Below are 387,376 nucleotides of genomic sequence, written 5' to 3'. Positions count from 1 at the left end.
GGGGGGCAGCGACCCGCGCAGCGGTGGAGCGTGGGGGCATCAGACCCTCTCGAAGATCGCGGCGATGCCCTGGCCGCCGCCGATGCACATCGTCACCAGCGCGTAGCGGCCGCCGATGCGCTGCAGCTCGTGCACGGCCTTGACCGTGATGAGCGCGCCGGTGGCGCCGATGGGGTGGCCGAGCGAGATGCCCGAGCCGTTGGGGTTGACCTTGGCCGGGTCCAGACCCAGCTCGCGCGTGACGGCGCAGGCCTGGGCGGCGAAGGCCTCATTGGCCTCGATCACGTCGAGGTCGGCCGCGCTCAGGCCGGTTTTCTTCAGCACGGCCTTCGTGGCCGAGATTGGGCCCACGCCCATGATCTTCGGGTCGAGCGCGGTGTGGGCATAGCCCACGAGACGGGCCAGGGGCTTGGCGCCGCGCGCCTTCACCTGCTCGCCGCTCATCAGCACCACAGCCGCTGCCGCGTCGTTGATGCCGGAGGCGTTGCCGGCGGTCACGGTGCCGTTCTCCTTGAGGAACACGGGCTTGAGCTTGGCGAAATCGCCCAGCTGGGCGCCGCTGCGGAAATGCTCGTCGGTGGCCCAGGCGACGTCGCCCTTTTTGCTCTTGAGGACGACCGGCACCAGCTGGTCCTTGAACCGGCCTTCGGCGGTGGCGCGCTCGGCGCGGTTGTGGCTTTCCACGGCCAGCGCGTCCTGCATCTCGCGGGTGATGCCGTACTGGGCCGCCACGTTTTCCGCGGTGACGCCCATGTGGATGTGGTGGAAGGGGTCGTGCAGGGCGCCGATCATCATGTCGACCATCTTGGTGTCGCCCATGCGGGCGCCCCAGCGCATGTTCAGGCTGGCAAACGGCGCGCGGCTCATGTTTTCGGCGCCGCCGCCGATGGCGACCTCGCAGTCGCCGAGCAGGATCGATTGGCTGGCCGTGACGATGGCCTGCAGGCCGGAGCCGCACAGGCGGTTCACGTTGAGTGCCGGCGTGCCTTCGGCGCAGCCGCCCTGGATGGCGGCCACGCGGGAGAGGTACATGTCCTTGGGTTCGGTGTTGACCACGTGGCCAAACACGACATGGCCCACGTCCTGTCCGCTGGTGTTGGCGCGCGCCAGCGCTTCTTTCACCACCAGGGCGCCCAGCTCGGTGGGCGGGATGTCTTTCAGGCTGCCGCCAAAGGTGCCGATGGCGGTGCGCACGGCGCTGACGACGAAAACTTCACGGGTCATGGGATCAACTCCAGGAGGGATGGCGGGGGCCGGAACAGGATTTGCCATCCTACCCGGTGGCGGTCAGGGATTCCCCCGCGCGAGCACCCGCAGACGCCCGTCGGATGCGCCGGGCCGGGTGACAAACAGCTCGCCCATGGCGGGTGTTTCGCCGGTCAGTGCGGTGATGTTGACCTGGTGGGTGACCAGCATCCAGTTGGCCGGCGCGCGCACGCCAGCCACGGCCTGGAGCACGGCGCTGGTCTGGCTGTCGCGGTCACCGGTCTGGAAGAAGGAGTTCAGCGGGGCCCACACCGTGTGCCGGCCGAACGCGAGGTCGGCGGTGTCGGTGCAACGGCACCAAGCGCTGCTGCGGACCTCGGACAGCGTCACGCCAGCGCGCTCGAAGGCTTTGCCCACGCGACGTGCCTGGGCGCGCCCTTCGTCGCTCAGGCGGCGCTGCGAGCTGCACTGGTCGAGCCGAAAGCCCGGGGGGTCGCCGATGCCCGGTTCGGTGAGCGCATGGCGCATCAGCACCACGCAGCCGCCTTCGCGCAGGAGGCGCCAGAAGGGGCTGTCGTCGGGCGTGGCCAGGGCGCGGCCGGCGCTCCAGGCGAGGCCGGCGGCGAGCAGGTGGCGGCGGTGCAGGGCGGGCATGGTGTTGAGCGGTTGGGCGTTGGAGGCCATGAGGGCGGGGGAGGGTCAGGCGTCGCGCACGTCGGCCACCGGCTCCTGCCCGAAGTCGGGCCGGTCGAGCCATGCCAGCACCTGCCGGGCGGCGGTCTCGGGCGTGGTGAGCAGGCCCTGGGTCTGGAGTTGCACGAAGCGCGCGTGGTCGGGAAAGCGCCGGGGGTCGCCCGCGCGCAGCTGCACCTGCATGTCGGTGTCGATCACGCCGGGCGCCAGCGAGACGAGGCGCGCGCCGTGGGGCCGGGCCGCTTCGTCGAGTGCGGCGCAGCGGGTGAAGTGGTCGAGGCCGGCCTTGGCCGCGGCGTACGGCGCCTGCGCCGCCATGGCGCGCCGGCCGAGGCCGGACGACACGTTGAGCACCCGCCGCGGCCCGCGCCACCCGCTGTCGACCCAGGCGCCGGTGGCGCGCAGGAAGGCCGCGGTCAGGGCCATCGGGGCTTCCAGGCCCACGCGCAGGGCGCGGCTGAGGTCGTCGGCCGGGCACTCGGCCAGCGGCACCGCCGGCGCGAGCACGCCGGCGTTGTTGATCAGGGTGGCGCTGGCCACGGTGGCGGGGTCGAGCGCGGCGAGCCAGTCGTGCAGCCGCTGGGCGACCGGCGCGGGCTCGGCAAGGTCCACGGCCCAGGCGTCGACCAGCGCGCCCGCGGCGGCCGGCGGTGCGACGCCCTGGCGCGACAGGCACAGCAGGCGCAAGTCCGCCGCTTGCGCCATCAGCGCGTGGGCCATGGCGAGACCGAGGCCGCGGGAGGCCCCGGTGAGCACAACGCAGCGGCGGCGGTCGGTCATGGCGGTTTCCTGATTCGGGGCCTTCAAAAAGGGCAGGGGCTGGTGAAGCGCATCGGCTCACCGCCGAGCGGGTGCGGCACCGTCAGTTCGCCCGCGTGCAGCCACAGCCGCGGGGCCAGCGCCTGCTGGGCGCTGTCGGCGTACAGCGGGTCGCCGGCGATCGGGTGGCCGATGGCCTGGAGGTGCACGCGCAACTGATGGGTTCGTCCGGTCACGGGTTCGAGTTCTACCCGCGTGACCAATCCCGCGCACCCCGCCGGGACATCGCCCGGCGCGAGCCGCCAGCGGGTCAGGCTGGGCTTGCCGTGCGTGGCGTGGACGATGCTGCGCGGCCGGTTGAGCCAGTCGATCATCAGCGGCAGGTCGATGGTGTTCCAGCCGTTGTCCGGCAGCGGATTCGCCAGCCGCCCGGCCACCAGCGCCTCGTAGCGCTTGTGCGTCTGGCGGCGCTCGAAGGCGCGGCTGAGGGCGCGCTGCGCATCCAGTCCGCGCGCCATGACCACCACGCCGGAGGTGGCCATGTCCAGGCGGTGGACGACGAGCGCGTCCGGCCAGCGGGCTTGCGCGCGGGCGCTGAGGCAATCCTGCTTGTCGGGACCGCGCCCCGGCACGGCCAGCAGGCCGGCGGGCTTGTCCAGCGCGATCAGGTGATCGTCGGCGTGCAGGACCGTCAGCGCGTCGGCGGGCGCCGCCGGGGCCGGTGGGCGGGTCACGGCGCGCCGCCGCCCAGCACCCGCGCCAGCTCGTCGGCGTCCACCGCGCGGGCGGCGCCGAAGCCGGCGATGTGGCGCCCGGCCACGGGCCGCAGCCGGACGAAGCGGAAGTCACCCAGCCCGGTCATGAAGGCGGCCTCGGGGAAGCGCGCGGTGTAGGCGGCGCGCGCCGCGGCTTCGTCGGCGCTGCCGGTGGCCGGTGTGGCGGCGTCCACCGCGAGGCTCACGCGGGCCAGCGCATGCACCGGCTCGCCCGCGACCTCGCCCTCGCCGATCAGCAGGGCGGCGCGTGGCGCGGCCGCGAGCTGCGCGGTGTGGGCCGACAGCGCGCTGAGGTGGACCACCAGCGTGGCGCTGGCGGCGTCGATGGCGTAGGGCACCTGCGACACGGCCGGGTCGCCGGCGGCGTCGCGCGTGGCCAGCGCCGCCACACGCCGGCGGTGCAGCAGGTCGCGCAACAGGGCGCTCTGGCGCGGCAGGTGCGTGGCCGCGGCAGCGGGGGAAGGCGGGGGGTCGGTCGGGCGGTCGTCGGCCATGGCGCGATGCTACGCCGGGCGCACCGGCGGCGGGGTCATGGGGGAAACCGGACAATCGCCCCCATGCTGCTGCTTGCCCCCATGGAAGGACTGCTCGACGCCACGCTGCGCGATGTGCTCACGCGCACCGGCGGCGTGGACCGCTGCACCAGCGAATTCATCCGCATCACCAACACCCTGCTGCCCGAGCGGGCGTTCACCCGCGTCGTGCCGGAGCTGCTGCGCGGCGGGCGCACCCGCGCGGGCGTGCCGGTGCGGCCGCAGCTGCTCGGCTCCGATCCGGCCTGTCTGGCCGACAACGCCGCGCGCCTGGCCGGCTTCAACCCGCCCGGCATCGACCTCAACTTCGGCTGCCCGGCCAAGACGGTGAACAACAGCCGGGGCGGCGCGGTGCTGCTGGATGAGCCCGAGCTGGTCGGCCGCATCGTGGCGGCGGTGCGCCGTGCGGTGCCGGCGCACATCCCGGTGTCGGCCAAGATGCGGCTGGGCTACCACGACGACCGCGTGGCCGAGGACAACGCGCTGGCGATTGCCGAGGCTGGCGCCAGCGAGCTGGTGATCCACGCCCGCACCAAGGCCCACGCTTACCGGCCACCGGCGTTCTGGGAGCGCATCGCCGAGGTCCGCGCGGTGTTGCCCGCTGCCGGCCCGGTGGTGATCGCGAACGGCGAGATCTGGTCGGTGGACGACGCGCGGCGTTGTCGCGCCATCAGCGGCTGCGAGCACCTCATGGTCGGGCGCGGCCAGATCAACGACCCGGGTCTGGCGCGCGAGATCGCCGGTGGCCCGCCCGTGGGCTGGCAAGAGGTGCGGCCGCTGTTCGCTCCCTTCTGGGCCCAGGTGAGCGCGCGCGTCGAGCGGCGCCACCGCGCCGGGCGCCTGAAGCAGTGGCTCAACTACCTGCGCCACCGCCACCCCGAGGCCCAGGCCGCGTTCGACACCCTGCGGCTGACGCACGACCCGGCGGTCATCGAGGCGTGGATCGGCGGCCCGGCTGCCGCCGTGGCGCCTGCAGAAACCGCGCCGGCGTGGTAACTTCCCGCTCCCCCGCCCCGCCTCCTTCGCCCCGCTGCCCGAGAACGACCGGTATGACCTCCCTGCAACAACGGCTGGACGCCCTGGGCGCCGATCGCCTGCGCGGCATGCGCCGCGGGCTTGAGAAAGAAAGCCTGCGCGCGCGCCCCGACGGGCAGCTCGCCCTCACGCCGCACCCGGTGGGCCTGGGCAGCGCACTCACCCACCCGCACATCACCACCGACTACAGCGAGTCGCAGCTCGAACTCATCACCGGCGTGCACGCCAGCGTCGCCGCCTGCCTGGCCGAACTCACCGAGGTGCACCAGTACACCGTGCGCACGCTGCGCGCGCAGGGCGGGGCGGCGGGCGAGGAAATGCTCTGGGCCTCCAGCATGCCCTGCGGCCTGCCCACGGACGAGACGATCCCGCTGGGCCGCTACGGCAGCAGCAACGTCGGCCGCGCCAAGAGCGTCTACCGCATGGGCCTGGGCCACCGCTACGGCCGGCGCATGCAGACCATCTCCGGCATCCACTACAACTGGTCGCTGCCCGGGGTGGACAACGACGGTTACTTCGCGCTGATCCGCAACTTCCGCCGCCACGCCTTCCTGCTGCTCACGCTGTTTGGCGCCTCGCCGGCGGTCTGCTCCAGCTTTGTCGAAGGCCGGCAGCACGCGCTGCAACCGCTGGGCGAACGCGGCACGCTGCACATGCCCCACGGCACCTCGCTGCGCATGGGGCGGCTGGGCTACCAGAGCGAGGCGCAAGCCACGCTCGCCGTGAGCTACAACGGCCTGGAGGGCTACGCCGCTTCGCTGCACGACGCGCTCACGCGCCCGTGGCCCGCCTACGAGGCGGTCGGCATCCGCAACCCCGGGGGCGACTACAACCAGCTCGCCACCACGCTGTTGCAGATCGAAAACGAGTTCTACGGCACGATCCGCCCCAAGCGCGTGATCTACCCCGGCGAGCGCCCGCTGCATGCCCTGCGCGAGCGCGGTGTCGAATACATCGAGGTTCGCCTGATGGACCTCAACCCGTTCGAGCCGATCGGCATTGGCGCGACCACGCTGCGCTTCCTCGACGTGTTCCTGCTCCACTGCCTGCTCGCCGACAGCCCGCCGGACACGCCGGCCGAAATCCGCGAACTCGGCGAGAACCAGCACCTCACCGCCGCGCGCGGCCGCGAGCCCGGCCTGGCCCTGAGCCGCGGAGGCGAGCGCGTGCCGCTGCTGGGCTGGGGGTTGTCGCTGGTGGATGAATTGCTGCCGATCGCCGAGCGGCTGGACGCGCTCGACGGCACCGACGAACACACCCGCGCCGTGGCGCAGGCCCGCGAAGCGCTGCAAGCGCCCGACACGCTGCCCTCGGCCCGGGTGTTGCGGGCGCTGGAGCGCCACGACCAGTGCTTCATCGATTTCGGTCGCGCCCAGTCGGCCGAAATCCACCGCCAGCTGCTCGCCTTGCCCTGGAGCGCCAAGCAGCAGGCGCGCTTTGAAGCGATGGCCGCGCAATCGATCGAAGACCAGAAAGCCATCGAGGCCAACGACTCGCTGCCCTTCGAGATCTACCGGCAGGAATACACCTCGCCGGCGCGGCTCGGCCGCCCGCGCCTGAGTCCCACATCGCCGGTCACGGCCTGATTCCGGGGCCGCCGAGCACCACCTCCGCCGACGCCGCGCAGGCCACGCAGGGCAGCACCGCGCCGGCGGCTTTTTCCTCCGGCAGCAGGCCCGGCCATTCCACCGTGTGGCGCACCGCGCCCGCTTCCAGCCAGCCCAGGCAGGTGCGGCACGTGCCGTTGCGGCACGATGCCGGCCAGGCCTCGCCCGCGGCATGCAACGCGGCCAACAGCGTGTGACCGGACGCCACCGGCAGCCGCCGGCCGTCGCCCGCCCGCACGAGCCACGCCACCCCGGAGGGATCACCGACGGGGTTTGAGGGATGACCGACGTACCCCGGGGCGCACACGACCGTGCGGTCCGTCACGCTGCTCATTTCTTGGGCATTTCAAACAAAGCCGTGGCGCGACAAGCACTTGCGCGCGCCGTACAGCACTTGCCCACGCTTATTCACACCTTTGTCCCCATTTCCCGGGGACAACTGGGGTGCAAAGCCCAGGCTGTTCGACCGATCGGCCCGGTGGATCGCCTCCGGTCAGGCCTCGCCGCCAAACTTCTTGATCAGGTTGGCGATGTACTTGTCCACCAGCTTCTCGAACTCGGACTCCACCACCGGGGCCACCACCATCTTCATCAGGCCCGGCAGCGGCACGTCCACCGTGCCCTCGATGGCCAGCTCGATGGCGGTGGACTTGGCGCCGCCCGTGATCTTCCAGTGGCCGCCCACCAGCGCGTTGCCTTCGCCCTTGACCGGCGTCCACTTCACGGTCCCGGCCTTCTTGGCCGCGTCCCACTGGCTGGTGTATTTGCTGGCGTACACCGTCTGGATGTTCACCTGCGCGGTGCCCACCTTCTCCATCTCCCAGCGGTACACGCCCTTGCCCAGGTCGGTCAGTCGCTCGACCTTGGGGAAGTGGGACACCGAGGTCGGTACGTCCGACAGCACCGCAAACACGTCCTCGGCCTTGGCCTTGACGTTGAACTCATAGCCCAAGTCGATCTTCACGGTGATGGTCATGGCTGCCTTTCCTGCAGGGGATCGTTGAATCGGTGCGGGCCATTCTAGGCAGCGGCGCGGTGCCCCGCGCCACGGGCTTACACCAAGGTCAGATCTCCACCTGATCGCCCGCCCGCCGCGCCGGCAAGGCACAATCCCGCCTCCCTGCGGTCGCCCGGCCGCGCCCTCACCGTCCCTCCCGCGCCAGCCCCGTCCCCATGAGCATCCAGTGGTTCCCCGGTCACATGCACCTCACGCGCCAGGCGATCGCCGAGCGCGTGAAGGCCATCGACGTGGTGATCGAGATGCTCGACGCGCGTCTGCCCGGCTCCAGCGCCAACCCGCTGCTGGCCGCGCTCACCGGCCGCAAACCCACGCTGAAGGTGCTCAACAAGCAGGACATGGCCGACCCGGTGCGCACCGAGGCCTGGCTCGCCCACTACCGCGCCCAGCCAGGCACCCGCGCCATCCCGCTTGACGCCAGCCACACCGCGCCAGCGCGCGCGCTGGTGACCGAATGCCGCGCGCTCGCGCCGCAGCGCGGCGGCATGGCCAAGCCGCTGCGTGTGTTGATCTGCGGCATCCCCAACGTGGGCAAGAGCACGCTCATCAACACCCTGATCGGCAAGCGCGCCGCCAAGACCGGCGATGAGGCCGGCGTCACGCGCAACGAGCAGCGCGTCGTGCTGGCCGACGACTGCTACCTCTACGACACGCCCGGCGTGCTGTGGCCGCGCATCGTGGTGCCCGAAAGCGGCACGCTGCTGGCCGCCAGCGGCGCCGTGGGCCGCAATGCCTACGACGACGAGACGGTGGCGCTCGACCTGCTCGACCTGCTGAAGGTGGAGTACCCGGCGGTGCTGGAGGCGCGCTACGCCTTTGGTCTGGCGCCCGAGGCCCTGGCCAGCGCGCCGGCCGACGCGCTGCTCGATCACATCGGTCGCCAGCGCGGCGCGCTGGTCGCCGGCGGGCGCGTGAACCCCACCAAGGCCGCCGAACTCGTGATCGCCGACGTGCGTCAGGGCCACCTGGGCCGCCTCACGCTGGAGACGCCCGCGCAGTTCAGCCGCTGGCTGAAGGCCGGCGAGGCCGCCGACGCCGAGCGGCAGCGCCTCAAAAAGGAGCGGCTGGCCGAGCGCGGCAAGGCGCCGCCGCGCGGCCCGCGCCCGCCGCGATCCGGTCCCCGCCGTCCCTGAGCGCTGTCCCCCCGGCGCCGGGGCTTGATCCGCGTCAAGGCGCGTCGGGCGAGGCCGCGCATCATGCGGGCATGAGCGCTGTGGACCGCATCCTCCTCATCGAAGGCCATCCCGATGGCGACCCCGCCCGACTCAACCGGGCGCTGGCCGACGCCTACGCCGCCGGCGCCGACGCCTCAAGCATCGCGGTGCGCCGCGTGCAGCTCGCCTCGCTCGACATCCCGCTGCTGCGCACCGCCGACGACTGGCACCACGGCCACGTGCCGCCCGCGCTCGCGCCGGTGCAGGACGACCTGCGCTGGGCGCAGCACGTGGTGCTGTTTTTTCCGCTCTGGATGGGCGACATGCCCGCGCTGGTCAAGGCCTTCATCGAGCAGGTGGCACGGCCCGACTTCGCGCAGGGCCCGGACGGACCGACCCCCTTCGGCCGCAAGCCGCTGTCGGGCCGCTCCGCGCGCGTGGTCGTGACCATGGGCATGCCGGCGCTGGTGTACCGCTGGTTCTACCGGGCCCACAGCGTGCGCGCGCTGGAACGCAACGTGCTGGGCTTCATCGGCTTTGCGCCGGTCCACGAGACGCTGATTGGCCGCGTGGACGATCTCGGCGAGCGCGGCGTGGCCCGCTGGTGCGACCAGCTGCGGCGGCTCGGCGCGGCCGGCGCCTGAGCCGCCGGCGAGGACGCGCCTCAGCGATTGAGGATCACGCTGGCGATCACCCCGGTGGCCACCGCCACCAGCAGCAGGTCACCGCCGTCCAGCTGCACCCAGCGGTGGCCGCGCGGCGGCGCGACGAGCTGCGGGTGGCGGCGGTGGTCGACGATGACGTGGCGCTCGTGGATCACGTGGCGCGGCAGTACGTCGCCGCGGCGCCAGTGCGCGGCGGGGTGATGCCCGGGATGGCCGCCGTAGACCGGGTGGCGCCCATAGACCGGGGGGTGGTCATGCCCGGGGTGGGTGCGGTAGGCGGGGTGGCCGTGGTAGCCCCACGGCCCGCGGTAACCCCGGTCGTCCCAGCCGCGGTGGTCGGCCCGGCCGTCGTGCGGCCGCAGGTCGCGCCGCGCGGGGTGGGGGTGCCAGTCGCGCGGACCGGCGTGCGAATCTCGGTGCCAGCGGTCGCTCCAGCCCGCAGCGTCGCGGCGGTCGCGGCGGTGGTCGTCGTCGGCCCACGCGGGCACGCTGCCCAGGAGCGCGGCGGCCAGGGTAACGGCGGGCGCGAGGGCGTTGGACAGGGATCGGGTCATGCCAGTCTCCGGCGGTGATGGGAGCTTCATGCTCCGGTCGCCGTGTATCGGGCCGGTGAAGCGCGCGCGTGGGCCAGGCAAACCGCGTTGCCGGTCGCAGCGGCAGAATGCGCGGCAGCCCGTTGCCGAGCCGTTTGCAACGCGCCCATCCCGCGACCGCATGTGCACCAATTTCACCCCCGCCACGCCGCGCGACCTGATCGCGCTCGGGCTGGCCGAGCGGCCCGAGGCGCTGCCCGCGCCGGGCTGGGCGGCCGAGGCCTGGCCCGGCACGCCGGTGCCCTTCGCGCTGGCGGGGGAGGGCGGGGCGCCACGGTGGCGGCTGGGGCGTTTCGGTCTGGTGCCGCGCTGGGCGCGCGACGGGCAGCAGGCCCGAGAGCTCGCGCGCGGGACGCTCAACGCCCGCCGCGAGACGGTGGCCGAGAAGCCGAGCTTTCGCGCACCGTGGCGCGAAGCGCGCTTCGCGCTGGTGCCGATGCGCGACTGGTTCGAGCCCTGCTGGGAAGAAGCCGAGCGCCACGGCGGCCGCTCGGTGCGCTGGCGCATCGCCGCGGCCGACGGCGCACCCCTGGCCGTGGCGGGCCTGCACGAGTCCTGGACCGATCCTGCCAGCGGCGAGATCGTCCACAGCGTGAGCCTGCTCACCCTCAACGCCGACGGCCACGAGCTGCTGGGCCGCATGCACCGCCCCGGCGACGAGAAACGCACGCTGGCCGTGCTCCCGCGCAGCGACTGGCTCGCGTGGCTCGGCGCCACGCCCGCCACCGCGCCGGACTTCCTGCGCCGCCCGCCGCCCGGCGCGCTGGTGGGCGAACCCGCGCCGCTGCGGCCGCTGGCACCGCCGCCGGACCAGGGCGCGCTGTTCTGACCGGCACGCCGAGCGGGACCGGGTCGCCGCCGCTCAGTCCCGCCGCCGCCAGACCAGCAGCCGGTTGTTCGCCGGCATCGCGTGGCGCGCGGCCAGGTGCAGGCCGTGCTCGGCGGCGGCGGCTTCCAGCGCCTCGCGGCGGCGCAGGCCCCAGGCCGGGTCGCGGGCGCGCAGCTCGGCGTCGAAACGCCGGTTGCCCTCGGCGGTGGGCACGTCGTCCTCCAGCACCGGGCCGTAGGTGACAAGCGCACCGCTCGGCGCGAGCACGCCGGCAGCCAGCGACATCAGCGCCGGCGCGCAGGCCCAGGGCGCGATGTGCAGCAGGTTGGCGGCGTACACCAGGTCCCACGGCGCCCCGTCGCGGGCCGCGGGCCAGGGCGGGGCGAGCAGATCCAGCACGCGCGGCGGCGCCACGCGGTCCAGCCCGGCGCGCGCGGCGCGTTCGCGCACCGCGGCGAACCCGGCGTCGCCCGCGTCGGTGGGCTGCCAGTGCCAGCCGGGCAGGCCGGCGGCGAAGGCCACCGCGTGCTGCCCCGTGCCGCAGGCGATCTCCAGCGCCCGCCCCTCGGCCGGCAGCAGGGTGCGCAGCACCGCCAGGATCGGCCCGCGGTTGCGCGCGGCGGCGGCGCTGAAGGGCAGGTCGGGGTGGTCGGGTGCGTCGGGGTGGGTGGTGTTCATGGGGTGGCCGGGCGGCGCGTGGGGCGGCCGTTACAGTCGGCCGATGACCGCCGATTGTGAAACCCCCACCGCACCCGACGCCCGCCACGCCGTGCGGCGCCTGCGCGATGCGCGCGTGGCCGCCAGCACGCGCCCCTACCTCGGCCGCGGCGGCGCGCCGGGCCGCTGCGATCGCTGCCGCCTGTTCGCGGGCCAGTGTGTGTGCGCGCTCACGCCCGAGCCCGCCGACACCCGCGCCGGCGTTTGCCTTTTCATGGGCAGCCTGGAATCGTTCAAGCCCAGCAACACCGGCTGGCTGATCGCCGACGCGGTGGCCGACACCTGGGCCTTCGGCTGGTCGCGCACCGAACCCGACCCGGCCGCGCTGGCGCTGCTGGCCGACCCGGCCTGGGCGCCGGTGGTGGTCTTTCCCACCGAGTTCGCCGCGCCCGCCCGGGCGGTGGATGCGTGGCCCCCGGCCGAGCCCGCGCCCGACCCGGCGGGCCGGCGCCCGCTGTTTGTCTTGCTCGACGGCACCTGGTCCGAGGCGCGCAAGATGTTCAACAAGAGTCCCTACCTCGACGCCTTGCCCGTGTTGGGCCTGCACCCGGATCACCCCTCGGCCTACCGCCTGCGCCGCGCGCGCCGCGAAGGCCATCTGTGCACCGCCGAGGTCGCCGCGCTCTGCCTCGCCCAGGCTGGCGACGAACGCGCGGCCCACACCCTGGCCGCCTGGCTCGACGTGTTCACCCACCACTACCTGCGCGGCAAACAGTGTCAGCGTCCCGACCTCGACAGCCCCGCCCACGCGCGGCTGGGCGCGCTGCGCGGCGCCGCGGACGCGCCATGACCCCGCGCGGTGTGTTGCTGACCGGGTTCGACGCCTTTGGCGGCGCCGACCGCAACCCCAGCGAGCTCGCCGCCCGCGCGCTGCACGGCCGCACCATCGCCGGCCACCGCGTGCGCGCGGTCGTGTTGCCCACGGCGTTTGCCGCCGCACCGGCCGCGCTCGCCGCCGCGCTCGCGCGGCCCGGTCCGCCGCCGGCGCTTGTGCTGTGCGTCGGGCAGGCCGGCGGCCGCGCCGCCATCGGCCTGGAGCGCGTGGCCATCAACCTCGCCGACGCCCCCATCCCCGACAACGCCGGCCATCGCCCGCAAGACGCGCCCCTGCGCCCCGACGGCCCGGCCGCGCACCTCTGTCGCCTGCCCCTGAAAGCCATGCGCGCCGCGCTCGACCGCGCCGGCCTGCCCGCCGAGCTGTCGCTGAGCGCCGGCAGCTTCGTCTGCAACGCGGTGTTCTACGAGTTGCTGCACCGGCTGGCCACCGACCCGCGCCTGCGCGCCACCCGCGGCGGTTTCATCCATGTGCCGTGGCTGCCCGGTCAGGGCGAGCCGTCGCTGCCGCTGGACGCGCTGGTGCGCGGCCTGCGGGTGGCGGTGGCGGCGGCGCTTGGCCCCGCGGGCGAGCCCGCGGAGGGTGGCGCCCTCCACTGAACGCGACCGGTCGCGCCGTGGGTGACGCCCAGGTGGCAGGGCGAGACGCCCCCGCTGCGGCACATTGCGTGACGAGGCCGCCCCCCTGTTTCCTTCGTTGTCCTGTCCATGCTGTCCGCCTTCCTGCAGGGCCTTGCCCTGAGCTTCGGTCTGATCGTGGCCATCGGCGCGCAGAACGCCTTTGTCCTGCGCCAGGGACTGCGCCGCGAACACGTGGGCAGCGTCGTGCTGTTTTGCGCGGTGGCCGACGCGGTCTTGATCGCCGCCGGGGTGTTGGGCATGGCGCAGGCCGTGGGCGAGCGGCCCGGGCTGGCGCGGGCGCTGGCGGTGGCCGGGGCGGTGTTCCTGGCGGTGTATGGCTGGCGGGCACTGCAGCGCGCCCGGCGGGGCGGCACGCTGGCGGCCAGCGACGGCGCGGGCGGCCTGACCCGCGGCGCCGCGCTCGCCCAGGCCGCCGCCTTCACCCTGCTCAACCCCCACGTCTACCTCGACACCGTGCTGCTGGTCGGCTCCATCGGCGCGCAACAGGCGGCCGACCTGCGCCCGGCCTTCATCGCCGGCGCCAGCGCCGCCAGCCTGACGTGGTTCACCGCCCTGGGGCTGGGCGCGCGATGGCTCGCCCCCTGGTTTGCCCGCCCCCGCGCCTGGCAGGTGCTCGACGCCCTCATCGCCGCGACGATGTGGGTGCTGGCCGGGCTGTTGCTGCGCCATGCGCTGGGGTGAGGCGCCCTCCGACGCTTTTGGCCTCACTAATTCACGCGACGCGGACTTCCCGCATCGGCGGAGTACGAAATACGTGTCAACATCCGAGGGTTGTTTCAAGACGTATTTGGCGGGTGAAAAACGATTTCGATTCAGGCGAGGGGGCGGTCCGGCCGGATGAGGCGGCGGCCGCGGGCGCGCTCACACCGGCGCAGGTCGGCATGCTCTTCGACGGCCTTGCGGGACCGACCGGCGTTCATGTGGAGCAGCTGGTGTTCCACGCGGACGACGAGCGCCCGGACCCGGCGCGGACCGCCGCCCGGTGGTCGGCATTGGCCGAGCGACACCCGGCCCTGCGCAGCGTGTGCCGCTGGCGCGGGCGGGAGGTGCCCCGGCTGGAGGTGTTGGCGGCCGTGGCCGTGCGGCCGGAGGTGGAAGCCCATCCCCCCCTGTCGGGCCCCGCGCGCGCGCAAACGCTGGCCCACTTCCTGCGCCGCGACCGGGCGCGCAGCATCGAGCTGGAAAGCGGGCCGACCTGGCGTTTGACGCTGCTGGTGTGGGGCGATCGGGCCCATACGCTGGTCTGGACGTTTCACCGCCTGTTTCTGGACGGCCCCAGCCACGCGGCCCTGTTCCTCGCGTTTCTGGCGGACGAACCCGCGCCCGACGCCGACGCGGCACCCGCCCCCTCGCAAGACGACCACACCCGCGCCGTGGCGGCGCAGCGCGACGACCCGGCCTTCGCCGAGGCGGCGCGCCGCCACTGTCGCGCGCTGCTCGGCGCCGACGGCGGGCCGCCGCCCCTCGGCTGGGCCGACGCCTGGCCGCCCGGGCCGGCGTCCGGCTGGGCCGTCTCGACCGAGTCCGCCGCGGACGCACCGCCGGCGCTGATTCGCGGCGGTGTTCCGGCCGACACGCTGGCCCGGCTGCACGCCCTGTGCGCCGCGGCTGGCGTCACGCTCAGCGCCGCGGTGCATGCCGCCTGGGGCCTGGCGCTGGCGCGCTGGTCCGGGCGGGCCGACGTGGTGTTCGGCGCCGTGCGCTCGGGCCGCCACCTGCTGCCCGGCGCCGACCGAACCGTCGGCTGCCTGATCAACATCGTGCCCCTGCGCGTATCGGTGGGCCCCGGGCTGGCGCTGGGTGAGCTGCTGCGGCAGGTGCGCCATACGATCCAGGGGCTGCGGCCCTTCGAACACGTGGCGCTGGCCGACGTTCGCCGCTGGTGCGATCTCAACGCCACCGCCGAACTCACCGACGCCACCCTGCTGTTCGAGCCGGCCCCGCTGACGCAGCGCCTGCGCGATCGGCTCGGGCCCCACCGGCGGGTCGAGCTGCACGAGCAGACGCCTGCGGCGCTCTCGCTCATGGCTTACGTGGACGACGGCCTGGACCTGCGGCTGGAGCACGACCCGCAGCGCGTGGACGCCTTGGTCGCCCCGCGGCTGCTGGCGTCGGTGGCGCGCTTGCTGGCGGCGATGGCCGACGCCACGCCGGCCACGCCGCTCGCCGCCCTCGGCGCCCTCGACGACCGCGACCGCGCCACGCTGGCCCGCTGGTCCACTCCCGACGCCGCCCCCGACGCCACGCCCGCGTGCGTGCTCGCGCTCATCGAGCGCCAGGCCCGCGCCACGCCGCAGGCGCCCGCGCTGCGCTGCGCGGCCAGCGGCGCGGCCCTCACCCGCGAAGCGCTCGACCGCGCCGCCCACCGCCTGTCGACCGCGCTGACCGCGCGCGGTGTCGGGCCCGGCGACGTGGTGGCGCTGTGCCTGCCCCGGGGCCCGGGCTTTGTCAGCGCCCTGCTCGCGGTGATGAAAAGTGGCGCGGCCTGGCTGCCGATCGACCCGCGTTACCCGGCCGCACTGGCGCGCCACATGCTGACCGACAGCCGGGCCCGGCTGGTCATCACCGAGCCGTCTCCGCCGGCCGCCCTCGCGGGCGTGGCCAGCGTGGCCTACGACACGCTGCTCGCCGAGGCCGACCCCGCGCCCGCCACTGCCGCGCCCACAGCCTTGTCGCACCCGCTCGACCGACCCGCCTACGTCATCTACACCTCCGGCTCCACCGGCCAGCCCAAGGGCGTCGTCGTGTCGCACCGCGCGCTGGCCGGTCATGCCCGCGCCGTGGTCCAGGCCTACGGCCTGGGCGAGCGCGACCGCGTGCTGCAGTTCGCCAGCCTGAGCTTCGACGTGTCGATCGAAGAAATCCTGCCCACGCTGGCGGCCGGGGCCGAACTCGTGCTGCGCGACGACGCGGCGGCCGAGTCGGTGTCCGGCTTTCTGCGGCTGGTGCGCGAGCAGGGCATCACCGTCCTGAACCTGCCCACCGCCTTCTGGCACACCTGCGCCGAGCAGATGCACCTCGGCGCCCAGCGCCTGCCGGACGCGGTGCGCCTGCTGGTCGTCGGCGGCGAGAAGGCCTCGCGCCGCGAGCTCGACCTCTGGCGCCGCAGCCACCCCGGCCTGCGCTGGGTCAACGCCTACGGCCCCACCGAAGCCACCATTTCCTGCACCGCCTTCGACCTGCCGGCCCAGGCCCCCCTGCCTCCTGGCCCGGATGTCCCGATCGGCCGGCCGCTGGGCCACGCCCGAATCGCCGTGCTGGCGCCCGACGGCTCGCTCGCGCCGCCCGGCGCCCGCGGCGCGCTCTGCCTCGGCGGCCCCGGCCTGGCCGACGGCTACCTCGGCCTGCCGGACCTGACCGCCGAGCGCTTCCCCCCGGCCCACGGCCCCGCCATCGACCCGCTGCTCGCGGCCTGGGGCTGGACGCGCCTGTACCGCACCGGCGACGACGCTCGCTGGGACGACGCCGGCCAGCTGCGCTTCCTCGGCCGCCAGGACCGCGAGGTCAAGGTCCGCGGCTTCCGCGTCGATCTGCGCGCCGTGGAACACGCGCTGGAGCGCCTGCCGTCCGTGGCCGAGGCCCTCGTGCAGCTCGACCGGCCCGGCGAGCCCGCCGCCCGGCTGGTCGCCTGGGTGCTGCCCGCGCCCGGCGAACATCCCAGCCCCCGCGCCCTCGAAGCCGAGCTCGCGCGCGCCCTGCCCGCGCACATGCGCCCCGCCATCCGGCTCGTCAGCGCCTGGCCCACCACGCCCGGCGGCAAGATCGACCCCGCCCAGCTTCCGGCCCACGCGCCCGAGCGCGCCATCGACGCCGTATCCGATGCTGCACCCAACGCCGGTAGCGCCGATTCCACCTCGGCCGACGTGCGCCGCCTGGCCGCCGTGTTCGCCCGCGTGCTCCGGCGCGACCACGTCGCGCCCGACGACTCGTTCTTCGACCTCGGTGGTCACTCCCTGCTTGCCCTGAGCCTCATGGCCCGCATCGAGGCCGAGTTCGGCCTGCCGGTCCCCATCGGCCTGCTCAAGACCCACCCCACGCCTGCCTGCCTGCTGGCCGCCCTGCGCGCCGCGCCGTCCGGCCAGCGCCCGCGCCACCTCGTGCCCCTGCAGGCCGACGGCGCCGGCGTGCCGCTGTACGCCATCCACGGACTCGGCCAGCGCGAGCGGCTGTACCGGCCCCTGGCCCGCGCCCTGGGGACCGATCGGCCGGTGTTCGGCCTCACCGTGGGTTACGAGGATCTGGCGAACGATGTGCCCAGTGTCGAAGCCCTCGCCGCCCTCTACCTTCACGACATCCAGGCCCACCGGCCCACCGGACCCATCGCGCTCGCGGGGCTCTCACACAGCGGCTACGTTGCGTTTGAACTCGCTCAGCAACTCACCCGCGCCGGCCGACACGTCACCCACCTGATCCTCTTCGATTCCCAAGGCCCCGGCGGGCGGCCCGCGCTGCGAGGACTCGGCGCCCGCCTGCAGGCCCATGCCGGGCGTCTGCGTGAGCGAGGCCCGGCCTACCTGCTGGAGCGCGCGGTGCGCCGCCTCATTGATCGCGGCGGCGTCGCCGGCCGCCTCGGCTTTTTGCTCGCCCGCGCGCTGGACGACACGGCCCGGCTGGAGTTTGACCACCCGGCCGACGTGCAGTTCATCCACCGGCTGGACGCCGCCGTGGCCGCCTACCGCCCCCCGCCCTACGCCGGCCCGGTGACCATCTTCTACCCCCAGGACGATGCCTTCCTCGACCGCCCCGCCGCCGTGCGCAATGCGCTCGGCTGGCGCGAGGTCTGCACCGGCCCGCTCGACGTGATTGCCGTGCCCGGCGAACACGTCTCCATGCTCAGCGAACCCCACGTCGCCGCCATCGCGGCGCATCTGCGCGGGCAGGGCGGGCGGGCTGAGCCCGGCCGGTAACGCGCTCCGTCCCCCGACCGCCCAGCCCGCCCGCGCGCCGCTGACGCGCCCGAGGGACAACCCGCCTCGACCAACGCGGGCCAAACCCGGCATGATGGCCGCTCAGGGAAGGCTTCACCACACACGCATGGCCACATTGATTCCGGCGCTGGGCAGCTGCGTCTCGCGCATGACCCCCGGCGAACGCCGCACCGCCGAGCGGCTTGAGCAAAAACTCGACGCGGACTACCTGCTCTGGTACGACGTGCCCGTCGGCCCCCGCCACCAGCACCCCGACTTCGTCGTCATGCACCCGCGCCGGGGCATCCTGATCCTGGAGGTCAAAGACTTCCGGCTCTCCAGCCTGATCCGCGCCGACAAACAGACCTGGGACATCCACGGCGACCTCGGCCCCAAGACCATCCCCAACCCGCTGGAGCAGGCCCGGGCCTACGCGCACCAGGTGGTCAACGCGCTGGAGCGCGACCCCCAACTCGTGCAGCCCGGCGGCCGCCACCAGGGCAAGCTGGCCTTTCCGTGGAGCTACGGCGTCGTGTTGCCCAACATCACCCGTGCGCAGTTCGACAAGGCCGAACTCGGCCAGGCCATCGAGCCGCACCGCGTGGTGTGTCAGGACGAGATGCTGGAATCCGTCGAGCCCGAGGCGCTGCAGAGCCGGCTGTGGGACATGTTTCCCTTCATGATGGGGGGCGTCATGTCGCTGCCCCAGATGGACCGCGTGCGCTGGATCCTGTTTCCCGAGGTGCGCGTGGCCGCGCAGGACGCGCTCTTTGACGACACCGACGACACCGCGCCGCTGCCCAGCATCATGCGTGTGATGGACCTGCAGCAGGAGCAGCTCGCCCGCAGCCTCGGCGACGGCCACCGCGTGATCCACGGCGTGGCCGGCTCGGGCAAGACCATGCTGCTCGGCTACCGCGCCGAACACCTCGCCAAGGCCGTCCACGCCACGGACGCCGCCGCCCGCAAACCCATCCTCATCCTTTGCTACAACGAGCCGCTGGCCCGCCAGCTCGCCCGCGTGATGGCCGCCAAAGGCATCGCCGACCGCGTGCACGCCGTGCACTTCCACAAGTGGTGTCGCGACCAGCTCATCGCCTACGGCCAGACCCTGCCCCCGGCCCACCTGCCCGTGGGCGAGAAGATGGCCGACATGGTCCAGCGCGTCATCACCGGCGTCGACCGCCGGCAGATCCCCAGCGGCCAGTACCGGGCCGTGCTCATTGACGAAGGCCACGACTTCGCGCCCGAGTGGCTGCGGCTGGTCGTGCAGATGGTCGACCCCGACACCAACAGCCTGCTCGTGCTCTACGACGACGCACAAAGCATCTACGAACGCACCCAGAAGAAAAACTTCAGCTTCAAGAGCGTGGGCATTCAGGCGCAGGGGCGCACCACCATCCTCAATATCAACTACCGCAACACGCGGCAGATCCTGCAAACCGCCAGCCTGGTCGCGGCCGATCTGTTGACCGCCGAAGACAAGGACGACGACGGCGTGCCCCTGCTCAAGCCCGTGAGCTGCGGGCGCGACGGCGAGGCGCCGCTCATCGTGCGCCTGCCCACCCTGCGCGAAGAAGCCCAGGCCGTGGCCACCCTGCTCGCCGACGCCCACCGCCAAGGCCACGCCTGGGCCGACATGGCCATCCTTTGCCGCCACTGGAGCGAGATGGACCTGTGCGCCAGCATCCTCGCCCAGCGCGGCCTGCCCCACCAGGTCCGCAAAAAAGCCGGCCAGTTCGACCCCGCGCACGACAGCATCAAGGTCATGACCCTGCACGTCAGCAAAGGGCTGGAGTTCCCAGTGGTGGCGCTGGTCGGCGCCGGCCAGATGCCCGCGCCGGGCGAAGACGAGCGCGAGGAAGCGCGGCTGTTCTACGTGGGGGCCACGCGGGCGACGCAGCGGTTGGTGATTGGGGCGAGTGGGGGCGGGCGGTTCGCTGCGCGCCTGTAGGCAGTCGACAAGGCTTGTCCCAGTTGCAGTTGCGGAGAGTAATGGTCTGATTGCGGTGTTTTCCTTTTATAGTGTTTTTTGGAGTTACTGTGAATTTGATAAACTACTATGGCGATTTGGTAGGGCGACAAGGTGCAATTGTTGCGGGATTGAATTCGAATCCGAAGTCTCTTGAAGCCTTTACTGCTGCTCATAACTATCTGACGGATTACGAGTCGCTGAGGGTGGCAATAGATGACCGTCCCGAGAAGGAGGTTGCTGATGTGGCCTTGAAGGAGTATCAGTTTTCCCTTTTGGCCCTTGCTTCAGGACAGTACAGGTATGCGTTTGGTGGGCTTAGACTATTTTTTGAGTTGATGCTTTCTGTGGTTAGATTTTCTGCTCATGAAATAGATCTCAGAATGTGGTTGCGTGACTCAAAAGATATAAATTGGGATTCTCTGAAGAATTTGGATTCGGGTGTTTTTTCGGTGAATTTCGTGCGAGCCTTTAATCCGGCATTTGCTGAATTTGGAAGGCAATTTTCTGCGATATCTGAGTCGGTTTATCGAGAGTGCTCGGAGTACGTTCACGGTAACGCAGGGACTCATGATCTGTTACCCAGTGAGATCGCTTTCGATGAGAGCGCTCATTTGGCTTGGTGTGATAAATCTGCGGTAATGCGGCAGGCGATTGTTTTTGCATTTGCTGCGCGCTACCTCAACTATGTGAATCCAGAAGGGATGAGGAGAATGGAGTCTGTTATTGTTGACGTGGTTGGGTATCTGTCGCCAGTTCAGTTGGTATACGGAAAATCTTGTGAGGCTTGAAGAAAATGGCAGATTTTTTCTTTCGAACAGAGGACATTCGGCCGGATGAAGTTTTGACCTACTTTGTGGAGACTACTAAAGATAGGCAAATTGTTGATGAGTTAAAAGGCAGAAATCCTGTAATTCTGGTCGGTAGTCGTGGCGTAGGGAAGTCCTTTCTTTTGCGTGTTGCTCAAAAGGAGTTGATGGACTCTTTGGGAGTGGATCGTGTTTTTCCCGTCTATATCAGCTTCGTGCGAAGCTCGTTGCTTCAATCTTCCGATCCAGACCAATTTAAAAATTGGATGCTTGCGCGCATCTGTTCGTCAGTAATCAGAGGTCTGGAGAAGGCGGGTCTTCTGGGTAGTCTTCCCAAGAGTATTGGCCTACTGGTTGGAGCTGGGACTACTTCACTAGGTGGCCAGACCAAAGTCGAAGAAATTGCTGAAGCTTATGAGGCTTCTTGGAAGTCGCCGCAGGTTGACGTCAATTCAACGGGTCTGCCTACTATGGACGACTTTAAGGATGCATTGGAGGATCTTGCCGATACTCTAAATATTTCGCGATTCGCTTTGTTTTTTGATGAAGCGGCTCATATATTCTTGCCCGAACAGCAACGGCAGTTTTTCACATTGTTTAGGGATTTGCGATCCCATTGCATTACCTGCAATGCGGCGGTATACCCTGGAGTGACGGCTTTTGGCGAGACGTTCCAGCCGGTTCACGATGCCACTATGCTGACAGTTGATCGTGACGTTCTTTCTCCCGACTATGTCGAGAATATGAGGGAGATTGTTCAGAAGCAGGCTGATAGTGCACTGCTAGTTCAAATCGCTCAGAATGGAAAGAATTTTTCAATACTTGCGTACGCTTCTACTGGTAATCCTCGATTGTTGCTCAAGACAATCGCTCGATGCCCGAAGATAAATTCGCAGCAGGTAAACGAAACTATTCGGGATTTTTACCGTACTGAGATATGGTCGGAGCATTCAACGCTCTCTGAAAAGTATAGTGGTCACAAGTCGCTCATTGATTGGGGGCGTGAATTCATTGAGAGTCAAGTTCTTCCGGAGCTAAGGCTGAAGAATGAGCAATATTTGAGTTCGGATAAGGCTACCACAGCATTTTTCTGGATTCACAGGGATGCTCCTGAGGCTATAAAAGAGGCGCTGAGAGTTCTTGCTTATACAGGTGTGGTGGTTGAGCATGCAGTGGGAATTAAGGCTAGTCGGGCGGAAATTGGTCAGCGTTACCTAGTTAATCTTGGTTGTCTTTTTGCACTTGAGGTTACGCCGACGAGTACAGCATTTGAAATATCAAAGGAACTGACGCCTAAACGTATGACAGAATATGGCGCAAATCACTCAGCCTTCAAGAGATTGACGGATCAGGCTGCCATGAGTGCAAATCACAGCATAGCCCTAGCACTGACGGCTCAGCTTGACAGACCTGCCTCGGTTTTGGACTTGACCCCGTGGCAGTTGGAGAAGTTAGGTGAGCTAAAGCTGCTGACTGTGCGCGATGTGTTGAATGCTTCTGAAGAGAAGCTAAAGGAGGCAAATTACGTAGGAGATGTGCGAGCAAGGCGAATGCGAAATGCGGCGGTGGGCGCTGTTCTAGAGTATTTGTCTGGCTAGGATTCTAAAGACTAAATTGTTCTGGTATAAAAAAACCGGCAATCCTAGATGGAGGCCGGTTTTTTTTGAGATGGTCTATTTACTATTTCCCCCAACTATCCTTCAACCCCGTCACCCTGTTGAACACCACTTTCCCGCCCACGCCATGGTCCGTGCGGTCGGCCACAAAGTAGCCGTGGCGCTCAAACTGGAATTTCTGGTCCGGCTTTGCGGCGGCCAGTGACGGTTCCACGACCGCCGTCACCACCTTCAGGCTGTCGGGGTTCAGCGCGTCCAGGAAGTTCTTGCCGCCGGCGTCGGGGTGGGGATCGTTAAAGAGGCGGTCGTAGAGGCGGACTTCGGCGCTCACGCCGTCGGCGGCGCCGACCCAGGTGATGGCGGCTTTGGCCTTGACGCTGTCGGCGCCGGGGGTGCCGCTCTTGGTGCCGGGGATGACCTTGGCGTGGACTTCGGTCACGCGGCCGGTGGCGTCTTTGGCGCAGCCGGTGCATTCGATGACGTAGCCGCCTTTGAGGCGCACCACATTGCCCGGGAACAGTCGCTTGTAGCCTTTGGGCGGCACTTCTTCAAAGTCTTCGCGTTCGATCCACACGTCCTTGCCGATCTTGAACACTCGGTCGGGCGGCGCTGCTTGTCCTTCGGCGATCGCGCTGTGGGGCAGGGCGGGCTGGGTGCAGTCTTCGGTGTAGCCGTCGGAGCCGAAGACCTCGGCCCAGTTGGTGAGCACGAGCTTGACCGGGTCGAGCACGGCCATGCCGCGGTGGGCTTTGTTTTCGAGGTCTTCGCGCAGGCAGCCTTCGAGCACGCTGTAGTCGATCCAGCTGTCGCTTTTGCTCACGCCGATGCGCTCGGCAAACAGCTGGATGGCTTCGGGGGTGTAGCCGCGGCGGCGCAGGCCGACGATGGTGGGCATGCGGGGGTCGTCCCAGCCGCTGACCTTGCCTTCGTTCACCAGCTGGGCGAGCTTGCGTTTGCTGGTGATCACATACGTGAGGTTGAGGCGGGCGAATTCGTACTGGCGCGGGGGCGGGGCGCTGATGAGGCCGCCTTCGGTGAGGCGCTCCATGAGCCAGTCGTAGAAGGGGCGCTGGTCTTCGAATTCGAGGGTGCAGATGCTGTGGGTGATCTGTTCGAGCGCGTCTTCGATGGGGTGGGCGAAGGTGTACATCGGGTAGATGCACCAGGTGTCGCCGGTGTTGTGGTGGGTGGCGCGGCGGATGCGGTAGAGGGCCGGGTCGCGCAGGTTGATGTTGGGCGAGGCCATGTCGATCTTGGCGCGCAACACGGCGGCGCCGTCGGGCAGCTCGCCGGCGCGCATCTGGCGGAAGCGGGCGAGGTTGTCGGCGGGGGTGCGGGTGCGGAAGGGGCTGTCGACGCCGGGTTTGCCGAAGTCGCCGCGGTTGGCGCGCATCTGCTCGGCGCTTTGTTCGTCCACGTAGGCGTGGCCGGCCTCGATGAGGTACTCGGCGGCGCGGTACATGAAGTCGAAGTAGTTGCTGGCGTAGTAGAGGTGGGTCTGGGGCTGGCCGTGAAAGTGGCTGTCCCAGGAGAAGCCGAGCCAACGCACGGCGTCAAGGATGGCGTCGACGTATTCCTGTTCTTCTTTTTCGGGGTTGGTGTCGTCGAAGCGCATGTGGCACACGCCACCGTAGTCGCGGGCGAGGCCGAAGTTCAGGCAGATGCTCTTGGCGTGGCCGACGTGGAGGTAGCCGTTGGGCTCGGGGGGGAAGCGGGTGCGGATCTTGGCGGGGTCGGGCTGGCCGGCGGCGTGGTGGGCGGCGTCGCCGGGGCTGCCGGCCCAGCGGCGGGCGGCGTGGGTGCCTTGGGCCAGGTCGGTCTCGATGATCTGGCGCAGGAAGTTGGAGGCTTTGGCCTCGCCCTCGGCGGGGGCGGCGGCGTGGGGGGTGGGGGCGTTCATGCCGGGATTCTAGGGACGCCACGGTCCCCGCGCTGCCGGCGCTGGCGTCCGGGCCGCGGCGCGCCGGCCGGCCGCGGCGTTGCGCCCCGCGCTCAGATTTCGCCGAGGGTGATCAGCATGAGCAGGTCGGGCTGGGCGAGTTCGTCGAGGGCGGCGTCGGCCCGGTGTTGCCACACGGCGCCCAGCGCGAGGGCGAGGGCCAGCGCGCCGATGGCGAGGCGGGCGCGCCAGGGCCGGCGCGGCGCGGTGGGCGCGCCGCCGGCGGGCGCCGTCTGCCAGGCGAGTTCGGCGGCGTGGCGCTGGGCCCACTGGGCCATCACGCGGTCTTGCAGCGCCTCGCTGGGCGGGGCGGCGTCGGGGCGGTGAAGGCTGTCGCGCAGGGCGCGGCGCAGGGGGGCGTCGGCGGGGTCGGCGGCGGTGGGGCGCGGGTCGTGGGGCGTGGTCATGGCGGGCCTCGGCGGATCAGAGATCGGCGGGTCAGAGCTCGGCGGGTGACAGGGCGGCGCGCAGGCTGCGCTTGGCGCGGTGGAGCAGCTGGTGGGCGGCGTTGGCGTCGATGTCGAGCGCGCGGCCGATGGCGGCGGCGTCGGCGTCGGCGTAGGCCCAAAGGGCGAGGGCAAGGCGCTGGCGCGCGGGCAGGCGGCCGAGGGCGGCGTGCAGCGCGGTGTGCAGGCTGGCGGTGTCGAGCCGGTCGGCGGCGTGGGCGTCGGGCCCGGCGGGCTGGGCGCCGTCCTGCAGGGCGGTGAGCTCGTCGGGCGCCACGGCCAGCTCGCGCTGGCGGGCCAGCTGGCTGCGGCAGCGGTTGAGGACGATGGTGTGGAAGTAGGTGCCGATCTGGGCGGAGGTCTGGTCGGCCGGGGTGGCGCTCCACAGGCGCAGGAAGCTTTCCTGCACGGTGTCTTCCGCGTCTTCGTGGCGGCCCAGCACCTGCCGCGCCAGCGCCAGGGCCGGGGGCGTGAGGCGGGCGACGAGGGCGCGGGCGCTGGCCGGGTCGCCGCCGGTGGCGGCGCGCCACAGGGCCCAGCCTTCGGCGGTGTCGGCCGCGGTGTCGCCGCCCGTGCCGGCGGTGCGGGCGCCCAGCGCCCGGCGGGCACGGTCGATCAGGCCGGCCACGGCCCACAGCAGGCCGGCGGCGCCGGGCGCGGGCCGGGCCGCGGGCGGAAGGAGCAGGGTGGCGTTCATCGCAGCGGCAGTTTCTCGCGCAGGGCGGCGCGTTCTTCGGGGGTCATTTTCTCCAGCAGCTCGCGGCGCTGGCGCAGCAGTTCGCGCCGTTCGGCGGGGCTCATGGCCTGCACCTGCTCGCGCCGCTGGGCGGCGAGGGCCTGGCGCTGCTCGGGCGTGAGCCGCTCCCAGCGGGCGCGGGCGTCGCCGATGAGGGCCTGGCGCTGGTCCGGCGGCAGGGTTTCGAGGCGCTCGCGCAGGGCGCGGCGGAAGGCCTGGCGGTCTTCGGGGCTGGCGTTTTTCAGCTGTCGATGGATCGCGTCGCGGCGCTCGGCCTGCTCGGCGGGGGTGAGGCGCTGCCAGGCCTGGGGGTCGGGAACGGCGGGCACGACCGGCGGCGGGCCGGCCTGGGCGGCGGCGGCGCCGGCCAGGCCAAGCAGCGCGGCGCCGAGCAGCGCCCGCACGCCGGCAAAGCCGCGGCCAGGGCGGCCGGGGCGGGCGGGTGGGAGGACGGGCTGGGGCATGGCGGGGGTGAAAGGGTCGGGAAGGATCGGCGAGGGTCGGGAAAGATCGGCAAGGGGGCGCCCGAAAAGGCGCTGGACCATGCTGAAACCCGGCGCGCGCCGATCTCTTACGCGGCGGGCGGCAAACCCGGCCGCGGCGCCGGGGTTTGGGGTGGCGGCGCGTAAGCCGGTGGCGCTGGCGGCGGTTTCAGCGTTAACCCCGCCACGGACCGGCCAGCGCGCCGACCCTCCGGGCGGGGCGGCGGCGGGATGGGCCCGCCGCTGGACACACCCCTTCTGGAGGATTCGCCATGGCTTCGTCTTCGTTCACCGCGCCCCGCGCCACCGCCGCCCGCCTGGGCCTGAGCCTGTTGCTGGCCCTCGGCGCCGCCGCCGCCCACGCCGAAGGCGGCGCCGGCTGGGCCGACGCGCAGGCCGACCGCGTGGACGCGCGGCAGGACCGTCAGGCCGACCGCATCCGCGACGGCGTGGCCTCGGGCGAACTCACCCGCCGAGAAACGGCCCACCTGGTTCACCAGCAGCGCCACATCAACCGCCTGGAGCGCCGCACCGAGGCCGACGGCCACGTGACCCGCCGCGAGGCCGTGCGTGTGGAACAAGCGCAAGACCGCGCCAGCCGCCGCATCGCCCACGCCAAGCACGACGGGCAGGTGCGGCCCCGCGCTCGCTGAGGCGGCGCAGCGGGCGCCACCCCGTCCCGGCCCGCTGGGGCTCCTCAGCGCGTGGCCGGGGTGTCGGCCGTGAGGGGCGGTTCGGCCTCGCCGCCCGCGTCCGGCTGCCAGCCGGCGCCGCCCGGGCGGGCGCGCTGGCGGCGCAGGTCTTCCTGCATCTGGCGCTCGAACTGCTCGCGCGCCTGCCGCACGCGGCGGATCAGGTCGTCGTCGTTGGCCTGGATCGGCCCGGCCTGGCGCAGGAAGCCTTCTGAATAGCGGCGGAAGTCGTCGGCCATCTGCCGCGCGTGGAAGGGGTCGACGTCGAGCGCCTCCAGCGTGGCGCGGCCGCTGCGCAGCGAGCTTTCAAAGAGCTCGCGCTGCACGTGGTGCACGCCGGCGTCGAGGAGCAGGGTGCGGGCGTGCACCGCGTCGCGCGCCCGCGCGACCACGCGCGCCTGCGGCCACCGCTCGCGCACCGTGTGCACCACCCGGTCGGCCTGCGCCGGGTCGTCGATGGCCACCACCACCACCCGCGCCTGCGCCGCGCCGGCCGCGGTCAGCAGGTCGGGCTGGGTGGCGTCGCCGAAATACACCTCGAAGCCGAAGCGCCGCGCGCTGTCCACCGTGTCGGCGTCGTGGTCGATGACGGTGGGCTTGATGCCGGCGGCCAGCAGCAGGCGGGCCACGATCTGCCCGTAGCGGCCGAAGCCGGCCAGCAGCACGGGGCTGTGCGCGTCTTCGCCGATGGCGTCGGCCGCGCGCGCGCTGGCGCGGTCGGCGCGGCACCAGCGGTCAAACAGCAGCAGCAGGACCGGCGTGGTCGCCATCGACAGCGCGGCGATCAGCGTGAGCAGGTCGGCGTCGGCCGCGGGCATGGCACCGCTGGTGCGCGCCGCCGCCAGCACCACAAACGCAAACTCCCCCACCTGCGACAGCACGATCGCCAGCAGCAGCCGCGGCTGGCCGCGCAGGCCCAGCGGGCGGCCCAGCAGCCACAGCCCCAGCGCCTTGAGCGCGACCACCGCCAGCAGCCCCCCGACCACGCTCAGCGGCGCGCTGGCCAGCAGGCCGAGCTGCATGCTCATGCCCACCGCGATGAAGAACAGGCCCAGCAGCAGCCCCTTGAAGGGCAGCAGGTCGTTCTCCAGCGCGTGGCGGTAGGGCGAACTGGCCAGCAGCACGCCGGCGATGAACGCGCCCAGCCCCATCGACAGGCCGACCGCGTGCATCAGCGCGGCCACGCCCAGCACCAGCAGCAGCGCCAGCGCGGTGAACAGCTCGCGCACCGGCAGCCGCGCCACGAAGCGCATGGCGGGGTAGGCCACATACCGCCCGGCCAGCACCACGCCGGCCACCGCGCCCACCTGCAGCCACCACGGGCTGGCCGGTGCGGTGTCGCCGCCAGCGCCGGCCGCCCCCGCCGCGCCCGCCACGCCCAGCGCGGCGGCCAGCCCCAGCAGCGGAATGGCGGCGATGTCCTGGAACAGCAGCATCGAGAAGCCGTGGCGCCCCTCGGGCAGGGCCATCAGGTGGCGCTCCTGCAGGATGTTGACGGCGATCGCCGTGCTCGACAGCGCCAGCGCGAGCGCGCCGATCAGCGTGGCCTGCCAGCTCCAGCCCAGCAGCAGGCCCAGCGGCGCCAGCAGCGCCGCGCACAGCAGCATCTGCGCCGTGCCGCCGCCAAACACCGCGGCGCGCATCGCCCACAGGCGCTGCGGCTCCAGCTCCAGGCCGATCACAAAGAGCATCAGCACCACGCCGAGCTCGGACGTGTGGAGGATCGCCGCCGGGTCCGACACCAGCCCCAGCCCGACCGGGCCGATCGCCACGCCGGCCGCCAGATAGCCCAGCACCGAGCCCAGCCCCAGCCGCACCGCCAGCGGCACGACCAGCAGCGCCACCGCGAGAAAAAGGATGGCCTGGTTCATGCCGCGGCCTCCTCGGCGCCGAGTCCCAGCGCGGCCTGGTGGCCGCGGGCGAGCCCGGCCAGCGCCGCGCAGCGCGCGCGCAGCGTGTCGTCGTCTTGGGCGTGTCCGCCGTGGGCCACGAACGGCGGCAGCCAGTGCATGCCGCAGAAGCGTGCCACGTGTTCCACCGGCGCCACGAATTCGGCAAACGGCCGGCCGTGGGCGCCGCCGGGCTGGTAGGCGCCGGGTGTGCCGCCGGCGCTGGCCACCCACCACGCGGTCTTGCCCGCCAGCGCGCGCGCGGGCGCGCCGCCGGCGCCGTGGCCGTAGGCCCAGCCGTGGGCCAGCACGGTGTCAAACCAGTGTTTCAGCAGCCCCGGCACGCTGTACCAGTAGACCGGCGCGAGCCAGACGATCAGCCGCGCCTCAGCGAGGGCGTCTTGCTCGGCGGCGACGTCGATGTCGAAGTCGGGGTAGCGGTCGTAGAGCGGGTGCCAGCGCGCGCCGGGCAGCGCGGCGAGCGTGCGGCCGAGGGCGGCGGTCACGCGTGAGTCGCGCGGGCGCGGGTGGGCGTGGAGGATGAGGGTGTGGGCCATGCCGCAGCGTAGCGCAGGCGGGCCTTGGGCCTTTTCGCTCCGCAACGCATCTCGCAAAAACAGGGTGAACAGGCCCAAGAACTGGTGGGCCGGGTACCGGGGCGACGCCCGGACCCGGCCCGATGCCGGCCGGCGCCGCTACCCGGCCCGGCCGTGGCGCGGTGTGAGCCCGGTCAGAAGCTCAGGTTGATTTGCAGCACCGCCGTGGTGCCGCTGGTTTCGTTGCCCACGATCAGCAGCGGGCGGCCGTTGGGCGAGGCGCTGGCCGGAATGAAGGCCAGGCCTTCGGGGCCGCGGTCGCTGGTGTTGTCCAGCACGCCGCTGACGCGCGGGTTGAAGTAGGTCACGAAGGTCGGCGCGGCCGGGTTGGTCACGTCGTACACCATGATGCCGCCCACGCGCTCCAGGCCGATGAAGGCGAAGGTCTTGGCGCCGAAGCTGGCGACCACCACGCCCTCGGGCTCCGGGCCTTTGCTGGGGCTGCGGCTGTCGAGCGTGTCGTTGTCGTTGCTGGCGTTGAAATTCGCGTTGGGCAGGGCGGTGGTGCGGCGCTCGAAGTCGTCGCCCGAGTCGTACACCCGGGCCAGCGTGTCGGCGCGCCAGACGCTGAAGGAGCGGGCGCCGTAGCTGTAGAGCTCGGTGCACAGGCCGGCGCCGTTCTTGCCGGTGAGGTTGCCGTTGGGCGCGGTGGTCACGCGCAGGCGGCCGAGGTTGCTGTCGAGCACCTGGTTGGCCGCGTCGGTGAACACGGTCGGGTCCAGGCCCAGCGGGCAGTGGGCGCGCACGCGCACCTCCTCGTTGAAGCCCGGCCAGTCGGCGCGGGCGTCGCCCTCGTTGGCGGTGATCAGGTAGGTCTGGCCGCCCACGGCGTAGCTGGCGATGGCGTCGGGCAGGTACAGGCCTTTGACCGGCACCGTCTGGATGCGCACGGCGGGCGTGCCGGTGTTGGTGTTCAGGCCGCCGTCTTCGTCGCTCACGTCCATGCCCATGCCGGCGAGGCTGTGGTCCTTGGTGCCGAGGGAGCGGATGGCGGTGACGCTGGCGTTGGCGATGTCCACCGTGGCCACGGCGTTGTTCTCCTGCAGCACCACATAGGCGGTGCGGCTGTCGGCGCTGACGGTGATGTATTCGGGCTCGAGGTCTTGCGACACGCTCGCGCCCGGGCCGTAGATGCGCACGCCCGCGGCCTGCAGCACGGCCTGCTGGCCGTCGTAGGCGGCGAAGCCGGCGGTGCGCACGGTGCGGGTGAGGCTGGTGGCGGTGGGGCTGAGGCCGCTGACCGCGATCACGCTGACCGAACCGACCGGGTCGGTCGCCAGGGAGGGCGTGGTGTAGCTGCTGGGCTCGCCCTCGTTGGCCACCAGCAGGTGGCTGCCGTCGGGCGTGAAGGTGAGCATGTCGGGCAGCGCGCCCACGGTGTCGGTGTGCAGCACGGCCAGGTCGCTGGCGCGCACCCAGGCCACCAGGCCGGGGTCGGTCTTCGGGGCGGCTTCCACCGCCAGCGCGACGATGCCGTTGTACACGGCCACGCTGTTGACTGCGCCGAGGTTGGCGCCCAGGCTGGCGGCGGTGATGGTTGTGATGAACACGGGGCTGGCCGGGTTGGCCAGGCTCAGCACGTCGACCGAGGCGTTGGCGCCGTTGACCACGAAGAGCCGGCGGCTGATCGGGTCGTAGGCGGGGATCTCGGCGGAGGAGGTGCCGCCGGCGTGGGCATAGCCGCCGATCTTGGCGAGGGTCAGGCCGGTGGGCGTGGTGGCGGCGGGTGCGGCGGGCGCCGCGGCGTCGCCACCGCCGCCGCAGGCGGCGAGCAGGGTCAGGGACGTGAGCAGGGTGAGGGCGAGGCGCATGGGGGGTGGGGTATGTGAAACAACCCCCGGGTTGTCGCCGGTCGCCGTGACGCCGCGATGGCGGGCGCGTGACGGCGGCGTGACAGGCCGTCCGGTCGCCGCTCAACCGCCCGTCCGCCGCCCCTCAGCGGTACCTCAGCCGCCGGTCAGCCGCAGACAGCCGCCGCCGACCGGCCCTCACTGCCCGAACCGCGGCCCGTCGCGCAGGAAATCCGCCTCCGCAGGCGTGTCCGGTCGACCCAGCACCGCGTTGCGGTGGGGGAAGCGGCCGAAGCGGGCCACGATGTCGTGGTGCAGCCGGGCGAAGCGGGCGTGGTCGGCCAGCGCGTCGGGCGGTGCCGGCGGCGGCGCCTCGGTCGCCAGCGCCTCGAAGGCCTGCACGCCCAGCGCCTGCAGCCCCAGGTCCTCGGCGTGCATCAGCGGCATCAGGAGAAAGACGCGCCCCACCGGCGGGAGGCGGCGGTCGTCGCCGGCGGCCAGCGCCGCCCGGGTTTCGGCCTGTGCCGCGGCGTCGCCGGCGAAGGCGCGGGCGGTGCGGCGGAACAGGTTGCGGGGCAACTGGTCCAGCAGCAGCACCCGGGCCAGCCGCCCGGCCGGCGTGGCGGACCAGTCGGTGAGGCCGCCCGCCAGGGCCGCCTCCACCGCGGCGCCGAAGTCGGCCCGCAGGGCGTTGTCCAGGGCGGGCGTGCTGTTGAACCAGAGGTCGCGCCGCGGGACGCTGGGCCAGCCGAGCCGCAGGCCGTCGCCGAACCAGGTGTCGAGCAGGGTCCGGGCGGTGGGGTGGAGCGCCGAGGGCGCCGGGTCGGGAGGCAGCAGCGGGTGGGCCATGGTTTACGCCTGGATACGAATTTGACGCGGCGTGTGCGGCGCTGGACCCTGGATTGTTCTGTAATCGCGCCATCGACGTCCGGTTGGGCGTTTCAAGGAGCTGTTCATGTTTTCGTCCTTCCACCTCGCCCGCCACGGCCGCCTCGCGCTGGTGGCAGCGCTGGCCGCTGGCGCCGCGGGCCTGGCCCAGGCCCGCGACAACATCTATTGGTCGATCGGCGTGCATTCGCCCGGGGTGAGCGTGGGCGTGGCCAACGCGGCGCCGGTCGTGAGTTACCCGCGCTATGCCTATCCCAGCTACGGCTACCCGGTCTACGGCGCGCAGCCGGTGGTCGTGGTGCCGCGCCCGGTGGTGGTGCATCCGGCGCCGGTGTACTACGTGGGCCAGCCGCAGTACGTCTACAAGGAGCGCAAGCACCACCGCAAGTGGCGCAAGCACCACCGCCACGACCACGACTGGGACGACTGACCGTTTCCGACGTCCGGTTTCTTCAGGGACTTTGTCGAGGCCGCCTTCGGGCGGCTTTTTTTCGGCCGGCGCGGGCCTCAGAGCGCCCGGAACAGGTGCTCATGGAGCCGGCTCACCGCCAGCCGCTCGGCGCGGTCGCGCAACGCCAGGCTGAGCTTGCCGTTTTCCTGGCGCGTGACCGAGGCGATGGCCGAGGCGCGTACCGCGGTGCCGCGGTGGATTTGCCAGAAGGTGGTGGGGTCCAGGCGTGGCAGCAGGTCCTTGAGCGGCGTGCGCACCAGCCACTCGCCCTCGTGGGTGACGACCCGCACGTACTTGTCCGCCGCTTCCAGGTAGACCACGCTGTCCACCGGCACCAGGTGGGTGGTGGCGCCCACGCTGGCCGTGAGGAAGCGCAGCGGCGGTTCGGGCGAGGCGCCCGTGCCGCGGGCAGCCGGGTTCTCCAGCAGCCCGCGCAGCTGGGCGACGGCGGCGTCGAGCGACGCGGTGGGCGGCACGTCGCGCAGCGCCAGCAGCGCCTGCAGCCGCTGCACCGTGCGCGCCAGCCGCTCGGGCTGCACCGGCTTGAGCAGGTAGTCGACCGCCTGCGCTTCAAAGGCTTGCACCGCGTACTGGTCGTACGCGGTGACGAACACGATCGCCGGAAACGGCGTGTCGCCCGGCCAGTCGTCGGCCAGCTCGGCCGCCGCGTCCAGCCCGGTCTGGCCGGGCATGCGGATGTCGAGAAACAGCACCTGCGGCCGTCGGGCCAGCGCCTGGGTGACCGCCGCCGCGCCGTGGCCCACGACGGCAACGATCTCCAGCGCCGGCCAGGCCCGCGCCAGCTCGGCCTGCAGCGCGGCGGCCAGCAGCGGTTCGTCCTCGGCGATCAGGGCGGTGGCTTTCATGGCTGGAGGGGCAGGGTGAGGGTGATGCGTGTGCCTTGTCCGGCCGCGCTGGCCCAGTCGACACGGCCGCGCTCGCCAAAGGCGGTCTGCAGGCGCTCGCGCACCTGGCTGAGGCCAAACCCGGCGGGCGGCGGGCCGTCGCAGCCCAGCCCGGTGTCTTCCACGCGCAGGTGCAGCACATCACCTTCCGCCCACGCGCTGACCACGATCTCGCCGCCGTCCACGCTGGGCTCCAGGCCGTGGCGCAGGGCGTTTTCCACCAGCGGCTGCAGCAGCAGCGGCGGGACCGGATGCGGGGCGAGCGCGGGCGGCAGCTCCAGCCGCGCGCGCAGCCGCGGGCCCATGCGCACCGCCATGAGTTCAAGGTAGTCGCGCAGCCGCTGAAACTCCAGCGCCAGCGTGTGGGGCGTCTGGTCGTCGCTGCGCGAGGCGCGCAGCGTGGCGCGCAGGTAGTCGTTGAGCCGGTCCACCATGGCCACCGCCCGGTCGGGCTCGCGCGGGATCAGCGCCCGCAGGTTGGCCAGTGTGTTGAACAGCATGTGCGGCTCCAGCTGGCTTTCCAGCAGCTTCAGGCGGGTTTCGGTGGCCAGCCGCTCCAGCGCCTGCGCCTTCTCCCGGTGGTAAAAGAAAAACAGGAAGCCCGCGCTGATGCCCACCGACCACAGCAGGAAGGCCCAGAAGCGCTGGGGCGAACTCAGCAACAGGGCCCAGGTCGAGCGCCCGCTGTAGGCGTCGCCCACCGCGGCACCGGCCGCGTAGCCCACCCCCACGGCCAGGGCGAGGTAGGCCACCGAGCGGCCGTTGAAGGTCCAGTAATACGGGCCGTCGGCGCGCAGCCAGCCGCGCAGCGCGATGCGCACCGGGTCGGTCAGCGCCCAGATGCAGGTGCTGATGGCGTAGCTGTAGACGAGCGAGGCGCCCAGGCCGTGTGCCGTGGGGCTCAGCAGGTACTGCAGCCCGGCGATCACCGCAGCCACCCCCCACACGATCAGCGCCCGGCGCTGCACGCCGGCGCGGCTGTCGGCGGGCAGCCAGCTCAGCCACGTCGGACCCGTCGAATGCGTCATGGGCGAACCACCGAATGGAGGAGAGCGAGGAAGGACGAACGATTCTGGCACGCCGCTGCCGGCGGGCTGCGGCGGCTCACCGGCGCTGGCGCCCTCACCGCTCGCGCAGCCGGCGGCGTTCGGCCTCGAGCAGGCGCTGGAACAGGCCGTCGCCCGCCGGGGCCAGTGCCACGACCGCCCCGTGGGCCAACAGGCCGATTACCCAGCCGCCGGTGGGCAGACCGAGCCAGCCCGCGCGGTGACCGGCGAGCCACAAGCCGGCGTTGACGAGCGCAAACACGGCGGCGTGGGCCAGCCAGCCCAGGTGCAGGCCGGCGCGGCGCCGGGCCTGCCGCTCCAGCGCGGGTGGCAGGGCCGCCTCGATCGGGGCGGGACGGGCGGGGCGGGGTGTGGGGTGATCAAACGACATGGCGATGGCTCGAAACAGGTGGACAGGGGCGAGCGGTGGACACGGATCAGGCCAGCCCGAGCCACTGGCCCCAGACCAGTTGACCGAGCAGCCGCTGGGGCATCAGCGTGAAGCCCCCGGCGATCAGGCAGGCGCTCACGTAGAGGGACACCATGGTGTAGCGGTGGGTGGTGAACTCGCCGCGAGCCAGCGCCAGAAAAGCCACGACCAGGCTGCCCAGCACCACGGGAATCAGCAGGTGGATGGGGCTGAAGCCGGCGAGGTTGGGCAGGTTGCTGCTGCGGATGAACAGGGCGGAGACCGCGGTGGCCAGCATGAGCGTGACCCAGGCGTAGCCGGCGGCGCGGTGCAAGCGGGTGCGGGCGGCGCCACGGCGGCGGGCCCAGAGCGCCACGGGGCCGACGATGACGGCGCCCAGGGCGGCGGCGGTGTGGATGGCGATGACGGGGGTGAAGCTCATGGCGGGTCTCCGGGTGGGGCGTGGCCGCACTGTGATGCGCCGCCCGGGCGCAGGCCAGGCCCGTGCGACGGATCGGCGCCCACGCGCCGCGAAACGCGGCCCGGACGGCGCGAAACGCGCCGGTCCGGTGGCCGCTTCACCGGCCAGACACCGCCCCCTCGCCGGCCGGATACCGGCCCGATACCCCGGCGCCACGAAGGCGACACCCCCCGTTCCTACAATCCGCGCCATGACGACAACACGATGGGCGCTGCTGGTGGCGGTGCTGGCCGCGGCGGCAGCGGGCGGCTGGTGGTTCAGCCAGCGCGAGGCGGGCGCTGCCGCGGCGCTGCGCACCGGCACGATCGAACGCGGCAAGCTGCAGGCCACGGTGTCGGCCACGGGCGCGGTCAACCCGGTCAAGCAGGTGTCGGTGGGCAGCCAGATTTCGGGCCAGGTGCGTGAGGTCTATGTGGACTTCAACAGCGAGGTCAAGGCCGGTCAGCTGATCGCCGAGATCGACGCCCAGACCTTTGAATACCGGTTGCGCTCGGCCTCGGCCGATCTGGACGCGGCCCAGGCCGCGGTGGCGATCGCGCAGGCCAACGCCGCCTCGGCGCGGGCCAATGTGTCGCGCGCGCAGACCGAGCTGGCCGAGGCCCGCCGGGCGCACGAGCGCAACCTCAGCCTGGTGGCGCAGGGATTCATCGCCCAGAGCGAGGCCGACCGCACCCGCGCGGCCCTGGCCGCATCCGAAGAAGGCCTCAAGGCGGTGCAGGCGCTGCAGGGCGTGAGCGAGGCGCAGATCCGCAGCGCGCAGGCCAACGTCAAGCAGCGCGAGGCGGCGGTGGCGCAGGCGCGGGTCGATCTCTCGCGCACCCGCATCACGTCCCCGGTGGACGGCATCGTCATCAAGCGCACCATCGAGCGCGGCCAGACCGTGGCGGCCAGCCTGCAGGCGCCGGAACTGTTTGTGATTGCCCAGAATCTGTCGGACATGCAGGTGGACGCCAGCATCGACGAGGCCGACGTCGGCCGCATCCGGCCCGGCCAGAAGGTGAGCTTCACCGTGGACGCGTTCCCCGGCCGCAGCTTCGACGGCGAGGTCAAGCAGGTGCGCAAGGCGGCGACCAACGTGTCGAACGTCGTCACCTACGTGGCGGTGGTGAGCTTCGCCAACACCAACAGCCGCCTGCTGCCGGGCATGACGGCCAATGTGCGCATCGTCACCGAGTCGCGCGACAACGTGCTGAAGGTGCCGAACGCGGCCCTGCGCGTGCGCCTGCCCGACGCCAGCGAGCCCGGCGCCATGCCTGTGGCCGGCGCTGCGCGGGGCAGCGCACCGCGCGGGTCGCGGCTGTACGTGCTGGACGACCAGGACCAGCCGCTGGCGGTGGCCGTGACGCCGGGCGTGAGCGACGGCAGCTTCACCGAGGTCACGCCGAAGCCCGACGCCCCGGGCGCGGACCGCGTGGTCGAAGGGGCCCGCATCGTGACCGGCGCGCCGTCCGCCGGGCCATCGGCCGCCGCCCGCGCGCGCGCCGGCGCGGCCCCGCGCCTGCCGTTTTGAGGGAGCCGCCGTGGCGCTGATCGAGGTCCGCGACCTGCACAAGACCTACGGCAGCGGCGACTCGGCCGTGCGGGCGCTCGACGGCGTGACGCTGGACATCGAGGCTGGCTCGTTTGTGGCGATCATGGGCGCCTCGGGCTCGGGCAAGAGCACGCTGCTCAACGTGCTGGGTTGCCTCGACCGGCCCGACACCGGGCAGTACCGGCTCGCCGGCGAAGCCGTGGACTCGCTGGCGCCGGATGCGCTGGCGCAGGTGCGCAACCGCCGGCTGGGCTTTGTGTTCCAGCAGTTCAACCTGCTGCCGCGCACCAGCGCGCTGGAAAACGTGGAGCTGCCGCTGGTGTACGCCGGCGTGGCCGCTCCTGAGCGCCGCGAGCGGGCCGCCGAGGCCCTGACCCGTGTGGGGTTGGCGGACCGCGCCCACCACACGCCGGCCCAGCTCTCCGGGGGCCAGCAGCAGCGCGTGGCCATCGCGCGGGCGCTGGTCAACCGGCCTTCCCTGATCCTGGCCGACGAGCCCACGGGCGCGCTCGACACCCGCACCAGCGAGGACATCATGCGGCTGCTGGCCGAACTCAACGCGCAGGGCATCACCATCGTGATGGTCACCCACGAGAACGACATCGCCGATTGGGCGCAGCGCCGGCTGGTGTTCCGCGACGGACGCCTGACGGAAGACCGCGCGCAGACGCCGCGGCGGCCGGTGGTCGCGGAGGCCGGCGCGTGAACACGCTCACCGCCATCCGCAGCGCGTGGCGCGGGCTCAAGGCCAACGCGCTGCGCTCGGCGCTCACCATGCTGGGCATCATCATCGGCGTGGCCGCGGTGATCACCATGATTGCGGTGGGCAGCGGCGCGACCCAGCGCGTGCAGGAGCAGATGAAGTCGCTCGGCTCCAACGTGATGCTGGTGATGCCGGGCAGCCTGTCGTCGGCCGGGGTGCGTCAGGGCGCGCAGACGCGCAGCCGCTTCACCGAGGAGGACGCCGAGGCCATCGCGCTGGAGATTCCCGAGGTGCAGGCGACCGCGCCCGGCTCGCGCACCATGGCGCAGGCCGTGGCCCAGAACGCCAACTGGAACACCGCGATTTTTGGCACCACCAACGACTTCCTGGAGGTGCGCGAGTGGTCGCTGGCCAGCGGACGGCTGTTCGAGCCGGCCGAGCAGAGCGGCTCGGCCAAGGTGGTGTGGCTGGGGCAGACCGTGGCCCGGGAACTGTTCGGCGACCAGGACCCGATCGATCAGGTCATCCGGGTGCGTGGCGTGCCGTTCAAGGTGATCGGCGTGCTGGCGCGCAAGGGGCAGAATGCGTCTGGCCAGGACCAGGACGACATCGTCATCATGCCGATGTCCACCTTCCGCAACCGCATCTGGAACGCGGGCGGCAACGTGCGGCGCATCTGGAGCATCCACGTCAAGGTGCGCGAGGGCCAGGACATGAAGGCGGTCGAACAGAGCGTCAAAGACCTGTTGCGTCAGCGCCTGCGCGTGTCCGACGACGGCGACGACACCTTCTCGGTGAACAACCTGTCGGAGATCCTGCAGGCGCAGGAAGCGGCCAGCCGGGCGATGACGCTGCTGCTGGCGGCAGTGGCCGGCGTGAGCCTGTTGGTGGGTGGCATCGGGATCATGAACATCATGCTGGTCAGCGTGACCGAGCGCACCCGCGAGATCGGGCTGCGCATGGCGGTGGGGGCCCGCGGCCGCGACATCCGGGCGCAGTTCCTCATCGAGGCCGTCACGCTCAGCCTGATCGGTGGGGCGATCGGCATCGCCTTGGGCGCTGGCGCCACGGCCGCCATGGCGTTTTTCTCGGGCTGGCAGGTGTACATGAGCGCCAACGCGGTGCTGCTGGCCGCCGGTTTTGCGGCGCTGGTCGGCGTGTTCTTTGGCTGGTACCCGGCGCAACGCGCGGCCGGGCTGCTGCCGATCCAGGCCTTGCGCCACGAATAAGCCGCCCGCGGGCGGGTACGATCCGGCGTCCGCACCAACCAGTCATCCCATGGATCTCCTGCTGTTGCTCAAGGCCGCCGTGATGGGCGTGGTCGAGGGCCTGACCGAATTCCTGCCGGTGTCCTCCACCGGCCACCTCATCCTCGCCGCCGCCCTGCTCAACCTCTCGGGCGAGAAGATCAAGGTCTTCGAGGTCGTGATCCAGACCGGCGCGATCATGGCCATCATCTCCTTCTACCTGGAGAAGCTGTGGTCCACGCTGGTCGGCCTGCCGCGCGAGCGGGTGGCGCAGCGCTTCGCCACGAACGTGCTGATCGGCTTCTTTCCGGCGGCCTTTCTGGGTTTCCTGTTCATCGGCGTGATCAAGGGCGTGCTGTTCAACCCGATCGTGGTGGCCACGAGCTTCATCGTCGGCGGCCTCGTGATCCTGTGGGCCGAGGCGCTGCAAAAGCGCGGCATCCCGCCCCGCATCGACAGCGTGGACGACATGCGCTGGACCGACGCGCTGAAGGTCGGCCTGGTGCAGTGCATCGCGCTGATCCCCGGCGTGAGCCGCTCCGGGGCCACGATCATCGGCGCGATGCTGCTGGGCTTCAGCCGGCGGGCGGCCACCGAATACAGCTTCTTCCTCGCCATCCCGGTGCTGGTGGGCGCGGCGGTGTACGACCTCTACAAGCACCGCCATCTGCTGGAGGTCGCCGACATCCCCTTCTTCGCGGTGGGCCTGATCACCGCCTGGCTGTCGGCCTGGGTGTGCGTGCGCTGGCTGCTGCGTTTCGTCAGCACCCACACGTTTGTGCCGTTCGCCTGGTACCGCATCGTGTTTGGCGGGCTGATCCTGCTGACCGCCGGCCTGGGCTGGATCGACTGGACGCCCTGACCGGGGACCCATCGCCGGGTCGCCGCCGGCCCGTGGCCTGTCAGCCGGCGGGTTGCAGGGTGAAACGGAAGGTCGCGCCCTGCCCGGGGGCGGCCTCGGCGTGGATCTCGCCACCGTGGCGCTGCACGATGCGGCGCACCGTGGCCAGGCCGATACCCAGCCCGGCGAACTCGCCCGGGCGGTGCAGCCGCTGGAAGGGCTGAAACAGCTTGGCCGCGCGGGTCATGTCAAAGCCCGCGCCGTCGTCGCTCACCACGAATTCCCGCCGTCCGCCGTTTTCGCGCTGGCCCACGCGGATGTGGGCCTCGTCGCGCTGGGCGGTGTACTTCCACGCGTTGTGCAGCAGGTTCTGCAGCAGGGCCTCGACCAGGGCCGGATCGGCCAGCGCCGTCAGCCCCGGCTGCACGCTCCACGCCACCCGCCGCTGGGGCTCGGCCGCGGCCAGCTCGCGCAGCAGGCGCGTGGCCACCGCGCTCAGGTCCACGGGTTCGCGGGCGACATCGCCGTGGGAAAACTGGGAGAGGTGCAGGAGGCCATCGATCAGGGCGCCCATCTTGCTGCTGGCGTCCATGATGCGCTGCAGGTGCGCGTCGCTGGCCGCGTCCAGCCCCGGGTTGTCTTCGCGCAGGGCGGCCGCGAAGCCATTGATGATGCGCAGCGGGGAGCGCAGGTCGTGGGCCACGGCGTAGGAGTAGCTTTCGAGCTCGGCGTAGGCGTCGCGCAGCGCTTGCGTGCGCTCGGCGATGCGCTGCTCCAGCGAGGCGTTGAGCTGCCGGATCTGGAGTTCGCCCTGCTTGCGGGCGGTGATGTCGTGGGTCACGCCGATGGCGCGCAACGCGTGGCCGCGGGCGTCGCGCTCGAACTCGGCGCGCACCGACACCCAGCGCATCTCGCCGCCGATGTTCATGCGGTAGTCGATGTTGTAGGGCGTGTTGCGCTTGATCGAATCGATCCAGGCCGCCTCGACCCGGGCGCGGTCGTCGGGGTGGGTGAGGGCGGTCATCTCGTCGGCACTCATGTCGTCCCTGGGCAAGCCCAGCACGCGGTGCGAGCCCGACAGGGTCATGAAGCGCAGCGCCTTGAGATCGGCTTGCCAGCTGGAGAGGCCGGCGAGCTGGTGCGCCTGGTTGAGCAGGCGTTCGGTGTCGAGCAGGCGCTGTTCGGTGGTCTTGCGGGCGCTGATGTCCTGCACCACCGCGATCAGGTAGTCCGGCGCGCCGGCCGCGTCGCGGATCAGCGCCACCGTCACCTGCACCCACACGGTATGGCCGGCCTTGTGCAGGTAGCGCTTCTCCATCGCGTAGTGGTCGATCTCGCCGGCCAGCGCGCGGCGCAGCTGGTCTTCGTCGAGTGGCAGGTCATCCGGGTGGGTGAAGTCGCGGTAGGTCAGGCCGCCCATCAGCTCGTCCGGCGTGTGGCCGATGATGGCGGCGTAGGCTCGGTTGACGCGGATCCAGCGTCCGTCGAGCTGGGTGTGGGCCATGCCGGCGCCGCTGTGTTCGAAGGTGTCGAGCAGCTGGCGGTCGCTGCGCTGAATGCGCGCTTGCGCCAGGCGCAGGCTGCGGTGCTGCCGCTGCAGCAGCGCAATGGCGCCCACGACCACCAGCTGCGTGATCACGTGCCACAGGTTCAGCCACAGGGCCGCGACCGGGTTGTTGATGGCGGGCGCAAAGAACGGCTGCACCAGCAGGAAGTTGACGATGATCACGCCGAGGAACGTGCTCAGCACGCCGGCCCGGAAGCCGCCGTACAGCGCCGACAGCGCAGCGGCCAGACCGAGGGTGATGAAGCGCCCGCCGGTGGTGGGCGGTGCGATCAGCACGCGCAGCCACACGGCCAGCAGCGTCAGGCCCACGGCCACCAACAGCCGCACCCAGAGCGGGTGGCGCACCGGGTCCCAGCGCAGCAGCAGCTCGCCCAGCCGGGTCAGGGCCTGGCGCCAGGGAAGGCGTGATCGGGCGGAGGCTGAGTCGGACATGGGTGATGCGGCAGCATACTCCCCCACCCCCGGGTCCCGGGTGTGCCCGGGACCGCAGGTGGGGAATCGCCCTCAGGCGGCGAGGGCGCGCAGCAGCCCGTCGAGGGCGCCGGCCGTTTCGTGGGGGCGTTCCATCGGGAACAGGTGGCTGCCCTCGATCATGACCAGGCGCTCGGGGTGCTCGCGTCCGACCAGCCGGTGGGTCATCGCCATGCCGACCTGCCGCATTTCCTGCGACTGGGTGCCGCCGATGAAGCCCACCGGACAGCGCAGCGGATGGCGTCGCAGCAGGCGGTCGAGGTTGTGGGGCAGGGTGTTGTAGATGGCGGTTTCCACGTCGCGCGAAAAGGTGAGCAGCCGCTGGCGGCCCTGCGGGGTTTCGGCGTCGTGGGTGCCGTGGGCGATGTAGTCGGCCAGGCACTGCGGGTCCCAGCGCGCGAAGGCGCGTTTATGCTGGAAATGGGCCAGCGCCTCGTCCGCACTGGCCCAGCGGTCGCGCCGCCGGCGGCTGACCCGGCCGGGCGACACCGAGCCCACCAGCTGCGTGCGCTTGATCAGCTCCAGCGTGCGCGCGCGCCAGCCGCCCAGCACCGGCGAGTCGATCAACACCACGCCGCGCACGCCGTGGCCGCCCAGCCCGGGGTGGCGCGCTGCACACATCAGGCTCAGAAACCCGCCCAGCGAATGGCCCACCAGCCAGGCCGGTTCGCCCGCCTCGGCGATCAGCGGCGCGGCGAAATCGGCCAGCTGCTGCACGAGGTGGGGCCAGTTGCTGGTGACGGGGTATCGCGGGTCGTGGCCGAACCGCTCGACCGCCCGCACGGTGTGGCCGCGCGCACGCAGCGAGCGGAACATCGCCTGGTAGGTCCCGGCGGGAAAGCTGTTGGCGTGGGAAAAAACGATCACGGGTCGGACGGGGGCGCGGCTCAGATGAGCTTCTCGCGCGCGTTGGTGATCTTTTTCAGCGGCTGGCTTCGGCTGGCCACGCCGAGCAGCGGGACATCGGTCGGGCTGCCGTCCCAGGTGGGGTGTTCGATGCTGTCGAACACCTCGCGCAGCTTCTGGCCCCAGGTGTTGCGCACCATGCGGAAGTAGGGGTTGTTGTCGTCGATGCAGGTGATGCGGTCGCAGCGCAGGGCGCCGGCTTCGTACACCGCGAGGTCCAGCGGGAGACCGACCGAGAGGTTGGACTTGAGCGTGGAATCCATGGACACCAGCGCGCACTTGGCCGCTTCGTCCAGCGGCGTGTCGGGCGTGATCACACGGTCGAGCACCGGCTTGCCGTACTTGGACTCCCCGATCTGGAAGAACGGCGTCTCGGATGTGGCCTCGATGAAGTTGCCGGCCGAATAGACCTGAAACAGGCGCATGCCCTCGCCACCAATCTGGCCGCCGAAGATCATGGAGACGTTGAAGTCGACCCCGGCGCGCTTGAGCGATTCGCCGTCGCGCTCGTACACGTGGCGCACCGCGGCCCCGAGCACGCGCGCGGCGTCGAACATGCTGCGTGCGTTCCAGATGGTGATCGGCTCGCCGCCCTCGTGGTCGTCGAGTTGCTCGACCTGCAGGATTTCCCGCACCGACTGGGAGATGCTCAGGTTGCCGGCCGACAGCAGGCACATGAAGCGCTCGCCCGGCTTCTCGTAGACGATCATCTTGCGGAAGGTGCTGATCTGGTCGAGCCCGGCGTTGGTGCGCGAGTCGGAAAGGAACACCATTCCGGCGTTGAGTTTGACGGCGACGCAGTAGGTCATGGTGGTGTGGGGTGTGAGGGGGTGGGAGATCAGCCGGCCGCCAGCTTTTTGAGCTGGTACAGCCGGTCGAGCGCGTCGCGCGGGGTGAGGGTGTCGGGGTCGATGGCGGCCAGCGCCTGCTCCAGCGCGCTGGGCTCCGCGGCGGGCGCGGGCGGCGGCGGGGCGAACAGGTCGACCTGCGTGTGCTGCGCCTGGCTCTGGGCTTCCAGCGCCGCCAGCGTGTGGCGCGCCTGCTGCACCACACCGGACGGCACGCCCGCCAGCCGCGCCACCTGCAGGCCGTAGCTGCGGCTGGCCGGTCCGGGCTCCAGCCGGTGCAGGAACACGATGCCGGCTTTGCCGCCTTCGGCCGCGCTCACGTGCATGTTGACCGCGCCGTGGTGGTCCGCCGGGAAGGCGGTGAGTTCGAAATAGTGGGTGGCGAACAGGCAGAAGCAGCGCGACTTGTCGTGCAGGTGCGCGGCGATGCCGGCGGCCAGCGCCAGACCGTCGAAGGTGGAGGTGCCGCGGCCGATTTCGTCCATGAGCACGAGGCTGGCCGGCGTCGCCGCGTGCAGGATCTGCGCCGCTTCGGTCATCTCGACCATGAAGGTCGACTGGGCGTTGGCCAGGTCGTCGGCCGCGCCGATGCGGGTGTGGATGGCGTCGATCGGCCCCAGGCGGCAGGCTTGCGCCGGCACGCAGCTGCCGATGCTGGCCAGCAGCACGATGATCGCCACCTGCCGCATGTAGGTGCTCTTGCCGCCCATGTTGGGCCCGGTGATCACCTGCATGCGGGCCTTGGGGCCGAGCACGGTGTCGTTGGCGATGAAGGCCCCGCTGCTGGTTTCGTTCAGCCGCGCCTCGACCACCGGGTGGCGGCCGCCGCGGATGTCGATGCAGGGCTCGGGCACGAAGTGGGGAGCGGTCCAGCCCAGCGTCAGGGCACGTTCGGTGAGCGCGCCCAGCGCGTCCAGCGCGGCCATCGCGCGGGCGAGGGCGGTCAGCGCCGGCACATGGGCCTGCAGTCTGTCGAGGAGCTGCTCGTACAGCCACTTCTCGCGCGCCAGCGCGCGCTCCTGCGCGGACAGGGCCTTGTCCTCGAAGGCCTTGAGTTCGGGTGTGATGAAGCGCTCGGCGTTCTTCAGGGTTTGCCGGCGGCGGTAGTCCTCTGGCACCCGGTCCAGCTGGCCTTGGGTGACCTCGATGTAGAAGCCGTGGACCTTGTTGAACTGCACGCGCAGGTTGCCGATGCCGGTGCGGGCCCGCTCGCGGGTTTCCAGGTCGAGCAGGAAATCGTCGCAATGGGTCTGGATGGCGCGCAGTTCGTCGAGTTCGGTGTCGAAGCCGTGGTTGATGACACCGCCGTCGCGCACCAGCGCCGCGGGCTCGGGCAGCAGCGCGCGCGCGAGCATGTCGGCCAGCGCCGGCGGCGGCACGAGCGCCGCACTCAGCGCGTCCAGTAACGGCGCGCGCCCGGCCAGCGGCGCGAGCCGTGCGGCCAGGGCTTCGGCGCGGTGCAGCGTCTGCCCGAGTCCGACCAGCTCGCGCGGCTTGACCTGGCGCAGCGCGAGCCGCGCGGTGATGCGTTCGACGTCGCTGGCGCCCTTGAGCGATTCGCGCACGCCGGCCCACGCCCCGTCGCGCAGGACGGCGATGGCCTCCAGCCGGGCGCGCGCTTCGCTGCGGTCGCGCCGCGGCTCCAGCAGCCACTGGCGCAGCGTGCGGCTGCCCATGCCGGTGCAGCAGGTGTCGAGCAGGCTGAACAAGGTCGGGCTGGCCTCGCCGCGCAGGGTCTGCACCAGTTCGAGGTTGCGGCGCGTGTTCAGCGGCAGGTCGATGCGGTCATCGCGGCGCGCCACGCTCAGGCTGCGCACATGGGTCAGCGCCCGGCCCTGGGTGTGTTCGGCGTGGGCCAGCAGGGCCGCGGCGGCGGCGTGCGCATCGGTCAGCGCGTGGGCGTCCCAGGCCGCGAGGCTGGCGGCCTGCAGCTGCTCCAGCAGCTTGCGCTCGCCCAGCGCGGCGTCGAAGGTCCAGGCCGGCCGCACCACGGCCACCAGCCGCCCGCCGCCGGCCAGCGGCTGGCCCGCCAGCTGCTGCACGGTGCGCTCGAAGGCCGGGGACACCTCGGCGCTGTAGAGCAGCTCGCCGGGGCCGATGCGGGCCACCCAGTCGGCCAGTTCGTCGGTCGCGCACTGGGCGAGGTGCACGATGCCCTGCGTGACCGAGAGCCAGGCCAGGCCGCAGCCGGTGCGTGCACCGGCGTGCACCGCCATCAGCACGGCTTCGGATTTTTCGGGCAGCAGTTCCGCGTCGGTCAGCGTGCCGGGTGTCACCACCCGCACCACCTGCCGCTCGACCGGTCCCTTGGCCGTCGCCACGTCACCGACCTGCTCGCAGATGGCCACCGATTCACCCAGCCGGATCAGGCGGGCGAGGTAGGTGTCGACCGAGTGGAACGGCACGCCAGCCATCACCACCGGCTGACCGGCGGATTGCCCCCGCTGGGTGAGCGTGATGTCGAGCAGCCGCGCGGCTTTTTCCGCGTCCGCCCAGAACAGCTCGTAGAAATCGCCCATGCGGTAGAACACCAGCGTGTCCGGGTACCCGGCCTTGATGGCCAGGTACTGCTGCATCATGGGGGTGTGCCGGTCGAGGGCCGCGGGCTCGGGTGCTCGCTCGGTCGAGGTGGGGTGGGGCGGGGTCATGGTAAGGCCGCGCCGGGCGGGGCGCCGGTGAGCCGCGAAGTGTAGGGGATGCGTGGGGGCAGGGCGGGTGGCGCTTGCGGCACAATGCCACGAAACCCTACTGGGTATGACGCCCTTGCCGCTTCCTTCCCGCACCGACGTTGCCCACGACGCCGTGTTCCACGGCGCTCCCCTGCCCATGGCCGTCACGCGCCTGTCGGACGGGTGCCTGCTGGACGTGAACGAGGCCTGGCTGCGCCTCACCCACCGGCGGCGCGACGAGGTGATTGGCCGCACGACGCTGGAGCTTGGCCACTGGTCCGACGAGGCCGCACGGCAGGCGTTTCTGGCGCGCGTGCCCCGCAGCGACGACCGCCAGCGGCTCACGGTGCGCCCGGGCGAGCCACGCTGGGTGCGCATGCACACCTCGCTGGTGGGTGAGGACCGGCTGCTGACCGTCATCACCGACTCCACGGCCGAGCACGAAACCGGCGACGCGCTGCAGCGCGCCAACGTGGCGCTGGAGCAGCGGGTCGAACTGCATGGCGCCATCGAAGAACTGGCCCAGGTCGGGCATTGGACGAACGCGCCCAGCGATCAGGCGGTGATCTGGTCGCCGGGCCTGTACGCAATCACGGGTCTCGAGGCGGGTCCGCAGATTCTTCGCAAGGACGGCCGGTCGGGCATCCATCCGGACGACCTGCCCGCGTGGCTGGCCGCGCGCGAGGCCTGCGACGGCCGCGTGGTGGAGTTTCGCTGGCAGCGGCCGGACGGCAGCCTCCGCTGGATGCGCACCCGCATCAGCCGCACGCTGGTGGCCGGCAATCCGCAAACGGATTTCGGCATCGTGCAGGACATCACGGCCGAGCGCGAAGCGCGCGAAGCGCTGTCGCGTCAGCTGGAGTTGTTCCAGGCGCTCGCCGCGCGCATGCCGGGCCTGATCTACGTGGCGGTGCTCACGCCCCAGGGCCGCAGCGAGATCCGGTACGTCAACGACAAGGTCGAGGAGATGCTGGAGCTCACGGCCGAGGAACTGCGCGCGGACGCCCGGCTGCTGTTTGAGCGGGTTCACCCGGACGACCGGCCGGCGGTGCGCGAATCGCTGGCGATCTCCGCCCGGGACCTCACGGTGTGGCGGCAGATCTACCGGGCCGTGCTCCCTGCCAAGGGCGTGCGCTGGTACCAGGTGGAGGGCGCGCCGCAGCGCGAGCCCGACGGATCGGTCGTGTGGCACGGGTTCACCGCCGACGTGACCGAGCGCCTGCGCGCCGAGCAGCGCCTGCAGCGGCAGCACCGGCTGCTGGAGGCGGTGCGGCGCGCCCAGGCCGTGTTCATCGAGGCCGACGACAAGCGCCGTGCCTTTGGCGATCTGCTCGCGGCCTTCGTCGACCTCACCGGCAGCGAAAACGGCTTCATCGGGGAGGTGCTGTACGACGAGGAGGGCCAGCCGTACCTGCGCACCCACGCCATGAGCGACGTGGCCTGGGACGCCACATCGCGCTCGCTGTTTGACCAGCACCGCGAGGCCGCGCTGGACTTCCGCAACCTCGACACGCTGTTCGGCCACGCGTTGCGCAGCGGCGAGGTCGTGTTCAGCGCCGGGCCCGATGCCGACACCCGCGCGGGCGGCACACCCGACGGCCACCCGATCCTGCGCCGCTTTTTGGGCATCCCGATCGGCGGCAGCGACCGGCTGGTTGCCATGGTCGGTCTGGCCAACGCGGCCGAGCCGTACAGCCCGGCGGACGTGGAGTTCCTGCAGCCGTTGCTGGGCGCGGTCCGGCAAATGGTGCTGGCGTGGCGTGGTCACGCCGAACGGCGGCGCACCCGGGAAGCGCTGCAGGCGACCACCACGCTGCTGGAAAACAAGACCCGCGCCCTGCAAGCCACGCTCGACAGCATGAGCCAGGGCCTGCTGCAGGTGGATGCGCTGGGGCGCGTGGCCGGCTACAACCAGCGCCTGCTGGAGTTGCTCGCGCTGCCCGCCGGCTTGATGGCCAGCCGCCCCACCTACGAGGCGGTGTTGCGCTTCCAGCTCGAACGCGCCGATTTCGGGCCCGACGCCGTGTGGGTGCAGCCCGAAGCGAGGCCGTACACCCAGCTGGACCAGACCGGCGCGCCCGACCATTACTGGCGCCGCACGCGCGACGGTCGCACGCTGGAAGTCCACACCTTTCACCTCGACGGCGGTGGGTTCGTGCGCACCTTCTCCGACGTCACGTCCTACATCCAGACCCAGGAAGCCCTGCGCGCCGAACGCCAGCGTCTGGCCTGGATTCTGGAAGCCACCCGCCCCGGTGTGTGGGAGACCAACCTCACCGAGCGCACGCTCACGGTGGACGAGCGCTGGGCGGAAATCGTGGGCTACACGCTGGATGAATTGCGTCCCGTGGGCCGCCACACCTGGGAGAGGCTGGTCCACCCCGACGACCTGCGCCGCGCCACCGCGATCCGCGACCGCCATGTCGCCGGCGAACTGCCTTATTACGAGTGCGACGTGCGCATGCGCCACAAGGCCGGCCATTGGGTGTGGGTCAACTCCCGCGGCCGGGTTCACCAGCGCGACGATGAGGACCGCGCGGTCTACATGTCCGGCACGCACCTGGACATCAGCGACCGCGTCGCCGCGCAGGAGCAGATCCGCGCGCTCAACGCCAGCCTGGAGCAGCGGGTGCGCGAGCGCACGGCCGAGCTGGAGCGCTCCATGCGCGACATGGAGGCGATCTCCTACTCCATCGCCCACGACCTGCGCGCGCCACTGCGGTCGGTCAATGGCTTCGCGGCGATCGTCCAGGAGGAAGAAGCGGAGCGCCTGAGTCCGGTGGGCCAGGACATGTTTGGCCGCATTGAGCGCGCCTCGCGCCACATGGGGCAGATGCTCACCGACATGCTGGAACTGCTGCGCGTGGTGCGCGTGGCGCTGGAGCCTGTGCCGGTGGACATGGACGCGGTGACCCGCGCCGCGCTGGAACCGCTGGGGGCGCTGACCGCACAGGCCCAGGTCGAGTTGCATCCGCTGCCGCCGGCGCTGGGTGACGCGGCGCTGCTGCGTCAGGTGATGGGCAACCTGCTCGACAACGCGCTCAAGTACGCCCGTCCCGACGCCGCGCCGCGCGTGTGGGTGGGCTTCGACGAGGCGGCCGACGCGTACTACGTGCGCGACGACGGCGTGGGCTTCGACATGGCCCACGCCGGCAAGCTGTTCGGCCTGTTCCAGCGCCTGCACGCCGGCAGCACCGTGCCGGGCATGGGCGTGGGGCTGGCGATCGTGGCGCGCATCATCGAGCGCCACAGCGGCCGCATCTGGGCCGTATCGGCGCCCCAGGCAGGCGCCACCTTCTGGTTTCGCCTGCCGCGGCCCTGATCAGAACGGCGCGTCGCCGTCCGGGCGCGCGTGGGCGCCCGTGGGATCGGTGGCGGGCGGCGGGCTGCCCTCGGAACCCTCATCGCCGTCGGCCGCCGCTTCGCGGCGGGCGTTCGCGCGCGCTTGCCGCACCGCGGCCTTGTCGCCGGCGCTGGCGAACTTGCTGTACTTGCCCGTCAGGCCGACCAGCTGGCCGTAGATGCGCGGGTTGGCGGCCAGGCATTCCTTCTGTTCCAGAAAGTCGGACTCGCCGGTGAAGTTGCCGATCAGCCCGCCGGCTTCCGTCACCAGCAGCGAGCCGGCGGCCACGTCCCAGGGCGACAGCCCCATTTCGAAGAAACCGTCGCTGAAACCAGCGGCCACGTAGGCCAGGTCCAGCGCGGCCGAGCCCGGTCGGCGCAGGCCGGCGCATTTGGGCATCACGTCACCGAGCATCTGCAGGTAGGTCTGGAAGGCGTCGCCCGGCCGGAACGGAAAGCCGGTGGACAGCAGGCAGTCCCGCAACACGGTGCGCTTGGCCACGCGGATGCGGCGGTCGTTGAGGTAGGCGCCGCGACCGCGCGTGGCGCAGAACAGGTCGTTGCGGGTCGGGTCGTAAATGACGGCCTGTTCGATCCGGTCCTTGACCATGAGCGCGATGCTCACGCAGTACACCGGGAAGCCGTGGATGAAATTGGTGGTGCCGTCCAGCGGATCGATGATCCAGACGTGGTCCTTGTCGCGGCCTTTGCCGTCCTGCCGGCCGGATTCCTCGGCCCAGATGCCGTGGTCGGGGTAGGCGGTGCGCAGCGTCTCGATGATCGCGGCCTCGGCCGCGTGGTCGACTTCGGTCACGAAGTCGTTGGTCTGCTTGAGCGAGACGCGGACCGATTCGACATCAAGCGCGGCGCGGTTGATCACGGCACCGGCGGTGCGGGCGGCCTTGATGGCCACGTTGAGCATGGGATGGAGGGTGGACGGCATGAATTGTCGGCCCGGCATGGGGCCGGGCGGGAAGAGCGGGGGAGGGACGGCGACAGCGCCCGGCGATGCGGGCGGCGACAATGACGGCGATTTTACCCACGCGCCATGAAAACCCGCTTCGTTCTGATCGAGACCAGCCACGCCGGCAACGTGGGCGGCGCCGCCCGCGCCCTGAAAGTCATGGGCTTTGATGAACTGGTGCTGGTGGCGCCGCGCTGGCCCAACGTGCTGCGCCGCGAGGAAACCATCCAGCGCGCCAGCGGCGCCACCGATGTGCTGGCCCGCGCGCGGGTGGTGGACACGCTGGACGAGGCGCTCGACGGCATGACCCACCTGTGCGCCACCGCGATGACGCCGCGGGACTTTGGCCCGCCGACCCGCGCCCCGCGCGAGCACTTCGCGGCGCTGCTGGCGGAGGGCTCCCCGCCGGCCGGCGTGGCCTTCCTGTTTGGCAGCGAGCGGTTCGGCATGCGCAACGAGGACGTCTACCGCTGCCACGCGGCGCTGTCGATCCCCACCGCGCCGGGCTACGGGTCGCTCAACCTCGCCGCGGCGGTGCAGCTGATCGCCTACGACTGGCGGCAGGCGCTGGGGGGATTTGACGCGCCCGCTCGGCCCGAGCCATCGCCCGTGGCCGACGCGGCGGCCGTCGCCGGCCTGCTGGCCCATTGGGAGTCGGCCTTGGTGGCGGTGGACTTCCTCGACCCGGCGGCGCCGAAAAAGCTGCTGCCGCGCCTGCAGCAACTCATCAACCGAGCGCAACCCACGCCCGAAGAAGTCCACATCCTGCGCGGTGTTGCCCGGGCCATGGAGCAGACCGCCGCGCGGGCAAAACGCTAGACTGACTCCATGTTTGCCCGCCTGCGTTCCGACATCCAGTGCATTCTTGAGCGCGACCCGGCCGCGCGCAGCGCCTTTGAGGTGCTGACCTGCTACCCCGGTCTGCACGCGGTCGTGCTCCACCGCCCCGCCCACTGGTGCTGGACCCACGGTCTGCGCTGGCTGGGCCGTTTCATTTCCCACCTCAACCGCTTTTTCACCGGCATCGAAATCCACCCGGGCGCGGTGATTGGCGAGCGGGTGTTCTTCGACCATGCGATGGGCACGGTGGTCGGCGAAACCGCTGTCATCGGCGACGGCTGCACCATCTACCAGGGCGTCACACTGGGTGGCACCTCGCTCTACAAGGGCACCAAGCGCCACCCGACGCTGGGTCGGGATGTGGTGGTGAGTGCGGGCGCCAAGGTGCTGGGCGGTTTCGAGGTGGGCGACGGCGCCAAGATCGGCAGCAACGCGGTGGTGATCAAGCCGGTGCCCGCCGGCGCCACGGCGGTCGGCATCCCGGCGCGCATCATTCCCAGCAAGACCGGCGCCAGCGCCGACGTCACCGAAGACAGCCGGCCAAAATTCAGCGCCTACGGCATCACGCAGGAAGACGACCCGTTGTCGCAGGCCATGCGCGGCCTGATCGACAACGCCGCCAGCCAGGAGCAGCAAATCGCGCTTCTCTGGCAGGCGATCGAGAAACTGGCCGAGGCCCGCGAGCGCGACTGCGTGCCCCAGGAAGCCAAGAAACAGGAGTGCTTCGAGGCGGAGAAGCTGAACCAGCTCGTGGGTAAGTGAGCCCGCCCGCCCGGCGGGCGGAGGCGATCAGTGGTGGTGGCCGTGCGCGCCGTGGGCGTGGCCGTGTTGCACTTCTTCCGGCGTGGCCGCGCGCACGTCCAGCACCTTCAGCGCGAAGGTCAGGGACTGCCCCGCCAGCGGGTGGTTGCCGTCGAGCATGACGGTGTCGCCTTTGATCTTGGTGACGGTGAACACCTGCTGCCGGCCCTGGTCGTCGGTGCCTTCGAGCTGGCCACCCACCTTCACGCCGGGCGGGAAGTTCTTCTTCGGAATCGAGGTGACCAGGCTCTCGTCGCGCTCGCCGAAGGCGTCGGCTGGGGCGAGGGTGATGGTGGCGGCGTAGCCCGCCGACTGGCCTTCCAGCGCCGCCTCAATGCCGGGCAGGGTGTTGCCGTAGCCGCCGTGCAGGTAGGAGCGCGGCGTCTTGCCGTCCTCCAGCAGGGTACCGCGGGCGTCGCTGGCGCGGAAGGTGAGGGTGACGACGGTGTCTTTGGTGATATTCATGGTGGGGCCTTGGGGTCAGCGCGGCGGGCGCTGCGCGGTTTTGGGACGGAAGGCGCGGCACACCTCGTCGCGGGTTTCCAGATAGGGGCCGCCGATCAGGTCGACGCAGTACGGCACGGCCGCGAAGATGCCGTTGACGCGCGGGCTGCCGTCCGGGTTTTTCAGGCCCTCCAGGGTCTCGGCAATGGCTTTGGGCTGGCCGGGCAGGTTGATGATCAGGCTGCGGTCGCGGATCACCGCCACCTGACGCGACAGGATGGCCGTGGGCACAAACGCCAGACTGATCTGGCGCATCTGCTCACCGAAGCCGGGCATTTCCTTGTGGGCGACGGCCAGCGTGGCTTCGGGCGTCACGTCGCGCGGGGCCGGTCCGGTGCCGCCGGTGGTCAGCACCAGCGAGCAGCCGGCGTCAACCAGCTCGATGAGCGTGGCGCTGATGCGGTCCTGCTCGTCGGGGATCAGTCGCGCGTCGAAGGTGATCGGGTTGAGCAGCGCGCGGGTGAGCCAGTCCTGCAGCGCGGGCAGGCCCTTGTCTTCGTAAACGCCGCTGCTGGCGCGGTCGCTGATGGAGACGATGCCGATGCGCACCGGATCGGCGGCGGTGGGGATGTCACTCATGGGCGGGGGTGTCGGTGGGTTCGTCATCCGCGCGCGAGAGCGCGGTCTTGACGGTCTGGAAGATGTCGCGGTAGGCGCGGCCGTGGCGCTGCGCTTCGCCCGGGCGCTCGGCGCCTTCGGTGGCCTGGGCGTCTTTGCGTGCCTGGCGGATGAGCGCGCGCAAGGCTTGCGCGTCGGTCTGTGGGTCGAGCACCAGCCAGCGGGTCAGGGCGTCGTCGCTGGCGATCAGGTCGTCGCGCCAGCGCTCGGCCTGGTGCAGCCGGAGCGTTTCGGCAGCCGAGGGCTTGCGCTGCTCTTCCAGCGCGGCTTCGACCGCCGCCACGGCGTCGGGCGGCAGGCGGCGCATGAGCTTGCCGATGTATTGCATCTGGCGCCGCCGACCCTCGAAGTTCGTGATGCGCCGGGCTTCGGCGAGCGCGTCAACCAGCTTTTCCTCGAGCGTCAGGCGCGCCATCAGGTCGCTGCGCAGCGTGAGCAGCGCCTCGCCCAGCGCCTGCAGGTGGTCGCTGTGCTTCTTGAGATCGGTCTTGCTCTGGTCGACCGAGCCCTTGAGCTCGCGCTTGAGTTCCTGGTCGAGTTCGCTGCCGGCGGCGACGAATCGGCCACGGACGAAATAGCCTTTGGCGGGTTTGCGGGGCATGGGGGTAGGGGGCACTGCGCCGTCGGCAGCGCGGGGGAGGGGTGCCCCGTATGATAGCGGCCGCCATGACAAACGCCCCGTCCGACCGCCCGCTGCCCGGCTTCCAGTACAGCCGCTCCCAGTTCGAAGAACTGGTGGACCTCGCCCTCGACCACGCCCGCCGGCTCGGCGCCGCGGACGCCGCTGCCGAGGTGTCCGAGGGCGCCGGACTGAGCGTCTCGGTGCGCAAAGGTGAGCTGGAGAACGTGGAGCGCAACCGCGACAAGTCGCTGGGCGTGACGGTGTACCTCGGCCAGCGCCGCGGCAACGCGTCAACTTCCGATTTCTCGGCCGCCGCCGTGCGGCAGACGGTGCAGGCGGCGTATGACATCGCCCGCTTCACCGCCGAAGACCCCGTGGCCGGCCTGCCCGACCCGCAGGACGTGAGTGCGGAGCATCCCGATCTGGACCTGTTCCACCCGTGGGCCATCGATTCCGCGCAAGCCGCCGAACTGGCGCTGGCCTGCGAAGCCGCGGCCCGGTCCACCAGCCGGCAGATCACCAACAGCGAGGGGGCGAGCGTGTCGGCCCAGCAGTCGCATTTCTTCGCCGCCCACCTGCGCGGCGGCGAACGTGGCCGACCGGGCGTGTTCAGCGGTGGTTACGCCAGTTCCCGCCACAGCCTGTCGGTCGCGCCGATCGCCGGCAAGGGCGCGCGCATGCAGCGCGACTACTGGTACAGCAGCCAGCGCGCCCCGCAGGATCTCGCCTCGCCCGACGCGGTGGGCCGCTACGCCGCGCAGCGGGCGCTGGCCCGCCTGGGCGCGCGCAAGATTCCGACCACCGAATGCCCGGTGCTGTTCGAGTCGCCCATGGCCGCCGGGCTGCTGGGCGCCTACGTGCAGGCCACCAGTGGCGGCGCGCTGTACCGCAAGACAACCTTCCTCGCCGACAGCCTGGGCCAGCGCGCGCTCGCCGATCACCTCGACATCGACGAAGACCCGCACGAGCGCGGCGGCAAGGCCAGCGCGCCGTTTGACGACGAAGGTGTGCGCACGCGCGCGCGCCGCGTGGTCGAGGGTGGCGTGGTGCAGGGCTATTTCCTCTCCACCTACTCCGCCCGCAAGCTGGGCATGCGCACCACCGGCAACGCCGGCGGCTCGCACAACCTGCGCCTGACCAGCCGGCGCACCCAGCCCGGCGACGACCTCGACGCGATGATCCGCCGCCTCGGCCGCGGTCTGCTGGTCACCGAGTTGATGGGCCAGGGCGTGAACTACGTGACCGGCGACTACTCGCGCGGCGCGGCCGGCTACTGGGTGGAAAACGGGCAGATTGCCTACCCGGTGCAGGAAATCACCATCGCCGGCAACCTGCGTGACATGCTGCTCGGCATCGAAGCGGTGGGCGCCGACGCCTACACGTTTGGTGGCAAGACGGTGGGCTCCGTGCTGGTCAACCGCCTGAAGGTGGCGGGCAGCTGAGCCGCCCGCCGGCCATTCACTGCTTGCGCTGCACGAACAGGTTGCGGCGCGCGTCTTCCGGGTAGGCAAACGTCACCGCGCCGTTGCGCACCCGGCCCATCACCAACTGGTTGCTCGTGACCGCGTCCTTGTCGTTCAGCGTGAACGGCTTCTCGTAGGTCGCGACCACGCCGTAGTAGGTGCGCGGGATGTTTTCCAGCGCGGCCTTCACCGCCGGCCCGCTGAACTTGCCGTCGCGGATGGCGAACAGCGCGTAGGTCAGCAGGTACACCGTGTCGTAGGCCTGGGCGGCCGCCATCGGCACGGAGATCCGCTGGTTGTACTTGCGCGCGTAGGCCGCCAGGAAGGCCGCCCGCCGTTCGTTGCTGGGTTCCGCGATGAAGGTCTGCGCCATCAACGCGCCCTCGGCCGCCGCGCCCGCGCCCCGGATGAAGAAGGGGAACGACAACGGCCAGGCCCCGACCTGCGGCACGTCCCACTTCAGATCACGCCGGCCGTTGGCGATGGCCGCGTTCTCCGGGCCCACCGTGTAGCTGAACACCACGTTCGCACCCGCCTCGCGCGCCGCGGTCAGCTGTTCACGCAGGTCCTTCACGCCAAGGTCGAAGCGCGCCACGTACACCGGCTTGAGGTTGCGATCGGCCAGCGCCTGCTCCACGTCCTTCAGGCCGGCAGCGCCGTAGCCGGTGTTGTCGGCAAACACCGCCACGCGCGTCCAGCCGCGCTTGACCAGGTCGTCCACCACGAACGGCGCCTGGATCGCGTCGCGCGCCGACGTGCGGAAGATGTAGCTGTCCGGCGCCGGGAACTTTGCCGTGACTGGTGTGCCCGTGGCGCAGGGCACGATCAACGGCGATTTGGCGTTCTGGAACACGTCCAGCGCCTTCATCGCCACCCCGGTGTTGCAGAAACCGATGGTCGCGATCACGCCTTCCTGCATCAGCTCCTGCGACGCCTTCAGGCCCACGTCCGGGTTGCCCTGGTCGTCCTTGATCACCAGCGTCAGCGGACGGCCCAGATAGCCGCCGACCGCATTGATCTCGTCCACGGCGATCTGCACGCCGTGCAGCATGGGCGTGCCGAAATCCGACGACGGCCCGCTCAACGGACCGATCAGGCCGATCTTCAGCGGCGCGGGCGAGGTTTGGGCGCTGGCGGTGGCAGCCACGGTGGCCGCCAGCAGCCAGGCGGCGGCGCGGGGCCAGCGAAGGGAGCGGGTGAGCAGGCGCAACAAGGCAGTCTCCTGAGGTCGCGAAAACCGCGACTCTCGCGACGCCGACACCCGCCCGCAACCCGGTTTTCCCTAGGAAAACCGGGATACGGTCAGGGGGTATTCCGCCCGGCGCTCTCAGACCACCGTTCAGCCGGCCAGCGCGGCTTTCACCGCCGCCGACACCTGGGCCATGTCGGCCTTACCGGCCAGGCGCGCCTTGACCGCGCCCATGACCTTGCCCATGTCGCCGGGGCCGGAGGCGCCCAGCTCGGCAACGATGGCGCGGACCTCGGCGGCCACTTCCTCGGCCGACAGCCGCTGCGGCAGGTAGGCCTGCAGCACCGCCATTTCGGCGGCCTCCTTGGCGGCGAGATCGGCCCGGCCGCCTTGCTCGAACGCGGCGATGGAGTCCTTGCGCTGTTTGACCATCTTGTCGATCACGGCGATCACGGCCGTATCGTCGAGCTCAACGCGCTCGTCCACTTCCTTCTGTTTGATGGCGGCGGTCAGCAAACGGATCGTGCCCAGGCGTTCGCTGTCCTTGGCGCGCATGGCGGCTTTCATGTCGTCGGTGATGCGGGCTTTGAGGGTCATGGTGGTGTGCCGGTGGGGAGGGGGGATCGGGGCATGAAAAAACCCGCTGGAGCGTCCTCGAGCGGGTTCTTTCGGGTCGGCCGCGCGAGCGGCCGCGAGGCTCAGTACAGCTTCTTGGGCAGCTGCATGCTGCGCACGCGCTTGTAGTGGCGCTTGACGGCGGCGGCCTTCTTGCGCTTGCGCTCGGCGGTGGGCTTCTCGTAGAACTCGCGGGCGCGCAGTTCGGTCAGCAGGCCGAGCTTTTCGATGGTGCGCTTGAAGCGGCGCAGGGCAACGTCGAAGGGCTCGTTGTCCTTAACACGGATGGTGGTCATTGGCGAAAGATTTCCCAGAGTGCGCGGTGAGCGGATGGTCGGGAAGATCGGGCCCGGCCTTCATCGCCGCAAATGTGTCCCGTCATTAACTAGTATTGGCCGACGGGAATTTGCCAGCAAAGCCTGCAATTATAGCCATCCCGGGCGGTTGCGCCACCCCGCCGTCACAGGGCCTGCGCGGCGGCGTGGGCCGAGGCCCAGGCCCACTGGAAGTTGTAGCCGCCCAGCCAGCCGGTGATGTCCACCACCTCGCCGATGAAAAACAGCCCCGGCTGGCGCGATTCCATCGTCTGCTGGGACAGTTCGCGCGTGTCGATGCCGCCGCGGGTGACCTCGGCCTTGCGGTAACCCTCGGTGCCGGTGGGCACCAGCGACCAGCGCGCCAGGCTGTCCGCCAGCCGGGCCAGCGCCTTGTCGGGTGTTTCCATGACGGGCCGCTGCCAGTCGGCCTCGGCGGCCGTCCAGACGTCGGCGAGGCGGGCGGGCAGCCAGGCGGCGAGCTCGTTGGGCAGGCGCTTGCGCGAGCGCAGTTTGGCCTCGCGCAGGGCCGCGCCCAGCTCATGTTCCGGGCAGAGATTCAGTCGGATCGCCTCGCCGGGGTTCCAGTAGCTGGAGATCTGCAGCACCGCGGGGCCCGAGAGCCCCCGGTGGGTGAACAGCAGGTCTTCGTGGAAGGCCATGCGCTGCTTTTTCTCGCCGGTCTCGATCGCCACCGGCAGCGCCAGACCGGCCAGCGCCGCGTACGGCGCCCAGCCGCCCGCATCGAAGCTCAGGGGCACCAGGGCCGGGCGCGGCTCGATGGTGCGCAGGCCAAACTGGTGCGCGAGTTTCCAGCCGAAGTCGGTGGCGCCGATCTGGGGAATGGACAGGCCGCCGGTGGCGACCACCACGCGCGGGGTCCGCACCTCGCCGCGGTCGGTGTCCAGCGCGTAGCCGCCGTCGCCCGCCGTGCGCACGGCGCGCACCGCGCAGGGCTGCCAGCGCGTCACGCCGCCGGCGTCGCACTCGGCCAGCAGCACCCGGATCAGGTCATCGGCCGACCGGTCGCAGAAGAGCTGGCCCTTGTGCTTTTCGTGAAACGGCACACCGTGGCGCTGGAGCAGGGCGGTGAAGTCGGCCGGCGTGTAGCGCGACAGCGCGGAGCGGCAGAAGGCCGGGTTCTCGCCCACGAAGTGGCGGTGCGGAGCGCGCACGTCGAGGTCGCGGTTGGTGAAATTGGCGCGGCCGCCGCCGGAGATGCGGATTTTTTCCGCCACCTTGGGGCTGTGGTCGATGAGCAGCACGCGTCGGCCGCGCTGGCCGGCGATGCCGGCGCAGAACAGGCCGGCGGCGCCGGCGCCGATGATCACGGCGTCGAAGGAGTCGGACATGGCGGGCAGTGTAGCCAGCCCGGCCGCGGCGCTGGCTCAGGCGGCGTGTTTGCTGCGCTCGGCCAGTTCGGCGGCCTTGCGCGACAGGCTGTCGATTTCCCCGGTGATGTCGGTCAGCACGTTGGCCACCACCGCGAACTCGCGCCCGTGCTGGCCTGCGCGGGCCGCGACCACCTGCGCGTTGAAGCTCACGACCTTGGCTTCGCGCGAGACAGTCTGGATGTCGTTCACGATGCCGACCAGTTCTTTCATGATCGCTTCGGACTGCGCGCGCGTGACCTGATCGAAGGCGCTGGTGGCGGTGTTGAGCGCCTGCAGCACCGGGTCGGTGAGGGCGACCAGCGCGCCCAGCGCGCCATCGACGCGCGGACTCTGGGCGGCGATCAGGTCGTGCACCGCCTGCAGGCGGTCGATGAAGTCCTGCACCACGGCGGCCACGCCGCCCGCACCGTGGTAGGTCGCCTGCACCTGTCGCGCGGCGGCGGGCTCGAGGTGCGCGGCGGTGGCGAGCAGGTGCTGCTGGCTTTCGCGGAACACGGTGAGGCTGTGCACCGCCGCGGCCAGCAGGCCTTCGCGGCCCTGCGCGGCCAGCAGGGTCTGCAGGATCAGCCGCTGGGAGAGCATGCGCTGGCGGGCCGCCAGGTTCACCAGCGACAGACCGGCCAGGTGGGCCGGGGCGGTGTGGGGGGCGTGGGCGGCGGTGTTCATGCCGCCGTCAAGCAAGGGCCGGGCCAGCGAGCGGCCGGCGCGGCCTCAGGCAGCGGCGCGGGGTGGGGCGACCTTGAAACCGGCCATGCCATCGGCCCTGGGATCGGCCCCAGCAGGCGCCGCGGCGGGGCCCGTCAGCGCGGCAAGCCCTTGCAGCACATGGCCCACCACGATCACCGCGGGGCTGCCCAGGCCTTCTCGGGCCAGACAGGCTGTGAGGTCGCCGAGGGTGGACACCGCGTGGCGCTGCTGGGGCAGGGTGGCGTGCTGGATGACGGCCAGCGGCGTGTCGGCGGGCAGGCCTTGCAGCAGGCCGTCGCGGATGGCGGCGGCCCCACTCACGCCCATGTAGATGACCAGCGTGAGCCGCGCGTCGCGCGCGCTGCGGGCCAGCGCGGGCCAGTCGGTGCCGTCGTCGCCGGGTTTGGCGTGGCCGGTGACCAGCACCACGCCGTGGGCGTGGTCGCGGTGGGTGAGGGGCACGCCCAGCGAACTCAGCCCGGCCAGGCCGGCGGTGATGCCGTTGACCACCTGGGTGCGGATGCCCTGCGCCTGCAGGTGTTCCACCTCCTCGCCGCCGCGGCCGAAGATGAAGGGGTCGCCGCCCTTGAGCCGCACCACGACCTCGCCTTCGCGCGCGGCCATCACCATCAGCTTCTCGATGAAGGCCTGCGGCGTGCTCTTGCAACCGCCGCGCTTGCCGACATGCACGATGCGCGCCCCGGGCCTGGCGTGGGCCAGCACGCCGTCACCCACCAGGTCATCCACCAGCAACACCGTGGCCGAGCCGATGGCCCGCACCGCCTTGAGCGTGAGCAGCTCGGGATCGCCGGGGCCGGCGCCGACGAGGGTGACGGTGCCGGGCGCGAAATCGTCCGGGGTTTCAGGCGTGGGCTGGGGCTGCATGGGTCAGTTCTCGCAAGATGTGTTCCACCTGCGCGGCGATCGGGGCGGGCATCGGGCGTTCGCCCGAGAGCACGGCCCGGATCCAGGCGGCGGTCGCGTCCGCGTCCGGCGCGGGCAGGTCGGGCAACTGGGTCAGCGGGCCGTCCTGCGCGGCCTGGACTTCATGGCTGGCGCCGTCGCGGAAGGCCAGCATGCGTGGCGTGCGTCGTGCGTCCGCCACGGGTTCGCCTTCGGTGCCGCGCAGCAGCAGTGCGTGCGTGCCGGTGAGGGCGAAGGTGGCGGCCATGCTGGTGGCGTATTCGGGGTGGGTGTAGCTGCCCACGACGAGGGCCGGGCCCTCGCAGGGATTGAGCAGTTTCACCAGGCTGTGGCCCGGGTTGCGCAGGCCGACCACCCGGCGCACGTCCAGCAGCCGCTGCAGGCCGCCCAGCAGCGCACCGGTCGGCAGGAACACCGCCTCGCCAGGGGCCACCGCCCGCGGCGCTGCCAGCGCCGGGTGACCCAGCGCGTCGAACACGGTCTCGCTGGTGATGCGCGCGTCCTCGGTGGCGCAGCCATGCACGAGCACCGCCGCGCCCCGGCGCGCCAGCGCCAGCGCCAGCAGCGGCGTGAGGTTGGGCAACTTGCGCGCGCCGTTGTAGCTGGGCAGCACCACCACCGGCGCGGCGCCGCGCGGCACCGGCCGCAGGCGCGCGCGGGTGGCGTCGAGGAAGCCCGCCATTTCGGCGGGCGTTTCGCCCTTGATGCGCATGGCCAGGCAGAAGCCGCCGAGGGCCAGGTCGGACACCGCCCCGTCGAGCACCCGGCCCATCAGATCGGCGGCCTGCGCCCGGTCGAGCGCGCGGGCGCCGTCTTTGCCACGGCCGATCTCCTTGATGTAGCGCGCGATGGGGTCGGGAGCGGTCATGCCCGGGATTGTCCGGCACGGCTCATGACTTCGGGTCATAAGCTGATGGCCGCGCCACGCCCATGGCGGCGGCGGTCAGGCCGCGGCGGGCGCGGCCTCGCGCACCAGCCGTTGCAGCTCGGGCACGCAGCTGCCGCAGCCGGTGCCGCAGGACAGGCGGGCTTGCAGGGCCGCCAGCCGCGCGTCGTCGGGGCCATCGAGCGTGGCCAGGGTGGCGCGGATGGCGGTGTCGGTGACGCCGAAGCAGCCGCAGACCGGCCGGCCCCGCGCGGCCTGGGGCAGCGGCGCGTCGGCACCGGGCATGAGCAGGCGCTGGCCGTGGGCGGTGGTCGCGTCGCCGCTTTCCAGCAGCGGCTTGAGCCAGGCCTCGGCCCGCGTGTCGCCGGCGAGCAGGCAGGCCCGCAGGGGCCGGCCGTCGGCCGCGTCGTCGCGGGCCACCACGCGGCGGTGGCCGCGCGTGGCGTCGTCGTAGCGCAGCGCGGCCCCGCCGATGCCGAGCAGCGTCTCCAGGCGATCGAGCAGCGCGGCCGGTGGCGGCGCGTCGGCCGCGGCGCGAAACAACACGCCCGTGCGTCCGGCGCCGTGGGCTTCGGTCAGCGGTGTCGCGTCGGCGAAGGGCACGGCGCTGGCGAAGGCGAACTCGCCCATCAGGTCGCGCAGGGCGCGCCTCACCGCGAGGGCCTGGTCGTCGTCCAGCCAGGCGAGGGCGAGCAGCGTCCACGGGAGCGCAGCCTTCTCCACCCGCACCGCGGCGTGCTTGAGCTCGGGCTGTTTGGAGCGCGGGCAGTGGGCGGACGTGGTGAGTGCGTTCACGCCCGCGAGCACGCTCCCGTCCGCCGCGCGGCCGCTGAGCACCTCGCTGCCCCAATGCATGGCCATGAAGGCTTGCGTGAGGCCCACGCTGTCGCTCGGCTGCACCGGCACCACCACGCTCCCGCGCTTGCTGGTCACACGCACCAGGTCGCCCGCCGCCAAGCCGTGGCGGGCCATGTCCTGAGGGTGCAGTTCGATGCAGGGTTCGGGCACGTGACCGAACAGGCGCCCGAGCGTGCCGGTCCGCGTCATGCCGTGCCACTGGTCGCGCAGTCGCCCGGTGGTCATGGAGAACGGGAAGCGCGACTCGCGCGCTTCGGCCAGCGGCACGTAGGGCAGCGCGGCGAAGCGGGCCCGGCCGTCGTCGGTGGCGAAGTGGAAGTCGGTGTAGAGCCGTTCGCGGCCGCGGGCCGAGCCGGCCGGCCATGGCCAGCTCTGCGGCCCCTCGCGCTCCAGCTGGGCGTAGCTCAGGCCGGTGATGTCGAGATCGCGCCCGGCCGTGGTGGCGCGGTGCTCGTTCCAGACCGACTCGGGCGTGTCGTAGGGCAGCAGGTCGGGCGTGTCGGGTTGCAACCGGGCCTGCAGGCGCCGGCCGAGGTCTCGGGCGATCACCCAGTCGTGGCGCGCCTCGCCGGGCGGCGCGATCGCGGGCCGCACGCGGCTGATGCGCCGCTCGCTGTTGGTCACGGTGCCGTCCTTCTCGCCCCAGGTGGTGGCGGGCAGCAGCAGGTGGGCGTGGTCGCAGGTGGCGGCGGTGGCGAAGGCTTCCTGCACGACGACCAGCTCGGCGCGCTCGAGCGCGCGGCGCACGGTGCGCTGGTCGGGCATGGACTGGGCCGGGTTGGTGCAGGCGATCCACAGCGCCTTGACCGCCCCGTCGGCCGCGGCCTCGAACAGCTCCACCGCGGTCAGCCCCGGCGTGGCCGGCACGCTCGGCACCCCCCAGAACGCCGCCACCTCGGCGCGGTGCGCCGGGTTGGCCAGGTCGCGGTGGGCGCTGAGCAGGTTGGCCAGGCCACCCACTTCGCGGCCGCCCATGGCGTTGGGCTGGCCGGTCAGACTGAACGGTCCCGCACCGGCGCGGCCGATCTGGGCGGTGGCCAGGTGCAGGTTGATGAGGTTGGCGTTTTTCGCCGTGCCGCTGCTGCTCTGGTTGAGGCCCTGGCAGTACAGGCTCAGGGTGGTGCCCCGCTGCGCGGGCGGGTGGTCGCCGCCGAGCGCGAACCAGCGGGCGGCGGTGATGAGGTCGGCTTCGCGCAGGCCGCAGGTGGCGGCGACGCGGGCGGGGGTGGCGTCGCGCACCAGCGCCTTGAGTTCGTCAAAGCCGGTGGTGTGCTGCGCGATCCAGGCGGGGTCGGTCCAGCCTTCCCAGAGCATCAGGTGCAGCATGCCGTGGAACAGCATCACGTCGGTGCCCGGTTGCAGCGGCAGGTAGAGGTCGGCCAGGCCGGCGGTGTCGGTGCGTCGCGGGTCGGCCACGATCACCTTCATGCCGGGGCGGGCGCGCCGCGCGTCTTCGATGCGGCGGAACAGCACCGGGTGGGCGTAGGCCGCGTTGCTGCCGATGATGAACAGGCAGTCGGCGTGGTTGACGTCGTCGTAGCAGGCCGGCGGCGCGTCGGCGCCGAGGGTGAGCTTGTAGCCGGCCACCGCGCTGCTCATGCACAGGCGCGAGTTGGTGTCGATGTTGTTCGTGCCCAGCAGGCCTTTGGCCAGCTTGTTGAAGACGTAGTAGTCCTCGGTGAGCAGCTGGCCGCTGACGTAGAAGCCCAGCGCGTCGGGCCCGTCCTCGCGCGCGATGCGGGCCATCGTGTCGGCCGCGCGGTCCAGCGCAGCCTCCCAGCCGATCGGCGCAAACGGCTGGTCGCGGCGCTCGCGCCATTGCGGTGTGAGCAGCCGGGCCTGGCGCATCACCGCCGGTGCGGCGGTGAGGTGCAGGGTCTGACCCTTGGTGCACAGGCGCCCCGCGTTGGCCGGGTGCTCGGGATCGCCGCGCACGCCGGTGATGCGCCCGCCGCGGGTGTCGATCAGGACGCCGCAACCCACGCCGCAGTACGGGCAGGTGGAGCGCACGGTGCGCGGCGTGTCCTCGGTCGTGGCGGTCATGCCGGCTCAGGTCGGGTCACGCTGTCTGGGGCCGCCGGCGGGCCGGGCCGGCCAGTGGGCGGGTGAGGTCGGTGGCCAGACTGGCCAGTTCCTCGGCGTCCAGCGAGACCACGCCGTCCTCGACCTTCACCGCAAAGCGCGGCGTGCAGCCCTCGTCGGGCGCCTGCGCGCAGCCGGTGTCCAGGCCAATGGTCCAGTTGTGCAGCGGGCAGGCCACGCGTTCGCCAAAGACGATGCCCTGGCTCAGGGGACCGCCTTTGTGCGGGCAGCGGTCGAGCAGGGCGAACACCTCGTCCTGCGCGTTGCGGAACACGGCCACGTCCAGCCCGGCCGGGCGGCTCACGCAGCGCGAGCCGAGGCGGGGGATGTCGTCGACACGGCAGATGGTTTTCCAGGTGGGCATAGTGGCCTCCAACAAGTCAGCCCGGCAGGGGTTCGAACTGGCGCGGATCGACGGCCGCCTTCTGCAGCTCGAACCACGGATCGGGTTCGCCGTCGAGCGCGAACTGCAGCTGCTCCCACAGCGCCCGGCGGCCCGCCGCGTCTTCCACGATGCGTCGGCGGACGTGGTCGATCCCCACGCGCTGCACGTAATGCACCGTGCGCTCCAGGTACCAGCCTTCCAGCCGGTAGAGCTGCATGAAGGCGCCGGTGTATTCCATGACTTCCTCGGCCGTCTTGAGCTTCACGAGAAACTGGGCGACCTCGGTCTTGATGCCGCCGTTGCCGGCGATGAACATTTCCCAGCCGGAGTCCACGCCCACAATGCCCACGTCCTTGATGCCGGCCTCGGCGCAGTTGCGCGGGCAGCCGCTCACCGCGAACTTCACCTTGTGCGGTGCGTACATCCGCCACATTGCGCGCTCCAGGTCTTTGCCCATCTGCGTGCTGTCCTGCGTGCCCATGCGACACCACTCGCTGCCCACGCAGGTCTTCACCGTGCGCAGCGCCTTGGCGTAGGCGTGGCCGCTGGGCATGCCGATGTCGCGCCACACGTGCACCAGGTCTTCCTTCTTCACGCCCAGCAGGTCGATGCGCTGTCCGCCGGTGACCTTGACGGTGGGGATCTGGTACTTGTCCACCACATCGGCGATGCGTCGCAACTCGGCGGCGCTGGTCTCGCCGCCCCACATGCGCGGCACCACGCTGTAGGTGCCGTCCTTCTGGATGTTGGCGTGCATGCGCTCGTTGATGAAGCGGCTCTGCGGGTCGTCCTTGGCCTCTTTCGGCCAGGTGCTGATGAGGTAGTAGTTGACGGCCGGGCGGCAGGTCGCGCAGCCGTCGGGCGTGCGCCAGCCCAGACCGGCGAACACCTCGGCGCGGGTGAGCCAGTGGTGCTCGCGGATGGCGTCGCGCACGGCCTGATGACCGTGGTCGGTGCAGCCGCAGACCGCCTTGGTCTTGGGGGTCGCGGAGTAATCGCCGCCGGCGGTGAACATCAGGATCTGTTCGACCAGCCCGGTGCAGGAGCCGCAGCTCGCGCTGGCCTTGGTGTGCTTGCGCACTTCATCGAGCGTGAACAGGCCCTTGTCCTTGATGGCGCGGCAGATCGCGCCCTTGGTCACGCCGTTGCAGCCGCACACCTCGTCGCCGTCGGCCATGGCCGCGGCCTTCTGGTGCCCCTGGTGTCCCACGTCCCCGATGTTGGATTCGCCAAACATCAGGCGGTCGCGGATGTCACCGATCGGCCGGGCGTCGCGCAGCAGCTTGAAGTACCAGCTTCCGTCCACCGTGTCGCCGTAGAGGCACGCGCCGACCAGCCGGTCGCCCTTGATGACGAGCTTTTTGTACACGCCGGCCGCCGCATCGCTCATCACGATGGTCTCGCAGCCCTCGCCACCCATGAAATCCCCGGCGGAGAAGAGGTCGATGCCGGTGACCTTGAGCTTGGTCGAGGTGAGCGAGCCCGTGTAGCGGGCGATGCCGAACTCGGCCAGGTGGTTGGCCAGCACCTTGCCCTGCTCAAACAGCGGAGCCACCAGCCCGTAGGCCACACCGCGGTGCGCCGCGCATTCGCCGACCGCGTAGATGCGCGGGTCGGTGGTGGTCTGCAGGGTGTCGTTGACCACCACGCCGCGCTGCACATGCAGCCCGGCGCGCTCGGCCAGCGCCGTGTTCGGGCGGATGCCCACGGCCATCACCACCAGGTCGGCCGGCGTCTCGCGGCCATCCTTGAAGCGCACCGCGCCGACCCGTGCGCCATCGGCCGCCGGCAGCAGCGACTCGGTCTGGGCGCCGATCAGGAATTTCAGGCCGCGCGCCTCCAGCGCGCGCTGCAGCAGCCCGCCGGCGGCTTCGTCGAGCTGGCGCTCCATCAGCCAGGGCGCGACGTGCACCACGGTTACTTCCATGCCGCGCCGCGCCAGCCCGTTGGCCGCCTCCAGCCCGAGCAGCCCGCCGCCGATCACCACCGCGTGGCGGTGGCGGGCGGCGGCGTCGATCATGGCCTGCGTGTCGGCGATGTCCCGGTAGGCGATCACGCCAGCAAGCTCTCGGCCAGGCACCGGCAACATGAAGGGGTTGGACCCGGTGGCCAGGATCAGGCGGTCGTAGGCCGCCTCCACCACCGCGCCCTGCGCGTCCTGTGCCCGCACCACGCGGCGCACCCGGTCGATGTCGGTGACGGTGTGGCCGGCGTGCAGCGTGATGCCGTGGTCGCGGTACCACGCCCAGTCGTTGAGCACGATCTGCTCCAGCGTCTGCTCGCCCGCCAGCACCGGCGACAGCAGGATGCGGTTGTAGTTCGGGTGGGGCTCGGCGCCGAAGACGGTGATGTCGTACAGGTCGGGCGCCAGTTTGAGCAGCTCTTCGAGCGCGCGCACGCCAGCCATGCCGTTGCCGACCATCACCAGCTTCATCCGCGCCTTGGGGTTCACTCGCATGTCCATGGAAATCTCCAGTGCCTCGCACGGGGCGGGCGCGGCGTGACGCGCTCCGCCCGGGCCGGGCTGTGTCGTCAGGCCGCCTTCTCCACGTGCCCCTGGCGCGTGTAGAGGAAATCGATCACCGCCTTGCGGGCGGCCTGGTAGCGCGGCTCGTCTGCCAGCGCCACCCGGTCGCGCGGGCGCGGCAGGTCAACCGACAGCACCTCGCCGATGGTGGCGGCCGGGCCGTTGGTCATCATCACGATGCGGTCGGACAGCAGCACCGCCTCATCCACGTCGTGCGTGACCATCACCACCGTGGCCTGGGTGCTGGCCACGATGTCGAGCAGCTCGTCCTGCAGCTTGGCGCGGGTCAGCGCATCCAGCGCGCCGAACGGCTCGTCCATCAACAGGACCTGCGGCTCCATGCTCAGCGCCCGCGCGATGCCCACGCGCTGCTTCATGCCGCCAGAGATTTCGCCGGGGCGCTTGGCCGCGGCGTGGGTCAGGCCCACCAGCGCCAGCGCGGCCTGGGTGCGCTCGCGCAGCGCCGCGCGGTTTTCGCGCTCGCCGAAGACGCGTTCGACCGCGAGGTAGACGTTCTCGAAGCAGGTCAGCCAGGGCAGCAGCGAGTGGTTCTGGAACACCACCGCGCGCTCCGGGCCCGGCCCGGCGATCTCGCGGCCGGCGCACAGCAACACGCCTTCGGTGGGCCGGGTGAGGCCGGCGATCAGGTTGAGCAGGGTGCTCTTGCCGCAGCCCGAGTGGCCGATCAGGGTGACGAACTCGCCCTGCTGCACGGTCAGGGAAATGTCGCGCAGCGCCGGGAAGTTGCCGCGTTTGGTGCGGAAGGTCTGTGCGACCCGGTCGATCTGGATGTAGGGCGCGCTCATGCCTTGACCTCCTCGTAGGTGAACAGGCTGGCGAGCTTGACCAGCGCCAGTTCCAGCAGCAGACCCACCAGGCCGATCACGACGATGGCGATGATGATGCTGGCCACGTTCAGGTTGTTCCACTCGTCCCAGACCCAGAAGCCGATGCCCACGCCGCCGGTCAGCATTTCGGCCGCCACGATCACCAGCCAGGCCGTGCCCACCGCCAGCCGCACGCCGGTCAGCAGGTAGGGCAGCACCGCCGGGAAGAGGATGCGCGTGAACACCTTCCACTCGCTCAGGTTGAGCACGCGCGCCACGTTGAGGTAGTCCTGCGGCACGCGCTGCACGCCCACCGCGGTGTTGATGATCATGGGCCAGATGGAGCAGATGAAGATGGTCCAGATGGCCGCCGGGTTGGCCCCCTTGAACACCAGCAGGCCGATGGGCAGCCAGGCCAGGGGCGAGACCGGCCGCAGCAGGCTGATCAGCGGGTTGAACATGCGGCTCAGGAAATCGAACCGGCCGATCGCGAAGCCCAGCGGAATGCCCACCAGCGCCGCCAGCCCAAAGCCGGTGGCGACGCGCTGCAGCGAGGACAGCACGTTCCAGCCCACGCCCTGGTCGTTCGGGCCGGCCTGATAGAACGGGTCGGCAAAGATGTCGAGCGCGTGGACCCAGGTGGCTTGCGGCGTGGGGATGCCGCTGGCGCCGTTGCCGGCGATCAGCGACCAGACCACCACCAGCAGGCCCAGGCCCAGCAGCGGTGGCAGACCCACGCGCCAGAACCAGCCGGCGCGTTCGCGCCAGGGCAGGGCGGTGGCCGCGGTGTCCAGCGTGGCGCGCGCGACCGTCGGAGCAGCCGCCACCGTGGCGGGGCCGCCGGGCGTCGGGGGAGAGGCGGCGGTGGGCGCGGACGCGGGCGCGTCCAGCGGGGCGTGAAAAACGGCGCTGACCATGATGGCGGCTCCCGCTCAGGCCGACGCGGCTTTGATCTTGAACCCGTCGGCGTACTTGGCCGGGTCCTTGCCGTCCCACACCACGCCGTCCATGAACTTGGCGCTGCGCAGGTCCGATTTCGGCAGCGGCGTCTTGGTGGCGGCGGCGGCCTGCTTGTAGATGTCGATGCGGTTCACGGCCTTGGCCACGGCCAGGTAGTCGGGGTGCGACTTCAGCAGGCCCCAGCGCTTGTGCTGCGTGAGGAACCACATGCCGTCGGACAGGTAGGGATAGTTGACCAGCCCGTCGTTGTAGAACTTCATGTGGTTCGGGTCGTCCCAGGTCTTGCCCAGACCGTTCTGGTAACGGCCCAGGATGCGCTGGTTGATCGCGTCCACGCTGGTGTTCACGTACGCCCGCTGCGCGATCGTCTCGGCCATGCGGTTCTTGTTGACCAGCCCGGCGTCGATCCACTTGCCGGCCTCCAGGATCGCCGCGGTCACGGCGCGCGCCGTGTTGGGGTGCTTCTGCACGAACTCGGCGGTGGTGCCCAGCACCTTTTCCGGGTGGTCTTTCCAGATGTCCTGCGTGGTGTTGGCGGTGATGCCAATGCCGTCCATGATGGCGCGGTGGTTCCAGGGTTCGCCCACACAGAAGCCGTCCATGTTGCCCACGCGCATGTTGGCCACCATCTGCGGCGGCGGCACGACGATGGCCCGCGCGTCCTTGAACGGATCAATGCCCGCGGCGGCCAGCCAGTAGTAGATGTACATGGCGTGGGTGCCGGTGGGAAAGGTCTGGGCGAAGGTGTATTCGCGCTTCTCGGTCGCCATCAGCTTGGCCAGCGACGGCCCGTCCACCGCGCCTTTCTCGGCCAGCTTTTTCGACAGCGTGATGGCCTGGCCGTTGTGGTTGAGGTTCATCAGCACGGCCATATCCTTGCGCGGGCCGGCGGTGCCGAGCTGCAGGCCGTAGATCAGGCCGTACAGCACGTGGGCCATGTCCAGCTCGCCGTTGACCAGCTTGTCGCGCACGCCAGCCCAGCTCGCCTCCTTGGTCGGCACGATCTTCACGCCGTACTTTTTGTCCAGACCGAGTTCGGCGGCCATCACCACGCTGGCGCAGTCGGTCAGCGGGATGAAGCCGATCTTGACCTCGGTTTTCTCCGGCGCATCCGAGCCGTTGGCCCACACCGGCTGGTGGCCGAGACTGGCGAACAGCGCGGCGCCGCCCAGGGCAGCACCGTGCTGCAGGAACTGGCGGCGCGACGGCGCGGCGGCGGCGTCCGCGGTGGTCGCCACAGGCGCGGCGGTGGCGAGGGGGGCGTTGGCGGGTTGCTCGACGGACATGGCGCACTCCTGGTGGATGAAAAAACGGACCGCGAAAAACACAACGGCGCCCACCTCCGGCCGCGCGCCAGCGCGGGAGAGATGGACGCCGTTGTCCGGGGGGTCGGGGGAGACCGGGGGGCGCCACCGCCGTTGGCAGCGCCCTTTGGCTTTCTCTAAGCAGATCGCGTGCCAGGTGTCGCTCAGGCGTCCCGCCCGAGGCAAGTCCTTGATTTCATTGAAATCCTGTCGAATACGCGCGGCCCCGGATGCCGCCCCGATGTGGTGCGCGCGGGGGTTCGGTGCCCTGGGGCCGGCGCGCGGAGCACCGTTCTTGTGCGGCGCAGCATGGGTTCAGCGCGGACCGGGCGTGAGCACGTCGGCCATCGCCAGCACCGCTTCGGCCACGTCGATGAGCCGCCGGTTCTGGTTCATGGCCATCTGGCGCAGCGTCTTGTGGGCGTCGGCCTCGCTCAGGCCGCGGTGGGCCATGAGCAGGCCCTTGGCGCGTTCGATCAGCTTGCGTTCGTTGAGGCTGGCCCGCACCGCCGCCAGCTCCTCGCCCATGGCCTGCAGGCGCCGCGCCTGGTCTTGCGCGAGCGCCAGCACGGAATCCTGCAGCGGGCCGCCGCGGCCGGCGTTGTCCACGCCGTCCGGCGCCGGCGCGTCGCGGAAGAAGGACAGCGGGTCGGCCGGCGGTGTGCCGGTCGCGGCCAGTCGCTCGTAGCTCAGGGCCTCGTCGTTCACCGCGGCCAGGCGCGCGGCGCAGGCGGCGCGCAGCGCGCCGGCCAGCCGCGCTTCCACCGTGCGCATGCGGTCCATGCGCTGGCTGCAGGTCTCGAACCAGGCCGGACTCAGTTCGGCGTCCAGCGGCGCACCGCCCCCGGCCGTGGCCAGCAGGCGCCGCAGGCGCTCCAGCCGCGCCAGCGGCGCGCCCGATTCCGCCTGCGCCCACACCGCGCGGGTTTCCTCGTCCGCGAACGCGCCGAAGGCTTCCAGGGAGCGCTCCTGGCTGTCGATCAGGTGCAGCAGGCGCTGCTGACCGACCGGGTCGGCGCGCCCGCTGGCGAACAGCGCCGATCCGGCGGCGCGCTCCTGTCCGGCGAATTCCTTGCCCTGCATGAAGTGGAACAAGGCCACCAGCCGCCGTGAAAGGTCCGGGTCGCTGGCGCTGTCCGCCGCCTCAAACACCACCGCGAGCAGGGCGGCGATCACCCGGCTGAACGCTGCGGTGGCCGCGGGCGGGTCCAGCGCCAGCGCCTGCACCTGGGCGCGCAGCGGGCGCAGCGCGTCCAGGCCCTGCAGCGCCAGCGCCAGCCGGCTGAACAGCCGCGCACCGTGGGGACCGCTCAGGCCCGCGGTGTCGAGCCGCTGCACGTGGGCCCGCCAGGCCGCTTCCGAGGCGTCGTTGTCGGCCAGCTGCGCCAGACGGGCATCGCCGCCGCGCCCACCGCCGGAGCCGAGCCACAGGTTGGACAGGCCCCGTTCGCGCTGCAGCCCGTGGATCAGCTGGGCGGCCAGGTCCGCGCCTTCGCTGGTGAGCGCCAGCTCACGCAGGCCGTCGATCTCGCAGCGCTTGGCCGCAAGCAGGAAGTGCAGGGCGGTTGTCATCCCCGCGCCAGCTTGCAACATCCATGCCGCCCGTACACTTCGCGCCCATGCGCATCCTGGGCATCGAATCTTCCTGCGACGAAACGGGCGTGGCCCTGGTCGATGCCACCGGCACCGCCACGCCGCGCCTGCTCGGTCACGCGCTGCACAGCCAGATCGACATGCACCAGGCCTACGGCGGCGTGGTGCCTGAGCTGGCCAGCCGCGACCACATCCGCCGCGTCCTGCCGCTGACCGACGCCGTGCTGGCCCAGGCCGGGCTGCCGCTGTCGGCGGTGGACGCGATCGCCGTGACCCGCGGCCCCGGGCTCGCCGGTGCGCTGCTGGTGGGAGCGGGCGTCGCCAGCGCGCTGGGCGTGGCGCTGGGCCGGCCGGTGCTCGGCATCCACCACCTCGAGGGCCACTTGCTGTCGCCGTTCCTCAGCGCCGACCCGCCGCAGTTTCCGTTCGTCGCCCTGCTGGTGTCCGGCGGCCACACGCAGCTCATGCGCGTGGACGGTGTGGGTCGCTACAGCCTGCTGGGCGAAACCATCGATGACGCCGCCGGCGAAGCGTTCGACAAGTCGGCCAAGCTGCTTGGTCTCGGTTACCCCGGCGGCCCGGCGCTGGCCCGGCTGGCCGAGCAGGGCAACCCGGTCGCTTTCGCCTTCCCCCGCCCGCTGCTGCACAGCGGCGACCTCGATTTTTCGTTCGCCGGCCTGAAGACCGCGGTGCTCACGCAGGTGCGCCGGCTGGCCCATGCCGCGCCGGAAGGCCCCGCCACCAGCCGCCTGGCCGATCCGCTCACGCCCGCGCAGCGCGCCGACGTCGCGGCCAGCGCCCAGGCGGCCATCGTCGATGTGCTGGTGAAGAAGTCGCTGGCCGCGCTCAAGGCCACCGGACTCGCCCGGCTCGTGGTGGCCGGGGGTGTGGGCGCCAACCGCCGCCTGCGCGAGCAGCTCGACACCGCTTGCGCCGCCCGGCGCGTGCGGGTGCATTACCCCGAGTTGCACCTGTGCACCGACAACGGCGCCATGATTGCGCTGGCCGCCGGGCTGCGCGCCCAGGCCGGCCTGCTCGACGCCACGCTGGCCGCCCCCCCGGACGGCCGCTTTGACGTGAAGCCCCGCTGGCCCCTGGCCGAGCTGGACGCCTGATTCCCTTCCTCTTGTGTTGCCGATGACCCACGCGTTTTCCCCGCGCCGCCGCACGCTCGTGCGCGGTCTGCCGCTGCTCGCCGCCGCCACGCTCGCCGCCCCCGGCCTGCGCGCCCAATCCACGCCGCCCGCGCCGGTGCGCATCGGCCTGATCGAAGGGCTCTCCGGCCCCGCGGCCAACGCCGGTGAGGCGGTGCTGCGCAATCTGGTGTGGGCCGCCGAGCGGGTCAACGCCCGCGGCGGCGTCAACGTGGACGGCGCCGTGCGGCCGCTGGCCATCGAGCGGCTCGACAGCAAGGGCCAGGCCGAGGAGGCGCTGTCGGCGCTGCGCAGCGCCATCGACCGCGGCATCACCGTGGTCGCCCAAGGCAATTCGTCGGCCGTGGCCAGTGCGCTGGTGGAGGCGATCGAGAAGCACAACACCCGGGAGCCGCAGCGCCGCGTCCTGCTGCTCAACTACGCCGCCGTCGACCCGGCGCTGACCAACGAACGTTGCAGTCCCTGGCATTTCCGCTTCGACGCCCACGCCGACATGCGCCTGGCCGCGCTCTTGTCGGTGCTGCAGGCGGACCGCTCGGTGGACAAGCTCTACCTGATCGGTCAGGACTACAGCTTCGGCCAGCATGTCCTGCGCGAGGCGCGGCGCCGTGTCGGCGAGCTGCGGCCGGACATCGCCATCGTGGGCCAGGAGCTGCATCCGCTCGCCCGCGTGAAAGACTTCCTGCCTTATGCCGCCAAGATCCAGGCCAGCGGCGCGCAGGCCGTGCTCACCGGCAACTGGGGCAACGATCTCACGCTGCTGGTCAAGGCCGCACGCGACGCCGGCTACCGCGGCCGCTTCTACACCTTCTACGGCAACGCCCTCGGCGCGCCGGCCGCCATCGGCGAGGCCGGGGTCGGGCAGGTGCTGGCCGTGGCCGAGTGGTTCCCCAACGCGCCCGGCGAGGCCTCCGCCGCGCTGGTGCGCGCCTTCCGCGAGCGCTTTCCCAGCCCGGCCGACGACTACATCCACCTGCGCATGCAGCTCATGGTGGAGGCGCTGGCGGCCGCGCTGGGCCGCGCCGGCACGGCCGAGGCGGGCGCGGTGGCCCGGCATCTGGCGCAGGCCGACGTGTCGCTGGCTGGCCAGCGCGGCCGCATGCGGGGCGCCGACCAGCAGTTCCAGCAGCCGCTCATGGTGGCCGTGATGGACCGACAGGGCGCGCCCGGCGTGCCCTTCGACGTCGAGGGCTCGGGTTTTGGCTTTCGCGTCGTGCGCACCCTCACGCCCGAGCAGGCCACGCTGCCCCACGCCTGCACCATGCGGCCATGGAACTGATCCACCGGGAGACGGCGATGCGACAGGTTGTGGCGGCGCTGGAAGCGTCTCGGATTCGCGAGGTGGCCAACGAGGGTCTGGGCCGCGACGGCGTGCTGCGGTTCTGGTTCGGCGAGAGCGACGAGGTCACGCCCGAGCCCGTCCGCGCGGCAGCCATCGCCTCGCTTCAGGCCGGCGAGACCTTCTACGCCCACAACCTCGGCCTGCCCGAGCTGCGCGCCGCGCTGGGCGACTACACCGACGCGCTCCACCCGGGCCCGGGCGGGGCGGGTTGGGCGGCGCGGATCGCCGTCACGTCCGGCGGTGTCAACGGGTTGATGCTGGCCGTGCAGGCCCTGGTGGACGCCGGCGATGAGGTCGTGGTGGTCACGCCCGCATGGCCCAACCTGGAGGCGCAGCCGCGCATCCTGGGCGCGCGCGTCCAGACGCTGTCGCTCACCGTGCGCGACGCCGCCTGGACGCTGGACCTCGACGCGCTGCGCGCTGCGGTCACCCCCGCCGCACGCCTCCTCATCGTCAATGCCCCGAGCAACCCCACTGGCTGGGTGCTCACCCGCGAGGAACAGCGCGCCATCCTCGACCACTGCCGCGCCACCGGCACCTGGATCCTCGCCGACGAGGTCTACGAACGCCTGTACTTCGGCGATCCGGCGCCCGGCGCTCCGCTGTGTGCGCCCAGTTTTCTCGACATCGCCCAGCCCGACGACCGGGTCATCGTCGCCCACAGCTTCTCGAAAAGCTTCCTCATGACCGGTTGGCGGCTGGGCTGGCTGGTGCTGCCGCCCGGCCTCATGGACGCGGTCGGCAAGCTCATCGAGTTCAACACCTCGTGTGCGCCCGTGTTCGTGCAGCGCGGCGCGCTCGCGGCGCTGGCACACGCGGCGGCCATCACCCCCGGCTTCGTGGCCCGGCTGCGCGCCGGCCGCGACACGCTGCTGCCGCTGCTGCGCGACACGCCCGGCGTCGAGGTGGCCACGCCGCAGGGCGGGATGTACGCCTTTTTCCGGCTCGGTGGCCATGCCGACTGCCTCGAGACCGCCAAACGCCTCGTTCGCGAGGCAGGCCTTGGCCTGGCGCCCGGCAGCGCTTTCGCGCCCGAGGCCACCGGCTGGTTGCGCTGGTGTTTTGCCAGCCGCGACACCGACCGGCTGGTGGAGGGCGCCGCGCGCCTGCGCGGCTGGCTGGCCCACACCCGGCGCTAGCCGATCCCGGTGCGCTGCGCTACAATGCGCGGTTGCTGGCCGTTTGGTCCGGCAGCCTCACGCCCGGGGCGGCTCACCCTGCGCCGGGACGCACGTCACAAGGAAAATTTCATGATCGCCCAATCCGTCAAGGCCGAAGTCATTGCGGCCAACGCCCGCGCCGCCAACGACACCGGCAGCCCCGAAGTCCAGGTCGCCATCCTGACCGCTCGCATCAACGAGCTGACCCCCCACTTCAAGACCCACGCCAAAGACCACCACGGCCGTCGCGGCCTGCTGCGTCTGGTGAGCCGCCGCCGCAAGCTGCTGGACTACCTCAAGTCCAAGGACGCTGACCGCTACGTGGCCCTGATCCAGAAACTCGGCCTGCGCAAGTAAGCCGCCGCGGGTGCGCCACACCGGAAAACGCCTGAGTTGGTTCGCTGGCTCGGGCGATTTTTGTTTGGCGCCCCCGCAAGGTCCCGCATACCCCGGAAAACGACCCGACAGAGCGAAGCTGTGTCATTCCAAGCGCCCGCCCCCTGGACGGGCACCTGGAATGGCATCGTGTTCTGAACGGCGCATCCGGAAACCCGCCGCCCCGAGCGGCATCTCCAGGAGACTCCCATGAGCCTGTTCAACAAAGTCACCAAGACCTTCCAGTGGGGCCAGCACACGGTCCGCATGGAAACCGGCGAAATTGCCCGCCAGTCCACCGGCGCCGTGCTGCTGGACATGGACGGCACCGTCGTGCTCGCCACCGTGGTGGCCCGCAAGGAAGCCAAGGCCGGTCAGGACTTCTTTCCGCTGACCGTCGACTACATCGAGAAAACCTACGCCGCCGGCAAGATTCCTGGCAGCTTCTTCAAGCGCGAAGGCCGCCCCAGTGAGCTGGAAACGCTGACCAGCCGCCTGATCGACCGCCCGATCCGCCCGCTGTTCCCCGAAGGCTTCTTCAACGAAGTCCAGGTGGTGATCCACACCCTGTCGCTCAACCCCGAAGTGGACGCCGACATCGCCGCGATGATCGCCACGTCCGCCGCGCTGTCGGTGTCCGGCATTCCGTTCAACGGCCCGATTGGCGCCGCACGCGTGGGCTACATCAACGGCCAGTACGTGCTGAACCCGGGCCAGACGGAGCGCAAGGGCTCGCAGATGGATCTCGTGGTCGCCGGCACGGCCGCCGCCGTGCTGATGGTGGAGTCCGAGGCCGACCAGCTGTCGGAAGAGGTCATGCTCGGCGCGGTGGTGTTCGGCCACGACCAAGGCAAGATCGCCATCGACGCGATCAACGAGCTGGTGCGCGAAGCCGGCAAGCCCGAGTGGGACTGGCAGCCTCCGGCCAAGGACGAGGCCCTGATCGCCAAGGTCGAAGCCCTCGGCAAGGCGAAGCTGGAAGCCGCCTACCAGATCCGCAACAAGCAGGCCCGCACCCAGGCCTGCCGCGAGGCGTACGCCGCCGTGATGGATGGCCTGAAGGCCGACGGCGTGGCCTTTGATGGCGTGGCGGTGGAAGGGCTGCTGTTCGAGATCGAAGCCAAGATCGTCCGCGGCCAGATCATCGCCGGCGAGCCGCGCATCGACGGCCGCGACACGCGCACCGTGCGCCCGATCGAGATCCGCAACGGTGTGCTGCCGCGCACCCATGGCTCGGCGCTGTTCACCCGCGGCGAAACCCAGGCACTGGTGATCGCCACGCTGGGCACCGACCGCGACGCTCAGAAGATCGATGCGCTGGCCGGCGAGTACGACGACCGCTTCATGCTCCACTACAACATGCCGCCCTTCGCCACCGGCGAAACCGGCCGTGTGGGCTCGCCCAAGCGCCGCGAGATTGGCCACGGCCGCCTGGCCAAGCGTGCGCTTGTGGCTGCGCTGCCGACCAAGGAAGAGTTTCCGTACACCATCCGCGTGGTCTCCGAGATCACCGAGTCCAACGGTTCGTCGTCGATGGCCTCCGTGTGCGGCGGCTGCCTGGCGCTGATGGACGCCGGCGTGCCGATGAAGGCCCACGTGGCCGGCATCGCCATGGGCCTGATCAAGGATGGCAACCGTTTCGCGGTGCTGACCGACATCCTGGGTGACGAAGATCACCTCGGCGATATGGACTTCAAGGTGGCCGGCACCACCAATGGCGTGACCGCCCTCCAGATGGACATCAAGATCCAGGGCATCACCAAGGAAATCATGCAGGTCGCGCTGGCGCAGGCCAAGGAAGCGCGCATGCACATCCTGGGCAAGATGCAGGAAGCGATGGGCGAGGCCAAGACCGAGCTCAGCAGCTTCGCGCCCCGTCTGTACACGATGAAGATCAACCCCGAGAAGATCCGCGATGTGATCGGCAAGGGCGGCGCCACCATCCGCGCGCTGACCGAAGAAACCGGCACGCAGATCGACATCGGCGAAGACGGCACCATCACCATCGCCTCCACCGACGGCGATCGCGCCGAAGAGGCCAAGCGCCGCATCGCCGAGATCACGGCCGAGGTCGAAGTGGGCAAGGTCTATGAAGGCCCGGTCACCAAGATCCTCGATTTCGGCGCGCTGATCAATCTGCTCCCCGGCAAGGACGGTCTGCTGCACATCAGCCAGATCGCCCATGAGCGGGTGGAAAAGGTGACCGATTACCTGCAGGAAGGTCAGATCGTGAAGGTCAAGGTGCTCGAGACCGACGAGAAAGGCCGCGTGAAGCTGTCGATGAAGGCGCTGATCGACCGCAACAGCGATCGCGGCAGCCACGCTGCCGAGGCCCAGCAGCAACAGCAGCAGTAAGTCGCACAGGAAAGGCACCCAGCCCATGCCGTCCTCGATGCCCGTCGTGGAAATCGCCGCCTTTGGCGGCCCCGAGGTGTTGCGCCTGGCCGAGCGGCCGGTGCCGTCGCCCGGCGCTGGCGAGGTGCTGATCCGCGTGAGCGCGTCGGGCGTGAACCGGCCCGATGTGTTGCAGCGCACCGGCAATTACCCGGTCCCGCCCGGCGCCTCCGACATCCCCGGGCTGGAAGTCGCGGGCGTGATCGAGGCCGGCGACGCGGCGACCCTGAAGGCGGCTGGTCTGGCCGTCGGGGACCGCGTCTGCGCGCTGGTGGCCGGTGGCGGCTACGCGCGCTGGTGCGTGGCGCCGGTGGGGCAGTGCCTGCCGGTGCCCGCGGACCTGGACGACGTGGCCGCGGCGTCGCTGCCGGAGACGTTCTTCACCGTGTGGAGCAACGTTTTCGACCGCGGTCGCCTGCAGCCCGGCGAGACGTTCCTGGTGCAAGGTGGCACGAGCGGCATCGGTGTGACGGCGATCCAGATGGCCAAGGCGTTTGGTGCGACCGTCATCGCCACCGGCGGTAGCGACGACAAGTGCGCCGCCTGCCGCGAGCTGGGCGCCGACCACGCGATCAACTACCGCACGCAGGATTTCTCCGCCGTGGCGCGGGAGCTGACCGGCGGTCGCGGGGTTGATGTGATCCTCGACATGGTGGCCGGCGACTACGTGGCCCGCGAGGTGGAGTGTCTGGCCGAGGATGGTCGTCTGGTCATCATCGCCGTTCAGGGTGGCGTGGCCTCGACCTTCAACGCCGGGCTGGTGTTGCGCCGCCGGCTCACGATCACCGGCTCCACCCTGCGACCCCGGCCGGTGGCCTTCAAGGCCGCCATCGCCGCGTCGCTGCGCGAACACGTCTGGCCCCTGCTGGCCGATGGCCGCATCCGCCCCGTGATCCATCGTGTGTTCTCGCCCGGCCAGGCTGCCGAGGCCCACGCCCTGATGGAGTCCAACCGGCATATTGGCAAGCTGATGCTCCGCTGGGACTGAGCGAGACCAAGACCGCATTCACGCCAACCATGAAGAAACTGATTGCCGGCAACTGGAAGATGAACGGCGGCCTGACGGCCAACGAGACACTGCTGCGCGCGCTGCGGGAGGGTCTGACCACGCCGCCCTCGGCCGCGGTGGCGGTGTGCGCCCCCGCGCCTTACCTGGCGCAACTCCAGGGCTTGCTGGCCGGAACCTCGCTGCAGTGGGGCGCGCAAGACGTCTCGGCCCACGAGCAGGGCGCGTACACCGGCGAGGTGTCTGCCGCCATGCTGCGCGATTTCGGCTGCCGTTACGCCATCGTCGGCCACTCGGAACGCCGCCAATACCACGGCGAAACCGACGCCACCGTGGCCCAGAAGGCCCAGCGCGCCCTGGCGGCTGGCATCACGCCGATCGTGTGCGTGGGCGAGACCCTGGCCGAGCGGGAAGCCGGGCAGACCGAGGCGGTGGTCAAGCGGCAACTCGCCGCCGTGATCCATGCCGTGGCCCACTGCACCAGCGAAATCGTCGTGGCGTACGAGCCCGTCTGGGCCATCGGGACCGGCAAGACCGCCAGTCCCGAGCAGGCGCAGCAGGTGCACGCCGTGTTGCGTGCCCAGATCGCCGCAGCCACGCCCCACCCCGACCGCGTCCCGCTGCTCTACGGCGGGAGCATGAACGCCGCCAACGCCGCCAGCCTGCTGGCCCAGCCCGACATCAACGGCGGCCTGATTGGTGGTGCCTCGCTCAAGGCGCCCGACTTCCTCCAGATCATCGCGGCCGCTGCCTGAGCCGCCGCCCTTTGCTTCACGCACCCAAGCCATGAACATCGTTCTGACCCTCCTGCTCGCTGTCCAAATCCTGTCCGCGCTGGGCATGATCGGCCTCATCCTTGTGCAACACGGCAAAGGCGCCGACGCCGGCGCCGCCTTTGGCGGCGGCGGTGCCGGTTCCGCCAGCCTGTTCGGGGCAAGCGGCGGGGCCAACTTCCTGTCGCGCAGCACGGCCGTGCTCGCCACGATCTTCCTGGCCTGCACGCTGGGCCTGGCGTATTTCGGCAACCTGCGTGCGGCCGCGCCGGCCTCGTCGGGCAGCGTGCTGGAGACCGTCACCCCGGCCGTGCCAGCCGATCCGGCGCAGCAGATTCCGGGTGGCACCGCCGCGCCGGCCACGCCCGCGGCGCCGGCATCCGGCCCCGCCCAGATCCCTGGCAAGTGACCGAACGCACCGATCCGGTGCAGCCCCCCGCGGGCGGTGTGCAAAAAGCCGTGCACCTCGCCCGAAACCGGGGGTAAATCAGGGTAAACTCTACGGGTTGTCAGGAACGCGAAGACTCCACGCGTCACACTGACAAGCAGACCCAGCCGACGTGGTGAAATTGGTAGACACGCTATCTTGAGGGGGTAGTGGCGAAAGCTGTGCGAGTTCGAGTCTCGCCGTCGGCACCAGATCCATGACAGCGCGGCCCGTGCGGGCCGCGCCAGCCGAACCGATCACCATGAGCCTCGACCAGTACCTGCCCGTCCTCCTGTTCATCCTGGTGGGCATTGCAGTCGGGGTGATTCCCCAGGTGCTCGGTTACATCCTCGGTCCCAATCTGCCGGACGCCGAGAAGAACTCCCCCTACGAATGCGGCTTCGAGGCCTTTGAAGACGCGCGCATGAAGTTCGACGTGCGCTATTACCTCGTCGCCATCCTCTTCATCCTGTTCGATCTCGAAATCGCGTTCCTCATCCCTTGGGCGGTGGCGTTCACCGACATCGGCATGACCGGTTTCCTGGCTGGCGTGGTGTTTCTCGCGATCCTCACCGTGGGGTTCGCCTACGAGTGGAAAAAAGGCGCCCTCGACTGGGAATGAGTTCGGCCCCGGTTCGGGCCGCCGCAGCGGAGTGATCCATGATTGAAGGTGTGTTCAAGGAAGGCTTTGTCACCACGAGCTATGACGCGGTGGTGAACTGGGCCAAGACCGGTTCGCTGTGGCCGATGACCTTTGGTCTGGCCTGCTGCGCCGTGGAAATGATGCACGCGGCCGCGGCCCGCTACGACATCGGCCGTTTCGGTTCCGAAGTGTTTCGCGCCAGTCCGCGCCAGTCCGACTTGATGATCGTGGCCGGTACGCTGTGCAACAAGATGGCCCCGGCTTTGCGCAAGGTGTACGACCAGATGGCCGAACCGCGCTGGGTGTTGTCTATGGGCTCGTGCGCCAACGGCGGTGGTTACTACCACTACAGCTACTCCGTGGTCCGCGGCTGCGACCGCATCGTGCCGGTGGATGTCTATGTGCCTGGCTGTCCGCCGACCGCCGAGGCCCTGCTGTACGGAATCATCCAGCTGCAGCAGAAGATCCGACGCACCCAGACGATCGCCCGCGCGTGACCGCGCCGTCCGCCCACCTGCTGCGAGCCCGCCCATGTCCGACCTGACCCCCACTCCCGTAGCCGTGGCGCCCGAGGCGCTGCGCTCCCTGCTGGCCGATCTGTTGGGCGATCGCGCCCGCGACGTGGTCGTTGCCCGCGGCGAGGTGACGGTCACCGTGGCCGCGGCCGATTACCTTGCCGTCATGCAGACGCTGCGCGATGCGCCCGGGGCGGCCTTTGAGCAGCTCGTCGATCTGTGCGGACTGGATTACGTCCAGTACGGTGACGGTCGCTGGGAGGGAGCCCGGTTTGCCGTGGTCGCCCACCTGCTGTCCGTGTCGTTGAACCAGCGGGTGCGTGTGCGGGCTTTCTGCGCCGACGATGACTTTCCGGTGATGCCTTCAGTGACGGAACTCTGGTCGAGCGCGAACTGGTATGAGCGCGAAGCCTTTGACCTGTTCGGCATCGTGTTCGAAGGTCACACCGACCTGCGCCGCATCCTCACCGACTACGGCTTCATCGGCCATCCCTTCCGCAAGGACTTCCCGCTTTCCGGTCACGTCGAGATGCGCTACGACGCCGAGCGTCAGCGCGTCATTTACGAGCCGGTCAGCATCGAGCCCCGCGAGATCACCCCCCGGGTGATCCGCGAAGACCACTACGGCGGCCTGCACTGACCCCCGCGCGAGGCACACCGACATGGCAGAAATCAAAAACTACACCCTGAACTTCGGCCCTCAGCACCCAGCCGCCCACGGCGTGCTGCGTCTGGTGCTTGAGCTCGATGGCGAAGTGGTGCAGCGCGCAGACCCGCACATTGGCCTGCTGCACCGTGCCACGGAAAAGCTCGCCGAGCACAAGACCTACATCCAGTCGCTGCCGTACATGGACCGGCTGGACTATGTGTCGATGATGTGCAACGAGCACGCCTACTGCCTGGCCATCGAGAAACTGCTGGGCATAGAGGTGCCGGTCCGCGCCCAGTACATCCGCGTGATGTTCAGCGAGATCACCCGCCTGCTCAACCACCTCATGTGGCTGGGCTCCCACGGCAACGATTGCGGCAGCTCCACGATCCTGATCTACGCCTTCCGCGAACGCGAAGACCTCTTCGACATGTACGAAGCGGTCTCCGGAGCCCGCATGCACGCGGCCTACTTCCGTCCGGGCGGCGTGTACCGCGATCTGCCGGACAGCATGCCGCAGTACCAGGCCAGCAAGATCCGCAACCAGCGCGCGATCGACGAACTGAACCAGAACCGCCAGGGCTCGCTGCTCGACTTCATCGACGACTTCACGAAGCGTTTCCCGACCTACCTCGACGAATACCACACGCTGCTGACCGACAACCGCATCTGGAAGCAGCGCACCGTGGGTATCGGCGTCGTCACGCCGGAGCGCGCACTCAGCCTGGGCATGACCGGGCCGATGTTGCGCGGCTCGGGTATCGCGTGGGACCTTCGCAAGAAGCAGCCCTACGACGTGTACGACCGGCTGCAGTTCGACATCCCCGTCGGCAAAACCGGCGACACCTACGATCGCTACCTCGTCCGCATGGAGGAGATGAAGCAGTCCAACCGGATCATCAAGCAGTGCGTTGACTGGCTGCGCGCCAACCCCGGGCCGGTGATCACCGACAACCACAAGGTGGCAGCGCCCGCGCGCGAGGCGATGAAGTCGAACATGGAAGAGCTGATCCACCACTTCAAGCTCTTTACCGAAGGCTTCCACGTGCCCGAGGGCGAGGCCTACGCCGCGGTCGAACATCCCAAGGGAGAGTTCGGCATCTACCTGGTCAGCGACGGCGCCAACAAGCCTTACCGCCTGAAGATCCGTGCGCCGGGTTTTGCACACCTCGCCTCGCTCGACGAGATGGCGCGCGGCCACATGCTCGCCGACGCCGTGGCCATCATCGGCACCATGGACATCGTTTTCGGGGAGATCGACCGATGAGCACGCCCATCACCTTCTCGGCGGCCACCCTGGTTCGCTTCGACCGCGAGGTGGCCAAGTACCCGCCCGAACAGCGCATCTCGGCTGTGATGGCCTGCCTGTCCATCATCCAGCAGGAACAGGGCTGGGTCAGCGCCGAGGCCGAGGCCGCGCTGGCGGCGTACCTGGGTGTCGAGCCGATCGCGGTGCACGAGGTCACGACCTTCTACAACATGTACAACCAGCGGCCGGTGGGCAAGTTCAAGCTCAACGTCTGCACCAACCTGCCTTGCCAGTTGCGCGACGGTCAGAAAGCCCTGCACCACCTGGAAAAGAAACTGGGCATCGCCATGGGCGAGACCACCGCCGACGGCCTGTTCACGCTGCAGCAGAGCGAATGCCTGGGCGCCTGCGCCGACTCGCCGGTCATGCTGGTCAATGACCGCCACATGTGCAGCTTCATGAGCCAGGACAAGCTCGACCAGCTGATCGACGGCCTGCGGGCCGCGGAGGGCCACGCCGGATGAACGCGCAACAGATCATCGAGCAATTCAGCGCCACGGGTGTTCAGACCTGTTTCCACGGCCGTCACATCAACCCGCAGATCTACGCCGGGCTGGATGGCAAGAACTGGTTCCTGAAGGACTACGAGGCGCGCGGCGGCTACCAGGCGCTGCGCAAGATCCTGGGCCAGGATGGCGGCGAAGGGCTGACGCCCGACCAGGTGATCGCCACGGTCAAAGAATCGGCCCTGCGCGGACGCGGTGGCGCCGGTTTCCCGACCGGCCTGAAGTGGAGCTTCATGCCGCGCCAGTTCCCGGGCCAGAAGTACCTCGTCTGCAACTCCGATGAGGGCGAGCCGGGCACCTGCAAGGACCGCGACATCCTCATGTACAACCCGCACATCGTCATCGAAGGCATGGCGATCGCGGCGTACGCGATGGGCATTTCCGTGGGCTACAACTACATCCACGGCGAGATCTTCCAGGTCTACGAGCGTTTCGAGGCCGCGCTGGAAGAGGCGCGGGCCGCCGGCCTGCTCGGCGACCGCATCCTGGGCAGCGCCTTCAGCTTTCAGCTGCACGCGTTCCATGGCTTCGGCGCCTACATCTGCGGTGAAGAGACCGCGTTGCTGGAGTCGCTCGAAGGCAAGAAGGGCCAGCCCCGCTTCAAGCCGCCGTTTCCGGCCAGCTTCGGCCTTTACGGCAAGCCGACCACCATCAACAACACCGAGACCTTCGCGGCGGTGCCGTGGATCATCCGGCACGGCGGGCAGGCGTATCTGGAGTGCGGCAAGCCCAACAACGGCGGCACGAAGATCTTCTCGGTCAGCGGCGACGTGGAAATGCCCGGCAACTACGAGATCCCGCTCGGCACGCCGTTCAGCAAGCTGCTGGAGCTTGCCGGTGGTGTGCGCAAGGGGCGCTCGCTCAAGGCCGTGATCCCTGGCGGGTCCTCGGCCCCGGTTCTGCCGGCGCACATCATGATGGACTGCACGATGGACTACGACTCCATCGCCAAGGCCGGCTCCATGCTGGGTTCCGGCGCGGTGATCGTCATGGACGACAGCCGCGACATGGTCAGCTCGCTCAAGCGGCTGTCCTACTTCTACATGCACGAGAGCTGCGGCCAGTGCACGCCCTGTCGCGAAGGCACGGGTTGGCTGTGGCGCATGGTCGACCGCATCGACCGCGGCCAGGGCCGCCCCGAGGACATGGCGCTGCTGGACAACGTGGCCGAGAACATCATGGGCCGCACCATCTGCGCCCTCGGCGATGCCGCCGCGATGCCGGTGCGCGCCATGATCAAGCACTTCCGCCACGAGTTCGAGGCCAAGATCGCCGCGGCCCAGTCGGCGCCGGCCTCGGCCTCCTGAACACCGGAACACGGACCCCGTTATGGTTGAAATCGAACTCGACGGCCAGAAGGTCGAGGTGCCCCCGGGCAGCATGGTGATGCATGCGGCCGAAAAAGCCGGCACCTACATCCCCCACTTCTGCTACCACAAGAAGCTGTCCATCGCGGCCAACTGCCGCATGTGCCTCGTGGACGTGGAGAAGGCGCCCAAGCCCATGCCCGCGTGCGCCACGCCCGTGACGCAGGGCATGATTGTCCGCACGCAAAGCGACAAGGCGGTCAAGGCCCAGAAGTCGGTGATGGAGTTTCTGCTCATCAACCACCCGCTGGACTGCCCGATCTGCGACCAGGGTGGTGAATGCCAGCTGCAGGATCTCGCGGTGGGCTACGGCGGTTCCGGCTCGCGCTACCAGGAAGAAAAGCGCGTGGTGTTCCACAAGGATGTCGGTCCGCTGATCTCCATGGAGGAAATGAGCCGGTGCATCCACTGCACCCGCTGCGTGCGCTTCGGCCAGGAAATCGCCGGCGTGATGGAGCTGGGCATGAGCCATCGCGGCGAACACGCCGAGATTGAAACCTTTGTCGGCCAGTCGGTGGATTCCGAGCTGTCGGGCAACATGATCGACATCTGCCCGGTTGGCGCGCTGACCAGCAAGCCCTTCCGCTACAGCGCCCGCACCTGGGAGTTGTCGCGCCGCAAGAGCGTGAGTCCGCACGACAGCACCGGCGCCAACCTGATCGTGCAGGTGAAGAACCACCGCGTGATGCGGGTTGTGCCGCTTGAAAACGAGGCGGTCAATGAATGCTGGATCGCTGACCGCGACCGCTTCAGCTACGAGGCCCTGAACGGTCCCGATCGCCTCACCGAACCGATGCTCAAGCAGGGCGGCGAGTGGAAAACGGTCGATTGGCAGACCGCGCTGGAGTACGTGGCCAACGGCCTGCAGCAGATCCGCAGCAACCACGGCGCTGCATCGATTGGCCTGCTGGCCAGTCCGCACAGCACCGTCGAGGAACTCGCCCTGGCCGGCGCGCTGGTGCGTGGCCTGGGCAGTGAAAACATCGACACCCGCTTGCGCGCCGCCGACGGGGGCAACGCTGCACCGGCGGGGCAGGCCCGGTGGCTGGGCCGACCGATCGCCGAGCTGTCCACGCTGCAGCGGGTGCTGGTCGTGGGCTCGAACCTGCGCAAGGACCACCCGCTGTTCGCGCAGCGCATCCGTCAGGCTGTGCGCCACGGTGCGCAGGTCAGCGCGCTGGTCGACGCCGCGCCCGCGTGGGCCATGGCGGTGAAGCACACCCTGCTCAGCGACAGCCGCCAGTGGGTGACCGCGCTCGCTGGCGTGGCCGCTGCGGTGGCGGAGGCCCGTGGCGTGGCGGCTCCGGTCTCGGTCACGGCCGACGAAGCGCAGCGCGCCATCGCCCAATCCCTGTTGGGCGGCGAACAGAAGGCCGTGCTGCTCGGCAACGCGGCCGCCCACCACGCCCGCGCATCCAGCTTGCTGGCACTCGCCCAGTTCATCGGAACCCACACCGGCGCGACCGTCGGCTACCTCACCGAAGCGGCCAACACGGTCGGCGCCCAGCTGGTGCGCGCGCTGCCGGGCAACGGCGGCCTCGATGCCTCGCGCATGCTCGCCGGCGGTCTGAAGGCGGCCGTGTTGCTGAACGTGGAAGCCGAGGACACCGGCGCCGGTCTGCAGGGCCTGACCAGCGCGGACATGGTTGTCACGCTCAGTCCTTTCAAGACCAACCTGGACGTGAGCGATGTGCTCCTGCCGATCGCTCCGTTCTCCGAGACGTCCGGTTCGTTTGTCAACGCCGAGGGCCGACTGCAGAGCTTCCACGCGGTCGTCCGCCCCCTGGGCGAAACCCGGCCGGCGTGGAAGGTGCTGCGCGTGCTGGGCAACCTGCTGGGTCTCCCTGGTTTTGACGCCGACGGCACGCCCGCCGTGCTCGCCGCCGCCCTCCCGGGCGTGGCGGTCGGCGCGTGCGTCGATGCCGCGCGCCTGAACAACACCACCTCGGCCGCGGTGGATCTCGCGCCCGCGCCGTCGTCGCCGTGCACTGCCGCCATCTACCAGCTCGACGGTCTGGTCCGCCGTGCACCGGCCCTGCAACTCACCGCGGACGCCCGCGCCACCGCCGGAGCCAGCGCATGATCGACGCGATGTACAACGGCGGCCTCGGTCTCATCGCCGCCCCCTGGTGGACCACCGCCGCCTGGCCGGTGATCTGGAACCTGCTGAAGATCGTGGCCGTGCTGGCACCCCTGATGGGCGCGGTGGCTTATCTCACCCTGTGGGAGCGCAAGCTGCTGGGCTGGATGCAGGTGCGTCACGGCCCCAACCGCGTGGGCCCTTTTGGCCTGCTGCAGCCGATCGCTGACGCCCTCAAGCTGCTGACCAAAGAACTGATCCGCCCCAGCGCCGCCAGCAATGGCCTGTTCCGCCTCGGGCCGATCATGGCCATCATGCCGGCGCTGGCCGCGTGGGTGGCCATTCCCTTTGGTCCCGAGACCGTGCTGGCGAACGTCAACGCGGGCCTGCTGGTGATCCTCGCGATTACCTCGATCGAGGTCTATGGCGTGATCATCGCCGGCTGGGCCTCGAACTCGAAATACGCCTTCCTGGGTGCCTTGCGCGCTTCGGCCCAGATGGTGAGTTACGAAATCGCGATCGGTTTCTGCTTCCTCATCGTGGTGATGACCGCCGGCAGTCTCAACCTCGCCGAAATCGTGGCTTCGCAGGGCCGTGGCATGGCGGCCGAAGAAGGTCTGAACTTCCTGTCCTGGAACTGGTTGCCGCTGCTGCCGGTGTTCATCGTCTACCTGATCTCCGGCGTTGCCGAGACCAACCGCCATCCCTTCGACGTGGTCGAGGGCGAGGCCGAGATCGTGGCCGGTCACATGGTCGAGTACTCGGGCATGGGCTTTGCCATCTTCTTCCTGGCCGAATACGCCAGCATGTGGCTGGTGTCGATCCTGGCGGTGCTCATGTTCCTCGGGGGCTGGCTGCCGCCCATCGACAGTGCGCTGTTCAACGCGATCCCGGGCTGGATCTGGCTGGGCCTGAAGACCTTCTTTGTCGTGTCCCTGTTCATCTGGATTCGGGCCACCTTCCCGCGGTTCCGCTACGACCAGATCATGCGGCTGGGCTGGAAGATTTTTATCCCCGTCACGCTCGTGTGGCTGCTGCTGGTCGGCGCCCTGATGCAGACGCCCTGGAACATCTGGAAGTAAGCCCCGGCGGAGAGCACCCCCATGTCGACCACCGTTGCCCAACCGGCCGTTGTTGCCCCTTTTTCGCTGCGCGATTTCTTCAAGAGCTTTTTGCTCGTGGAACTGTTCAAGGGCATGGCCCTGACCGGTCGCTACGCCTTTGCCCGCAAAGTGACTGTGCAGTTCCCGGAAGAAAAAACGCCCCTGTCGCCGCGCTTCCGCGGCCTGCACGCCCTGCGCCGTTACGAGAACGGTGAGGAGCGGTGCATCGCCTGCAAGCTGTGCGAGGCGGTGTGCCCGGCGATGGCCATCACCATCGAGAGCGACGTGCGCGACGACGGCACCCGGCGCACCACCCGCTACGACATCGATCTCACCAAGTGCATCTTCTGCGGCTTCTGCGAAGAAAGCTGCCCGGTGGACTCGATCGTCGAGACCCACATCTTCGAATACCACGGCGAAAAGCGCGGCGATCTCTACTTCACGAAAGAGATGCTGCTGGCCGTGGGCGACCGCTACGAACCCCAGATCGCCGCCGCCAAAGCGGCCGACGCGCCCTACCGCTGACCGGGCGGGCGTGATGGGCGCGTTGCGTTCACCGAGCCCGCGCTCCCGACCCGATCCACGCTGAACGCCCAACGCCGATTCCCTCCATGGACTTCCAGACCGGCTTCTTTTATCTGTTCGCGGCGGTGCTGCTGTTTGCCGCCTACCGCGTCGTCACCGCGCGCAACCCGGTGCACGCGGTGCTCTACCTCATGCTTGCCTTCTCGCAAGCCTCAGCCCTCTGGCTGCTTCTCAAGGCCGAGTTTCTGGGCATCACGCTGGTCCTGGTGTACCTCGGCGCGGTGATGGTGCTGTTCCTCTTCGTTGTGATGATGCTTGACATCAACATGGACGGACTGCGGCAGGGTTTTTGGAAGCACTTTCCGCTGGCGGCCTTGCTCGGTGGTGTGGTGGCGGCCGAACTGATCGCCGTGCTGTGGGCGGGCTTTCCCACCATCGCCACCGGCGCGGCCGTGGCGCCGGCACCTGTGTCCAACACCCACGCCCTCGGCGTGCTGCTCTACACCGAGTACCTCTACCCGATCCAGGTGGCGGCGGTGATTTTGCTGGTGGCCATGGTTGCTGCCATCGCGCTGACGCTGCGCCAGCGCAAAGACAGCAAAGCCATCAATCCCGGTGATCAGGTCAAGGTCCGCGCCAGCGACCGTCTGGTGGTGGTGCCGATGGCTGCCACTGCCCGTACCGCTCCCGACACCACGCCGGCCGAGGAGGGCAAGGCATGAGCTCCACACTGACTCTGGGCCATTTCCTGGCGGTGGGCGCCGTGCTGTTCGCCATTTCGGTGGTGGGCATCTTCCTCAACCGCAAGAACCTGATCGTGCTGCTGATGGCCATCGAACTGATGCTGCTGGCGGTCAACATGAATTTCGTGGCCTTCTCGCACTTTCTGGGCGACATGCATGGCCAGGTGTTCGTCTTCTTCATCCTGACCGTCGCTGCGGCCGAGTCCGCCATCGGTCTGGCCATCCTGGTCCTGCTGTTCCGCAACCGCGCTTCGATCAGCGTGGAGGAACTCAACCGCCTCAAGGGCTGACGCCCCGGCCCGGCACGCACAGGCACATCCATGAGCAACACCCTTTCCGCAAGCACCCTGCTGGCCGTGCCCCTGGCGCCGCTGGTGGGCTCGGCCGTCGCCGGCATCCTGGGCACCGCCTTCGGTGGCAACGTGATTGGCCGGCGCGCCTCGCACACCGCCACCATCCTTGGCGTGCTGGTCGCCTTTGTCCTGTCGGCCATGACGCTGTGGGACGTGATGCACGGCGCCCGCTTCAACCAGACCATCTACGAATGGATGGTGGTGGGTGGCCTCAAGATGGAAATCGGCTTTCTGGTCGATGGCCTGACCGCGATGATGATGGTCGTGGTGACCTTCGTTTCGCTGATGGTCCACCTGTACACCATCGGCTACATGGAAGAAGACGCCGGCTACAACCGCTTCTTCGCCTACATCTCGCTCTTCACTTTCTCGATGCTCATGCTGGTCATGAGCAACAACCTGCTGCAGCTGTTCTTCGGCTGGGAGGCGGTGGGGCTGGTGTCGTACCTGCTGATCGGTTTCTGGTTCAACAAGCCCACGGCGATCTTCGCCAACATGAAGGCCTTCCTGGTCAACCGCGTGGGCGACTTCGGCTTCATCCTGGGCATTGGCCTGATCGTGGCCTACACCGGCAGCCTGAACTACACCGAGATCTTTGCCAAGACCGGCGAGATCGCCACGTTGACCTTCCCCGGCACCGACTGGCTGCTGGTCACCGTGATCTGCATCTGCCTGTTCATCGGCGCGATGGGCAAGAGTGCGCAGTTCCCGCTGCACGTCTGGCTGCCCGACTCGATGGAGGGTCCCACGCCGATCTCCGCGCTGATCCACGCGGCCACGATGGTGACCGCCGGCATCTTCATGGTGGCGCGGATGTCGCCGGTGTTTGAACTGTCCGACGCGGCGCTGAACTTCATCATCGTGATCGGTGCCATCACCGCCTTGTTCATGGGCTTCCTCGGCATCATCCAGAACGACATCAAGCGGGTGGTGGCTTATTCCACGCTGTCCCAGCTCGGCTACATGACCGTGGCGCTCGGTGCCTCGGCCTACTCGGTGGCCGTCTTCCACCTGATGACCCACGCCTTCTTCAAGGCGCTGCTGTTCCTGGCCGCGGGCTCGGTGATCATGGGCATGCACCACAACCAGGACATCCGATGGATGGGCGGCGTGCGCAAGTACATGCCGATCACCTGGATCACGTCCCTGCTGGGCACGCTGGCCCTGATCGGCACGCCGCTGTTTTCGGGCTTCTACTCGAAGGACTCCATCATCGAGACGGCCCACTTCAGCAACCTGCCGGGCTCCGGGTTTGCCTACTTCGCCGTGCTCGCCGGGGTGTTCGTCACCTCGTTCTATTCGTTCCGCCTGTACTTCCTGGTCTTCCACGGCAAGGAGCGCTACGACCAGAACCCGGACGCGCACCACGACGATCACCACGACGACCATGGCCATGGCGGCTCGCCCCATGAATCGCCGTGGGTTGTCACGGTCCCGCTGGTGTTGCTGGCCATCCCGTCGGTGTTCATCGGCTACCTCACCATCGAGCCGCTGGTATTTGGCGAGTTCTTCCGCGACGCCATCACGATCAACGCCGCGGCCCACCCGGCGATGACCCGCTTCGCCGAGATCTTCCACGGCCCGCTGGCCATGGTGGGTCACGCGTTCAGCACCCCGCCGCTGTACCTCGCCGCCGCCGGCGCGATCGCCGCTTGGTACATGTATCTGGTGAACCCGGCCGTGCCGGCCGCCATGGGCCGTGCGCTCAAGCCGCTGGTCACCGTGCTGGAGAACAAGTACTACCTCGACTGGTTCAACGAGAACGTGCTGGCCCGTGGCGCACGGGGCCTGGGCATTGGACTTTGGAAGGGCGGTGACCGCGGCGTCATCGAGGGGGGCGTGGTCAACGCCAGCTGGAAGATCGTGGGTCTCGTGGCGGGCTTGGTCCGCCGTGTGCAGACCGGCTACCTGTACCACTACGCGCTGATGATGCTGGTGGGCGTGTTGCTGTTCATGACCTACTTTGTCTGGCTGGCCCGGTAAGCCCTGACACACACACGAGGAAGAACAACACCATGGGTTTGCTGAGCCTTGCCATCTGGACGCCCATCTTTTTCGGCGTCATCCTGCTCGCGTTCGGTCGCGACGATCAGGCCCCGGCGGTGCGCTGGATCGCGCTGGTCGGTGCTGTGGCCGGTCTGGCCGTCACGGTGCCGGTGTACACCGGCTTTGAGGTCGGCAGCGCCGCGATGCAGCTCGTGGAGAAGGCGGTCTGGATTGAGCGATTCAACATCCACTACCACCTGGGCGTCGACGGCATTTCCCTGTGGCTGGTGCTGCTCACCGCGTTCATCACGGTGATCGTGGTGATTGCCGGCTGGGAGGTCATCACCGAGCGCGTCAACCAGTACATGGGCGCGTTCCTCATCCTCTCCGGCCTGATGATCGGTGTATTCACCGCGCAGGACGCGATGCTGTTCTACGTGTTCTTCGAGGCCACGCTGATCCCGATGTACCTGATCATCGGCATCTGGGGCGGCCCGAACAAAATCTACGCCGCCTTCAAGTTCTTCCTCTACACCCTGCTGGGTTCGCTGCTGATGCTGGTGGCGCTCATCGTGCTGTACATGAAGGCCGGCGGCAGTTTTGCGCTCACCGACTGGTACAAGCTGCCGCTCGACGCCAGCACGCAGACGCTGCTGTTCTTCGCGTTTTTCGCGGCCTTTGCGGTGAAGGTGCCGATGTGGCCGGTGCACACCTGGCTGCCCGACGTGCACGTCGAAGCGCCCACGGGCGGCTCCGCCGTGCTGGCCGCGATCATGCTCAAGCTGGGCGCCTACGGCTTCCTGCGCTTCTCGCTGCCGATCCTGCCCGATGCGTCGCACGAATGGGCGGGGCTGATGATCGGCCTGTCGCTGGTGGCCGTGATCTACGTGGGTCTGGTGGCCATGGTCCAGCAGGACATGAAGAAACTGGTGGCCTACTCGTCGGTCGCCCACATGGGCTTTGTGACCCTCGGCTTCTTCGTGTTCAGCGACCTCGGGGTTTCCGGCGCGATCGTGCAGATGATTTCGCACGGCTTCGTGTCCGCCGCCATGTTCCTGTCGATCGGTGTGCTGTACGACCGGGTGCACTCGCGCGACATCGCGGCCTACGGCGGTGTGGTCAACACGATGCCCCGCTTCGCCGCGTTTGCCCTGCTGTTCACCATGGCCAACTGCGGCCTGCCCGGGACGGCTGGCTTCGTTGGCGAGTGGATGGTGATCCTGGCGGCGGTGAAGGCCAATTTCTGGGTGGGTTTGCTGGCGGCGTCGGCGCTGATCTTCGGGGCGGCCTATTCGCTCTGGATGTTCAAGCGGGTCTACCTCGGCGCACCGGGCAACGACGATGTCAAGGCCCTGACCGATCTCAACGCGCGGGAGTTCTTCGTCATGGCGCTGCTGGCGATCATGGTGATTTACATGGGCGTGCACCCCAAGCCCTTCACCGACGTGATGGACCCCGCCGTGACCGAGCTGCTGCGCCACGTGGCCGTGTCCAAGTTGCCCAATTGAGCCCCGCCGGCCGACGCACACACACAGAAGGTTCCCATGATTGACAAGCTCAGCTGGATCGCGGCGTATCCGGAAATCCTGTTGCTGGTGATGGCCTGCGTGATTGCGCTGGTCGACCTCACCGTGAAGAGTCCCCTGCGCGGCGCCACGCACGCGCTCACCCTGCTCACCCTCGGCGTGGTGGCGGTGCTGCTCGGCATGGCCGGGTCCAGCGGGCAGGCGATCACCGGCTTTGGCGGCATGATCGTCTCCGACCCGATGGGCAACTGGCTCAAGTGCTTTGCCGCGGTAGCCATGATGGTGACGCTGGTGTACGGGCGCGTCTACGCCGGGGCCCGCGACATGCTCCGCGGCGGTGAACTGCACATCCTCGCCATGTTCGCGCTGCTGGGCATCTTCGTGATGATCTCCGGCCACAACTTCCTGGTGATCTACCTGGGCCTCGAGCTGCTGACCCTGTCGAGCTACGCGCTGGTGGCCTTGCGGCGCGACGACCTCGCGGCCACCGAAGCCGCCATGAAGTACTTTGTGCTGGGCGCGCTGGCCAGCGGTTTCCTGCTGTACGGCCTGTCGATGGTCTACGGCGCCACTGGCTCCCTGCAGGTGGTCGAGGTGCTGCAGGCCATGGCGGGCGGTGAGGCCACGCTCAAGGGGTCGCAGCAGGTTCTGGTGCTGGGTCTGGTGTTCACGGTCGCCGGCCTGGCCTTCAAGCTGGGCGCGGCGCCTTTCCACCTGTGGGTGCCCGACGTGTACCACGGCGCGCCGACTGTCGTGACCCTGATCGTGGGCGGCGCACCCAAGCTCGCTGCGTTTGCCATCGTGATCCGCCTGCTGGTCGAAGGCATGGCACCGCTGGCCATCGACTGGCAGCAAATGCTCGGCGTGATGGCGGTGATGTCGCTGCTGGTGGGCAACCTGGCGGCCATCGCTCAGACCAACGTCAAGCGCATGCTGGCCTTCTCCACCATCGCGCAGATGGGTTTCATGCTGCTCGGCCTGATGGCAGGCGTTGTCCCCGGTGACACCAGCAACATGGCCAACGCGTACGGATCGGCCATGTTCTACGTCGTGACCTACGTGCTCACCACCCTGGGTACCTTCGGCGTGATCATCCTGCTCTCCCGCGCCGGCTTTGAATCCGACGAGATCAGCGACCTGGCCGGTCTGAACCAGCGCAGCCCGCTGATGGCGGGGATCATGGCCGTGTGCATGTTCTCGCTGGCCGGCATACCGCCGCTGGTGGGCTTCTACGCGAAGCTGGCTGTGCTGCAGGCGCTGCTGGCGGTGGGTGGCGGCTTCTATGTCGGGCTGGCCGTCTTTGCCGTGCTGATGTCGCTGATTGGCGCCTTCTATTACCTGCGCCTGGTCAAGGTCATGTACTTCGACGCCCCCACGCAGACCGCGCCGATCGAAGCGCCCGCGGACGCGCGGGCGGTGCTCGGCATCAATGCGGCGCTGGTGCTGGTCCTCGGCATCGTGCCGGGCGGGCTGATGGCGCTGTGCGCCCAGGCCGTCGCGGGCCTCGCCGGCTGACCGCCGCGCGGGAACCGCCGGTCTCTGCCGCGCTCAGAGCAGCACCATGGACACCTCTTCCTCGATCGCGTTGGTGCTGCTGGCCGCCTTGCTGGCGGCCAACCTGCCGTTTCTCAACGACCGCTGGCTGGCGGTGATTCCCCGCGGCAGCGCCAAGCCGCTGTGGGGCCGTCTCGCCGAACTGGTGTTCTGGTACGCCGTGGTGGGCGGGCTGGGCTTCGCGCTGGAAAAACACGCCGGGCAAATCCACCCGCAAGGCTGGGAGTTCTACGTCACCACCGCCTCGCTCTTCCTCACGCTGGCGTTCCCGGGCTTCGTGTACCGCTACCTGTTCAAGCGCCGCGGCGCTTGACCTGCCACGATGAACCCCGACGCCGATCACCTGCGTGAGACACGGCTGTCGCGCGAGGAGCTGCTCCGCGGTCACTTCCTGCACGTGGTGCGAGATACCGTGCGCCTGCCGGACGGCCAGGATGCCACGCGTGAGTTCGTCTTGCACCCCGGCGCGGTGATGGTGATCGGGCTGCTGGACGACGGCCGCGTCGTGCTCGAGCGGCAGTACCGCCACCCGATGCAGGCCGTGATGGTCGAGTTTCCGGCCGGCAAGCTCGACCCGGGCGAGGGCAGCCTGGCCTGTGCGGTGCGGGAATTGCGCGAAGAGACGGGTTACCGCGCGACTGCCTGGGCCTTCGCCGGCCGCCTGGCACCGACCATTGCGTACTCCGACGAGGTGATCGACATCTGGTTCGCCCGCGGTCTGAGCGCGGGCGAACGCGCGCTCGACGCCGGTGAGTTCCTGGACGTGTTCAGCGCATCGCCCGACGAGCTCATGGCGATGTGCCGCGATGGCCGGGTGATCGATTGCAAGACGCTGGTGGGCGCGCTGTGGCTGCAGAACGTTCTCGCCGGCACGTGGGTTCTCGACTGGCGGGATAATCCGGCGCCATGAAGGTGCTCAACCTGCAATGCGCGCACCAGCACGTGTTCGAAGGCTGGTTCGCTTCCGAGGACGATTTCAACGACCAGCAGTCGCGTGGCCTGGTTACCTGCCCGCTCTGTGGCGACGCCGGCGTGCGCAAGATGCTCTCGGCGCCTCGCCTGAACCTGCGCACCGCGCGTGGTGACAGCCCGGCCCCCGCGGTGGGCGACGCGCGCGAGGTGGCGGTAAGCAACCATCCCGCCCACGCCGAACTGGCCGAACTGCAGGCGCGCATGCTGCGCGCCATGCGGGAGATCGTCGCCCAGACCGAAGACGTCGGCGAACGTTTCGCCGAGCAAGCCCGTGCCATGCACCACGGCGATATCGAACACCGCAACATCCGCGGCCGCACCACCGCCGAGGAGGCCGTGGCCTTGCTCGAAGAAGGTGTCGAGGTGCTGCCGCTGCCCATGCTCCCCGCCCTCAAGGACATGCAGTAGGGGGCGGCGCAGGGGGGTGTCAGGGATACAGCCCGCGCAGGTCGCGCGCGTGGAGGATGCGGCGGCAGGCGACGATGAAGGTGGCGGTACGCAGGCTGACGTTCTTGTCTTGCGCGACCTGCCACACGGCGGCGAAGGCCTCGGTCATGATCTTCACCAGCCGGGCGTTGATCTCCTCTTCGCTCCAGAAGAAGCTGGAGAAGTCCTGCACCCACTCGAAGTAGCTCACCGTCACGCCGCCGGCGTTGGCGATCACGTCGGGCAGCACCAGCACGCCGCGTTCTTGCAGGATGTCGTCGGCCTGGGGGGTGGTCGGGCCGTTGGCGCCCTCGATCACCAGCCGCGCGGTGATGCGCCCGGCGTTGGCTTCCGTGATCTGGCCCTCGAGCGCGGCGGGGATGAGGATGTCGCAGGGCACATCCCAGAAGGTGTCGGGCGCCATGACTTCGGCGTGCGCGAAGCCCGCCACCGACCCGTGGGCTGCCACGTGGGCCAGCAGCGCGGGCACGTCCAGCCCGGCCTCGCGGTAGATCGTGCCGCCGTGGTCCTGCACGGCCACCACGCGCGCGCCGGCCTCGGCAAACAGCTTGCCCGCGACGCCGCCGACGTTGCCGAAGCCTTGCACCGCCACCCGCGCGCCCCGCAGCTCCAGCCCGATGCGGCGCGCCGCTTCGCTGCCCACGGTGAACACGCCGCGCCCGGTCGCTTCGCGGCGGCCGAGCGAGCCGCCGAGGTCGACCGGTTTGCCGGTGACCACGCCGGTGGCGGTGGCACCCTCGTTCATCGAGTAGGTGTCCATCATCCAGGCCATCACCTGCTCGTTGGTGTTGACGTCGGGCGCGGGGATGTCCTTGCTCGGGCCGATGATGATCCCGATCTCGCTGGTGTAGCGGCGGGTCACGCGCTCGAGCTCACCGCGCGACAGCTGGCGCGGATCGACGCGGATGCCGCCCTTGGCGCCGCCATAAGGCACGTTGACCGCCGCGTTCTTGATCGACATCCACGCGGACAGGGCCATCACCTCCGACAACGTCACGTCCTGGTGGAAGCGCACGCCGCCCTTGCCCGGGCCGCGGCTGGTGTTGTGCTGCACGCGGTAGCCCTCGAAGTGGGCCACGGTGCCGTTGTCCAGGTGGATCGGCACATCCACGATGAGCGTGCGCTTCGGGCGTTTGAGGGTGTCGATCCAGCGCGCCAGCGGGCCGAGGTGCGGGGCGACGCGGTCGACCTGTTGCAGGTAGGTGCCCCACGGGCCAAGGTGCTGGGGGTCGAGGTAGGAGGGCAGGGCCTGGGTGAAGGCCGCGGGTGCCGTGGAGGGGTGCATGGTGGTGCTCCGCAGGGGGTGCGACGCCGGGTTGGCGACTGCGGCGCACTGTAGGCGTGGGCCTCGCCGCTGTCCAAGGCCGCTTGCCAATCAGGCCATGCGCGAAACGCATAACCTCCTGGGCCGCTCACGCCCCGAACTGCAGCGCCGCCAGGCCCGCGTACACCCCACCGCGCGCCACCAGCTCGGCGTGGGTGCCCTGCTCGACCAGGCGCCCGTGGTCCAGCACCAGGATGCGGTCGGCGCGCTGCACCGTGGCCAGGCGGTGGGCGATGACCAGCGTGGTGCGGTCGCGCATGGCCGCGTCCAGCGCGGCCTGCACCATGCGCTCGCTCTGCGCGTCCAGGGCGCTGGTGGCCTCGTCGAGCAGCAGCAGCGGCGGGTTTTTGAGCATCGCCCGGGCGATGGCGATGCGCTGGCGCTGGCCGCCCGACAGGCGCACGCCGCGCTCACCCAGGAAGGTGTCGTAGCCCTGTGGCAGCGCCTGGATGAACTCGTCGGCGAAGGCCGCCCGCGCGGCGGCGCGCACGTCGTCGTCGCTGGCGTCCGGACGGCCGTAGCGGATGTTGTCCAGCGCGCTGCCGGAGAAGATGACCGGGTCCTGCGGCACCACGCCGATGCGCGAGCGCAGGTCGTCCAGCGCCATCGCGGCCAGCGGCACGCCGTCGAGCACGATCTCGCCGGCGTCCGGGTCGTGGAAACGCAGCAGCAGTGACAGCACGGTGCTCTTGCCCGCGCCACTCGGCCCCACGAGCGCCACCGTCTCGCCCGGTCGGAGTTCGACGCTGAGGTCGCTCAGCGCGGCCTGCGCGGGGCGCGACGGGTAGCGGAAGGTCACGCCGCGCAAAGCGACCGTGCTGCCGCCGCGCGGCCAGGGCGCTGACCGCGGGACGGCCGGCGACTGGACCGGCGAGGTCGTGGCCAGCAGCTCGACGAGGCGCTCGCTCGCGCCGGCGGCCCGCAGCAGGTCGCCGTACACCTCGCCCAGCACCGCCACCGCGCCGGCCAGGATGATGATGTAGACCACCGTCTGGCCCAGGTGGCCGGCGCTGATGGTGCCCGCCAGCACGGCCTGGGTGCCCTGATAGAGGCCCCAGAGCAGCAGCGCCGCGGTAGCGATGATGACGAAGGCCACCAGCGCGGCGCGCGCCCGCGTGCGCCGCACGGCGGTGCGGAAGGCCTGGTCGGTGGCGCGGTCGAAGCGCTCGCCCTCCCGTGCCTCGGCGGTGTAGCTCTGCACCACCGGGATCGCGTTGAGCACCTCGGCGGCGATCGCGCTGGCGTCGGCCACGCGGTCCTGGCTGGCGCGCGACAGGCGCCGCACCCGCCGCCCGAACCACATGCTCGGCACCACCACCAGCAGCAGGATCAGCGCCACCTGCAGCATCACCGTGGGGTTGGTCCACACCAGCATCACCAGCGCGCCCAGGCCCATGACCGCGTTGCGCAGCCCCAGCGACAGCGACGAGCCCACCACGGTCTGCACCAGCGTGGTGTCGGTCGTCAGGCGCGACAGCACCTCGCCGGTCTGGGTGGTTTCAAAAAACGCGGGGCTCTGGCGCAGCACGTGACCGTACACCGCGTTGCGCAGGTCGGCCGTGATGCGCTCGCCCAGCCAGCTCACGAGGTAGAAGCGCGCCGCCGAGAACACCCCGAGCGCCACCGCCACCCCGAACAGCTGCAGAAAGTGCCCGCGCAGGGCCAGCGCGGTCTGGGCCCGGTCGGGGCCGGTGAGGCCGCCGTCGATCAGGCCGCGCAACGCCACCGGAAACAGCAGCGTGGCCGCGGCGGCGAGCGTGAGAAACAGCAGCGCCAGCGCGATCTGGGCCCGGTAGGGCCGCAGGAACGGCAGCAGGCGGGAGAGCGAGCGTGGGTGGGTGGCGGCGGGGCGGGCGGTGTCCGGGGGTGGCATGGACCCATTGTCGCCGGCCGCGCGTTTTCACCGACTTGCCGATTTAGCAGTACACGATTGAAATGGTGACTGTTGAAATTCATCCGTTTTAATCATGTGCAATTCACAAGCACGCAACCCGGAGGAGAAGCCCATGTTCCGCACCCGCCTGACGTCCGCCGCCGCCCTGACCGGCCTGCTGCTCGCCGCCGCTTCCTGGTCCGCGCACGCCGCCGGCCCGACCTGCACCGCCGCCGCGGCCGAGAAAAAGCTGTCCGGCGCGGCCAAGACCTCGTTCCTGAAGAAGTGCGAGAAGGACGCTGGCGCCAGCTGCGATGCGCAGGCTGCGGAGAAAAAGCTCGCCGGCGCGGCCAAGACGAGTTTCACCAAGAAGTGCGTGAAGGACGCGGTCGGCGCTGCCTCCTGAGGCGCCGGCGTCGTCAGAGCACCAGCCGCGCGGCGTAGCCGGTCATCTCCAGGTAGCCGCGCCCGACGCGGCGGCCGGCAGCGTCGTGGAGGTCCGACAGGCCTTCCCAGTACACCGTGCCGGTGCTGGCGCGGCTGTCGAGTTCCTGCGCGTCCACCAACGCCTGCACGCGGTGCTCGCCCGCGGGCGTCTGCAGCCGCCAGACCACCGGATAGCGCGCGCCGGTTTTGGGGCTGACCCAGACGCGCTCCGGCGTGAAGCGGACCTCGTGCGGCCCGAAGGCGCGCGCGCCCAGCGGGTCGCCACCCGCGCTGGCCGGGCGGAAGGAGCCGCCGGCCCACAGGGCGCTGCCGTCGGCGCGCCGCAGGCGGAAGGCGGTGAGCGCGCCGCCGTCGTCGAGGTTCATGCCGACCCAGTCCCAGCCGACCGCCTCGGGGTGCAGGATCGCCTCGCTCCACTCGTGGTCGAGCCAGGCGGTGCCGCGCACCCGCCAGCGCCGCTCGCGCAGGCGCAGCGTGCCGTCGACGGCGAGCTGCGGGTGGGTGACGTAGAAGCTGGCCTGCGCGGGATCGGGGCCTTTGCGTGAGAAGCCGCGCTCGCCCTGCAGCAGCCAGGTCTGCACGGGCGCGGCGCGCAGCGCGATGCCCAGGCTGTCGCCCTCGATGCGGGTGTCGTAGAGGCCGTCCGGGCCGCGGCGGATGTGCCAGTCGCGCAGGGTGACGTCGGTGTCGGCTTCGGCGGCGTACACGCCCTGACCGGCCACGGGCGGCGGCTCGCCGTTCCAGCGCGCCAGGCGCTCGTCGTGGTGCAGTGCGGCGCCGGCGACGTCGGTGATGGCGGCGTGGGCGAACAGCAGGTGGCGCGCGGCGAGCCGGCCGGGCAGGCGCTGCGCCGGGTCGACGCGGCTGCGGAAGAACGTGACCTGAAAGCCCAGCAGCGCGCCGCGCTCGTCCTGCGCCTGCCCGGTGAGGTACCACCATTCGGTGCGCGCGTGGTTGTGGGTGCCGTGGTCGCGCGGAAACACGAGCGGTCGCGGCCGCAGCGGCGCGCCCACGGCCTCGTCGGCCGCGCGCGCGGCGGGCATCCCCAGGCCGGCGGCACCCCACGCGCCGGCGGCGGCGAGCAGCAGCGGGCGACGGCCGATGAGCGGGGCAGGGGGGGCGGTCCGGGCGTGGGGCGGGAGGCGGTTCATCGGCGGCTCCAGCGGTTGGGGGGTCACCAGTCCTGTCGCACCGCCTGCACCGCGTCGCGGCCGGCGGCGGCGCGGCCCGCGAGCCAGGCGGTCAGGGTGCCGGCCACCACCACGGCCAGCGCCAGCGCGGCCAGCCGGGCGGTGGGCAACACCAGGTCCATCGTCCAGTGAAAACTCTGCGGGTTGACCACGTGCACCAGCACCACCGCCACCGCCAGCCCGAGCGCCACGCCGGCCAGCGCGCCCAGCGCCGTCCAGGCCAGGCCTTCGAGCGCCACCACGCCCAGAATCTGCCGCCGCGTGAGCCCGAGGTGGGCCAGCAGCCCAAACTCGCGCTGGCGCGCCAGCACCTGCGCGCTGAAGCTCGCCGCCACGCCGAACAGCCCGATGGCGATCGCCACCGCCTGCAGCCACACCGTGACCGCGAAGCTGCGGTCGAAGATGCGCAGCGAGATGGCCCGGATCTGCGCCGAGGACGCGATCTCCAGCAGGTCCTGCGCGCCCTGCTGCGCCGCCAGCGCGCGCAGCGCGGCGCGCACGGCGTCTTCGTCGGCGCCGTCCGCGAGGTGCAGCGCCAGGTCGTTGACGCGGGTGTCACCGCTCAGGCGGCGGTAGTCCGCCGCGTCGATGGCCACGCTGCCGTGCTGGCGCGCGTAGTCGCGCCACACACCCGCCACCACCACCGTCGCACCGCGCGCGGCGGGCGTGTCGAAGGCCTGCGCCACCAGCGGCAGCGGCTGCCCCGGCCGCGCGCCGTAGAGGTCCACCATGGCTTCGCTCACATACACCGCCACCGCGCCGGGCGGCACGGCCACCGGCCGACCCACCAGCGGCAGCGCCACCCCCGACGCACCGCCGTCCAGCGGCCGCGCCACCAGCGCCACCGGCGGGCGGCCCGGATCGGCCAGCAGCGGCACCACCCGCACCGCGTCCACCCGCGCCACGCCCGGCAGCGCCGCGACCGCCGCCACCACCGAGGGCGGCAGCGTCTGCCCGTCGGTGCCCGCGGTGCTCGCGCGCACATACAGCGGTGCCGGCAGCACCGCGTCGAGCCATTGCGTCACCGAGTCGCGGAAGCTCGCCACCATCACCGTCAGCGCCACCGACAGCGCCAGGCTCGCCACCACGCCGCTGGTGGCCACGGCCGCCGTTTCGCGCACCCGCCGCGAGCGCTCCACCGCCAGCAGCGGCACCGCCCACGGCCCCAGCCGCGGCGCCAGCCGGTCCAGCGCCAGCCCGGCCAGCGCCGGCAGCGCCGCGATCCCGCCCAACAGCAGCAGCGCCACCGAGACATAGGCCGCCAGCGGCACGCCGCCCACCGGCGGCAGCAGCGCCAGCAGCGCACCCGCCGCGAGCAGCGCCAGCGCCCGCCACGGCCGGCCGCCCGCGCGGTGCTGCAACAGGCCCAGCCCCTTGAGCGCCTGCGCCGGCGCCAGCCCGGCCGCGGCGCGCGCCGGCCACCAGCCGCCCACCACGGCCGCCACCACACCCAGCCCGCCGTACACCAGCGCCGCGCCCCACGACCAGCGCAGCGGCGGCGACACCCCGGCGAAATAACCGCCGCCCAGATCGCCGCCGAGCAGCCGCAGCGCCAGCGCCGCCAGCCCGCTGCCCAGCGCCACACCCAGGCCCGCGCCCAGCGCGCCCAGCAGCGCCGACTCCAGCAGCACCAGCCGCTGCCGCTCGGGCGCGCCCAGCCCCAACACGCCCAGCAGCGCCAGCTGCGGCGTGCGCCGCGCCACCGACAGCGACAGCACCGAAAACACCAGGAACGCCCCGGTGAACAGCGCCACCAGCGCCAGCACCGTCAGATTCACCCGGTAGGCGCGCGACAGGTTGCTCACCCGCTCGGTCGCCTGCGCCGGCCGCTGCAGGTCCAGCGCCGCCGGGTCGCCCAGCGCCGCGCGCAGGCCCGCCGGGTCGGCCCCGGGCGCCAGCCGCAGGTCGATGCGGCTGAGCTCACCCGCACGACCGGCCAGCGCCTGCAGCGCCGCCACGTCCATCACCAGCAGCGGCCCGCCCGGCGCGGCCACGTGCCCGGCCCGGCGCACCGGCACCCAGCGCAGCCCCGCCTGCACCCGCCAGTCGCCGGCCTCGCCCAGCGCCTGCAGCGCTGCCGGGTTCGCAAACACCGTGTCGGGCGCGAACAGGTCGAGCCGGCCTGCGCCGTCCGCCAGCCGCGGCTGCAGCGCCGGTGCCAGCGCGCCCACGGTCAGCGCATCCACGCCCACCAGCCGCACCGCCACCCGCTGCCCGCCCGGCCCCTCGGCCTGCGCCGCCACTTCGAGCACCGGGCTGGCACTGCGCACCACCGGCAGCGCCGCCACGCGCGCCAGCCAGGCGTCGTCCAGCGCGCCGCGGCGCCCGCGCAGCTCGGCGTCGGGCTGCCCGTTGACCGCGCTCACCGCGCTGCCGAACTCGGCCAGCGCCGAGGCGTTGATCAGGTGCACGGCCAGCCCGAGCGCCACGCCCAGCGTGACCGCCAGCACCGCCGCGCCGGTGCGCCACGGGTGCTGGCGCCATTCGCGCGCGCTGAAGGTGCGGATCAGGGACCACATCCCCGCGAGCTTACGGCCGCGCCGCGCTGTGGTTGAATACGCCCGCCCATGCCCCTGCGCGCCGGCGCGGTGCTCCCACTGCCTCGGCCAGCGCCGTCCTGCCACCGCCGCTCCGTTCGCTCCACCCGCCATGCAACGACGCCCCCTGCTGGCCGCCGCCGCCTTGTCGGCCGTGACCGCTCCCTTCGCCGCCCCCGGTGCCGCCCGCGCCCAGGCGCGACCGACCCTGCGGGCGCTGGTGCACGACTCCTTCGAGCTGCCCCCGCCGCTGCTGCAGCGCTTTGAGGCCGAGGCCGGCGTGACGCTGCAGGTCATCAAGGGGGGCGACGCCGGCGAGGTGGCGAACAAGCTGATCCTCAGCCGCGAGCGGCCGATCGCCGACGTGGTGTTCGGCATCGACAACGCCTTGCTGCCGCGCGTGGCCGGGGCCGGCGTGATCGATGCCTACGACGGGCCCGCGGCCCAGCGGGCGGCGCTCGCGCCGCTGGGGGAGGGCGTGGTGCCGGTGACGCTGGGCTATGTGGCGCTCAACCTCGACCGCGCCTGGTTCGCCCGCGAGCGGCTGGCCCCGCCCGCCTCGCTGGAGGAACTCACCCAGCCGAGCTGGCGCGCCCGCCTGGTGGCGCCCAACCCCGCCACCTCCAGCCCGGGCCAGGCCTTCCTGCAGGCCACCATCGCCCACTTCGGCGAGGACGCCGCGTTCGACTGGTGGGGACGCCTGCGCGCCAACGGCCTGAAGGTGGTGAAGGGCTGGAGCGAGGCCTACTACACCGAGTTCACCCGCAACGGCGGCACGCGCCCGCTCGTGGTGAGCTACGCCAGCAGCCCGGCCGCCGAGGTGTTCTACGCCAAGGAGGCGCCGGCCGACTCTCCCACCGCCAGCCTGTTCCTGCCCGGGGGCGTGTTCCGGCAGGTGGAGGGCGTCGCGCTGGTCAAGGGCGCGCCGGCGGCGGCGCGGCCGGCGGCCGGGCGTTTCATCGAATTTCTCCGCAGCTCGGCGGTGCAGGAGGCGCTGCAGACCACGATGTGGATGTACCCGGTGGAGCCGGGTGTGGCCCGTGTGCCGGTGATGCAGCGCCACGCGCCCGAACCGCGCCGCTTCGACAACCCGCCGCCCGCGCTGGCCGCGGCGCGCGCGCGCGACTGGCTCACGCGCTGGACGCGCGTCGTGCTGCGCTGAGGCGCGTCCTCGCACCGGCCCCGCCGCCGTCCACCGATGTCTGCCGCTGGCCTGATCCCCCGCGTCTGGCTGGCCGTACCGCTGCTGTTTCTGGCGGCGGTGGCCGTCGCGCCGGCCTGGCGCTTGCTGGCCGAGGGCGCGTCGGCGGGCGACGCGGCGTGGCTGGGGGTGTGGGCCGACCCCTTCTGGCGCGGGCGGCTGCTGTGGTCGCTGGCGCAGGCGGCGGTGACCGTGGTGCTGGCGCTGGCACTGGGTGTGCCGGTGGCCTGGGTGCTGGCGCGGCGCGCATTCCCCGGGCGCGCGCTGGCCCTGCGGCTGCTGATGCTCCCGTTTGTGGTGCCCACGCTGGTGGCGGCGATCGGCGTGCTGGCGCTGTGGGGGCCGCGCGGCTGGCCCGGCGCCTGGTTGGCCGAGGCCGGCCTGCCGCTGGATGAGACGCCGTGGCTGCTGCTCTACGGCAACCTGTTTTTCAACCTGTGTCTGGTGGTGCGCGCGGGCGTGGAGGCGCTGGAGCGGGTCGACGGCCACCGCGTGGCGGCCGCGCGCACGCTGGGTGCCTCGCCGTGGCGGGCGTTCTGGCGCGTGGAGTGGCCGGCGATCGCGCCGTGGCTGGCGTCGGCCGCGTGTCTGGTGTTTCTGTATTGCTACGCCGGCTTCGGGCTGGCGCTGGTGCTGGGTGGGCCGCGGTGGGCGACGGTGGAGGTGGAGATCTACACGCTGGTGGCCCACGAGCTGGCGCTGGGCCCGGCGAGCGCGCTGGCGGCCTGGAGCCTGGCGATCGGCGCGGCCGTGGCGCTGGGCCATGCGCTGCTGGAGCGGCGGCTGGGCGTGCCGGCGCGCTGGCAGCCGGTGCCGCGCGCGCGCCCGGCCGGCGCGGCGCAGTGGCTGGGCGTGGGGCTGGCGATGGCGGTGCTGGCCCTGGTCTGCGGCGCGCCGCTGCTGGCGATCGCGTGGCGTGCGGCGGTGGCGCTGGCCGGCGGCGCCGCGGCCTCGCTGGCGGGCGATCCGCAGGTCTGGCTGGCGCTGGGCAACACGCTGCGCTTCTCCGCGCTGGCGCTGGCGCTGGCCACCGCCCTGGGCCTGCTGCACGCGCTGGCGGCCCACGGCCTGGCCCGCGGCGGCAGCGCCGTGCGCGCGCTGGCCTACCTGCCGTTCGTGCTGTCGCCGGTCACGGTCGCGTTCGGCCTGCTGCTGCTGGCGCCCGGCTGGACGGCCAGCCTGAGCCTGCTCGTGGCGGCCTACGCGTTGCTGGCCTACCCGTTTGTGGCCCAGTCGCTGGGCGCTGCCCTCGACGCGCTGCCGGCGCACTGGGCACAGGCCGCCGCCACGCTGGGCGCGCCGCCGCGGCGCGTGCTGCGGCGCGTGGTGCTGCCGCTGCTGGCGCCGGCCCTGCGGCGCGGCATGGCCTTCGCCGCCGCCACCGCGCTGGGCGAATTCGCGGTGTCGCTGTTCCTGTCCCGGCCGGAATGGGTCACCCTCACCACCCTGATCCACCAGCGCCTGGGCCGGCCGGGCGCCGGGTCGCTGGACGAGGCCTTCGCGCTGGCGGCGCTGCTGATGCTGCTCGCGCTGGCCGCGTTCCTGCTCATCGACGGCCCGCGCCGCGCGACCCGCCACGCCTCCCACCACGCCTCCATCGCCTCTGCCCATGCTCGACCTGCATGACATTCACCACCGCTGGCAGGACCAGCCCCTGCTGGACGGCGTGAGCCTGCGCGTGGGGGCCGGTGAGACCGTGGCCCTGCTGGGGGCGTCCGGCAGCGGCAAGAGCACGCTGCTCAAGATCGCCGCGGGGCTCGAAGCGCCGCAGGCCGGCCGCGTGTGCTGGGACGGGCAGGACATCACCGGCGTGCCGCCCCACCGCCGCGGCTTTGCGCTGATCTTTCAGGACTTCGCGCTGTTCCCGCACCTCGACGTGCGCGACAACGTGGCCTTCGGGCTGGTGGAGCAGGGCATGGCGCGGTCTGCGGCCCGCGCGCAGGCCGTGGCGCTGCTGGCGCGTTTCGGGCTGGCCGGTCAGGCCAGCGCCCGGGTGTGGACGCTCTCCGGCGGCGAGCAGCAGCGCGTGGCGCTGGCCCGCGCGCTGATCACGCGCCCGCGCCTGCTGCTGCTCGACGAGCCGTTCTCCGCGCTCGACGCCGACCGCCGAGCCGATCTGCGCGAGGAGTTTGGCCGGCGCGTGCGCGAGGCCGGCATGGCTGCGTTGCTGGTCACGCACGACGAGGCCGAGGCCCGCGCCATGGCGCAGCGCGCGTGGCGGCTGGCGGGCGGCGTGCTGCACGCCTTGTGGTGACACCGCCGCGCGGCAGAATCCGGGCGTCCTCTTTCTTTCGGCCGATTGGCCGACAACCCGCCCGCCGCAAGGAGCCCCGCATGGCCTGGTCGTCCAAAGCCCACCCCGACTTTTTCCTCAGCACCACGACGCCGCCCGGCATCGACGCCTCGCAGTACCTGGGCATCGTCAATGGCGAAGCCATCATCGGTGCCAACATCTTCCGCGACCTGTTCTCCGCGGTCCGCGACATCGTGGGCGGCCGCGCTGGCGGTTACGAGCGCGCGCTGGCCGGCGCGCGGGACGCGGCGCTGGGCGAGATGCTGCAGGCCGCGCGCGAGCTGGGCGCCAATGGCGTGATCGGCATCGATTTCGACTACGAGGTGCTCGGCGAGACCAACGGGATGATGATGGTCGCCGTCAGCGGCACCGCGATCCGCCGCTGAGGCGCCCCGCCGCGCCTTCTCGCGCTTTCTCGCGCGGTGTCGCGCGGCTTCAGCCGCCGCGCAGCGCGCGCAGCAGGCGCTGGCCGGCGCGTCCGTCGGTCGTCAGGCCGAGCCGGGCCTGCTCCACGCGCACCGCCGCGCGCGTACGTTCGCCCAGCAGGCCGTCGATCGCGCCGATGTCGTGGCCGCGCGCGGCCAGCAGGGTTTGCAGCTCGCGCCGCTCGGCGCGCGACAGGCCGGGGTCGTCGGTGGGCCAGGGCGTGGCGAAGGCGCCACCGCCGCGCAGCCGGTCGGCCAGGTGGGCGATCGCCAGACCGTAGCTTTCCGCGGCGTTGTAGCTGAAGAGCGCGTCGAAATTGCGGCTCACCAGAAAGGCCGGGCCCTGCGGACCTGCGGGGGTCATGAGCCCGAGCGACAACTCGTCAGGGATCGGCTGGCCATCCACCCGTTGCAGGCCGCGCGCGCGCCAGTCGCTGCCCGGGCGTTTGGTGCGGCGGCCTTCGCCGGCGGTGGAAAAGCCGGCCGGCAAGCGCACCTCGAAGCCCCACGGCACGCCAGGGCGCCAGCCGGCGCGCTGCAGGAAGTTCGCGGTCGAGGCCAGCGCGTCGGCCGTGCTGTCGAACAGGTCGGCGCGGCCGTCGCCGTCGAAGTCCACCGCCAGCCGCTCGAAGGTGCTCGGCATGAACTGCGTGTGGCCGAAGGCGCCGGCCCAGGAGCCGTTGAAGCGTTCGGCCGGGAAGTGGCCGGCCTGCACGATGCGCAGCGCGGCGAAGAACTCGGTGCGGAAGTAGGCCTGGCGTCGGCCTTCGCACGACAGCGTGGCCAGCGAGCGCAGGATCGGCAGGCCGCCCAGGCCTTGCCCGAAATTGCTCTCCACGCCCCACACCGCCACCACCGTGGCCGGGTCCACGCCGTGGCGCTGCTCGACCGCGCGCAGCACCTCGGCCTGCGCGGCCAGCCGCGCCTGCCCGTCGGCCACGCGCTCGTCGTCCACCAGCGCGGCCAGGTAGTCCCAGACCGGGATGCGGAACTCGGGCTGGAAGTTGAGCCGCTCGATCACCACCGGGTCCGACAGCAGGCCGGCGGTGTGGCGGCGCCAGGTGTCGGCGTTGACGCCGGCGGCCGCGGCCGCGGGACGCAGGTCGGCCATGCAGGCGGTCAGCGGCGCGCCGGTGGGCGGCGCGGACGCTGCGGTGGGGGCCTGGGCGGCCACGAGGGGCGCGGTCAGCAGGCCGGCGAGCAGCGCGCACAGGCGACGGGGGGTGGTGGGAGGGATCGTGCGGGACATACCAGGAGGAGGCGACGGGGCGCGGAAAGTTCGGCGGAATCGATGAGGGCGCGGTGGCGGCCACGCCGTGGCAGGCCTGTGGGGCGGGCCCGCGGGGCGCGGGGACCGACCGCGCTCAGGCCAGCCAGGTGCTGCCGTGCTCCGGAACCATGGCGCGCCAGCCGAGTTCGCGCTCGATGCGCGCGCGCAGGGTGTCGGAGGCGGCCAGTTCGCCGTGGGTGACGAACACCCGGCGCGGCGGCTGGGGGAGGCGGCGCAGCCAGGCCAGCAGCTGGTTGGCGTCGGCGTGGGCGGAGGCCGAGCCGAGCTGGACCACCTCGGCGCGCACCGGCCAGTCCTGCCCGAAGATGCGCAGCGTGGGCTGGCCCTCGGCGAGTCGGGCGCCGCGGGTGCCGGGCGCCTGGTAGCCGGTGAGCACCACCATGTGGCGGTGGTCGCTCAGGTACTGCGTGAGGTGGTGCAGCACGCGACCGCCGGTGGCCATGCCGCTGGCGGCGAGGATGACTTTGGGGCCGTGCTGATGGGCGATGGCTTTGGACTGCTCCACGCTGGTCACCAGCCGCGCGGCGCGGGCCATGTCCCGGTTCTGCGCGGCGCTGAGCCGGTGGTCGCCGAGGTGGTGTTCGAACAGGGCGGTGGTGTCCACCGCCATCGGGCTGTCGAGGTAGACGGGCAGGGCGTGCGGCAAGGCACCCGCGGCCTTGAGCTGCGCGATCGCCAGCAGCACCGCCTGCGCGCGCCCCACAGCGAACACCGGCACGACGGCGGTGCCACCGCGGGCGGCCACCCGCGACAGCGCCGGCCCCAACTCGGCCATCACGTCGCCCTCCGGGTGGGTGCGGTCGCCATAGGTCGATTCGCACACCACCACGTCGGCTGCCGGCGGGTCCTCGGGCGCGCGCATGAGCGCGTCGTCGGGTCGGCCGAGATCGCCCGAGAACAGCAGGCGCTGGCCGCCCACCTCAATCAGCACGCTGGCCGCCCCCAGGATGTGGCCGGCGCCGAAGAAGCGCACCGTCCAGCCGGGCAAGGGTTCGCAGGCCTCGTGCCAGTGGGCCGCGCGCAGGTGCTTGAGGCTGTCGCGCGCGTCTTGCTCGGTGTAGAGGGGCAGGGCTGGCTGGTGCCGGCTGAAGCCCTTGCGGTTGGCGTAGGCGGCGTCTTCTTCCTGAAGGTGGCCGCTGTCGGGCAACAGAATCTGGCAGAGATCGCGCGTGGCGGCGGTGCACCACACCTTGCCGCGGAAGCCCTCCTTCACCAGCAAGGGCAGGTAGCCGCTGTGATCGATGTGCGCGTGCGTCAACACCACCGCGCCGATCTGCCCCGGGACCACCGGCAGCGGGTCCCGGTTGCGCAGCCGCAGCGGCTTGAAGCCCTGGAACAGACCGCAGTCGACCAGCAGGCGCTGGCCGTCGTGCTCGACCAGGTACTTGGAGCCGGTCACCGTGCCGGTGCCGCCGAGGAATCGAATGTGTACGCCCATGCGAGTCATCTTAGCCCCGCCCGGGGCGGCTCAGGCGAAGGCCGCGTTGAGCCAGATCATGAACACGAAGCCCCCCATCAGCGTCGCGCTGGCCGCGCCCTCGAACCCGTGCCGGTGGGTCTCGGGGATGATCTCGTGGCTCACGACGAACAGCATCGCCCCGGCCGCCAGCGCCAGTCCCAGCGGGTAGAAGGCCGGCAGGCTGCCCAGCACCGCCACCCCCACCAGCGCACCCAGCGGTTCGGCCAGCCCGGTGAGCGCGGCCACGCCCCACGCCGAAGCCGTGCCCAGCCCCAGCGTTCGCAGCGCCATCGCCACGATCAGGCCTTCGGGCATGTTCTGCAGCGCGATCGCCATCGCCACGGCCGCCCCGTCGTGGACCTCGCCACCCGACGCCGGCGCGGCGTAGGCCGCGCCCACCGCCAGACCTTCGGGCAGGTTGTGGATCATCAGCGCCAGCACCATCAGCCAGGCGCGCGAGAGACCCGGCGCGGCCGCGGCGCGGCGCTGCGCGTGCCCGTTGGCGGCCGGTGGCAGCACCGCGTGCTCATGGGGCAGCGCGCGGTCGATGGCCAGCATCAGGCCCATGCCCAGCGCGAGCCCCAGCCCGGTGAGCAGGGCGGCCCGGCCACCCGCGCCGACCAGCGCGACGCTCGCCTCCAGCGCGGGCAACAGCAGCGAGAACACCGCCGCTGCCAGCATCACGCCGGCCGAAAACGCGAGAAACGCCGACTCCTGCCGCTTGCTCAGCCGCCGCACCACGGCCACCGGCAGCGCGCCCACCGCCGTGGCCAGCGCCGCCAGCAGCGAGGCCTGCACCCCAGCGACCATCGCGCTGCCGCCGGGCTGGGCCAGCCACCAGCCACGCGTGGGCGCCCACCAGGTCGACACCGCCGCCACCCCCGCCATCACCAGCGCGCCCGCGCCAAGCGCCAGCAAAGCGCGCGTCGGCGCGCCGGCCGGCGTCAGGCCGTGGGCGCCGGCGTCGTGGTCAGCAATGCCGGGAATCGGGTGGGTGAGGGCGGTCATCGAAGCCTCCGGGTAGGGGGAGAAGGCCTCGATTTTGTCGAAAACTATCGATAGTTAGAAATCGATGTTTTTTATGAATCGGATAGGTCCGGTCACAGCGCCGGACGTCCCGCGGCGGGCGGTCGCCCGCGCGCCGCGGGTCCGCCGGCTTTCCTCACGAGAAAAAGTCCTTCGCCTTCTCAAACCAGCCCTTGTCGTTGGGGCTGTGCTTGTGGCCGCCCTTCTTGAAGGACTCGTCGAGTTCCTTCAGCAGCTTGCGCTGGTGCTCGGTCAGCTTCACCGGGGTCTCCACCGCCACATGGCAGTACAGGTCGCCGGGGTAGCTGCTGCGCACGCCCTTGATGCCTTTGCCGCGCAGGCGGAAGGTCTTGCCGCTCTGGGTGCCTTCGGGCAGGTCGATGGTGGCCTTGCCCTGCAGCGTGGGGACATCGATCTCGCCGCCGAGGGCCGCGGTCGTCATGCTCACCGGCACCTGGCAGTGCAGGTCGTCGCCGTCGCGTTCGAAGATGTCGTGCTTGCGCAGGCGGATCTCGATGTAGAGGTCGCCGGCCGGGCCGCCGTTCTGGCCGGGTTCGCCGTTGCCGGTGGAGCGGATGCGCTGGCCGTCGTCGATGCCGGCCGGGATCTTGATCTCCAGCGTCTTCTGCTTCTTGATCTTGCCCTGGCCGTTGCAGGCGGTGCAGGGCTCGGGAATGATCTTGCCCTTGCCTACGCAGGTCGGGCAGGTTTGCTGCACGCTGAAGAAGCCCTGGCGCATCTGCACCACACCCGCTCCATGGCAGGTGCCGCAGGTCTTGGCGCTGGTGCCCGGCTTGGCGCCGGTTCCGTGGCACGTGTCGCAGTCGTCCCAGCTGGGAATGCGGATCTGCGTTTCCTTGCCCTGGGCGGCTTCCTCCAGCGTGATCTCCATCGCATACGACAGGTCGGCGCCGCGGTACACCTGCCGCCCGCCGCGCCCGCTGCGGGCGCCCCCGAAGATGTCACCGAAGATGTCGCCGAAGGCGTCCGAGAAGCCGCCGAAGCCCTCCGGCCCGCCCGGCCCGCCGCGCATGTTGGGGTCCACGCCGGCGTGGCCGTACTGGTCGTAGGCCGCTTTCTTTTGCGGGTCCGACAGCATTTCGTAGGCTTCCTTGACCTCCTTGAATTTCTCCTCGGCGGTCTTGGCGGCTTCGCCCTGATTGCGGTCGGGGTGGAACTTCATGGCGAGCTTGCGGTACGCCTTCTTGATCTCCTCGTCGGAGGCGTTCTTGGGCACACCCAGCACGTCGTAAAAGTCGCGTTTGGCCATGGGAGTCTGTCAATCGGTGTTCGGTGGAGCACGAACGCCGCGGCGGGTTGCCCCGGCGCGGCGGTGAGGGTGGGGCGGTCCGGGCCGCTCAGCCCTTCTTCACTTCCTTCACTTCGGCGTCGACGATGTCGTCGTTCTTGCCGCCGGCGGCGCTGGGCTGCTCAGCGGCGCCAGCCCCACCGGCCGAGGCCGCCGCGGCTTCGGCCTGCGAGGCAGCGTACACCTTCTCGCCCAGTTTCTGGCTGGCGGTCATCAGCGCCTCGGTCTTGGCCTCAATGGCGGCCTTGTCGTCGCCTTTGACCGCCTCGTCCAGCGCCTTGAGCGCGTCTTCGATGGCCGATTTCTCGCCGCCGTCGAGCTTGTCGCCGTGCTCGCCCAGGCTTTTCTTCACGCTGTGCGCCATGGCCTCGGCCTGGTTGCGGGCCTGGACCAGCTCGACCTTCTTCTTGTCTTCGGCGGCGTTGAGCTCGGCGTCCTTCACCATCTTCTGGATCTCGTCCTCCGACAGGCCCGAGTTCGCCTTGATGGTGATCTTGTTTTCCTTGCCGGTGCCCTTGTCCTTGGCGCTGACGTGCAGGATGCCGTTGGCGTCGATGTCGAAGGTCACCTCAATCTGCGGCATGCCGCGCGGCGCGGCCGGGATGCCTTCCAGGTTGAACTCGCCGAGCAGCTTGTTGCCGGCCGCCACCTCGCGCTCGCCCTGGAACACCTTGATCGTCACCGCCGGCTGGTTGTCGTCGGCGGTGGAGAACACCTGCGAGAACTTCGTCGGGATGGTGGTGTTCTTCTGGATCATCTTGGTCATCACGCCGCCCATGGTCTCGATGCCCAGCGACAGCGGGGTCACGTCGAGCAGCAGCACGTCGGTGCGGTCACCGCTGAGCACCTGGCCCTGGATCGCGGCGCCCACGGCCACGGCTTCGTCCGGGTTGACGTCCTTGCGCGGCTCCTTGCCGAAGAACTCCTTGACCTTCTCCTGCACCTTGGGCATGCGGGTCATGCCACCGACCAGGATCACATCGTGGATGTCGCCCACCGCGACGCCAGCGTCCTTGATGGCGGTGCGGCAGGGCGCGATGGTGCGCTCGATCAGGTCTTCCACCAGCGCTTCCAGCTTCGCGCGGGTGAGCTTGATGTTGAGGTGCTTGGGGCCCGAGGCGTCGGCCGTGATGTAGGGCAGGTTGATGTCGGTCGCGGCCGAGGACGACAGCTCGATCTTGGCCTTTTCGGCCGCTTCCTTCAGGCGCTGCAGGGCCAGCACGTCCTTGCTCAGGTCAACGCCCTGATCCTTCTTGAACTCGCTGATGATGTGGTCGATGATGCGCTGGTCAAAGTCTTCGCCGCCCAGGAAGGTGTCGCCGTTGGTGGACAGCACCTCGAACTGCATCTCGCCGTCCACGTCGGCGATCTCGATGATCGACACGTCAAAGGTGCCGCCGCCCAGGTCGTACACGGCAATCTTGCGATCGCCCTTCTCGCTCTTGTCCAGGCCGAACGCCAACGCCGCGGCGGTGGGCTCGTTGATGATGCGCTTGACCTCCAGGCCCGCGATGCGGCCGGCGTCCTTGGTGGCCTGGCGCTGGGCGTCGTTGAAATAGGCCGGCACGGTGATCACGGCCTCGGTGACCGGCTCGCCCAGGTAGTCCTCGGCGGTTTTCTTCATCTTGCGCAGCACCTCGGCGCTCACCTGCGGGGGCGCCATCTTCTTGCCGCGCACCTCGACCCAGGCGTCGCCGTTGTCGGCGGCCGTGATGGCGTAGGGCATCAGGTCGATGTCCTTCTGCACTTCCTTCTCGGTGAACTTGCGGCCGATCAGGCGCTTCACCGCGTACAGCGTGTTCTTCGGGTTGGTGACCGCCTGGCGCTTGGCCGGCGCGCCGACCAGGATCTCACCGTCTTCCTGGTACGCAATGATCGACGGCGTGGTGCGGGCCCCCTCGCTGTTTTCGATCACCTTGGTGTTGTTGCCCTCCATGATCGCCACGCACGAGTTGGTGGTGCCGAGGTCGATGCCGATGATGCGTCCCATGTTCTGACTCCGTGAGGAAAGAGGAATGTGTGAAAAACGATGTGGGGAAGGTGTGGATAACCGGTGGGCTTTTCAAGGCCGCGGGGCGCTCACTTCGGCGCTGCCACGGTGACCAGCGCCGGGCGCAGCACGCGCTCGGCAATCAGGTAGCCTTTCTGGAGCACGGTCACCACGGTGTTGGCTTCCTGGTCGGCCGGCACCATGCTGATGGCCTGGTGCTGGTGAGGGTCGAAGCGCGTGCCGGCCGGCGGCGCAATGGCCACCACCTTGTGGCGCTCCAGGGCGCTGCGCAGCTGCTTGAGCGTGGCCTCAGACCCTTCGCGCAGCTGCTCGCGCGTGGCGTCGGTGATGGCCAGGCCAGCTTCCAGGCTGTCGGCCACGGCCAGCAGGCTCTCGGCGAAGCTCTCCACGGCGAACTTGCGCGCCTTGCTGACCTCGTCGTCGGCGCGGCGGCGGGCGTTTTCTGCCTCGGCCTTGGCGCGCAGGAACTGGTCGGCCAGGTCGGTGTTCTGGGCCTTCAGCGTGGCGATCTCGGCCTGCAGGCGGGCGAGGTCGTCGTGGGCCTGGACGGCGGCCGCGGCTTCGGCTTCCTCGGGGGGCAGGGCGTGGGCGGGGTTCTCGGGCGTGGCGCTCATGGTGTCTGGGGTGGATTCGTCGGACCGGTCGGTGCGGGGCGCCGCCGGGTTGCGCGGCACTTGGGGCGGCCGGCGGTGGTTTCAAGGGGGTGACAGCAAAAAAAGCCGGCGCGGGGCACCATCGGGCGTTTTTACCCCCGCAAGACCCCATGAAACTCTTTCGCCACGGCGCCCCCGGCGCCGAACGACCCGGCCTGGTGGACGCCGACGGCATCCTGCGCGACCTCGCCGGCATCACCGCCGACATCGGACCGGCCACGCTGGGCCCGGATTCTATGGCCCGGCTGGCCGCGCTGGACGCCCGGCGCCTGCCCGAGGTGCCGGCCGGCACCCGCCTCGGCCCGTGCGTGGGCGGCGTGGGCAACGTGATCGGCATCGGCCTGAACTACGCCGACCACGCTGCCGAGGCCGGTCTGAAGCCACCCGGCCAGCCCATCGTGTTCAACAAGCACAACGGCGCCATCAGCGGCCCGAACGACGATCTCTGGCTGCCGCCGGGCTCGCACAAACTCGACTGGGAGGTGGAGCTGGGCATCGTGATCGGTCGGCGCACCTTCCAGATCGCCGAGGCCGACGCGATGAAACACGTGGCGGGCTTCTGCCTGGTCAACGACGTGTCCGAACGCGCCTGGCAGATGGAGATGGAAGGCCAGTGGACCAAGGGCAAGGGTTACCCCACGCACTGCCCGATCGGCCCGTGGCTGGTCACGCCCGACGAACTCGGTGACCCGCAGGACGTGGACCTGTGGCTGGACGTGAACGGCCAGCCGCGCCAGCGCGGCAACACGCGCACCATGATCTTCAGCGTGGCCCACATCGTGAGTTACCTCAGCCGCTTCATGGCGCTGATGCCGGGCGACGTGATTCCCACGGGCACGCCGCCGGGCGTGGGCATGGGTCAGAAGCCGCCGGTCTACCTGAAGGCCGGGGATGTGGTGACGCTGGGCGGGCGGGGATTGGGCGAACAGCGCCAGCGGGTGGTTGCCGCGCCCTGACGGCGCTCAGCGCGCCGTGGTGCGCGCGGGCGCCGCCCGGCGGCTGGAGCGCGCCTGGGCCTGGTGCCAGCGGCCGGCAAAGCTGCGCACCTCGCCGAGCCGGCGCACGAGATCCGCGCCCTGGGCGGTGAGGCAGTAGCCGTGGCCGGTGTGGTCGAGCAGGCGGGCCGCGCGCAGCTCTTTCAGGCGGGTGTTCAGGGTGTTGGGCGTGACGCCGCCCACGCTGTCCTGCAGCAGGCGGAAGGTCTGCGGGTGACCGTCCGCGAGGGCCCAGATGACGCGCAGCGCATAGCGGGCCTCCAGCAGCTCGAACAGCTGGGCGATCGCTTCGGTCTCCTTGCGCATGCCGGTCTCCTGATGGGCCTCGCGGGCCTCTGTGAACGGCGGAACTGTAGCCGGGCGCGCCGCCTGCTACCAGATGGCTAGCACGGTGCGCTGCAGCAATGTGGCGCGGAGGCCATGCTCGGGATTTCCCCGGATTGCCTGAGCGGGCTTTGGGGTCATGCCCGTTCGTACACCTTGCGCAGCAGCGTGATCAGCGTGCGTTGCTGTGCCGCGGTGAGGCCGCGGCTGGCGTGGTCTTCGAGCTGGGTGGCCACGGCGCAGGCGTCGCGGTAGAGCCGCTGGCCGGCGGCGCTCAGGTGCAGTCCCTGCGCACGGCCGTCGTCGGGGTGTGGTTTGCGCAGCACCAGCTGGCGTTCGTGGAGCGATCGGATGATGCCCACGAGGTTGGGCGGCAGGATGTCCAGCGCGCTGCAGATCTGCCGGGAGGTCACGCCCGGGTTTTCGGCAATCACCGACAGCACCGAAAAATCCACCGGCCGCAGCCCGAACGGCGCCATGCGGTCCAGAAACACGCCCACGATGGACAGCGAGGCGCGCCGCGCGTGGTAGCCCAGCAGCGATTGCAGGAAGTCCGTGGTCACCGTGGCGTCCGCCGCACCCGGGGTGGCGGGGGTAGCGCCATCGGGCGAGCCGGCGGGGGCGATTCGGCGCGGCATCAGCTGCACAGGGCCCGGATGTCCGCCGGGATGGGAATGGCCTTGATGCGGTCCGGGTCGTCGGGGTGGCGGATGCAGAAGGCGCGCGTTTCGCGGCCCTCGCACAGCACCGTGTCGCCGCGGCGCACCACGTGCTCCTGGATCAGCACCTTCTCGCGCCATTCCGCCACGCGCGTGTGCACCTGCAGTCGCTGGCCGTAGGTGGCGGGCTGCAGGAAGCGGGTGTGGATCTCCAGCAGCGGCGTGCCGATGATGCCGGTGGTCTTGACCAGTTCGCGCCACGGCGGCACGCCGCAGCGCACGAAAAAGTTCAGCGAGGACGCGTCCATCCACTTGCTGAAGTTGGGGAAGAAAACGATGCCGGCGGGGTCGCAGTCGCCGAACATCACCTCCACCTCATAGATCACGGTTTTGCTCATGGGCCGCGATTCTCAGCGCGGCGCCATGCGCAGGGCGCCGTCGAGGCGGATCACCTCGCCGTTGAGGTGGGTGTTGGTCACGATGTGGGCCGCCAGCGCGGCGAACTCCTCCGGTTTGCCCAGCCGCGACGGGAAGGGGATGCTGGCGGCCAGCGACTGCTGCACCGGCTCGGGCAGCGTGCGCATGAGCGGCGTGGAGAACAGGCCGGGCGCGATCGTGCAGACGCGGATGCCGTGTTGCGCCAGATCGCGCGCCATGGGCAGCGTCATGCCGACCAGCGCGCCCTTGGAGGCGCTGTAGGCCTGCTGGCCGACCTGGCCGTCGAAGGCGGCCACGCTGGCGGTGAACAGCATCACGCCGCGTTCGCCGTATTCCAGCGGGGGCAGTGCCGCGCAGGCGGCGGCAAACAGGCGGCTGGCGTTGTAGGTGCCGATGAGGTTGACGCGCACCACGCGGTCGAAATCCTCCAGCGGCGCGGCGCTGCCGTCCTTCTGCACCACGCGCTTGGCGGTGCCGATGCCGGCGATGTTCATGAGGATGCGCGCTGGCCCGAGCGCCGCGGTGGCGGCGTCGAGCGCCGCCTGCAGGCGGGCGGTGTCGGTGATGTCGGTGGCCAGCCCGATGGCACGGCCGGCGCCGTGCGCGGTCACGATGTCGGCGGCCACGCGCTCGGCCGCGGCCGCGTTGACGTCGAGCACGGCCACGCGCGCGCCCAGGCGGGCCAGCTCGCGGGCGGTGGCCTCGCCCAGGCCCGAGCCGCCGCCGGTGACGAGGGCGGTTTGTCCGTCGATCTGCATGCGATGTCTCCTGTGGGTGGGTGGTGGGTTCAGGCCGAGGGCGCGAGGGTGTGCGGCAGCCGGCCTTCGTGCAGCGCGTCCACCAGCGCGGCGCGGTGGGTCAGCACCGCGCGCTGGTTGATCGATCCTTTGTCGGTCACTTCGCCGCGGTCGAGCGACGGCGGTTCGGCCAGCAGGGCCAGGCGGGCCACGCGACTGGCGCTGCCCGTGGCGCTGGCCGCCAGACCGTCGACCACGCGCTGGAAGTGCGTCTGCACCGCGGGATGGGCAATCACGTCGGCCAGCGGTGCCTCGGGCGGCAGGTCGGTCAGCCCGCGCAGCGCGGGCGTGGGAAACAGCAGGGCGCCCACCTCGTGGCGGTTCAGGCCGGTGATGACGGCATCCTGAACGTAGGGCGCGCCGGCGGCGATCAGCCGCCCGCGCAGCGGCCCCACGCTGACGAAGGTGCCGGTGGCGAGCTTGAAGTCCTCGGCGATGCGACCGTCAAAGCGCAGGCCGCGGTGGATGTCGGTCGGGTCGATCCAGGTCACCGCGTCGCCGGTGCGGAAGAAGCCTTCGTCGTCAAACGCCTCGGCGGTCTCGGCGGGCATGCGCCAGTAGCCGGGCGTGATGTTGGGCCCGCGGTAGCGCACCTCGGTCTTGTCGCCCGTGGGCACGAGCTTGAGCTCCAGCCCGGGCGTGGGCAGCCCGAGGTCGCCCGCGCGCACGTCGGGGCTGGTCACGAAGATGCCGAACGGACCCGACTCGGTCATGCCCAGCCCGGAGGTCATGACGATGCGTTCGCCGACCTCGCGTTCGGCGCTGGCGAACAGGCTGTCCCACACCGGCTGGGCCAGCGCCGCGCCCGCGTAGAAGAACATGCGCACCCGCGACAGCAGCGTGCGCCGCAGGGCGTCGTCCGTGGTCATCGCGCGGGCGATCGCCTCGAAGCCGGTGGGTACGTTGAAGTACAGCGTGGGCGCGATCTCGCGCAGGTTTCGCAGGGTCTCGCCGATCAGCGCGGGGGTAGGTTTGCCGTCGTCGATGTAGAGGGTGCCGCCGTGGTACAGCACCATGCCCACGTTGTGGTTGCCGCCAAAGGTGTGGTTCCACGGCAGCCAGTCGACCAGCACCAGCGGGCCTTCGGCGAGGACCGGCATCGAGGCGGTCATCTGCGCCTGGTTGGCGCACCACAGTCGGTGGGTGTTGATGACCGCCTTGGGCATCTTGGTCGAGCCCGAGGTGAACAGGAACTTGGCGATCGTGTCCGGGCCGGTGGCCTGCATCGCGGCGTCCACGGCCGGCGTGGCTTCGGTGGCCAGCAGGTCGGCGAAGGGCGTCACCGCACGCCCCTCCAGCGCGCCCGCGGTGGCCACGATCTCCGCGTCCGCGGGCACGGTGGCGCTGAGCGCGCGGCCATAGCGCGCGGTATCGGCCGCAAACACCAGGCCCGGCGTGAGCGTGCGCAGCGCATGGCGCAGCTTGTCAAAGTCCTGGCTGACCAGCGAATAGGCCGGGGACAGCGGACACCAGGGCACCCCGGCGTACAGGCAGCCCAGCGACAGCAGCGCGTGTTCGAGGTCGTTCTCGCTGAGGATCAATACCGGTCGCTCGGCGTTCAGACCGCGGTCGAGCAGCGCCTGGCCGATGCGCCGCGCCGCGTCCAGCGCCTGCGCGAAGCTCACGTGGTGCCAGTCGCCCCGGCTGCCATCGGGCAAGGCGGCGCGCCGGGCGAACAAGGTCTGGTCGGGGCGTGCCCGCGCCCAGTGGATCAGGCGGTCGGTGAGACGGTCTGGCCAGCGGGGGGCGGGCGCGTCCGCGCTGAGGTAGGACACGCCGGCGTCGCCGGCGCGCAGCACGCCGCGGGTGACGCCGAAGGGCAGGGGGCGGTAGCGGGCGGTGGTGCTCATGGACGCTCCGGGAGGGCGGGTGGGTGCACGGCGCTCAGCCGCGCGACACCTTGGCGGCTTTGCCGTCGAGGAAGGCGCGCACGCGCGCCTTGGCCTCGGGCGCCGACTGGGCGATGGCGGAGATCAGCGCTTCGGTGAACAGGCCGTGGTCGGCCGGCTGCTCGGCAATGCGCGGCAGCGCGTGCAGCAGGGCGTAGTTCGTCATCGGGGCGTTGGTGGCGATGCGGGTCGCCAGCGCGAGGGCTTTGTCGAGCGCCTGGCCCGCCGGTTCCACGTACTGCGACAGACCCAGGCGCTCGCCCTCGTCGGCGGGAATCACACGGCCGGTGAGCATCATGTCCAGCATGCGCGCCGCGCCGATGAGCTTGGGCACCCGCACCGAGCCGCCGCCGCCGACGAAGATGCCGCGCGTGCCTTCAGGCAGCGCATAGAAGGCGCTCGCGTCGGCCACGCGGATGTGGCAGGCGCTGGCCAGTTCCAGCCCGCCGCCCACCACCGCGCCGTGCAGCGCGGCGACCACCGGCACCGGGCCCTTTTCCACCGCGTCGAGCGCGGTGTGCCACAGGCGCGAATGCATCACCCCCTCGGCCGCGTCGCGTTCGCTCAGCTCGGACAGGTCCAGCCCGGCGCAGAAGTGCTCACCCGCGCCGTGAATCACCGCGGCGCGCACGCTGGACGGCAGGTTCTGGAAGGTGTCGCGCAGCGCGATCACCAGCGCGTCGTTCAGCGCGTTTCGTTTCGACGGTCGGTTGAGCGTGATGACCGCAAGCTCCTGCGCATCGCCGCGCAGCGCGATCTGGAGATCCGGGTGTTGGGGGAGGGAAGCCATGGTGTCGGGTGGGTTGGTTCGCTTGTGGATGGCGGGCATTATTGTTATAAACAATAACCAAATCAACCGAAGCATCCGACCGGAAGCCCCCGTGTTTACCCTGAGGAGACACCGACCGTGGACCACCAGAACCTGATCGCCATCGACATCCACACCCACGCCGAGGTGAGCTGCTGGAACCCGTTTGACAACTACGGCGAGGAATACGACCGCGCGGCCGACAAGTACTTCGGCAGCAACCGCCGGCCGACCATCGCCGAGACGGTGGCCTATTACCGCGAGCGCAAGATCGGGCTGGTGATGTTCACGGTGGACAGCGAGTCGCAACTGGGGCGTCGCCGCATCCCGAACGAAGAAATCGCGCAGGCCGCGCGCGAGAACAGCGACATGATGATCGCCTTCGCCAGCATCGATCCGCACAAAGGCAAGATGGGGGCGCGCGAGGCCGAGCGGCTGATCCGGGAGGAGGGGGTGCGGGGCTTCAAGTTCCACCCGACCGTGCAGGGCTACCACCCCTACGACAAGATGGCGTGGCCGATTTACGAGGTCATCAACGCCCACAAGCTGCCGGCCATCTTTCACACCGGCCACAGCGGCATCGGCAGCGGCATGCGCTGCGGCGGCGGGCTGCGGCTCGAGTACAGCAACCCGATCCACCTCGATGACGTGGCCATCGATTTCCCCGACATGCAGATCGTCATGGCCCACCCGAGCTGGCCCTGGCAGGATGAGGCGCTGAGCGTGGCCACGCACAAGCCCAATGTGTGGATTGACCTCAGCGGCTGGAGCCCGAAGTACTTTCCCAAGCAGTTGATCCAGTACGCCAACACGCTGCTGAAGGACCGGGTCCTGTTCGGCAGCGATTACCCGCTCATCACGCCGGAGCGCTGGATGAAGGACGCCGAGGTCGCGGGCTTCAAGCCCGAGGTGATGCCCGGCATCCTGAAGGACAACGCGGTCCGTCTCCTGGGACTGTGACGGTCGCCGCGATGCTCAAGGCGTTTCACACGCTGGCCGACATCGAGGCCCTGGAGCGGCGCCCGCTCGCCGAGGTGGCGCCGCGGCGCACGCCCTACGCGCTGATCCGCGCCGCCGCCGAGCGCTTCCCGGAGCGTGAGGCCTTCACCTTTCTGCCCGACGCCGACCTCGACCGGGCGCCGCGTCGGGTGACGTACCGTGAGCTGCTGGCGTCCATCCACCGCGCGGCCAACGCCTTCCGGGCGCTGGGCGTGGGACCGGACGACAGCGTGGCGCTGCTGGCACCCAACACGCCCGAGGCCCATGCGGTGCTGTGGGGCGCCCAGCTCGCCGGCCGGGTATGCCCCATCAACACCTTGCTGCAGCCCGACCACATCGCTGGCCTGCTGCGGGCCGCGCGGGCGCGGGTGCTGGTGGCGCTCGGACCCAACCCGGAGCAGGCGGTCTGGCCGACCGCCCTGGCCGCTCATGCAATGCACGACGGCACGCTGGTGCCGATCGTGGTGGACGGCGCGGAAGTGCCGGACCGGCCCTCCCTGCAGGCGTTGATGGCAGCCCAACCGGACGAACTCACCTTTGAGCCGGACCTGGACCCCGATCGCGTGGTGGCCCTGTTCCACACCGGCGGGACCACCGGCGCGCCGAAGCTCGCGCAACACACCGCGGGCAACGAGGCCCACACCGCCTGGTTCGCCCACGCCTTCTACGATTGCGACGAACACAGCGTCGAGGTCAACGGCTTTCCGCTGTTCCACGTGGCCGGTGCCTTTGTCTATGGCCTGGCGCTGCTGGCGGTGGGCGCGCGGCAGGTGCTGCCCACGCTCAGTGGCATGCGCCACGCCGCCTTCGTGCGCGCCTACTGGCGCTTCTGCGCGCGCGAGCGCGTGACCCACCTCGCTTGTGTGCCCACGGTGCTCTCGAGCCTGTTGGCTGTGCCGGTGGATGCGGACATCTCGACGGTGCGGGCGGCCTACACCGGTGGCTCGCCGCTGCCGGCCGAGCTGGCGCAGCGCTTCGAGGCGGCCACGGGCATTCCGGTGCGCAACATCCTGGGCATGACCGAGTGCGCCGGGCTGGTGAGCATCGAGCCGTTGCACGCGCCGCGGACGCCCGGCAGCGCCGGCTGGCGGCTGCCGTACACCGAGGTGCGTGCGGTGCGCTGGCGGGACGGAGCGGCCGCGCTCAGCGAATCGCTGCCGGCGGGCGAGACGGGCGTGGTCGTGCTGCGGGGCCCGCACATCAGCCCCGGCTATCTCGATGCGGCCCGCAACGCGGGCATGTTTGAGGACGGCTGGCTGATCTCCGGCGATCTGGGGCACCTCGACGCCGCCGGCCGCGTGCACCTGACCGGGCGCGCCAAGGACGTCATCATCCGCGGCTCGCACAACATCGACCCTGGCTTGGTGGAAGACGCCTTCCTGGCCCATCCCGCCGTGGCGCAATGCGCCGTGGTGGCCGAGCCCGATGACCACAGCGGGGAGATTCCCGCCGCCTTCGTCGTGTTGCGACCGGGGCACGCCATCGCTGCGGCCGACTTGCTCGCGGCCGTCGTCCCGACGGTCTACGAGCGACCAGCCTGTCCGAAACGGGTGGTGGTGGTCGAGTCCCTGCCGCTGACCGCGATCGGCAAGGTGTTCAAGCCGGCGCTGCGCTGGCGTGCCACCGAGCTGCGGCTCGCCGAGCTGGCGGCCTCGCTGGCGCCGGGCCGGTCGGTGTCGGTGCAGGCGGGCGAGCATGGCGGGCGCCTGCAGGCCGAGGTCCGCGTCGCGGGCAGCGACCCGGCGGCCGATGCGTCGCTGCCAGACCGCTTGCGCGCGGCGATGGGCGCCATGGCGGTGGTGGTCGCGGTAAATACCGGCGCCTGAATCGCCGCCGTCCGCGGCCGCCTCACCCGCCGCCTCGGCCGGCGCCTCACCAGCCGCCGGTGGCCAGCCAGCGATCCACGTCCGGCAGCCGGTCCACGCCCCAGAAGGGCTCGCCGTCCACCACCACCGTGGGCGAGCCGAACACGCCGGCCCGCAGGCCCTCGTCCACCAGCGCGCGCAGCAGCGCCGCGGCTTCATCGCCGCCGGCCGCGTCGGCGATGTCGGCACCGACCACCGGCGCCAGCGACGCGGGCGTGGACAGGTCCTGGCCCGCGCCCCACACCGCGCCGTAGATCGCGTGCACCACGCCCGCCAGCGCCGCCGGCCGGTGGGCCCGCACCCAGGCCGCGGCGCGCGCGGCGGGCAGCGGGTTCATCATCGGGTCGCGCGGCTGGCGCGCCATCGGCATGCCCAGCGCGCGCTGGTGCCGGCGCACGTCGCGCTCCACATAGTCGCCCTTCAGCGGCGTGTCCAGCAAGGGCTTGAGTCCCATCACCTTCATCACCGACACGCCCAGCAGCATCGGCCGCCAGTCCACCGCGCGGCCGTGGCGGGCGGCGATGGCCTCGATCTGCCGCGACGCGAAGTAGCCGTAGGGCGAGATGAAGTCGAAGTGAAAGACCAGGGGCGCGGCGGCCGCGGCCGGCCGTGGCGGCGTCGGTGGGGTGGGGGAGTGGTCGGTGGCCATGTGCGCGAGACTACGCCACCCGCCGAGGCGCGACCGTCGCGATGGTTTCATCGCATAACGGCATATCTGAAAGACTGTCATCGCACTGGCGTTGGATGGGCGCCGGCGGCACAGTGCCGATGGCCCCACAACCCCCAGGAGACACCATGACCGCCATCCGCCGCCGCGCCGCCCTCTGGGCACTGGGCGCGATCACCGCCGCCGCGATCGCCACGCCGGCCGCCGCGCAGACCGTCACGCTGCGGCTGCACCAGTTCCTGCCCGGCCAGGCCACCATCCCGTCCAAGGCGCTGGTGCCGTGGGCACAGAAGGTGGAGGCCGAATCGGGTGGCCGGCTGAAGATCCAGCTGTTCCACGCCATGCAGCTCGGTGGCGCGCCGCCGCAGCTGTTCGACCAGGCCCGCGATGGCGTGGTCGACATCATCTGGACCGTGCTCGGCTACACGCCAGGCCGCTTCAACAAGACCGAGGTGTTTGAGCTGCCGTTCATGAGCGGCAACGCCGAGCAGTCCTCGCGCGCCATCCAGGAGTACGTCGAGAAGTTCGCCGCCGACGAATTCAAGGACGTCAAGCTGATCGCGGTGCACACCCATGGCCCCGGCCTGTTCCACACCAAGCAGCCGGTGCAGGGTCTGGAGAGCCTGCGCGGCATGAAGATCCGCGGCGGCTCGCGGATCATCAACAACATGCTGGTCAAGCTCGGCGCCACGCCGGTCGGCATGCCGGTGCCGGCCGTGACGGACGCGCTGTCCAAAGGCACGATTGACGGCACGACGATCCCGTGGGAAGTCACGCCCTCGCTGAAAGTGACCGAGCTGGTGAAGAACCACACCACCTTCGCCGGCGCGGAAGGCCTGTACACCCAGACCTTCGGCTTCGTGATGAACAAGGCCAGCTACGACAAGCTGCCGCCGGACCTGAAGGCCGTGATCGACAAGAACTCCGGCATCGAGACCGCCGCGATGTTTGGCCGCGCGATGGATGAGGGCGACAAGGCCGGCCGCGCCATCGCCGAGAAGGCGGGCAACCGCATCGTCACGCTGGAGCCGGCCGAAGTGCAGCGCTGGCGCCGCACCGCCGGCACGGTGGAGACCGACTGGATCGCCGAGGTGAAGGGCAAGGGCATCGACGGCGCCCAGCTCGCCAGCGAAGCCCGCGCGCTGATCGCCAAGCACAAGAAGTGACGCTCGGGCCTTGGCCCGCCGCATTGCCGGGATAATCCCGCTCGCCCGGCCCCGCCGGGCGACAGTCGACGTCCTGCCGACGGTCCGCTGTCTGGTGTCCCGCCTGCTGTCATCTGCACCTACAACCGCGTCTTTCGAGCCAGGGCGGCGCTGCAAATCCTCGCGATGCCTGCGGGTATCGCTTCGGTTGGCGCCTCGCCCTGACCCGACATCCCTCGGTTTTCTTTGTGCAGGTACCAGCGGGACAGGACACCAGCGCAGCGCCACCCGTCGGCTTTTTTTCAGGGGCTCCGCCTTGAAACTGCTTTCCTTCCTGGCGCAGGCCTGCGCGGTGCTGGCCGGCCTGTTGCTCACGGTCATCACGCTGGTGACCTGCGCCAGCCTGATCGGCCGCAACACCACCGGCTGGACCCTGCTGGGTGACTACGAGTTGACCGCGGTCACCGCCGGCGCGGCGGTGGCGCTGTTCCTGCCGTGGTGCCAATGGCGCCGCGAGCACATCATCGTGGACTTCTTCACCGCGCGGATGCCAGGCGGCGTCAACGCCTGGCTCGACCGCTTCGGCGCCCTGTGCCTGGCGGCGGTGATGGCCCTGCTCACCTGGCGCACCGCTGTCGGCGGCCTGAGCGCCAAGGCCTCGCAGACCACGACCATGATGCTCGGCTTCCCGGAGTGGGTGGTGTACGCGGCCATGGTGCCGCCGCTGGCGCTGACCGGCGTGATCGCGCTGGTGCAGGCGTTGGGCCTGGCGAAGGAGGCCGCATGAGCGCGCTGCAGATGGCGGGCGTGATCTTCGCCTGCATGCTGGTGTTGATGGTGGTGCGCGTGCCGATCGCCATTTCGATGTTTGTCGCCGGCTGCGTGGGCTACATCGCGCAGGTGGGGCTGCCGCCATTCCTCAACAACCTCAATGGCCTGGCCTACGCGCGGTTCGCCAGCTACGACCTGTCGGTCATCCCGCTGTTCATCCTGATGGGCAATTTCGCCACGCAGGGCGGCATCTCCAAGGCCCTGTTCCAGTTCGCCAGCGTGGTGATGTCGCGCTTCAAGGGCGGGCTGGCCATGGCCGCGGTGATGGCCAGCGCGGCGTTTGGCGCCATCTGCGGCTCGTCCATCGCCACCGCCGCGACCATCACCCAGGTCGCCTTGCCCGAGATGAAGCGCCACGGGTACTCCGGCCGCCTGTCCACCGGCACGCTGGCCGCCGGCGGCACGCTGGGCATCCTGATTCCGCCCTCGGTGCCGCTGGTGATCTACGCGATCCTGACCGAGCAGAACATCGCCAAGCTGTTCGCCGCCGCGACCATCCCCGGCGTCATCGCAATGCTGGGCTACATGATCGCCATCGCGGTGTATGTGCGCCTCGTGCCGGGCCACGCGCCGGACCACGGCGACGACGACCACCCGCGCCTGACCACCGAAGCCCTGTGGGGCGTGTTGCCGATCGCGGCCATCTTCCTGCTGGTGTTCGGCGGCATCTACGGCGGCCTGTTCACGCCGACCGAGGGCGCCAGCGTCGGCGCGGCGGCGACTTTCGTGGCCGCGCTGCTCAAGCGCGAGCTCACGCTGGCCAAGATCCGCCACTGCTTCGTCTCCACCGCCGCCAGCAGCGCGATGATCTTCCTGATCTTCATCGGCGCCGACCTGATGAACGCCGCGCTGGCGCTCACGCAGGTGCCGGCGCAGCTGGCCGCCATCGTGCAGGGCTGGGACGTGCCGCCGACGATGGTGGTGGCGGGCATCCTGCTGTTCTACGTGGTGCTGGGCGCGGTGATGGACGAGCTCTCCATGATCCTGCTGACCATCCCGATCTTCTTCCCGGTCATCATGGGCCTGGACTTCGGCCTGCCGCCCGAGTCGGTGGCCATCTGGTTTGGCGTGATGGTGCTGATGACGGTGGGCTTTGGCCTGCTGGCGCCGCCGGTGGGGCTCAATGTGTACGTGGTCAACGGCATGGCCAAGGATGTGCCGATCGCCGAGAGCTACAAGGGCGTGATGCCCTTCCTGGCGAGCGACGTGGTGCGCACGGCCCTGTTGCTGGCCTTCCCGGCCATCTCGCTCTGGCTGGTGCAGTTTGTCGGATGAGGGGACGTCGATGAGCGGATCGCTGGCCGGGGACGTTGCGCCCACCGTGGCCCTGGTGGGCTACGGCGAGGTCGGCCGGATTTTCGCCGCGGGGCTGCGCGAGGCGGGCGTGGCCACGATCGCGGCCTGGGACCTCCGTTTCGTCGATCCGGCACGGTGCGATGAGGCGCTGGCCCACGCGGCCGAGGCCGGCGTGATCGCGTGCGACGGTCCGCAGGCGCTGCTCGCGCAGCGCCCGGGCCTGGTGATCTCCGCCGTCACCGCCAGCCAGACGCTGGCCGTCATCGGCGACCTGCTCCCGCACCTGGGACCGGGCGTGACGGTCCTCGACCTCAACTCGGCGTCGCCCGGCACCAAGGAGCAGGCCGGCGCCCAGGTGCACGCGACCGGCGCGCGTTATGTGGAGGCGGGCGTGATGACCTCGGTGCCACCGCATGGCATCCGCGTGCCGATGCTGCTCGGCGGACCGCACGCGGCCGCGCTGGCGCCCACCCTGGCCGCCTGGGGCATGAGCGTGCGCGTGGCCAGCGAGCGCCTGGGCGTGGCCAGCGCGACCAAGATGTGCCGCAGCGTGATGATCAAGGGCCTGGAGGCCCTCGTGCTGGAGAGCTACGCCACCGCGCGGCGCTACGGCGTGGAGGACGCGATGATCGCCACGCTGCAGGAGACCTTCCCGGGCATCGACTGGGAGCGCCAGGGCAGCTACTTCTTTAGCCGCGTGGCGCAGCACGGCCGTCGCCGCGCGGAGGAGATGCGCGAGGTGGCCCACACGGTGGCCGAGGCCGGCTTCGAGCCTTGGCTGGCGCGCGCCATCGCGGCCAAGCACGACTGGATGGCCGATCAGGGCGCCGCGGGCCGCTTCGATGACCTGCCCTCGGCACCCGGCTGGCGCGACTGGGCCGACCGCTTGCCGCGGGAGGCGGGCGACGAGCGTGGCGCCGGCAACAGCGGCGACCCCGGCGGCGGTCTCAGTCGGTCTTGAGCAGCGCGCCCAGCGTGTCCCGGATCAGGGCGAGCGCGGTCTGCTGCGTGAGTGTGGCCGGGCGCACCGAGCTGGTCGCCAGGCTCAGGCGGGTGCGCAGCGGCGGGTCGGTGGGCCGCAGGCGGTAGGCCGAGGGTCGGATCGAACTCGCCACCGCCTGACGGGACAGCAGCGCCGCGCCCGCGCCGTCGGCCACCAGCTCCAGAATCGCCGACACGCCGTCGATCTCCAGCGCCACGCGCGGGCGGCAGCCCACGTTGGCCATCTCGGTTTCCACCTGCATACGGATCGCGTTGGGCCGGCTGGGGATCACCAGCGGCATCTCGGCCACCTCGCGCAGCGGCACCGGCGCGGCCGGCGGGTCTTCCGGCAGGCCGGGAGGTCGGGGCTGCACGAGCCACAGGGCCTCTTCACCCAGCGGGTCGATGTCGATCTCCGGGATCGGCTGCGCGTTGTACAGCACCGCCACGTCCAGCCGGCCGGTCACCAGCCATTCCTGCATCGTGGCCGACAGGCCCTCGCTGATCGACAGGCTGGCCTGCGGCAGGCGCTGGCGGAAGGCGCGCGTGAGCGGCACCGCCAGCACCTTGGCCAGGCTCGGCGGCAGGCCGATGGCCACCCGGCCGGCCAGCGCGCCGCGCACGCGGCCCAGCTCCTCGCGCGCCCGGTCCACCTGGTGCAGGATGCCGCGCCCGTGTTCGAGCAGCAGCTTGCCGGCTTCGGTGGGCGTGGCGCCGCGGCCGTTGCGCACGAGCAGCGTCTGGCGCAGTTCCACCTCGAGCAGGCGGACCTGACGCGACAGCGCGGGCTGCGCCACGTCGAGGGCGATGGCGGCGCGGGTGAAGCTGCCGAGCTCGGCCACGCGCACAAAATATTCGAGTTGCTTGAGGTCCATGGCGGTGGGTGAAGTCACCATCATAGTTATCTGCTTTTGTTCTAGCTGCTAGCCCGGTCAGCGGCTTTGCCATCGCCGGGGGCCTGACCACAATGCCGGGCGAGACATTCACACCCATGCCAGATACCCCACGCGCCGTGCGCGGCATTTCCTCCATGGCCACCCGCGCTTTGCTGGCCGAGCTGTGCGCCGAGTTCACGGCGCGCACCGGCGTGGCGGTGGCGATCGAATCGGTGGGTGGCGTGGACGCGGCGCGCCGCGTCGCGCAGGGCGAGCGGTTCGACGTGGTGGTGCTCGCGTCCGATGCGATCGACCGCCTGCTGGCCGCGGGTCACCTGGTGGCCCCGCGGGTGGACGTGGTGCGCTCGCCGGTGGCCGTGGCCGTGCCGGCAGGCCGCGATGCGCCGGCGATCAGCGACCGGGACGCGCTGCTGGCGGCGCTGCGCGCGGCCCCGCGCATCGGTGTGTCCACCGGCCCGAGCGGCGTGACCTTGTTGCAGCGGCTGGCCGACTGGGGCCTCGACCGGCTGGTCGCTGAGCGCTGCGTGCAGGCGCCGCCGGGCGTCCCGGTGGCCACGCTGCTGGCGCGCGGGGACGTGGACCTCGGCTTTCAGCAGCTCAGCGAAATGCTCGGCGCCCCGGGCATCCGCATCCTGGGCCCGCTGCCCGACGACGTGGCCATCGTCACCACCTTCAGTGCCGCCGCGCCCGCGCCGGTCGGCCCCGACGTCGACGCGCTGCTGCGCTTTTTCACCGACCCCCAGACCGCGGCGGCCAAGCGACGCCACGGCATGTCGCCGGCCTGAGACCGGCCCCCGGAGCCCCCATGTCCCTCATCATCGATTGCCACGGCCACTACACCACCGCGCCGAAGGCGCTGGAGACCTGGCGCAACGCCCAGATCGCGGGCATCAAGGACCCTTCGGTCATGCCGAAAGCGGCCGACCTGCAGATCAGCGACGACGAGCTGCGCGAGTCGATCGAGACCAACCAGCTGCGCCTGATGAAGGAGCGGGGCAGCGACATCACGCTGTTCAGCCCGCGCGCCAGCTTCATGGCCCACCACATCGGCGACTTCCAGGTTTCCAGCACCTGGGCGGCCATCTGCAACGAGCTTTGCTACCGCGTCTCCACACTGTTTCCTGAGCATTTCGTGCCGGTGGCGATGCTGCCGCAGAGCCCGGGTGTGGACCCCGCCACCTGCATCCCCGAGCTCGAGAAGTGCGTGCGCGAATACGGCGCGGTCGGCATCAACCTCAACCCCGACCCCTCCGGCGGCCACTGGACCAGCCCTCCCCTGACCGACCGCCACTGGTACCCCATCTACGAAAAAATGGTGGAGCACGACCTGCCGGCGATGATCCACGTGAGCACGAGCTGCAACGCCTGCTTCCACACCACCGGCGCCCATTACCTCAATGCCGACACCACGGCCTTCATGCAGCTGGTGCAGGGCGACCTGTTCAAGGACTTTCCGACGCTGAAGTTCCTGATCCCGCACGGCGGCGGCGCCGTGCCCTACCACTGGGGCCGCTTCCGCGGTCTGGCGCAGGAAATGAAGAAGCCGCTGCTCACCGAGCACGTGTTGAACAACGTGTACTTCGACACCTGCGTGTACCACCAGCCGGGCATCGACCTGCTCAACACCGTGATCCCGGTGAAGAACGTGCTGTTCGCCTCCGAGATGATCGGCGCCGTGCGCGGCATCGACCCGACCACCGGCCACTACTACGACGACACCAAACGCTACATCGAGGCATCAACCCTTCTGAGCCCCGACGACAAGCACGCGATCTACGAGGCCAACGCGCGGCGCGTGTTCACCCGGCTCGATGCCCGTCTCAAGGCCGCCGGCCGCTGATTTTCTGGAGGAACCCGCCATGTACGAACTCGGCGTCGTGTACCGCAACATCCCCCGCGCCGACCGCACAGTGGCCGACGCCATGGCCATGCTGGGCTCGGCCACCGTGCATGAAGCCATGGGCCGTGTCGGTCTCCTCAAGCCCTACATGCGGCCGATCTACCCCGGTGCGCAGGTCAGCGGCACCGCGGTCACGGTGCTGCTGCACCCCGGGGACAACTGGATGATGCACGTGGTGGCCGAGCAGATCCGCCCCGGTGACATCGTGGTGGCGGCCATCACCGCCGAGTGCACCGACGGTTACTTCGGCGACCTGCTGGCCACGAGTTTCCAGGCCCGCGGTGCACGCGCGCTGGTCATCGACGCCGGTGTGCGCGACGTGCGCACGCTGCAGGAGATGGGCTTCCCGGTCTGGAGCAAGTGCATCAGCAGCAAAGGCACCATCAAGGCCACCCTCGGCTCGGTGAACATCCCCGTGGTGTGCGCCGGTATGTGGGTTCGCCCCGGCGATGTGATCGTGGCCGACGACGATGGCGTGGTCTGCGTGCCGCACGAGCGGGCCGCCGACACGCTGGCCGCTGCGCGCAAGCGCGAGTCCCTGGAAGCTGACAAGCGCGCCCAGCTGGCCAGCGGCGTGCTGGGGCTGGACATGTACAAGATGCGCGAACCCCTGGCCGCGGCCGGGCTGAAGTATCTGGATTGAGCTCCGCCGCGCAGTGCGCGACCCCCTTCCAGGGGGCAATATCTGCGGTCCGGCGGAGCCGGTTCCGCGGTGTTCCCAGACCGATACACCTCACGCGAAGGATGTTGTGAATGACCAAACCGACCACGGGCGATTTCACCAAGACCCCGGGCTGGCTGGACTGGTACCAGGGCCCGAGCCGGCCGCGCTTCAGCCTGCCCGCGGGGAGCGTCGACGCGCACTGCCACGTGTTTGGTCCCGGGGCCGAGTTCCCCTACGCCCCCGAGCGCAAGTACACGCCCTGCGACGCCAGCAAAGCCCAGCTGTTTGCCCTGCGCGACCACCTCGGGTTCGCGCGCAACGTGATCGTGCAAGCCACCTGCCACGGCGCCGACAACCGCGCGCTGGTCGATGCCTGCCGTGCGTCCGGTGGGCGGGCGCGAGGCGTGGCGACGGTGCGCCGCAGCGTCAGCGACACCGAGTTGCAGGCCCTGCACGACGCGGGTGTGCGCGGCGTGCGATTCAACTTCGTCAAGCGGCTGGTGGACTTCACCCCCAAGGACGAACTCATGGAGATCGCCGCCCGCATCAAGGCCTGGGGCTGGCACGTGGTGATCTATTTCGAGGCACAGGACCTGCCGGAGCTGTGGGACTTTTTCACCGCCTTGCCCACCACGGTGGTCGTCGACCACATGGGTCGCCCGGACGTGGGCAAACCCCTGGACGGCCCTGAGTTCGCGCTGTTCCTGCGCTTCATGCGCGAGCACGAAAACGTCTGGAGCAAGGTGAGCTGCCCCGAACGCCTGTCCGTCAGCGGGCCGCGGGCCCTTCACGGCGAACAGGCCGCCTACCGCGATGTGGTGCCATTCGCGCGCCGGGTCGTCGAGACCTTCCCCGACCGCGTGTTGTGGGGCACCGACTGGCCGCACCCGAACCTCAAGGACCACATGCCCGACGACGGCCTGCTGGTCGATTTCATCCCCCACATTGCGCCGACGGCAGAGCTGCAGCAGAAGCTGCTGGTGGCGAACCCGATGCGCCTCTATTGGCCCGAGGAATGCTGACTCCCACGCTCCACCGCTGCGCGGGTCGCTGCCCCCCGCGAGGGCGCGAATCGCCTTGGGGCGGCCCAGCGGCCGAACAAGGATTCCCCTCCTGCGCCACCGCTGCGCGGGTCGCTGCCCCCCCAAGGGGGTGCGAATCGCCTTGGGGCGGCCCAGCGGCGATTCATGCTTCAGCAAGGAGTACCCATGGCGCTCGATAAACCCTACCGGGATGTGCCCGGCACCACCATCTTCGATGCCGAGCAAAGCCGCCGGGGCTACTGGCTCAACCAGTTCTGCATGAGCCTGATGAAGGCGGCGAACCGCGAACGCTTCAAGAAGGACGAGCGCGCCTACCTCGACGAGTGGGCGATGACCGAGGAGCAGAAGCAGGCAGTGCTCGCGCGCGACCTGAACCGCTGCATCGCCCTGGGCGGCAACATCTACTTCCTCGCCAAGATCGGCGCCACCGACGGCAAGAGTTTCCAGCAGATGGCGGGCTCCATGACCGGCATGACCGAAGAGGAGTACCGACAGATGATGATCCGCGGTGGCCGTTCGGTCGAGGGCAATCGATACATCGGCGAGGACGGTGACGCGCAGGCGCACCGCCAGCCCCAAGGCTCGGGAAGGACCGCCTGACATGGCCCGCATTACCGCATCCGTCTACACCTCCCACGTACCCGCCATCGGCGCCGCGCTCGACCTGGGCAAGACCGGCGAGCCCTACTGGCAGCCGGTGTTCGGCGGTTACGAGTTTTCCAAGCAATGGATGAAGGACCACCGGCCCGACGTGGTGTTCCTCGTCTACAACGACCACGCCACCGCCTTCAGCCTGGACCTGATTCCCACCTTCGCCATCGGCACGGCCGCGCAGTATCAGCCGGCCGACGAGGGCTGGGGGCCGCGGCCGGTGCCGGTGGTTCAGGGCCATCCCGAGCTGGCGTCGCACATCGCGCAGAGCGTCATTCAGCAGGACTTTGACCTGACCATCGTCAACAAGATGGACGTGGACCACGGTCTGACGGTGCCGCTCTCGCTGATGTGCGGCCCGCAGGATCCGCAGAAGGGGGCATGGCCCTGCCCGGTGATCCCCTTCGCGGTCAACGTGGTGCAGTACCCGGTGCCCAGCGGGCGCCGCTGTTTCCAGCTCGGTCAGGCAATCCGCCGGGCCGTGGAAAGCTACGACGAGGACCTGAATGTCCACATCTGGGGCACCGGCGGCATGAGCCACCAGCTCCAGGGCCCGCGCGCCGGCCTCATCAACCGCGACTTTGACAACCGCTTCCTCGATTTGCTGGAAAGCGACCCCGCGGCGGCCGCCGCGATCCCGCACATCGATTACGTGCGCGAGGCCGGCAGCGAAGGCATCGAGCTGGTGATGTGGCTGATCGCCCGCGGTGCCATGGCCGACGTGGCCGGTGGACCGCGGCCGCGGGTGGCGCACCGCTTCTACCATGTGCCGGCGTCCAACACCGCCGTCGGCCACCTCATCCTGGAAGATCATTGACCACCCCCGCCGCGCTTCGCGCGACCCCCTCGCGCATCGAGCTTTGGAGACACTGACATGAGCAATACGAAGACCATCAAGGTCGCACTCGCGGGCGCCGGCGCCTTTGGTGTCAAGCACCTGGACGGCATCAAGAACATCGACGGTGTCGAGGTGATTTCCCTGATCGGCCGGGAACTCGACAAGACGAAGGAGGTTGCGGCGAAGTACGGTATCGGCCACGTCACCACCGAGCTTGCGCAATCGCTCGCCCTCCCTGGGCTCGACGCGGTGATCCTGTGCACGCCCACGCAGATGCACGCCGAGCAGAGCATCGCCTGCCTGAAGGCCGGCAAGCATGTGCAGGTGGAGATTCCGCTGGCCGACAGCCTGGCGGGCGCGCAGGCCGTGGTGGATCTGCAGAAGCAGACCGGCCTGGTGGCCATGTGCGGCCACACGCGGCGCTTCAACCCCAGCCACCAGTACGTGCACAGGAAGATCCAGGCGGGTGAGTTCAACATCCAGCAGATGGATGTGCAGACCTACTTCTTCCGCCGCACCAACACCAACGCGCTGGGCCAGCCGCGCAGCTGGACCGACCACCTGCTGTGGCACCACGCCGCGCACACGGTGGACCTGTTCGCCTACCAGGCCAACAGCCCGATCGTGCAGGCCAACGCCATCCAGGGCCCGATCCACCCGGTGCTGGGCATCGCCATGGACATGAGCATCCAGCTCAAGGCCGCCAACGGGGCCATCTGCACGCTCTCGCTCTCGTTCAACAACGACGGCCCGCTGGGCACCTTCTTCCGCTACATCGGCGACACGGCGACCTACATCGCCCGCTACGACGACCTGTTCACCGGCAAGGACGAGAAGATCGATGTGTCGAAGGTCGACGTGAGCATGAACGGCATCGAGCTGCAGGATCGCGAATTCTTCGCCGCCATCCGCGAGGGCCGCGAGCCCAACGCCAGCGTGGCGCGCGTGTTCGATTGCTACCGCGTGCTGCACGAGCTGGAACTCAAGCTCAACGCGCAGGGCTGATCGCATGCAGCAACGCGCGCTGGGCCTCTTCTCGGTCTCGGCCATCGGCCTGGGCTGCATGAACATCTGCCACGCCTACGGACCGCCGGTGTCCGAGGCGCAGGCCGAGCGCTTGCTGCTCACCGCGCTGGACGAGGGCATCACCCATTTCGACACCGCCGCGCTGTACGGCTTTGGGGCGAGCGAGACCACGCTGGGCCGCGTGCTGTCGCCCCACCGCCACCGCTTCACGCTGGCCAGCAAGTGCGGCATGCAGGGGGTGGATACCCAGGGTGACGGGAAGCTCGTGCGCGTGATTGATGGCCGCCCGGCCACGCTGCGCGCCACCTGCGAGGCGGCGCTGCAGCGCCTGCGCACCGACGTCATCGATCTGTACTACCTGCACCGCTGGGACAAGCAGGTACCGATCGAGGAAAGCGTGGGCGCGCTGGGGGACCTGGTGCGCGCCGGCAAGATCCGCGCCGTTGGCCTCAGCGAGGTGTCCGCCGCCACCCTGCGCCGAGCCCACGCCGAGCACCCGATCGCCGCGCTGCAGACCGAGTACTCCCTGTGGACCCGCAACCCCGAACTCGGTGTGTTGGACACCTGCCGCGAGCTGGGCGTGGCCTTCGTGGCTTTCAGCCCGGTCGGGCGCGGTTTCCTCGCCACCGACGTGGACGCGGACGCCCTCGACGCCAAGGACATCCGCCGCACCATGCCACGCTTCGCCCCCACCGCGCTGGCCGCCAACCGGCGCTGGCTGCCCGCCTACCGCGCGCTCGCGCAGGAGGCCGGCTGCACGCCCGCGCAACTCGCGATCGCCTGGCTTCTCCACCGCGCGCCGCACATCCTGCCCATCCCGGGGACCACCCAGGTCGACCACCTGCGCGAGAACAACGCCGCCGATGGCGTGGCGCTGTCGCCCAGCGTGATGGCGCGGCTCGATCGGCTCATCAACCCCTCCACCGTGGTCGGCGACCGCTACAACGAACAGGCCAACCGCGAAGTGGACACCGAGCCGCTGCCGGCCGCCTGACCCCGTCCGGCAGCGGCCCCGGCGCGGCTGGCCGTCAGGCCGACGTGATCTTCAGGCCCACGATGCCGGACACGATCAGCGCCACGCAGGCCAGCCGCGCCACCGTCGCCGGCTCGCCAAACAGCACGATGCCCAGTGTCACCGTACCCACCGCGCCAATCCCCGTCCACACCGCGTAGGCCGTGCCCACCGGCAGCGTGCGCATGGCCAGGCCCAGCAGCACCACGCTGACCACCATCGCCGTGACCGTGCCCACCGATGGCCACCACCGCGTGAACCCCTCGGTGTACTTCAGCCCGATCGCCCACGCCACCTCAAACAACCCCGCCACGAACAACAACACCCAGCTCATGCACCACCCTCCCAAAGCCCCCGATTGAAACCGCGCGTCCTGGTGAGCGCGCGCTGTGGCGCGGCAACCACCCATGATGCGCGGGGGTACTGGGCAGCGAGGTCGTGGGTCGTGCGGCACGCGCTCTTCAGCCAGCAAGGCGGACTGGGCCGCGTGCACCCGCTGTTTGGCGAACAATTGCCGCAGGTCAGGACTACAGCTTCAGCTCCCCCCAGCACGACCGCGGTCGTGCCTGGGGGGAGCGCTGCGCGAACAGCCGCATCGAGAGGACGGACGCGCAGGGGCGGACGTTGAAAGAGTGGCAGGCGACGGAGGCGGGTTCGTGATTCGCGAACAGCGAATATAAATGCAGTATGCAGATCGCATACATTCGGTCGATAGTTGGTTGAAAATCCAATGAAGCCATGGCATATTCCATATGCATATTGCGTATGGAGTCCAGTGTGAGCAGTTCTGGCATCAAATCGCGGCTGAGCCACGCCCAGTGGACGCTGAAGCCGCAAGACCTCGCGGTGGCCTTCAAGCTGGTCTGCCTCAAGGGGCAGCGCTTGCCTTACGCGGCCTTGGCCGAGGCCCTGCACCTGTCGCCTTTTGAGGCCCACGCTTGCATGGCGCGCCTGTCGGCGTCGCGGCTGCTGACCGAGGTGAATGGTGTGCCCTGTCTGGTGATGCCCGCCTTCCGGCCTTTGGTGCTTCAAGGGGCGGTGTACTTTTTCCCGCCGGTGCGGGGGGAGGTCACGGTGGGTTTTCCCACGGCGCAGGGGGTGGAGCCGCTGAGGTCCAAGGTGATGTTTTCGGACGAGTTGCCGCCCGTGTGGCCGCACGCCGAAGGCACGACGCGCGGCACGACCCTGCTGCCGCTGTACCCCAAGCTGCCCTTGGCGGCGCAGTTGGACCCGGCGTTTTACGAACTGCTGGCGCTGTTTGATGCCCTGCGCATCGGGCAGGCGCGTGAGCGCGAGCTGGTGCGCGGCATGCTGGAGGAGCGATTGAAGTGAGCAACCCCAATCTGGCCATCCTGGAGCTGGTGGCCAGCGCCCTGGGCCCGGTGTGCGAGGACGTGGTATTTGTAGGTGGCTGCGCGGCGGGCCTGTTGCTCACGCAAGTGCGCCCGGACCGCATCCGCATCACCGAAGACGTGGACATCATTGCCGAGGCGCTCACGGCCCGCGACTATCACGCCATCGAAGATCAGGTCCGTGCGCGTGGCTTCAGCAACGACACGCGCCCGGGCGCGCCCATCTGTCGCTGGGTGTACGGCTCTGTCACGGTGGACGTGATGCCCACGGTGCCGGACATCCTGGGGTTTGCCAACCGCTGGTATCCGTTGGCGGTAGAGACCGCCTCCACGGTCGTGCTGGCCTCAGGATTGAACATCCGCCTCATCAGCGCGCCGGTCTTCATCGCCACCAAGCTGGAAGCATTCCACGACCGGGGCCGCAACGCCGATGGACAGCTCGACTATCTGGGCAGCCACGATCTGGAGGACATCATCACCGTGGTGGACCGACGCCCTGAGCTATTGTCTGAGTGCGCCGAGGCGCCAGAAGAACTGCGGGTGTATCTGGCCCAGGCCTTCAGCCATTTGTTGGCCGACGCGGACTTCAACACCTCGCTGGCCGGGCATCTACCGGGCGATGCGTCCAGCCAAGGGCGCTTGCAAAAACTGCGCGATGCGTTGCGCACGCTTTCGAAGCTGAAGACATGAACACCCACCCTCGTTCAGAAACTCTGGAATCACTGCAACGTGCTGCGCGATGACGGCATGAGCGATGGCGATTGCGTGGACGAAGCAGCTGTGGATCCACGACCTTCGGACCAACCAGCACTTCACGCTCAAGACCAATCCGCTCAAGCGCGAGCACTTGGCCGAATTCGTTGAGCTGGACCAGGAGGGCCAGCGGCACCTGCGCCAGGCCACCTCGTCGGCAAACAATCCGGACGGCCGCTGTCGCGTTTACTCCTGCGACGAACTCGTCACACGCGACAAACACAAAGGGAGCCGAGGCTCCCTTTGTTTGCTTCTGTCGGACTGCGCGACTTACAGCGAGTCGATGAAGCTGCGCAGCTTGTCGCTGCGGCTGGGGTGCTTGAGCTTGCGCACGGCTTTGCTCTCGATCTGGCGGATCCGCTCGCGGGTCACGTCGAACTGCTTGCCCACTTCTTCCAGCGTGTGGTCGGTGGACATTTCGATGCCGAAGCGCATGCGCAGGACCTTGGCTTCGCGCGGGGTCAGGCTGTCGAGGATTTCCTTGACCACCTCGCGCAGGCCGGCCTGCATGGCGGCTTCGATCGGCGCGGTGTTGGTCTGGTCCTCGATGAAGTCGCCCAGGTGCGAGTCGTCGTCGTCGCCGATGGGGGTTTCCATCGAGATCGGCTCCTTGGCGATCTTCATGATCTTGCGGATCTTGTCCTCCGGCATGTCCATCTTCTCGGCGAGGATGGAGGCGTCGGGTTCGAAGCCGAACTCCTGCAGGTGCTGACGGCTGATCCGGTTCATCTTGTTGATCGTCTCGATCATGTGCACCGGGATGCGGATGGTGCGCGCCTGGTCGGCGATCGAGCGGGTGATGGCCTGGCGGATCCACCAGGTGGCGTAGGTCGAAAACTTGTAGCCGCGGCGGTATTCGAACTTGTCCACCGCCTTCATCAGACCGATGTTGCCTTCCTGGATCAGATCCAGGAACTGCAGGCCGCGGTTGGTGTACTTCTTGGCGATCGAGATGACCAGACGCAGGTTGGCCTCGATCATCTCCTTCTTGGCGTCGCGGGACGATGCCTCGCCGTTGTTCATCCGCTTGTGGATGTCCTTGAGGTGGTCGATGGGCACGACCACGCTGTTCTGGATGTCGATCAGACCGCGCTGGAGCTCCTGCACCGGCGGAATGTTGCGCTCCAGCACCGTGCTCCAGGGCTTGCCAGCGGCGGCCTGCTTCTCCACCCACTTCAGGTTGAGCAGGTTGGGCGGGAAGTCCTTGATGAAGGTCTCCTGCGGCATGCCGCACTTGTCCACGATGATGCGGCGCAGCTCGCGCTCCTTCTTGCGCACCTCGTCGACCTGGCTGCGCAGCGTGCTGCAGAGCTTCTCGATGGCCTTGGCGGTGAAGCGGATGGTCATCAGCTTCTCGGTGATCGCCTGCTGCGTCTTGATGTAGCTCGGGCCGCCGTAGCCTTCCTTGTCGTAGATCTTGTGCAGCTTCTCGAACAGGGAGCGCATGGCGTCGAAACGCTCCAGCGCTTCGCGCTTGAGTTCTTCGAGCTTGCGCGTCAGCGCCTTGGAGCCGCCCTTGCCGTCGTCGTCGTCCGACTCGTCGTAATCGTCGAAGTCTTCCTCGGCCACGTAGTCGTCGGCTTCATCGGCGTCGGCAAAGCCATCCACCACCGTGGAGATCACCACTTTGCCTTCGCGGATCTCTTCGGCCATGGCCAGGATCTCGGCGATGGTGGCGGGGCTCTCGCTGATGGCGGCCATCATGTCGTTGAGGCCGGCCTCGATGCGCTTGGCGATTTCGATCTCGCCCTCGCGGGTGAGCAGTTCCACCGTGCCCATTTCGCGCATGTACATGCGCACGGGGTCGGTGGTGCGGCCGAATTCGCTGTCCACGGTGGACAGCGCGGCTTCGGCTTCCTCTTCCGCTTCCTCTTCGGTGGCGGCGGTGGGGCCGGTGTTGTTCAGCAGCAGGGTTTCGGCGTCGGGCGTCTGCTCGTAGACGGCCACGCCCATGTCGTTGAGCAGCGAGACCACGACTTCCAGGGTCTCGGCTTCGACCAGCTTGTCGGGCAGGTGGTCGTTGATTTCGCCGTGCGTGAGGTAGCCGCGGGTCTTGCCGAGCTTGATCAGGGTCTTGAGGCGCTCGCGGCGGGCCCGGGCTTCCTCTTCGGACAGGACGGTTTCGTCCAGCCCGAATTCCTTCATCAGCGCGCGCTCCTTGGCCTTGCTGATCTTCATGCGCAGCGGCTTGGCCTTTTCGGCCGGCTGCGATTCGTCGGTGGTTTCCTCCGGCAGCTCTTCCGCGAGATCCTCTTCGATATCGCTCAGATCGGCGTCGTCGAGGTCGGCTTCTTCCTTGGCCGCGGCCTTGGGTTTGCGGCCGCGCTTGGCCGCCGGTTTCTCAGCGGCGGGGGCTTCGGCTTTGGCGGGACGGCCGGCTTTTTTCTTGGGCGCGGGTTCGGCGTCGGTCAGGGTGTCGTCGAGTTCCTCGGCCTTGGTCTTCTTGGCGGTCTTGGCCGGGGCGGCCTTGTCGGCTTTCACGGCCGCTTTCGCGGGGGTCTTCGTCGTCACTGCGGGGGCTTTCTTGGCGGGGGCCGCCGGGGCCGCTTTTGCGGAGGCCTTCTGGGCGGACTTGGGGCTGGCAGCGGCGGGCGTACTGGACTTCTTCGTGGGCATGAAAACCTCAGCAAACGTCAATGGAGACCGGCGAAACAGACCACAAACGCCAGATGGGGCCGCGCGGGGCGGACTCAACCGGGGGATTTGTGAAACACAAGGGCCGCGATTCGCCGGGAAACGCGGCCCTGCAAGCTGGGTGGGCGAACATTTGGTGTGCAGTCCTTGCGGGGTGCCGCCGGGCCCTAGGGGCGCCGGGGTGGCCAGGCGGGTGCGCCATGTAGCCCCAAGAGGGGGCCGGGCCGGAACCGGAGGTGCTGCTGTCGCGCTTGCGGTGCAAGCCGTGGATTATACCGGCGCGGCCCCGATCTGGTGTTCCAGGGCCTTGCGCTGGGCTTGCAGTTCGGCGTAGCGACGCCGGGCCGCGGGGTCATGCGCCGCTTCGGCGATGGCCTCGCTTTCCAGGGCCTTGAGGCGGTCAATCCGCAGCCGCAGCATGACGCCGCCGAGTTCTTCGTGGTCGTCTTCCGCCCCCGGGGTCAGGGCGAGTGTGTCGACCGCCTGCACCGCGGCCGCCTCGTGCGCGTGGCCGCGCAAGGCCTCACGCAGGGCGGCCCAGGCTTGCGGGCCGTGTTCGTGGATCTGGGCCTCCAGCCAGGCCAGCAGCGGGCCGTGCGGCGCGGGCAGCGCGGCAAGCAGGTGGTGGTCGTCGGCCGAGAGCGCGTCCCAGGCGCGCGGGTTGCCCAGCAGCAGGCCCAGCACCCGGTCCTCGCGGCTCACCACGCCGCGGCGCAGGGGCGCCGGACGGGCCCGCCACGCATGGCGGGGGGCGTTGCCGGAGTCGCCGCGCGCGCGCTCCGGGCGCGGCTCGCTGTCGGCCGGCCGGGGTCGGCGGGCGGCGCCCGGGCCGGCTGCCGCGGCGCCCCACAGGCGCTGCAGGTCCAGCGCGTCCAGCGCCGCCCGCTCGGCGATCTCGCCCAGCAGCTGGGCCTTGAGCGCGCCGTCGGGCAGGGCGGTCCACAAGCCACGGGCCTGGCTGGCCATGCGGGCGCGGCCTTCGGCGGTCGCCAGGTCGCAGTCCGCCGCGGCCGCTTCCAGCAGGAAGCGCGACAGCGGCACGGCCTCCTTCACCCGTTCGGCAAAGGCGTCGGTGCCGTGCTCGCGGATGTAGCTGTCGGGATCGTGTTCGGCGGGCAGGAACAGGAAGGCCACCCGGCGCGTGTCGGTGGCCAGCGGGAGCGCGGCGTCGAGCGCTTTGCGGGCGGCGCGCCGGCCGGCGGCGTCGCCGTCGAAGCTGAAGACGACCGCGTCGGTGAAACGGAACAGCTTCTGCACGTGGTCGGGCGTGCAGGCGGTGCCCAGCGTGGCCACCGCGTTGGCAAAGCCCAACTGGGCGAGGGCAACGACGTCCATGTAGCCCTCGGTCACCAGGGCGTAGCCGAGCTGACGGATGGCCGTGCGGGCCTCGAACAGGCCGTACAGCTCGCGGCCCTTGCTGAACACCGGCGTCTCGGGCGAATTGAGGTACTTGGGTTCGCCCTTGTCCAGCACGCGCCCGCCGAAGCCGATGCACTCGCCCTTGACGTTGCGGATCGGGAACATGATGCGGTCGCGGAAGCGGTCGTAGCGCTTGGCCTCGCCGCTGGCGCCTTTCTCATCGGCGTGCTCAATGACGAGGCCCGACTCCACCAGCAGCGGGTCGGCGTAGTCGGGGAACACGCTGGCGAGATGCCGCCAGCCCTCGGGGGCGTAGCCCAGACCGAACACCTTGGCGATCTGGCCCGAGAGGCCGCGGCCCTTCAGGTACCCGACCGCCCGCGCCGCCCCTTTCAGGTCCTTCTGGTAGGCGCGCGCGGCTTTTTCGAGCACATCGGTCAGCGTGGCCTGCTTTTCCCGCTGGCGCGCGGCGCGCTCGCGGTCCTGTGGCGATGCCTCGTCCTCGGGCACGCTCAAGCCGGTCTGCTGGGCCAGTTCCTTGACCGCTTCCACGAAGTTCATGCCGGCGTGTTCCATCAGGAAACCGATGGCATTCCCGTTGGCGCCGCAGCCGAAGCAGTGATAGAACTGTTTCGACGGACTAACGCTGAATGAGGGCGATTTTTCGCCGTGGAAGGGGCACAGGCCCATGAGGTTGGCCCCGCCCTTCTTCAGGGGCACGTAGCGGCCGACCACGTCGACGATGTCGACGCGGCCGAGCAACTCCTGGATGAACGATTGCGGGATGGCCACCGGCCTATTCTCGCCCAGCACCTCCTCGCACCGTGCCGTCCGCGCCATGAACACCCCGGAGACATCCTGCATGACCCACCATTTCGATCAGGACCTGCCGCGCAACGCGGCCAATTTCGCGCCGCTGTCGCCCCTCATGTTTCTGGAGCGCACCGCCGAGGTCTATCCCGACCGGCTCGCCATCGTGCACGGCCCGCTGCGCCAGACCTGGGGCCAGACGCTGGAGCGCTGCCGCCGGCTGGCCAGCGCGCTGCGGGCGGCGGGGATCGGCAAAAACGACACGGTGGCGGTGATGCTGCCCAACACGCCGCCGATGGTGGAGGCGCATTTCGGCGTGCCGATGGCTGGCGCGGTGCTCAACGCGTTGAACACCCGGCTGGACGCCGAGACGATTGCGTTCATGCTGGACCACGGCGAAGCCCGGGTGGTGATCGTCGATCCCGAGTTCGCGCCGGTGATGGCGCGCGCGCTGGCGCTGCGCCAGCGCCAGGAGCCGGTGCTGGTGATCGATGTGCACGATCCGCTGTTCACCGGGCCGGCGCAGCCGATCGGCAGCGTGGATTACGAGCGCTTTCTCGCCGGCGGCGACCCGCAGGCGCCGGCCGTGTGGCCCGAGGACGAGTGGGACGCGATCGCGCTCAACTACACCAGCGGCACGACCGGCAACCCCAAGGGCGTGGTCTACCACCACCGCGGCGCGGCCATCAACGCGATCTCCAACGTGCTGGAGTGGGACATGCCCAAGCACGCGGTCTACCTCTGGACACTGCCGATGTTCCACTGCAACGGCTGGTGTTTCCCCTGGACCGTGGCGGCGCGCGCCGGCGTGAATGTGTGCCTGCGCCGGGTGGAGGCGCAGGCGATCTTTGACGCGATGCGCGAGCATGGCGTGACCCACTACTGCGGTGCGCCCATCGTGCACGGGCTGCTGGTGAATGCGCCGGAAGCGATGAAGGCGGGCCTGCCGTCCGGCATCCGGGCCATGGTGGCGGGCGCGGCGCCACCGGCGTCGATGATCGAAGGCATGGAGCAGATGGGTTTTGACCTGACCCATGTGTACGGGCTCACCGAGGTCTACGGGCCGGCCACGGTCTGTGCCAAGCACGAGGCCTGGGATGCCCTGGACATCGGTGAGCGCGCGCGGCTCAACGCCCGCCAGGGCGTGCGCTATCACCTGCAGCGCGACGTGCGCGTGCTCGACCCGCAGACGATGAAGCCGGTGCCGGCCGACGGTCAGACCATGGGCGAGATCATGTTCAAGGGCAACATCGCCATGAAGGGCTACCTGAAGAACCCGAAGGCGACGCAGGAGGCGTTTGCCGGCGGCTGGTTCCACAGCGGGGACCTGGCCGTGCAGTACCCCGACGGCTACTTCAAGATCAAGGACCGCAGCAAGGACATCATCATCAGCGGCGGCGAAAACATCTCCTCGATCGAGGTGGAGGATGTGCTCTACCGCCACCCGGACGTGCTGGCCGCCGCGGTGGTGGCCAAGCCCGACGCCCGGTGGGGCGAGACGCCGTGTGCCTTTGTGGAACTCAAGGCCGGCGCGCAGACCACACCCGAGGCCATCGTGGCGCACTGCCGGCAACACCTGGCGGGCTTCAAGGTGCCGCGCGCGGTGGTGTTCGGCGAACTGCCCAAGACCAGCACCGGCAAGATCCAGAAGTTCGAGCTGCGCCAGCGCGCGGGCTCGGCCGCCGCCATCGACGTCTGATGAATCCGCGCGGGCGCTCAGTCGCCCGCGACGACGCCTTCGCGGCGCGGGTCGGCGCCGCCCAGCCACACACCGTCGCGCCGCACCAGCGCCTGCGCGCCGCTGGTCATGTCGGTGGCTTGCACCGCGTGGCCCCGCGCGCGCAGCGCGGTGGCGGTGGCCTCGGGAAATCGGCCGGTTTCCAGCAGCAGCGGGCCGCCGGTGGAGCCGGCGTTGGGCAGGTCGAGCGCGGCTTGCGGGGTGAGTCCCCAGGCCCACACGCCGAGCAGCGCCTTGGCGGTGTAGTGAATGATCAACGCGCCGCCGGGGCTGCCGGCGGTCATGAGGAGCTCGCCGGTGCGGCCGTCGAACACCAGCGTCGGCGACATCGATGAGCGTGGCCGTTTGCCAGGCTGCACGCGGTTGGCCACGGGCCGGCCGGCGGCGTCGCGGGGCGTGAAGCTGAAGTCGGTGAGCTGGTTGTTGAGGAGGAATCCGCCGGGGCGCGCCGGGTCGGTGCTGACGAAACGGCGGCTGCCGAACGCGGCTTCGATGGTGGTGGTCATGGCCACGGCGTGGCCGCGGGCGTCGACCACGCTGAGGTGGCTGGTGCCGAACTCCGGCTGGTCGGGCATGGGGGCGTGGGCCAGCGGCGCGTCAACGGGTTGGCCGGGCTGGCCGGCTGGCGCGGTGTCGGCGCGGCGCGGGCCGATCCGCGCGGCGCGGGCCGTCAGGTAGTCCGGCGCCAGCAGGCTGGACCAGTCGCCAGCCGGCGCTGCCACAAAGGCCGGGTCGGCCACGTGCGCCGCGCGGTCGGCGAACGCGAGGCGCGAGGCCTCCTGGTAGGCGTGGAGCCAGTCGGCGGTGGGCACGCGGCCGTCCAGCGGCGGCACCGCGGCCAGCGGCGTGCGGGCCAGCAGGCCCAGGATCTGGCCGATGGCCAGCGCGCCCGAGCTGGGCGGCGGGAAGCCGCACACCCGCAGTGGTCGCGCGGCGGGCGTCCAGTCGTGGCACAGCGGCTCGCGCACCAACGGTTGGTAGGCGCGCAGATCCTCCAGTCGCAGGCCGCCGGGGTGGGGCGGGCGCTGCGCGGCCGCCACGATCGCTTGGGCGATGGGACCGTCGCGCAGCGCCGCCGCGCCGTCGCGCACCACCGCGCGCAGGACGGCGGCGAGTTCGGGATTGCGCAGGCGATGACCCACCGGGTGGGGCTGGCCGTCGGGTTGGTAGAAGTGGGCGCGGGCGAGCGGGTCGTCGCGCAGCGCCGGGTCGGCGGCGAGCAGGGCATGAAGCCGCGGGCTGACAGGAAATCCGGCCTCCGCCAGCGTGATCGCGGGCGCCAGCAGCCGGGGCCAGGGCAGGGTGCCGTGGGCGCGGTGGGCTTGTTCCAGCATCGCCACCACACCCGGCACGCCCACCGCCCGGCCGCTGGTCATGGCGGCAGCGAAGGGCAGGGGCTGGCCGGCGTCGTCGAGCCACAGCGACTCCGTGGCTGCGGCGGGCGCGGTCTCGCGCCCGTCGTAGGCGCGCACCCGCTGCCCGTCCCAGTGAAGGAGGAAAGCCCCGCCGCCGATCCCGCTGGACTGCGGCTCCACGAGCGCCAGCACCATCTGCGCCGCGATCGCCGCGTCCAGCGCGCTGCCGCCATCGCGCAGCACCTGCGCCCCGGCCTCCGCGGCCAGCGGGTGGGCGGCCGCCACGGCCTGGCGCGTGTGGCGCCAGCCAGGCTTGGCGGTCAGGCCGGAGGCGGCCTCGGGCGGTGGGGGGAGGGCGGTCGTGTCGCGGGGCGCCACCCGCTGGGCGCAGGCCGCCAGCAGCAGTGCCGACCCGAGCGCCGACCCCAGGGTGAGGTAGCGCGCCAGCCGCGACGCCCCGCGGGATGGGGGGCGCGAAACCCAGGCGGAGCAAGGCGGGGAGCGACGGCCGGTCATGCGCGCCACTCTACCCCGCTCGGACTCACTTCGGGGCGAGGCGGATGGCGCCGTCGAGGCGGATCACCTCGCCATTGAGCATGTCGTTTTCGATGATGTGCTTGACCAGGCGCGCGTAGTCCTGGGGCGTGCCCAGGCGGCTGGGGAAGGGCACGCTGGCGGCCAGCGCGTCCTGCACTTCCTGCGGCATGCCGAAGAGCATGGGCGTGCCGAAGATGCCGGGGGCGATGGTCATGTTGCGGATGCCGTTGCGGGCGAGGTCGCGCGCGATCGGCAGCGTCATGCCGACCACGCCGCCTTTGGAGGCGGCGTAGGCCGCCTGCCCGATCTGGCCGTCGTACGCGGCCACGCTGGCGGTGCTGATCATCACGCCGCGCTCGCCGGTGGCTTCCGGCGCGTTTTTGCACATCGCCTCGGCCGCCAGGCGGATCATGTTGAAGCTGCCCACCAGGTTGACCATGATGGTCTTGGTGTAAACCGCCAGCGAGTGAGCGCCGTTTTTACCGACGGTCTTTTCCGCCGGTGCGATGCCGGCGCAGTTCACCAGGCCCATGAGTTTGCCCAGCGACACCGCTTTGGCCACCACGGCCTGCCCGTCGGCTTCACTGCTGACGTCGCACTTCACAAACGCCCCGCCGATCTCGCGGGCCACCGCCTCGCCCTTGTCGGCCTGCATGTCGGCGATCACGACGGTACCGCCGTGTGCGGCCAGCAGCCGCGCCGTGCCTTCGCCCAGACCGGACGCGCCGCCGGTGACGATGAAAACCTTGCCTTGAATGTCCATGGAGTGCTCCTCGGGTCGGCGCCCGGTGGGTTGACGTTGACGTAAACGTCAATTATGGCCCCGCGCGGCCAGCCGGCCAAGCGCCACCGACGCTGCGGCGTCACGGCACCGACACGCCACTGTCACGCCACCGTCGTACCGTCGCCCGGTCCCATCCAGCTTCCTGCCGCCATGACCACCACCAGCGACGACCTGATGCGCCGCCTCCACCAGGACCTCATCGACAGCCTCGACGAAGAGCTGGAGATGGAAATCGACGACGAGGACGGCGCTGGCACCGATGCCCGGCGTCACTACTTCCGCGAACTGGTGCGGCTGCAGGCCGAGCTGGTCAAGCTGCAGGACTGGGTCGTCGCCACCGGCCACAAGGTCGTGGTCATTTTTGAGGGCCGCGACGCGGCGGGCAAGGGCGGGGTGATCAAGCGCATCACCCAGCGCCTGAACCCGCGGGTGTGCCGCGTGGTGGCGCTGCCGGCGCCCAACGACCGCGAGCGCACGCAGTGGTACTTCCAGCGCTACATCACCCACCTGCCCGCGGGCGGCGAGATCGTGCTGTTCGACCGAAGCTGGTACAACCGCGCCGGCGTCGAGCGGGTCATGGGCTTTTGCACCGACGAGCAGGTCGAGGCCTTTTTCGGCACCGTGCCCGAGTTCGAGAAGATGCTCGTTCGCGCCGGCATTCAGCTGGTGAAGTACTGGTTCTCCATCAGCGATGAAGAGCAGGAGGCGCGCTTCCTGGGGCGCATCCATGATCCGCTCAAGCAGTGGAAGCTCAGCCCCATGGATCTGGAGAGCCGCCGCCGGTGGGAGCTCTACACCAAGGCCAAGGAAGAGATGCTCGCGCGCACCCACACGCCCGAGTCACCGTGGTGGGTGGTGCCCGCCGACGACAAGAAAAAGGCCCGTCTTAACTGCATCCACCACCTGCTGTCACTCATCCCGTACCACGAGGTGGAGCGACCCGCGATCACCCTGCCCGAGCGCATCCGCCACGAAGGCTACCGGCGCCACCAGGTGCCGGGCGAAATCTACGTCCCGCAGGTGTATTGATAGAGCCACCCCCGCCGCGCGGCGCGCGCCCCCCTCCAGGGGACGGCGCCAGCGGCCCGGCGAAGCCGGATTCCCCGCGCCCTCGATGGGCGCGCGGGGGATCCGGCTGCTTGCGTTCAGCACACCGCGGAACTGGCTCCGCCAGGCCGCTGGTGTGGTCCCCCCTCGAAGCGCCGCCGGCGCGCCACGGAGGGGGGAAGCCGCGTCAGCGGCGCAGGGGGGTGTTCACTTGAACCCGACGCGGTCAAGCATCTGCTGCACTTTGGTCAGGTTTTTGGCCACCGAGGCGAGCGGCACGTTCTCGACCTTGAAGTTGTCGCCGCCCATCGCCTTGAGGGCCGGGTTGTCGACCTTCACGCCTTTGGCGGCGGCGAACTCGTTGTTGCCGTTGGCGAAATAGTCCTGCGCGAACGGGCTGGCCAGGTATTCCATGAACTGGATGGCGGCGTCGCGGTTCTTGGCGTGCTTGGCCACGGCCGCGCCGGCGATGTTGACGTGTGTGCCGCTGGTGCCTTGGTTGGGGAACACGACGCGCACCTTGTCCACCACCGAGCGGTCTTCCGGTTTGGTCGACTTCATCAGACGGGCCAGGTAGTAGGTGTTGGTGATCGCCACGGCGCACTCGCCCGAGGCGACCGCGCGGATCTGGTCGGTGTCGCCGCCCTTGGGCGCCCGCGCCATGTTGTCGACGATGCCCTTCAGCCAGGCCTCGCCCTTCTGGTCGCCGATGCGCTCGATCACCGTGGCGAACAGCGACAGGTTGTACGGATGCGAGCCGGAGCGGGTGCAGATCGTGCCCTTGAGCTTGGGGTCGGCCAGTTGCTCGTAGGTGGCGACGTCGGCGGCCTTCACGCGGGTGGGGTCGTACACGATCACGCGCGCCCGCGTGGAAAAGCCGGTCCAGGTCACGCCGTCGGCGGTCGGGGCGGCACGCAGGTTGGCCGGGATGGCGGCGTCGAGCTTGGCCGACTTGATCGGCTGGAACAGGCCTTGCGCGTCGGCGGCGGCCATGCGCGCGGCGTCGACCAGCAGCACGATGTCGGCCGGCGAAGCCGCACCCTCGGCGCGCAGGCGCGCCACAATCCCGGCGTCGTCCGCGTCCACCCGGTTGATCTTGATGCCGGTGGTGCGGGTGAAGGTGTCGTACATCACCTCGTCCGTCTGGTAATGGCGGGCGGAATACACGTTGAGCACCTTGTCCTGCGCCGAAGCGGTGAAGGCGGTGGCGGCCAGCGCGGCGGCCAGCAGGGGAGCGAAGCGAAAACGCATGGAAAGTCCTTGAGGGATGACAACGGAAGCGGTGGGTCGGCGGGGTGTCGAACCTCGGCGACAATGATCATGATGTTAACACTAACGCGAATTGTTCTCAATAAAATCCCGATTCGGCGATCGGCTTTGGGGGGGGTGCTGCTCGCCGCGCTGGTGCTGACGGGCTGCTCGACCGTGCCGCTGGGGGAGCCGTTGCCCCCGGCGGTGCCCCCGGCGGTGCCCCCGGCGGTGCCCCCGGTGGTCGCCCCCCCGCCGGTGGCGGCGCCCGCCATGCGGCCACCGCGGCTGGGCTTGGCCTTGGGCGGCGGTGCCGCGCGCGGCTTCGCCCACGTGGGCGTGATCCAGGTGCTGGAGCAGGCGGGCATTCGCCCGGATCTGGTGGTCGGCACGTCGGCCGGCAGCCTGGTCGCTGCGCTGTACGCCAGCGGGCGCTCCGGCGCCGAACTGGAGAAAGCCGCGCTGGCCATGGAGGAGGCGACGCTGACCGACTGGAGCCTGCCGTTGCTGGGGCGCGGCATGCTGCGCGGCGAAGCGCTCTCGCGATACGTCCGGCGGGCGGTGGACGCGCGCCTGATCGAGCAGATGACGCTGCCGCTGGGTGTCCTGGCCACCGATCTGGCCACGGGCCAGGGCGTGTTGTTCCAGCGTGGCGACACCGCCACCGCGGTGCGCGCGTCCAGCGCGGTGCCCGGTGTGTTCGCGCCGGTGCCGATCGCCGGGCGCGAATACGTCGACGGCGGGCTGGTGGCGCCGGTGCCGGTGCGCCAGGCGCGGGAGATGGGGGCTGAAGTGGTGCTGGCGGTGGACATCTCCACCGCGCCGGAAGGCCAGTCGGCCGACAACACCGTCGGCTTGCTGTTGCAGACCTTCGCCATCATGGGCCAGACCATCAACCGCCACGAACTCGCCGCGGCCGACGTGGTGGTGCGACCGGCGCTCAAGGGCGTGGGCAGCGCCGACTTCGCCGCCCGCCAGCGCAGCATCGAAGCCGGTCGTACCGCGATGCGCGCGGCCCTGCCGGCCCTGCAGGCCGAGCTGGCGCGCGGTCGGCGGGCCAGTCCGTGAGGCCATAAAAAAAGCCCTCCGCGGGGAGGGCTTGAAGGGTCCGATGAAACGGAATGTCGAAAAGGACCCGAGGAGACAACCGAAAGATAAGGGCGCGGGGCCGTGGTTCAAGTGTCCGGGCGATCCAGCGGTGGCAATCGCCCGAACAGCGGCCCGTCGGCCGGCCAGATCAGCGCTTCTTGGCGGCGGTGGTCTTGGCGGCGGTGACGGCGGAGGCGGTCACGCTGTTGAAATTGGCTTCGGCCATTTCGGTGGCCTGCTTCACGGCCTTCTGCACCGACTCCATGGCGTTGCTGGCGGCGGACACGGCGCTCTTCATCACGGCCACGGCGGCTTCGGAGCCGGCGGGGGCGTTCTTGGCGGCGTTGTCGACGACGGCCAGGATCTTCTTCTGGGTGTCGGCGGCGGTGGCTTCGGCGGCCTTGCTGAACTCGGCGCCGGTGCCCGAGGCGATGTCGTAGAGGTGGCGGCTGTAGGCCACGGTCTTCTCAGCGATGGGCTGCATCAGGCTGGCCTGCAGGGCGAGCAGTTCCTGGACGTCCTTGACGCTCATCAGGGCCTGGGTGTTCTGGGCGGTCTCGCTCAGGGCGGCCTTGGTGGCTTGCACGTTCAGGTCCACCAGCTTTTCCACGCCTTCGAAGGCCTTGTGGGTCAGGCCGAAGAGGGTTTCCAGGTGGGCTTTCTGGGCGGCAACGATTTGTTCGGCGGTCAGCATTTCAAACTCCTTGAGGGTGGGTGACAGGACAGTTTGTTGAGGGCTGCGTGGGCCGAGCCGAAGGTCCCGGCCGCCTATGCTGCGCTGCAACATAGCCCGAATTATAGGGATCGACCGGCGCGGCGCAAGCGTTTTTTGCTGCATTGCAACAATCTGGGGCGAAGCCCCTAAATCCGGGGTGCAGCGCCCCGGATTCATCCCCCCGACACAATCGCCGGGTGCTCGCTTTCTACGCCGACCATTTCGTTCTGCCGCTGCCACCCGGACACCGTTTTCCCATGGCCAAGTACGCCCGGCTGCGCGAGCGGCTGGCGGCCGAGCTTCCGCAGATCGTGATGCACGAGGCGCTGCCGGCCACCGACGGCGAGCTGGCTCTGGTGCACACCCCGGACTACATCGACGCCATCGCCCACGGCACGCTCGACCCCGCCCGGCAGCGCGAGATTGGCTTCCCCTGGAGCCCGGCCATGGCCGAACGGGCGCGCCGGTCCGTGGGTGCGACCCTGCAGGCCGCCCGCGCGGTGATGCAGGACGGCGGTCTGGCCGGCAACCTCGCCGGCGGCACCCACCATGCCTACGCCGACAAGGGCGGCGGGTTTTGTGTGTTCAACGACTTCGCCGTGGCGGCGCGACTGATGCAGGCCGAGCACGCGCGCGGCCGCCGCGGCGTGGCGCCCTTGCGCGTGGCGATCGTCGATCTGGACGTGCACCAGGGCAACGGCACCGCCCGCGTGTTCGCGCGGGACGACAGCGTGTTCACCCTGTCGATGCACGGCGCCAAGAACTTCCCCTTCCGCAAGGAGCCGAGCGATCTGGACGTCGAGTTGCCCGATGGCTGCGGCGATGACGACTACCTCGCCGCGCTCGACCAGGCGCTGGATGAGCTCGACCGCCGCTTCCAGCCGGGCCTCGTGCTTTACCTGGCCGGCGCGGACCCCCACGAGGGCGACCGGCTGGGGCGCCTGCGGCTGAGCTACGACGGCCTCGAGGCGCGCGACCGGCGTGTCATGGACTGGGCCTGGCGGCACCGGGTGCCGCTGGTGCTGGCCATGGGCGGCGGCTACGGCCACGACCTGGAGACCACCGTGCAGGTTCAGGTCAATACGTGGCGGGTGGCGTGCGAGCACCAGCGTCGCTGGGCGGCGTGGGCCGCCCGCACCGATACTCCCCCGGTGAGACAGGCCCAGCGCTGAGCCGCTGGCACAATCGCGCGCCATGAGCGCCAGCCAGCCCCCCCGCCCGCAGCCCCGGCCGCGCGACCACTACCGCGCCTGGCGCGACATCGGCACGCGCTGGGCCGACAACGACGTGTACGGCCACGTGAACAACGTCGTGTACTACAGCTGGTTCGACACGGCGGTGAACGCCCACCTGATCGAAGCCGGTGCGCTGGACATCCATGAGAGCCCGGTGATCGGTCTGGTGATCGAGACGCAGTGCAACTATTTCGCGTCACTGGCTTTTCCGCAAACCGTGCAGGCGGGTCTGCGCGTGGCGCACCTGGGGCGTTCCAGTGTGCGTTACGAGGTCGGCCTGTTTGCCGCGGGCGAGCCGCTGAGCGCGGCCGCCGGCCACTTCGTGCACGTTTACGTCGACCGCCACACGCGGCGCCCGGTTCCGCTGCCTGACGCCCTCAAAACCACCCTGGAGACCCTGCGATGACCGCTCCCGCCCCCGCCTTGCTCAACCCGCCGCTGGACGGCGCCAGCGTCGACGCCGCCATCACCAGCCGGCTGTCCGCCCGCGCCTTCCTGCCCACGGCCGTGCCGCGCGCCACCATCGAGCACATCCTGCGCGTGGCCAGCCGCGCGCCGTCGGGCACCAACACCCAGCCGTGGAAGGTCTACGTGCTGCAGGGCGCCAGCCGCGACGCGCTGGTGGACATGGTGTGCGCCGCGCACGACGCGCTGCGCGCCGATCCCTCGCTGGCCGCCGAGTACCGCGAGGAATACGACTACTACCCGGAGAAATGGGTCAGCCCCTACATCGACCGCCGCCGCGAGAACGGCTGGGGCCTGTACGGGCTGCTGGGCATCGGCAAGGGCGACAAAGACAAGATGCACGCGCAGCACCAGCGCAATTTCCGCTTCTTTGATGCGCCGGTCGGCCTGATGTTCACGCTGGGCAAGGTGATGGGCCGCGGCTCGCTGGTGGACTACGGCATGTTTTTGCAGAACATCATGATCGCCGCCCGCGCCCAGGGCCTGCACACCTGCCCGCAGGCGGCGTGGAACGGCTTTGCCAAGATCATCCTGCCCCACCTGGGCGCCGGGCCGGACGAGATGCTGGTGTGTGGCATGGCACTCGGCGTGGCCGATCCCGAGGCGCCGGTCAACGGCTTTCACACCCCGCGCGAGAGCGTCGAATCCTTCACCACCTGGCTCTGAGCCCAACCCGATCCCCCGTTGCTTTCTAACCCGGAGAACCCCATGACCATGACCACCACGCCCAGCGGGCTGCAGTTTGAAGACACCGTCGTCGGCCAGGGCGACACCGCCCAGGCGGGCCGCCCCGTGCAGGTCCATTACACCGGTTGGCTTTTCAACGATGGCCAGCAGGGCTCAAAGTTCGACTCGAGCAAAGACCGCGGCCGTCCGTTCGAGTTCCCGCTGGGCGCCGGTCATGTGATCGCCGGCTGGGACGAGGGCGTGCAGGGCATGCGTGTGGGCGGCACCCGCCGCCTGGTGATCCCGCCGCACCTGGGCTACGGCGCGCGCGGCGCCGGCGGCGTGATTCCGCCCAACGCGACCCTGCTGTTCGAGGTGGACCTGCTCGCCGTCTGAGCGCGCAGTTCGGAGGAGACGTCATGCAATACAACAAATGGGCCGCGGCCGCGCTGGTCGCCGCAGCCACCCTGTGGCCCGGTGTCGCTGCCGCTGCCGACATCGACGGCAGCCAGCTGTCCCTGCTCTGGGGTGTGCCGTTCGCCGGCGTGCTGCTGTCGATCGCGCTGCTGCCGCTGCTCGCGCCGATCTTCTGGCACCACCACTTCGGCAAGGTGTCGGCCGCCTGGGCGCTTGCTTTCCTGATCCCCTTTGCCGTGACCTTCGGTCCTTCCGCCGCTGGCGTGGCGATGGTCCACGCGGCGCTGGCCGAGTACATCCCGTTCATCATCCTGCTCACCGCGCTGTTCACCGTGGCGGGCGGCATCTTCGTGCGCGGCAACCTGCACGGCAGCCCCGGTCTGAACACCGGCATCCTGGCGATCGGCGCGGTGCTGGCCAGCTTCATGGGCACCACCGGCGCCTCGATGCTGCTGATCCGCCCGCTGATCCGCGCGAACGACAACCGCAAGCACCAGGTGCACGTGGTCGTGTTCTTCATCTTCATCGTCTCGAATGCCGGTGGCGCACTCACCCCGCTGGGCGATCCGCCGCTGTTCCTCGGCTTCCTCAAAGGCGTGGCCTTCAGCTGGACGATCGTGCACCTGTGGGCGCAGACGCTGTTCCTGATCGGCGTGCTGCTCGCGCTGTTCTATGCGATCGACTGGTACTACTACCACAAGCGGGAGGAAATCCGCCCGGTCGATCCGACGCCCGACAGCCCCCGACTGGGTTTTGATGGCGCCGCCAACTTCGGCCTTCTGGGCGTGGTGGTCTCGCTGGTGCTGATCAGCGGTGTGTGGAAGTCGCCGGTCAGTTTCAACATCGCGGGCACCGAGGTCGGCTTGCCCGGGCTGGTGCGGGACATCGGTCTGATCATCGTGACCCTGGTGTCGCTCAAGATCACGCCGGCCAGCGCCCACGAGAGCAACCAGTTCAACTGGGCGCCGATGCAGGAAGTCGCCAAGCTGTTCGCCGCGATCTTCCTGACCATCATCCCCGTCATCGCCATGCTCAAGGCCGGCGCCAACGGTCCGTTCAGCGCCGTCGTCTCCGCGGTCACCAACGCCGACGGCACGCCGAACCCGGCCATGTACTTCTGGGCCACCGGGGCCCTGAGCTCCTTCCTCGACAACGCGCCGACCTACCTGGTGTTTTTCAACACCGCCGGCGGCGATCCGCAGGTGCTGATGACCGCGCTGGCGCCCACGCTGGTGGCCATCTCCGCGGGGGCGGTGTTCATGGGTGCCAATACCTACATCGGCAACGCGCCCAACCTGATGGTCAAGGCCATCGCCGAGGACCGTGGCGTGAAAATGCCGAGCTTTTTCGGCTACATGCTGTGGTCGGTGGGCATCCTGGTGCCGCTCTTTGCGGTGATGACCCTGATCTGGTTCGCCTGACCGAGACCGACCCGCTGCCCCTTATCTGGAGACTTGTCCCATGGCCCAGCGCCCCGCCATTTTTGTCAGCCGCCGCGTGTTCCCGGAGGTGATCGAGCACCTGTCCCGTCACGTCGACGTCGACCACAACGACAGCGACGAGGTCCTGTCCCGCGACGCGCTGATCGCGCGGTTGCAGGGCAAGGTCGGGGCGATGACCACGGGCAGCGAGCGCATCGATGGTGCGGTGGCGGCGGCTTGTCCGCAGCTGCGCATCGTGGCCAACATCGCTGTGGGCTACAACAACTTCGACGTGCCCGCGCTCAGCGCCGCCGGCGTGGTGGCGACGAACACGCCCGACGTGCTCACCGAAACCACGGCCGACTTCGGCTTTGCGCTGATCATGGCCACCGCGCGACGTCTCACCGAGAGCGAGCATTTCCTGCGCGCCGGGCGCTGGAACAAGTGGAGCCTGGACATGTTCGCCGGTGCCGAGGTGCACGGCAGCACGCTCGGCATCCTCGGCATGGGCCGGATCGGACAGGCCATCGCCCGCCGCGGCGCCCACGGGTTTGGCATGAACGTGATCTATCACAACCGCTCCCGCCTGGACGCGGCCACCGAGGCCGAGTGCCGGGCTCGCTACGTGGACAAGGCCACGCTGCTGCGCGAGTCGGATCACCTCATCCTCGTGCTGCCCTACAGCGCCGAGAGCCACCACGCGATCGGTGCGGCCGAGCTTGCGCAGATGAAGCCCAGCGCCACGCTGATCAACGTGGCACGCGGAGGCATCGTCGACGATGCCGCGCTGGCCGCGGCGCTCAAGGAGCGCCGCATCGCGGCTGCGGGGCTGGACGTGTTTGAGGGCGAACCGGCGGTCCATCCCGATCTGCTGACCGTGCCCAACGTGGTGCTCACACCGCACATCGCCAGCGCCACCATCGCCACCCGCCGTGCGATGGCGATGCTCGCCGCCAACAACGTCATCGATTACCTCACCACCGGCCAGCCGCGCACGCCGCTGAACGCCGACATCATCGGTCGGGGCGCCCGGCCGTGACCGGTGGCGCGCTGCCGGTCGCGCTGGCGCTGATCGGGCTGCTGGCGCTTGCTGCCGTCGGGCTGTTGGTGGTCCTGCTGCGCCGGCCGGCCGGTCCCGACGAGGCGGAACTGGCGCACCGCCAGGCCCTGCTCGCGCAGCTTCAGCAGCTGGCGCAAAGCCAGCAGACCCTGCAGCTGGGCGCGCAGCAGCTCGCCCAGCGGCTGGACCACGTGGAGGGGGAGCTGCGCCGCGAGGTGGCCGACAACGCCCGCGCCGCGCGGCAGGAGCAGGCGCAGAGCCTGAACCGCTTCCAGGAGTCGCTCACGGCCCAGTCCGCCGAGACCACGCGCACGCAAAACGCCCAGCTCGACGGCTTCGCGCAGCAACTCGTGTTGTTGCGCGGCGCGTTGGGCGACACCCTGGCCCGACAGCTTCAGGACATGAGCGAGGCCAACGCCCGCCGTCTGGCGGAGATCCGCACCACCCTGGACGCCCAGCTCGCCCAGCTGCAGGCCGGCAACGCCGCCAAGCTCGACGAGATGCGCGCCGTGGTGGATGAGAAGCTGCAGGCGACGCTGCAGGCACGGCTCGGCGAGAGCTTCCGGCAGGTGGCCGAGCGGCTGGAGCAGGTGCACAAGGGCCTGGGCGAGATGCAGACGCTGGCCCAGGGTGTGGGCGACCTCAAGCACCTGCTCACCAACGTCAAGACCCGTGGCATGTTCGGCGAGGCCCAGCTCGCGGCGCTGCTGGAGCAGGTGTTCGCGCCCGACCAGTACGGTACGCAGGTCGTGACGCGGCCCGGCAGCCGCAACCCGGTGGATTTCGCGATCAAGTTGCCCGGCCGCGGCGACGACGGCGCGCCTTGCTGGCTTCCCATCGACGCCAAGTTCCCGAACGAGGACTACGAGCGCCTGCTGGATGCCCAGCAGCGCGCCGACGCCGAAGCCGCCGAGTTGGCGGGCCGCGCGCTGGAGCAGCGGATCCGCCTGGAAGCGCGGTCCATGGCCGACAAATACCTCGAGCCCCCGCACACCACCGACTTCGCCATCCTGTTCCTGCCCACCGAAGGCCTGTACGCCGAGGTGCTGCGCCGGCCGGGCCTGATGGAAGCGCTCCAGCGCGAACACCGCGTCACGCTCGCCGGCCCCACCACGCTGATGGCCATGCTCAACTCGCTGCAGATGGGTTTTCGCACGCTCGCGCTGGAGAAGCGCAGCAGCGAGGTCTGGCAGGTGCTGGGCGCGGTGAAGACCGAGTTCGGCAAGTTCGGTGACGTGCTGGCCAAGGTGAAAAGCCAGACACAGACCGTGCTCAACACGCTCGACCAGGCCGAGGTCCGCAGCCGCGCCATGGGCCGGGCGCTCAAGGGCGTGGAGGCGCTGCCCGCCGACCAGGCCCAGCGCCTGCTCCCGCCCGACGGCGGCGCCGCCGGCGAGTCCGACGCTTGAGCCCCGGCCTGCGCGGTCGGCTGACGCGGCTCGTCGCCGCGCAAGTCAGCCTGCACGCGGCCATGGCCGGCCTGCGTCTGGCCGCGCCGCTGCTGGCTTTGCGCGAAGGCCACAGCGCGCTGGCGGTGGGGGTGCTGATGGCGCTCTTCGCGCTGTCGCAGGTGTTTCTGGCGCTTCCCGCCGGCCGTTTCACCGACCGCCACGGCTTGCACCGGCCGATGCGGCTGGCCGTCGCGGTGGCGTTGACCGGCGGCACCCTCGCGGTGATCTGGCCGGTGTACCTCGTCCTGTGCGCGGCGGCCTTGTGTGCCGGAGCGGCCAGCGGCTTGTCGCTCATCGCGCTGCAGCGCTACGTCGGCACCCTGGCCGACGGGCCGGCCGGGCTGCGACAGGTGTTCAGCGCGATGTCCACCGGACCGGCGATCGCCAACGTGGTGGGCCCGTTTCTGGCCGGGCTGGTGATCGACCTCGCGGGCTTTCGCGCCGCCTTCTTCGCGCTGGCCTGCCTGCCGCCGCTGGCCTTGCTCGCGCTGCGCACCGTGCCCGAGGCACCGCCGCGACCAGCCCCGGACACCGGGACGCGCCGGGCCTCGCGCGAGCTGCTCGCCCTGCCGGGCTTCCGGCGCCTGCTCGTGGTGAACTGGCTGCTGTCGTCCTGCTGGGATGTGCACACCTTTGTCGTGCCCTTGCTCGGCCATGAGCGCGGCATCAGCGCCACGGCGATCGGCAGTGTGCTGGCGGCCTTTGCGGTGGCGGCCACGGTCGTGCGGCTGGCGCTGCCCGTGATCGCGGCGCGCTTGCACGAGACCCGCGTCATCGCGGTGGCCATGGCCGCGACCGCGGCGATCCTGCTGGTCTACCCGTGGATGCCGGGAGCGCTGGCCATGGGCGTGGCCTCGGCGCTGCTGGGCTTCGCGCTGGGCAGTGTGCAGCCGATGATCATGAGCACGCTGCACCAGATCACGCCGGCCAGCCGCCACGGCGAGGCCATCGGCCTGCGCGCCATGGCCATCAACGCCTCCAGCGTGGCGATGCCCTTGCTGTTCGGCAGCGCGGGCGCGGTCGTCGGGGCGTCGGCGGTGTTCTGGGTGGCCGGCGCGCTGGTGGGCGGCGGGGTGCCGCTGGTGCGTGGCCTGCGCGCCGGGCTTGCAAAAGCCTGACAGCCCCTCAAAAAAATCCGGTGTCGCGGGAACTCGGGGTCGGGCGAGCGAATCGGGCATGCTTGTGTCTGCGCTGCGGGCCCTCTCGCGCCGCGCCGGCGACCACCCAACGCCCGAAGAACGACGCCGCAGAACGCCGATCCTCCGCATGGCCCACCCCGCCCACCCCGACACCGACGCCGGCCTCTCGCTGGCCGCGCGCTGCGCCTTCACGGCGCTGCCGGTGCTGGCGCTGGCGGTGCTGGTCGGTCTGCTGCTGACGCACGAGCTGCCCTGGCGCTGGCACGCGGCGTGGGTGCCCTCGCTGGGCGTGGACTGGTCGTTCCGGGTCGATGGCCTGTCGGTGCTGATGCTGCTGATGATCACCGGCGTGGGGTCGGCGGTGTTCGTCTACGCCGGTGGTTACCTCGCCGGTCACCCGCAGCAACACCGGCTGTATGTGCTGCTGGCGCTGTTCATGGTGGCCATGATTGGCTGCGTGACCGCGGACAACCTGTTCGTGCTGTTCCTGTTCTGGGAGATGACCAGCCTGACTTCCTTCATGCTGGTCGGCTTCAACCACGCGCAGGCCTCGAGCCGGCAGTCGGCCCAGCAGGCGCTGCTGGTCACCGGCACCGGCGGCCTCGCGCTGCTGGCGGGCTTCATCCTGCTGGCTCAGGCCATGGGCACCGCGCAGCTCAGCGACATCATCGCCCGCCTGCCCGGCACCGCCCAGACCCCGGCACTCACGGCCGCGCTCGTGCTGATCCTGATCGGCGCGTTCACCAAGAGCGCGCAGTTTCCCTTCCACTTCTGGCTGCCCAACGCCATGGCCGCGCCCACCCCGGTGTCGGCGTACCTGCACTCGGCCACCATGGTCAAGCTCGGCGTGTACCTGCTCGCCCGGCTGGACCCGGGGTTTGGCGACTGGCCGCTCTGGGCCTGGGCCCTGAAGGGCGCGGGCAGCATCACCGCCGCGTGGGGCATGGCGCTGGCCTTGCGCGAGCGCGACCTCAAGCGCATCCTGGCCTGGTCTACCGTGGCCACGCTCGGCACCCTGGTCACGCTGGTGGGCCTGCGCGGCGAGGGCGCCACGGTGGCGGTGGGTGCGCTGCTGCTGGCGCACGCGCTGTACAAGGCGCCGTTGTTCTTCGTGGCCGGCAACATCGACCACGGCACCGGCACCCGTGTCATCGACCGTCTGGGCAACCTGCGCCACGCCATGCCGTGGACGGCCGCGGCCGCGCTGCTGGCCGGGGCCTCGATGGCGGGCATGCCGCTGTCCTTCGGCTACATCGCCAAGGACGTGATCGTGGCGGCGAAAAGCAGCGGCGACGTCGCCGCCTTTGCCGAGGTGGCCAACACCATTTTCGGCGCCATCGCGGTGGCCGTGGCCGGCGTGGCGGCGATCCGCGTGTTCTGGCGCCACCCCGGCACCAATGAGACGCCGCCGGACGCCCACGAAGGCGGCCCCGCGCTGGTGGGCCCGCCGCTCGTGCTGGCCAGCATCGGCGTGGTGCTGGGGCTGTTCCCCTTCTTCATCGAGGACCTGCTGGCCGGCGCATCCACGGCCATGACGCCGGCCGACGTGACCGTGGTGTTGCAGCTCACGCCCTCGTTCGGCCCCGCGCTGGGCTCGCTGGCGATCACGCTGGCGATCGGCGCGGTGATTTACGCCTTGTGGGACCCGCTGCACCGCCAGTTCGAGCGCGCCGGGCCGTTCCTGCGGCGCGTGGCGATGGCGTCGATCTACGAGCGCTCGCTCGAGGCGCTCCCCTGGCTCGCGGCCCGAACCACCCGCGCGCTGCAGCACGGTCGCCTGCCGGCGTATGGCGTGGGCTTGCTGGGCAGCGTGACGCTGGCGCTGGCGGCGCTGCTGCTGGCCGGCGCGGGCGCGTGGTCGTGGCCGGCGTGGACGGCGCCGAGTGCCGGCGTCTGGGGCGCGGGCGCGCTGGTGATGGCCGGTGCGGTGCTCGCGCTGGGCGCCCGTGACCGGCTGGTGCTCCTGCTGACCGCGGGCCTGGTCGGCTTCGGCAGCGGCGTCTTCTTCCTCTTCCTCGGTGCCCCCGACGTGGCCTACACGCAGTTCGTGGTCGAAGCCATCCTGGTGATCGTGGTGGCCAGTGTCCTGATGCAATTGCGCCGCCGCGGTCTGGGCCGCGGGCGCCGCGAGGGCTTCCGGCCGCTGGCCGCGCTGGTGGCCGTCGCTTTCGGCACGGTCTGTGCCGTCATGCTGCTGCTGGTCAGCGCGGCTCCGCTGGACACGGCGCTCACCGACTACTTCGCCGCGGTCAGCGTGCCCGAGGCCTTCGGCCGCAACGTGGTCAACGTGATCCTGGTCGACTTCCGCGCGCTCGACACGCTCGGTGAAATCAGCGTCGTGATGCTGTCGTTCCTGGCGGCCTGGGGCTTGCTGGCCGCGGCCCGCGGCCGGCGTCGCCCCGCGGGCGGGGAGGGCGCATGACGCGCGGTCCCCTGGTCATCCTGGTGGTGCTGGCGCGGCCGCTGTACGCGCTGATCCTGCTGGCGTCGCTGTGGGTGCTGCTGCGCGGCCACAACGAGCCCGGCGGCGGGTTCATTGGCGGGCTGGTGGCGGTGAGTGCGTCGGTGCTGTGGGCGGTGGCCCACGGCAGCGCGGCGGCCAGCCGGCGTTTGCCGCTGCGCGACCCGGTGCGGCTGGCGGCGCTGGGCGTGCTGCTGGGGGCGGCGTCCGGCGTGCCGGCGCTCACGGCCGGTCAACCGTTCCTCACCCACTGGTGGTTCAGCCTGCCGCTGGGCTTCACCGAACTCAAGCTGTCGACCGTGATGCTGTTTGACCTCGGCGTGTACCTCGCCGTGTGGGGCGCGCTGGCCGGTTATGCGCTGGCGCTGCTGGGGCTCGACGAGCCGGGCGACGCCGGCGGGGAGGGCGCGCCATGATCCTGTGGCTGGCCCTCACGGTGGGCGTGACCATCGCCGCGGGCACCTACCTGGCTTTGTCGCGCGATGTGTTCCGGTGCGTCATCGGCCTGAGCCTGATGGGCGCGGGCGTCAACCTCGCGCTGTTTGCCTCGGGGCGCATCGGCTCCGCGCAGCCGGCGGTCGTGGCGCTGGGCGAGACCGCGCTCGGTGAGGCCGCCAACGCGCTGCCGCAGGCGCTCGTGCTCACCGCCATCGTGATCGGCTTTGCCTTGTTGTGCTTCGCGCTGGCGCTGGTGCTGCGCCTCGTGCAGCGCGCCGGCACCGACGATGCCCTCGCGCTGCGCCAGGCCGAGCCGCACCCCGACGACCCGGTCAAACCGCCCGTGGCCGATCCGCGCCACGAGCCGCTGCATCCGCCGGCCGCGCCCGACGCGCTGGAGACTCTCCGATGAGCGCGCTCGCCGCCTCCCCGGTGCTGGTGCCGCTGGCCACGGTCGCGGTCACGGCCCTGGCCGCGCGCCACCCGCGCCTGCAGGCCGCGCTCAGCGGCTTGGGGGGCGTGTTGTTGCTGCTCTGCGCGCTGGCGCTGGTGGATCAGGCCCATGGCGCGGCCACCCTGGCCACCGCCTTCGGCGACTGGGCGGCACCGTTTGGGATCGAGTTCCGCATCGACCGCACCGGTGCGTCCTTGCTGCTGATCAGCGCGCTGATGGGCGTGGCCACGCTCCTGTTCCTGGCCAGCGACGCGGACACCTCACCGCAACCCCCGTTGCTCCTGCCGCTGGTGCACGGCCTGCTGGCGGGGGTGGGCGGTGCGTTTGCCACGGCCGACCTGTTCAACCTCTACGTCTGGTTCGAGGTCATGCTGATGGGCGCGCTGGGCCTGTTCGTGCTCGGCGGGCGCACCGATCAGCTCGACGCGGCCTTCAAGTACCTGGTGCTCAACCTGATGGGGACCTTGCTGCTGCTGTTCGCTGTGGGCATGGTCTATGCGGCCACCGGCCACCTGAACTACGAGGCCCTCGCCGCAGCGGCCGGCGCGCTGCCGCCCGCGCTGGGCACGCTGCTGGTGGGCGCGCTGCTGCTGGCCTTCCTGGTGAAGGCGGGGGCCTTCCCGCTGTTCGCGTGGTTGCCCGCCTCGTACCACACGCTGCCTGCGCCGGTGCTGGCGCTGTTCGCCGGCTTGTTGACCAAGGTTGGGGTGTACGCGGTGTTGCGCACCACCGGCGACGTGTTCGCCGACGCCACGGGCCCGCTGCTGCGCGAGGCCCTGGGCTGGATCGCCGCCGCCACCATGCTGCTGGGCGTGCTGGGTGCGGCGTACCACTGGGACATGCGGCGCATCCTGGCCTTTCACATCATCAGCCAGATCGGCTACATCCTGCTGGCCATCGCCCTGGGCGGTGACGCGGGCCACGCCGCCACGCTGTTCTACACGCTGCACCACATCGTCGTGAAGGCCAACCTGTTCCTGATCGCGGCGCTCATCTGGCGCGCCACCGGCAGCTACGACCTGCGCCGCATTGGCGGCCTGTACGAGGCGCGGCCAGCACTGGCGCTGCTGTTCCTGGTGCCCGCGCTGTCGCTGGTGGGTATTCCGCCGCTCTCGGGCTTCTGGGCCAAGCTGCTGGTGTTGCAGGAGGCGCTGGCGCAGGAGCGTTTCGCGTGGGTGGCGATCGCGTTGGCGGTCAGCGTGCTCACGCTGTATTCGATGATGAAAATCTGGATGCAGGCGTTCTGGAAGCCGCACCCCGACGCCGCCTGGCGGCCCCAGCCCGGGGCGCGGGTCGCGGCGGCGTGGGTGGTCACGCTGGCGCTGGCCGCGATCACGCTGGCCATCGGCCTGAACCCGCAGGCCCTGATCGGCTTTGCCGAGGCCGCTGCCCGGGAACTCGGAGGTGCCCGATGAAGCGCTTGGCCGCCGCCCTGCGCCTGGCCGCTCGCTTCGTCCGCGCGCTGCTGGTGTCTGGCTGGCAGACGGTGGTGGCGATCGCGCGGGCCAGCGGCACCGGCGGTCCCGCGCCGACCCCGGTGTTCCTGCGCGTGCGCTTTGCGCCGATGAGCGAGGCCGGCGCGGCGCTGCTGGGTTGCATGGTGTCGCTCACGCCGGGCACGACCACGCTGGACATCGACATGCGCGTGCACGAACTGCTGCTCCACGTGCTCGACGGCGCCGATCCCGCGGCCGTGGTGCAAGGCATCCGCGATGACTTCGAGCCCGACCTGATCACCCTCTTCGGGAGGTCGTCATGAGCGTCGTGAGCAGCGTGGTGGGATGGGCCGTGGCCGGGCTGGTCGTGATCGCGTTGCTGGCGCTGGCCCTGGCCACGGTGCGATTGCTCCGCGGGCCCACCGCGGCCGACCGGGTGGTGGCGCTGGACATTTTCCTGGCGGCGGCGGTGGTGCTGTGCCTGGCCGCGTCGCTGGCCACGGCGCGTACCGTGTTCCTGGATGTCGCCATCGGTCTGGCGCTTGTCGGTTTTGTCGGCACCGTGGGCTGGGCGCGCCTGGTCGAACGCGGAGCCGAGGGAGAGGATCGCTGATGGACGTGCTGGCGCTGGTGTTTCTTGCCGCGGGCGCGCTGCTGCTGCTCATCGCCGCCTGGGGCGTGATCGCGTTGCCCGACGCGCTGGCCCGTCAGCACGCGGCCACCAAGGCCGGCACGCTGGCCGTGGCCTTCGTCGGCATCGGCGCGGCGCTGCTGGTGCCGGACGGCGGGTGGTGGTGGCGGCTCGCGCTGATCGTCGGTTTCCTGCTGGTCACACTGCCGCTGGCGTCGCACCTGCTCGCGCGCGCGGCGGTGCGGGAATCCGCCGCCCACCGCGCCGCGATCGACGGCGCGCCGGTGCTCAGCACGCGCGGCTCCGACGCCGGCTGACGGCGGGGGCGCTGCGTCGCGCGACCGCCCTCAGGCCGCGGGCAACCCGTAGAAGCGCACGATGGCCTCCCAGGCCGTCTGCGGGTCATCGACAAACTGGAACAGGTCGAGGTCTTCGGGCGAGATCGCGCCTTCTTCCACCAGCACGTTGAAGTCGATCAGCCGCTTCCAGTAGGCCGTGCCGAACAGCAGGATCGGCACCGGCTTGGCCTTCTTGCACTGCACGAGGGTGATCACCTCGAACAGCTCATCGAGCGTGCCGAAGCCGCCGGGGAAGGCCAGCAGCGCCTTCGCCCGCATCATGAAATGCATCTTGCGCAGCGCGAAGTAGTGGAACTTGAAGCTCAGCTCGGGCGAGATGTAGGGGTTGGCCGATTGCTCGTGCGGCAGGGCGATGTTCAGACCGACGTTGAGCGCGCCTTCGTCGGCCGCGCCGCGGTTGGCCGCTTCCATGATCCCCGGGCCGCCGCCGGTGCAGATGTAGAGCCGGTCGGCCTCGGGGCAGCGGGCGCTGTAGCGCGCGACCAGACGCGCGAAGGCGCGCGCGTGGTCGTAGTACGGGGCGTTGCGCACCAGCGCGCGCGCGCGGGCGATCGCGCGGGCGTCGCCGCTGGCCTCGGCTTGCGCCAGGGCGGCCTCGGCCTCGGCCGGTTCGCGAAACCGGGCCGAGCCGAAGACGACGATGGTGTTTTCGATGCCGAGGTCGTGCTGGGCGAGGTCGGGCTTGAGCATCTCCAGCTGGAACCGGATCCCTCGCGTTTCCCGGCGCAGCAGGAACTCGGGGTCGGCGAAGGCGAGCCGGTAGGCATCGGCCTGCAGCGGATTGCCGTTGGTGGCGTGGGCCTGCAGTTCGGCCCACGCGTCGGCCAGTCGGCGCTGGCTGATTTCCTGTTGTTCCATCCCATGATTCCCAAATGCCCGGCGCGTGGGCGCCGGAAAAAACAAAGGCTCCCGCGGGAGCCTTCAGAACGGGCCGGGTCCGCGAACGGACTCAGACGCGCTTGCGGTACTCGCCGGTGCGGGTGTCGATCTCGATCTTGTCGCCCTGGCTGACGAACAGCGGCACCGGCACTTCGAACCCGGTGGCGATCTTGGCCGGCTTGAGCACCTTGCCCGAGGTGTCGCCCTTGACGGCGGGCTCGGTCCAGGTGATTTCGCGCACGACGCTGGTCGGCAGCTCGACCGAAATGGCCTTGCCGTCGTAGAACACCACCTCGACGGCCATGCCGTCTTCGAGGTAGTTCAGCGCGTCGCCCATGTTCTCGGCTTCCACCTCGTACTGGTTGTAGTCGGCGTCCATGAACACGTACATCGGGTCGGCGAAGTAGGAGTAGGTGCACTCCTTGTGGTCCAGGATGATCTGGTCCATCTTGTCGTCGGCCTTGAACACGACTTCGGTGCCGATGTTGCCGAGCAGGCCCTTGAGTTTCATGCGCACGGTGGCGGCGCCGCGGCCGCCGCGGGCGTACTCGGTGCGCAGCACGATCATCGGGTCCTTGCCGTGCATGATCACGTTGCCGGCGCGGATTTCTTGGGCGATTTTCATAAGAGGTTCCGGGGGAGTTGGCGGCGCGGCCGCCCCGGTGCGGGGTTCGGGCGCCAGGCTGCTGGTCGCAAAGCCTTGAATTTTATCGCTTTTCGGCGACGAGCCCGAGCAGCTGGCTGACCAGGTCGGGCTGTGCGAGCAGGCGCTGGCGGGCGGCCTGCGCCACCTCGGCCCAGGCACTGAGGCGGTCGGGCGTCGGCCAGACCGCCGGGATCGCGGTGATTCCGTTCCACGCGCGGTGCAGGTCGCGCCAGTCCGGCGGGGCGTCGAGCCAGCGCAGGAAGGCATCGAGCTTGGCGTGGTGGGCGTCGTCGTGTTGCGGGTAGATGTGCCACACAAACGGTTTTCCGGCCCACAGCGCCCGCACCAGCGAGTCCTCGCCGCGCACGAAATTCACATCGCAGGCCCACAGCAGGTGGTCGAAGTCGGTCTGCGTGAGCCAGGGAAGGGCCCGGGTGCGCGCCGGCGGCGGGTGGGGCAGGGCTTCAAGCGCGCGCGCCGCCCGCCCCGGGGTGATGGCCCAGGCCGTTCCGGACCCCGGGTCGTGGGCCTCGGCGTGTTCGGCGCTGGTCACGAGGCTGGCCAGGCCCGGCGGCTCGTAGCAAAAGAGGCTGGCCAGCGGGCCGTCCGGCAGCTCCAGCCGGCGCCGAAAGGTTGGCGCGTCAAACGCCGCTTGGCGCGGCATCAGGTCGGGTTCGCGCAGCAGTCCGCCGGTGCGCGCCGTGAAGCCGGGGTAGAAAAAGGTCTTGACCAGACCCCGGCCCGGGCCGTGCATCACCGGCGAGGGCAGGCGGTGCGCCCGTTCGACGAAGGCTTCGGCGCTGAGGTATTCCAGGTTGATCCACACCGGATCGGGCGCGGTCCGCGCGGCGCGCGCGGCCACAAAGGCTTCGGGCAGTTCGCAGCCAAAGGCCTCGACCCAGACGTCACCCGGCGCGTCGGCCGCGGGCAGCGGGTCGGCGGTCCAGGGACGGACCTGCACCCCCGGCGCGCCCTGTGGCGCCATCCAGGTCAGGGCGGCGGCGTCGTCGATCCACAGACGCACGCGCTGGCCGCGCGCCGCCAGCTGGCTCGACAGGCGCCAGCACACGCCCACGTCGCCGTGGTTGTCGATGACGCGGCAGAACACATCCCACAGCAGCGGGGGCAGGACGTCGGGGCTGGACATGCCCCGATCTTGCCGCAGCCGGGCGCGGGTCCGTTCGGGCGCCGCCACAATACGGGCCCATGTCCGAGGTGCATTCCGATCAACTGCTGGCCGAGGTGGCCGCGCTGCCGGCGCTGCCCGGCGTCTACCGCTATTTCGACGCGGCCGGACAGCTGCTGTATGTGGGCAAGGCGCGCAACCTCAAGAAGCGGGTCTCGAGCTACTTCCAGAAGGACCACGGGGGCACGCGCATCGGCCACATGGTGGGCAAGATCGTGCGGCTGGAGACGACGGTCGTGCGCAGCGAGGCCGAAGCCCTGCTGCTTGAAAACAACCTGATCAAGACGCTCAACCCGCGGTTCAACATCCTGTTCCGCGACGACAAGAGCTACCCGTACCTCAAGATCACCGGCACCCGCGAGACCTTCCGCACCGCGGCGCGCATGCCGGTACCGTCGGTGGCCTTTCCGCGGATGGCGTACTACCGCGGCGCGGTCGACCGGCGCCACAGCTACTACGGCCCGTACCCCAGCGCGTGGGCGGTGAAGGAATCGATCACGCTGCTGCAAAAGGTGTTTCGCCTGCGCACCTGCGAAGACACGGTGTTTGCCAACCGCACGCGGCCTTGCCTGCTCTACCAGATCAAGCGCTGCAGCGGGCCCTGCGTGGACCTGATCGACCAGGAGGACTACGCCCGCGACGTGCGAGACGCCGAGCGCTTTCTGCGGGGCGAAACCCAGGCGGTGCTCGACGCGCTGGAGCAGCGCATGCTGCAGCACGCCGAGCGGCTGGAGTTCGAGCAGGCGGCGGAGATCCGCAACCAGATGACGGCGCTGTCGCGGGTGCTGCACCAGCAGACGATGGACACCGCGAGCGACAAGGACGTGGACATCCTCGCGGTGAAGGTGCAGGGCGGCCGCGCGTGCGTGAACCTGGCCATGGTGCGCGGCGGGCGCCACCTGGGCGACCGGCCCTACTTTCCGGCGCATGTCGACGATGCCGCGGCCATGGAGGACCTGTGGGCCGCCGAGGGCGAGGGGGGCGACGGGCCTGCCGAGGTGACGGACGTCACCGACCCGGCCGAGCGCACCGCGCGGCGCGTGCTGGAGGCGTTCATTGCCCAGCACTACCTGGGCGCCGCGCCGCCGCACGTGCTGGTCACGAGCCACCCGGTGGACAAAGCGCTCGTGGCCGCGCTGGGCGAGGCCGCGGGCAGTCGGGTGGCCGCGGTCCACCAGCCGCGCGAGCACCGCCGGATCTGGCTGGAGATGGCGCAGAAGAACGCCGACATCGCGCTGGCGCGCCTGCTGGCGGAGGAAGGCAGCCAGCAGGCGCGCACCCGCGCGCTCGCCGAAGTGCTCCATCTCTCTGATGACGCGCTGGAGACGCTGCGCATCGAATGTTTCGACATCTCCCACACCGCCGGCGAATCCACCCAGGCCTCGTGCGTGGTGTTCGAGGACCACAAGATGCAGAGCGCCCAGTACCGGCGCTACAAGATCGACGGCATCACGCCCGGCGACGATTACGCGGCGATGCGACAGGTGCTCACCCGGCGCTACGGCAAGCTCGTCCAGGCCATCCGCGCCGCCGACGGCGACGCGGTGGCGGAGCCGCTGGCTGGCGAGGACAACGAGGCGCTGGCGGCCGACGAACCCACGCCCGAAACCGCGGCAGAACCCACGCCGGATCGCGCGCTGCCCGGCGGGCCTCGCCTGCCGGACATCGTGCTGATCGACGGCGGCAAGGGGCAGGTCGGCGTGGCCCGCGAGGTGTTCACGCAGCTGGGCATCAGCCTGTCGCTGATCGTCGGCGTGGAGAAAGGCGAGGGCCGCAAGGTCGGCCTGGAGGAACTGGTGTTTGCCGATGGGCGGCCGAAGGTCTACCTTGGTCACGATTCCGCGGCGCTGATGCTGGTTGCCCAGATCCGTGACGAAGCCCACCGCTTCGCCATCACCGGCATGCGCGCCCAGCGCGCCAAGGTGCGCACCGGTGGCAGCCAGCTGGAGGACATTCCGGGCGTGGGTCCGAAGAAGCGGGCGCGGCTGCTGCAGCGCTTCGGCGGCGTGCGCGGCGTGGCCGCGGCCAGCGTGGAAGACCTGGCCACGGTGGAGGGCATCTCGGCCGACCTGGCCGACGCGATCTACCGCGCGCTGCACTGAGCCGGCGATCCCGCCGGCGCGTGTCGCGCGCGGGTCGGCCGATACACCCCGGGGGCACCGCATAATCGGCCCATGTTCTTCAACCTGCCGACGCTGCTGACCTGGGCCCGGATCGTGGCCATTCCACTCATCGTGGCGGTGTTCTATTGGGACGGCCTGACGCCGGCCCAGCAGAACCAGGTGGCGACGGTGATGTTCGTGGTGTTCGCCCTGACCGACTGGGCCGACGGGTACCTGGCGCGGCGGATGAATCTCACTTCCGCGTTCGGCGCCTTCCTCGATCCGGTGGCCGACAAGTTCCTGGTCTGCGCCAGCCTGCTGGTGCTCGTGCACATGGACCGGGCCGACGTGTTCGTGGCGCTGATCATCATCGGCCGCGAAATCGCCATCTCTTCCCTGCGCGAGTGGATGGCCACGATCGGTGCGACGCGCAGCGTGGCGGTCCACATGATCGGCAAGGTCAAGACCACCGTGCAGATGGTGGCCATTCCCTTCCTGCTGTACCACGACCGCCTGTTCGGTGTGATCGACACCCACCGCTGGGGCACCTGGCTTATCTGGATCGCCGCGGTGCTCACGGTGTGGTCCATGGTCTATTACCTGCAGAAGGCGCTGCCGGAAATCCGCGCCCGCTCGCGCTGACCCGGCTCCCACCGACATGGGTTCTTCGTCCGACAACGGCTGGCTGCGTGCCATGCCGGCGGTCTTCGTGCTGATCTGGAGCACCGGCTTCATCGTCGCGCGCTACGGCATGCCGCATGCGCCGCCGCTGTCCTTCCTGGCGGTGCGCTACGCGCTGTCCATCCTGTGTTTTTTGCCGTGGATCCTGTGGGCGGGCGTGCGCTGGCCGACCAGCCGCACGCAATGGTTGCATCTGGCGGTCGTCGGCGCGCTGATGCACGCCGGTTACCTGGGGGGCGTGTGGGCGGCGGTGAAAGCCGGCATGGGTTCGGGCCTGTCCGCGCTCATCGTGGGCCTGCAGCCGGTGCTCACGGCCATCTGGCTCAGTGCCTTCGGCGGCGTGGCCGCGCGCGTGTCACGGCTGCAGTGGCTGGGTCTGCTGCTTGGTCTGGCCGGGTTGGTGCTGGTCGTTTGGCGCAAGCTGGTCGACGGGTCGCCCGGCGACCAGGCCTCGCCGCTGAACCTGGGCTTTGCCGTCATAGCGCTGCTGTCGATCACGGCCGGCACGCTCTACCAGAAGCGCTTCGTCGCGGCGTGCGACGTGCGCACGGCGAACACGGTGCAGCTGCTGGCGGCGTTGGTGGTCACCCTGCCGCTGGCCTGGCTGGAGGCTGAGCCGATGCGCTGGAATGCCGAGCTGGCCGGCGCCATGGCGTGGTCGGTGCTGGGGCTCACGCTCGGCGGCAGTTCGCTGCTGTACCTCTTGATCCAGCGGGGTGCAGCTGCCAGTGTGACCAGCCTGATGTACCTCGTGCCGCCGTGCACGGCGGCCCTGGCTTGGTTGCTGTTTGGCGAGCCGGTCACACCGCTCACGCTCGCCGGCACCGCGCTCACCGCCCTGGGCGTGGGCCTGGTGGTGCGCGCGGGCCGGTGAGCGGCCCGGGACTCACTTCTTCGCCGGTGCGGCAGGCTGACGACTCGACTGTCCCGCAGGCGCGAAGGCTTCGAGCCAATGGGACTCGCTGTCGGGCTCGGGCAGCGGCACCTCGAAGGCCCGGTAACCTTTATCCTCACCGACGTACGTGACCTTGCCCACTTCGGGCAGCAGCTTCTCGACGGCGGTGTTGGCCTTCGCATGCTGGCCCACCAGCAGCCGAGCGCCGCGGTTGCGTGCCCACGCGCACGCCCAGTGCACACCCCACAAGCCCAACCGCTTCTTCCGCTCAGACGGGATGACGCTGGTGCCCACCTCGGCCCACAGCACGGTGGAGCCCGCTGGCGCCTGCAGCTCGATTTGAAGCAACAGCGTGATGGCGTGTGTCTTGGGATCGCGCAGGGCGTAGAACGAGTGGGTCTTCATGCGGCGGAGGTATTCCATGACCTCCTTGGCATTGCCCGAAATGAAGCGCCGGCTGCGGTCCTCGTCGCTCAACGCCTGGATGTGGGCCTCGACATCCGCCCAGTCCGCCTCGCTCGCGATCGGGTGCATCGGGCCCGGGGGTGGCATGGCGGGCAACGTGGCGGGCGCGGCGTGGCCCTCGACGAGGAAGCTGTCGATGTTGCGTTTGGCCATGTCGTCCAGTCGTTTCCACATGCCTGCAAACGTCTTCTCCAGGTCGGCCTGGTTGGGCACGGAGATCCGCCGAATCGGCGCGGGAATCACGGTCGGCTTCGTCAGATCGGTCGCCAGCGACCAGCCGAAGGCCAGCGCCAGGAATGAGAAAGCGTCGCGCTGCACCAGCTTGGTCTTCGGGTCCTTGTAACGACCGGCCTTGCGCATCAGATCAACCACCGCGTAGTCGGTGTCGACCAGAACCCCGGCCCGGTACATGGCGTCCGCCACGTCCGCCAGGTCCATCGCCGCGGAGTAGCCCAGGCCGTCGGTGCAGGGGGCCTTGCTGGCCAGCAGGGCCACCCAGGTGAAGCGACCGCAGTTGTTGGTCGCTTCGCCTGGCACAAAGGGACCTTCAGCGCCCGGGGGATGGGTCTTGGGGTGCAGCGCGAATTGCCGTTCCGCCATCAGGAAGCGCGCTTGCTGGAGGGAGAGCTTGAGTTTTCCCGCCTTGATTTCCTGCGCCAGGGCCGGCAGCGTGGTGCTCGGGTCCACGCCGTAGTGAAAGGCGTCCAGGCCAATCTGCGAAGCCGACTGGTTCGCGCATTGCAAGACGAAGGCCTCGACGCCCTCGAAGTCGCGGATCGGCACGATCGTGCCGCTCGGTGGCCCGGTCTTGGCCAGGGACTGCAGGATCGGCAGCTTGTCCTTGGTGATGTGGGGAAGCTTGTACTTGGTGCGCACGGCGTTGGTCAGCTGCAGCGTGTTGTAGCTGGCGGAGACGCTGCCGATCGTGTCCACGGCGAGGCCGTCGAGCATGGCCGTCTTGCCGTCGGTCTTGTTGATGGACTCGTGATGCGCCACGCACACCCGGCCATCACCGGCGAAAAAGATCGCCGACACGTGGGTGATCGGTCCATAGGTCTCGCGGTGGTACAGCACGGCCGCAGCACCCGCCGGGTTGGCCTTCAGCGTCTTGCCCAGTTCGGTGAAGAACGACACCCCCCAGGCGTGGTAAAGCTTGTCGGAGAAGATCGCCCCGAAGATCGAGTCGTCATTCACCAGGTCGCCTGCCAGGCGGCTGAAGACGGCATCGTCAAGACCGGCGGCCTTCGCGAAATCGGCGTAGTGGGGCTGCTGGCGACCCAGCGCTTGGGCTGCCTGCACCGCCTTGTGGGCATCCGACGCGACCGTGATCTCCTCATCCCACTCTTCGCCGAGCCAGGAGGGCTCGATTTTGGTGATCGTGGCCGGTGAGTCGGTGGGCGGGCTTTTCCCTTTGACGGGCGCTGCCGCGGCGGTGCTGATCGCGGGCTTGGAGCCGGGTGTCGCTGGCCACTTCGGGCGGGCGGGCATGCTGCGGAATCGCGCATACCCTTTGTCGTCCTTGTGGAAGTAGGCGCTAATCACGGCCGCGAGATCCTGCGGTTGGCGAACGAGGCTGAGGTCCTGCTTGAGTCGCAGCACCGCCTCGTTGCCGGGCGCCTGGTACTCGGCAATCGCCTCCAGGCAGCGAATGATGTAGTCGCAGCAGTTGGGATGGCCGGGCGGCGGGGCGCCGGTGCTCAGATACTGCATCCACTCAGCCTCGGTCCACAGCCAGAACGGCGGCGAACCTTCGGCGCCTTTGAGCGAGTAGACCGCTGGTTGCTGCTCCATGGCTTTGAACAGCGCCAGCATCGAACCTTCGTCGAGGGTGCCGATGTCGATGGTGAACGCCTCCTTGCCGCCGGCGTAGGGCTCGCTCCAGGGCGCCGCAGTCAGGTCGAGGTTCAGGTAGTCGGTGCCGAATGATCCAGTCACTGGCCAGCCCCGTTGCACCGTGAGGGACTTCTTGTCGGGCGCATGGCCGAGACTCCCGGGTTGCCCGGCCTGGACCGTCTCGAGCATCTGCATCACTTGCGTCCAGAACGCGGGCGACAGCCCGCCTTTCAGTTTCCCGACCTGCTGGATCTCCGCCGCATTCAGCTCGCCATGGATGTGGCCTGGCACGACGGTGTATTCCTGAGAAAACAGGTAATTTGAGGGAACCTTCCTGAACAGGGTGGGGTTGACGACAAACGATATTTCGCGGACCTGCTGAGCGGGCCTCACGGCCCAGGCCGGGCGTGTCTTGGGAACCAGCGGTTTGGCGATCGATGGGCTACCCGGCTTGCTGGTGCGGAAGCCGGCGGCGGCGCGCGATGTCATGAACATGGCGACCTCCTCAATGGGAACCTGTGGGCAGGACAGCAAGCGCCACGGTGACCGCTTGCCCCATGACCTTGATGACATCGTCGACCTTGGTGGCGGCGGTGTATGGCCACTGGGTGCGGTAGACCACCGAGCCGGTGTCCGGCCAGCGGGCGTAGCAGCCCATGCCATCGGCCTGGCTGGGTATGGCGGCGTTGTATTCCAGCAGGGCACGATCCACGTTCAGGGCATTGGCGCCCACGTCCACCAGCACGATCAGGGTGTCGGGGGCGTGGTCCTCGTCGAACACGACGGCCACCGAGTGGCCGGCCATTTCGAAGGAGTTGACCGAGTCGGTGGGCTTTGCGTCCTTGGCGCCGAGGGCCTTGTAGAGCGCGCCCATGAGGGTCTCGTAGTCTTGTTTTTTCATGGAAGTTCCTAGTGCGGGGGATCACCCGGATTGGGTGAAACCAGTCTAGGAACCGCGGCTTGCGGCAGCCATCGGCCGCGCGCCGCAGGGCGTCGCGCCGGTCAGCCGGGCAGGAGCCGATCGCGACCCCAGGGCTGACCCCGGAAGGTCTTCTGCAGGTGTTGCCTCAGCAGGTCCAGCCGCCTCGGTACGCTGGCGCGCCACGGAGCGATCCAGTGCACATCGGCGTCGCGCTGGCTCCAGTCGGGCAGCACCCGCACCAGCGCGCCGCTGGCCAGCGCCGGTCCGATGTCCCACAGGCTGCGCAACATGATTCCGTGGCCAGCGAGACACCAGTCGCGCACCAGCTCGCCCGCATTGCTGCTGAGCGGTCCGCCGATCGTGACCCGGTGGCTGTCGCGCTCCCCGCTGCGCTGCAGGGACCAGTGGTGGTCTGGCACGGCGTCGCGCGTCGTGTTCTCGCTCACCCGCAGGCAGGGGTGCTGCGCCAGGTCGTCGAGCGTCTGGGGCGTTCCATGGGCCGCGAGGTAGTCCGGCGACGCCACCAGCACGCGCTCGTTGGGCGCCAGCCGCCGGGATACCCATTCGCCGGCGCGCCGCGACGGCGCGCTCCACAACCAGATGGCCGCGTCGTAGCCCTCCGCCGCAAGATCGGGCAGTCGTTCGGTGAGCTGGAGGTGAATCGTCACGGCCGGGTGCCTTTGTTGGAACGCCGCCACCGCCGGCCCCACCCAATGGCGTCCGAAACCCAAGGTGGCGACCAGCCGAATCGGCCCCGTGGCCTCCGCGCGGCGCTCGCGCAATTCGCTGGCCAGGGCCTGAAAACCCTGCAACAGGTCGGTGGCGCGGCGCACCACCGTCTCCCCCTCCGCCGTGGCCGCCACACGGCGCGTCGTCCGCTGGAACAACCGCAACCCGAGGGCGGTTTCCAGCAGCGCCAGCCGCCGCGTCACCGCCGAGGGCGTCACCCCCAGCGCGGCCGCTGCCTTGGCCAGGCTGCCGTGGCGGTGGATCGCCACCACCAACTCCAGATCGGCGCGCTCCATTGTTTCTCTCCAATCAACAATCAGTTGTCCCATTATTGATTGAATGGCCGCTACGCTATGGCCTGAATCGTTGCCTTGTCCCAGGCCTTACCCCAGGAGCTTTTCATGACGACCCACCGCATCGCGGTCATCGCCGGCGACGGCATCGGCACCGAGGTGATGCCCGAGGGCCTGCGCGTGCTCGACGCCGCCGCCCGCCGCTTCGGCATTGCCCTGCAGTTCGATCACTTCGACTTCAGCAGCTGCGCGTATTACGAGAAACACGGCCAGATGCTGCCGGCCAACTGGAAGGAGCTGATCGGTGGCCACGACGCGATCTACTTCGGCGCCGTCGGCTGGCCGGCCAAGGTGCCCGACCACGTGTCGCTGTGGGGATCGTTGCTGATGTTCCGGCGCGAGTTCGACCAGTACATCAATCTGCGTCCGGCCCGGCTGATGCCCGGTGTGGTGGCGCCGGTCGTGCGACGAGATGGGTCTGCGCGCCAACCCGGGGAGATCGACATGGTGATCGTGCGCGAAAACACCGAGGGCGAGTACAGCAGCATCGGGGGCCGGATGTACGCCGGCACGCCGCGCGAGATCGTCATGCAGGAGACGGTGATGTCGCGCCACGGCGTGGACCGGGTGTTGCGCTACGCCTTTGAAGTCGCGCGTTCGCGGCCCAAGAAGCACCTCACCAGCGCCACCAAGAGCAACGGCATCGCCATCACGATGCCGTATTGGGACGAGCGCGTCGAGGCCATGGCGCTGGAGTACCCGGACGTCACCGTCGACAAGTTCCACATCGACATCCTGACCGCCCACTTCGTGCAGCGACCGGATTTCTTCGATGTCGTCGTCGGCTCCAACCTGTTTGGCGACATCCTGTCCGACCTGGGTCCGGCCTGCACCGGCACCATCGGCATTGCGCCCAGCGCCAACCTCAACCCGACCCGTGAGTTCCCGTCGCTCTTTGAGCCGGTGCACGGTTCGGCGCCCGACATCGCGGGCCAGGGAATCGCGAACCCGATCGGCCAGATCTGGTGTGGCGCGATGATGCTGGACTTTCTGGGCCACCGCGCGGCGCACGATGCCATCCTGGCCGCCATCGAGGCCGTCTTGCAACCCGGCAGCGGTGCGCCGCGCACGCGCGACCTCGGCGGTCAAGCGGGCACCGCCGACGTTGGTCGCGCCATCGCGCAGGTCGTCGGCGCATGACGCCCCGGCGGTGGGGTGCTGGCCGGGGATTGGGTCTAGAATCCGCCCTTCGCGCCGGCCGCCGCCGGACCGGCCCCGCCGCTTCTCTGTCGCGGCGCCGCCCCGTCCGGACCCGCCAGCCAGTCGCGCGAAGCCATCCAACCACTTCCAACTGAGGGGCTCTTCGTGAACAAAACCGAACTCGTCGAACACATCGCCAAGCACGCCGACATTTCCAAGGCCGCTGCCACGCGCGCCCTCGACAGCACCATCGCCGCCATCCGCACCACCCTGAAGAAGGGCGGCACCGTGTCGCTGGTCGGCTTCGGCTCGTTCGCCGTGACCAAGCGTCCCGCCCGCAAGGGTCGCAACCCGCGCACCGGCGCCGAGATTAAAATCAAGTCGGCCAAGGTGCCCAAGTTCCGCCCGGGCAAGGCGCTGAAAGACGCACTGAACTGACGCGCTGAACTGACACGCTGTTGCACACCGTTTCGGTGGGGTGCTTAGCTCAGTCGGTAGAGCGGCGCCCTTACAAGGCGTAGGTCGGCGGTTCGACCCCGTCAGCACCCACCAAGCACCAGAAGGCGAACCCGGGTTCGCCTTTTTTCTTGTGCGTCGTTCCGCGAGGGCGACGCGCACCGTTTGAACCGAGTCAGGGTTTTCGCATGTTCGATTCCATCCGCAACCACAAGAAGTTCTTCATGGGCATCTTGCTGGTCCTGATCATTCCGTCGTTCGTGCTGGTCGGCGTGGAGGGCTACTCGCGGTTCAACGAAGGCGGCAGCGAGGTGGCCAGCGTCAACGGGCGCGGGATCAAGCAAGTGGAGTGGGACCAGGCGCACCAGGAAGAATCCCAGCGCCTGCGCCAGGCCATGCCGCAGATCGACCCCAAGCTGCTCGACAGCCCCGAAGCCCGCTACGCCACGCTGGAGCGTCTGGTGCGCGAGCGTGTGCTGGCCGCTGCCGCGCAGAAGGACAACCTCTACACGAGCGATGCCCGGCTGGCCCGCGATCTGCAGCAGAACGAAACCATCGCCACCTTCCGCAAGCCCGACGGCACCCTGGACGTGGAGGGCTACCGGCAGCTGCTGGCCCGTCAGGGCCTCACGCCCGAGACGTTCGAAAACAGCGTGCGCGCTGATCTGTCGCAGCGGCAGGTGGTCGGCGGTGTCACCGCGTCGGCCATTGCGCCACTGGCGATCGCCAAGCCGTCGGTCAATGCCTTCTTTGAGCAGCGCGAGGTGCGGGTGCTGGCCGTGCCGGCCGCCTCGTTTGCGGCGCGCGTGAAGCCGACCGACGCCGACATCGAAGCCTTCTACAACGCCAACGGCGCGCTCTTCCAGGCGCCCGAGCAGGTGGACATCGAGTACCTGGTGCTGGACGCGGCTGCGCTGGAGAAGTCGGTGGTGATCAACGAAGCCGACCTCAAGGCGTACTACGAACAGAATGCCGCCCGCCTCTCCGGCGCCGAAGAGCGCCGAGCGCGTCACATCCTGCTCAGCGTCGCCCCCAACGCCAGTCCGGCGGACAAGGAGGCGGTCAAGCAGAAGGCGCAGGCTTTGCTCGAGCAGCTGCGCCGGGAACCGCAGCGTTTCGCCGACATCGCCCGCGCCGAGTCCCAGGACCCGGGTTCGGCGGCCAATGGCGGTGACCTGGACTTCTTTGGTCGCGGCGCCATGGTGAAGCCGTTCGAGGATGTGGTGTTTTCGCTCAAGAAGGACGCGATCTCCGACCTGGTCGAAACCGAGTTCGGCTTCCACATCATTCAGCTCACCGACATCAAGGCCCCGCCCGTGCGCAGCTTTGCCGAATTGCGCCCGCAGCTCGAAGCCGACCTGCGCAAGCAGCAGGCCCAGCGCCAATTCGCTGAAGCCGCCGACGTGTTCAGCAACACGGTGTACGAGCAGGCGGACAGCCTGCAGCCCGCGGCCGACAAGCTCAAGCTGACGGTGCAGACCGCCCAGGCCCTGCCGCGCAGTGGCGGCGCCGGTGTGCTCGGCAACCCGCGGCTGCTGGAGGCGTTGTTTGCCAACGAGTCGATCACCAGCAAGCGCAACATCGCCGCAGTGGAAACCGCCTCCAGCCAGCTGGTGTCGGCCCGCGTGGTGCAACACCTGCCGGCTCGCACGCTGCCGCTCGCCGAGGTCCGCGAAGCGGTCACCCAGCGGTTGATCGCCTCCCGCGCGGCCGAACTGGCCCGCGAAGAAGGCGAGAAGCAACGCACCGCCTGGCAAGGTGGGCAGGTGCCCGCCGGCGCCACGCCGGTGCAGACGCTTTCGCGCGCCAGCGCGCGCAGCCTGCCGCCGGCGCTGGTGCAGGCCGCGCTCAGCGCCGATCCGGCCAAGCTGCCGGCCATCATCGGTGTGCCGCTGGGCGATCAGGGCTACGCGGTGGTGGAAATTGCCAAGGTGCTCCCGGCGGTGGAGCGCCCGGCCGACCTCGCCAAGGAGGATGCGCGTGAGTACGCTCGGGCGTGGTCCGATGCCGAAGCCCGGGCGTTTTACGAAGAACTGAAGACCCGCTTCAAGGTGAAGATCAAGGTGCCGCGCCCGCAGGGTGCTGCCGCGATCGGCGGCTGAGGCGGTACCGGATCGCGCTATAATGCGCGGCTTGCGGTGGCTGTAGCTCAGTTGGTAGAGTCCAGGATTGTGATTCCTGTTGTCGTGGGTTCGAGTCCCATCAGCCACCCCACCGAATGCCCCCCGAAGCCCGCCCGCGCGGGCTTTTTTGCGTCCCGTTGCCGCCCCTGCCGGCCGAGCCACCGATGACCCACCGCGAGCGGCCGACCCTGTACCGTGACTGTGCGGTGGCTTTGCTCACCCGGCACCACAAACGCGCGCTGCTGGCGCCGCCGCTGGAGGCGGCCACGGGCTGTGTGGTGACGGCCACCGACGCCTACGACACCGATCTGTTGGGGAGCTTCAGCCGCACCGTCGAACGTCTCGACAGCCCCCTGCACGCCGCGCGCCGCAAGGCTTGCATCGGCGCGTCGCTGCTCGGTGCCGACGTGGGCCTGGCCAGCGAGGGTTCCTTCGGGCCCGACCCCGTGGGCGGGTTGATGCCGTGGAACGTCGAACTGGTGGTGTGGGTGGACGTGGCCCGGGGGTGGGAGGTGGTCGGCATGGCCCAGGGGCCGGCGCGTCACCAGCAGGCTCGCCTCTCGACGGTGGAGGACTTGCGCGCCTGGGCCGTCGGTGCGGACTTCCCGGCGCACGGGCTGATGCTGCGCCCCGATCGCGACGACGATCCCCGCGTGGTGTCGGGCATCCTCACCTGGCCGGCGCTGGAGGCTGCGTTTGCCCGGTGCGCGGCGCACAGCGATGGCGGCGTCGTGGTGGTGGAGCACGACCTGCGCGCCTTTGCCAATCCGACCCGGCAGCGCCTGATCCGCGCCGCGGCAGACGATCTCGCGGCCCGCTTGTCCCGTGCGTGCCCGGCGTGCGGCGCGCCGGGGTGGTCGGTGGTGGGCCGCACGCCGGGGCTGCCCTGCGGGGGGTGCGGGCGGCCGACCCGCGCGCCCCGGTTGGAGCGCTGGCGATGCGCGGCGTGCGGCCATGCCGAGGAGACCCCGGTCGCCGGGCCGGACTGGGCTGATCCCTCCCGCTGCGACGCCTGCAACCCCTGAGTCTTTTGGGAACCGATGGCCCCGCGCGGCCGTCCGGCGCTCCGATCCCTTGAGCGCCGCGTGGGGACTTGTGTGACGGATTGCCTCAACTTGGTGCATTGTGTGCCGATGAGACCATCAACTCGGCGTTGATGTTCGCCGCGTCACCGATCCATGCCATTGGCCTCGCTTTTCTCCCGCCTTCGTCGTCCGACCACGCCGGACGGCGTGGCAGCGAGCGGTCTGCCGACCGATCCCGCGGTCTGGAGCCCCCAGGCAGAGGCACTCGCGCTCTCGCGCGCCGCCACCGCCACCTCGGCCCAGCTCCTGGCCACCGACGCTGCGCCCCTGGAGATCGTGCAGCACTACTGCGACGCGCTGGTCGCAGCATCGTCGCACCTGGTGCTCGCGTGGTGCTGGTTCGGAGAGCGCGACGCCCCCACGATTCGACCGCTGGTGAGCGCGGGGCGGGCGGCGGCGTGGGCGCAGCGCATGGCGATCCCGCGCAACTGGCTCACCCGCCAGGGCCCCGCCCGGCGCTGCCTATCGTCAGGCCAGAGCGAGACGGCGCTGATCTCCCGCTATGCCGTCTGGGGGCCGTGGCGCCGGCTGGCCAGCGAGTTTCCGGTGGCGTCCGTGCGCTGCATCGCGCTGGGCGCACCCGACGACGACCGGGGCGGCATCCTGGTGGTATACGCCGACCAGCGCGACTACTTCGATCAGGTGGGTGGCTTCTTCGATGAAATCGGGGCCCTGTTTGGCTCGGTGTTGTCGAGCCGTGAAGCCGCCCGCGCGGCCGACCTGCGGTACACGCGCCGGCTGGAACTGGCCAGCGAGACGAGCGGCCTGGGCGTATGGGAGCTCGACCTGGCGCGCCGCACGCTCGAAGCCGATCCGCGGGTTCTGGCGATGTTCGATCTGCCGGTCTTGCCGCCTCGCGACCTCACCAGCGCGGTCTGGGCCGCGATTCACCCCGACGACCTGAGCGCGGTGAAGGCGGCTTTCGACCGCACGATGGCCGGTCCCGACCCGCTGCACGCCGAGTTCCGCGTGCTGACCCCGGGCGGGCAGCAGCGGCATGTGCTGTGCCGCGCCACACTCCTGCGCGACGCGCTGGGCCGTCCGCGCAGCCTGGTGGGCGTGTATCTCGATGTCACCGATCGGCGCGAGGACGAGGAGCGGCTGCGGCGCGCGCGCGATGCGGCTGAAGCGGCGAGCCGGGCCAAGAGCGATTTCCTCGCCACCATGAGCCACGAGATCCGCACGCCCCTCAACGGGATCCTGGGCATGAGCGAGCTGGCCTGGCAGATGGCGCGTGACCCGGCGCAGCGGGAGTGCCTGCAGACCGTGCGCGACTCGGGCCAGGTGCTGCTCACCGTGATCAACGACATCCTGGACTTCTCCAAGGTCGAAGCGGGCCGGATGGACATCGAGGCGGTGGCCGTGGACCTGGAGCCGCTGGTGCGCGAAGCGCTGCGCGCGGTGCAGCCCGCGGCCGACAAAAAGGGCTTGTCCCTGGTGTCGCGGGTCGATCCTGCGTTGCCGCCGCGGGTGGTCGGCGATCCGGTGCGGCTGCGCCAGATCCTCCTCAACCTGCTCGGCAATGCGGTCAAGTTCACGCCGGGCGGGGCGGTGCGGGTGACGTTGGCGTTGGTCCCGGGCGCGCAGCCCCCGCGCTGGCGCCTGAGTGTCAAGGACACCGGCATCGGCATCGCACCGGAGGTGCAGCAGCACATCTTCGATCCCTTCAGCCAGGCCGACACCAGCACGACGCGTCGGTTCGGCGGCACCGGGCTGGGCCTGTCGATCTGCAAGCGCCTGGCGGAGCTCATGGGCGGGCGCATCGCGGTCTCCAGCGTGCTGGGCGAAGGCGCCACGTTCACCGTCGAGCTGCCTTTGCAGGCCGCGGCCGCGGCGCCCGCGACCGCGCCGGAGGCGTTCCGGGCGACCCAGCCGCCGCCGGGCCTGGACATCCTGGTGGTGGATGACCACCCGGTGAACCAGAAAGTGGCGCAGCTGCTGCTGGAGAAGGCGGGCCACCGCGTGGCCATTGCGCGCGACGGCGAGGAGGCGCTTGAGCGCACCCGCGATCAGGCTTTTGATGTCGTGCTGATGGACATGCAGATGCCCGTGATGGACGGGCTGGAGGCGACGCGCCGCATTCGCGCCCAGGAACTGGAGCGCCAGAAGCACCGGGCGCGCATCATCGCGATGACCGCCAGCGCCATGGACAGCGACCGCGACGCCTGTCTGGCGGCGGGCATGGATGCTTTCGTGGCCAAGCCCATCAACGGCCGCGAACTCGGCCGCGCCCTGAGCGCCTTCGCCGAGCCGCGGCCGGCGCGGGTCAGTTGACGAGCACCAGTTTGCCTTTGATCGAGCGCGAGCCCATCACCGCGTAGGCCCGCGGCAGTTCGCTCATGGGCAGCGTCTGGTCGATCACCGGCTTGACGAGGCCTTGCGCGTATTGCTGCGCGAGCATCTGCATCATGGCCGCGTTGGCTTTCGGCTCCCGCTTGGCGAAGTCACCCCAGAACACGCCCACGATGCTGGCACCCTTGAGCAGCGGCAGGTTGAGCGGCAGGCTCGGGATCGGTCCACTCGCAAAACCCACCACGAGGTAACGACCTCGCCAGGCGATCGAGCGGAACGCCGGCTCGGCGAAGTCGCCGCCCACCGGGTCGTAGATCACGTCGGGGCCGCGTCCATCGGTCAGTCGCTTGATCTCGTCGCGCAGGGTGGTGGCCGGGGTGTGCACGCCGTAGTTCAGCGTGGCATCGGCACCCAGTGAGGCGCACAGCGCGCACTTCTCGTCGGTCGAGGCCGCAGCAATCACGCGCGCGCCAGCCGCCTTGGCGATCTGGATCGCCGCCGTGCCCACGCCGCCGGCGGCGCCCAGGACCAGCACGGTTTCACCCGCCTTGAGCTGGGCGCGGTCGATCAGCGCGTGGTGCGACGTGGCGTAAATCATGATGAAGGCGGCGGCATCCACAGCGGGGAATCCTTCGGGCAAGGGCATGCACAGCGCCGCCGGTGCGAGCGTGTGGGTGCCGAAACCGCCGGTGCCGCTCAGGCAGGCCACGCGCTGGCCCACCGCGAGGTGCTTCACCCCTTCGCCCACGGCTTCGATGACGCCGGCGTATTCGCTGCCCGGCACGAAAGGCAGCGGCGGCTTCATCTGGTACTTGTTCTGCACGATCAGCAGGTCCGGAAAATTCAGGCTCGCGGCCTCGATGCGCAGCCGCACCTGGCCCGCGCCCGGCTCGGGCGTGGGCAGTTCCTTCCATTGCAGGGCGTCTACGCCCACGGGGTTCTCGCACAGCCAGGCGTGCATGGTCGGCTCCTTGGTGGTGGGGATCGATGGGGAATCGGGGGGTGATCCGAGACCGTGTCGCGGCGCATGATAGGCAGCGCCCGGGGCATCGGCGTCAGGGCGATTACCCGGTCGTGTCGCTCGGGCGACCGGCCGCGCCTCCTAGAATCGCGGCATGAAAATCCTCATCTCGAACGACGACGGGTACCAGGCGCCGGGCATCGTGGCGCTCTTTGAGGCGCTCAAAGGCCTGGCGGACGTGGAGGTGGTGGCGCCTGAGCACAACAACAGCGCCAAGAGCAATGCGCTCACCCTGCATTCGCCGCTGTATGTGCACCGCGCACCGAATGGCTTTCGCTACGTCAATGGCACGCCGGCCGATTGCGTGCACATCGCGCTCACCGGGCTGCTCGGCTACCGGCCCGACCTGGTGGTGTCGGGCATCAACAACGGCGCCAACATGGGCGACGACACCATCTATTCCGGCACCGTCGGTGCCGCCATGGAGGGCTACCTGTTCGGGATCCCGGCGATTGCGTTTTCCCAGACCGAGAAAGGCTGGGCCCACCTCGACGGCGCGGCCGAGAAGGCGGCGCAGCTCGTGCGCCAGCTGCTGCCCTCGGTGCGCGCCGGCGGCGCGCCCTGGCTGCTGAACGTGAACATCCCGTGCCGACCCGCGGACGAGATTCGCGGCTTCAAGGTCGCGCGGCTGGGACGGCGTCACGCCGCCGAGCCGGTCATCACGCAGGTCAACCCCCGGGGCGAGACGATGTACTGGATCGGCAGCGCCGGCCCGGCGAAGGACGACGTCGAAGGCACCGACTTTCACGCCACGCAGCAGGGCTACGCCACGATCACGCCGCTGCACGTGGACCTCACCGACCACGAGCGCCTGGCCTACTGGGCGCCCACCGCCGCCGCGCTGGGCGGGAGCGGGGCGTGAGTCAGCCGCCCGCCGGGCGCTCGCGCCCCGGTTTTCCGGCCCGCCTGGACGCCGGCGGCGGCCCGGCCGCGCCGCGGCGGGCACCGGCGCCCATGCCGGCGTCCCGGCTGGCGCCGTCGGGCGTGGGCATGGACTCGGCCGCGGTGCGCGCGGCCATGGTGCGGCGCCTGCAGGCCGGCGGCATCAGCCATCCGGCGGTTGTGGCGGCGATGCTGGCGGTGGAGCGCCACCGCTTTGTGGACACCGCCCTGGCGCCGCAGGCCTACGAAGACACCAGCCTGCCGATCGGGCTGGGACAGACCATCAGCAAGCCCAGCGTGGTGGCGCGCATGATCGAGCTGATCTGCCCGCGCGGCGCCGCGCCGCTGGGCCGTGTGCTGGAGGTCGGCACCGGCTGCGGTTATCAGGCTGCGGTGCTGAGCCGGGTGGCGCGCGAGGTGTACAGCATCGAGCGCCTGCGCGGGCTGCACGACAAGGCGCGCGAAAACCTGCGCCCGCTGCGCTTGCCCAACGTCCATCTGCTGTTTGGCGACGGCATGCTCGGTTTTGCGCAAGGCGCCCCTTACGCCGCCATCATTGCCGCCGCGGGCGGGGAGGACGTGCCCGCCGCCTGGGTGGACCAGCTGGCGGTGGGCGGGCGACTGGTGGCGCCGGCGGTCACGTCCGCGGGGCGGCAGCACCTGGTCGTGGTGGACAAAACGCCCACCGGCATCGTCCGCACCGAGCTCGAGGCCGTTCATTTTGTGCCCCTAAAATCCGGCATTGCCTGACGCGGCGCCCCCACCGGGGCGCGTCGCCCGCCCAATCCGGGCGTCGCCCACCGGCGACCCCACCGAGATGGAGTCCGAATGAACCGCTCCCTTCCCCTGACCGCCCGCCACCTCACGCTGCTCGCGCTGTCTGCCGCCGTGCTCGTGACCGCGGGCTGCACGACCCGGCGCGTGTCCGGGCCGGCGCCGGTCGACGATCGGGGTTTCTCCCGCGGCACCGAGACCGCCCCGGCCGCGGCCCTGCCCGGCGCCGAGAACGCGGGCAAGCCCGGCTTCTACACCGTGCGCCCCGGCGACACGCTCTACCGCATCGCGCTCGACCAGGGGCAGTCCTGGCGTGACATCGCGGCCTGGAACAACCTCACCAACCCCAACCTCATCGAGGTCGGTCAGGTGCTGCGCGTGGCGCCCCCGACGGTCGCTGCGCCCGCGGTGATCGCCGCCGCTCCGGTGGCCAACCCGGCCGTCGTGGCCCGCCCCTTGAGCGAAAGCAGCGCGCCCGCGCCCGCGCCGGCCGCCACCCCGGCGCCGGCCCCCACGCCGGCGCCCGCGGCATCGCCGGCGCCAACCGCCGGGGCCGACGACATCAACTTCGTCTGGCCGGCCAGCGGCCCGGTGATTGCGAACTTCGACGAAGCCACCAACAAGGGCGTTGGCATCGGCGGCAAACCGGGCGATCCCGTGCTGGCCGCGGCCGACGGCCGCGTGGTGTACGCCGGGGCCGGTCTGCGCGGTTATGGCAACCTGATCATCCTCAAGCACAACAACACCTTCCTCACCGCCTACGCCCACAACCAGGCGCTGCTGGTGCGCGAGGATCAGGCCGTGCGTCAGGGTCAGAAGATCGCCGAGATGGGCAGCAGCGACAGCGATCGCGTGAAGCTGCATTTCGAGGTGCGGCGTCTGGGCAAGCCGGTCGACCCCCTGACCCACCTGCCCAAGCGCTGATCCCCGCGCCCGGGCCAGCGCCGGGGCGCGTTCTCCTTTCCAGGAAGCCCCATGGCCTGGCCCGTCCTTGTTTTCGACATCGAATCCATCCCCGACGTGGTGGGCCTGCGCGCGCTGCGCGGCGCGCCGGCCACCGACAGCGACGAACAAGTCCACGCCGCGTGGCTCGCCGAGCGCCAGGCGAAGGGGCAGAGCGACTTCATGCCCCTGCACCTGCAGCGGGTGCTTGTCATCAGCTGCGTCTTTCGCAACGCCGAGGGCTTGCGCGTGCACTCCTTCGTCGACCGCGATGGCCAGAGCGAAGGTCGGGTGATCCAGCAGTTCTTCCACGCGGTGGAGAAACACGTGCCGCAGCTGGTCAGCTGGAACGGCGGGGGCTTCGATCTGCCGGTGTTGCACTACCGCGGCCTGCGCCACGGCGTGGAAGCGTCGAAGTACTGGGACATGGGCGAGGACGACCGCGAGTTCAAGTGGAACAACTACATCGGTCGCTACCACATGCGCCACCTGGACCTCATGGACCTGCTGGCCATGTACAGCCCCAAGAACAACGCGCCGCTGGACGCGCTGGCCAAGCTTTGCGGCTTTCCCGGCAAGCTGGGCATGGACGGTTCGCAGGTCTACAGCCAATACCTTGCGGGCCAGACCGACGAGATCCGCCGCTACTGCGAGACGGACGTGATGAACACCTACCTGCTGTATTGCCGCTTCCAGCAGATGCGCGGTGGCTTCACGCCCGCTGAGTACGAGCAGGAGATCGCCTTCGTGAAGGACACGCTGGGCGGTCTGACGCCCGCTGAGCCGCACTGGGCCGAATACCTCGCTGCCTGGGCCTGAATGGGGCCGGCGCCTCGGGGCCGGCGCCTGAGACAATCGCGGGATGTCTGCCGATGTCCCGACCCCCGACGCCCCGTCGTCTGATTCGCTCCCCGACGCCCCCGGCGCCGTGCCGGACCGCCGCCCCCGCGCCCACACCGCCGTCGTGCCGCCCACCGACGGCACGCTGATCGTCGAATCGCTCGACATCGAAGCCCAGGGCATCGCCCACCGGCCCGACGGCAAGGTGGTGTTCATCGACGGTGCACTCCCGTTCGAGCGGGTCAGCGTCTCGGTGCACCGGCGCAAAAACCAGTGGGAGGCCGGCACGGTGACGGCCATCCACCGCGAGTCGTCGCAGCGCGTGCGACCGGGTTGCCCGCACTTTGGCCTGCACGCCGGCGCCTGCGGGGGCTGCAAGATGCAGCACCTGCATCCGGCCGCGCAGGTGGCGGTCAAACAGCGCGTGCTCGAAGACAACCTGTGGCACCTTGGGAAGGTCCGGCCCGAGACGATGCTGCGCCCCATCGAGGGGCCCACCTGGGGCTACCGCTACCGCGCCCGGCTGTCGGTGCGCCACGTCATCAAGAAGGGCGTGGTGCTGATCGGGTTTCACGAGCGCAAAAGCCGCTACGTGGCCGACATGGCGGTGTGCCCGGTGTTGCCGCCGTCGGTGAGCGCGCTGCTGATGCCGTTGCGCGGGCTGATCGCCGGCTTGCAGGCCCGCGACACCTGCCCGCAGATCGAACTGGCCGCCGGCGACCAGACCACCGCGCTCGTGCTGCGCCACCTGGAGCCGCTGTCGGAGGCCGACCGCGCCAGCCTGCGGGCGTTCGGTGCGGCTCACGGCGTGCAGTGGTGGCTTCAGCCCAAAGGCCCGGACACGGTGCACCGGCTTGATCCCGACGACGGCACCGCCGATCTCGCGTACGAATTGCCCGAGTTCGGCATCCGCATGCCGTTCCGCCCCACGGACTTCACCCAGGTCAACCCCCACATCAACCGGGTGTTGGTGGCCCAGGCGCTGCGCCTGCTCGACGCCCGTCGCGACGAGCGCGTGATCGACTGGTTCTGCGGCCTGGGCAATTTCACCTTGCCCATCGCCACGCGCGCCCGTGAGGTGCTGGGCGTGGAGGGCAGCGAGGCGCTGGTGGCGCGTTCGCGGGACAACCGCGTGGCCAACGACCGCCCGGGGCGCCCGCTGGCGCCCACGACCTTCGCCGCACGCAACCTGTTCGAGATGACGCCGGCCCGGCTGGTCGCCGATGGTGTGGCGGACAAATGGCTGGTGGACCCGCCGCGCGAGGGCGCCTTTGCGCTGGCGAAGGCGCTGGCGGACCTGCACCAGGACCCGGCGTTGCGCACCGGCGGCTGGACGCCACCCCGGCGCATCGTGTATGTGAGCTGCAATCCCGCCACGCTGGCCCGCGACGCCGGCTTGCTGGTGCACCAGGCTGGCTACCGCTGCACGAGCGCGGGCGTGGTCAACATGTTTCCCCACACCGCCCACGTCGAGAGCATGGCGGTGTTCGAGCGCGCGGACTGAGGCGCCGGCCGGGCGTCCGGCCCACCGTGATCGGGGATCAGGACTTGTCGGCCCCGTCGGCCGGCTTGTCCGGCGGCGCGGCGCTTCCCTCGCTGGGCATGCCGACGATGCTGTTGTCGCGCATGTACTGGTCCATTTCCTTCCAGCCGGCGAACACGGCCGCCTTGGCCGCGCGGGGGTTGGCCTGGAAGCACGACTCGATGCTGCGCACCGCGTGGCGGCAGGCGCTGCCAATGGCTTTGCCTTCGGCCTCCTTGCGCTCGTTGACCTGGGCCGCGGTTTCGATGCCCAGGGCGTCGCAGCCGGCGATCAGCAGGGCGAAGGTCAGCAGGCTGGCGAGGCGGGCGGATCGGCGCATGGTGGGTCTTCCAGGTTCTCTCCAGTTTCGGCAGTCTGGCGCCGAACTTGACCCCGCTGCCCAGCCCCAGGGCCGAAAAAAAAGGACCCCGCAGGGTCCTTTTCGCGGGGCGCGGTACGCGCCTTATTCGCGTTCGCCGCCGAAGATGCCGAGCAGCGAGAGCAGGCTCTGGAACACGTTGAACAGGCTCAGGTACACGCCGAGCGTGGCGGTGATGTAGTTGGTCTCCTCACCGTCCTGCACGCGCTTGAGGTCGTACAGGATGAAGGCCGAGAAGATGCCGATCGCGATCACCGACAGCGTGATCACCAGCGCGCTGGACTGCAGGAACACGTTCGCGATGCCCGCCACCAGCAGCATGATCACGCCGATGAACAGAAACTTGCCCATGCCCGACAGGTCGCGCTTGATGATCCCGGACAGCGAGGCCATGCCCAGGAAGATCGCGGCGGTGCCACCGAACGCGGTCATGATGAGGCTCGCGCCGTTGGCCAGGCCGAGCACGCGGGCCAGCAGGCCGGAGAGCATCAGCCCCATGAAGAAGGTGAAGGCCAGCAGCACGGGCACGCCGGCGGCCGAGTTCTTGGTCTTCTCGATGGCGAACATGAAGCCGAAGGCGCCGCCCAGGAAGACGATCAGGCCCAGGAAGCCGGTCAGGCCGGCGGTGATCCCGGTGGCCACGCCGAGCCAGGCGCCCATCACGGTGGGCACCATGGACAGCGCCAGCAGGGCGTAGGTGTTGCGCAGGACCCGGTTGCGCTGTTGTTGCAGCGCAGCAGAGGTGCCGAAGGCGGACGGGGCGTTCACGTAATCAGACATGGTGATCTCCTGAGAGGTCGACAGACGCGGCGGATTGTAGGGGCCCGGGCGGGGTCAACACAGTTGTGACCCCAATCCCACCAATGGCACGGGTATCGTCGCGGCTGTGTTGTCTTTGTAACCGCCCGAAGGAAAAAGTTCATGAAATCCAAAGCCGTGCTCGAACTGGCCGACGTCAAGGCCATCGCCGCCGCCGCTGAAGCCGAAGCGCTGAAAAACAACTGGGCGGTGACGATCGCCATCGTCGACGACGGCGGCCACCTGCTGTGGCTGCAGCGCCTGGACGGCGCGCCGGCCATCTCGGCCCACATTGCCCCGGCCAAGGCGCACACCGCCGCGCTGGGTCGCCGTGAAAGCAAGGTGTACGAAGACGTCATCAACCAGGGGCGGGTGTCGTTCCTCAGCGCGCCTGCGCTGCAGGGCATGCTGGAGGGCGGCGTGCCGGTCCTGCAGGACGGCCAATGCCTGGGCGCGGTGGGGGTGAGCGGCGTGAAGTCGTCGGAAGACGCGCAGATCGCCCGCGCGGGTCTGGCGGCGATCGGTCTCTGACCGGGGTCGGTAAAAAAGGGCTGGCTACCGGCGGCGGTCCCGCCGTGGCTGACCCAACACGACGTCGGGCGGCCGACCGGCCGTCCCGCGTCGCCCCACGAAACTATTTCGTCAGGATCAGCTTGCCCTGACGGGTGGCCTGCAGGCGGTAGACCGTGCCGTTGTGCTCGATGGCCACCGCGCGCTGACCCTGCAGCAGGGCCGTGCTGGGCAGCACCGGCACCGGCCGCTCCTGACCGGCGGTGGCGGGCTGGGCGGGCGCGGGCGTTGTCATGGCGCCGGCTCCGTGATGAAACCGATCTTGCGCACGCCCGCCTTCTGCGCGGCCGCCATGGCCTGCGCCACGCGCTCGTAGCGCACCGCCTTGTCGCCGCGGATGTGAAGTTCCGGCTGCGGCTCTTGCGCCGCGGCCTGGGCGAGCCGCTGGCCGAAGGCCGCGTCGTCCACCGGCTGGTCGTTCCAGAAGTACTGGCCTTGCGCGTCCACGGCCAGGCGGATGTTCTCCGGCTTGTCCTGCACCTTGGCCACGCTGGCCTGCGGGAGCTCGATGTTGACCGCGTGTTTGATGACCGGCACGGTGATGATGAAGATGATCAGCAGCACCAGCATCACGTCGATGAACGGGATCATGTTGATCTCGCTCATGACCTCGTCGCTGTCGTCTTGCGTTCCGATGGCCATGGTGATCAGCCCCGTTTGAGCGGCAGCACGCGGCCGTCGCTGCCCACACTCACCCGCGCGCCGGTGACGAAATAGGCGTGCAGGTCGTGCGCGAAGCGGTTGAGCTGGTGCAGGATGGCCTTGTTGCCGCGCACCAGCGCGTTGTAGCCCAGCACCGCGGGAATCGCCACCAGCAGACCCAGCGCGGTCATGATCAGCGCCTCGCCGATCGGACCGGCGACCTGGTCGATGCTGACCTGGCCGGCCGCGCCGATGCCCAGCAGGGCGTGGTAGATGCCCCAGACCGTGCCGAACAGGCCCACAAAGGGCGCGGTGGACGCCACCGACGCCAGCACCGACAGGCCGCTTTGCGCCCGGGCGCTGAAGTCGTCAACGCCCTTGCGCAGCGAACGCTCGACCCAGTCGCTCACGTCCAGCGTGTCGTGCAGCTGCGGCCGGGCGCTGCCGTCCTTGTGGGTGATGTGGCGCGTGGCTTCGCGGCCTTCCACCGCCAGTGCGCGGAAGGGGTTGCCGTCGGCCTCGCCGAGCTTGTCGAGGCCTTCGGCGAAGTCGGCGCTGTGCCAGAAGCCCTCGACGCCGCGCGCCTGGCGGCGCTGGGCGCGCTGGTCGAGCGCTTTCCAGACGATGATGACCCAGGTGGCCAGGCTCATGGCCAGCAGCACCAGGGCCACGCTGCGGGTGACCCAGTCGCCCTGGGTCCAGACGTGCGCCAGGCCGGCGGAAGCGAAATCGTTGTTCATGTCAATCAGAGCAAGTGGGCAGCGCCACGCGACGGTGAGGCTGCGGCGGGTTATTCCAGGACGAAGTTGATGGGCACGTTGAACCACATGGCTTCCGGCACGCCACCGCGTTTGCCGGGCACGTAGCGCCAGCGCAGCACGGTCTGCAGCGCGGTCTGGTCGAGGCGTTCATAGCCGCTCGACTGGCGGATTTCGGCCCGCGAGGCCCGCCCGTCGGCGTCGATCAGCACGCGCACCACCACCTTGCCCTGTTCGCCCAGCCGACGCGACAGCGGCGGGTAGGGCGGCGGCGGGTTGTTGAGGTAGTCGGCGCTGCTGCTGGGCAGCACCACCGCGGGCGGCGCCGGGGGCGCCGGCGGGGCGGGGGGCGCGGGGGCGACCACCGGGGCGGTGGTTGTGACGGGCTCGGCGGGCGCGGGCGGCGCCGCGGGCACCACCGGGGCGAGGGGGCTGGGGGCGGGGCTGGGTGTGGCGACCGGCCGCGGGGTGGGCGCCGGCGCCGGTCGCGGCGTGAGCCGGGGTGCGGTGGTGGGCGGTGGTGGTGCCGGCGGGATCTGCGGCACGGGCGGCTCGATCAGCTCGGCCATCACTTCCACCGGGATCACCAACTCGACCGCGCGCCGGATCAGGCCGGCCTGCAGCGCCCACAGGGCCGCGCCGTGCAAGGCCAGCACCGCGCCGACCGCGAGCAGGCGGCGTTGGGTGGTCCGGGACGTGAAGGCAGGCATCGGCGGGGGCAGCGCGCCCGTGGTGGGCGGCAGGGCGAGGGCGGGCGAGGGGCTCATAGTGTAGAAGTCCCCCGGCGCAGCGCCCACCAGGCCGCGGGCACCACCACCAGCACGCTCAGGAACAGGGCAAGGGCTGCGTTCATGGTGTGATTATAAACGAGAATTGTTTGCATTAAATAATTGCGGGTCGCGATTCATCAGGGGCCTCGCGGCCGCTCAGTCCTGCAGCAGACCCAGCGCGCTCAGTTCGTCGGGCGTGCGCGCGCCGCACAGCGCCTGCGCGGCGGTGAATTCGTCGCGCCAGCCGCGCAGCTGGGTCGCCACGGCCGGCGCGCCGCCGAGCGCGAGCGCCCGCAGCAGCGGTCGGCCGAGCAGCACGGCGCGCGCGCCCAGCGCCAGCGCCTTCACCACGTCTTCCCCGCGCCGCAGACCGCCGTCCACCAGCACCGGCACGCGCCCGCCCACCGCCGCCACCACCGCCGGCAGGGCGCGCGCTGTCGGCACGGCGCTGGCGAGCTGGCGGCCGCCGTGGTTGGAGACGATCAGGCCGTCGGCGCCGGCCTCGACCGCCGCCAGAGCGTCGGCCGGGTGGAGCACGCCCTTGACCAGCAGCGGCAGGCGCGTGAGGTCCCGCCAGCGGCGCAGGGTGTCGGTCGTGGCGGATGCGGCCAGCAGGGCGTCGAGGCCCGGGGCTGCCGCGGGCGGAAGGTTCACCGCCGCCACGCCCGGCGGCACCCGCCACCCGGCGGCGCGCTCGGCGTCGCGCGGGCCTTGCAGCGGCGCGTCCACGGTCATCACGATCGCTTCCACCCCGGCGGCTTCGGCGCGCGCGAGCAGCGCCGCGTCGGTGGCCGGATCGGGTTGGGGGTGCAGCTGGAACCACAGCGGGCCCCGGCCCGGGTCGCCCCGGAACAGGCGCGCCACGTCCTGCAGGGGCGTGCTGCTCTGGCAGGACAGCACGAAGCCCGCGCCTTGCGCGGCCGCGGCCACGGCCATCGCGGCTTCGCCGTCCGGGTGGGCCGCGCGCTGGTAGGCCATGGGCGCCACCAGCCAGGGCACGGGCGCCGGGCCGCCGGGCAGCGCCACGCGGGTGTGACTGCCGGCCAGCGGGCGCAGGCTGCGCGGCCACAGCGCGATGTCGGCCCAGGCGGCTTCGTTCGCCCGCACGGCGCGGCCGTCGCCGGCGCCGCCGTCGATCCAGGCGTGGAGGGCGGCGTGGGCGACCCCGGGGCCCGGGTGGGGAAGGCCGGGTGGCAGGCCGGTGAGGAAGCCGGTGGCGATGGGGGCGTGGACGTCGGTGTGTACGTCGGTGGCGTGGTCCGTGGAGATGCCGGCGTCCCGGTTCATGGTTGGGCCCATTCGCGCAGCAGGTTGTGATAGACGCCGGACAGCGCCGTGGTCTCGGGGCTCTCGCCGTGCCGCGCGCGCAGCGCCAGCAGGCTCATGTCGAGTTCGAACAGCAGGGCGCGCCGCGCGTCGGCGGCCACGAGGCTTTGCACCCAGAAAAAGGCCGCGAGCCGCTCGCCGTGGGTGACGGGCGTGACCTCGTGCACGGTGCGGGCGGGGTAGAGCAGGGCGTCGCCGGCGGGCAGCTTGTGACGCTGCGCGCCCCCCGGGCCGTGCACCACCAGCTCGCCGCCCTCGTACTCGGCCGGGTCGCTGAGGAACACGGTGCACGACAGGTCCGAGCGCAGCCAGTCGGCGCCCGCGCGCAGGATGGCGTTGTCGATGTGAGGGCCGTAGTGTTCGTCAGCGCCGGCCTGTCCGGGCGCCGCGGCCCGGTAGCGGTTCACCCGCGGCGGCAGCACGCGCCGCGGCAGCGCCGCCGAAAAGAACAGGGCGTCGCGCTGCAGCGCGCCCAGCACGATCGACTGCACCGTGGCGCTGGCCGGGCTGTCGGGCGCGAGCTGGTGGTTTCGCTTGACCGCGAGCGCCTGCGCCCCGGCGCTGCCGGCCCCGTCGCGCCATGGCGCGTCGTCGCCCAGGCACTGGCGCGCCTGGCGCAGTTCGTCGGGGGTGAGCAGGGCTTTGAGGTGCAGCACGGGACACTTTCGGGGGGGGCTTGTGGGGGCAGGCTGGGCTGGACCGCGCGGGATGGTCAGAACAGGCTGGTCAGCGTGACCTGCAGCTTGCGCGGCGCACCCGGCTGGTAGAAGCCGCGGTAGAGGCCGTCGGCGTACAGCTTGTCGGTGAGGTTGGTCACGTTGAACTTCAGGATCTGGCGCTCGGAAAGCGTGACTTCGGCCATCGCATCCACGGTCACGAAGGAGGCGGCCACGAGGTTGCGCGCGCCTTCCGGGCTTTGCTCGCTGCGCCAGTTCAGGCCCGCGCCCAGTCGCACCGCCGGCGTCACGCGGTAGGTCGTCCAGAGGCTGGCGCTGTGGCGCGGCGTGAGGGCGGGACGGTCGCCCTGCACCTGCGCGCCGCCGCCGTTGGCCGCCAGCGCCTGGTTGCTGCGGGTGATGCGGGCGTGGGGAATCCAGGTGTGGTTGTAGAAGATCTCCCACAGGGGCGTGATGCGGCCCGCGAGGTTGAATTCCATGCCCGTGGCCTCGCGCTCGCCGGAGAGCAGGAACTGGGTGGCGGCGGTGTCGGGGTCGGTGTTGCGCTCGTTGGTCTTGACGCTGTGGAACAGCGCCACGCCCAGCGAGGCGCGGTTGTCGAACAGCTCGAACTTGCCGCCGATCTCCAGGTTCTGGCTCTTCTCCGGCGGGGTGTTGGCCAGCCGCGCGTTGGCCGTGCCCGGGGCGAAGTTGCCGAGCGCGAACTGGTAGGTGTCGCCGGAGGTGTTGTAGGAGGTGCCGAAGGAGGCGTAGTAGGACGTCTGGGCGTCGGGCTGGTAGAGCGCGCCCAGCCGCGGGCTGAGCAGGGTGTCGCTGATCTCGAAGCGGTTGCCCGCGGGGTCGGCGTAGGACGCGCTGAAGCGGTCGATGCGCAGGCCGGCGATCAGCTTGACGGTCTCGCTCAGGCTCACCGTGTCCTGGGCATAGAGGCCGATCGTGCGGGCGTCGAAGGTGGTCAGCGGGGCGCCGCCGCGGGTGTCGAGCCGGAAGTCGCCGTCGTTGGGCGTGCCCACCGTGGTGGTGAGGCCGGAGGCCGGGCCGGGGAAGTTGTTGTTGCGGGCGGCGTCTTCCTGGCTGAAGTCCACCCCCGCGAGCAGCTGGTGGCGCAGGCCGGCGGCCTCAAACCGGGCGCTCAGGTCGCTTTGCAGCTGGGTCACATCGCTGTAGCCGACGCGGCCCTTGGGCGTGCGGGTGATGACGGTGCCCGGACCGAGGTTGGCGGGCGTGGTGCCGGCGGCAAAACGCACCACGCTGGACCACAGCTCGCGTTCGTAGCGGCCGTGGCGCACGGTGGTCTTGAGCTCGGTGTCGCGGTCGAAGCGGTGGGTGTGGCTCGCGGTCAGCACCGTGCTCTGGGTGCGGTTGTAGTCGCTGGCCAGGCCGTAGAAGTTGCGCGCCGGCAGGGTGGGGATGATGGTGCCGTTGGCGGTGAACCAGGGGTGGTTGTAGATCGGGTTGCCGTCGGTCTCGAGGTGCATCAGGCCGACCGAAAACTCGTCCTTCAGGCCGATGCCCCAGCGGTAGGTGGGTGCGAAGCCGCGCTTGTTGTCGCGGGCGCCGAAGTTGTCGGCGTTCTGCGCCATCGCGTTCAGGCGCAGGGCGGCGTCGTCGCCGGTCTTGAGGTTGAAGTCGCCGGTCAGGCGCAGCTCGCGGCCGGTACCCACGGTCGTGGTCACCTCGTGCTGGTCCATCAGGAAGGGCTGTTTGCTCACCTGGTTGATCACGCCGCCGGTGGAGCCTTTGCCGAACAGCATGGACGCCGAGCCCTTGAGCACTTCCACCCGGTCGAGGTTGAAGGTGTCGCGCTCGATCAGCGGCGCGTCGCGCAGGCCGTCCACGAAGATGTCGCCGGCCTGGCCGAGCGAGAAGCCGCGCAGGCGCACGTCTTCCTCGCCGGTCTCGCCGCTGAGGAAGGTCACGCCGGCGGTGGTGCGCAGCACCTCGCGGAAGTCGTCGAGGTTGCGGTCGTCGATCAGCCGCTCGGTCATCACCGTGACCGACTGCGGGATGTCGCGCAGCGCCTGGCGGCCCTTGCCGATGGCGGTGTCGGTGGCGCGCAGGGTGGCCTTGGCGTCGCTGCCGAGGGCGGTGTCGCGCACCTCGACGGTGCCGAGCGTGGTTTGGGCGGCCTGGGAGGCTGTCGGGGTGGCGGCGGTGTCTTGCGCGAAGCCGGGGGTCAGCGTGAGGGAGCCGGCCAGCAGGGCGGCGCCCAGCGGCAGCGGTGCGCCCGCGCGGGCGGTGAACGGCGAAGGGAAGGCTTGGTTCGGCATGGGATGCGGTCCGTCGAAGGCATGTCGGCTGGCTGCATCGCACGCGGCGTCTGGCTGGCTGGGCTTTGCATTATATCGCAAATAAGAACAACTCGCATTTACAAAGACCGTGGTGATGTTGCGCAGCAACAAACCGGCTATGATCCCCATAGCAACTATCAATCCGAAGTTTCAATAGCTTCGGACTATAGTTCAGCGGTCGCCGGAAAGCCGGCTGCTTTTCTCACCCATCCCTCACTTCACCAGGAGATCTCCATGTCGATCATCAACCAGCCCGTCCCGACCTTCAGCACCACCGCCTTCCACAACGGCAAATTCGTGCCCGTGACCGATGCCGACCTGAAGGGCAAGTGGTCCGTGCTGATCTTCATGCCGGCCGCGTTCACCTTCAACTGCCCGACCGAAGTGGAAGACGCCGCCGACAACTACGCCGAGTTCCAGAAGGCCGGCGCCGAGGTCTACATCGTCACGACCGACACCCACTTCTCCCACAAGGTCTGGCACGAGACCAGCCCGGCCGTGGGCAAGGCCCAGTTCCCGCTGGTGGGTGACCCGACCCACACCCTGACCCGCGGCTTTGGCGTGCACATCGACGCCGAAGGCCTCGCCCTGCGTGGCACCTTCATCATCAACCCCGAGGGTGTGGTGAAGACCGCAGAGATCCACGACAACGCCATCGCTCGCGACGTCAAGGAAACCCTGCGCAAGCTCAAGGCCGCCCAGTTCGTCGCCAAGAACCCCGGCCAGGTCTGCCCGGCCAAGTGGAACGAAGGCGCCAAGACCCTGACCCCGTCGCTGGACCTGGTCGGCAAGATCTGATGCCCGCCGTCCGCTGAACGGACCCGAACCCGTTGAGGGTTTCGCGTCGGGCGTTGCGCGCCACCCGCGCCCAGCGCCCTTCGCAAAACGCTGAACCACCCGGAGATTTCGCCATGCTCGACGACACGCTCAAGGCCCAGCTGCAGGGTTACCTCACCCGCCTGCAGCGCCCGATCCGCCTCATCGCCTCGCTCGACGCCTCGCCCGCCGCGGCCGAGATGCGCGAGCTGCTCAACACCATCGCCAGCCTGTCCGACCGCGTCACGGTCGACGAATCCGGCAGCGATGAGCGCCGCCCGTCGTTTGTGATCGCCCGCGAGGGCGAGACCCGTGGCGTGCGCTTTGCGGCGATCCCGCTGGGTCACGAGTTCACCTCGCTGGTGCTGGCCCTGCTGTGGACCGGCGGTCACCCGCCCAAGGAGGACGCCGAGACGCTGGAGGCGGTGGATGCCCTGCGCGGCGACTTCCGCTTCGAGGTCTACATGAGCCTGTCCTGCCACAACTGCCCCGACGTGGTGCAGGCGCTGTCGCTGATGGCGGTGCGCAACCCCGCGGTGCAGACCGTGGTGATTGATGGCGGCCTGTACCAGGCCGAGGTCGAGCAGCGTCAGGTGATGGCGGTGCCGATGGTGTTCCTCAACGGCGAGGTGTTTGGTTCCGGCCGCATGACGCTGCAGGAAATCGTGGCCAAGCTTGACGTCAACGCCGACCAGCGCGAAGCCGCCAAGCTCGACGCCAAGGACCCGTTTGATGTGTTGATCGTCGGCGGTGGCCCCGCCGGTGCGGCCGCGGCTGTGTACGCCGCGCGCAAAGGCATCCGCGTGGGCGTGGCGGCCGAGCGTTTCGGCGGCCAGACCAACGACACGCTGGCCATCGAGAACTACATCAGCGTGCTGGAGACCGACGGTCCGAAATTCGCCGCCGCGCTGGAGTCGCAGGTCCGCCACTACGGCGTGGACCTGATGAACCTGCAGCGCGCCGAAACCCTGGTGCCGGCCCGCGAGCCCGGCGGCCTGATCCAGGTTCACATGGCCAACGGTGCGACGCTGAAAGCGCGCAGCGTGATCCTGTCGACCGGCGCCCGCTGGCGCAACGTGAACGTGCCCGGCGAGGCGGAGTACCGCAACAAGGGCGTGGCTTATTGCCCGCACTGCGATGGCCCGCTGTTCAAGGGCAAGCGCGTGGCGGTGATCGGCGGCGGCAACTCCGGCGTCGAGGCCGCGATCGACCTGGCCGGCATCGTGGCGCAGGTGGACCTGCTGGAATTCGCCGACAGCCTGAAGGCCGACGCCGTGCTGGTGAACAAGCTCAAGAGCCTGCCTAACGTGCGCATCCACACCAGCGCCCAGACCACCGAGATCACCGGCGCCGGCGGCACGGTCAACGGCCTGAGCTACAAGGACCGGGTGAGCGGTGAGACGCGCCACCTCGAGCTCGAAGGCGTGTTCGTGCAGATTGGCCTGGTGCCCAACACCGAGTGGCTCAAGGGCACGATCGAACTCAGCCGCTTCGGCGAAATCGTGGTGGACGACAAGGGCCACACGAACGTGCCGGGCGTGTTTGCCGCCGGCGACTGCACGACCGTGCCCTACAAGCAGATCGTGATCGCCGCGGGCGAAGGCTCGAAGGCCGCGCTCAGCGCTTTCGACCACCTGATCCGCCAGCCGGTGGTCGAGCCCGCCGCCGCCTGAAGCGGCGGGGCTCTGCCCGGTCGCTCGACGCGGCTCAGGGCCGGCGCAGGGACACCGCTTCGGCGTCCTGATCGCCGTTGCTCCACAGCGTGCCCGCGAGGGTCCGGCCGCCGTCCTGCAGCGTCAGGCTGAGCGCGCCGGTGTCCAGCGGGCCGGCGCCCCCGCCGCCGACCACGGTCATGGGCCCGTGCACCGCGTCGGCCTGCCACGGCCCGCGGGCGGTGTAGCGCAGGGTCTCGATCGTCATGCCCTGGGCGCGCTGGCGTTCGGCGTAAGCCGCCCAGTCCGGCAGATCCTCCAGCGGCACCGGCTCGCTGCGCAGCGTGAATTCGTCACCCTCCCGTTCGATCACCACCCGCACCGGCCGGCCAGGCAGGCTGTCGTCGATCCACTCGCCGGCCACCGTGGCAGAGGCCGAACCGCCCTGTCCGGCGCTGCCGGTCCAACCCGTTGTCAGGGCCATCGTCAGGGCAACCGCCAGGCCGAGCGCCAGCGTGACGGCGCCGATCACCGCGCCCCAGCGGGCATGCCCGGGCGATGGCGACGCCGGCCGTGGCGACGCCGGCCGGAGGGAGGGTTCGCGGGGTCGGGTGGAGGGGCGGGTCGGAGGCCGGATGCCGTGGGCAGCCAGATCGTCCATCAGGCGGGCCCAATCGGTGTCCCAGTCCTCGGTGCGCAGCTTGAGGGCGTGTGTGTCGGCGAGGAAGGCGAGTGCCGCGGGCCAGTCGGCGGCCGGTGGCATGGCCACGCCCTCGGTGAGCAAGGGCACCACGCGCGCGCCGGCGGCGTGGGCGGCCATCAGCTCACCGCGCACCGGGTCGTCCGGCGCGTCGATGCGGCGTGCGCCGTCGGGGGTGCGGTCCTCCAGCAGCCGCGGTGTGACCACGAGCAGCACGACCGGGCGGGCGTGCAGCGCGGCGCCGATGGCGTCGCGCCAGGCGCTGCCGCCGCGCAAGTCCTGCTTGTCGAAGAACACGGCGTCCGCCCCCAGCGCGCGGTTGAGATCGTGCGCCAGCCGGCCGGCGTCTTTTTTGCCGTCGGCGCTGCGGTAGCTGATGAACACCCGGTTCACGCGGGGCCCCTGTCGGTGTGTCGTCCGGCGAGGGCGTCGACCCGGGCGCGCAGGGCGGCCGCGGCCGGGTGGCCGGTCAGCGCCCGCGAGCCCAGCAGCAGTGCCACCTGGTCGGCCACCGAGGCCCACAGCCAGGCAGCACCGATGCGGTCGTGCAGCGCGACCCACGCACGCTCGATCTCGCTGGCCTGAGCGGCCAGATCGCCGCGTTGCAGGGCTTCGATGAGCGTCAGATCGGCGAGTCCGACCACGCTCCAGAAGTCCGGGTCATCGCGGCGCAGGCGCAGCAGGTCTTCGCGCGTGCGTCGGGCCAGGGGCTCGTCCAGCGCCGCCCCCACGCACCAGTCCGCGGCCAGCCGGTTGAGCGCGGGGTAGAAGCGCCGGGGATCGGCGGCGTCGTCGGCCAGCGCGTGGGCGCGCTCGGCGTCCCGGGCCATGGCCTGCAGCGCGGCCTGGGCGGTGTGGTCGTCGGCCCGTTCGCGGGCGATGAGTGCGCGTCGCTTGTGGACGGCGCTGCGCAGGCTGTGGCGTTCGGCGGTGACGCCCAGCGCCAGCAGCGCGTCGAGTGCGGCGAGGGCGGTGTCGAGATCGGCACTGGCGCTGGCGAAGGCATCGGACCCGCGCTCGGCGGCTGGCGCGTCGCGCCAGCGCTCCCAGGCCCGGCGGGCGAGCAGGTTGGCGTGCTGTTCGGCCGCGCGCAGGCTGGCGCTGCCATCGGCGGCGGCGCGGGCGCGGTCGTACCAGGCGAGCGCCCGCCCGGTGTCGCCGCTGTGCAGCCAGGCGCGCCCAAACGCCTCGGCGACCGCCCCCTGCGCGCCCCAGCGGCCGGCCCAGGCGTCTTCCAGTTGGCTCAGTCGCTCCCGCTGCCGCTCCCGTTCCCGTCCACCGGCCGCGCCTTGCGTGAGGCTCTCCACGGCCAGGCTGTCGAGCGCCAGCTGCAGCGCGGTGGCCGACCCGATGGCGGGCCCCGGCTCGGTGGCGACCGGGCCGGTGGCGGCCCGCTGGGCGTCATCGCGGTGCCAGACCCAGTCGGGGTCGCCGTAACACTGGTAAGCCGCCCAGGTGTGGCTGCCGGGGCTGTGTCGGCGGGCCGCGTGGCGCGCGCTGTGGACCGCGTCCATGAAGCGCTGGCCGCCCAGCAGGGCATCGTAGAAGGCGGCGGCGAACGCGGCGGCCGGTTCGTCGTCGACCGCCCACCCGGCAACCACCACGCAACGCACGCCGGTGTCGATCAGCTGGCGGGCGATCCCGGCCGCGAACGCTGCGCGGTCGTGGCTGGGACCCAGCGCGGGGCCGTGATCGGCGCCGAGGTGGCACGCGTTGAGAAACACCAGCTCGGGCACGACGCGCATGGCGCCAACCTCGTCGGGCCCGAGGTAGGCGCCGTCGCTGAGCACCAGACCGCGCGGCTGCGGCGCTCCACCTATGCCCGCTGTCTCGGTGCTCTCCCCATGGCCCGCGAGGTGGACAACCCGGTAGCGCCGCGCGAGCAGCGCCTGCACGACGGCGGCCGCATCGGGTCCGGGGGCATCGTCCGGGGCGATCAGGGTGTGCAGGCGGTCGGGCGGCTGCCCTTGCGCCCGCAGGGCTTCAGCCACGGCCGCCGCCTCGGCGCGCGCGCCGGGCAAGCGGGCATAGCGTGACGGGTCGCAGTCGGGCTCGCCGACGATCAGCACCGCGTCTTCGCGCCGGGCGTCGCTCACCTGGGCCCGGAAGTCACCGGTGCGCAGCCGTCGGATCAGCTTGCTGCGCAGGGCCCAGGGCTCGCGCAGGCCCGGCTCGTCGGCCGCCGGCGCGTCCAGCAGTTCCCAGGGAATGGCGGCGGTGCCGCTGTCGAGCTCGAGCAACAGGTCGCTGGTGGCCATCAACGCCGGCTCCAGACCCACGGGCACCAGCAGCTGAAACAAGGTGCGGCCGATCGCCGGGTCGCGCGGGGCGTGCTGCGACGCGCGCCGCACCAGTTCCCGAACCAGACCCGTCTGCGCACTTTGGGCGCGGACTTCCGAGCGCGCGCGCCGGGTGTCCAGCGTGTACAGGATGGCAGGACGACCGTGCTGGGTGGCGCCGGTGATGGCGCTCACAAAGTCATAGCGTGAGCCGCGGTAGCCGCCCTCGGCGGGTCGCGCCATGCCCCCGACGCCGGGCACGATGCAGGGGCCCAGCGTCCAGGGCTGGGCCGGCGCTCCGGCGCGCGGGCGCAACGCCTGCCAGGCTTCGGTGGCGCGGTCGAGGTACAGCTCGACGATGTGCAGTTCGTCGATGGCATGCGACGCGGCCCGGCGTCCGGCGGTCAGGCGCAGGCGCTCGTTGGCTTCATGCACCGCCCGTGCCAGCGCCCGGGCCGCCGCAGCGGGCGTGATGCCGGCGCCGCCGCTGCCGATGAGGGTGGCGGCGATGGCGCGGGGCGCCCGGGCCGGCCGCTCGCCGGCCGGATCGCCCGCGTGCTGCGTCTCGCGCAAGGCCCAGGCCAGCACAGCCTGCCGCAGGGTGTGGACCAGATCGTGGGTGTCCAGGGCCCCCTCGCTGCCCAAGCCGCAGACGACCACCAGCGGCGGCCGTGGTAGCGCGAGCGGGTTCTCGGGATCGGCGTGGTGGTTGGTGAAGACCTGGTGGGAGCCCAAGCGGTCGGGGTACAGGCCGGCGGCCAGTGAGGCGGAGAGCGCGCCGCCGAGGTAGCGGTCCACCACGGACTCGCTGCCTCCCAGACCGGTGCCGCCGTAGTGGCCCACGATCAGCGGGTGACGCAGGAATTTCAGGTTGCCGTGGTGGACGGTGACGCGCAACGCGGCGTCCGCGGGCGCGTCGTCCGTGCCGCGGGGCGCCCCGGGCGGCGGGTCGCCGACCCGGGGAGGGTGGTGCCGCGCCCGCGGCAGGCGCGGTGGGTGCGTCCCCGGACCCGCGCCGCGGACCGCCGCCGCTGGCGGCGGGTTCACGCGTGGCAGCCGCTGGGTCTGGCCGGAGGTGAGCAGATCGAGGTAGGCGTCGAAGGCTGGGGTGTGGGCGGGCAGCGCATCGTGCGCGGCCGGGGCTTGCCACGCCGGCACGTCCGGCAGCAAGGCGCTGCCGAGGGGCACGCGGCCGTCGCCGCCGTCGGGCGCGTCCAGATAGGTCAGGCCTTCCCGGGGGTCGATGGTGTGGCCGCCCGGCGTGTGGCGGGCCTGGCCGACCACGATGGCCACGGTGTGGCGCCAGTGCGGCAGGTCGTCGCGGACCTGGGCGTCCAGCCGCTCGCGCAGGGCCAGCGCGCGATCGAGCAGCGCCTGCGGTGGGATGCCCCAGCGGTAGGGGCTGGTGGGCAGGTCCTCGGTGTGCCAGCGGGTCGCGTCGGCGATGGCGGCGTGGTCGCGTTCCGCGAGGCCGATCCAGCGCTCTTGCCGGTGGAGCCCCTCGACACCGCCGAGCCCGGCCTGCAGTTGGACAAAGCCGGGCAGGCCGGCCATGAGCTGCCGCGCGGCGTGGTCGCGCAGCGGCAGGCCGACCGCTCCGAGCAGGAGGGCAAAGGGATCGTCGGCGCTGAGGGCCTGCATGGGTGCCCAGGACCCGCCGTTGGGCGTGCCGAGCTGCAGGAGCCGCGCGCCCGGTCGGGCGGCCCAACGTGTCCACAGCGCGGGCTGCTCCAGCGCGAGCGTGCGCGCCACCAGACCGCCCATCGAATGGGCCAGCAGCCGCACGGGCTGGCCCCCGGCCTCGGTGCGGTCGAGGGCGTCGCGCAGCACCGGAGCCAGCCGCGCCGCGGTGTCTTCAAGCGGCGCGCGCCAGTCGTAGTCGGCGATGACCACGTCGTGGGTGGCACCCAGGTGGGCACCGAGGGCGTCGTAGTGGTCTTCCAGCGCGCCGTCGGGACGCACGGGGGGGCCCGGGTCGGGCCAGGCCAGCCGGTCGAGCCGGTTCAACAAGCCCCAGCTCAGCCACACGCGGCGCTCGCCGGCCGCGAGGTGGCTGCCCAGCAGGCCGGGGAGCAGGAGAAGCACGGGCCGGTTGGCCGGGATCGTGCGCGGCGCCGTGCGCACCGCGCGGGTGCCCGACGACGACTCCCCGGCCCAGGACAAGGGGCCGATCGGGGCGAACCCGGCCGGGTCACTGTCGAGGAGCGCGCGGCCGATGAGTGCGGCCGCGCCGGGGTCGCTGAAGTAGCCGAAGTGCGTGGCCTGGCCTCCCTCGACGCGGGCGAAAAGGGCGTTGGAGCGGGCGGCGCCGCGCTGGCGCGGGCCCCCGCCGTACATCGACGCGGTTTGCACCACGAGGTCGTTGTCGGTCCAGAAGAAGGCGTCGGCCAGCAGGGTCTTCACCCAGGACATCACCGAGTCGCCGTCGAGATCACCGGCCACCACGCGCAGTTCGCCGGGCAGGGGCTGGTCCCGATCCGCGCCCTGCAGCCAGCGCACGAGCGCGCTGCCCGGCGTCATGGCCTGCAGGCCGGGCAGGGCGGCCGGGTCGGTGCGCACCCGGGCCACGTCGCCCAGAAAGCCCAGCAGCGCCGGCGCCACCGGCACGCCGGCGAGCTGCAGTGTCCAGCGAAGCACGGACACATAAGCGTCGAGCCGGCCGGAGGCGAGCAGCGTGCCGTGGGCCGGGCAGGCCACCCGCACGACGCGCTCGACGCGGATGCCGCGATCGCGCAGCAGCGCGGCCAGTGCAGCGAGCGCCGCCGCGTCACCCGGCGCGGCGTGTGCGCCATCAAAGCCGGCCAGCGGGTCGCCCGGCGCGGCGGCGCGCGCCAGCACCTCGGCGACGAGCCCGCCGCGCGAGTGGGTCAGCAGGTGCAGGCGTGCGCCGGCCGGCAGGGTGCGCGCCAGCGCCAGCGCGTTGGCCACAGGGCTGTCGCGCAGCGTGGCGTGTTCGAAGCCGTACACCCGCTGCGGGTAGCGGGCAAACAGCGCATCGAGCACCGGACGTTGCCGCTGCCACAGACCGGCGAAGGTGCCCGCGGTGGTGGAGAAGGTGCCGTGCAGCAGCACCAGCAGCGGGCCATCGGCGGCTGGCGCCTCCGCGACCCGGTCGCTGGCCACCGGTGGTTCGGAAAGCGCGTGGGGCGAGAGGCGGTACAGGCCCGGCGGGGCTTGCTCGTCGACGCGTCGGGCGATGGCCTCGGCCGTGAGTTCGGCCACCGGCGTGGCGCCGGGGGGGCGCCAGCGCCCGATGGACCGCAGCCGCACGCCCGACCCGCCGCTGGCCCCCGCGGCGCGCGTCGTCCCGCCGGGCGTGGGCCAGTCCAGCACCGTCGGGAGCGGCAGCGCTGCGGTCCCGTCGTCGCGCGCCCGGGCGGCACCGGCCTGAGCCGTGAGCAGTTCACGCACCGTTTGCGGGTGCAGCAGGAGCGCGGGCCCGTGTTCGATCTCGAGTTCGACCACGTCGTGACCGGGGCGGGCGATGAAGCGGTGCGGCGCCGGATCGCCCTCGCGGGCGGTGCCGAGGGTGATGCGCTCGACGAGGCCGGTGGCGTCGTCCGCGCGGTCGGGGGGATCGGGGCGTTTGGATCGTCGCCGTGGCGTGGTGCGGGTTGCTTCGGCGCTGGGGCCGTGGGCGGGAGGCGTGCCCGGGCGACCCGGAACCAGCAGCACGAGGTCGGGGGCGGCGTGGCTCATGGCGGCCTCAGCGGGGCTGGGTTCTGGACGCGGTGCGGGCGGCACCGCGGCTGGCACCGCGCGTGGGGGACTGCGCGGTAGTCGTCGCCGCTGTCCGCCTCGCGCGCGGGCTGGTTTCTGGCGCCAGGCGCTCCCAGCGCGCGGGCGGCGCGGCGTCGGTGGCGGCGTGGCGCGGCTGGGGCAGGCGCACGATGAAGTCGTTGCAGACCCAGCCTTCGAGGTCGGTCACGCCCACCACCGCCACCCGCGTCCAGCGGTCGCGCGGCTCCAGGGCAATCAGTTCGGTGCCGCGTGGCAACGCGGCCGCCAGTTTCGGCGCGTCGGCCGACGGCGCGCTGCGGATGTTCAGCCGGGTGGCGTTGACCACCCACCGCGGCGGCGTGTCGGACCCCCGGCCCAGGGCCTGGGCCCGCACGGCCTCCATCGGAAAAGCCGGGCCCGGGTCGCATTTGCGGCCGCGCGCGATGTCTTCATGCCCCAGCACATCCTCCAGCCCGTAGTGCCCCACCAGCAGCTCGCACAGCGCCAGCGCGCGCTCAATCTGCGCCGGCGTGTAGGCGTGCCAGGGCTGCACGCCGCCGCCGTGCGCGTGGGCAGCCTCGACGATCTCCTCGGCGGGGTAGGCCTGGCCGAACCACGCGCAGCAGCGGTCGCCCTGGCGGTGCAGCAGCCCCGCGTTGTCCATCTCGATGCCGATGGCCCAGGGGTTCAGACCGTTCAGTCCGGCCCACTGGCTCACGCCGGCGTGCCAGGTGACCAGATTGAAGGGGGCGAGCTGCACGATGCGCCCGTCGCGCCCGAGCACAAGGTGGGCCGAGGCGTTGCCCTGGGGCTTGCGGGTGCACAGCGATTGCACCGAGCTCTCCAGGTTGCGGCCGGCGGTGTAGTGCAACACGAGGTAGCGCGGCCGCAGCGGGCCGCCGGTGTTGGGTGTGGGCTGGCGCGTGACGTCAGCGCCCTCCAGCCAGTGGTCGCGCACGGTCAGCATGGCGGGCCTGCGCTCAGGGGGCCAGGGGGGCCTGTTCGAGCATCGCCTGCGCCGGCCCCAGGGTGAAGAGGTTCGGCGATTGCGTGGGCGGCATGCCGGCGACGATGTGGGCGTGAAATCGCTCCAAACTGCCGTGGAAGCGCCCACCGTCCCACACCGTCAGCAGCCGCTCGGTGAAGGCGCCGTTGTGGGCCCCGTCCATGGAGAACTGGTTGTCCTGGCAGCCGGAGATCAGCACCACCGATGGGCGAAAGCGCCGCACCAGCGGCGCGATGCGGGTGGGCGTGGGCACCTGGGCGAGCGCGGCGTCGGGGTCGCGGGCCCCCGCGTCGACCTCCTCGTCGACAGCGGCCTTCACCGCCCGCTGCAGGCTGTCGTAGAAGGGCCGGTGGGCTTCATACACGGCCCGGGCGGTCGCGCTGGGCATCTGCCGCACGCGCCGCGGTTCGCCGGCCAGCGACGCGGCCGACGGCGGGCCGGCGCGCACCGCCGTGCCGCTGTGGCAGCTGTCGGACAGCACGAGGATGCGCACGCCGGCGGCGAACCGGCTGAGCTCGTAATACAGCTCGTCGTCGATCAACTGGCCGTCGTGCAGACACCAGGTTTCGTCGAGCCGGTCGGTTTCGTCGTCATCGCCGGAGGTGTCGTCCACCTGCCCGCCGTGGCCGGAAAAGGTCAGGAAGAAGCGGTCGCCCGCGCGCAGGGCAGCGGCCGCGGCGCGCAGCTGGCGTATCACGGCGCCACGGGTGGCGTCGGCGGTCAGCAGAAGGGTGGGATCGAACTGCCGTGACGTGGCGACGGTCGCCATGTCGCGGGCGTCGAATTCGCAGGCGGCCAGTGGGCCGCTCCAGCCGGCGTAGTGGATCGGGTCAACCGTGTTGACGCCGATGTGCAGCGACAGCGCGCGGCCGGCCGCGGGGTGGTGGGCGTGGGACATGGACTTCTCCAGAAAAGGATGCCGGGTGTGACAGGCATCGCGATTCTGTGAAGTCCAAAGCAATCAGGAAGATCGCCGATCCGTTGAAAAGTAAGCAGAAGTCACGAATCGAGAGTTCGTGACGATTTCTTCAGAAATCGACTCACTTCGTGGCCGGTGCGGCCGGGGCCGAGGGCGCGGCAGCGGCCGGCTTTTCGGCGTGGCTGGCGTCGATGCCGTGGCTCTCGCCGGCCATGTTGATGTCGCCGCCCTGCATCAGCAGGAACAGGGCACCGGCGGAAAAAACGACGAAGGCGATGATGATCTTGACCATGGGGTACTCCGGGGGAAAGGGAGACGCCCCGGGGGCCGGGGCGTCGGGCGCGGGCGGGCGCGTGCGCCCGCCCCGGGATGCATCAGCGGTTGTCTTCCGCGTAGATGTCCACGTCCTTGGTCTCTTTGACGAACAGCAGGCCGATGACGAAAGTCACCGCGGCGATGATGATCGGGTACCACAGGCCGTTGTACATGTTGCCGGTCTGCGCCACGATGGCGAAGGCGGTGGTGGGCAGCAGGCCGCCGAACCAGCCGTTGCCGATGTGGTACGGCAGGCTCATCGAGGTGTAGCGGATGCGGGTGGGGAACAGCTCGACCAGCATGGCGGCGATCGGGCCATAGACCATGGTCACCAGGATCACCAGGTAGGTGAGGATGGCGATGATCATGAGCTTGTTCACTTGCGCCGGGTCGGCCTTGGCCGGGTAGCCCGCGGCGCGCAGCGCGTCGATCACGCCTTTCTTGAACTCGGCGTCCTTGGCCTTGGCCTGGTCGGCCGGCAGACCGCGCGAGGTGTAGCCCTCGATCACGGTGTCGCCCACCTTGATCACGGCGGTGGCGCCAGCGGTGCCCACCTGGTTTTCATAGCTCACCGAGTTGGCCGCCAGCACCTGCTTGGCGATGTCGCACGAGCTGGTGAACTTGGCGGTGCCGGTCGGGTTGAACTGGAACGAGCACTCGGCCGGATCGGCGACCACCACCACCTTGGCGTTCTGTTGCGCGGCGTGCAGGGCCGGGTTGGCGGCCTTGGTCAGCGCGGTGAACACCGGGAAGTAGGTCAGCGCGCCCAGCAGGCAGCCGGCCAGAATGATCGGCTTGCGGCCAATCTTGTCGGACAGGGCGCCGAACACCACGAAGAAGGGCGTGCCGATGATCAGCGAGGCGGCCACCAGGATGTTGGCCGTGGCACCGTCCACCTTGAGCGCTTGCGTCAGGAAGAACAGCGCGTAGAACTGGCCCGTGTACCAGACCACGGCCTGACCCATCACCAGACCCACCAGGGCCAGGATCACGATCTTCAGGTTGCGCCACTGGCCAAACGACTCCGACAGCGGGGCCTTGGAGGTCTTGCCCTCGGCCTTCATCTTCTGGAAAGCCGGCGATTCGTTCATCGACAGGCGGATCCACACCGAGATGGCCAGCAGGAGGATCGACACGAGGAACGGCACGCGCCAACCCCAGTCGGCAAAAGCCTCTTCACCCACGATGGTGCGGGTGCCCAGGATGACCATCAGCGACAGGAACAGGCCCAGCGTTGCGGTGGTCTGGATCCAGGCGGTGTAGGCGCCGCGGCGGCCGTGCGGGGCGTGTTCGGCCACGTAGGTGGCCGCACCGCCGTACTCACCGCCCAGCGCCAGGCCCTGCAGCAGACGCAGCACGATCAGGATGATGGGTGCGGCCACGCCGATTTGGGCGTAGGTGGGCAGGATGCCGACGATGAAGGTCGCGCCGCCCATGAGCAGGATTGTGACCAGGAAGGTGTATTTGCGACCGATCATGTCGCCGAGGCGGCCGAAGACCAGCGCGCCGAAGGGGCGGACGATGAAGCCGGCGGCGAAGGCGAGCAGGGCGAAGATGAACGCCGAGCCGGCGTCAAGGCCGCTGAAGAATTGTTTCGCGATGATCGCGGCGAGCGAGCCGTACAGATAGAAGTCGTACCACTCGAACACCGTGCCCAGCGAGGACGCAAAGATGACCTTGCGTTCCTCGGCGGACATCGGGCGGTTTTCTGCTTTCGCCATGATGAGTCTCCGTTGGGTTGCATGACCGGTTCGACGAACCGATGTGCGGGATTCTCAAAATCGCGACTGACCGCGTTCTGACGCGCGGGCCCAAGTTCCGCCGGTGTTTTCACCTACGATTTTGATAGCGCTTTGCAAGCGCTGCGTAAGAGCTGGGCGCGATAAGTACGACCTGTAAGTTGCGCTTAATGAAGCGCCGGCACGGGCGCCAAGGCCAGTGCCGATGCAAGGTCGATGTCAGTCCGATGCAAGCACCGGTGCAGGCCTCGAGGCGAGGGGCCGAGCCGCCCGCCGGATCAATACTCCAGCCGCTCGGGCCGCACTTCCTGCAGGATGGTCGTGGCGATCTCTTCGATCGACTTTGTGGTGGTGGACAACCACCGGATCCCCTCGCGCCGCATCATGGCCTCCGCCTCCGCCACTTCCATGCGGCAGTTCTCCAGGCTCGCGTAGCGCGAGTTGGGCCGGCGCTCGTTGCGGATCTCGCTCAGGCGCTCGGGCGCGATCGTCAGCCCGAACAGCTTCTTGCGGTGCGGCACCAGCGCCGGCGGCAGCTTGCGACGCTCGAAGTCTTCGGGGATCAGGGGGTAGTTCGACGCCTTGAGCCCGTACTGCATCGCCAGGTACAGCGAGGTCGGTGTCTTGCCGCTGCGGCTCACGCCGACCAGGATCACGTCGGACGACTCCAGGTCTTTGTTGCTCTGGCCATCGTCGTGGGCCAGGGAGAAGTTGATGGCCTCGATGCGGTCGTTGTAGGCCTTGCTTTTGGACGCGTCGGAGAAGCGGCCCACGCGGTGGTTGCTCTTGATGCCCAACTCCGCCTCAAGCGGCTCGACGAAGGTGCCGAACATGTCCAGCAGCATGCCGTGGCTGTGTTGGCGAAAGACGTTGAGGACTTCCAGGTTGACCACGGTGGTGAACACCAGTGGCCGCTTGCCTTCGAGTTCGGCGGTGTGGTTGATCTGGCGCACGGCCTGGTGCGCCTTGTCCACGTTGTCGATGAAGGGCAGGCGCACGCGGCGCATGCTGTTCTCGAACTGGGCCAGGATGGCGTTGCCGAAGGTTTCGGCGGTGATGCCGGTGCCATCCGAGATGAAGAAGACCGTGCGGTGGGGCATGGGAGCCGTCCTTACAATGCGGGGTATTGCGTGGGGGCATTATCCGGCCCGCCCACGCCCGCCTTGCAGCCTTGCCCGGTGCCTGACCCACAACAGAATCACAGGTCTCTCGCTGGCGCATGGAACCCCGGTTTACCAACCTCAGGAGTCTTTCCATGTCCAACCTGTTTGGCGCGACCGACCTGGTCGTTCCGTTCGAGAAGCTCAGGATGAGCGATGTCGAGGCCGTCGGCGGCAAGAACGCCAGCCTCGGCGAAATGATCTCGCAGCTGCCCAGCGGCGTGAAGGTGCCCACCGGCTTTGCCACCACCGCGCACGCGTTCCGCGAGTTCCTCAAGCACGGCGGCCTGACCGACCGCATCAACGCCCGCCTCGACGCGCTCGACACCGAAGACGTGCGCGCGCTGGCCGCGGCCGGCGCTGAAATCCGCGCCATGGTCGAGGCCCAGCCTTTTCCGGCGGACCTGGAGGCCGCGATCCGCGCCGAGTTTGCGCGCCTGAGCGCCGGCAACCCGCAGGCTTCGTTCGCCGTGCGCTCGTCCGCCACCGCCGAAGACCTGCCCGATGCGTCGTTCGCCGGGCAGCAGGAGACCTTCCTCAACGTCGTCGGCATCGAGGACGTGCTGCACAAGATGAAGGAGGTGTTTGCCTCCCTCTACAACGACCGCGCCATCAGCTACCGCGTGCACAAGGGCTTCGCCCACGCCGACGTTGCGCTGTCGGCGGGTGTGCAGCGCATGGTGCGCTCCGACCTGGGTGCCGCGGGCGTGATGTTCACCATCGACACCGAAAGCGGCTTTGAAGATGTGGTGTTCATCACCAGCAGCTATGGCCTGGGTGAGACGGTGGTGCAGGGTGCGGTGAACCCGGATGAGTTTTACGTGCACAAGCCCATGCTGCAAGCGGGCAAGCGCGCCGTGATCCGCCGCAACCTGGGATCCAAGCTGATCCAGATGGTGTTCAGCTCGGCCGAGGAAAAGGCGGCCACCGGCAAGCTCGTCAAGACGGTGGACGTGCCGGTCGAGCAGCGCAACCGCTACAGCCTGAGCGAGGCCGATGTCGAGCAGCTGGCGAAGTACGCGTTGGTCATCGAGCAGCACTACGGTCGTCCGATGGACATCGAATGGGGCAAGGACGGCACCGACGGCCAGCTCTACATCCTGCAGGCGCGTCCGGAGACGGTGAAGAGCCAGAGCGCCGGCAAGACCGAGGTTCGCTACAAGCTCAAGGGCAAGGGCGCGGTGCTGGCCAGCGGTCGCGCTATCGGCCAGAAGGTCGGGACCGGCCCGGTCCGGCTGGTGCACAGCATCACCGAGATGGAAAAGGTGCAGCCCGGCGACGTGCTGGTGACCGACATGACCGACCCGAACTGGGAGCCGGTGATGAAGCGGGCCAGCGCCATCGTCACCAACCGCGGCGGGCGCACCTGCCACGCGGCCATCATCGCCCGTGAGCTGGGGATTCCCGCGGTGGTGGGCTGCGGCGACGCGACCGACACACTCAAGGACGGCACGCTCGTCACCGTGAGCTGCGCCGAGGGAGACACCGGCAACATCTACGACGGTTTGCTCGAGACCGAGGTCACCGAGGTGCAGCGCGGGGACATGCCGGCGCTGGACGTGAAGATCATGATGAACGTCGGCAACCCCCAGCTGGCCTTCGACTTCGCCCAGATCCCCAACGCGGGCGTGGGCCTGGCGCGGCTGGAGTTCATCATCAACAACAACATCGGCGTGCACCCCAAGGCCATCCTGGACTACCCCAACGTGGATGCCGACCTGAAGAAGGCGGTGGAATCCGTCGCTCGCGGCCACGCCTCGCCGCGCGCCTTCTACGTGGACAAGGTGGCCGAAGGCGTGGCCACGATCGCCGCGGCCTTCTGGCCCAAGCCGGTCATCGTGCGGCTGTCCGATTTCAAGAGCAACGAGTACCGCAAGCTGGTGGGGGGCTCGCGGTATGAGCCGGACGAAGAAAACCCGATGCTCGGCTTCCGCGGTGCGGCGCGCTACATCAGCGCGGAGTTCTCGGAGGCATTTGCCATGGAGTGCGAGGCGCTCAAGCGCGTGCGCGAGGACATGGGCCTGACCAACGTGCAGGTGATGGTGCCCTTCGTGCGCACGCTGGCGCAGGCCAAGCGCGTGACCGAGCTGCTCGCTGCGAAAGGGCTGCGCCGCGGCGAAAACGAGCTCAAGCTGATCATGATGTGCGAGATCCCGAGCAACGCGGTGCTGGCGGCGGACTTCCTGCAGTACTTCGACGGCTTCTCCATCGGCTCCAACGACCTGACCCAGCTCACCCTGGGCCTGGACCGCGACTCCGGCCTGGAGCTGCTGGCCCACGACTTCGACGAGCGCGATCCGGCCGTGCAGGCCATGCTGCGCATGGCGATTGGCGCCTGTCGCGCGCAGGGCAAGTACGTCGGCATCTGCGGTCAGGGCCCCAGCGACCACCCGGACTTTGCCCAGTGGCTGCGCGCCGAGGGCATCAGCTCGATCTCGCTGAACCCGGACTCGGTGGTCGACACCTGGCAACTGCTCGCCCAGGGCTGATGGTCCTCTGAGTGAGGCACTGAGCGTGTCCAAGGCCGGCGATGCCGGCCTTTTTTCTGCGACGGCGGACCTTCGGGTCCGCCGTTTTTGCTGGCGTGCCCTGTCACGCCGGCTTCACGCCGGCGGTGTCACATGGCACCTCAGGGGAAAACCCCAATGGGGTTTGACCTGCCTCCCCCCGGTTGCGAGACCCTCTTGTAAGAGTCCGGTAAGTCCCTCCGAAAGAATCGCGCCAAGCTTAACGACGTCTTATGTTGCTGTTCATTTCCGCCCTCAAATTGATCGTCGAGATCGCGCTGCTGTCCCTGTTTGGGCAGTGGGTGCTGGGCCTGCTCGCGGGCCAAAAAAAGGAGGGGAACATCTTCTACAAGCTGCTGGAGACGCTCGGCAAGCCCTTTGTCCAGATCGCCCGCTTCATCACCCCCCGCGTGATCCTGGACCGTCACGTGCCGCTGGTGGCGTTCCTGCTGCTGGCGTTTGCCTGGCTGATCGTGACCTGGACCAAGGTCAACCACTGCATCCGCATCGGCGTGGAGATGTGCCAATGAACCGCGCGCTCAACCTGCTCTACCTGCGCACCCTGATCCGCGCCCTGCTGCTGTTCGGCCAGCGCGACGCCGCGCTGCAGCGCGTGCAGCAGATGCTGGTGATCGACCCGCGGGACCGGTACGCCCTGTCCACCCAGGCGCACCTGCAGGTGGAAACCGGGCAGCGCGACGCCGCCATCGCCACGCTGGAGCAGATCGTGGCGCTGTACCCCGATTTCGCGGCCGGCTGGTTCAACCTGGGCTTTGTGGCCGAGGAGGGCGACCGCCTGGAGCAGGCCGAGGCGGCTTTCCGGCGCGCCATCGCCCTCGACGAGAAATTTGACCGCGCCTGGTATGGCTTGGGCATCTGCCTGATCCGCCAGCGCCGCTTCGACGAGGCCGTGCAGGCCCTGCGTCGCAACACCGAACTGCAACCCATGAGCCCGTACGCCTGGTATCAGCTGGCGCGGGTGCATGTGGACCGGCAAGAGCCCGAAGAGGCGGCGAAGATCATTCGCCACCTGCGCGGGTTCGAGCCCAAAGTGGCCGCTCAGCTGGAGCGCGAAACGGGCCTGGGCAAAGCCCCGGCCTGAGTCGCGCTGCGGCGGATCGGCAATAAGAGCGGGCGGTCGCCACCGGCGGTCGCCCAACAACCGCGAGCTGGTTGCAGTGTGCCCAGAGGAGACGGGCGCCGCTCGTGATTCGCCCGAGAGGGTGTTGCAGATGGAGGTCGAATCGTGGAAATGACCGAAAGCCACCGCCAGTACTGGCGGAAGAACCTGAGGATCACGGCAATCCTGCTGTTTATCTGGTTCGTGTTGACGTTTGTGGTGGGCTATTTCGCCCGGGATCTGAGCTTCAGCTTCTTCGGCTGGCCGTTCAGCTTCTGGGTCGGAGCACAGGGCGCCTTGGTGGGTTACGTGGCCATCATCGGCTACTACGCCTGGTACATGAACAAGCTCGACATCGAACACGGTGTCGAGGAAGCGGAGGAATAAGCCATGGCTGGCATGTTCGAAACGGGCCCCGCCGCTGGCGGAGGCTCCAACAAGGCGTTCAAGTCGCAGCTCAACAAGGTTTACGGCTGGTACACCGGGGGCTTCGCGGCCTTCGTGATCGTTCTGGCGGTGCTGGAGCAGCTGGGCCTGCCGCGCGAGTGGATCGGCTTCATCTTCCTGCTCGCCACCATCGGCCTGTACGCCGGCATCGGCATCATGAGCCGCACGACCGACGCTGCCGAGTACTACGTGGCCGGCCGTCGGGTGCCGGCCATCTACAACGGCATGGCTACGGGCGCGGACTGGATGTCGGCCGCGTCCTTCATCGGCATGGCCGGTACCCTGTACCTGCAGGGCTACAGCGGCCTGGCCTTCATCATGGGCTGGACGGGCGGCTACTGCCTGGTGGCGCTGTTCCTGGCGCCGTACCTGCGCAAGTTCGGCCAGTTCACGATTCCCGACTTTCTGGGTGAGCGCTACGGCGGCAACGCCGCCCGCTTCGTCGGCATCCTGATCGCCATCCTCGTGTCCTTCGTGTACGTGGTGGCGCAGATCTACGGCGTGGGCCTGATCACCGCCCGCCTGACCGGCGTGGCGTTTGAGCTGGGTGTGTTCCTGGGTCTGGGCGGTATTCTGGTCTGCTCGTTCCTGGGCGGCATGCGCGCCGTGACCTGGACGCAGGTGGCCCAGTACATCGTGCTGATCGTGGCTTACATGATCCCGGTGGTGTGGCTGTCGGTGAAGCAGACCAGCAACCCGGTGCCGCAGGTGGCCTATGGCTACCAGCTGGAGAAGGTGTCGGCCAAGGAAAAGGTGCTGACGACCGATCCGAAGGAAGTGGAAGTGCGTGAGGTCTTCAAGGCCCGCTCGGCAGCCCTCGCCGAGAAGCTGAAGGACCCCGCCGCTGCGCTGGCCGCCGACAAGGCCGCCGCCGAGAAGAAAGTGGCTGACCTGAAGGCCGCCAACGCGCCCGCCGCCGAGATCGCCGCCGCCGAGAAGGCGCTGGCCGGTCTGCCGAAGGACGCCGAAGCCGCCAAGAAGGCCTGGACCGCTGCCAAGGCCGCCGCCGACGCCAAGACCCGTCCGCTCAACGGCATGGCGCCGCACGCGCAGGCCTTCGCGGGCGATCCGAACGGCGACGAGAAGGCGCAAGCCGCGTACGACACCTCGCGTCGCAACTTCCTGGCGCTGATCTTCTGCCTGATGGTGGGTACCGCCGCGCTGCCGCACATCCTGATGCGCTACTACACGGTGCCCAGCGTGAAGGAAGCCCGTCAGTCGGTGACTTGGTCGCTGTTCTTCATCTTCCTGCTGTACTTCACCGCCCCGGCCCTGGCCGTGCTGGTCAAGTACGAGGTGTTCAGCGTGCTGGTGGGTACACCGTTTGACCAGTTGCCGCAGTGGGTGGCCTCGTGGGCGCGCGTCGACCCGACCCTGCTGTCGGTGAATGACGTAAACGGCGACCGCATCCTGCAGCTCAACGAGATGACCATCGGTGGTGACATCGTGGTGCTGGCCACGCCGGAAATCGCGGGCCTGCCCTACGTGATCTCCGGTCTGGTGGCTGCCGGCGGTCTGGCCGCGGCGCTGTCCACCGCGGACGGTCTGCTGCTGACGATCGCCAACGCGCTGTCGCACGACCTGTACTACAAGATGATCGACCCGAACGCGTCGACCGCCCGCCGCGTGACCATCTCCAAGGTCCTGCTGCTGGTCGTGGCCCTGGCTGCCGCCTACGTGGCGTCGCTGAAGGTCGCCGACATCCTGTTCCTGGTGTCCGCCGCGTTCTCGCTGGCCGCTGCGGGCTTCTTCCCGGCGCTCGTGCTCGGCATCTTCTGGAAGCGCGCCACCGGCCCGGCCGCGGTGCTCGGCATGATCATCGGTACCGCCGTCACGTTCTACTACATGGCCACCACCCAGCCCTGGATGCGCGGCCTGTTCGGCGTGACCGGCCCGATCGCCGATTACACCTGGTGGGGCATCGCGCCGATCTCTGCCGGTATCTTCGGTGTGCCGATCGGTATCGCCGTGATCGTGATCGTCAGCCTGATCACCCCGGCCCCGAGCAAGAAGATCCAGGAACTGGTGGAGCACGTGCGCTACCCGAACCTGAAGATGTCCTGATCGGTCTGCCTGACCTGATCGCCACCCCCGCGGTGGCGGTCTCAGGAGCCCGGACCACCGCGAGGTGGCCCGGGCTTCTTCATTTTGTATAATCGGGGGCTTCCCTTGCTGCACCCCAGTCGACGCCGGGGGCAGCTTTATGTCCACAAGGAGAGTCCATGCGTCATTACGAAATCGTGCTGCTGATCCACCCGGACCAGAGCGAACAGGTTCCGGCCATGCTGGAGCGCTACAAGGGCATGATCACCGCCGGCGGCGGCAAGATCCACCGCGTTGAAGACTGGGGCCGCCGTCAGCTGGCCTATCAGATCAACAAGCTGTCCAAGGCCCACTACCTCTGCGTGAACATCGAGGCCGACCAGGCTGTGATGGGCGAGCTGGAGCACGCCTTCAAGTTCAACGACGCCGTGCTGCGCCACCTCACCGTGCAGCGCAAGAAGGCCGAGACCGGTCCGTCGTCGATGATGAAGACGGTCGAGCGCGAAGAAGCGCGCAAGTCCCAGCAACAGTCGTCGGAGCAGACCGCCGCCTGACCCCGCGGCGCGCGCAGTCCGCAGGGTGGTGAACCAGCTTCGGCTGTCGGCGGTGGTGGTGCAGGTGCAGAGCCTGCGTTACACCCCCGCCGGCATCCCGGCCGTCAACTTGGTGCTTGAGCACGAGTCCACGGTCACCGAACTGGACCAACCTCGGCAGGTGAAGCTCCAGCTCCGGGCGGTCGCGTTCGGGGCGCAAGCCGAGACGCTGGCCCGCACGGGCCTCGACACCCGGCTGGCGCTGCAGGGCTTTCTCGCCAACGCGCGCAACGGCAAAGGCGTGGTGTTCCACATCCAAGATTTCAGCAAGACATAGGAAGGCCCATCATGGCTGCACCCAAGCGTTTCAACAAAGACAAGCGCCCCAAGCGCAACACCCAGTCGCTGCTCTTCAAGCGCAAGCGTTTCTGCCGCTTCACCGTCGCCAAGGTGGAAGAGGTGGACTACAAGGACGTGGACGTCCTGCGTGACTTCATCGCCGAAAACGGCAAGATCATCCCGGCCCGCCTGACCGGCACCCGCGCGATTTACCAGCGCCAGGTGACCACCGCCATCAAGCGCGCCCGCTTCCTCGCCCTGCTGCCGTACAGCGACCAGCACCGCGTCTGATCAGGAGCCCCTCATGCAAATCATTCTTCTCGACAAAGTCGTCAACCTGGGCGCCCTGGGTGACGTGGTCAAAGTCAAGGACGGCTACGCCCGCAACTTCCTGATCCCGACCGGCCGCGCCCGCCGCGCCACCAAGACGGCCATCGCCGAATTCGAGGCCCGCCGCGCCGACCTGGAAAAGGCAGCCGCCGCCAAGCTCGCCGAGGCGCAAGCCCTGGGCGAGAAGGTCGCGGCCACCACCGTCAAGCTGACCCAGAAGGCCGGCGTTGATGGTCGTCTGTTCGGCTCCGTGACCAACCACGACGTGGCCGAAGAGCTCGTCAAGCAGGGTTTCGCCGTGGCCAAGGCCCAGGTGCGGATGCCCAACGGTCCGCTGAAAATGGTCGGCGATTACACCGTTCAGGTGAACCTGCACACCGACGTGACGGTCGACGTGGCGATCACGGTGCTCGGCGAAACCGCCTGATCTCCGGGGCTTTGCCCGACCCGAGCCGCTGCCTTGCGCAGCGGCTTTTTTTTGGCCGCTTATTTGGCCGCTGATTGAACCTGGACACCCCGCGGATCGGCGTTCGGGCAAGCGCATCGCTGTCCTGGGATATCTACCTCATTTCCCCCGTCCGCCCACCGCTTGTCCACAGCCTTGCGCACAGGCGCGCGGCCCCCGCGGGCGTACCATCGCTTTTTGCCCGAGACCGCCATGTCCACCCCGTATTCCACGCCGTTCCCCGACTTTGACCACCCGATGGACGACCTGGGCCACGACCGCCAGGTGGCCCAGTTGCGCGTGCCGCCGCACTCCATCGAGGCCGAGTCCAGCGTGCTGGGCGGGCTGTTGCTGGACAACGGCGCCTGGGACCGCGTCGCCGACCTCATCAACGACTCCGATTTCTACCGCTACGAGCACCGTCTGGCGTACTCGGCCATCGCCAGCCTGGTGAACGCCAGCAAGCCGGCTGACGTGGTGACGGTGTTTGAGCACCTGCAGAACCTCGGCAAGGCCGAGGAGGCGGGCGGACTGGCCTACCTCAACTCATTGGCCCAGTACGTGCCCAGCGCGGCGAACATCCGCCGCTACGCGGAGATCGTCCGGGAGCGGGCCGTGCTGCGCAAGCTGGTGGCCGCCAGCGAGGAGATCGCCACCGCGGCGTTCAACCCGCAGGGCCGTGCGGTGGACAAAATCCTCGACGAGGCCGAGCAGAAGATCTTCCACATCGGCGAGGAAGGCTCGCGGATGAAGGAAGGCTTCCAGTCGATGGACAAGCTGGTCGTCGACCTGCTGGACCGCGTGCAGGAGATGGCCGACAACCCCAACGACATCACGGGCGTGCCGACGGGTTTCATCGATCTCGACCGCATGACCGCCGGCCTTCAGCCGGGCGACCTGATCGTGCTCGCCGCCCGGCCATCGATGGGCAAGACGGCGTTCGCGATCAACATCGCCGAGCACGTGGCGCTCAACGAAGGATTGCCGGTGGCCGTGTTCTCCATGGAGATGGGCGCAGCCCAGCTGGCGGTGCGTATCGTGGGCTCCATCGGCCGGATCAACCAGAGCCATTTGCGCACCGGCAAGCTCAACGACGAGGAATGGCCGCGGCTGACGGAGGCGATCGAGAAGCTGCGCAACGTGTCGCTCCACATCGACGAAACCCCCGGCCTCACGCCCAGCGAGTTGCGTGCCAATGCCCGTCGGCTTGCCCGTCAGTGCGGGAAGCTCGGGCTGATCGTGGTCGATTACCTGCAGCTGATGAGTGGCTCCAGCAGCGATGGGGAGAATCGTGCCACCGAGCTGGGCGAGATTTCCCGCGGCTTGAAGATGCTGGCCAAGGAGCTGCAGTGCCCGGTGATCGCGCTGTCGCAGCTCAACCGCTCGGTGGAGCAGCGCACGGACAAGCGTCCCATGATGAGCGACCTGCGCGAATCCGGCGCCATCGAGCAGGACGCGGACATCATCATGTTCATCTACCGCGACGAGTACTACACCAAGGACGCGTGCAAGGAGCCGGGCGTGGCCGAGATCATCATCGGCAAACAGCGAAACGGCCCCACCGGGACCGTCAAGCTCGCCTTCCTGAACATGCTCACCCGCTTTGAGAGCCTGGCCGGAGGCGCAGATTACTGATCAGTTGCGGTGAGCCACAAAAAAACCGGCCGAGGCCGGTTTTTTTGTTGTCCGAGGTGCCCTCAGAGCACTTCGCTGGCGAAGTCGGCCAGCCGCGAACGTTCGCCGCGTGCCAGCGTGATGTGGCCGCCATGCGGCCAGCCCTTGAAGCGATCGACCGCATAGGTCAGGCCCGAGGACCCTTCGGTGAGGTAGGGCGTGTCGATCTGCGCGAGGTTGCCCATGCAGATGATCTTGGTGCCCGGCCCGGCGCGGGTGATGAGCGTTTTCATCTGCTTGGGCGTGAGGTTCTGGGCCTCGTCGATGATCACGTACTTGTTCATGAACGTGCGCCCGCGCATGAAGTTCATGCTCTTGACCTTGATGCGGCTGCGGATGAGCTCGTTGGTGGCGGCCCGTCCCCATTCGCCGGCGTTGCCTCCGTCACCCTTGGCCAGGAACTCCAGGTTGTCGTCGAGCGCGCCCATCCACGGGCCCATTTTTTCCTCTTCCGTGCCTGGCAGGAAACCGATGTCTTCGCCCACGCTCACCGTGGCGCGGGTCATGATGATTTCGGTGTAACGGCGATCATCCAGCACCTGGGTGAGGCCAGCGGCCAACGCCATCAGGGTCTTGCCGGTTCCTGCGGTGCCGGCCAGGGTGACGAAATCGATCTCCGGGTCCATGAGCAGGTTCAGCGCGAAGTTCTGCTCCCGGTTGCGGCTGGTCACGCCCCACACGGCGTTCTTGAGGTGCGTGAAGTCCTTCAGCGTCTTCAGCACCGCGGTCTTGTCGCGGATTTCGGTCACGCGCGCGTACAGCGAGGGCTCGCCCGGGGCCTCGAAGTAGACAAACTGATTGATGTGGAACTGGCCCACCGCCGGACCGCTCACGCGGTAGAAGGTGTGGCTGCCGCTTTGCCAGCTTTCGATCGTCTTGCTCTGTCGCGTCCAGAAATCCTGCGGCAGGGCGAGCGAGCCGGCGTAAAGCAGTTCGCCGTCGTCCAGCGTCTTGTCGTTCTGATAGTCCTCGGCGGCGAGCCCCAGCGCACGCGCCTTCACCCGCATGTTGATGTCTTTCGACACCAGGATGACTTCGCGGTCGGGGTGGCGCTGCCGCAAGGCCGCCACGACGCCCAGGATCTGGTTGTCGGCCTTGCCCTGGGGCAGGGAGCCCGGCAGGTCGCCATTGAGGGGTTCGGTCTGGAAGAACAGCAGGCCACGAGCAGACTGGTGCCCGGTCGCCGACAGCTTGAGTCCCTGGGTCATGTCCGCGCCTTGCTGGGCAGCAAGTGCATCCAGCGTGCGGCTGGTCTGGCGGCCGTTGCGGGCCACCTCGGTCATGCCTTTCTTGTGGCCATCAAGCTCCTCGAGCACGATCATGGGCAGGAAGATGTCGTGCTCTTCGAACCGGAACAGGCTCATCGGGTCGTGCAGCAGCACGTTGGTGTCCAGCACGAAGAGGCGCTTGATCCCGCGGGCGCCGGTGGCCGTGCTGCGGCGGCGCGCGGTCTGAGGCCGCTCGGCGCTGCGGCGTTCGGCGGGCGCAGGGCTCGTCGCCACCAGCAGAGGGGCTGGGGTCGCCACCGGTTTCGAGGCCGGCGCCTTGCGTTCCGTCGCGGCCGGTGCCGTGGGGGTGGCGGGCTCGGTGCGGCGCACCTCAGCGGTCACCGGCGTTTCCGTGGGGGACGTGGCGTCGGACCGGCGGTGGCGCGCACGGCGGGTGCTGCCGGGCGCGGCCGCCGGCGGTGCGTCGGGCGGGGCGTCGGCCAACGCGGCCGGAGCGCCCGCGGACTTCAGGTGGTAAGCGTCTGGCGCCAGCAAGGCGGCCCGTTTCGAGGGAGCGGGAGGCAGGGGCATGGATGGGTTCAGCGCGCGGCCGGAAAACAAAAAGCCGCCGGGCAAACCGGGCGGCTTTGGGGGCTGCTGGAGAGCAGGGAAATCAACAGGGCGGGGAAACGTCCCGGGGGCATGAACCCATTATGCATGAGCCCCAAGACGCGCACGATGGGCTCAATGCCCCGCCGCCGCCCGCGCCATCAGGCACCGGCCTGATCGGGGTCAGGCCGCCTTTTTCAAGGCCTTCACGGCCTTCAGCACCTCTTCGACGTGGCCAGGCACCTTCAGGCCGCGCCATTCCTGCTTCAGCACGCCATCGGGGCCGATCAGGAAGGTGCTGCGTTCGATGCCCTTCACCTTCTTGCCGTACATGATCTTGTTCTTCACGACGCCGAACATGTGGCACATCTTCTCTTCGGTGTCGGCGATCAGCTCAAAGGGCAGTTCCAGCTTGGCCTTGAAGTCGTCGTGGGACTTCATGTTGTCGCGGGACACCCCGAACACCTGGGCGCCGGCCTTCACGAAGTCCTTGTACTTGTCGCGGAACTGCATGGCCTCGGTCGTGCAACCCGGGGTGTTGTCCTTCGGATAGAAGTACAGCACGACGGTTTGCCCGAGATGGCTCTGGTGGGTCACCTTCACGCCGCCGGTGGCCAGGGATTCGAACTCTGGAATGGGTTTGTTGACAACGACGGCCATGCGCTGGGACCCCTGAATAGATTGATGGTGTGGCGTTGGCTGCCCGCCGGCGGGCGGCGAGGCCGGCGGCACAAGGCCGCCGCAAACAAACCGCTATTTTAACCCGAACGGTTCAGTGCGGCGGACCGGCGGCGTCCCCCGCGGGCTCGACCAACAGGGCGGCCACGACCCGGCGTCCCTCGCCGGCGAGTATGTTGAAGGTGCGGCAGGCGGCGGCGGTGTCCATGGTTTCGACGCCGATGCGCTGCTCCAGCAAGCCGCGGCTGAGTGCCGGTGGTGCGAAACGCAGGCGCCGACCGCTGCCGAAGATGACCACCTCAGGGGCTGGTTGGGTGACGGTGGCCAGCTCGGCGAAGTGACCGGCCGACAGATCCCCAAAGCCGCCGCATGCCCAGGCGCGCACCTGGCCGTCGGAGGCGACGATGACGTGAGACGCGTGCCGCTGCCCGTTGATGGCCACCCAACCGTCGCCGTGGCCGGTGATGCTGGTGTTGTCGGGCTTGTCGGCGTGGAGTTTCATGGGCAGACGGGCGGGGGAACTGTGGTCAAATTGCAGGTTTTCCGTCGGTGCGCCGACTATACCGCCCCATGCACCGCCCACCCAGGTCGCCCGAAATGCCGCCGCGGTGTGGCCCTCCAGGGAACGCCGTGAAGACGATCCAAAAATCCGCCAAGCTGGCCAATGTGCTCTACGACGTTCGGGGCCCTATTGTCGAGGCCGCCAAGCAGATGGAGGACGAGGGTCAGAAGATCATCAAGCTCAACATCGGCAATCTGGCGCCGTTTGGCTTTGACGCGCCCGAAGAGATCCAGCAGGACATGATCCGCAACCTGCCCAACGCGGCGGGTTACTCCGACAGCAAAGGTATCTTCGCCGCGCGCAAGGCGGTCATGCACTACACCCAGCAGCAGGGCGTGCGTGGGGTGACACTGGATGACATCTACCTGGGCAATGGCGCGAGCGAACTGATCGTCATGGCCGCCAACGCGCTCCTCGACAACGGCGACGAGCTGCTGGTGCCTTCGCCCGACTACCCGCTGTGGACCGCAGCCACCAGCCTGTCGGGCGGTGTGCCGGTGCACTACCGCTGCGACGAGGCCAATCACTGGATGCCGGATCTGGATGACCTGCGCGCGCGCATCACACCGCGCACCAAGGGCATCGTGGTGATCAACCCGAACAATCCCACCGGTGTGCTGTACAGCGACGAGCTGCTGCGTGGCATCGTTCAGATTGCCCGGGAGCATGAGCTCGTGTTGCTCGCCGACGAGGTCTACGACAAGGTGCTGTACGAAGGGGTGAAGCACACCGCGCTGGCCAGCCTTTCGACGGACGTGCTGACCCTGACCTTCAACTCGCTGTCCAAGTCCTATCGCGCCTGCGGCTATCGCGCAGGCTGGATGGTGATCTCGGGTGACAAGTCGGTGGCCCGCGACTATATCGAGGGGCTCAACATGCTGGCGAACCTGAAGCTTGGCTCCAACGTGCCGGGTCAGTTCGCGATTCAGACGGCGCTCGGCGGTTACCAGAGCATCAACGATCTGGTCAAGGAAGGCGGGCGCCTGCGCCGCCAGCGCGACCTGGCCTACGAACTGATCACGGCGATCCCGGGCATGACGTGCGTGAAGCCGCAGGCCGCGCTGTACATGTTCCCGCGGCTCGATCCGGTGATGTATCCCATCAGCGACGACCGCCAGTTTTTCATGGAAGTGCTGCGCGCCACGCGCGTGATGCTGGTGCAGGGTTCGGGCTTCAACTACCCGGACCATCAGCATTTCCGCATCGTGTTCCTGCCGCACGAAGACGACCTGCGCGAGGCGATTGGCCGCCTGGCGCGCTTTCTGGAGCAATGGCGTCAGCGCCACGGCACCGCCTGATCGACCCCTTCAACCTTTCCCTGTTTTCCCTTCCGTCATGAAACCGATTCAAGTGGGCCTGCTGGGCATTGGCACCGTGGGCAGCGGCACCTTCCAGGTGTTGCAACGCAACCAGGCAGAAATCCAGCGTCGTGCCGGCCGGGCGATCGACATCACCATGGTGGCCGATCTCGATGTGGCCCGCGCCAGGTCGCTGGTGGGCGGCGGCGTGCGCGTGGTCGGCGATGCGCGCGAGGTGATTGCCAACCCGGACATCGATGTGGTGGTCGAGCTGATCGGCGGCTACGGTGTGGCGCGAACGCTGGTGATGGAAGCCATCGCCGCCGGCAAGCATGTGGTCACCGCCAACAAGGCGCTGCTGGCCGTCCACGGCACCGAGATTTTTGCCGCGGCGGCAGCCAAAGGGGTGATGGTGGCGTTCGAGGCGGCGGTGGCCGGCGGCATTCCGATCATCAAGTCGCTGCGCGAGGGACTGACCGCCAACCGCATCCAGTGGGTCGCCGGCATCATCAACGGCACGACCAATTTCATCCTGTCGGAGATGCGGGACAAGGGGCTGGACTTCGATGTCGTCCTGAAAGAAGCGCAGCGGCTGGGTTACGCGGAAGCCGATCCGACCTTCGACATCGAGGGCGTGGACGCTGCCCACAAGGCCACGCTGATGAGCGCCATTGCCTTCGGCATTCCGGTCCAGTTCGACAAGGCCTATGTGGAGGGCATCACGCGCCTGTCGGCCACCGACATCCGCTATGCCGAGCAACTCGGCTACCGCATCAAGCTGCTGGGCATCACCAAACGCGTGGCCCGCGGGATCGAGTTGCGCGTGCACCCCAGTCTGGTGCCCTCGAAGCGGCTGATTGCCAACGTCGAAGGTGCGATGAACGCGGTGATGGTGCAGGGCGATGCCGTGGGCACCACGCTCTACTACGGCAAGGGCGCGGGCAGCGAACCCACGGCCAGCGCCGTGATCGCCGACCTGGTGGACATGGCCCGCCTGCACAGCGCTGACCCGCTGCACCGCGTGCCGTCGCTGGCCTTCCAGCCCGACGCGCTGAGCGACGAACCGGTGTTGCCGATGAGCGAGATCGTCACCAGCTACTACCTGCGCCTGCGCGTGGCCGATGAGGCTGGGGTGCTGGCCCAGGTCACGTCGCGCCTGGCGGCCGCCGGCATCAGCATCGACGCGGTGCTGCAGCGCGAGGCCGACGAGGTGGGCGGCGAGGGCGCCACCAGCACCGACCTCATCATCCTGACCCACGATACCCGCGAAGGCACGATGAACGACACCCTGGCCCAGCTGCAGCAGCTGCCCACCGTGCTCGCCCCGATCGTGCGCATCCGCAAGGAAGAACTCAACTGAATCCGTGCCGTGCGCCCGCCGGGCGCGCAGCCACCGGGCGGCGCCCGCGGCGCGCGACGCGGCCCGCCGTTTGATCGCATCACCACGCCGCCATGCTGTACCGCTCCACCCGGGGTCACCCCGACCGCCGACGATTCTGCGAAATCCTGCTTGAGGGCCTCGCGCCCGATGGAGGGCTCTACCTGCCCGAGCAGTACCCGCGACTGGGCGAAGCGGACCTGACGCGGCTGCGGGCTGTGTACGGCCAGGGGCGCCCGGGCGGTTATGCCGCGCTCGCCTTCGAGATCCTGTCGCTGTACATCGACGACATTCCGGCCGCGGACCTGCGTGCGCTGTGCGAGCGCACCTACACCGAGGCCGTGTTCGGCACGGCCGCGATCGTGCCGCTCAAACCGCTGGACGATTCCTTGTACCTCGAGGCCTTGTCCAACGGTCCGACACTCGCCTTCAAGGACATGGCGATGCAGTTGCTGGGGCAGCTCTTCGAATACGAGCTTGGCCGGCGCGGCGAGACGCTCAACATCCTTGGCGCCACCAGTGGCGACACCGGCAGTGCGGCCGAGTACGCGATGCGGGGCAAGAAGGGCATCAACGTCTTCATGCTGAGTCCCCACGGTCGCATGAGTCCGTTCCAGCAGGCGCAGATGTTCAGCCTGCAGGACCCGAACATCCACAACCTGGCGGTCGAGGGGGTGTTTGACGACTGCCAGGACATCGTCAAGGCGGTCAGCAACGACCTCGCATTCAAGCGCCAATGGAAGATCGGCACGGTCAACTCCATCAACTGGGCCCGGCTGCTGGCGCAGGTGGTGTATTACGTGGCGGGCTACTTCCAGGCCACCACGTCCAATGCCCAGCGCGTGTCCTTCACCGTGCCCAGCGGCAACTTCGGCAACGTCTGCGCCGGCCATGTGGCGCGCCAGATGGGGCTGCCGATTGACCGGCTCGTGGTGGCCACCAACGAGAACGACGTGCTCGACGAGTTTTTCCGCACCGGCGTGTACCGCGTGCGCGGCGGAGCGGACACGCACGAAACGTCCAGCCCGTCGATGGACATCTCCAAGGCCAGCAATTTCGAGCGCTTTGTCTTCGATCTGCTCGGCCGCGACGCCGACCGCTGCCGTGCGCTGTTTGGTGATGCCCTGAACCGCGACGGACGCTTCGACCTCAGCGGCGACCCTGCTTTTGCCCAGGCTGCGTCGCGCTATGGCTTCCAGAGCGGCCGCAGCACCCACGCCGATCGCCTGGCGACCATCCGCGCCGTCGCCGAACGTCACGGTGTGGTGATCGACACCCACACCGCCGACGGCGTGAAGGTGGCCTGGGAGCGCCGCGATCCGGCCGTGCCGATGATCGTGCTGGAGACGGCGCTGCCTATCAAGTTTGCGGCGACTATCGTCGAAGCCCTGGGACGCCAGCCCGATCGCCCCGCCGGCTTTGACGGCATCGAAGCGCTGCCGCGGCGTGTGAGCGTGCTCCCGGCGGACGTGGCCCTCGTCAAGGCCTACATCAGCGAACACGCGGTGGCCCGGGCATGAAGGTGGTCGGCTTCGCCGGCTTCTCGGGGTCGGGCAAAACCACGCTGGTGGAACAGCTCATCCCGGCGCTGCGCCTGCGTGGCGCGCGGGTGTCCGTCATCAAGCACGCGCACCACACCTTCGACATCGACCATCCGGGCAAGGACACCTGGCGCCACCGCGAGGCGGGTGCGCTGGAGGTGGTGGCCGCTTCGCCGAAGCGGCTGGTGATCATGCGCGAGTACCCCGAGACCGCGGAGCACGATGTGCACGCGCTGCTGGCAAGGCTCACCGCCGGTGTCGACTGGGTGCTGGTGGAGGGTTTCAAGCGCAGCAGCTTGCCCAAGATCGAGGTCTGGCGCCAGGACAGCGGGCAGCCGGTGATCTACCCGACGCAAGACCGCGTGCTGGCGATTGCCACCAACAGCCCGCAAGCGCTGCCCGTTCCGCCCGCACGCCCTGTACTGGATCTCGACACGCCGGATGACGTGGCGCAATGGCTGTTCGACAATGCAGACCGCTTTGTCTACACCCCGCCCACCCCATGAACGCCCCCACCCGCGCCCCCCTGATGCCGCTGGAAGCGGCGCTGGACGCGCTGCTGGCCCGCGTCGAACCCCTCCCCGGTACGGAAGCGGTTCCCACCTTTGACGCGGCCGGCCGCGTGCTGGCCGACGACCTGATTGCCGCGCTGCACGTCCCGCCGCAAGACAACTCGTCGATGGACGGCTACGCCGTGCGTTGCGCCGATGTCAGCGCCCCGGGGGTGGTCCTGCCGGTGAGCCAGCGCATTCCCGCCGGCCACGCCGGCCAGCCGCTGGAGCCCGGCACCTGCGCGCGGATCTTCACCGGCGCGCCGCTGCCCGCCGGTGCCGACGCGGTCGTGATGCAGGAAGACACGCGCGAGGTCGGCGGCGACCTGCACGCGGTGCACATCGATGCCGTGCCCACGCTGGGCCAGTGGGTCCGCCGGGCTGGCGAGGACGTGCAGCGCGGCAGCGTGATCCTGCCGCGCGGCCACCGCCTGCAGGCGTCCAGCCTCGGCCTTGCCGCCAGCCTGGGACAGTCGCACGTCACGGTCGCCCGCCGCCCGCGCGTGGCGCTGTTTTCGACCGGCGATGAGCTGGTGATGCCGGGTGAGGTGCCGCCCGAGGCGATGAAGCCCGGCGCCATCTACAACAGCAACCGGTTTTTCCTGCGCGAGCTGTTGCACCGTTTCGGCTGCGAGGTGAGCGACCTGGGCATCGTGCCCGACCGGCGAGACGCCACCCTCGCCGCGCTGAAGACCGCGGCCGACCACCACGATCTCATCCTCACCAGCGGGGGCGTCTCCGTGGGCGAGGAAGACCACATCAAGCCCGCCGTGCAGGCGCTGGGCTCGCTCGATTTGTGGCAGATCGCCATGAAGCCCGGCAAGCCGTTTGCCTATGGCACCGTGCGCCGGGATGCGGGTGCCGGGGCCGCCGCCGGCTCCGTCAGCCATTTCATCGGTCTGCCAGGCAATCCGGTGTCGAGCTACGTGACCTTCTTGCTGCTCGTTCGGCCGGTGTTGCTGCGGCTGCAGGGGGTGCTGGACACGGCGGTGCTGGGACTGCCGCCGGCGGTACCGCTGCGGGCCGATTTTGCGCTGCCGCGGGCGGACAAGCGCCGCGAGTTTCTGCGCGTGCGGCGCAACGCCAGCGGCGGCGTGGACCTGTTTCCCAACCAGAGTTCCGGCGTGCTCACCTCCGTGGTCTGGGCCGATGGGTTGGTGGACAACCCGTCCGGCCGCACCATTGCCCCCGGCGACGCCGTGAACGTCATTGCCTTGAGCGACCTTCTCGCATGAACATCCAGCTGCGCTATTTCGCCGCCATCCGCGAGGCCGTGGGCACCGGCCATGAAACCTGGACCACCCGCGCGACCACCCTCGGCGGCCTGCGCGACGAGCTGATTGCCCGCGGCGGCCCCCACGCCGAGGCGCTTGCCCGCGGCCGGGCGGTGCGGGTCTCGCTCAACCAGACCATGGCCGACGAAGCCACGCCCTTGCCCGCCGGCGCCGAGGTGGCCTTCTTCCCGCCCGTGACCGGCGGTTGAGCCCCTGTACCCGTTTGGAGCTTGCCATGACCGCCCGCGTCACCATCCAGACCGCCGATTTCGACCTCAGCGACGAGGTGGCCCGATTGCGCGCGCAGGATCGCGGCGTGGGTGCGGTGTGCAGCTTTGTGGGCACCGTGCGTGACCGCAACGACGGTCAAACCGTCAGTGCCATGGAGCTCGAACACTACCCGGGCATGACGGAGAAGGCCATCGAGGCCATGATCGACGAGGCCTTCCGCCGCTTCGACATCCTGGGCGCCCGGGTGATCCATCGCGTGGGTCTGCTGCAGCCGCTCGATCAGATCGTGCTCGTGGTCGTGACCTCGGCCCACCGCGGCCAAAGCTTCCAGGCCTGCGAGTTCCTGATGGATTACCTCAAGACCCAGGCGCCGTTCTGGAAGAAGGAAGACACACCGGCCGGCGCGCGTTGGGTCGATGCCCGGGTCAGCGACGATGCGGCCCTGGCCCGCTGGGGCATCCAGGCCGGCAACGCCGGCTGACCGGCTGCCCCGCCGCCTGGCGGGCTTGACGCGGATCAAGCGCGCGGCGTTTCGGGCATGCGCCGCGGCGCGCTGGCCTTGAAAAAACCATGCGCCGGCCCCATCGTTGACCGCATCGGAGGATTCATCCCATGCGACTCGACAAACTCACCACCGCGCTGCAACAAGCCCTGGGCGACGCCCAGAGCCTGGCGCTGGCCAACGACCACGCCTACATCGAGCCGGTGCACGTGCTGCTGGCTTTGCTGCGGCAAACCGACGGGGCGGCGCCTCTGCTTCAGCGCGCCGGCGTCAACGTCAAGGGCCTGAGCACGGCCGCCGAGGCGGCCATGAAGAAGCTGCCTCAGGTGCAAGGCCAGGACGTGACGGTCGGCCAGGACCTCGCCCGCCTGCTGCAGGCGGCCGAAAAGGAAGCGCTCAAGCGGGGCGATGCGTACATCGCCAGCGAGCTGTTCCTGCTGGCCGTGGCCGACCACAAGGGCGATCTGGGGCGGCTGGCCAACGAACATGGCCTGTCGCGCCAGAGCCTGGAGGCGGCGATCGCGGCGGTGCGCGGCGGCGAGTCGGTCAATACGCCAGAGGCCGAAGGGCAGCGCGAGGCCCTGAAGAAATACACGCTCGACCTCACGGAGCGCGCCCGTCAGGGCAAGCTCGATCCGGTGATCGGCCGCGACGACGAAATCCGCCGCGCGATCCAGGTGCTGCAGCGGCGCAGCAAGAACAACCCGGTGCTGATCGGCGAGCCGGGTGTGGGCAAGACGGCCATCGTGGAAGGGCTGGCGCAGCGCATCGTGGCCGGCGAGGTGCCCGACAGCCTGAAGGGCAAGCGCGTGCTGGTGCTCGACATGGCCGGTCTGCTGGCCGGGGCGAAGTACCGCGGCGAGTTTGAGGAACGGCTGAAGGCGGTGCTCAAGGAGGTTTCGCAGGACGAGGGCCGCATCATCCTGTTCATCGACGAGATCCACACCATGGTCGGCGCCGGCAAGGCCGAGGGCGCCATCGACGCGGGCAACATGCTCAAGCCGGCGCTGGCGCGCGGCGAGCTGCATTGCATCGGTGCCACCACGCTCGACGAGTACCGCAAGTACATCGAGAAGGACGCCGCGCTGGAGCGCCGCTTCCAGAAGGTGCTGGTCGATGAGCCCAGCGTCGAAGCCACGATCGCCATCCTGCGTGGCTTGCAGGAACGCTACGAGAAGCACCACAACGTGGACATCACCGACCCGGCCATCGTGGCTGCGGCCGAGCTGAGCCACCGCTACATCACCGACCGTTTCCTCCCCGACAAGGCGATTGACCTGATCGACGAGGCCGCTGCCAAGATCAAGATCGAGCTCGACTCCAAGCCCGAGGCCATGGACAAGCTCGACCGCCGCATGATCCAGCTCAAGATCGAGCGCGAGGCGGTGAAAAAGGAGACCGACGAGGCCTCACAGAAACGCCTGGCGCTCATCGAGGACGAGCTGGTGAAGCTGCAGCGCGAGTACCAGGACCTCGAGGAGATCTGGACCGCCGAAAAGGCCTCGGTCCAGACCTCGGGCACGGTGCGCGAGGAGATGGACCGCGTGAAGCTGGAGATCGAGTCGTTCAAGCGCAAGGGCGATTTCAACAAGGTCGCCGAGCTGCAGTACGGCCGTCTGCCCGAGCTGGAAAAGCGGCTGAAGGAAGCGCAGGCGCAGGAGGCCGCCGGTGGCCCCGCGGGCGTGGGGCGCAAGCTGCTGCGCACGCAGGTGGGCGCCGAGGAAATCGCCGAGGTGGTTGCCCGCGCCACCGGCATCCCGGTGGCCAAACTGATGCAGGGCGAGCGCGACAAGCTGCTCAAGATGGAGGACAAGCTGCACGAGCGCGTGGTGGGGCAGGACGAGGCCATCAGCGCCGTGGCCAACGCGATTCGCCGCTCGCGCTCGGGCCTGTCCGACCCGAACCGCCCGACCGGCTCCTTCCTGTTCCTCGGGCCCACCGGCGTGGGCAAGACGGAGCTGTGCAAGGCGCTGGCCGGTTTCCTGTTTGACAGCGAGGACCACCTCGTGCGCATCGACATGAGCGAATTCATGGAGAAGCACTCGGTGGCCCGCCTGATCGGCGCGCCGCCGGGCTACGTGGGCTACGAGGAGGGCGGCTACCTGACCGAGGCGGTGCGTCGCAAGCCGTATTCGGTCTTGCTGCTTGACGAGGTGGAGAAAGCGCATCCGGACGTCTTCAACGTGTTGCTGCAGGTGCTGGATGACGGCCGCCTGACGGACGGGCAGGGCCGCACCGTGGACTTCAAGAACACGGTCATCGTCATGACCAGCAACATCGGCTCGCCGCTGATCCAGGCCATGGTGGGGCAGCCCTACGACGAGGTGAAGGACGCGGTCTGGGGTGAGCTGAAGAACCACTTCCGGCCCGAGTTCCTCAACCGCATCGACGAGACCGTGGTGTTCCACGGGCTGGACGCGCAGCACATCGAGGCCATCGCCGGCATCCAGCTCAAGGCGCTGCAGGCACGCCTGCAGCGCATGGACCTGCGGCTCGACGTGTCGCCCGCAGCGATGGCGGAGCTGGCCAAGGTCGGCTTCGATCCGGTGTTCGGCGCCCGGCCGCTCAAGCGCGCCATCCAGCAGCGGCTGGAGAACCCGCTGTCCAAGCTGTTGCTCGAAGGCCGCTATCCGCCGAAATCGGTGATTCCGGTGGGCGTGGATCCGGTGCGCAACCCGGGTGTCTTCGAGTTTGGCGACGCGCAGGCCATCGCCTGAGCACCGGCGGCGCGCGCGGGTTTTTGGATCACAAAGTCCTACTGCCGGCGGGGCCGCGCGCCGGTCATCGGCTCCACAGCGCAGCCCTTCGGCCGGCAGCGCCGGTGGCCGCCGCCGGCCAGGGTGGGGGGGTATAAATGTGACCCAGTTCACGGAGCGCCTACCGCCCCGGCCACCCTCGTTGTCCCGTCATGAAGGCCGTCTCTCCCCTGCTGCAGCAGTGCTTTGACGACGCGGTGAAGGCTGCGCCGGGCATGCTGGTGCGTTGCATCGACGCCATCATCACCAGCCAGCTCGACGGCAACTCCCGCCGGGACACGCTCGTGGCCGACCGGGACTCGGAGGCCTGGGCCGGCTTGATGCGCCACAAAGTCGCCTGGTCCAAGGCCTACCCGGAGCGGCTGAAGGCGGCTTTTCTGAGCGACGAGCCGGAACCGTCGAGTTCCCGCATGGGGCTGCTCAGCGACTCGCGGCTGCTTTCGCTGGTGGACGAGGACGATTTCAACGAGCAGCTCGAGTTCAAGCGCGCCCTGCAGAGCCTGCTGCCGCTGGTGGAGCAGGAGCTGGCCGCGCTCGACGCCCGGATGAGCTCGCTGGTGGGGCTGGACGCGGTGCGCGCCGACCTCAATCCGCTGCGGCCGTCGGTCTTCATGCGCGAGCTGCGCGACCTGATGTCGGCCACCGAGTCCGACCGGCAGGTGCGGGCGGCCTGGTTCAAGGCCCTGCCGGGGCCGATGGGGCGGGAGTTGCGCGGGCTGTATGCCCAGGTGGCTGCGCGCCTGCAGAAGGCCAATGTCGCGGAAGCCGGCTACCGGGTGCGGCTGGCGGCCGAGGCCGCGGGCCAGCGGCCGGGCGAGGAGGGCGCGGGCGGCTCCGGCTATGGCCTGACCTCCGAGTGGTTTGACCTGCCCGGCGGCGAGCCGGCGCCGGAGCCGGTCGATCCGCTGTTGCCGGACATGGCCGCGCTGGCGAAGGTGCGCTCTCCCATCGATCAGGCGACCTACCACGCGTTTCTGCAGGAAGGGCATCACGCCCGCTATGACCGGGCGCTGACCCACGACTTCTATGACGCCGTCGAGGAAGAGCGCGGTCGGTTGCGGCAAGACATCGCTGCCTACACCCACGACGAGCAGGCCGTGCGGCAGCGGCGCGAGGCGCAGCGCCATCTCGCCGCGGTCGACCGGCCGGCCCGGGCGGTCGACACCACCACGCCGCTGAGCCGCGAGCAATGGGGCGAAGCCGCGTCGCCACTGCACCGCGCCGGCGTGCTGCTGGACCTCAAGGCCCAGGCCCAGGCGCTGCCGCAGGCCATGGGCCTAGACGTGGTGCGCATGCTGGTCAACCAGGTGGCGAGCGATCCGCTGCTGCTGGCGCCGGTGCGTGAAGCGGTGGTGGCGCTGGAGCCTGCGCTGCTGCGCCTGGCGCTCGCCCACCCGCGCTATTTCAACGAACCCGACCACCCGGCGCGTCGCCTGGTCGAGCGGGTCGCGCAGCGCAGCTTCCGCTACAACGACGAATTCGACCCCGCGTTCGATGCGTTCTTCTCGCCGGTTCGTGCCGCGTTCCTGGGGCTCAACGACTCGGGCACCGAGGATGCCGGGCTGTTCGGGGAGGCGCTGGCGGACCTGCAGGCGCGCTGGGACGCGGAGGACGCGGCCGACGCGGCGCAGCGCCAGACGCGGGTGCAGGCGGTGCAGCACGCCGAGGATCGCCAGACCGTGGCGGACCAGGTCGCGTGGGAAATCAGCAAGCGCCCGGACATCGAGGCCGCGCCGGCGTTCATCCTGGATTTCCTCTACGGCCCGTGGTCGCTGGTGATCGCCGATGCCCGCATGAAGGCCACTGCCGGCGAACCCGACCCCGGCGGCTACCGCAAGGCCATTTCGCAGCTGCTGTGGAGCATTCGGCAGGAGGTGACGCTGCGCCGGCCGGCCCAGCTGTTTCAGATCGTGCCGCCTCTGCTGCTCACGCTGCGGGCCGGCCTGCGGGCGCTGGAGCATCCGCCGGAGGCGACCGAGAGTTTTTTCGCGTCGTTGCTGCGGCTCCATGAGCCCGTGCTCAAGCTGCGCGCGGCCCGCAAGCGCGTCGATGCGCGCCAGTCCGGCCGCGCGCCGCTGGAAGCCGACGAGTTTCCCGACACGGTGGCCGAGCCGCTGCCGGCCGACATGCTGGAGCCCGCCACGGCCGAACAGCGCATCCCGCGCGCGGCCGAACAGCCCTGGCTGGGTCGGCAGGAGCAGGAGGCCGCGGGTTTTGCCGACACCGTGCGGGGCGATGCACCGCCGCTGGCAGCGGAGCTTGAAGGCACGATGGCTGCCGCCGCCGATCACGGGGGTGACGCGGACGGCGGACCGGTGGTGCATCAGCTCGACCGCCTGCGGGCGGGCAGCTGGGTGGATCTCTGGTCGCAGGGCCAGTGGGTGCGGGCGGAACTGGTCTGGGCGAGCGCGCGCGGCACCCTGTTCATGTTCCTGGGGCGCGGCGGCACCGCGCACACCATGACCCGCCGCAGCTGCGAGCGCCTGCTGGCCGCGCGTCATCTGCGGCCGCTGGCGGTGCACGACGTCGTCTCCAGCGCGCTCGACCGCGTGCGCGAGGCGCTGCCGGCCGAGTCGGTTGTGGCCGAGTCGGTGCATTGAGCCGCCCGCGACCCCGCCCGCCGGGCGCCCGCACTACCATGCGGGCATGACCGCCGCCGCCACCACCGCGCCCGTCGCCCCGCCCCCGCCCGTGCCGCTGCGCCAGGACGCCGCCGTGATCGGCCTGGTGGGCCTGGCCCACGGCACGTCCCATTTCTCCCACCTGCTGCTTGCGCCGCTGTTTCCGGTGTTCATCCGCGACTTCGGCCTGAGCTTTTCCGATGTCGGCCTGCTGATGACGGTGTTCTTCGTCATCTCCGGCACCGGTCAGGCCCTGTCCGGCTTCGTGGTGGATCGGGTGGGCGCGCGGCCCGTCCTGTTCGCCGCGATCAGCTGCTTTTTGCTGGCCTCGCTCGTCGCGTCGCAAGCCACGGGGTACGCCGGGCTGATGGCGGTGGCGGTGCTCGCCGGGCTGGGCAACGCGCCGTTTCACCCGGCCGACTTCACCATCCTCAACCAGCGCGTGTCGGCGGCGCGGCTCGGCCACGCGTTCAGCGTGCACGGGCTGACCGGCAACCTGGGGTGGGCGCTCGCGCCGGCTTTCCTGGTGGGCATCACGGCGGCGGCCGACTGGCGCGTGGCTTATCAGTGCGCGGCGGTGCTGTACGTGGTGGTGCTGGGGGTGTTGTTCTGGCAGCGCGATCGCTTGCGCACCGAGGTGGTGGTGCGCGCGGCGGGGGCGTCGCGCGGCGACGACCTGGCGTTTCTGCGCCTGCCGGTGGTCTGGTGGTGCTTCGCCTTCTTCCTGCTCTCGACCATGACCCTGGCCGTCGTGCAGAGCTTCGCGCCATCCATCCTCAAGGCCTTGCACGGGGTGGGCATGGAGACCGCCACGCTCACCGTCAGCGCCTACATGCTGTGCGGGGCCGTGGGCATGCTGGTCGGCGGCTTCGTGGCGGCCTACGGACACCGGCACGGCCTGAGCAGCGATCGCGTGGTGGCGGTTGCCATGACGGGCGGCGCGCTGCTGCTGGCTTTGTGCGCCACGGGCTGGCTCGGTGCCACCGGCACGCTGGTCGCGCTGGCCGCCACCGGCTTTGCCGTCGGCGTGGGCGGGCCGAGCCGCGACATGATGATCAAGAAAGCCACGCCCAAGGGCGCGACCGGCCGCGTCTATGGCACGGTGTATTCCGGCCTCGACGTCGGGTTCGCGCTGTCACCCGCGCTCTTTGGCCTGTTCATGGACCGCGGCTGGTACAGCGCCACCTTGCTCGGCGGCGCGCTGGTGCTGGGCTTGTCGGTGCTGGCGGCGGTGGGCGTCGGTCGCCGCACCGCCTGAGCCGTTTTCCTGCTTCCACGGAGTCTGATCCCATGTCCGAGTCCCGACTCGCCGGCCACCTGCTGGTCGATTGCCTGATTGCCCAGGGCGTGACGCACGCCTTTGGTGTGCCGGGCGAGAGCTTTCTTGCCGTGCTCGACGGCCTTCACGCGCGGCGCGACCGCATCCGCTTCATCACCAACCGCCAGGAGGGTGGGGCGGCCTTCATGGCCGAGGCGCAGGGCAAGCTCACCGGGCGTCCGGGCGTGTGTTTCGTGACCCGCGGCCCCGGCGCCACGAACGCCTCCATCGGGGTGCACACCGCCTTTCAGGACAGCACGCCGATGGTCTTGTTCGTGGGCGACGTGGCGCGCGACGCGCGCGACCGCGAGGCGTTCCAGGAGGTGGACTTCTTCCGCTTCTTCGGGCCGCTGGCCAAGCGGGTCGAGCGCATCGACGACGCGCGGCGCCTGCCGGAGTACGTGGCGCGCGCCTTCGCCACGGCCATGGGCGGACGGCCGGGTCCGGTGGTGCTCGTGCTGCCGGAAGACATGCTGACCGAGCGCGTCAGTGCTGAACCGCTGCCGCGGGTGGAGCCGGCCCCCGCGTGGAGCGACCCCGGTGCCCTGCGCAGCCTGCGCGAGCGCTTGCTGGCGGCGCAGCGGCCGCTGGTGATCGCCGGCGGTGGCGGCTGGACGCCGCAGGCCGCGGCCGCGCTGGAGCGGTTTGCCGACAACTGGCAGCTGCCGGTGGCCAACGCCTTCCGCTTTCAGGACACCTTCGACAACCACCACCCGCTGTACGCCGGGGACGTGGGGCTGGGCATCAACCCGGCGCTGGCCCGCCGCATCCGCGAGGCCGACCTGCTGATTGCGCTCGGCCCCCGCCTGGGCGAAGCCACCACCGGCGGCTACACGCTCATCGAAGCGCCCGAGCCGCGCCAGACGCTGGTCCACGTTCACGCCAGTGCCGAGGAGCTTCACCGCGTGTACCGCGCCACCCTGGCCATCCACGCCACCATGGACGCCGCGGCCCGCTCGCTGGAGGTGCTCACCGCGCCGCCCACCGTGGCCTGGAGCGCCTGGGCGCGCGAGGCCCACGCCGACTACCTGGCCAACATCGACCCGGCCAACGGCGGCGTGGCGCTGCCCGGCCCGATCGACATGCCCGCGGTGATCCACACCCTGCAGCGCCTGCTGCCAGCCGACGCCGTGCTCACCAACGGCGCGGGCAACTTCGCCAGCTGGCTGCACCGCTTCTACCGCTACCCGGGCCTGGCGCGCGGCCGCAAGACGCAACTCGCCCCCACCAACGGCGCCATGGGCTACGGCGTGCCGGCCGGCATCGCGGCGGCGCTGCTCACCGGGCGCACCGTGTTCACGATCGCCGGCGATGGCGATTTCCTCATGAACGGGCAGGAGCTGGCCACCGCCGCGCAGCACGGTGCGCGCACGATCGTCCTGCTGGTCAACAACGGCGCCTACGGCACCATCCGGATGCACCAGGAACGCGAGTACCCGGAGCGGGTGAGCGGGTCTGCGCTGGCCAACCCCGATTTCGTGGCGCTGGCGCGCGCCTACGGCTGGGCGGCCGAGCGCGTCACCGAGACAGCGGGCTTTGAGCCTGCCCTGCGGCGCGCGCTGGACGCGCCGGTGGGCACGGTCATCGAGCTGCCGCTGGACCCCGAGGTCATCACCACCCGCGGCACGCTCAGCGCCATCCGCGCCGCGGCGCGGGCCGCCGGGCACTGACGCGCCGTCTCAGAGAAAGCGTTCCAGCAGGCGGCGCGACCCGCGATCGAGCGCGTTGCGGTCGCGGATCTCGAACACCACGCCGTGCGCGCTGGTGACCAGCAGGCGCGGGGTGCCGGGCAGCCGGCGGATGTCTTCCTCGCCCTTGAGCACCAGCTCGGTCGGGCCGCGGTCGGTGTCGACCTGCCAGGTGCTGGGCGTGGCGAATGTGCTGACCGCGCGGATGCGCTCAATCACCGGCGTGAACTCGCGCTCGCCCAGCGCGGTCACCAGCGCGTCGCGCCAATCGGTGGGGGCGTCGCTGAGCCGGGCGACAAACAGCAGCTCATCGCCCGCCGGGCCGACCACGCTGATCGCCTCGTCGGGGGCGGTCAGCGGGAACGCCCGCACCGGCTGCACGCCCACGTGCACGGTGCCCTGGGCGTCGCGGCAGACCCAGCGCCCCAGGCTGTCGCGCCACAAGGCCACCACCGTCCCGCCGGGTTGTGCGTTCTCGCTCATGCCACACCTCCCTGCGTGTGGGCCGAGGGCTGGGGCAGCTGCTGCGCGACCAGCCGGGCCTCGTGCTCTTCGGCCTCCTCCTCGCTGGCGGCCTGGCGCGCCTGCGCTTCGTACAGCCGCCAATACGCGCCCTGGCGCGCCATCAGGTCGTCGTGTGGTCCGACTTCCACCACCTCGCCGCGGTCCATCACCACCAGCCGGTCGGCCTTGCGCAGCGTGGACAGGCGGTGGGCGATGGCGATCGTCGTGCGGCCTTGCACCAGGTTGTCCAGCGCCTTCTGGATCTCCTTCTCGGTCTCGGTGTCCACCGCCGAAGTCGCCTCGTCCAGGATGAGGATGCGCGGGTCGATCAGCAGCGCGCGGGCGATGCTGATGCGCTGGCGCTCTCCACCGGACAGGCCCTGTCCGCGTTCGCCCACCAGCGAGTCGTAGCCTTGCGGCAGCCGCAGGATGAAATCGTGCGCGTGGGCGGCGCGGGCGGCGGCCACGATCTCTTCGCGGGTGGCGCCGGGCTTGCCGTAGGCGATGTTGTCGGCCACCGTGCCGAAGAAGAGGAAGGGCTCCTGCAGCACCAGTCCGATGTGGCGCCGGAAGTCGCTCACCCGCAGGCGGCGGATGTCCGTGCCGTCGAGCAGGATGCGGCCGTCGGTCACGTCGTAGAACCGGCAGATCAGGTTGACCAGCGTGCTCTTGCCCGACCCGCTGTGGCCGACCAGCCCGATCATTTCGCCGGGGCGGATGTCCAGGCTGAGGTCGCGGATGACCGAGCGGTTGCCGTAGCGGAAGCCGATGCTGTCGATGCGCAGCCCGCCCTGCACCCGCTCGATCGTGACCGGGTCGGTCGGCTCGGGCACGTTGGAGGTGTGGTCCAGGATGTCGAAGATGCGCTTGGCGCCGGCGGCGGCCTTCTGGGTCACGGAGACGATCCGGCTCATCGAATCGAGGCGGCCGTAGAAGCGGCCGATGTAGGCGATGAAGGCGGTCAGCACGCCCACGGTGATGTCGCCCTTGGCGATTTGCCAGATGCCAAAGCCCCAGACCACCAGCAGGCCAACGTCGGTCAGCAGGGTCACGGTGGGCGAGAACAGGCTCCAGGTCTTGTTGATGCGGTCGTTGACACCGAGGTTCTGGACGTTGGCGTCGTGGAAACGGCCGGACTCGCGGCGCTCCTGGGCGAAGGCCTTGACCACGCGGATACCCGGAATGGTGTCGGCCAGCACGTTCGTCACGTCACCCCAGACCCGGTCCACCTTCTCAAAGCCGGTGCGCAGCCGGTCGCGCACGAGGTGAATCATCCAGGCGATGAAGGGCAGGGGCAGCAGCGTGACGAGCGCCAGCCACGGGTTGATCGAGAACAGGATCACCGAGGTCATGGTGAGCATCAGCACGTCGGTGGCGAAGTCGAGCGCGTGCAGCGACAGGAACACCGAGATGCGGTCGGTCTCGGAGCCGATGCGGGCGATGAGGTCGCCGGTGCGCTTGGCGCCGAAATAGTCGAGGGAGAGGCCGAGCAGGTGGTCGAAGGCGCTGGTGCGCAGGTCGGCCGCGATCCGCTCGGACACCAGCGCCAGCAGCCAGGTGCGCGCCCAGCCCAGGCCCCAGGCGAGCAGGCCCGAGCCGAGCAGGCCGCTGAGCAGCAGCGCCACGTAGGCGGCGTCGATGCGCTGGCCGTTCTGGAACGGGATCAACACGTCGTCCATCAGCGGGATCGTCAGGTAGGGCGGCACCAGCGTGGCGGCGGTGGACGCCAGCGTGAGCAGAAAACCGGCCAGCAGCTGCCAGCGGTAGGGCCGCGCGAAACGCCACAGGCGCAGCAGGACCCAGGTGGAGGGCGGCTCGTTGAACTCGCGCTGGCAGTTTTCGCAGTCATCGCTGTCGGGCGGCAACGGCGCCTGACACGTGGGGCAGGCGGCGGCCTCGGCCACCGGACGGCCCTCGCCGCGGGCCGCGCGGGCCACGGCGGCCTCAAAAGACCTTGCCAGGCGCAGGGCCGAAACGTTGTGCGCCAGCGTCAGCCGCCAGCGCGCCACGAGGCCGTTGTCGTCCAGCAGATCCAGCGACGCCACGCCCGCCAGGTCGGTGTGGCGCAGGCGCTGGCCCGCCGCCAGCGGATGCGAGGACCACGCGCCATCGCCGGCCTGTGACCACAGCGCCTGCCCCGTCAGGAGCAACTGTCCCTCGGAGAAGCGGCCGGCCGCGTCAAGGTCGATTGCGGCGCGGGCGAGCACGTCGTCCGGCGACACGCCGGGGGGCAGGGCGTCGGCGCGGTCGGGCGCCGGGTGGTCGGGAGCGGCTTGCATGGGAGCGGGATTGTCCGTCATCTGCCGCGCCGCACCGAGGCGACACATCCGGTGCCAAAAACTTAAGAAGCGTTCAGGCGAACACGGTAGGTTCATCGCAAAATAGCACCCGCGTTCGCGCGATAGCGCGCAGCGCGGCGCTGCCAGCGGCGCCGGACTTGGCCGGGTTGGATGCCCGGCCTTTGTGTATCCAACCACCGCATTTATGAGTTCGACCCGCTTCGCGCTGCAGGTCCTGCAGCACCGGTTCCTGGGTGGCCCCAACGCCTGGACCTACCGCTCCACCCTGGAGGTCTGGCTGGACCTGGGCAGCCTGGAACAGCACCCGTCGAACACCGTGCCGGGCTTTGTGGACCGGCTGCTGGCCTGGCTGCCCGGGCTGGAATCCCACCACTGCGGCGTCGGTGAGCACGGCGGCTTCGTGCAGCGCCTGCGCGAGGGCACCTGGGCCGGTCACGTGCTGGAGCATTGCGTGATCGAGCTGCTCAACCGCGCGGGCATGCCCACGGGCTTCGGCCAGACGCGCAGCACCTCCCGCGAAGGCGTCTACCGCATGGTCTTTCGCGCCCGCAACCAGGCGACCGGCGAAGCCGCGCTGCAGCACGGGCTGGCCCTGATCCATGCCGCCCTCAACGACGAGCCTTTTGACGTGCCGGCCGCGGTGGATGCGCTGCGCGAGGTGGTTGATTCGACCTGGCTGGGCCCGTCAACGGCCGCCATCGTGGGGGCCGCCACCGCGCGCGGCATCCCCCACCTGCGCCTGAACGATGGCAACCTCGTGCAGCTCGGCCAGGGCGCGCGCCAGCGCCGCATCTGGACCGCCGAGACCGACCTCACCAGCGCCATCGCCGAGAACATCGCCAGCGACAAGGACCTCACCAAAGGCCTGCTGGTCGCCTGCGGCGTGCCCGTGCCGGAGGGGCGGGTGGTCGACAGCCCGGCCGACGCCTGGGAGGCCGCGCAGGACATCGGCCTGCCGGTGGTGGTCAAGCCCAGCGACGCCAACCACGGCCGCGGCGTGTCGCTCGAACTGAGCGATCAGGCCGACATTGAGCGCGCCTACGCCATCGCCGAGGCCGAGGGCAGCGAGGTCATCGTCGAAAAATTCATCCGCGGTGCCGAGCACCGCGTGCTGGTCGTGGGCGGCAAGGTCGTGGCGGCCAACCGCGGCGAGGTGCTGTGGATCACCGGCGATGGCCGCTCCACCGTGCGCGCGCTGATCGACACCCAACTCAACAGCGACCCGCGCCGCGGCGAGGCCGAGGAGTTTCCGCTGGAGACGCTGCGGCTGGAGCGCGAGCCCGCCATCCGCCTGCTGCTGGAGCGCCAGGGGCTGACCGGCGATTCGGTGCCGGCCGATGGCCAGCGCGTGCTGGTTCAGCGCAATGGCAACATGCCATTCGATTGCACCGACGAGGTGCATCCCGAGGTGGCTTACATGGCGGCACTGGCGGCCCGCACCGTGGGACTCGACATCGCCGGCATCGACCTCGTGACGGAAGACATCCGTCAGCCGCTGCACGCGGTCGGCGGCGCCATCGTGGAGGTCAATGCCGGCCCCGGGCTGCTGATGCACCTGCGCCCGGCCATTGGCCAGCCGCGCCCCGTGGGCGAGGCCATTGTCGATCACCTGTTCGACCCCGCCACGCCCATGGCCGGCCGCATTCCGGTCGTCGGCATCGCCGGCACCCGCGACACCGCGCTGCTGGCCCGGGCCGCCGCCTTCCTGCTCGACCTCGAGCACGCCCCGGCCGGCCTGGCCTGCGCCGATGGGATCTTCATCGGGCGGCGTCGGGTCGAGGCCGCCGCGTCTGACTACTGGGACCAATGCCAGCGCCTGCTGATGAACCGCGACATCCACTCGCTGGTGGTGGAGAGCTCGCCGGGTCTGATTCTCGACCACGGCCTGCCGTACGACCGGTGCCTGGTTGGGGTGGTCACCGACCTCGACGGCTGGGAATCGCTGGCCCGCCATGACGTGTTGGATGCCGGCGGCATGCCCCGGGTCCTGCGCACGCAGGTCGACGTGGTGCTCGACGCCGGAGCCTGCGTGCTCAACCTCGATGCGCCCGGCGTGGTCGAACTCGGACGCCACTGTGACGGCGCCTGCGTGGGCTATGGCACCGCCGCAGCCCCGGCGGCGGACGCGGGCCTGTCGCGCACGGTGCGCTGGGTCGACGGGGCGGTGTGCCTGTTTGAGGGCCAGGAGACGGTCCCGCAGGCCCGCGCGCCGCTGGCCGCCGGCACCTCCGCCGACCGGGCGCGCGTGCTGTGCGGCGCTGCTGCCGCCGCCTGGGCCACCGGCTTGAGCCCCTCCCTCATCGCCGCCGGTCTGCAGCGCTTTGACTCGCTGCCGCGCGACTGACCTCCATCCCCGCGACACGCCTGCGCGACCCCCGCGATCCAGCGACCCTCCGCGAGACCCAGCCCGTTATGGATATCTCCCGCATCCGCGCCCTTCGGGGCCCCAACCTCTGGACCCGCCAGACCGCCATCGAGGCGATCGTGCACTGCCAGCCGGACGAACGCTCCCTGGCCTCGCTGCCGGGCTTCGACACCGCGCTGCGCGAGCGATTTCCCGCCCTGGGCCGCTGGCCGCGGGAGGCGCACGAGCTGTCGCTGGCCAACGTGCTCAAGCTCGTTGCGCTGGAGCTGCAGGCCCAGGCCGGCTGTCCCGTCACCTTCTCGCGCTGCACCGAAACGGTGGAGCGTGGCACCTATCAGGTGGTCGTGGAATACACCGAGGAACAGGTGGGCCGCGAAGCGCTGAAGGCGGCCGAGCGCCTGATCGCCGTGGCGCGCGGCCAATCGGACGAGCCGTTCGACGTCGATGCCGTGGTGGCCCGCCTGCGCGACATCGACGAAGACGTGCGCCTGGGCCCGTCGACCGGCTCGATCGTGCAGGCGGCGGTGGCCCGCGGCATCCCCTACCGCCGGCTCACGCAGGGCTCGCTGGTGCAGTTCGGCTGGGGCTCGCGTCAGCGCCGCATCTGGGCCGCCGAGGTCGACGGCACCAGCGCCGTCTCCGAGAGCATCGCGCAGGACAAGGAACTCAGCAAAAACCTGCTGCGGGCCGCCGGCGTGCCGGTGCCGCGCGGCCGGCCGGTGGACAGTGCCGACGAGGCCTGGTCCGTGGCGCAGGAGATCGGTCTGCCGGTCGTGGTCAAGCCGCGCGACGGCAACCAGGGCAAGGGCGTGACGGTGAACATCACCGAGCGCGACCACCTGGAGATGGCGGTGCGCGTGGCGGCCGAGTATGGCCAGCCGATGGTGGAGAAATATCTGCCGGGCAGCGACTACCGCCTGCTTGTGGTGGGCAACCGGCTGGTGGCGGCGGCGCGCCGCGACCCGCCCCAGGTCATCGGTGATGGCGTGCACACGGTCGCCGAGCTGGTGGCCGCGGTCAACGCCGACCCGCGCCGCGGTGACGGCCATGCCACGTCGCTGACCCGCATGCGCATCGACGACATCGCGCTGGCCCGCCTGAAGGCCCAGGGCCACGCGCCCGACACCGTGCCGGCCAAGGGCGAGCGCGTCGTGTTGCGCAACAACGCGAACCTGTCCACCGGCGGCACCGCCACCGACGTGACCGACGACGTGCACCCGGAAGTGGCGGCGCGCGCCGTGGCGGCCGCGCGCATGATCGGGCTGGACGTGTGCGGTGTGGACGTCGTGTGCGAGAGCGTGCTGCGTCCGCTGGAGGAGCAGAGCGGGGGCGTGGTCGAGGTCAATGCCGCGCCCGGTCTGCGCATGCACTTGCAGCCCAGCTACGGCAAGGGTCGCGCCGTCGGGGAAGCGATCATCGATCACCTCTACCCGCCGGGGGAGAACGGCCGCATTCCGGTGGTGGCCGTCACCGGCACCAACGGAAAGACCACGACCGCGCGGCTCGTGGCGCACCTGCTTCGCACCCAGGGCCTGCGGGTGGGCATGACCAACACCGACGGCGTGTACGTCAACGGCCGGCAGACCGACAGCGGCGACTGCGCCGGCCCGCGCAGTGCGCGCAACGTGCTGATGCACCCGGAGGTGGATGCGGCCGTGTTCGAGACCGCCCGCGGCGGCATCCTGCGGGAAGGCCTTGGTTTCGACCGCTGCCAGGTCGCGGTGTGCACCAACATTGGCGCGGGCGACCACCTCGGCCTGAACTACATCACCACGGTCGAAGACATCGCGGTGCTCAAGCGCGTGATCATCCAGAACGTGGCCCAGGGTGGCTACGGCGTGCTCAACGCCACCGACCCGCACTGCGTTCGCATGGCCGAGGTGTGCAGCGGGCAGGTCATCTTTTTCGCGGCCGACGGCAACCACCCGGTGCTGGCCACGCACCGCGCCCAAGGCCGCCGGGCGGTGTGGGTGGAGAACGGTCACATCGTGGCCCAGCAGGGCGGACGTCGCCACGAAGTGGCGCTGGCCGACGTGCCGTTCACGCTCGCCGGGCGGATCGGTTTTCAGGTGGAGAACGCGATGGCGGCGCTGGCCGCCGCGTGGGGCCTGGGCATGCCCTGGGCGCAGATTCGCAAGGGCTTGGCCACCTTCCGCAGCGACAGCGACAGTGTCCCGGGCCGGTTCAACCTGATGAACTACCGTGGCGCCACCGTGATCGCCGACTACGGCCACAACCCGGATGCGATGCGCGCGCTCGTGGCGGCCACCGAACAACTGCCGGCGCAGCGTCGCCTGGTCGTGATCAGCGGCGCGGGCGACCGGCGCGACGTGGATATTCGGGAGCAGACGCAGGTGTTGGGTGCATCGTTCGACGAGGTGATCCTGTACGAAGACGCGTGCCAGCGCGGCCGCGCCGAAGGCGAGGTCACCGCGTTGCTGCGCCAGGGACTGGACGGCGCGACCCGCACGCGCCGCATCGATACGATCCATGGCGAGTTCATCGCCATCGACACCGCGCTGGAGCGCCTGCAGCCGGGCGACCTGTGTCTCATCCTGATCGATCAGGTGCAGGAAGCGCTGGCCCACTTGCGGCAACGCTGCGCTGAGGCCGAGACCCCCGCGTGATCAGCGGGGCGACGCACTGGGCATCGCCATGAAAAAAGCCGGTGCGAGCACCGGCTTTTTTCATGGTGGTGACCGCAACGATCACCACGCGGCTGCTTCAAACGATCACTTCAGGTGGTCGTTGATCAGCTTGGTCATCTCGAACATGGACGCTTGGGCCTTCTTGAAGATTTCCTTCAGTTTGGCGTCGGCGTTGATCATGCGCTTGTTGACCGCGTCCTGCAGCTTGTTCTTCTTGATGTATTCCCAGACCTTCTTGGTCACCTCGGTGCGCGGCAGCGGGTTGCTGCCGACGATGGCGGCCAGCGCGGCGCTGGGCGTCATGGCCTTCATGAAGGCGGCGTTCGGGGTGCGCTTCTTGGCCGGGGCGGCCTTCTTGGCGGGCGCGGCGGCCTTCTTGGCCGGAGCCGCTTTCTTCGCCGGTGCGGCGGCCTTCTTGGCCGGGGCCGCCTTCTTCGCCGGGGCGGCCGCTTTCTTGGCCGGGGCGGCCTTCTTCGCGGGTGCGGCGGCTTTCTTGGCCGGTGCCGCTTTCTTCGCGGGAGCTTTCTTCGCAGTTGCCATGTGGAAGTTCCTTCTAGAAGTTGACGTGATCACCAGCGGAAAACGCGCTTTCACACCGGTGTTGCGGATGCTAATGGACTTGATGCGCCAATCCAAGGTGGCGAGCGCTGATTTCACGCGGTTTTCCCTCGGGAAACGCCGGTTTTTGGCCCTGAAAACAACATCCTCCGGCGCCGGGCCGAGCGACGGCGCGCCGCACCCGGCGGAATGCGCACAATGGCCGCATGAACAGCCCTCTCCAAACCATCCCATTCACCCCCACCTGCGACCTGTGTGACGCGCACAAAAACGAGGGCTCCGGTGCCTTCCGCGTACTCCCACCGGTGTTTCGCGATTTCGGCGCCGTCACCCGCTTTGTCGGCCCCGTGGTCACGGTGCAGTGTTTTGAAGACAACACGCCGGTGAAGGCCGCGGTCGAGAGTCCCGGCGAAGGGCGGGTGCTGGTGGTGGACGGTGGAGGCTCGCTGCGGCGAGCCCTGTTGGGGGGCAATCTCGGCGCGGCGGCGGCTCGCAACGGCTGGGCCGGCGTGGTGATCGACGGTTGCGTGCGCGACGTGGCCGAACTGCGCGCGTGCGCCGTGGGCATCCGCGCGTTGGCCAGCATGCCGCTGCCCACCGAGCGGCGCGTGCCCGGGCAGCGCGACGTGCCGGTGCGGCTTCAGGGGGTGTGGGTGCGGCCGGGCGACTGGCTCTGGGCCGACGAGGACGGCATCGTCATCGCCGACCGGCCGCTGTGAGCGGCCGCGCCGGTCAGGCGCTCAGCCCTTTGTAAAGCATGTACGCGGCCAGCAGGTACAGGATGCCGGCGAACACCCGCTTGAGGGCCTTCACCGGCAGCGCGTGGGCCGCCTTGACGCCCAGCGGCGCCATCAGCACGCTCGCGCAGGCAATCACCACCAGCGCTGGCAGATAGATGTAGCCCACGGAGTAAGGCGGCAGGTTGCCCAGGCCCTGACCGGCGACGATGTAGCCCACGGCATTGGCTAGTGCAATCGGGAAGCCCAGCGCCGCGCTGGTGGCCACCGCGTTGTGGATGGCCACGTTGCACCAGGTCATGAAGGGCACGCTGACGAAACCACCGCCCGCTCCCACCAGGCCCGACAGGAAGCCGATCACGCCACCGGCGCCCACCAACCCCGGCGTGCCGGGCAGCGTGCGCGTGGGCTTGGGTTTCTTGTCGAGCAGCATCTGCGTGGCCGAGAAGCTCACGAAGGCGGCGAAGAACAGCGCGAGCCACGAGCCCTTGAGCACCGCGAACACGCCCAGGCTGGCCAGCGCCGCACCCAGCACGATGCCCGGGGTCAGGCCTTTGACGATGTCCCAGCGCACGGCACCGCGCTTGTGGTGCGCGCGCACGCTGGAGATCGCGGTGAAGACGATGGTGGCCATCGACGTGGCGATGGCCATCTTGACCGCGAGGTCGGGCGAGACGCCACGGCCGGTGAGGATCAGCGTGATGAACGGCACCATCAGCATGCCGCCGCCGATGCCCAGCAAGCCCGCGAGGAAACCAGTGCACAGGCCAAGGATGGCCAATTCCGCGATCAGCAGGGGTTCAAACGGCATGGGGGAAAGGTGTCTGCAAGTGCCGCCAGGCCGGCATCCTGAACCGGGGTTCAGGTGGGCGAGGGCAGCGGGGCATCGGGTTCGTCTGACGCGAGACGCTCGCACCAGCCGCGCAATGTACCAAGCCCGTGCTCAATGAGCATTGGTTGCAGGAACTATAAAGCCCAGCAGCACCGCAGACGCTCTGGATTGTAGGGTCGGTGACAGGTCGCGCGGGTCGCCGGCGGTCGCGCTCGGCGCGCGGCAGGGGTATTGGCCCCGCGGGGGCACTCAGAGCAGCTGGCCGTCCCGGTCGAGCACGGCGTCCACGCGGGCGATCAGCTCGGCCACGCGGGCGTCGTCGGCGGGCGCCTGGCCGGCTGGTCCGGAGGGCGTTGCGGTCACGGTTTCCGGCGCCGCGGCGGGTCGTTGTGCGAGTTCGAATGCAAGATTCAGCGAAGCCAGCACGGCAATGCGGTCGCGCGCCTTCACCTTGCCCGCGTCGCGGATGCGGCACATCGCGGTGTCGACCCGCTCCACGGCTTCCAGCAGCGCGGCTTCGCCGCCGACCGGACAGGCGAGCAGGTAGCTCTGGCCCATGATCTGGACCTCCAGCTGGCGGGTTTCGGGCTTGGCGGGCGCGCTGCTCATGCGGGGTCCTTGCGGGAGTCGGCCGCGGTCGCCGGCAGGCGGTCCAGCAGCGCGTCGATCCGCGAGCGGGCTGCCACGAGGCGGGACTTCAGGGAGTCGCGCTCGGTCTGCAGGGCCTGCACCTGCTCAAGCAACAGGGCGTTGGTGCGTTGCAGCTCTTCGTGACGCAACAGCAGGCGCTCCACGCGGTCGGCGAGCTGGTCGAGGGGGGTGGGGCTGGACATGGTCATGACTCCCGGCAGCGGCATTGTAGGGTTGGCGTCATGGAGCCACGTAGAATGCGGCGCGTTGGTGCTCGCGGTGTGGTTCTCACGCCGCAGTTCAACGGGAAGCAGGAGGGAAAGCCCCACAAGGCCGACCTAACCTGCGCTGCCCCCGCAACGGTAAGCAGACGAGACCGCCGGCACGTCGCCACGACGCACCGGATGCTCCGCTTCCATCACACCGCCACTGGTCCGCGTTCGCGCGCTGGGAAGGCGATGGAGGTTGTTCTGCCAGCCCGGATACCGGCCAACGCGGTGGCGGTGTCGCAAGACACCGCCGTGACGTCCATGCACCGTCGGGGAAGGCGGTGAGGGCACCCTGACTCTGGTTTCTCATGAAAAACCGCCTTTCGCGCGCCCCCCGGGCCGCGCTGACCTTGGCCGCCGCTGCGCTGGCCACCCCTTCGCTCGGCCTGGCGCAAGCCTCGCCGTCCCTCCAGGAAACGGTCGTCACCGCCGCACGCTCCGAGCAGCTGCTGGTGGACGCCCTGCCGCACACCACGCTGATCGGGCGCGACGCCATTGAGGCCAGCCAGGCGCCCGATCTGCCGTCCTTGCTGGTGCGGGAGGCGGGCTTCCAATTCACCCAGAACGGCGGTCCCGGGACCAGCGCCAACCTGTTCCTGCGCGGCAGCGCCTCGCTGCAGGTGCTGGTGCTGATCGACGGCGTGCCGATGACCAAGCAGGACGCCACCGGCACCGTGAGCCTGGAGCACATTCCGCTGGACCACATCGAGCGCGTGGAGATCGTGCGCGGCAACGTGTCGGCCATTTACGGCAGCGGTGCGGTGGGCGGCGTGATCCAGATCTTCACCCGCCGGGGCGAAGGCGCGCCGCGCGCCTACGCGAGCACCGAGCTGGGGTCGTACGGTTCGGCCCGCGCCAGCGCTGGCGTGAGTGGCCGCCAGGGCGACACCCGCTTCTCCCTGGGCGTGGCGCGCCGCGTGACCGAGGGCTTTTCGGCCATGAGCGCCGTGCAGTACCCCACCGAAAACCGAGACCGCGATGGCTACCGGAACAGCAGCGCCCACGCCTCGCTTGACCACGACTGGGCGCCGCAGCAGTCGCTGGGGCTGCGCTTGCAGGCCATCGACGGGCGATACGCGTTTGATGGCGGCGGCTTCGGCGGTCCGACCGACCGCTACTTCGGCCGCAACCAGATCGGCTCGGCCGCGCTGGTGAGCCACAACCGGCTTGGCGACGGCTGGACCAGCGCCCTGACGCTGTCGGCCGGTCGTGAGCGCGCGGAGTACGACGCGCGCCTCACCGGCTTCCCGTACACCAGCGACGCGACCACCCGCTCGCGCACGCTGTCGTGGGTGCACACCGTGCTCGCCGGCGCGCAGACCTTCACCGCCGGTGTCGAGCGCCAGACGCAGCAGATCGATGCGGGCGACTCGACGGGCGTGGCCCTGACGCGCGAGCGTCGCGTCACCTCGGCGTTCGCGGGCGTGACCGGTGAGTACGGCCCGCACAGCGTGCAGTTCAACGCCCGCCGCGACCGCACCGACGGCGGCCTGACCAAGACCACCGGCTACCTCGGCTACGGCTGGCAGTTCGCGCCGGCGTGGAAGGCCATCGCCTCGGTGTCGTCCGCGTTCAACCAGCCGCCGCTGGGCTACCTGTTCGACCCGTTCGCGGGCAACCCGACCCTGCGTCCCGAGACGGCGCGCTCGGCCGAGCTGGGCCTGCAGTGGGCGGCGGATGGTCAGATCGTGCGCGCGACCTGGTTCACCACCCGCATCGATGACCTGCTCCAGTACGACTTCAACACCTTCTCGTTCAACAACGTGTCGGCCGCGCGCAACCGCGGACTGGAGGTCAGTGCCACCGGCCGATGGGGCCGCGCCAGCACCCACGCCAGCCTCACGCTGCAGGACCCGACCGACCGCAGCACCGGCCAGCGGCTGATCCGGCGGGCGCGGGCGCTGGCCAGTGCCGGGCTGTCGGTGCCGGTGGGCGACTGGACGCTGGGCGGCGACGTGCGCGTCAGCGGTGACCGCACCGAGGTGCCCGGCCGGCCGATGCTGGGCGGCTACGCGCTGGTGAACCTGCAGGCGCGCTGGCGCGTGGACCGTGACTGGGCGCTGACCGCGCGGGTGGAGAACCTGGCGGACCGCGATTACCAGACCGCCTACGGCTACAACCAGTCCGGTCGCGCCTTCTTCGTCGGCCTGCAGTGGTCGCCGCGCTGAGGAACGCGCCATGACCGCGACGCGCCCCGGACCACAGCGCATCGTCTGCCTGACCGAAGAGACCACCGAGTGGCTCTACCTGCTGGGGCAGGAGCACCGCATCGTGGGCATCTCGGGCTACACGGTGCGGCCGCGCCGGGCGCGCGAGGAGAAGCCCAAGGTCAGCGCCTTTCTCAGCGCCAAGATCGACAAGATCCTCGCGCTGGAGCCGGACTGCGTGTTTGGTTTCTCTGATCTGCAGGCGGACATCGCCGCGGCGCTGATCCGCGCCGGGGTGCAGGTCACGGTCTTTAACCAGCGCAGCATCGACGAGATCCACACCATGCTGTTCCAGGTGGCGGCGATGGTGGGCTGTGCGGACGAGGGGCAGGCGTGGATCGCTGCGAGCCGGGAACGGCTGGCGGCCATGCGGGCTGAGGTGGCCGCGCGCCTCGCGCGGGGCCAGCGGCGCCCGCGGGTGTGGTTCGAGGAGTGGGACGAGCCGCCGATCAGCGCCATCCGCTGGGTGTCCGAGCTGGTGCACACCGCCGGCGGCGAAGACATCTTCCCCGAGAAGGCGGTCATGCCGCTGGGCAAGGACCGCATCGTGGCCGACCCGCTGGAAATCGTGCGCCGCGCGCCTGATCTGGTGATCGGCTCGTGGTGCGGCAAGCATTTCCGGCCGGAGAAGGTGTGCGCCCGGCCCGGCTGGGAGGCGGTCCCGGCCGTGGTGAATCAGGAGCTGCACGAGGTGAAGTCGGCCGACATCCTGCAGCCCGGGCCAGCGGCGCTGACCGATGGCGTGAATCGCCTGCACCGGCTGATCACCGCGTGGATGGACCGCCATGGTTGAGGTGGCCCGCACCGAGCTGATCCTCGGCGGTCAGAAAAGCGGCAAGTCGCGCCGGGCGGAGGCACTGGCGGCCGCGTGGATGGCGAGCGGAGCCTCGCGGCGCGCGGTGCTGGTGGCCACGGCCTTGCCCGGCGATGAGGAAATGCGGGCGCGCATCGAGCGCCACCGGCGCGAGCGGGTGCCCGGGCTGGCGGTGCTGGAAGTCCCGCGCGACCTGCCGGCCGCCCTGGAGCGGCTCAACGACGCCGACACGCTGGTCGTGGTGGACTGCCTCACGCTGTGGCTCACCAACCGCCTGATGCCGCTGCAGGACCCAGCCGATCCGCCCGGGGATGTGGCGGCGGCGGTGACGGCGCTCGGCGAGGCGCTGCAGGCCTCGGCCGGGCCGGTGGTGCTCGTCAGCAACGAGATTGGCCTGGGAGTGACGCCGCTGGGCGCCGAGGTGCGGGGCTTTGTGGATGCGCTGGGCAACCTCAATCAGGCGGTGGCGGCGGTGTGTGAGCGGGTGACGTTTATGGCGGCGGGTCTGCCGTGGACGCTCAAGGGGGCGTCGCGGTGACGGCCGGCTGGCGCGTGGGGGCCTCGCTGGCCGCCCGGCTGGTTTCGCTGGCCGGGGCCTTGCTGGTCTCGGCGCTGCTGGCGACTGCGCAGGCAGCGCAGGCCGCGCCGGTGGCGATCACCGACGACCGCGGGGTGACGGTGCGCCTGCCGGCGCCGCCGCAGCGGATCGTGTCGCTGCTGCCGTCGCTCACCGAAACCGTGTGCGCGCTGGGGCGGTGCGACCGGCTGGTCGGCGTGGACCGCTACAGCAACCACCCGGCGTCGGTGCGCGGCTTGCCCACGGTGGGTGGGGGGCTGGACCCGCAGATCGAGACGATCGTGGCGCTTCGGCCGGATGTCGTGCTCGCGGCCGTGTCGGCGCGCGGCATCGAACGCCTGGAGTCGCTGGGCTTGCGGGTGGTTGCGCTGGAGCCTCGCACAACCGCGCAGGCCCGCGCCGCGCTGTTGGCGCTGGGGGGCTTGCTGGATGCGCCGCGGGCGGACCGCGTGTGGCAGGCGGTGGAAGACGGCGTGGCGGCGGCCGCGGCGGCCCAGCCGTCGCGCGTGCCGCCGCTGCGGGTGTATGTGGAGGCCAGCGCCGGCGGGTTCGCGGCCGGGCCCTCGTCGTTCATGGGTGAACTGATGGCGCGGTTGGGCTGGGTGAACGTGGTCGACGCGGCCTTGGGTCCGTTTCCACGGCTCAACCCGGAGGCCGTGGTGCGAGCCGACCCAGACCTGATCCTGATCGCCGAGCGCGACGCGGCGGGTCTGGCGCAGCGGCCCGGCTGGGCCGGGATGCGCGCCGTGCGCGAAGGACACGTTTGCACATTCACGCCCGCGCAGGGTGACATTCTGGTGCGCCCCGGGCCGCGCATGGCCGAGGCGGCCGCGTTGATGGCCCGCTGCGCGGCCGTGCGGGGGACGCGGTGACCGCCGGGTCCCGCCCCGTGGTGCTGGCGGTGGCGCTGGTGGTGCTGGCCGTGGTGGGCGGCTGGCTGGGCGTGGGCGTGGGCAGCACCGGCTGGGCCTGGCCCGGCGCGGCTGCGGCCGACGCGGTGGCCGCGCAGATTGCCTGGGACATCCGCCTGCCGCGCACGGCGGTCGCGTGGCTCGCCGGGGCGCTGCTGGGGCTGGCGGGGGCGGTGGCGCAGGGGCTGTTCCGCAACCCGCTGGCCGATCCGTTCCTGTTGGGCAGCGCATCCGGCGCGGCGCTGGGCGTGGCGCTGGCGCTGGTGGGCGCGGGTGGGGCGTCGATGGCGCTGGACGGCTGGTCGCGCCTGGGTCTGACCGGCGCGGCGTTTGCTGGCGCGCTGGCCGGCGTGGGCCTGACGCTGGCGCTCGCGCGTGGGGTGCAACACACGCTGCGGCTGTTGCTGGCGGGCGTGATTGTGGGCGTGGTGCTGGGCGCGGCCCGCGAACTGGTCACGCTGGCTGACCCGGCGGTGTTGCAGGCGATGCAGGGTTTCATGCTGGGCAGCACCGCGCTGTCGGGCTGGCCGGCGGTGGTCGTGATGGCGGCGGCGCTGGGGTTGTCGGGCCTCACCGCGCTGGGTCTCGGCCGTGTGTTGGACGGACTGGCGCTGGGCGAGGCGACGGCCCGCAGCCTGGGGCTGCCGCTGGGCGCGGCCCGGCTGGCGTTGGTGGGCGCGCTGGCGCTGGCCACCGGCGCCGCGGTCGCCCAGACCGGGCTGATTGCCTTTGTGGGTCTGGCCGCGCCGCATCTGGTGCGGGCGATCGCGCCGGCCCGCCACGCGTCGCTGGTCTTGCTGAGCGCGCTGATGGGCGGCGCCTTGCTGCTGGCGGCCGATCTCGCGGCGCGCGCGCTGATCGCACCGCAGGAACTGCCCGTGGGCGTGTTGACCGCCTTGCTGGGTGGCGGCTACCTGTTGTGGCTGATGCACCGCCGCGGCGTGCTGGGGGGCGGGTCGTGACCGCCGCGCTGCGCGCCACGGGGCTGGCGGTGTCGCTGGGCGGTCGTGAGGTGCTGGCCGGCGTGGACGTGACGCTGGCGGCGGCCCGCTGGACGGCCGTGGTCGGCCCGAACGGCGCCGGCAAGTCCACGCTGCTGCGCGCCCTGGCCGGCGTGGTGCCCCACCGCGGCGCGGTCATGCTGCGGGATCGCCCGCGGGAGGCCTGGCCGGCCCGCGAGCGGGCGCGCACCCTGGCCTGGCTCGGTCAGGCAGAAAGCGGCGGCGAAGACCTGCGCGTGTGGGATCTCGTCATGCTCGGTCGCCTGCCGCATCAGGGCTGGCTGGCCGCGCCCTCGGCGGCCGACCGCGCGGCCGTGACCGAGGCCTTGCACGCCACCCAGGCCTGGTCCTGGCGCGAACGGACGCTGGGCTCGCTCTCCGGCGGCGAGCGCCAGCGCGTGCGGCTGGCGCGGCTGCTGGCGGTGCAGGCGCCGGTCCTGTTGATGGACGAACCGCTGGCCAACCTGGACGTGCCGCACCAGGCCGACTGGCTCGCCCTGGTGCGCGGGCTTGCGGCGCAGGGCCGCACCGTGGTCAGCGTGTTGCACGAGGTCGGCATGGCGCTGCAGGCCGACGCGGTGCTGGTGATGCAATCGGGCCGGGTCGTCCACCACGGCCCGCCGGCCGACGCCGCCACCCGCGCGGCAGTGCGCACCGTGTTTGACGACCGGCTCGACATCCACCCCGTCGCTGGCGCGTGGGTGGTGGTCCCCCGCACGGCATCGCCGGGGTTCCCCCCCCGCGCTGCACCGACAATGCCGGGCTTCACGCCCCCACACGATTCCCCCGGAGAACACGCATGAGCGAATCCCTCACCGCCCCCCCCGAACAACCCGTGCGCCTCGTGCCGCGCGCCCAGCCGACGCCCGCTGCGGCGTCCCCGGCCTCCACCGGCCGCTGGTCGGAGGACGAGGTGGCGGCGCTGTTTGAGCTGCCCTTCGCCGACCTGATCTTCCGCGCCCAGACGGTGCACCGCGAACACTTCGATGCCAACGAGGTGGAGCTCGCGACGCTGCTGTCGGTGAAGACCGGCGGCTGCCCCGAGGACTGCGGCTACTGCCCGCAGTCCGTGCACTACGACACCGGGCTGGCCGCTGGCAAGCTGATGGCGGTGGACGCGGTGCGCGAGGCCGCCGAGCGCGCCAAGGCGGCAGGCGCCACCCGCTTCTGCATGGGCGCGGCGTGGCGCGCACCGAAGGACCGCGACGTGGAGGCCGTGGCCGAGCTGGTGCGCGCGGTCAAGGGCGTGGGCCTGGAAGCCTGCGCCACGCTGGGCATGCTCGACGAGGGCCACGCCGAAACCCTGCGCGACGCCGGGCTTGATTACTACAACCACAACCTCGACAGCGCGCCCGACTTTTACGGCGACATCATCACCACCCGCGACTACCAGGACCGCCTCGACACGCTGGAGCGCGTGCGCCACGCGGGGGTCAAAGTCTGCTGCGGCGGCATCGTCGGTCTGGGCGAATCGCGCCGCCAGCGCGCCGGCCTGGTCGCGCAGCTGGCCAACCTGTCGCCCGACTACCCGGAATCGGTGCCGATCAACCACCTGGTGAAGGTCGAAGGCACGCCGCTGGCCGATCAGCCCGACCTCGATCCGCTGGAGTTCGTGCGCACGATCGCGGTGGCCCGGATCACCATGCCGCGCGCCCGCGTGCGCCTGTCGGCGGGGCGCCAGCAGATGAGCGAAGCGGTGCAGGCCCTGTGTTTCCTGGCCGGCGCCAACTCCATCTTCTACGGCGAGAAGCTGCTCACCACCGGCAACCCCGACGTGAGCGCGGACCGCGCGCTGATGGACAAGCTCGGCGTGCGCTCGCGCCTGGGCTGACCCCCGGATGGCGGCGCGCGCGGTCATGGTGCTGGGCACGTCCAGCGGCGCCGGCAAAAGCTGGCTGGCCACCGCGCTGTGCCGCCACATCGCGCGCCAGGGCTGGCGCGTGGCGCCTTTCAAGGCGCAAAACATGAGCAACAACGCGCGGGTCGTCGCCACCGGGCCCGACGCGCCCGACGGCGAGATCGGCGCCGCGCAGTATTTCCAGGCGCTCGCCGCGCGGGCGGTGCCGAGCGTGGACATGAATCCGGTGTTGCTCAAGCCCGAAACCGACACCCGCAGCCAGGTGGTCGTGGCCGGTCGGGTCCGGCACGGGCTGGCCTCGCTGCCCTGGCGCGAGCGCTGCGAGCGGGTGTGGCCGGACGCGGCGGCCGCGCTCGACCGCCTGCGCGCCGCGCACGACGTGGTGGTGATCGAAGGCGCCGGCTCGCCGGCCGAGATCAACCTGATTGACAGCGACATCGTCAATCTGCGCGTGGCGCGCCACGCCGACGCCCGCTGCCTGCTCGTGACCGACATCGACCGCGGCGGCGCCTTCGCCCACCTGTACGGCACCTGGGCCCTGCTGCCCGAGGCCGACCGGGCGCGGCTGCGCGGGTTCGTGCTCAACCGCTTCCGGGGCGATCCGGCGCTGCTGGCGCCCGCGCCGGCGCAGCTCCAGGCCCTCACCGGCGTGCCCACGGTCGGTGTCATCCCTTGGTGGGCGGACCACGGTCTGCCCGAGGAGGACGGCGTGTTCGACGACCGCGGTCACGCCTGCGGCGCGGTGCACACCACCGTGGCGGTGATCGCCTACCCGCGGGTGAGCAACCTCGACGAGTTCCAGCCGCTCAAGCGGGTGCCGGGCGTGCGGCTGGTGTGGGCCCGTTCTCCGGCCGACTGCGCGGGCGCCGACTGGCTGGTGCTGCCCGGCAGCAAGGCGACCGCGGCCGACCTGGCGTGGCTGCGCGAGCGCGGCCTCGACCACACCGTCGCCGCCCACGCCGCCGCGGGCGGGCGGGTGTTGGGCGTGTGTGGCGGTCTGCAGATGCTGGGCGAGGCGCTGATCGATCCGCACGGTGTCGACGGCAACGCGCCCGGGCTGGGCCTGCTGCCGCTCGTGACCTCCTTCGCCGCCGACAAGACCGTGCGCCGCACGTCCGCCCGCTTCGCCGCCCTCACGGGGCCCTGGGCGGCGCTGTCTGGCGTGACACTGGGCGGCTATGAAATCCACCACGGCCAGACCGTGCCGCACCCGGCCATGGTCCGCGCCGGCCATGCCGTGCAGACCGTGGCCCCGGCACTGGCCTGGGCCGACGCCACCGGCTGCGTGCTGGGCCTGTACCTGCACGGCCTGTTTGAAGACCCGGCGGCCCTGCGCGCCCTGTTCGGGGCCGGCGTGCCCACGCTGGACAGCGTGTTCGACGGCCTGGCCGACGCCGTGGCCCACCACCTCGATCCCGCCGCGCTCGATGCGCTGATCGCCCCTGACGTTTTTGACGGAGAACCCCCATGACCACACCCATGCCCCCCACCGACCTCGACGCGCTGGATGACCTGCACGATCCCGCGCTCGCCGCGGCCTTGCAGCGCGCGCTGGACAACAAGACCAAGCCGCTGGGATCGTTGGGCCGCCTGGAGGCGCTGGCGCTGCGCGTGGGTCTGATCCTCGGCACCACCGCGCCGGAGCTGCGCGACCCGCAGATGCTGGTGTGCGCGGCCGACCACGGCCTGGCCGTTCGCGGCACCTCGGCCTACCCGCGCGACGTGACCTGGCAGATGGTCGAGAACTTCCTGGCCGGTGGCGCCGCGGTGAGTGTGCTGGCGCGTCAGCACGGCATTGGCCTGACGGTGGTCGACTGTGGCGTGGACCACGACTTCGCGCCCCGCCCGGGTCTGGTGGACGCGAAGGTCGCCCGCGGCACCGCCGACTGTCTCGAAGGCCCCGCGATGACCCCGGCGCAGTGCCGACAGGCGCTGGACCACGGCCGGGCGATCGTGCGCCGGCTGCCCGGCAACGCGCTGCTGCTCGGCGAGATGGGCATCGGCAACACCTCCGCCGCCTCCTTGCTGATGGCGCGTCTCGCGGGCCTGGACATCGCCGACTGCACCGGCGCCGGCACCGGCCTGGACGCCCCTGCCGTGCAGCGCAAGATCGGGCTGCTGCGCGAGGTGCTGCAGCGCCACCCCGACGCCCGCGCGCCGCTGGACGCGCTGGCCGCTTTCGGCGGCTTCGAGATCGCCACGCTGTGCGGCGCCGCCGTGCAGGCGGCGCGTGAGCGCCGCGTCGTCGTGGTGGACGGCTTCATCGCCACCGCGGCCGTGCTGGTGGCCGCAGCGCTGCAGCCACGCGTGCTGCAGCGCTGCGTGTTCGCGCACCGCTCGGGGGAGCGTGGCCACGCGCTGATGCTCGCCCACCTGCGCGCCGAGCCGCTGCTGGACCTGGGCTTGCGCCTCGGCGAAGGCTCGGGCGCCGCGCTGGCCTGGCCGCTGCTGGTGAGCGCCACCGCCTTGCTGCGCGAGATGGCCAGCTTCGAGAGCGCGGGCGTGGCCACCGCCGGCGGCGAACCCGACCTGACCACGCCGCGCTGAGATGGCGGAATCCGAACCTTCCGCCGCCCCGGCACCGGGGCCTGACGCGCCGCGTGGCGTGGCCGGATTCCTGCGCCACTACCTGATCGCGGTGCAGTTTTTCACCCGGCTGCCGGTGACGGGGCGTCTGGCCGACTGGGTGGGCTTCAGTCCCGCCATGCTGCGCGCCAGCGCGGCGCACTTTCCCGGCGTGGGCCTGCTCGTGGGGGGACTGCTGGGCGCTGCGCTGGCGCTGTTGCTGGCCGGCCTGCCGCCGGTGCCGGCCTCGGCCTGGGTGGCGGCGGTGGCGGTGTCGGTGGCGGGGGCCTTGCTCACCGGCGCGTTTCACGAAGACGGGCTGGCCGACCTGGCCGACGGTCTGGGCGGGAGCCTCGACCGCGAGCGCGCGCTGGAGATCATGAAGGACTCGCGCATCGGCAGCTACGGCGCGCTGGCGCTGGCGCTGGCGCTGCTGGCGCGTGTGTCGCTGCTGGCCTTGGTGATCGGCCTGTCGCCGGCGCTGGCGCCCTGGGCGCTGGCGGCGGCGCATGTGGCGTCGCGCACGGCACCGCTGCTGCTGATTCGCGCGCTGCCCCACGTGGGCGACACCGCGACGTCGAAAAGCAAACCCCTGGCCGACACGCTGAGCCACCGCGCCCTCGCCGCGGGACTGGGCTGGGCGGCCCTGGCCGGCGCCGCGCTGGCGGTCTGGGCGCCGTCCGCGCCGTGGTGGGCGGGCGCGCTGGGGGCGCTGCTGGCGGCGGGCTGGATGCACCGCCTGTTGCGCCGCCGCCTGGGCGGCTTCACCGGCGACGGTCTCGGCGCCACGCAGCAGGTGGCGGAGGTGCTGTTCCTGCTGGGGCTGGTCCTGGCGTGGTGAGGCGGGTGGTGAGGTGCCCGCGATGAGGCTCTGGTTGTGGCGCCACGCCCCCGTGGCCCTGCCCGGTGGTTATTGCTACGGCATCAGCGACGTGCCGGCGCAGGCCGAGGCCACGCGCGAGGCGGCGGCAGCCCTCGCCGCCGCGTTGCCGGCGGGCGTGCCGCTGGCGGTGTCGGGCCTGATGCGCGCGCAGCAGCTGGCGGCCGCGGCTCAGCGCCTGCGTCCGGCGCTGGGGGCCGTGCGGGTGGACACCCGGCTCAACGAGTTCGACTTCGGGCGCTTTGAACTGGTGCGCTGGGACGCGATCCCGGCCGCCGCGTTCGAACCGTGGATGACCGACTTCGCCGACCACCGCTTCGGCGGTCACGACAGCACGCAGGCGCTGATCGGGCGGGTGGCCAACGCCTTGATCGATGCCCATCGCACCGGCCTCCCCGAGATCGCCTGGATCACCCACGCGGGCGTGATCCGCGCGGCCCAGTACCTGCGCGCGCACGGCCCGCGCCGCATCGCGGCGGCGAGCGAGTGGCCGCGCGAGGCGCCGGCGCCCGGCGGCCACACGGTGATCGACTTCTGAGCCGGTCTGAGGCCGCCCGACCGCGGCGTCGGCGCTCAGGCGCTCGTCTTGGGGCGGTGGTCGCACCACGCGGCCACGCTGCAGCGGAAGCACAGCGGCTTGCGCGCCTGGCACACGTAGCGGCCGTGCAGGATCAGCCAGTGGTGCGAATCCACCGCGTAGGCCGGCGGTACCCGCTTCTCCAGCGCCTGCTCCACGGCCAGCGGTGTCTTGCCCGGCGCGAGTCCGGTGCGGTTGGCCACGCGGAAGATGTGCGTGTCCACCGCCATCGTCGGCTGGCCAAAGGCCACGTTGAGCACCACGTTGGCCGTCTTGCGGCCCACCCCCGGCAGGGCCTCCAGCGCCTCGCGCGTGCGCGGCACCTCACCGCCGTGCTCCTCCACGAGGCGCCGGCAGGTCTCCATCAGGTGCCGCGCCTTGCTGCGGTACAGGCCAATGGTCTTGATGTAGGACTCCAGCCCCGCCAGGCCGAGGTCGAGCATGGCCTGCGGCGTGTTGGCCACCGGAAACAGCCGCCGGGTGGCCTTGTTGACGCCGACGTCGGTGGCCTGCGCCGAGAGCAGCACGGCCGCCAGCAGCTCGAACACGCTGGTGTATTCCAGTTCGGTCTGGGGTGTCGGGTTGGCGGCCTTGAGCGTGGCGAAGAAGGGTTCGATGTCGGCGCGTTTCATGGGCGGCAGTGTAGGCCGCCCGGCGTTCGCGGTGGGCGCCGACGGCCCGTCAGGGCACCAGCCAGCGCAGCCAGAGGCGGTGGCCACCGGCCGTCGGCTGCAGCCACGCGGCCACCACCAGATCGCCGGGGCCGCGCGCGATGCCGCTGGCCGAGGCGCCCGCCGACGCCTCGTTGTCCAGCCGCGTTGCCAGCCCCGGGAGGCTGCCCGGTGCCTGGGTGCTGCTCCACAGCGCGGCGTTGCCGCTTGTACCGCTTTCCCACAGGCTAACCACGTCCCCGGCGTGGGTCATCACGCCCTTGGGCACCAGGCCTGTTCCGGCCGGCTGGTCGTGCAGTGTCCACGGCGGCGTGCCGGGCAAGGCGCCGTTCGCCAGGCGCTGCAGCATCAAGCGTTCGCGTGCGCCGTTGTTCTCGACCCACCACACCGCGGCGGCATTGCCCGCTCCCGCCGCCAAGTCGAGCGCAGTGACGCTGGGCGCTGGCCCCGATCGGGGCACCGATCCCGAGGGCGATACCGTCGGATTCCAGAACAACCCGGGAATGTCCAGGCTCGTTCTGACGCTCATCGAGCTGGGGCTCTCCAGCGCGCGCCAAGCCGTCAGGGCCACGCCGCCGCTCAACGTCACCACCCGCAGCAGGTCGCCTTCCGTGAGCGCCGCTTCCACCGAGCCCGAAATCGGCCCAAGGCTGCCCGGGTTCCAATCAGCTGACCAGAGCAAAAAAGGGCCCAGCGTGCCAAGGTCCGGCTGTGTCCAAACCACGATGCCGTGGCCCCGGCCATCCACCGTTACCACCGGCGGACGCGTCGGCGTGTCCAGCACATCCATGCGTTCCTCCGGCGTCCACGCCCCGCCGGGCGACCAGGTGCTGACCACCACGGGTCGCCCGGCGGGCGAGTCGCGCAGCCAAGTCGCCGTGGTGCGACCGATCGCGTCCATGGCCACGCACGGCGGCCGGTCCGCGCCGATGGCCGCCGGCCCCAACACCTCCGCCGGCAGCCAGCCCACGCCCGGCTCAAACCGCCGCGCCAGCACCCAGTCTCCCCCGGCGGGTTGGGCCTGCCGCCAGACGACCCAGGCCCGGCCGGCCGCATCCATGGCCGTGTCGGGCAGGCGCGGCGCCCCGCTGTCGGGTGTGTCGAGCGCGGTCGAGACAAAGCCCAACGTCGCCGCGGTGCTGTCCAGCCAGGCCGCCATCACGCGCCGCACGCCGGCGGTCTCGGTTTCCCACACCGCCAGGGCCGACCCGCCCCCGCCCCACACCACGCGCAACCCGCTGGCCTGGCCGCTGGCCGACGCCACGGCCAGCGGCGGCGACCAACCCGGCGCGGGGCCGCCCCCGCAGCCTGGCAGGCTCATCAGCAGGGCGGAGGCGCCCAGGCCGCCAACCAGCCGGCGGCGACCCGCATCCGGCGCGGTGGATTTGGGTGGGGCGGGGGGTCTCATGGCGCCACTGTCCCCGTGCTGGCTGCCCGCCGCCATCGCACCAAACGCCCAGCCCGGGCAGCCTCAGGCCCCCGGGCGAGCGGCTACCATCGCCGCTTCACCCGACGACACCGCCATGAAGATTCCTTTCGCCGACCGCCTCAACCACGTCGAAACCTCCGCCATCCGCGAGCTGTTCAAGCTGCTGGGCAAGCCCGGCATCATCAGTTTTGCCGGCGGCTTCCCGGACAGCGCGCTGTTTGACGTGGAGGGCATCCGCGCGGCCAGCGACGCCGCGCTGACGCAGGAGCCCGGTGCCGCGCTGCAGTACGGCGCCACCGAAGGCTACGGCCCGCTGCGCGAGCAGATCGCGGCCTTCATGGCGACCAAGGGCGCCCGCGGCGTGGCAGCAGCCGACCTGATCGTCACCACGGGCAGCCAGCAGGCGCTGGACCTGCTGGGCAAGACGCTGGTCTCGCCCGGGGACAAGGTGATCGTGGAAGGGCCCACGTTTCTGGCCACGATCCAGTGCTTCCGCCTCTATGGCGCAGACCTCGTCACGGTGCCGGTGGACGGGCAGGGGGCGCAGACCGACGCGCTGGAGCGGCTCATTGAGCAGCACCGCCCCAAGTTCGTTTACCTGATCCCCACCTTCGGCAACCCCAGCGGCGCCCTGATGAGCCTGGAGCGCCGCCGCGCCGTGCTGGCCATGGCGGTGAAACACCAGACCCTGATCGTGGAGGACGATCCCTACGGCGACCTGTACTTCGGCGAGGCCCCGCCGCCCAGCCTGCTGGCGCTGGCCGACGAGGTGCCGGGTGCGCGCGAGCTGGTGGTGCACTGCGGGTCGCTGAGCAAGGTGCTCAGTCCCGGCCTGCGCGTGGGCTGGATGGTGGCGCCCGCAGAGCTGCTCGCCAAGGCGACGATGTGCAAGCAGTTCAGCGACGCCCACACCAGCACCTTCGCCCAGGCCACGGCCGCCCACTACCTGCAGGCGGGCCGCATGCCGGCCACGCTGGACCGCGTGCGCCGGGTCTACGCCGAGCGCGCGGCGGCCATGGGCGCGGCCCTGCGGCGCGAGCTGGGCGACGCCATCGACTTTGTGCCGCCGGCCGGCGGCTTGTTTGTCTGGGCGCGCCTCACCGGCGCGGGCGGGCGCGCGGCCGACGGCGCCGCGCTGGCCAAGGCCGCCATCGAGCAGGGCGTGGCCTTTGTGCCGGGCGCGCCGTTCTTCGCGCGTGACCCGGACCCGGCCACGCTGCGCCTGAGTTTCGCCACCGCGCCGCTGGCCCAGATCGAGGAAGGCGTGGCCCGGCTGGCCCGCGCGCTGTGAACAGCATCGACGTCGAGGGCCTGCGCGTGCAGATCGATGGCCAGGGCCCGACCCTGGTCATGCTGCATGGCTGGCCGGATTCGCCGGCCCTGTGGGACAGCGCCGTGGCCGCCTTGTCGGACCGTTGGCGCTGCGTGCGTTTTCCGCTGCCGGGCTACGACCGTGCTCAAGGCCCGCGGCCGGTCAGCGTGGCGGAGATGACCCGGCTGATCGCCGCCGTGGTCGACACGGTCAGCCCCGATGCGCCGGTCACGCTGGTGCTGCACGACTGGGGCTGCCTGTTTGGCTATGAATACGCCGCGCGCCATCCCCAGCGCGTGTTGCGGATCGTGGGCGTGGACATCGGCGACGCCGGTTCGCGCGCCCACGTCGCCGGTCTGACGGCGGTGCAGAAGCTGCAGATCGCGGGCTATCAGCTGTGGCTGGCGGTCGCCTGGCGGCTGGGTGCGCGCTGGCCGCGGCTGGCCGACCGCATGACCCGTTGGATGGCCCGTCAGGTGGGCTGCCGCAACGCGCCGGACGCGATCGGCTGGCCCATGAACTACCCCTACGCCATGGGCTGGTTCGGGGACTTTGGGGGCCTGCGCGGGCTGGCCCGGTCCGAGGCCACGCTGGGCATCACCTGGCCGCTTTTGTACGTGTACGGCCGGCGCAAACCGTTCGCCTTCCACTCCGCGACTTGGCTTGACGCGCTGGCCGCCCGACCGGGCTGCGCCGTTCACGGCCTGGACACCGGGCACTGGGTCATGCGCCAGCAGCCCGCGGCGTTCAACGCGCTGGTGCGCGACTGGCTGATCGAGCGCGAGCGCGACGCGCCGGGCGCCTGAGCCGGGTCAATCCGCCGCGACGCCCAGCGCCGCGGCCACGTGCCAGGCCGCCCACGCGTCGTTGGCGGCGTAAAGCAACTGCGATTCGTTCAGCGTGGCGGCGGCCCAGTTGGAGGTTGCGGTCTTTTTCGACTTCGCAAATCGCTGCCCGAACAGCACCGCCACCGCCGCCTTCACGCCCATGTCCTTGCGGTAACCCTGGGCGCGGAAGAGGGCGTTGAGCTCGACCACGCCCTGCGGCTCCACGCCCAGCCGGGCGCGCACGCGCAGCGTGTCGTCGCGCAGCCCGAAGCCGGCCTTGCGGTGAGGCCCGGCGGCGAGCAGGTCGGCCACCCGCTCACTGCAGCCCGGGTCTTGCAGCTGAAACACCCAGGCCCGCTCGCGCGTGGCCAGCTGCACGATGTGCGGCCCGTCGGACACCTCGTCGCGCCGGAAGGTGGGCTTGGATTCGGTATCAAAGCCCCAGAGGGGTGCATCGCGCAGCGCCGCCACCGCCTCGACCGCGTCGCCCGCGCTGCGCACCAGCGTGACCCGGTCCCGCCCGAGCCGCGGAAACGGGGGCAGGGCGTCGATGGCGTCCTTGTCGGGCACGGGGCGGGGCGGCGGTGTCATGGGCGTCAGCATACCGGCAGGGGAATGACCCGTCCGGCACAATCCCGCGATGGCCACCCCGCTGCTGCAAGAAGTCAAGCCCGACACCCCACCCGAGGGCGAATTCGTCCGCTTCCCGGACTCGCCGTTCGAGCTGTTCCTGCCCTATCCGCCGGCCGGCGACCAGCCGGAAGCGATCGCCCGGCTGGTCGAAGGCATCTCAGACGGTGAATCCTTCCAAACGCTGCTCGGCGTGACCGGCTCGGGCAAGACGTTCACCATGGCCAACGTGATCGCGCGCTGCGGTCGCCCGGCGATCGTGTTCGCGCCCAACAAAACGCTCGCCGCGCAGCTGTACAGCGAGTTCCGCGAGTTTTTCCCGAAGAACGCGGTCGAGTACTTCGTCAGCTACTACGACTACTACCAGCCTGAGGCCTACGTGCCGCAGCGCGACTTATTCATCGAAAAGGACAGCGCGATCAACGAGCACATCGAGCAGATGCGGCTGTCGTGCACCAAGAGCATCCTGGAGCGGCGCGACGTGGTCATCGTGGCCACGGTGTCGGCGATCTACGGCATCGGCAAGCCCGAGAGCTACCACCAGATGGTGATGACGCTGCGCGTGGGCGACAAGGTCGGCCAGCGCGACCTGATCGCCCAGCTCGTGCGCATGCAATACACGCGCAACGAACAGGACTTCTCGCGCGGCAAGTTTCGCGTGCGTGGCGACACCATCGACGTGTTCCCGGCCGAGCATTCCGAGATGGCGATCCGCATCGAGCTGTTTGACGATGAGATCGAAAGCCTGCAGCTGTTTGACCCGCTCACCGGGCGCGTCCGCCAGAAGATTCCGCGCTTCACCGTGTTTCCCAGCAGCCACTACGTGACGCCCCGCGAGCAGGTGCTCAGCGCCGTGGAAGGCATCAAGCTTGAACTCGACCAGCGCCTGAAGGAGCTGGTCGGCATGGGCAAGCTGGTGGAGGCGCAGCGGCTGGAGCAGCGGACGCGCTTTGACCTGGAAATGCTCAGCGAAGTCGGCCACTGCAAGGGCATCGAAAACTACTCGCGCCACCTCTCCGGCGCGCGTCCCGGCGAACCGCCGTCCACACTGACCGACTACCTGCCGCGCGACGCGCTGATGTTCCTCGACGAAAGCCACGTGCTGATCGGCCAGTTCGGCGGCATGTACAACGGCGACCGCGCGCGCAAGACCACGCTGGTGGAGTACGGCTTTCGCCTGCCCAGCGCGCTGGACAACCGCCCGCTGAAGTTCGAGGAATTCGAGCAGCGGATGCGGCAGGTCGTGTTCGTCTCGGCCACGCCGGCCGAGTACGAGAAGACCCACGCCGGGCAGGTTGTGGAGCAGCTCGTGCGTCCCACCGGGCTGGTCGACCCGGAAATCGAGGTGCGTCCGGCCACGCACCAGGTGGACGATGTGCTGCAGGAGATTCGCCTGCGCGTGGAAAAAAACGAGCGCGTGCTGATCACCACCCTGACCAAGCGCATGGCCGAACAGCTCACCGACTACCTCACCGAGAACGGTGTGAAGGTGCGATACCTGCACAGCGACGTCGACACCGTGGAGCGCGTCGAGATCCTGCGCGACCTGCGGCTGGGAGCCTTTGATGTGCTGGTGGGCATCAACCTGTTGCGCGAAGGGCTGGACATTCCCGAGGTGTCGCTGGTGGCGATCCTCGATGCCGACAAGGAAGGCTTCCTGCGCTCCGAGCGCAGCCTGATCCAGACCATTGGCCGCGCCGCGCGCAACCTCAACGGCCGAGCCATCCTGTACGCCGACCAGATGACCGACTCGATGAAGGCCGCCATCGGCGAAACCGAGCGCCGGCGGGCCCGCCAGATCGAGCACAACGCGGCCCACGGCATCCAGCCGCGCGGCCTGAACAAGCGGGTCAAGGACCTGATCGACGGCGTCTACAGCGAAAAGGCGGGGCGCGAGGCCGAGCGCCTGGCCGCCGAGAGCGCCCAGCAGGCGGCCGCCGAGGCCTTGAGCGAGCGGGACCTGGGCAAAGAAATCAAGCGGCTGGAAAAGCTGATGCTGGAGCACGCCCGCAACCTGGAGTTCGAAAAGGCGGCGCAGGTGCGCGACCAGCTCGGCCGTCTCAAGGCCCGGGTGCTTGGCGCGCCGGGCGTGGACAACGTCGCCTGAGCTGCTCCAGGGGGTATTTCTTCGTTTTGTCCTAGACAAACAGCCAAGTTCGGCTACAATGCCGATCAATTCAGTAGGCTTTTGCGATAAACTCGACGAAAACAGTCGGGAAAGACCCCAACGAAGCCTTCGAATTGACGACCTCAGCGGTCGGGGCGGGTGGAGAACGGGGTCGGCGGAGCGGGTGCTCCGGCGACCAACCCACGATGGTCCAGCCACACAGACGAAGGAGCGAGCAACATGCGCCTCACCACGAAAGGCCGCTTCGCGGTCACCGCCATGATCGATCTGGCCCTGCGCCAGAACAATGGTCCCGTCACGCTGGCCGCCATCAGCCAGCGCCAGCAGATTTCCCTGTCCTACCTGGAGCAGCTGTTCGGCAAGCTCCGCCGCCACGAACTGGTGGAATCGACCCGCGGCCCCGGCGGCGGCTACACGCTGGGCCGCAAGGCCAGCGACATCACGGTGGCTGACATCATCGTGTCGGTCGATGAGCCGATCGACGCCACCCAGTGTGGTGGCAAGGAAAACTGCCTGGGCGAAGGCCAGCGTTGCATGACCCACGAGCTGTGGGCTGCCCTCAACGCCAAGATGGTGGATTTCCTCGACTCCGTCACCCTGCAGTCGCTCGTGGACGAGCAGCTGGCCAAGGGCGTGGTGGTGGAAAACGCGCCGATGATCAAGCGCGCGATTTCCAGCGCGCCGGTGGTCAAGCCGATCCGCGTCAACGCACCGAACTCCGTGTTTGCCCTGGGAGGCGCCGCGTTCTCGAAGTGAGTTGCTCGCCGCGCGGCGGCGACACCGCCGACCGCGCCGTTCAGCCCGACGTCAGCCACCGCGCCGACCCTCGCCCCCTTTCCGACCATTGCCCGCCATGAGCAGCACGCCCCACTTCCCGATTTACATGGACTACAGCGCGACCAACCCGTGCGACCCGCGCGTGGTGGACGCCATGATTCCCTGGTTGCGCGAGCACTTCGGCAACCCGGCTTCGCGCAGCCACGCCTGGGGCTGGGAAGCCGAGAAGGCCGTTGAGACGGCGCGCGAGCAGGTGGCGGCCCTGATCAACGCCGACCCGCGCGAGATCGTCTGGACCAGCGGTGCCACCGAGTCCAACAACCTGGCGCTCAAGGGCGCGGCCCATTTCTACCAAAGCCGTGGCAAGCACCTGATCACGGTCAAGACCGAGCACAAGGCCGTTCTCGACACGATGCGCGAACTCGAGCGCCAGGGCTTTGAGGTCACGTACCTGGACGTCCAGGCCGACGGGCTGGTCAACCTGGACGCTTTCAAGGCCGCGCTGCGGCCAGACACCATCCTGGCCTCGGTCATGTTCGTGAACAACGAGATCGGCGTCATTCAGGACATCGCGGCCCTGGGGGCAATCTGCCGTGAGAAGGGCGTGATCTTCCACGTCGATGCCGCCCAGGCCACCGGCCGGGTGGACATCGACCTGCAGACCCTGCCGGTCGACCTGATGAGCCTGACCAGCCACAAGACCTATGGCCCGAAAGGCATCGGCGCGCTGTACGTGCGCCGCAAGCCGCGGGTGCGGATCGAGGCGCAAATGCACGGCGGTGGTCACGAGCGCGGCATGCGCTCTGGCACGCTGCCCACCCACCAGTGCGTGGGCATGGGCGAGGCGTACCGCATTGCCAAGGCCGAAATGCACGAAGAGAACCAGCGCATCCGCGCGCTGCACGACCGCCTGCTCAACGGCCTGAAGGACATCGAGGAGGTGTTCATCAACGGCCATGAGACGCGCCGCGTGCCGCACAACCTCAACATGAGCTTCAACTACGTTGAGGGGGAGTCCCTGATCATGGGCATCAAGGGCATCGCGGTGTCGTCCGGCTCTGCCTGCACGTCGGCCAGCCTGGAGCCGAGCTACGTGCTGCGCGCCCTGGGCCGCAGCGACGAATTGGCCCACAGCAGCCTGCGCATGACCATCGGCCGCTGGACGACCGAGCAGGAAATCGATTACGCCATCGCCACGATCAAGGAGAACGTGGCCAAGCTGCGCGAACTCTCGCCCTTGTGGGAGATGTTCAAGGACGGTATCGACCTGTCCACCATCCAGTGGGCGGCGCATTGAGATAGGGAAGCTCCCCGCGCCGCTGCGCGTTACCCGTTCAAGGGGTGACGCCAGTGGCTCGGCAAAGCCGGTGCCGCGGCCACTCTGGATGCGGTATCGGTCAGCGCAACGCGTCAGGAAAGGAAATCACCATGGCTTACTCTGAAAAAGTTGTTGACCACTACGAAAACCCCCGCAACGTCGGCTCCTTCGACAAGGGCGACGATACGGTCGGGACCGGCATGGTGGGTGCGCCGGCCTGCGGCGACGTGATGAAGCTGCAGATCAAGGTCAACCCGCAGACCGGCGTAATTGAGGATGCGCGCTTCAAGACCTACGGTTGCGGCTCGGCCATCGCGTCGAGCTCCCTCGTGACCGAATGGGTCAAGGGCAAGACGCTCGACGAGGCCGCCGCGCTGAAGAACAGCCAGATCGCGGAAGAGCTCGCCCTGCCGCCCGTGAAGATCCACTGCTCCATCCTCGCCGAAGACGCCATCAAGGCCGCGGTCGACGATTACCGCAAGAAGCACGCGAACTGAGGTTGTCCCCCGCCATGGCCGTCACCATTTCCGAAGCCGCCGCCCGCCACGTCACCCGCTACATCGCCAAGCGCGGGAAGGGCGTGGGTGTGCGTCTGGGCGTCAAGACCACGGGTTGCTCCGGTCTGGCCTACAAGCTGGAATACGCCGACGAGGTGGCGCCGGAAGACGTGGTCTTCGAGCAAAACGGGGTGAAGGTGCTGGTCGATCCCAAGAGCCTGGCCTACATCGACGGGACACAGCTCGACTTCGTGCGCGAGGGGCTCAACGAAGGCTTCAAGTTTCACAACCCCAACGAACGCGACCGCTGCGGCTGTGGCGAGAGCTTCAGGATCTAGACCCACCCCCGCCGCGCTTCGCGCGCTCCCCTCCGAGGGGGCGCCGCCAGCGGTCCGCCATCGCCGGGCCCGCGGCGGCTCTTCACGGCGCTCACCCTCGCCGCCCCCTTGATGAACCTGCAATCCAGCGACTTTGCGATCTTTGGCCTGCCCGAGCGGTTCGCGCTGGAGCGCGCGGATCTCGACGAGCGTTGGAAGGCCCTGCAGGCGCAGGCCCACCCCGACCGCTTCGCCAGCGCCGACCCTGCCACACAGCGTCAGTCCATGCAGTGGTCGGTGCGCATCAACGAGGCCTACCAGCGCCTGAAGGACCCGGTCCGCCGGGCGGCGTACCTGTGCGAGCTGCACGGCGTGCCGATCGCGGCGGACAGCAACACCGCCATGCCGGCCGACTTTCTGATGCAGCAGATGGCGTGGCGCGAAGCGCTGGAGGAGGCCGGCGATGCGGCTGCGGTTGAAGACCTCGCCGACGAGGTGGCCGCCGCGCGCCGCGAGCGCCTGCAGGCGCTCGCCGAGACCGCCGACACCGCACAGGATTTCTCCGCGCTGGCCCAGCAGGTCAGAGCCCTCATGTTTGTTGAGCGCTTTGCGCGCGACGTCGAGAACCGTCTGGATCAACTGGGACAATAAGCCCACGAATTCGCGGTTTGCACCGACACCCCGACCCCACACCATGGCGCTATTGCAGATCTCCGAGCCCGGCCAGTCGCTTGACCCGCACCAGCGGCGGGTGGCGGTGGGCATTGACCTCGGCACGACCCACTCCCTCGTCGCGGCGGTGCGCCACGGCCTGGCCGAGTGTTTGCCCGACGACGCCGGGCGCGTCATCTTGCCCAGTGTGGTGCGCTACCTGGACCCGGCGGCCGGCGGCAGCGGCCGTCAGATCGGCTGGGATGCCCTGGCCTCGCAGGTGGACGACCCGGCGAACACGATCAGTTCGGTCAAGCGATTGATGGGCCGGCGGCGCGATCAGGTGGTTGATGTCGATCGGCTGGCTTACCGCGTGGTCGACGATCAGGGCATGGCGCAGGTGGAGACCGTGGCGGGCCGCAAAACACCGATGGAGGTGAGCGCGGAGATCCTGGCCACGCTGCGTTTCCGTGCGGAAGACACGTTTGCCGATGACCTGCACGGCGCGGTCATTACCGTGCCTGCCTATTTCGACGACGCGCAGCGCCAGGCCACCAAGGACGCGGCGCAGCTCGCTGGCATTCCGGTGCTGCGCCTGATCAACGAACCCACGGCCGCGGCCATCGCCTACGGGCTGGACAACGGATCGGAGGGCGTCTACGCCATCTACGACCTCGGCGGCGGCACCTTTGACATCTCCATCCTGCGCCTGACCCGGGGCGTGTTTGAGGTGATGGCCACCGGCGGAGACTCGGCGCTGGGGGGTGACGACTACGACCAGGCGCTGGCCGCCTGGGTGCTGGCCCAGCAGGGCCTGCCCCTGCCCGCCGACGCGGCGCAGCGCGCGGCCTTGCACCGCGAAGCGCGGCGTGTGAAGGAGGCGTTGTCCAGCGCTCACGCGGTCACGTTCGTGGCCCGTGTGGGCGATCGCGACGTCGCCCAAGCCGTGTCGGTGGCCGACTTCGAAACCTGCACCGCCGCACTCACCGCGCGCACCATGGCCGCTGTCCGCAAGGTGCTGCGCGACGCGGGTGTATCGCGCGACGAGGTGCAGGGTGTGGTGATGGTGGGGGGCTCCACCCGCATGCCGGTGATCCGCCGCACGGTCGGTGAATTCTTCGGCCGCGAGCCGCTCACCAACCTCAACCCCGACGAGGTGGTGGCGCTCGGCGCGGCCATCCAGGCTAACGCCCTGGCCGGCAACAGCCGCGACGGTGAGTTGCTGCTGCTCGACGTGATCCCGCTCTCGCTGGGCATTGAGACCATGGGCGGGCTGGTTGAGCGCATCGTGCCGCGCAACACCGCCATTCCCACCGCGATGGCACAGGACTTCACCACCTACCAGGACGGCCAGACGGCGCTGTCCCTGCACGTGGTCCAGGGCGAGCGGGACCTCGTGGCCGACTGCCGCAGCCTCGCCCGCTTCACGCTGCGCGGCATCCCGCCCATGGCCGCCGGCGCCGCCCGCATCCGGGTGACGTTCACCATCGACGCCGACGGCCTGCTGGCCGTGTCGGCCCGCGAGCAAACCTCGGGCGTGGAAGCCCGCATCGATGTCAAACCCGCTTACGGCCTGTCGGACGAGCAGATCGCCGCCATGCTGCAGGACGGTTTCGCCACCGCACAACAGGACATGCAGGCCCGGGCGCTGGTGGAAGCCCGCGTGGACGCCGACCGGATGCTCGTGGCCACCCAGTCGGCCCTGGCCGCCGACAGCGATCTCCTTTCGCCTGCCGAGCGCGCCACCATCGACAGCCTGATGGACGCGCTGCGCGCCGCCATGCCCCTCGAAGACGCCGCCACCATCGAAGCCGCTACGCAAGCGCTGGCCAAGGGCACCGAAGCCTTTGCCGCCCAGCGCATGAACCGCGGCATCCAGCAAGCCCTGGCCGGCAAGAAACTCGAAGAAGTCTGACCCATGCCCACCATCAAGATCCTGCCCCACGCCGAATACGCCCCGCAGGGCAAGACCATCAGCGCGCCCGCCGGCACCTCCATCTGCGAAGCCCTGCTCGACCATGGCGTGGCCATCGAACACGCCTGCGACATGAGCTGCGCGTGCACGACCTGTCACGTCATTGTTCGCGAGGGCTTCACCAGCCTCAACGAGCTGGAAGAAACCGAAGAAGACCTGCTGGACCGCGCCTGGGGCCTGGAGCCGAACTCCCGCCTGTCTTGCCAGGCGATCCTCGCGCAGCAGGACGTCACGATCGAGATCCCCAAGTACACGATCAACCACGCAAAAGAAAATCACTGACACCGCGGCCGCGCCGCTGACGCAGGAGAACCCGTGCGACAGATCGTTCTGGACACCGAGACCACCGGCCTGTCGGCCGACGCGGGCGACCGCATCATCGAAATCGGCTGCGTCGAGCTGCTCAACCGCAAGCTCACCGGCCGCAACCTGCACCACTACATCAACCCTGAGCGCGACAGCCACGAGGACGCGCTCAAGGTGCACGGCATCAGCAACGAATTCCTGCGCGACAAGCCCAAGTTCGCGGCCATCGCCGACGAGTTGGTCGATTACCTGCGCGATGCCGAGCTCATCATCCACAACGCACCGTTCGACATCGGCTTCCTCAACAAGGAATTCGAGCGCCTCGGGCTGCCGCCGGTGACCACGGTGGTGGCCGGCGTGCTCGACACCCTGGTGATGGCCAAGTCGATGTTCCCCGGCAAGCGCAACGGCCTCGATGCCCTGTGTGATCGCCTTGGCGTGGACAACTCCGGTCGCACGCTGCACGGCGCGTTGCTCGACGCCGAACTGCTGGCCGACGTATACATCAACATGACGCGCGGTCAGGACGCGCTGCTCATCGACGCGGTCGATGCCGTGTCCGACGACGGCGTGACCGAGGTCATCGATCTGCGCAGCCTGGAGCTGCCCGTGTTGCAGGCCAACGACCAGGAAGCCGCCGCCCACGACGCCGTGTTGGCTGACCTCGACAAGGCAAGCAAGGGCAAGACGGTCTGGCGGTCGCTCACCGCCGCCTGAACTTTTTTGGGCCGTCGATCGATGGCGGAAAAATAGACGCTATAATGCGAGGCTTCCGACGACGCGGCGACCTGCGTCGATCGGGCGGTTAGCTCAGTGGTAGAGCACTGCCTTCACACGGCAGGGGTCGCAGGTTCGAACCCTGCACCGCCCACCAACGGTTTCCATGCCCAAAGCCCCTGAACGAATGCTCAGGGGCTTTTGCGTTGGGATCGATGGTTGAGGTGCGCGTGCCCGTGCGAGCGCACGGGAGGCGCTGGTGGATGCGACGGCAAATGCGACGGGTATGCGCGCAGCAAGAGATGCGTTGTCCTAGCGCCGGGACAGGCTGTTCGGTCCGACGGGCGTCAGTAGATGACGCGGCCGTCTCCGAGGATGTGAGATCCGCCAGTTAGGCCTTTGTTGAGCACGCGCTCGGTCCACACGGTGGGCAGCTCTTCGTCCCAACCGTTGATCCAGTCACCGTGCATGGAGTAACCCCCCTGTCCCCCGCGGTAGTTGTCTGAAGACAGGCGCCAGGTGGCCGTGTTCCGCCCGGCGGGAATGTCCACGTGCACGATGTAGCTCAACTCCGGCAGAGCAACCGGGTGTGAGGCCGGACAACCCCGGGGCGGGTTGGCATAAGCCATGTGGCTTTTGTGGTCGGGCGATGAGAGATTTTTCCCATCCCAGCACTGCGGGAAGATGAGGTGCATCTCAAGGGGTACCGCGCAGTTCGGGGGAATACCCCAATCCCGCTTGGATCCGCAGCGGAACTCGGCGGGACCCCAGCGGACGGGCGCTCGTGCTGTCATGTCACCGGCGATCATGCGAAGTCCCGCCGGCGCCGGGCGGACGGCGGACGCCGCGACGCCGCGGTAGCCGGTCTTGTAATAGACATCGACGCGGTCCATGTCGATGACCGCCCCGTCCTTCGTGTCGATGATGGCCGGCACCCAGTAGCTGGATCGGTTGACGATGCCGCCACGACAGGTGCTGTTGCCGGTGGATCGCAGCGATTCCGGCGTGCTGGCCGCGTCGCTGATCGTGTTGCCGAAGTACATGTGCAGGTGGGCACGACCGGGCTGGTTCGGGAAGATCAGGCTGTCATCGCGGTTGAAGTGGGAGCGCGTGCACACGGTACGGAAGGCGCCCACACCGTCACCGGCGGGCGTCGGCATCTCTCCGGTTCGGCTGACCCGAACGCCGGCGTGGCCGGGTACGGGGGGCGGTATCGTCGACGGATCGTAGGACGGCATGTCGCCCGGGTGCTTTCCGCCATGGTGGGCGTCGGGGCGAGGCGCCGACGCAGCGGTGGCCGTGGTGGGCGTGGACCCCGGATCGCTCCACTCTATGCGGGCAGATTTCTGGCCCACGCAGCGATAGTCCCCGGATGCCCGGCGCGCCGCTGCATCGGCGCGTGCCGCCGTCCAGCAGGCCTCTTCCGTTGGGTGTCGCGAACCCAGCGCGCTGCCGTCGCGGGTCAACTCCCATCCGGCTCGGTCGGGCTCGGCTTTGAGGGTGACGGCAGCCAGCGCGGGGATGGCCAGCACGGCGAACAGCGGGGCAAATCGTTTCATCGTCGGTGTCCGTTGCCCGGACGGGCGGCATGAGGGTGGGGCCAATGACGGGTGCGCATGCCCCAACAGGGGGGAGGCCAGCGCAATGATAGGTTCCCCACGCACCCCCTTCAAGCCTCAGCCCGTGGTGTGCTGGGCCATCAGCGACCACGCACCGCCCGCTCAGCCCATCACTTCCAGCAGCCGATCCAGCCCGCCGCTCTCGATCGACACCATCGCCTGCTCCCGTACGGCCGGTTTGGCGTGGTAAGCCACCGACAGGCCGGCCACGCCCATCATGGGCAGGTCGTTGGCGCCGTCGCCCATGGCGATGCACTCGTGCGGTTCGGCGCCCAGCAGCGAGGCGACTTCCAGCAGCGTGCGCCGCTTCTCGGCGCCGTCGCAGATGTCGCCCCAGGGTTGGTCGACCATCCGGCCGGTGAGCTGGCCGCCGTTGGGGCCGGCGTCTACCGCCAGCACGTTGGCGCGCACGAAGTCGATGCCCAGCGTGTCGCGCACGCGGTGGGCAAAGAAGGTGAAGCCGCCCGAGACGAGCAGCACCTTCAGGCCGGCCGCTTTGCAAGCCCGGATCAGTTCGGCCGCGCCGGGATTGATCTTCAGTCGTTCGGCGTAGACGCGCTCCATGTCGGCCACGGTGACGCCCTGAAGCAGGGCGACGCGGCGGCGCAGGCTGTCCTTGTAGTCGGCGATTTCGCCGCGCATGGCGGCTTCGGTGATGGCCGCGACCTCCGCTTTGCGGCCCACCGCGTCGGCGATCTCGTCCACGCACTCGATGCTGATGAGCGTGGAGTCCATGTCGAAGGCGATCAGCTTGAAGTCGCTCAACGTCAGCGGCGGCGTGACGCCGCGCAGGGTCAGGCCGGGTGCGATCGAGGTGGCGGGCAGGGCGGTGGTGGTCATGCGGTTTCGGTGGGTTTGACGGGTTGGCCCAGGGCGCGGAGCACGTCGCGCACGAGCTGCACGCGGTCCTTGACCTCGGGCAGCGCGCGCTCGATGCGCAGCTTTTCGTTGCCGGCGAGCTTGATGTGGCGGTTTTTCTGGATGAGTTCGATGATGCGCAGGGGCTCAACCGGCGGATTGGGTCGAAAGGTGATGTTCACCACGCCCGGCGCTGCGTCGACCTTCACCACGCCGTAGGGCGCGCTGAGCACGCGCAGCCGGTGCACGTCGATGAGCGTCTGCGCTGGCGCGGGCAATTTGCCGAAGCGGTCGACGATTTCCTCCATCAGCGCGTCGACCTGGTCGGACGTTTTGGCGGTGGCCAGCTTCTTGTAGAAGCTCAGGCGAAGGTGCACATCGCCGCAGTAGTCGTTGGGCAGCAGGGCGGGCGCGTGCAGGTTGATGTCGGTCGTCACGGAGAGCGGCGCGAGCAGGTCCGGCTCGCGGCCCGCCTTGAGCGACTTCACCGCTTCGCTGAGCATCTCGTTGTAGAGCTGGAAACCGACCTCCAGCATGTTGCCGCTCTGGTTTTCGCCGAGCACCTCGCCAGCGCCCCGGATTTCCAGGTCGTGCATGGCGAGATAGAAACCGCTGCCCAACTCCTCCATCTGCTGGATGGCATCGAGCCGCTGCGCGGCCTGCTTGGTCAGACCGTCCATGTCAGGCACGAGGAGGTAGGCATAGGCCTGGTGGTGGCTGCGGCCCACGCGGCCGCGCAGCTGGTGCAGCTGGGCGAGACCGAACTTGTCGGCGCGGCTGATGACGATGGTGTTGGCCGTGGGCACATCGATGCCGGTCTCGATGATGGTGGAGCACAGCAGCAGGTTGAAGCGCTGCGCCACGAAGTCGCGCATCACGCGCTCGAGGTCGCGCTCGGGCATCTGGCCGTGGGCCACGGCGATGCGCGCCTCCGGCAAGATTTCTTCGAGCTTTTGCTTGCGGTTCTCGATCGTCTCGACCTCGTTGTGCAGGAAGTAGACCTGCCCGCCGCGCTTGAGCTCGCGCAGCACCGCCTCGCGGATCACGCCGGTGCCTTCGTTGCGCACAAACGTCTTGATCGCCAGCCGGCGCTGTGGCGCGGTGGCGATGACGCTGAGGTCGCGCAGGCCCTCCAGCGCCATGCCGAGCGTTCGAGGAATCGGCGTGGCGGTGAGGGTGAGCACGTCCACCTCGGCGCGCAGCGCCTTCATCGCCTCCTTGTGGCGCACGCCGAAGCGGTGTTCCTCGTCGATGATCAGCAGGCCGAGGTTCTTGAACTGCGTCTTCTCAGACAGCAGCTTGTGCGTGCCGACCACGATGTCCACGCTGCCGTCGGCGATGCCTTTCATCGCTGCCGTGATTTCCTTCTGGGAACGGAAGCGGCTCATCTCGGCGATCTTGACCGGCCACTTGCCGAAGCGGTCGACCAGCGTCTGGTAGTGCTGTTCGGCCAGCAGCGTGGTCGGTGCCAGAAAGGCTACCTGCTTGCCGCCGGTGACGGCCACGAAGGCCGCGCGCAGCGCCACCTCGGTCTTGCCGAAGCCCACGTCGCCGCAGACCAGCCGGTCCATCGGGCGCGGGCTGATCATGTCCTGGATGACGGCATGGATCGCAGCGCGCTGGTCGGCGGTCTCCTCGAAGCCGAAGTCGTTGGCGAAGGTCTCGTAATCCTGTGGGGAATAGCGGAACGGATGACCCTGTCGCGCGGCCCGGCGGGCGTAGATGTTCAGCAGCTCGGCCGCGGCGTCGCGCACCTGCTCGGCGGCCTTGCGCTTGGCCCGTTCCCACTGGCCGCTGCCGAGCTTGTGCAGCGGCGCCTCGTCGGCGCTCACGCCGGTGTAGCGACCAATCAGTTGCAGCTGGCTCACCGGCACATAGAGCACGGCCTTGTCGGCGTACTCCAGGTGCAGGAATTCCTGCAGCGCGGGCGTGCCGTCGGCGTTCTTCTCGCCCATGTCGAGGTTGACCAGCCCGCGATAGCGGCCAATGCCGTGCTGCGCGTGGACCACCGGATCGCCGACGTTGAGCTCCGACAGGTCCTTGATCAGCGCGTCCACGTCGCTGACCTGCTCCTGTTTTTTGCGGCGTCGCGCGCTCGGGCCCGCGGCGAACAGTTCGGTCTCGGTGACGAAATCGATGCCGCCGTCCAGCCACGAGAAGCCGCGCGCCAGCGCGGCCGTGGCGATGGCGGTTTTCTCGGCGCTGCCCTGGAACTCGGCCAGCGAGTCCACCGCGGGCGGGTTCAGCCCGCTGGCGCGCAGAAAGTCGAGCAGGCTTTCGCGCCGGCCATCGCTTTCCGCCAGCAGGAGCACGCGCTGCCCCGTGCCCGCGATGTGGCGCTGCAGCCGCGCCAGCGGATCGTCGGCGCCGCGCACCACGCCCAGATCGGGCAGCGGTTGCAGGCCAGGGTCTGCCGCCCCGGCGCCGGCCTCCGGCGGGCGCACGACCAGTTGGCCGTGGCTCTTGGCCAGGCTGTAGAACTGCTCAGCCGACAGGAACAGCGCCTCCGGCGGCAGGATCGGGCGCTCCGGGTCGCCGTGCAGCAGGCGGTGCCGCTCGCGCGTGTCCTGCCAGAAGCGCTGGAACGCGGCTTCCAGGTCGCCGTGCAGCACGACCAGCGCCTGCGCGCCGAGGTAGTCGAACACGGTGGCCGTGTCGTCGAAGAACAGGGGCAGGTAGTACTCGATGCCGGCGGTGGCCACGCCGTTGCCCATGTCCTTGTAGATGCGGCTCTTGGTCGGGTCGCCGTCGAGCAGCTCGCGCCAGCGGCTGCGAAACCGCGCCCGCGCCGCATCGTCCATGGGGAATTCGCGCCCGGGCAGCAGCCGCACCGCCGGCACCGGGTAGAGGCTGCGCTGGCTGTCGGGGTCGAAGGTGCGGATCGAGTCGATCTCGTCGTCGAACAGGTCCACCCGGTAGGGCACCGGACTGCCCATGGGGAACAGGTCGATCAGCCCGCCGCGCACCGCGTACTCACCCGGACTCACCACCTGGGTGACGTGGTGGTAACCGGCCAGGGTGAGCTGACCCTTGAGCCGCGCCTCGTCGAGCTTCTGCTTGACCTTGAATTCAAAGGTGTAGCCCGCCAGGAAGGACGGCGGCGCCAGCCGGTACAGCGCGGTCGTGGCCGGCACCAGCACCACGTCGGCACCGCCGTCGTGCTCGCGTTGGAGCAGCCGCCACAGCGTGGCCAGCCGCTCGCTGATGAGGTCCTGATGGGGGGAAAACGTGTCGTAGGGCAGGGTTTCCCAGTCGGGAAACAGGGTGACGCGCAGGTCGGGCGCGAAGAAGGCGATCTCGTCGATCAGGCGCTGCGCGTCGGTGGCGTCGGCGGTGACGATGGCGGTCGCGCGTCCGCTGGCGCGTTCGCGGCTGGCCAGTTGGGCCAGGACGAGGGCGTCGGCCGAGCCGCCTGGGTGGGGCACCACGTGGCGCTTGCCGGCAGGAAGGGGAGGGAGGTCCATGCGGGGTGGAAATGACGAACACCCCCGGCCAGGGCGGGCGGGGGTGTGGCCGGATTTTAGAATGGCCGCCTCCCATGAACGCTCCCGCCGCCCCGATGCCCCTGCGCTGTCATGCGCTCCTGCCCTGCGCCGGCACCGGGTCGCGCGCCGGTACCGCCCGTCCCAAGCAATACGAACCGATCGCCGGCCAGCCGCTGGTGTGGCACACGCTGGCGGCGCTGGGGGCGGTGTCGCGCCTGAGCACGCGCCTGGTGGTGGTGGCGCCGGCGGATGACTTCTGGCGTGAGCCGCCGCCCGGCGTGTGTGTCGCGCCCGTGGGCGGGGCGACGCGGGCCCACAGCGTGTTCAACGGCTTGCAGGCTTTGCGCGATCTGGGCGCCAGCCACGACGACTGGGTCCTGGTGCACGACGCCGCGCGTTGCCTGATCACGCCGTCGGACGTGGACGCGCTCATTGACGCCTGCCTGGACGATCCGGTGGGCGGCCTGCTCGCGCTGCCCCTGCCCGACACGCTCAAGGCCGAGCACGCCGGCCGCGTGGGGGCCACGCTGCCGCGCGACGACAAGTGGCTCGCCCAGACGCCCCAGATGTTCCGCCTGGGCCTGCTGCAGGCGGCGCTGGCGCCTCACGTCGCCAGCGGCTTTGCCGGCATCACCGACGAAGCCAGCGCCGTGGAGCGCGCCGGCCACGCGCCGCGGCTGGTGCGCGGCAGCGCGCGCAACTTCAAGGTCACCTACCCCGACGATTTCGCACTGGCCGAGGCCGTGCTCCGGAGCCGCCCATGAACACCATCCGCATCGGCGAAGGCTGGGACGTGCACGCCCTCGTGCCCGGGCGCCCGCTCATCATCGGCGGCGTGACCGTCCCGCACCACCTCGGCCTGCTTGGCCACAGCGACGCCGACGTGCTGCTGCACGCCATCACCGACGCGCTGCTCGGCGCCGCGGCCCTGGGCGACATCGGACGGCACTTCCCCGACACCGACGAACGCTTCCGCGGCGCCGATTCGGGCGCGCTGCTGGCGGAGGCCGTGCGCCGCGTGTGCGAGGCCGGTTATGCGGTCGGCAACATCGACAGCACCGTCATCGCGCAAGCGCCCAAGCTCGCGCCCCACATCCCGGCCATGGTGGCGCGCATTGCCGCCTTGCTGGGCGTGGCGCCGGGGCAGGTGAACGTGAAGGCCAAGACCGCGGAGAAGCTCGGGCCGGTGGGGCAGGGCCTCTCGATCGAGGCCCGGGCGGTGGCGCTGCTCGTGCGGGGCTGATCGCGAGCCGCGCGGCTCAGCCCGGCGCGCGCACGAGCTTGATGTGGGCGGCGAGGCCGCCGGTGCTGCTGTTGGCCAGCGCAAAGCGCCCGCCCATGCGCAGGATCGCGCGGTCCACGATGGCCAGGCCCAGGCCGGTGCCGGTGGCGTCGGACCGCGACGCATCACCGCGGTAGAACGGCTGGGTCAGCTGCGGCAGTTGCTCCGGCGGCACGCCGCGGCCGTGGTCGCGCAGCTTCACCAGCACCGCGTCGTCCTTGGCCTTGGCGGCAATGTCGATGCGCAGCAGACCTGTGTCGGGGTCGCGCCCATAGCGCTGGGCGTTTTCCAGCAGATTGGAAAACACACGCTGCAACTCCACCGCATCGCCCATCACGCGCAGGTCGGGCGGGATGTTCAGGTGCACGTGTTCGCGCCCGTTGTCGCCCAGCGCAAACACCGCGGCCTCGATCACCTGGTTGAGGCTCACCTCGCTCGGCTTGAGGTGGTCCGGCCGTGCGTAGTCGAGGAACTTGTCGATGATGGCATTGACCTGCTCGATGTCGGCCGCCATGTGCTCGCGGGCCTGCGGGTCGGCCACGCTCATCTCGGTTTCCAGCCGCAGCCGCGCCAGCGGCGTGCGCAGGTCGTGGGAGATGCCGGCGAGCATCAGCGCGCGGTCCTGTTCGATCTTGGACAGCCGCTGTGCCATGCGGTTGAAGCCGATGTTGACCTCGCGGATTTCGCTGGTGGCCACGGCCTCGCTGAGCTGGCTGGCGTTGAAGTCGCCCTCGCGCACGCGGCTGGCCGCAAACGACAGCATCTTCAGTGGCCGGTTGATCAGCCGCGCGATCAGCGCCGCGCCTGCCAGCGACAGCAGCGCGGCGGTGACCAGCCAGATCAGCCACGTCGTGCCCGCCACCGGCCCCACGCGCGACGGGTCGGTCAGCAGCCAATAGGGGTCACCGTCGATGCTGAAACCAATCCACAGACCCGGGGTGCCATTGACTTCGCGCGCCACCACGGTGTCTGGTCCGAGCCGTGCGACCAGCCGCTGGGAGATGTTGCGGCTCAGCGCGTCCGCGTCGTAGGGTTTGTGGGTGTCGGTGGGTTCCCGCGGGGCAATGCGCAGGTCCTCTTCCGCCGCCAGCGTCTTGACCAGCGATACCCGGGCGATGGCATCGGAGTGCACCAGCGCCGCGCGGCTGAGGTTGACCAGCGAGGCCAGCTGCTGCGCGCCCTGCAGCGCCCGCGGCTCGTATTCGAGCGCGCGAAACGTCTGCAGCCAGGCCATGATGCAGCCGATCAGCAGCAGCGTCAGGAAAAAGAAGGTGCGCCAGAACAGGCTCACCCCCCGTGCCGGCCGCACCTCCAGCGGGGCCGGGGCCGTTTCCAGCGGCGCGGGGCGGCTCTCGAAAGGCTGGCGCGAATCGATCGGCATGGGTTCAGTTCGCTCCGTCCGGCACGAACACGTAGCCCACCCCCCACACCGTCTGCAGGTAGCGCGGCGAGGCCGCATCTTCCTCGATCAGTTTGCGCAGGCGCGAGACCTGCACGTCCAGGCTGCGGTCGAATGGCTCGAATTCCCGGCCACGCGCCAGCTGGGCGAGCTTTTCGCGCGACAGCGGCTGGCGCGGATGCCGCACGAGCGCCTTGAGCATGGCGAACTCACCGGTCGTCAGCGGCAGGTCCTGGCCGTCCTTGCGCAGGGTGCGCAGGCTCAGGTCGAACTCGTACGGGCCGAACTTCACCACCTCCTGGTCCTGCGACGGCGCGCCCGGCACCTCCGTCGGCGGGCGGCGGCGCAGCACCGCGTGGATGCGCGCCAGCAGCTCCCGCGGGTTGAACGGCTTGCCCAGGTAATCATCCGCCCCGACCTCCAGACCCACGATGCGGTCCACGTCTTCGCTCTTGGCGGTGAGCATGATGATCGGCGTGCGGTCGCCCGCCGCCCGCAGGCGCCGGCAGATCGACAGCCCGTCTTCGCCCGGCATCATCAGATCCAGCACGATGAGATCCACCGTGTCCCGCTGCAGCACCCGGTTGAGCGCCTTGCCATCCTCTGCGAGCATCACCTCAAAGCCTTCCTGCATGAGGTAGCGGCGCAGCAGGTCGCGGATGCGCACGTCGTCGTCGACAACCAGGATCTTGTTCGGTCGGGGCGTGGTCTGTGGCATGGGAGCAACTCTCCGGTAAATGTAACAACGCGGATTGTGGCTGTCGCAAGTGCTTGTCACGCCTGGATTTTTGGTTTTCTGACAGCCGGTTACAGATGTTTCCGGTGCGGGACGCCGCTTCACAGAACGGGTCACACAGAAACGCGTTCATCGCCGAAGATGCGGGCATGAATCTTCGATATGTGCTTTGCGCGACGGCGGCCGCCACCGCCGTGAGCACCCATGCCGGCGACGTGTCGCTCGGCGCTGCCGCGGGCGTGCCGGTGATGCCGCGGGCCGGCGACGTGCCGGAGCCGCGAGCCGCGGCGGCCCCCCGCCTGCGCGACGTGCTGCGACAGCCGCTCGGCGAAGCCGAAGGCCACGCCGGCTGGCGACTGGCGCCGCAGGAGCGTCAGCGCCTGCGGGAGCAGGTGCGTGGCGCATCCGACCGCCCCGCGCGGCCAGCCCAGCCCTGACGGCGCTTCTCGGCGCCTCTGCCCCGCGGCCACGCGAAAGGCGGCGCTGAGGCGACTGGCGCCGCGCCACACCGTTCCCATCTCCGCTTGAACCTGCCCTCACCCCTGCCCATGATCTCCACCCGTCTGCCGACTTTTTTCCCACGCTGGCGCCTTGCGGCGCTTTCCGCTGTGTTGTCCCTGGCCGCAGCGGTCTCGGGTCTATCCACGCCAGTCCTGGCCCAGACGGCACCGCCACCGGTGAACGTGGTCTCCCTGTCGGCTTCGGGGCTGGTGGAGGCGCCGCAAGACTGGCTGACCATCCGACTGGGCACGGTCCGCGAGGGGCCAGACGCCGCGACCGTGCAGGCGCAGCTCAAGACCGCGCTGGACGCGGCGCTGGCCACGGCGCGCGCGGCGGCGCAACCCGGGCAGGTGGAGGTGCGCACCGGGGCCTTCGGCCTCTACCCGCGCCACGGCCGCGATGGCCGCATCCAGGGCTGGCAGGGCACGGCCGAACTGATTCTGGAAGGGCGCGACACCGCCCGGCTGGGCACGCTGGCGGGCCGGCTGAGCACGCTGGCGGTGCAGCAGACCGCGTTCTCCCTGTCGCGGGAAGCGCGCCGGCGGCTGGAGAGTGAGGTGCAGGCGCAGGCGATCGAGCGGTTCAAGGCCCGCGCTGGCGAGGTGGCGCAAGCCTTCGGCTTTGGGGGCTACACGCTGCGCGAGGTCACGATCAGCAGCGCCGACGAGGCACCGCGCCCGGTGATGGCCAGAGCGCTTGCGCTGGAGGCCAAGGCCGCCATGGCCGATGCACCGCTGCCGCTGGAGGCCGGTACCGCCTCGGTCAGCGTGACCGTGTCCGGCGCGGTCCAGTTGCGCTGACCCGCCACCCGGCCACCGGGCTACCGGGCCGCTCCGCCGGTGTTACTGCGCGGCCCAGCCGCCGTCCATGTTCCAGGCCACGCCGCGCACGTTGTTGCCCGCGGGCGAGCAGAAGAACACGGCCAGTTCACCCAGTTCTTCGGGCGTGGTGAACTGCATCGAAGGTTCCTTTTCGCCCAGCAACCGGCGCTTGGCCTCGTCGTTGGACACGCCCAGCGCCGCGGCCTTGGCATCGACCTGCTTCTGCACGAGCGGCGTCAGCACCCAGCCCGGGCAGATGGCGTTGCACGTCACGCCGGTGGTGGCGGTCTCCAGCGCCGTGACCTTGGTCAGTCCGACGATGCCGTGTTTCGCCGCGACGTAGGCCGACTTCTCCGCCGACGCCACCAGCCCGTGCACCGAAGCGACGTTGATGATGCGTCCCCAGTTGGCGGCCTTCATGGCCGGCAGCGCCAGGCGCGTGGTATGGAAGGCGCTGGTCAGGTTGATGGCGATGATCGCGTCCCAGCGCTCGACCGGGAACGCCTCGATGGGCGAGACATGTTGGATGCCGGCGTTGTTGACCAGCACGTCGACGCGCCCGAAGGTTTGTGCGGCAAAGGCCATCATGGCCTCGATGTCGGCCGGCTTGCTCATGTCGGCGCCGTGGTAGGCGACCTTCACGCCCAGCGCCTCGATCTCGGCGCGCGCCGCATCCACCTCGCCGAATCCGTTGAGCACGATGTTCGCCCCCTGACGCGCCAGGGCCTTGGCGATGCCAAGGCCGATGCCGCTGGTGGAGCCGGTGACGAGGGCGGTTTTGTGGGCAAGCATGGGCAACTCCAGTTCCATTACGATCTGCTCGACTCGGGTGCGAGACGGGGGCGATTATCGACGCGCCACGCTGGCATCCACCTGACCGCCATGACCGAACCCACCCTACGACACACCCTCGTGCCCGGCCCCGCGGCCGCATCCGGCGCGCCGCGCCGCCTGGCCTGGTGGGATTGGCCCAGCCTTGATCCGGCCAGTTCGCGCATCGTGGTCTGTGTGCACGGCTTGTCCCGTCAGGGACGCGACTTCGATGTGCTGGCCCGGGGCCTGCGCTCGCGGGCCCGCGTGGTGGCTGTGGACGTGGCCGGCCGCGGTGAGAGCGACTGGTTGGCCGATCCGTCCGCCTATCAGGTGCCGACGTATGCCGTCGACCTGCTCACCTTGCTCGCTGAACTGCGCGCCGCCCAGCCCGGGGCGCAGATCGATTGGGTGGGCACCAGCATGGGTGGCCTGATCGGCATCGCGCTCGCGGCACAGCCGGACACCGGCCTGCGCCGGCTGGTGCTCAACGACGTCGGGCCGGTGCTGCGCTTCGAGGCCTTGCGCCGCATCGGCAGCTACGTCGGGCTCGACCCGCTGTTCGACAGCCAGCGCGACGCGATCGACTACCTTGCCGCCATTTCTGCCGGCTTCGGTCCGCACTCGCCGGAGGCATGGCGCGCACTGTCGCTGCCGATGCTGCGGCCGCGCGGGGAGCGTTGGGGCCTGCATTACGACCCGGCCATTGCGGTGGCCTTCCGGGGCCTAGCGCAAATGGACGAGGGCGCCGCGCGCCAGGTGGCCGAGGCCAATGAGGCGGCGCTGTGGGCGCTGTTTGACGCGATCCGAACCCCGACGCTGCTGCTGCGCGGCGCTGAATCGGATCTGCTGAGTGCCGAGACCGCCGCCGAGATGGCGCGCCGCGGGCCGTGTCCGCGGGTGGTCACCTTCGCCGGCGTGGGTCACGCACCCACGCTCGTGGCGCCAGACCAGGTGGCCGCGGTGCGCGATTTTCTCGAAGCGTGACACCGGCATGAAGCGCGCGGCCGCATCGGGCGTGCCCGAAGAACGCTTGGCGTCGGCCATCGTCGTCGCCACCGCGCACGACCTGCCGGAGCAGGCCCAGGCGCTGGCGCGCGCCCGGGCTTTCGCCGAGCCGCTGTTGGCAAGCGAACAGCTCGACACCGGCGAGAACACCCTGGCCCACGCCGACGCGGTGGCCCGCATCCTGCAAGACATCGGCGGCTCCGAAGCCATGCAGGCCGCCACTTACCTGGTCTATGCCTGCCAGCACCTCAACCGGCCGCAGGAGGTGATCGCCAAGGCCTTCGGCGAGAGTTACGCGGCGCTCGCCGTGGAGACGACCAAGCTCGTCCAGCTGCAGCGCCAGGCGCGCCAGCGGGCGGCCCAGATGGCGGCGGGGAGCCCCGCCGCCGCTGACCAGAACGAGAACGTGCGCAAGATGCTGCTGGCGTTCTCGCGCGACATGCGCGTGGTCATGCTCCGCCTGGCCTCCCGCCTGCAGACGCTGCGTTATCACGCCGCCATCAAAGGCGAGCCCGACATGGCGCTGGCCCGAGAGTCACTCACCGTGTTCGCGCCGCTGGCCAACCGGCTGGGCATCTGGCAGATCAAGTGGGAAATGGAAGACCTCGCGTTCCGCTTCCTCGAACCGCAGACCTACAAGGAGGTGGCTCGCCTGCTTGACGAAAAGCGGGCCGAGCGCGAGGCCCACGTCGAGCAGGTGCGCCAGCAGCTGCAGGCCGCGCTGGTGCAGCAGGGGATCGCCGTGTCGGTGCAGGGCCGACCGAAGCACATCTACAGCATCGTCAAAAAGATGCGCGGCAAATCGCTCGATTTCGAGCGGGTGTTCGATATCCGCGCGCTGCGCGTGATCGTGCCGCGGGTGGACGACTGCTACGCGGTGCTGGCGCACGTGCACGCCCAGTACATGCCCGTTCCGGACGAGTTTGACGACTACATTGCGCGGCCCAAACCCAACGGTTACCAGTCGCTGCACACGGTGGTGCGCGACGACCAGGGCAGGGCATTTGAGATCCAGATCCGCACCCAGGCCATGCACGACCACGCCGAACATGGCGTCGCGGCGCACTGGGCGTACAAGGAAGCGGGAGCGAAGGGTTACGCGGGCGTCTCAGCCACCAGCGAGTACGACGCCAAGATCGCCGTCCTGCGGCAGCTGCTGGCGTGGCAGAGCGATCTCACGGGCGCGGCCGAAGGCTTGTTCGATGACCGCATCTACGTGCTCACGCCCAATGCCGCCATCGTCGAGCTGCCACGCGGCGCGACCGCGGTCGATTTCGCCTACACGCTGCACACGGACCTCGGCCACCGCTGCCGCGGCGCGCGCGTCGATGGCGCCATGGTCACCCTCAACACGCCTCTGCAGAACGGCCAGACCGTGGAAATCACCGCGGCCAAGGAAGGCGGTCCGTCGCGCGACTGGCTCAACCCAGAGCTGGGTTACCTGGTCAGTCACCGGGCCAAGGCCAAGGTGCGCGCGTGGTTCAACGCCCAGGCCCTGCAGGAAACGCTGGCGCGCGGGCGCGAGGCGGTGGAGAAGCTGCTGCAGCGCGAGGGCAAGACCGCACTCAAATTCGACGAACTGGCCCAGCGCCTGGGCCTGAACTCGGCGCAGGAGTTGTTTGAACAGGTCGGCAAGGACGAGCTGTCCCTGCGCGCCATCGAGACGGTGTTGAGACCGGCCGAGCCGGTGGCCGATGATGTGCCGCCGCCGGTGGCGCGCCGACCCACCCGGCGCGACGCCGGTGACGGGCGCGTCCTTGTGGTGGGCGTGGCCTCGCTCATGACGCAGCTGGCGAAATGCTGCAAGCCGGCCCCGCCGGACGAGATTGGCGGTTTTGTCACCCGCGGCAAAGGTGTGAGCGTGCACCGCGCCGACTGCACCGACTTTCTGCACCTGCGCCACAAGTCGCCAGACCGTGTGATCGACGTGGAGTGGGGCGGAGCACCCGCGCCGGGCCGCGATGGCAAGCTGCCGGTGTTTCCGGTCGACGTGGCGATCGAGGCCGCCGACCGGCAAGGCCTGCTGCGCGACATCTCCGACGTCTTCGCGCGCGAAAAGATGAATGTGATCGGCGTGCAGACCCAGACCGTGCGCGGGATCGCCTGGATGACCTTCACCATTGAGGTCAGCGATGCGCGGCAGGTGGCACGCGCGATGGCGGTGGTGGGCGATGTGGCCGGCGTGCGGGCGGTGCGTCGAAAGTAGGGCCGCTGCCGTCTGCTATACTGCAGGGCTTCGAACAGACTCAGGCGCGTAGCTCAGCTGGTTAGAGCACCACCTTGACATGGTGGGGGTCGTTGGTTCGAGTCCAATCGCGCCTACCAACACGATAAAACCCCGTCGGGACCCGGCGGGGTTTTGTTTTTTCGGCCGTTCCGGCGTGTCACCCGGTTGGTGCACAGGGAAAACCATGGCCGGTGCTTGCAGGTCGGTTCCTACAATCCGGCCAGCGGCTGAATTCGTCGGCCCGCGTGTTTTCGCTCTCCGGAAAGAATCCCTGTGCAGAAATCGAAGGCTGAGGCCGGCAGCGCGCGCGACGCGGTGCGGGTGATCAAGAAGTACCCCAACCGTCGGCTGTACGACACCGACACGTCGTCGTACATCACGCTGGCCGAGGTGAAGTCGCTCGTCATGGACAACGAGCCGTTCGTGGTGCGGGATGCCAAAACCAACGAAGACCTGACGCGCAGCATCCTGCTTCAGATCATCCTCGAGGAAGAAACCGCCGGTGCGCCGATCTTCACCGAGCAGGTGCTGGCGAACATCATCCGCTTCTACGGCCACGCGATGCAGGACTTCATGGGCTCGTACCTGGAAAAGAACGTCCAGATTTTCATGGACCTGCAGCGCAAGATGGCGGAGCAGTCCACCACCCTCACGCCCGAGGCCTGGAAGCAGTTCATGAATGTCCAGTCGCCGCTGATGCAGGGCATGATGGGCACTTATCTGGAGCAATCCCGCACCGCGTTCACGCAGATGCAAGAGCAGATGCAGAAGAACAGCGAACAGATGCTTGCGGCGCTGGGCATCAAGCGCTGAACCGTCTCAGCGCCGGGCCTCTGAGACAATCGGGCCCATGAGCGAATCTACTGTTTCTTCGGGGGGCATCGCGCCCAAGGTCGGCTTTGTCAGCCTGGGTTGCCCCAAGGCGCTGACCGACTCCGAACTCATCCTGACCCAGCTCAGCGCCGAAGGCTACGAGACCTCCAAGTCCTTCGCCGGCGCTGACCTGGTGATCGTCAACACCTGCGGCTTTATCGATGACGCGGTCCGCGAAAGTCTGGACACCATCGGCGAGGCGCTGGCTGAGAATGGGAAGGTCATCGTCACCGGTTGCCTCGGGGCCCGGGAGGCCGATGGCGGCGGCAATCTGGTGCGGCAGATGCATCCCAGCGTGTTGGCCGTGACGGGGCCGCATGCCACCCACGAGGTGATGGAGGCGGTGCATCAGCACCTGCCCAAGCCCCACGATCCTTTTGTGGACCTCGTGCCGCCGCAGGGCATCAAGCTCACGCCGCGGCACTACGCGTACCTGAAGATCAGCGAGGGCTGCAACCACCGCTGCACGTTCTGCATCATTCCGTCGATGCGTGGCGATCTCGTCAGCCGCCCGGTGGGCGATGTGCTGGGCGAGGCGCGCAAATTGTTCGACGCGGGCGTGAAGGAATTGCTGGTGGTCAGCCAGGACACGTCGGCGTACGGCGTGGACACCCAGTACCGCACCGGTTTCTGGGATGGGAAGCCGGTCAAGACCCGCCTTTTCGATCTGGTGCGCCACCTGGGGGAGCTGGCCAAGCCCTACGGCGCCTGGGTGCGGCTGCACTACGTCTATCCCTACCCCCACGTCGACGACATCATTCCCCTGATGGCCGAAGGCCTGGTGCTGCCCTACCTCGATGTGCCGCTGCAGCACAGTCACCCGGACGTGCTCAAGCGCATGAAGCGCCCGGCGAGTGGCGAGAAGAACCTTGAGCGCATCGCGCGCTGGCGCGAGCAGTGCCCGGAGATCGTGGTGCGCAGCACCTTCATCGCCGGTTTCCCCGGGGAGACCGAGGCCGAGTTTGACCACCTGCTGGGCTTCGTTCGAGAGGCGGGTATCGACCGCGCCGGTTGCTTTGCGTACTCGCCGGTGGCGGGGGCCGCGGCCAACGCGCTGGCCAATCCGGTTCCGGAGCCACTGCGCGAAGAGCGGCGGGCGCGCTTCATGGCCGCGGCCGAGGCTGTGTCGGCGCAGCGGCTGCAGCGACGCGTGGGCGCGACGATGCAGGTGTTGGTTGACAGTGCGCCAGGGCTGGGCAAAAAGGGCGGCCTGGGCCGCAGCTACGCCGATGCACCGGAGATTGACGGTGTGGTTCGCCTGCTGCCGCCAGAAAAGATCAGCAAGACCTTGAAGGTGGGGGAGTTCACCCAGGCGCGCATCGTGGCCGCCGACGGTCACGATCTGGTGGCGGTGCCCGTTTGACTGCCCCGGTCTGCGCGCGGTCGATCGTTGGCGCCAGTTCTGCGCCAGTGCGTGACGGCCGTCGCGTGACGGGCGGCCCATGCATCGAAGCGCGGGCTCACGCACAAAGCAAAAAGCCTGCAGACCGGGATCTGCAGGCTCTTATGATTGGTGGTGCCCAAGAGAGGACTCGAACCTCCACGCCTCTCGGCGCTAGTACCTGAAACTAGTGCGTCTACCAATTCCGCCACCTGGGCATCTCAGGAAGACCGCTAGTATAGCAGCAAAAAACGGACCTCTCAACAGTGAACGAAAAAAGCAGCCTCCTGGCCGAGATCGAAGGTGTCGTCTCCGGCCACCGCGACGGCCATGGCTTTGTGATCCGCGACGACGGACAAGCCGACATTTACCTCCCCTCCAACGAGATGCGCGCGGTGCTGCACAAGGACCGCGTGAAGGTCCGCGTGGTGCGGCTGGACCGCAAAGGCCGGCCGGAAGGTCGCGTCACCGAAATTCTTGAGCGCTCGGATGCGCCCATCATCGGCCGATTGCTGCACGAAGGCGGCGTCTGGCTGGTGGCCCCGGAAGACAAGCGCTATGGCCAGGATGTTCTGATTCCCAAGGGCGCCACGGGCACGGCCAGGCCCGGCCAGGTCGTGGTGGTGGAACTGACGGAACCGCCGGCGCTGTACGGTCAACCCGTCGGGCGGGTCAAGGAGGTGCTGGGCGAGATCGATGACCCGGGCATGGAGATCGAGATCGCGGTGCGCAAATACGGCGTGCCCCACCAGTTTTCCGATGCAGCCCTGGCCCAGGCCCGCGCCTTGCCCGACACCGTGCGCGACGGCGACCTGGTGCACCGCGTGGACCTGCGCGACGTGCCGCTGGTGACGATCGACGGAGAGGACGCCCGCGACTTTGACGATGCGGTCTATTGCGAGCCAGCCCGCGTGGGCCGCGCGAAGGGCTGGCGATTGCTGGTCGCGATCGCCGACGTGAGCCACTATGTGCAGACCGGCTCCCCCATCGACGTGGACGCGTACGACCGGGCGACCTCGGTCTACTTTCCCCGCCGGGTGATCCCGATGCTGCCGGAGAAGTTGTCCAACGGGCTGTGCTCGCTCAATCCCGGGGTGGAGCGGCTGTGCATGGTGTGCGACATGCTGATCAACGCCAAGGGCGAGATTCACGCGTACCAGTTCTATCCGGCGGTGATGTTCAGCCACGCGCGCTTCACCTACACGGAGGTGGCAGCCGTGTTGCAAAACACCCGCGGTCCCGAGGCCCAGGCCCGGCGCGCGCTGGTGCCCCACCTGCTGAATCTGCACGACGTGTACCGGGCGCTGCTCGCGGCGCGCAACACCCGCGGCGCGGTGGACTTTGAAACCACCGAGACGCAGATCGTCTGCGACGAATCCGGGCGGATCGAGCGGATCGTCCCGCGCACGCGCAACGACGCGCACAAGCTGATCGAGGAAGCCATGCTGGCGGCGAACGTGTGTTCGGCCGAGTTCATCGAGCAGGGCAAGCACACGGGTCTGTTTCGCGTGCACGAAGGTCCGACGCCGGAGAAGCTGGAGGTGCTGCGCAACTACCTCAAGGCGATGGGTGTGAACCAGGGCGTGAGTGACGCGCCGCACCCGCGCGAGTTTCAGCAGATTGCTCAGGCCACGGCCGACCGTCCCGAGTCTCAGCAGATCCACACGATGCTGCTGCGCTCGATGTCGCAGGCCATTTACACGCCGATCAACCAGGGTCACTTCGGACTCGCGTTTCAGGCCTACACCCACTTCACGAGCCCCATCCGCCGCTACCCCGACCTGCTGGTCCACCGCGTGATCAAGGCCATCCTGCGCCGCGAGCGCTACGAGCTGCCCGCGCTGCCCACGCCGGGCGAAGCCCACGCCAAGCTCAGCAAGCGGCTGGCCAGTCGCGTGAAGCCGCCCACCGACAAACCCGTGCGCAAGCCCTCGGCCGACACCCTGGCTTGGCAGGCGGCGGGCTTGCATTGCAGTGCCAACGAGCGCCGGGCGGACGAAGCGAGCCGCGACGTGGAGGCCTGGCTGAAGTGCAAATACATGCGGGAGCACCTCGGCGAGGAGTTCAGCGGCGTGGTGTCGTCGGTCACCAGTTTTGGCCTGTTCGTCACGCTCGACGCGATGTATGTCGAGGGACTGGTCCACATCACGGAGCTGGGTGGCGAGTACTTCCGCTTCGACGAAGCGCGCCAGGAGCTGCGCGGCGAGCGCACCGGCATCCGCTACGCGCTGGGGTCTCGGGTACAGGTTCAGGTCAGCCGGGTTGACCTGGATGGGCGGCGGATCGATTTCCGCCTGGTGACGGGCGATGACGACCTCGTGGCCCGGGCGCTGCGCGAGAAGGCGGGCGGTGATGCCGGCGGCACCCGCGAGCGCAAGGACAAGGGCCGCAAGGAAGCGGGCGCATCGCGCGCAGCGGCGGGCGCGGGTGGCGATCTGAAGGCGGCAGTCCGGCAGGCCGCCGGCAAGAAGGGCAAGGCCGCACGAGCGGGCGCCCCGAAGCCGCGCAAAAGCCGTCGTTGAGGGGATTGAGCGTGCAAGTCCTGTTGTTTTTGTTGCAGACGCTGTTCTTCATCCTCGTGGCCTGTGCCTTGCTGCGGGCGTGGATGAACCACATCAAGCTGCACATGTCGGTGCAGCCGGGGCGGTTTGTGATGGCGGTGACCGACTGGCTGGTCAAGCCGTTGCGCCGCGTGTTGCCCGGCGGCCTGGGACGCAGCCGGGTGGACTGGGGAAGCCTGCTGGCGGCGGTGGTGCTGTGTCAGGTGTACGCGGCGCTGGCGCTGCTGGTGATGTCGGGGTGGGATGTGGCGGTGCATTCGCCCGGCCTGATGCTCGCCCTGGCCTTGCAGTTTCTTGCCCGCTCGGTGCTTCAGGGGCTGTCTCTGCTGCTGCTCGTCTACGCCATCCTGAGCTGGGTGCAACCCCAGTCGCCGGTGATGGGCACGCTCGACCGCCTGGTGGGCCCGCTGGTGCGACCGATCCGCCGGCTCGTGCCGCCGGTGGGGGGCGTGGACCTGTCGGTGTTGCTGCTGATCGTGGCGCTGCAGGTCGGCTTGATGCTCATCGGTTGACCCCGCCGCAGCGGGCGCGCATCACGGGGCTGTCAGTCGGGCCGCCAACGCATCGGCGGTGAGCCCGCCCGGCCCGCTCCACGCGTCGGCGGCGGCGCCGTGTGCGGTGACCGCCCGACGGGTGGCCTCCAGCGGATCCCGGTCCGGCACGGCGAGCGCTGCGCCCACGGCTCCCGCCAACACGTCACCGGTCCCCCCGGTCGCCAGGCTGGCGTTGCCCGTCGCGTTGATCCACGGCGCGACGCCGGGAGCCGCCACCACCGTGCCCGATCCCTTGAGCACCACGATGGCCCCGCTTCGCTCGCTCAAGGCCTGCGCGGCGGCGAGCCGGTCGTCCATCACCCGGGCGGTGTCGGTGCCGAGCAGGCGCGCGGCCTCCAGCGGATGCGGCGTCAACACCGTCGGGCCGCGGCGGGACCGCAGCGCCGCCCACGCAGCAGGCTCCCGCGCCAGCGCGTTGAGCGCGTCGGCGTCGAGCACGAGCGCGCCCGCGTGGGCGATGCAGGGCGCCAGGAGCGGCGCCACCGACTCGCCCCCGCCGCAGCCCAGAACGACCGCGGCATCGCGCAGTGCCTCGGGTTCGCACAGACGCTGCGGCGTGCGCAGCATCAGCGCCAAACAGCCCGGATCCCAGCCCGGCTGGGCCGAGACCGGCCCGAGCAGGCCCGCCAACACGCGGCCGGCCCCGGCGTGCAGCGCGGCGCGCGCCGCCAGCAGCGCGGCCCCGGTCATGCCGGCGCCGCGCACCGCCACCGACTCGCCGCCCAGCACGATCACATCGCCATAGCGGCCCTTGTGGCCCGCGTGCGGGTGGCCGTGTTTGCCGGCGCCGGTGGGTGTGTGCCCGCCCCAATGCGCATCGGCGTCGAATCCCGGCTCGCTCACGCCCAGGTCGTCGAACCACACCTCGCCGCACAGGTCGCGCCCTCGGCCGGTGAACAGTCCGGGCTTGAGCGACAGCAGCGCGATCGTGGCCCGCGGTCCGGCGGGCAGGCGTTCCGGCAGCCAAGCCGTGCCGCTGTCGGGGTGCAGGCCGCTCGGCAGGTCGACGCACAGCACCGGCCCCATGTGGTCCTGCACGCGCGCCAGCGCTTGAGCCAGCTCGCCGGTGGGCGCGCGCGACACGCCCAGGCCGAGCAGGGCGTCAATCACCAGCGCCCCGGGCGCCGGGCCTTCGGTCGTGAAGGCCACGCCAGCCGCAACTGCCGCTTCCCAGGCGCCGCGCGCGTCAGGCGGCAAGGCTTGAGGAGGACTGGTCATCCACACGCGCACCGTCGCACGGCCCCGCGCGTGCAGCCATCGCGCCGCCACGAGGCCGTCGCCGCCGTTGTTGCCGGGGCCGCAGGCCACCCAGATCTCTCGCGCATGCGGCGCCCAGGCCGCCGCCAGTCGAGCCACGGCGGTGCCGGCGCGCTCCATCAGTGGCGGCTGGGGTTGGCGGGCCGCGGCAGCCTGCTCGATGCGGCGGCTGGTGTTGGCCCGGTACAGCGGTTCGCGGTGCGTTGGCACAACCCGGCGCAGGCCGGACGCGGGGCTTTCGTGGGCGATGGGATGGGGCAGGGTGGTCGGCGGGGTGTTGCTCACGACCCGATTTCACCACCGCCGCGGCAGGCGTCAAAGACCCAGGCGGGCTGGCGCGTAGGGCGTGGGGTCGATCGGCGCCGGGCGACCGGCCAGGGCCTCGCCCAGCAGGCGTGCCCCCGCCAGGGCGGTGGACCACCCCGCATCGGCGCCCGCGGCATGCAGGTACAGCCCGGGCAGCCGCGTGCCGCCGATCACGGGGCGGCCGTCCGGCACCCAGGCCTGCATGCCGTGCCATTCCTGCAGTCCCGAGCCGCGCGACAGCTTCGCCGCGCCGGGGAACCAGTCGGTGAGGACCCCGTAGAGCCGCTGCAGCGTGCGAGGGCAGCGGGCTCCACCCAGCCGCGCGCCCCCGGCCACCCGCACGCGCTGGCCCACCCGGGCGATCGACACGCCGTGGCGGGCGTCGATCACCGCGGACAACGGCGCGTCCAGCGGCTCCCGCACCGCGGCGCTCACGCTGTGGGCCGCGACCACGCGCTGCGGCAGCGCCAGGCCGAGCGGCTTGAGCAGGGCGCCGGCGGTCTCGCCAGCGCACACGATGACCGCGTCAAAACGCTCGGCGGGGGACGCCGGCGTGTCCACCGTCCAGCCCGTGCCGTCCTGGCGCAACCCGCGAACCGGCTCGCCGAAGCGCCAGCGCACGCCCGAAGCCTGGGCGCGCTGGCGCAGGCAGATCGCCCACTCGCGGCCGTTGATGGCGTCACCAGCGAGCTGCAGCGCGCCGTGCAGCGGGGTGTCGGGGCAGAGCGCGGGTTCGATCGCGCGGGCCTGGTCCGGCGTCAGCTCGCGCACCGTCACGCCCGCCTGTCGGAGCGCGTCCACCGCGGGGGCGGCCTCCGCCGCGCTGGGGCCTGTGCGCAACAGCACCAGCAGGCCGGCCGTGCGGTCGTGTTCCAGCGCCAGCGCGTCGTTGAGTTCGGCCGCCAGCGCACTGTTGAGGGTCTGCAGATCAAGGGCGCGAGCGGGGCAGCGCTGGCCGCGGTGGCGCCACAGCCAGCCCCAGTCGCCGGGCCGGGGCCAGGCGCTGCCCACCTGCAAGCCGGCGCCCAGCGCGGCCCAGCGCGGCGTCCACCGCCCCGCCGCGCCGGTCCAGTCGGCGTTCCAGCCGGGCGCGATCAGCCCGGCCGCGGCAAAACTGCCGGCCTCCGCCACCGTGCCCCGGGCTTCCAGCACCGTCACCTCGTGGCCGTCGTTGCCCAGGGTCCAGGCCGTGGCCACGCCCGCCGCGCCCGCGCCGATCACGGCCACTCTCATCGGACGGCTCCGGGCGAGGCGACGGGGAGGGCGGCGTGGAAGGGCGGCGGCAGGAGCACGGTGGGGCGGAGGCGCGCGGTTCGCGCCGCGGAGGGCGTGTGGTTGGAGGCTCGAGGCGGGCGGTGGATGCTATACTCGACGGGCTTTGCACAAAGCCGCCGCGGAACACACCGTGGTGATCTGTGGAAAGTACGCTGCGTCGGGGCATGGAGCCTCGGCGCGACGATCCGCAAACCAGCCCATCCGGGTGTCGGTGCAACGAGGGCCTCAGGGTCTGTCGTTCTCGATCGGGGCTGGATTTTAGACACAACCTTTGGAAAGAAATCCCATGTCGATCTCCATGCGCGAAATGCTGGAAGCCGGTGTCCACTTTGGCCACCAGACCCGCTTCTGGAACCCCAAGATGGCCCCGTTCATCTTCGGCCATCGCAACAAGATCCACATCGTCAACCTCGAAAAGACGTTGCCGATGTTCCACGAGGCGCAGAAGTTTGTGCGTCAGCTCTCCGCCAACCGCGGCACCATCCTGATGGTCGGCACCAAGCGCCAGTCGCGCGACATCGTGGCCCAGGAAGCCCGCCGTGCCGGCGTGCCTTTCGTGGACCAGCGTTGGCTCGGCGGCATGCTGACCAACTTCAAGACGGTCAAGACCTCCATCAAGCGCCTGAAGGACATGCAGGCTCAGAAAGAAGCCGGTCTGGACAGCATGAGCAAGAAAGAGCAGCTCATGTTCAACCGCGAGATGGAAAAGCTGGAAAAGGACATCGGCGGCATTCAGGACATGACCGCGCTGCCCGATGCCATCTTCGTCGTCGACGTGGGCTTCCACAAAATCGCCGTGCTCGAAGCGCAGAAGCTGGGCATTCCGCTGGTGGGCGTGGTTGACACCAACCACTCGCCGGTCGGCATCGACTACGTGATCCCGGGCAACGACGACTCCGCCCGCGCGGTCGCCCTCTACGCCCGCGGCATCGCCGACGCGATCCTCGAAGGTCGCGCCAACGCCGTGTCCGACGTGGTCAAGGCTGCCGCATCCGAAGGCGCCGACGAATTCGTCGAAGTCCAGGAAGACAGCGCCGCCTGATCGCCCGAACGCGCTGGCACAGGGGGCTCGCGAGGCCCCCTTTTCACAAGCGCGCCGCGGTCCTGACCCGTCCCTTTACGAACCCCACCCACCATTCCGGTGCGCTGCGCCACCCGCGCAGCCCCTCACAGGAGAGATCCCATGGCAATTACCGCAAGCATGGTCGCCGAACTGCGCGCCAAGACCGACGCCCCCATGATGGAGTGCAAGAAAGCCCTGACCGAGGCCGACGGCGACATGGCCAAGGCGGAAGAGCTGCTGCGCGTCAAGCTCGGTACCAAGGCGGGCAAGGCCGCCAGCCGTGTCACGGCCGAAGGCGTGATCGCCGCGCACATCGATGGCACGACCGGTGCGCTCATCGAGGTCAACTGCGAGACCGACTTCGTCACCAAGAACGACAGCTTCCTGGCCCTGGCCGGCGCCGCCGCTCGCCTGGCGGCGCAGCACAACCCGGCCGACGTGGCTGCGCTGGGTGCGCTGGCCTATGAGCAGGATGGCTTTGGCCCGACCCTGGAAGACGTGCGCAAGGGCCTGATTGGCAAGATCGGCGAGAACATGTCCTTCCGCCGGTTCAAGCGCTACAGCGGGGGTGGCAAGCTGGCCGCTTACCTGCACGGCACCCGCATCGGCGTGGTCGTCGAATTCGACGGCGACGACGTGGCGGCCAAGGACGTGGCGATGCACGTGGCGGCCATGAAGCCCGTGGCGCTCACCAGCGCCGATGTGCCGGCCGACCTGATCGAGAAAGAGCGTTCGGTCGCCACCGCCAAGGCCGCCGAGTCCGGCAAGCCTGCCGACATCGCCGCCAAGATGATCGAAGGTTCGGTGCAGAAGTACCTCAAGGAGGTGTCTCTGTTCAACCAGCCGTTCGTGAAAAACGACAAGCAGACCGTCGAGCAGATGCTCAAGGCCGCTGGCACCACCGTGAAGGGCTTCACCCTGTACGTGGTGGGCGAGGGCATTGAGAAGAAGGTCGACGATTTTGCCGCCGAAGTGGCTGCCCAGGTGGCTGCCGCCAAAGGCGCCTGACGGCCGGGCTGGCACCGCCAGCCATCCGACCATCCAACGGGCCGCAAGGCCCGTTGTCGCATGCGGCGCCGCACACCGACAACCCCGGTGCCGCCGCTACACTTCCATCTTGTCGCGCCCCGCCGGCGCCCTCCGCCCGACGCCCATGCCCGCCTATCAACGCATCCTGCTCAAACTCTCCGGTGAAGCCCTGATGGGCGACGACGCCTTCGGCATCAACCGCGCCACCATCGTGCGCATGGTCGATGAGGTGGCCGAGGTGACGCGGCTGGGCGTTCAGGTGGCGGTGGTGATCGGCGGCGGCAACATCTTCCGCGGCGTGGCGGGCGGCTCGGTCGGGATGGACCGCGCCACCGCCGATTACATGGGCATGCTGGCCACGGTGATGAATTCGCTGGCGCTGGCCGACACGATGAACAAGGCCGGCCTGACCGCCCGCGTCATGTCGGCGATCGCGATCGACCAAGTGGTTGAGCCCTACGTGCGCCCGAAGGCGCTGCAGTACCTCGAAGAGGGCAAGGTGGTGGTGTTCGCCGCCGGCACCGGCAACCCGTTTTTCACCACCGACACGGCGGCCGCGCTGCGGGGTGCCGAAATTGGGGCAGAGATCGTGTTGAAGGCCACCAAGGTGGACGGCGTGTACACCGCCGACCCCAACAAGGACAAGTCGGCCACCCGCTATGCCACGATCTCTTTCGATGAAGCCATGGCGCGCAACCTGCAGGTCATGGACGCGACCGCGTTCGCCCTGTGCCGCGACCAGAAGCTGCCGATCAAGGTGTTTTCGATTTTCAAGCCCGGCGCGCTCAAGGCGGTGGTGATGGGGGCCGACGAAGGCACCCTGGTCCACGTCTGAATCCACCGCCCGAGCCCGCGTTCCAGGAGATTCCATGACCATCGCCGACATCCGAAAGACCGCCGAGCACAAGATGCAGCAGTCGATCGAAGCGTTCAAGAACAGCCTGACCAAGGTGCGCACCGGTCGCGCCAATCCGCAGTTGCTGGATACCGTGCATGTCGAGTACTACGGCTCGATGCTGCCGCTGTCCCAGGTCGCCAACCTCAGCCTGCTCGACGCCCGTACCATCGGCGTGGCTCCCTGGGAGAAGGGCATGGGCCCCAAGATCGAGAAGGCCATTCGCGAATCTGACCTGGGCCTGAACCCGGCCAGCCAGGGCGACCTGATCCGCGTGCCGATGCCGCCGATGACCGAAGAGCGCCGCCGCGAGCTGACCAAGGTGGTCAAAGGCGAGGGTGAGGCCGCCAAAGTGGCCATCCGCAACCTGCGCCGCGACGCCAACGAGGCGGTCAAAAAGCTGGTGAAGGACAAGGAGGCGTCGGAAGACGACGAGCGCCGCGCCACCGAAGACATCCAGAAGCTGACCGACCGCATGATCGGTGAAGTCGACCGGCTGGTCACGTCCAAGGAACAGGACATCATGGCCGTCTGAGGCCCGCACCGGCACCACCCCATGAACCGCCGCCTCGACGACGCCTCGCTCGCCGTGCCGCACCACGTGGCCATCGTGATGGATGGCAACGGGCGCTGGGCCCAGAAGCGCTGGATGCCCCGGGTGGCGGGCCACCGGCAGGGGGTGGAGGCGCTGCGGCGCGTGGTCAAGGCCTGCATCGAGCGCCGCGTGGGCGTGCTGACCGTGTTTGCGTTCTCCTCGGAGAACTGGAGTCGTCCGGTGGACGAGGTGTCCAGTCTGATGGAATTGCTGAGCATGGCACTGTCGCGCGAGGTGCCCAGCCTCAGCGAAAACGGCGTGCGCCTTCGTTTTCCGGGCGACCGGCAGGGGCTGTCGCCGCGGGTGGTGCAGGGCTTGGAAGCGGCCGAACGCGCGACCGCGCAGCACGACCGTCTGGTGCTCAATGTGTGTTTCAACTACGGCGGCCGTTGGGACGTGGTCCAGGCAGCGCAGCGGCTGGCCAGCCAGGGGCGCGAGATCACCGAGTCGGCGCTGGCTGGCGAACTGGCCCTCGCTCACGTGCCCGACCCCGACCTGCTGATCCGCACCGGGGGTGAGCTGCGCATCAGCAATTTCCTGCTGTGGCAGGCCGCGTACACCGAGTTCTATTTCACCGATTGCCTCTGGCCCGACTTTGACGCCGCCGAGCTGGACCGGGCGCTGGCCGCGTACGCGCAGCGCGAGCGCCGTTTTGGCCTCACCCGCGAGCAACTGGCCGCGGCCGATGCGGTGGCGGCCGAGAGCCCGGACCGACATGCTTAAGCAGCGGGTCATCACGGCCGTGCTCCTGCTGGCCGTGTTTTTGCCGGCCCTGTTTTACCCCGACGTTGCCCCCTTCGCCCTGGTTGGACTGGTGCTGATCGTGGCAGCCGGCTGGGAGTGGGCCCGGCTGAACGGTTGCCCAGAGGGCGTGGCGCGCGGGACGGGTCTGGCGCTGGGCGCGGCCCTGGCCGCCTTGTGGGCGGCCGGTGGCCTGTCACTGGGCTGGCGGCCTTTGTGGCTGGCGGTGGGCATGCTGTGGATCTTGCTGGCGCTGGTGATGCTGCGCCGTGGCGTGGGCGGCTGGTCGCGCTGGCCCAGCGCCGTGCGCCTGGCCGCCGGGCTGGTCTTGCTTGCTGCGGCGTGGCTGGCGCTGGTGCAGGCCCGGCAGCTGGGGCTGACTTTCCTGTTGTCCGTGTTGCTGCTGGTGTGGATGGCCGACATCGCCGCCTATTTCGGCGGCAAGACCTTCGGCCGTCGCAAGCTCGCGCCGTCGATCAGTCCCGGCAAAAGCTGGGAGGGCGCGGTGAGCGGGGCCATTGGCGTGGTGGTGCTTGCCGCGGCGTGGTTGTGGGCCGACCGCGCGGGCTGGAGTGACGGCACCAGTCTTTACAGCAGGCTGTGGGCGCTGGGCCCGCTCGCCGCGGCCGCGGGATTGCTGGTGCTCACGGCGATGAGCGTGGCCGGGGACCTGGTCGAGTCTCTGGTCAAGCGCGCCGCTGGCGTGAAGGATTCCAGTGGCCTGCTGCCGGGGCACGGCGGCGTTCTGGATCGCGTGGACGCACTGCTGCCGGTGTTGCCGCTGGCGATGATGCTGGCCACTTTCTGATCGGGTACCTGCACGTGCAACACATCACCATTCTTGGCGCCACGGGCTCCATCGGCACCAGCACGCTGGACGTCATCGCGCGACACCCGGACCGCTACCAGGTGCACGCGCTCACCGCAGCGCGTCAGGATGATGCGATGCTGGCGCTGTGCCGCCGCTTCCGGCCGCGCGTGGCCGTGATGGCCGATGCCGCCGCGGCCGAGCGCCTGCACGCTGGCGTTCGCGACGCGGGCCTTGACACCGAGGTGCGCGCGGGCGAGGCCGCGCTGTGCGAGGTCAGCGCCGCGCCGGAAGTTGATGCGGTCATGGCCGCCATCGTGGGCGCCGCCGGGCTGGCGCCCAGCCTGGCTGCCGCCCGCGCAGGCAAAAAACTCCTGCTGGCCAACAAGGAAGCCCTGGTGGTCGGCGGGGAGCTCTTCCTGCAGGCGGTTCGCGAAGGCGGCGCCACGCTCCTGCCCATCGACAGCGAGCACTCGGCCGTGTTCCAGTCGCTCCCCGAAGACCCGGCCAGCTGGGATCGGCGTGTGGCGAAGATCGTGCTGACCGCCTCGGGCGGCCCCTTCCGCACCCGCGACCCGGCCACCTTGTCCAGCGTGTCGCCCGATGAGGCCTGCGCGCACCCGAACTGGGTGATGGGACGCAAGATCTCGGTGGATTCGGCGACGATGATGAACAAAGCCCTGGAGGTCATCGAGGCGCGGTACCTGTTCGGTCTGCCCCCAGAGCGCATCGAGGTGGTCATTCACCCGCAGAGCGTGATCCATTCGATGGTGCAATACACCGACACCTCCATCGTTGCCCAGCTTGGCACGCCCGACATGCGGGTGCCGATCGCCTATGGCCTGGCGTGGCCGGAACGCATCGCGTCGGGGGCGGCCCCCCTGGACTTCGCCACCCTCAAGGCATTGACATTTGAGCCGGCCGACGAGCGCCGATTCCCCGGGCTGCCCTTGGCCTGGCAGGCGCTGCGGGCACCGGCGGGCACCACCGCCGTGCTCAACGCGGCCAATGAGGTGGCGGTGGCGGCCTTCCTGGAAGGGCGGCTGCGCTTTGATCGGATCCATGCGGTCAACGATGCAACTTTGGCGGCCGTGGTGCCGTCCAAACCGGGGTCGCTTGATGACTTGCTCGCCATCGACACCCTCGCCCGCGCCGCCGCGCAGCGCGAGGTTGACCGGTTCACCCTCTGAGGCCTTGCCATGCTCACCGTCATCGCTTTCATCGTTGCCCTGGGCCTGCTGATTGCGGTGCACGAATACGGGCACTACCGCATGGCCGTGGCGTGTGGCGTGAAGGTGCTGCGTTTCTCGGTCGGTTTTGGCAAGCCGCTGTTGACCTTCAAGCGCCCGGGCCGCGACACCGAGTTCGTGGTCGCGATGCTGCCGCTGGGTGGTTACGTGCGCATGCTCGACGAACGGGAGGCGCCGGTCGATCCCGCCGAGCGGCACCTGGCGTTCAACACGCAGCCGCTGCGCGCCCGGGCGGCCATCGTGGCGGCTGGGCCGGCCGCCAACCTGCTGCTGGCGGTTCTGATCTACGCGGTGGTCAACTGGATCGGTGTGGACGAGCCGCAACCGGTGTTGTCGGCGCCCGTGGCGGCGTCGGTCGCCGAGCGTGCCGGTCTGCGTGCCGGCGACTGGGTGCAGCGCGCCGGCGCTGATGAAGCCGATGCCAGCCCGGTACGTTCCTTCGAGGACCTGCGCTGGCGTCTCACGCAGGCTGCGCTCGATGGGCAAGACCTGGTCCTGTGGGTGGCGCCCTCGGCCGACGCGCCGCCGCGTCCGGTCACGCTGGCGCTCAGCAGCCTCGACGTGCGCGAAGCGGATGCGGCCCTGTTTCAGCGCATCGGCATCACGGCCCCTTTCAGCGAGGCTCGTGTGGGCCGCGTGATGGACGGTGGCGCGGCGGCTGCCGCCGGGTTGCGGGAGGGCGACCGGGTGCTGGCGGTCAACGAAGCCCCCATCGTCGACGGACAGCATCTTCGCTCGGTGATCCGCGGCGCCGTCGGACCGGGCGGCGAGCCCGTGACGCAGCGTTGGCGAATCGAGCGAGACGGTCAGCCCCTCAGCATCGCCGTGACGCCGGCAGTCGAAGCCGCGCAGGGCCAGACAGTCGGTCGCGTTGGCGCCTACATCGGCGCCGCGCCTGCCATGACCACCGTCACCCATGGTCCGGTCGACGGGCTGGTGCAAGGCGTGGTCAAGACGGCAGAAGTCTCGTGGCTCACGCTGAAGATGCTGGGCCGCATGCTGATTGGCGAGGCGTCCTTGAAGAACCTCAGCGGCCCGCTCACGATCGCGGACTACGCTGGTAAGTCCGCCAGCGTGGGCCTGACCGCCTACCTGGTGTTTCTGGCGCTGATCAGCGTCAGTCTGGGCGTGTTGAACCTGCTCCCGCTGCCGGTCCTCGATGGGGGACACCTGATGTATTATCTTTACGAGGCGATCACCGGACGCAGCGTGCCTGACGTCTGGCTCGAACGCCTGCAGCGCGGCGGTGTCGTGGTCCTCATGGCGCTTATGTCTGTCGCCTTGTTCAACGATGTCGCCCGCCTCGCCGGCTGAACGCACCCTCCTCATGAAACTTCCGAAGAACGCTTTGCGCGGCCTGTCCCTGTCTGCGCTCGCGTCGGCTTTGCTGGCCGCGCTGCCGGCCTGGGCCGTCGACCCTTTCGTCGTGCGCGACATCCGTGTTGAGGGGCTGCAGCGTGTGGAACCCGGCACCATCTTCGCGTCGCTGCCTTTCCGGATCGGGGATCAGTACAACGACGACAAGGGCACGGCCGCCATCCGCGCGCTGTTCGGCCTGGGCTTGTTCAGCGACGTCCGCCTGCAGGTGTCGGGCGACGTGTTGACGGTGATCGTCGAAGAGCGCCCCAGTGTGGCCGACATCAGCTTCACCGGTGTCAAGGAGTTCGACAACGAGACCCTGCGCAAGGCCTTGCGCGACATCGGCCTCACCGACGGACGCCCCTTCGACCGCGCGCTGGCCGACCGCGCCGAGCAGGAACTCAAGCGCCAGTACATCTCGCGCAGCATGTACGGCGCCACGGTGGTCACCACGGTCACGCCCGCCGAGCGCAACCGCGTCAACCTCAACTTCACCGTGACCGAGGGTGAGATCGCCCGCATCACCGAGATCCGCATCGTCGGCAACCGCGCCTTCTCCGAATCGACCCTGCGCGACCTTTTTGATCTGGACACCGGCAACTGGATGAGCTGGTACACCAAGTCCGATCGCTACTCGCGCGCCAAGCTCAACGCCGACATCGAAACCCTGCGCTCTTATTACCTCACGCGCGGCTTCCTGGAGTTCCGGGTCGATTCGACGCAGGTGGCCATCAGCCCCGACAAGCAGTCGATGTCCATCACCCTCAACATCACCGAGGGCGATCGGTATGTGGTCTCCGGCGTGTCGCTGGAGGGCGACTTCCTGGGCCGCGAGGATGAGTTCAAGGCGCTGGTGCGCATGAAGCCCGGCGAAGCCTACAACGTCGAAGATGTGACCGCCACGACCAAGGCCTTCACCGAGTACTACGGCGCCTTTGGCTACGCCTTCGCCCAGGTCGAGGCGACGCCCGACATCGACCGCGCCAGCAAGCGCGTGGCCTTCGTGTTGCGCGGGCAACCGGCGCGCCGCGTGTATGTGCGCCGCATCAACATCGAGGGCAACAACCGCACCCGCGATGAAGTGATCCGCCGTGAGTTCCGACAGTTCGAGTCCGCGTGGTACGACAGCGACCGCATCCGGCTGTCGCGCGACCGCGTCGACCGGCTTGGTTTCTTCACCCAGGTGGGCGTGGACACACAGCCGGTGCCTGCCGCCCCTGATCAGGTTGACCTCATCGTCGCCGTGCAGGAAAAGCCCACCGGCAACATCTCGCTGGGCGCCGGTTACTCGCAGGCCGAGAAGCTGTCCATCATCGCCGGCATCCAGCAGGAAAACGTGTTCGGCTCGGGCAATTACCTCGGCCTGAACATCAACACCTCAAAGTTCAATCGCCAGATCGTGGTCAGCACCACCGACCCGTATTTCACGGCGGACGGCGTGTCGCGCAGCTTTGACGGCTACTACCGCACGACCCGCCCCTTCCAGAACCAGGAGGGCGATTACCGGCTGATCACCAAGGGTGTTTCCATCCGGTTCGGCGTGCCTTTCACCGAGCAGGACACGGTGTTCTTCGGCGCCGGCGTCGAGCAGACGACGATCGAGGAGGGCAACCTGCTTCCCGACGCGTACCGCGACTACATCCGTGACTTCGGCCAATCCAGCAACACCATTCCGCTGACCATCGGCTGGTCCCGCGACAGCCGCGACAGCTCCTTGGTGCCCACGGAGGGCCGCTTCCAGCGACTGAACACCGAGTTGTCCATCGCCGGCGACGCGCGCTACGTGAAGGCGAATTACCAGTTCCAGCAGTACGTGCCGCTGACCAAGCAGTACACCCTGGCTTTCAACGCCGAGGTCGGCTACGGCAAAGGGCTCAACGGTCGTCCTTACCCGCTGTTCAAGAACTTCTTTGGTGGCGGTCTGGGTTCGGTCCGTGGTTTCGACCAGGGCACCCTGGGTCCGCGTTCGCCGGTCACCGGCGCCTCCGACCAGGTCAACATCGGCGGCAACCGCAGCCTGGCGCTGAACGCCGAATTCATCGCGCCCTTTCCCGGCGCGGGGAACGATCGCACCCTGCGGGTATTTGCCTTCACTGACGTGGGCAACGTGTGGGGGCCGAACGAGCCGCTGTCCGCCTCCACCCTGCGTGCCTCCGTGGGTGTGGGCTTGAGTTGGATCTCGCCCATCGGACCGCTGCGCTTCGCGGTGGCCAACCCGGTGCGCAAACTCGACGGCGATAGAATCCAGCGCTTCCAATTCCAGATCGGAACCTCATTCTGATGAAGACCTTTTCCCGCCTGTTCAATCGCCACCTCGTGGTGGCCGCCGCGCTGGCTGTGGCCAGCCTGAGCGTGGCCGCGGCCGACCTGCGCATCGGTTATGTGAACCTCGAGCGCATCCTGCGGGACTCCAACGCGGCCAAGGCTGCGCAGACCAAGCTGGAGCAGGAGTTCTCTCGACGTGAGCGGGAGATCCAGAACCTCGCGGCCCAGCTGAAGACGGCGTCCGAAAAGTTTGAGCGCGAGGCACCTACGCTGCCTGAAGCCCAGCGCGCCAGCCGTCAGCGCCAGCTGGCTGAGCAGGACCGTGAATTTCAGCGCAAGCAGCGCGAATTCCAGGAAGACCTGAGCCTGCGCAAAAACGAGGAATTGCAGGGTGTGCTGGAGCGCGCGAACCGCGTGATCCGCCAGCTCGCCGAAAGCGACAAGCTCGACCTGGTGCTCCAGGAGGCCGTGTACATCAACCCCAAGCACGACATCACCGACAAGGTGATCAACGGCTTGAACAGCGCCAAGTAAGTCGCCGGGCGCCGGAGCGGTTCACGTGGCAGTCACCTTGGGCGCCATCGTCGACGCCCTGGGCGGCGAGCTTCTGGGGCCGCGCGAACTGAGCGTCCAGCGCCTCGCTCCGCTCGACACAGCCGGTGAGGGCGCCTTGGCCTTCGTGGCCCACGTGCGGTACGCCAGCCGACTCGCCACCACCGGTGCATCGGCTCTCATCGTTTCCCCGGCGTTGCGTGAGGCGGCGGCCCTCCGTGGGGCGTGCATCGTCGCCCCCGACCCTTACTTGTACTTTGCCCGACTCACCCAGTGGTGGCGGGCTGCGCACCGCCCTCGCGCCGTGGGCGGTATTCATCCCACGGCCGTGATCGCGGCGTCTGCGCGGCTGGGTGCGGGCGTATCGATCGGTCCCCTGGCCGTGGTCGGCGACGACGCGGAGCTCGGCGACGGGGTTGAGGTCGGTGCACACGGTGTGATCGGCGCGCGGGTGCGCATCGGTGGTGGCACGCGCCTGGCGTCGCGCGTGACGGTGGGCGATGACTGCCACCTGGGCGCGCGCGGCATCGTGCACAGCGGTGTGGTGATCGGTGCCGACGGCTTTGGCTTTGCCCCCCACGACGGAGCGTGGGTGAAGATCGAACAGCTCGGCGCCGTGCGCATCGGCGACGACGTGGAAATCGGGGCCAACACCTGCATCGACCGTGGTGCGCTGGACGACACCGTGATCGGCAACGGCGTCAAGCTCGACAACCTGATCCAGATCGGACACAACGTTCGCGTGGGCGACCACACCGCGATGGCCGGCTGCGTCGGCGTCGCCGGCAGTGCGACGATCGGCGCCGGCTGCACCATTGGGGGCGGCGCGGTGGTGCTGGGCCATCTCACGCTCGCCGACGGGGTTCATGTGTCGGCCGCCAGCGTGGTCACCCGTTCGTTGCTCCGCCCCGGCCAATACACCGGCGTCTTTCCCATCGACGACAATGCCGCCTGGGAGAAAAACGCCGCCTCGCTCAAGCAGCTCAACCGGCTGCGCGAGCGCCTCAAGGCCCTCGAGCGCGCGCTCGATCCGGCCCCTCCGCCCGCCGACCCGACACCATGATGGACATCCACCAGATCCTCAAGCAACTCCCTCATCGTTACCCGATCCTCCTGGTGGACCGTGTGCTGTCGGTGGAAAAGGGCGTGCGTATCCAGGCCTTGAAGAACGTGACCATCAACGAGCCGTTTTTCACCGGACACTTCCCCCACCGCCCGGTCATGCCCGGCGTCTTGATGCTCGAAGCCATGGCGCAGGCCGCGGCGTTGCTGGCGTTTGACACGCTCGGCGTCACGCCCGACGAAAAGACCGTGTACTACTTCGCCGGCATTGACGGCGCCCGATTCAAGCGGCCCGTGGAGCCAGGGGATCAGTTGGTGATGGACGTGTCGCTGGACCGCATGAAAGCAGGCATCTTCAAGTTCAAGGGTGTCACGCGGGTAGCTGGCGAGGTCGCGTGCGAGGCCGAGCTGATGTGCACCATGCGCACCATCGCCTGACCCGCGGGGAGGGCGCGCATGTCCAACATCCACCCCACGGCGCTGGTTGATCCGCGGGCCGAGCTCGACGGCTCGGTCACGGTCGGCCCTTACACGGTGATTGGTCCGGACGTGAAGATCGGCGCGGGCACCACGGTCGGCCCCCACTGCGTGATCGAGGGCCACACGACCATCGGACGGGACAACCGGATCTTCCAGTTCAACTCCCTCGGCGCCATCCCGCAGGACAAGAAGTACGCCGGCGAACCGTGTGAGCTGGTGATTGGCGACCGCAACACCATCCGCGAGTTCTGCACCTTCAACATCGGCAGCCCGGGCGACCGGGGCGTGACCCGCGTCGGCGATGACAACTGGATCATGGCCTATGTGCACCTCGCCCACGATTGCGTGGTGGGCAACAAGACGATATTTGCCAACAACGCCCAGCTCGCCGGCCATGTCGAGGTGGGCGACTGGGTGATCCTCGGCGGTTTCACCGTGGTGCACCAGTTCGTGCGCATCGGGGCCCACGCCATGACGGCGATGTGTTCGCTGTTGTTTGCCGATGTGCCGCCGTTCGTGATGACGCAAGGCCAGCCGGCCGGCGCGCGGTCGATGAACTTTGAAGGGCTGCGCCGCCGCGGTTTCAGCCCGGAGCGGATCAGCGCGGTCAAGGCCATGCACAAGGCCCTCTACCGCGACGACCTCACGCTCGACGGCGCCATGCAGCGCATCGCCCAGCTGCCGACCGAAAAGCCCGAGTCCGAGCCCGATGTGGCCCTGATGCTCGAGTTCCTGCGCGGTACGTCGGCCCAGCGCGGCATCGTCCGCTGATTTCCATGGCGCAGGACCCACGTTTTGCCCTGGTCGCGGGCGAGGCGTCTGGCGACCTGCTCGCCGGCTTGCTGCTCGGCGGGCTGCGTCAGCGCTGGCCCGCGTTGCAGGCGGTGGGCATTGGCGGTTCGCGCATGGGGGAGCAGGGCTTCGAGGCCTGGTGGCCCAGCGACAAGCTGGCGGTGCGGGGCTACGTCGAAGTCTTGCGGCACTACCGCGAGATCGTGGGCATCCGCGATCGCTTGCGCCAGCGTCTGCTGGACGGACCGCGGCCGGCGGCGTTCATCGGCGTCGATGCCCCCGACTTCAACCTGGACCTGGAAGCCCGGCTGCGCGCCGAAGGCGTGAAGACGGTGCAGTTCGTCTGCCCCTCGGTCTGGGCGTGGCGGCCGGAGCGGGTGACCAAGATCCGTGCGAGCGCCGACCATGTGCTGTGCATTTTCCCGTTCGAGCCCGACCTTCTGGCCGCGCACGGCATCGCCGCTACCTACGTGGGACACCCGCTGGCCGCGGTGATCCCGACGGTGCCGGACCGCGCGGCGGCGCGGGCGGCCCTGGACTTGCCGCCCGATGCGCCGGTGGTGGCCTTGTTGCCAGGCAGCCGGGCGTCGGAGATCGAACACCTGGCCGCCCGTTTTCTGGCGGCAGCGGGCCGCATGCTGGCGCAGCGCAGCGATCTGTGGTTCGTGTTGCCGGCCGTGCCAGCGCTGCGGGCGGCAATCGATCGCCACGTCGCTGCGGCAGGGCTTGGGCCGCGCCTGCGGGTGCTGGCCGGTCAGTCGCACGCCGCGCTGGCCGCCTGCGACGCCACGCTGATCGCCAGCGGCACCGCCACGCTGGAGGCCGCGCTCTTCAAGCGTCCGATGGTGATCGCTTATCACATGAACCTGCTGTCCTGGTGGCTGATGCGTCGTCAGCGGCTGCAGCCCTGGGTGGGTTTGCCCAACATCCTGTGTGGCGAGTTCGTCGTGCCGGAGCGACTGCAGGGCGACGCGACCCCCGAAACGCTGGCCCGCGACACGCTGGCCTGGCTCGATGACCCGCAACGCACCGCCCGCGTGGCTGAGCGCTTCACCCACCTGCACGACACCCTTCGCCGCGATACCGCGCGGCTGGCCACCGATGCGATCGAAAAAGTCCTGTCCGCCTGAACAGATTGCGCTGGCCTGGGACGTGCCCGGGCTGCTCGCCGGCGTGGATGAAGCCGGCCGCGGGCCGCTGGCCGGGCCGGTGGTGGCCGCCGCGGTGATCCTCGATGACCTGCATCCCATCCGCGGCCTGGCCGATTCCAAGCGGCTCACGCCGCGCCGGCGCGACGCGCTCTACGACGAAATCCGGGCCAAGGCCCTGTGCTGCAGCGTGGCCGAGGCCAGCGTGGCCGAGATCGACAGCCTCAACATCCTGCAGGCCACCCTGCTGGCCATGCGCCGGGCGGTGCAGGGGCTGCGCCTGAAGCCGGCCAAGGTGCTGGTCGACGGCAACCGGCTGCCTGCCCTCGATGTGATGGCCGAGGCGATCGTGCAGGGCGACGCGCTGGTGCCCGCCATTTCCGCCGCTTCCATTCTGGCGAAGGTCACGCGGGACCGTCAGCTCGACGCGCTGCACGAGCGTCACCCCGATTACGGCTTCGACCGCCACAAAGGCTACGGCACGGCCGAGCACCTCGCGGCGCTGCGCCGTTTCGGTCCGCTGCCGGAGCACCGCCGCTCCTTTGCCCCGGTGGCCCAACTGCTGGACACCCGGCCATGAAGCCCTCAACCACGCAGCACATCACCTCGCGCGACAACCCGCTGGTCAAGAAACTGCGCGCGCTCGCGCAGGACAGCACCGCGTATCGCCGCCAGGGGCAGGTCTGGCTGGAGGGCGATCACCTGTTGCGGGCTTTGGTGGTCCGTGGCGGACGGGCCGCTGCGGTGGTCGGCACCGAGCGTGGCCTCGCTGCGGCTGATCCGACGTGGCTCGATGGCGTGGAGCAGGTCGTGTGCCTGCCCGACCCGGTGATGGCTGGCGTGAGCGGGCTGGAGAGTCCGGCGGCGCTGGGGGCGCTCTGGACGCTGCCAGCCCCCGAGTCGCTGGAGCCCGACGCTCCGACGGTGGTGCTTGACCGCTTGCAGGACGCGGGCAACGTCGGTGCCATTCTGCGCAGCGCAGCCGCCTTCGGGTTTCGTCAGGTGCTGGCGCTGCGGGGCACCGCCGCGCTCTGGTCGCCCAAGGTGGTGCGTGCCGGCATGGGTGCTCACTTCGGCTTGCACCTGATCGAAGGGCTCGAGGTCGATGACCTGGCGGCCCTGCGGGTGCCTTTGCTGGTGACGAGTTCGCACCGGGGGGATTGGCTGCATCGTCGTACCTGGCCTTGGCCGTGCGCCTGGGTGATGGGGCACGAAGGGCAGGGCGTGGGCGAGGCCCTGACCGCCCGGGCAGACGCGTTCGTGCGCATCGTGCAGCCCGGGGGGGAAGAGTCCCTCAACGTGGCAGCCGCCGCGGCGATCTGTCTGCACGCCAGCGCGGCTCAGCAAGCCGCTTGACGCGGGCAGCGCCCGCGTCTGCCGGGCTATAATCCCGAGGTTTACCCGCAATCGGCGCCACGCCCGCGCGCCCCGGCACCTCACCCCTTCCGCTGATTCCCGATGCGCCCGCCCGGCGGCGCGCCGAGGGAGGCAGACCTGCGGGCACCGCCGCCGGCCTCGGGCACGCGCGCCACACCTGGAGAATCCCGTGCTGCCCGTCCACCCGAAAGCCCTTCTTGCGCTCGCCGACGGCACGGTCTTTGCAGGCGTCTCCATCGGCGCCACCGGTCAGACCACCGGTGAAGTGGTGTTCAACACCTCGCTCACCGGCTACCAGGAAATCCTCACCGACCCCAGCTACTGCCGGCAGATCGTCACGCTGACGTACCCGCACATCGGCAACACCGGCGTCAATGGTGAAGACGTGGAAGCCAGCCGCGTGCACGCCGCTGGCCTGATCATCAAGGACCTGCCCCTGCTGGCCTCCAACTTCCGCAGCGAGGCCACGCTGTCCCAGTACCTGCAGCGCGAGAACACGGTCGCGATCGCCGACCTTGACACGCGCGCGCTCACCCGCCGCCTGCGCACGCACGGCGCCCAGAACGGCTGCATCCTGGCGCTGCCGCCCGGCGAAGCCATCACCGACGCTCACCGCGCCGCTGCGGTGGCTGCCGCCCAGGCGGCGCCCAGCATGGCCGGTCAAGACCTCGCGCGCGTCGTCAGTGCCAACGCCCCGTACCCGTGGACCCAAACCGAGTGGCAGCTGGGCTTTGGCTACGGCGAACAGATCGCTCCGCGGTTTCACGTCGTGGCTTACGACTTTGGCGTCAAGCGCAACATCCTGCGCATGCTCAGTGCACGCGGTTGCAAGATCACTGTGGTGCCCGCGCAGACGCCGGCGGCCGACGTCTTCAAGCTCAAGCCCAACGGTGTGTTTCTCTCCAACGGCCCCGGTGACCCAGAGCCGTGCGACTACGCGATCGCTGCGTCCCGGGAGATCATTGAAGCCGGCGTACCGACTTTCGGCATCTGCCTGGGCCACCAGATCATGGCGCTGGCCAGCGGGGCGAAGACCTTCAAGATGAAGTTCGGCCACCACGGCGCCAACCACCCGGTCAAGGACCTCGACAGCGGCCGAGTGTCGATCACCAGCCAGAACCACGGTTTCGCCGTGGACGAGAAGAGCTTGCCGGCGAACCTGCGCGCGACGCACGTCAGCCTCTTCGACGGCACGCTGCAGGGCCTGGCCCGCACCGATCGCCCGGCCTTCTGCTTCCAGGGCCACCCGGAAGCCTCGCCCGGTCCGCACGACATCGGCTACCTGTTCGACCGGTTTATCGACCTGATGCAGGCCCGTGTGCCGGCCACCGCCTGAGACCTGGCATGAAGCTGTTTTCGTTCCCGCAGGCGCTGGTGGAGAAGGCGATCGCCAAGCGCCAGCTCACGCTGGCCTCGCCGCATCGCGAATGGTTTGCCCAACGCTGGGCGCAGAAGCCCTACCGCAAGGCCTTCCTGGAGAACAAGGCCATGCCGCTCATCACGCTGCTGGCCAAGGGCAAGACCTGGGACGACGACGTGTTTGCCAGCGAACTCGCCGGCTGGGATGCCACCTTCACCGAGGCCGAAGCCGAAGTGCTGCGCCCACTGATCGACGGCGACGGCCTGCTGCAGCTGATGCAGAAGAACATGCCCGCTGAGCGCCTGCAGGCGCTCAAGAACCACCTGGACACCCATCGCGCGGCCTGAGAAGGCGCGACCCCACCATGCCCAAAAGAACCGACATCCAGACCGTCCTCATCATCGGCGCGGGCCCCATCATCATCGGCCAGGCCTGTGAGTTCGATTACTCCGGCGTGCAGGCCTGCAAGGCCCTGCGCGAAGAGGGCTACCGCGTGGTGCTGATCAACAGCAACCCCGCGACCATCATGACCGACCCGGCGACGGCGGATGTGACCTACATCGAGCCGATCACCTGGCAGACGGTGGAGAAGATCATCGCCAAGGAGCGGCCTCAGACCGCCGGCGGCTTCGCCATCCTGCCCACGATGGGTGGCCAGACCGCGCTCAACTGCGCGCTCGACCTGTGGCGCCAAGGTGTGCTGGACAAGTACAACGTGGAGCTCATCGGCGCCACGCCGCACGCCATCGACAAAGCCGAAGACCGCCTGAAGTTCAAGGACGCGATGACCAAGATCGGTCTGGGCTCCGCGCGCTCCGGCATCGCCCACAGCCTGGACGAGGCCTGGGCCGTGCAAAAGACGGTGGGCTTCCCGGTGGTCATTCGTCCGAGCTTCACGCTCGGCGGCACCGGCGGCGGCATCGCCTACAACCCGGAAGAGTTCGAGACGATCTGCAAGCGCGGTCTGGAGGCGTCGCCGACCAATGAACTGCTGATCGAGGAATCCCTGCTGGGCTGGAAAGAGTACGAGATGGAGGTGGTGCGCGACAAGGCGGACAACTGCATCATCGTCTGCTCCATCGAAAACCTCGACCCGATGGGCGTGCACACCGGCGACTCGATCACGGTGGCACCCGCGCAGACGCTCACGGACAAGGAGTACCAGATCCTGCGCAACGCGTCGCTCGCCGTCCTGCGCGAGATTGGCGTGGACACCGGTGGCTCGAACGTGCAGTTCGCCATCAACCCGAAAGACGGGCGCATGGTCGTCATCGAGATGAACCCGCGCGTGTCGCGTTCTTCGGCGCTGGCTTCCAAGGCCACGGGTTTCCCGATCGCCAAGGTGGCGGCCAAGCTGGCCTGCGGCTACACGCTGGACGAGCTGCGCAACGAGATCACCGGCGGCGCCACGCCCGCGAGCTTTGAGCCCTCGATCGACTACGTGGTCACCAAGATCCCGCGCTTTGCGTTCGAGAAGTTTCCCGCCGCGGACAGCCGCCTGACCACGCAAATGAAGAGCGTGGGCGAGGTGATGGCGATGGGGCGCACGTTTCAGGAGAGCTTCCAGAAAGCCCTGCGCGGCCTGGAGGTTGGCGTGGATGGCATGAACGAGAAGACGCAGGACCGCGAAACGCTGGAGAAGGAACTGGGCGAACCGGGGCCGGAGCGCATCTGGTACGTCGGCGATGCTTTTGCCGCGGGCTGGACGATCGACGAGGTGCACCAGTTCACCAAGATCGACAAGTGGTTCCTGGTGCAGATCGAGGAGATCGTGAAGCTGGAACTGGCGATGGATGCGCTGACCGCCGAAAAAGGCGAGGCGGCGCTGGGCTCGCTGGACGCCGACACGCTGCGCGGCCTGAAGAAAAAGGGGTTTTCCGACCGCCGCCTGGCCAAGCTGCTCAAGACCACCGACGCCGCGGTGCGCGAGCGCCGGCGCGCGCTGGGTGTGCGCCCGGTCTACAAGCGCGTGGACACCTGCGCCGCCGAGTTCGCCACCAACACGGCCTACATGTACTCCACCTACGAAGGCCACGGTGATGCCGAGTGCGAGGCCGAGCCGACCGCCAAGCGCAAGATCATGGTGCTGGGCGGTGGCCCGAACCGCATCGGTCAGGGCATCGAGTTCGATTACTGCTGCGTGCACGCGGCGCTGGCGATGCGCGAAGACGGGTACGAGACCATCATGGTCAACTGCAACCCGGAAACCGTCTCCACCGACTACGACACCTCCGACCGCCTGTACTTCGAGCCGCTGACGCTGGAAGACGTGCTCGAGATCGTGGACAAGGAAAAGCCGGCGGGCGTGATCGTGCAGTACGGCGGCCAGACGCCGCTGAAGCTCGCGCTCGGTCTGGAGGCCAACGGCGTGCCCATCATCGGCACCACGCCGGACATGATCGATGCCGCCGAGGACCGCGAGCGCTTCCAGAAGCTGCTCCACGACCTGGGGCTGCGCCAGCCACCCAACGCGACTGCCCGCACCGAAGCGGAGGCCCTGGAGAAGGCGGCGGCATTGGGCTACCCGCTGGTGGTGCGCCCGAGCTACGTGCTGGGCGGCCGCGCGATGGAGATCGTGCATGAACAGCGCGATCTGGAGCGCTACATGCGCGAGGCCGTCAAGGTCAGCAACGACTCGCCGGTGTTGCTCGACCGCTTCCTCAACGACGCGATCGAATGCGACGTCGACGCCGTGCGCGACAGCGCGGGCCGGGTGTTCATCGGCGGGGTCATGGAACACATCGAGCAGGCCGGGGTGCACAGCGGCGACTCGGCATGCTCGCTGCCACCGTACTACCTGAGCAAGGCCACGGTGGACGAGCTCAAGCGCCAGACCGCGGCCATGGCCGAAGGCTTGCAGGTCGTGGGCCTGATGAACGTGCAGTTCGCGATCCAGGAGGTCGATGGGCGGGATCTGATTTTTGTGCTGGAAGTGAACCCGCGCGCCTCGCGCACCGTGCCCTTTGTCTCCAAGGCCACCGGCATCCAGCTGGCCAAGGTGGCCGCGCGCTGCATGGCCGGTCGCACGCTGGACGAACAGGGCATCGGCGCGGAGGTCACGCCACCGTACTTCAGCGTCAAGGAGGCGGTGTTCCCCTTCGTCAAGTTCCCTGGCGTGGACACCATCCTGGGGCCTGAGATGAAGTCCACCGGCGAGGTGATGGGTGTGGGCAAGACCTTTGGCGAAGCCTTCGTCAAGAGCCAGCTCGGCGCCGGCACACGCCTGCCCACCAGCGGCCGGGTGTTCCTCACCGTCAAGAACGGCGACAAGCCGCGCGCGGTGGAAGTGGCTCGCCAGCTGGTGGCCATGGGCTTCGACCTGGTGGCCACCCGTGGCACGGCCGCAGCCATCGCCGCTGCCGGCGTGCCGGTGCAGACGGTGAACAAGGTGACCGAAGGCCGCCCGCACATCGTGGACATGATCAAGAACGGCGACATCGCCCTGGTCATCAACACGGTCGAGGAGCGCCGCAATGCCATCGCCGACTCGCGCGCCATCCGCACGTCTGCGCTGCTGGCCCGCGTGACCACCTTCACCACCATCGCCGGCGCCGAGGCCGCGGTGGAGGGCATGAAGCACATGAACGACCTGGGCGTGATCTCCGTCCAGGAGATGCACGCCCAGCTCTGAGCACGGCCTGAATCCGGTGAGGCGTGCGGCGCGCCTCACCGGACATGAACCGCCTCAGTGCTTGACCGGGGGCTTCCAGCCGCTGCTGATGCGGCGATGTTGCTCTTCTCGCGCCATGCTTTTCGAATCGGGCGGGTCAAGGCGGTTGATGACGGTGCAGGTGGTGTAGTCCTTCCGGAAGCCGTCCGGCGTGGGATCCGGAGGCAGTTCGGCCAGCTTTAGCGAGCTCAGAAGCTTGTAAACCTTCCTGTTGGTCGCTGAGAAGAAGGATTCCAGTTCAGTGACTCCTCGGTTCCGGAGATGGTCGACGACCCATCCCATCGCGAACGTGCCGCAACCTTGTTGGCGATGTTGGGGGCTGGTGACCAGTCCCGCTGTCGCTCGCTGTGCCGAGATCATCGCCACGTCTCCATAGGCAATCAGTGATGTTCCGTTCGGATCGAACACACCGAAATGGACCGCACCGGACGGGTGTTTCGGACCGCCCGGAAATCCGGCTTGTTCTTTGGCTATCGCGGCCGGCTTGAAGGTAAACCAGCGGTAATACACATCTTCATCACTCATTGAATTGATCAGTGCCTCCACGATCGGCCAGTCCTCTGCGGTGAGCACCCGCACCACCCACTTCGGCAGGTTCAAGTCGGCTACCGCCGCATAGCTGGCGCGGCCGGCTTCCGCTTGTTTTTGTCCCAACTCGATCGCCTTGGCGCGTGCGGCGGCGTCTTCCTTGGGGTCCTTGGGCGGGTTGCGTTCGACGTGTGCGGCGTAGGTGTGGGGCGTGCCGGGCGCGGCATTGCCCCAGCCGTAACGGCTGCCCAGGATGAGGAAGCTGCCCGGGTGGCGCTCGGCGCGCCCCGTCTTGGCGTTGAACCGCACGCCGGCCTCGCGCATCCAGTGGACGATGGCTGGGTCGGTGTTGGGACTGAGCCCCCGGTCAATGAGAACGGCTGCCATGTCGGTCAGGTCCATGTCGTCGTGGTAGGTCCAGCCGTCCAGCGCGGGGCTGTTGCCGGCCTTCAGCGTCAGCACGGTGAAGTAGCCGCAGTTGTTGACGTACATGCCCGGGACAAAGTCGTTCACCGCGCCCGGCGGCGGCAGAGCGCCGTGGCGGCCGAACCGGAAGTCCTGCCGGAACCGTTCGAGCAAAGCCTCGTCCACCGGGATCTTGCCTTTGCGGACAGCGCCCACCAGTTCGCCCAGCGGCTGGCTCGGATCGACCCCGTAAAGCCATTTGATGCCCAGCGCCGAGCGGCTTTGGGCCGCGGCCCGTTCGACGAAATCGCGCGCTTTGGAGAAACTGCGCAGGGTGGTGAACTGCGCCAGGGGCGGTCCGCTGGCGATGTACGAGTGGAAGATGGGCAGTTCTTCGCGCTTGATCGGGTTCTTGGCATCGCGGTTCTGGATGACGGTGAACAGATCCGTCGTGTCGAAGCTGTCGGCCGGCAGCCCGGCCGTGGCCAGGGTGATGCCTTCGACCATGCCAGGCTTGCCATAGTGGATGGTTTCCTGGTGGGAAATCAGCACATCGCCCTGCGCGCTGAACGCGGCCATGGCCACGTGGGTGATGGGCCCGGGGATGTAGGTGTCCTTGAAGTACAGCGTGCAGGCCACGCCTTCGTCGCCGTGGCAGGTCTTGAGCCGTTCGCCGAGGTGCTGGAACCAGTCGACGCCCCAGCGGTGGTCGTCCTTGCTGTGGAAGATGGCCTCAAAGATCAGGCCGCGGGCCAGCAAACCGCGGGCGATCCGCTCGAACACGGTGGCATCGAGGCCGGAGGCCTTGAGGAAATCGGCGTAGTTGGGTGACTTGCGAAGGGCGTCGAGATGGGCGGTTTCCTTTTTGGTGGCCTCCGCGAGTTCGGCTTTCAGGGCGTCGCGCAGGCCCTTGAGCGTGGCATCGGTTTCTTCCGTCGGCGTGCTGCGGAAGCTCAGGAAGCCGTCGGGTCCCGCGGTGAAGTAGGCGGCGGCGACCGCCACCAGGCTGGCCGCGTCCCGGCAGAAGCTGAGTTCCAGGGACAGGTTCTCCACGCCCGGGTCGCCCGTGGCCTCATACCGCGCGAGCTCCGTCAGGAACTTCTTCATCATCCGCAGCGGCTGCGCCGGGTTGGCGATGGCTTGGGTGAGGTGGTTGTGCAGGCCGTTGAGGTCGGCGGTGTCGATGTTGAACGGCACTTGGGAAGGCGGCGCGTACCTGGCCTCGGCCTCGACCAGGGTCAGGAGAATGCGGGCGTGCCCCTCCCGCAGCGTGCCCAGGGTCGCCTTGGCCGGTTCAATCAGGGTGCCGTGCAGCCAGGGCGTGGTCTTGGGGTCGGGTTGGACGTGGCTGACAAGATGCAGGTCTTCCAACGCGGGCTTCGGGGCGGCCAGGGGAACGATGCCCAGGCGCTGGAGCACGTCCGGCAGCGCGGCAGCCTTGGTCAGGCTGGAGATCTGTGCGATGGCTTTGATTTCTGCCGGCGACACGCCGAACGCGAGGTCGGGTTTGTCTGTGCTGGGCTGGCCGGCGTTCGATCGATCGGCGAGCATGGTGATGTGGCGCACCCGGAAGCCTCCGCCGGGGTGGGCGGTGAATTTCGGCGGGGACTTCGGTGTCGGCAGTTTGCTGGGATGCACGGCGGCGGGGTTCCAGCGTGCCCAGGTGGCGGACGATTTGGGAAACATGGCGATACCCTCCGATCAGCTGGACACTTGCTGGAAGCGCTCGTGCGCCGCGGCCTGGAACGCGGAGATCGCCTGCCCCAGTTCATTGGGCGTTGTCTTGGGGGTCACGGGGAGCGCGGCCCGGTAGATGACGGAGCCGGTGTCCTCCCAGCGCGCGAAGTGGCCGAAGCCGGCGCTTTCGCCCGCAATCGCCGCGTTGCTCAGCAGCAGTCGGTGGTCGAGATCAGCGCGGTTGGGGTTGCCCAGGTCGACAAAGACGAACACCGTGTTGGGCGCTTGGCTTTCGTCGTAAATCAGGCCGATGGTGGAACCGGCGACGCTCAGGTGGTTCACGGCGGCATCGGGCGTGCCGGTGACACCGGCGGTCTTGAACAGGCCGGCGATGAGGTTGACATAGTCTTGGTGGGTCATGGGGGCTTCTCCCTGGATGGTGGGTGCGCAGCGCGCGGCGGTGAATGCCGGTTGGTTGTCCACCCGGCGCGGGAGACCTTACCGACGGGTCTGCGGTGCAGCCATACGGCCGCTGCCCGGGCTCCCGCGCGGGCCCCATGACACCGGGGGATTTCGCGGCATAATCCGCCGCACGACACCGCCGCGCGGCAACGCCCGGCGGTTTGCTTTTGGAGACTGCCTGTGGCCACCATTCCCATCACCAAGCGCGGCGCGGAAAAGCTCAAGGAAGAGCTGCACCGCCTCAAGACCGTTGACCGTCCGGGCGTCATTGCGGCGATCGCCGAGGCGCGCGCGCAGGGCGATCTGAGTGAGAACGCCGAGTACGACGCCGCCAAGGACCGGCAAGGCTTTATCGAGGGCCGCATTGCCGAGGTGGAGGGCAAGCTGTCGGCCGCCCAGATCATCGACCCGGCCACGCTGGATGCCGGTGGGAAAGTCGTGTTCGGCGCCACCGTGGAGCTGGAAGACGAAGACAGCGGCGCGGCGGTCACCTACCAGATCGTGGGCGAGGACGAGGCCGATCTGAAGCTGGGTCTCATCAACATCAGCAGTCCGATCGCCCGTGCCCTGATCGGCAAGGAAGAGGGCGACACCGCCGAGGTTCAGGCGCCGGGCGGCACCCGGCGCTATGAGATCGTCGCGGTGCGCTACGTCTGATCAGGGGCCGCCCGTGGCCGCGCGCGACCGCATCGCCCTCATGCTCGCCGCGCTCTGGTGGGGTGGCATCACCGCACTGAGCTTTGCGGCGGTCCCGCTGCTGTTTGCGCGCCTGGGCAGCCCGGCGGTGGCCGGGCCGGTGGCGGCCCAGCTGTTTTCTTTGCAGTGCTGGGCCGGCATCGTCATTGGCGCAGCGCTGCTGGCCTTGCTCAAGCAGGGGGCGTTGCCCGAACCTCGCCGGTTCGCGACGCTGGGGATCGTCTGCTTGGCGTTGTTGCTGGCGCTGGTGCAGGAATTCGGTGTCGCGCCGCGCATCGTGAGTGCTCGCGCCACTGGCGGCAACCTGCCGCTGTGGCACGGGATCGGCAGCGCCCTGGTGCTGGCGCAGTGGGTGTGCAGCGGCGCGGTGCTGTGGCGGCTGTCGCGGGCGGCGCCCGATCAGCCGGCCTGACGCTCGGCCGACGCCAGGGTGTTGACCATCAGCATGGTGATGGTCATCGGACCCACGCCACCGGGCACCGGCGTGATCCAGCCGGCCACCGCCTTCACGCCATCGAAGTCCACATCACCGCAGAGCTTGCCCGCGTCGTTGCGGTTCATGCCGACGTCGATGACCACCGCGCCGGGTTTGACCATGTCGGCGGTGAGCACATTGCGCTTGCCCACCGCGGCCACGATCACATCCGCCTGACGGGTGTGGCTGGCCAGGTCGCGGGTGGCGCTGTGGCACACCGTGACCGTGGCATTGGCCTGCAACAGCATCATGGCCATCGGCTTGCCCACGATGTTGCTGCGGCCAATGACCACGGCGTGTTTGCCGCGCAGGTCGTAGCCGATGTGTTCCAGCATCTTCATGCAACCGTGCGGCGTGCAGGGCCAGAAGCCGGGCAGGCCGGTCATCAGGGCCCCGGCACTGGCGACGTGAAAGCCGTCCACGTCTTTGGCCGGGTCGATCGCCTCGATCACGCGCTGGGCGTCGATGTGGGCGGGTAGGGGTAGCTGGACCAGGATGCCGTGGATGGACGGGTCGGCGTTCATCGCCGCCACACGGGCCAGCAGCTCCGCCTCGGTCATGGCGGCGGGCCAGGTTTCCAGCACCGAGCGCATGCCCGTGTCTTCGCAGGCCTTGACCTTGTTGCGCACATAGACCTGAGAGGCCGGGTTGTCGCCCACCAGGATCACGGCCAGACCCGGCGTCACGCCGCGTGCTTGCAGGGCCTGGACCCGTCGGGCCACATCGGCGCGCAGGTGACGTGAGAGAGCGTTGCCATCGATGAGTTGGGCGGTCATGGTTGGACTCGGGAGGCGGTGGGGAAAGAAAGGGTCGGGGCGCAAAAGAAACGCCCGCCGGAGGCGGGCGCTGGGCGGGCGGGCTTCTTCAGACCTTGGCGGGGGTCTGCCCCAGCGCGATCTTCAACAGGTCGGCCACGGTGTTCGCGCCGAGCTTTTCCATGATGTTCGCGCGGTGCGCTTCGACCGTCTTGATGCTGATGCCCAGGTCGTCGGCGATCTGTTTGTTCAGGCGGCCAGCGACAATGCGCTCCAGCACCTGGGCCTCGCGGCTGGTGAGCTTGGACAGCAAGGCATCCCGGCTCTGGGCCTGCTGGTGGGTGGCAAAAGCCTCGCGGGCGCGGTCGAGCATGCGCTCCACCAGCGTGACCAGCTGATCTTCCTTGAACGGTTTCTGGATGAAGTCCAGCGCGCCCTTCTTCATCGATTCCACCGCCATCGGCACGTCGCCGTGGCCGGTGATGAAGACGATGGGCAGCGGCGATTGCCGCTCCATCAGGCGATCCTGCAGTTCCATGCCGGACATGCCGCCCATGCGGATGTCGGCAATCAGACAGGCCACTTCGCGGGGGTCGTAGCGGGAGAGGAAGGCCTCGGCCGATTCGAAGCAGCGGACGCGGAAGTCCTTGCCTTCGAGCAGCCATTGCAGCGAATCGCGAACGGCCTCATCGTCATCGACCACGTAGACGGTGCCTTTTTTGGGGATCAGACTCATCTCGCTCTCTCGGTGTCAGCCGGGGCCGGCGCGCTGGGCGTCAGGCGTGAATTGACGGGTATCCAAAAACTGAAGCAGCACCCGGCAATCTCGTCGCCATTGTAGAGGTTCTCCACCCGCATCCGGCCGTGGTGCGACTCGACGATGCTGCGGCAGAGCTTCAGGCCGATGCCCATGCCTTCGCTCTTGGTGCTGTAGAAGGCTTCGTAGATGCGTTCAATCAGCTCCTGGGGTACGCCCTGGCCGGAGTCGCGCACCGCGAACTCGACCACGTCCTGCCCGTCTTCGCGGCGCGGCGCCACCCGCAGCTCAACCGAGCGCTCGCCCACCGGTCGGCCCGCCTGCAGGATGGCCTCGCCGGCGTTCTTCATGAGGTTGATGAGGACTTGTTCGATCAGGATCGGATCGACCATCAGCAGCGGCAGCCGCGCGGCCACGTACGAAGACAGCCGCACCTGCTGGCGCCGCAGTTCGATGTCGGCCAGTTCGATCGCGTTGCTCACCATCTGCGCCACGTCCGACGGCGTGGGGTTGGGCTCGCTGCGCTTCACAAACGCCCGGATGCGCTGGATGATCTGGCCCGCCCGCTGGGCTTGTCGGGCCGTCTTTTCCAGGGCGACGAGCAGCTCGTCGGTGGAGATGCGCTGCTCCTGCAGGCGCGAAATCATGCCGTTGCAGTAATTGCTGATGGCCGTCAGCGGCTGGTTGAGTTCGTGGGCCACGCTGGACGCCATCTCGCCCATGGTGATCAGGCGGCTGGCGGTCTGGGCGCGTTCGGCCTGGCGCGCGGCCTGTTCTTCGGCGAGGCGGCGCGGCGTGATGTCGCTGGCGATCACCATCTGCGCCAGCCGGCCGTCGACCCAGGTGAGGTAGCGCGTGCGCACCTCCAGCCAGCGGTCGAGTTCCTCGATGAACACCTCGGCGTTTTCGGCGCCCGCGTCGGTGAGGGTTTCGGTGGGCATGCCGGCGAAGGCGTCCACCGGGTCTTCGGCGTCGCCGGCGGCCGCGGTCGACTCTCCGCTGCGGTCCACCAGCCGGCGGTGGCCCTGGCCGCGGGTGCCAAACCACAGGCGGTACATGCGGTTGGCGAAGAGCAGTTCGTCGCTCCCCAGCGGCGCCACCGAGACCGCTGCGTCCAGCGACTCCAGCACCGTGGTGAAGCGCTCGTAGGACGCGGAGAGTTCCTCGCGAATGCGCTTGGGCTCGGTGATGTCGGTCATGGAGGTCATCCAGCCGGTCTGGTGCCCCTTCGCATCGACCAGCGGGGAGACGTACATCCGCGCGTCAAAAATCTGGCCGTTGCGCCGCCGCACGCGCACCTCAAAGCCGCCTGGCGTGGAGCGGCCGTTGAGCTCGTCTTCCAGCCGCGCCATCAGCATGTCCTGGTCTTCTTCCGGCCAGTAGGGGAAAGGCGCGGTGCGGCCGACGAGCTCGGCCTCGGTCCAGCCGGTCATTGAGCAGAACGCCGGGTTGACGTATGTGATGCGGCCCTGCAGGTCGAGCGCGCGCATGCCGGTGAGCATGGAGTTTTCCATGGCGCGCCTGAAATTGGTCTCCGCCATCAGCGCCTGCTGCGCCTGCACGCGGCGGCGGGTGTGGCGCCAGGTGCCGATCAGCATCCAGACCGTCAGCGCCGACAGCGCGCCGATCACCCAGAAGAAGCCCGTGCCGACCACGTCTTGCGAGGTGCGGTAGCCCTGCGCCTTGAGGATCAGGCCATTGCCGACCGGCGAGACCGGCACCTCGTGTTCCATCGGCGGGTTCGTCCACGGGAGCAGGCGCCACACCGGCGTGGGGGCCTGCAGGCTGCCCGCGAGCACGTTGCCGCCGTCGTCGACCAGGGCCACGGCGTAGCGCGCCATGATCTCCGGCGGCATGCCAAAGCGCATCAGCCCGTCGACGGCGTACTCGCCCATGACCGTGCCCGAGAAGCGGCCCTGTTCGCTCAGCGGCACCTGCAACATCAGCGTGGCGGTGCGGTTTTCCAGACTCAGTGGGCGTGAGTAGATGGGCTGGCGCAGGTCGCGCGCGAGGTCGAACGAGCCGTCGGTTTCGTCGGGGCGCAGCGCGGTGCCCACCGGGCGGGACAGCGCCGCCGGTGCGCTGGGCGACGCATAGCCTGCCTGCACCGTGCGGCGTCCGTCGACCCAGGTGATGGCCAGGAGCTCCGGAAACTGGCTGACCAGCGTCTCGGCCTGGAAACTGAATTCCTCGGTGTCGATCTCTCGGTTGTCGATTTCGCGTGCCAGCCGCATCAGCTGTTCCTGGCGCTCGAGCAGGCGCAGGCGCAAACGCTGCTGCGCGTACTCGACGTCGCGCGTCACCGCCTCCTGCTCGCGTTCGAGCTCCTCGTAGCGCAGGTAGGTGATGGCCACCGCGATGGCGGTGAGGAACAGCAGCACCGACAGCAGCGGCGCCAGCGTGGCCACCCGGTCCTGGCGCGACGGCGGCAGGCGCCGCCACCACCGCTTCCACCAAGGCGCGGAGGCGTGGGCGGCGTCGATCGGGGGGCGTGTGGCAGGAGCGGCCATGGAGGCGCGAGTCTACGTGAGGCGGGCCGCCGGCGCGGCGCGGCCCATCGTCCGGATACCCCTTCAAAGTTCACTATATGAAACGTTTATCCAGATATTGAAAAACGGAAACGCTTGTGAAAGAATCCCGCCCCAGCAGGCCCACCCTGCCTCACCGCAACGACGCACAGGAGACACGCATGAGCGCGAACGCCCCCCACATCGGCCCGGGAGCCGGCGACCCCGACACCCAGGAAACCCGCGAATGGATGGAGGCGTTGACCGCCGTCATCGAACGGGAGGGCCCCGAGCGCGCCCACTTCCTGCTGGAGCAGTTGCTCGAAGAAGCCCGCCAGCACAGCGTGGACATGCCGTTCTCCGCCACCACCGGCTACGTCAACACGATCGAGCCGGCGGAAGAGGCCCACAACCCCGGCAACCTTGAGCTCGAAGGCCGGCTGCGCGCCTACATGCGCTGGAACGCGATGGCCATGGTGGTCAAGGCCAACCGCCTGAACCCGGCCGATGGCGGCGACCTGGGTGGCCACATCAGCTCCTTCCAGTCGCTGGCCCACATGTTTGCGGTCGGCTTCAACCATTTCTGGCACGCCGACAACACCGACGCCGGCGGCACCCACGGCGGCGATCTGCTCTATATCCAGGGTCACAGCGCGCCCGGCATCTACGCGCGCGCCTTCATGGAGGGGCGCCTGAGCGAGGAGCAGCTGCTGAACTTCCGCCAGGAAGTGGACGGCAAAGGCCTGTCGAGCTACCCGCACCCCAAGCTGATGCCGGAGTTCTGGCAGTTCCCCACGGTGTCGATGGGCCTGGGTCCGATCATGGCGATCTACCAGGCGCGCTTCCTGAAGTACCTGCATGCCCGCGGCATCGCGGACACGAGCCAGCGCAAGGTGTGGGTGTTCTGTGGCGACGGCGAGATGGACGAGCCCGAGAGCCTGGGCGCCATCGGCATGGCTGCGCGCGAGAAGCTCGACAACCTCGTGTTCGTCGTGAACTGCAACCTGCAGCGCCTGGACGGCCCGGTGCGTGGCAACGGCAAGATCATCCAGGAGCTCGAGGGCGAGTTCCGCGGCTCGGGCTGGAACGTCATCAAGCTGCTGTGGGGGCGCGACTGGGACGCGCTGCTGGCGCGCGACAAGGACGGCGCGCTGCGCAAGATCATGATGGACACGCTCGACGGCGATTACCAGGCCATGAAGGCGAACGATGGCGCCTTCGTCCGCAAGAACTTCTTCGGCCGCGATCCGCGCACGCTGGAGCTGGTGTCCAAGATGAGCGATGACGACATCTGGGCGCTGCGCCGCGGCGGCCACGATGCGCAGAAGGTGTATGCCGCGTTCCACCGCGCCTATCACCACGCCGGCCAGCCGACCGTGCTGCTGGTCAAGACCGTCAAGGGCTACGGCATGGGCAAGGCCGGCGAGGGCAAGAACACCGCGCACCAGACCAAGAAGCTGTCGGACGAGGACATCCGCTACATGCGTGACCGCTTCAATGTGCCGATTCCCGACAGCGAGCTGCCCAAGATCCCGTTCTACAAGCCGGCCGACGACACGCCGGAGATGAAGTACCTGCACGACCGCCGCAAGGCCCTGGGCGGCTACCTGCCCAAGCGCCGCCCGAAGAGCTCGGAGAGCTTCACCGTGCCGGCGCTGGAGAACTTCAAGGCGGTGCTGGAGCCCACCGCCGAAGGGCGCGAGATCAGCACCACGCAGGCCTACGTGCGCTTTCTGACGCAGCTGCTGCGCGACCAGGCGCTGGGCCCGCGCGTCGTGCCGATCCTGGTGGACGAGGCGCGCACCTTCGGCATGGAAGGCCTGTTCCGCCAGATTGGCATCTACAACCCCGAGGGGCAGAAGTACACGCCGGTCGACAAGGACCAGGTGATGTACTACCGCGAGGACAAGGCCGGCCAGATCCTGCAGGAGGGCATCAACGAAGCCGGCGGCATGGCCAGCTGGATCGCCGCGGCGACGTCGTACTCGACGAACAACCGCATCATGGTGCCGTTCTACATCTACTACTCGATGTTCGGCTTCCAGCGCATCGGCGACCTGGCCTGGGCGGCCGGCGACATGCAGGCGCGCGGCTTCCTCCTCGGCGGCACCAGCGGCCGCACCACGCTCAACGGCGAAGGCCTGCAGCACGAGGACGGCCACAGCCACATCCTGGCCGGCACCATCCCCAACTGCATCAGCTACGACCCGACCTTTGCGCACGAGGTCGGCGTCATCCTGCACCACGGTCTCAAGCGCATGGTGGAGAAGCAGGACAACGTCTTCTTCTACCTCACGCTGCTCAACGAGAACTACGCCATGCCCGGGCTCGTGCCGGGCACCGAGGAGCAGATCATCAAGGGCATGTACCTGCTCAAGGAAGGCGCCAAAAAGACGCCGCGCGTGAACCTGCTGGGCAGCGGCACCATCCTGCGCGAGAGCCTGTTCGCCCAGGAACTGCTGGAGCAGGATTGGGGCGTGGCGGCGAATGTGTGGAGCTGCCCGAGCTTCAACGAACTGGCCCGCGACGGCCAGGACGCCGAGCGCTGGAACCTGCTGCATCCCACCGAGGCGCCGCGCGTGCCGTTCGTGACGCAGCAACTCGCGCCGCACGGCGGTCCGGTGATCGCGTCGACCGACTACATGAAGAACTACGCGGAGCAGATCCGGGCCTTCATCCCCAAGGGCCGCACCTACAAGGTGCTGGGCACCGACGGTTTCGGCCGCAGCGACTTCCGCAGCAAGCTGCGCGAGCACTTCGAGATCAACCGGCATTACATCGTCGTGGCCGCGCTCAAGGCGCTGGCCGATGAGGGCAGCGTGCCCGCGACGGCGGTGGCCGAGGCGATCGCCCGCTACGGCATCAAGGCCGACAAGATCAACCCGCTGCACGCCTGAGCGCCGCGCGAACGGAGACATTCGACATGGCAAGCATTGAAGTGAAGGTCCCCGACATCGGGGATTTCGACGAGGTGGCGGTGATCGAGCTGCTGGTGAAACCCGGCGATTCGGTCAAGGCCGAGCAGAGCCTGATCACGGTGGAAAGCGACAAGGCCTCGATGGAGATTCCCTCGTCCCACGCCGGCGTGGTGAAGGAACTCAAGGTCCAGCTCGGCGACAAGGTCAAGCAGGGTTCGGTCGTGGTGGTGCTGGAGGCCGACGGCGTCGCCGCGGCCGTCGCGCCAGCTCCGGCACCCAGCGCTGCACCCACCCCGGCGCCCGTTGCCGCACCGGCCCCGGCCCCCACGCCGGCGGTGGCGCCTGCCGCCAGCGGCCCGGTCGAGGTGCGCGTGCCCGACATCGGCGATTTCAAGGACGTCGCCGTCATCGAGGTGTTCGTCAAGCCGGGCGATACGGTCAAGATCGAGCAGTCGCTCATCACCGTGGAGAGCGACAAGGCCTCGATGGAGATTCCCTCGTCGGCCGCGGGCGTGATCCGCGAGCTCAAGGTCAAGGTCGGCGACAAGGTCAACATCGGCGACCTGCTGGCCGTCCTGGAAGGCAGCGCCGCCGCAACGCCGGCTGCCGCACCTGCAACCGCCGCACCTGCACCCGCCCCAGCAGCAACCGCCCCAGCCGCGGCCGCTGCCGCCCCGGTGGCTGCCACCTCGAGCGCACCGGCCCCGGCCGCACACAACCCCACCGCAGCCCCCCTCGGCCTGCCGCACGCCTCGCCTTCGGTGCGCAAGTTCGCGCGTGAACTCGGCGTGCCGCTGGCGGAAGTGAAAGGCAGCGGGCCCAAAGGCCGCATCACGCTGGACGACGTGCAGGGCTTCACCAAGGCCGTCATGGCCGGCGCGGTTCAGACACAGGCGCAGGCCGCCAAAGCGCCGGCTGTGGGCGCTGGCGGCGGTGTGGGGCTGGACCTGCTCCCGTGGCCGAAGGTGGACTTCGCCAAGTTCGGTCCGATCGAACGCAAGGAGCTCAGCCGCATCAAGAAGATCAGCGGCGCCAACCTCACGCGCAACGCCATCGTCATCCCGGCCGTCACCAACCACGACGACGCCGACATCACCGAGCTGGAAGCGTTCCGCGTACAGCTCAACAAAGAGAACGAGAAGTCCGGCGTCAAGGTCACGATGCTGGCTTTCCTGATCAAGGCCTGCGTGGCGGCGCTCAAGAAGTTCCCTGAGTTCAACAGCTCGCTCGATGGCGATGCGCTGGTGCTCAAGCAGTACTGGCACATCGGCTTCGCGGCGGACACGCCCAATGGCCTGGTGGTGCCGGTGCTCAAGGACGCCGACAAGAAGGGGATCCTGCAGATCAGCCAGGAAATGGGCGAACTCGCCAAGAAGGCCCGCGACGGCAAGCTCACCCCGGCCGAGATGAGCGGCGCGACCTTCACCATCTCCAGCCTGGGCGGCATTGGCGGGCGCTACTTCACGCCCATCATCAACGCGCCCGAGGTGGCCATCCTGGGGGTGTGCAAGAGCCAGATGGAACCGGTGTGGGACGGCAAGGCCTTCCAGCCGCGCCTGATGCTGCCGCTGTCGCTGACGTGGGACCACCGGGTGATCGACGGCGCTGCGGCCGCGCGCTTTAACGCGTACCTGGGCCAGGTGCTGAGCGACTTCCGTCGCGTGCTGCTGTAAGGGGAACACGATGCCCATGATCGACATCCAGGTTCCCGACATCGGTGACTTCAAGGACGTGGCCGTCATCGAGCTGCTCGTCAAGCCCGGCGACACCGTCAAGGCCGAGCAGAGCCTGATCACGGTGGAGAGCGACAAAGCTTCCATGGAGATCCCCTCGTCGCATGCTGGCGTGGTGAAAGAGCTCAAGGTCAAGGTGGGCGACACGGTCAACCAGGGCTCGGTGGTGCTGGTGCTGGAGGCCGCCGTGGCTGCCGGGGCGCCGGCCTCGGCGCCGGCGCCTGCGACCACCCCCGCCTCCGCACCCGCGCCGGTGGCGGCGCCGCCGGTGCGCGCTGCCACGCCGGCGGCGGCCGCTTACGCGGGCGCGGCCGACATCGACTGCGACCTCCTCGTCCTCGGCGGCGGTCCGGGCGGCTATTCAGCGGCCTTCCGCGCGGCCGACCTCGGCCTGAAGGTCGTGCTGGTCGAGCGCTACCCCACGCTGGGTGGCGTGTGCCTCAACGTGGGCTGCATCCCGTCCAAGGCCTTGCTGCACGTGGCTGCGGTGATGGACGAGGTCAGCCACATGGCCGACCTCGGCATCGACTACGGGCGTCCGGCGCTCAACATCGACAAGCTGCGCGGCCACAAGGAAAAGGTCATCGGCAAACTCACCGGCGGCCTGGCCGCGATGGCCAAGATGCGCAAGGTCACGGTGGTGCGGGGCTACGGCAGCTTCGTCGGCCCCAACCACCTGGGCGTGGAACTCACCCAGGGCAGCGGCCAGGAGAAAACCGGCGGCCAGCAGGTGGTGGCGTTCAAGAAGGCGATCATTGCCGCCGGCTCGCAGGCCGTGCGCCTGCCGTTCATGCCCGAAGACCCGCGCGTGGTGGACAGCACCGGCGCGCTCGGTCTGGCCAGCGTGCCCCAGCGCATGCTGATTCTGGGCGGCGGCATCATCGGCCTGGAGATGGGGACGGTCTACAGCACGCTGGGTGCCCGCCTCGACGTGGTGGAAATGATGGATGGCCTGATGCAGGGCGCCGACCGGGATCTGGTGAAGGTCTGGCAGAAGATGAACGCCCACCGGTTCGACAACATCCTGCTCAAGACCAAGACCGTGGCGGCCAAGGCCACGGCGGCGGGCATCGAGGTGACCTTCGAGGGCGAGAACGCGCCGCCGCCGCAGACCTACGACCTCGTGCTGCAGGCGGTGGGCCGCAGCCCGAACGGCAAGAAGATCGGCGCTTCGGCCGCCGGCGTGGCCGTGACCGAGCGCGGCTTCATCGAGGTCGATATCCAGATGCGCACCAACGTGCCCCACATCTTCGCCATCGGCGACGTCGTGGGCCAGCCGATGCTGGCGCACAAGGCGGTGCACGAAGGTCACGTGGCGGCCGAAGTGATCGCCGGCGAATTGCTCGGTAAGCCCGATCTGGCGGCTGCGGCGTTCAACGCGCGTGTGATCCCCAGTGTGGCTTACACCGACCCCGAGGTGGCCTGGGTCGGCCTCACCGAGGACCAGGCCAAGGCGCAGGGCATCAAGGTGAAGAAGGGGCTGTTCCCCTGGAGCGCCTCCGGCCGCGCGATCGCCAACGGACGCGACGAGGGCTTCACCAAGCTGCTTTTCGACGACTCGCCCGAGGCCCACGGCCACGGCAAGATCCTGGGCGGCGGCATGGTCGGCACGCACGCGGGCGACATGATTGGTGAGGTGGCGCTGGCCATCGAGATGGGCGCCGATGCGGTGGACATCGGCAAGACCATCCACCCGCACCCCACGCTGGGCGAGAGCATCGGCATGGCCGCCGAGGTGGCCCACGGCAGCTGCACCGACGTGCCGCCCGCGCGCCGCTGAGCACCGCCCGCTCGGCCCGAAGCCCGGTGCATGCAATGCCCGGGCTTTTTTCATGGCCCGGGCGGTGATGCCCATCCGATCCTCACTGGAATGTGTAGCCTGAAAGTATCATTCACGGGTTCCGGGGGGGTGCATGAAGAACGTCGACATGAAGCAGCTCGCGCTGCTGTGCGAGCTGCTGGACCAGCAGAGCCTGACCGAAGCGGCCGCGCGGCTGCACATCACGCCGTCGGCGGCCAGCCAGTCGCTCTCGCGGCTGCGCCAGTTGCTCAGCGATGACCTGGTCGTGCGCGAGCAGAACACCTACCAGCTCACGCCCTACGGCGAAGCCTCGCTCCACGCCTTTCGCCAGATCGTGGATCTGTGGCGTGGGGTGAGCAGCGGCGGCACCGGTTTTGACCCGGCGGTTTGCGAGGAGCAGGTGTCGTTGTCGTGCTACGACGGTTTCGGCGTCACGGGGCTGGCGACGTTCTACCGCCGTGTGCACGAGCTGGCGCCGCGCCTCAAGCTGGACATCCACTCGCCGACCAACGGGCCCCAGGACGTCGCCGACCTGCGCAGCGGCGCGGTCGACATCGTGTGCAGTCACCACGAAGCGCCCGCCGACGCGACCGACCTGCACATGGAGACGGTCAAGCGCTTCCAGGTGTCGCGGTGCTGCCTGTCGGTGGATCACCCGCGCATCGGGGCGTCGCTCAGTCTGGACGAGTACGTGGCCGAAGAGCACCTGCTGATCACGTTCCTGCGCCGCCCGGGCGCGCAGCGCAGCCCGATCGATCAGGCGCTGCAGGCACTCGGTCGATCGCCGCGGCGGACCAGCGTGGTCAGCTCATGGCAGCTGTGCGCCGAAATGGTCGCCCGAACCGACCGGCTGGTCACCACCAGCGAGGAGCAGGCGGCGTTGCTGCAGCGGGCTTCATCGCGGATTCGGTGCCTGCCCTTGCCCGAGGGTTTGCCGTGGCCGGAGGTGCCGGTCAACCTGCTGTGGCACCAGCGGACCCACCACAGCCGACCGCACCGGTGGCTGCGCCTGCAGTTGCGCGATTACCTGCACCCCGGTGCCTCGGTGGATTGAACGCTGTGGGCGGCTTGCCAGCAGGCATCGAGGTGCCTCAGGCGCCGAACGGCCTCGGCTTCGCTGAGGTGGCGGCACATCAGGTCGAAGCAGTCGAACCGGAGCCGCTGCAGGCTCGACAGCGAGGGTTCGCTGAGCAGCCGCAGGTAGACCCGCAGGTCCCGCGAGCCCATGCGCGGGCTGGCGACGGCCAGCGCATCCTGGATGAGTGCACGCGCGGCCGCCAGGCGCTCCTCGCCCCGCCGCGGGTGTGCCGGCGTGGCGGGGGTGGCGCCCGACCAGCGACGCAGCCAGCGTTGAAACGCGGAATGGCTGACCACCGCTGGGTCGGTGGTGGCGTGGCGGGTGGAGCGGGGTGCGTCGAGGTTGATGGCCAGGGCAAGCGAGTTCGGGTGGTTGGTGTGGCCACTGTAGGAACCGCTGCCGCCGGCGTCCATTTCGAACTTGGCAAGCCCGCTTTAGCGCCGCTGAACCGTCGCGGCGGCGTGGCCGTGTCGGCCGAAGCCGGTCGTCATCGCGGTCGGGATAAGCGGTCGGTAACCGGCCGGGGGAGGGGTATGGGCGGGGGCGGCGCAGGACGATGCGCCGGTCGTGACCGCCCGCAGACGGTGCCCGTCGGGCCCTCGGGTGGCGTCGGTCGGAGGAGTGTCGCCATGTCCACCTCGCGCCCAGATCATGGGTCTCTTGATGCTTCCGGCGGCGTCCCGCCGACGGTGGCCGCCTCGCCCACCGCCGCGGCGGCGAGGGTGGACCTCCACTACCGGCGTGCGGTGCCCGCGGAGGCGCCCGCCGTGGCGGCCCTGGTGAACTCGGCGTACCGCGGGGCCTTGGCCCGGCTGGGTTGGACCACCGAGGCCGATCTGCTCGACGGTCAGCGAACGGACGCCGAGGAGGTGGGTGGGTTGATCGCGCGCGAGGGAGTGTGTTTTCTGCTCGCGGAGGACGAATGGGGCGTGGTGGGCTCGGTGTTACTGCAGCGGGGCCACGCAGGCGAGGCACAGCTGGGGATGTTCGTGGTGCGGCCGGGGTGGCAGGGTCTGGGCATCGGCAAGCGCCTGATGGAGGCCGCCGAGCGCCTGGTCCGCGAGGTCTGGGGGTGCGACCGCCTGTCGCTCACGGTGATCTCGCGCCGGCAGGAGCTGATCGCCTTCTATGAACGCCGCGGGTACCGGTCGACTGGCGAACTGGTGCCGTTTCCGGCGTCGCCGCGGGGCGGTGTGCCGCGCGTGGCCGACTTGGCGCTGCTGCGCATGGAGAAGCGCTGGCCGTCCTGAGGGCTGTCAGGGTGCCGGGCGGGGCTCGGTCGCGGCGGGCTCGCTGGGCGCGAGCACACGACGGGCGCCGTTGAATCGGGTGTTCCAGTAGGCGATGCGCATGTCTTCGACCCGCACTTCGCCCCCCGCTCGCGGCGAGTGGATGAACTTGCCATCGCCCACATAGATGCCCACGTGGCTGAAGGCGCGGCGCATGGTGTTGAAGAACACCAGGTCACCGGGCTTGAGTTCGCTGCGGTCGATCTTCTGCGTGGCGGCGGCCTGCTCCTCCGAGCGGCGCGGCAAGACCTTGCCGAGCGACTGCTCGAACACGGCCCGCACGAAGCCGCTGCAGTCGAAGCCGGTCTCAAGGCTGTTGCCGCCGTATTTGTAGGGCACACCCAGGAAGGCCATGGCATTGATGACCAGGCCGGAGGCCTGCTCGCTCAGGCTGTCGCGCGCGGCGCGGGCCTGGTCGCCGAGCCGGGTCATGAGGCCTTTTTCGGCGAGCAGCGCGTCCATGCTGTCGTAGCCCGGTTCGGCGGGCGCGGCCGTGGTCAGCCCCGCCGACAGCGCCAATGCCGCGGCCACGAAGGCAGCGCGCCAGGGTGTCTGGGGTGACCGGCGGATGGACATGGGTGCGCAGGGTATCGGTGGCGCGGGGCTGCGTCAAGCCGAAAAGGGCGAGCAAGGCGCTGCAAGCGCTTGATTTCGTTCAGGAATCGCCCGCCGGCTTCGCAGGGCTGCTGGCCGGCAGGTCCACCATGACCGGCTGGCCGGGCGCGGTGCAGCCGCGGTCGCAGCAGCGGCCGGGTTGGCGCTGGCGCGTGATGGGCCGGTCGGCGGCCTGACCGGCACGGGTGGCCGGATCGTCCACCAGTCCGCGGTCGAGCAGGCGCTCGACCAGCGCCACCTTGTCGCCCACCGGGTAGTGGCGCCAGATCTCCTGTTTCATGGCCGCCGGCGAGCCGCCGCCGTGCAGGCTGATCACGCTGTACCAACCGCCCTGGTAGCCGGCCGTCAGGTCTTCGATGAAGCGCGCGACCTGGATGCGCTGTTCGTAGGGCACCTCCGGGCTGGCCCGCAGCACGTCCGCCAGCCGCGCGGCGGTCTCGGGGTTGTGGTCCTCGTCCGGGCCGGGCAGGGTGACGATGAGACCGCCGCTGACGGTGTGTGCCAGGCGGTGCATGTCGTAGATCTTGGTCGCCAGCAACAGCTTGCCGATGTTGGCGAACACCGGGTCGGGCATGAACACGTCGGCATGGGGATCGCGGCGGCCATACACGCTGGCGGCCACGCCACACGCGTAAAAGCCCTCGGTGATTGTGATCAGCTCGACCATCTGTTCGCGCAGGTGGCTCTCCGCGCCGGGGTCGAAGCCGTTGGCTTCGCACATGAGGGCGCCGGCGCCGATGAGCAGATCACCAAAGCCCGCGCGCGCGGCGATGCAGGTCTGGCGGTGGTGGGTGGCGTAGCTGTAGGTCAGGTGCCCGGAGTGCTCCCACTCGCCCGCCAGGAACACCCGGTCCCAGGGCACGAACACGCGGTCGAACAGACACACGCCGGTGCTCTGGCCGTAGCGGCGGGAGAAGAGGGCGTCGCCGTGTTCGAGCTTGTCGCCCGGGCGCCCGGCGGGGCGCGCCACGATGGTCAGGCCCGGCGCGTCGATCGGCACCGCGCAGCAGACGGCAAAGTCCGCGTCCTCGGCGCCCATGTTGCGGCAGGGCATGACCAGCAGTTCGTGCATGTAGGGCGCGCCGGTGACGATGGCCTTGGCGCCGCTGATCACGATGCCGCGCGCGTTGCGCTCCACGATATGGACGTAGCTGTCGGGGTTGGCCTGCTGGTGCGGTCGCCGGCTGCGGTCGCCCTTGGCGTCGGTCATGGCCACGCCCAGCGTCAGGTCCTCGTCCTGCACGCGGTGCAGGTAGGCCAGGAATCGCTCGCGGTGTTCTCGTGAGCCGCCGGCGTCGTCGAGCCGGGCGGCCAGCTGGGCGATCGCCTGCAGCGCGTCGTGGGTGAGGTAGCGCTGCGCGCAGCCGGTCTCCTGACACAGCCGGCGCACGGCTTCCAGCTTGTTCAGCAGGTCGCCGGCGGAGGCGCCGAGGTGGACCATCCGGTTCACGGTGCGCCCGGAGCTCGCCTGCACCGCGGTCATCAGCGGCGCCAGCGACGGGTCGTGCGCCGCGTCGTAGGTGAACGCCACCGCATTCACCCCGGGCCGCAGCGCCGGCTCGTCCACCACGCTGTCCACCCGCCGGCCGTCCACAAACACCACGGGGCGACAGGCGCGCAGCGATTCCCGGTACTCGGCGCCGGTCATCAGCCGGCCAGGACGTTCAATGGTTTGGGCGTTGTTCATGAGAATTTCGTTGATCGATTAACTAGGCCAAGTGTTGATTTTTCAGCGGCCCGCATAGAAATTGAACATTGTTCAAAAAATCAACGACATGTCAAATCACTGATCGATGTCAAAATTACTGATCGTTCGTTGATCCATTGATCGCATGACCGTTGCCCTGCAAGACCTGATTCCGCTGCCCAGCGAGGCCGAGCGCCTGGCGGCGCAACGGCAGCTCGCCTTGCGCCAGCAGCGGCAGCTGGAGCTGTCGGACACACGCCGCGCCCGCGTGCTGGACGCGGCCCGGCGCGTGTTCGCCGAGCGCGGGCTGGACGGTGCCAGCGTGCGGGAGATTGCGCGCGAGGCGGGGTACACCGCGGGCGCGCTGTACAGCTACTTCGACAGCAAGGAGGCGATCTACGCGGCCTTGCTGGCCGAATCGCTCGACCGCCTGAACGCCGCGGTGCAGGGCGTGCGGGTGGCCCGGGCCCAGCCGGCCCGCGCGCTGGCTGCCCGGGCGCTGGCGTGGTTTGGCTTTTACGCCCAAAACCCGCGCGACCTGGACCTGGGCTTCTACCTCGTCAAAGGTCTGGCGCCCCGCGGTTTGAGCCCGGCGCTGGACCGCGCACTCAATGAGCGGCTGCTGGCCGCGCTGCGGCCCTGCGAGGAGGCCCTGGAGGCGCTCGGCCTGCCCGCCGACGCCGCGGTGCGCGAAAACGCCGCGCTGTTCGCTCACGGCATGGGCTTGCTGCTGCTGCAACACACCGGCCGCATCCGCTTGTTCGGACAGTCGGCCGAGGCGCTGTTCCAGCAGTACGTGGATCGGCTGGTCGAGCGCTTCGACCCGGCCACCGCCGCCCTGGCGCGGCCCCAGCGAGACCTGTTCGGCGGCTGAGCGGGGCGCGGAGCGCGCCGCGGGCTGCGAGAATCGGGCGTTTTCACGATCGCCCGACCATGCTGCTCGACGCCGACGACTCCCAACTGGTGCTGGTGGATTACCAGGCCCGCCTCATGCCCGCCATCGCCGACGGCCCCGCCGTGCTGGCCAACGCCCAGCGCCTGGCGGAAATGGCGCGGGCGTTGCGGGTGCCGGTCTGGGGCACGGAGCAAAACCCCGACAAACTCGGCCCCAACCCGCCTGAGTTGCGCGCGCTCTGCCAGCGCACGCTGTCTAAGATGCACTTCAGCGCCGTGGCCGACGGCCTGGCCGACTGGCTGCGACCGCCGGCCCGCCCGGCCGGCGGCAACGCCCGCAGCCTGCCCAAACACCTCCAGAAACCGGCCAGCGCTGCGCCGGAACGCACCACGATCGTGGTCGCCGGTTGCGAGGCCCATGTCTGCCTGCTGCAGACCGCGCTGGAGCTGATTGAGCAGGAGTTCGACGTCTGGGTGGTGACCGACGCCTGCGGCTCGCGCACCGAGCGCAACCGCGACGCGGCGTTCGACCGCCTCGCGGGCGCCGGCGCCGAACTGGTCACGACCGAGATGGTGGCGTTCGAGTGGTTGCGCACCGCCGACCACCCGTCCTTCAAGGCCGTGCAGGCCCTGATCAAGTGACCTCGGCGGTCGATCGCCCCACGCGCGGGTCGCGGGGGCGATGGCCGTGGGGGTGTGGTGTCGGTGCGGCCGCGAAGGGGCTGGTTTGCGGCCGGGCGCGCGGGCGTTTCCAGAACCTCGTGGGGGTATTCGTCAGCGGGCTGCAAGCGAGGTTCCAATAATTATGAATTCAGTTTGAGGCGCGCCCGGGCCGGGTGCGTGCCGTTCCCCCACAACCACCCGCAGGAGACACCATGGCCCCGTCCGGACAGCCCGCCGCGAACTTCGCTGATTTCCACCGCCGCTCGCTCGACGACCGGGACGCCTTCTGGGCCGATCAGGCCCGCCTGATCGACTGGCACAAGCCCTTCGACCGCGTCTGCAACGCCGACAACCCGCCGTTCTTCCGCTGGTTCGAGGGGGGCGAAACCAACCTGTGCCACAACGCGGTGGACCGCCACCTCGCCGACCGCGCTGACCAGCCCGCGCTCATCTTCGTATCGACCGAGACCGACGCCGAGCGCGTGTACAGCTTTCGCGAACTGCATGCCGAGGTGCAGCGCATGGCCGCGGTGTTGCTGGCGCAGGGCGTGGGCCGCGGCGACCGGGTGCTGATCTACATGCCGATGATCCCGGAGGCGGCATTTGCCATGCTCGCCTGCGCCCGCATCGGCGCGATCCACTCGGTGGTGTTCGGCGGCTTTGCCAGCCACTCGCTGGCCACCCGCATCGAAGACGCCTCGCCGGTGGCCATCGTTAGCGCCGACGCTGGTTCGCGCGGCGGCAAGGTGGTGGAGTACAAGCCCCTGCTGGACGAGGCGATCCGGCTGTCCAGCCACAAGCCGGCGTCGGTGGTGCTGGTCAACCGAGGCCTGGCGCCGATGGCCATGACCGCCGGCCGCGACCACGACTACGCCGCTCTGCGCGCCCAGCACATGGATGCGGTCGTGCCGTGCACCTGGCTGGCGTCCACCGACATCAGCTACACCATCTACACCAGTGGCACCACCGGCAAGCCGAAGGGGGTGCAGCGCGACGTGGGCGGTTACGCGGTGGCGCTGGCGGCGAGCATGAAACACATCTTCATGGGCGAGCCGGGCGAGACCTACTTCTCCACCAGCGACATCGGCTGGGTGGTGGGCCACAGCTACATCGTCTACGGCCCGCTGATCGCGGGCATGGCCACCATCATGTACGAGGGCCTGCCGATCCGTCCCGACGGCGGCATCTGGTGGAGCCTGGTCGAGAAGTACAAAGTCACCGTGATGTTCAGTGCGCCGACGGCGGTGCGGGTGCTGAAAAAGCAGGACCCGGCGTTCCTCAAGAAGTACGACCTCTCCAGCCTCAAGGCGCTGTTTCTCGCCGGTGAGCCGCTGGACGAGCCCACCGCGCGCTGGATCGCCGATGGCCTGGGCGTGCCGATCATCGACAACTACTGGCAGACCGAGTCGGGCTGGCCGATTCTCACGATCGCCAACGGCGTGGAGAAGAAAGCCAGCAAGTTCGGCAGCCCCGGCGTGCCGATGTATGGCTACAACGTGAAGCTGCTGCACGAATCCACCGGCGAGGAACTCACCGGTGCGGACGAAAAGGGCGTGGTCGTGATCGAGGGGCCCACGCCGCCGGGCTTCATGCAGACCGTCTGGAAAGACGACGCCCGCTTCGTCAACACCTACTGGAAGAGCGTGCCGGGCAAGATGGTGTATTCCACCTTTGACTGGGGCATCCGCGACGCCGACGGCTACTACTACATCCTTGGCCGCACCGACGACGTGATCAACGTCGCCGGCCACCGCCTGGGCACGCGCGAGATCGAGGAAAGCATCGCCAGCCACCCGAACGTGGCGGAAGTGGCGGTGGTGGGGGTCGCGGACAACCTCAAAGGCCAGGTCGCCATGGCCTTCGTCGTCGCCAAAGACGCCTCGGCGCTGGGCGATCCGCAGGCGCAGCTGCGCCTGGAGGGCGAGATCATGAAGCTGGTGGACGCCCAGTTGGGCGCGGTGGCCCGGCCGGCGCGGGTGCGTTTCGTCGGTCTGTTGCCCAAGACGCGCAGCGGCAAGCTGCTGCGCCGGGCGATCCAGGCCGTGTGCGAAGGCCGCGATCCGGGCGATCTCACGACCATGGACGACCCCTCCGCACTGCAGCAAATCCGCGATCTGCTGTCTGCATGATCGTCCGCGGGGCGGCGGCTGGGCTTCAGTCCGCCGCCCTTCGGTCGATACGAGGGTCGCGCGCGGCGCCGCAAGCTGGCACAATGCGCCCCGCCAACAGTCCTTCCCAGTCACTGTCGCGTCCGCCAACCGGTTCAGCCGTGTCGCGGAAGGTTTTTTCAACCAGCTAATGCTCCCTGCAGGGGGGCGGAGGTCAGCGGATTCATGAGCGATACCCCAGCCAAGGGGGGCAACGTCTACGTTGCCTACCAGAACAACTCGTATCTCTTCGGCGGCAACGCGCCGTACGTGGAAGAGATGTACGAGAACTACCTCGCCAACCCCACCAGCGTGCCCGACAACTGGCGCGGCTACTTCGACGCGCTGCAGCACGTGCCCGCGGTTGACGGGTCGGATGCCCGCGACGTGCCGCACCTGCCGGTGGTCAATGCCTTCGCCGAACGCGCCAAGCAGGGCGGCACCAAGGTCGTCATCGCCGCCGGCGCCGACTCCGACCTGGGCCGCAAGCGCGTTGCCGTGCAGCAGCTCATCGCCGCTTACCGCAACGTCGGCGCCCGCTGGGCCGACCTCGACCCCCTCAAGCGCACCGAGCGCCCCGTGATCCCCGAGCTGGAGCCGTCGTTCTACGGCTTCACCGACGCCGATCACGAAACGGTGTTCAACACGAGCAACACCTTCTTCGGCCGCGAGACCATGTCGCTGCGCGACCTGCTCAACGCGCTGCGGGAAACCTACTGCGGCTCGATCGGTGCCGAATACAACTACATCACCGACCAGAACCAGAAGCGCTGGTGGCAGGAGCGGCTGGAGTCCACCCGCGCGAAGCCGAACTACAACGCCGACAAGAAGAAACACATCCTCGACCGCCTGACCGCGGCCGAGGGTCTGGAGCGCTTCCTGCACACCAAGTACGTGGGCCAGAAGCGCTTCTCGCTGGAAGGTGGCGAGAGCTTCATCGCCGCCATGGACGAACTGATCCAGCAGGCCGGCCAGGCCGGTATCCAGGAAATCGTGATCGGCATGGCCCACCGCGGCCGCCTGAACGTGTTGGTGAATACGCTGGGCAAGATGCCCAAGGACCTGTTCGCCGAGTTCGAGCACACCGCGCCCGAGGACCTGCCGGCCGGTGACGTGAAGTACCACCAGGGCTTCAGCTCCGACGTGTCCACCCCCGGCGGCCCGGTCCACCTGTCGCTGGCTTTCAACCCCTCCCACCTGGAAATCGTCAACCCGGTGGTCGAGGGCTCGGTGCGCGCCCGCATGGACCGCCGTGGCGACCGCGAAGGCAAGCAGGTGCTGCCGGTGCTGGTGCACGGCGACGCTGCGTTCGCCGGCCAGGGTGTGGTGATGGAAACGCTGGCGCTGGCCGAGACCCGGGGTTATTCCACCGGCGGGACGGTGCACCTCGTCATCAACAACCAGATCGGCTTCACCACCTCCGACCCGCGCGACAGCCGCTCCACGCTGTACTGCTCCGACGTCGTGAAGATGATCGAGTCGCCGGTGCTGCACGTCAACGGCGACGACCCCGAAGCCGTGGTGTTTGCCACCCAGCTCGCACTGGAGTTCCGACTGGCTTTCCAGAAGGACGTGGTTGTTGACATCGTGTGCTTCCGCAAGCTGGGCCACAACGAGCAGGACACGCCGTCGCTCACCCAGCCGCTGATGTACAAAAAGATCGCGGCCCACCCCGGCACCCGCAAGCTCTACGCCGACAAGCTCGCCGCGCAGGGCCTGGGTGCCACGCTGGGCGACGACATGGTCAAGGCCTACCGGGCCGCGCTGGATGAAGGCCGTCACACGGTCGATCCGGTGCTGACCAACTTCAAGAGCAAGTACGCCGTCGACTGGAGCCCCTTCCTGGGCAAGAAGTGGACCGACAGCGCCGACACCGCCATCCCGCTCACCGAGTGGAAGCGCCTGTCCGAGCGCATCACCACCATCCCGGACAGCATCACCCCGCACCAGCTGGTCAAGAAGGTGTATGCCGACCGCGCGGCGATGGGCCGCGGCGAGATCCCGGTGGACTGGGGCATGGGTGAGCACATGGCGTTTGCCTCGCTGGTCGCCAGCGGCTTCCCGGTGCGCCTGTCGGGCGAGGACTGTGGCCGTGGCACCTTCACGCACCGCCACGCCGTCATCCACGACCAGAACCGCGAAAAGTTCGACGAAGGGACTTACCTGCCGCTGCAGAACGTGGCCGACAACCAGGCCCCGTTCGTGGTGATCGACTCCATCCTGTCGGAGGAGGCGGTGCTGGGCTTCGAGTACGGCTACGCGTCAAACGACCCCAACACGCTGGTGATCTGGGAAGCGCAGTTCGGCGATTTCGCCAACGGCGCTCAGGTGGTGATCGACCAGTTCATCGCCTCCGGCGAGGTGAAGTGGGGCCGGGTCAACGGCATCACCCTGATGCTGCCGCACGGCTACGAAGGTCAGGGTCCCGAGCACAGCTCGGCCCGCCTGGAACGCTTCATGCAGCTCGCCGCCGACGCCAACATGCAGATCGTGCAGCCGACCACGGCCAGCCAGATCTTCCACGTCCTGCGTCGCCAGATGGTCCGTCCGCTGCGCAAGCCCCTGGTGCTGTTCACGCCCAAGAGCCTGCTGCGCAACAAGGACGCGACCTCGCCGCTGTCCGAGTTCACCAAGGGCGGTTTCCAGACCGTGATCCCGGAGCAGAACGCCGACGTCGTGAAGAAGGCCGAGAAGGTCAAGCGCATCATTGCCTGCTCGGGCAAGGTGTATTACGACCTCGTGAAGAAGCGCGAGGAAAAAGGCCAGGACGACGTGGCCATCATCCGCGTTGAGCAGCTCTACCCGTTCCCGCACAAGGCCTTCGCGGCCGAGATCAAGCGGTTCCCGAACGCGGTGGACATCGTGTGGTGCCAGGACGAGCCGCAGAACCAGGGTGCCTGGTTCTTCGTGCAGCACTACATCCACGAAAACATGCTCGACGGCCAGAAGCTCGGTTACGCCGGTCGCGCGGCCTCCGCCTCGCCGGCGGTGGGCTATGCGCACCTGCACCAGGAGCAGCAGAAGCAGCTCATCGAAGCCGCGTTTGCCAAGCTCAAGGGCTTCATCCTGACGAAATGACCCGCGGCCGGTGACGGCGGTGGCGCGCGACCCGGGACCGGATCCCGGTCACCCGCGCGGCCGCATCGCACCGGCGCCTGCGCCCCGACACCTCAGAGGAAAACATTCACATGGCTATCGTTGAAGTCAAAGTTCCGCAGCTGTCCGAATCCGTGGCCGAAGCCACCCTGCTGCAGTGGAAGAAAAAAGTCGGTGAGGCGGTTGCCGCCGACGAGATCCTGATCGACATCGAGACCGACAAGGTCGTGCTCGAGTGCCCGGCGCCGGCCGGCGGCGTGCTGGTCGAGATCCTGCAGGGCGACGGCTCGACCGTCGTGGCCGAGCAGGCGATTGCCCGCATCGACACCGCCGCGGTGGCGGGCGCCTCCGCACCCGTGGCCGCTGCAGTGACTGCCCCGGCTGCCCCGGCGGCGGCCCCCGCCGCGGCGGCGGTCGGCGGCACCAGCAAGGCCGGCGTGGCCATGCCCGCCGCCGCCAAACTGATGGCCGACAACGGCCTGGCCGCCGGCAGTGTGGCCGGCACCGGCAAGGACGGCCGCGTCACCAAGGGTGATGTGCTGGCCGCCGTGGCGGCGCCCAAAGCGCCGGTCGCCGCACCCGTCGCCATCCCCACCGGCGCGCCGACGAAGGTGCTGCCGCAGATCCCGGTGGCTACCCCGGACCTGGGTGACCGTCCGGAGGAGCGGGTGCCGATGACCCGCTTGCGCGCCCGCGTCGCCGAGCGCCTGCTGCAGTCCCAGGCGACCAACGCCATCCTGACCACGTTCAACGAGGTCAACATGGCGCCCGTCATGGAAATGCGCAAGCGCTTCCAGGAGAAGTTCGAGAAGGAGCACGGCGTCAAGATCGGCTTCATGAGCTTCTTCGTGAAGGCCGCGGTGCACGCCCTCAAGAAGTACCCGATCCTCAACGCCTCGGTGGACGGCAACGACATCGTCTACCACGGCTACTTCGACATCGGCATCGCGGTGGGTTCGCCGCGTGGCCTGGTGGTGCCGATCCTGCGCAACGCCGACCAGATGAGCTTTGCCGACATCGAGAAGAAGATCGCCGAGTTTGGTCAGAAGGCCAAGGACGGCAAGCTCGGTCTGGAAGAGATGACCGGGGGCACCTTCTCCATCAGCAACGGCGGCGTGTTCGGCTCGATGCTGTCCACCCCGATCATCAACCCGCCTCAGTCGTCCATCCTGGGCGTGCACGCCACCAAGGACCGCGCGGTGGTGGAGAACGGGCAGATCGTGATCCGCCCGATCAACTACCTCGCCATGTCCTACGACCACCGCATCATCGACGGCCGAGAGGCCGTGCTGGGGCTGGTGGCCATGAAGGAAGCGCTGGAAGATCCGGCCCGCCTGCTGTTTGACATTTGACCCACCCCCGCGCCGCGCCGGGTGGCGCGTCACCCCCTTCAGGGGGCAACGCAAGCAGACCGGCCGAGCCGGATCTGCGGCGTTTCTCGACAAGTCACCCCGCGCAGCGAGCGCGGACAACTGAAAGCATTTTCATGAGCCAGCAATTCGACGTCATCGTCATCGGCGGCGGGCCGGGCGGGTACATCGCCGCCATCCGCGCGGCCCAACTGGGCTTCAAGGTCGCCTGCATCGACGAGTGGAAGAACGCGGCCGGCGGCCCCGCGCCGGGCGGCACCTGCACCAACGTGGGCTGCATTCCGTCCAAAGCCCTGCTGCAATCGAGCGAGCATTTCGAGCACGCCAATCACCACTTCGCGGACCACGGCATCAGCGTCAAGGACGTGAAGATCGACGTCGCCAAGATGGTGGCGCGCAAGGACGCGGTCGTGAAGCAGAACAACGACGGCATCCTCTACCTGTTCAAGAAGAACAAGGTCACGTTCTTCCACGGTCGTGGCTCGTTCGTGCGCGCCGTGGAGGGCGGCTACGAGATCGCCGTCAAAGGTGCCAAGGACGACACGCTGACCGGCAAGCAGGTGATCGTGGCGACCGGTTCCAACGCCCGTGCGTTGCCCGGCGCGCCCTTCGACGAGGAGCACATCCTCTCCAACGACGGTGCGCTGCGCCTCGGCGCGGTGCCGAAAAAGCTGGCGTTGATCGGTTCGGGCGTGATCGGCCTGGAGATGGGGTCCGTGTGGCGCCGCCTCGGTGCCGAGGTGACCATTCTGGAAGGTTTGCCGACTTTCCTGGGCGCGGTCGACGAGCAAATCGCCAAGGAAGCCAAGAAGGCCTTCGACAAGCAGGGCCTGAAGATCGAGCTGGGCGTGAAGGTCGGTGAGATCAAGGCCGGCAAGAAGGGGGTCAGCGTGGCGTACACCAACGCCAAGGGCGAGGCCCAGACGCTGGACGCCGACAAGCTCATCGTCTCCATCGGCCGCGTGCCGAACACGGTCGGCCTGAATGCCGAGGGCGTGGGCCTGCAGCTTGATGAGCGCGGCGCCATTGTGGTGGACGGCGACTGCAAGACCAACCTGCCGGGCGTGTGGGCGGTGGGCGACGTGGTGCGCGGCCCCATGCTGGCGCACAAGGCCGAAGAGGAGGGCGTGGCCGTGGCCGAGCGCATCGCCGGCCAGCACGGACACGTCAACTTCAACACGATTCCGTGGGTGATCTACACCAGCCCCGAGATCGCATGGGTCGGCGAGACCGAACAGCAGCTCAAGGCCCGCGGTGCGGCCTACAAGGCCGGCACGTTCCCCTTCCTGGCCAACGGCCGTGCGCGCGCCCTGGGCGACACGACCGGCATGGTCAAGTTCCTGGCCGACGCGGCGACCGACGAAATCCTGGGCGTTCACATCGTGGGCCCGATGGCCAGCGAGCTGATTGCCGAGGCCGTGGTGGCCATGGAGTTCAAGGCCAGCGCGGAGGACATCGCGCGGATCTGCCACGCGCATCCGTCGTTGTCCGAAGCGACCAAGGAAGCCGCGCTCGCGGTGGACAAGCGCACCCTGAACTTCTGACCCTGCCTTGAGCGTCCGCCAAGCCTACGAAGCCGCGCTGCGCGAGCGCGGCTACTCGCCCGACCCCGCCCAGCTGCGTGCCGTGGACGCGCTGGAGCGGTGCGCGCGCGAGTGGGCGGCCTACAAGCAGAAGCGCTCCAATGCGCTGAAGAAGCTCATCAACCGCCCGGACATCCCGCGCGGGGTGTACATGTTTGGCGGCGTCGGCCGTGGCAAGAGCTTCCTCATGGATTGCTTCTTCCACGCCGTGCCGCTCAAGCGCAAGACCCGGCTGCATTTCCACGAGTTCATGCGCGAGGTGCATCGCGAACTGCGCGACCTGCAAGGCACGCAGAACCCGCTGGATGTGCTGGGTGAGCGCATGGCCCAGCGCTACAAGCTCATCTGTTTCGACGAGTTCCACGTGGCCGATGTGACGGATGCGATGATCCTGCACCGGCTGCTGGATGCGTTGTTCCGCAATGGCGTGGGCTTCGTCACCACCTCCAATTTCCACCCCGACCAGCTGTATCCCGACGGGCTGCACCGCGACCGCATCCTGCCGGCGATTGAGCTGCTCAAGTCGCGGCTGGAGGTGATCAATGTGGACAACGGCACCGACTACCGGCGCCGCACGCTCAACCACATCGACCTGTACCACACCCCGCTCGGTCCCCAGGCGGAAGCCGCGATGGAGCGGACCTTCAGCGAGCTGGCCGAGGCGGCCGATGGCGATCCGGTGATGACGATCGAGTCACGCCAGATCCGTGCGGTGCGTCGCGCCGGGGGCGTGATCTGGTTCGACTTCCGTACCCTCTGCGGCGGGCCGCGTTCGCAGAACGACTACCTCGAGATCGCCAGCCAGTTCCACACGGTGTTTTTGTCCAACGTGCCGCAGATGTCGGTGCGCCAGGCGTCGGAAGCGCGGCGGTTCACCTGGCTGATCGACGTCCTCTACGACCGGCGCTGCAAGCTGGTGATGTCAGCGGCGGTGCCGCCAGAGCAGCTCTACACCGAAGGGCCGATGGCCCACGAGTTTCCCCGCACGGTGTCGCGGCTCACCGAGATGCAGTCGCAGGAATTCCTGTCGCTCGAGCACCGGCTGGTGGACACCGGCCTGACCTGAGCCCCGCTCAGATCGGTTCGAGCTTGACCACCACCAGCGACAGGTTGTCGCCACCGCCCTTGGCGCGGGTGCGCGCCTTCTGAATCAGGAACTCGCAGGCTTCGCGCGGCGTGAGCATGGTCAGGGTGCTGGCGAGTTCGTCGGGCGAAAAGTAGTGCCACAGGCCATCGCTGCAGGCCATGACGGCGTCGCCCGGCAACAGCTTTTTGACGTGGTACAGGTCCACCGGCGGGTCGTTTTCGGTGCCCAGGCAGCCCATCAGGATGTTGGCGTGCGGGTGATCGAGCGCCTGCTGCTCGGTGAGCTCGCCCTGGTTGATCAGGCTTTGCACGTAAGAATGATCGAGCGTGCGGTGGGCCATCTTGCCCTGGCGGAAGTGGTAGACGCGGGAGTCGCCGGCGTGGATCCAGTGCGATTCGCCGCCGGGCATCACCACGAAGGCGGCGATCGTGCTGTGCGGTTCCTGCTCGGCCGCCACGGCGGTGAGTTTGATGACGATGTGGGATTCCTCGACGATGCGCTTGAGCAGGTCGCGGGCGTCATCGGTCTCGGGGTCGAAGCGGTGGAACAGCTGCTGCGCGGTGAGCATCACCTGATCCGACGCTTTGCGCCCGCCGCTGCGCCCGCCCATGCCGTCGGCCACCACCGCGAGCAGGCAGCTGCGGATGCGGGGATGACTCATCAGCGTCACCTGGTCCTGCTGGTACTCCCGGTCGCCCTTGTGGATGCCGGTGGATGCCTGGATGCGGTAGCCTGTGGACATGGTGAGCAGTGAGGGCGTGACGGAAAAGGGCAGATCGGTCGATGCCAGACGGGAGGACTGTCGCGTTCGCGATGGTAGCGGTGAACCCGACGCTCGCCCACGCACGAGGTGGTCCGTCCTCGCCCTGGTGAATGTACCCACGAATGTACCCACGAACGGACGCTGATCGGCCCCATTGATGCCTCCGTCATGACCGCCCACCCTGTTGTTCCCCCGTTCGACGACCCGGCGGCGTCGTCAGCGCCGGGCGATCCGCCCTCGGAAGCCACCGTCCGTGCCGTCGACGCTGCGTTGGCGCCGGATGGTCCGCTGGCCCGCGCCTGGACCGGGTGGCGCGATCGGCCGGGCCAGCGGGCCTTGGCCCGCGCGGCGGCCGAGACCATCGCCTCGGGGGGCGTGCTGGCCGCGCAGGCCGGCACGGGGGTGGGCAAGACGCTGGCCTATCTGGTGCCGCTGTTGCTCAGTGGCCGACGGGCGATCCTCTCCACGGCGACACAGGCGCTGCAGGATCAGCTGTTCCACCGTGACATCCCCGCGGTCGCTGGGGCGCTGCAGCGGCCGGTGCGCGTCGCGCTGTTGAAGGGGCGCAGCGCCTATCTGTGCCGCCACCGGCTCCAGCAGGCCGCAGCGGGTGCCGTCGGCGCCGTGCCCGATCTGGCGCTGGCGCGGGCACTCCCGCGGGTGCTGGCGTGGTCGGCGGTCACGCGCCGGGGCGATCTGGCCGAACTGGGGCCGCTGTCCCACGGCGCGTGGCGGGAGCGCATCACCGCGACCCGCGAGCAATGCCTGGGCACCGAGTGCCCCGAGGCGGCCACCTGCCACGTGTTCGCCGCCCGGCGGGAAGCGCTCGCGGCGGACTGGGTGGTGGTGAACCACCACGTGCTGATGGCCGACCAGGGCGTGCGCGAGTCGGGCCAGGCGGCGCTGCTGCCCAGCGCCGACGTGGTGGTCGTGGACGAAGCCCATGCGTTCAACGACACGGCGATCGGCTTCCTCGGCCGGCAACTGGGCAGCGCCGGCCTCGCTCGTCTGGTGGCCGACGTGCAGCGGGTGGGCGCCGCACACGCCGCGGGCCTCGGCGCCTGGGCCCGTTTGGGTGCCGACCTCACCTTGGCCGGCCGGTCTCTCGCCCAGGCCACTGGCGGCGGGGTCGCCGAGGAGCGCCGGCCCTGGGACGACGGAGCGCCGGCTGGCGCCGACGGCCCGGTGTGGCGATCGGCCGCCGTGCAGCTCGACCGCGCCTTGGGCGCGCTGCACACGGCGCTGCTGGCGGTGGCCGATCTGACCCCCGACCTGCGCCGACTGAGTGAACGGGCCGCGTCGCTGCGGTCGGACTGGCGCTCGCTGGCGGGCGCGCCCGCGGCCGACGGCTGGGTTCGCTGGTGGGAACGTCCCGCGCCGGGCCGGTGGCGCGCGGTGATGACGCCGGCGGATTGCGGTGAGGCCTTCCAGCCGTGGACCGAGGCCGCGGCCACCGGACAGGCCTGGGTGTTTACCTCCGCCACACTCGACACCGATCCGCGGCTTGCTGGCTTCGCCCGCGCGCTCGCGCTGCCCGCGGCGGCCCGCGTGGTGCGCGTGCCCGGGGGGTTCTACCACGCGCGGCAGGCCGCCTTGCACATTCCCAGCGACCTCCCGGAGCCGGGTGACGATGGCCACAGCGAGGCCCTGGCCGCCCGCGTGGCGGTGTGGGCCGAGCGCCTCGGCGGGCGTACCCTCGTCTTGACCACCACCCGGCGGGCGGCGCGGCGGATCGCCGAGGCGTTGGCCGTGCGCGTGTCCGGGGGCCTGACGGTGCTGGCGCCGTCAGCCGCCGAGCGCACCGCCGCCTTGCAGCGCTGGCAGCGTGCGGGCGGGCAGGGGATGGTGATGGTGGGAGCCGGGGCGTTTTGGCAGGGCGTGGACCTGCCGGGGGACATGCTTCAGCTGGTGGTGATCGACAAGCTGCCGTTCGCCCCGCCCGACGATCCCGTGCACCGGGCGCGCCTGGCGCGGGCCGAGGCGGCCGGGCTGGATGGGTTTGTCGCAGTGTCGGTGCCGCAGGCGGCGCTCACCCTGGCGCAGGGGGTGGGGCGCTTGATTCGCGGCGAGAGCGATCGCGGCGTGGTGGTGATCGGCGATCCGCGCCTGTGGCGCCGGCCTTATGGGGCGGCGGTGCTGGAAGCCCTGCCGCCGATGGCGGCCCTCACCGATGAGCAGGCGATGGCGCGCGCCCTTGACGCGCTCGTCGGACTCACCAGATCTTCCACCAAGGATCTGCTTTCGTCCGGAAACCCTGGCTGAGGAATTCGCTCTTCGGGTAGCTCGCTTGCAACACCCGCCGCGTGTCGTCGCGCAGTTGCGTCATGCCCAGCGCGTCGTAGGCCTTCACCATGATGAACAGCGCCTCTTCCAGCGCCGGCGCGTCGGCGTACTCGCTCACCGCTGCCTGGGCGCGGTTGATCGCCGCCACGTGGGCGCCGCGGCTCAGGTAGTAGCGCGCCACGTGCACTTCGTACGCCGCCAGGGAGTTGACGATGTAGGTCATGCGGGCCCGCGCATCCGGGCTGTACTTGGAGTCCGGGAAGCGGGTCACCAGTTCGCGGAAGGCTTCGAACGATTCCTTGGCGGCCTTCTGGTCGCGCTCGGACAGATCCTGCCGCGCCAGCGCGCCAAACAGGCCCAGGTTTTCGTTGAAATTGACCAGGCCCTTCAGGTACAGGGCGTAGTCCATCGCGGGGCTGGCCGGGTGCAGGCGCTGGAAGCGTTCCAGCGTGGCCAGGGCCTGCGCGCGGTCACCCGCCTTGTATTGGGTGAACGCCTTGTCGATCTGGGCCTGCTGGGCCAGCGGCGTGCCCGCGGCGCGGCCTTCGAGCTTCTCCAGGTGAGACACCGCCTTTTCATAGTTGCCGGCGTTGCGCTCATCGGTCGCTTCGCGGTAGAGCTTGTTGGGGCTCCATTTCGCGGTCTCGTCCACGGTGGTCGTGCTGCACGCCGCCAGCAGGGCGCTGGCCAGGGCCACGGCCGATAATCTCAGGCTCACTCTCACAACGACACCTCGACACAGACTGCAGATGGAAGCCACGGAGTATATCGACGGGGGTGGCCGCGAGGGGCCGTCCGCCGGGGAGGATGCCCCGGACGACTGGATCGCCGAGGCCGAGCTGCGGGCACTCACCGTCCCGGCCGACGGCCACGGCCAGCGCGTGGACCGGGTGCTGGCGGGGCTGGTGCCGGCCCTGTCCCGCTCCTACCTGCAGCAGCTTATCGCCGATGGCGCGCTGCGCTGGCGCGGGCAGGTGTGCACCAAGGCCGCCGCCCGCGTGGCCGCCGGCGATCCGCTGCAGATCGAGTTGCGCCCCACGCCGCAGGCCCAGGCGTTCGTACCGGAGCCCATGGCTTTGGACGTGGTCCATGAGGATGCCCACCTGCTGGTCATCGACAAGCCGGTGGGGCTGGTGGTTCATCCCGCGGCCGGCCACTGGTCGGGCACGCTGCTCAACGGCCTGCTGGCCCACCACGCCGGGGCGGTCGCGCTGCCCCGGGCGGGCATCGTGCACCGGCTGGACAAGGACACCTCGGGCCTGATGCTCGTGGCCAAGACGCGGCCGGCGATGGACGCGCTGGTGGCGGCCATCGCCGCGCGCACCGTGGACCGCCAGTACCTCGCCCTGGCCGGAGGCCGCTGGCATGGCGAGGAGCGGCTGACCATCGACCGCCCCGTGGGCCGCGACCCGGCCAACCGCCTGCGCATGGCGGTGGTCGGGAGCGGCAAACCCGCGCAGACCACGGTGCAGGTGCTGGCGGCGGGGGCCGAAGCCACGCTGCTGGCCTGCAAGCTGCATACCGGGCGGACCCACCAGATCCGCGTGCACCTCGCCCAGCGCGGTCATGCGCTGCTCGGCGATGCGTTGTACGGGGGGAGGGCGCTGTGGGGCCTCACGCGCCAGGGCCTGCACGCCGCATCCCTGCGCCTGGCCCACCCGGTCGACGGGCGTCCGCTGGCCTTCTGGCGCGCCCCGCCGGCCGATCTGCGCGATGCCCTGTCCGCCGGGGGGCTCCGATACAATGAGCCACCGCCGGGGCACGGGCTCATCGACTGAGCGCTGGTTCCCGCCCGCCCTGACGCGACCGACGCGCCCCCGACCGCGCGCCCGTCCTGCCGGCCCCCGCCGCCGGCCCTCCCCAACGCCACGCCACGCCGGCCCGACCGACACATGAACACCACGGATGCCCAGCGTATCCTCGAGACCGCCCTGATTTGCGCGCCCCAGCCGCTGACGGTGCGCGAACTCGGCACGCTGTTCGACGGCGAGGTCGCGGCCGACACGATCAAGACCCTCCTGCTGGACCTCCAGCAGCGCTGGACCGGCCGTGGCGTGGAGCTTGTGCAGGTGGCCAGCGGCTGGCGTTTCCAGAGCCGCCCGGAGCTGCGCCCCTACCTCGACCGCCTGCACCCCGAGAAGCCGCCCAAGTACTCCCGCGCCACCCTGGAGACGCTGGCCATCATTGCCTACCGCCAGCCAGTCACCCGCGGGGACATGGAAGACATCCGCGGCGTCACCATCAATTCCCTGATCCTCAAGCAGCTGGAAGACCGCGGCTGGATCGAGGTCATCGGCCACCGCGAAACGGTCGGCCGTCCGGCGCTCTTTGCCACCACCCGCCAGTTCCTCGACGACCTCGGGATCGCCTCGCTCAACGAACTGCCCCCGCTGGAAGCCAGCGAGGTGCAGGAATCCGCGCTGGGCACGCTCGACTTCGGCGCGCTCGCCCAGCGTCTGGAGGCCGGCTCCACCGCCGCCGACAGCCCTGCCGAGGATCCCCCGACCGAGGCCGCGGCGGCCGTGGACGCGGCAAGCGCTGACACCGCCGCCCCTGAAACGGCGGATCCCGCCGCCCCCACCGAGAACCCTTCCGCATGACCACCACCCCGACGCCCGCTGACCCGCCCGAGGCCGTCGCGCCCGGTCCTGCCGCCGCCCCGGTGTCGCCGACCACCCACCCCGCCGACGACGCCCTGCGTTTCGACGATGTGGTCAGCGGCGCCTACGACGCCGAACCGGCGCCCGATGCCCCGGCCGCGGCCCACAAGCGCGTGCTCGCGCCCCAGGCCGAGTCCCCGAAGCTTCACAAGGTGTTGGCCCAGGCCGGCATGGGTTCGCGCCTCGAGATGGAGCAGCTGATCCTTGAGGGGCGCATCTCGGTCAACGGCGAACCGGCCCACATCGGCCAGCGGATTCAGTTTGGCGATGTCATCAAGGTCAACGGCAAGCCGGTGCGCGTGCGCATGACGCCGCCGCCGCCGCGCGTGTTGGCGTACCACAAGCCGGTCGGCGAGGTCGTCACCCACGACGACCCGCAGAACCGGCCCACCGTGTTCCGTCGCCTGCCGCGTCTGCCGCAAGGCAAGTGGCAGTCCGTGGGCCGGCTGGACCTGAACACCGAAGGCCTGCTGCTGTTCACCAACTCCGGTGAACTGGCCAACCGCCTGATGCACCCGCGCTTCGGCTTGCAGCGCGAGTACGCCGTCCGGGTGCTGGGCGCGTTGTCGAACGAAGAAAAGCAGCGCCTGCTCGACGGCATCACCCTGGATGACGGGCCGGCGCAGTTCCTGTCTATCGATGACGGCGGTGGCGAGGGCGCCAATTGCTGGTACCGCGTGACCATCGCCGAAGGCCGCAACCGCGAGGTGCGCCGCCTGTTCGAGGCCATCGGCCATGCGGTCAGTCGTCTGATCCGCATCCGCTACGGCGCCATGCTGCTGCCGCGGGGCCTGCGCCGCGGCGCGTGGGTTGAACTCGACGAGCGCGACATCGCGCGCCTGACCGCCGCCGCCGGCATGCCCACCCCGGCGCCCGAGCGGACGGGCCGGCCGGGGCCGGGCGGTCGCGGCGGCGCCGCCCGCGACGACGCGCGTCCCGCGAAACCGCGCCGCAACAAGGTCGGCCGTGGTCCGGCCACGCCGCCCGCGCCGCGCGGCGCTCCGCCGGCCAGCGCGCCGCCCGGTCGCCGGGCTGCGCCAGCCGGCAAAGGATCATCCGGCAAGGGATCGTCCGGCCGCGCTGGTCAGCCCGACCCGATGAAGACCTCCATGGGCTACATCGGTCAGGACGCGCTGCAGCGCCGCCGCGCGCAGGACGCCGCGCGTGGCAAAGGCCGCCGGGGCGGACCGGCGCGCTGACCCGGCGTCAGACCCCCGGCGCCATCGGGTTGTCCCGGGCGCCATGTAGAATCGTGGGCTCTGCACTTTCGCGTGCAACCCCTTGAATTTCAACCAAAACTCAGGACGAACATGGCCCTCGAACGCACCCTCTCGATCATCAAACCCGACGCCGTCGCCAAGAACGTGATCGGCCAGATCTACGCCCGCTTCGAGGCCGCTGGCCTGAAGGTGGTGGCCGCCAAAATGGCCCACCTCTCCCGCGCCGAAGCCGAGCAGTTCTATGCCGTGCACAAAGCCCGCCCCTTCTTCAAGGATCTCGTGGACTTCATGGTCAGCGGCCCGGTGATGATCCAGGTGCTCGAAGGCGAAGGCGCCATCGCCAAGAACCGCGACCTGATGGGTGCCACCGACCCGAAGAAGGCCGCTCCCGGCACCATCCGCGCCGATTTCGCCGACAGCATCGACGCCAACGCGGTGCACGGCTCCGACGCCCCGGAAACCGCCGCCGTGGAAGTGGCTTTCTTCTTCCCGGGCATGAACGTCTACTCGCGCTGAAGCGCGCCGGACGCAGTCCGATGACGGTCAATCTGCTCGACTTCGACCTCGACGGGTTGGCCGCCTTTTGCGAGCGGCTGGGCGAGAAGCGGTTTCGCGCCGTCCAGTTGTTCCGCTGGATTCACCAGAAGGGTGAGTCCGATTTCTCCCGGATGACCGACCTCGCGCGCAGCCTGCGCGACAAGCTGCCCTCGGCAGCGGCCGTGGTCGGCTTGCCGGTGCTGTCGCGCCAGGATTCGGCCGACGGCACGATCAAGTGGCTGTTTGACGTCGGGGGCGGCAACGCCGTCGAGACGGTTTACATCCCCGAAGACGACCGGGGCACGCTGTGCGTCTCGTCCCAGGCCGGTTGCGCCGTGGGTTGCCGTTTCTGCTCCACCGGACACCAGGGTTTTTCCCGCAACCTCACCACCGGCGAAATCCTGGCGCAGCTCTGGCAGGCCGAGTTTTTCCTGCGCCAGCATCTCGGGCGCAGCGAGCGCGTGATCACCAACGTGGTGATGATGGGCATGGGCGAGCCGCTGCAGAACCCGCACGCGCTGATCCCCGCGCTGCGCGTGATGCTCGACGACCACGGCTACGGCCTGTCCCGCCGCCGCGTCACGGTGTCGACCTCCGGCGTCGTGCCCATCATGGCGCGGCTGGCCACCGAATGTCCGGTGGCGCTCGCGGTGTCGCTGCACGCGCCCAACGACCCGCTGCGCGACCATTTGGTACCGCTGAATCGCAAGTACCCGCTGGCCGAGCTGCTCGACGCCTGTCTGGCCTACCTGCCCGCGGCGCCGCGCGACTTCATCACCTTCGAATACTGCATGCTCGACGGCGTGAACGACACGCCGGATCACGCCCGGGAATTGCTGCAGTTGCTGCGCCAGCACCGCGGCCGCGGCGTGCCCTGCAAGATCAACCTCATTCCGTTCAATCCGTTTCCCGACTCGGGCCTGCGCTGCTCGTCGCGCGCCGCGGTGAGCCGCTTTGCCCAGATCCTGCAGGATGGCGGTCTGGTGACCACGGTACGCAAGACGCGCGGCGATGACATCGACGCGGCCTGCGGGCAACTGGCGGGCGACGTGCTGGATCGCACCCGTGCCGCCGAGCGGCTCGCGCGCCGGCGCACCACCACCGAGTCCCCCATCCGCATCGTCCGTCCCGACCCCGAAAGGCAGGCATGAACCGAAGCGCTTCCCTCGACCTCCACCGAACGGCCCGCCTGGGGCTGGCCCTGCTCCTGTCGGCGGGCGCGCTGGTCTGGCTGGCTGGCTGCGCCTCGCCGGCGGCGCAGGGCAGCGGGGCGCGGACCGTCACCCGGGGTGAACCCGTCACCGCGTCGGACGAGCCCGAGGCCCGGCGTCGGGCCCGCATCCGGACCGAGCTCGCGGCGAATTATTTCGATCAGGGCCAGACCACGGTGGCGCTCGACGAGATCAAGCTGGCGCTGGCGGCCGACGCGACCTACGCCCCGGCCTGGTCGCTCCGTGGCCTGGTCTACATGCGGCTGAACGACGCCGCCCTGGCGGAGGAGAGCTTCCAGCGCGCGGTGCAGATTAACCCGCGCGACCCGGATGTGTTGCACAACTACGGCTGGTTCGCCTGTCAGCAGGCCCGCTACGCCCAGTCCACCGAGCTGTTCGGCCGAGCGCTGGCCAGCCCGGTGTACGGTGGGCAGGCGCGGACCCTGTTGGCGCAGGGCGTGTGCCAGCTGCGCGCGGGCCAGTTGTCGGAGGCCGAGGCCAGCCTGGCCCGTTCTTACGAGCTCGACCCGGCCAACCCGATTTCGGCCTACAACCTGGCGTCGCTGCTCTACCGCCGCGGCGAGGCGCAGCGCGCCCAGTTCATCATCCGGCGCGTCAACAACGGTGAGTTCGCCAACGCGGAGACGCTGTGGCTGGGCGTGCGCGTGGAGCGGCGCCTGGGCAACCGCGAGGCCGCGGCCCAGCTGGGCCAGCAGCTGGCGCGCCGATTCCCCGATTCGCCCCAGTGGGCAGCCCACCAGCGCGGAGCCTTCGATGAGTGAAGCCGACGCCCCCGCGTCCCTCCCCAGCCGACCCGAGTGCCTGCGCGAGGCCCGCGAAGCCGCCGGTCTTCACATCGCGGCGCTGGCGGCGGCCCTGAAAGTGCCGGTGCGCAAGCTGGAGTTGCTGGAGGCAGGCCGCTACGACGCGCTGCCCGACCTGACCTTCGCCCGCGCGCTGGCGTCAAGCGCCTGCCGGCACTTGCGCATCGACCCGGCGCCGGTGCTGGCCCAGATTCCCGTGAGCCCGACGCCCCAGCTGGTGCCGCCGAGTCCGGTCGGCGTGGGTTCTTACCGGGCCGATGGTGAGGCGCCGCGGGCCAACCCGGCGGGCTGGTTGTCGCGTCCGGCGGTGTTGGCGGCCATCGCCTTGCTGCTGGGCGCCTTGGTGCTCGTGTTTCTGCCGCGTGCCGCCACCCCGCCGACACCGGCGGCCGTGGTGGAGCCTGCCCCGGCCCCGGCCCAGCCCCCGATCGCCCCCGCGCTTGTGTCTGCCGAGCCGGCCCCGCCCGTGATGAGCGCGCCCACGGCCGCGCCGCCGGGGGCCGAGCCGGCCGTGCCCGCCCCCGCAACGCCCGCTGCCCCCGAAGCGGCAGCCGCGCCGTCGGCGACGCCCGCGAGCCCGGCCACACCCCCGCCCGCGCCCGCGCCCGCGCCCGCGCCCGCGTCCGCGTCCGCCTCGGCGCTGTTGCCTCCGTCGGGTCAGCCCAACCCCGTCAGCCCCTCGGCGGCGCCCGCCGCGTCCAACGCCCCCGCTGCGTCAGCCGCCGCCGTGCTGCGCATCGAGGCCACGGGAGAGACCTGGGTCGAGGTCAGCCGGGCCGGTGGTGTGCCCACGCAGCGGTTGCTTCGCGCTGGCGACCACCTGGAGTTCAGCGACCCAGCGCCCTACGGGGTGGTGATTGGTCGTGCGGAAGCGGCCCGCGTGACGGTCCGCGGTCAGCCGTTTGACGCGGCTGCGCTCGCCCGCAACAGCGTGGCGCGCTTCGAGGTGAAGTGAGGGAATGCCCGTGAGCGACGCCATCAGCCAACCCATCCCGCTGTTTCAGCCGCCGCGCCGGCGCACCCGGCAGGGCGTGGTGCGCTGGGGCGACCACGCGGTCACCGTCGGCGGCGACGCGCCGGTGCGCGTGCAGTCGATGACCAACACCGACACGGCCGATGCCATCGCCACCGCGATTCAGGTCAAGGAACTCGCCCAAGCGGGCTCCGAGCTGGTCCGCATCACCGTCAACAACGACGAAGCTGCCCGCGCCGTGCCCTACATCCGCGAGCAGCTTGATCGCATGGGCGTGCCCGTGCCGCTGATCGGCGATTTCCACTACAACGGCCACCGCCTGCTCACCGACCACCCGGCTTGCGCCGAAGCCTTGTCGAAGTACCGCATCAACCCCGGCAACGTGGGTCGCGGGGAAAAAGGCGACCGGCAGTTTGGCCAGATGGTCGAGATCGCGGCCCGCCACGGCAAGCACATCCGCATCGGGGTGAACTGGGGCAGCCTGGATCAAGACCTGCTGGCGCGACTGATGGACGAAAACGCGGGTCGCGACCGCCCCTGGGACGCGCGTCAGGTCATGTACGAGGCGCTGATCACCTCGGCCGTCGAGTCGGCCCGCAAGGCCGAGGCGATCGGCCTGCCGGGGGAAAACATCGTGCTGTCCTGCAAGGTCAGCGCGGTGCAGGACCTGATTGCCGTCTACCAGGCCCTGGCCCAACGCTGCGACTACGCGCTGCACCTCGGTCTCACCGAAGCCGGCATGGGCACCAAGGGCGCGGTGGCTTCGACCGCGGCGCTGTCGGTGTTGCTCCAGCAGGGCATCGGCGACACCATCCGCATCTCCCTCACGCCGCAGCCCGGTGAGTCCCGCACGCAGGAAGTCGTGGTCGGCCTGGAGATCCTGCAGGCGCTGGGACTGCGCACTTTTGTGCCCGCTGTCACTGCCTGCCCCGGCTGCGGCCGCACGACCAGCACCACCTTCCAGGAACTCGCCAAGCAGATCGACGACTACCTGCGTGGCTCCATGCCGGTCTGGCGCGAGCGCTACCCCGGTGTGGAGGCGCTCAAGGTGGCGGTGATGGGCTGCATCGTCAACGGCCCCGGCGAAAGCAAGCACGCCGACATCGGCATCAGCCTGCCCGGCACGGGCGAGGCCCCCGCCGCGCCGGTGTACATCGACGGCCAGAAGGCCCTCACGCTGCGCGGCGAGGGCATTGCCCGCGAATTCCAGTCGATCGTTGAGAACTACATCGAAAAACGCTTTGGCGAGCGCGCGTGATCGCGCGGCCCGCCCCACGTCTGTTGCGTCCCCATGGCTGAAAAACTGGTTGCCGTCAAAGGCATGAACGACATCGCGCCGCCGCAGTCGGCGCACTGGGAGTGGCTCGAAGCCACGCTGCGCGAGCTGATGGCCGGCTACGGCTACCGCAACCTGCGCACGCCCATCGTGGAGCCCACGGCGCTGTTTGTCCGCGGCCTGGGCGAGGTCACCGACATCGTCGAGAAGGAGATGTATTCCTTCGAGGACAAGCTCAACGGTGAACACCTCACGCTGCGGCCCGAGAACACCGCCGGCGTGGTCCGCGCGGCGCTGGAGAGCAACATGCTCTACGACGGCCCGAAGCGGCTGTATTACCTTGGACCGATGTTTCGCCATGAGCGCCCGCAGCGCGGCCGCTACCGCCAGTTCCACCAGTTCGGCGCCGAAGCGCTGGGTCTGGCTGGCCCCGATGTGGACGCCGAGCTGATCGTGCTGGCCTGCGACCTGTGGGCGCGACTCGGTCTGCAGGGCATCGAGCTGGAGATCAACAGCCTGGGCCAGCCGGCCGAGCGGCTGGCGCACCGGCAGGCGCTGATTGCTTATCTCGAGGCCCACGCCGACCAGCTCGACGAGGACGCCCGCCGCCGGCTGCACACCAACCCGCTGCGCATCCTCGACACCAAGAACCCCGCGATGCAGGCGCTGGTGAACGGTGCGCCCCGGCTCATGGACCACCTCGGTGAGGCCTCGCTGGCCCACTTCAATGGCCTGCGGGCGTTGCTCGATGCGCACGGCATCGCCTACCGCATCAACCCGCGCCTGGTGCGCGGCATGGACTACTACAACCTCTCCGTCTTCGAGTTCGTCACCACCCAGCTCGGCTCGCAGGGCACCGTGTGCGCCGGCGGCCGGTACGACGGCCTGTTCGAGCAGATCGGCGGCAAGCCGACGCCGGCCGTGGGCTGGGCGCTCGGGATGGAGCGCATCCTGGAACTCCTCAAGGAGCAGTCGCGGTTGCCTGACGCGCCGGTGCCCGACGCCTACGCGGTGGTGCCCGACGCCGCCGCTCTGCCCCGGGCGATGCCGGTGCTGCGGGCACTGCGCCAGCGCGGCGTGCGGGTGCAGATGCACGCCGCCAGTGCCGAGGGCATGGGCAGCATGAAGTCGCAGTTCAAGAAGGCCGACGCCAGCGGCGCCCGGCACGCGCTCGTGTTTGGCGAACAGGAACTGGCCGCCGGGGCCGTGGCGGTCAAGCCGCTGCGCGGCGTGCGCGACGCCGCGGCGCAGGCCACGTGCGCGCTCGACGACCTCGATGGACTCGCCCGCCGCCTTCGCGACTGACCCGGCTCCCCGGGACCGCCACCTACAATCCCGCATCTTCAAAACCCGCCCCCATGGCCAAACACCTCAACCTCGAAGAGCAGGAACAGCTCGACCAACTGAAGTCCTTCTGGACCAAGAACGGCAACTGGATCACCTGGCTGTTGATCGCGGTGCTGGGCTCGTTCGCGGCCTGGAACGGCTGGAACTATTGGCAGCGCACCCAGTCGGCCCAGGCCGCGGCCCTGTTTGACGAGATCGACCGCGCCGTGATCGCCAAGGATCTGGCGCGCACCGAGCAGGCCACGGGCGACATGCAGTCCCGTTTCGGCCGCACGACCTTTGCGGTGCAGGCCAGCCTGCTGGCCGCCAAGGCCCACGTCGAAGCCGGTCAGGCCGACAAGGCACGTGCCGATCTCGCTTGGGTCATCGCCGAGGCGAAAGACGACTCCCACCGCGCGGTTGCGCGCCTGCGCCTGGCGGCGGTGGAACTCGAAGCCGGCCAGGCCGACGCCGCACTCAAGGCGCTGGAGGGTCCCGTGCCGCCATCGTTTGAGGCGCTGGTGGCAGATCGCCGGGGCGACGTCCTGATGAGCCAGGGCAAGTCGGCCGACGCGCGCGCCGCGTACGAGAAAGCGTGGAGCGGCCTGGCCGCCGACGCCGACTACCGCCGTCTGGTGGAGATCAAGCTGGCCTCGCTCGGCGTCGACAAGACCGCCGCGCCGGCCACCGAAGGAACCAAGCCATGACCCTCCGATTCCTCGCCCGTGGGGCGGGCGCGCTGCTGGTGCTGGCCGCGCTGGCCGCCTGCTCGTCCAAACCCAAGGCGCCCGAGCCGGCGCCGCTGCCGCCGCCGGCCCAGTTGATGGGTACCCGGCAGGCGTGGACCGTTCAGGTGGGCGAGTCGCCGGTCGGTCTGTCGCCGGTGTTTGCGGGCGGGCGGGTGTTCGCCGCCGGTGCGAGCGGCACCGTGGTGGCCATCGATGCCGGCAGCGGCGCCGAGGCCTGGCGGGCCAGTCTGGGCACACCGCTGTCCGCCGGCGTGGGCAGCGACGGCGTGACGGCCGCCGTGATCACCCGCGACAACCACCTGGTGGCGGTGCGTGACGGCCGCGAGTTGTGGCGCCAGCGTCTGGCGGCCCGCAGCTTCACCGCGCCGCTGGTCGCCGGTCAGCGTGTCTTCGTGCTGACCGCCGACCGCAGCGTCAGTGCCTTCGATGCGGGCAACGGTGCGCGCCTGTGGACGCAGACGCGCACCGCCGATCCCCTGGTGCTCAACCAGCCGGGCGCGCTCCTCGCGGTGGGCGACACCCTCGTCGCCGGGCTGTCCGGCCGGCTGGCCGGGCTCAACCCCGACAACGGCGCCGTGCGCTGGGAGGCGCCGCTGGCGTCGCCGCGCGGCACCAATGAGGTGGAGCGCCTGGTCGATATCGTCGGTCCTGCGGGTCGTCTGGGGGGCAGCGTGTGCGCCCGCGCGTTCAACGCGGCCGTCGGCTGTGTGGACGCGACGCGGGGTTCGGTCGTCTGGAGCCGACCGGCCCAGGGCACCACCGGGATTCACGGGGACGATCGCCTCGTGTTCGGCACCGAATCGGACGGCCGCGTGCTGGCGTGGCGCCGCGAGTCCGGCGAACCGGCCTGGACCTCCGAACGCCTGAAGTACCGCACGCTGGGCGCGCCACTGGCCCTGGGCCGCGTGGTCGCCATCGCCGACAGCAACGGCCTCGTGCACCTGGTGTCGCGCGAGGACGGCACCGAAATGACCCGCCTGAGCACCGACGGCTCGCCGATCGTTGCCACCCCGCTGCTGGCGGGCGATGCGCTCGTCGTTCAGACGCGCAACGGCGGCCTGTTCGCCTGGCGCCCCCAATAACCTGGCGCCCGCGTCAACCCCGCATGTCCCTCAAACCCGTCATCGCCCTCGTGGGCCGGCCCAACGTCGGCAAATCCACACTCTTCAACCGCCTGACGGGCACCCGTGACGCCATCGTCGCGGACTTCGCCGGCCTCACCCGGGACCGCCACTACGGCAACGGCCGGGTCGGGCGGCGCGAATTCATCGTCATCGACACGGGCGGTTTCGAGCCCGACGCCGGCGAGGGCAGCATCTACCGCGAAATGGCCAAGCAGACGCGGCAGGCCGTGGCCGAAGCGGACGTGGTGGTCTTTGTCGTGGACGCCCGGGCCGGCCTCAGCGCCCAGGACCACGAGATCGCCGGCTACCTGCGCCGCCTGGGCAAGCCGTGCGTGCTGGTCGCCAACAAGGCCGAGGGCATGACCCAAGGCGCGCAATTGGTGGAATTTTTCGAGTTGGGGCTCGGGGAAGTGCTCCCGGTGTCCGGTGCCCACGGGCAGGGCGTGCGCTCCATGCTGGAGCAGGCGCTGGAGGCGATCCCGGGCCTCCCGCCGGAAGACGAAGAGGAACCCGAGGCCGACAGCGGCGTGATCCGGCTGGCTGTGGCCGGACGCCCCAACGTGGGCAAATCCACGCTGATCAACGCGTGGCTGGGTGAGGAACGACTGGTGGCGTTCGACATGCCGGGCACGACCCGTGACGCCATCACCGTTCCGTTTGAACGAAACGGCCAGCGCTTCGAGCTGATCGACACCGCCGGTATCCGCAAAAAGGGCAAGGTGTTCGAGGCGATCGAGAAGTTCTCGGTGGTCAAGACACTGCAGGCCATTGAGGGCGCCCACGTGGTGTTGCTCCTGCTCGACGCCACCCAGGGTGTCACCGAACAGGACGCCCATATCGCTGGCTACATCCTGGAGAGCGGCCGCGCGGTGGTGGTCGCCATCAACAAATGGGACGCGATCGACCGCTACCAGCGGGAGCAAATCGAGCGTCAGGTGGAGACCCGGCTGGCGTTCCTCAAGTTCGCCTCCTTGCACCTCATCTCAGCCTCCCGCCGTCAGGGTCTGGGCCCGGTCTGGAAATCCATCGCGCAGGCCCACGCCTCGGCCATGCGCAAGATGCCGACGCCGCTGTTGACGCGGCTGTTGCAGGAGTCGGTGGCGTTTCAGGCGCCGCCCAAGGGCGGCATGTACCGCCCGAAAATGCGCTACGCCCATCAGGGCGGCATGAATCCCCCCGTCATCGTGATCCACGGCAACTCGCTGGAACACGTGCCGGAGGTGTACCGGCGGTTTTTGGAAGGTCGGTTCCGCAAGGCCTTCGACCTCGTCGGCACGCCGTTGCGCATCGAATTCAAGACCTCGGACAACCCGTTCAAGGAAGCTTGAGGCCTTTCACAGCGGCAGAACAGCCCTTTGCCGCGCTCGGCAACCCGCTGTGGTATGTTCCGCCCATCCCCAACCCTTGAACACGGAGCATATCGTGAGCAACAACAAAGGCCAGCTCTTGCAAGACCCCTTCCTGAACCAGTTGCGTCGGGAACATGTGCCGGTGTCCATTTATCTGGTCAACGGCATCAAGCTGCAAGGCCAGATCGAGTCCTTTGACCAGTACGTCGTGCTGCTGCGCAACACGGTGACCCAGATGGTGTACAAGCACGCGATCTCCACCATCGTGCCCGGGCGTCCGGTGCAGTTCTCGGTGAACCCCCCCGACGACAGCTCGGCCTCCTGACAACGTCGGTACGCCGGCGACCGTGCGCCCCGACGGGCGACGAACGCGTTCCCATTGAATCCTTCCCCCACCCGCCCCACCACCCCGCCTGCCGTGATCCTGGTCGGGGTGGACTTCGGGCTGCCTCACTTTGACGGCGAGCTTGAAGAGCTCGGCCAACTCGCCCAGACCGCCGGCTACACCGTGGCGGGCCGTGTCACGTGCAAACGCCGGGCCCCTGACCCCGCCCTGTTTGTGGGCAGTGGCAAAGCCGAGGAAATCCAGCTGCTGGCCCAGACCACGGGCGCTACCGAGGTGTTGTTCGACCAGGCGCTCAGCCCGGCGCAGCAGCGCAACCTCGAGCGCACCCTGGAGCGCCCGGTCAACGACCGCACCCTGCTGATTCTGGAAATCTTCGCCCAGCGCGCGCGCAGCCACGAAGGCAAGCTGCAGGTCGAGCTGGCACGGCTGCAGTACCTGTCGACGCGCCTGGTCCGACGCTGGTCGCACCTGGAGCGCCAAAGTGGTGGCATCGGCATGCGCGGCGGCCCGGGCGAGACGCAGATCGAGCTTGACCGGCGCATGATCGCGGAGGCCATCAAGCGCACCCGCGAGCGCCTCGACAAGGTCAAGCGCCAGCGCGCCACGCAGCGCCGTCAGCGCGAGCGGCGCGACGCGTTCAACATTTCCCTGGTGGGCTACACCAACGCCGGGAAAAGCTCGCTCTTCAACGCCCTCACCAAAGCGCGCAGCTACGCGGCCGATCAGCTGTTTGCCACGCTCGACACCACCACCCGCCAGCTCTACCTGGGCGAAGCGGGCCGGTCGGTGTCGCTGTCAGACACCGTGGGCTTCATCCGGGACCTGCCGCACGGGCTGGTCGAAGCCTTCGCCGCCACGCTGCAGGAGGCCGCCGACGCCGATTTGCTGCTTCACGTGGTTGACGCCGCCAACCCTGAGCACCCGGAACAGATCGGTGCGGTCATGGGCGTGCTGCGGGACATCGGTGCCGCCGATGTGCCTCAGGTGCTGGTGTTCAACAAACTCGACGCGTTGCCGCCCGAGCGTCAGCCGCTGGAGCGGGAAGACACGATGGACGTTGACGGTCGGGTGCTCCCGCGCCTGTTTGTCTCGGCCGCCACCGGCGACGGATTGCCGGCGTTGCGAGCCTTCCTGTCCCGGCGGGTCATCGATTCCCTGCGTGGCGATGACCCCACAAACCGCGGCGCGATGTCCGATCTCGGGAACCACGCCGCCTGATTGGGCACAATGTCTATAACCCACATAAACCGCCCAACACCATGGATGTGAACTGGCAGCACCCGGACAACGCCGCGAAGACCGCCACGACCAGCGCCGCACGGAGCGCTGCAGGCGAGCGACGCGGCTGGCGCCGCTGGATCGGCGCCTTCAACCTCAACGACCCCCGCTGGGGTCGCGGCGACGAGCCGCGCAACGACAACAACGGCGACGGCGGCGCTCCGCAGCGTCCGCGGGGCCAGGGCCCCAACCAGGGCCCGCCAGATCTTGACGAGCTGTGGCGCGACCTCAACCGCAAACTGGGTGGCCTGCTCGGCAACAAGGGCCGTGGCGGTGGTCAGGGTGGCGGGGCGGGCGGAGGAGGGACGGGCGGTTTCAGCCCCAACCCCAAGGCCGCCGGCATCGGTGTGGGCCTGGTCGCTGCGGTCGCCGCGCTGATCTGGCTGGGCACCGGGTTCTTCATCGTGCAGGAAGGTCAGCAGGCGGTGATTACCCAGTTCGGCCGCTACCACAGCACGGTGGGTGCCGGCTTCAACTGGCGTCTGCCGTTCCCGATCCAGCGCCATGAAACCGTCTTCGTGACCCAGATCCGTTCGGTGGATGTGGGGCGTGACAACATCGTGCCGGCCACGGGCTTGCGCGAGTCGGCCATGCTGACCGAAGACGAAAACATCGTCGAGATCAAGTTCGCGGTCCAGTACCGCCTGAACGACGCCCGCGCTTTCCTGTTCGAGAGTCGCGACCCGGACCTTTCCGTGGTCAAGGCGGCCGAAACGGCCGTGCGCGAAGTGGTCGGCAAGATGAAGATGGACGCAGCGCTGGCCGAAGAGCGCGATCAGATCGCCCCGCGGGTGCGCGCGCTGATGCAGACGATCCTGGACCGGTACAAGGTCGGCATTGAAGTCGTCGGCATCAACCTGCAGCAGGGCGGTGTGCGCCCGCCGGAGCAGGTGCAGGCCGCCTTCGACGACGTACTGCGCGCCGGACAGGAACGCGAGCGTGCCAAGAACGAGGCGGAAGCCTATGCCAACGACGTGGTGCCCCGGGCCCGCGGTGCGGCCTCGCGCCTGATTGAAGAGGCGGAAGGCTACCGGTCGCGGATCGTGGCGCAGGCCGAGGGTGATTCGCAGCGCTTCCGCTCGGTGCTGGCGGAGTACCAAAAGGCCCCCCAGGTCACGCGGGAGCGGATGTACACCGATGCCATGCGTGACATCTACGCCAACGTGACCAAGGTGCTCGTGGATTCGCGCGCCGGGTCGAACCTGCTGTATCTCCCGCTCGACAAGATCATCCAGTCCACCGGGCCGGGTGGCGGGGCGTCTGCCGCACCGATGACGGGCAGTCCGGTCACCGCGCCCGCTGCGCCAGCCCCGAACCGCAACGCCGACAACGGCGCAGGCCGCTCGCGTGAGCGCGACACCCGCTGACGCCGGAGCACCGACACCATGAACAAAATCGGTTTCTTCATCACCTCGGTCATCGTCGCGCTGGCGCTGGGCAGCTCCATGCTGTTCGTGGTGGACCAGCGCCAGTACGGCGTCGTGTTCCAGCTCGGCCAGATCAAGCAGGTCGTCACCGAGCCGGGCCTCAATTTCAAGATGCCCCCGCCATTCCAGAACGTGTCCTACATCGACAAGCGGTTGCTCACGCTGGAAAGCGTGGACACCGACCCGATGCTCACGGCCGAGAAGCAGCGCGTGGTGATCGATTGGTATGTGCGCTGGCGCATCAGCGACCCGCAAGCCTACATCCGCAACGTCGGCGTCAATGAGCGCGCCGGATCGCTGCAGCTCAACCGGGTGGTTCGCAACTCGTTCCAGCAGGAAATCAACCGCCGCACGCTCAAGGAGCTGCTCTCGTCGCGGCGCGAGGAGCTGATGGAGTCCGTTAAGCGCGAAGTGCTGGCCGCGGTGAACAGCGCCAACCAGCCGTGGGGCATGGACGTGGTGGACGTTCGGATCACCCGCGTGGACTACGCCGAATCGATCACCGCCTCCGTCTACCAGCGCATGGAAGCCGAACGCAAACGCGTGGCCAACGAACTGCGGTCCACTGGCTTTGCCGAGGGCGAAAAGATTCGTGCCGACGCCGATCGCCAGCGCGAGGTCATCGTGGCTGAGGCCTACCGCGATGCCCAGCGCATCAAGGGTGAGGGCGACGCCAAGGCCGCGGCCGCGTTCGCCTCGGCGTTTGGTCAGGACCCGGCTTTTGCCCAGTTCTACCGCAGCCTTGAAGCCTACAAGTCCAGCTTCTCGGGCAAAGGCGATGTGGTGGTGATTGAGCCCAGCTCGGACTTCTTCCGGGCGATGCGCAGCAGCACGGTCACCGGACCGCGCTGACCACCTCTCAGCCCTCGGCCCATGTCCGACGCACTGTGGCTGGCTTTCGGCCTGGTGCTGGTGTTCGAGGGCTTGATGCCGCTGCTGGTGCCCCAGGCCTGGCGGCGGATGTTCACCGAGGTGCTTCGCCTGCGCGACGGCCAACTCCGGTTCTTCGGTCTGATGAGCGTGGCCGCGGGCTTGCTCGTCGTGTGGATCGTCGGCTGAGACCCGGGCGGGCCTCCGCCGGCCCGGGGAGTGGGTTCCGCACCCCGGTAGAATCGCGGTTTTAACAGCGCCGCCAAACGCCATGTCCGCCTGGGTCCTGCCGGATCACATCGCCGATGTCTTGCCCTCCGAGGCGCGCCACATCGAAGAACTGCGTCGCAGCCTGCTCGACACCGCCCGCTGCCACGGGTACGAGCTGGTGATGCCGCCGCTGATCGAGCACCTTGAGTCCCTGCTCACCGGCACCGGCGAAGCACTGGACCTTCACACCTTCAAACTGGTCGACCAACTGTCGGGCCGCACGCTGGGCCTGCGCGCCGACAGCACGCCCCAGGTCGCCCGCATCGACGCCCACCTGCTCAACCGGCGCGGCGTGGCGCGCCTGAGCTACTGCGGCCCGGTGGTGCATACCCGGGTGGACCGGCCGTCGGCGAGCCGGGAGCCACTGCAGTTCGGGGCGGAGATTTACGGCCACGGCGGGCTGGAAGCCGATCTGGAAGTGATCGAGCTGGCGCAGGCGTGCCTGCGCAGCGCCGGGCTGAATGACCTGGTGCTGGACCTGGCGGATGTGCGCGTGATCGACGCGGTGCTGGCGCCGGTGTCTCTGCCACCGGCGACGGTGGCGCGCGTGCATGCGGCGCTGGCCGCCAAGGACGCGGCCACGCTGGCGGCGCTGGCGCGCGACCTGCCGGCCGCCGTGGCCCGGGACCTGGCGGCGCTGCCCCGTCTGTTCGGCGATGCGTCGGTGATCGACGAGGCGCGCCGTGTGCTCAGCCCGTCCCCCGCGCTGCACGCAGCCCTGGACAGCCTGCGCTGGTTGGCCGACCACGTGGTTGGCCTGAGCGTCTCGATTGACCTTGCCGACCTGCGCGGCTACGCGTATTACACCGGTGCGCGCTTCGCCCTGTTTGCGCGGGACGCCCTGGGCCCGGCCACCGATCTCGTGCGTGGCGGCCGGTACGACGAGGTGGGCGCGGTCTTCGGCCGCAAGCGACCCGCGGTCGGCTTCAGCCTGGACATCAAGGAACTGGTGGCCGCTGTCAGCCCCCGGCCGCTCGTGGCCGCAATCCGCGCCCCCTGGGGCAACGACCCCGGGCTGCGCGAGGCCGTGGCGGCGCTGCGCCGCGATGGCCACACCGTGGTGTGTGCCCTGCCGGGGCACGACCACGAAGTCGATGAATTCCATTGCGACCGAGAGCTCGTGCCCGATGCGGCCCGGCCGGGCGCGTGGACCGTCTGTAATCTCTGACTGGAAACCGTGATGAGCAACAAAGGCAGCGCCGCGACGCCCGGGCGCAACGTGGTGGTGGTCGGCACCCAATGGGGTGACGAGGGCAAGGGCAAGCTGGTGGACTGGCTGACCGAAACCGCCCAGGGCGTGGTCCGCTTCCAGGGAGGACACAACGCGGGCCACACGCTGGTGATCAACGGCGTCAAAACCGCGCTGCACCTGATCCCCAGCGGCATCATGCGGCCCGGCGTGAAGTGCTACATCGGCAATGGTGTGGTGCTGTCGGTGGGCAAGCTGTTTGAGGAAATCGCGGGCTTGGAGAAAGCGGGCGTGGAAGTCCGCTCGCGGCTGCGCGTGAGCGAGGCTTGCCCGCTGATCCTGCCTTTTCACGCGGCGCTGGACATCGCCCGCGAGGCGGCGAAGGTCAAGGCCGGCACCGAGAAGATCGGCACCACCGGCCGCGGCATCGGGCCGGCCTACGAAGACAAGATCGCGCGCCGAGCCCTGCGCGTGCAGGACCTGAAGTACCCCGAGCGCTTCGCCACCAAGCTGCGCGAGCTGCTTGACCTGCACAACCACGTGCTGACCACCTGGCTGCACTCGGCGGAGATGGTCTGGGACGACAAGATCGCGGCCTACATGAAGGACGGCGCCATCCAGTTCGAGCCGGTGTACGCCGAGGCCATGCAGCAGGCGGAGCAGCTCAAGCCGATGATTGCCGACGTGTCGCGTGAACTCAACGAGGCCAACCGAGCCGGCGCGAACCTGCTGTTTGAAGGCGCGCAGGGCACCCTGCTCGACATTGACCACGGCACCTACCCCTTCGTCACGTCGAGCAACTGCGTCGCCGGCAACGCCGCCGCGGGCGCGGGTGTGGGCCCGCAGCTGTTGCACTACGTGCTGGGCATCACCAAGGCCTATTGCACGCGCGTGGGCGGCGGCCCGTTCCCCACCGAGCTCGATTGGGAGAAGGAAGGCACGCCGGGCTGGCACATGTCCACGGTGGGGGCGGAGAAGGGCGTGACCACCGGCCGCGCCCGCCGCTGCGGCTGGTTCGATGCCGCGCTGCTCAAGCGCTCGGCCCAGGTCAACGGCCTGTCGGGCCTGTGCATCACCAAGCTCGACGTGCTCGATGGCCTGCCCGAGCTGAAGCTGTGCGTCGGCTATGAACTCGATGGCGAGCGGATCGATATCCTGCCCATGGGCGCGGACGAGATCGCCCGCTGCACACCCATCTACGAAACCATTCCGGGCTGGACGGACAGTTCGGTGGGCGTGACGCGTTACGAAGATCTGCCGGCCAACGCGCGCCTGTACCTTCAGCGCATCCAGGAGACCACCGGCGTGCCGATCCATGTGATCTCCACCAGCCCCGATCGCGACCACACGATCCTGCTGCACCACCCGTTCCGCGGGTAAGTCCGCTTGGGCGCTCGCGTCTGTCTGCTCACACTCACCCGAACCCCCGATCCGGAGTCCGCATGCTCACCGAAGACGGCAAACATCTCTACGTTTCCTACGACGAGTACCACAACCTGATCGAGAAGCTGGCCATCAAGGTGCACCAGTCGGGCTGGGCGTTCGACACCATCCTGTGCCTGGCGCGCGGCGGCATGCGGCCGGGTGACATCCTCTCGCGCATCTTCGACAAGCCGCTGGCCATCATGTCGACCAGCTCGTACCGGGCCAACGCCGGCACGCAGCAGGGCAACCTGGACATCGCCCGTTACATCACGACGCCCAAAGGCGAGATCGCCGGCCGTGTGCTGCTGGTCGACGACCTGGCCGATTCCGGTCACACGCTCAACGCCGTGATCGGACTCCTCAAGAACAACTACCCGCCGATCACCGAATTGCGCAGCGCTGTCATCTGGACCAAGGCCATTTCGACGTTCACGCCCGATTACTCGGTGGAGTTCCTGCCCACGAACCCCTGGATCCACCAGCCCTTCGAGAGCTACGACAGCCTGCGACCGGCCCAGTTGCTGGACAAGTGGAAGGTCTGAGCGCGTTGCGCCGCTTCGCCGCATGACGCCTCCCGACGACCAGCGCCCCGACTGCACGCCGGGCCTGAGCACGGCCCTGATCCATCACGCCTACCGCCCACCCGCTGGGTTCGAGGCGGTCATGCCGGGCGTGTACAAGGCGTCCACGGTGGTGTTCCCGGACGTCCACGCGCTGCGCACCAACGACTGGAAAGACAAAAGCGGCTACACCTACGGCCTGCACGGCACACCCACCACCTTCACGCTCGAGGAGCGCATCGCCACCCTGGAAGGCGGCCGCTTCTGCGTGCTTGCCCCCAGCGGGCTGTCGGCGCTCACGCTGGTGGACATGGCCTTCTTGCGCCAGGGCGACGAAGTCCTGTTGCCGGACAACGCGTACGGTCCGGGCAAGGCGTTTGCCGCGGGAGAACTCGCCCAGTGGGGCATCACCCACCGCTTCTACGACCCGATGAACCCGGCCGATTTCGCGGCGCGGATTTCGCCGGCGACGCGGCTGGTGTGGCTGGAGGCGCCGGGCTCGATCACCCTGGAGTTTCCCGATGTGCCGGCGCTGGTGGCGGCGGTGCGGGCCGCGAACGCCGGGCGCGAGCGGCCCATCGTGACCGCGCTGGACAACACCTGGGGCGCCGGGGTGGCGTTCAAGGCCTTCGATCTCGGCGTGGACGTGTCCATGCAGGCGCTGACCAAATACCCCAGCGGCGGGGCCGACGTCCTGATGGGCTCGGTGGTCACCCGCGACGAGGCGCTGCACCGGGCGGTCCTGCTCTGCCACATGCGGCTGGGCCTGGGTGTGGGGGCCAACGACGCCGAACTGGTGCTGCGCGGGCTGCCGTCGATGGCCCTGCGCTACGCGGCGCAGGACGCGACCACCCGTGCCCTGGCGCAGTGGCTGCAACCCCGACCGGGCGTGGCGCGTGTGTTCCACCCGGCCTTGCCCGACTCGCCCGGTCACGACGCCTGGCGGCGCGATGCCCACGCCGCGGCCTGCCTGGTCAGCGTCGCCTTCGAGCCGAACATCGCCCAGCAGCGGATCGACGCGTTTTGCAACGCCTTGCGCCGCTTCCGCCTGGGGTGGAGCTGGGCGGGCCCGATCAGTCTGTGCGCGCCGTACCACCTGCCCGCCATCCGGACGCTGGGTTGTGTGGCGCCCGGCGGGCTGGTACGCTTCGCCGTCGGCCTGGAGTCGCTCGAAGACCTGCAGGCCGATCTGGAACAGGCCTGGCACCTTCTGCTGACCTGACCCCCATTCCTTTCTCGAAAGACCCCTTTGGCCACTCCGAACTACGGCTACGAAAAACGGCAGCGTGAGCTGGCGAAGAAGCAGAAGAAGGAGGAGAAGGCCCGCGAGCGCGCGGCGCGCCGCCAGGGCGATGGTCAGCCGGCCGACGGCAGTGAGTCGCCTGAGGCGGGTGACAGCGCCTCGGGCTCGGATGGCCCGGCGGGCGACGGCGGCGGCAACTGAGGCCACCGGGCTTCGTCAGCCCCGCGTGCCCTCAGCGGCGAGCATCCGCCGCGCTGTCGCGCGCAGCGAAGCTTCCCCACGATCGCTCAAGGCGCAGGGCAAGGCCTGCGGGTACTGGCTGAAGTTGCGGCGGATGGACGCGGCGTACACCGGGTCGTAATGCAGCAGGAGCAGGTCGCGCACCACGCCGGCCACGTCACCCGACCTCACGCGCCCGATCCAGCCGTTCACCACCTCATGGCCCTTGAGTTCGACCAGGGCGGCCAGGCGCTGGCAGAACAGGTCGGCGTCCTTGACGAAGTGGTCGTAGTCCTCCATCAACAGCGCCACGCGTTCATCATCCGGCAGCTGCAGGTCGATGCACGGGCTCGCGCGCATGGCATCGATCAGCGCATCCGGCACGCGCACGTTGCCGACCTTTTTGCTTTCGCTTTCCACGTACACGACCCGACCGGGCTCGAGCCCGCGAAGCGCCGCCCACACCAGGGTGTCGAAATGCTTCTGGCTGGGTTGGGGCTGGCCCGGCAGGTGGCCGAGCACCGAACTGCGGTGACAGGCCAGCGCCTCCAGGTCCAGCACCTGCGCCCCTTCCGCTGCCAGGGCCTGCAGCAGGCGGGTTTTGCCGCTGCCGGTGGGGCCGCAGACGACCCGGAACTGCAAGCGCGCGGCCAGCGCCGGCAGCTCATCGAGCAGGGCGGCGCGCCAAGCCTTGTAGCCGCCGTCGACGAGCGTGACCTGAAAGCCAATGGCGCCGAGGATGGTGGCCAGCGCCCCGCTGCGGTTGCCGCCGCGCCAGCAATACACCAGTGGGCGCCAGCCGCGCGGCTTGTCGATCACCTCGCGCTCGATGTGGGCCGCGATGTTGCGGGCCGACAGGGCCGCGCCGCGCTTCTTGGCCTCAAAAGCGTTGACCTGCTTGTACATCGTGCCGATGGTGATGCGTTCGGCGTTGTGGAGCGTGGGCCAGTTGACCGCGCCCGGCAGGTGGTCGAGGGCGAACTCGTCTTCGGTGCGCGCGTCGATCACCGCGTCGAAATCGGCCAGCCGCGCCAGCGCCTGGGCGGCATCCATCGTCTGTACAGGCATCGGGCGATTATCGCGGCCGCAGCAGCGGGCGCAGCAGCGGCCACACGTTGTCCAGCATGATCGGTTGGGCGCGCGCGTTGGGGTGGATGCGGTCGGGCTGGAACAACTCGGTCGGGTCGGCCCGGTCGGCCACCCCTTTCAAGAAGAAGGGCAGCAGCGCGGCCCGCTCGGCCTGGGCCACGTCCTGGAACACGGCGCGGAAGTCGGCGGCGTAGCGCGCGCCGTAGTTGGGGGGCATTTCCATGCCCAGGATCAACACCCGGGCCCCGGCGTCGCGCGCGGCGCGGGTCATGGCGGTGAGGTTGTCGCGCGTGGTGCTCAGCGGGAGCCCCCGCAGCGCGTCGTTGCCGCCCAACTCGATCACCACCACGGCGGGACGGTGCTGGCGCAGCAGGGCCGGCAGGCGCGAGCGACCGCCGGCGGTGGTGTCGCCGCTGATGCTGGCGTTCACCACGCGCGCCTGAACTTTTTCGCGCGCCAGCCGCTCTTCCAGCAGGGCCACCCAGCCCTGGCCGCGGCCCAGGCCGTATTCGGCGCTGAGCGAATCGCCGACGATGAGCACGAGCGGCGCGCCGTCCGCCGCGTGGGCCGCGGGGGCAATGGCGAGGCCGGCAAGGCCCAGCAGCAGGGCGGCGCTACAGTGGCGGCGATTCATGGAGAAAGCAAACGGCATGTCGGACATCATGATTGCGGTGGAACACGTGTTCAAGTCGGTGACCGACTCGACCGGCACGCTGACCATTCTGCGGGATATCGATTTCACCCTGCGGCGCGGTGAGACGGTGGCGATCGTCGGAGCGTCGGGTTCGGGCAAGAGCACCTTGCTCTCGCTGATCGCCGGCTTGGACACGCCCAGCCAGGGAACGGTTCGCCTGGATGGGCAGGATTTGTTCGCCCTCGACGAAGACGACCGTGCCGCCTTGCGCGCGCAAAAAGTCGGCTTTGTCTTTCAGAGCTTCCAGCTGTTGGCCAACCTCACGGCGCTGGAGAACGTGATGCTGCCCCTGGAGCTGGCCGGCCGGCGGGATGCCCGGGCGGCCGCCACTGCGATGCTCCAGCGTGTGGGGCTCGGGCAGCGCCTCAACAGCTATCCCAAGGTGCTTTCGGGCGGCGAGCAGCAGCGCGTGGCCCTGGCGCGGGCCTTCGTCGTGCAGCCGGCGGTGCTGCTGGCCGACGAGCCGACCGGCAGCCTCGACTTCGCCACCGGTGAGCACGTGATGTCGCTCATGTTTGAACTCAACCGCGAGCAGGGCACCACGCTGGTGCTGGTGACCCACGACCGCGGCATCGCGCAACGCTGCGAGCGGCGCATCACGATCGCCGCCGGCGAGGTCGCGTCGATCGAAGGCGCGCCGGCCTGAGGCTCGCGCCGGCCGGGCGGGGATAATCCCCGCATGTCCGATTCCCACATGCCGCCGACCGCCGCCAAGGTGCTGTTCGGCTTTCACGCCGTGGGCGTGCGCCTGAAGACGGCGCCGGCCTCGGTGATCGAGGTCTACATCGACGCCACCCGTCGTGACGCCCGGATGCGGCAGTTCATCGACCGCGCGCGCGAAGCGGGCGTTCGCCTGATCGAAGCCGACGCGCCGCGCATTGCCAAACTCGCCGGGAGCCACGGCCACCAGGGCGTGGCCGCGCGTGTGCATCCGGTGGCGCAGGCGCGCTCGCTGGACGATGTGCTGGACCGGCTCGATGCGGCCGGTGAGGCGCCACTGCTGCTCGTGCTGGACGGCGTGACCGACCCGCACAACCTTGGCGCTTGCCTGCGCGTGGCCGACGGGGCCGGCGCCCACGCCGTGATCGCGCCCAAGGACCACGCCGCCGGCATCAACGCCACGGTGGCCAAGGTCGCCAGCGGTGCGGCCGAAACCATGCCGTATTTCATGGTCACCAACCTCGCGCGCACCCTGGGTGAACTCAAGGAGCGCCACATCTGGGTCATCGGCACCAGCGACGATGCCCCCCGCAGCGTGTACCAGGCCGACCTGAAGGCGCCGGTGGCGCTGGTGCTCGGGGCCGAGGGCGCGGGCATGCGGCAGCTCACCCGCAAGACCTGCGACGAGCTGGTGAGCATCCCCATGCGCGGCGCGGTGGAGAGTCTCAACGTGTCGGTGGCCAGCGGCGTGTGCCTGTACGAGGCGCTGCGCCAGCGCGGTTGATCCGCTCCCACCCCCGCGCCGTCCACCCCCCCGCCCGAACCTCCGAGCGTCACCCATGGCCCACATCCCTCTCGTCCGAACCGGCCTGCTGGCCCTTGCCGTGCTCGCGGTCGGCTGCACGCAGGAACAACAAAACAAGATCAGCCGCGACATCCAGAACTGGACCGGCTCCAACGGCGTGCTGGAGGTCTATGCGGGCGACAAGCTGGTGCGCCGCTTTCTGAAGATCGACAAGATCAGCACCGCGCTCGGCACCGACGACGGCAAACCCCGCGCTTACCGCTACGGCTACGGCGTGCTGGACGAAAACCTCAACTTCGAAGCCGATCCGGGCGAGAAGAAGGTGTATTTCGAGATCAGCGATTACACCAATTCGGTGTTCTTCGAAAACCCGCGCTGAGCTGGCCGCGGCTCACACCCAGCCGGCCGCACCCGACACCGCCCCGGCGCCGATGAGCCAGAGCAGGTGCAGTTTCGTGCGCCACACGACCAGCGCGGTCGCTGCGGTGAGCAACCACAACCCGGCGTCGCGCGCCGGGTCGTCGTGCACGGCGATCAGCAGCCAGCCGGTGGCAATCAGCAAGGCCAGCACGATCGGCGCGAGGCCGGCCTTGAACGCCCGCACCGCGCGGCGCTGGCGGTGTTGGTGGGCCCAGCGGGTGGCGGTGTAGGTGAGCAGCGACGAGGGTATGAGGATGGCGGTCAGGGTGACGGCCACGCCCAGCAGGCCCAGTGACCACGCAAAGAGGCCCGACCCGCCGCCCGCATTGAGGCCGACCTGCAGGCCCAGCAAGGCCACAAACAGGACATTGGGCCCTGGCGCGGCTTGCGACAGCGCAATCGACGCGTTGAACTGGCTGTCACCGATCCATGCGTGCTGCACGACCAGGTAGCGGTGCAGGTCGGGCGCCACGGTGATCGCGCCGCCGACGGCCAGCAGCGACAGCAGCAGGCATTGGCCGAACAGCGCCCCCCAGGCCGCCAGGCTCGGGTCCATCGCGGTGATGCCGCTCACGCCGCCGACTCCTGCCCGGGGCGCAGCCGCCACCAGGCCCAGCCCCATCCCACCGCACCCAGCGCCGGAAGCACGACGATCAGTGGCCAGCGCAGCAGTCCGACCGACACCCACGCGGCCACCGCCAGCGCAGCGCAGGCGGTCCGTCCCATGGGGTTGTGGGCCAAGGCCGCCATCAGCTTGATTCCGGTGGCCAGGATGAGGCCGGCCGACACCGCACCCATGCCGCGCAGCGCGCCCTGGGCCAGCGGGTGGTCAGCCACCTGGGCAAACAGCGCGGCCAGCACCAGCAGCACCGCTAGGGGGGCGCACAACATGCCGGCCAGGGCGGCCAGCGCACCCCGCCAGCCGAAATGTCGCCCGCCGATCATCATGGACAGGTTGACCACATTGGGCCCGGGCATGATCTGCGCGACCGCCCAGTCCTCGATGAATTGCGCCGGCGTGAGCCAGCGGCGGCGCTCGACCAGCTCGCGCTGCACCACCGCGAGCACGCCGCCAAAGCCCTGAAGCGCCAGCGCCGTGAAGGCCAGGAACAGCGCCCGGCAGGACGCGGGGCGCTCGGGCGTGTCGGCCTCGTCGCGCGTGTTCACCTCAGCCGCCGGCGAGCATGGCGCGCACGGCAGCGGTCGTGAGCGGCTTGGTGACGAAGCCCTGAATGATCGGCAGGCTGGCCGCGCGCTCGCGATCGCTGGGCGCGTCGGAGGACGTCAACATCACCAGCACGGTGGTCGGTTTGCCGTCGAGCAAGGGGGTGGCCTGCGCCGCGACCTCGAAGCCGTCCAGCGCGGGCATGTTGATGTCCAGGAAGATGCAGGTCGGCACGGTGAGCGCGTCCTGACGCAGGAAGGCGAGGGCGTCCTGGCCGGTCTCGAAGATGCGCAGCTCGCCGGTGAAGCCGGCGCGGCGGATCATGATCTCGTGGAACACGTTGTCGGCTTCGCTGTCGTCGATCAGGATGAAGCGCTCGGGGATGCGGGGCACAGGGGTCATGGTGTGATGGGCAGGGCGTCGGCCGCCGGCAGATGCAGGGTGAACACGCTGCCCGAGCCCGGCCGGGACGCCACGGTGAGGTGGCCGCCGTGCAACTCGGCGATGCGCAGGCAGATGGACAGCCCCAGGCCGGAGCCGTCGTAGACCTGGCGGGGATGCAGCCGGGTGAACATGTCGAAGATCCGGGCCTGATGGTCGGCGGAGATGCCGATGCCATTGTCCTCGACGTGCAGGAGGTGGTGGGTGGGCGTGCGTTCGGCCCAGACCCGCACCCGCGGCACTTGTCCGGGGGTGACGAATTTCAGGCCGTTGACGATCAGGTTCTGCAGCGCCACGCGCAGCAGCGAGGCGTCGCCGCGCACCACCGGCAGGGGCGCCTGGTCGATGTGGCCCCCGCTGCGGCGAAGGGCGGCGTCCAGATCTGCCACCACCTCGGTCACCACGCGGTCCAGCGGCACGGGATCGCGCGCCAGATCGCCCTGGTCGAGCCGCACATAGCCCAGCAGGTCGTCCAGCAGCGCCGCCATGCGCCGGCCGCCGGCGCGCACGAAATCGAGGTAGCGGTGCGCGGCGTCGGGCAGCTCGTGGCGGTGGTCTTCGTCGAGGAGCAGGCTGAAATTGTTGATGGTGTTGATCGGCTCGCGCAGGTCGTGGGAGAGGATCTGGATGAAACGCTGGAGTTCGGCGGTTTTGCGCTCGAGCGCGGCGACGGTGTCCTGCAGACGTGTCTCGTTGCGCTTGAGGGCCTCGATGTCGTGGGCGCGCATCACGACGCCAGCCACGAGTCCACGGGCATCGCGGACCGGCAGCAAGGCCACCTCCATGTGGCGCGCGCCGAGCGCTGGGTAGACCGCCACCCGTTCGTAGAAGACCGGCTCGCCGTCCATCGCGCGGCGCAGGTTCGGGTTCACCAGATCGCGGTAGGTCTGCGGGTCGAGGTGCTCATCCACGCGCCGCCCAATGACGTCCTCGCGGCGCAGGCCGTGGTAGTCGAGGTAGGTCTGGTTGACGTGCAGGTACACGTGGTTGCGGTCGATGTAAGCCTGCAGGTCGAGCCCGGCGGTGGCCATCGCGGCGAGCTGTTCGGTGCGTTGGCGGGCGTCGGCCTCGGCCTGCGCGCTGAGGCGGGCCCGGTCGCGTTCGTGTTCGATCAGCGTGATGACCAGCCGCGACAGGCGTCGCAGGCTTTCAATCTGGGCCTCGTTGAGGTGTCGGGCTTGCTGGTCGATGACGCACACGGTGCCCAGCGGCAGCCCGTCGTCGGTGACGATCGGGGCGCCGGCGTAAAACCGGACCTCGGGGTCGCCCGCGACAAAGGGGTGGTCGCGGAATCGTTCGTCTGCCTGCAGGTCTTCGACCACCATCACGGTGTTGGGCTGAAGAATCGCGTGGGAGCAGAACGCGAGTTCGCGGGGGGTTTCGGCCATGTCCACGCCGATGCGCGACTTGAACCACTGGCGGTCGCGGTCGATCAGGGTGACCAGCGCGATCGGTGTCCCGCAGATGGCCTGCGCCAGCGCCGAGATGTCGTCGAAGGCCTGCTGGGGCAGGGTGTCGAGGATGCCGAGGCCCTTCAGGCGGGCCAGCCGGCGGTCCTCATCGGCGGGAACGGGGGGAATCAACATGCGATCACAAAAGTGATCACAGGTTGTAACACACGCCCCTCGCGCTGGATGCCCCACGCGGGCGGGACGTGAGGCCTGCCGCAGCGCGAGGGGCCGCACGCGGCGTCGGGGCCACAGGCGCGTGATGGCCGTCACACGGCCGTCGTCCCTCTGGCGCGCCGCCTCACACCGACATGCCGCCCGAGACCTCGATCACCGCGCCGTTGACGTAACTGGCGTCGTCGCTGGCGAGGAAGGCGTAGACGCTGGCGATTTCCTCGGGTTGCCCGAGCCGGCGCAGGGGCACGCGGCTGGCCATGTCGCCAATCACCTTGTCCGGGATGGTGTCGAGGATCGGGGTGGCGATGAAGCCCGGCGCGACCGCATTGACGCGGATGCCTTTCGGTCCCAGCTCGCGGCTCCAGGTTTTGGTGAAGCCGATCACGCCGAATTTGCTGGCGGCGTAATTGGTCTGGCCGTAGTTGCCGTAGATGCCAACCACGGAGGAGGCATTGAGGATCACGCCATTGCCTTGCTCGACCATGATGTCCACCACCGCCTGGGCGCAATGAAACACGCCGCGCAAGTTGACGTCGATCACGCGGTCGAACTGCTCCAGCGTCATCTTCTGAAGCCGGGCGTCCTGCGTGATGCCGGCGTTGTTGACCAGCACATCGATGCGACCGTGGCGGGTGCGCACGGCCGCCACCACCGCGTCCACGGCCGCGCGGTCGGTCACGTCCAGCGCGTGGCCCTCCGCGGTCGCGCCGAGCGCCTGGCACTGCGCCACGGCCTCCGCCACCGCGTCGGCCCGGCGGTCGCAGGCCACCACCACCGCTCCCTCGCGGGCAAAGCGCAGGGCGGTGGCCAGGCCGATGCCCTGGGCCGCACCGGTGATCAGGCAGACGCGTTGTTCCAGTCGTTTCATGCCGCTGCTCCGGGTCAGTACTGCGGGCGGTGCTGGCGCAGCGCGTCTTCCACCCGGTCGCCGAGCGCAAAGCCAGGTCCGTGGGCGGCGGCCAGCTGAGCGCAGCGCGCCACAAACGCATCCACCCCCTGGCTGTAGATGAACTGCAGCGCGCCACCGGTCCAGGCCGGGAAGCCGATGCCGAAGATCGACCCGATGTTGCCGTCGTGCACCGTGGTCAGCACGCCCTCGGCCAGACAGCGCGCCGTCTCCACGGCCTGCCGGTACAGCAGGCGGTCCTTGATCGTGGTCACGTCCCAATGCACGCCGGGCTTCTCAAACCGCGTCTTCAGTTCCGGCCACAGATGCTTTTTCTGGCCGGTGGGGTAGTCGTAGAAACCGCCGCCCGCGGCGCGGCCCGGGCGGTTCAGCTCCTTGACCATGCGCTCCACCAGCAGCTCGCCGGGCGTGGCCGCGTACGCGCGCCCCTCGGCGGCAAAGTCGGCGCGGGTCTGGTCGAGCACATGGACCGACAGCGACAGCGCCGTCTCATCGAGCACGGCCAGCGGCCCCACCGGCATGCCGGCCTGCATGGCGGCGTTCTCGATCACCGCCGCAGGAATGCCTTCGCCCAGCATGGCCGCGCCCTCCATCACGAAGGTGCCGAAGGTGCGGCTGGTGTAGAAGCCCCGCGAGTCGTTCACCACGATCGGCAGCTTGCCCAGGGCCTGCACGTAGTCGTAGGCGCGGGCCACGGTGTCATCGTCGGTCTCGCGGCCGCGGATGATCTCCACCAGCTTCATCTTGTCCACCGGACTGAAGAAGTGGATGCCCACGAAGCGCGCCGGATCGCGGCTGGCGCTGGCCAACCCGGTGATCGGCAGGGTCGAGGTGTTGCTGGCGAAGAATCCCCCCGGCGCAAGCTGCGGCTCGGCCTCTTGCGTGACGCGGGCCTTGAGCTCGCGGTTCTCGAACACCGCTTCGATGATCAGCTCGCAGCCGGCGAGGTCCGCGGCGCTGGTGGTGGGTGTGATGCGGTCGAGCAAGGCCTTCTGGTCGTGCGGGCTCAGGCGGCCTTTGTCGACGCGCGGCTGCGTGAGCTTGACGCTGTAGCCCTTGCCTTTCTCGGCCTGCTCCAGGCTCACGTCCTTCAGCACCGTGGCGATGCCGCGGCTGGCTTGCGCGTAGGCGATGCCCGCACCCATCATGCCGGCACCCAGGATGCCGACCTTCTGGGGCTTGAAGCGCGCCGCGCCCGCCGGGCGGGAACTGCCGCTCTTGATCGCGTTCATGTTGAAGAAGAACGTGTTGATCATGTTCTTCGCCACCGGGCTCACGATCAGGCCGGCGAGATACCGGCTTTCGATGCGGGTGGCCGTGTCGTAGTCCACCATGGCGCCCTCGACCATGGCCGCCAGCGCGGCTTCTGGCGCGGGGTACAGGCCGCGGGTCTTCTGCTTGAGCACCGCCGGCGCCACGCTCAGCATGCCGGCCAGCTTCGGGCTGGACGGCGTACCGCCCGGCAGCTTGAAGTCCTTCTCATCCCACGGATGGCGCGCCTGCGGATGGGCCTCAATCCACGCCAGCGCCGCCGCCCGCAGCTCGCCGGCCGATGCCACCAGCTCGTGCACCAGACCCAGATCGCGGGCCTGCCGCGGGTTGAACAGCTGGCTCTCCAGGATGTAGGGCTGCGCGCCCATCAGGCCCAGCAGGCGGACCATTTTGGTGATGCCGGTGGCGCCGGGAATGAGGCCCAGCGTGATCTCCGGCAGGCCAAGCTGGATCTTCGGGTCGTCCACCGCGACGCGGTGGTGGCCCACGAGCGCCACTTCCCAGCCGCCGCCCAGCGCTGCGCCGTTGATGCAGCTCACCACCGGCACGCCCAGCGTCTCCAGCGTACGGAAGTTCTTCTTGGTTTGTTCGATTTCGCCGAACACGCGGGCCGCGTCGGCGGCCTGCAGCCGCATCGTGCCCTTGAGGTCGGCGCCGGCGAAGAAGGTGGACTTGGCCGAGGCCAGCACGATGCCGCGGATCGCAGCCCGGTCGGCCACCACCTGCGCAACCGCCGCGGTGAGGTCGCGCTGCCAGTCGGCGCACATCGTGTTGACCGGCGAGCCGGGCTCGTCGAAGGTGAGGGTGGCGATGCCGTCGGCGAGTTCGTAGCGGATGGTTTTCATGGTGTCCCTTCAGGTCCGCTCGACGATGGTGGCGATGCCCATGCCGCCGCCCACGCACAGCGTGGCCAGCCCGTAGCGCAGCTGCCGGCGGTGCAGTTCGTCGATGAGGGTGCCCAGAATCATGGCGCCGGTGGCGCCCAGCGGATGGCCCAGCGCGATGGCGCCGCCGTTGACGTTGACCTTGTCGTGCGGCACACCCATCTCCTTCATGAACTTCATCGGCACCGCGGCAAAGGCTTCGTTGACCTCGAACAGGTCGATCTGGTCGACGGTGAGGCCGGCCTTCGCGAGGGCCTTGCGGGCCGCCGGCATGGGGCCGGTGAGCATGATGGTCGGGTCGGCGCCAGACAGCGCGACCGACACGATGCGGGCCCGCGGCGTGAGTCCGTGGGTGCGCCCCGCGGCCTCGTTGCCCACCAGCACCGCCGCCGCGCCGTCCACGATGCCCGAGGAGTTGCCCGCGTGGTGCACATGATGGATGCGCTCAACCTGCGGGTAGCGCTGCAGCGCCACCGCGTCGAAGCCCAGGGCCCCGAGTTGCTCGAAGGCGGGTTTGAGGGAGGCGAGCCCCTCCCGCGTGGTGTGGGGCTTGATGAACTCGTCTTCGGCGAGGATCGTCTGGCCCAGGAAATCGGTCACGGGCACGACCGAGCGGCTGAAATGGCCGGCGGCCCGCGCGGCGGCGGCCCGGCGCTGGGACTCCAGCGCGTAGGCATCCACGTCCTCGCGCGTGAAGCCTTCCAGCGTCGCGATCAGGTCGGCGCCGATGCCCTGGGGCACGAACAGCGTGGCGCTGTTGGTGGCCGGGTCCTGCGCCCACGCGCCGCCGTCCGACCCGATGGGCACCCGGCTCATGCTCTCCACACCGCCGGCCACCACCAGGTCTTCCCAGCCGCTGGCCACCTTCATGGCAGCGAGGTTGACCGCTTCCAGCCCGGAGGCGCAGAAGCGGTTGATCTGCACGCCGGCGCAGCGCCAGTCCCAGCCGGCCTTCAGCGCCGCGACCTTGGCGATCACCGAGCCCTGTTCGCCGATCGGCGACACCACGCCCATGACCACGTCGTCCACCGCGCCGGTGTCGAAGCCGTGGCGCTGTTGCAGGGCGGTGAGGGTGCCGGCCAGCAGGTCGATCGGCTTGACTTCATGCAGGCTGCCGTCCTTCTTGCCTTTGCCGCGCGGCGTGCGCACGGCATCGAAAACGAATGCGTCGGTCATGGGTATCTCCGGGGGTGGGCGGGATGCGCGAAGCAGTATAGACTTTTTACCAAGCAAATGCTTTGCGAAAATACCCGAACGTTTCTTTCCTCCCCCCGCACCCAGGTGACACCCATGATTGACCGCACCCTGTTCTCGCCCGACCACGAGGGCTTTCGCGACAGCTTCCGCCGCTTCGTCGAGAAGGAGATCGCTCCCTTCCACGACGCCTGGGAAGAGCAGGGCTATGTGGATCGCGAGGTCTGGCGCAAGGCCGGCGAGAACGGGTTTCTCTGCATGACCATGCCCGAGGCCTATGGCGGCGCCGGGGCCGATCGCCTGTATTCGGTGGCGCAGATGGAGGAGATCGCCCGCGCGGGCGTCAGCGGCATCGGCTTTGGACTGCACAGCGAGATCGTGGCGCCGTACGTGTTGCACTACGGCACCGAAGCGCAGAAGCAGCACTACCTGCCCCGGCTGGCCACCGGCGAGATGGTCGGTGCCATCGCGATGAGTGAACCGGCCGCCGGCAGCGACCTGCAGGGCGTGAAGACCACCGCGCTGCGCCAGCCCGACGGCAGCTACCTGCTCAACGGCAGCAAGACCTTCATCACCAACGGGTGGCACGCCGACCTGGTCATCGTGGTGGCCAAGACCGATCCGGCCGCCGGCGCCAAAGGCACCAGCCTGTTTCTGGTGGAGCGGGGCATGCCCGGGTTCAGCAAGGGCAAGCGCCTGAAGAAGCTCGGCATGAAGGCGCAGGACACGTCCGAGCTGTTCTTCGACAACGTGCGCGTGCCGGCAGAGAACCTGCTGGGCGGCGCGGCGTTCGAGGGCAAAGGCTTCATCTGTCTGATGGAGCAGCTGCCCTGGGAACGGCTGCAGATCGCGATTGGCGCGGTGGCCGCGGCGCAGGCCGCGATCGACTGGACGGTGCAGTACGTGCGCGACCGCAAGGTGTTCGGTCAGCCGGTGGCGGCCTACCAGAACACGCGCTACACCCTCGCCGAGCTGCAGACCGAGGTGCAGGTAGCGCAGGTGTTTGTGGACAAGTGCTGCGAACTGGTCTGCCAGGACAAGCTCGACACCGCCACCGCCAGCATGGCCAAGTACTGGTGCAGTGACCTGCAGTGCAAGGTGATGGACGAGTGCGTGCAGCTGCACGGCGGCTACGGCTACATGTGGGAATACCCGATCACCCGGGCCTACGCCGACGCCCGCGTGCAGCGCATCTACGGCGGCACCAACGAGATCATGAAGGAGGTGATCTCCCGCGGCATGGGCCTGGGCGGTCGCTGATCGCCCAGACCCAGCGGCCTCAGCGGCGGGCGGCCGCTTCGCCCAGACGCCGCCCCAGCGAGATCGCATAAGGCGCCGGTCGCGCATTGAGCACCGGGTCGGCCGAGGGCTTGATGCCCGCCGGCAGCGCCAGCGGGTTGAAGGTGATGCCGTCGCAGGCGCCGCCC

At 69.7% G+C, this 387,376-nt stretch carries 350 protein-coding genes, 6 tRNA genes and 1 riboswitch (1 of these 357 only partly in view); of the genes, 224 read left to right on the top strand and 132 right to left on the bottom strand.

Features of this window, described 5'->3' with window-relative positions; all coding sequences use genetic code 11:
* Positions 1–39: 39 nt before the first annotated feature.
* From bktB to AC2D80_RS08935, 5 genes are all read right to left on the bottom strand, one after another.
* Positions 40–1,224 carry a beta-ketothiolase BktB gene (gene bktB, locus AC2D80_RS08955; RefSeq protein WP_484632620.1) on the bottom strand — a complete coding sequence of 395 codons (1,185 nt, stop codon included), beginning with the start codon at positions 1,222–1,224 and terminating at the stop codon, positions 40–42.
* A gap of 63 nt (positions 1,225–1,287) precedes the next feature.
* Positions 1,288–1,890: a histidine phosphatase family protein gene (locus AC2D80_RS08950; protein ID WP_484632619.1), complete on the bottom strand. Its 603-nt coding sequence runs from the start codon at positions 1,888–1,890 to the stop codon at positions 1,288–1,290.
* Between the two features lie 15 nt (positions 1,891–1,905).
* Positions 1,906–2,679, bottom strand: a complete 774-nt coding sequence (locus AC2D80_RS08945; protein WP_484632618.1) for an SDR family NAD(P)-dependent oxidoreductase — start codon at positions 2,677–2,679, stop codon at positions 1,906–1,908.
* 23 nt (positions 2,680–2,702) lie between these two features.
* Complete coding sequence (locus AC2D80_RS08940) at positions 2,703–3,392, bottom strand: RluA family pseudouridine synthase (RefSeq protein WP_484632617.1); 690 nt, start codon at positions 3,390–3,392, stop codon at positions 2,703–2,705.
* The gene (locus AC2D80_RS08935) at positions 3,389–3,928 is read right to left on the bottom strand and encodes a pyridoxamine 5'-phosphate oxidase family protein (RefSeq protein WP_484632616.1); all 540 of its coding nucleotides are present in this window, start codon (positions 3,926–3,928) and stop codon (positions 3,389–3,391) included. Before AC2D80_RS08935 ends, AC2D80_RS08940 begins: the two co-directional genes overlap by 4 nt.
* Positions 3,929–3,991: 63 nt before the next feature.
* Here AC2D80_RS08935 and AC2D80_RS08930 point away from each other — a divergent pair, with 63 nt between their 5' ends.
* The gene (locus AC2D80_RS08930) at positions 3,992–4,963 is read left to right on the top strand and encodes a tRNA dihydrouridine synthase (protein ID WP_484632615.1); all 972 of its coding nucleotides are present in this window, start codon (positions 3,992–3,994) and stop codon (positions 4,961–4,963) included.
* A gap of 53 nt (positions 4,964–5,016) precedes the next feature.
* Positions 5,017–6,588 (top strand): glutamate--cysteine ligase, encoded by a 1,572-nt coding sequence (gshA, locus tag AC2D80_RS08925; RefSeq protein WP_484632614.1) that lies wholly within the window; start codon positions 5,017–5,019, stop codon positions 6,586–6,588.
* Here the strand turns inward: gshA and AC2D80_RS08920 are convergent.
* Together AC2D80_RS08920 and AC2D80_RS08915 are read right to left on the bottom strand one after the other, a co-directional pair.
* Entirely contained in the window at positions 6,578–6,943 is a 366-nt protein-coding gene (locus tag AC2D80_RS08920; RefSeq protein ID WP_484632613.1) for a 2Fe-2S iron-sulfur cluster-binding protein, read from the bottom strand. The genes gshA and AC2D80_RS08920 overlap by 11 nt on opposite strands.
* Positions 6,944–7,102: 159 nt before the next feature.
* Positions 7,103–7,585 carry an SRPBCC family protein gene (locus tag AC2D80_RS08915; protein ID WP_484632612.1) on the bottom strand — a complete coding sequence of 161 codons (483 nt, stop codon included), beginning with the start codon at positions 7,583–7,585 and terminating at the stop codon, positions 7,103–7,105.
* Positions 7,586–7,782: 197 nt separating this feature from the next.
* Between AC2D80_RS08915 and ylqF the strand changes: the two genes are divergently transcribed.
* Together ylqF and AC2D80_RS08905 are read left to right on the top strand one after the other, a co-directional pair.
* Entirely contained in the window at positions 7,783–8,760 is a 978-nt protein-coding gene (ylqF, locus tag AC2D80_RS08910; protein ID WP_484632611.1) for a ribosome biogenesis GTPase YlqF, read from the top strand.
* 71 nt (positions 8,761–8,831) lie between these two features.
* The gene (locus AC2D80_RS08905; protein ID WP_484632610.1) at positions 8,832–9,425 is read left to right on the top strand and encodes an NAD(P)H-dependent oxidoreductase; all 594 of its coding nucleotides are present in this window, start codon (positions 8,832–8,834) and stop codon (positions 9,423–9,425) included.
* Positions 9,426–9,445: 20 nt separating this feature from the next.
* On the opposite strand, the gene AC2D80_RS08900 is transcribed toward AC2D80_RS08905, so the two are convergent.
* A complete protein-coding gene (locus AC2D80_RS08900) occupies positions 9,446–10,000 on the bottom strand; it encodes an RcnB family protein (protein WP_484632609.1) in 555 nt (184 codons plus the stop codon).
* A 160-nt stretch (positions 10,001–10,160) separates the two neighbouring features.
* On the opposite strand from AC2D80_RS08900, the gene AC2D80_RS08895 reads away from it, so the two are divergent.
* Complete coding sequence (locus tag AC2D80_RS08895) at positions 10,161–10,868, top strand: SOS response-associated peptidase (protein WP_484632608.1); 708 nt, start codon at positions 10,161–10,163, stop codon at positions 10,866–10,868.
* A 33-nt stretch (positions 10,869–10,901) separates the two neighbouring features.
* On the opposite strand, the gene AC2D80_RS08890 is transcribed toward AC2D80_RS08895, so the two are convergent.
* Entirely contained in the window at positions 10,902–11,546 is a 645-nt protein-coding gene (locus tag AC2D80_RS08890) for a DUF938 domain-containing protein (RefSeq protein WP_484632607.1), read from the bottom strand.
* 43 nt (positions 11,547–11,589) lie between these two features.
* Here AC2D80_RS08890 and AC2D80_RS08885 point away from each other — a divergent pair, with 43 nt between their 5' ends.
* From AC2D80_RS08885 to AC2D80_RS08855, 7 genes are all read left to right on the top strand, one after another.
* Positions 11,590–12,375: a tRNA-uridine aminocarboxypropyltransferase gene (locus AC2D80_RS08885; RefSeq protein WP_484632606.1), complete on the top strand. Its 786-nt coding sequence runs from the start codon at positions 11,590–11,592 to the stop codon at positions 12,373–12,375.
* Positions 12,372–13,019, top strand: coding sequence for a pyroglutamyl-peptidase I (gene pcp, locus AC2D80_RS08880; protein WP_484632605.1), 648 nt, complete (start codon positions 12,372–12,374; stop codon positions 13,017–13,019). Before AC2D80_RS08885 ends, pcp begins: the two co-directional genes overlap by 4 nt.
* A gap of 108 nt (positions 13,020–13,127) precedes the next feature.
* On the top strand, positions 13,128–13,742 hold the full coding sequence (locus tag AC2D80_RS08875; RefSeq protein WP_484632604.1) for a LysE/ArgO family amino acid transporter: 615 nt from the start codon (positions 13,128–13,130) through the stop codon (positions 13,740–13,742).
* Between the two features lie 113 nt (positions 13,743–13,855).
* A complete protein-coding gene (locus tag AC2D80_RS08870) occupies positions 13,856–17,968 on the top strand; it encodes a non-ribosomal peptide synthetase (protein WP_484632603.1) in 4,113 nt (1,370 codons plus the stop codon).
* Between the two features lie 127 nt (positions 17,969–18,095).
* The gene (locus AC2D80_RS08865; RefSeq protein ID WP_484632602.1) at positions 18,096–19,922 is read left to right on the top strand and encodes a 3'-5' exonuclease; all 1,827 of its coding nucleotides are present in this window, start codon (positions 18,096–18,098) and stop codon (positions 19,920–19,922) included.
* Between the two features lie 89 nt (positions 19,923–20,011).
* Positions 20,012–20,731: a hypothetical protein gene (locus AC2D80_RS08860; protein WP_484632601.1), complete on the top strand. Its 720-nt coding sequence runs from the start codon at positions 20,012–20,014 to the stop codon at positions 20,729–20,731.
* Between the two features lie 5 nt (positions 20,732–20,736).
* Complete coding sequence (locus tag AC2D80_RS08855) at positions 20,737–22,347, top strand: ORC-CDC6 family AAA ATPase (protein ID WP_484632600.1); 1,611 nt, start codon at positions 20,737–20,739, stop codon at positions 22,345–22,347.
* Positions 22,348–22,429: 82 nt separating this feature from the next.
* On the opposite strand, the gene AC2D80_RS08850 is transcribed toward AC2D80_RS08855, so the two are convergent.
* The 4 genes from AC2D80_RS08850 to AC2D80_RS08835 form a co-directional block, all read right to left on the bottom strand.
* Positions 22,430–24,265, bottom strand: coding sequence for a glutamine--tRNA ligase/YqeY domain fusion protein (locus AC2D80_RS08850; protein ID WP_484632599.1), 1,836 nt, complete (start codon positions 24,263–24,265; stop codon positions 22,430–22,432).
* A 92-nt stretch (positions 24,266–24,357) separates the two neighbouring features.
* Positions 24,358–24,711, bottom strand: coding sequence for a hypothetical protein (locus AC2D80_RS08845; RefSeq protein ID WP_484632598.1), 354 nt, complete (start codon positions 24,709–24,711; stop codon positions 24,358–24,360).
* A 31-nt stretch (positions 24,712–24,742) separates the two neighbouring features.
* Positions 24,743–25,447, bottom strand: a complete 705-nt coding sequence (locus tag AC2D80_RS08840) for an RNA polymerase sigma factor (protein ID WP_484632597.1) — start codon at positions 25,445–25,447, stop codon at positions 24,743–24,745.
* Positions 25,444–25,950 (bottom strand): DUF3106 domain-containing protein, encoded by a 507-nt coding sequence (locus AC2D80_RS08835; protein WP_484632596.1) that lies wholly within the window; start codon positions 25,948–25,950, stop codon positions 25,444–25,446. The genes AC2D80_RS08840 and AC2D80_RS08835 overlap by 4 nt, the downstream gene beginning before the upstream one ends.
* Positions 25,951–26,240: 290 nt before the next feature.
* Here AC2D80_RS08835 and AC2D80_RS08830 point away from each other — a divergent pair, with 290 nt between their 5' ends.
* Complete coding sequence (locus tag AC2D80_RS08830) at positions 26,241–26,621, top strand: hypothetical protein (RefSeq protein ID WP_484632595.1); 381 nt, start codon at positions 26,241–26,243, stop codon at positions 26,619–26,621.
* A gap of 44 nt (positions 26,622–26,665) precedes the next feature.
* Here the strand turns inward: AC2D80_RS08830 and AC2D80_RS08825 are convergent, their stop codons facing one another.
* The 4 genes from AC2D80_RS08825 to AC2D80_RS08810 all read right to left on the bottom strand — a co-directional run bounded on the left by AC2D80_RS08825 (position 26,666) and on the right by AC2D80_RS08810 (position 31,784).
* Positions 26,666–28,531: a monovalent cation:proton antiporter-2 (CPA2) family protein gene (locus tag AC2D80_RS08825; RefSeq protein WP_484632594.1), complete on the bottom strand. Its 1,866-nt coding sequence runs from the start codon at positions 28,529–28,531 to the stop codon at positions 26,666–26,668.
* Positions 28,528–29,106: a glutathione-regulated potassium-efflux system oxidoreductase KefF gene (gene kefF / locus AC2D80_RS08820; RefSeq protein WP_484632593.1), complete on the bottom strand. Its 579-nt coding sequence runs from the start codon at positions 29,104–29,106 to the stop codon at positions 28,528–28,530. Before kefF ends, AC2D80_RS08825 begins: the two co-directional genes overlap by 4 nt.
* Positions 29,107–29,279: 173 nt before the next feature.
* Positions 29,280–30,956, bottom strand: coding sequence for a choice-of-anchor I family protein (locus tag AC2D80_RS08815; RefSeq protein ID WP_484632592.1), 1,677 nt, complete (start codon positions 30,954–30,956; stop codon positions 29,280–29,282).
* Between the two features lie 177 nt (positions 30,957–31,133).
* Positions 31,134–31,784 carry a DUF924 family protein gene (locus AC2D80_RS08810; RefSeq protein ID WP_484632591.1) on the bottom strand — a complete coding sequence of 217 codons (651 nt, stop codon included), beginning with the start codon at positions 31,782–31,784 and terminating at the stop codon, positions 31,134–31,136.
* A gap of 106 nt (positions 31,785–31,890) precedes the next feature.
* Here AC2D80_RS08810 and AC2D80_RS08805 point away from each other — a divergent pair, with 106 nt between their 5' ends.
* Positions 31,891–32,253, top strand: coding sequence for a hypothetical protein (locus AC2D80_RS08805; protein ID WP_484632590.1), 363 nt, complete (start codon positions 31,891–31,893; stop codon positions 32,251–32,253).
* 77 nt (positions 32,254–32,330) lie between these two features.
* On the opposite strand, the gene AC2D80_RS08800 is transcribed toward AC2D80_RS08805, so the two are convergent.
* The 4 genes from AC2D80_RS08800 to AC2D80_RS08785 form a co-directional block, all read right to left on the bottom strand.
* On the bottom strand, positions 32,331–33,140 hold the full coding sequence (locus AC2D80_RS08800; protein ID WP_484632589.1) for a LytR/AlgR family response regulator transcription factor: 810 nt from the start codon (positions 33,138–33,140) through the stop codon (positions 32,331–32,333).
* A complete protein-coding gene (locus AC2D80_RS08795; protein WP_484632588.1) occupies positions 33,137–34,207 on the bottom strand; it encodes a sensor histidine kinase in 1,071 nt (356 codons plus the stop codon). The genes AC2D80_RS08800 and AC2D80_RS08795 overlap by 4 nt, the downstream gene beginning before the upstream one ends.
* Positions 34,208–34,301: 94 nt before the next feature.
* Positions 34,302–34,616, bottom strand: coding sequence for a 2TM domain-containing protein (locus AC2D80_RS08790; RefSeq protein ID WP_484632587.1), 315 nt, complete (start codon positions 34,614–34,616; stop codon positions 34,302–34,304).
* Between the two features lie 46 nt (positions 34,617–34,662).
* The gene (locus AC2D80_RS08785; RefSeq protein ID WP_484632586.1) at positions 34,663–35,076 is read right to left on the bottom strand and encodes a DUF2306 domain-containing protein; all 414 of its coding nucleotides are present in this window, start codon (positions 35,074–35,076) and stop codon (positions 34,663–34,665) included.
* 229 nt (positions 35,077–35,305) lie between these two features.
* On the opposite strand from AC2D80_RS08785, the gene AC2D80_RS08780 reads away from it, so the two are divergent.
* Genes AC2D80_RS08780 through AC2D80_RS08765 form a run of 4 tightly spaced genes read left to right on the top strand, consistent with a single transcriptional unit; the run spans position 35,306 to position 39,458 of the window.
* On the top strand, positions 35,306–36,625 hold the full coding sequence (locus AC2D80_RS08780; protein ID WP_484632585.1) for an efflux RND transporter periplasmic adaptor subunit: 1,320 nt from the start codon (positions 35,306–35,308) through the stop codon (positions 36,623–36,625).
* 10 nt (positions 36,626–36,635) lie between these two features.
* Positions 36,636–37,352, top strand: coding sequence for an ABC transporter ATP-binding protein (locus tag AC2D80_RS08775; RefSeq protein ID WP_484632584.1), 717 nt, complete (start codon positions 36,636–36,638; stop codon positions 37,350–37,352).
* Positions 37,349–38,578 carry an ABC transporter permease gene (locus AC2D80_RS08770; RefSeq protein WP_484632583.1) on the top strand — a complete coding sequence of 410 codons (1,230 nt, stop codon included), beginning with the start codon at positions 37,349–37,351 and terminating at the stop codon, positions 38,576–38,578. Before AC2D80_RS08775 ends, AC2D80_RS08770 begins: the two co-directional genes overlap by 4 nt.
* Before the next feature lie 49 nt (positions 38,579–38,627).
* Positions 38,628–39,458 carry an undecaprenyl-diphosphate phosphatase gene (locus AC2D80_RS08765; protein ID WP_484632582.1) on the top strand — a complete coding sequence of 277 codons (831 nt, stop codon included), beginning with the start codon at positions 38,628–38,630 and terminating at the stop codon, positions 39,456–39,458.
* Positions 39,459–39,498: 40 nt separating this feature from the next.
* Here the strand turns inward: AC2D80_RS08765 and AC2D80_RS08760 are convergent, their stop codons facing one another.
* From AC2D80_RS08760 to mutS, 4 genes are all read right to left on the bottom strand, one after another.
* A complete protein-coding gene (locus AC2D80_RS08760; RefSeq protein WP_484632581.1) occupies positions 39,499–41,436 on the bottom strand; it encodes a PAS domain S-box protein in 1,938 nt (645 codons plus the stop codon).
* A 72-nt stretch (positions 41,437–41,508) separates the two neighbouring features.
* Positions 41,509–42,342: an alpha/beta fold hydrolase gene (locus tag AC2D80_RS08755; protein ID WP_484632580.1), complete on the bottom strand. Its 834-nt coding sequence runs from the start codon at positions 42,340–42,342 to the stop codon at positions 41,509–41,511.
* A gap of 20 nt (positions 42,343–42,362) precedes the next feature.
* The gene (locus tag AC2D80_RS08750) at positions 42,363–43,190 is read right to left on the bottom strand and encodes a proteasome-type protease (protein WP_484632579.1); all 828 of its coding nucleotides are present in this window, start codon (positions 43,188–43,190) and stop codon (positions 42,363–42,365) included.
* Between the two features lie 29 nt (positions 43,191–43,219).
* Entirely contained in the window at positions 43,220–45,877 is a 2,658-nt protein-coding gene (gene mutS / locus AC2D80_RS08745) for a DNA mismatch repair protein MutS (RefSeq protein ID WP_484632578.1), read from the bottom strand.
* 115 nt (positions 45,878–45,992) lie between these two features.
* On the opposite strand from mutS, the gene AC2D80_RS08740 reads away from it, so the two are divergent.
* Entirely contained in the window at positions 45,993–49,220 is a 3,228-nt protein-coding gene (locus AC2D80_RS08740; RefSeq protein ID WP_484632577.1) for a PAS domain-containing protein, read from the top strand.
* Here the strand turns inward: AC2D80_RS08740 and AC2D80_RS08735 are convergent, their stop codons facing one another.
* Positions 49,221–50,183 (bottom strand): inositol monophosphatase family protein, encoded by a 963-nt coding sequence (locus AC2D80_RS08735; RefSeq protein ID WP_484632576.1) that lies wholly within the window; start codon positions 50,181–50,183, stop codon positions 49,221–49,223.
* Positions 50,184–50,288: 105 nt separating this feature from the next.
* On the opposite strand from AC2D80_RS08735, the gene AC2D80_RS08730 reads away from it, so the two are divergent.
* Together AC2D80_RS08730 and cysE are read left to right on the top strand one after the other, a co-directional pair.
* Positions 50,289–51,023: an RNA methyltransferase gene (locus AC2D80_RS08730; protein WP_484632575.1), complete on the top strand. Its 735-nt coding sequence runs from the start codon at positions 50,289–50,291 to the stop codon at positions 51,021–51,023.
* A gap of 9 nt (positions 51,024–51,032) precedes the next feature.
* The gene (gene cysE, locus AC2D80_RS08725) at positions 51,033–51,806 is read left to right on the top strand and encodes a serine O-acetyltransferase (RefSeq protein ID WP_484632574.1); all 774 of its coding nucleotides are present in this window, start codon (positions 51,033–51,035) and stop codon (positions 51,804–51,806) included.
* Positions 51,807–51,833: 27 nt separating this feature from the next.
* Here the strand turns inward: cysE and AC2D80_RS08720 are convergent, their stop codons facing one another.
* From AC2D80_RS08720 to yjgA, 3 genes are read right to left on the bottom strand one after another with little or no spacing between them, the layout of a single operon-like run.
* Entirely contained in the window at positions 51,834–52,310 is a 477-nt protein-coding gene (locus AC2D80_RS08720; protein ID WP_484632573.1) for an FKBP-type peptidyl-prolyl cis-trans isomerase, read from the bottom strand.
* A gap of 15 nt (positions 52,311–52,325) precedes the next feature.
* Positions 52,326–52,928, bottom strand: a complete 603-nt coding sequence (gene mog / locus AC2D80_RS08715; RefSeq protein ID WP_484632572.1) for a molybdopterin adenylyltransferase — start codon at positions 52,926–52,928, stop codon at positions 52,326–52,328.
* A complete protein-coding gene (gene yjgA, locus AC2D80_RS08710; protein ID WP_484632571.1) occupies positions 52,921–53,568 on the bottom strand; it encodes a ribosome biogenesis factor YjgA in 648 nt (215 codons plus the stop codon). The genes mog and yjgA overlap by 8 nt, the downstream gene beginning before the upstream one ends.
* Before the next feature lie 65 nt (positions 53,569–53,633).
* Here yjgA and pmbA point away from each other — a divergent pair, with 65 nt between their 5' ends.
* On the top strand, positions 53,634–55,031 hold the full coding sequence (gene pmbA, locus AC2D80_RS08705) for a metalloprotease PmbA (protein ID WP_484632570.1): 1,398 nt from the start codon (positions 53,634–53,636) through the stop codon (positions 55,029–55,031).
* Positions 55,032–55,047: 16 nt separating this feature from the next.
* On the opposite strand, the gene AC2D80_RS08700 is transcribed toward pmbA, so the two are convergent.
* The 14 genes from AC2D80_RS08700 to AC2D80_RS08635 form a co-directional block, all read right to left on the bottom strand.
* The gene (locus tag AC2D80_RS08700) at positions 55,048–56,265 is read right to left on the bottom strand and encodes an ABC transporter substrate-binding protein (RefSeq protein ID WP_484632569.1); all 1,218 of its coding nucleotides are present in this window, start codon (positions 56,263–56,265) and stop codon (positions 55,048–55,050) included.
* Positions 56,266–56,391: 126 nt separating this feature from the next.
* Positions 56,392–56,838 carry a GatB/YqeY domain-containing protein gene (locus AC2D80_RS08695; protein ID WP_484632568.1) on the bottom strand — a complete coding sequence of 149 codons (447 nt, stop codon included), beginning with the start codon at positions 56,836–56,838 and terminating at the stop codon, positions 56,392–56,394.
* A gap of 101 nt (positions 56,839–56,939) precedes the next feature.
* Entirely contained in the window at positions 56,940–57,152 is a 213-nt protein-coding gene (gene rpsU, locus AC2D80_RS08690) for a 30S ribosomal protein S21 (RefSeq protein ID WP_484632567.1), read from the bottom strand.
* A 164-nt stretch (positions 57,153–57,316) separates the two neighbouring features.
* Complete coding sequence (locus AC2D80_RS08685) at positions 57,317–58,522, bottom strand: BaiN/RdsA family NAD(P)/FAD-dependent oxidoreductase (protein WP_484632566.1); 1,206 nt, start codon at positions 58,520–58,522, stop codon at positions 57,317–57,319.
* A 36-nt stretch (positions 58,523–58,558) separates the two neighbouring features.
* Positions 58,559–59,230 carry a methyl-accepting chemotaxis protein gene (locus tag AC2D80_RS08680; protein WP_484632565.1) on the bottom strand — a complete coding sequence of 224 codons (672 nt, stop codon included), beginning with the start codon at positions 59,228–59,230 and terminating at the stop codon, positions 58,559–58,561.
* 45 nt (positions 59,231–59,275) lie between these two features.
* On the bottom strand, positions 59,276–60,136 hold the full coding sequence (gene cobA, locus AC2D80_RS08675) for a uroporphyrinogen-III C-methyltransferase (RefSeq protein ID WP_484632564.1): 861 nt from the start codon (positions 60,134–60,136) through the stop codon (positions 59,276–59,278).
* Positions 60,114–61,043, bottom strand: a complete 930-nt coding sequence (ybiB, locus tag AC2D80_RS08670) for a DNA-binding protein YbiB (protein WP_484632563.1) — start codon at positions 61,041–61,043, stop codon at positions 60,114–60,116. The genes cobA and ybiB overlap by 23 nt, the downstream gene beginning before the upstream one ends.
* Before the next feature lie 75 nt (positions 61,044–61,118).
* A complete protein-coding gene (locus tag AC2D80_RS08665; protein ID WP_484632562.1) occupies positions 61,119–63,962 on the bottom strand; it encodes a nitrate reductase in 2,844 nt (947 codons plus the stop codon).
* A 16-nt stretch (positions 63,963–63,978) separates the two neighbouring features.
* Complete coding sequence (gene nirD, locus AC2D80_RS08660) at positions 63,979–64,365, bottom strand: nitrite reductase small subunit NirD (protein ID WP_484632561.1); 387 nt, start codon at positions 64,363–64,365, stop codon at positions 63,979–63,981.
* A gap of 16 nt (positions 64,366–64,381) precedes the next feature.
* Complete coding sequence (gene nirB, locus AC2D80_RS08655; protein WP_484632560.1) at positions 64,382–66,850, bottom strand: nitrite reductase large subunit NirB; 2,469 nt, start codon at positions 66,848–66,850, stop codon at positions 64,382–64,384.
* A 68-nt stretch (positions 66,851–66,918) separates the two neighbouring features.
* Complete coding sequence (locus AC2D80_RS08650; protein WP_484632559.1) at positions 66,919–67,719, bottom strand: ABC transporter ATP-binding protein; 801 nt, start codon at positions 67,717–67,719, stop codon at positions 66,919–66,921.
* Entirely contained in the window at positions 67,716–68,657 is a 942-nt protein-coding gene (gene ntrB / locus AC2D80_RS08645; protein WP_484632558.1) for a nitrate ABC transporter permease, read from the bottom strand. The genes AC2D80_RS08650 and ntrB overlap by 4 nt, the downstream gene beginning before the upstream one ends.
* Positions 68,658–68,672: 15 nt before the next feature.
* A complete protein-coding gene (locus AC2D80_RS08640; protein ID WP_484632557.1) occupies positions 68,673–69,986 on the bottom strand; it encodes a CmpA/NrtA family ABC transporter substrate-binding protein in 1,314 nt (437 codons plus the stop codon).
* A gap of 333 nt (positions 69,987–70,319) precedes the next feature.
* Positions 70,320–71,576 (bottom strand): nitrate- and nitrite sensing domain-containing protein, encoded by a 1,257-nt coding sequence (locus AC2D80_RS08635; protein ID WP_484632556.1) that lies wholly within the window; start codon positions 71,574–71,576, stop codon positions 70,320–70,322.
* Between the two features lie 47 nt (positions 71,577–71,623).
* On the opposite strand from AC2D80_RS08635, the gene tsaD reads away from it, so the two are divergent.
* The 26 genes from tsaD (at position 71,624) to AC2D80_RS08505 (ending at position 96,467) form a co-directional block, all read left to right on the top strand.
* The gene (tsaD, locus tag AC2D80_RS08630) at positions 71,624–72,712 is read left to right on the top strand and encodes a tRNA (adenosine(37)-N6)-threonylcarbamoyltransferase complex transferase subunit TsaD (RefSeq protein ID WP_484632671.1); all 1,089 of its coding nucleotides are present in this window, start codon (positions 71,624–71,626) and stop codon (positions 72,710–72,712) included.
* A 22-nt stretch (positions 72,713–72,734) separates the two neighbouring features.
* Positions 72,735–74,030 (top strand): branched-chain amino acid ABC transporter substrate-binding protein, encoded by a 1,296-nt coding sequence (locus AC2D80_RS08625; RefSeq protein WP_484632555.1) that lies wholly within the window; start codon positions 72,735–72,737, stop codon positions 74,028–74,030.
* Positions 74,021–75,232 (top strand): pyridoxal phosphate-dependent aminotransferase, encoded by a 1,212-nt coding sequence (locus AC2D80_RS08620; protein WP_484632554.1) that lies wholly within the window; start codon positions 74,021–74,023, stop codon positions 75,230–75,232. Before AC2D80_RS08625 ends, AC2D80_RS08620 begins: the two co-directional genes overlap by 10 nt.
* A 111-nt stretch (positions 75,233–75,343) precedes the next feature.
* Positions 75,344–75,610, top strand: a complete 267-nt coding sequence (gene rpsO, locus AC2D80_RS08615) for a 30S ribosomal protein S15 (RefSeq protein WP_484632553.1) — start codon at positions 75,344–75,346, stop codon at positions 75,608–75,610.
* A gap of 228 nt (positions 75,611–75,838) precedes the next feature.
* Positions 75,839–77,983: a polyribonucleotide nucleotidyltransferase gene (pnp, locus tag AC2D80_RS08610; protein WP_484632552.1), complete on the top strand. Its 2,145-nt coding sequence runs from the start codon at positions 75,839–75,841 to the stop codon at positions 77,981–77,983.
* 37 nt (positions 77,984–78,020) lie between these two features.
* On the top strand, positions 78,021–79,010 hold the full coding sequence (locus AC2D80_RS08605; protein ID WP_484632670.1) for an NAD(P)H-quinone oxidoreductase: 990 nt from the start codon (positions 78,021–78,023) through the stop codon (positions 79,008–79,010).
* Positions 79,011–79,039: 29 nt separating this feature from the next.
* Complete coding sequence (gene tpiA, locus AC2D80_RS08600) at positions 79,040–79,783, top strand: triose-phosphate isomerase (RefSeq protein WP_484632551.1); 744 nt, start codon at positions 79,040–79,042, stop codon at positions 79,781–79,783.
* 31 nt (positions 79,784–79,814) lie between these two features.
* Positions 79,815–80,210, top strand: a complete 396-nt coding sequence (secG, locus tag AC2D80_RS08595) for a preprotein translocase subunit SecG (protein ID WP_484632550.1) — start codon at positions 79,815–79,817, stop codon at positions 80,208–80,210.
* 145 nt (positions 80,211–80,355) lie between these two features.
* Positions 80,356–80,440, top strand: a tRNA-Leu gene (locus AC2D80_RS08590).
* 50 nt (positions 80,441–80,490) lie between these two features.
* Positions 80,491–80,850 carry an NADH-quinone oxidoreductase subunit A gene (locus AC2D80_RS08585; protein WP_484632549.1) on the top strand — a complete coding sequence of 120 codons (360 nt, stop codon included), beginning with the start codon at positions 80,491–80,493 and terminating at the stop codon, positions 80,848–80,850.
* 38 nt (positions 80,851–80,888) lie between these two features.
* The gene (locus AC2D80_RS08580; RefSeq protein ID WP_009520160.1) at positions 80,889–81,368 is read left to right on the top strand and encodes a NuoB/complex I 20 kDa subunit family protein; all 480 of its coding nucleotides are present in this window, start codon (positions 80,889–80,891) and stop codon (positions 81,366–81,368) included.
* A gap of 34 nt (positions 81,369–81,402) precedes the next feature.
* A complete protein-coding gene (locus AC2D80_RS08575) occupies positions 81,403–82,026 on the top strand; it encodes an NADH-quinone oxidoreductase subunit C (protein WP_484632548.1) in 624 nt (207 codons plus the stop codon).
* A gap of 22 nt (positions 82,027–82,048) precedes the next feature.
* Positions 82,049–83,302, top strand: a complete 1,254-nt coding sequence (locus tag AC2D80_RS08570; protein ID WP_484632547.1) for an NADH-quinone oxidoreductase subunit D — start codon at positions 82,049–82,051, stop codon at positions 83,300–83,302.
* Complete coding sequence (gene nuoE, locus AC2D80_RS08565; protein ID WP_484632546.1) at positions 83,299–83,808, top strand: NADH-quinone oxidoreductase subunit NuoE; 510 nt, start codon at positions 83,299–83,301, stop codon at positions 83,806–83,808. Before AC2D80_RS08570 ends, nuoE begins: the two co-directional genes overlap by 4 nt.
* The gene (gene nuoF, locus AC2D80_RS08560) at positions 83,805–85,157 is read left to right on the top strand and encodes an NADH-quinone oxidoreductase subunit NuoF (RefSeq protein ID WP_484632545.1); all 1,353 of its coding nucleotides are present in this window, start codon (positions 83,805–83,807) and stop codon (positions 85,155–85,157) included. Before nuoE ends, nuoF begins: the two co-directional genes overlap by 4 nt.
* Positions 85,158–85,179: 22 nt before the next feature.
* On the top strand, positions 85,180–87,300 hold the full coding sequence (nuoG, locus tag AC2D80_RS08555; protein WP_484632544.1) for an NADH-quinone oxidoreductase subunit NuoG: 2,121 nt from the start codon (positions 85,180–85,182) through the stop codon (positions 87,298–87,300).
* Positions 87,297–88,379 carry an NADH-quinone oxidoreductase subunit NuoH gene (gene nuoH / locus AC2D80_RS08550; RefSeq protein WP_484632543.1) on the top strand — a complete coding sequence of 361 codons (1,083 nt, stop codon included), beginning with the start codon at positions 87,297–87,299 and terminating at the stop codon, positions 88,377–88,379. Before nuoG ends, nuoH begins: the two co-directional genes overlap by 4 nt.
* 21 nt (positions 88,380–88,400) lie before the next feature.
* Entirely contained in the window at positions 88,401–88,925 is a 525-nt protein-coding gene (gene nuoI / locus AC2D80_RS08545; RefSeq protein ID WP_484632542.1) for an NADH-quinone oxidoreductase subunit NuoI, read from the top strand.
* Positions 88,926–89,011: 86 nt separating this feature from the next.
* Positions 89,012–89,647: an NADH-quinone oxidoreductase subunit J gene (locus AC2D80_RS08540; protein WP_484632541.1), complete on the top strand. Its 636-nt coding sequence runs from the start codon at positions 89,012–89,014 to the stop codon at positions 89,645–89,647.
* A complete protein-coding gene (gene nuoK, locus AC2D80_RS08535; protein WP_484632540.1) occupies positions 89,644–89,958 on the top strand; it encodes an NADH-quinone oxidoreductase subunit NuoK in 315 nt (104 codons plus the stop codon). Before AC2D80_RS08540 ends, nuoK begins: the two co-directional genes overlap by 4 nt.
* A gap of 30 nt (positions 89,959–89,988) precedes the next feature.
* A complete protein-coding gene (gene nuoL / locus AC2D80_RS08530) occupies positions 89,989–92,004 on the top strand; it encodes an NADH-quinone oxidoreductase subunit L (RefSeq protein WP_484632539.1) in 2,016 nt (671 codons plus the stop codon).
* Between the two features lie 32 nt (positions 92,005–92,036).
* Positions 92,037–93,515 (top strand): NADH-quinone oxidoreductase subunit M, encoded by a 1,479-nt coding sequence (locus AC2D80_RS08525; RefSeq protein WP_484632538.1) that lies wholly within the window; start codon positions 92,037–92,039, stop codon positions 93,513–93,515.
* Between the two features lie 36 nt (positions 93,516–93,551).
* The gene (nuoN, locus tag AC2D80_RS08520) at positions 93,552–95,048 is read left to right on the top strand and encodes an NADH-quinone oxidoreductase subunit NuoN (protein ID WP_484632537.1); all 1,497 of its coding nucleotides are present in this window, start codon (positions 93,552–93,554) and stop codon (positions 95,046–95,048) included.
* 46 nt (positions 95,049–95,094) lie between these two features.
* A complete protein-coding gene (locus tag AC2D80_RS08515; RefSeq protein ID WP_484632536.1) occupies positions 95,095–95,400 on the top strand; it encodes a DUF2818 family protein in 306 nt (101 codons plus the stop codon).
* Positions 95,401–95,409: 9 nt separating this feature from the next.
* A complete protein-coding gene (locus AC2D80_RS08510; RefSeq protein ID WP_484632535.1) occupies positions 95,410–95,997 on the top strand; it encodes an NUDIX domain-containing protein in 588 nt (195 codons plus the stop codon).
* Positions 95,994–96,467 carry a DUF1178 family protein gene (locus tag AC2D80_RS08505; protein ID WP_484632534.1) on the top strand — a complete coding sequence of 158 codons (474 nt, stop codon included), beginning with the start codon at positions 95,994–95,996 and terminating at the stop codon, positions 96,465–96,467. The genes AC2D80_RS08510 and AC2D80_RS08505 overlap by 4 nt, the downstream gene beginning before the upstream one ends.
* A gap of 19 nt (positions 96,468–96,486) precedes the next feature.
* Here AC2D80_RS08505 and AC2D80_RS08500 read toward each other — a convergent pair whose 3' ends face one another.
* Together AC2D80_RS08500 and AC2D80_RS08495 are read right to left on the bottom strand one after the other, a co-directional pair.
* The gene (locus AC2D80_RS08500) at positions 96,487–97,791 is read right to left on the bottom strand and encodes a Glu/Leu/Phe/Val family dehydrogenase (RefSeq protein ID WP_484632533.1); all 1,305 of its coding nucleotides are present in this window, start codon (positions 97,789–97,791) and stop codon (positions 96,487–96,489) included.
* A gap of 127 nt (positions 97,792–97,918) precedes the next feature.
* Positions 97,919–99,703 (bottom strand): ABC transporter transmembrane domain-containing protein, encoded by a 1,785-nt coding sequence (locus AC2D80_RS08495; RefSeq protein WP_484632532.1) that lies wholly within the window; start codon positions 99,701–99,703, stop codon positions 97,919–97,921.
* A 133-nt stretch (positions 99,704–99,836) separates the two neighbouring features.
* On the opposite strand from AC2D80_RS08495, the gene AC2D80_RS08490 reads away from it, so the two are divergent.
* A complete protein-coding gene (locus tag AC2D80_RS08490; RefSeq protein WP_484632531.1) occupies positions 99,837–100,109 on the top strand; it encodes a hypothetical protein in 273 nt (90 codons plus the stop codon).
* 13 nt (positions 100,110–100,122) lie between these two features.
* On the opposite strand, the gene AC2D80_RS08485 is transcribed toward AC2D80_RS08490, so the two are convergent.
* The gene (locus AC2D80_RS08485; RefSeq protein ID WP_484632530.1) at positions 100,123–101,301 is read right to left on the bottom strand and encodes a lipocalin-like domain-containing protein; all 1,179 of its coding nucleotides are present in this window, start codon (positions 101,299–101,301) and stop codon (positions 100,123–100,125) included.
* Positions 101,302–101,324: 23 nt separating this feature from the next.
* Positions 101,325–103,859 (bottom strand): ABC transporter permease, encoded by a 2,535-nt coding sequence (locus tag AC2D80_RS08480; RefSeq protein WP_484632529.1) that lies wholly within the window; start codon positions 103,857–103,859, stop codon positions 101,325–101,327.
* A 130-nt stretch (positions 103,860–103,989) separates the two neighbouring features.
* On the opposite strand from AC2D80_RS08480, the gene AC2D80_RS08475 reads away from it, so the two are divergent.
* The 4 genes from AC2D80_RS08475 to AC2D80_RS08460 all read left to right on the top strand — a co-directional run bounded on the left by AC2D80_RS08475 (position 103,990) and on the right by AC2D80_RS08460 (position 107,757).
* Positions 103,990–105,039, top strand: coding sequence for a thiamine ABC transporter substrate-binding protein (locus AC2D80_RS08475; RefSeq protein WP_484632528.1), 1,050 nt, complete (start codon positions 103,990–103,992; stop codon positions 105,037–105,039).
* Positions 105,040–105,075: 36 nt separating this feature from the next.
* Entirely contained in the window at positions 105,076–106,704 is a 1,629-nt protein-coding gene (locus tag AC2D80_RS08470) for an ABC transporter permease (protein WP_484632527.1), read from the top strand.
* Positions 106,688–107,332 (top strand): ABC transporter ATP-binding protein, encoded by a 645-nt coding sequence (locus AC2D80_RS08465; protein WP_484632526.1) that lies wholly within the window; start codon positions 106,688–106,690, stop codon positions 107,330–107,332. Before AC2D80_RS08470 ends, AC2D80_RS08465 begins: the two co-directional genes overlap by 17 nt.
* Before the next feature lie 80 nt (positions 107,333–107,412).
* Entirely contained in the window at positions 107,413–107,757 is a 345-nt protein-coding gene (locus AC2D80_RS08460) for a heavy metal-binding domain-containing protein (RefSeq protein ID WP_484632525.1), read from the top strand.
* A 49-nt stretch (positions 107,758–107,806) separates the two neighbouring features.
* Here the strand turns inward: AC2D80_RS08460 and AC2D80_RS08455 are convergent, their stop codons facing one another.
* The 6 genes from AC2D80_RS08455 to grpE form a co-directional block, all read right to left on the bottom strand.
* Positions 107,807–109,045, bottom strand: coding sequence for a lytic murein transglycosylase (locus AC2D80_RS08455; RefSeq protein WP_484632524.1), 1,239 nt, complete (start codon positions 109,043–109,045; stop codon positions 107,807–107,809).
* A gap of 115 nt (positions 109,046–109,160) precedes the next feature.
* Positions 109,161–110,525, bottom strand: coding sequence for an MBL fold metallo-hydrolase RNA specificity domain-containing protein (locus tag AC2D80_RS08450; protein WP_484632523.1), 1,365 nt, complete (start codon positions 110,523–110,525; stop codon positions 109,161–109,163).
* Positions 110,526–110,555: 30 nt separating this feature from the next.
* Positions 110,556–111,554, bottom strand: coding sequence for a ZIP family metal transporter (locus AC2D80_RS08445; protein ID WP_484632522.1), 999 nt, complete (start codon positions 111,552–111,554; stop codon positions 110,556–110,558).
* Between the two features lie 154 nt (positions 111,555–111,708).
* On the bottom strand, positions 111,709–112,842 hold the full coding sequence (gene dnaJ / locus AC2D80_RS08440) for a molecular chaperone DnaJ (RefSeq protein WP_484632521.1): 1,134 nt from the start codon (positions 112,840–112,842) through the stop codon (positions 111,709–111,711).
* 88 nt (positions 112,843–112,930) lie between these two features.
* Entirely contained in the window at positions 112,931–114,898 is a 1,968-nt protein-coding gene (gene dnaK / locus AC2D80_RS08435) for a molecular chaperone DnaK (protein WP_484632669.1), read from the bottom strand.
* A 62-nt stretch (positions 114,899–114,960) separates the two neighbouring features.
* Entirely contained in the window at positions 114,961–115,506 is a 546-nt protein-coding gene (gene grpE / locus AC2D80_RS08430) for a nucleotide exchange factor GrpE (RefSeq protein WP_484632520.1), read from the bottom strand.
* 149 nt (positions 115,507–115,655) lie between these two features.
* On the opposite strand from grpE, the gene AC2D80_RS08425 reads away from it, so the two are divergent.
* Positions 115,656–116,501 carry a fumarylacetoacetate hydrolase family protein gene (locus AC2D80_RS08425; RefSeq protein WP_484632519.1) on the top strand — a complete coding sequence of 282 codons (846 nt, stop codon included), beginning with the start codon at positions 115,656–115,658 and terminating at the stop codon, positions 116,499–116,501.
* Positions 116,502–116,507: 6 nt separating this feature from the next.
* Here the strand turns inward: AC2D80_RS08425 and AC2D80_RS08420 are convergent, their stop codons facing one another.
* The 6 genes from AC2D80_RS08420 to AC2D80_RS08395 form a co-directional block, all read right to left on the bottom strand.
* Positions 116,508–116,846 carry a winged helix-turn-helix transcriptional regulator gene (locus tag AC2D80_RS08420; protein WP_484632518.1) on the bottom strand — a complete coding sequence of 113 codons (339 nt, stop codon included), beginning with the start codon at positions 116,844–116,846 and terminating at the stop codon, positions 116,508–116,510.
* A 155-nt stretch (positions 116,847–117,001) separates the two neighbouring features.
* On the bottom strand, positions 117,002–117,502 hold the full coding sequence (locus AC2D80_RS08415; RefSeq protein WP_484632517.1) for a MarR family winged helix-turn-helix transcriptional regulator: 501 nt from the start codon (positions 117,500–117,502) through the stop codon (positions 117,002–117,004).
* The gene (locus tag AC2D80_RS08410; protein WP_484632516.1) at positions 117,502–117,921 is read right to left on the bottom strand and encodes an acyl-CoA thioesterase; all 420 of its coding nucleotides are present in this window, start codon (positions 117,919–117,921) and stop codon (positions 117,502–117,504) included. The genes AC2D80_RS08415 and AC2D80_RS08410 overlap by 1 nt, the downstream gene beginning before the upstream one ends.
* A gap of 12 nt (positions 117,922–117,933) precedes the next feature.
* Positions 117,934–118,719: an SDR family NAD(P)-dependent oxidoreductase gene (locus AC2D80_RS08405; protein WP_484632515.1), complete on the bottom strand. Its 786-nt coding sequence runs from the start codon at positions 118,717–118,719 to the stop codon at positions 117,934–117,936.
* Between the two features lie 29 nt (positions 118,720–118,748).
* Positions 118,749–120,608, bottom strand: coding sequence for a feruloyl-CoA synthase (locus tag AC2D80_RS08400; protein WP_484632514.1), 1,860 nt, complete (start codon positions 120,606–120,608; stop codon positions 118,749–118,751).
* 34 nt (positions 120,609–120,642) lie between these two features.
* On the bottom strand, positions 120,643–121,437 hold the full coding sequence (locus AC2D80_RS08395) for a crotonase/enoyl-CoA hydratase family protein (RefSeq protein ID WP_484632513.1): 795 nt from the start codon (positions 121,435–121,437) through the stop codon (positions 120,643–120,645).
* Between the two features lie 117 nt (positions 121,438–121,554).
* Between AC2D80_RS08395 and AC2D80_RS08390 the strand changes: the two genes are divergently transcribed.
* Both AC2D80_RS08390 and AC2D80_RS08385 read left to right on the top strand, forming a co-directional pair.
* Positions 121,555–122,415: an amidohydrolase family protein gene (locus AC2D80_RS08390; RefSeq protein ID WP_484632512.1), complete on the top strand. Its 861-nt coding sequence runs from the start codon at positions 121,555–121,557 to the stop codon at positions 122,413–122,415.
* Positions 122,416–122,426: 11 nt separating this feature from the next.
* Entirely contained in the window at positions 122,427–124,280 is a 1,854-nt protein-coding gene (locus AC2D80_RS08385) for an AMP-binding protein (RefSeq protein ID WP_484632511.1), read from the top strand.
* Between the two features lie 46 nt (positions 124,281–124,326).
* Here AC2D80_RS08385 and AC2D80_RS08380 read toward each other — a convergent pair whose 3' ends face one another.
* Positions 124,327–124,968 carry a DsbA family protein gene (locus tag AC2D80_RS08380; protein ID WP_484632510.1) on the bottom strand — a complete coding sequence of 214 codons (642 nt, stop codon included), beginning with the start codon at positions 124,966–124,968 and terminating at the stop codon, positions 124,327–124,329.
* Positions 124,969–125,114: 146 nt separating this feature from the next.
* Here AC2D80_RS08380 and AC2D80_RS08375 point away from each other — a divergent pair, with 146 nt between their 5' ends.
* The 4 genes from AC2D80_RS08375 (at position 125,115) to AC2D80_RS08360 (ending at position 129,219) form a co-directional block, all read left to right on the top strand.
* Positions 125,115–126,152 carry a TRAP transporter substrate-binding protein gene (locus AC2D80_RS08375; protein ID WP_484632509.1) on the top strand — a complete coding sequence of 346 codons (1,038 nt, stop codon included), beginning with the start codon at positions 125,115–125,117 and terminating at the stop codon, positions 126,150–126,152.
* Positions 126,153–126,447: 295 nt separating this feature from the next.
* A complete protein-coding gene (locus AC2D80_RS08370) occupies positions 126,448–126,918 on the top strand; it encodes a TRAP transporter small permease (protein WP_484632508.1) in 471 nt (156 codons plus the stop codon).
* Positions 126,915–128,237: a TRAP transporter large permease gene (locus AC2D80_RS08365; protein WP_484632507.1), complete on the top strand. Its 1,323-nt coding sequence runs from the start codon at positions 126,915–126,917 to the stop codon at positions 128,235–128,237. The genes AC2D80_RS08370 and AC2D80_RS08365 overlap by 4 nt, the downstream gene beginning before the upstream one ends.
* A gap of 10 nt (positions 128,238–128,247) precedes the next feature.
* A complete protein-coding gene (locus AC2D80_RS08360) occupies positions 128,248–129,219 on the top strand; it encodes a DUF1932 domain-containing protein (RefSeq protein ID WP_484632506.1) in 972 nt (323 codons plus the stop codon).
* On the opposite strand, the gene AC2D80_RS08355 is transcribed toward AC2D80_RS08360, so the two are convergent.
* On the bottom strand, positions 129,206–130,114 hold the full coding sequence (locus AC2D80_RS08355; RefSeq protein WP_484632668.1) for a LysR substrate-binding domain-containing protein: 909 nt from the start codon (positions 130,112–130,114) through the stop codon (positions 129,206–129,208). The genes AC2D80_RS08360 and AC2D80_RS08355 overlap by 14 nt on opposite strands.
* A 116-nt stretch (positions 130,115–130,230) precedes the next feature.
* On the opposite strand from AC2D80_RS08355, the gene AC2D80_RS08350 reads away from it, so the two are divergent.
* The 8 genes from AC2D80_RS08350 to AC2D80_RS08315 all read left to right on the top strand — a co-directional run bounded on the left by AC2D80_RS08350 (position 130,231) and on the right by AC2D80_RS08315 (position 137,251).
* On the top strand, positions 130,231–130,920 hold the full coding sequence (locus AC2D80_RS08350; protein WP_484632505.1) for a substrate-binding domain-containing protein: 690 nt from the start codon (positions 130,231–130,233) through the stop codon (positions 130,918–130,920).
* 20 nt (positions 130,921–130,940) lie between these two features.
* Positions 130,941–131,975 (top strand): amidohydrolase family protein, encoded by a 1,035-nt coding sequence (locus tag AC2D80_RS08345; protein WP_484632504.1) that lies wholly within the window; start codon positions 130,941–130,943, stop codon positions 131,973–131,975.
* A 19-nt stretch (positions 131,976–131,994) separates the two neighbouring features.
* On the top strand, positions 131,995–132,678 hold the full coding sequence (gene ligK, locus AC2D80_RS08340) for a 4-carboxy-4-hydroxy-2-oxoadipate aldolase/oxaloacetate decarboxylase (protein WP_484632503.1): 684 nt from the start codon (positions 131,995–131,997) through the stop codon (positions 132,676–132,678).
* Positions 132,679–132,788: 110 nt separating this feature from the next.
* The gene (locus AC2D80_RS08335; RefSeq protein ID WP_484632502.1) at positions 132,789–133,721 is read left to right on the top strand and encodes an amidohydrolase family protein; all 933 of its coding nucleotides are present in this window, start codon (positions 132,789–132,791) and stop codon (positions 133,719–133,721) included.
* Positions 133,722–133,907: 186 nt separating this feature from the next.
* Positions 133,908–134,342: a protocatechuate 4,5-dioxygenase subunit alpha gene (gene ligA / locus AC2D80_RS08330; RefSeq protein ID WP_484632501.1), complete on the top strand. Its 435-nt coding sequence runs from the start codon at positions 133,908–133,910 to the stop codon at positions 134,340–134,342.
* Position 134,343: 1 nt separating this feature from the next.
* Positions 134,344–135,210 carry a class III extradiol dioxygenase subunit beta gene (locus AC2D80_RS08325; RefSeq protein WP_484632500.1) on the top strand — a complete coding sequence of 289 codons (867 nt, stop codon included), beginning with the start codon at positions 134,344–134,346 and terminating at the stop codon, positions 135,208–135,210.
* A 57-nt stretch (positions 135,211–135,267) separates the two neighbouring features.
* Entirely contained in the window at positions 135,268–136,236 is a 969-nt protein-coding gene (locus AC2D80_RS08320; RefSeq protein ID WP_484632499.1) for a Gfo/Idh/MocA family oxidoreductase, read from the top strand.
* A 4-nt stretch (positions 136,237–136,240) separates the two neighbouring features.
* Positions 136,241–137,251, top strand: coding sequence for an aldo/keto reductase (locus AC2D80_RS08315; RefSeq protein WP_484632498.1), 1,011 nt, complete (start codon positions 136,241–136,243; stop codon positions 137,249–137,251).
* Positions 137,252–137,285: 34 nt separating this feature from the next.
* On the opposite strand, the gene sugE is transcribed toward AC2D80_RS08315, so the two are convergent.
* Positions 137,286–137,603: a quaternary ammonium compound efflux SMR transporter SugE gene (gene sugE / locus AC2D80_RS08310; RefSeq protein WP_484632497.1), complete on the bottom strand. Its 318-nt coding sequence runs from the start codon at positions 137,601–137,603 to the stop codon at positions 137,286–137,288.
* Between the two features lie 443 nt (positions 137,604–138,046).
* On the opposite strand from sugE, the gene AC2D80_RS08305 reads away from it, so the two are divergent.
* Positions 138,047–138,601: a hypothetical protein gene (locus AC2D80_RS08305; RefSeq protein ID WP_484632496.1), complete on the top strand. Its 555-nt coding sequence runs from the start codon at positions 138,047–138,049 to the stop codon at positions 138,599–138,601.
* Entirely contained in the window at positions 138,598–139,311 is a 714-nt protein-coding gene (locus tag AC2D80_RS08300; RefSeq protein ID WP_484632495.1) for a hypothetical protein, read from the top strand. Before AC2D80_RS08305 ends, AC2D80_RS08300 begins: the two co-directional genes overlap by 4 nt.
* Before the next feature lie 333 nt (positions 139,312–139,644).
* Here the strand turns inward: AC2D80_RS08300 and rpoD are convergent, their stop codons facing one another.
* Both rpoD and dnaG read right to left on the bottom strand, forming a co-directional pair.
* The gene (rpoD, locus tag AC2D80_RS08295) at positions 139,645–141,990 is read right to left on the bottom strand and encodes an RNA polymerase sigma factor RpoD (protein WP_484632494.1); all 2,346 of its coding nucleotides are present in this window, start codon (positions 141,988–141,990) and stop codon (positions 139,645–139,647) included.
* Between the two features lie 288 nt (positions 141,991–142,278).
* Entirely contained in the window at positions 142,279–144,159 is a 1,881-nt protein-coding gene (gene dnaG / locus AC2D80_RS08290) for a DNA primase (RefSeq protein WP_484632667.1), read from the bottom strand.
* 70 nt (positions 144,160–144,229) lie between these two features.
* On the opposite strand from dnaG, the gene AC2D80_RS08285 reads away from it, so the two are divergent.
* Entirely contained in the window at positions 144,230–145,876 is a 1,647-nt protein-coding gene (locus AC2D80_RS08285; RefSeq protein WP_484632493.1) for an acyl-CoA synthetase, read from the top strand.
* A gap of 17 nt (positions 145,877–145,893) precedes the next feature.
* On the opposite strand, the gene AC2D80_RS08280 is transcribed toward AC2D80_RS08285, so the two are convergent.
* Together AC2D80_RS08280 and AC2D80_RS08275 are read right to left on the bottom strand one after the other, a co-directional pair.
* Positions 145,894–147,786, bottom strand: coding sequence for a gamma-glutamyltransferase family protein (locus AC2D80_RS08280; protein ID WP_484632492.1), 1,893 nt, complete (start codon positions 147,784–147,786; stop codon positions 145,894–145,896).
* A gap of 25 nt (positions 147,787–147,811) precedes the next feature.
* Entirely contained in the window at positions 147,812–148,570 is a 759-nt protein-coding gene (locus AC2D80_RS08275; protein ID WP_484632491.1) for a 3-hydroxyacyl-CoA dehydrogenase, read from the bottom strand.
* Between the two features lie 171 nt (positions 148,571–148,741).
* On the opposite strand from AC2D80_RS08275, the gene ppk2 reads away from it, so the two are divergent.
* Complete coding sequence (gene ppk2, locus AC2D80_RS08270) at positions 148,742–149,620, top strand: polyphosphate kinase 2 (RefSeq protein WP_484632490.1); 879 nt, start codon at positions 148,742–148,744, stop codon at positions 149,618–149,620.
* 225 nt (positions 149,621–149,845) lie between these two features.
* On the opposite strand, the gene AC2D80_RS08265 is transcribed toward ppk2, so the two are convergent.
* Complete coding sequence (locus AC2D80_RS08265) at positions 149,846–150,889, bottom strand: extracellular solute-binding protein (RefSeq protein ID WP_484632489.1); 1,044 nt, start codon at positions 150,887–150,889, stop codon at positions 149,846–149,848.
* A 135-nt stretch (positions 150,890–151,024) separates the two neighbouring features.
* Here AC2D80_RS08265 and AC2D80_RS08260 point away from each other — a divergent pair, with 135 nt between their 5' ends.
* Positions 151,025–151,954, top strand: coding sequence for a patatin-like phospholipase family protein (locus AC2D80_RS08260; RefSeq protein WP_484632488.1), 930 nt, complete (start codon positions 151,025–151,027; stop codon positions 151,952–151,954).
* Between the two features lie 169 nt (positions 151,955–152,123).
* Here the strand turns inward: AC2D80_RS08260 and AC2D80_RS08255 are convergent, their stop codons facing one another.
* Positions 152,124–152,669, bottom strand: a complete 546-nt coding sequence (locus tag AC2D80_RS08255) for a phasin family protein (protein WP_484632487.1) — start codon at positions 152,667–152,669, stop codon at positions 152,124–152,126.
* Between the two features lie 218 nt (positions 152,670–152,887).
* Between AC2D80_RS08255 and AC2D80_RS08250 the strand changes: the two genes are divergently transcribed.
* The 15 genes from AC2D80_RS08250 to AC2D80_RS08180 all read left to right on the top strand — a co-directional run bounded on the left by AC2D80_RS08250 (position 152,888) and on the right by AC2D80_RS08180 (position 166,281).
* Positions 152,888–153,862, top strand: a complete 975-nt coding sequence (locus AC2D80_RS08250) for a histone deacetylase family protein (protein ID WP_484632486.1) — start codon at positions 152,888–152,890, stop codon at positions 153,860–153,862.
* Between the two features lie 22 nt (positions 153,863–153,884).
* Complete coding sequence (locus AC2D80_RS08245) at positions 153,885–154,331, top strand: acyl-CoA thioesterase (protein WP_484632485.1); 447 nt, start codon at positions 153,885–153,887, stop codon at positions 154,329–154,331.
* Positions 154,328–155,056: a nitroreductase gene (locus AC2D80_RS08240; protein WP_484632484.1), complete on the top strand. Its 729-nt coding sequence runs from the start codon at positions 154,328–154,330 to the stop codon at positions 155,054–155,056. The genes AC2D80_RS08245 and AC2D80_RS08240 overlap by 4 nt, the downstream gene beginning before the upstream one ends.
* Positions 155,057–155,098: 42 nt before the next feature.
* Complete coding sequence (locus AC2D80_RS08235; RefSeq protein WP_484632483.1) at positions 155,099–155,452, top strand: FKBP-type peptidyl-prolyl cis-trans isomerase; 354 nt, start codon at positions 155,099–155,101, stop codon at positions 155,450–155,452.
* A gap of 23 nt (positions 155,453–155,475) precedes the next feature.
* A complete protein-coding gene (locus AC2D80_RS08230) occupies positions 155,476–156,894 on the top strand; it encodes a sodium:proton antiporter (RefSeq protein WP_484632482.1) in 1,419 nt (472 codons plus the stop codon).
* A 40-nt stretch (positions 156,895–156,934) separates the two neighbouring features.
* Positions 156,935–157,933 carry a 2-hydroxyacid dehydrogenase gene (locus tag AC2D80_RS08225; protein ID WP_484632481.1) on the top strand — a complete coding sequence of 333 codons (999 nt, stop codon included), beginning with the start codon at positions 156,935–156,937 and terminating at the stop codon, positions 157,931–157,933.
* Positions 157,930–159,363 carry a DNA recombination protein RmuC gene (locus AC2D80_RS08220; protein WP_484632480.1) on the top strand — a complete coding sequence of 478 codons (1,434 nt, stop codon included), beginning with the start codon at positions 157,930–157,932 and terminating at the stop codon, positions 159,361–159,363. The genes AC2D80_RS08225 and AC2D80_RS08220 overlap by 4 nt, the downstream gene beginning before the upstream one ends.
* Entirely contained in the window at positions 159,360–160,523 is a 1,164-nt protein-coding gene (locus tag AC2D80_RS08215; RefSeq protein ID WP_484632479.1) for an MFS transporter, read from the top strand. Before AC2D80_RS08220 ends, AC2D80_RS08215 begins: the two co-directional genes overlap by 4 nt.
* 148 nt (positions 160,524–160,671) lie before the next feature.
* On the top strand, positions 160,672–162,966 hold the full coding sequence (gene mbhE, locus AC2D80_RS08210) for a hydrogen gas-evolving membrane-bound hydrogenase subunit E (RefSeq protein ID WP_484632478.1): 2,295 nt from the start codon (positions 160,672–160,674) through the stop codon (positions 162,964–162,966).
* Positions 162,963–163,421, top strand: coding sequence for an MnhB domain-containing protein (locus AC2D80_RS08205; RefSeq protein WP_484632477.1), 459 nt, complete (start codon positions 162,963–162,965; stop codon positions 163,419–163,421). The genes mbhE and AC2D80_RS08205 overlap by 4 nt, the downstream gene beginning before the upstream one ends.
* On the top strand, positions 163,418–163,855 hold the full coding sequence (locus tag AC2D80_RS08200) for a sodium:proton antiporter (RefSeq protein WP_484632476.1): 438 nt from the start codon (positions 163,418–163,420) through the stop codon (positions 163,853–163,855). Before AC2D80_RS08205 ends, AC2D80_RS08200 begins: the two co-directional genes overlap by 4 nt.
* Positions 163,852–165,312 (top strand): complex I subunit 5 family protein, encoded by a 1,461-nt coding sequence (locus tag AC2D80_RS08195; RefSeq protein WP_484632475.1) that lies wholly within the window; start codon positions 163,852–163,854, stop codon positions 165,310–165,312. Before AC2D80_RS08200 ends, AC2D80_RS08195 begins: the two co-directional genes overlap by 4 nt.
* The gene (locus AC2D80_RS08190) at positions 165,309–165,656 is read left to right on the top strand and encodes a Na+/H+ antiporter subunit E (protein ID WP_484632474.1); all 348 of its coding nucleotides are present in this window, start codon (positions 165,309–165,311) and stop codon (positions 165,654–165,656) included. Before AC2D80_RS08195 ends, AC2D80_RS08190 begins: the two co-directional genes overlap by 4 nt.
* Positions 165,653–165,946 carry an MrpF/PhaF family protein gene (locus AC2D80_RS08185; protein WP_484632473.1) on the top strand — a complete coding sequence of 98 codons (294 nt, stop codon included), beginning with the start codon at positions 165,653–165,655 and terminating at the stop codon, positions 165,944–165,946. Before AC2D80_RS08190 ends, AC2D80_RS08185 begins: the two co-directional genes overlap by 4 nt.
* A complete protein-coding gene (locus AC2D80_RS08180; RefSeq protein ID WP_484632472.1) occupies positions 165,946–166,281 on the top strand; it encodes a cation:proton antiporter in 336 nt (111 codons plus the stop codon). The genes AC2D80_RS08185 and AC2D80_RS08180 overlap by 1 nt, the downstream gene beginning before the upstream one ends.
* Positions 166,282–166,311: 30 nt before the next feature.
* Here the strand turns inward: AC2D80_RS08180 and AC2D80_RS08175 are convergent, their stop codons facing one another.
* The 3 genes from AC2D80_RS08175 to earP form a co-directional block, all read right to left on the bottom strand.
* Positions 166,312–167,181, bottom strand: coding sequence for an LOG family protein (locus AC2D80_RS08175; protein WP_484632471.1), 870 nt, complete (start codon positions 167,179–167,181; stop codon positions 166,312–166,314).
* Positions 167,182–167,272: 91 nt separating this feature from the next.
* Positions 167,273–167,827, bottom strand: a complete 555-nt coding sequence (efp, locus tag AC2D80_RS08170; RefSeq protein ID WP_484632470.1) for an elongation factor P — start codon at positions 167,825–167,827, stop codon at positions 167,273–167,275.
* An 82-nt stretch (positions 167,828–167,909) separates the two neighbouring features.
* Positions 167,910–168,995 carry an elongation factor P maturation arginine rhamnosyltransferase EarP gene (gene earP, locus AC2D80_RS08165; protein WP_484632469.1) on the bottom strand — a complete coding sequence of 362 codons (1,086 nt, stop codon included), beginning with the start codon at positions 168,993–168,995 and terminating at the stop codon, positions 167,910–167,912.
* A gap of 59 nt (positions 168,996–169,054) precedes the next feature.
* Between earP and uvrC the strand changes: the two genes are divergently transcribed.
* The 3 genes from uvrC (at position 169,055) to AC2D80_RS08150 (ending at position 172,691) form a co-directional block, all read left to right on the top strand.
* A complete protein-coding gene (uvrC, locus tag AC2D80_RS08160) occupies positions 169,055–171,136 on the top strand; it encodes an excinuclease ABC subunit UvrC (protein ID WP_484632468.1) in 2,082 nt (693 codons plus the stop codon).
* Between the two features lie 72 nt (positions 171,137–171,208).
* A complete protein-coding gene (pgsA, locus tag AC2D80_RS08155; protein ID WP_484632467.1) occupies positions 171,209–171,778 on the top strand; it encodes a CDP-diacylglycerol--glycerol-3-phosphate 3-phosphatidyltransferase in 570 nt (189 codons plus the stop codon).
* Positions 171,779–171,794: 16 nt separating this feature from the next.
* Positions 171,795–172,691, top strand: coding sequence for a DMT family transporter (locus AC2D80_RS08150; protein WP_484632466.1), 897 nt, complete (start codon positions 171,795–171,797; stop codon positions 172,689–172,691).
* Positions 172,692–172,703: 12 nt separating this feature from the next.
* On the opposite strand, the gene AC2D80_RS08145 is transcribed toward AC2D80_RS08150, so the two are convergent.
* The 3 genes from AC2D80_RS08145 to AC2D80_RS08135 form a co-directional block, all read right to left on the bottom strand.
* Positions 172,704–175,505 carry a hypothetical protein gene (locus tag AC2D80_RS08145; RefSeq protein ID WP_484632465.1) on the bottom strand — a complete coding sequence of 934 codons (2,802 nt, stop codon included), beginning with the start codon at positions 175,503–175,505 and terminating at the stop codon, positions 172,704–172,706.
* 10 nt (positions 175,506–175,515) lie between these two features.
* The gene (locus AC2D80_RS08140; RefSeq protein ID WP_484632463.1) at positions 175,516–175,911 is read right to left on the bottom strand and encodes a type III secretion system chaperone family protein; all 396 of its coding nucleotides are present in this window, start codon (positions 175,909–175,911) and stop codon (positions 175,516–175,518) included.
* A 101-nt stretch (positions 175,912–176,012) separates the two neighbouring features.
* Positions 176,013–176,957: a LysR family transcriptional regulator gene (locus AC2D80_RS08135; protein ID WP_484632461.1), complete on the bottom strand. Its 945-nt coding sequence runs from the start codon at positions 176,955–176,957 to the stop codon at positions 176,013–176,015.
* Positions 176,958–177,062: 105 nt separating this feature from the next.
* Between AC2D80_RS08135 and AC2D80_RS08130 the strand changes: the two genes are divergently transcribed.
* The 7 genes from AC2D80_RS08130 (at position 177,063) to AC2D80_RS08100 (ending at position 184,092) form a co-directional block, all read left to right on the top strand.
* A complete protein-coding gene (locus tag AC2D80_RS08130; RefSeq protein ID WP_484632460.1) occupies positions 177,063–178,154 on the top strand; it encodes a tartrate dehydrogenase in 1,092 nt (363 codons plus the stop codon).
* A gap of 165 nt (positions 178,155–178,319) precedes the next feature.
* Positions 178,320–178,592 carry an HU family DNA-binding protein gene (locus tag AC2D80_RS08125; protein WP_324343582.1) on the top strand — a complete coding sequence of 91 codons (273 nt, stop codon included), beginning with the start codon at positions 178,320–178,322 and terminating at the stop codon, positions 178,590–178,592.
* Positions 178,593–178,630: 38 nt separating this feature from the next.
* Positions 178,631–178,706: transfer RNA gene (locus AC2D80_RS08120), tRNA-Val, on the top strand.
* Positions 178,707–178,798: 92 nt separating this feature from the next.
* Positions 178,799–180,712 carry a SurA N-terminal domain-containing protein gene (locus AC2D80_RS08115; protein WP_484632459.1) on the top strand — a complete coding sequence of 638 codons (1,914 nt, stop codon included), beginning with the start codon at positions 178,799–178,801 and terminating at the stop codon, positions 180,710–180,712.
* A 36-nt stretch (positions 180,713–180,748) separates the two neighbouring features.
* Positions 180,749–180,824 (top strand) — tRNA-His (locus AC2D80_RS08110).
* A gap of 73 nt (positions 180,825–180,897) precedes the next feature.
* Positions 180,898–181,758, top strand: a complete 861-nt coding sequence (locus AC2D80_RS08105; protein ID WP_484632458.1) for a DUF6671 family protein — start codon at positions 180,898–180,900, stop codon at positions 181,756–181,758.
* A 153-nt stretch (positions 181,759–181,911) separates the two neighbouring features.
* Positions 181,912–184,092 (top strand): hybrid sensor histidine kinase/response regulator, encoded by a 2,181-nt coding sequence (locus tag AC2D80_RS08100; protein WP_484632457.1) that lies wholly within the window; start codon positions 181,912–181,914, stop codon positions 184,090–184,092.
* Here AC2D80_RS08100 and AC2D80_RS08095 read toward each other — a convergent pair.
* A complete protein-coding gene (locus AC2D80_RS08095; RefSeq protein WP_484632456.1) occupies positions 184,085–185,071 on the bottom strand; it encodes an NADPH:quinone oxidoreductase family protein in 987 nt (328 codons plus the stop codon). The two genes, AC2D80_RS08100 and AC2D80_RS08095, sit on opposite strands and share 8 nt — an antisense overlap.
* Positions 185,072–185,225: 154 nt before the next feature.
* Here AC2D80_RS08095 and surE point away from each other — a divergent pair, with 154 nt between their 5' ends.
* From surE to rlmD, 5 genes are all read left to right on the top strand, one after another.
* Positions 185,226–185,993: a 5'/3'-nucleotidase SurE gene (gene surE / locus AC2D80_RS08090; RefSeq protein WP_484632455.1), complete on the top strand. Its 768-nt coding sequence runs from the start codon at positions 185,226–185,228 to the stop codon at positions 185,991–185,993.
* Entirely contained in the window at positions 185,990–186,763 is a 774-nt protein-coding gene (locus AC2D80_RS08085) for a protein-L-isoaspartate(D-aspartate) O-methyltransferase (RefSeq protein WP_484632454.1), read from the top strand. The genes surE and AC2D80_RS08085 overlap by 4 nt, the downstream gene beginning before the upstream one ends.
* Positions 186,764–186,841: 78 nt before the next feature.
* Entirely contained in the window at positions 186,842–187,711 is an 870-nt protein-coding gene (locus tag AC2D80_RS08080) for a peptidoglycan DD-metalloendopeptidase family protein (protein WP_484632453.1), read from the top strand.
* A 51-nt stretch (positions 187,712–187,762) separates the two neighbouring features.
* Positions 187,763–188,548, top strand: a complete 786-nt coding sequence (locus AC2D80_RS08075; RefSeq protein WP_484632452.1) for a 3'-5' exonuclease — start codon at positions 187,763–187,765, stop codon at positions 188,546–188,548.
* A 43-nt stretch (positions 188,549–188,591) separates the two neighbouring features.
* Positions 188,592–190,073, top strand: a complete 1,482-nt coding sequence (gene rlmD, locus AC2D80_RS08070; protein ID WP_484632451.1) for a 23S rRNA (uracil(1939)-C(5))-methyltransferase RlmD — start codon at positions 188,592–188,594, stop codon at positions 190,071–190,073.
* Between the two features lie 37 nt (positions 190,074–190,110).
* Here rlmD and AC2D80_RS08065 read toward each other — a convergent pair whose 3' ends face one another.
* Both AC2D80_RS08065 and AC2D80_RS08060 read right to left on the bottom strand, forming a co-directional pair.
* Positions 190,111–190,431, bottom strand: a complete 321-nt coding sequence (locus AC2D80_RS08065; protein WP_484632450.1) for a hypothetical protein — start codon at positions 190,429–190,431, stop codon at positions 190,111–190,113.
* Between the two features lie 123 nt (positions 190,432–190,554).
* On the bottom strand, positions 190,555–191,250 hold the full coding sequence (locus AC2D80_RS08060; protein ID WP_484632449.1) for a Bax inhibitor-1 family protein: 696 nt from the start codon (positions 191,248–191,250) through the stop codon (positions 190,555–190,557).
* Between the two features lie 141 nt (positions 191,251–191,391).
* On the opposite strand from AC2D80_RS08060, the gene AC2D80_RS08055 reads away from it, so the two are divergent.
* Positions 191,392–191,799: a GlcG/HbpS family heme-binding protein gene (locus tag AC2D80_RS08055; RefSeq protein WP_484632448.1), complete on the top strand. Its 408-nt coding sequence runs from the start codon at positions 191,392–191,394 to the stop codon at positions 191,797–191,799.
* Positions 191,800–191,902: 103 nt separating this feature from the next.
* Here AC2D80_RS08055 and hemP read toward each other — a convergent pair whose 3' ends face one another.
* The 7 genes from hemP to AC2D80_RS08020 form a co-directional block, all read right to left on the bottom strand.
* Positions 191,903–192,073, bottom strand: coding sequence for a hemin uptake protein HemP (gene hemP, locus AC2D80_RS08050; RefSeq protein ID WP_484632447.1), 171 nt, complete (start codon positions 192,071–192,073; stop codon positions 191,903–191,905).
* Positions 192,070–192,480, bottom strand: coding sequence for an ExbD/TolR family protein (locus AC2D80_RS08045; protein ID WP_484632446.1), 411 nt, complete (start codon positions 192,478–192,480; stop codon positions 192,070–192,072). The genes hemP and AC2D80_RS08045 overlap by 4 nt, the downstream gene beginning before the upstream one ends.
* Before the next feature lie 5 nt (positions 192,481–192,485).
* Positions 192,486–193,220, bottom strand: a complete 735-nt coding sequence (locus AC2D80_RS08040; RefSeq protein ID WP_484632445.1) for a MotA/TolQ/ExbB proton channel family protein — start codon at positions 193,218–193,220, stop codon at positions 192,486–192,488.
* A gap of 50 nt (positions 193,221–193,270) precedes the next feature.
* Positions 193,271–193,948, bottom strand: a complete 678-nt coding sequence (locus AC2D80_RS08035) for an energy transducer TonB (RefSeq protein ID WP_484632666.1) — start codon at positions 193,946–193,948, stop codon at positions 193,271–193,273.
* Positions 193,949–194,164: 216 nt separating this feature from the next.
* On the bottom strand, positions 194,165–195,295 hold the full coding sequence (locus AC2D80_RS08030; RefSeq protein WP_484632444.1) for an alpha-hydroxy acid oxidase: 1,131 nt from the start codon (positions 195,293–195,295) through the stop codon (positions 194,165–194,167).
* Positions 195,292–195,990 carry a Fe2+-dependent dioxygenase gene (locus tag AC2D80_RS08025; protein ID WP_484632443.1) on the bottom strand — a complete coding sequence of 233 codons (699 nt, stop codon included), beginning with the start codon at positions 195,988–195,990 and terminating at the stop codon, positions 195,292–195,294. The genes AC2D80_RS08030 and AC2D80_RS08025 overlap by 4 nt, the downstream gene beginning before the upstream one ends.
* 56 nt (positions 195,991–196,046) lie before the next feature.
* Positions 196,047–198,281 (bottom strand): TonB-dependent receptor, encoded by a 2,235-nt coding sequence (locus tag AC2D80_RS08020; protein WP_484632442.1) that lies wholly within the window; start codon positions 198,279–198,281, stop codon positions 196,047–196,049.
* 255 nt (positions 198,282–198,536) lie between these two features.
* Here AC2D80_RS08020 and ahpC point away from each other — a divergent pair, with 255 nt between their 5' ends.
* A complete protein-coding gene (gene ahpC / locus AC2D80_RS08015) occupies positions 198,537–199,100 on the top strand; it encodes an alkyl hydroperoxide reductase subunit C (RefSeq protein ID WP_484632441.1) in 564 nt (187 codons plus the stop codon).
* Between the two features lie 113 nt (positions 199,101–199,213).
* On the top strand, positions 199,214–200,791 hold the full coding sequence (gene ahpF / locus AC2D80_RS08010; protein ID WP_484632440.1) for an alkyl hydroperoxide reductase subunit F: 1,578 nt from the start codon (positions 199,214–199,216) through the stop codon (positions 200,789–200,791).
* Positions 200,792–200,825: 34 nt separating this feature from the next.
* Here the strand turns inward: ahpF and AC2D80_RS08005 are convergent, their stop codons facing one another.
* The 7 genes from AC2D80_RS08005 to ppsR all read right to left on the bottom strand — a co-directional run bounded on the left by AC2D80_RS08005 (position 200,826) and on the right by ppsR (position 212,548).
* Positions 200,826–201,863 (bottom strand): toll/interleukin-1 receptor domain-containing protein, encoded by a 1,038-nt coding sequence (locus AC2D80_RS08005; RefSeq protein WP_484632439.1) that lies wholly within the window; start codon positions 201,861–201,863, stop codon positions 200,826–200,828.
* Positions 201,860–207,448 (bottom strand): CHAT domain-containing protein, encoded by a 5,589-nt coding sequence (locus tag AC2D80_RS08000; protein WP_484632438.1) that lies wholly within the window; start codon positions 207,446–207,448, stop codon positions 201,860–201,862. The genes AC2D80_RS08005 and AC2D80_RS08000 overlap by 4 nt, the downstream gene beginning before the upstream one ends.
* Positions 207,449–207,455: 7 nt before the next feature.
* Positions 207,456–208,436 carry an N-acetylmuramoyl-L-alanine amidase gene (locus tag AC2D80_RS07995; protein ID WP_484632437.1) on the bottom strand — a complete coding sequence of 327 codons (981 nt, stop codon included), beginning with the start codon at positions 208,434–208,436 and terminating at the stop codon, positions 207,456–207,458.
* Between the two features lie 13 nt (positions 208,437–208,449).
* Complete coding sequence (locus AC2D80_RS07990) at positions 208,450–209,373, bottom strand: caspase family protein (RefSeq protein ID WP_484632436.1); 924 nt, start codon at positions 209,371–209,373, stop codon at positions 208,450–208,452.
* A gap of 142 nt (positions 209,374–209,515) precedes the next feature.
* Positions 209,516–209,686, bottom strand: a complete 171-nt coding sequence (locus AC2D80_RS07985; RefSeq protein ID WP_484632435.1) for a hypothetical protein — start codon at positions 209,684–209,686, stop codon at positions 209,516–209,518.
* A gap of 82 nt (positions 209,687–209,768) precedes the next feature.
* Positions 209,769–211,430 (bottom strand): MFS transporter, encoded by a 1,662-nt coding sequence (locus tag AC2D80_RS07980; protein WP_484632434.1) that lies wholly within the window; start codon positions 211,428–211,430, stop codon positions 209,769–209,771.
* A 296-nt stretch (positions 211,431–211,726) separates the two neighbouring features.
* Positions 211,727–212,548 carry a posphoenolpyruvate synthetase regulatory kinase/phosphorylase PpsR gene (gene ppsR / locus AC2D80_RS07975; protein WP_484632433.1) on the bottom strand — a complete coding sequence of 274 codons (822 nt, stop codon included), beginning with the start codon at positions 212,546–212,548 and terminating at the stop codon, positions 211,727–211,729.
* Positions 212,549–212,703: 155 nt separating this feature from the next.
* On the opposite strand from ppsR, the gene ppsA reads away from it, so the two are divergent.
* The 10 genes from ppsA (at position 212,704) to dnaB (ending at position 222,007) form a co-directional block, all read left to right on the top strand.
* Entirely contained in the window at positions 212,704–215,097 is a 2,394-nt protein-coding gene (gene ppsA / locus AC2D80_RS07970) for a phosphoenolpyruvate synthase (RefSeq protein WP_484632432.1), read from the top strand.
* Positions 215,098–215,348: 251 nt separating this feature from the next.
* Complete coding sequence (locus AC2D80_RS07965) at positions 215,349–215,645, top strand: hypothetical protein (RefSeq protein WP_484632431.1); 297 nt, start codon at positions 215,349–215,351, stop codon at positions 215,643–215,645.
* Entirely contained in the window at positions 215,642–216,217 is a 576-nt protein-coding gene (locus AC2D80_RS07960) for a tetratricopeptide repeat protein (RefSeq protein ID WP_484632430.1), read from the top strand. Before AC2D80_RS07965 ends, AC2D80_RS07960 begins: the two co-directional genes overlap by 4 nt.
* Positions 216,218–216,367: 150 nt before the next feature.
* Positions 216,368–216,622 (top strand): DUF4212 domain-containing protein, encoded by a 255-nt coding sequence (locus AC2D80_RS07955; protein WP_484632429.1) that lies wholly within the window; start codon positions 216,368–216,370, stop codon positions 216,620–216,622.
* Between the two features lie 3 nt (positions 216,623–216,625).
* Positions 216,626–218,746, top strand: a complete 2,121-nt coding sequence (locus tag AC2D80_RS07950) for a sodium:solute symporter family protein (RefSeq protein ID WP_484632428.1) — start codon at positions 216,626–216,628, stop codon at positions 218,744–218,746.
* A gap of 158 nt (positions 218,747–218,904) precedes the next feature.
* Positions 218,905–219,279: a 30S ribosomal protein S6 gene (gene rpsF, locus AC2D80_RS07945; RefSeq protein WP_484632427.1), complete on the top strand. Its 375-nt coding sequence runs from the start codon at positions 218,905–218,907 to the stop codon at positions 219,277–219,279.
* A gap of 28 nt (positions 219,280–219,307) precedes the next feature.
* Positions 219,308–219,595 carry a primosomal replication protein N gene (gene priB, locus AC2D80_RS07940; RefSeq protein ID WP_484632426.1) on the top strand — a complete coding sequence of 96 codons (288 nt, stop codon included), beginning with the start codon at positions 219,308–219,310 and terminating at the stop codon, positions 219,593–219,595.
* 11 nt (positions 219,596–219,606) lie between these two features.
* Positions 219,607–219,888 carry a 30S ribosomal protein S18 gene (rpsR, locus tag AC2D80_RS07935; protein WP_484632425.1) on the top strand — a complete coding sequence of 94 codons (282 nt, stop codon included), beginning with the start codon at positions 219,607–219,609 and terminating at the stop codon, positions 219,886–219,888.
* A gap of 13 nt (positions 219,889–219,901) precedes the next feature.
* On the top strand, positions 219,902–220,354 hold the full coding sequence (gene rplI, locus AC2D80_RS07930; protein ID WP_484632424.1) for a 50S ribosomal protein L9: 453 nt from the start codon (positions 219,902–219,904) through the stop codon (positions 220,352–220,354).
* A 276-nt stretch (positions 220,355–220,630) separates the two neighbouring features.
* On the top strand, positions 220,631–222,007 hold the full coding sequence (dnaB, locus tag AC2D80_RS07925) for a replicative DNA helicase (protein WP_484632665.1): 1,377 nt from the start codon (positions 220,631–220,633) through the stop codon (positions 222,005–222,007).
* A 62-nt stretch (positions 222,008–222,069) separates the two neighbouring features.
* On the opposite strand, the gene AC2D80_RS07920 is transcribed toward dnaB, so the two are convergent.
* The 3 genes from AC2D80_RS07920 to AC2D80_RS07910 all read right to left on the bottom strand — a co-directional run bounded on the left by AC2D80_RS07920 (position 222,070) and on the right by AC2D80_RS07910 (position 225,043).
* Complete coding sequence (locus AC2D80_RS07920; protein WP_484632423.1) at positions 222,070–223,845, bottom strand: PhoH family protein; 1,776 nt, start codon at positions 223,843–223,845, stop codon at positions 222,070–222,072.
* 201 nt (positions 223,846–224,046) lie between these two features.
* Positions 224,047–224,523, bottom strand: a complete 477-nt coding sequence (locus AC2D80_RS07915) for a peroxiredoxin (RefSeq protein ID WP_484632422.1) — start codon at positions 224,521–224,523, stop codon at positions 224,047–224,049.
* A 112-nt stretch (positions 224,524–224,635) separates the two neighbouring features.
* Positions 224,636–225,043: an Mth938-like domain-containing protein gene (locus AC2D80_RS07910; protein WP_484632421.1), complete on the bottom strand. Its 408-nt coding sequence runs from the start codon at positions 225,041–225,043 to the stop codon at positions 224,636–224,638.
* A 128-nt stretch (positions 225,044–225,171) separates the two neighbouring features.
* Here AC2D80_RS07910 and AC2D80_RS07905 point away from each other — a divergent pair, with 128 nt between their 5' ends.
* The 11 genes from AC2D80_RS07905 to AC2D80_RS07855 all read left to right on the top strand — a co-directional run bounded on the left by AC2D80_RS07905 (position 225,172) and on the right by AC2D80_RS07855 (position 240,243).
* Positions 225,172–226,401, top strand: coding sequence for a pyridoxal phosphate-dependent aminotransferase (locus AC2D80_RS07905; RefSeq protein ID WP_484632420.1), 1,230 nt, complete (start codon positions 225,172–225,174; stop codon positions 226,399–226,401).
* A gap of 37 nt (positions 226,402–226,438) precedes the next feature.
* Positions 226,439–227,761, top strand: coding sequence for a homoserine dehydrogenase (locus AC2D80_RS07900; protein ID WP_484632419.1), 1,323 nt, complete (start codon positions 226,439–226,441; stop codon positions 227,759–227,761).
* Between the two features lie 92 nt (positions 227,762–227,853).
* On the top strand, positions 227,854–229,299 hold the full coding sequence (gene thrC / locus AC2D80_RS07895) for a threonine synthase (RefSeq protein WP_484632418.1): 1,446 nt from the start codon (positions 227,854–227,856) through the stop codon (positions 229,297–229,299).
* A complete protein-coding gene (gene mobB / locus AC2D80_RS07890) occupies positions 229,296–229,826 on the top strand; it encodes a molybdopterin-guanine dinucleotide biosynthesis protein B (RefSeq protein ID WP_484632417.1) in 531 nt (176 codons plus the stop codon). Before thrC ends, mobB begins: the two co-directional genes overlap by 4 nt.
* Positions 229,823–231,106 carry a molybdopterin molybdotransferase MoeA gene (locus tag AC2D80_RS07885; protein WP_484632416.1) on the top strand — a complete coding sequence of 428 codons (1,284 nt, stop codon included), beginning with the start codon at positions 229,823–229,825 and terminating at the stop codon, positions 231,104–231,106. The genes mobB and AC2D80_RS07885 overlap by 4 nt, the downstream gene beginning before the upstream one ends.
* Complete coding sequence (locus AC2D80_RS07880; RefSeq protein ID WP_484632415.1) at positions 231,103–231,354, top strand: MoaD/ThiS family protein; 252 nt, start codon at positions 231,103–231,105, stop codon at positions 231,352–231,354. The genes AC2D80_RS07885 and AC2D80_RS07880 overlap by 4 nt, the downstream gene beginning before the upstream one ends.
* A 26-nt stretch (positions 231,355–231,380) precedes the next feature.
* Positions 231,381–231,857 carry a molybdenum cofactor biosynthesis protein MoaE gene (locus AC2D80_RS07875; protein ID WP_484632414.1) on the top strand — a complete coding sequence of 159 codons (477 nt, stop codon included), beginning with the start codon at positions 231,381–231,383 and terminating at the stop codon, positions 231,855–231,857.
* Between the two features lie 131 nt (positions 231,858–231,988).
* Complete coding sequence (gene clpB, locus AC2D80_RS07870; protein WP_484632413.1) at positions 231,989–234,595, top strand: ATP-dependent chaperone ClpB; 2,607 nt, start codon at positions 231,989–231,991, stop codon at positions 234,593–234,595.
* Between the two features lie 191 nt (positions 234,596–234,786).
* The gene (locus AC2D80_RS07865) at positions 234,787–237,234 is read left to right on the top strand and encodes a DUF1631 family protein (RefSeq protein ID WP_484632412.1); all 2,448 of its coding nucleotides are present in this window, start codon (positions 234,787–234,789) and stop codon (positions 237,232–237,234) included.
* Positions 237,235–237,280: 46 nt separating this feature from the next.
* Positions 237,281–238,513, top strand: a complete 1,233-nt coding sequence (locus AC2D80_RS07860; protein WP_484632411.1) for an MFS transporter — start codon at positions 237,281–237,283, stop codon at positions 238,511–238,513.
* 32 nt (positions 238,514–238,545) lie between these two features.
* Positions 238,546–240,243: a thiamine pyrophosphate-binding protein gene (locus tag AC2D80_RS07855; RefSeq protein ID WP_484632410.1), complete on the top strand. Its 1,698-nt coding sequence runs from the start codon at positions 238,546–238,548 to the stop codon at positions 240,241–240,243.
* A gap of 9 nt (positions 240,244–240,252) precedes the next feature.
* On the opposite strand, the gene AC2D80_RS07850 is transcribed toward AC2D80_RS07855, so the two are convergent.
* Both AC2D80_RS07850 and AC2D80_RS07845 read right to left on the bottom strand, forming a co-directional pair.
* Positions 240,253–240,744 carry a cyanophycin metabolism-associated DUF1854 family protein gene (locus tag AC2D80_RS07850; RefSeq protein WP_484632409.1) on the bottom strand — a complete coding sequence of 164 codons (492 nt, stop codon included), beginning with the start codon at positions 240,742–240,744 and terminating at the stop codon, positions 240,253–240,255.
* Positions 240,741–243,044: a cyanophycin metabolism-associated ABC transporter gene (locus tag AC2D80_RS07845; RefSeq protein WP_484632408.1), complete on the bottom strand. Its 2,304-nt coding sequence runs from the start codon at positions 243,042–243,044 to the stop codon at positions 240,741–240,743. Before AC2D80_RS07845 ends, AC2D80_RS07850 begins: the two co-directional genes overlap by 4 nt.
* Before the next feature lie 205 nt (positions 243,045–243,249).
* On the opposite strand from AC2D80_RS07845, the gene AC2D80_RS07840 reads away from it, so the two are divergent.
* Together AC2D80_RS07840 and cphA are read left to right on the top strand one after the other, a co-directional pair.
* Positions 243,250–245,409: a cyanophycin synthetase gene (locus AC2D80_RS07840; protein WP_484632407.1), complete on the top strand. Its 2,160-nt coding sequence runs from the start codon at positions 243,250–243,252 to the stop codon at positions 245,407–245,409.
* 68 nt (positions 245,410–245,477) lie between these two features.
* Positions 245,478–248,057, top strand: a complete 2,580-nt coding sequence (cphA, locus tag AC2D80_RS07835) for a cyanophycin synthetase (RefSeq protein ID WP_484632406.1) — start codon at positions 245,478–245,480, stop codon at positions 248,055–248,057.
* Positions 248,058–248,162: 105 nt separating this feature from the next.
* Here cphA and AC2D80_RS07830 read toward each other — a convergent pair whose 3' ends face one another.
* Entirely contained in the window at positions 248,163–248,618 is a 456-nt protein-coding gene (locus AC2D80_RS07830) for an SWIB/MDM2 domain-containing protein (RefSeq protein ID WP_484632664.1), read from the bottom strand.
* A 224-nt stretch (positions 248,619–248,842) separates the two neighbouring features.
* On the opposite strand from AC2D80_RS07830, the gene rraA reads away from it, so the two are divergent.
* Positions 248,843–249,355 carry a ribonuclease E activity regulator RraA gene (rraA, locus tag AC2D80_RS07825; protein ID WP_484632405.1) on the top strand — a complete coding sequence of 171 codons (513 nt, stop codon included), beginning with the start codon at positions 248,843–248,845 and terminating at the stop codon, positions 249,353–249,355.
* 13 nt (positions 249,356–249,368) lie between these two features.
* Here the strand turns inward: rraA and AC2D80_RS07820 are convergent, their stop codons facing one another.
* The 3 genes from AC2D80_RS07820 to AC2D80_RS07810 form a co-directional block, all read right to left on the bottom strand.
* Positions 249,369–250,184, bottom strand: a complete 816-nt coding sequence (locus AC2D80_RS07820) for a sulfite exporter TauE/SafE family protein (protein WP_484632404.1) — start codon at positions 250,182–250,184, stop codon at positions 249,369–249,371.
* 270 nt (positions 250,185–250,454) lie between these two features.
* Positions 250,455–250,814 carry a cell division protein ZapA gene (locus AC2D80_RS07815; protein ID WP_484632403.1) on the bottom strand — a complete coding sequence of 120 codons (360 nt, stop codon included), beginning with the start codon at positions 250,812–250,814 and terminating at the stop codon, positions 250,455–250,457.
* On the bottom strand, positions 250,811–251,038 hold the full coding sequence (locus tag AC2D80_RS07810; protein WP_484632402.1) for a DUF904 domain-containing protein: 228 nt from the start codon (positions 251,036–251,038) through the stop codon (positions 250,811–250,813). Before AC2D80_RS07810 ends, AC2D80_RS07815 begins: the two co-directional genes overlap by 4 nt.
* Before the next feature lie 48 nt (positions 251,039–251,086).
* A riboswitch (cobalamin riboswitch) is annotated at positions 251,087–251,343 on the top strand.
* Between the two features lie 69 nt (positions 251,344–251,412).
* Here AC2D80_RS07810 and AC2D80_RS07805 point away from each other — a divergent pair.
* Genes AC2D80_RS07805 through AC2D80_RS07755 form a run of 11 tightly spaced genes read left to right on the top strand, consistent with a single transcriptional unit; the run spans position 251,413 to position 262,455 of the window.
* Complete coding sequence (locus tag AC2D80_RS07805) at positions 251,413–253,272, top strand: TonB-dependent receptor domain-containing protein (protein ID WP_484632401.1); 1,860 nt, start codon at positions 251,413–251,415, stop codon at positions 253,270–253,272.
* A gap of 10 nt (positions 253,273–253,282) precedes the next feature.
* A complete protein-coding gene (locus tag AC2D80_RS07800) occupies positions 253,283–254,104 on the top strand; it encodes an ABC transporter substrate-binding protein (protein ID WP_484632400.1) in 822 nt (273 codons plus the stop codon).
* Positions 254,097–254,663: a bifunctional adenosylcobinamide kinase/adenosylcobinamide-phosphate guanylyltransferase gene (locus tag AC2D80_RS07795; RefSeq protein ID WP_484632399.1), complete on the top strand. Its 567-nt coding sequence runs from the start codon at positions 254,097–254,099 to the stop codon at positions 254,661–254,663. Before AC2D80_RS07800 ends, AC2D80_RS07795 begins: the two co-directional genes overlap by 8 nt.
* 26 nt (positions 254,664–254,689) lie before the next feature.
* Entirely contained in the window at positions 254,690–255,574 is an 885-nt protein-coding gene (locus AC2D80_RS07790) for an ABC transporter substrate-binding protein (protein WP_484632663.1), read from the top strand.
* A gap of 23 nt (positions 255,575–255,597) precedes the next feature.
* Positions 255,598–256,575, top strand: a complete 978-nt coding sequence (locus tag AC2D80_RS07785) for a FecCD family ABC transporter permease (protein WP_484632662.1) — start codon at positions 255,598–255,600, stop codon at positions 256,573–256,575.
* A complete protein-coding gene (locus AC2D80_RS07780; RefSeq protein ID WP_484632398.1) occupies positions 256,572–257,417 on the top strand; it encodes an ABC transporter ATP-binding protein in 846 nt (281 codons plus the stop codon). Before AC2D80_RS07785 ends, AC2D80_RS07780 begins: the two co-directional genes overlap by 4 nt.
* A complete protein-coding gene (bioB, locus tag AC2D80_RS07775) occupies positions 257,414–258,445 on the top strand; it encodes a biotin synthase BioB (RefSeq protein ID WP_484632397.1) in 1,032 nt (343 codons plus the stop codon). The genes AC2D80_RS07780 and bioB overlap by 4 nt, the downstream gene beginning before the upstream one ends.
* Before the next feature lie 7 nt (positions 258,446–258,452).
* Complete coding sequence (locus tag AC2D80_RS07770) at positions 258,453–259,943, top strand: cobyric acid synthase (RefSeq protein ID WP_484632396.1); 1,491 nt, start codon at positions 258,453–258,455, stop codon at positions 259,941–259,943.
* Complete coding sequence (gene cobT / locus AC2D80_RS07765) at positions 259,940–261,019, top strand: nicotinate-nucleotide--dimethylbenzimidazole phosphoribosyltransferase (RefSeq protein ID WP_484632395.1); 1,080 nt, start codon at positions 259,940–259,942, stop codon at positions 261,017–261,019. Before AC2D80_RS07770 ends, cobT begins: the two co-directional genes overlap by 4 nt.
* Position 261,020: 1 nt before the next feature.
* Positions 261,021–261,878 carry an adenosylcobinamide-GDP ribazoletransferase gene (locus AC2D80_RS07760; RefSeq protein WP_484632394.1) on the top strand — a complete coding sequence of 286 codons (858 nt, stop codon included), beginning with the start codon at positions 261,021–261,023 and terminating at the stop codon, positions 261,876–261,878.
* A 22-nt stretch (positions 261,879–261,900) separates the two neighbouring features.
* Entirely contained in the window at positions 261,901–262,455 is a 555-nt protein-coding gene (locus AC2D80_RS07755) for a histidine phosphatase family protein (protein ID WP_484632393.1), read from the top strand.
* A gap of 35 nt (positions 262,456–262,490) precedes the next feature.
* On the opposite strand, the gene nth is transcribed toward AC2D80_RS07755, so the two are convergent.
* Positions 262,491–263,126, bottom strand: coding sequence for an endonuclease III (gene nth, locus AC2D80_RS07750; protein WP_484632392.1), 636 nt, complete (start codon positions 263,124–263,126; stop codon positions 262,491–262,493).
* Between the two features lie 49 nt (positions 263,127–263,175).
* Positions 263,176–264,573, bottom strand: a complete 1,398-nt coding sequence (locus AC2D80_RS07745; RefSeq protein ID WP_484632391.1) for a hypothetical protein — start codon at positions 264,571–264,573, stop codon at positions 263,176–263,178.
* Between the two features lie 121 nt (positions 264,574–264,694).
* Between AC2D80_RS07745 and AC2D80_RS07740 the strand changes: the two genes are divergently transcribed.
* Both AC2D80_RS07740 and AC2D80_RS07735 read left to right on the top strand, forming a co-directional pair.
* Positions 264,695–265,885 (top strand): aminotransferase-like domain-containing protein, encoded by a 1,191-nt coding sequence (locus AC2D80_RS07740; protein WP_484632661.1) that lies wholly within the window; start codon positions 264,695–264,697, stop codon positions 265,883–265,885.
* Positions 265,882–266,712, top strand: coding sequence for an alpha/beta fold hydrolase (locus tag AC2D80_RS07735; RefSeq protein WP_484632390.1), 831 nt, complete (start codon positions 265,882–265,884; stop codon positions 266,710–266,712). Before AC2D80_RS07740 ends, AC2D80_RS07735 begins: the two co-directional genes overlap by 4 nt.
* A 6-nt stretch (positions 266,713–266,718) precedes the next feature.
* Here the strand turns inward: AC2D80_RS07735 and AC2D80_RS07730 are convergent, their stop codons facing one another.
* Positions 266,719–267,324, bottom strand: a complete 606-nt coding sequence (locus AC2D80_RS07730) for a 3'-5' exonuclease (protein ID WP_484632389.1) — start codon at positions 267,322–267,324, stop codon at positions 266,719–266,721.
* A 49-nt stretch (positions 267,325–267,373) separates the two neighbouring features.
* Here AC2D80_RS07730 and uvrB point away from each other — a divergent pair, with 49 nt between their 5' ends.
* From uvrB to AC2D80_RS07680, 10 genes are all read left to right on the top strand, one after another.
* Complete coding sequence (uvrB, locus tag AC2D80_RS07725) at positions 267,374–269,470, top strand: excinuclease ABC subunit UvrB (RefSeq protein WP_484632388.1); 2,097 nt, start codon at positions 267,374–267,376, stop codon at positions 269,468–269,470.
* A gap of 240 nt (positions 269,471–269,710) precedes the next feature.
* Positions 269,711–270,247 (top strand): Fe-S cluster assembly transcriptional regulator IscR, encoded by a 537-nt coding sequence (iscR, locus tag AC2D80_RS07720; RefSeq protein WP_484632387.1) that lies wholly within the window; start codon positions 269,711–269,713, stop codon positions 270,245–270,247.
* Positions 270,248–270,344: 97 nt separating this feature from the next.
* Positions 270,345–271,565: an IscS subfamily cysteine desulfurase gene (locus AC2D80_RS07715; RefSeq protein WP_484632386.1), complete on the top strand. Its 1,221-nt coding sequence runs from the start codon at positions 270,345–270,347 to the stop codon at positions 271,563–271,565.
* 131 nt (positions 271,566–271,696) lie between these two features.
* A complete protein-coding gene (gene iscU / locus AC2D80_RS07710) occupies positions 271,697–272,083 on the top strand; it encodes a Fe-S cluster assembly scaffold IscU (protein WP_484632385.1) in 387 nt (128 codons plus the stop codon).
* Positions 272,084–272,097: 14 nt separating this feature from the next.
* Positions 272,098–272,421 carry an iron-sulfur cluster assembly protein IscA gene (gene iscA, locus AC2D80_RS07705; RefSeq protein ID WP_484632384.1) on the top strand — a complete coding sequence of 108 codons (324 nt, stop codon included), beginning with the start codon at positions 272,098–272,100 and terminating at the stop codon, positions 272,419–272,421.
* 111 nt (positions 272,422–272,532) lie between these two features.
* Positions 272,533–273,051 carry a Fe-S protein assembly co-chaperone HscB gene (gene hscB, locus AC2D80_RS07700; RefSeq protein ID WP_484632383.1) on the top strand — a complete coding sequence of 173 codons (519 nt, stop codon included), beginning with the start codon at positions 272,533–272,535 and terminating at the stop codon, positions 273,049–273,051.
* Between the two features lie 43 nt (positions 273,052–273,094).
* On the top strand, positions 273,095–274,966 hold the full coding sequence (gene hscA / locus AC2D80_RS07695) for a Fe-S protein assembly chaperone HscA (RefSeq protein WP_484632382.1): 1,872 nt from the start codon (positions 273,095–273,097) through the stop codon (positions 274,964–274,966).
* A gap of 3 nt (positions 274,967–274,969) precedes the next feature.
* A complete protein-coding gene (gene fdx, locus AC2D80_RS07690; RefSeq protein WP_484632381.1) occupies positions 274,970–275,308 on the top strand; it encodes an ISC system 2Fe-2S type ferredoxin in 339 nt (112 codons plus the stop codon).
* A gap of 33 nt (positions 275,309–275,341) precedes the next feature.
* Positions 275,342–276,049 (top strand): DNA polymerase III subunit epsilon, encoded by a 708-nt coding sequence (gene dnaQ, locus AC2D80_RS07685; protein WP_484632380.1) that lies wholly within the window; start codon positions 275,342–275,344, stop codon positions 276,047–276,049.
* An 82-nt stretch (positions 276,050–276,131) separates the two neighbouring features.
* Positions 276,132–276,206: transfer RNA gene (locus AC2D80_RS07680), tRNA-Val, on the top strand.
* A gap of 190 nt (positions 276,207–276,396) precedes the next feature.
* On the opposite strand, the gene AC2D80_RS07675 is transcribed toward AC2D80_RS07680, so the two are convergent.
* The 3 genes from AC2D80_RS07675 to mfd all read right to left on the bottom strand — a co-directional run bounded on the left by AC2D80_RS07675 (position 276,397) and on the right by mfd (position 281,990).
* Positions 276,397–277,608 carry a DUF1996 domain-containing protein gene (locus AC2D80_RS07675; RefSeq protein WP_484632379.1) on the bottom strand — a complete coding sequence of 404 codons (1,212 nt, stop codon included), beginning with the start codon at positions 277,606–277,608 and terminating at the stop codon, positions 276,397–276,399.
* 162 nt (positions 277,609–277,770) lie between these two features.
* Entirely contained in the window at positions 277,771–278,508 is a 738-nt protein-coding gene (gene serB, locus AC2D80_RS07670; RefSeq protein WP_484632378.1) for a phosphoserine phosphatase SerB, read from the bottom strand.
* Entirely contained in the window at positions 278,505–281,990 is a 3,486-nt protein-coding gene (gene mfd, locus AC2D80_RS07665; protein ID WP_484632377.1) for a transcription-repair coupling factor, read from the bottom strand. The genes serB and mfd overlap by 4 nt, the downstream gene beginning before the upstream one ends.
* 74 nt (positions 281,991–282,064) lie before the next feature.
* On the opposite strand from mfd, the gene ispD reads away from it, so the two are divergent.
* On the top strand, positions 282,065–282,775 hold the full coding sequence (gene ispD, locus AC2D80_RS07660; protein WP_484632376.1) for a 2-C-methyl-D-erythritol 4-phosphate cytidylyltransferase: 711 nt from the start codon (positions 282,065–282,067) through the stop codon (positions 282,773–282,775).
* Entirely contained in the window at positions 282,772–283,254 is a 483-nt protein-coding gene (ispF, locus tag AC2D80_RS07655) for a 2-C-methyl-D-erythritol 2,4-cyclodiphosphate synthase (protein WP_484632375.1), read from the top strand. Before ispD ends, ispF begins: the two co-directional genes overlap by 4 nt.
* Before the next feature lie 16 nt (positions 283,255–283,270).
* Here the strand turns inward: ispF and AC2D80_RS07650 are convergent, their stop codons facing one another.
* Together AC2D80_RS07650 and ompR are read right to left on the bottom strand one after the other, a co-directional pair.
* Complete coding sequence (locus tag AC2D80_RS07650; RefSeq protein WP_484632374.1) at positions 283,271–284,674, bottom strand: sensor histidine kinase; 1,404 nt, start codon at positions 284,672–284,674, stop codon at positions 283,271–283,273.
* Positions 284,675–284,678: 4 nt separating this feature from the next.
* On the bottom strand, positions 284,679–285,410 hold the full coding sequence (ompR, locus tag AC2D80_RS07645) for an osmolarity response regulator transcription factor OmpR (protein WP_484632373.1): 732 nt from the start codon (positions 285,408–285,410) through the stop codon (positions 284,679–284,681).
* 167 nt (positions 285,411–285,577) lie between these two features.
* Between ompR and AC2D80_RS07640 the strand changes: the two genes are divergently transcribed.
* Both AC2D80_RS07640 and AC2D80_RS07635 read left to right on the top strand, forming a co-directional pair.
* On the top strand, positions 285,578–285,865 hold the full coding sequence (locus AC2D80_RS07640; protein ID WP_484632372.1) for a hypothetical protein: 288 nt from the start codon (positions 285,578–285,580) through the stop codon (positions 285,863–285,865).
* Between the two features lie 111 nt (positions 285,866–285,976).
* Positions 285,977–286,729, top strand: a complete 753-nt coding sequence (locus tag AC2D80_RS07635) for an SIMPL domain-containing protein (RefSeq protein WP_484632660.1) — start codon at positions 285,977–285,979, stop codon at positions 286,727–286,729.
* Between the two features lie 42 nt (positions 286,730–286,771).
* On the opposite strand, the gene AC2D80_RS07630 is transcribed toward AC2D80_RS07635, so the two are convergent.
* Positions 286,772–287,542, bottom strand: a complete 771-nt coding sequence (locus AC2D80_RS07630; RefSeq protein ID WP_484632371.1) for a 3-hydroxybutyrate dehydrogenase — start codon at positions 287,540–287,542, stop codon at positions 286,772–286,774.
* Between the two features lie 90 nt (positions 287,543–287,632).
* On the opposite strand from AC2D80_RS07630, the gene AC2D80_RS07625 reads away from it, so the two are divergent.
* The 5 genes from AC2D80_RS07625 (at position 287,633) to rimO (ending at position 293,031) form a co-directional block, all read left to right on the top strand.
* Positions 287,633–288,547, top strand: a complete 915-nt coding sequence (locus tag AC2D80_RS07625) for an alpha/beta fold hydrolase (protein ID WP_484632370.1) — start codon at positions 287,633–287,635, stop codon at positions 288,545–288,547.
* 7 nt (positions 288,548–288,554) lie between these two features.
* The gene (locus tag AC2D80_RS07620) at positions 288,555–290,774 is read left to right on the top strand and encodes a RelA/SpoT family protein (protein ID WP_484632369.1); all 2,220 of its coding nucleotides are present in this window, start codon (positions 288,555–288,557) and stop codon (positions 290,772–290,774) included.
* A gap of 42 nt (positions 290,775–290,816) precedes the next feature.
* Positions 290,817–290,893: transfer RNA gene (locus tag AC2D80_RS07615), tRNA-Val, on the top strand.
* A gap of 175 nt (positions 290,894–291,068) precedes the next feature.
* Positions 291,069–291,608, top strand: coding sequence for a polyhydroxyalkanoate synthesis repressor PhaR (gene phaR / locus AC2D80_RS07610; RefSeq protein ID WP_484632368.1), 540 nt, complete (start codon positions 291,069–291,071; stop codon positions 291,606–291,608).
* 37 nt (positions 291,609–291,645) lie between these two features.
* Positions 291,646–293,031, top strand: coding sequence for a 30S ribosomal protein S12 methylthiotransferase RimO (gene rimO / locus AC2D80_RS07605; RefSeq protein ID WP_484632367.1), 1,386 nt, complete (start codon positions 291,646–291,648; stop codon positions 293,029–293,031).
* Positions 293,032–293,182: 151 nt separating this feature from the next.
* On the opposite strand, the gene AC2D80_RS07600 is transcribed toward rimO, so the two are convergent.
* Positions 293,183–293,267, bottom strand: a tRNA-Leu gene (locus AC2D80_RS07600).
* Between the two features lie 48 nt (positions 293,268–293,315).
* Here AC2D80_RS07600 and rnr point away from each other — a divergent pair.
* Positions 293,316–295,571, top strand: coding sequence for a ribonuclease R (gene rnr, locus AC2D80_RS07595; protein WP_484632366.1), 2,256 nt, complete (start codon positions 293,316–293,318; stop codon positions 295,569–295,571).
* An 11-nt stretch (positions 295,572–295,582) separates the two neighbouring features.
* Positions 295,583–296,122, top strand: coding sequence for a YggT family protein (locus AC2D80_RS07590; protein ID WP_484632365.1), 540 nt, complete (start codon positions 295,583–295,585; stop codon positions 296,120–296,122).
* 21 nt (positions 296,123–296,143) lie between these two features.
* Here AC2D80_RS07590 and AC2D80_RS07585 read toward each other — a convergent pair whose 3' ends face one another.
* Positions 296,144–297,706, bottom strand: coding sequence for an NAD(P)H-hydrate dehydratase (locus AC2D80_RS07585; RefSeq protein ID WP_484632364.1), 1,563 nt, complete (start codon positions 297,704–297,706; stop codon positions 296,144–296,146).
* Positions 297,707–297,736: 30 nt separating this feature from the next.
* Positions 297,737–298,960: an FAD-dependent oxidoreductase gene (locus tag AC2D80_RS07580; RefSeq protein WP_484632363.1), complete on the bottom strand. Its 1,224-nt coding sequence runs from the start codon at positions 298,958–298,960 to the stop codon at positions 297,737–297,739.
* 328 nt (positions 298,961–299,288) lie between these two features.
* On the opposite strand from AC2D80_RS07580, the gene rpsB reads away from it, so the two are divergent.
* The 19 genes from rpsB (at position 299,289) to carB (ending at position 319,409) form a co-directional block, all read left to right on the top strand.
* Complete coding sequence (gene rpsB, locus AC2D80_RS07575) at positions 299,289–300,044, top strand: 30S ribosomal protein S2 (protein ID WP_484632362.1); 756 nt, start codon at positions 299,289–299,291, stop codon at positions 300,042–300,044.
* A 141-nt stretch (positions 300,045–300,185) separates the two neighbouring features.
* Complete coding sequence (gene tsf, locus AC2D80_RS07570) at positions 300,186–301,073, top strand: translation elongation factor Ts (protein ID WP_484632361.1); 888 nt, start codon at positions 300,186–300,188, stop codon at positions 301,071–301,073.
* Between the two features lie 145 nt (positions 301,074–301,218).
* Positions 301,219–301,929 (top strand): UMP kinase, encoded by a 711-nt coding sequence (gene pyrH / locus AC2D80_RS07565; RefSeq protein ID WP_484632360.1) that lies wholly within the window; start codon positions 301,219–301,221, stop codon positions 301,927–301,929.
* Positions 301,930–301,963: 34 nt separating this feature from the next.
* Positions 301,964–302,524, top strand: a complete 561-nt coding sequence (gene frr, locus AC2D80_RS07560) for a ribosome recycling factor (protein ID WP_484632359.1) — start codon at positions 301,964–301,966, stop codon at positions 302,522–302,524.
* A gap of 21 nt (positions 302,525–302,545) precedes the next feature.
* Positions 302,546–303,307, top strand: coding sequence for a polyprenyl diphosphate synthase (uppS, locus tag AC2D80_RS07555; protein WP_484632358.1), 762 nt, complete (start codon positions 302,546–302,548; stop codon positions 303,305–303,307).
* Positions 303,300–304,133 (top strand): phosphatidate cytidylyltransferase, encoded by an 834-nt coding sequence (locus tag AC2D80_RS07550; RefSeq protein ID WP_484632357.1) that lies wholly within the window; start codon positions 303,300–303,302, stop codon positions 304,131–304,133. The genes uppS and AC2D80_RS07550 overlap by 8 nt, the downstream gene beginning before the upstream one ends.
* An 8-nt stretch (positions 304,134–304,141) precedes the next feature.
* Positions 304,142–305,323 (top strand): 1-deoxy-D-xylulose-5-phosphate reductoisomerase, encoded by a 1,182-nt coding sequence (gene ispC, locus AC2D80_RS07545; protein WP_484632659.1) that lies wholly within the window; start codon positions 304,142–304,144, stop codon positions 305,321–305,323.
* Between the two features lie 9 nt (positions 305,324–305,332).
* Entirely contained in the window at positions 305,333–306,697 is a 1,365-nt protein-coding gene (rseP, locus tag AC2D80_RS07540; protein ID WP_484632356.1) for an RIP metalloprotease RseP, read from the top strand.
* Positions 306,698–306,710: 13 nt separating this feature from the next.
* Positions 306,711–309,023 (top strand): outer membrane protein assembly factor BamA, encoded by a 2,313-nt coding sequence (gene bamA / locus AC2D80_RS07535; protein ID WP_484632355.1) that lies wholly within the window; start codon positions 306,711–306,713, stop codon positions 309,021–309,023.
* Positions 309,023–309,541: an OmpH/Skp family outer membrane protein gene (locus AC2D80_RS07530; RefSeq protein ID WP_484632354.1), complete on the top strand. Its 519-nt coding sequence runs from the start codon at positions 309,023–309,025 to the stop codon at positions 309,539–309,541. The genes bamA and AC2D80_RS07530 overlap by 1 nt, the downstream gene beginning before the upstream one ends.
* A gap of 25 nt (positions 309,542–309,566) precedes the next feature.
* On the top strand, positions 309,567–310,622 hold the full coding sequence (lpxD, locus tag AC2D80_RS07525) for a UDP-3-O-(3-hydroxymyristoyl)glucosamine N-acyltransferase (RefSeq protein ID WP_484632353.1): 1,056 nt from the start codon (positions 309,567–309,569) through the stop codon (positions 310,620–310,622).
* Entirely contained in the window at positions 310,619–311,059 is a 441-nt protein-coding gene (gene fabZ / locus AC2D80_RS07520; RefSeq protein ID WP_484632352.1) for a 3-hydroxyacyl-ACP dehydratase FabZ, read from the top strand. Before lpxD ends, fabZ begins: the two co-directional genes overlap by 4 nt.
* Before the next feature lie 18 nt (positions 311,060–311,077).
* A complete protein-coding gene (gene lpxA, locus AC2D80_RS07515) occupies positions 311,078–311,872 on the top strand; it encodes an acyl-ACP--UDP-N-acetylglucosamine O-acyltransferase (protein ID WP_484632351.1) in 795 nt (264 codons plus the stop codon).
* A gap of 5 nt (positions 311,873–311,877) precedes the next feature.
* On the top strand, positions 311,878–313,023 hold the full coding sequence (lpxB, locus tag AC2D80_RS07510; protein WP_484632350.1) for a lipid-A-disaccharide synthase: 1,146 nt from the start codon (positions 311,878–311,880) through the stop codon (positions 313,021–313,023).
* The gene (gene rnhB / locus AC2D80_RS07505) at positions 312,995–313,621 is read left to right on the top strand and encodes a ribonuclease HII (RefSeq protein WP_484632349.1); all 627 of its coding nucleotides are present in this window, start codon (positions 312,995–312,997) and stop codon (positions 313,619–313,621) included. Before lpxB ends, rnhB begins: the two co-directional genes overlap by 29 nt.
* On the top strand, positions 313,618–314,397 hold the full coding sequence (locus AC2D80_RS07500; protein ID WP_484632348.1) for a TrmH family RNA methyltransferase: 780 nt from the start codon (positions 313,618–313,620) through the stop codon (positions 314,395–314,397). The genes rnhB and AC2D80_RS07500 overlap by 4 nt, the downstream gene beginning before the upstream one ends.
* A gap of 190 nt (positions 314,398–314,587) precedes the next feature.
* Complete coding sequence (gene carA / locus AC2D80_RS07495) at positions 314,588–315,754, top strand: glutamine-hydrolyzing carbamoyl-phosphate synthase small subunit (protein ID WP_484632347.1); 1,167 nt, start codon at positions 314,588–314,590, stop codon at positions 315,752–315,754.
* Positions 315,755–315,762: 8 nt separating this feature from the next.
* Complete coding sequence (locus AC2D80_RS07490) at positions 315,763–316,125, top strand: hypothetical protein (RefSeq protein WP_484632346.1); 363 nt, start codon at positions 315,763–315,765, stop codon at positions 316,123–316,125.
* A gap of 17 nt (positions 316,126–316,142) precedes the next feature.
* A complete protein-coding gene (carB, locus tag AC2D80_RS07485; RefSeq protein WP_484632345.1) occupies positions 316,143–319,409 on the top strand; it encodes a carbamoyl-phosphate synthase large subunit in 3,267 nt (1,088 codons plus the stop codon).
* Positions 319,410–319,463: 54 nt separating this feature from the next.
* Here carB and AC2D80_RS07480 read toward each other — a convergent pair whose 3' ends face one another.
* A complete protein-coding gene (locus tag AC2D80_RS07480) occupies positions 319,464–322,067 on the bottom strand; it encodes a GNAT family N-acetyltransferase (RefSeq protein ID WP_484632344.1) in 2,604 nt (867 codons plus the stop codon).
* A gap of 15 nt (positions 322,068–322,082) precedes the next feature.
* Positions 322,083–322,478, bottom strand: a complete 396-nt coding sequence (locus AC2D80_RS07475; RefSeq protein ID WP_484632343.1) for a type III secretion system chaperone family protein — start codon at positions 322,476–322,478, stop codon at positions 322,083–322,085.
* Between the two features lie 222 nt (positions 322,479–322,700).
* Between AC2D80_RS07475 and greA the strand changes: the two genes are divergently transcribed.
* Both greA and AC2D80_RS07465 read left to right on the top strand, forming a co-directional pair.
* Positions 322,701–323,177 (top strand): transcription elongation factor GreA, encoded by a 477-nt coding sequence (greA, locus tag AC2D80_RS07470; RefSeq protein ID WP_484632342.1) that lies wholly within the window; start codon positions 322,701–322,703, stop codon positions 323,175–323,177.
* A gap of 40 nt (positions 323,178–323,217) precedes the next feature.
* Entirely contained in the window at positions 323,218–323,628 is a 411-nt protein-coding gene (locus AC2D80_RS07465; RefSeq protein ID WP_484632658.1) for a DUF4149 domain-containing protein, read from the top strand.
* Here the strand turns inward: AC2D80_RS07465 and folD are convergent.
* The 3 genes from folD to AC2D80_RS07450 all read right to left on the bottom strand — a co-directional run bounded on the left by folD (position 323,616) and on the right by AC2D80_RS07450 (position 327,713).
* On the bottom strand, positions 323,616–324,467 hold the full coding sequence (folD, locus tag AC2D80_RS07460; RefSeq protein ID WP_484632341.1) for a bifunctional methylenetetrahydrofolate dehydrogenase/methenyltetrahydrofolate cyclohydrolase FolD: 852 nt from the start codon (positions 324,465–324,467) through the stop codon (positions 323,616–323,618). The genes AC2D80_RS07465 and folD overlap by 13 nt on opposite strands.
* Positions 324,468–324,555: 88 nt before the next feature.
* Entirely contained in the window at positions 324,556–325,182 is a 627-nt protein-coding gene (locus AC2D80_RS07455) for a response regulator transcription factor (protein WP_484632340.1), read from the bottom strand.
* The gene (locus AC2D80_RS07450; RefSeq protein WP_484632339.1) at positions 325,179–327,713 is read right to left on the bottom strand and encodes a PAS domain-containing sensor histidine kinase; all 2,535 of its coding nucleotides are present in this window, start codon (positions 327,711–327,713) and stop codon (positions 325,179–325,181) included. Before AC2D80_RS07450 ends, AC2D80_RS07455 begins: the two co-directional genes overlap by 4 nt.
* Positions 327,714–327,892: 179 nt before the next feature.
* Here AC2D80_RS07450 and aceE point away from each other — a divergent pair, with 179 nt between their 5' ends.
* The 4 genes from aceE to AC2D80_RS07430 all read left to right on the top strand — a co-directional run bounded on the left by aceE (position 327,893) and on the right by AC2D80_RS07430 (position 335,216).
* Positions 327,893–330,607 carry a pyruvate dehydrogenase (acetyl-transferring), homodimeric type gene (gene aceE, locus AC2D80_RS07445; RefSeq protein ID WP_484632338.1) on the top strand — a complete coding sequence of 905 codons (2,715 nt, stop codon included), beginning with the start codon at positions 327,893–327,895 and terminating at the stop codon, positions 330,605–330,607.
* 26 nt (positions 330,608–330,633) lie between these two features.
* Complete coding sequence (aceF, locus tag AC2D80_RS07440; protein WP_484632337.1) at positions 330,634–332,301, top strand: dihydrolipoyllysine-residue acetyltransferase; 1,668 nt, start codon at positions 330,634–330,636, stop codon at positions 332,299–332,301.
* A 10-nt stretch (positions 332,302–332,311) separates the two neighbouring features.
* The gene (gene lpdA, locus AC2D80_RS07435) at positions 332,312–334,141 is read left to right on the top strand and encodes a dihydrolipoyl dehydrogenase (RefSeq protein ID WP_484632336.1); all 1,830 of its coding nucleotides are present in this window, start codon (positions 332,312–332,314) and stop codon (positions 334,139–334,141) included.
* Between the two features lie 133 nt (positions 334,142–334,274).
* Positions 334,275–335,216, top strand: a complete 942-nt coding sequence (locus AC2D80_RS07430) for a LysR family transcriptional regulator (RefSeq protein ID WP_484632335.1) — start codon at positions 334,275–334,277, stop codon at positions 335,214–335,216.
* On the opposite strand, the gene AC2D80_RS07425 is transcribed toward AC2D80_RS07430, so the two are convergent.
* On the bottom strand, positions 335,186–335,653 hold the full coding sequence (locus tag AC2D80_RS07425) for a hypothetical protein (RefSeq protein WP_484632334.1): 468 nt from the start codon (positions 335,651–335,653) through the stop codon (positions 335,186–335,188). The two genes, AC2D80_RS07430 and AC2D80_RS07425, sit on opposite strands and share 31 nt — an antisense overlap.
* Positions 335,654–335,869: 216 nt before the next feature.
* Between AC2D80_RS07425 and AC2D80_RS07420 the strand changes: the two genes are divergently transcribed.
* Entirely contained in the window at positions 335,870–336,490 is a 621-nt protein-coding gene (locus tag AC2D80_RS07420) for a GNAT family N-acetyltransferase (RefSeq protein ID WP_484632333.1), read from the top strand.
* Positions 336,491–336,496: 6 nt separating this feature from the next.
* On the opposite strand, the gene AC2D80_RS07415 is transcribed toward AC2D80_RS07420, so the two are convergent.
* Together AC2D80_RS07415 and AC2D80_RS07410 are read right to left on the bottom strand one after the other, a co-directional pair.
* Positions 336,497–337,105, bottom strand: a complete 609-nt coding sequence (locus AC2D80_RS07415; RefSeq protein ID WP_484632332.1) for a C40 family peptidase — start codon at positions 337,103–337,105, stop codon at positions 336,497–336,499.
* A gap of 79 nt (positions 337,106–337,184) precedes the next feature.
* Positions 337,185–338,831: a 4-hydroxyphenylacetate 3-hydroxylase family protein gene (locus tag AC2D80_RS07410; protein ID WP_484632331.1), complete on the bottom strand. Its 1,647-nt coding sequence runs from the start codon at positions 338,829–338,831 to the stop codon at positions 337,185–337,187.
* 145 nt (positions 338,832–338,976) lie between these two features.
* Between AC2D80_RS07410 and AC2D80_RS07405 the strand changes: the two genes are divergently transcribed.
* The 7 genes from AC2D80_RS07405 (at position 338,977) to zapE (ending at position 349,650) form a co-directional block, all read left to right on the top strand.
* Positions 338,977–339,705: a TetR/AcrR family transcriptional regulator gene (locus AC2D80_RS07405; protein WP_484632330.1), complete on the top strand. Its 729-nt coding sequence runs from the start codon at positions 338,977–338,979 to the stop codon at positions 339,703–339,705.
* Positions 339,706–339,764: 59 nt separating this feature from the next.
* Positions 339,765–340,367: an isochorismatase family protein gene (locus AC2D80_RS07400; RefSeq protein ID WP_484632329.1), complete on the top strand. Its 603-nt coding sequence runs from the start codon at positions 339,765–339,767 to the stop codon at positions 340,365–340,367.
* Positions 340,368–340,600: 233 nt separating this feature from the next.
* Complete coding sequence (locus AC2D80_RS07395) at positions 340,601–342,517, top strand: propionate--CoA ligase (protein ID WP_484632328.1); 1,917 nt, start codon at positions 340,601–340,603, stop codon at positions 342,515–342,517.
* A gap of 204 nt (positions 342,518–342,721) precedes the next feature.
* Complete coding sequence (locus AC2D80_RS07390) at positions 342,722–345,613, top strand: 2-oxoglutarate dehydrogenase E1 component (RefSeq protein WP_484632327.1); 2,892 nt, start codon at positions 342,722–342,724, stop codon at positions 345,611–345,613.
* Between the two features lie 110 nt (positions 345,614–345,723).
* Positions 345,724–346,983, top strand: a complete 1,260-nt coding sequence (gene odhB / locus AC2D80_RS07385; RefSeq protein ID WP_484632326.1) for a 2-oxoglutarate dehydrogenase complex dihydrolipoyllysine-residue succinyltransferase — start codon at positions 345,724–345,726, stop codon at positions 346,981–346,983.
* Positions 346,984–347,117: 134 nt separating this feature from the next.
* Positions 347,118–348,545, top strand: a complete 1,428-nt coding sequence (gene lpdA, locus AC2D80_RS07380) for a dihydrolipoyl dehydrogenase (RefSeq protein WP_484632325.1) — start codon at positions 347,118–347,120, stop codon at positions 348,543–348,545.
* Between the two features lie 7 nt (positions 348,546–348,552).
* Positions 348,553–349,650, top strand: a complete 1,098-nt coding sequence (zapE, locus tag AC2D80_RS07375; protein ID WP_484632324.1) for a cell division protein ZapE — start codon at positions 348,553–348,555, stop codon at positions 349,648–349,650.
* A gap of 7 nt (positions 349,651–349,657) precedes the next feature.
* On the opposite strand, the gene AC2D80_RS07370 is transcribed toward zapE, so the two are convergent.
* Entirely contained in the window at positions 349,658–350,413 is a 756-nt protein-coding gene (locus AC2D80_RS07370; protein ID WP_484632323.1) for a PP2C family protein-serine/threonine phosphatase, read from the bottom strand.
* Between the two features lie 189 nt (positions 350,414–350,602).
* Here AC2D80_RS07370 and AC2D80_RS07365 point away from each other — a divergent pair, with 189 nt between their 5' ends.
* Positions 350,603–352,696 carry an ATP-dependent DNA helicase gene (locus tag AC2D80_RS07365; protein ID WP_484632322.1) on the top strand — a complete coding sequence of 698 codons (2,094 nt, stop codon included), beginning with the start codon at positions 350,603–350,605 and terminating at the stop codon, positions 352,694–352,696.
* On the opposite strand, the gene AC2D80_RS07360 is transcribed toward AC2D80_RS07365, so the two are convergent.
* Positions 352,647–353,414, bottom strand: coding sequence for an outer membrane protein assembly factor BamD (locus AC2D80_RS07360; protein WP_484632321.1), 768 nt, complete (start codon positions 353,412–353,414; stop codon positions 352,647–352,649). The genes AC2D80_RS07365 and AC2D80_RS07360 overlap by 50 nt on opposite strands.
* A gap of 52 nt (positions 353,415–353,466) precedes the next feature.
* Here AC2D80_RS07360 and AC2D80_RS07355 point away from each other — a divergent pair, with 52 nt between their 5' ends.
* From AC2D80_RS07355 to AC2D80_RS07250, 22 genes are all read left to right on the top strand, one after another.
* Positions 353,467–354,495, top strand: coding sequence for an RluA family pseudouridine synthase (locus AC2D80_RS07355; RefSeq protein ID WP_484632320.1), 1,029 nt, complete (start codon positions 353,467–353,469; stop codon positions 354,493–354,495).
* Positions 354,496–354,609: 114 nt separating this feature from the next.
* Positions 354,610–355,317 (top strand): SMC-Scp complex subunit ScpB, encoded by a 708-nt coding sequence (gene scpB, locus AC2D80_RS07350; protein WP_484632319.1) that lies wholly within the window; start codon positions 354,610–354,612, stop codon positions 355,315–355,317.
* On the top strand, positions 355,314–356,576 hold the full coding sequence (locus tag AC2D80_RS07345; RefSeq protein ID WP_484632318.1) for a pseudouridine synthase: 1,263 nt from the start codon (positions 355,314–355,316) through the stop codon (positions 356,574–356,576). The genes scpB and AC2D80_RS07345 overlap by 4 nt, the downstream gene beginning before the upstream one ends.
* 111 nt (positions 356,577–356,687) lie before the next feature.
* Positions 356,688–357,113 (top strand): nucleoside-diphosphate kinase, encoded by a 426-nt coding sequence (ndk, locus tag AC2D80_RS07340; protein WP_484632317.1) that lies wholly within the window; start codon positions 356,688–356,690, stop codon positions 357,111–357,113.
* A 20-nt stretch (positions 357,114–357,133) separates the two neighbouring features.
* The gene (rlmN, locus tag AC2D80_RS07335; protein ID WP_484632316.1) at positions 357,134–358,285 is read left to right on the top strand and encodes a dual-specificity RNA methyltransferase RlmN; all 1,152 of its coding nucleotides are present in this window, start codon (positions 357,134–357,136) and stop codon (positions 358,283–358,285) included.
* Positions 358,282–359,127 (top strand): type IV pilus biogenesis/stability protein PilW, encoded by an 846-nt coding sequence (gene pilW / locus AC2D80_RS07330; RefSeq protein ID WP_484632315.1) that lies wholly within the window; start codon positions 358,282–358,284, stop codon positions 359,125–359,127. The genes rlmN and pilW overlap by 4 nt, the downstream gene beginning before the upstream one ends.
* Positions 359,120–360,124: a helix-turn-helix domain-containing protein gene (locus tag AC2D80_RS07325; protein WP_484632314.1), complete on the top strand. Its 1,005-nt coding sequence runs from the start codon at positions 359,120–359,122 to the stop codon at positions 360,122–360,124. Before pilW ends, AC2D80_RS07325 begins: the two co-directional genes overlap by 8 nt.
* 10 nt (positions 360,125–360,134) lie before the next feature.
* The gene (gene ispG / locus AC2D80_RS07320; protein ID WP_484632313.1) at positions 360,135–361,400 is read left to right on the top strand and encodes a flavodoxin-dependent (E)-4-hydroxy-3-methylbut-2-enyl-diphosphate synthase; all 1,266 of its coding nucleotides are present in this window, start codon (positions 360,135–360,137) and stop codon (positions 361,398–361,400) included.
* A gap of 33 nt (positions 361,401–361,433) precedes the next feature.
* The gene (hisS, locus tag AC2D80_RS07315) at positions 361,434–362,723 is read left to right on the top strand and encodes a histidine--tRNA ligase (RefSeq protein ID WP_484632312.1); all 1,290 of its coding nucleotides are present in this window, start codon (positions 361,434–361,436) and stop codon (positions 362,721–362,723) included.
* A 53-nt stretch (positions 362,724–362,776) separates the two neighbouring features.
* Positions 362,777–363,451, top strand: coding sequence for a YfgM family protein (locus AC2D80_RS07310; RefSeq protein WP_484632311.1), 675 nt, complete (start codon positions 362,777–362,779; stop codon positions 363,449–363,451).
* Positions 363,448–364,575, top strand: coding sequence for an outer membrane protein assembly factor BamB (gene bamB / locus AC2D80_RS07305; protein ID WP_484632310.1), 1,128 nt, complete (start codon positions 363,448–363,450; stop codon positions 364,573–364,575). The genes AC2D80_RS07310 and bamB overlap by 4 nt, the downstream gene beginning before the upstream one ends.
* A 23-nt stretch (positions 364,576–364,598) precedes the next feature.
* Positions 364,599–365,945 carry a ribosome biogenesis GTPase Der gene (gene der, locus AC2D80_RS07300; RefSeq protein ID WP_484632309.1) on the top strand — a complete coding sequence of 449 codons (1,347 nt, stop codon included), beginning with the start codon at positions 364,599–364,601 and terminating at the stop codon, positions 365,943–365,945.
* 76 nt (positions 365,946–366,021) lie between these two features.
* Positions 366,022–366,291, top strand: a complete 270-nt coding sequence (hfq, locus tag AC2D80_RS07295) for an RNA chaperone Hfq (protein ID WP_484632308.1) — start codon at positions 366,022–366,024, stop codon at positions 366,289–366,291.
* A gap of 93 nt (positions 366,292–366,384) precedes the next feature.
* Positions 366,385–367,530 carry a GTPase HflX gene (gene hflX, locus AC2D80_RS07290; protein ID WP_484632307.1) on the top strand — a complete coding sequence of 382 codons (1,146 nt, stop codon included), beginning with the start codon at positions 366,385–366,387 and terminating at the stop codon, positions 367,528–367,530.
* Positions 367,531–367,571: 41 nt separating this feature from the next.
* Positions 367,572–368,957 (top strand): FtsH protease activity modulator HflK, encoded by a 1,386-nt coding sequence (hflK, locus tag AC2D80_RS07285; protein WP_484632306.1) that lies wholly within the window; start codon positions 367,572–367,574, stop codon positions 368,955–368,957.
* 18 nt (positions 368,958–368,975) lie between these two features.
* Positions 368,976–369,869 (top strand): protease modulator HflC, encoded by an 894-nt coding sequence (hflC, locus tag AC2D80_RS07280; protein WP_484632305.1) that lies wholly within the window; start codon positions 368,976–368,978, stop codon positions 369,867–369,869.
* Positions 369,870–369,890: 21 nt separating this feature from the next.
* Positions 369,891–370,076 carry a DUF2065 domain-containing protein gene (locus tag AC2D80_RS07275; RefSeq protein WP_484632304.1) on the top strand — a complete coding sequence of 62 codons (186 nt, stop codon included), beginning with the start codon at positions 369,891–369,893 and terminating at the stop codon, positions 370,074–370,076.
* Positions 370,077–370,158: 82 nt separating this feature from the next.
* Positions 370,159–371,325, top strand: coding sequence for an ATP phosphoribosyltransferase regulatory subunit (locus AC2D80_RS07270; protein ID WP_484632303.1), 1,167 nt, complete (start codon positions 370,159–370,161; stop codon positions 371,323–371,325).
* Positions 371,326–371,337: 12 nt separating this feature from the next.
* Positions 371,338–372,726 carry an adenylosuccinate synthase gene (locus tag AC2D80_RS07265; RefSeq protein ID WP_484632302.1) on the top strand — a complete coding sequence of 463 codons (1,389 nt, stop codon included), beginning with the start codon at positions 371,338–371,340 and terminating at the stop codon, positions 372,724–372,726.
* A 62-nt stretch (positions 372,727–372,788) separates the two neighbouring features.
* A complete protein-coding gene (locus tag AC2D80_RS07260; protein WP_484632301.1) occupies positions 372,789–373,313 on the top strand; it encodes a phosphoribosyltransferase in 525 nt (174 codons plus the stop codon).
* 22 nt (positions 373,314–373,335) lie between these two features.
* Positions 373,336–374,553 (top strand): PLP-dependent transferase, encoded by a 1,218-nt coding sequence (locus AC2D80_RS07255; RefSeq protein WP_484632300.1) that lies wholly within the window; start codon positions 373,336–373,338, stop codon positions 374,551–374,553.
* A gap of 27 nt (positions 374,554–374,580) precedes the next feature.
* Positions 374,581–374,775, top strand: a complete 195-nt coding sequence (locus tag AC2D80_RS07250; protein WP_484632299.1) for a hypothetical protein — start codon at positions 374,581–374,583, stop codon at positions 374,773–374,775.
* 15 nt (positions 374,776–374,790) lie between these two features.
* On the opposite strand, the gene mnmH is transcribed toward AC2D80_RS07250, so the two are convergent.
* Both mnmH and AC2D80_RS07240 read right to left on the bottom strand, forming a co-directional pair.
* Positions 374,791–375,861 (bottom strand): tRNA 2-selenouridine(34) synthase MnmH, encoded by a 1,071-nt coding sequence (gene mnmH, locus AC2D80_RS07245; RefSeq protein ID WP_484632298.1) that lies wholly within the window; start codon positions 375,859–375,861, stop codon positions 374,791–374,793.
* 7 nt (positions 375,862–375,868) lie between these two features.
* Positions 375,869–376,516 carry an arylesterase gene (locus tag AC2D80_RS07240; protein WP_484632297.1) on the bottom strand — a complete coding sequence of 216 codons (648 nt, stop codon included), beginning with the start codon at positions 376,514–376,516 and terminating at the stop codon, positions 375,869–375,871.
* A 16-nt stretch (positions 376,517–376,532) separates the two neighbouring features.
* Between AC2D80_RS07240 and AC2D80_RS07235 the strand changes: the two genes are divergently transcribed.
* Genes AC2D80_RS07235 through AC2D80_RS07225 form a run of 3 tightly spaced genes read left to right on the top strand, consistent with a single transcriptional unit; the run spans position 376,533 to position 378,420 of the window.
* Positions 376,533–377,222: an ABC transporter ATP-binding protein gene (locus tag AC2D80_RS07235; protein ID WP_484632296.1), complete on the top strand. Its 690-nt coding sequence runs from the start codon at positions 376,533–376,535 to the stop codon at positions 377,220–377,222.
* 33 nt (positions 377,223–377,255) lie between these two features.
* A complete protein-coding gene (rlmB, locus tag AC2D80_RS07230) occupies positions 377,256–378,020 on the top strand; it encodes a 23S rRNA (guanosine(2251)-2'-O)-methyltransferase RlmB (RefSeq protein ID WP_484632295.1) in 765 nt (254 codons plus the stop codon).
* Positions 378,021–378,075: 55 nt separating this feature from the next.
* Positions 378,076–378,420, top strand: a complete 345-nt coding sequence (locus tag AC2D80_RS07225; RefSeq protein WP_484632294.1) for a hypothetical protein — start codon at positions 378,076–378,078, stop codon at positions 378,418–378,420.
* A 12-nt stretch (positions 378,421–378,432) separates the two neighbouring features.
* On the opposite strand, the gene AC2D80_RS07220 is transcribed toward AC2D80_RS07225, so the two are convergent.
* The 7 genes from AC2D80_RS07220 to AC2D80_RS07190 form a co-directional block, all read right to left on the bottom strand.
* The gene (locus tag AC2D80_RS07220) at positions 378,433–379,017 is read right to left on the bottom strand and encodes a chromate transporter (RefSeq protein WP_484632657.1); all 585 of its coding nucleotides are present in this window, start codon (positions 379,015–379,017) and stop codon (positions 378,433–378,435) included.
* A gap of 14 nt (positions 379,018–379,031) precedes the next feature.
* On the bottom strand, positions 379,032–379,628 hold the full coding sequence (locus AC2D80_RS07215) for a chromate transporter (protein ID WP_484632293.1): 597 nt from the start codon (positions 379,626–379,628) through the stop codon (positions 379,032–379,034).
* 1 nt (position 379,629) lies between these two features.
* Positions 379,630–380,028 (bottom strand): response regulator, encoded by a 399-nt coding sequence (locus tag AC2D80_RS07210; protein WP_484632292.1) that lies wholly within the window; start codon positions 380,026–380,028, stop codon positions 379,630–379,632.
* On the bottom strand, positions 380,025–381,653 hold the full coding sequence (locus tag AC2D80_RS07205) for a sensor histidine kinase (RefSeq protein WP_484632291.1): 1,629 nt from the start codon (positions 381,651–381,653) through the stop codon (positions 380,025–380,027). The genes AC2D80_RS07210 and AC2D80_RS07205 overlap by 4 nt, the downstream gene beginning before the upstream one ends.
* Positions 381,654–381,816: 163 nt before the next feature.
* Entirely contained in the window at positions 381,817–382,560 is a 744-nt protein-coding gene (fabG, locus tag AC2D80_RS07200; protein ID WP_484632290.1) for a 3-oxoacyl-ACP reductase FabG, read from the bottom strand.
* A 14-nt stretch (positions 382,561–382,574) separates the two neighbouring features.
* Positions 382,575–384,716, bottom strand: a complete 2,142-nt coding sequence (locus tag AC2D80_RS07195) for a 3-hydroxyacyl-CoA dehydrogenase NAD-binding domain-containing protein (RefSeq protein ID WP_484632289.1) — start codon at positions 384,714–384,716, stop codon at positions 382,575–382,577.
* A gap of 9 nt (positions 384,717–384,725) precedes the next feature.
* Positions 384,726–385,931 (bottom strand): acetyl-CoA C-acetyltransferase, encoded by a 1,206-nt coding sequence (locus AC2D80_RS07190; protein WP_484632288.1) that lies wholly within the window; start codon positions 385,929–385,931, stop codon positions 384,726–384,728.
* A gap of 114 nt (positions 385,932–386,045) precedes the next feature.
* Here AC2D80_RS07190 and AC2D80_RS07185 point away from each other — a divergent pair, with 114 nt between their 5' ends.
* Positions 386,046–387,209, top strand: coding sequence for an acyl-CoA dehydrogenase family protein (locus tag AC2D80_RS07185; RefSeq protein WP_484632287.1), 1,164 nt, complete (start codon positions 386,046–386,048; stop codon positions 387,207–387,209).
* 19 nt (positions 387,210–387,228) lie between these two features.
* Here the strand turns inward: AC2D80_RS07185 and AC2D80_RS07180 are convergent, their stop codons facing one another.
* On the bottom strand, positions 387,229–387,376 hold the 3' portion of the coding sequence (locus tag AC2D80_RS07180) for a catalase family peroxidase (RefSeq protein WP_484632286.1). Its footprint extends 875 nt past the window's final position; only the last 148 of its 1,023 coding nucleotides appear in the window; its start codon lies beyond the right edge, outside the window; its stop codon occupies positions 387,229–387,231.

This window comes from Hydrogenophaga sp. T66 (assembly GCF_057219855.1).
Note: the sequence above shows the minus strand (reverse complement) of the source record. Positions and strands in the feature narration are given on the sequence as shown.

Bases quoted from the DNA above. Each gene is read 5' to 3' on its own strand.
- sugE (WP_484632497.1), bottom strand. From the start codon at position 137,603: ATGAGCTGGGTGTTGTTGTTCGTGGCGGGGTTGTTTGAGGTGGCGTGG.
- kefF (WP_484632593.1), bottom strand. From the start codon at position 29,106: ATGGCCCACACCCTCATCCTCCACGCCCACCCGCGCCCGCGCGACTCA.
- ahpF (WP_484632440.1), top strand. From the start codon at position 199,214: ATGCTCGACGACACGCTCAAGGCCCAGCTGCAGGGTTACCTCACCCGC.
- AC2D80_RS07650 (WP_484632374.1), bottom strand. From the start codon at position 284,674: ATGCCGATCGATTCGCGCCAGCCTTTCGAGAGCCGCCCCGCGCCGCTG.
- AC2D80_RS08890 (WP_484632607.1), bottom strand. From the start codon at position 11,546: ATGAACACCACCCACCCCGACGCACCCGACCACCCCGACCTGCCCTTC.
- AC2D80_RS08205 (WP_484632477.1), top strand. From the start codon at position 162,963: ATGACGCGCGGTCCCCTGGTCATCCTGGTGGTGCTGGCGCGGCCGCTG.
- nuoL (WP_484632539.1), top strand. From the start codon at position 89,989: ATGAGCAACACCCTTTCCGCAAGCACCCTGCTGGCCGTGCCCCTGGCG.
- AC2D80_RS08190 (WP_484632474.1), top strand. From the start codon at position 165,309: ATGAAGCGCTTGGCCGCCGCCCTGCGCCTGGCCGCTCGCTTCGTCCGC.
- AC2D80_RS07960 (WP_484632430.1), top strand. From the start codon at position 215,642: ATGAACCGCGCGCTCAACCTGCTCTACCTGCGCACCCTGATCCGCGCC.
- hscA (WP_484632382.1), top strand. From the start codon at position 273,095: ATGGCGCTATTGCAGATCTCCGAGCCCGGCCAGTCGCTTGACCCGCAC.
- ompR (WP_484632373.1), bottom strand. From the start codon at position 285,410: ATGCCACAGACCACGCCCCGACCGAACAAGATCCTGGTTGTCGACGAC.
- AC2D80_RS08135 (WP_484632461.1), bottom strand. From the start codon at position 176,957: ATGGAGCGCGCCGATCTGGAGTTGGTGGTGGCGATCCACCGCCACGGC.
- AC2D80_RS08735 (WP_484632576.1), bottom strand. From the start codon at position 50,183: ATGCCGTCCACCCTCCATCCCATGCTCAACGTGGCCATCAAGGCCGCC.
- bktB (WP_484632620.1), bottom strand. From the start codon at position 1,224: ATGACCCGTGAAGTTTTCGTCGTCAGCGCCGTGCGCACCGCCATCGGC.
- AC2D80_RS08665 (WP_484632562.1), bottom strand. From the start codon at position 63,962: ATGACCGCCACGACCGAGGACACGCCGCGCACCGTGCGCTCCACCTGC.
- AC2D80_RS08540 (WP_484632541.1), top strand. From the start codon at position 89,012: ATGGACTTCCAGACCGGCTTCTTTTATCTGTTCGCGGCGGTGCTGCTG.
- AC2D80_RS08055 (WP_484632448.1), top strand. From the start codon at position 191,392: ATGAAATCCAAAGCCGTGCTCGAACTGGCCGACGTCAAGGCCATCGCC.
- AC2D80_RS08800 (WP_484632589.1), bottom strand. From the start codon at position 33,140: ATGAAAGCCACCGCCCTGATCGCCGAGGACGAACCGCTGCTGGCCGCC.
- lpxB (WP_484632350.1), top strand. From the start codon at position 311,878: ATGGCGCAGGACCCACGTTTTGCCCTGGTCGCGGGCGAGGCGTCTGGC.
- AC2D80_RS08525 (WP_484632538.1), top strand. From the start codon at position 92,037: ATGGGTTTGCTGAGCCTTGCCATCTGGACGCCCATCTTTTTCGGCGTC.
- AC2D80_RS08500 (WP_484632533.1), bottom strand. From the start codon at position 97,791: ATGCACCCCTCCACGGCACCCGCGGCCTTCACCCAGGCCCTGCCCTCC.
- tsaD (WP_484632671.1), top strand. From the start codon at position 71,624: ATGCGCATCCTGGGCATCGAATCTTCCTGCGACGAAACGGGCGTGGCC.
- lpxA (WP_484632351.1), top strand. From the start codon at position 311,078: ATGTCCAACATCCACCCCACGGCGCTGGTTGATCCGCGGGCCGAGCTC.
- AC2D80_RS08140 (WP_484632463.1), bottom strand. From the start codon at position 175,911: ATGAAAAAACAAGACTACGAGACCCTCATGGGCGCGCTCTACAAGGCC.
- AC2D80_RS08935 (WP_484632616.1), bottom strand. From the start codon at position 3,928: ATGGCCGACGACCGCCCGACCGACCCCCCGCCTTCCCCCGCTGCCGCG.
- AC2D80_RS08115 (WP_484632459.1), top strand. From the start codon at position 178,799: ATGTTCGATTCCATCCGCAACCACAAGAAGTTCTTCATGGGCATCTTG.
- AC2D80_RS07820 (WP_484632404.1), bottom strand. From the start codon at position 250,184: ATGCCGTTTGAACCCCTGCTGATCGCGGAATTGGCCATCCTTGGCCTG.
- AC2D80_RS08780 (WP_484632585.1), top strand. From the start codon at position 35,306: ATGACGACAACACGATGGGCGCTGCTGGTGGCGGTGCTGGCCGCGGCG.
- ppsA (WP_484632432.1), top strand. From the start codon at position 212,704: ATGTCCAACCTGTTTGGCGCGACCGACCTGGTCGTTCCGTTCGAGAAG.
- AC2D80_RS08175 (WP_484632471.1), bottom strand. From the start codon at position 167,181: ATGGAACAACAGGAAATCAGCCAGCGCCGACTGGCCGACGCGTGGGCC.
- bamA (WP_484632355.1), top strand. From the start codon at position 306,711: ATGAAACTTCCGAAGAACGCTTTGCGCGGCCTGTCCCTGTCTGCGCTC.
- tsf (WP_484632361.1), top strand. From the start codon at position 300,186: ATGGCAATTACCGCAAGCATGGTCGCCGAACTGCGCGCCAAGACCGAC.
- AC2D80_RS08640 (WP_484632557.1), bottom strand. From the start codon at position 69,986: ATGTCCGTCGAGCAACCCGCCAACGCCCCCCTCGCCACCGCCGCGCCT.
- cphA (WP_484632406.1), top strand. From the start codon at position 245,478: ATGGATATCTCCCGCATCCGCGCCCTTCGGGGCCCCAACCTCTGGACC.
- dnaB (WP_484632665.1), top strand. From the start codon at position 220,631: ATGGACGACCTGGGCCACGACCGCCAGGTGGCCCAGTTGCGCGTGCCG.
- folD (WP_484632341.1), bottom strand. From the start codon at position 324,467: ATGACCGCCCAACTCATCGATGGCAACGCTCTCTCACGTCACCTGCGC.
- AC2D80_RS08225 (WP_484632481.1), top strand. From the start codon at position 156,935: ATGGCCCAGCGCCCCGCCATTTTTGTCAGCCGCCGCGTGTTCCCGGAG.
- AC2D80_RS08335 (WP_484632502.1), top strand. From the start codon at position 132,789: ATGACCAAACCGACCACGGGCGATTTCACCAAGACCCCGGGCTGGCTG.
- AC2D80_RS08075 (WP_484632452.1), top strand. From the start codon at position 187,763: ATGGCCTGGCCCGTCCTTGTTTTCGACATCGAATCCATCCCCGACGTG.
- AC2D80_RS07390 (WP_484632327.1), top strand. From the start codon at position 342,722: ATGAGCGATACCCCAGCCAAGGGGGGCAACGTCTACGTTGCCTACCAG.
- AC2D80_RS08915 (WP_484632612.1), bottom strand. From the start codon at position 7,585: ATGACCATCACCGTGAAGATCGACTTGGGCTATGAGTTCAACGTCAAG.
- AC2D80_RS07490 (WP_484632346.1), top strand. From the start codon at position 315,763: ATGAAGCTGTTTTCGTTCCCGCAGGCGCTGGTGGAGAAGGCGATCGCC.
- AC2D80_RS08750 (WP_484632579.1), bottom strand. From the start codon at position 43,190: ATGACCTACTGCGTCGCCGTCAAACTCAACGCCGGAATGGTGTTCCTT.
- nth (WP_484632392.1), bottom strand. From the start codon at position 263,126: ATGAAACGCGCCGACATCGAACCCTTCTTCGCCACGCTCAAGGCCGCC.
- AC2D80_RS08635 (WP_484632556.1), bottom strand. From the start codon at position 71,576: ATGACAACCGCCCTGCACTTCCTGCTTGCGGCCAAGCGCTGCGAGATC.
- AC2D80_RS08460 (WP_484632525.1), top strand. From the start codon at position 107,413: ATGGCCTGGTCGTCCAAAGCCCACCCCGACTTTTTCCTCAGCACCACG.
- ispD (WP_484632376.1), top strand. From the start codon at position 282,065: ATGAACGCTCCCGCCGCCCCGATGCCCCTGCGCTGTCATGCGCTCCTG.
- AC2D80_RS08415 (WP_484632517.1), bottom strand. From the start codon at position 117,502: ATGCCGCGCCGAATCGCCCCCGCCGGCTCGCCCGATGGCGCTACCCCC.
- surE (WP_484632455.1), top strand. From the start codon at position 185,226: ATGAAAATCCTCATCTCGAACGACGACGGGTACCAGGCGCCGGGCATC.
- cobT (WP_484632395.1), top strand. From the start codon at position 259,940: ATGACCACACCCATGCCCCCCACCGACCTCGACGCGCTGGATGACCTG.
- pyrH (WP_484632360.1), top strand. From the start codon at position 301,219: ATGCCCGCCTATCAACGCATCCTGCTCAAACTCTCCGGTGAAGCCCTG.
- AC2D80_RS08945 (WP_484632618.1), bottom strand. From the start codon at position 2,679: ATGACCGACCGCCGCCGCTGCGTTGTGCTCACCGGGGCCTCCCGCGGC.
- AC2D80_RS08130 (WP_484632460.1), top strand. From the start codon at position 177,063: ATGACGACCCACCGCATCGCGGTCATCGCCGGCGACGGCATCGGCACC.
- AC2D80_RS07220 (WP_484632657.1), bottom strand. From the start codon at position 379,017: ATGGACCCGAGCCTGGCGGCCTGGGGGGCGCTGTTCGGCCAATGCCTG.
- AC2D80_RS07850 (WP_484632409.1), bottom strand. From the start codon at position 240,744: ATGAGCGAGAACGCACAACCCGGCGGGACGGTGGTGGCCTTGTGGCGC.
- AC2D80_RS07235 (WP_484632296.1), top strand. From the start codon at position 376,533: ATGTCGGACATCATGATTGCGGTGGAACACGTGTTCAAGTCGGTGACC.
- aceE (WP_484632338.1), top strand. From the start codon at position 327,893: ATGAGCGCGAACGCCCCCCACATCGGCCCGGGAGCCGGCGACCCCGAC.
- AC2D80_RS08380 (WP_484632510.1), bottom strand. From the start codon at position 124,968: ATGGCCACCGACCACTCCCCCACCCCACCGACGCCGCCACGGCCGGCC.
- pgsA (WP_484632467.1), top strand. From the start codon at position 171,209: ATGTTCTTCAACCTGCCGACGCTGCTGACCTGGGCCCGGATCGTGGCC.
- AC2D80_RS07985 (WP_484632435.1), bottom strand. From the start codon at position 209,686: ATGGTCAAGATCATCATCGCCTTCGTCGTTTTTTCCGCCGGTGCCCTG.
- AC2D80_RS08465 (WP_484632526.1), top strand. From the start codon at position 106,688: ATGCTCGACCTGCATGACATTCACCACCGCTGGCAGGACCAGCCCCTG.
- AC2D80_RS08810 (WP_484632591.1), bottom strand. From the start codon at position 31,784: ATGGCCCACCCGCTGCTGCCTCCCGACCCGGCGCCCTCGGCGCTCCAC.
- AC2D80_RS08485 (WP_484632530.1), bottom strand. From the start codon at position 101,301: ATGAACCGCCTCCCGCCCCACGCCCGGACCGCCCCCCCTGCCCCGCTC.
- AC2D80_RS07840 (WP_484632407.1), top strand. From the start codon at position 243,250: ATGAGTTCGACCCGCTTCGCGCTGCAGGTCCTGCAGCACCGGTTCCTG.
- AC2D80_RS08580 (WP_009520160.1), top strand. From the start codon at position 80,889: ATGATTGAAGGTGTGTTCAAGGAAGGCTTTGTCACCACGAGCTATGAC.
- AC2D80_RS08060 (WP_484632449.1), bottom strand. From the start codon at position 191,250: ATGTCTGATTACGTGAACGCCCCGTCCGCCTTCGGCACCTCTGCTGCG.
- AC2D80_RS07420 (WP_484632333.1), top strand. From the start codon at position 335,870: ATGTCCACCTCGCGCCCAGATCATGGGTCTCTTGATGCTTCCGGCGGC.
- AC2D80_RS08490 (WP_484632531.1), top strand. From the start codon at position 99,837: ATGTTCCGCACCCGCCTGACGTCCGCCGCCGCCCTGACCGGCCTGCTG.
- iscR (WP_484632387.1), top strand. From the start codon at position 269,711: ATGCGCCTCACCACGAAAGGCCGCTTCGCGGTCACCGCCATGATCGAT.
- AC2D80_RS08365 (WP_484632507.1), top strand. From the start codon at position 126,915: ATGAGCGCGCTGCAGATGGCGGGCGTGATCTTCGCCTGCATGCTGGTG.
- AC2D80_RS07450 (WP_484632339.1), bottom strand. From the start codon at position 327,713: ATGGCCGCTCCTGCCACACGCCCCCCGATCGACGCCGCCCACGCCTCC.
- AC2D80_RS08185 (WP_484632473.1), top strand. From the start codon at position 165,653: ATGAGCGTCGTGAGCAGCGTGGTGGGATGGGCCGTGGCCGGGCTGGTC.
- AC2D80_RS08385 (WP_484632511.1), top strand. From the start codon at position 122,427: ATGCTCAAGGCGTTTCACACGCTGGCCGACATCGAGGCCCTGGAGCGG.
- AC2D80_RS08450 (WP_484632523.1), bottom strand. From the start codon at position 110,525: ATGGGCGTACACATTCGATTCCTCGGCGGCACCGGCACGGTGACCGGC.
- AC2D80_RS07265 (WP_484632302.1), top strand. From the start codon at position 371,338: ATGAGCAACAAAGGCAGCGCCGCGACGCCCGGGCGCAACGTGGTGGTG.
- ndk (WP_484632317.1), top strand. From the start codon at position 356,688: ATGGCCCTCGAACGCACCCTCTCGATCATCAAACCCGACGCCGTCGCC.
- AC2D80_RS07190 (WP_484632288.1), bottom strand. From the start codon at position 385,931: ATGACCGACGCATTCGTTTTCGATGCCGTGCGCACGCCGCGCGGCAAA.
- AC2D80_RS08285 (WP_484632493.1), top strand. From the start codon at position 144,230: ATGACCCACCATTTCGATCAGGACCTGCCGCGCAACGCGGCCAATTTC.
- AC2D80_RS07760 (WP_484632394.1), top strand. From the start codon at position 261,021: ATGGCGGAATCCGAACCTTCCGCCGCCCCGGCACCGGGGCCTGACGCG.
- AC2D80_RS07205 (WP_484632291.1), bottom strand. From the start codon at position 381,653: ATGTTGATTCCCCCCGTTCCCGCCGATGAGGACCGCCGGCTGGCCCGC.
- secG (WP_484632550.1), top strand. From the start codon at position 79,815: ATGAACATCGTTCTGACCCTCCTGCTCGCTGTCCAAATCCTGTCCGCG.
- nirD (WP_484632561.1), bottom strand. From the start codon at position 64,365: ATGCCCACCTGGAAAACCATCTGCCGTGTCGACGACATCCCCCGCCTC.
- AC2D80_RS08875 (WP_484632604.1), top strand. From the start codon at position 13,128: ATGCTGTCCGCCTTCCTGCAGGGCCTTGCCCTGAGCTTCGGTCTGATC.
- AC2D80_RS08000 (WP_484632438.1), bottom strand. From the start codon at position 207,448: ATGAGCCACGCCGCCCCCGACCTCGTGCTGCTGGTTCCGGGTCGCCCG.
- AC2D80_RS08230 (WP_484632482.1), top strand. From the start codon at position 155,476: ATGCAATACAACAAATGGGCCGCGGCCGCGCTGGTCGCCGCAGCCACC.
- AC2D80_RS07955 (WP_484632429.1), top strand. From the start codon at position 216,368: ATGACCGAAAGCCACCGCCAGTACTGGCGGAAGAACCTGAGGATCACG.
- AC2D80_RS07745 (WP_484632391.1), bottom strand. From the start codon at position 264,573: ATGAGACCCCCCGCCCCACCCAAATCCACCGCGCCGGATGCGGGTCGC.
- AC2D80_RS08360 (WP_484632506.1), top strand. From the start codon at position 128,248: ATGAGCGGATCGCTGGCCGGGGACGTTGCGCCCACCGTGGCCCTGGTG.
- AC2D80_RS08395 (WP_484632513.1), bottom strand. From the start codon at position 121,437: ATGGCTTCCCTCCCCCAACACCCGGATCTCCAGATCGCGCTGCGCGGC.
- AC2D80_RS08570 (WP_484632547.1), top strand. From the start codon at position 82,049: ATGGCAGAAATCAAAAACTACACCCTGAACTTCGGCCCTCAGCACCCA.
- AC2D80_RS08275 (WP_484632491.1), bottom strand. From the start codon at position 148,570: ATGGACATTCAAGGCAAGGTTTTCATCGTCACCGGCGGCGCGTCCGGT.
- iscU (WP_484632385.1), top strand. From the start codon at position 271,697: ATGGCTTACTCTGAAAAAGTTGTTGACCACTACGAAAACCCCCGCAAC.
- AC2D80_RS07410 (WP_484632331.1), bottom strand. From the start codon at position 338,831: ATGAACAACGCCCAAACCATTGAACGTCCTGGCCGGCTGATGACCGGC.
- AC2D80_RS08850 (WP_484632599.1), bottom strand. From the start codon at position 24,265: ATGAACGCCCCCACCCCCCACGCCGCCGCCCCCGCCGAGGGCGAGGCC.
- AC2D80_RS08575 (WP_484632548.1), top strand. From the start codon at position 81,403: ATGTCCGACCTGACCCCCACTCCCGTAGCCGTGGCGCCCGAGGCGCTG.
- rpoD (WP_484632494.1), bottom strand. From the start codon at position 141,990: ATGCCCACGAAGAAGTCCAGTACGCCCGCCGCTGCCAGCCCCAAGTCC.
- AC2D80_RS08475 (WP_484632528.1), top strand. From the start codon at position 103,990: ATGCAACGACGCCCCCTGCTGGCCGCCGCCGCCTTGTCGGCCGTGACC.
- AC2D80_RS08505 (WP_484632534.1), top strand. From the start codon at position 95,994: ATGAAGGTGCTCAACCTGCAATGCGCGCACCAGCACGTGTTCGAAGGC.
- nuoG (WP_484632544.1), top strand. From the start codon at position 85,180: ATGGTTGAAATCGAACTCGACGGCCAGAAGGTCGAGGTGCCCCCGGGC.
- rplI (WP_484632424.1), top strand. From the start codon at position 219,902: ATGCAAATCATTCTTCTCGACAAAGTCGTCAACCTGGGCGCCCTGGGT.
- AC2D80_RS08405 (WP_484632515.1), bottom strand. From the start codon at position 118,719: ATGCAGATCGACGGACAAACCGCCCTCGTCACCGGCGGCGGCTCGGGC.
- AC2D80_RS07640 (WP_484632372.1), top strand. From the start codon at position 285,578: ATGAATCTTCGATATGTGCTTTGCGCGACGGCGGCCGCCACCGCCGTG.
- AC2D80_RS07730 (WP_484632389.1), bottom strand. From the start codon at position 267,324: ATGACACCGCCGCCCCGCCCCGTGCCCGACAAGGACGCCATCGACGCC.
- AC2D80_RS08905 (WP_484632610.1), top strand. From the start codon at position 8,832: ATGAGCGCTGTGGACCGCATCCTCCTCATCGAAGGCCATCCCGATGGC.
- pcp (WP_484632605.1), top strand. From the start codon at position 12,372: ATGACCCCGCGCGGTGTGTTGCTGACCGGGTTCGACGCCTTTGGCGGC.
- carB (WP_484632345.1), top strand. From the start codon at position 316,143: ATGCCCAAAAGAACCGACATCCAGACCGTCCTCATCATCGGCGCGGGC.
- ybiB (WP_484632563.1), bottom strand. From the start codon at position 61,043: ATGACCGCTCCCGACCCCATCGCGCGCTACATCAAGGAGATCGGCCGT.
- AC2D80_RS08720 (WP_484632573.1), bottom strand. From the start codon at position 52,310: ATGAATATCACCAAAGACACCGTCGTCACCCTCACCTTCCGCGCCAGC.
- rpsR (WP_484632425.1), top strand. From the start codon at position 219,607: ATGGCTGCACCCAAGCGTTTCAACAAAGACAAGCGCCCCAAGCGCAAC.
- rpsU (WP_484632567.1), bottom strand. From the start codon at position 57,152: ATGACCACCATCCGTGTTAAGGACAACGAGCCCTTCGACGTTGCCCTG.
- AC2D80_RS08345 (WP_484632504.1), top strand. From the start codon at position 130,941: ATGTCCCTCATCATCGATTGCCACGGCCACTACACCACCGCGCCGAAG.
- mbhE (WP_484632478.1), top strand. From the start codon at position 160,672: ATGGCCCACCCCGCCCACCCCGACACCGACGCCGGCCTCTCGCTGGCC.
- AC2D80_RS07910 (WP_484632421.1), bottom strand. From the start codon at position 225,043: ATGAAACTCCACGCCGACAAGCCCGACAACACCAGCATCACCGGCCAC.
- mobB (WP_484632417.1), top strand. From the start codon at position 229,296: ATGAAGGTGGTCGGCTTCGCCGGCTTCTCGGGGTCGGGCAAAACCACG.
- AC2D80_RS08830 (WP_484632595.1), top strand. From the start codon at position 26,241: ATGGCTTCGTCTTCGTTCACCGCGCCCCGCGCCACCGCCGCCCGCCTG.
- rnhB (WP_484632349.1), top strand. From the start codon at position 312,995: ATGCGATCGAAAAAGTCCTGTCCGCCTGAACAGATTGCGCTGGCCTGG.
- AC2D80_RS07370 (WP_484632323.1), bottom strand. From the start codon at position 350,413: ATGTCCACAGGCTACCGCATCCAGGCATCCACCGGCATCCACAAGGGC.
- AC2D80_RS08400 (WP_484632514.1), bottom strand. From the start codon at position 120,608: ATGAGCACCACCGCCCGCTACCGCCCCCTGCCCTTCGGCGTCACCCGC.
- AC2D80_RS08065 (WP_484632450.1), bottom strand. From the start codon at position 190,431: ATGCGCCGATCCGCCCGCCTCGCCAGCCTGCTGACCTTCGCCCTGCTG.
- scpB (WP_484632319.1), top strand. From the start codon at position 354,610: ATGAACACCACGGATGCCCAGCGTATCCTCGAGACCGCCCTGATTTGC.
- AC2D80_RS07425 (WP_484632334.1), bottom strand. From the start codon at position 335,653: ATGGACGCCGGCGGCAGCGGTTCCTACAGTGGCCACACCAACCACCCG.
- uppS (WP_484632358.1), top strand. From the start codon at position 302,546: ATGAACCGCCGCCTCGACGACGCCTCGCTCGCCGTGCCGCACCACGTG.
- pnp (WP_484632552.1), top strand. From the start codon at position 75,839: ATGAGCCTGTTCAACAAAGTCACCAAGACCTTCCAGTGGGGCCAGCAC.
- AC2D80_RS07965 (WP_484632431.1), top strand. From the start codon at position 215,349: ATGTTGCTGTTCATTTCCGCCCTCAAATTGATCGTCGAGATCGCGCTG.
- AC2D80_RS08855 (WP_484632600.1), top strand. From the start codon at position 20,737: ATGGCAGATTTTTTCTTTCGAACAGAGGACATTCGGCCGGATGAAGTT.
- AC2D80_RS07810 (WP_484632402.1), bottom strand. From the start codon at position 251,038: ATGTCCAGCCCCACCCCCCTCGACCAGCTCGCCGACCGCGTGGAGCGC.
- ylqF (WP_484632611.1), top strand. From the start codon at position 7,783: ATGAGCATCCAGTGGTTCCCCGGTCACATGCACCTCACGCGCCAGGCG.
- rpsF (WP_484632427.1), top strand. From the start codon at position 218,905: ATGCGTCATTACGAAATCGTGCTGCTGATCCACCCGGACCAGAGCGAA.
- frr (WP_484632359.1), top strand. From the start codon at position 301,964: ATGACCATCGCCGACATCCGAAAGACCGCCGAGCACAAGATGCAGCAG.
- tpiA (WP_484632551.1), top strand. From the start codon at position 79,040: ATGAAGAAACTGATTGCCGGCAACTGGAAGATGAACGGCGGCCTGACG.
- AC2D80_RS08280 (WP_484632492.1), bottom strand. From the start codon at position 147,786: ATGACCGGCCGTCGCTCCCCGCCTTGCTCCGCCTGGGTTTCGCGCCCC.
- uvrC (WP_484632468.1), top strand. From the start codon at position 169,055: ATGTCCGAGGTGCATTCCGATCAACTGCTGGCCGAGGTGGCCGCGCTG.
- fdx (WP_484632381.1), top strand. From the start codon at position 274,970: ATGCCCACCATCAAGATCCTGCCCCACGCCGAATACGCCCCGCAGGGC.
- AC2D80_RS08180 (WP_484632472.1), top strand. From the start codon at position 165,946: ATGGACGTGCTGGCGCTGGTGTTTCTTGCCGCGGGCGCGCTGCTGCTG.
- AC2D80_RS08375 (WP_484632509.1), top strand. From the start codon at position 125,115: ATGACCGCCATCCGCCGCCGCGCCGCCCTCTGGGCACTGGGCGCGATC.
- AC2D80_RS07880 (WP_484632415.1), top strand. From the start codon at position 231,103: ATGAACATCCAGCTGCGCTATTTCGCCGCCATCCGCGAGGCCGTGGGC.
- AC2D80_RS08840 (WP_484632597.1), bottom strand. From the start codon at position 25,447: ATGAACGCCACCCTGCTCCTTCCGCCCGCGGCCCGGCCCGCGCCCGGC.
- AC2D80_RS08200 (WP_484632476.1), top strand. From the start codon at position 163,418: ATGATCCTGTGGCTGGCCCTCACGGTGGGCGTGACCATCGCCGCGGGC.
- AC2D80_RS08095 (WP_484632456.1), bottom strand. From the start codon at position 185,071: ATGCACGCCTGGCTGTGCGAGAACCCCGTGGGCGTAGACGCCCTGCAA.
- AC2D80_RS07365 (WP_484632322.1), top strand. From the start codon at position 350,603: ATGACCGCCCACCCTGTTGTTCCCCCGTTCGACGACCCGGCGGCGTCG.
- AC2D80_RS07990 (WP_484632436.1), bottom strand. From the start codon at position 209,373: ATGTCCCACGCCCACCACCCCGCGGCCGGCCGCGCGCTGTCGCTGCAC.
- AC2D80_RS07405 (WP_484632330.1), top strand. From the start codon at position 338,977: ATGACCGTTGCCCTGCAAGACCTGATTCCGCTGCCCAGCGAGGCCGAG.
- rpsO (WP_484632553.1), top strand. From the start codon at position 75,344: ATGATCGCCCAATCCGTCAAGGCCGAAGTCATTGCGGCCAACGCCCGC.
- AC2D80_RS08265 (WP_484632489.1), bottom strand. From the start codon at position 150,889: ATGCGTTTTCGCTTCGCTCCCCTGCTGGCCGCCGCGCTGGCCGCCACC.
- nirB (WP_484632560.1), bottom strand. From the start codon at position 66,850: ATGGACATGCGAGTGAACCCCAAGGCGCGGATGAAGCTGGTGATGGTC.
- rlmN (WP_484632316.1), top strand. From the start codon at position 357,134: ATGACGGTCAATCTGCTCGACTTCGACCTCGACGGGTTGGCCGCCTTT.
- clpB (WP_484632413.1), top strand. From the start codon at position 231,989: ATGCGACTCGACAAACTCACCACCGCGCTGCAACAAGCCCTGGGCGAC.
- AC2D80_RS08235 (WP_484632483.1), top strand. From the start codon at position 155,099: ATGACCATGACCACCACGCCCAGCGGGCTGCAGTTTGAAGACACCGTC.
- AC2D80_RS08425 (WP_484632519.1), top strand. From the start codon at position 115,656: ATGAAACTCTTTCGCCACGGCGCCCCCGGCGCCGAACGACCCGGCCTG.
- AC2D80_RS08885 (WP_484632606.1), top strand. From the start codon at position 11,590: ATGACCGCCGATTGTGAAACCCCCACCGCACCCGACGCCCGCCACGCC.
- AC2D80_RS07355 (WP_484632320.1), top strand. From the start codon at position 353,467: ATGGAAGCCACGGAGTATATCGACGGGGGTGGCCGCGAGGGGCCGTCC.
- rpsB (WP_484632362.1), top strand. From the start codon at position 299,289: ATGTCGATCTCCATGCGCGAAATGCTGGAAGCCGGTGTCCACTTTGGC.
- nuoK (WP_484632540.1), top strand. From the start codon at position 89,644: ATGAGCTCCACACTGACTCTGGGCCATTTCCTGGCGGTGGGCGCCGTG.
- AC2D80_RS08315 (WP_484632498.1), top strand. From the start codon at position 136,241: ATGCAGCAACGCGCGCTGGGCCTCTTCTCGGTCTCGGCCATCGGCCTG.
- AC2D80_RS07225 (WP_484632294.1), top strand. From the start codon at position 378,076: ATGGCCCACATCCCTCTCGTCCGAACCGGCCTGCTGGCCCTTGCCGTG.
- ligA (WP_484632501.1), top strand. From the start codon at position 133,908: ATGGCGCTCGATAAACCCTACCGGGATGTGCCCGGCACCACCATCTTC.
- AC2D80_RS07875 (WP_484632414.1), top strand. From the start codon at position 231,381: ATGACCGCCCGCGTCACCATCCAGACCGCCGATTTCGACCTCAGCGAC.
- AC2D80_RS07415 (WP_484632332.1), bottom strand. From the start codon at position 337,105: ATGTCCATCCGCCGGTCACCCCAGACACCCTGGCGCGCTGCCTTCGTG.
- odhB (WP_484632326.1), top strand. From the start codon at position 345,724: ATGGCTATCGTTGAAGTCAAAGTTCCGCAGCTGTCCGAATCCGTGGCC.
- AC2D80_RS07310 (WP_484632311.1), top strand. From the start codon at position 362,777: ATGGCCAAACACCTCAACCTCGAAGAGCAGGAACAGCTCGACCAACTG.
- AC2D80_RS07550 (WP_484632357.1), top strand. From the start codon at position 303,300: ATGCTTAAGCAGCGGGTCATCACGGCCGTGCTCCTGCTGGCCGTGTTT.
- AC2D80_RS08080 (WP_484632453.1), top strand. From the start codon at position 186,842: ATGAACCGCTCCCTTCCCCTGACCGCCCGCCACCTCACGCTGCTCGCG.
- AC2D80_RS08795 (WP_484632588.1), bottom strand. From the start codon at position 34,207: ATGACGCATTCGACGGGTCCGACGTGGCTGAGCTGGCTGCCCGCCGAC.
- AC2D80_RS07770 (WP_484632396.1), top strand. From the start codon at position 258,453: ATGGCGGCGCGCGCGGTCATGGTGCTGGGCACGTCCAGCGGCGCCGGC.
- hscB (WP_484632383.1), top strand. From the start codon at position 272,533: ATGAACCTGCAATCCAGCGACTTTGCGATCTTTGGCCTGCCCGAGCGG.
- AC2D80_RS07530 (WP_484632354.1), top strand. From the start codon at position 309,023: ATGAAGACCTTTTCCCGCCTGTTCAATCGCCACCTCGTGGTGGCCGCC.
- AC2D80_RS08620 (WP_484632554.1), top strand. From the start codon at position 74,021: ATGGAACTGATCCACCGGGAGACGGCGATGCGACAGGTTGTGGCGGCG.
- AC2D80_RS07270 (WP_484632303.1), top strand. From the start codon at position 370,159: ATGTCCGCCTGGGTCCTGCCGGATCACATCGCCGATGTCTTGCCCTCC.
- hflC (WP_484632305.1), top strand. From the start codon at position 368,976: ATGAACAAAATCGGTTTCTTCATCACCTCGGTCATCGTCGCGCTGGCG.
- ppsR (WP_484632433.1), bottom strand. From the start codon at position 212,548: ATGCCCCACCGCACGGTCTTCTTCATCTCGGATGGCACCGGCATCACC.
- AC2D80_RS08920 (WP_484632613.1), bottom strand. From the start codon at position 6,943: ATGAGCAGCGTGACGGACCGCACGGTCGTGTGCGCCCCGGGGTACGTC.
- thrC (WP_484632418.1), top strand. From the start codon at position 227,854: ATGCTGTACCGCTCCACCCGGGGTCACCCCGACCGCCGACGATTCTGC.
- AC2D80_RS08020 (WP_484632442.1), bottom strand. From the start codon at position 198,281: ATGCCGAACCAAGCCTTCCCTTCGCCGTTCACCGCCCGCGCGGGCGCA.
- rseP (WP_484632356.1), top strand. From the start codon at position 305,333: ATGCTCACCGTCATCGCTTTCATCGTTGCCCTGGGCCTGCTGATTGCG.
- iscA (WP_484632384.1), top strand. From the start codon at position 272,098: ATGGCCGTCACCATTTCCGAAGCCGCCGCCCGCCACGTCACCCGCTAC.
- AC2D80_RS08825 (WP_484632594.1), bottom strand. From the start codon at position 28,531: ATGAACCAGGCCATCCTTTTTCTCGCGGTGGCGCTGCTGGTCGTGCCG.
- AC2D80_RS08895 (WP_484632608.1), top strand. From the start codon at position 10,161: ATGTGCACCAATTTCACCCCCGCCACGCCGCGCGACCTGATCGCGCTC.
- AC2D80_RS07455 (WP_484632340.1), bottom strand. From the start codon at position 325,182: ATGAGTCTGATCCCCAAAAAAGGCACCGTCTACGTGGTCGATGACGAT.
- AC2D80_RS07395 (WP_484632328.1), top strand. From the start codon at position 340,601: ATGGCCCCGTCCGGACAGCCCGCCGCGAACTTCGCTGATTTCCACCGC.
- AC2D80_RS08515 (WP_484632536.1), top strand. From the start codon at position 95,095: ATGGACACCTCTTCCTCGATCGCGTTGGTGCTGCTGGCCGCCTTGCTG.
- AC2D80_RS08765 (WP_484632582.1), top strand. From the start codon at position 38,628: ATGGATCTCCTGCTGTTGCTCAAGGCCGCCGTGATGGGCGTGGTCGAG.
- AC2D80_RS08420 (WP_484632518.1), bottom strand. From the start codon at position 116,846: ATGCGCAAGGAGACCGAAGCGATCGCCCAGCTGTTCGAGCTGCTGGAG.
- AC2D80_RS07240 (WP_484632297.1), bottom strand. From the start codon at position 376,516: ATGAATCGCCGCCACTGTAGCGCCGCCCTGCTGCTGGGCCTTGCCGGC.
- cysE (WP_484632574.1), top strand. From the start codon at position 51,033: ATGTTTGCCCGCCTGCGTTCCGACATCCAGTGCATTCTTGAGCGCGAC.
- AC2D80_RS08845 (WP_484632598.1), bottom strand. From the start codon at position 24,711: ATGACCACGCCCCACGACCCGCGCCCCACCGCCGCCGACCCCGCCGAC.
- bioB (WP_484632397.1), top strand. From the start codon at position 257,414: ATGAGCGAATCCCTCACCGCCCCCCCCGAACAACCCGTGCGCCTCGTG.
- rraA (WP_484632405.1), top strand. From the start codon at position 248,843: ATGAACAGCCCTCTCCAAACCATCCCATTCACCCCCACCTGCGACCTG.
- AC2D80_RS08495 (WP_484632532.1), bottom strand. From the start codon at position 99,703: ATGCCACCCCCGGACACCGCCCGCCCCGCCGCCACCCACCCACGCTCG.
- dnaJ (WP_484632521.1), bottom strand. From the start codon at position 112,842: ATGGCCAAACGCGACTTTTACGACGTGCTGGGTGTGCCCAAGAACGCC.
- AC2D80_RS07860 (WP_484632411.1), top strand. From the start codon at position 237,281: ATGACCGCCGCCGCCACCACCGCGCCCGTCGCCCCGCCCCCGCCCGTG.
- AC2D80_RS07500 (WP_484632348.1), top strand. From the start codon at position 313,618: ATGAAGCCCTCAACCACGCAGCACATCACCTCGCGCGACAACCCGCTG.
- AC2D80_RS08150 (WP_484632466.1), top strand. From the start codon at position 171,795: ATGGGTTCTTCGTCCGACAACGGCTGGCTGCGTGCCATGCCGGCGGTC.
- pilW (WP_484632315.1), top strand. From the start codon at position 358,282: ATGAACCGAAGCGCTTCCCTCGACCTCCACCGAACGGCCCGCCTGGGG.
- ppk2 (WP_484632490.1), top strand. From the start codon at position 148,742: ATGACCACCACCAGCGACGACCTGATGCGCCGCCTCCACCAGGACCTC.
- cobA (WP_484632564.1), bottom strand. From the start codon at position 60,136: ATGCAGCCCCAGCCCACGCCTGAAACCCCGGACGATTTCGCGCCCGGC.
- hisS (WP_484632312.1), top strand. From the start codon at position 361,434: ATGGCTGAAAAACTGGTTGCCGTCAAAGGCATGAACGACATCGCGCCG.
- AC2D80_RS07400 (WP_484632329.1), top strand. From the start codon at position 339,765: ATGCTGCTCGACGCCGACGACTCCCAACTGGTGCTGGTGGATTACCAG.
- AC2D80_RS08240 (WP_484632484.1), top strand. From the start codon at position 154,328: ATGACCGCTCCCGCCCCCGCCTTGCTCAACCCGCCGCTGGACGGCGCC.
- lpdA (WP_484632336.1), top strand. From the start codon at position 332,312: ATGCCCATGATCGACATCCAGGTTCCCGACATCGGTGACTTCAAGGAC.
- AC2D80_RS08480 (WP_484632529.1), bottom strand. From the start codon at position 103,859: ATGTGGTCCCTGATCCGCACCTTCAGCGCGCGCGAATGGCGCCAGCAC.
- AC2D80_RS07830 (WP_484632664.1), bottom strand. From the start codon at position 248,618: ATGGCAACTGCGAAGAAAGCTCCCGCGAAGAAAGCGGCACCGGCCAAG.
- AC2D80_RS08790 (WP_484632587.1), bottom strand. From the start codon at position 34,616: ATGTCGTTTGATCACCCCACACCCCGCCCCGCCCGTCCCGCCCCGATC.
- lpdA (WP_484632325.1), top strand. From the start codon at position 347,118: ATGAGCCAGCAATTCGACGTCATCGTCATCGGCGGCGGGCCGGGCGGG.
- AC2D80_RS07630 (WP_484632371.1), bottom strand. From the start codon at position 287,542: ATGCTTGCCCACAAAACCGCCCTCGTCACCGGCTCCACCAGCGGCATC.
- AC2D80_RS08685 (WP_484632566.1), bottom strand. From the start codon at position 58,522: ATGTCCGACTCCTTCGACGCCGTGATCATCGGCGCCGGCGCCGCCGGC.
- AC2D80_RS07580 (WP_484632363.1), bottom strand. From the start codon at position 298,960: ATGAGAGTGGCCGTGATCGGCGCGGGCGCGGCGGGCGTGGCCACGGCC.
- AC2D80_RS08470 (WP_484632527.1), top strand. From the start codon at position 105,076: ATGTCTGCCGCTGGCCTGATCCCCCGCGTCTGGCTGGCCGTACCGCTG.
- AC2D80_RS07255 (WP_484632300.1), top strand. From the start codon at position 373,336: ATGACGCCTCCCGACGACCAGCGCCCCGACTGCACGCCGGGCCTGAGC.
- AC2D80_RS08680 (WP_484632565.1), bottom strand. From the start codon at position 59,230: ATGAACACCGCCGCCCACGCCCCCCACACCGCCCCGGCCCACCTGGCC.
- hflK (WP_484632306.1), top strand. From the start codon at position 367,572: ATGGATGTGAACTGGCAGCACCCGGACAACGCCGCGAAGACCGCCACG.
- AC2D80_RS08195 (WP_484632475.1), top strand. From the start codon at position 163,852: ATGAGCGCGCTCGCCGCCTCCCCGGTGCTGGTGCCGCTGGCCACGGTC.
- rlmD (WP_484632451.1), top strand. From the start codon at position 188,592: ATGTCTGCCGATGTCCCGACCCCCGACGCCCCGTCGTCTGATTCGCTC.
- AC2D80_RS08035 (WP_484632666.1), bottom strand. From the start codon at position 193,948: ATGCCTGCCTTCACGTCCCGGACCACCCAACGCCGCCTGCTCGCGGTC.
- AC2D80_RS08815 (WP_484632592.1), bottom strand. From the start codon at position 30,956: ATGCGCCTCGCCCTCACCCTGCTCACGTCCCTGACCCTGCTCGCCGCC.
- AC2D80_RS07620 (WP_484632369.1), top strand. From the start codon at position 288,555: ATGAAGCGCGCGGCCGCATCGGGCGTGCCCGAAGAACGCTTGGCGTCG.
- efp (WP_484632470.1), bottom strand. From the start codon at position 167,827: ATGAAAATCGCCCAAGAAATCCGCGCCGGCAACGTGATCATGCACGGC.
- nuoN (WP_484632537.1), top strand. From the start codon at position 93,552: ATGATTGACAAGCTCAGCTGGATCGCGGCGTATCCGGAAATCCTGTTG.
- hemP (WP_484632447.1), bottom strand. From the start codon at position 192,073: ATGACAACGCCCGCGCCCGCCCAGCCCGCCACCGCCGGTCAGGAGCGG.
- AC2D80_RS07950 (WP_484632428.1), top strand. From the start codon at position 216,626: ATGGCTGGCATGTTCGAAACGGGCCCCGCCGCTGGCGGAGGCTCCAAC.
- nuoH (WP_484632543.1), top strand. From the start codon at position 87,297: ATGATCGACGCGATGTACAACGGCGGCCTCGGTCTCATCGCCGCCCCC.
- AC2D80_RS07805 (WP_484632401.1), top strand. From the start codon at position 251,413: ATGAAAAACCGCCTTTCGCGCGCCCCCCGGGCCGCGCTGACCTTGGCC.
- AC2D80_RS07715 (WP_484632386.1), top strand. From the start codon at position 270,345: ATGAGCAGCACGCCCCACTTCCCGATTTACATGGACTACAGCGCGACC.
- AC2D80_RS08785 (WP_484632586.1), bottom strand. From the start codon at position 35,076: ATGAGCTTCACCCCCGTCATCGCCATCCACACCGCCGCCGCCCTGGGC.
- AC2D80_RS08585 (WP_484632549.1), top strand. From the start codon at position 80,491: ATGAGCCTCGACCAGTACCTGCCCGTCCTCCTGTTCATCCTGGTGGGC.
- AC2D80_RS07475 (WP_484632343.1), bottom strand. From the start codon at position 322,478: ATGACCCACCAAGACTATGTCAACCTCATCGCCGGCCTGTTCAAGACC.
- AC2D80_RS08930 (WP_484632615.1), top strand. From the start codon at position 3,992: ATGCTGCTGCTTGCCCCCATGGAAGGACTGCTCGACGCCACGCTGCGC.
- mutS (WP_484632578.1), bottom strand. From the start codon at position 45,877: ATGACCCCGCCCCACCCCACCTCGACCGAGCGAGCACCCGAGCCCGCG.
- AC2D80_RS08040 (WP_484632445.1), bottom strand. From the start codon at position 193,220: ATGAACAACGATTTCGCTTCCGCCGGCCTGGCGCACGTCTGGACCCAG.
- AC2D80_RS07325 (WP_484632314.1), top strand. From the start codon at position 359,120: ATGAGTGAAGCCGACGCCCCCGCGTCCCTCCCCAGCCGACCCGAGTGC.
- AC2D80_RS08455 (WP_484632524.1), bottom strand. From the start codon at position 109,045: ATGTCCCGCACGATCCCTCCCACCACCCCCCGTCGCCTGTGCGCGCTG.
- AC2D80_RS08805 (WP_484632590.1), top strand. From the start codon at position 31,891: ATGTTTTCGTCCTTCCACCTCGCCCGCCACGGCCGCCTCGCGCTGGTG.
- bamB (WP_484632310.1), top strand. From the start codon at position 363,448: ATGACCCTCCGATTCCTCGCCCGTGGGGCGGGCGCGCTGCTGGTGCTG.
- AC2D80_RS08445 (WP_484632522.1), bottom strand. From the start codon at position 111,554: ATGACCGCCCTCACCCACCCGATTCCCGGCATTGCTGACCACGACGCC.
- AC2D80_RS07815 (WP_484632403.1), bottom strand. From the start codon at position 250,814: ATGAGCAGCGCGCCCGCCAAGCCCGAAACCCGCCAGCTGGAGGTCCAG.
- AC2D80_RS08350 (WP_484632505.1), top strand. From the start codon at position 130,231: ATGCCAGATACCCCACGCGCCGTGCGCGGCATTTCCTCCATGGCCACC.
- AC2D80_RS07995 (WP_484632437.1), bottom strand. From the start codon at position 208,436: ATGCTGACCGTGCGCGACCACTGGCTGGAGGGCGCTGACGTCACGCGC.
- AC2D80_RS07260 (WP_484632301.1), top strand. From the start codon at position 372,789: ATGCTCACCGAAGACGGCAAACATCTCTACGTTTCCTACGACGAGTAC.
- mog (WP_484632572.1), bottom strand. From the start codon at position 52,928: ATGAGTGACATCCCCACCGCCGCCGATCCGGTGCGCATCGGCATCGTC.
- AC2D80_RS07845 (WP_484632408.1), bottom strand. From the start codon at position 243,044: ATGCAAGCCGCTCCCGACCACCCGGCGCCCGACCGCGCCGACGCCCTG.
- AC2D80_RS08650 (WP_484632559.1), bottom strand. From the start codon at position 67,719: ATGAGCGCGCCCTACATCCAGATCGACCGGGTCGCACAGACCTTCCGC.
- fabZ (WP_484632352.1), top strand. From the start codon at position 310,619: ATGATGGACATCCACCAGATCCTCAAGCAACTCCCTCATCGTTACCCG.
- AC2D80_RS07795 (WP_484632399.1), top strand. From the start codon at position 254,097: ATGGTTGAGGTGGCCCGCACCGAGCTGATCCTCGGCGGTCAGAAAAGC.
- AC2D80_RS07185 (WP_484632287.1), top strand. From the start codon at position 386,046: ATGATTGACCGCACCCTGTTCTCGCCCGACCACGAGGGCTTTCGCGAC.
- AC2D80_RS08950 (WP_484632619.1), bottom strand. From the start codon at position 1,890: ATGGCCTCCAACGCCCAACCGCTCAACACCATGCCCGCCCTGCACCGC.
- uvrB (WP_484632388.1), top strand. From the start codon at position 267,374: ATGGCCACCCCGCTGCTGCAAGAAGTCAAGCCCGACACCCCACCCGAG.
- AC2D80_RS07865 (WP_484632412.1), top strand. From the start codon at position 234,787: ATGAAGGCCGTCTCTCCCCTGCTGCAGCAGTGCTTTGACGACGCGGTG.
- AC2D80_RS07855 (WP_484632410.1), top strand. From the start codon at position 238,546: ATGTCCGAGTCCCGACTCGCCGGCCACCTGCTGGTCGATTGCCTGATT.
- AC2D80_RS07915 (WP_484632422.1), bottom strand. From the start codon at position 224,523: ATGGCCGTCGTTGTCAACAAACCCATTCCAGAGTTCGAATCCCTGGCC.
- gshA (WP_484632614.1), top strand. From the start codon at position 5,017: ATGACCTCCCTGCAACAACGGCTGGACGCCCTGGGCGCCGATCGCCTG.
- AC2D80_RS07465 (WP_484632658.1), top strand. From the start codon at position 323,218: ATGCTCGCCGCGCTCTGGTGGGGTGGCATCACCGCACTGAGCTTTGCG.
- AC2D80_RS08730 (WP_484632575.1), top strand. From the start codon at position 50,289: ATGAAAACCCGCTTCGTTCTGATCGAGACCAGCCACGCCGGCAACGTG.
- ligK (WP_484632503.1), top strand. From the start codon at position 131,995: ATGTACGAACTCGGCGTCGTGTACCGCAACATCCCCCGCGCCGACCGC.
- AC2D80_RS08695 (WP_484632568.1), bottom strand. From the start codon at position 56,838: ATGACCCTCAAAGCCCGCATCACCGACGACATGAAAGCCGCCATGCGC.
- ahpC (WP_484632441.1), top strand. From the start codon at position 198,537: ATGTCGATCATCAACCAGCCCGTCCCGACCTTCAGCACCACCGCCTTC.
- nuoE (WP_484632546.1), top strand. From the start codon at position 83,299: ATGAGCACGCCCATCACCTTCTCGGCGGCCACCCTGGTTCGCTTCGAC.
- rimO (WP_484632367.1), top strand. From the start codon at position 291,646: ATGAGCGAATCTACTGTTTCTTCGGGGGGCATCGCGCCCAAGGTCGGC.
- aceF (WP_484632337.1), top strand. From the start codon at position 330,634: ATGGCAAGCATTGAAGTGAAGGTCCCCGACATCGGGGATTTCGACGAG.
- AC2D80_RS08045 (WP_484632446.1), bottom strand. From the start codon at position 192,480: ATGGCCATCGGAACGCAAGACGACAGCGACGAGGTCATGAGCGAGATC.
- AC2D80_RS07635 (WP_484632660.1), top strand. From the start codon at position 285,977: ATGATCTCCACCCGTCTGCCGACTTTTTTCCCACGCTGGCGCCTTGCG.
- nuoI (WP_484632542.1), top strand. From the start codon at position 88,401: ATGTCGACCACCGTTGCCCAACCGGCCGTTGTTGCCCCTTTTTCGCTG.
- grpE (WP_484632520.1), bottom strand. From the start codon at position 115,506: ATGAGCGCCACGCCCGAGAACCCCGCCCACGCCCTGCCCCCCGAGGAA.
- AC2D80_RS08320 (WP_484632499.1), top strand. From the start codon at position 135,268: ATGAGCAATACGAAGACCATCAAGGTCGCACTCGCGGGCGCCGGCGCC.
- AC2D80_RS07755 (WP_484632393.1), top strand. From the start codon at position 261,901: ATGAGGCTCTGGTTGTGGCGCCACGCCCCCGTGGCCCTGCCCGGTGGT.
- der (WP_484632309.1), top strand. From the start codon at position 364,599: ATGTCCCTCAAACCCGTCATCGCCCTCGTGGGCCGGCCCAACGTCGGC.
- AC2D80_RS07195 (WP_484632289.1), bottom strand. From the start codon at position 384,716: ATGAAAACCATCCGCTACGAACTCGCCGACGGCATCGCCACCCTCACC.
- AC2D80_RS08255 (WP_484632487.1), bottom strand. From the start codon at position 152,669: ATGCTGACCGCCGAACAAATCGTTGCCGCCCAGAAAGCCCACCTGGAA.
- AC2D80_RS07920 (WP_484632423.1), bottom strand. From the start codon at position 223,845: ATGCCCCTGCCTCCCGCTCCCTCGAAACGGGCCGCCTTGCTGGCGCCA.
- AC2D80_RS08900 (WP_484632609.1), bottom strand. From the start codon at position 10,000: ATGACCCGATCCCTGTCCAACGCCCTCGCGCCCGCCGTTACCCTGGCC.
- AC2D80_RS07900 (WP_484632419.1), top strand. From the start codon at position 226,439: ATGAAACCGATTCAAGTGGGCCTGCTGGGCATTGGCACCGTGGGCAGC.
- AC2D80_RS07345 (WP_484632318.1), top strand. From the start codon at position 355,314: ATGACCACCACCCCGACGCCCGCTGACCCGCCCGAGGCCGTCGCGCCC.
- earP (WP_484632469.1), bottom strand. From the start codon at position 168,995: ATGTCCAGCCCCGACGTCCTGCCCCCGCTGCTGTGGGATGTGTTCTGC.
- AC2D80_RS07625 (WP_484632370.1), top strand. From the start codon at position 287,633: ATGACCGAACCCACCCTACGACACACCCTCGTGCCCGGCCCCGCGGCC.
- AC2D80_RS08245 (WP_484632485.1), top strand. From the start codon at position 153,885: ATGAGCGCCAGCCAGCCCCCCCGCCCGCAGCCCCGGCCGCGCGACCAC.
- AC2D80_RS07800 (WP_484632400.1), top strand. From the start codon at position 253,283: ATGACCGCGACGCGCCCCGGACCACAGCGCATCGTCTGCCTGACCGAA.
- nuoF (WP_484632545.1), top strand. From the start codon at position 83,805: ATGAACGCGCAACAGATCATCGAGCAATTCAGCGCCACGGGTGTTCAG.
- AC2D80_RS08410 (WP_484632516.1), bottom strand. From the start codon at position 117,921: ATGAGCAAAACCGTGATCTATGAGGTGGAGGTGATGTTCGGCGACTGC.
- AC2D80_RS08625 (WP_484632555.1), top strand. From the start codon at position 72,735: ATGACCCACGCGTTTTCCCCGCGCCGCCGCACGCTCGTGCGCGGTCTG.
- AC2D80_RS07430 (WP_484632335.1), top strand. From the start codon at position 334,275: ATGAAGAACGTCGACATGAAGCAGCTCGCGCTGCTGTGCGAGCTGCTG.
- AC2D80_RS07275 (WP_484632304.1), top strand. From the start codon at position 369,891: ATGTCCGACGCACTGTGGCTGGCTTTCGGCCTGGTGCTGGTGTTCGAG.
- AC2D80_RS08145 (WP_484632465.1), bottom strand. From the start codon at position 175,505: ATGTTCATGACATCGCGCGCCGCCGCCGGCTTCCGCACCAGCAAGCCG.
- fabG (WP_484632290.1), bottom strand. From the start codon at position 382,560: ATGAAACGACTGGAACAACGCGTCTGCCTGATCACCGGTGCGGCCCAG.
- rlmB (WP_484632295.1), top strand. From the start codon at position 377,256: ATGTCCGATTCCCACATGCCGCCGACCGCCGCCAAGGTGCTGTTCGGC.
- AC2D80_RS07980 (WP_484632434.1), bottom strand. From the start codon at position 211,430: ATGGCGAAAGCAGAAAACCGCCCGATGTCCGCCGAGGAACGCAAGGTC.
- AC2D80_RS08105 (WP_484632458.1), top strand. From the start codon at position 180,898: ATGACCCACCGCGAGCGGCCGACCCTGTACCGTGACTGTGCGGTGGCT.
- yjgA (WP_484632571.1), bottom strand. From the start codon at position 53,568: ATGCCCCGCAAACCCGCCAAAGGCTATTTCGTCCGTGGCCGATTCGTC.
- AC2D80_RS07675 (WP_484632379.1), bottom strand. From the start codon at position 277,608: ATGAAACGATTTGCCCCGCTGTTCGCCGTGCTGGCCATCCCCGCGCTG.
- AC2D80_RS07210 (WP_484632292.1), bottom strand. From the start codon at position 380,028: ATGACCCCTGTGCCCCGCATCCCCGAGCGCTTCATCCTGATCGACGAC.
- AC2D80_RS08605 (WP_484632670.1), top strand. From the start codon at position 78,021: ATGCCCGTCGTGGAAATCGCCGCCTTTGGCGGCCCCGAGGTGTTGCGC.
- AC2D80_RS08325 (WP_484632500.1), top strand. From the start codon at position 134,344: ATGGCCCGCATTACCGCATCCGTCTACACCTCCCACGTACCCGCCATC.
- AC2D80_RS08865 (WP_484632602.1), top strand. From the start codon at position 18,096: ATGGCCACATTGATTCCGGCGCTGGGCAGCTGCGTCTCGCGCATGACC.
- AC2D80_RS08510 (WP_484632535.1), top strand. From the start codon at position 95,410: ATGAACCCCGACGCCGATCACCTGCGTGAGACACGGCTGTCGCGCGAG.
- pmbA (WP_484632570.1), top strand. From the start codon at position 53,634: ATGACAAACGCCCCGTCCGACCGCCCGCTGCCCGGCTTCCAGTACAGC.
- AC2D80_RS08030 (WP_484632444.1), bottom strand. From the start codon at position 195,295: ATGAACCGGGACGCCGGCATCTCCACGGACCACGCCACCGACGTACAC.
- AC2D80_RS08760 (WP_484632581.1), bottom strand. From the start codon at position 41,436: ATGTCCGACTCAGCCTCCGCCCGATCACGCCTTCCCTGGCGCCAGGCC.
- mnmH (WP_484632298.1), bottom strand. From the start codon at position 375,861: ATGCCTGTACAGACGATGGATGCCGCCCAGGCGCTGGCGCGGCTGGCC.
- mfd (WP_484632377.1), bottom strand. From the start codon at position 281,990: ATGGACCTCCCTCCCCTTCCTGCCGGCAAGCGCCACGTGGTGCCCCAC.
- serB (WP_484632378.1), bottom strand. From the start codon at position 278,508: ATGACCACCACCGCCCTGCCCGCCACCTCGATCGCACCCGGCCTGACC.
- AC2D80_RS08835 (WP_484632596.1), bottom strand. From the start codon at position 25,950: ATGCCCCAGCCCGTCCTCCCACCCGCCCGCCCCGGCCGCCCTGGCCGC.
- ispF (WP_484632375.1), top strand. From the start codon at position 282,772: ATGAACACCATCCGCATCGGCGAAGGCTGGGACGTGCACGCCCTCGTG.
- ntrB (WP_484632558.1), bottom strand. From the start codon at position 68,657: ATGGTCAGCGCCGTTTTTCACGCCCCGCTGGACGCGCCCGCGTCCGCG.
- AC2D80_RS08355 (WP_484632668.1), bottom strand. From the start codon at position 130,114: ATGGACCTCAAGCAACTCGAATATTTTGTGCGCGTGGCCGAGCTCGGC.
- AC2D80_RS07480 (WP_484632344.1), bottom strand. From the start codon at position 322,067: ATGTTTCCCAAATCGTCCGCCACCTGGGCACGCTGGAACCCCGCCGCC.
- AC2D80_RS08100 (WP_484632457.1), top strand. From the start codon at position 181,912: ATGCCATTGGCCTCGCTTTTCTCCCGCCTTCGTCGTCCGACCACGCCG.
- AC2D80_RS07885 (WP_484632416.1), top strand. From the start codon at position 229,823: ATGAACGCCCCCACCCGCGCCCCCCTGATGCCGCTGGAAGCGGCGCTG.